Genomic DNA, 461,373 nt, shown 5'->3' with positions numbered 1-461,373 from the left:
TTGCGGGCGTGCAACTCTTCCAGGGCGGCCGTCTCCAGGGCTGCGGCGACCTCGTAACGCGGTGCGTCGAGCTCCTTGGCCGTGCGCCGGAGCACCCGGGCACGGGGGTCCTCGGCCCGGTAGACGCGGTGGCCGAAGCCCATGAGGCGCTGGCCCTTGTCCAGCTCGCTCTGGACGTACTTCTTGGCGTCGCCGACCTGCTCGACGCCTTCGATCATGTGCAGCACGCGGGCGGGGGCGCCACCGTGCAGCGGACCGGACATGGCGCCGACCGCGCCGCTCAGCGCCGCGGCCACGTCGGCGCCGGTGGAGGCGATGACGCGGGCGGTGAAGGTGGAGGCGTTCATGCCGTGCTCGGCCGCGGACGTCCAGTAGGCGTCAATGGCCTTCACGTGCTTGGGGTCGGGGTCGCCCTGCCAGCGGATCATGAACCGCTCGACGATGCCGTCGCCCTTGTCGACCTCGCTCTGGGGGACCATCGGCTTGCCGAGGCCGCGAGAGGACTGGGCGACGAAGCTGAGCGCGGTCACACTGGCGCGGGCCAGGTCGTTGCGGGCCTGCTCCTCGTCGATGTCGAGCAGCGGCTTGAAGCCGTACACGGGGGCCAGCATGGCCAGCGCGCTCTGCACGTCGACGCGGATGTCACCGGAATGGACAGGAACGGGGTACGGCTCTGCCGGGGGGAGACCCGGCTGGAACGTGTTGTCGACCAGCAGGCCCCACACGTTCCCGAAGGGAACGCGTCCGACCAGCTCTTCGATGTCGACGCCCCGATACCGAAGGGCGCCCCCTTCTTTGTCCGGTTCCGCGATCTCCGTCTCGAAAGCTACAACGCCTTCGAGCCCGGGTTTGAAGTCGGACATTCTCGGCCGCCTCCCTTTCTTGAAGTCAAAGCCTTGATGTCGAGATACCGGCGGGTCATATTCAACCCCCTGGGGTTCAGTGGTGTGCCGCCGGACCCGCCGGAACGCGATCGTCCCAGGTGGGGGCGGTGCGCATCTTTTCCGTCAAGCACGGGAGAATACCTTCCCGTGGACGACACATCGCGCCCGCCATCCCTGGCGGGGCTTCGCCGGACCTATCAGGGCCTGCCGTTGCTGGAGGCCGAAGTCGCACCCGATCCCGTGTCGCAGTTCGCCGCCTGGTTCGGCGAGGCCGTGGACGCCGGGCTTCCCGAACCGAACGCGATGGTGGTCGCGACCTCCTCCGCGGGAGGCCGGCCGACGGCCAGAACCGTGCTGCTCAAGGGCTACGACGAGAACGGATTCGTGTTCTACACCAACTACGAGTCGCGCAAGGGCCGGGACCTCACCGAGAACCCCCGGGCCGGCCTGCTGTTCCCCTGGCACGCCATCCGCCGCCAGGTGCGGGTGGAGGGGCCGGTGGTACGGCTGTCGCGTGAGGAGTCGGCCGCCTACTTCAGATCCCGCCCGTACGGCTCGCGCATCGGGGCCTGGGCGTCCCGGCAGTCGGCCGTCGTGCACACCAGGGAGGAGCTGGACGCCCGCTACGAGGAGCTGGCGGAGCGGTGGCCGGAGGATCCGCCCGTGCCGGACTTCTGGGGCGGCTTCCGGGTCGTGCCCGCGGAGGTGGAGTTCTGGCAGGGCCGGACCGACCGCATGCACGACCGCCTCCGGTACCGCCGGGTGGAGGACTCCTGGATCGTCGAACGCCTGGCTCCCTGACGCGCTTGCCCACCTTTTACTGATATATCCGCATATGTCTGGCGGATATTGGGGGCAATGTGGGGTTCGGAGATTTCGTCCAACGGCTTGCGGTGGACACTCGTCCGCTGAGTGTCCCCGCATACCGGCGGCTCTGGGCCGGCCAGGGCGTGTCGTTCATCGGCTTCCAGCTCACCTCGGTGGCGGTCAGCGCCCAGATCTTCGCCATCACCGACTCGTCCTTCTGGGTCGGCATGCTCGGCCCGGCCAACCTGGTCCCCCTGGTGGTCTTCGGCCTCTGGGGCGGGGCCGTCGCCGACGCGGTCGACCGGCGCAGGCTGCTCCTGGTCGGCGCGCTGATCGCCTGGACCGCCACGCTCGCGCTGCTCGTCCAGGCGGCCCTGGGGATGACCAACGTCGGTCTGCTGCTGGCCACCGTGGCCGTGCACGCCACCGGGTTCGCCATCACCGGGCCGACCCGGGGGGCGATCATCCCCAGGCTGGTGCCCGCCGAGCTGGTCCCGGCGGCCAACACGCTCAACTACCTCGCGGGCGGGTCCGGCAGCGTCATCGGCCCGCTGGTCGGCGGGCTCGTGCTCGCCCGGGGCGGGTTCGCCACCGCCTACCTGATCGACGCGCTGCTGTTCGGCGCCGGCTTCTACGCCGCCCTGCGGCTGCCGCAACTCAAGCCGGTCGGCGAGGTCACCCGCCCCGGCCTGCGGTCGGTCGTGGACGGCCTGCGCTACGTGTCGGGACACCCGATCGTGATGATGTCGTTCGTCGTGGACATCATCGCCATGGCGTTCGCGCTGCCCAGGGCGCTGTTCCCGGAGGTCGTGGCCGAGCGGTTCGGCGGTTCGGCGACCGCGTTCGGCTGGCTGTCGGCGAGCATGGCCATCGGCTCGGTGGTCGGCGGCCTAATGTCGGGCTGGGTGGGCCGGGTCCGGCGCCAGGGCCTGGCGCTCACGTTCGTGATCGCGGCCTGGGGGCTCAGCGTCGCCGCCGCCGGGCTCGTGGGACAGCTCTGGCTGATGGTCGCGCTGCTCGCCTTCGGCGGAGCCGCCGACCTGGTCTCCTCGGTGTGGCGGCAGACGATCCTGCAGACCCACGCGCCCGACGACATGCGCGGGCGGATGCAGGGCGTGTTCATGGTGGTGGTCGCCGGCGGCCCCCGGCTGGGGGACCTGCGCGCCGGGGCCACGGCGAGCTGGTTCGGCGCCACCGGGGCGTGGATCGGCGGCGGGATCGCCTGCGCGGTCGCGGTGCTCGTGGTGGGGCTGGCCGTACCGGCGTTCCGGGACTACCGGCCCGCCGTACGAGGTCAGTGAACGGCTTGGGAAGGATTCGGCAACCGCCGGTGTTTCCGCCCTTGCCACCGGGGACGGATCTCACAATAGGGTCGGGGTCTGAGACTTCACGCTCCCGCGCGGCTTCACGGCACCAGCGCGCGATGGACGGGGCATCGAGATAGGACGGGAGGAGCCTTGACCGCACACGGCCTGATCGATACCACGGAGATGTATCTCCGCACGATCTTCGAGTTGGAGGAGGAGGGAATCGTCCCTCTGCGGGCGCGCATCGCCGAACGGCTGCAGCAGAGTGGTCCCACCGTCAGCCAGACGGTCGCCCGGATGGAACGCGACGGCCTGGTCAGGGTCGAGGGCGACCGGCACCTGACCATGACCGACCTGGGCCGCACGCTCGCGACCCGGGTCATGCGCAAGCACCGCCTCGCCGAATGCCTGCTCACCCAGGTGATCGGTCTCCCCTGGGAGGAGGTGCACATCGAGGCGTGCCGCTGGGAGCACGTCATGTCCGAATCCGTGGAGGCCCGGCTGGTCAGCCTGCTGAACAACCCGACCGAGGACCCGCACGGCAACCCCATCCCGGGCCTGGACGAGCTCGGCGTCGAGGGCGCTCTGGGCGGCGGCTGGGAGTCCCTGCCGTCGATGGCCGCCCTGGCCGGGCCCAGAGATATACCCGTTGTGGTGCGGCGAATTAGCGAACAAGTGCAAAGCGATCCGGCTGTGATGCTTAAACTCAAGCAAGTTGGGATACAACCCGGACGCGAGGTGACGCTCGCGGCGAGCGACGACGGTGTGCGGGTGACAGGTGACGACGGAGCGGAGAACAGACTTGCGGACCTTCCGCGAGACGTTGCCGCGCATGTTTTCGTCTCCACGCGCTGACCAAGGCCCCTCTGCTTGGTTGGATTCCCCTCGGGAGACCCTTCACTCCCCGGCCGAGACTGCAGCAGGAGCAACCGTGGTTCGCTTTGCGCACACCCGTCCCCGAGGGGTGGTCACCGGATGAAGCGGTGGGGGGATGTCACTCAGGACACCGCCGACCACCTTTCGGCCGGTTCCGTCCTTGATCATGCTGAGATGGCGGTGGTCGTCACCGACAGGTTCAGCAACCTTCTCTACTGGAATCCCTTCGCGGAGAAGCTGTTCGGCCGCCCCGGAGTGTCGGGCACCCGAGACCAGTCGCTCTCCCTGGGGATCATGGAGAAGGACCACCCGCTCGCCGTCGAGCTCGCCAAGCACGTGCTCAAGGGCGGGGTGTGGGAGGGCACCTTCGACGTCAGGCGCGGAGACGGGACGATCGTCTACGTCCGCGCCCAGGCCGTGCCGCTGCGGCACGTCTCGGGCTCGGTGACGGGCATCGTCATCACCGCCCGCGAGGCGATGCGCAGCAACGAGCGGGAGAAGGACCGCTTCGGCCTGCTGGAGCGGATCGGCGAGCGGCTCGCCGGCTCCCTCTACGTGGAGGAGACGCTCAAGCGCGTCGCCGAGATGCTCGTCCCGCAGTTCGCCGACCACTGCTTCATCGAGCTGATGGAGGGGGAGCGGCTCACCCGCAGGGTCTCCACCCACGTTTCCGGCTGGAGCCCGCCGCCCGGCACCTGGGCGCCGCTCGGAGCCGAGATCCGTTATCCGAAGGGCCACTACGCCGACATCGCGCTGCGCCGCCAGGAGACGATCCTGGTGGAGGACTTCTCCCAGACGAACTACCCCAGCCCGGGTGAGGGCAGCACCCGCCTGGCGGCCGAGATCGGGATGACCTCGGCCATCGTGGCGCCGCTGTGCGTCCGCGGTGAGACCCTCGGGCTGATGTACCTGGGCCTGTCGAACCTGACCGACCGGCGCAGCCCGCACTACGACGCCTTCGACCGCGACTTCGTGGGGGCCATCGCCACCCGGGTCGCCCTGGCCGTGGACAACGCCCTGCTGTTCGAGGAGGAGCGGCACACCGCCGAGTCCTTCCAGAAATACCTGCTCCCCCGTGAGCTGCCCCAGCTCGACGGGCTGGAGATAGCGGTCCGCTACTACCCGGCGGCGCCGCTCGCCTCGCACGGGCAGGGCATCCAGACACAGGTCGGCGGCGACTGGTACGACGTCATCCCGCTGTCGGCGGGCCGGGTCGGCATCGTCATCGGCGACGTCGAGGGCCGGGGGGCCAAGGCCGCCGCCGTCATGGGCCAGCTCCGGGCCGCGCTGCGGGCCTTCGCCCAGGACGACAAGCCACCCGCGGAGATCCTCGCCCGGCTCGACGAGTGGACGCGGATCATCGCCACCCCCGAGCAGGACGACAGCGGCGAGGACATCAGCATCCCGCCCATCGTCACGTGCCAGTACCTCGTCTACGACGCCTGGTCGCGACAGCTGTCGTTCGCCAACGCCGGCCATGCCCCGCCGCTGCTGCTCAAGGACGGAAGCTGCGCCGAGCTCGACATCAAGGAGGTCGGCCAGCCCCTCGGGGTCCGGGCCAAGGGCGTCCACGCCGACCTGGTCTACAAGGAGGAGACGCGGACGCTGCCCCCCGGGGCCTCGCTGCTGCTCTACACCGACGGCCTCGTCGACCGCCGCCCGCTGCGCGACGCCGACGGCAGGCCGCCCAACGACGAGGAGAACTTCGCGCTGCTCTGCGCCAAGCTCGTGGAGCTCTCCGGCGCCTCGGTGGAGGCCATCGCGCACGCCGCGACGACCGCCGTGCCGGGGGAGATCGACGACGACATGGCGATCCTGGTGGTCCGGTCCGCTCCCGACGACCTCGAGGTCGAGGAGCGCACCTTCCCGGCTCAGCCGATCATGGTCGGTGAGGCCCGCCGGATGGCGGCGGAGGCGTTCACCGGCTGGCAGGTGCCCGAGGAGCGCGCCGAGCTCGCCTGCCTGCTGGTCTCCGAGGTGGTGACGAACGTCGTGCTGCACGCCGCGACCACCAGTGTCCCGCGCCGCGAGCTGATGATGGACGCCCCGATCTCCTTCGACGAGACCTGGGACGATCTGCCGGACTTCGACGACGAGATCGTCAACGAGAAGGAGTTCACGCTCCGGCTCCGCAGGGGCCGGGAGTCGGTCTGGGTCGAGGTCTTCGACCAGGACCTGCGGCTTCCCCGCATCCGCAGCGCCGGGGAGAACGACGAGGGCGGCCGGGGTCTCTACCTCGTCGACCAGCTCGCCAAGCGCTGGGGTTCGCGCCCCACAAAGGAGGGCAAGGCCGTCTGGTTCGAGATCCCCACCAAGTCCCGCTGAGCGGGGGACCGGGCCGGGCGGGCCGGGCCGGTGGGCGGGGCGGCACTCAGTAGTCCTTGAGGGTGATGGCGCGGGCCGCCTTCTGGAGCGGCTCCATGACCTTGGCCATCATGCGGTCCTTGCCCGGCAGGTATTTCATCAGCGAGAGCATCCTCATCTGGAACCAGACCTGGGCCTTGCTCCGCAGCACCATGTGTTTGATGTTGCCGGGCCCGAGGTTCTGGTTCTGCTCGGCGAAGTGCCGCGTCGCCTGCTCGTAGCCGTCGAAGCCGGCTTTGTGGTCGCCGTCGGCGGCCGCCAGCTCGCCGGCCAGGACGTAGGCGCCGACCAGGGCGAGGCTCGTGCCCTGCCCGGAGGCGGGGGAGGCGCAGTAGGCGGCGTCCCCGATCAGCGCCACCCGCCCCTTCGACCAGCGGTCCATGTGGACCTGGCTGAGCGAGTCGAAGTAGAAGTCGGGCGCGTCGGCCATGCCGTCGAGCAGGCGGGGGATCTCCCACCCCTCCCCGGCGTAGGCGTCGGCCAGGAGTTTCTGCTGCTGGTCGCGGTCGCGGTGGTCGTAGTCCAGCGACTCGGTGGCGAACAGGAACATCGCCTTGGCCCCGGTGTCCTTGGCCGTGCTGTACGTCAGGGCCGTCCTGCCGGGGGAGACGTAGGTGAGCTCCCACCGGTCGAGCTCCAGGTGGTTGGGAACGCTGAAGATCGAGATGTGGTATCCGAGGTCGCGGACATACCGGGATTCGGGGCCGAAGGCCAGCGCGCGGGTGGCCGAGTGCAGCCCGTCGGCGCCCACCACGAGGTCGAAGGTGCGTGTCCCGCCGCTCTCGAAGGTGACCCGCACCCCGTCGCCGTCGTCGGTGAGGGAGACGATGGAGTCGTCGAAGAGGTATTCGACCTCGTTCTCCGTCAGGTCGTAGAGGATGCGGTTCAGGTCGCCGCGCAGGATCTCGGCGTCCTCGCCCTCGCGCCCGCCGAACGTGTCGCCGCCCATGCTGGCCAGCCGTTCGCCGGCCGCGTTGACGATCGACGCGCCCCGCACGTCGGTGCGCTCCCGCCGGATCTCGTCCATGACACCCATGCGGGTGACCACGTCGAGGGCCGCGCCACGAATGTCGATCTTGTAGCCGCCCTGCCGGATCGCGGGCGCCCGCTCCACCACCGTGGGCGTGAAGCCGTGGCGGCGTAGCCAGTAGGCCAGCGCGGTGCCCGCGATGCCGGCGCCGGAGATCAGGACACTCGTGTTCCTCATGGGGGACTGCTCCTTGGTCGGTTCCTCGTCTGCCGCTGACAGTACACCCGTGTGACACATTTGTTCAAGACGATAGTTCAAGACGTTTGTTCGAGGGCTGTGTACACTGCCGGGCATGGGAAATCGCGAAGATCTTCTGGCCGGGGCCAAGCGCTGCCTCTACGAAAAGGGATACGCCCGCACCACGGCCCGCGACATCGCGGCGGCCTCGGGCGTCAGCCTCTCCGCCATCGGTTACCACTACGGGACCAAGGAGGCGCTGCTGAACGCGGCTCTCTACCAGGCCATGGAGGAGTGGGGCGACGATCTGTCGAGCATCCTGAGCGCCGAAGCCGGTCCCGACGCCACGCCCGCGGACCGATTCGAGGCGGCGTGGGAGGGAGTGATCGCGTCGTTCGCCGCGAACCGGCCGCTCTGGGCCATCCAGTTCGAGATCGTCGCGCACATCGAACAGCTGCCGGAGCTGCGCCGGACCCTCTCCGAGGCCAGTCGGCAGGCGCGTCTGGGACTCGCCGAGCTGTTCGGGAGTCTGGGCCTGGCCGGGGACGGACAGCGGGACATGCTGCTCGGCTCGTTCTACCAGGTCCTGCTCAGCGGGGTGGCGGCCCAGTGGCTGCTGGACCCGGAGGGCGCGCCGTCAGGGCATGACCTGCTCGACGCGGTGCGGACCGTCGCGGAGGTCGTCGGCCCGGGAGGCGTCGCCCGATCCTGAAATGTCACGGGCGGAAGGGTTAGGAGATGCCCCCGATCGGTGCTTGACTGCGGTCATGGAACTGGCCTTCGAACGGCGCGGGGCCGGACCGCCCCTGGTCCTGCTGCACGGAATCGGACACCACTGGCAGGCATGGCTGCCGGTGCTCGACCGGCTCGCCGCCGAGCGCGACGTGATCGCCGTGGACTTCCCCGGCTTCGGCGTCTCCCCGCCGCTGCCGTCCGGCTCGCCGTACACGGCGGAGAGCCTGGCCGACGCGATCGAGTCGTTCTGCGGGATGCTCGGCCTGCGCGAACCCCACGTGGCGGGCAACTCCCTGGGCGGATACGTCGCTCTTGAGCTGGCCTCGCGGGGTGTGGTCCGTACGGCCACCGCGCTCTCCCCGGCCGGGTTCTGGAGTCGCGGGGAGTTCCTCTACGCGCGGACCGTACTGCGGGCGGTCAGGGCCTCGGCCCGCGCGACCCCGCCGGAACGGGCGCCGGCCGTCGCGGAGAACCCACTGGGCCGGATGGCGATGGCGGGCCTGATGGTGGCCCACCCGTCCAGGCTCTCCACCGAGGCGCTGCTGGCGGCCGGCCAGGCACTCGGCACCTCCCCGGGATTCGACGACACCCTGGACTCGTTCGCCTGGATGATGCCCCCGGCCCCGCCCAAGGCGCCGATCACGATCGCCTGGGGCGAGCACGACCGGCTGCTGCTCCGGCGGCAGGCCGTACGGGCCGCCCGGTGGTCGGGCCAGCGGGTGAAGCTGCTGCGGGACTGCGGGCACCTGCCGATGAGCGACGACCCCGGACTGGTCGCCGGAGTGCTGCTGGAGGGGTCGGGGTGACCGGTCCGGGGGTCAGCGGAACGTCTGTCCCCACAGCGCGAGCATGACCAGGACGAACACCACCACGACGCCCGCGTAGGCGACCGGGCCGAGCCGCAGTGCGCGCCGTACCCGGTTGAGACCCCAGGCGAACAGCAACGCCAGGAAGATCAGCAGGATCAGTCCGCTGTCCATCAACACCGCCTCTGGGGAGCCTTCGCTGACCAGTATGCGTCCCCCGCGCCGATCTTGCGGCGATTGAGCGCGGCGCCGTGTTCCGTGGCATCGTTGCGCACCGTGAACAGATCCGTGAAGCCCCTGAAGTCCCCGAAATCCCCGAAGGCGACGCGCATCCTGCTGCTGGCCGTCCTCGCCGCCGGCCTCTCCGCCTGCTCGGGTGGGAGCGACCCGTCGGCCGCCCCGGTGACGCCCGCCCCTTCCGCGACCGCCCCCTCCGAGCAGCCCTCCCTCCTCCCCTCCGATCTCCCTTCCGTACTCCCCTCCGCCTCGGCCTCCACGGCGCCTGAGGCGTCCGTGTCGGCGTCGGCATCGGCGAGCTCGACGCCGGTGGCTCAGGCGGCCGACGGTGTGCTGCTGGGAGACGTCCAGCCGCTGGGAACGGGCTGGATCACGGTGGCGCCCGAGGGTGAGGCGGCCCAGAAAACCGAGCTCACGCCGTTCACCGTGGTGCTCGACGTGCAGGGGTCGATCTGCAAGCAGGGCGCGCTCCCGCACAAGTGCACGGTGGAGCAGCTGAAGAAGGCGCTCAAATCAGGCGTGTCCCTCTACGCCAAGGTGACGATCAAGGGCGGGACGGCCGAGGAGATCGCAGAGATCGTCCCGGAATGACGGGTCCGGCGGCCGGCCGCCTCGGCCGCTGTGCCGTCATGTCCGCGGTGTCCGCCGGATCGGCCGTATCCGCCGCGTCCGGCGGCGGACGCGTGACCGGGACATCCGGCGGCGGGCTCAGAAGCCGAAGGAGCGGCCGATGATCTCCTTCATGATCTCCGTGGTGCCGCCGTAGATGGTCTGGACACGGCTGTCCACCCAGGCCTTGGCGACGGGATACTCCATCATGTAGCCGTAGCCGCCGTGCAGCTGGAGGCAGCGGTCGATCAGCTTGGTCTGCAGCTCGGTGGTCCACCACTTGGCCTTGGCGGCGTCCACCGCGCTGAGCTCCCCGGCGTTCAGGGCCAGGATGCACTTGTCCACGTAGTGCCGGGCGATCTCCACCTCGGTGTCCAGCTCCGCCAGGACGAACCGGGTGTTCTGGAAGCTGCCGATGGTGCGGCCGAAGGCCGTGCGGTTCTTGCAGTACTCGATGGTCGCCTGCAGGACGGTCTCGGCCGCCGCCACGGCCATCACCGCGATCGACAGCCGCTCCTGCGGGAGATTGCCCATGAGCTGGAAGAAGCCCTGGCCCTCCTCCTCGCCCAGCAGGTTGGCCGCGGGGACCCGGACGTTCTCGAAGAACAGCTCCGCGGTGTCCTGGGCGTGCATCCCGATCTTCTCCAGGTTGCGGCCCCGGCTGAAGCCCTCCATGCCTCGCTCGACGACGAGCAGGGAGGTCCCGCGGGCGCCCGCGGCCGGGTCGGTCTTGGCGACCACGACGATCAGGTCGGAGTTGATGCCGTTGGTGATGAAGGTCTTCTGGCCGTTGACGACGTAGTGGTCGCCCTCGCGCACCGCCGTCGTCCTGATGCCCTGCAGGTCGCTGCCCGCACCCGGTTCGGTCATCGCGATGGCCGTGATCAGCTCGCCGCTGACGAACCCGGGCAGCCAGCGGGCCTTCTGCTCGTCGTTGGTGAGCTTCACGAAGTACGGTGCCATCACGTCGTTGTGCAGCGAGTAGCCCAAGCCGCTCGCGCCGATCCTGATGACCTCCTCGACGATCACGGTGTTGTAGCGGAAGTCCGTGATCCCGGCCCCGCCGAACTCCTCCGGCACCCCGAAGCCGAACATCCCGAGCTCGCCGGCCTTCTTCCACACCTCACGGGGGACGATGCCGTCCTTCTCCCACTGGCCGTGATGGGGCGCGACCTCACGGGCCAGGAACTCGCGCACGGTCTCACGGAAGAGCTGGTGCTCCTCCTCGAAGAGGTCTCGCTGCATTGACTGCCTCCTAGGGTCCCGTGGGCCAGAATACGATTCTGTTACTTCCAGGTACACCCGTCCCGTGCTGCCACTGTCGCCCGCTCCTTTCCAGGAGACCAGATCACAAGTCCGCCACAGTCCCCTGGGGGTCTTGTCATCTCACTGCGCCCAAGAGGGTGAAAACCGTACGATCTACCCTTGGCTTGCTATGGGTAGAACCGGAAATGGCAGCCCTGGTGATCGGAGTATGCGGTGGTTCGGTGGCGATCTGGGCTGGTCAAGCCTGTCGCGGTCTCAATGCTCGGCCTGCTGGGCTGGGCTCTGATCGTCCTCCCGTCCGGACCGGCCGGCGCCAGTTCCGCCGAGCTTGAGGTCGACTACAGATGCACCGGGGAGGTCGGAGGGATCGCACGGAACGGCCCAGTGGATCTTCGGACCAAGGTGACCATCCCCACCACGCTCACGGTCGGTGAGCCGCTGAACATCGGCTGGAAGCTCGGTTACCAGCAGGGCGCGTCCAGGTTCGGCTCACCGGACTACTTCGCTCCCGGGGGCAAGGTCAAAGTCACCGGAAACGTGCAGCTCTCCGGTGGCTGGGTCGGCACCCTCAAGCCGATAGGGGCCGTGGATCAGCCCGGCCAGCTCCAGCCCGGCACCCCTCTGAAGCTTCCCGAAGGCATCTCCGACTTCGCCCATACCGATCAGGCGGGAACGGTCAAGGTCACTCCCCAGAAGTTGTTCGTCGACTTCACGCCGCCGGCCGGCGAGGTCATGGTCAACGATGACGACCCGCGGGTGAGTTATCACGCGGCGGCTGACTGGGAGGACCTGAACGACCAGCCGCAGAACAACAACGACCACCACTATGACATCCACCGCACGGACAAAGTGAACTCTTGGGCTTCCTTCACGTTCACCGGAACCGGGATCGAGTACATCGCCCAGCGCGACCAGGGTTCGGGGAAGGTCGGATTCAAGATCGACGGCCAGGTAGCCACGCCGGCTTACATCGACGCCTCGAAGAACTCCAATGGCACGCCGACGAACGACGCCCACAAGGGCGGGTTGACGCTGTGGAAATTTCACGGCCTCAACTACGGCAGTCACACCATCGAGGTCATGAATCTGGAAGACGCCAAGTGGGCGCAGCTTGACGCCTTCCGGGTGGTCACCAGGGAGTTGGCGAACCCGCCGAAGGACTACCGGGCCACCTGCACACTCGTCAGCGCGCCGGTATCGGTGAACGTCGTCATCTCGGACGGCTCGAACGGAACTCACCCGCCTGCCTCGACGTGCACGCCGACCCCGAGTTCTACCCCTTCTCCCTCTCCGACGTGTGTTCAGCCGACGGATCCGAGTCCGACGCCGACGTGTACTCCGACGCCTGCGCCGACTCCCTCTCCCTCGCCGACGTGTGTTCAGCCGACGAATCCGAGTCCGACGCCGACGTGTACTCCGACGCCTGCGCCGACTCCCTCTCCCTCGCCGACGTGTGTTCAGCCGACGAATCCGAGTCCGACGCCGACATGCACCTCGACGCTGACTCCGACCCCCATGCCGACTCCGACCCCGACTCCCACGCCGACGTGCAAAACCCCGGTCCCCCCGAGCCAGACGCCGTCTCCCACTCCCACCGTCACCGTCACCCGGAGCGGCCAGGGGTCCACGTCCACGCCGAAGCCGACCCTGACCGTGACGGCGACCGTGACCCCGACCAGAGCGACGCCCACCACCCCCCAGGTGGTCGTGACCCCCTCGGGCGGTGCCCAGACGGGCGAGGCTCCCGATGAGAGCGGGCCCTCGGGGATGACACTGATCGGAGCCGGAAGCGCCATGGTGCTCGGCAGCGGATTCGGCGGGGTGGCACTGCTGCGACGGCGTGCGGCGCATGCCCGTCGAGGATAGGTAGGAGGCATCTGATGTATCCAGGGCCTTCGCACGGCGGCCCCGATCCCTACGGTCATGATCCACGCGGTGCCGGCCGTACCCCCAGGAGCGGGAGAAGCCTGCTGCTCTCCGTGCTGCTCGTGGCCGGGTCGCTCGGCGGTATCGGTGCGATCATGGCGGGGATGCTCACCTATCTGACTCCAGCAGCCGAGGACGAGTACTACGGGCCTCCGATGCCGGTGGCGGCGAACGCCATGGAGCTGCAGAACCCTCCGGTTCCCGGCGAGCAGAACCCGGTGTCGGCGCTCTCCTCCGGCGTGGGTCCGGGTGGGCTCGATGCGCCGTTGACGGCTGCCGCGCCCACGGCGGCGCCGCCGCTGCCCGTCGTCCAGCCGCCGGAGCCGCTCAAGAGCAACGGCGTGAAGCCGTACCGGATCGCCATTTCCAAGATCGGTCTGCTGGCTCCGCTGATGGCGCTGGGGGTGGATGCGAAGAAGACGATCCAGACTCCTCCGTTGAGCAAGCCGAACCAGGCCGGTTGGTACAAGTACGGGCCGATCCCCGGGCAGCAGGGGCCCTCGGTGGTGCTCGGGCACGTGAACACCAAGAGCGGGGCCGCCGTCTTCAGCCGCCTGAAGGAGATCAAGCGCGGAGACACGATCAAGGTGTCCCGGTCGGACAAGTACGTCGTGGAGTTCACGGTCGACGGGGTGGAGCAGGTCAGTAAGACCGCGTTCCCGTCGAAGCGGGTCTACGGCAACACCGGCGAGGCCACCCTGCGGCTGATCACCTGTGGCGGCGTCTACAACCGCAAGACCGGCCACTACACCGACAACATCATCGTCTACGCGACCCTGTCGAAGACCCGCCGCGCCTGATCGCGGTCCGCGGCCCGGCGGCGTGAAGTCGAAGGCCGCCCTGTCCGCCGACTCTCTGCGGGCTGCCTGACGGCGCCGGTGCCATGGACATGTCCGCCGCGAGTGCCGTTCCGGGCGTATCCGTGACACCCTGTGAAAGAACCTGGCCGAAACGGGGTATAGAGCCTTCGCCGGGTGTGGTCGCGCAGGATGCGTCCACCGCAACCGGCGCGACGTGGCCGACCATGGACCGAACTTCCCGGTCCGCGACGGTCTGACGCATCCGTGAAACGCCCGCGAGCACGCCCGCCGGGCGAGATGCCCGACCGTGGCTCAGCGCCGTGTCCTGAATGGTTACGCGGGAGCAGACCTCATCATGTGCGGCCTTGAGCACGAAGCTCAGCACCGCCGTGCGAAAGGAACAACCATGGGCACCATCACGACCAGGGACGGCATCGAGATCTTCTACAAGGACTGGGGCAGCGGACAGCCGGTCGTGTTCAGCCATGGCTGGCCGCTCAACGCCGACGCCTGGGACGATCAGCTCCTCCTGGTGGCGGACAACGGGTTCCGTGGGATCGCCCATGACCGCCGCGGGCACGGCCGATCCACCCAGGCGTGGAACGGCAACGACATGGACACCTACGCCGACGATCTCGCCGAGCTGATCGAGAAGCTGGACCTCCACGATGTCATCCTCGTCGGCCACTCCACCGGCGGCGGTGAGGTGACCCGTTACATCGGCCGCCACGGCACCGGTCGCGTCGCCAAGGCGCTCCTGCTGGGCGCGGTCCCGCCGCTGATGCTCAAGACCGAGAGCAACCCGGAAGGGCTGCCGATCGAGGTGTTCGACGACATCCGCAAGGGCGTCAAGGCCGACCGCTCCCAGTTCTACAAGGACCTCAGCACCCCCTTCTACGGTGCCAACCGGCCCGGATCGACGGTGTCGCAGGGCCTGCGCGACGCGTTCTGGCTCATGAGCATGCAGGTGGGTCTGAAGGGGGCGTTTGACTGCGTCAAAGCGTTCTCCGAGACCGACATGACCGAGGATCTCAAGCGCTTTGACGTTCCGACGCTCATCGTGCACGGTGACGACGACCAGATCGTGCCCATCGTCGCCGCAGGGCTGAAGTCCGCGAAGCTGGTCAAGGACGCGACCCTGAAGGTCTACCCCGGCGCCCCGCACGGCCTGTTCGCCACCCACCAGGACGAGTTCAACCGGGACCTGCTGGCCTTCGTCAAAGATTGAACCCCCTTGGGGCGCCGCGCCGGGGTTCTCGGGCGCGGGGGGACACCGGAGCTGACAGCGGGCCGGTTCAGGGCGCCGGATGATCCAAGGTGACACCGGGCGGCAGCACGACGGTCTCCAACGGCTATCTGCCGGCTCAGCCGCCCGGCCGGCCGCTCAGCAGGTCACGCCGAGAACTCGAACCGGGGCGAGAGCCGGCTCAGCGTCATGGTTTCCGGCGTGACCGCCCAGGCGCTCCTCAGTCCGTCCGCGACCGCGGTCACGAGTTCCGGGATGTCCACGGAGGCCGAACCGTGCATCGCCTCCGCGACGATCAGAACCGCGGCCGTCGTGTCCCCGACGGCCGAATGGCCGCTCTGCCGATTCGTCCACCGTCGGGCATGCGCTCGCCCGAGGGCATCGGCGAAGATCACTTCGTATGCGCCGGGGTTCTCCGTCTGGCCGGAAAAGGTCAGATAGCGCTCGTCGCCGTTCGCAGGCCGTACTTCAAGGCCCTCGGAGATCTGGGCGACATCGAATACGGCCACCGGGGTCGCGAATGCAAGCGAGATCGCGTTGCAGAGATCGACCAGGGGATGGATCCGTGGGAGGGCCCGCTCTTTCCTGAAGCGCCGCAACAGTGACTCAGAGGCGCATCGATACTGGGTGGGTTTGAGTCCCATCCTGGAGAAGGTCCGTCGCCATGCCTGTATCTCGGGGAATTCCGCCTCCGGGCCTGCCGCGAGCCGGGCTTCGGCGATGGCGTTGAACTTCGCCACCTGAGTGCCGACGGAGGCGTTCCCGGTGATCCCGGTGGCCAGGACCACGCCGGCGACAAGATCGGGATGCGCCGACCAGATCTCACTTGAGTGCTGGAAATACATGAGGGAGGTTCCTGTCTCGGATCGGATCTGTCGATCAGGCGAAGGTGAGTCCGGCGCCGAGCACGACGAAGGAGCCAGCGAAGATCCGGCGGAGCCAGGTCATCACCTGGGGCCGGGAGATCACGTGGTCCCGCACTGAGGCGGCGAAGACGCCGTAGGCGGTGAAGACGACGAAGGTGATCATCATGAAGAAGGCGCTCAGCTCCACCATCCGCAGGATGGATCCCGGCTCGCCGGCGTTCACGAACTGGGGCAGGAACGCGAAAAAGAAGATGGTCAGTTTCGGGTTGAGGATGTTGATCAGGACGCCGGAGACGATCACCTTGGCCGCCGGAAGGGAGGCGGCCTCCTCCACCACGGCGATCACTTCCTTGTCCCTGAGCGTGGCCCACGCCATGTAGAGGAGATAGGCGACACCCAGATATTTCAGAGCCTGGAACGCCAGAGTGCTCGTGTGCAGTAGGGCCGCGAGGCCGGTGACCGTCGCCACCATGTGCGGAACGATGCCGAGCGTGCATCCGACTGCGGCGATCACGCTTGCACGGCGGCCACGGGAGAGGCCGGCCGACAGCGTGTAGACGACGCCGGTGCCGGGTGTGGCGACCGCGATGAGTGTGGTCACCAAGAACGCGATGCTCACGGTGGGCCTCCTGGTAGGGGTGAATCGCTGTGGCCACGCTCACCCTGCCGTCATAATGGTCTGGTGAACAGGGCCAAAGTAAGCCCAGATGACAGGTCCATAACCTCGGGATCCGACTTCCTGCAACTGAACATCGACGACGCTCCGTCCGGAGGCCGCTCCGACTGGCTGGCCGCGCGGCTCCGGCTCGCGATTTCGGACGGCCGCCTGCCGATCGGGGGCAGGCTGCCCGCTACGCGGGTTCTGGCCGGCGAGCTGCGCGTGTCCCGCGGCGTCGTCACCGAGGCATACCAGCGCCTGATCGAAGACGGGCACGTCGTCGGGCGTGGCCGGGCCGGAACGGTCGTCGTCGCCGCCCCGGAGACGGTCCCGATGGTGGCGCCACCCGTACCCACCGGCTCGCCATCTGGGCCCACCGGTCCGTCGTTGCCCGGGACCGCCGGTCCGCCGTCAGCCCGCGCGTTGTTCGGTGCCGCGCCCGGTGCGGACGTCTTCGACGCGTTGCGGGCGATTCCGGCCCGGATCGACCTGTCGCCCGGCGTACCCGATCTGACCGCGTTCCCCCGGACGGCGTGGCTGCGCGCCGAACGCGCGGTGCTCAGTGACCTTGCGGCTTCCGCGCTCGGGTACGGAGATCCCCGGGGGACCCCGGAGCTGCGTCTTGCCGTGGCGAACTGGCTGGCCCGTAACCGCGGGATCCGGGCGGATCCGGGCGAGGTGCTCATCGTCTCCGGCACCGCTCAGGCGCTCGGGCTGCTCACTCAGGTGCTCCGTCACGATGGGATCGGCGAGGTGGCGGTGGAGGACCCCGGATCGCTCGGGACCCGTCAGCACCTGCATAACTGGCAGGTGGACACCCCGCCGATCCCGGTCGATTCCGAAGGGATCCGGGTCGACGAGCTGCGTGCCCAAGGTGCTCCGGCCGTACTGCTGACCCCGGCGCACCAGTTTCCGACCGGGGTGGTGCTCGGCGGCGAGAGACGTCGCGAGCTGGCACGGTGGGCCGGCGCGGGCGGGCTGATCATCGAGGACGACTACGACGCCGAGCACCGTTACGACCGGCCTCCGGTCCCCGCCCTGCGGTCGATGCTCGCCGAGCACGTCTGCTATGCCGGAAGCGTGTCCAAGCTCCTCGCCCCTGCGCTGAGAGTGGGATGGGTCCTCGCACCGTCGAAGTACCGGGACGCCCTCGTGGATGCCAAGCGGTTCGCCGACCTCGGCAACGCCGTGCTGCCGCAACTGGTGCTGGCCCGGTTGATGGAGTCGGGCGAGCTGGAACGCCGGCTGCGCCTTCTCCGCAGACGCCACCGTCTCCGCCGGGATGCGATGATCGATGCGATCAGAACTCATCTCCCGGGCGCGGTCGTGCACGGCGCCGCGGCGGGCCTGCACTTGATGATCACCCTCGGGGCCGGTTTCGCCGACGTCGACCTCGCCGCCGCGTCGCTCGCGCGCGGCGTGAAGGTGCAGCCGTTGTCGTGGCACAGCCAGCGCCCGAGTCGGCCGGGGCTCGTCCTGGGTTACGCCGCGAGCACGCCGTCCGACATCGCCGAAGGAGTGGCGATCATCGGCACGCTCCTGCGAGGACCGTGCCGACGGCGCACCCCGGCCGAGAACCGCCGAGAGACGGGGCCGGCAGGCGACCGGTCGTACGGGGCCGGTCGGCGGGCTGCCCCCGGTGCCTTTGATCATTTTTAGGATACTCTGACGCAACTTTTGAAATGATCAAAGAAAGGTGACCCTCTGATGCACAAGCTCAAGCGGAGCACAGTGGTCACACTCGGCATGGCGGCCGCACTCGCCGCGTCGGTGGTCACGAGCAGCCCGGCCATGGCGGCGTCCTCTCCGATCACGATTTGCGGCGGTGGCAGCTACCACGTCATCGACAGCCACGCCCTGGGCAGCTACGCCACCATTTACCTGCTCTACAACGGCTCCACCAATTGCGTGGTCACCGTGAAAAAGGGCGCGTATGCGGGCAATACCAAGTACGTTGACGCCTACTTGACCCGCAGCGACTTGAACTACACGAAAATCGACCACGGTTACTTCAAGTACTACGCCGGTCCTGTGAAGATCAGTGCCGCCGGGAAATGCGTCAAGTGGGGTGGCGTCTACGATGCGCAGGGTTGGACCAGCGGCTGGGGGCACTGCAACTGACCGGTCCGGTTTGGTCTGCACCCCTCGGCAGCCCGGCGCTCCCATGATCCATGGGTCGGCGCCGGGCCGCTGGGTTCACGGACCCTTGTACGGCCTGACCGAGGTGGGCCAGGGGGCGACGAGGAGCCGTACCGTGTTCCGGTCGTGGCCACCGAATGCCTCGTGCACGTACCAGGTGCCGGGGATGCTCTCCGGCTGAAGGACGTGTTCGCTGGGCTGCCAACCACGCCCGGCGCCGGGAGGGCTCTCGGGGGCGTCGTGGTAGTACTCCTGGACCGTGGTGTGCCGCTGCCGCAGCAGGAGGCCGACCTCGGCGACCGTCCGGTTCCGTAGAGTCAGTCCCTCCAGAACCTCGCCGGGAGCAGTCGGGTCGCCCGCGAGCTCGTACCGTTCACCGGGCCGGGCGGCTCGGCCGAAGATGATCTCGATGGGACTGCGCAGGTCGGCGGGGATGCGCACCCCGGCTTTGCAGAACATGTTTCCGCAGTCGGGTCCGCCGTCGATCCCTTCGACCATGGTGCTTCCGTTCTCATCTTTGATCTCGAAGCTTCTGCCCGCGTGGTGGATCGTCATCCCCTTAAGGGAGGAGATCGAGATCATCTTGCCGACGAGGCTCGGTGACGCGGGCTCCATCTTCAGGTCGACGTCCATGCCGTATGCGGCGAAATCCGTGCGATAGCGCGTTGGGTCGGCGTCCGGGTCCAGGATCCGGACGTCGAAATGGTCGCCGTTCTCGGCGAACGCCAGCGCCTTAGCCGGTCCCACCTGGAGGGGGCCGACCTCGCCGGGCTGTACGACGACGTTCAGGGCGAGCGCCGCGCCCGTCAGAGCGGCGGCGATGGGAACGGCGATGAGCCACCGCCGGGACCGTCGCCGTATGGTCGCTTGAGGCGTCCGGCCGGTGTCATCGATGATCTTCTTCAAGGCCGTGGACATCACCAGTGGATCCGCACGTACCTGCCTGGCCGGGTCGTGCGCTCCGACCATGTTCCTGAGCTGTTTGAGGTCGTTGTTCATCGGGCGCTCCTCCCATAGGACGGCCTGCGGTCGGTGGGCTGGGGCTGGTCCGCGAGCAGGTGCCGCAGCCGTTTGCGTACGCGGTGCAGCCGCATTGCCGCCGTCGGTCTGGAACAGCCGACGACTGCTGCCGCCTGGCGGAGGTCGAGTCCCTCCCAGCACACCAGGAGGACCAACTCCCGGTCCTCGTCGCTCAGGCCGTTCAGCGCCGCCAGGGCCGTCTGACGGGCGGCGACGGTGGCGGCGTGATCGCCTTCGGGACCGTGGCGCGTCACGTCCTCGCTCAGCGAACCGGCGAGTCCGTCTCGGCGCTGCTCTCTTCTGAGCAGGTTCGACGTGAGATTCCGGGCGGTGACGTACAGCCAGGGCAACGGCTGGTCGCGGGGGAGGCTGTCGTACTTCTCCCAGGCGATCTTGAATGTCTCGGCGGCTATGTCCGGGGCGTCCGCGGGGCCGACCCGCCGCCACGCGTACCGCAGGATCGCCTCATAATGTTCTTGGAACATATGGGTGAAACCGGCCTCATCGTTCAAACTCCCTCTCCTGTCCAGCAGTCTGGCGCTCCTCGCACCGTCTACTGGACAGATGTCGCGAGTCCTCCGGATATCACTGCATCAACGAAATTTCGTACGGTAACCGATCGATCGGACGGGTGCGGGGCGAGGTCCCGCCCCATGCGTTTCTCAGGCCGCGGGTTGCCGGCCACCTCGCTGGATGGGCGGGTACGGGTGCCCGGCCGGCGGTTGGTGGCGGAGTTCGACCTCCTCCATCAGGGTCAGCAGGTCGTGGGGCCGGGCGGCTTCGACGGGCTCGGGATCGGTGGCGACCCAGCAGGGGAAGGCCCAGAAGCGGCGGGCCCAGCAGCGCCAGAGGACGACCCATCCGGGGTGGTCGGCCTCCAGGCCGGAGGCCGTCTCGGCGGGATCGGGGAGAGCCGTCACCGGCTCCGGACCGCCGGGGTCAGGACGTGGCGGATCCGTCTGGCGGCGTCGTCCGCTTCGGCGACGGGTGCGATCTTCTCGTTCCAGGACCACCAGAACCACCAGGTTCCTTCCTCGGGTGCCGCGTGGACGTTCTCGGACAGGGCGGGGGCGTCGGGGTTGTCGACGGCCAGCTTTGGAGGGCGCCGGGAGGCCACCCGGACCCGCAGGCCGTGTTCCCTGAGGCGTTCGGTCAGGTGAGTCAGGTGGATGATCGCGATCTGCGCTGTGCCGGTGTCGTCGGTGTTGTCGGTGACGGCCATGGGCGGCCTCCAGTGCTGGCTGTGGGTGGGCTTGCCGTACTCCACCTGTCGTGATGCGGGTGTGAAGCGTCCGCGCGGCGGATCGACGCAGGTGGGGAGGGCTCCCGGTAGATGTGGGGAAGCATGCCGGGAGCCCGGTTCCGGCCGGGGCACGGGGGCGGTCCCCGGCCGGATGTCTGCGGGGTGGCTCCACCGTCACCCCTCCAAGAAACGGTGGAGCCACCTGCCCTCGGCATCACTGGCGCCTGTGCGTTGCCGAGGAGTCGGTGTCACTGGTTGTCAGCCGTGCCTCGGAGCCGTATCGGATGGAGGGAATCCCTCGATCACGCTCCGTAGAACGGTTACGATCCGATCGTGACGCTCGAACGAGTCGCTGTAAAGAAGTTCCGCTGGAACAGTTCCGGAAATTCTTGCTCCGACGCTGCGCAAATCAACACGCAAGGGGTGGAATATGGCGAACAGGATCAGCCCCACGGTGCGTCGTCGGCGACTGGCGGCAGAGCTGCGGCGACTTCGGCAAGAGTCCGGAAAGAACCGCGATGAAGTGGCGGTATTCGTGGGTTGTGCGCCTGCCACCATCACCAAAATCGAGAACGCCTCCTCAACGGCCCGTCCTGCCGATGTCGCCCTGTTACTGGAGTTGTACGGAGTCACCGGGCGGCAACGTGAGGTTCTGATGGCGCTCGCCCGCGAGGCTCGTCAGCGTGGTTGGTGGCATCAGTACAGCGGAGCGATTCCGCAGTGGTTCGAGGTATACGTGGGGCTGGAGGAGGAGGCCTCGGAGATCAGGTCCTTCCAACCTGAGGTGATCGATGGACGCCTTCAGACAGAGGGATACATCAGGGCCCTCATCCATGGCGAGGTGAGCGTCCCTCCGGCGGAGGAGATCGACCGTCGTGTTGCCATCCGCCTCAAACGGCAGGAAAGGCTGATCTTCCCCGACTCTCCCGAACTATGGGTCGTTGTGGGCGAAGCAGCATTACGCCGGGCGGTCGGTGGGGTCGAGACCATGCGTGAGCAACTGCAGAGGCTCAATGAGGTCTCCCGCCTGAACAACATCACGTTGCAAGTGCTCCCGTTTCAGGCAGGGGCTCATCCGGGCATGCAGGGCGGTTTCCATCTGCTCGGATTCCCAGGGGAGACTGATCAAGATGTCGTGTACGTTGAATATCGGCAGGGTGCCCTGTATCTGGAACGACAACCGGATGTGGATGCCTATGCCAAGCTCTTTGATCATCTGCGTGCGAGGGCGCTGGGTCCCGACGAGTCACGTGCTCTGATCACGCGTATGGCCGAGGAGGCCCTCTAGGCGATCACGAGTAGGAAGGTGCGGGTGTCCATGATGGACTCTTCCCGCGTCATCTGGCGCAAGAGCAGCTTCAGCGGTAACGGTGGGGCTGACTGCGTCGAAGTCGCGGTCGTTCCCGGCGACCCGATCTTGGCGGGGCACAAGCCCGACGCCGACGAGCTTTACCTCGTCCGTGACTCCAAAGATCCCGGTGGCCCGACACTCGCCTTCACCCGCTCCGAGTGGGACGCGTTCGTCAAGGGTGTGAAGGCCGACGAGTTCGACGGCTGACGAGCTGCGGACAGGATCCGTGCGACAGCGACGAGGCTTCCACCACCGTTTCGGCTTCTGCACGGACGTCCCCAGAAGGAGGCGGGACGGTGAGAGCCCCGCCGGGAGAGTGGTGGTCCAGGAGCCGTCGCAACACGGAATGTGTTGCGACGGTCTTGGGGCTCGCTGGTGGAGGTTCTGGTAGGAGCACGCCGAGAACATGACGCCTCCTGCAGGTGGATCTTCGGCGACTACTACCGGAACCTCTGCTACTCAACCCTGGTTTCGCTGCCTTCCCGTCGGCGCGGTGAGCGTCAGCCTCGCTGGCCGGGACGGTCGACGATCACTGATGACAGCAGGGCTGTGCTCCACACCGCGCCCTTGCGGATACCGTGCTCGCTGTCCTTGAACGGGAACTCGTCGCGCAGCCAGACTCCCCGCGCTCCCAGATAGCGGTAGGTATCCCGGTCGAGGATGTAATAGATGCGAGGCCCGCCGCCGGCTGGCTCCCGCCAGATGCCTAGGCCGCTGCGGCCTGCGGCGTCGCTCACGCCCTGCTCGACGTGGACGCCGGGAATGAGCGCCAGCGCGCGGAACAGGGTCGCCTCCAGCCGCGGTGGCATCGAGCCGTATCTGCTGAGGTAGAGCATGATCACCCTATAAGCGCGGTCGGCGTCGGGGGCGGCGCTCTTGGGGACGCCCTCCTCCTTGGGGTAGTCGATCCAGTGACGATCGGCTGTGACCTTGGCCAGCAGCTTCCTGGGATTGGTCGGCAGCTCGCGAAGCTTGGCGTCGTACTGCTGCGGCGACAGGTCGTCGTCACCCGGATCCGGGGGAACGTCTCTGATGATCAGCTCGCCCTCCTCCTGACCGAGGCGGGCACGACCCAAGGAGGCGCTCTGTTTGCCGTCGTAGCGCATCCATCCCTCACCGGCCCTGACCGTGTCCGAGTTCGGCTGCTTCTCCAGGGTCTTGGTGTAGTGCCACTGCGTTGGCAGGGGCACTTGGGTGCTTTTGCGCCTGCCCACCACTTCGGCGGCATGGGCGAGCACCACATTGGAGTCGAGCTGGACGACCGGCGGCGTGTTCGCCGGGTTCGGGCCAAGCGGTTCGGGCCGCAGGGTGGCCACGGCGAGTGCGGCGGCGGCTCCCAGCGCTCCGACCAGGAGCAGGCGGCGCCCCAGTGTCCGCCCGCGCCCCCGGATCCGCGTCAGCAGCCGCCGACGCTGCGGGATGATCCATTCCTGACCCGGCTCGGGGATCTCGGCGCGCCACTCGCGCAGCGATCGCAGGTCATCATCCATTGAAGGACTCCCCTCGGGTAGTCACAGGGTGGGATCCCCCGAGCGCTTGGCGCGTCTTGGCTCTGGCCCGGTGCAGGCGGGATGCGACGGTTCCGACCGGGATGCCCAGCGCGCGGGCCACATCCTCATACGACATCTCAGCCCAGGCCACGAGTAACAGCACCTCCCGGTCGCCGGGTGACAGCTTCGCCAGCGCCGCTGCCAGCCCGGCCTGCTGGGCGGCGACCCGGTCGTCGACGCGTTCGGTGTACGGCTCGGTGATCTCATCGACGCCGCTGCGGACCAGCGCCCGGTAGAGGCGGATCTCCGTCCGCCGATGCCGGCTGATGAGCCGGGCGGCGATGCCATACAGCCAAGGTCGCGCGTCGGGGTGGCTCACGTCATAGCGGTGGCGGCGGCGGAAGGCGGCCAGGAAGGCGTCGGAGACGATGTCGTCGGCCAGCGAAGGCCCTAGCCGCCGGGCGACATAGCGCCGCAATGCGGGCGCGTGCCGGTCGAAGAGGTCGGCGAAGACCTCCGGGGCGCGTTCCGAGCGCCGGATCAACTCGGCGTCATCGGCCCTGCCGAATTCTTCGGCGATCACATGGCGCTCCCGTTCTTGCGTAATGGTTCGTCGGCTTTCGCCCGTACAACCACCGCGAATTCACGTTATGAGATGTGATCTGTGCCACATGGCGTCACCCCGTCGAGTCGGGCAGGGAATGGCAGGTGCGGCAGAGTGCATCGGCGAGCGCGCCAACGCCCTGTGCACCGTCACCTGCAAAGCTCTGCGCCGGGCCAGTTTGGCCCCTTGACGCATCGGAAAGATCGCTCAGGCAGCATTCGTCCTACTCGGCCGCCCTAGATTCAAAAGGTGAAGCCCAGCGCCTGGGTCAGCCGCTGGGCTGGGTGCCACAGTTGAGTGTCTTTCGTGGTCTGGCGTTGAGTTCGGCGGCGACGGCGCCGAACTGGTCGCGGGTGCGGGCGGCTCCGGGCTACTTGATCGTGGCCAGGTTCAGGACGTACATCCTGTCTCCGATCTTGTAGGTCATCAGTCCATCGAGGCGGTTGAGGGGAGTGTTGAAGGGAATGCTGGAACGCCCCTTCGCATCCGGCCGTATGCCGAGATCGGCCATCTTGCCGGTGTCCACGTCATAGAGGGCTACAGCGGTCTTTCTGTTCGGGGCGAAAATATGCTTCATGAAGAACCGCTCAAGGTTGACGCCCGGCACCACCACGTTGTCCGGCAGCGGCTTCTCCCCGGAGCCGTCGCGGTCGCGGATGAAGCTGCCCACGGGGACCAGCCTCCGCACCGTCTTGCCGGGGCACGGCCCGGTGGCGCACTTGACATTCTTGTAGCGCATCTTCGTGCCCGTGCACCGGTTGACGCCGCAACTGACCTCCTCGTCGGCCTTGACCACGGCGTCGCGCCGTTCACCGGTTTCGGCGTTGAACAGCTTGGCGAAGACGTTCTTCCCCTGATGGGTGCCCACCCACGGCCACTGCAGGATGTGCTGCCGCTCGGCGCCCTTCACCGGTTGCGGCTGGCCCCCGCTCAGCGGTACCCGGTAGACCCCTCCCTTCGCATAGGAGAAGACCACGTCCTGGCCTACGACGGTCAGCCCCTGGAGGGGACCGCGCTTCGCATCCTCCTCATGGCGGAGATCGGTAACCAGCCGCGGCGTGCCACCGCGGACCGGCACCGTCCAGATCCGGGCGACCAGGTCCTTGCCTTTCTCCTTGGACAACGTCCACCAGACGATGTTCCCGCCACCCGCTGCGACGCCGTCGGCGCCGATCTTCAGGCCACCCGGCGGGGGGATCTCGGTGATCCTGGTGGGTTGGCCACTCTCCAGGTCGTAGCGCCACAGGAACTGGCGGCTCCCGTCCATGACCACCGTCATGACCAGCAGCGTGTGATCGTCCAGGAGCAGTTGCGGGTAGTAGTCGCGGCCGTCGGGCAGTTTGGCCGGGATCTTGTGTACGGCCTGCGGCCACACTTTCTCGATGGGCGGCGGGATGACGTCCACCGGCGGCGTGGCCCTGCCTGTCGCCTTGTCCGTCGCGCCGACGGCGGGCTGCGGTGCGGCCGACGTGCGTACGGCGTTCACCGCGACGCCCGCCCCGCCGATCACCACGACCACGGCCGCGGCCGCGAGGAGGGCGGTCGTCCGCGCCCGCCGTCGGCGGTGGCGGGTCTCGACCGTCGCGGCCAGCCCGGCCGACGCCCGCGGTGCCCGGTCCGCCGCGTCGGCCAGGACGCTGCTCAACCTGTCTTCCAGTTCGCTCATCGCGTGCTCCCGTGGGTCGCCGGTGAGGGGGAGAGGGAGGAGCGCAGCTTGTCCAGGCCCCGCGAGGCCTGGCTGCGCACGGTTCCCGAGGAGATGCCGAGCACCTTGGCGATCTCGGCGTCGGTGAGCTGCTCGTAGTAGCGCGGCACCAGTACGGCCCGCTGCCTGCGGGGCAGCGCGGAAAGCTCCTCCCAGAGCCCCTGCTCCCCGTCGGAGGGGAAGACCTCGTGACCGGCCTGATCGGGCGGCTCTCCGGTGAGGTGTTCACGCCTGCGCCGCCGCCAGACGCTGATGTGCAGCCGCGCCATCGTGGTCCGCGCGTAGCTCTGCGGGCTGTCCTTGCGCCGTACTCTCGGCCAGGCGCCGCGTAGCCGTAGGAGAGCCTCCTGGACGAGGTCGGCGGCGTCGTGGGGGTTTCCGGTCAGCACGTACCCGTAGCGGAGCAGCGCGTCCGCGTGCTCGGCCACGAAGCTGTCGAAGCCGGGTTCGTCGTCCAACTGTCGTCCCTTCTCGGTCGTCATGACCCAGACGACGTGAGGGGCGAAAGTGTTGCATCACGCGGCGGAATGTTTCCCGGCTCTTCCGGTCTCCGTTTCCGCCGGAACGGTGGTGCGGACCGGCCCGCCGCCGTAACCGTATTTTTCCCTCTTTATCGGTCCGTACCTCTCAAGAGTGATCAACCTCGGATGCGCCCCGAACCCTCGTGAACCGCTTGCACACAGGCGGTCGTGCCCGTTTCTGATCGTTAGCGGCCTGCTGAATCCGGGTAGGGAACCGCCTGTACAGGTGAGCCCCCCGAAAGATTCAGACAACGGGGGTGTGCTCAGATGGGTGTTGTACGGGCGGGCGTGATGGCCCTACTCATAGGGATCGCGGCAGTCGGCGCGACCCAGCACGCGAAACCGGGATCCGACCGCTCCAAGAGCTGGGTGGTCAAGCGACACAAAGACTCGGTTCACCAGCACCCCAGGAGCTGGTCGCGATCGTCCAACGTGACCACCGGCCGGCCTGCGGCGTGGTTCGCCAAATGGCGTAAGGGGTGGGGGGCCGAGGGATCCGGGAACCCTGGGCCGGGGAGACACCGGAACCGGTCGTACGACGGTGACGGAGGTGTCGGCGCGGGGCGGCACAGAGGTTGGCTGTCCGACGGCCGCGGGGGAGCGAAGGGCAGGCGGTACCGAAGCCGGCCGTACGACGCCGAAGAGCCAGGGGCCAAGTGGCGTAAAAAGTGGGGGTTCGAGCGGCCCGGGGACTTTGGACCGGGGAGACACCGGAACCGTTCGTATGACGGTGATGAGGGGTTCGGTGCGGGACGGCACAGGGGTTGGCTGTCCGACGGGCCCGGGGGTCCGAACGGCAGGCGGTACCAGAACCGGCCGTACGACGATGACGAGGGGTTCGGTGCCGGACGGCACAAGGGGTGGACGTCCGAGCGGCCTGAGAGGTGGCGCAGGAACCGGACGTTCAAGCGGCCTGACAGCCGGGACTCCGGCCGGAAGAGGCCCTCATGGGCGGAGAGCGGCATGCGTCCCCTCCGGATCGGTACGGAGACGGAGCAGCCGGACCGGTCGTATGGAGAGCCGGACCTCTGATCGGGAGAGATGGAGAGCCGGACCTCTGATCGGGAGAGATGGAGAGCGGGACCTCTGATCGAGCGGGATGACGTCGACCCGCGTTCACCTGCGGTGTGGGCCCCCGGCGGCCATCTTGGGTGCAAGGGATCGCCGGGGGCCCCGGAGTGAACTGAGGCTCACCATCCGCCAGGCGCCTGCCCGGCCAGCTGGGCGACGTCCTCGGCGCCCTCCCTCATCAGCTTTCCGGCCAGGTCGGCCAGGGCGCGGCCTGCCGCGAGCTCGTCACCGATCGACGGAACAGGCTGGTCGATGGGGTTGCGCCGGGCATATCCGACACTCTCCCGTCTTCTCCCGTCAGGCGTCGTCAGTACGGCCTTGGCCGTGGTGACGTCGTCCTCGTCGTCTTCGCTGATGTGTATCTGCACATCCCACTGCTTCGATTCCATAACCAACACCTCCTCGTCCAAGCCTGCTCCTCCGTCGGCGCCGCCGGAAGAGCCACCGGACCGGCATGAACAGGGCTTTGCCCTCCATGGCTTCGGAGACCGGCCGAATCCGGCCATGGCGGAACGCGGCAGGAGGGGCAGACTCCCCGCACAGCCGGAGGGGACCGCCGGGCTATGCCGTCCAGGTCGTCTTCGGGACCGAGACCGTCGGCCGCCCCTTGAGCCCGGCCTCCTTGTCCGGCCTGCCGGTGTCCGGCTGCTCCCGGGGGGCGGGGACGTAACCGGAGCCGAGCGCGTCGCGCAGTGTGGGACGGATCGTGAGGCAGCGCTCCAGACCCGTGACGTGCAGCAGCTCGGTCGTCTGAGGCCGGGGCGAGGTGAGAACGACCGTGATGCCGAGCGGCCGGGCGCGGCGCTGGACGCCGATCAGTACGGCCGGCCCGGAGGGGTCGTGGAAGGACGCCTCCGACAGGTCGAGGACGAGCAGGTCCGTGCTGCTCCGGAGGCTGACGAGCAGGCGTTCGCGCAGTGCCGGGCTGCTGGTGATGTCGATGTCCCCGCACAGTCTGACGACGGTGTGAGCGGACCGGGGGAGGGCCGGGGAGTTCGAGTCGGTGGGCGTTTTAGCCGGGACGGAGAGCATGGAGCCTCGTTTCAGGAAGAGAGAACGCCATGCGGGGGTGTCGGCGGAGACGGCTGTTGTCACCGGAGTGATCCGGGAAAGAAATTTTGGCGTCATGATCGACCGGCCTGCCTCGGTCCGCGGAGGACCGGATGGCGAATCGCCTAGGGCGACGCTGACCTGGCTGCCAACGCACGGGATGTCCTGGGTAGAACTTCCATTCTACCTCCTGGCGCCCTTATCGGTTGATCAGATGGGAAGCCCCGTCACCCGCGTGTGATGCGCGCGGTCTCCGACTCCGCCTTGGCGGGGATGGTGACGGGGCTCTCCGCTCTCCGTTCTCCAGGTCTCCGGGTCTCAGGGTGAGGCGGCCACGCCCCCCGTTGTCATGCGGCCGTACCGGTCAGGGCTTGTCGATCTGGGCGGGTGGGGTGCCTTCGGGCTTGGGAACGCGGATGCTCTGGGAAGGCCGGTCACCCTTGGCGCGCGCGTATGCGGTGGGGTAGCAGTCGTAGTAGCAGTAGTAGGCGTCGCAGTAGCGCAGGTAGCAGATCCAGCCCGCGGCCGTCTGCGTGCAGCCGGCCACGGGTGCGGCCTTGACCGTCGCGGCGTGGGCGCTGGTCGCGGGAAGGGTGACGAGCAGGCCGGCGCCGGCCAGGACGGCGCCCGCGATGATGGTGCCGGCGTTGCGGATGAAGGTATGCATGATCCTCCTCGTTCGCGTACGGAACACAACGAGGCCAAATGTAATCGATCAACTACGCATAGTCATCGACCTGGCGTCGGCGCGCGTGGTGGCACTCGCCACGCCGTTCTCGAAGGTGCGGGTCACGGCCGGGTGATGTCCACGCGGTCAGCGGCCCTCTGTTGTGGCCACTGTGACCACGCCGTTCTCGAAGGTGCGGGTCACGGCCGGGGTGACCCCGTGGCGGGACAGCAGCCCCTTCTCAGCCGCCTCCCACCCGGTGTAGGTGAGCGCCCACAGCACCTGCTGGATCCATTCCGCGCTGAGCTGCGGGTCGAACACTCCGTCGGCCTGGCCGCGCTCGATGAGGCCGACCGTGGTCGGCACCGACATGTCCGGCTCGAAGCAGCCCGAGAACTCCTCCAGCACACCCGGGTCGCCGAACAGGAACGCCAGCCGGTCGCCGACGTCCACCATGGCCGCGATCAGTCTGCGCATGGCCGCGAGCGGTGGCCCCTGGTCGATCGCCGCATCCCGCGTCGCGTTCTCGACCACCTTGAACGAGTCGATGATGGTCGCGTTGACGAGCTCATGGCGGTCGGGGAAGTAGCGGTGCAGTGTGCTGCGGCCGACCTCGGAGGCTTCGGCGATGTCCGCCAGGGTGGCGGTGCGGTCGCGGGCGAGGACAGAGGCCGCCGCACTGAGGATGGCGCGGCGTGTGCGGCTGCGGGTTCCGGACTCCGGGCTGTCACTCACTCTCCAAATGGTAGGGGCAGCCACTCATAAGGAGATTCGCGAGTTTGATTTTGGGACAATGATGTCCCAAAATAAGAACATGACATCCTTTGCAGTTGTCGCCGAAGGGCTGCGCAAGCGGTACGGCGACACCAACGCTCTCGACGGGTTCGACCTGGCCGTGCCGGAGGGGGCGGTCTGCGGTCTGCTCGGGCCGAACGGCGCGGGTAAGACGACCGCCATCCGCGTCCTGGCCACGCTGCTCCGGGCCGACGCGGGCCGCGCCGTCGTCGCCGGGTTGGACGTGGCCGCGGAGCCGGCGCAGGTGCGCTACCGCATCGGCCTGGCCGGCCAGCAGTCGGCGGTGGACGAGATCCTCACCGGCAGGGAGAACCTGGAGATGTGGGGGCGGCTCTACCACCTCGACGCCGCCACCGCCCGCCGCCGGGCCGAGGAACTGCTGGAGCAGTTCGGGCTGACCGAGGCGTCCGGCAAGCGGGTCAAGCACTATTCCGGCGGCATGCGCCGCCGCCTGGACCTGGCCGCCTCCTTCATCCTGGCTCCGCGCGTGCTGTTCCTCGACGAACCCACCACCGGCCTGGATCCGCGCAACCGCAACGAGGTGTGGCGGGCCGTCCGGGCCCTGGCCGAGTTCGGCAGCACGGTGCTGATGACCACGCAGTACCTGTTCGAGGCCGACCAGCTCGCCGACCGGATCGCGGTGCTCGACGCGGGCCGGGTGATCGCCGAAGGCACCCCCGAGCGGCTCAAGTCGATGATCGGTGGCGACCAGCTCGACCTGGTCCTCCGCGAGGCCGCGGATCTGGACGCGGCCGCTCGCGTCATGGCCGGAGTCGCCGGAGCCGAGCCGGCCGCCGACGCCGACACCCGGCGCCTGACCGCTCCCGTGCGCGACCGGATCGGTGCGCTGACCGAGATCATGCACGAGCTGCAGCGGCGTGGCATCGCGGTGGAGGACGTCGCCCTGCGCCGTCCGACGCTGGACGAGGTGTTCCTGAGCCTGACCGCAGAGAAGGTGACCCCATGACCATGCTCGTCGCTCCCGCCGTCCCCCGCACCTGGGGCGAGCGCCTGCGCTGGACGCTGACGGACGGATGGATCATCGCCCGCAGCAACCTCGTCCACTGGGTGCGCAACCCCGCCGCGATCCTCAACCTGCTGCTCTACCCGGTCGTGATGGTGCTGCTGTTCGGCTATGTGTTCGGTAGCGCGATGAACGTCGCCGGAGGCGGTGACTACCGCGAGTTCCTGATGCCCGGCATGTTCGCCCAGACGATGACGCTCGGCGTGATGAGCACCATGATCGTCGTCACCACCGGCGCCGCTCGCGGCATCACCGACCGGTTCCGCTCGATGCCGATCTCGCAGTCCGGGGTGGTGCTCGGCCGTGCGATCGCCGACATGGTCAACTCCGTCCTCGAACTGGCCATCCTGCTCGGCTGCGGCCTGGCGGTCGGTTGGAGCTGGCATCGGGGGATCGGCAACGCCCTGGCCGCCGCGGGCCTGCTCCTGCTCCTGCGCTTCGCGTTGATCTGGGTCGGCATCTACCTTGGGCTGATCCTCACCCCCGAGTCGGCGAGTGCGGCGTGGATGCCGCTGCTGCCGCTCACCATGCTCGCCAACACCTTCGTCTCCCCGGCCCAGATGCCCGGCTGGATGGGGGTGATCGCCGAGTGGAATCCGCTGTCGGCGACGGTGGCCGCCTGCCGGGAGCTGTTCGGAAACCCCGGCTGGGGCGGCGACTCCTGGGCCGCCGAGCACGCGCTGCCGCTGGCGATCGGCTGGCCGGTGCTGTTCACACTGATCTTCCTGCCGCTGTCCGCCCGCCGTTACCGCCGGCTGGGCCGCTGACCGCGGCCCCTGCGGATGTGCCCGGGTTAGCCGGTGGGCCGCCCCGGGTAGGGGTGTTTGTACAGGTGTGCCCCCCATGGGTGGGAAAGTGGGGGTGTGCCCGGGTGATCGGGAAAGTGTCGTTCGTCGTTCTCGTCGTGCTCGCGGGAGGGGCGACGATCATCACCTTCGACCCGCCGAGTTCGGCCCGTTCCACGAGCTCGATCCAGCACGCGCATCCGATCCGGCCGGTGAGCCCGGCTCGGCCGGTGAGGCCGCCGCAACCGGCGGGCATCGCCCGTCCTCCGACTCCGGCCCGTCCTCCGACTGCGGGCCGGCTTCCAACTGCGGCTCAGCTTCCGACCGGCCCCCGGTCCCCGTCTCCGGACCGGCCCCCGACGGGGGGCGCCGGTCCGACGAGTGCCGGGACCGAGCACGGCGCACACGCGCCGATCGTCATCGCCCACCGTGGAGCCAGCGCCTTCCGGCCCGAGCACACCCTGCTCGCCTACGAGGTCGCCATCCAGAAGGGCACCGACTACATCGAGCCGGATCTGGTCTCCACCAAGGACCACGTGCTGGTCGTCCGGCATGAGAACGAACTCTCGGCGACCACGGACGTCGGCGCCCATCCCGAATTCGCCGACCGTGGGACGACAAAGATCATAAACGGCACCCGGGTGACCGGCTGGTTCACCGAAGACTTCACGTTTGAGGAACTGCGCACCCTCCGCGCCCGCGAACGCTTCCCCCGGCGGCGGCCGGGCAGCAGCGCATACGACGGCCAGGCGCGGATCCCGACCCTGGAGGAGGTCGTCCAGCTCGCGCAGAAGCACGGCGTGGGCGTCTATCCCGAGATCAAGTATTCGAGCTACTTCGCCTCGATCGGGCTGCCGATCGAGGAGCCCCTGCTGGAGATCCTGCGGCGCCACGGCTGGGACGACGCGTGCGATCCGGTGCTCATCCAGTCCTTCGAGACCGGCAATCTCAAACGGCTGAACTCCCTCACCCGGCTCCGGCTCATCCAGCTCATCGGATCGGGGAACGGCCTGCCGTACGACCTGACGAAGAGCGGTGACCCGCGTACCTGCGGCGACCTCCTCGCCCCGGACGGCCTGCGGCAGATCGCCGGCTACGCCGACGGCATCGGGGTGACCAGCGCACGGGTCGTGCCGATCGGACCCGACGGGAGATCGCAACCCGCCACCTCGCTCATCGAGGACGCCCATCGGCAGGGCCTGCTGGTGCACGTCTCCACCATCCGTGAGGAGAACGGAAAGCTTCCCGCGGACTACCGGCTGGGCAATCCCGCCGCCCGGTCCTACTCGCGCGCCGCCGGGAACGTGAAGGGCTGGCTCGAACGGCTGTTCCGGCTCCACGTGGACGGAGTGCTCGCCGACAACCCCGGGAGCGCGCGCGCCATCCGGGACCGGCTCTACCCCGGTCGCTGACAGGAGCGGATCCGTCGGCCGCCGAGCCCGCTGGCCCACCCTCCAGGCGGTGCGCACAGGCCCGTCCGGCCTCCTCCGGGCGGTGCGCACGGGCCCGCCCGGCTCCCCTCCCGCCGGGCGAAACCGGCTGGCACGGCCGGCGCGGCCGGAGGTAGGGTCGGTGTCATGACCTGGCGACATTGATCCATCACCAGAGGTCGACGCGGAAGACGCTGTCGCGGACCGCCGGAGATGCCCAGCATCCCGAGCCCGCACGGTTCTCCCCCGCGACAAGGACCTCATGATGATGCCTTTTCTGCGTGTGCCCCAGGCAGGTGCCAAGCGTCTGGCCGCGACGCTCTACGCCTACATGTTCCTGGATGACTTCATCCTGCTCTACCCGGTCTACGCGCTGCTGTTCGCCGAGACCGGACTGTCGACCGCCGAGATCTCCTCGCTGTTCGTGATCTGGTCGCTCACCTCCCTGCTCCTGGAGATCCCCTCCGGAGTGTGGGCCGACGTCTTCTCCAGGCGGCTGCTCCTCGTCCTGGCGCCGCTGCTGAGCGCCGCGGGTTACGCCCTGTGGATCGCCGCCCCTTCCTACGGGGCGTTCGCGGTCGGTTTCGTGCTCTGGGGTACGGCGGGGGCGCTGCAGTCGGGTGCCATGGAGGCCCTGGTCTACACCGAGCTCGAACGGCTGGACGCCGCGGGCCGGTACGCCGCGGTCATGGGGCGTGCGCGTGCGCTCAGCACCGTCGCCGTCATGGTGGCCACGGCCGTGGCCGCTCCCGTGCTCGCCTGGGGCGGCTACCCGGCGCTCGCCGTGGCGAGCGTCCTGGCCTGCGTGCTCTGCGCGGCCGTCGCGACGACCTTCCCCGAACACCGCGTGAAAGCTCAGGGGGAGGAGGGACCGGGCGAGAGCCCGCTGCGCGCCTATACCGCCGTCCTGCGGGACGGCGTGCGGGAGGCGCGTGCCAGCCGGCCGATACGGCGGGCGCTGCTTCTGGTGGCCGGGGTGACGGCGGTCTGGGGCGCGCTGGAGGAGTACGTCTCCCTGCTCGCGGCCGGCTCCGGGGTCGCCGCGTACGCCGTGCCGCTCCTGGTGCTCCTCGTCTCCGCCGGGGTCGCCCTCGGCGGTCTGCTCGCGGCGGCCGGGCGCGGCCTCACTGACCGGGGGCTCGCCGGAGTCCTGGGCATCGGGGCGACGGCGCTCGCCGCCGGAGCGGTCAGCGGCGTCGCGGCGGGCTTCTTCGCGATCGCGGGGGCCTTCTGCCTCTTCCAACTGGCCACCGTGCTGGCCGACACGCGGCTCCAGGAGCGCATCACGGGTCCGGCCCGGGCCACGGTGACCTCGCTGGCCGGGCTGGGTACGGAGGTGGCGGGCCTCGGTGTCTACGGTGTCTACGCCGCAGCCTCGACGGTGGCCGGACACGGCGTGATCTTCGCTGCCTTCGCCGTGCCGTACGTCGTCATCGCCGGTGCCCTGATCATGGGCAGTCGTTCACGGCCCGGTGCCGGGCGGCGGCCGCCCGGCGGAGAGCTCACCTCAGCGGATCCCGCGTCTCCCCCGGGGCGGTCCTCATGAGATGACGGTCTGAGCTGCGGCGGGGTTATCGTGGGCGCGTGAGCAGATCATCCGCCTTTGACGGTGCCGACCCCGAGAACCTCGCGAGGAGGGCGTCATCGTTCGGCGGCCAGGCGGCCGTGTACGCGCGGGAGCGGCCCGACTATCCCGACGCCGCCGTGTCGTGGGCACTCGGACCCGTCTCCGGGCGCGTGCCGCCGCGTGTCCTGGATCTGGGGGCGGGGACCGGGAAGCTGACGGAGGTGCTGCTCCGCCGCGTCGCAATCGCCGACGCCGACGCCGCCGCCGCTGACGCCGCCGACGTCGTCGCGGTGGAGCCCGACGCGGCCATGCTCGCCCAGCTCCGTGACCGGCTGCCCGGGGTCCGGGCGCTGCCCGGCTCGGCGGAGGAGATCCCGCTGGCGGACGGCTCGGTCGACGCGATCGTGGTCGGGCAGGCCATGCACTGGTTCGACCTCGACCGGGCACTTCCCGAGATGGCCAGGGTCCTGGTGCCGGGCGGAGTGCTGGCGGGACTGTGGAATCTCGACGACGACAGGGTCTCCTGGGTGGACGGCCTGAAGCGGGTGGCGGCCAGCACGGTGTCGTTCACGGGCTGGCGGCCGCCCGAGATCCCGCTGCAGGGGACGGAGTTCCATACGATCGAGCATGCCGAGTTCGCCCACGGCCAGCGTCGGACCGCGGAGTCGATGATGGCGACCATCGCCACCCACTCCCATGTGCTGACCCTCGGCGAGCCCGAGCGCACCGAGCTGACGGCGCGGGTCCTCGATTACCTGCGGTCCACTCCCGAGACCGCACACGGCGAGTTCGAACTTCCGATCACCACCGTGGTGGTCCGTATGCAGCGCCGCTGACGCCTGGCCACCGGGGACCGTCGCCGGTGGGCGAGGCCGGGAGGGGTGGGGCGAAAAGGAATTTATGCCCGTTTTGCCGAGTTGCGAGCTTTTTGCGGCTGCTGTTCATAGGATCTATGCCTGACCGTGACCATCGGCTGGAATCGTAGAGAGCCGCTCGAAGCGCTCAACCGCTCGAAAAGGGAGAGACACCGTGCTGAAGTCCAAGACGCGTCGTCGCGTCGCGGTCAAGACAGCCGCCATCGCAGCAGCATGTGGGGGCATCTTCTTCGGCGCTGTCCCGGCGATCGCCTCCATGGTGGCGACCCCGAAAACGGTCACCTACACCTGCACCGCCTCGGGGACGACCGCCACCTACAAGGTGCAGGTGGACATCACGGGCCCCCAGGCGCCGGCGCCGAGCTCGACCGTCGTGGCGACCTGGGCGGTCCAGCAGCCCGCCGCCTCGCCGTTCTTCACTGCGGCCTCGGCCATTCCCGCCACCGAGCGCCTCGTGCTCGACGGGGACGCGCTCGTCACCAGCAGCCCGTCGATCGTCCCCTCCGAGCTCCGGACGGTCGCGGCCACCGGCGCCGCCGCCTCCGTAGCGGCCGGTGCCTCGTTGCAGCCGCTTCCCATGCTGATCACGATGACTCCCACCGCGACCGGTGTCATCGCGGTCCAGCCGGGCTCGTTCAGCCTCTATCTGGAGCCGGGCGCCGGGAACGGTGGCGACCTGTACGTGTGCGACGTCGCGAACACGGCCTCGGCGGAGGCGAGCGCCGCGGCGCTGCTGATCACGGTCAAGCCGTCGGGCACCACCACCGGGACGGGCACGCCGACGCCCACGCCGTCGAACACCACTCCGACCCCCACCCCGACGGCCACGCCCACCACCGCGGCCCCCGTGGTCACCGTCACCCGGACCAGAACGGCCAAGCCCGCCGAGGACAGCCAGATCGACGAGACCCCCGGCGGCGGCGCCTCCACGGGCGGTGGCGGGGACGCCGGTCCGGACGCCCGAGTGATCATGTTCAGCGGTGCGCTGATGGTGGCCGGTGCGGCGATCGGCGGGCTGGTGCTGCGGCGCCGTACCGCGACCAGAGGCTGACCGGACGGCCGGATGACCACCCCGACGCCTGAGAACCGGCCACGGCCTCCCGCGCAGTACGGGGGGCCGTCCGGGCATCCCCGCGGACCCGTGCCGCCGTACGGGCCCGTGCCGGTCCATCCGGCCTACCAGCAGCCGGGATACCAGCAGTACGGCCGGCCGTACGAGGAGTGGCCCGAGGAGCAGAGCGACGGCAGCCGGGTGATGCGGTCGGTGCTGATCCTGGCCGGGGTCGCCGGGGTGATCACCGTGCTGGTGGGCCTGATCCTCGTGGTGGCGTCACCCGAGCAGTACGGCCTGGCCGACGAACGCACCACGCTGCCGCCCCGCAGCCAGGTGAACGCCACCGCGCCGGCGGACCCCTACTTCCAGGCGTCTCCCACGGACCCGCCGCCCCTGCCGGCCCTCCCGCCCGCTCCGGCCATGCAGCCCTCGACCCCGGTGCGACTGGTCATCCCGAGGCTCGGTGTCAACGCGCCGATCAGGTCGGTCGGGCTCGACCGGCAGGGTGCGATCGAGGTGCCGCCGGTCGGCAACCCCAACCTGGTCGGCTGGTACCGCTCGGGCCCGACCGCCGGAGAGGCCGGGCCGGCGATCATGTTGGGGCACAAGGACACGAAGTCGGGGAGCGCGGTCTTCAGCCGCCTCGATGAGGTCCGCAACGGTGACGTCATCGAGGTGCACCGCAAGGACGGCATCATCGCGGTGTTCACCGTGGGCGGGCTCGAACAGGCGGACAAGACGGTCTTCCCGACGCAGCGGGTGTACGGCGAGTCACCCAACCCCCAGCTCCACCTGATCACCTGCGGCGGCACCTACAACCATGTGACCGGGCACTACACCGACAACGTCATCGCCTATGCGACCATGACCAGCACGCGGAAATCATGACGACGGCCGCCTCCCCCGGAACCTCGCGCCTGAAGGCCCTCGACGTTCCGGGACTCCTGCGGAGCCGGCGGCACGGGCTGGTGCTGGGCGGGGCCGTGGTGCTGGCCTCGGCGGTCTACTCACTGCTCGGGCTGGTCAAGTTCGCGACCTTCCGCACCAGCGTCTTCGACCTGGTCATCTTCGACCAGGCGGTGCGCGGCTACGCGGATTTCGGGCCGCCCGCCGTACCGGCGGTCGGCATGCAGTACGGCCTGGGGATGGGGTTCCTCCAGCTCGCCGACCACTTCTCGCCGATCCTGGCCCTGCTGGCCCCGCTCTACTGGCTGCACGACGGCCCGCAGACGCTGATCGTCGCCCAGGCGGTGCTGTTCGCGCTGGCCGCGGTCCCGATCTGGCACTACGCCGAGCGCCGGGTCGGCACGATCCCGGCCCACCTGGTCGCCGTGGCCTACCTGGTGTCGTGGCCGATCGCGCAGGCAGCGGGGTTCGACTTCCACGAGGTGGCGTTCGTCCCGCTGCTGAGCGCGATCATGATCGAGCGGTTCGACGCCGGCCGGCCGGCCGTCGGCATGCTCGCCGCCGCCGGCCTGCTGCTGGTCAAGGAGGACATGGGCCTGCTGCTCGCCGGATTCGGGGTGTATCTGCTCCTCACCCGGCGACGGCTGGAGGGGGCCGCGCTCATCCTCTTCGCGCTGGGCGCGCTGGTGATGATCCGCAGTGTGCTGATGCCGATGGCGGGGGCGGGTCCCACGGGATTCCACTGGGCCTACGGCAACTGGGGCGCGGATCTGGGTGAGGTGGCACTGGCCGTCCTGCGGAATCCGCCGGCGGCACTGGCGCAGTTCGTCAGCCCGATGGTCAAGGTGAACACGCTGGCCTTCCTGCTGTGGCCGATGGCGCTGACCGCGCTGTTCTCGCCGCTGGCCCTCGTGGCGGTCCCGCTGGTCGCGGAGCGGTTTCTGGCGGACCGGTCGCAGTGGTGGGGGCCGGAGTTCCAGTACAACGCCTTCGCCGTCGCCATCCTCGTCTGCGCCGGGGTGGACGGGGCCGCCCGGCTCGCGGAGCGGCTCCGAGAACGGTTCGGGGCACGGTTCGAGGGGCGGCGCGTGATCACCCACTGGGCGGTCGCGATCTGCGTGATCGGCCTCACCCTCGTCCCGCGCTTCGAGCTCGGCAAGCTCCTGGACCCGGCCTTCTACCAGGGCGAGCCGCACGTCGCGGCGGCGCGTGAGGCCGTGGCCAGAGTGCCGGACGGAGTGGTCGTCGAGGCCGCCAACGGCGTCGGTTCCGCGCTCACCGCGCGGACGACGGTGCTGCTCTGGGGCCCGCAGTCGTACGGCGCGCCCTGGGTGGTCGCCGACGTGGCGCGGTGGAGTTACCCGTTCGGCGAGTTCGACGCGCAGCGGCGCCGGGTCGACGAGGCCCTGGCGAACGGCTACCGCAAGGTGTTCGAGCAGGACGGCTACGTGGTGCTCAACCGGCCCTGACCGGGGGACCGTAGCCTGCGGGGCCGTATCCGTCGAGCATGACGATGTAGTGAATCTTAACAATACCCTCAATATTTTTTCGCTTGTGCTGTTTGGTCGCCTAAGGCATCGTCAACGTCGGACGACCGGACAAGGGGTGGGAAAGTGTTCAGCGGTGGAAGTGGAACGTTGGTACGCATGGGCGTGCTCGCCCTCCTGTGGGGATCGACCTTTCTGTGGATCAAGTTGGCCCTGGGTGGTCTGTCCCCGGTCCAGGTCACCTTCACCCGCTGCGCGCTGGGGGCGCTCGTCCTGATCGCCCTGTGCTACTCCACGGGTAAACGCCTGCCGCGTGACCGCGCGACCTGGGGGCACATCATCGTGGCCGCCTTCTTCTGCAACGCGCTGCCGTTCGCCCTGTTCAGCATCGGCGAGCAGACCGTCGACTCCGGGGTGGCCGGTGTCCTGAACGCGACGACTCCGCTGTGGTCCCTGCTGATCGGCATCGCCATCGGCACGGAACGCGGGCTCGACCCGATCCGCCTGGGCGGGCTCCTCCTCGGGTTCGCCGGCACGTTGGTGATCTTCGCTCCGTGGCACCAGGCCGGCCTCGCGAGCTGGGGCTCCGTCGCCATTCTCGGGGCGGCGGCGAGCTATGCCGTCGCCTTCGCGTACATGGGCCGCAAGCTCGTCGGGAAGGGCAACGCCACCATCACCCTCTCCGCCGGGCAGCTCATCGCCGCCACGGGATGGAGCGCGCTGACCCTGCCCGCCGGCGGTCTGGAGCCGGTGCACGCCAACCCGGCGGCCTTGATCGCTGTCGTCGTCCTGGGGACGTTGGCCACCGGGATCACTTTCCACCTCACCTACCGGATCATCGCCGACGAAGGCGCGACCAACGCCGCCGTCGTCGGATACCTGTTGCCGGTGGTCTCGGTGACGCTGGGGGCGATCGTCCTCGGTGAGGAGCTCAGCCTCCGGGTCGTCGCGGGCATGGCCGTCGTGCTCGTCGGCGTCGGGATGACGCGGCGGCGGAAGCCGGCGCCGGCGGCCGCTGAGGAACGGACGGTGGCGGCCGCACCGGAGCGCTGACGGCGCGACCGCGAGCGCCGGGTGCTCTGCCCGCACTCCTCGCACGCACCGTCCGCCGGGTGGTCGAACGCCGGTTCCGGGCCGCCCGGGTCGGGCCGGGAGCCGGAATCGGGTAGGACACGGACAAAGGTTCTGTTGTAATCTGCCAACAACCGAACAATGCTCGGTTTCATCAGCAGGAGGCACTGTGGCAGAGGCGTACATCGTCGGGGCGGTCCGCACCCCGGTCGGTAAGAAGAAGGGCGGCCTGTCCACCGTCCACCCCACCGATCTGGCCGCGCACACCCTCAAGGCGCTCATCGACCGCACGGGTGTCGACCCGGCCGCGGTGGAAGATGTGATCATGGGCTGCGTCATGCAGTTCGGCCCGCAGAGCATGGACATCGCGCGCAACGCGTGGCTCTCGGCCGGCCTGCCGGAGAATGTCGCCGGCGTGACCATCGACCGCCAGTGCGGCTCCTCCCAGCAGTCGATCCACTTCGCGGCCCAGGGCGTGCTGTCCGGCACCCAGGATCTCGTGGTGGCCGCCGGGGTGGAGTCCATGAGCATCGTGCCGATGGGCTCCTCCATCACCGCGGCCCTGGAGAAGGGCATGCCCTTCCCGTTCGGCACGGGATGGGTCGAGCGGTACGGCAAGCAGGAGATCTCCCAGTTCCGCGGCGCCGAGCTCATGTGCGAGAAATGGGAGCTCTCGCGCGACGAGCTGGAGCGGTTCGCCTACGAGAGCCACCAGCGGGCGGCCAAGGCCGTCGCGAACGGTTACTTCAAGGACCAGATCGCCCCGATCAACGGTGTCGAGGACGACGAGGGCCCGCGCCCGGACAGCACACTGGAGAAGATGGCGTCGCTGAAGACCCTCAAGGAGGGTGGCCGGATCACGGCGGCGACCTCCTCGCAGATCTCCGACGGCTCCGGGGCGCTGCTGATCGCCTCCGAACAGGCGGTCCGCGACCACGGCCTGACGCCCCGGGCACGCATCGTCACCCTGGCGCTCACCGGAGACGACCCGGTCTACATGCTGACCGCGCCGATCCCGGCGACCCAGAAGGCGCTGAAGAGGTCCGGTCTGTCCATCGACGACATCGACGTCACCGAGATCAACGAGGCGTTCGCCCCGGTGCCGCTGGCGTGGATCAAGGACATCGGCGCCGACCCGGCCAAGGTCAACCCGAACGGCGGCGCGATCGCCCTGGGCCACCCGCTGGGCGGGACCGGCGCGATCCTGATGACCAAGCTCCTCCACGAGTTGGAGCGCACCGGCGGCAGGTACGGCCTGCAGACGATGTGCGAGGGCGGCGGCCAGGCCAACGTCACGATCATCGAGCGGCTCTAGGGCGGCTCCAGGGCGGCGCGACCGCCGGGCGGTCCGAGTGGGGCGGCGAGACCGCCGCGATCGCCGGGCGGTCCACTCGGCTCCGCCGCGATCGCCGGGCGGATCCGAGTGGACCGCCCGGCGAGACGGTCATCCCGCCGGGCGGCCGGCCGGCCCCGGCTCGGCGGAGAACACGAGGCCGTGCCCGCCGAGCGTCACCGGCGGATGCGCGGCCGGCACGAAGACCGACTCGCCGGCCCGCAGGTCGAGGGTGTCCGCCCGCACCGCGCCCTCGACGCAGAGCAGGATGCGGGGCAGCCCGCCGTCCAGCCGTACGTCGCCGTCCACGGCCACCCGGCGGAGCCGGAACTCCGGCGACGGTGTGGCGTACACGCCGTCGCACGCCTCGACCGGCAGCGGCTCCGCGGCCGGGTCGGTGACGCGCAGGAGCTCCGCCACGTCGACCGGTTTCGGGGTGAGACCGGCCCGCACGACGTTGTCGGAGCTGCCCATGATCTCCACGCCGAACCCCTGGAGGTAGCAGTGGAGCACCCCCGCGCCCAGGAAGAGCGCCTGCCCCGGAGCCAGCTCGTGCCGCTGCAACAGGAGCGGGGCCAGGCAGGCGGGATCGCCGGGATAACGCCGCGCCAGCCGTACGACCAGGTCGTAGTCGGGGTGGTGCACGGCTGAGGCGGCCCAGACGGCCTGTTCGAGCGCCTCGCCGCGGTCGAGGAGCGCGTGCAGAGCGTCCAGGAGGGCGCCGGCCTCCAGCAGCGACACGACGTCCTTCAACGCCGGCACCCCCAACCGGCCGAGGAGCATCGTGGCCTGCCCGGCGGAGCGGAAACCGGCCAGCGCGCTGAACGGGGTGAGCGCGCACACCAGCTCGGGCTTGGGCCAGGGGTCGCCGTAGACGCCCCTGGCGTGACCGTCGGCGGCCTGCTCGGCCGACGGGTGCACCTGGAGGGAGAGCGGCTGGGCGACGGCGATGAGCTTCATCAAGTACGGCAGCCGCTCGCCGTGCCGGGCGACGGTCTCCGGGCCGAGCTGCCCGAGCGGATCCGCGCCGACGACGTCGGCCAGCGAGCGGCCGTCCCCGGCGAGCAGCGAAGGCCCGGCGGGATGGGTGCCGAACCACATCTCGGCCTCGGGGCCCGGTGAGGGGATGGGCCGGCCGATGAGGGCGGCGATGTCGGTACGGGATCCCCAGGCGTAGTCCTTGACGGGATTGGTCAGAGGCTGCACGCGAGTTCCTTGTCCGGATGCCGCCGCTGACGGTGCGGCGCCCACATCCTTGGTCATTGGAATCATTCCGGCGCGGAGGTCCCGGGACTCAGCCCGGGGAAGGGACGCGGCCCGGCGCCCCTCGCTCCGGTACCAGTGTTTCAGTCGGCCCGGTGTCTCGGTGCAGGACCAGGGCCGCGGCGCCGAGTAGGCCGGCGTCGCGCCCGAGGGAGGTGGGGGTGACGCGCAGCCGCCGCAGGAAACCGAGTCCGGCGTTCGCCTCGACGGCCTCCCTGAGCGGGTCGAACAGGACCGCCCCCGCGGCGGCCACGCCCCCGCCGATGACGACGTGGTCGAGATCGAACAGGGCGGACGTGGTGAGGACGGCGGCGGCCAGCGTGCCGGCGGCGCGCCGGAAGGCCTGGCGGGCGACGGCGTCACCGGAGTCGGCGTCCCCGGCCAGCGCCTTGGCGTCGTCGCCGGTCCAGCCGTTCGCCCGGGCCCAGCGGACCATGCTCGGGCCGCTGGCCACGGTCTCGACGCATCCGACGGCGCCGCAGGGGCATCGGTCACCGTTCGCGTCGGCGACGATGTGACCGATGTGCCCGGCGTTGCCGGTCGGGCCGAGGTACGGCATGCCGTCGAGGACGAGGCCGCCGCCCACGCCGGTGGAGACGACCACGCCCAGCACCGCCCCGGACGGCCGCCCCTCCGGCAGCCCGAGCCACCACTCGCCCAGCGCCATGCACTGGGCATCGCCCGCGAGCCGGACGGGCCGTCCGGGCAGCATCCGCTCAACCGCCCCGACCAGCGGGAAGTCCCGCCAGCTCGGGATGTTGACCGGGCTGACCGTCCCCGTGCGCGGGTCCAGCGGGCCCGCCGACCCTATCCCGACGCCGGTCAGCCGGTCGGCGCCCACCTCGCCGGTGATCCGGCCGACCACCTCCAGCAGCACCTCCTCCGCACCGTCGCGCCCGCGCAGCGGCACCTCGGCGCGGGCCCGTATCGCCCCGTCGGCCTCGACGGCCGCTGCCGCGAACTTGGTGCCGCCGATGTCCACGGCCAGCACGGTCACTAGGGCACCATCCTTTCGGTGAGTGTCGATACGGTGCTTGCCGTCATGGCCGGACCTCGTTCACGCACCGCAGCACCGGGGCGCTGACCAGGGCGGCCGGGTCGAGCTCCCGGTCCGTGGCGACGTGGAAGGCGGCACTCTGCCCGGGGAGCAGGGTGCGGAGCATGTCGTCGACCGAGGCGGCCGGGTCGAGCCGGTCGGGGAAGAGAGCGAGTTCGCGTACGACGGTTGCAGCGGTCACGGTGACAAGGTAGCCGCCCGGTACGGCCTCGGCGCGGGCGGTGTAGCGGGCGGCCGGGAAGGCGACCCGGGTGTCCTCATCGAAGAAGGAGACGACCTGCTGCTCGCCCAGCCGCACGGCCAGCAGTTCGGCCGCCGGGTCGGCCGGGGTCCGCACCCCGGGGGGAAGGGCGATCCGCGTCACCGTACGGGCCGCCGCCTCGACCACGACGATCTCCTTGGCCAGCGGCTCACCGCCCAGGCTCTGCCGTACCAGGGACAGCTCGCCCCGCCACGGTTCGGCGCTGTCGTTGACCACCGCGACCGCGCCGTCCTGGACGGTGAGCAACCGGTCGGCGTAGACGCGGCGCAGGGCGTACCACAGGGGTTTGCGCCGGGCGTCGCCGTCGACCGCCGCCCAGGAGGTGACCGGCCAGCAGTCGTTGAGCTGCCAGACGATCGTGCCCATGCATTGCGGTGCCAGCGACCGGAACCGTTCGATGCCGTAGGCGACCGCCCGTGCCTGGTTGAGCTGGGTCAGGTAGTGCCAGTCGTCGAAGGTCCGAGGCCGGGGCAGATGGTCGCCGAGGCCGCGCAGCAGCTTGAGGTTGCCGTCGGCGGCCTTCTGGTGGTGGAGCACGAGCGGGGAGTCGGGCGCGAGGTCGCCGCTGACGGCCCGGCGCAGGGTGGCGTGCGCGGGCGGACCCTGGAAACCGAACTCGGCGACGAACCGGGGCGTGTAGGCCGCGTAGCGGCGGTAGTCCTCGCGGTTCCAGACGTCCCAGATGTGGACGGTGCCGGCGGCCGGGTCGTTGGGCGGCAGGTCCGGGGCGCCGGAGTAGGGGCTGCCCGGCACGTAGGGGCGGGTGGGGTCGAGCTCGGCGACGATCGAGGGCAGCAGGTCGTAGTAGAAGCCGGAACCCCAGCTCCGTCCCGCCAGTTCCTCCCGCCAGCCCCAGTCGGCGTGGCCCTCGATGTTCTCGTTGTTGCCGCACCAGAGCACCAGGCTGGGGTGGACGGCCAGCCGGGTCACGTTCTCGCGGGCCTCGGCCGTGACCTCCGAGCGGAACGGCTCCTCCTCCGGGTAGGCGGCGCAGGCGAAGGGGAAGTCCTGCCAGACCAGCAGACCGAGCTCGTCGGCCAGGTCGTAGAAGTCGTCGCTCTCGTACAGGCCGCCGCCCCAGACCCGGAGCAGGTTGACGTTCGCCCCCGTCGCCTGGGCGAACCGCTCGCCCAGGCGGTCACGGGTGATCCGGGCGGGGAAGCAGTCGTCGGGGATCCAGTTGACCCCGCGGACGAACACCGGCACGCCGTTGACGGCGAGGGTGAACGCCTCGCGGTCCAGGTCGACCGTGCGGAAGCCGATCCGCCCGTGCCACTCCTCCTCGCCCAGGCGCACGGTGAGGTCGTAACGGGTCTGCCCACCGTAGCCCCGGGGCCACCACAGCTCCGGCTCCGGCACGGCGAGGGTCAGCACGGCCTCCCGCTGCCCGGCGGCGAGCCGTACCTCCGTGCGGGCACCCGCCGCCTCGGCGGTCAGCGTGAGGGGCGCCTCGGTGGTGCGCTCGACCCTGACATGCGCCTCCACCCGGCCGTCCGGCCCGTCCACGGTCACCACGGGGCGCACCTCCGCCAGCCGCGCGCCGCTCCAGCTCTCCAGCCCGATCGGCCGCCAGATACCCGAGGTGACCAGGGTCGGCCCCCAGTCCCAGCCGAAGTTGCAGGCCATCTTCCGGATGAACTGGTACGGCTCGTCGTAGGCCCCCGGGCGGTCCCCCAGGGCGGCCCGCCGCGCCTCGGCGTAGGCGTAGGGGGAGTCGAAGAGCACGGTGAGGGTGTTGTCGCCCTCGCGCAGCAGATGCCGGACCGGGAAGCGGTATCGGCGGTGCTGGTTGGCCGTGACCGCGACCTGCACGCCGTTGAGGACGACCGTGGCGGCGGTGTCGAGACCCTGGCAGACCAGGTCGGTACGGTCGTGCCCGTCCGCGGTCCAGCCGAAGGTGGTCTCGTAGGCCCACCGGGTGTGGCCGATCCAGCCGAGCCGGGTCTCGTTGTCCTCAAGATAGGGATCGTCGATGAGCCCGGCGGCCATCAGGTCGGTGTGCACGCAGCCGGGGACGGTGGCGGCGACGCCGGCGATCCGGACGTCCTCCGAGACGGCGGCCACGGTCCAGCCGTCGTGCAGCGGACGGTAGGTGCTCAAATGGTTCTCCTTGGTGAGGCCGGCCGGCCGCGTGCCGTCCGCGGATGGGCGGATTTGCTTAACCGAGTAAGTGAGCAGACCGTACGGCGCGCTGACATCGATGTCAACGACCTGCTCCGCCGCCCCGGCCGGGTCCTCGTCGCGGTCCTCGCGAAAGGGGTGGAGAACTGCGACGACGCGCCTCCGTGCGGGCGCGTAGTAAAGTACGCGGCGAGGCAGGAAAATAACCGGTTCAGCAAGGGGGGTCCGTGAAGCGGCCGACGATTGCGGACATCGCCCGGCGGGCGGGCGTCTCGAAGGTGGCGGTCTCCTACGCGCTGAACGACCGTCCCGGAGTGTCGGAGACGACGCGCGCCGCCATCAAGGTCATCGCGGCGGAGATCGGCTGGCGTCCCAACAGCGCGGCGCGGGCGCTCAACGGGGCGCAGGCGCACACCGTCGGCCTGGCCCTGTGCCGCCCGGCGCGGATCCTCGGCATGGAGCCGTTCTTCATGGAGCTGATCAGCGGCATGGAGAGCGAGCTGTCGGCCCGGTCCTACGCGCTGATGCTGCAGGTGGTCGCCGACCAGGAGCAGGAGGTGGAGGTCTACCGGCGCTGGTGGGGCGAGGGCCGGGTGGATGGCGCGATCCTCGTCGACCTGCACTTCGCCGACCCCAGGGTGGCCGCGATGGAGGAGCTGGGCATGCCGGCGGTCGTCATCGGGCACCCGTCGGAGTCGGGCTCGCTGACCCCCGTCTGGTCCGACGACGCCGCCGCCGTGCGTGAGACCGTCGAATACCTCGCGGCGCTCGGTCACCGGAGCATCGCCAGAGTCGCCGGGCTGCCCAGGCTCGTCCACACCGTGCTGCGGGACCGGGCCTTCACCGCCGTGTGCGAGGATCTCCGGCTGCCCGGCCACACCATCGTGCACACCGACTACACCGGCGAGGAGGGCGCCCGCGCCACCCGGCGCCTGCTCAGCTCCCCCGGCAGGCCGACCGCGATCGTCTACGACAACGACATCATGGCGGTGGCGGGGCTGTCGGTCGCCCAGGAGATGCGGTTCGAGGTGCCCGCCGACCTGTCCATCGTGGCCTGGGACGACTCACCGCTCTCCCAGGTCGTGCGACCCTCCCTGACCGCGCTCAGCCGTGACATCCCCGCCTACGGCGCCCACGCCGCCCGCAGCCTGCTCTCCCTGATCGCCGGTGAACACGTCCCCGGCGTCGAGGACGAAGCGGCCAGGCTCACGCCGCGCGGCAGCACGGGCGCCCCGGCGCGGTCCCGGACGTAGGCCCGTGTCCGGGTGGTGACGGACACGGGCCGCACGTCCGGGCGTCCGCTCGTTCAGCGGCCGCCCTTGCCGGGGATCCGGCGCGGCTGCTGGGTGGGCCGCACCGGCATGTGCGGCATCGGCACGTGACGGGGCCCGGCCGGGGGAAGGTTCCGCTCGGGCAGCGGAGTACGGGGTGCGGTGGTCTTACCGTTTCGCTTCTTACCAGCGTGAATTCGCATATGGGCTCCTTGGGAATGATGACGACGCGGTCGAATGCCGTGCCGGAGACTCAGCTGCCGCGTCAGACGGACAGGGCCAGAGGGCTGAGTGTGCGGGCGGATCAGTCAGGACTGATCGACGCCGGCTCCTAGGAGTTGATCCACATGCGATGACCGTACGGCGGCCGGATCGGAGGCCGCAACCCATTTATCACCACGCGCCGCGCCGGGACCGTCGGAAGCCGGGACCCTCGGAAGAGGGGCCCGGGAGTTCAGAAGAGCCGCCGGTCAGGGCGGGCCGTACGCCGCTACCGCGGGACGCGGGCCACGCAGAAGACGGTCTGGCCGAAGGGCGGGCGGATGAAGCGCTCGATGAAACGGGTGGTGGGGACCACCGTACGGTCGTAGATCTTGACCAGGCGGGGGTCGGGGTAGCCGACGCCACCGCGGCGGACGGCGGCCCACCACGCGATCCCGCCGAGGAAGTTGATCGGCTTGAGCACGTCGATGTCCAGGCCCGCCTTGGAGACCGTGCCGCGCAGGGTGGCGGGGGTGTAACGGGTGACGTGGCCGACCTTGCGGTCGAAGTCTCCGTAGAGCTGCATGTAGCCGGGGACCCAGATGATGATCCGCCCGCCCGGGGCGGTGACCTTGGCGAGGGAGCGCAGGGCCTCGACGTCCTCCTCGATGTGCTCCAGAACGTTCATCATCACGACCGTGTCGACCTTCTCGCCGATCGGGATGTCGGTCGGCAGACCGAACTGCAGCACGTCGATGTCGTCGCGGCCGGTGAAGCGCTTCTTGAGCTGGTCCACGCAGTAGGGGTCGAAGTCGCTGACCACCAGCCGGTCCAGGCGAGGCAGGAACGCCTCGGCGAAGTGGCCCAGGCCGGAGCCGATCTCCAGCATGGAGCGGCCCACGTGCGGGGCGACCATGTCGAGCTCGTACTGCCGGTAGTTCTTGGCCTCGTCCCCACCCAGGTGGTTCTCCAGGGCCTCGTCGCCGGCCGCGGGTTGCACTACGCGGTCATACCCAGACATGCGGTTCCGTCCAGATCGATAACAGAAAGCCGTGGCGCGGGGCCACGGCTGCGGACAGGCAGAGTCTAGTCGCCGTTCCCCGGGAGCGACCCCGGAACGGGGCTTGGCGGCCTACCATGGGCACCCCCATGGAAACTACCTTCGTCGGCCGGCACGTGGAGATCGCACAGGTGGCCCGCCTGATGCGGGAGTCTCGCCTGGTCACGCTCACCGGGCTGGGCGGCGTCGGAAAGTCCCGGCTGGCCCACCGGGTGGTCGAGGAGAGCGTGGCGGAGTTTCCCGACGGTCTCTGGCTGGTCGAGCTCGCCTGCCTGACCGACCCGCACCTCCTCCCGGAGACCGTGGCCGACGTCATGGGCCTGGCCGACCAGCCCGCCCGCCGGCGGGCGGAGGTGCTGGCGGAGTGGCTGGGCCCGCGCCGGTCGCTGCTCGTGCTCGACACCTGCGAGCACCTGGTGGAAGCGGTCGCCTCGCTGGTGGACACCCTGTTGCGCGCCGCGCCCCGCCTCCGGGTGCTGGTCACCGGCCGTCAGCCGCTCGGCGCGCCGGGGGAGCACGTCTACTCCGTGCCGCCGCTCCCGGTCGAGGACGCGGTGGTCCTGCTGCGTGAACGCGCGGGCCTGGCGGCCCCGCCGGACGGTTCCGGCGAGGAGGGCGGCGCGGCGGAGCTGGCGGAGCTCTGCCAGGGGCTCGACCGCATCCCGCTGGCGATCGAGCTGGCGGCCGTCCAACTGCGTACCCTGCCGCCCACGGTGCTGCTCCGGCGCCTGAACGACCGCTACCACCTGCTGACCGGAGACGGTGGGCCGGTCAGGCACGGGTCGCTGCGCGCGGCGATGGGCTGGAGCCACGAGTTGTGCACCCCGGCCGAGCGCCTGCTGTGGGCGCGGCTCTCGGTGTTCGCCTCGGGATTCGACCTGGAGGCGGCCGAGTACGTCTGCGCGGGCGGGCCGCTCCCCGCCGGGCAGGTGCTCGAAGCGCTGACCGGGCTGGCCGACAAGTCCCTCCTCCAGCGGGAGGAGCACCCCACCGGTGTACGGCTGCGCATGCTGGACACCGTCCGGGAGTTCGGCGCCGAGTGGCTGTCCCGGCTGGGCGAGGACAGCGCGGTCCGGGGGCGCCACCGTGACCACTATCTCCGGCTGGCCAGGCGGTGCGCCACCGAGTGGCCCGGCAGGCAGGTGGAGTGGTACGGGCGGATCCGTGCCGAGCGGCGCAACCTCCGCAAGGTGTTCGAGCTGTGCCTGGCCGATCCCCAGTGGTCCAGGGCGGGTCTGGACCTCGCGGGGACACTGTGGTTCCTCTGGGTCTGCTGCGGCATGTCGCGTGAGGGCCGCCACCACCTGGAGACGGCGCTGCGGGCGGACCCCGGCCCCGGCCCGGAGCGGCTGCGGGCCCTGTGGGTCTGCGCATGGGTGGCCGCGCTCCAGGGTGACCTCGCCGCCGCGCGCGAACGTCTCGACCAGTGCCGCGCCGAGGATCCCGAAGGGAGCGTCACCGGTCACGTCCTCCAGGTGGAGGGCATGCTCTCCCTCCTGCGGCGGGACCACGCCCGTGCCGTCGAACTGCTGGAGGAGGCCATGGCCTGGCACATGGCCAAGGGCGGTGTGCTGTCCGGGCTGCTGCCCTGCCACGCGCTGGCCGCGCTCGGCCTGCTGGCGGCGGGCCGGCCTGCGGAGGCCGTGGAGACGCTCTCGGAGGGACAGGCGCTCTGCGAGGTCCATGGAGAGGAGTGGAGCCGTGCCCAGATGGAGTACGTCTTCGCCTGGGCCGGGCACGTCGAGGGGGAGGCCTCCGGGGCGCTGCGCCACGCCAGGTCGGCCCTCGCCTCGGCGCTCGGATTCGAGGACCTTTCGCTGAGCGCCGCCTGCGTCGAGATGATCGCCTGGGCGGTGACGGAGGAGGGAGACGCGGGCGGCGGGGCATGGCTGCTGGGTGTGGCCCAGGCCGTCAGGGACTCCCTCGGACTGCCGCGCTCCGGCTCGGGAATCTTCGCCCCGGTCCGGGAGCAGACCCTGACCCAGGCCGTGAAGGTGCTCGGCGGTGCAGGATTCGACACCCTCTTCGCTGAGGGGCAGGGCTCTGACCTGGGCATCGCTGTGAAATATGCGCTGGGGGAGAAAATATCGTAACCGAGGGTGCCGGTACTCATCCGTTCCGTTACTGATTCCGTGATTGGCTTGCCATCCGACGCGGAGAGGCTGGAACGGTGGCGGAGACGCGGACGCACCGGGGGAATGTCCCGGCGGAGACGAGCAGTCTCGTCGGACGACGGGCGGAGCTCGGCAGGATCGCGATGCTGGTCGGCCGGTCACCGCTGGTGACGCTCACGGGAGTGGCCGGCGTGGGCAAGACGCGGCTGGCGGTCAGGACGGCCGAACGGCACCGTGACCCGTCCGCCGGCTTCACGGACGGGGTGTGGGTCGTCGAGCTCTCCGCCCAGCAGAACGGCGACCTGCTCGGTCATGAGATCGCCGCCGTGCTCGGCCTGCGTGAGCAGGCGGCGCGTCCCCAGTCCGAGGTGCTGGCCGACCACCTCGCGGACAAGCGGCTGCTGCTGGTCCTGGACACCTGCGACCACCTGGTCGACGCCGCCGCGGCGCTGCTGGGCCGGGTGCTGCCGGAGGCCCCGCACGTGCGGGTGCTCGCCACCAGCCGCCGTCCCCTCAATCTGCCCGGGGAACAGGTCCTGCCGATCGAGCCGCTGGCGGCACCCGGTCCCGGCGCCACCGGGGCGGCGGTCCGGCTGTTCACCCAGCGGGCCCACGCGCTGGTGCCCGGGGTCACCCTCGACCCGGTGGCGGTCGCCCGGGTCTGCCGGCTGCTGGACGGCATTCCGCTGGCCATCGAGCTCGCCGTCCGGCGGCTGCGGGCGCTGTCGGTGCAGCAGATCGCCGAACGGCTGGACGACCGCTTCGCGCTCCTCGTCGGCGGGAGCCGTACCCCGCTGGGACGCCACCAGACCCTGCGCACCGCGGTCGGCTGGAGCCATGAGCTCTGCACCGCGCAGGAGCGCCTGCTCTGGGCGCGCCTGTCGGTCTTCGCCGGGAGGTTCGACGCCGACGACGTGAGGGCGGTCTGCGCCGACGGGTGGCTGACCGGTCTTCCACTGGCCGATCTGGTGGACAGGTCCATCCTGATCGCCGAGGGATCGCATTACCGGATGCTCGACACGATCCGCGACTACGGCAGGGAGTGGCTGCGCCGACTGGGCGAGGAGGACGTCCTGATCCGCCGCCACCGTGACCACCGTGACCACGGCCGTGCTCCGTGACGGACGGCCGAGGCGCACGGGACCGCGCGACGGTCTCGGCGCCCCGCCGTACCGTTCAACGCCTCAAAACGCATCGATTCGGAAATTTCTCCGTGTGCGGGAGAAAGTTCGGCCTCGAAATAGTGGCGAACTTTGCACCCTGAGAGAAGGAAACCCCCCGGAAAAAGGGGGCCTGGTCGGTCCGTGACCCTGATGAGGTGCTATTTCCGCAGAGTGGAAGGAGCGCGAACCGATGGAACAGATCCGATGGTGGCGCGGGAACCTCACCGCGGAGAAGAACGGCTGCGCCAGCCGTAAGAGCGAGGTCCGGGAGCTGTTGAAGCTCCTGGATGAGACGCAGCCGGTCACACTCGCCGGCCCCTTCGACGGGACGGAGTCTGACATCAAGCCCATATGTGGCCATTTCGGCGAAGCGGGCATCGCGCCCGCCGGTGAGCCGCTCGCCCTGGTGGCCGTGGCGATGGCGGCCACCTGGCGTGGCGAGTTCATCCGGGCCGTCTCCCTGATCGAGGAGATGCGGCGGCTCTGCGACGACCGGAACGAGCACCCGGTCCCCGCCTGCGGAGACTACGTGCTCTCCATCGCCCAACTCGGCCTCGGCCGGATGGCCGAGGCGGCGGCGGCGGCCCGGCGGTCGCTCGACGTCGCGTGGCGGCTCCGCGACGCCATCGGTGTCGCGCTCGCCGTGGACCAGCTCGCGGTGATCGCCGCAGCCGAGGGGGACGGCTACCGCACCGCCCACCTCCAGGGCGCGGGGGCACGGCTGCGGGCCGTGTTCGGGCTGCGGGAGTTCGGTTCAGAGAGCATGTCGGGGCCGAGAGCGGTCGCCGAGCGCACGGCACGGCAACTGCTCGGCGACGACACCTACGAGTCGGCCTTCGCCGAGGGGCACCACGACGATCCCGACACGGCGGTGGCCTACGCCCTCGGTTGAGCGCTCGCGCGAAGACTTCCCCGTGTAGATCTCTATACAATGCGGACCTTCACGGCGTACGCGAAGGAGCCCCCGACGGACGACGACGAGGCGATCGCCCGTTCCCTGGCGGGCGACCTGGCCGCCTACGAGGTGCTGATCACGCGCTACAGCGCACTCGCGCACCGCACCGCCGCGATGCTCGGCGCCGCCGACGAGGCCGAGGACGTCGTCCAGGAGGCCTTCGTCAAGGCGTACCGCCACCTGGCCACCTTCCGCCGCGACGCGCCGTTCCGCCCCTGGCTGCTGCGGATCGTGGCCAACGAGACCCACGACCTGACCCGTTCCCGGGGCCGCCGGGCCGAACTGGTCGTCAAGCTGGCCGAGCCTTCTACCGCCGAGACGGAGGACCCACAGGACGTGGCCGTCGCCGTCGACCGTCGCGCCCGGCTCCTCGACGTGGTGCGTACGCTTCCCGAGCGGGAACGCGAGGTCGTCGTCTGCCGATACCTCCTCCAACTGTCGGAGGCCGAGACCGCCCAGGTGCTCGACCTCCCGGTCGGCACCGTCAAGTCGCGGACCTTCCGCGGCCTGAAGCGCCTGCGTGAGGAGGTGAGCCGTGACCTCGCCTGACGACCTCGAAGCCGAACTCCTCGCGCTCGGGGAATCCCTCGACGTCCCGGCCCCCCTCCCCGCCGAGGTGGCGCACGCCGTAAGGGCACGCCTGGAATCCCTCCCCGCCGCGGACCGGCACCCCACGCACCGCCCGGGCGGCCCCTCCCGCACGCCGGTCCGGCGAATGCCGCGAGGGCCCGGGTGGCTGCGGCCCGTCACCCGGCGGCGGGGGGTGGTCTCCGCCGCCGCGATCCTCGTCGCCCTCGTCCTCGGCGGCACCCCGGTGGGCCGGGCCGCGGTGGTGGAGGTCCTGCGGTTCGCGGGGGTCGAGCTGGAGATCGGCGGTTCCGGGCCGCTGCCGTCAGGGGTGCCCGAGCCGCTGCCGGGAGAACGCCGGGTCACCCTGGAGCGGGCCAGGGCACAGGTGGCGTTTCCCGTCTCGGTCCCCACCGCGCTCGGCGATCCGCGGGACGTCAGGGTGAGCGACGGCGGCCGGGTGGTGTCGCTGTTCTGGCCGGGCCTCAGGCTGGACGAGTACGACGGCACGCTCCAGGTCGTCTTCCGCAAGGAACTGGGTGCGCCCTGGCCGGAGGACGTCCGGCTGGGCACCTCGCAGGGGTGGTGGATCCCGGCCCCCCACGGACTGGGCTACCTGCCCCGAGGCGGCGGCGAGGCTCCGGTCCGCCCCCGGCTGGCAGCCCCCACCCTCATCTGGCAGCGGGGGCAGGTCGGCCTGCGCCTGGAGGGCGCGGACGACCTCCGGCGAGCGCTGGAGGTCGCCCGCTCAGTCCGCTGACGCCAGCCAGTCGTCGATCTCCTTGAGCAGGCCCTCGCGCACCTGCTCCGGGGCCGCCGACACCCGGATCGACTGCCGGGCCAGCTCGGCCAGCTCCGCGTCGCGGAAGCCGTACACCTGCCTGGCCAGCTCGTACTGCGGCAGCAACCGCGCCCCGAACAGCAACGGGTCGTCGGCGCCCAGCGCGATCGGCACCCCGGCGTCGAACAGCCGTCGCAGCGGCACGTCCTCGGCCCGCTCGGCCACGCCGAGACCGATGTTGGAGGTGGGGCAGACCTCGCACGCGATCTGCCGGTCAGCCAGGCGCTCCATCAGCCGCGGCGACTCGGCCGCCCGCACACCGTGCCCCAGCCGGTCGGCACCCAGCACGTCCACGCACTCGGCCACGCTGTCGGCGCCCAGCAACTCCCCGCCATGCGGTACGGCCAGCAGCCCGGCCCGCTTGGCGAGCCGGAACGCCCCGTCGAAGTCCCGGGCCCGGCCACGGCGCTCGTCGTTGGAGAGCCCGAACCCGACCACGCCCTGGTCCATGTACTGAGCGGCGAGGCGGGCCAGCGTCTTGGCGTCCATCGGATGCCGGGTCCGGTTGGCGGCCACCACGACCGCGATCCCTATCCCCGCGTGGCCGGCGGCCCGGTGCACGGCGTCGAGCATCAGCTCCAGGGTGGGGGTGAGGCCGCCGAACCGGTGGGCGAAACCGGACGGGTCCACCTGGATCTCCAGCCAGCGCGACCCCTCCGCCGCCTCGTCCTCGGCAGCCTCGCGCACCAGCCGGTAGACGTCGTCCTCCCGGCGCAGGACCGTCCGGGCGATGTCGTACAGCCGCTGGAACCGGAACCAGCCCCGCTCGTCGGTCGCCCGCAGCCTGGGCGGCCAGTCCTCCTTCAGCGCGTCCGGCAAGTGCAGGCCCTGCTCCTGGGCGAGCTCGATCAGGGTGGAATGCCGCATCGAGCCGGTGAAGTGCAGATGCAGATGAGCCTTGGGCAGTTCGCTGAGGGGACGGGGCATTTCCATATGGTGCCGTACGGCCGGCACTCCCCGGTCACGGTTGGCCCAACCGGCGCCCCCGGCGGGCTCGTTCCATCCGCCGGGGCCGACTTCCGTGCGCCGCCCGGCCCGTCTTCCGTGCGCCGCCCGGCCCGACTTCCGTGCGCCGCCGGGGCCGTCTTCCGTGCGCCGCCGCCTCTCGGACCGCCTTTCCGGGCTCGCCGCCACCTGGAGCCCCGGATTCAGTTGAAAAATATTTGTGACCACTACCAAGGCATATGCCGTTGACTCGGGCCGTGACTCAGGAAAAAGACCGAACGGGGTTTCAGTTGACAGCTCCGCCGTGCGACCGTAGGGACACATGTAGTCAGTACGAGGCTGGGGCTGCAATGAGAGCGGATGTCTTCGTCGGCAGAGAAAAGGAGCTGACCGAGGTCTCCGCCCTGCTTGGAAAGACCCGTCACGTCACGCTGACCGGCACCGCCGGGGTCGGCAAGTCCCGCCTGGCGCTGCACCTGGTCCGGACCCTCGAAAACGAGTCTTCCGCGGACGTCCACGTCGTCGACCTGGCCGACGCCCCCGGAGATCTCGTCTCCCTCGCCGAGACGGTCGCCGGCGCGATCGGCGTGCGCGGGCGTCCCGGCGTGCCCGCGCCGCGGAGCCTGGTCGAGGCGCTGGCCCCACGCCGGACCCTGATCGTCCTGGACACCTGCGACCGTGTCATCGGCGCGGTGGCCGCCCTGGTCGAGGAGCTGCGGGCCGTCGCCGACCTGCGGATCCTGGCCACCAGCAGGCAGCGACTGGGCCTTTCCGACGAGCACCTCTACCCGGTCGGAGCCCTCCCGCCCGCCGACGCCGTCTATCTGCTCACCGCCCTCGCCGACAGAAGACTCGACGACATGGACCCGGCGGAACTGTGCGATCGGCTCGGCAACCTGCCCCTGGCGATCGAACTCGCCGCCGCCAGCCCCGATCCGGGCACCGCCGACGTGTTCACGGCCACCTCCGGCACCTGGCGGCACAGCTCCATGCGGGCAGCCCATGGCTGGAGCCACGAGCTGTGCGACCCGAAGGAGCGTCTCCTGTGGGCCAGGGCGTCGGTCTTCTCCGGCACGTTCGACATGGAAGCCGTCAAGGAGGTCTGCGTCGCGGAGGGACTCACCGCCGACGAGGTCTCCGACACCATGATCGGCCTGCTCGACAAGTCCGTCATCGCCGGTGAGGACGGGCAGTGCGGCCGCCGCTACCGCCTGCCGGCCACCGCACGCGAGTTCGGCGCGGTCTGGCTGGACCTCCTCGGCGAGACCGGCGAGATGCGGCGGCGCCATCGCGACCACTTCCTCAACCTGTCCGGCCGCGCCGAGATCGGCTGGCAGTGTGAGCAGCTCGACTGGTACCGCAGGCTGGTGCTCGAATGCGCCAACGTCCGCCAGGCCATCGACTACTGCTACGCCAGACCCGACGAGCGCCGCAAGGGCCTCGAACTGGTCGGCAACCTGTGGTTCCTGTGGGCCTGCTGCGGCATGCACGTCCCCGGCGACAACCTGCTCCAGCGCGGCCTGGACCTGGAACGCACCCCCGGCCCCGAGCGGACCAAGGCCCTCTGGGTGCACGCCTGGGTGTCCATCCAGCGCGGTGACCTCGAACGCGCGGAGCGCACCCTCGCCGAGTGCGTCGCCGAAGACCCCGAGGAACACGCGACCGCCTACGTCAGCCAGTTCCAGGCCCACCTGGCGGTCCTGAGGGGAGATGTGGGCGCGGCGCTGCACCTCATCAAACAGGCCAGGGAACGGCACCGCTCGGCCGGCAACGTCTTCCCCGGCTTCCTGCCCACCTACACGGTCGTGGCCACCGCCATGATGCTCTCGGGCAGCCTCCAGCAGGCCGTGTCGGTCCTGCGCGAGGGCCGCGAACTCTGCGCCTCCTGCGGCGACCGGTGGACCCTCATCCGGCTGGACCTCCTCCTGGCCCAGGCCGAGCACCTGCTCGGCGGCACCGACGTGGCCACGGCGTCCGTCCGCGACTCCCTCCGCGGCGCCCGGCTGTTCGGCGACACCTTCTCCCTGCTGGAGGGCCTGGAGGTGGCCGCCGTCGCCGCCGAGGCCACCGAGGACGACGCGCTCGCCGCCCTGCTGCTCGGCGCGGCCGACGCCGCCCGGACCGGCACCGGGGTGCCGCCCACCCGCTCGCCCATCCTCACAAGCCTGCTGCGCATGGCCGAGCTGAGACTGCGGGGCCGCCTGGGCCGGGCGAGATTCGACGGGCTGACCGAACGGGGGTCCGCCACCGACCTGCGATCGGCCGTGGAACACGCGCTCCAGGGCACCATCCTCTGATCCGCGCGCCGTGCCGTACACGGAAGAAGACCCGTGGCACGGGGGCGGTTTCAAGGGGTCTTCTTCCGTTCACAGCCGCGGGTGTCCGCGTACGTCTTAGCGGGCGTCGCCCAGGAGCTTGGCCACCCGGCCGACACCCTCGACGAGGTCCGAGTCGCCCAGGGCGTAAGAGAGGCGGAAGTAGCCCGGGGTGCCGAAGGCCTCGCCGGGGACGAGGGCGACCTCGGCCTCCTCCAGGATGAGCTCGGCCAGCTCGGCGGAGGTCTGCGGGCGGCGTCCGCCGAAGTCCTTGCCCAGCAGCTCCTTGACCGAGGGGTAGGCGTAGAACGCGCCCTTGGGCTCGGGGCACAACACGCCCGGGATCTCGTTCAGCATGCGCACCATGGTCTGGCGGCGGCGGTCGAAGGCCTCACGCATCTCCGCCACGGCCGACAGGTCGCCGCTGACGGCGGCCAGGGCCGCCGCCTGGGCGACGTTGGAGACGTTGGAGGTGGCGTGCGACTGCAGGTTGGTCGCGGCCTTGACCACGTCCTTCGGGCCGATCAGCCAGCCCACCCGCCAGCCGGTCATGGCGTAGGTCTTGGCGACGCCGTTGAGGACCACGACCCTGTCGCCCAGCTCGGGGACGACGGTGGCGATGCTTGCGAAGGTCGCGTCGCCGTACGTGAGGTGCTCGTAGATCTCGTCCGTGACGACCCACAGGTCGTGCTCGGCGGCCCAGCGGCCGATCTCCACGACCTGCTCGGGGGTGTAGACCGCGCCGGTCGGGTTGGACGGCGAGACGAACAGCAGGACCTTGGTGCGGTCGGTGCGGGCCGCCTCGAGCTGCTCGACGCCGACGAGGTAGCCGGTGGTCTCGTCGGTCACGACGTCGACCTGGACGCCGCCGGCCAGCTTGATCGCCTCGGGATAGGTCGTCCAGTAGGGGGCGACGACCAGGACCTCGTCGCCCGGGTCGAGCAGCGTGGCGAACGCCTCGTAGACGGCCTGCTTGCCACCGTTGGTGACCAGCACCTGGGCGGCGTCGACCTGGTAGCCGGAGTCGCGGAGCGTCTTGTCGGCGATGGCCTGCTTCAGCTCCGGGAGGCCGCCGGCCGGGGTGTACTTGTGGAACCTGGGGTTGCGGCACGCCTCGACCGCCGCCTCGACGATGTAGCCGGGAGTCGGGAAGTCCGGCTCGCCGGCGCCGAAGCCGATGACCGGGCGGCCCGCCGCCTTCATCGCCTTGGCCTTGGCGTCCACGGCGAGCGTGGCGGACTCGGAGATCGCGGAGATACGCGCGGAGATACGAGGACGGGTCATGCCTCCATGGTTACAGACCGGTGGTGTTGCTTCCGCCGCTCATCCAGCATGTGGACGAGTGGTGAACAGGCCGTAGAGGCCGGTTTCACCAGGGCGTGAGCCGGGGAGACCCTCCGCCGGTTCGACGTGGAGGTCATTCACCCGTAGACTCCGGCATGGTCTTATCGCCGTATGCGTGAACCGGCGGTCAAGACTGTGAGCCACGGACAAACTTCGGCCCAACCGATGTATGGTGGTTCATGTCTTAGGGCACTAGCGCAATTGGTAGCGCACCGGTCTCCAAAACCGGCGGTTGGGGGTTCGAGTCCCTCGTGCCCTGCGAGGAGCGGTCCGCGCATCAGGGCGTCTAGCGCGCCGCAGATATGCGTTGGATACGACGGATCAGGTGAGGACTGTGGCGATCGACACGCGCGGCGAAACCGCAGACAAGCCGAGCGGTGAGAAGAAGGCCAAGCGCACTTCTCCCGCCCTCTTCTATCGACAGGTTGTCGCTGAGCTGCGCAAGGTCATCTGGCCTACGCGCAAGGATCTTATCTCCTACACCACCATCGTCTTGATCTTCGTTCTGATCATGGTCGGGATCGTGGCCGGGCTCGACGCGGTGCTCACCGAGGGCGTGCTGCGGATCTTCGGCGGAGCCTGAGCCGACATCCGGCGTATCGTTCCGCGGTAAGTCCATCAGCCCATCGACGGAAAGAGAATGAGTCACCGTGTCCGAGTCTTCAGAGCCGGTCGGCGAGTCCCGCGAAGAGCGGGCGGGCGAGCCGGAAGAGGCCGTCGACTTTGCGGCGGGCTCGGCTGACGAGTCCGCCGAGGCCGACGACGTCGATGCCGGAACCGAGGTCGACGAGGCCCCGGCAGACGTCGACGACGAAGCCGACGAAGCCGACGAGGCCGACGAGATCGCGGCGGACGCCGCCGACGAGGCCGACGAGGCCCCTGCCGGTGAGGTGGACGAGGACGGTGACGTCCTTCCCGACGTCGACCCGGTCGAGGAGTTCAAGCGTCTTCTGCGCAGCCAGTTCGGTGAGTGGTACGTCATCCACTCCTACGCCGGCTACGAGAACCGCGTGAAATCGAACATCGAGACCCGTACGCAGTCCCTCAACATGGAGGACTACATCTTCCAGGTCGAGGTGCCCACTCACCACGTGACCGAGGTGAAGAGCGGCAAGCGCCAACTCGTCAAGGAGCGGGTGCTGCCCGGCTACGTGCTGGTCCGTATGGAGCTCACCGACGAGTCCTGGTCCGCGGTGCGCAACACGCCCGGTGTGACCGGCTTCGTCGGCCTGTCGAACAAGCCGAGCCCGCTGAGCCTCGAAGAGGTCGCCAAGCTGCTCGCGCCGGAGCCGTCCGAGGAAGTGAAGAAGTCCACGGCCAAGGCCAGCGCCGCGACCGTCGACTTCGAGGTGGGCGAGTCCGTCACGGTCATGGACGGCCCGTTCGCCACGCTGCCCGCCACGGTGAGCGAGATCAGCGCCGAGTCGCAGAAGCTCAAGGTGCTGGTGTCGATCTTCGGTCGGGAGACCCCGGTTGAGCTCTCGTTCAACCAGGTCTCGAAGATCTGAGCCGGTCGCATACACTCGTAGACTGCCCCGCTCTCGCGGGGATGGCCCCAACAATGCCGCATTCGTGAATGCGCACTGTCCGGCCCCGCATGCGCGGGGATCGGGGCTCCCACAGGAAACAGCAAGGACCCGGAGAGAGTCATGCCTCCCAAGAAGAAGCTAGCCGCCCTGGTCAAGGTTCAGCTCCCCGCTGGCCAGGCCACGCCCGCTCCGCCGGTCGGTACCGCCCTCGGTCCGCACGGTGTCAACATCATGGACTTCGTGAAGCAGTACAACGCTGCCACCGAGGCCCAGCGCGGCAACATCATCCCCGTTGAGATCACCATCTACGAGGACCGCACCTTCACCTTCATCACGAAGACGCCCCCGGCGCCTGAGCTGATCAAGAAGGCCGCCGGTGTGGCGAAGGGCTCGGCCGTCCCGCAGAAGGACAAGGTCGGCAAGCTCACCAAGGAGCAGCTGCGCCAGATCGCCGAGACCAAGATGCAGGACCTCAACGCCAACGACATCGCGGCGGCCGAGAAGATCATCGCTGGCACCGCCCGGTCGATGGGCATCACGATCGCCGACTAGCCATGGACGGCGAGCCGGGCAGACGGCGGCAGCGTGGATGCAGGACACGATCCGCGTGACCGCGCAGCGGCCCGGCGATGGACGCGGGCAGTGAACGCGTCCGTCACCACACCTTCGTAGTAAGTGGAGGGGCCAGGCGCTGGCCCGTACCACGGACACTCGGATCCACAGGAGTGATCAAGTGAAGCGCAGCAAGGCTTTCCGCACCGCAGCGGAGAAGATCGACAGCGAGAGCCTCTACAGCCCGGCCGACGCGGCCAAGCTGGCCAAGGACACCTCGGTCGCCAAGTTCGACGCCACCGTCGAGGTCGCTCTGCGGCTCGGTGTCGACCCCCGCAAGGCGGACCAGATGGTGCGTGGCACCGTCAACCTCCCGCACGGCACCGGTAAGACCGCCCGGGTCCTGGTCTTCGCGACCGGCGACCGTGCCGAGGAGGCCCGCGCAGCGGGTGCCGACATCGTCGGTGCCGACGAGCTCATCGACGAGGTCGCCAAGGGCCGCCTCGACTTCGACGCCGTCGTCGCCACCCCGGACCTCATGGGCAAGGTCGGCCGTCTGGGCCGCGTCCTCGGCCCGCGCGGTCTGATGCCGAACCCCAAGACCGGCACCGTGACCCCGGCCGTCGGCAAGGCCGTCACCGACATCAAGGGCGGCAAGATCGAGTTCCGTGTCGACCGGCACGCGAACCTGCACTTCATCATCGGCAAGGTGTCGTTCGGTGAGCGTCAGCTCATCGAGAACTACGCCGCCGCCCTCGAAGAGGTGCTGCGTCTCAAGCCGTCCGCGGCCAAGGGCCGTTACGTCAAGAAGGTCGTCTTCTCCACGTCCATGGGCCCCGGCATCCCGGTCGACCCGAACGTGACGCGGGCGATGACCGCCGAGCTCGACGCCTGATACCAGACGTCCTCGAAAGAGGGCCTCCACCGAATGGCCATTCGGTGGAGGCCCTCTTTCGTTCTCCCGTAGGACGCGCGGCGGTGCCCCGCCACGTAGGGTCGAAGGCAGATCCGACGGGGAATGTGAAGATCCATCGGGGGACAAGGTTCATCGGGGGACAAGGAAGGGGTGAGACGGATGCGCCGATTGGCTCCTGCGCTGGCACTGGGAGCGGCCGCGCTGGTCGCGGTCACGGGATGCGGTGCGCAGGGCACCAGTTCCCTCGGAAACATCAAGCTCGCCGCCGACGAGGCGGTGCAGCAGAGCGCGCAGCGCGCTGGAGAGGTCACCTCCTACTCGGCGGACCTGGTGCTCGACGCCACCGGCGGGAACAAGGGGGCGAGCAAGGTTCAGGGCAGGCTGCTCTACCAGAGCAAGCCTCAGCTGGCGACCGACATCACGCTGGACACGATCACCTTCGACGGGCAGAACGTGCCCGGAGGGGCGCGGGCCGTCCTGGTCGGAGACACGGTCTACGTGAAGTCCGAGCTGCTCAACAGGTTCGGCGGCGGGACCAAGCCCTGGGCCAAGGTCTCACTCGGCGAGCTGGCCGCCGGGGACCAGGCCAAGATCAAGGAATTCACCGCTCAGGTCCAGCAGTTCGACCTGGCGGGGACCGTCAAGATGCTGACCGCGTCGAAGGACGTCAAGGCGGTCGGCACCGAGACGGTCGACGGAGTGGAGACGACCCACTACAGCGGCACCTTCCCGGTGGCCGAGGCCGCACAGGCGGTGGACCCGGCCAAGCGGGAGCAGCTCCAGAATCAGCTCTCGCGGGTCAAGGACGTGAAGTTCGACCTGTGGTCCGACGCGGGGAGTCTGCCTCGCAAGGTGACGCTGAGCGGCTCCGAGCAGGGTGCCACGTTCAACCTGGCGGCGTTCTTCAAGGGCTTCAACGAGCCCGTGCAGATCGCGGCCCCGCCCGCCGACCAGGTGGGCGAGCTGTCGAAGAGCCCCGGCGGAAACTGACATCCGCCACGGCCCGCGTCTCCGGTCGGCCGACCGGGGACGCGGGCCGTTCTGCTCGATTTGGCATGCGGCCTGACAGGACGTAAGCTGTCAACGCCGAAGACCGCCGGTCGTCGTCAGGCCTCATGGCCTGGTGACCCAAGGATCCACATGAGTGGACGGCCTGCGTAGGTGTGATGTGAGTTTTCATGAAGGACCACCTCCTCATGTGAGCCCCGTGCGCCTGCGCCGGGGCTTGTTCTCATTTATGAGCCTTTGCCGGCGGCACATCTGGAAGGAGGCCCATGGCGAAGGCGGAAAAGGCAACGGCTGTAGCCGAGCTCAAGAGCAGCTTCGAAGGCTCTAGCGCTGCCGTTCTGACCGAGTACCGCGGTCTCACCGTCGCCCAGCTCAAGCAGCTGCGCGTTTCTCTCGGTGAGAATGCGAAGTTCGCCGTGGTGAAGAACACGCTGACCAAGATCGCGGCCAATGAGGCCGGGATCAACCAGCTCGACGACCTGCTCGCGGGTCCGTCGGCGATCGCGTTCGTCAACGGCGACGTGGTCGAGGCTGCCAAGAGTCTGCGTGACTTCGCCAAGGCCAATCCCCTCCTGGTCATCAAGGGTGGTGTCGTCGACGGCAAGTCGATGTCCCCGGCCGAGATCAGCAAGCTTGCCGACCTTGAGTCGCGTGAGGTTCTCCTCGCGAAGCTGGCCGGTGCTCTGAAGGCGAAGCAGGGCCACGCGGCCGCCGTCTTCAACGCGCTGCCCACCAACATGGCTCAGCTGGCCGAGGCTCTGCGCGCCAAGCGCGAAGAGGCCGGCGAGTAGGTCCGCGCAAGCGGTCGCAGGGGATTAGCGCATACATACCGCGGTCCCAATTCTTAGTTTTTCAGATTCATACGGAGGAACCATCATGGCGAAGCTCAGCACCGACGAGCTGCTCGACACCTTCAAGGAGATGACCCTCCTTGAGCTGTCCGACTTCGTGAAGCTCTTCGAGGAGACCTTCGACGTCAAGGCCGCCGCTCCGGTCGCCGTCGCCGCCGCCCCGGCTGCCGGTGGCGCCGCTGCCGAAGAGGCCGAGGAGCAGGACGAGTTCGACGTCGTCCTCGAGGCCGCCGGCGACAAGAAGATCCAGGTCATCAAGGAGATCCGGGCCCTGACGAGCCTGGGCCTCAAGGAGGCCAAGGACCTCGTGGACGGCGCTCCCAAGGCTGTCTTCGACGGCAAGGTCAACAAGGAGCAGGCGGAGAAGGCCAAGGCCGCCCTCGAGGCCGCCGGCGCGACTGTCACCGTCAAGTAAGACGTTTCATCAGAAAGAGCGGGTCCACCAGGTGCCGGTGGCCCGCTCTTTCTGCATGTCCGCGGTCTTTCGTCCTGGGAACCCCTGAACGGCTCCGTGCCGGTGCCAAACTCGCCGTGGGGCTCCCCTGGACGGCTCTGCGCCGGTGCCGGGCTCTCCGCGTGATCTCTAGGACGGGCTCCGTGCCGCCGCCGGGCTCTCCGCGGGTGATTCCCCTGAACGGCTCTGTGCCGCTGCCGGGTCTTTCCTGTGCGGCCCGGGGTTTCTGTGCGGGGAGCCGGGCTGTGAGCGGTTCCGGAAAGCCTCCTGTGGCGGGCCGCGAGGCGGGTTATGATCCGGCAACCAGGGGCATATGGGCCCCGACGGCCGACGGCACGCGGTCACCGGTCGATGCACCGGGAGACCGCGCGACGGGAGACAACGCATGGCGGTCAACGCTGCTCGGCCCTCTCGCCCGCTGAGGATCGCCGGACCGGCGCTGGGCGTGTTGATCGCGGCGCTGCTGGCCGCCGCCGTCTGGATCGGCGGGGACCTGCGTGACGCCCAGGCCGCGGCCGACGACCGCAGAGCGGCCGTTCAGGCGGCGGGGGTGCACGCGGTGGCACTGCTCTCGGTCAACCACCACAGCGCTGACGCGGATCTCAAACGAGTCCTGGACACCTCGACAGGGGCGGCCAGGGTGGCGTACGCCAGGAGCCTCGGTACGCTCAAAGCGGACGCGATCAAGAACAAGGCCCTCAGGACGGGCGCACTGCGTGCCTCCGGGATCGTCTCGCTGACCGGGAACACCGCCCGGGTGATGGTGGTGGGCGACATGGTGACACGGCAGGACGGGAGCAAGAAGGCTCCACACGAACAGTTCTCCCGATGGAACATGGAAGTGACCAGGGTCGGCGGGATCTGGCTCGTGTCGAAGGCGGAGCTGGTCTGATGACACGCGCCTCCCTGCTGGTGACCGGGGTGCTCACCGCGGTGGCGTTTGCGCTCGCGGCCGCCGTCTGGGTCATGTACGCCGACCTGAGCCGGCTGCGCGGGGACGAGCGTGCCGGGCAGGAGGCGCTGACGGCGGCGCGCCTGGTCGCCCCCGACATGCTGTCATACGACTATCGCACGATCGAACAAGATTTCGCACGCGCCGCGGGATACACCACCGGCTCCCTGACGGAACACTACAGGCGGCTCGCCGCGGACTGGGCGCCGTCGGCCAAGGAGCAGCGCACCGTGCGGCAGGTGACGGTCACCGGGGCCGCCGTGGAGTCGGCGGAGCCCGGCCGGGTCGAGGTGCTGCTGTTCACGGACACGAACACGGTGAAGTCTCCCGAGGGGGAGGAACCGCAGCACCAGATCAGCCAGAACCGGGCCCGGCTGCTCATGGTCAAGAAGGACGCGCGCTGGCTGGTGGCGGAACTCTCCACGCTGCTCGGAGACCCTCCGCCGGCTTAGTCGGCGTGGCGGTTCCCCCAATTGTTGGCAAAGAGAGCGTTTGGGGTTGGCATGCCCATGGGTATATCAGCCACGGCAACGTCGATCGTCGGCCGGACCTCGGCTAGCGTTCGATCTGCCATGTGACTGAGCGTTAGCCACACCAGGTCGCGGGTATCGTCTTGGAGCCGGTGGTGTGCGCGGGTCATCCGGTGGGAAAACTCCCAGCGTCACGGCTGTTTCTCGGCCGAAATGTCGGGTCACGGGCTTGACGTTTCGGCGCTGACGGGCGATGCTGCGACCAACGTGGAGCATGCAGCGAGACTGAGGTGGACAGGCGTGTGCCGTTCGGCTACACTGCCCCTTTGCGCTGCCCTTTGACGACCCGCTTCTTTTGGTGCTCTGATGCATGGTCGTCTGGCGTGCGTGTAGTCAGTCCGCCGCGAGCCCTCGGAAGGACATCTGTTGGCAGCCTCGCGCAACGCCTCCGCCGTACCCGCTGGTCCCCGTCGTGTGTCTTTCGCACGAATTCAGGAGCCGCTCGAAGTTCCTGATCTTCTCGCTCTCCAGACCGAGTCCTTCGACTGGTTGCTCGGCAACGAGAAGTGGAAGGGGCGGGTCGAGGCGGCTCGCCAGGCCGGGCGCAAGGACGTTCCGGCCCAGTCGGGTCTCGAAGAGATCTTCGAAGAGATCAGTCCCATTGAGGACTTCTCCGGGACTATGTCCCTGTCGTTCCGCGATCACCGGTTCGAGCCGCCCAAGTACTCAGTAGATGAGTGCAAAGACAAGGACATGACCTACTCCGCCCCGATGTTCGTCACGGCGGAGTTCATCAATAACACCACTGGTGAGATCAAGAGCCAGACCGTCTTCATGGGTGATTTCCCGCTCATGACCGGCAAGGGCACTTTCATCATCAACGGCACAGAGCGTGTCGTGGTCTCCCAGCTGGTCCGGTCTCCGGGCGTCTACTTCGACCGCAGTGTCGACAAGACCTCCGACAAGGACCTCTACGGCTGCAAGGTGATCCCCTCCAGGGGCGCCTGGCTCGAGTTCGAGATCGACAAGCGTGACAGCGTCGGTGTCCGTATCGACCGTAAGCGCAAGCAGGCCGTCACGGTCCTGCTGAAGGCGCTCGGCTGGACCACCGACCAGATCCTTGAGCGTTTCGGGCAGTACGAGTCCATGCGCGCCACCCTGGAGAAGGACCACACGGCCGGCCAGGACGACGCTCTGCTGGACATCTACCGCAAGCTGCGCCCCGGCGAGCCGCCGACCAAGGAGTCGGCGCAGACGCTTCTGGAGAACCTGTACTTCAACCACAAGCGTTACGACCTCGCCAAGGTCGGCCGCTACAAGATCAATAAAAAGCTCGGTGTCGACAGCGAGATCACGCAGGGGACGCTGACCGAAGAGGACATCGTCGCCACGATCGAGTACATCGTCAAGCTGCACGCCGGCGAGATCGCGATGCCGGGCACGAACGGTGAGATCGTCGTCGAGACCGACGACATCGACCACTTCGGCAACCGCCGCCTGCGCAGCGTCGGCGAGCTCATCCAGAACCAGGTCCGCCTGGGCCTGGCCCGTATGGAGCGCGTCGTGCGTGAGCGGATGACCACTCAGGACGTCGAGGCCATCACGCCGCAGACCCTGATCAACATCCGCCCGGTCGTGGCGTCGATCAAGGAGTTCTTCGGCACCTCCCAGCTGTCGCAGTTCATGGACCAGACCAACCCGCTGGCCGGCCTGACGCACAAGCGGCGTCTGAACTCGCTGGGTCCCGGTGGTCTGTCCCGTGAGCGGGCGGGCTTCGAGGTCCGCGACGTGCACCCGTCCCACTACGGCCGGATGTGCCCGATCGAGACCCCGGAAGGGCCGAACATCGGCCTGATCGGCTCGCTGGCCTCCTACGGTCGGCTCAACGCCTTCGGCTTCGTGGAGACGCCGTACCGCAAGGTCGTCGAGGGCCGGGTCACCGACCAGATCGACTACCTCACCGCCGACGTGGAGGACCGTCACGTCATCGCCCAGGCGAACACGCCGATCGGGCCCGATGGCACGTTCCTCGAGGACCGCGTGCTCGTCCGCCGTAAGGGCGGCGAGTTCGAGTCCCTGCGGGCCAACGAGGTCAACTACATGGACGTGTCGGCACGCCAGATGGTGTCGGTCGCCACCGCGATGATCCCGTTCCTCGAGCACGACGACGCCAACCGCGCGCTCATGGGTTCCAACATGCAGCGCCAGTCGGTGCCGCTGCTCAAGAGCGAGGCGCCGCTGGTCGGCACCGGCATGGAATACCGTGCCGCGACCGACGCCGGCGACGTCATCAGCGCCGAGAAGGCCGGTGTGGTCGAGGAGGTCTCCGCCGACTACGTCACCGTGATGAACGACGACGGCACCCGCACCACCTACCGGATCGCCAAGTTCAAGCGCTCCAACCAGGGGACCTGCTTCAACCAGAAGCCGATTGTCGCCGAAGGCGACCGGATCGAGGTGAACCAGGTCGTCGCCGACGGTCCCTGCACCGACACCGGCGAGATGGCGCTCGGCAAGAACCTGCTCGTGGCGTTCATGCCGTGGGAGGGCCACAACTACGAAGACGCGATCATCCTCTCCCAGCGTCTGGTCCAGGACGACGTCCTCTCCTCGATCCACATCGAGGAGCACGAGGTCGACGCCCGGGACACCAAGCTGGGTCCCGAGGAGATCACCCGGGACATCCCGAACGTCTCCGAGGAGGTCCTGGCCGACCTCGACGAGCGCGGCATCATCCGCATCGGCGCAGAGGTCGTCCCCGGTGACATCCTCGTCGGCAAGGTCACGCCCAAGGGCGAGACCGAGCTGACCCCCGAGGAGCGCCTGCTCCGCGCGATCTTCGGTGAGAAGGCCCGCGAGGTCCGTGACACCTCCCTGAAGGTGCCGCACGGCGAGCAGGGCAAGGTCATCGGAGTCCGCGTGTTCAGCCGGGAGGAGGGCGACGAGCTTCCTCCGGGTGTCAACGAGCTGGTCCGCGTCTACGTGGCCCAGAAGCGCAAGATCACCGACGGTGACAAGCTGGCCGGCCGCCATGGCAACAAGGGCGTCATCTCCAAGATCCTTCCGGTCGAGGACATGCCGTTCCTCGAGGACGGCACGCCGGTCGACATCATCCTCAACCCCCTGGGCGTGCCCGGCCGTATGAACGTCGGCCAGGTCCTGGAGACCCACCTCGGGTGGATCGCCGCCAGAGGGTGGGACATCTCGGGTGTCCAGGAGGCGTGGGCCGAGCGGCTCCGCGACAAGGGCTTCGAGCAGGTCGACCCGCGCACCAACATGGCCACCCCGGTGTTCGACGGTGCCAACGAAGAAGAGATCGTCGGTCTGCTCGACAACACCCTGCTCAACAGGGACGGCGGGCGCATGGTCGGCGCGAACGGAAAGGCCCAGCTCTTCGACGGCCGTTCCGGCGAGCCGTTCCCGCACCCGATCTCGGTCGGCTACATCTACATCCTGAAGCTGCTCCACCTGGTCGACGACAAGATCCACGCACGTTCGACCGGCCCGTACTCCATGATCACCCAGCAGCCGCTCGGTGGTAAGGCCCAGTTCGGTGGACAGCGCTTCGGTGAGATGGAGGTGTGGGCGCTGGAGGCGTACGGCGCCGCCTACGCCCTGCAGGAGCTGCTGACCATCAAGTCCGACGACGTCCTCGGCCGGGTGAAGGTCTACGAGGCCATCGTCAAGGGCGAGAACATTCCCGAGCCGGGTATTCCGGAGTCGTTCAAGGTCCTCATCAAGGAAATGCAGTCGCTGTGCCTGAACGTCGAGGTGCTCTCCAGCGACGGCATGTCCATCGAGATGCGGGACACCGACGAGGATGTCTTCCGCGCCGCGGAAGAGCTCGGCATCGACCTGTCTCGGCGTGAGCCGAGCAGTGTCGAAGAGGTCTGATCGAGAAGCTGAGGAGGGGAATACAAGTGCTGGACGTCAACTTCTTCGACGAGCTTCGGATCGGCCTCGCGACGGCTGACGATATTCGCCAGTGGTCGCACGGCGAGGTCAAGAAGCCCGAGACCATCAACTACCGGACCCTCAAGCCCGAGAAGGACGGACTCTTCTGCGAGAAGATCTTCGGTCCGACCCGGGACTGGGAGTGCTACTGCGGTAAGTACAAGCGCGTCCGCTTCAAGGGCATCATCTGTGAGCGCTGTGGCGTCGAGGTGACCCGCGCCAAGGTGCGTCGTGAGCGGATGGGCCACATCGAGCTGGCCGCACCCGTCACGCACATCTGGTACTTCAAGGGTGTTCCGTCCCGTCTGGGATACCTGCTCGACCTGGCTCCGAAGGACCTTGAGAAGGTCATCTACTTCGCGGCCTACATGATCACGCATGTCGACAAGGAGATGCGTGAGCGTGACCTGCCCTCGCTCGAGGCGAAGATCTCGGTCGAGCGGCAGCACGTCGAGCAGCGCCGCGACGCCGACATCGAGGCCCGGCAGAAGAAGCTCGAGAACGACCTGACCGAGCTGGAGGCCGCCGGGGCCAAGGGCGACCAGCGCCGCAAGGTCCGCGAAGGGGCCGAGCGCGAGATGCGCCAGCTCCGTGACCGGGCCCAGCGTGAGCTGGACCGTCTGGACGAGGTCTGGAGCCGCTTCAAGAACCTCAAGGTCCAAGACCTTGAGGGCGACGAGCTGCTCTACCGCGAGATGCGCGACCGCTTCGGCCGCTACTTCCGCGGTGGCATGGGCGCCCAGGCCATTCAGGAGCGTCTGACCAACTTCGACCTCGACCTCGAGGCCGAGAACCTGCGCGAGACGATCCGCAGCGGCAAGGGCCAGAAGAAGGCCCGCGCGCTCAAGCGTCTCAAGGTCGTGTCGGCGTTCCTGAACACGCGCAACTCGCCCAACGGCATGGTCCTGGACTGCATCCCGGTCATCCCGCCGGACCTGCGCCCGATGGTGCAGCTCGACGGTGGCCGGTTCGCGACCTCGGACCTGAACGACCTGTACCGCCGGGTGATCAACCGGAACAACCGTCTCAAGCGTCTCCTTGACCTCGGCGCGCCCGAGATCATCGTGAACAACGAGAAGCGGATGCTCCAGGAGGCCGTCGACGCGCTGTTCGACAACGGCCGCCGCGGCCGTCCGGTCACCGGTCCTGGCAACCGTCCCCTGAAGTCCCTCAGCGACATGCTGAAGGGCAAGCAGGGCCGGTTCCGCCAGAACCTGCTGGGCAAGCGAGTCGACTACTCCGGCCGTTCGGTCATCGTCGTCGGCCCGCAGCTGAAGCTGCACCAGTGCGGCCTGCCCAAGCAGATGGCGCTGGAGCTGTTCAAGCCGTTCGTGATGAAGCGCCTGGTCGACCTGAACCACGCGCAGAACATCAAGTCGGCCAAGCGGATGGTCGAGCGTGCCCGTCCGGTCGTGTGGGACGTCCTCGAAGAGGTCATCACCGAGCACCCGGTGCTGCTCAACCGCGCGCCGACCCTGCACCGCCTGGGCATCCAGGCCTTCGAGCCGCAGCTGGTCGAGGGCAAGGCCATCCAGATCCACCCGCTCGTCTGCACCGCGTTCAACGCGGACTTCGACGGTGACCAGATGGCCGTGCACCTGCCGCTGTCGGCCGAGGCGCAGGCCGAGGCCCGCATCCTGATGCTGTCCACCAACAACATCCTGAAGCCGGCCGACGGCAAGCCGGTGACCATGCCCACCCAGGACATGATCATCGGTCTCTACTCGCTGACCACGCTGAAGGACGACGAGCAGGACGCGGTCGGCCAGGGCAGGGTCTTCGGCTCGGTGCCCGAGGCGCTCATGGCCTACGACCGGCACGAGCTGGACATCCAGGCCAAGATCCAGATCCGGTTGAAGGGCGACGTCCCGCCGCCCCGCGGCTGGACGGCTCCCGAGGGCTGGGAGACGGGCGACAGCTACCGGCTGGAGACCACGCTCGGCCGCTGCCTGTTCAACCAGACGCTGCCGGCGAACTACCCGTACGTGAACTCCCAGGTCGGCAAGAAGCAGCTCTCGGCCATCGTCAACGAGCTGGCCGAGAAGTACCCCAAGGTCGAGGTCGCGACCGCGCTCGACGCGCTCAAGGACGCCGGTTTCTACTGGGCGACCCGCGCCGGTGTGACGATCTCGATCGAGGACGTCATCTCGCCGCCGAACAAGGCCGCGATCATGGAGACGTACGAGCGCAGGGCCGACAAGGTGCAGCGCGAGTACGAGCGTGGTCTCATCACGGACGAGGAGCGCCGTCAGGAGCTCATCGAGATCTGGACGCACGCGACCAGTGACGTGACCGACGACATGCAGAAGGCGTTCCCGAAGACCAACCCGGTCTGGATGATGGTCCAGTCGGGCGCCCGAGGAAACCTGATGCAGGTCCGGCAGATCTCCGGTATCCGCGGTCTGGTGTCCAACACCAAGGGTGAGACGATCCCGCGTCCGATCAAGGCCTCGTTCCGCGAGGGCCTGTCGGTGCTGGAGTACTTCATCTCCACCCACGGACAGCGGAAGGGCCTGGCGGACACCGCGCTGCGGACCGCCGACTCGGGTTACCTGACCCGTCGTCTGGTGGACGTCGCGCAGGACGTCATCGTCCGTGAGATCGACTGCGGCACCGACCGCGGGGTCCCGCTGCACGTCGGCGAGCGCGACGCCCAGGGCAACCTGGTCAAGGCGGAGAACGCCGAGAGCAACGTGCACGGCCGCATCCTGGCCGAGGACGTCGAGGTGGACGGCAAGGTCATCGCGGCCGCGGGTGTCGACATCAACGACATCCACGTCACCGCGCTGATCGACGCCGGTGTGGAGACCGTCCGGACCCGCAGCGCTCTCGTCTGCGAGGCTAAGATCGGTGTCTGCGCCACCTGCTACGGCCGCTCGCTCGCGACCGGCAAGCTCGTGGACGTCGGCGAGGCGGTCGGCATCATCGCCGCCCAGTCGATCGGCGAGCCCGGCACCCAGCTGACGATGCGTACCTTCCACACCGGTGGTGTGGCGGGTGCGGACATCACCCACGGTCTGCCCCGTGTCCAGGAGCTCTTCGAGGCGCGCGTCCCCAAGGGTGTCGCCCCGATCAGCGAGGCCGAGGGCCGGGCCCGGATCGACGAGACCGACAAGACCCGCAAGATCGTGATCGTTCCGGACGACGGGTCGGAGGAGATCGCCTACCCGGTGTCCATGCGGTCGCGTCTGCTGATCTCCGACGGGCAGCGGATCACGGTCGGTCAGCAGCTGATCGCCGGTGCCGTCAACCCCAACGAGGTGCTGCGCATCCTCGGCCCGCGGGCCGTGCAGCTGCACCTGGTGGCCGAGGTCCAGCAGGTCTACCGGTCGCAGGGTGTGTCGATCCACGACAAGCACATCGAGATCATCGTCCGGCAGATGCTCAAGCGCGTGAACGTGCTCGAGTCGGGTGACGCCGACATGCTGCCCGGTGAGCTCGTCGAGCGGCCGCGCTTCGAGCGGATCAACCGCGAGTGCGTGGCCGAGGGCGGCACGCCGGCCTCGGGCCGGCCGGTGCTGATGGGCATCACCAAGGCCTCGCTCGCCACCGAGTCCTGGCTGTCGGCGGCCTCCTTCCAGGAGACGACCCGAGTGCTCACCGACGCGGCGATCCACGCCAAGTCGGACTCGCTGCTCGGTCTCAAGGAGAACGTCATCATCGGAAAGCTCATCCCGGCCGGTACGGGCATGCCCCAGTACCGCAACATCCGGGTCGAGCCCACCGAGGAGGCCAAGGCCGCGATGTACACGGTCGGTGGCTACGACGGCTCCGCCGCGGACTACACCTTCGGGTCGGGTTCCGGTGAGGCCGTGCCGCTGGAGGAGTACGACTTCGGTCAGTACAACCGCTAAGTGATCACAGACGGCGCCCGGTCCCTCCGAGAGGGGCCGGGCGCCGTCGTCTGTCCCGTACCCCGGACCAGGTGGATCTTCTTGACCGGAACGTTGCGGTGAAAGCCGTGCCGTATTGAAGAGAACGGCCGGAGAAGTCCTCTGCGACAGGTAAACTTATTACGGACCCAGCAGCGGTCGGCCGGAAACCGATCGCGGGAGTCATGGCGCGGATGCGGTGCTCATCAGAGCGCTCGCCGGGGCGCAACCGTTTTGACGTGTTGCGTTGGACTAGGTAGTCTTTCCCTTCGTGCCCATGGCTTCATGGGCTCTCATGCGTGCGTGTCGACAGATCCCCTCAGGGGGAGTCGGCAGAAGTGCCGTATGGCCTCCTCAGTTGGCCTGGCCGAGGATGTGGCGCGATATCAGCGCGACACGCCCGACCGCGTGGGTCGGAGGAGATGGAAAACCCGCAGGTCATGACACCGGCAGTGCCTGCAAAAGCACCAACATTCGAATCACCGGCAAGCATGAACGGAGACGCGGTGCCCACGATTCAGCAGCTGGTCCGCAAGGGCCGCCAGGACAAGGTCACCAAGACCAAGACCCCGGCGCTCAAGGCCAGCCCCCAGCGACGCGGCACCTGCATGCGCGTTTACACCACGACCCCCAAGAAGCCGAACTCCGCCCTCCGCAAGGTCGCGCGTGTCCGGCTCACCAACGGCATCGAGGTCACGGCCTACATCCCGGGTGTCGGCCACAACCTCCAGGAGCACTCCATCGTGCTCGTCCGTGGTGGTCGTGTGAAGGACCTGCCGGGTGTTCGCTACAAGATCATCCGTGGCTCGCTGGACACCCAGGGTGTCCGCAACCGCAAGCAGGCCCGTAGCCGTTACGGCGCGAAGAAGGAGAAGTAAGAATGCCTCGCAAGGGTTCTCCTGGCCGTCGTCAGCTCATGGCTGACCCGGTCCACAACTCGCCGCTGGTCACCGCGCTCATCAACAAGGTGCTCCTGGACGGCAAGCGCTCCATCGCGCAGTCCATCGTCTACGGCGCCCTTGAGGGTGCCAAGGAGAAGACCGGCAACGACCCGGTCGTCACCCTGAAGCGCGCGCTGGACAACGTCAAGCCCACCCTTGAGGTCCGCAGCCGCCGTGTCGGTGGCGCGACCTACCAGGTCCCGGTCGAGGTGCGCGCCTCGCGCAGCACCACCCTGGCCCTGCGCTGGCTGGTGCAGTACTCCCGCGCCCGCCGCGAGAAGACCATGACTGAGCGCCTCATGAACGAACTGCTCGACGCCAGCAACGGCCTCGGCGCAAGCGTCAAGAAGCGCGAGGACACCCACAAGATGGCCGAGTCCAACAAGGCCTTCGCCCACTACCGCTGGTAACAGCGGGTTCGACGAGACGACGAGGACGCGAGAGAAGTGGCCACCACGACCGCTCTTGACCTGGCCAAGGTCCGCAACATCGGGATCATGGCCCACATCGACGCGGGCAAGACCACGACGACCGAGCGCATCCTGTTCTACACCGGTATCAACTACAAGATCGGTGAAGTCCACGAGGGCGCAGCCACGATGGACTGGATGGAGCAGGAGCAGGAGCGTGGTATCACCATCACCTCCGCTGCTACGACCTGCGAGTGGCTCGGCCACACGATCAACATCATCGACACGCCGGGTCACGTGGACTTCACGATCGAGGTGGAGCGTTCGCTCCGCGTCCTCGACGGTGCCGTCGCCGTATTCGACGGCGTCGCCGGTGTCGAGCCGCAGTCCGAGACGGTCTGGCGTCAGGCCGACCGCTACGAGGTTCCCCGGATCTGCTTCGTCAACAAGATGGACCGCGTCGGCGCGGAGTTCCACCGCTGCGTCGACATGATGATCAGCCGCCTGAACGCGACCCCCGCGGTCATCCAGCTTCCCTGGGGCGTCGAGGCTGACTTCAAGGGCGTCATCGACCTGGTGAAGATGAAGGGCCTGATCTGGAGCGCCGAGGCGGCCAAGGGCGAGATGTACGAGACCGTGGAGATCCCGGCGGAGCACGCCGAGACCGCCCGCGAGTGGCGTGACAAGCTCGTCGAGACCGTCTCCGAGAACGACGACGAGCTGATGGAGCTCTTCCTCGAGGGCGTCGAGCCCACCGAGGAGCAGCTGGTCGCGGCCATCCGTCGCGCCACGCTGGCCAGCGCCATCAACCCGGTCCTGACCGGCACCGCGTTCAAGAACAAGGGCGTGCAGCCCCTGCTCGACGCGATCGTCGCCTACCTTCCCGCCCCGATCGACATCCCGGCCTTCAAGGGCCACGCGGTCGGCAAGGAAGAGGAGATCATCGAGCGTCACGCGGACGTGACCGAGCCGTTCTCCGCGCTGGCCTTCAAGATCGCGGCCGACCAGCACCTGGGCCGTCTGACCTACATCCGCATCTACTCGGGCACGCTCGAGACCGGCACCGCCGTGGTCAACTCGGTGAAGGGCCGCAAGGAGCGGATCGGCAAGATCTACCAGATGCACGCCAACAAGCGCGAAGAGCGCCCGTCGGCCGTCGCCGGTCAGATCGTCGCCGTCATGGGTCTGAAGGACACCACCACCGGTGACACCCTGTCCGACCCGGCCAACCCCGTGGTCCTGGAGTCGATGAACTTCCCGGCGCCGGTCATCAGCGTCGCCATCGAGCCCAAGACCAAGGGTGACCAGGAGAAGCTGGGCACCGCCATCCAGCGTCTGGCCGAGGAGGACCCGTCCTTCCAGGTCCGGCGTGACGAGGAGACCGGGCAGACGGTCATCTGGGGTATGGGCGAGCTCCACCTGGAGATCCTCGTCGACCGGATGCGCCGCGAGTTCAAGGTCGAGGCCAACATCGGCCGGCCTCAGGTGGCGTACCGGGAGACCATCCGCCGCAAGGTGGAGAAGGTCGACTACGTCCACAAGAAGCAGACCGGTGGTTCCGGCCAGTTCGCCAAGGTCATCATCGACCTTGAGCCGCTGGGCGACGGCAACGACGGTTATGAGTTCTCCAACAAGGTCTCCGGTGGCCGCATCCCGCGGGAGTACATCCCGTCGGTCGACGCGGGCGCCCAGGAGGCCGCCGAGTTCGGCGTGCTCGCCGGCTACCCCATGGTCGGGGTCAAGGTCACCCTGCAGGACGGTGCCTACCACGAGGTGGACTCGTCCGAAATGGCCTTCAAGATCGCCGGCTCGATGGCCTTCAAGGAGGCCGCGCGCAAGGCGGACGCAGTAATCCTGGAGCCGATGATGGCCGTCGAGGTCACCACGCCCGAGGACTACATGGGTGACGTCATCGGTGACCTCAACGGTCGCCGCGGGCAGATCCAGGCGATGGACGAGCGCTCCGGCGCCCGTATCGTCAAGGCGCTCGTGCCGCTCTCCGAGATGTTCGGCTACGTGGGTGACCTCCGTAGCAAGACGCAGGGACGCGCGAGCTACAGCATGCAGTTCGACTCCTATGCGGAAGTGCCTGCGCACATCGCCAAGGAGATCGTCGCGAAGGTACGGGGCGAGTAAGTCCGGTATCCATTCCGGTGGCGGGAAGGCGAGAAGATCGCCTTCCTGCGCCCGGAGGGGTGCGGGGCGGGAAGTCTCTCGCCGGCCGGTTCCGAAAGGACCGGCCTCCCCAAGCCCGAGTACGAAGACGCAAGTCAAGTCAGAATCTCTAAGGAGACAGAGCAGTGGCCAAGGCCAAGTTCGAGCGGACCAAGCCGCACGTAAACATCGGCACCATTGGACACATCGACCACGGCAAGACCACTCTGACCGCGGCGATCACCAAGGTGCTCCACGAGCGTTTCCCGAACCTCAACGAGGCGACCCCGTTCGACAAGATCGACAAGGCGCCCGAGGAGAAGGCTCGTGGTATCACGATCTCCATCGCGCACGTCGAGTACCAGACCGAGCAGCGCCACTACGCTCACGTGGACTGCCCCGGTCACGCCGACTACGTGAAGAACATGATCACCGGTGCGGCTCAGATGGACGGCGCGATCCTCGTGGTCGCCGCCACCGACGGTCCGATGCCGCAGACGAAGGAGCACGTCCTCCTGGCCCGCCAGGTCGGCGTCCCCTACATCGTCGTCGCCCTGAACAAGGCCGACATGGTGGATGACGAGGAGATCCTGGAGCTCGTCGAGCTCGAGGTCCGCGAGCTCCTCTCCGCCCAGGAGTTCCCCGGTGACGACCTGCCGGTCGTTCGCGTCTCGGCGCTGAAGGCGCTCGAGGGCGACGAGAAGTGGGGCGACAGCATCATCGAGCTCATGACCGCTGTGGACGAGAACGTCCCGCAGCCGGCTCGTGAGACCGACAAGCCGTTCCTCATGCCGATCGAGGACGTCTTCTCGATCACCGGTCGTGGCACCGTCGTCACCGGTCGTATCGAGCGTGGCATCGTCAAGGTCAACGAGACCGTCGACATCATCGGCATCAAGGACACCAAGACCACCACCACGGTCACCGGTGTCGAGATGTTCCGCAAGCTGCTCGACGAGGGTCAGGCGGGCGACAACGTCGGTCTGCTCCTCCGCGGCATCAAGCGCGAGGACGTCGAGCGCGGCCAGTGCATCATCAAGCCGGGCACGACCACCCCGCACACCGAGTTCGAGGCTCAAGTTTACATCCTGTCGAAGGACGAGGGCGGTCGCCACACCCCGTTCTTCAACAACTACCGTCCGCAGTTCTACTTCCGTACGACTGACGTGACCGGTGTCGTGAACCTGCCCGAGGGCACCGAGATGGTCATGCCCGGTGACAACACCGAGATGAACGTCTCGCTGATCCAGCCCATCGCGATGGAGGACGGTCTCAAGTTCGCCATCCGCGAGGGTGGCCGCACCGTCGGTGCGGGTCGAGTGACCAAGATCATCAAGTAGTACCATCGCGAGTGGCGGCCGGCCCTCATCAGAAGGACCGGCCGCCACGCCACGAGGGGGCTCATGCCGTACGGCATGCACCTCCGGCACCATCCCCACGAACCGTGATCTCGCAGTTGGTTCGGCCGCACGGTGACCGAAGTAACTGCCAGATCACGGAAGAAAGCGCAGACGGACAGCGTCTGCTACGTGGGGCGCGGAAGAGGAAGCCGAGCCTGCGAACGGCGGGGACGTCCATGACGGCCCCACAGGTCACAGGTGAGACGGACTCGACCAACACACAGCGGCAACAGGCCGCACGTAACTTTTTCAGACGACAGCGAAGGACACCGAGGCCATTATGGCGGGACAGAAGATCCGCATCCGGCTCAAGGCCTATGATCACGAGGTCATCGACAGCTCGGCCAAGAAGATCGTCGAGACGGTGACGCGGACTGGCGCGAAGGTCGCAGGCCCGGTGCCGCTGCCGACCGAGAAGAACGTGTACTGCGTCATCCGCTCGCCGCACAAGTACAAGGACAGCCGCGAGCACTTTGAGATGCGCACGCACAAGCGGCTGATTGACATCATCGACCCGACGCCGAAGACGGTCGACTCGCTCATGCGACTCGACCTCCCCGCTGGCGTTGACATCTCGATCAAGCTCTGAGGGAACGCACTGACATGGCTAAGCAGATCAAGGGCGTCCTGGGCAAGAAGCTCGGCATGACCCAGGTCTTCGACGCGGACAACCGGATGGTCCCGGTGACCGTCGTCGAGGCCGGTCCGTGCGTCGTGACCCGCGTCCGCACCCCCGAGAAGGACGGCTACTCCGCCGTACAGCTCGGCTTCGGGCAGGTCGACCCGCGGAAGGTCAACAAGCCGCTCGGCGACTACCTGCGCAAGCACGACATCACCCCGCGCCGTTACTTCACGGAGATCCGTACGGACGACGCGAGCGACTACACCCTGGGCCAGGAGCTCCTCGCCGACACCTTCGAGGCCGGCCAGTTCGTCGACGTGACGGGCAAGAGCAAGGGCAAGGGTTTCGCCGGTGTCATGAAGCGTCACGGCTTCAAGGGCCTGGGCGCCGGACACGGCGTGCAGCGCAAGCACCGTTCGCCGGGTTCCATCGGTGGCTGCGCCACCCCAGGCCGTGTTTTCAAGGGCATGCGCATGGCCGGCCGGATGGGTAACGTCCGCACCACCATCCAGAGTCTCAAGGTCCACGCCGTGGACGCCGAGAAGGGCCTCATCCTGATCAAGGGTGCGATCCCCGGCGCCAACGGCAGCCTGGTTCTCGTCCGTACCGCTGCCAAGAAGGGGGCTGCCAAGTGAGCACCATTGACGTCCTCGACGTGAGCGGAGCGAAGACCGGCACCGTCGACCTGCCCGGCGACGTCTTCGGCGCCAAGGTCAACATTCCACTGATCCACCAGGTCGTCGTGGCCCAGCTCGCCGCTCGCCGGCAGGGCACTCACAAGGCCAAGACCCGTGGTGAGGTCAGGGGTGGTGGCAAGAAGCCGTACCGCCAGAAGGGCACCGGTCGCGCCCGTCAGGGTTCGACCCGCGCTCCGCAGTTCGCCGGTGGTGGCACCGTCCACGGTCCGCTTCCCCGGGACTACGCCCAGAAGACCCCCAAGAAGATGAAGGCCGCCGCCCTGCGTGGCGCCCTCTCCGACCGGGCAGCCGGTGGCCGCGTTCACGTGGTCAGCGCTCTGGTCCAGGGTGAGACCCCGAAGACCAAGGCGGCTCTCGAGTCGCTGCGGAAGATCACGCAGACCCGTAGCGTCCTCGTCGTCGTCGACGAGGGTGACGAGCTCACCTGGCTGAGCCTGCGTAACGCTCCCGAGGTCCACCTGTTGGACGCCGGTCAGCTGAACACCTACGACGTGCTCTGCTACGACGACGTCGTTTTCACTCAGGCGGCGTACGACCAGGTCGTCACGCGTCTGAGCAAGAGCGGGAAGGAAGACGCCTGATGGAGAAGCTCGCCGACCCGCGCAAGAAGACCCCGAGGGTGAAGGTAACCGATCCCCGGGACGTCATCGTCAAGCCGGTTGTCTCCGAGAAGAGCTACGGCCTGATCGACGAGCACAACAAGTACACGTTCCTGGTGCAGAAGACGGCTAACAAGACGCAGGTCAAGATTGCCATCGAGCAGATCTTCGGTGTCAAGGTGGCCAGCGTCAACACCATCAACCGCCAGGGCAAGCGCAAGCGGACCAAGGCCGGTTACGGCCAGCGTCCCAGCACCAAGCGCGCGATCGTGAGCCTGGTTGAGGGCGACCGGATCGACATTTTCGGCCAGGTCGGCTGACCCGCTCGCCAAGTAACAGGGAGAACGCCCCTCGCCGGGAGGCGAGGGGCATTCGACCGGATTAACCGACGAAGGATGAACGAAAAAGATGGGCATCCGTAAACTCAAGCCGACGACCCCGGGTCGCCGCGGCGCCAGTGTCTCGGACTTCTCCGAGATCACGCGCAGCACGCCCGAGAAGTCGCTGCTTGCACCCCTGCACAGCAAGGGTGGCCGTAACGTCCACGGCCGGGTCACCACCCGCCACCAGGGTGGCGGGCACAAGCGTGCCTACCGGATCATCGACTTCCGGCGCCACGACAAGGACGGGGTTCCGGCGAAGGTCGCTCACATCGAGTACGACCCGAACCGCACCTCCCGCATTGCTCTGCTGCACTACGCCGACGGGGAGAAGCGCTACATCCTCTGCCCGACCGGCCTCAAGCAGGGCGACCTGATCGAGAACGGCCCCACGGCCGACATCAAGCCGGGTAACTGCCTCCCGCTGCGCAACATCCCGACCGGTACCTTCATCCACGCGGTGGAGCTCCGTCCGGGCGGCGGCGCCAAGCTGGGCCGGTCCGCCGGTGCGCAGATCCAGCTCCTCGCCAAGGAGGGCCAGTACGCCACGCTGCGTATGCCGTCCGGCGAAATGCGCCAGGTCGACGTCCGCTGCCGGGCCTCCATCGGCCAGGTCGGCAACGCCGAGCAGGCCAACATCAACTGGGGTAAGGCCGGCCGTATGCGGTGGAAGGGCAAGCGCCCCACCGTCCGCGGTGTCGCGATGAACCCGGTCGACCACCCGCACGGTGGTGGTGAGGGTAAGACCTCCGGTGGTCGTCACCCCGTCAACCCCAAGGGCAAGCCTGAGGGACGTACTCGTGCGGCGAACAAGGCCAGCGACCGGCTGATCATCCGTCGTCGGACCAAGCGGAAGAAGCGGTAGGAGCAGCCAAAATGCCACGTAGCCTTAAGAAGGGTCCCTTCGTGGACGATCACCTTCAGAAGAAGGTGGATGTCCAGAACGAGAAGGGCACCAAGAACGTCATCAAGACGTGGTCGCGGCGCTCCATGATCGTTCCCGACATGCTCGGTCACACGATCGCCGTTCACGACGGCCGTAAGCACGTCCCGGTGTTCGTCACCGAGTCGATGATCGGTCACAAGCTCGGGGAGTTCGCGCCGACGCGGACCTTCCGCAGCCACGTCAAGGAAGACCGCCGCAGCCGGCGGTAAGCGCCTTAGGGCGAGGAAGTCGAGCCGGGGACGGGTCGGAAGGCGGAAGCCGTACCGGCCGGTGCAAGGCGAGACGGACTCGACCCACACGAAGCAGAAGGTAAGAGGAGTAAGCGATGGAAGCCAGGGCTCAGGTGCGGTTCGCGCGCCACACGCCCATGAAGGCCCGCCGTGTGGTGGACCTCATTCGCGGGCTGCCCGCTTCGGAGGCGCAGGCCGTGCTGCAGTTCGCTCCCCAGTCGGCGAGCGAGACCGTGTACAAGGTGCTGTCCAGCGCCATTGCCAACGCGGAGCACAACTTCAAGCTCGACCGCGGCACGCTCTTCGTGAGCCGTGCCTGGGTCGATGAGGGCCCGACGCTGAAGCGGTTCCGTCCCCGCGCTCAGGGTCGTGCCTATCGGATCAACAAGCGGACGAGCCACATCACCGTGATCGTGGAGTCCCGCGAGCCGAAGGGGAGGACCCGCTAGTGGGTCAGAAGGTTAACCCGCACGGGTTCCGCCTCGGCATCACGACCGACTTCAAGAGCCGGTGGTATGCCGACAAGCTCTACAAGTCGTACGTTGCCGAGGATGTGGCGATCCGCCGCATGCTCAAGAAGGGCATGGAGCGGGCCGGCATCTCCAAGGTGGAGATCGAGCGGACCACCGACCGGGTTCAGGTCGACATTCACACCGCCCGTCCGGGCATCGTCATCGGCCGCCGCGGCGCCGAGGCCGACCGGATCCGTGGCGACCTCGAGAAGCTGACCAAGAAGCAGGTTCAGCTCAACATCCTTGAGGTCAAGAACCCCGAGATCGACGCTCAGCTTGTCGCTCAGGGTGTGGCCGAGCAGCTGTCCAGCCGTGTCTCGTTCCGTCGGGCCATGCGCAAGGCGATGCAGTCGGCCATGAAGAGCGGCGCCAAGGGCATCCGGGTGCAGTGCTCCGGCCGTCTGGGCGGCGCTGAGATGTCCCGTTCGGAGTTCTACCGCGAGGGCCGCGTGCCCCTGCACACCCTCCGCGCGGACATCGACTACGGCCTCTACGAGGCCCGTACCACCTTCGGCCGTATCGGCGTGAAGGTGTGGATCTACAAGGGTGAGGCTCCGACCAGCCGCGCCGAGCGTGAGGCGGCTGCCGCCGGTGCTCGTGCGGGCCAGCGTCGGGACCGTGACGACCGTCGCGGCCCCGGTGCCGGTGGCGACCGTCCCCGTCGTGGTGGTGGCGCCGGTGGCGACCGTCCCCGTCGTGGCGGTGCCGCCCGAGGCGACCGTGCCCCCAGGACTGAGGCGGCCTCCCAGGCTGCCCCCGAGACCGGCCCGGCTGCGCAGCCGGGTGCTGAAGGGAGCTGACCATGCTGATCCCGCGCAGGGTCAAGCACCGCAAGCAGCACCGGCCTGACCGCCACGGTGCCGCCAAGGGCGGCACCAGGGTCGTGTTCGGCGAGTTCGGCATTCAGGCGCTTGAGCACTCCTACGTGACCAACCGCCAGATCGAGTCGGCTCGTATCGCCATGACCCGCCACATCAAGCGTGGCGGCAAGGTCTGGATCAACATCTACCCGGACCGTCCCCTCACCAAGAAGCCTGCCGAGACCCGCATGGGTTCCGGTAAGGGTTCGCCGGAGTGGTGGATCGCCAACGTCAAGCCCGGTCGCGTCATGTTCGAGCTGTCGGGTGTCGCCGAGCCGGTGGCTCGCGAAGCCCTGCGTCGTGCGATGCACAAGCTCCCGATGAAGTGCCGGTTCGTTAAGCGTGAAGTGGGTGAGGCGTGATGGCTAAGGGCCTGACCGCCGGTGAGCTGCGGGTGGAGGACCAGGACACCCTGGTTCAGAAGCTGAAGGAAGCCAAGGAGGAGCTGTTCAACCTCCGCTTCCAGGCCGCGACCGGCCAGTTGGAGAGCCACGGGCGGCTGCGTGCTGTCCGCCGCGAGATCGCCCGTATCTACACCGTGATGCGCGAGCGGGAGCTCGGCATTGTCTCGGTTGAGAAGGAGTCGATCGATGGCTGAGACAGCTGAAAGCACAACCGAGACGCGGAACTACCGCAAGACCCGCGAGGGTCTGGTCGTCAGCGACAAGATGGACAAGACTGTCGTCGTCGCCGTCGAGGACCGCGTCAAGCACCCCTTGTACGGCAAGGTCATCCGTCGGACGACCAAGTACAAGGCGCACGACGAGGCCAACGCCTGCGGCGTCGGCGACCGTGTTCTCCTGATGGAGACCCGGCCGCTGTCGGCCAGCAAGCGCTGGCGGGTCATCGAGATTCTCGAGAAGGCCAAGTAAGGAACGCGCCTCGTGGGGGGTGACCTGGTCACCCCCCACGCTGGCGTCCAAGGGGGCGAAGTCGATCTTCGCTCCGCCTGCGGCGGCGGCTCGTCTGTCGCCGGGGGAACAAGACCACATCAGTTCCGCAAGGCTCACCATCGGTGAGAACCAGCGAGACAAACAGGAGTACAAGTGATCCAGCAGGAGTCGCGACTCAAGGTCGCCGACAACACGGGTGCGAAGGAAGTTCTTTGCATCCGTGTGCTCGGTGGCTCGGGTCGGCGCTACGCGGGAATCGGCGACATCATCGTCGCCACGGTCAAGGACGCCATTCCTGGCGGCACCGTGAAGAAGGGCGACGTCGTCAAGGCGGTCATCGTCCGTACTGTCAAGGAGCGCCGCCGGCCCGACGGCTCCTACATCCGCTTCGACGAGAACGCCGCCGTCATCATCAAGGACAGCGGTGACCCTCGTGGCACGCGTATCTTCGGTCCCGTCGGACGTGAGCTGCGTGACAAGAAGTTCATGCGCATCATCTCGCTCGCGCCGGAGGTGTTGTAAATGCCGAAGCTTCATGTGAAGAAGGGTGACCTGGTTCAGGTCATCGCCGGTAAGGACAAGGGTGCCAAGGGTCGTGTGATCGCCGCCCACCCGCGTGAAGAGCGCGTGGTGGTCGAAGGCGTCAACATGATCAAGAAGCACTCCAAGGAGACCAACCAGGGTCCGCGCGGCGCCAAGACCGGTGGCGTGCAGACCATGGAGGCTCCCATCCACGTGAGCAACGTCAAGAAGCTCAAGGATGACGAGAAGCCTGCCAAGGAGAAGCCTGCCAAGAAGGAGTCGGCCAAGGCCGCCTCTGACGAGTCGGGTGAGGACAACTGATGACCGCGAACACTACTGAGTCCGTCCAGACCGGACGGCCGCTTCCGCGCCTCAAGCAGCGCTACCGCGAAGAGATCATCGCGAAGCTGAACGAGCAGTTCGGGTTCGAGAACATCATGCTGGTGCCCACGATCACCAAGATCAAGGTGAACATGGGCGTCGGCGAGGCCGCGCGCGACTCGAAGCTGATCGACGGCGCCGTCCGCGACCTCACCGTGATCACCGGTCAGAAGCCGGCGGTCGTCCGGGCCCGCAAGTCCATCGCCCAGTTCAAGCTGCGTGAGGGCATGCCGATCGGCGCGCACGTCACGCTGCGCGGCGACCGCATGTGGGAGTTCCTGGACCGGCTGCTTTCGCTGGCGCTGCCCCGTATCCGTGACTTCCGTGGCCTGTCGCCCAAGCAGTTCGACGGCAACGGAAACTACACCTTCGGTCTGACCGAGCAGGTCATGTTCCACGAGATCGACCAGGACAAGGTCGATCGCCAGCGTGGTATGGACATCACCGTCGTGACCACTGCTAAGACCGACGACCAGGGCCGGGCGCTGCTCAAGCTTCTCGGCTTCCCCTTCAAGGAGGCCTGATCATGGCGAAGACGTCGCTCAAGGTCAAGGCTGCTCGTAAGGCCAAGTTCGAGGTCCGGGCGTACACTCGGTGCTCGCGCTGTGGTCGTCCCCGCGCCGTCTACAGGAAGTTCGGCCTGTGCCGCATCTGCTTCCGTGAGATGGCGCACCGGGGCGAGCTGCCTGGCATCACCAAGTCCAGCTGGTAGCCGCCCGCGTGGCCTGTGGAGGCCACAGGCCACGCGGTGGTCACCAGCCGTACATAGAAGTCGTATTCACCGGGCGCTGCCTCAAGCGCCCATGACCGCACCGTAGGTCCCTTGTGGAAACCGCGGTGAGGAAGGCCACTGGCCATGACGATGACCGACCCGATCGCAGACATGCTGACGCGTCTGCGGAACGCGAACTCGGCGTACCACGAAACCGTGGCGATGCCGTACTCGAAGATCAAGGCGCACATCGCCGAGATCCTCCAGCAGGAGGGTTACATTCAGACCTGGAGCGTCGAAGACGCCAAGGTCGGAAAGAACCTCGTGGTGGAGCTCAAGTTCGGGCCGAGCCGTGAGCGGTCGCTCGCGGGCCTGCGCCGGGTTTCCAAGCCCGGCCTGCGGGTCTATGCAAAGAAGGACAACCTGCCTCGAGTCCTGGGCGGACTGGGCGTCGCGATCATTTCGACGTCCGGCGGTCTCATGACGGACAAGCAGGCCGGCAAGCGTGGAGTGGGCGGGGAAGTCCTCGCCTTCGTTTGGTAGAAGGGAGAAATCACAGCATGTCACGAATCGGACGGCTGCCCATCCCTGTACCGAACGGCGTGGACGTCGCCATCGACGGCCGGGATGTCACGGTCAAGGGCCCCAAGGGCACGCTCTCTCACACGGTCGCGGAGCCGATCGTCGTCGCCAAGGGCGACGACGGAACCGTCACCGTCACTCGTCCCAACGACGAGAACAAGGTCCGTGCGCTGCACGGCCTGTCCCGCACGCTGATCGCCAACATGGTGACCGGCGTGACCCAGGGATACTCCAAGACTCTGGAGATCGTGGGCGTCGGTTACCGCGTGCAGGCCAAGAGCCCGACTCAGCTTGAGTTCGCTCTCGGCTTCAGCCACCCGGTCACCGTCAACGCCCCCGAGGGTGTCTCCTTCCGCGTCGAGAAGCCGACCCTGTTCCACGTGGACGGCATCGACAAGCAGAAGGTCGGCGAGATCGCCGCGAACATCCGCAAGCTGCGCAAGCCCGACCCGTACAAGGGCAAGGGCGTGCGCTACCAGGGTGAAGTTATCCGCCGCAAGGTCGGAAAGGCTGGTAAGTAGGCATGGCTGGCAAGACTGCGTTCGGCAAGCACACGGCCGCCCGCGCCGTCTCGCGGGCCCGCCGCCACGGCCGAGTCCGCAAGAAGGTGGTCGGTACGGCCGCGCGTCCGCGCCTGGTCGTCAATCGTTCCACGCGACACCTGTTCGTGCAGATCGTCGACGACGCCCAGGGCCACACGCTGGTGAGCGCGTCCACCATGGACGCCTCCCTGCGCACGGCACCGGGCGCCAAGACCGACAAGGCGAAGCAGGTCGGCGAGCTTCTCGCTCAGCGGGCCAAGGCTGCCGGGATCACCGCGGTCGTGTTCGACCGTGGCGGGAACCGCTACGCGGGTCGCCTGGCGGCACTCGCGGACAGCGCCCGCGAAGGCGGGCTGGAGTTCTGATGGCCCGTTCTAACAAGAGCAACGAGAAGAGGAACCACTGATGGCTGGAGCTCCGCGTCGCGGTGGCGCCGCCGGTGGCGAGCGGCGTGACGGTCGTCGTGACGATCGCCGCGGTGGCAACGCTGACAAGGGCGTCTCGTACATCGAGCGCGTTGTAAAGATCAACCGAGTGGCCAAGGTCGTGAAGGGTGGTCGTCGCTTCAGCTTCACCGCCCTCGTCATCGTCGGTGACGGCAACGGCATGGTCGGCGTCGGCTACGGCAAGGCCAAGGAAGTTCCCGCGGCCATCGCCAAGGGCGTCGAAGAGGCCAAGAAGCACTTCTTCAGGGTGCCGCGCATTCAGGGCACCATCCCGCACATCGTGCAGGGTGAAGAGGCGGCGGGCGTCGTCTTCCTCCGTCCGGCCTCGCCCGGTACCGGCGTCATCGCCGGTGGCCCGGTGCGCGCCGTGCTGGAGTGCGCCGGCATCCACGACGTGCTGTCCAAGTCGCTCGGCTCGGACAACCCGATCAACATCGTGCACGCCACCGTGGCCGCTCTGAAGGGCCTCAGCCGCCCCGAGGAGATCGCGGCCCGTCGTGGCCTGCCGATCGAGGACGTCGCGCCCAAGGCCATGCTCAAGGCTCGCGCCGAGGGTATCGCCGAGGCTGCGGCGGCTAAGGCGGTGAGCTAGCCGATGGCACGCCTGAAGATCACTCAGGTCCGCTCCAAGATCGGCGGTAAGCAGAACCAGCGTGACTCGCTGCGTTCGCTCGGTCTGAAGCGAATCGGTGACGTCGTCGTCAAGGAGGACCGCCCGGAGATCCGCGGCATGGTCACCGTGGTGACGCACCTGGTCACCGTGGAAGAGGTCGACTAGAGATGGCAGAGAACACTCCGCTCCGTATCCACCACCTGCGTCCGGCTCCCGGCGCCAACAAGTCGAAGGTCCGCAAGGGCCGCGGCGAGGCGTCCAAGGGCAAGACCGCCGGTCGTGGCACCAAGGGCACGAGGGCGCGGAACAAGGTTCCTCTCGGTTTCGAGGGTGGCCAGGTTCCGCTCCAGCGCCGTCTGCCCAAGTACAAGGGCTTCTCCAACGCCCTGTTCAAGACGACCTACCAGGTCGTCAACCTGGACAAGCTCAGCGAGCTGTTCCCCGAGGGTGGCGATGTCACCGTCGAGACGCTGGTCGCCAAGGGCGCGGTCCGCAAGAGGCAGCTCGTCAAGGTTCTCGGAACCGGCGACATCTCTGTGGCGTTGAACGTGCAGGCGCACGCCTTCTCCGCCAGTGCCAAGGAGAAGATCGCCGCTGCCGGGGGCTCCGTCTCCGAGCTGTAGGCATAATGACGTGGCGCGGGGGCTCATAATGAGCCCCCGCGCCCGTAGTGCGTTAGAGTTCGCTGGATAGTGGGCCTCAACTCATTTCCGTCGGCTCGCTGACTTGAGATGGCAAAGATGGACCACCCCCGCACCATCGCTGACCGACCTCGCCTTTCAGGCGCGCAGGAGGGACCGTGCTGACCGCGTTTACCCGAGCGTTCCGTACGCCGGACCTGCGCAACAAGTTGCTCTTCACACTGGGCATCATCGCGCTGTTCCGGCTCGGCTCGGTTCTTCCGACTCCGGGTGTCAACAACGAAAACATCGCCCGATGCCTCCAGCAGGCACAGTCAGGCGATGCCGGCAACATCTACGGCATGGTGCAGCTGTTCAGCGGTGGCGCCTTGCTGAAGCTGTCGGTGTTCGCGCTCGGCATCATGCCGTACATCACCGCGAGCATCATCCTTCAGCTTCTGGTGGTCGTGATTCCCCGTCTGGAGGCCCTCAAGAAGGAGGGGCAGGCCGGGCAGACCAAGATCACGCAATATACGCGTTATCTGACGATCGGTCTGGCGATTCTCCAGTCGACCGCCTTCATCGCCCTCGCGCGTACCGGGCAGCTCTTCCCGCAGTGTCAGGAAGAGATCCTGCTGGACAAGGACAACGTCTTCACCATTATCACGATGGTGCTGACGATGACCGCCGGTACCGCCGTCATCATGTGGCTGGGCGAGCTCGTCACCGACCGCGGCGTCGGCAACGGCATGTCCATCCTGATCTTCACGCAGGTCATCGCGGTCTTCCCGGCCGAGCTGCTCAACATCGCCCGCACCAAGGGTCTCTTCGTCTTCGCGGTGGTCATCGTGACCGGCATCGCGATGATCGCCCTGGTGGTCATGGTCGAGCAGGCACAGCGCCGGGTTCCGGTGCAGTACGCCAAGCGCATGGTCGGCCGCCGGATGTACGGCGGTACCTCGACCTACATCCCGTTGAAGGTGAACCAGGCCGGCATCATCCCGGTCATCTTCGCCTCTTCGCTGCTCTATCTTCCGCAACTCGTCACGACGCTCTTCAGCAACGCGCAGCAGGAGCCGAACGCGATCGTCCAGTGGATCCAGCGGAACCTGGTCACGGGTGACACTCCCGCCTACATGATCACTTTCTTCGTGCTCATCGTCTTCTTCACCTACTTCTACGTTTCCATCACCTTCAACCCCGTTGAAGTGGCGGACAACATGAAGAAGTACGGTGGGTTCATCCCGGGCATCCGCCCGGGCCGGCCGACGGCTGAGTACTTGAACTACGTGCTCACGCGACTCACCGCCCCCGGTGCGCTCTATCTGGGCCTGATCGCCATGGTGCCGATCATCGCCCTGGCGGTCGTCGGTGCGAGTCAGAACTTCCCGTTCGGAGGGACGAGCATTCTGATCATGGTTGGTGTCGGTCTTGACACCGTGAAGCAGATTGAGAGCCAGCTCCAGCAGCGCAATTACGAAGGCTTCCTGAAGTAGTGCGTCTCGTCCTGGTTGGGCCCCCCGGAGCGGGTAAGGGGACACAGGCCCAGTTCATCGCATCGAACCTGTCCATCCCGAAGATCTCGACAGGTGACATCTTCCGTGCCAACGTCTCGGGCGGCACGGAGCTCGGCAAGCTTGCCAAGGAATACATGGACCGCGGTGACCTCGTACCCGACGAGGTCACCATCGCGATGGTCCGCGACCGCCTTCTGGAGAGCGACGCGCAGGACGGTTTCCTGCTCGACGGCTTTCCCAGGAATGTGCCCCAGGCCCAGATCCTGAAGAAGATGCTCGAGGAGTTCGGAACCGGTCTGGACATCGTCCTGGAGCTCGTGGTCGACGACGAGGAGGTCGTGCGCCGGCTGGCCGGCCGACGGACCTGCAGCCAGTGCGGCCGCATCTGGCACGTCGACTTCGACGACAAGAAGGACGACGTCTGCGACACCTGCGGTGGGCGGCTCTACCAGCGGGACGACGACAAGGAAGACACCGTCCGGCATCGGCTGGAGGTCTACCAGGAGCAGACCGCTCCGCTCGTCTCCTTCTACGCCGACGAGCGCATCCTTGTCGGGGTGGACGCGACCGGCCCGGTGGAAGAGGTCACCCAGCGCGCGATGGAGGCCTTGAGTCCTTTTACGGACTGAGAATGTCCTTTCAGCACGCCACCCATGAGAACCCATGGGTGGCGTGCTGTCGTTTAGGGCACAATCGGGGGAATTGGGCTCCCGGATTGCCCGTTGAACCACCCCAGGGGGTGCGCACGTGTTCAAGAAGAACAAGCACGGTATTCAGGTGAAGACGCCTGAGCAGCTGGAGAAGATGCGGGCGGCGGGTCTGGTGGTCGGCCGGACACTGCAGTTGCTCCGCGAGAGCGTGCGACCCGGACTGACACCGCTGGACCTCGATGTGATCGCGGAGAAGGCGATCCGGGACGAGGGGGCGATCCCCTCCTTCAAGGGCTACCAGGGCTTTCCGGCCACGATCTGCGCGTCGGTGAACCACGAGGTCGTCCACGGCATCCCGAGCGACCGGCGCCCGCTGCAGGAGGGCGACATCATCTCCATCGACTGCGGCGCCATTGTGGACGGCTGGCATGGCGATTCGGCCATCACGGTCCCCGTCGGAGAGGTCGACCCCAAGCTGACCGAGCTGATGCGGGTGACCGAGGAGTCCATGTGGCGCGGCATCGCCGCGCTCACCGCGGGCCGCCACCTGTCCGACATCGGTCACGAGGTGGAGAAGTACGTCCGCTCCCAGGGCCGCTACGGCATTCCGCAGGAGTACGGCGGGCACGGCATCGGCACTGAGATGCACATGGACCCCTGGGTCGCCAACCACGGCAAACCCGGCCGGGGGCCACGTTTCGAGCCGGGCATGTGCTTCGCCGTCGAGCCGATGGTGAACCTCGGCACCGACCGGACCAAGGTGCTGGCGGATGACTGGACCGTTGTCACCGTTGACGGTAAAGCTTCGGCACATTTCGAACACAGCGTCGCGGTGACACATAATGGGCCTTGGGTACTGACCGCGCTTGACGGGGGGAAAGAGCGGCTTGCCGATCTGTTGGGAGACGCGGGCTAGGTTTGGACACCGCCCGCCGGTGAGCGGATGTGGTTGATGATGGCGACAGGTCCGGAGATGCGGGCGTCGGATGGAGATCGTGACAACGTCGCCTCGGTCCTGCGGGAGCACTACGCGCAGGGCCGGCTCACCGGCGAGGAGTTCGAGCAGCGGCTGGAACAGCTTTATACGAGCAAGACCTACGGCGAGCTCGCCACGCTCACGTCCGATCTTCCCGACGTCGACCTGCGTGAGCTGCCGAGAGCCCCTGCCGGCCGCCCGGAGCGCCGTGAAGGGCGCGACATCCGCGGGGCGCAGAGCAAGAACCTGAAGGCGGCGTGGAGCGCCTGGGCGGTGGCGAGCAGCGTCAACTGGGTGATCTGGTTCATCATCGGAGCGACGAACGGGCTCGACTTCCCCTATCCGTGGCCGCTGTGGGTGATGGGTCCGTGGGGAGCGGTGTTGCTGATCACCACGCTCTCCACCGGGCTGGGAGACAAGCGGAACCGGTAAAAGTCCACGTCCGGGGTTGAATGTGCATTCCTCCACAGAAGTCCGGGTTCATTCTTCCTAACGTGAGCGGTGTCCGAACAACGAAGACACCCTCCCAGGAGAAAACCATGGGGAAGACCCGCACCCTGCTCGTCGGCGCCGCTCTCACCGGTTCGCTCGCCGCCGGCTTGGCCGTGGCTCCCGCTCAGGCCGCGACGGCCGGCGCGGCCACGGTCCAGCAGGCCCAGAGCCCGCAGAGACACTTCTTCGGCCCGTACCACTCAAGGTTCGGCGGCGGCGAGAACTTCGGCCACCGCTCCTACTTCAAGGGTTACTGGTACAAGGACGGCGGCCGCTACTGGTTCTTCGGCGACCTGTTCGACCGTGACCGCGACCGTGACTACAGCTACGTGTGGTTCAGGTGGCACGACCGGTCAGGTTTCCACACCAAGGTGTTCAAGACCTTCGGGCACCGGCACTTCAGCACGTACGGCGGCTTCAAGAAGAGCAGCGGCTTCAACGACTTCAAGATCCGCGTCTGCGAGGGTGACAACAGCTTCGACGACTGCGGCAACTGGGGTGACGCCTTCTAGGCGGGATGCTCCCGCTTTCCGGCAGCCGATCCCGCGGACCCTCCGATGACCATGGTCATCGGAGGGTTTTTCGCGTTGTGTCAGACCTTTGCCACGCTCTGTAGTTGCTCTTGCCGGAGCCGGGTACATGATCGTTGTCGGGCAGGCCAGGAGGTGGGGGTGGGTGATGGGCCTTGCGCGAGACCCTCTGATGACGGTCAGAGCCGTGCTGGGCGGTGCGATGGCCCTGATGTTCGCGGGGGGCATGACCGGGGTGGGCGGTGTGGAGGTCATACCGTCGACCACTTGGCCGGGGCAGACCGTCAGCGTCGTCGCCGGGCCCTGCAGCACTCCGGCGACGGCCTACTCGGCGGCGTTCGGCACCACCATGGCGCGGCTGCGCCGGCACGACCACGAGATGCAGGGGGCGGTGCGCATCAGTCCCCACGCCGCACCCGGCACCTATGTGGTCACCGTCCGCTGCGTCGAGGGTGGTCCCTACGACGGGACCTTCGTCGTGGGTGACCCCCGTCCGGTGCGGGCGCCGGTCGCCGACGGCGGCGGACTCGCGCCGGTCGATGCCGATCACACCGCCCGGACCTTCTGGCTCTTCGGATCGTTGATCGCGGTCGTGACGATGGTGGGTGCCGGTTTCGCGCTGCTGCGCGGACGCCACGCGCGCGGCGATCACTAGAACTCCGTGTCCGTCCGGGACCGGTTGCGCTGCTTGCCGGCGGGGCCGCGTTCCGGGTGGGTACGGTGCCGGCCGTTCCATCTGTCAACCGGGGTGTAGGGTCCGACGTGCAGGCTCCACCTCGGGCCGGCGACCGGTGATGACGGTTTCGGCCAGGCCGGATGTTCCCGGAACGGCAATGTCATCGTCCATGTCGCGTGCCTTATCGGATGTGCCGCCTTAGATCTGGGGTATCCTGATTAGCGGTTGTGTCAAGGTGCCGGCCGTGTGTTTCGCATTTCCTCGCCCGGTGCCGTACACTCCTTCTTCGGTTCACTATGACCATTGCGCGTCGGCGGTGTCGCAACCGCCGCTCTCATCGAAGCGCTGGGTCGCGGCTGCTTAGTGTTCCGAAGCCTCAGACGACCGATCAGTGAAACGCGAGGGACATGGCCAAGAAAGACGGCGCCATCGAGATCGAGGGCACTGTGGTTGAGTCGCTCCCGAACGCGATGTTCCGGGTGCAGCTCGACAACGGCCATAAGGTCCTGGCCCACATCAGCGGGCGGATGCGGATGCACTACATCCGGATCCTTCCTGACGACAGGGTTGTCGTCGAACTGAGCCCCTACGACCTCAGTCGTGGGCGGATCGTCTACCGATACAAGTAAGCGTCTGAGGGACGAATAGGACTATGAAGGTCAAGCCGAGCGTCAAGAAGATCTGCGACAAGTGCAAGGTGATTCGCCGGCACGGTCGCGTCATGGTGATCTGCGACAACCTGCGCCACAAGCAGCGTCAGGGCTAGTCGTAGGAAACAGGCCTTATCGGAGTCCGCTCACTGGTAGCGGACTCAACCCATGTTGAGGCCACAAGTAATCGCGCTTCACACCTGCGTAGGCGGCCCTCGGCCGTACCCCGCAGGAGACCCCCGGTCGGAGGCCGGGGCCCTCACCCCGGGCATGGGGAGGGGAAGTGAGGTGTAGGACCTCCGCCACAAAGAAGGAGAATGCCCGACCATGGCTCGCCTGGTTGGCGTCGACCTCCCCCGCGACAAGCGGCTGGAGATCGCTCTCACCTACATTTTCGGAATCGGCCGCACCCGTGCGCTCGAGACCCTCAAGGCCACCGGCGTGAACGGTGACCTCCGCGTCCACCAGCTCTCGGACGAAGAGCTCGTTCCGCTGCGCGACTACATCGAGGCGAACTACAAGATCGAGGGTGACCTCCGTCGCGAAGTTCAGGCCGACATCCGTCGCAAGATCGAGATTCAGTGCTACCAGGGCATCCGGCACCGCCGTGGCCTTCCCGTGCACGGTCAGCGTACGCAGACCAACGCGCGCACCCGTAAGGGCAAGAAGAAGACCGTGGCCGGTAAGAAGAAGCCCGGTAAGAAGTAGTCCGCGTAGCCGCAGGACCGAAGACCTCAGGAGTGAAGGCAAAGAATGCCTCCTAAGAGCCGCCAGGGTGCCCCGAAGAAGGTGCGCCGCAAGGAAAAGAAGAACGTCGCTCATGGGCACGCCCACATCAAGAGCACGTTCAACAACACGATCGTTTCGATCACCGACCCGAACGGGAACGTGATCTCCTGGGCCAGCGCCGGCCACGTCGGGTTCAAGGGCTCCCGTAAGTCCACCCCGTTCGCCGCGCAGATGGCCGCCGAGAACGCCGCTCGCCGTGCCATGGAGCACGGCATGCGCAAGGTCGACGTCTTCGTCAAGGGCCCCGGTTCCGGCCGTGAGACCGCAATCCGTTCGCTGCAGGCGACCGGCCTCGAGGTTGGCTCCATCCAGGACGTCACCCCCGTGCCGCACAACGGCTGCCGTCCGCCCAAGCGCCGTCGCGTCTGACGCCCAGGAGAAGATAGAAAATGGCTCGTTACACGGGTGCGGACTGCAAGCTCTGCCGCAGGGAGAAGACCAAGCTTTTCCTCAAGGGCAAGAAGTGCGAGTCCGCGAAGTGCCCCATCGAAATCCGTCCTTACCCGCCGGGTGAGCACGGTCGCGGTCGGCCGAAGGAGTCTGAGTACCAGCTCCAGCTCCGCGAGAAGCAGAAGACCCGCCGCATCTACGGCATCCTCGAGAAGCAGTTCCGCAACTACTACGAGGAAGCCAACCGCAAGGGTGGCAAGACCGGCGAGAACCTCCTCCAGATCCTGGAGAGCCGTCTCGACAACGTGGTTTACCGCGCCGGTTTCGCCGAGTCCCGCGACGCCGCCCGCCAGCAGGTCCGTCACGGACACATCCTGGTGAACGGCAAGAAGGTCGACATCCCGTCGTACCGCGTCCGCGAGCACGACATCGTCGAGGTCCGTGAGCGTTCGCGCAACCTTCTGCCCTACGAGGTGGCGCGCGCCACCTCCGGTGACAAGACGTTCCCGGCCTGGCTGGGCGTCGCTCCGGAGGCCATGCGCGTCCTGATCCACCAGCTCCCGGTCCGTCAGCAGATTGACACCCAGGTCCAGGAGCAGCTGATCGTCGAGCTCTACTCCAAGTAGTAGCTCACGCGGGTGCCGTGCGGTTCGCCGTACGGCACCTATGCTGTTGTTCGAGCGACGTCAAATAGCGGGCGTCGCCATGCAAGGGGAGATCCCACATGCTGATCGCTCAGCGTCCGACCCTTCTCGAGGAGACCCTCGAGGAGACCCGGTCGAAGTTCATCATCGAGCCGCTGGAGCCGGGTTTCGGCTACACCATCGGCAACTCGCTGCGTCGCACCCTGCTGTCGTCCATTCCGGGCGCGGCTGTGACCAGCATCCGTATCGAGGGCGTGCTGCACGAGTTCTCGACGGTTCCGGGCGTCAAGGAGGATGTCACCGACATCATCCTGAACCTCAAGGAACTGGTGGTCTCCTCCGAGCATGACGAGCCCGTGGTGATGTACCTGCGCAAGCAGGGCCCCGGCGACGTCACCGCCGCCGACATCGCGCCCCCGGCCGGTGTCGAGGTGCACAACCCCGAGCTGCGCATCGCCACGCTGAACGGCAAGGCGAAGCTGGAGATGGAGCTGACCGTCGAGCGCGGCCGCGGCTACGTCTCCGCGGCGCAGAACAAGCAGCCGGGCCAGGAGATCGGTCGCATTCCGATCGACTCCATCTACTCCCCGGTGCTCAAGGTCACCTACAAGGTCGAGGCGACCCGTGTCGAGCAGCGCACCGACTTCGACCGTCTGATCCTGGACGTCGAGACCAAGCCGTCCATGAAGCCCCGCGACGCGGTGGCCTCGGCCGGCAAGACCCTCGTCGAGTTGTTCGGTCTCGCCCGCGAGCTGAACGTCGAGGCCGAGGGCATCGACATCGGCCCGTCGCCGACGGACGCGGCCCTGGCCGCCGACCTGGCGCTGCCGATCGAGGAGCTGAACCTCACGGTCCGTTCCTACAACTGCCTCAAGCGCGAGGGCATCCACACCGTGGGTGAACTCGTCGCCCGCAGCGAGCAGGACCTGCTGGACATCCGTAACTTCGGTGCGAAGTCCATCGAAGAGGTCAAGCAGAAGCTGCACGAGATGACGCTCGCGCTGAAGGACTCCCCGCCCGGGTTCGACCCCAGCGCGGTGGCCGGCGGCGGCTACGACGACGACGACAGCGCGTACGTCGAGACCGAGCAGTACTGATCTTTCTGTAACGGGGATCAAGCGACTCCCCGGCCCGACCCCGGTACCTCGTACGGCCGGGGCGGGTTCACTCTCAAGGAGAACGAAATGCCTCAGCCCGCAAAGGGTGCCCGTCTCGGCGGGAGCCCGGCTCACGAGCGGCTGATCCTGGCCAACCTCGCCACCCAGCTGTTCCAGCACGGTCGGATCAAGACCACGGTGGCCAAGGCCAAGCGCCTGCGCCCGGTGGCGGAGCGGCTGATCACCAAGGCGAAGAAGGGCGACATGCACAACCGTCGCCAGGTGCTGACCGTCATCCGTGACAAGGGTGTCGTCCACCACCTGTTCACGGAGATCGCGCCGACCTTCGCCGAGCGTCCCGGCGGCTACACCCGCATCACGAAGGTCGGTCTCCGTAAGGGCGATGCCGCCCCCATGGCCGTCATCGAGCTGGTGTCCGAGCCGCTGAACACGGTCCGCACCGCCAAGGCCCCGGCCGCCGCCGAGACCCCCAAGGTCGAGGAGACCAAGGCCGAGGAGACCGCCGAGGTCACCGAGGAGCCGAAGGCCGCCGAGGAGACCGCTGAGGCCACCGAGGCTCCCGCCGAGGAGACCGAGGCCAAGAAGGACAACGCCTGATCTTTCAGGTCCTGTGCGCGGGCCCGGTATCCCTTTCAGGGGTGCCGGGCCCGCTCTCGTTCTCCGGGAGGAACATCGTGGTACGGCTGCGCCTGGATCTCGCATACGACGGCACCGACTTCTCCGGCTGGGCGAAGCAGCCTCAACGGCGGACGGTTCAGGGGGAGATCGAAGCGGCGCTCGGCAAGATCCTCCGGCTTCCCGAGCCGCCGGCGCTGACGGTGGCCGGGCGGACCGACGCCGGGGTGCACGCCCGAGGCCAGGTGGCCCATGTGGATCTGGAGGCCGGGGCGTTCGACGCGCTGGAGAGCCGGCACGGCCGGCGGACATCGGGCGCGGGCCCCTCCGCCTCCGTGGCGGCTCCCGCAGCTTCCGCGGCGGGCTCCTCCGCCCCGGGGGCCGCTCCCGAGGCCGCCGCGGTGGGCTCCTCCGCCTCCGTGGCCGCTTCCACAGTCTCCGACGTGGGCCCCTCCGCCCCGGGGGCCGATCCCGCAGCCTCCGCTGCCGGCTCCTCCACGGCCACAGCCCCAGCCGTCGGAGCGCCCGCCGTTTCGCGGACCGGTGCCGGCCTCCCTGACGACATCGATGAGCGGCTCTCCAGCCTCCGTAGACGGCTGGCTGGGGTTCTCCCCCCAGATGTCAGGGTTTATCGCGTTACGGTGGCTCCTGAGGGCTTTGACGCACGGTTCTCTGCGATGGCCCGTCGATACGCCTACCGGATCTCCGACGCCCCAGGGGGCGTGGATCCGCTCCGTCGCCGTGAGGTCGCCTGGTACGGCCGGCCGCTCGATGCCGACAGGCTGAACGCGGCCGCGGCGGCCCTGCTGGGCGAGCATGACTTCGCCGCCTTCTGTAAGAAGCGTGAGGGCGCGACCACGATCCGCGAACTGCAGCGGCTCGACTGGGTCAGGGAGGGCGACATCCTTGTCGCGACCGTGGTGGCCGACGCGTTCTGCCACTCGATGGTCCGGGCACTCGTCGGATCGCTGCTGCCCGTGGGGGAGGGGCGCCTGCCGGTGGACTGGCCCGGGCAGGTGCTGACGCGGGCCGTACGGGACTCCGGGGTGCACGTCGCGCCGGCACATGGCCTCTGCCTTGAGGAAGTCCGCTATCCCGAGCCCGAGGAATTTGCCCGGCGGGCCGGGGAGACCCGCCGGGTACGTACGCTCAACATATGACGGGGGCGTCGGTCTGCCCGGCCGATTCAGCCGGGCCGGGTGCCCTCCGGTGCACCCGGCGCCCTGCCACTCCGCTTACGCCGGGCCGGGTGCCTTCCGGTGCGGCCGGCGCCCTGCCACCGTCTCCGGCTCGGCTCCCTGACCCGTCAACTCCGTACCCGCCGCTCGACGACCTTGGCGGTCTGGTCGCGGAACGCGCCGCTGACCGTGCCGAGGCTCTTCTCCTTCGCCGTCGGGGTATGGCCGTCGCTGAAGGTGGCGTAGCTGAACACGATGTAGCGCCCCCACACCAGCCCGGCCGCGTAACCGCCCGCGATGTGGACCCGTTCGGCGCCGGTGCCGGGAGTTCCCGGTAGACCGCGGAACCACAGGTTGCTGTCCAGGTTCTTGGTCTTGTCGACCTCGACGGCGGACTCCCGGGTGGGAAGCACCGCGATGCCGGTGGTCACGGCGTACTTCTGCTTGCTGTCCACGTAGGTGGCCCGCAGCACCCTGCGGCAGTCCTCGCTGCGCAACGTGCTGGCGAACTTGCCGGCCGCCGCTTTCTGGCACTGCTGGGTGACGTCGGTCTTGACCCGGACGAACGTCTTTCCCGCGATGGTCACCTTCTTGGTGAAGGTCTTGGCCACGGTCATCGTGCCCGGGTCGGTCTTCTCGGAGTCGAGCATCGCGGTGTCCGCCGGATCGGGTTTGCTCGGAACGGGGTCCTCGACGGGCTCCTCCGTGGGGTCGATGACCTCGGAACTGGGGATCGGAACCGCCGCGCTGGCCTCCTTCTTGGCGTTGAACGACTGGTAGGCGAAGAAGGCGCCGGTGCCGATGCCACCCACCACGACCGTCACCACGGCCACGACCAGCAGGGTGCTGGCCTTGCTGCGGGCCGGAGGTGCGGGCGGGGAGACCACGACCTCGGGTACGACCGCCGAGGGCGGGGTGAACGGGCCGCGCGGTTCGGCCATCCCGGTCGGCGGAGTCGGCTGCTGGGCCTGCGGCGGCACCGGAACAGGCGGGAACGGCGGTGCGATCATCGGTATGCCGCCGGGCGGGGTCGGCTGATCCCCGGGAGGCAGCGCCAGTCTGCCGGGCACGGGAAGCTGCAGCGTCGGCGTCTGGGGCGGCACGGAGGCGTCGGTGGTGGATTCAGGGGGTGGCGGGGGCACCTGTGGCGTCAACTCCGGCGAGGATGCCGGGCCCTGCGCGGTGGGCGCGGGTCCGGAGAGCGGGGAGTCGGGTCCGGGGGAGGGCGCCGGGCCCGGAGGAACCGCGTCGAAGGGGCCGTCACCCGCACCGGGCGGCGGCACCGGGGCCGGGACGTGACCCGTTTCGGGTGACCCCGCGTCCGGGGCCTGCCCAGGATCGGTCGCGTGCGTGTCCGGACCAGGTGACGGTGCGGAGCCGGCGGACTCCACCGGGCCCGGTACGGCGGGCATGGAGGAGTGGACGTCGGCGGTGGTGTCATCCGGGCCGTCGGGGAATGCCGCAGAGGGCGGCCAGACCGGGATGTCGCCCGCGTCTTCGAAGCCGGGCCGGCCCGGATCTCCGGGGACCGGGGGGTGCGCAGGGGCCCCCTGAGCGGGAGGAAGCCACCCCTGTTGCGTCCCTCCGGTGGCGGCGGTGAAGGCCGGTGGCGGCTGCCACGGCGGAGCGCCGGGGACGATCGGCGCGGTGGACAGCGGGGAACCGTCCGGCGCCGCAGGGCCGTTCGAGGCCGGAGGCTCTCCGGTGACGGCCTGGCCGGGCCACTCCGATGCGCCCGAAGGCCTCGGCGACCCCGGTGGGAGGGGAGGCCCGGCCCAGGACGGGGCGGGCGGTCCTCCGGGCGCGGTGGGCCCGGCCCATGGCGGGGCGGGCGGTCCACCGGGCCCGGAGGGTCCGGCCCACGACGGGGCGGACGGATCTGCGGGCGTGCTCCATGGCGGGGCGGGCGGTCCTCCGGGCGCGGCGGGCCCGGCCCATGGCGGGGCGGGCGGACCACCGGGCCCGGGCGGCGTCACCCACGGTGGGGCGGACGGTCCCGGTGCCGCGGGGGAGTTGGCCCACGGCGGGGTATGGGGTTGGGGGTGGGGAGGATCGAGCCGGGCCCGCCCCCACGGCTCCGGAGGCGTGGAGGCGTCCGGAGGCGGCGCGGGTCGCGGAGCGCCGGGCTGTGGGGCGGAGGGGTCGTCCTCGGGGTCGGCGAACCAGTCGTAGGGAACCTCGCCGCCACCGGGAACCGTCCACGGCGGGACTGTCTCGGGGACCGGCTCCGGCCATGCCGGGGAGTCGTAGGGCTGTTCGTCACCTGTGAGATGGGTCCGGGGAACCTGCGGCGAAGATTGGCCGAAACTCGGCGGAGGCGTCGCCGGTGCGGCCGAACCCTCGGCTTCGCGTTCGTGTTCGGACCCGGATTCCTGGCCACGCATACGTCGAAGCGTAGCGATAGCCAGAGATCGTCATGCGGGTATGGGCGTTCCCAGCCGTATCGCCCACCGGTTTTGCGATGAAAATCGGCTTGATTTTCGAAGGATCACGACCGTCCACCGGTCAGTGAACGGGACTCCAGGACGGGTGTGACGGTCGCGTCGGTGGCTCCGAAGGCCGCCTGGTTGAGCTTCTTGACCTCGGTCTTCTTCGGTAGGTGGCCGTCCTTGTACTGGAACCAGACCATCACGGCGTAGTGGCCGTGACTCCAACCGCCGGCGAACGCCTCGCCCGTCCCGAGAAATTTGGTGACTTTGTCCTTGCCTGGGAGCGCCTTGAGGTATTCCTCCCGAGATTTACCGGCTCCGGCGGAGATGACCTTGGAGGCCGCCGCCGAGGTCTTGAGGTTGGCGACCCCCACGGTGCCGATGATCGTGCCTGAGGCGTCGCGGAAGCTCGCCCGCAGGAGCTGGGTGCACTTGCCCGCGGTGAGCGCCTTCTGCAGCTTGTCGCCCACCACGGCGTCCTTGCACTTCTTGTCGAGCCTGCGGGTGGTCATCGCGTACTTCTGGCGGCCCATCGTCACCGCCTTGTGCTTGAACACCTCGTTCAGACTGAGCGGGGTGGGGTCGGTGGTGCGGGAGGCGGCGAACCCGAACTTGTCGTTCGGGCCGTTCGGGATCGGCACGCCGGGGTCCTGGGTCGGCGGGCTTGCCGTACGGGAGTCCGCAGGGGGGTCGGAGCCGGCGAGCATGGCCAGGCCGATGCCTCCGGCGATCAGCAGGCCCAGGGCGCCGACCGCGACGAAGATCGGCATCCGGGAGCGTGGGCCCTCGTCGTAGGGGCTCCACATCGCCTGCCGTGGCTGTTCCGGCTGCGCGGGCTTTGCGGTGTCCGCAGGATGCGCGCCGCGGGGGTCGTCGCCGTGCGGTGCCTGCTCGGGGGCGCGGCCGTACGGTGCCCGCTCGGAGCCGCGCGGGTCGCGGCCCGGCACGGACCCGGAACCGTCTGGGGCATGGCCCGGCGCGGAGTCGGAGCCGCGCGGGTCGCGGCCTCGCGGTGCGGGCTCGAACCAGCGCTCGCCCTGCGCGGGCGGCGGCGCGTCAGGCTGGACGTACGGCTGGCGGCGTGGCGGCTCCCCAGGAAAACCCATGCGCCGAGACTAGCCCTGTATCAGCGCCGATTGGCTCAGGAGTAGCCGAAGTCCTGTGTCCACCAGGGGCCGCCCGGTCCCTCCACGGTCCCGACTCCGGTGGCGGTGAGCCTGCAGTTGAGGATGTTGCTCCGGTGGCTGCTGGTCGCCATCCAGTTCCGCACCGTATCGGCGGCCGTGGGATAACCGCGTCCGATGTTCTCCGCACCGCCGTCGCGATAACCGGCGTCCTTCATCCGGTCCCAGGGCGACGCGCCGCCGGGGGAGTCGTGAGAGAAGGTGCCGCTCACGGCCATCTCCTCCGAGTGGATCCGGGCCGACTTGATCAGCCGCCTGTCGACGCGGAGGGGGGCGCAGCCGTGTCGCCCGCGCTGGACGTTGGTGAGATTGATGATCTCCCGCTCCATCGGGGACAGGGGGGTGGAGACCATCAGGGTGTTCTCCCCCTCCCTCCCATTGAGGACGTAGCGGTGTTCGTCGTCGTCGGTGAACTCGTCGCCCGAGCGGTCCGGGTCCCTGGTGGCGCGCGGCGTGACCTGCCGCCGGGCCGCCGTGGGGGTGGGAGTGGGACGGGTGACCCGGGCGAGCGGCAGGCGCCGGCCGGGCAGACCGGCGGCGGTTCCGGCGTCGGCTGCGGTCGTCGACGGCGCGGGCTTGGCCAGATAGATCTGGCCGGGGTCTTCCTCGCCGCGGCTCTGCCTGCCGATGAGGAACCCGAGCAGCAGCACCGTCATCAGGCACGTGAACAGCCCCATGCGGCGCAGGCTGGTCCGCTGGGTAGGCCGGGGGTGGGGAAGCTGCCACATACCGCTGTCAAAGATAGAGATGTTTGCAGTGGGGAAGAAGAGAATGTCGAGAACGTGTCGGAACCGTTCTGTGAAAGCCGAGTGCGCCGATTCCCATGCAGTCTCTTATCACCGGTAGACTGCCCACGGACACCGGCGGAGAGTCGCGTCGTTTTGACCCATGCTCATCTGCGCCGGTATCCTGCTAGTTCGTTGTGTGCGAATTGGTCTCCTCCGCAGACCGATACGCGGCGCGTCCGGCGTCATCTCCTGAATCAGGGAGACGGAAGGTCCGGGCTGTCGTGTGCCCGCACCTACCGACCACGTTGCTGTCAGTTCCGACAGCGCCGAAGACGCGAGCAAAGAAGGCATACGACCGTGCGCACGTACACACCCAAGCCTGCCGAAGTCGAGCGTCAGTGGCACATCATCGACGCCACCGACATCGTGCTTGGCCGGCTGGCCAGCCACGTCGCGATCCTGCTTCGCGGTAAGCACAAGCCGACCTTCGCCAACCATGTCGACACCGGTGACTTCGTCGTCATCATCAACGCCGACAAGGTCGCGCTGACCGGTAACAAGCTCGAGCAGAAGAAGGCGTACCGTCACTCGGGCTACCCCGGTGGTCTGCGTTCGGTGACCTACGGCGAGCTCATGGAGAAGCGCCCTGACCGTGCCGTCGAGAAGGCCGTCAAGGGCATGCTGCCCAAGAATGCTCTCGGTCGGAAGATGATCAAGAAGCTCAAGGTCTACGCCGGCTCCGAGCACCCGCACCAGGCGCAGCAGCCGGTGCCCTTCGAGCTGACCCAGATCGCCCAGTAGTCGCTAGCTGCTTATCGCCAGCAGCGTCGGCCGACGGCCGGCGCCGAGTAGGAAAGTTAGAGGAGAACCGTGGCTGAGCCCACCGGTGTCGAGACGCCCGTCGAGGGCGAGCAGGAGTACTCCCCGGAGGAGTTCCCCTCCGAGTACACCTCCGAGTCCACTGTCAGCGGCGAGGCCGCCGTCCGCAAGCCCATCACCACGGGCAACTCGTACGGCACGGGCCGCCGTAAGGAGTCCGTCGCCCGGGTGCGCATCGTTCCGGGCACCGGCAAGTGGACGATCAACGGTCGTCCGCTGGATGGCTACTTCCCGAACAAGGTCCACCAGCAGATCGTCAACGAGCCCTTCGTGGTCCTCGGTGCCGAGGACCAGTTCGACGTCATCGCCCGCATCAACGGCGGCGGCGTGACCGGCCAGGCCGGTGCCCTGCGCATGGGCCTCGCCCGCGCGCTGACCATCCTGGACGTCGAGGTCAACCGCGCCCCGCTGAAGAAGGCCGGCTTCCTGACCCGTGACGCCCGCGCCACCGAGCGCAAGAAGTACGGTCTCAAGAAGGCCCGCAAGGCTCCGCAGTACAGCAAGCGTTAAGTTGGGGCGCCTTTTCGGCACCGACGGGGTACGTGGGGTCGCGGGGAGCGACCTCACGGCCGAGCTCGCCATGGACCTGTCCGTGGCCGCGGCTCATGTCCTCGGCGATGCCGGGGCGTTCAACGACGGCGGCGGGCGGCATGGCCGCCCGATCGCCGTCGTGGGCCGGGACCCGCGGGCTTCAGGAGAATTCCTGGAGGCCGCTGTGGTCGCCGGCCTTGCGTCGTCTGGCGTGGACGTCCTCCGGCTCGGCGTGCTGCCCACCCCGGCGGTCGCTTACCTCACCACCGCTCTCAGAGCCGACATGGGCGTGATGATCTCCGCCTCCCACAATCCCGCCCCGGACAACGGGATCAAGTTCCTCACCCGCGGCGGCTACAAGCTGCCCGACTCGGTGGAGAGCGAGATCGAGCAGCGGCTCGGCGAGAAGTGGCAGCGTCCTGTCGGCGCTTCGGTCGGCCGCGTGCGCGAAGCGTACGGCGAGACCGACCGTTACGTGTCCCATGTGCTGTCCACCGTGTCCAACGGCCTGGACGGCCTGAATGTGGTCCTTGACTGCGCCCATGGCGCCGCCCACCTGGTGGCGCCCGAGGCGCTGCGGAGGGCGGGGGCGACGGTGGAGACGATCGGGGCCCGCCCCGACGGTCTCAACATCAACGCCGAGGTCGGATCCACCCACCTCGACAAGCTCCAGCAGATCGTCGTCTCACGCAACGCGGACGTCGGAATCGCCTATGACGGCGACGCCGACCGCTGCCTGGCGGTCTCGCACACCGGCGAGGTGGTCGACGGCGACCAGATCATGGCCGTGCTGGCCACGGCGATGCACGCCGAAGGAAGACTGGCGAAAGACACGGTGGTCGCCACCGTCATGTCCAACCTGGGCTTCAAGATCGGCATGAGGAACGCCGGCATCGACGTGGTCGAGACCGCGGTGGGCGACCGCTACGTGCTGGAGGCCATGAAGGCCGGCGGCTACAACCTCGGTGGCGAGCAGTCCGGTCATGTCCTCATGCTCGACCATGCCACCACCGGAGACGGTCTGCTGACCTCGCTGCAGTTGCTGGCGGTCGTGGCGCGGGCGGGCCGACCGCTGGCGGAGCTGGCGTCGGTGATGACCCGGATGCCGCAGATCCTGATCAACGTCAAGGGCGTGGACCGGGCGAAGGCGTCGGTTCCGGAGCTGTCGGTCGCGGTCGCGGCGGCGGAGGCGGAGCTCGGGGAGACCGGCCGGGTGCTGATCCGGCCGAGTGGCACCGAGCCGATGATCCGGGTCATGGTCGAGGCCACCTCTGCCGAGCAGGCCGAGCTGATGGCGGACCGGCTGGCCGAGGTCGTCCGCAGGTCCTGCGTCTGAAACGGCGACCGCCCTCCTCCTGCCCGCCGCGTGCCGGGCAAGGAGGAGGGCGGTCGTCGTTCATCAATCGGTCAATGTTCGAGGTCGAGCCACCGGGCGCCGGTCGGACTCGCACCGCCGCTTTCCGGCCCGTAGGGTCGTGCCCATCGCAGCGGACCGTCGCGAGCCGTGTCGTTCGAGCGGGTTGAAAGCGGATTGTCCCCGCTGCCGTGCCGACGATCCGGCCGCCGCCGCCGTATGGCGCACGCCCGGAGAAGCGCATCATCTGACGCCACGCCGGTAATCCTCCGTCATTGACACTTTAGGTAGTTGATCAGAAACTCTGAGTTGTTGTTGTGGATCTTTCTTTCGGGGATGCCACCGGCGACCAGAGGCGGGCTTCCTCTCCGGGGATGCCGCTGACGGACAAGTATCGAGGGGTCGGCGTCGCTTCGTTCGACGCCGTCGCTGTCCCCGCCTACGGGTTGGCCGAGGTGACGGATCCACCGATGCCTGATTCCGTCATGGGCGGGCACGTGACCTTTCCCGCCCGTCTGAGCCGTGCGGTGGCGTCGCCATGCTTTGGGGGCGGCGATGAGCGGGGATGTTCGCGCGGGCTCGCGATCCGGTCGGCGCGGCCTGCGCGCGCCCGGCTTGATGATCATGATGTCCCGGTACCGGCGGCCGATCGCCCGGCTCCTCATGCTGACCCTGGCCGGTTCGGCACTCACCGGCACGTCGACCGTACTGGCGCCGGCCGCCGAGTCGGCGATCGGCACGGTCCTGTTCGACCAGCCGTTCCGCAACAACACGGCCGACGGGAACGGCGCCGTGGTGCTGCCCGCGCTGCCGTCCGGTGCGACCGGGACGAATACGGCATGCCTGTCCTCCTTGGGCAACACCACCACCGGCGTGCTGCGCAGTTGCACTACTGACACGCAGCTCCCGGGACTCGGCAGGCTGCGCCTGACGAACAGCACGACCAACAAGACGGGCGGTCTCTTCAGCGCGGTCAGCGTGCCGACCTCGCAGGGCCTGGACGTGACGTTCAACAGCTACCAGTACGGCGGGGGCGGGGCGGACGGCATGGCCTTCGTGCTGACGGCGGTCGATCCGGCCAACCCCAAGTCGCCGGCCAACATCGGCCAGTCGGGGGGCGCGCTGGGTTACACCTCCTTCTCCACCTCTCCCGGGGTGGCTTACGGCTATCTCGGTGTCGGTCTCGACGTGTACGGCAACTTCAGCAACAGCAGCTACCAGGGGTCCACCTGTGCCAACCCGGCCTACATCAGCACCACGAGCAGGGTGGCCGGGCAGGTCGTCGTGCGCGGGCCGGGCAACGGCACGGTCGGCTACTGCGCGATCAACAGCACGGCGAGCTCGACGGCGTCGGCGGCCCTCCCCCTGCGGGCACTCCTCAGCACGGCTGTCCCGGTCCAGGTCGGTATCAACCCCACCAACGCCATCCTCACCACCGCCGCCGGTCTGGCGATCCCGGCCAACAGCTACCGGGTCGTGGTCACCTTGGTGGGCGGTGCGACCAGGACACTGACGGGTACGCTCCCCGTGGTCCCCGCGGGCCTTTACCCGGCGAGCTGGCTGACCGCCGGTGGGATCCCCCGGCAGCTCGCCTTCGGCTGGGTGGGCTCCACCGGCAGCATCACCGACTTCCACGAGGTCGACAACGCCAAGGTGGCCACGATCAGCGCGGTTCCCGAGCTGACCGTCGCGCAGACCGGCTACAACGCCGCGACCCTGCAGCCGGGCGACCCGGTGACCTACACCGTCGTCGCCGGCGTCGCCGCGGGTCTCTCGGAGACCGCGCCGGTCTCGATGACCCAGACCCTGCCGGCCGGGACCGTGGCCGCGGGCGCGTACGGCACCGGGTGGGTGTGCGCGGCGCCGTCCGGACGGTCCGTCACCTGCACCAACAGCAACGGCCCGTTCGCGGCCGGGGCGACGTTACCGCCGATCACCGTGGTGGGCATCGTCACCGGGACCGGCGTCACGCCGTCGCTGGTCCAGACCACGACCGTGGCCACGGCGTCGTCCGTCGACGCCAATCCCGCCTACTCGTCGGCGACGACCGTGGGAACGCTGCCGGCGGTGCCCAGCGGCATCAGCCTGAACTCGACCACGGGCTCGATCGCCGGCGGCAACACGGTGATCGTGAGCGGGTCGAACATCTCCAACGCGACCGCCATCGAGATCGGCACCGCCGCCGAGCAGAACGCCGGCACCCCGGTGGTCCTGCTGCCCTGCGCCTCCGGAGCCACCAGCGGATGTTTCACCGTCAACGGCAACGGCACGCTGACCATCCCGTCCATGCCTGCCCGGGCCGCCAGCACGACGGTGAGCGTCAACGTCGTCACCCAGGGACTCGACGCGGACGCCACCTACCTCTATGCGTCCGCGCCGGCGACCCCGGCCACCCCCACCGCCACGGCCGGGGTGGCCGGCGCCACGGTGACCTGGGCGGCGCCGAACAGCAACGGCAGCGCCATCACCGGCTACGTGGTGACCCCGTACCTGAACGGCGTGGCCCAGACGCCGGTGGCCTTCGACGCCACGGCCACCGTCCGGACGCTGACCGGTCTGACCACGAGCGCGTCGTACACCTTCACGGTGGCCGCGGTGAACGCCTTCGGCACCGGCTCGCCCAGTGCGCAGTCTGCGGCGGTCGTCCCCTACGCGGTCCCGGGCAAGCCGGTCATCACCGCGGCCGTCGCGGGTTCGGAGTCCGCGAAGCTCACCTGGACGGCGCCGAGCAACAACGGCAGCGCCATCACCGGCTACGTCGTGACTCCCTACATCGCCGGCGTCGCGCAGCCGACCCAGACCTTCACCGGCACCGGGACCACCCAGACCGTCACCGGTCTTACTCCAGGGACCGCGTACACGTTCACCGTCACCGCCCGCAACCTCGCGGGCGCGGGCCCGCCGTCCGACCCCTCCTCCGCCGTGGTCCCCAACACGCTGCCTGCCTTCACCTTCGCCGCGCCGCCGGCCGGTGAGGTGGGGGCGCCCTACAGCGTCCCGCTGACGGTCACCGGCGGCACCACGCCGTACGTGTGGTCGCTCAGCACGGGCAGCCTGCCGCCGGGGCTGACCCTGAACACCTCCACCGGGGTGCTGTCGGGCACCCCGACGACCGCAGGCAGCTATCCCTTCACCGTGCGGGTGACCGATGCCAGCAACGCGACGACCACCCGGGCGGTCACCCTGGTCGTCGCACCGCCGCCGACGCTGACCTTCCCGGCGCCGGCCGGCGGGGAGGTGAGCATCCCCTACAGCGTCTCGCTGACCGTGAGCGGCGGCACCGCGCCGTACGTCTGGTCGATCACCGCCGGCAGCCTCCCGCCCGGCCTCACCCTGAACACCTCCACCGGGGTGCTGTCGGGCACCCCGACGGCGGGAGGAGCTTTTTCCTTCTCCGTCAGAGTGCTCGACGCCCAGAACCAGAGCGACACCAGAACGGTGAACCTGACGATCGCGGCGCTGCCGACGTTCACCTTCAACCCGCCGCCGTCCGGACAGGCCGGGGTCGCCTACAGCGTCCCGCTGACCGTCACCGGAGGAGTCGCGCCCTACACGTGGTCGCTCAGCGCGGGCAGCCTGCCGCCGGGGCTGACCCTGAACACCTCCACCGGTGTGCTGTCGGGCACCCCGACCACGGTGGGCAGCTATCCGGTCACCTTCCGGGTGGTCGACGCGGGCGGCCTGGCCGACACCCGATCGGCGACGCTGGTCATCACGACCGGCCCGCTGGTCATCGCCAAGACGGCCAACGCCTCCTCGGCGGCCCCGGGCGGTACGGTCGGCTACACGGTCACCGTGCGCAACACCGGGTCGAGCGCCTTCACCGGTGTGACGGTGAACGATGCGCTGGCGGGCGTTCTTGACGACGCGACGTACAACAGTGACGCGAGCGCGACCGGCGGTTCGGTGTCCTTCGCCGCTCAGACGGTGACCTGGACCGGTAACGTGGCGGCCGGCGGAGTCGTGACCATCACCTACTCGGTCACGGTGAAAAACCCGGATACCGGCAACAAGGTGCTGACCAACGTGGTGACCTCGCCGACGGTCGGCAGCACCTGCCCGGCCGGCGGAACCGACCCCCGGTGCACCGCCACGGTGACCGTCTCCGGGCTGTCCATCGTCAAGACGACCGGAGTCGTGACGGCGACCCCCGGCCAGACGATCGGCTTCACCGTCACGGTGACGAACAACGGCCAGACCCCGTACACCGGCGCGACGTTCACCGACTCGTTCGCCGGCCTGCTCGACGACGCCGTCTACAACGCCGACGCCGTCGCGACGAGCGGCAACCTGTCGTACACCAGCCCCAATCTGACCTGGGCCGGGGACCTGGCGGTCGGTGCGAGCGCGACCATCACCTACTCGGTCACGGTGCGCAATCCCGACACCGGGGACCGGACCATCGCCAGCACGATCTCCTCCACCACTCCCGGCAGCACCTGTCCGCCGGGGAACCCCGGCGCAGGGTGCACCGCCACCGTGACGGTCCTGATCCCCGCCCTGGCGATCAGCAGCAGCACGGACGTGACCACCGCGACGCCCGGCTCGGTCGTGCACTACACGTTGACGGCCGCCAACACCGGTCAGACCCAGTACGTCGGGACGAGTTTCACCACCTCCCTGATCGGGTTGCTGGACGACGCGACCGACAACGGGGACTTCACCGCGACGTCGGGCGCCGTCGTCAACAACCTGAACGGCACCTTCACCTGGACCGGTGACCTGGCCGTCGGCGCGACGGTCACCATCACCGGCTCGGTCACCGTGAACAACCCCGACAACGGCGACAAGGTGCTCCGGACCTCGATCACGTCCGCCGCGCCGGGTAACACCTGTCCGGTGGGCAACCAGGCTCCCGCATGCTTCAGTACCGTCACGGTCCTGGTCCCCGGCCTGACGATCGTCAAGACGGCCGACACGTTGACCACGACCCCCGGGTCGGTCGTGAGTTACACGGTCGCGGTCACCAACTCGGGGCAGACGCCCTACACGGGGGCCACGTTCGCCGACGCACTGGCCGGGGTGCTGGACGATGCGACGTACAACGCGAACGCCGCCGCGACCAGCGGCTCGGTCGGCTTCGCCGGCTCCACCCTGACCTGGGCCGGGGACCTCGCGGTCGGCGCGTCCGCCACGATCACCTACTCGGTCACCGTCACCGCCCCCGACCTCGGGAACAAGACGCTGACCAACACGGTCACCTCGTCCACCACCGGCAGCAACTGCCCGACCGGCAGCGGCGACCCCCGATGCGCCGACAGCGTGACGGTCCTCGTCCCGCAGCTGACGATGACCGACGAGGCCGACGTGTCCACCACGGTGCCAAGGGGCGTCGTCACCTACACGCTCACGCTGGCCAACACCGGGCAGACCCCCTACACGGGTACCAGCACCGCATTCACCATCGCCGACCTGCTCGATGACGCGACCTACAACGGCGACATCGTGACCAGTTCGGGCAGAATCGGCGTGGCCCCGGACGGTTCGCTCCTGTGGACCGGGGACATCGCGGTCGGCGCGACGGTCACCATCACCGGTTCGTTCACCGTCAACGACCCCGACACCGGGGACAGAACGTTGAGCACCTCCATCACGTCCGCCGCGCCCGGTAGCACCTGCCCGGTCATCGGAACACGTGCCGCCGGCTGCTCCTCCGTCGTCACCGTCCTGATCCCTGAGCTGACCCTGGACATCGCGGCCGACACCCTGACCACCGCGCCGGGCGGCGTTGTCACCTACACGGTCACGGCCACCAACACCGGGGAGACCCCCTATGCGGGCGCCCAGGTGACCGACCTGCTGGCCGGGGTGCTCAACGACGCGACCTACAACGGCGACGCGATGGCGACGACGGGCAGCGTGTCGTACACCAGCACCAATCTGACCTGGACCGGTGACCTGGCGGTCGGCGCGTCCGCCACGATCACCTACTCGGTGACCGTCCTCGATCCCGATCCCGGCGACAAGCGTATGGTCAACACGCTGGTGTCGAGCACGCCCGGCAGCATATGCCCGGTTGGCGGCACAGATGCCCGGTGCACCGTGACGGTGACGGTCCTCGTGCCGGCACTGACCGTCGCCAAGGTCGCGAACACCGCGACGACGACGCCAGGGGCCACCGTCGGCTACACGCTCACCGTCACCAACTCGGGACAGTCCCCGTATACCGGGGCGACGGTCACCGACGCGCTGGCGGGCGTGCTGGACGACGCGACCTACAACGGTGACGCGACGGCGACGTCCGGCAGTGTGTCGTACACCAGTCCTACGCTGACCTGGGCCGGTGACCTCGCGGTCGGCGCGAGCGCGACGGTCACCTACACGGTCACCGTACAGAATCCCGACCCGGGCGACGCCCTGCTCGTGAACACCGCCGTCTCGACGGCGGCGGGGAGCAACTGCCGGAGTGGGAGCACCGACACCCGGTGTGCCGTCTCCGTGCCGGTGGCGCGGCTGGTCCTCGACCAGAGCTACGTCGGGAGCACCGCGACACCGGGTTCGACGATCCGCCTCAACGCCACGTTCACCAACACCGGGCAGGTCCCCTACACGGGAATCACCATCTCCGCCCCCAGCACCGGCACCGTCGACGACGCCATCCCCAGCGGGGACCAGGTCGCGAGTTCGGGCACGCTCGTCCTCAGCGCCACGGCCATCACCTGGACCGGGAACATCCCCGTCGGGGGCGTCGTCACGGTCACCGGCACCCTGACCGTGAAGAACCCCGACCCCGCGGACAAGATCATCACCGGCACCCTGGTCTCGGCCGCCCCCGGCAACAACTGCCCGTCCGGCGGCTCCGACCCCCGCTGCACGGCCCGGCTCGACGTGACCGTCCCCGGCCTGACGATCACCAAGGCCGCCGACACCGCCACCACGGTCCAGGGAGGCACCGTCGGATACACGGTCACGGTCACCAACTCGGGACAGGCGCCGTACACCGGTGCGACGTTCACGGACCCGCTGGCGGGTGTGCTGGACGACGCGGTCTACAACGGCGACGCGACCGCGACGACGGGCACGGTCGGTTTCGCCGGGTCGGACCTGACCTGGACCGGTGATCTGGCGGTCGGCGCGAGCGCGACGATCACTTACACGGTCACCGTGGGCGACCCCGTCCCCGGGGACAGGTTGATGGCCAACACGGTCTTCTCGCCCACCGTCGGCGGCAACTGCGCCCCGGCGAGCGGAAACGCGCAGTGCACCAGCAGCGTGATCGTGCTCGTACCGGCGCTGACGATCAGCAAGACCGCCGGTTCCAGGACGGGGGTACCGGGGAGTGTGATCACCTACACGATCGTCGCCGCCAACACCGGTCAGCTCCCCTATACGGGGGCGGCGTTCACCGACGCGCTGGCGGGTGTGCTGGACGACGCGGTCTACAACGGCGACGCGACCGCGACGACGGGCACGGTCGGTTTCGCCGGGTCGGACCTGACCTGGACCGGTGATCTGGCGGTCGGCGCGAGCGCGACCATCACCTACACGGTCACCATCGACAACCCGGCGACCGGTGACCTGAACCTGGTGAACACAGTCACCTCCGCCGCCCCGGGCAACACCTGCCCGGCCGGTGGAACCGACGTGCGATGCAGCGCCGGCGTCCAGGTCACCGAGGCCACGACGCTGACGTTCGACAAGGCCGCGAGCACCGCCTCGGTCACGCAGGGCGAGACGGTCACCTACACCGTCACCATCAGCAACAGCGGGCTGACACCGTACGTCAACGCGACGTTCACCGACTCGCTCGCCGGGGTGCTGGACGACGCGACCTACAACGGCGACGCCGTGGCCGGCACCGGGGACGTCACCTACACCGAACCCGAGTTGACCTGGACCGGGAACGTCCCGGCCGAGGGGTCCACCACGGTCACCTACTCGGTGACGGCGAACCCCCTGGGCTTCGGGGATGCGATCCTCTCCAACACCCTGGTGTCGGACTCGGCGGGCGGCAACTGCGCCACCGGAAGCACCGACCTCCGCTGCTCCGCGACGGTGACCGTGGCGGCACTGGAGCTCCTGGCCCTCGCCGACGCGGAGATCGTCATGCCGGGCGACGTCGTGCGCTTCACCACCTTCATCACCAACACGGGGCAGACGCCGTACCACGGGATCACCGTCCTCATCAACGAGAGCAGCGTCTTCGACGACGCCGTCCCCAACGGAGACCAGCTCACCACCTCCGGGGCGCTGTCACTGGACGAAACCGGACTGACGTGGACCGGGGACATCCCCGTGGGCGACAGCGTCGTGGTGAGCGGCACGTTCACAGTGAACAACCCCGACCAGGGCGACAGGGTGATGACCAATGCCGTGTCCTCTGCGGCGCCGGGCAGCACCTGCCCCACGGCGACCGCCCCCGGCTGCTCCGTCTCCGTCTCCGTGCTGATCCCCGCCCTGACGATCACCAAGGTCGCCGACCGGTCCGCGGTGGTTCCGGGAGGAGCGGTGGCCTACACGGTCACGATCGCCAACACCGGGGAGACCCCGTACACCGGGGCCACCGTCACGGACTCGCTCGCCGGGGTGCTGGACGAGGCGGTCTACAACGGGAACGCGACCGCCACGACCGGCACGGTCGGCTTCGCCGGTCAGACCCTGACCTGGACCGGCAACCTGGCGGTCGGCGCGACGGCGACCGTCACCTACTCGGTCACCACCGGAAACCCCGCTCTGGGTGACAAGCTCCTGATCAACGAGGCCGTGTCCACCGAGGTGGGCAGCACCTGCCCGCCCGCCAGCGGGAACACGGCGTGCGCCGCGAGGGTCGTCATTCTCACCCCGATCCTGACGATCGTGAAGACGGCCGGCACCGCGTCGACCACGCCCGGCGGGACGGTCACCTACACGGTCACCGCCACCAACACCGGGCAGGTGCCGTTCGCCGCGGCGAACTTCACCGACGCGCTGACCGGAGTGCTGGACGACGCCGCCTACAACGGCGACGTGAGCGCCACGCGCGGTACCGCCGCCTTCGGCGGCCAGGCCGTGAGCTGGACCGGCGCCCTCAACCCCGGCCAGGCGGCCGTCATCACCTACAGCGTCACGGTCGACACTCCGGGCACTGGTAACCAGACGCTGACCAGCGCCGTCACCTCCACCACCTCGGGCACCACCTGCCCGATCGGCGGAACCGACACCCGCTGCTCCAACCAGGTCCTGGTCTCCAGGATCACGATCACGACCTCGGCGGACGTCGCCACGGCCATCCCGACCGGGGTGGTGAGCTACACCGTCACGATCGCCAACACCGGACAGACCTCCTACGACAACGCCGTGGTGGACAGTTTACTGGCCGGCGTCCTCGACGACGCGACCTACGGCGGCGACGGGACGACCTCGGCGGGCAGCCTCACCTTCACCTCCGCGACCGGCGTCCTGAGGTGGCAGGGCGGACCCCTGGCGGTCGGCGCGACGGTCACCGTCACCTTCTCGGTGACGGTGCGCAACCCCGACCCCGGGAACAAGACGCTGAACGCCGTGGTGACCTCGGCCACCCCGGGCACCAACTGCCCCGTCGGCGGCACCGACCCGGCCTGCGCCTCGTCCGTGACCGTACTGACCCCGGCCCTGAACATCTCCAAGTCCGCGGACCGGGCCACGGTCACCCCCGGCGGCATCATCGCCTACACGATCACGGTCACGAACTCCGGCGAGACCCCGTACACCGGGGCGACCGTGACCGACCGGCTCACGGCGGTACTCGCGGACACCACCTACAACGGCGACGCGTCCGCCACGAGCGGCGGCGTCGCGTTCATCAGTCCCAACCTGACCTGGACCGGGGACCTGGCGGTCGGCGCAAGCGTCACGATCACCTACTCGGTCACCGTGCTCGACCCCGATCCCGGCGGCAAGCTGATCGCCAACAGCGTCTTCTCCGACGCGCTGGGCAGCACCTGCCCGTCCACCGGGACCTTCCCGGCGTGCACGACGCTCGTCACGGTGCTCGTCCCCGCGCTGACCATCGCCACGGTCGCGGACACCGTCACCACCGCCCCCGGCTCCACGGTCGGTTACACGATCACGATCGCGAACTCCGGCCAGACCCCGTACAGCGGGGCGACGGTCACGGACGCGCTGGCCGGGGTGCTGGACGACGCGACGTACAACGGCGACGCGACCGCCGCGAGCGGCGGCGTCGCGTTCATCAGTCCCAACCTGACCTGGACCGGGGACCTGGCGATCGGCGCGAGCACAACGATCACCTTCTCTGTCACCGTGCGCGACCCCGACCCCGGGAACAAGACCATGACCGGCGTCGTCGCCTCGTCCGTGCCGGGCAGCACCTGCCCGCCGGGCGGCGGTGGCGCCGGCTGCACCTCGACGGTGACCGTCCTGATCCCCGCGCTGGCCGTCTCCGTCGCGGCGGACACGGCGACCACGACCCCCGGGGCCACCGTGCGGTTCACGGTCACGATCGCGAACTCCGGCCAGACCCCGTACAGCGGGGCGACGGTCACGGACGTGCTGGCGGGGGTGCTGGACGACGCGACCTACAACGACAACGCGGTCGCCGGCACCGGCACCCTCGTTCTGACGGACTCCACGCTGACCTGGACCGGTGACCTGGCGGTCGGCGCGAGCACGACCGTCACCTACACGGTGAGGGTCAACGATCCCAGCACCGGTGACAAGAGCATGACCAATGTCGTCGCCTCGTCCGTGCCGGGCAGCACCTGCCCGGCGGGGGGCACCGACCCGGCGTGCACCGCGACCGTCACCGTTCTGATCCCGGCTCTGAGCATCACCCAGAGCGCCAACGTGGCGACCACCACCCCCGGTGGCACGATCGTCTACACGGTCGCGCTCACCAACACCGGGCAGACGGACTACGCCGCCGCCACTGTCGTCTCCGCGCTCGACGGGCTGTTCCCGGACACGGTCTACAACGGTGACGCGACCGCCACCACCGGCACCCTCGACCACACGGCGCCGAAGCTGACCTGGACCGGCGCCCTCGCCATCGGCGCGAGCGCCACGATCACCTATTCCGTCACGGTGAAGGACCCCGACCCCGGCGACAAGGCACTGACCAGCAACGTGACCTCGCCGACTCCGGGCAGCACCTGCCCGGCGGGCGGCACCGACCCGGCGTGCACGACGTTCGTGCGCGTCCTGGTGCCACAGCTCACCATCACGCAGACCGCCGACACCGGCACCGTCGTCGCCGGGAACGCCGTTCACTACACGGTGACGCTGACCAACACCGGCGAGACCGACTACGCCGGTGCCGTGTTCACCGAGTCGCTGGCCGGGGTGCTGGATGACGCGACCTATGACGGCGACGCGACCGCTACCACCGGTACCGTCACCTACACCGACGGTACGCTCGCCTGGAGCGGCAATCTCGCCGTGGGCGCCATCGCGGTGGTCACCTACACGGTCACCGCCGTCTATCCCTCGCCGGGCGACAAGACCCTGACCGGCACCGTCGTCTCCACCACCCCCGGGACGACCTGCCCCGCCGGAGGGACCGACCCCGGCTGCACCACGACGGTCGCCATCTTGGTCCCCGGCCTCGCCATCACCAAGACCGCCGACAACAACGGGAATGTGGTCGCCGGCGGCGTCGTCCAGTACACGATCGTGGCCACGAACACCGGCGAGGCGCCGTATGCCGCGGTCGCGCTCACCGACACGCTGGCCGGGGTGCTCGACGACGCCGTCTACAACGGTGACGCGACCGCCACGGCCGGCACCGTCGGCCGCACCGGCGACCTGCTGACCTGGACCGGATCACTGCCGATGCAGGCGAACGTGATCATCACCTTCTCCGTCACCACCGATGGAGAGGCGACCACCGGAGACGGGATCCTCGACAACCGGGTCACTTCGGCGGTGACAGGCAGCACCTGCCCCGTCGGCGGCACCGACCCCGATTGCTCCGTCCTGACGGACGTGACCGACGTGAGCATCAACCTCACCGACCTGACCAGTGCTTTCACCCTGAGCGGGCCTCCGAACTCGACCGTCCGGAGCAACGGAGCGGTGAGCATGACGGTCACCACGAACAACCTCGACGGCTACGCCGTCACCGTCCAGGCGGCGTCTGCCGAACTCACCTCGGCAGACGGGGGCAACACCGCCACCATCCCGGTCGGGAACCTGCAGGTGCGCGAGAGCGGCACGTCGGTCTTCCGGCCCATCTCGTCCGACACCCCGCTGCTCGTCCACGAACAGCCCGAGCCGTCCTCTCCCAACGGAGACGCCATCCTCAACGACTTCGAGGCCTACATCCCCTTCGTCCCGGCGGACAGCTACTCGGGGACGCTCACCTACATCGCGACGGCCAAGTGACGCGCCGCCGTTCCGGACGGGACCTCGGCAGGCCGTCGAGCACGTCTCACCGCATTCACCTGACAAACGAACGATGTGAAGGAGAAGTCATGGCAGAGATCCACCCCCGCACCGCAACGCGGCGCACCGCCACTCTCTGCGGACTCGGGGCGTTCCTGGCCGTCACCCTCGCCACGCTCTCACCGGCGGCGGCCGTACTCAAGCCGCACCCGGAGGACGACGACAGGAAGGCATCCGCGCTCACCTCGCACGGGGACAAGGACAAGAAGGCACCCGCCGCCGCCCCCAAGCTGAGCATCAGTGTCGACAACGGCCGGACCGCCGCGCAGGAAGGGGACCGGCTCACCTACACCGTCACCGTCAACAACATCGGCACGGACAAGGCGCGCGGGCTCGACCTCACCCAGAGTCTGCCGACCGGCCTGCACTTCGTCTCGGCCGACGGCCATGGCACGGCGGCGGAGGGCCAGGTCCACTGGACCGTCGACGTGCCCGCGGGCAAGAAGGCGACCTTCCACACCACCGCCGAGGTGCGGGCCACGCCGGAGGACCTCCTGCGCCTGGCCACCGTCGCCTGCGCGAGCACCAAGGGGGACGACAAGCCGCTCGTCTGCGCCACCCACTCCGACCAACTGCCGGCCGGGGCGGCCGCCGCCGAGGCCGCCCGTGCGGCCGCCGAGCCCGCCAGCCGGCTGTGGTACGCGGTGGCGGTGGCGGGCCTGCTGGCCCTGATGCTGGCCGGGATGCTGCTCCTCCGCCGTTCCAGGCGTCGCGCCGGAGCACGGCGGTCGTCCTCGTAACAGCTCGGCGCAACGGGGTACGGCACTCCCGCAGGCCGTACCCCGTCGTTCAGGAGTGGGATCGAAGCTGCGTGTCCAAGGTCCAGATACCGACCTCCACATTGACCACCCTCGCCCGGTAGAGCTCCCGTTCGGCCAGGATGCAGAGGTCTCCCAGGCCGAGTTTCACCATCACATGGTCGGAGAACGGTGTCCCGGTCCCCGCTCCCGCGAGAAGCGAACGCAGAAAAGCCTCGCCCCATTCGACGGTGTGGAGCACCCACGGTGCCTGACCGGTGATGACGAGTTCGAGAAGCGCGCTCAGCCTGTCGGCATGCTGCCTGCGGAGCCGGCCGTCCGGGAGCTGGGCGATGTGATTGCCGGTCTCGATGACGGCGGTGATGGGCAGGATGAGATCACACTCCTGCCTTTTCTCTCTCAACTGCTGGGCGATGGCCGCATAGTCCTGGTTTCTCCCAGGGATGTTGAGCAGGTTGCAGAGCACTGAGGTGTCGATGAACTCCACTTTCCGCGCCACCGCTAGCCGATCCCCATAAGACGGTCGAACTCGGTGAAGTCACGGGCCGGAGCGGGAGCCTGTTCCAGCAGGCCGGACGTGGCGATCATGCCGAGATCGCCCTGAGCCATCAAGCTGGGGTATCCATCCATCTCTGGAAGTTTTCGAAGATGGGAAAGACCGGTCTCGCGATCGCGAGAGCATACGACGACATCTTTGTGGTCTTCCGCTCCCAGAGCCGAAAGCAGTGCGGGGCTATGCGTCGTGAAGATCACTCGGGAGGCGTCTTCCTGTGTGGCCTGCTTGACCAGATCGAGTATCTGCGTGGCCTGGGAGGGATGCAGGCCGTTCTCCAATTCCTCGATCACCAGAGTGGGGGACCTGCTGTCGTCTTCCGAGCCGCGTCCGCCGAGATCGAGGTCCTGTCCTTGGCGGAGCAAGCTCGTGGCGATGGCCGTGAACCTCAGCAGGCCGTCGCTCATCTCCCTGGCCGGGGTGGTGGCCCCGTCCTCCCGGAGGGCGAGCATCACGTCATTGAGCGGCGAACGAATGATCTCGATCCCCGTCACCTCATGCTCGACAAGGCTCTGCACCCGGGTGACAAGTTGCTGGAAACGCTGGGGATCGTATTCCTTCAGGTGGCCGATCACCGCTGGGAGATTCTCAGCGGTCCGGCGTAGCCGTGTGTCGCGACTGGGGACGTACTGCCGCATGAGGTGCGGTACGGGGTCCAGATGGAAGACTCCGCGAAGCGTCTCCAGGACGTCCTCAGCAGCCGTGGCGACACGCTGCTCGGCCTCCGTCTCGCCCGCCAGCCGGAGAGGGAGCTGGCTGGTGAGGAGCCGGGTGGAGCGGAACGAAGCCCTGGGGTCTCGTCCTCGGCGACCGTTGTACCAGGTGGCGTCGATGGTGCCGGATCCAGGATGCGCACCCGAGGTGCTGAGAAGATCGTGCGCGATCTGGCTCAACGGATTCCGTGTCGAGCGACGTTTTCCTGATATGCCGACAAGGGTTTCGCTGATGATCTCCGGCTCCGGGCGGACCTGGATCGTGACGTCGAGATATATCAGCGAGTAGCCTTTGCCGAGTCGGTCAGGGGCGAAGACGGTGCAGCCCAGTTGGAACCGGTCCGTTCCATGGGGAGGGCATCCTGCCATGCCTCCGCGCAGGGGGCCTTCGTCGCCTCGCCTGCTGTCCAGCGCGTCGACAAGATCCGCTCCGGACGCCAGCCGGGACAGCACCTCAAGCCCGTCGAGGGCGTTCGATTTTCCGCTGCTGTTGCGGCCGATGAGCGTCGTCATGCGGCCCAGGGGGAGTTTCGCGTCACGGAAGGTCTTGAACTCGGTGAGGCGTAGTTCCACCAGGCGAGACTTCATAAGTGAACCGTACATGCGCGCCCCCCGCGACAGGGGGCGCGCATGGTCACTCGTCGCCGGTGAGGGAGAAGCTCCGCAGCCGCTGCCCCGCCCAGACGACCGCGCCGGCGGTGACGACGACCAGGGCGGGTACGGCGAAGCCGAGGGCGATCTCGGTGGACAGGAACGGCGAGGACGACAGCTGGTCGGCGACCGACTGGGCCCACTGCTGGATGGAGAACTTACGGGCTCCGGGGACGAAGTTGCCGACCACGCCCTCCCAGAGGAGCGCGTAGACGATGCCGACGGTGACCGCGTGCCGGGTCAGGATGCCCAGCAGCATGAACACCGCCGCGTAGGCGACACCGCCGATCAGGGCGCCGAGGGCGAAGCCGTACGCGATTCCGGACTGGAGACCGACCAGCAGGTAGGCCGCGACGAAGGTCGGCACGGCGGCGAACAGCGCGAGGATCGAGGCGGCGACCAGGAACTTGGTCCGCGCGATGACCGGGCGGGAGATCGGTTTGGCCAGCATGTGGATGATGGTTCCGTCGTCGATCTCGGGGGCGATCACGCCGGTCCCCGCGATCATGCCCAGCAGCGGCAGCATGGTGCCGACGGCGAAGGTCTGCAGGAGCGTGACGGCGGCGCTCTCACCTCCGCCGCCGACCACGCGCAGCAGCAGGGCCAGCCCGATCAGCACCAGCGGCAGAATGATCAGCAGCCAGATCCGCCGGCGGCCGAGCAGCGCCCGATAGGAGATTCCGGCGATGACACCGTTCATGGTCAGCCACTCCTGTTGATCAGATAGGAGAAGACGCTCTCCAGGTCTTCGTCGGCCGGCGAGATCTGCCAGATCCGCACCCCGGCGTCCTTGGCGACCCGGGGCAGCAGCCGGGTGAAGCGCCGGAAGTCGACGGCCCGTACCTCCAGGCCCGCCTCGGTGAGCGCGACCGCGCCGGAGGAGGCGTCGGCGATCAGGGCGGAGGCCAGGCGGCGGTCGTCGCTGGAGCGGACCTGGAACACGTGCGGCCGGTCGGTCATCCTGCGCCTGATCTCGCGGAAGTCGCCGGAGGCGGCGTGGCGGCCGGCGACCAGGACCTCGATGTGCTGGGCGACGCGCTCCACCTCCTCCAGGATGTGCGAGCTGAACAGGATGGTCTTGCCGGCGGTGCCCATGGCGCGGATCAGGTCCATCAGGTGCAGGCGCTGGCGCGGGTCCATGCCGTTGAACGGCTCGTCGAGCAGGAGCACCTCCGGGTCGTGCACGAGCGCCGCGGCGACCTTGACGCGCTGGCGCATGCCCTTAGAGTAGGTCTCCACCCTGCGGTCCTTGGCCGGCTCCATGTCGACCATGGCGAGCGCCTTGCGCGCGGCGTCCTCGGGGTCGGGCAACTGGTGGAGTCTGGCGCTGGACAGCACGTACTGCCAGCCGGTGAGGAAGCCGTAGACGGCCTCGCGTTCGGGGACCAGGCCGATCGAGCGGTAGATCTCGTGGTTGCGCCAGATCTTCGTGCCGTCCAGGGTCACCGTGCCGCCCGAGGGGGCCAGGAACCCGGCCATCATGTGCAGCAGCGTGGACTTGCCCGCGCCGTTGGGGCCGAGCAGGCCGGTGACGCCGGGGCCGATGGTCATGGTGACGTCGTTGACGGCGACCACGTTGCCGTACCAGCGTGAGACCTGGGCCAGTTCGATTCTCATCGGGCGGCAGCCTTCCGGTAGCGCAGGACCAGGGCGGTCACCGACAGGGCGATCAGCGCGAGCATCACCAGGATCGCCAGGACGGTGCCCGTCCCCGCCGGGTAGACGGTGGACGCGGACGGCTTCGCGTCGAAGATGCCCACCTGCACCGCGGCGTCGACGAGGAAGAACGGGTTGATCATCCAGGCCAGCCCGGCGGCGGTGTAGTTGTTCGTCGACTCCATCGTCGCCGCGATGACGGTGGAGACGGCCGAGGCGAGCAGGTAGAAGGCGATGACCGAGGCCACGCCCAGGCCGCGCCGGGGGGTGAAGGAGGCGATCGCCACGCCGAGGCAGGCCAGCAGCACCGCGTAGCCGACGGCTCCGGCCATGCTGGTCAGGTAGTCGGTGGTGTGCGTCGGCCCGGGGAGGTCGACGACCACCTCACCGAGGAACAGCACGGTGAGCGGGACCGCCAGCAGCAGGAACATCGCCGCGATCATCGCCGCGAGCTTCGCCCCCACGTAGTCGATCAGCGTCACCGGGCGCGACAGGTAGAGCGGCAGCACGCGGAACCGCAGGTCGGGCGCCACTGTGTAGGGGGACTGCGAGGCCAGGAAGATCGCCAGCACGGCCTGCATGACGACCGCGTACTCGGTGTAGCGCATCCCCTCCTGCTTGACCAGCGCCATGATCGCGATGGAGACGACCGCGGGGAGCAGCATGATGCCCGCCAGCAGGAACGGGATGATCTTCGCGCGGGCCGTACGGCCCAGCCCGAACACGCCGCGCAGGCTGTGCACGGCGAGTGCGGCGGTGGCGTGGGCGCGGCCGAGCCGTACGCCGTCGTAGTGGCGGTATCCGATGTCGTGGATGACACCCGTGGGCTCAGACATTGACCGGCTCCCTGAAGACGTCCTCGATGCGCTGGCGGCCCTGCTCCATGCGGACCAGGCAGAGGTCGAGCTCGCAGACGGCGTCGCGCAGGGTGTCGAAGGTCTCCGGCGCGCGGACGTGGACCAGGAGCATCCGGCCGTGGGGGGTGACGGTCTCGCCCAGCTCGGTGAGGCGGGCCGCCAGCGCGTCCTGCCCCTCTTCGACCTCGACGGTGACGGTCTGGGTGGTCTGGGTGAACTCGCCGATGGACGACGAGCGCAGCAGCCTGCCGCCGTCGATCACGATGACGTGGTCGCAGACCCGCTCCAACTCGCCCAGCAGGTGGGAGGTGACCAGCACGCTGATGCCGAACTCGGCGCCGATCTTGCGGATCAGCGTGAGCATCTCGTCGCGGCCCTGCGGGTCGAGGCCGTTCGTCGGCTCGTCCAGGAGCACCAGGCGTGGATCGTGCACCAGGGCCTGGGCCAGTTTGACCCGCTGTTTCATGCCGGTGGAGTAGCCGCCCATCGCGCGGTAGCGCTCCTCGTAGAGGCCCACATGACGCAGCACGTCGGCGGCGCGCTCCCGGGCCGCGGTGCGCGGCAGGCCCGACATCCGGGCCATGTGCACGGTGAACTCGGTGGCGGACAGATCCGGGGGCAGGCAGTCGTGCTCGGGCATGTAACCCACGACCCGGCGGATCTCGGCGCCCTGGACCGTCACGTCCATGCCGAGCACCCGGGCACTGCCGGCGGAGGGCGGGAGCAGGCCCAGCAGGATCTTGATCAGCGTGGACTTGCCCGCGCCGTTGGCGCCGACCAGGCCGGTCACACCGGAACCGACGGTGACGGTGAGCTGATCGAGTGCCGTTACCCCGGGGAAACGTCTGGTCAGTCCCTCGGTGGCGAGGATAGTCATGCTCGGACACTACCTATCGGGTGGGGTGAATTCCTCCGTCCCACGGAGGAGCCGTCCCTCCTCCATCGGACGGGCGGGTGTCCTACCCGTGCCCGGAACCGTGCGGCCGCCGCGCCGGAAGCCGCACGCCGAACCTGGACCAGTAGGCCCGCTGGACGATCAGGGTCATCGTGCCGGAGATGACCATGCCCGCGATGTTCACCCCGAGCTGGGCGGCCGACGCCGCCACGTCGCCCCAGAGTGCCAGCGCCGTGGCGAGGGCGAAGTAGCCGGCGGCGGGGACCGTGGTCACCGAGATGAAGACGCCGACCAGGGCCGAGGACTTGCCCGCGGTGACCGAGAGCACGCCGGCCGCGCCGGCCAGCAGCGCCACGACGAAGGACCACCGGTCGGGCTTGACGATGAACTCGATCTCCTTGTGGCCGTTCAGGCTCGACGGTTCCATCCAGCCCAGCCCGCGCAGGGCCAGGGCGCAGGCGAAGGTGATCGCGATGGCGACCGCGAAGCCGATGGCCAGCGTGCGCAGGGCTCGCCCGATCAGCTCCGGGTCTCGCCGGAGCAGGCCGAAGCAGACGGCCGCGATCGCCCCGAACTCCGGTCCCAGCACCATCGCGCCGACGATGAGGATGGGCGAGTTGACGATCACGCCGATCGCCGCGATCTGCGTGGCGATCGTCAGGAACGCCAGGAAGGCCCAGGTGAGCCGGGAGTCGTCGCTGACCTTCCGGGCGAACTCCGCCCAGACCACGGCGTCGTCCCCCTCTCCGGGAGCCTCCTCCTCGGCGCGGTCGGCCGCGTCCGAGATCGACAGGTCGACCTGCTCGGCGGCGATGGAGCCCTCCGCGCACAGGCCGAGCCGCTGGAGCTGTTCGATCACCTCGTTGGCGGCCTCCCGGGCGATGTCGAGCTGGATCAGGTCGCCCTCGGGGGAGCGGGCCGCGCCGGGGAGCACGACGAGATTGGTCACGCCGACGGCGCCGTCGAGCAGCGCCAGGACGTCGTCCGTCAGCTCCCGCGGACTGATCACGCGTAGATGCAGCACGGGCCCACCCTAGAACCTGTGTTGCGGTGCACCGGAGCCCGGAGAAGGGGTGCCCGGGGTCAGATGCGGCGCAGCCGTGCCCGCCGGATGGAGTGGTCGGCGCCCTTGTACAGCACGAGGCCGGCTCTGCCCCGGGTGGGGGCGATGTTCTCCACGAGGTTGCGCTCGTTGATGTCGCGCCACACGTTCCTGGCGAACGCGGTCGCCTCCTCGTCCGACAGTTCGGCGAGGTATCTGAAGTAGGACTTGGGATCCTCGAAGGCCGTACGGCGGAGCTTGTGGAAGCGGTCCACGTACCAGTCGCGGATGTGCTCGGTCTTGGCGTCGACGTAGATGGAGAAGTCGAAGTAGTCGTTGATCGCGAGCGCGGTGGGCGGAGCGGGTTGCAGGACGTTGAGTCCCTCGACGATGAGGATGTCGGGCCGGCGCACGGCCTGGGTCGCACCGGGGACGATGTCGTACTCCAGGTGGCTGTAGACGGGGGCGTTCACCTCGGGCAGCCCGGCCTTGACGTCGGCGACGAACCGGACCAGGGCCCGCCGGTCGTAGCTCTCCGGGAAGCCCTTCCGGTGCATGATGTCCCTGGCGGTGAGGACCTCGTTCGGGTAGAGGAAGCTGTCGGTGGTGACCAGGTCCACCCGGGGGTGCTCGGGCCAGCGGGCCAGCAGGGTGTGCAGCAGCCGGGCGGTGGTGGACTTGCCGACCGCGACGCTGCCGGCGATGCCCAGGATGTACGGCGTGGGCCGCGGGCTGGCGCCCAGGAAGGTGTTGAGCGCCGCGCTGCGCTGCCTGGCCCCGGTGAAGTGGAGGTTGAGCAGCCGGGTCAGCGGCAGGTAGATGTCGGTGACCTCGGCGAGGTCGATCGGGTCGTCGATCCCGCGCAGATCTTCGAGTTCTTCCTTGGTGAGCGTCAGGGGCGTGTTCTTGCGGAGTTCGCCCCACTGCGCCCGGCTCAGCTCGACGTACGGCGTCGCGTCCCACCCGTTGGTCATGGTCCCGAAGCCTACTGACCTGTCGGAAGCGGTCCCCCGTGGGGACGGCCCTGCCCGGCGCCGGGCAGGATTCTTGGCACCCCGGGGGGGTTCTCCATAGGCTCAACGGTCGATCCTTCCCATGACAGAGGGGGAGGCCATGTGTGGAATCGTGGGATATGTCGGTCAACGTCAGGCGGTCGAGGTCGCGGTCGAAGGGCTGGGACGCCTTGAGTACCGGGGGTACGACTCGGCGGGGATAGCACTGGTCGGGACCGGCGGCGCGCTGACCGTGCAGAAGCGGGCCGGGAAGCTGGTCAACCTGCGCTCCGTGCTCGCCGCGCGTCCCACGCCGCCGTCGACCGTGGGGATCGGGCACACCCGGTGGGCCACCCACGGCGCGCCGACCGACCGCAACGCCCACCCGCACACCGACTGCGAGGCGCGGATCGCGGTCATCCACAACGGCATCATCGAGAACTTCGCGGCACTCCGCACCGAACTGGAGAACGACGGGCACAAACTCGCCTCCGAGACCGACACCGAGGTGGTGGCGCACCTGCTGGAACGGTTCGCCGGGGACGGCCTGGCCGAGGCGATGCGCCGGGCGTGCCGGCGGCTGGAGGGGGCGTTCACGCTGCTGGCGGTCTCGGTGGACGAGCCCGACGTGGTCGTCGGCGCGCGGCGCAACTCACCGCTGGTGGTCGGGCGCGGGGAGGGGGAGAACTTCCTCGGGTCGGACGTGGCCGCGTTCATCGCCTACACGCGGGAGGCGGTCGAGCTCGGCCAGGACCAGGTGGTCGAGCTGCGGAGGTCGGAGATCACGGTCACCGACTTCCACGGAGCCCCTGCGCCGACCCGGGACTACCACGTGGACTGGGACGCCTCGGCCGCGGAGAAGGGCGGCCACGACTACTTCATGCTCAAGGAGATCGCCGAACAGCCGAGGGCGGTCGCCGACACGCTGCTCGGCCGGGTCGGCCCCGACGGGCAGCTGGTGCTGGACGAGATGCGGCTGTCGGACCAGGAGCTGCGGGACATCAACAAGATCATCGTTGTCGCGTGCGGGACCTCCTACCACGCGGGGCTCATCGCGAAGTACGCCATCGAGCACTGGGCCGGGGTGCCGTGCGAGGTCGAGCTGGCCAGCGAGTTCCGCTACCGCGACCCGATCCTCAACCGGGACACGCTGGTCGTCGTGATCACCCAGTCCGGAGAGACGATGGACACGCTGATGGCCGTACGGCACGCCCGTGAGCAGCGGTCCCGGGTGCTGGCCATCTGCAACGTGAACGGCTCCACGATCCCCCGCGAGTCCGACGCCGTCCTCTACACCCATGCGGGCCCGGAGGTCGCGGTCGCCTCCACCAAGGCCTTCCTCACCCAGCTCGTGGCCTGCTACCTCGTGGCGCTCTATCTGGCCCAGATCCGGGGAACCCGGTTCGGTGACGAGATCTCCCAGGTCATCGAGTGGCTGGCGCAGATACCGGCCAAGGTCGAGGAGGTGCTCCGGACCGTGGAACCGGTCCGCGCGCTGGCCCGGTCGCTGGCCGCCGAGCGCTGCGTGCTCTTCCTCGGCCGCCACGTGGGGTTCCCGGTCGCGCTGGAGGGGGCGCTGAAACTCAAGGAACTGGCCTACATGCACGCCGAGGGCTTCGCGGCGGGCGAACTCAAGCACGGCCCGATCGCGCTGATCGAGAAAGGCCTGCCGGTCGTGGTGGTCGTCCCCTCCCCGTCCGGCCAGCGCGTGCTGCACGACAAGATCGTGTCGAACATCCAGGAGATCCGGGCCAGGGGGGCGATGACCATCGTCATCGCGGAGGAGGGGGACAGCACGGTCGCCCCCTACGCCGACACGCTGATCGGCATCCCCGCGGTGCCGACGCTGCTCCAGCCCCTGGTGGCCACGGTGCCGCTGCAGGTCTTCGCCTGCGAACTGGCCGCCGCCAAGGGCCACGACGTCGACCAGCCCCGCAACCTGGCCAAGTCCGTCACCGTGGAGTAGACGGCGGAGTAGGCGGCGGAGTGGGCGGCCCCGCCGTCCTGTTGTCCACAGCCTGTGGACAACGTCTCTGGATTGCCGGTCCGTATAACGGGGAAAGCCTCAGGTCCCCATATCGCCGATCATTCCCCGCGGCTCGGTGCGAAACGGCCACGGTACCCGGGTTTCGCTAACCTGGACCCGTGATCGTGGGCATCGGCGTGGACGTCGTGGACGTGGCCCGGTTCGAGAGGACACTGGAGCGGAGCCCGGGGCTGCGGACGAGGCTGTTCACCGAGGGCGAGCGGGTCCTCGCCGTGCAGTCCCTTGCCGCGCGGTTCGCGGCCAAGGAGGCGGTGGCCAAGGCACTCGGCGCGCCGCCCGGCCTGGCCCACCTGGAGGCCGAGGTGCGGACCGGTGAGCACGGCCGGCCGGAGCTGCACGTGAGCGGCAGGGTCGCCGAGGTCGCGGCGGCGCTCGGGGTGACGCGGTGGCACGTGTCGCTGACGCACGACGGGGGCGTGGCCGTCGCCTACGTGATCGCCGAGGGTTGAACGTCCTGGAGGCCGCGCGGACCACGCCGGACCACGCGGTGGTGACCGGCTCGGGATAGCGTCGAGATCATGCTGACCGCTTACACCATCGACCAGATCAGGGCGGCCGAGTCGGCGCTGATGGCCACCCTGCCGGAGGGCACGCTCATGGAACGGGCGGCCACCGGGCTCGCCGTGGCCTGCGCCAGGACGCTCGGCCACGTGTACGGCTCCCGTGTCGTGCTGCTGGTCGGCGGCGGCGACAACGGCGGCGACGCCCTCTACGCCGGGGCGCGGCTCGCTTCCAGGGGAGCCAGGGTGGACGCGATCCTCGCCGGGACGCGGGTCCACGCGGCCGGGCTGGCCGCGCTGCGACGGTCCGGGGGACGCGTGACGGAGCTCGGCGGTGCCGTCTCCGGAGAAGCTCCGGCGGCTCCGCCGGACGCCGGGCCGGATGCGGGAAGGACCGTCCCTGCGCGGGACGCGCCCGGAGGCGGTCGGACACCCGCGCGGCCGGGGCGCGGCGCCGTCTCGGCGGCCGGTGAGCTCATCCGGGCGGCGGACCTGGTCGTGGACGGGCTGGCCGGGATCGGCGGGACGGGAGCCCTGCGCGAGCCGTACGCGACCCTCGCGGGGCTGGCCGGCGAGACGGCCGGAGCGGTGGTCGCGGTGGACGTGCCGAGCGGGGTGGACGCCGGCAGCGGCCGGATCGACGGGGCCGTGGTCCGGGCCGACGTCACGGTGACCTTCGGGGCCTACAAGATCGGTTCGCTGGTCGACCCGGGCGCGGGGAACGCGGGCCGGCTGGAGCTCGTCGACATCGGGCTCGGGCCGTACCTGCCGGACCCCGAGGCGACCGCGCTGACCGGCGCCGACGTGGCACGGATGCTGCCCAGGCCGGACGCGGGCTCCGACAAGTACAGCAGGGGCGTGGTGGGCGTCGCCGCCGGCAGCCACGAGTACACCGGGGCCGCCGTGCTGGCCGTCGGCGGGGCGATCCGGGCGGGGGCGGGGCTGGTCCGCTACGCGGGGGTCGCCGAGCCGGTGGCCCAGGTACGGGCCCGCTGGCCCGAAGCCGTGATCACCCCGCTGCGGCCGGACGAGGGGATCGGCGAGGTGGGCCGGGTGCAGGCGTGGGTCCTGGGCCCCGGGCTCGGCACCGGGCCCGAGTCGCTCGCCCTCGCCCGTTCGGTGCTGGCGAGCGACGTCCCAGTGCTCGTGGACGCCGACGGCCTCACCCTGGTGGCCCAGGACAGGTCGCTGCTCCGGCGGGCCGCGCCGGTGCTGATCACCCCGCACGCGGGTGAGCTGTCGCGCCTGCTGGACGTGCCGCGGGCACAGATCGAGGCCCGGCGGCTGGAGCACGTACGGCGGGCCGCGTCGGAACTGGGCGTGACCGTCCTGCTGAAGGGGTCCACCACACTGGTCGCGCAGCAGGGGCTGCCGGTCAGGGCCAACCTCACCGGCAGCCCCTGGCTGGCCACCGGCGGGACCGGCGACGTGCTGGCCGGGCTCGCGGGCGCGCTGCTGGCCGGTGGGCTCAGCGGATACGACGCGGCCTCCTGCGCCGCCTATCTGCACGGAATCGCCGGGCGGCACGGCCCGCTCGCCGCCTGGGACGTCCTCGAAGCCGTCCCCGGCGTCATCAGGACGCTCGCCGATGGGCTTCGGAAGGACGGCTGACCTGCCAGACTGGAAAGATGAGCTTCCCGATGACCCCGGCCGAGGCACGGGTGGACCTGTCGGCGATCCGCGACAACGTCGCCCTGCTCGGGGGGTACGTCCCCGGTGCCGAGACGATGGTCGTGGTCAAGGCGGACGGCTACGGGCACGGGCTGGTCGCCTGCGGGCGGGCCGCCCTGGAGGGCGGGGCCACCCGGCTCGGCGCCGCCTACATCCGTGAGGCCCTGGAGCTGCGGGCCGCGGGGATCACCGCGCCGGTCCTGGCGTGGATCATCCCGCCCGGCGAGCCCCTGGATCAGGCGATCGGCCAGGAGGTGGAGCTTTCGGCCGCCACCCCCGCGCTGGTGGACGAGATCGCCGAGGCGGCCGGCCGTGCGGGCAGGGCCGCCAGGGTGCACCTGAAGGCGGACACCGGCCTCTCCCGTGGCGGAGCGGGGCCCGCCGACTGGTCCGCGCTGGTGGACCGGGCCCTGGCCCGGCAGACCGACGGGACCGTCGAGATCACCGGGCTCTGGTCGCACTTCGCCTGCGCCGACATCCCGGGCCACCCTTCCATCGCGGCCCAGCTCACCGCCTTCGACGACGCGCTGGCGATCGCGGAGAAGGCGGGCGCCGGCGGTTCCCAGGTGATCCGGCACATCGCCAACTCGGCGGCGACGGTGACGCTGCCGCAGGCACGTTACGACATGGTCCGGCCGGGCATCGCGGCCTACGGCCTGAGCCCCATCCCCGAGCTCGGTGATTTCGGTCTCCGTCCCGCGATGACGCTGGCGGCGCGGATCGCCTTGGCCAAGAGGGTTCCGGCGGGTTCGGGCGTGTCTTATGGGCACCTTTATGTGACAGATTGTGAAACAACGCTTGGTCTCGTCCCCCTCGGGTACGCGGACGGCATCCTGCGACAGGCCACCAATCAGGTGGAGGTGCTGGCGGGTGGCCGCCGGCGACGGATCGCCGGGCGGGTCTGCATGGACCAGTTCGTGATCGACGTGGGAGACGATCCACTGGCGGAGGGGGACGAGGTGATCCTGTTCGGCGACGGTTCGCGGGGCGAACCGACAGCGCAGGAGTGGGCGGATTCCCTGGGCACCATCACGCATGAGATCGTGACCAGGATCGGTTCGCGGGTTCCACGCGTTTACCGGTGAAAGGCATCTCAGGGGGTCGCATGAGCACTACCACACGGCGCAGGGTCGGGATCGCGGGCGCGGTCGTCGGTGTGGCATCGGCCGGGGTGGCCGCCGCGGCCTTCGCCAAACGGTATGCCGTCGGCCGCATCAGGCTCCGGCCCGACCTTGAGGCGAACGAGCCGCTGGGCGAGCTGCGGGGCCGGCCCACCACGGTCACCACCTCCGACGGCGTGTCCCTGCACGTCGAGGTGGACGGTCCCGAGGACGCCCCGCTGACCGTGGTGTTCTGCCACGGCTACACCCTCAACCTGGACTCCTGGCACTACCAGCGGCGCGACCTGCGCGACTCCTACCGCATGGTCCTGTGGGATCAGCGCTCCCACGGGCGCTCACCGCGCACCGCGGCCGAGGACTCCACCATCGACCGGCTCGGCGACGACCTGGCCGAGGTGATCGACGCGCTGGTGCCCGGCCCGTGTGTGCTGGTGGGGCACTCCATGGGCGGCATGACGATCATGGCGCTGGCCGACCGGCGCCCCGAGCTGTTCGGCGACCGGATCAGGGGCGTCACCCTGATCTCCACCTCCTCGGGCAAGCTGGCCGAGGTCTCCCTGGGCCTGCCCGCGCTGCTGGCCAAGGCGGTGCACAAGGTCACACCGGGCACGGTGTCGATGCTGAGCCGCGGCGGCGCCCTGGTCGACAGGGGCCGCGAGGCGGGCAACGACGTGGCCTTCCTCGCCCTGCGCTACCTGGGATTCGGTGATCCCAAGAACGTCAGTCCCACGGTGGTCGACTTCGCCGAGTCGATGATCCGCTCCACCCCGTTCGAGGTGATCGCCGACTTCTATCCGGCGCTGATGTCGCACGACAAGCTGGCGGCGCTGCCGATCCTGGACGGCGTGCCCGTCTCGATCATCGTCGGTGACAAGGACTGGCTGACCCCCGTGGACCACAGCAAGGCGATGGCGGCGGCCCTTCCCCGCGCCCAGTTCACCGAGGTCCCCGACAGTTCGCATCTGGTCCAGTTGGAGCGGCCGACCGTCGTCAACGACGCCTTACGCGACCTGATCAAGCGGGCGACCGCCGACAGCACGGCGGACGGCACAGCAGAGGGCACGGCGGACGGCACAGAGCGATGAGCAGAGCCATGGACGTGGCCGCCGGGGGAGCTCGGCCGTCGACGGGAGTGAGTGAGAAGTGAGAGTCGTGGCGACCGCCGGAGAGATGCGGGAGCTGGGCACGGAGCTGGCGGGGCTGCTCCGCCCGGGAGACCTGGTGCTGCTGTCCGGACCGCTCGGGGCGGGCAAGACGACCCTGGTCCAGGGGATCGCCGAGGGGCTCAAGGTGCGCGGGCCGATCACCTCGCCGACCTTCGTCGTCGCGCGGGTGCATCCCTCCCTGTCGGGCGGTCCCGCGCTGGTGCACGCCGACGCCTACCGGCTGGGCGGCGGCCTGGAGGTCGACGACCTCGACCTGGACGCCTCACTGGAGGATTCGGTGACGGTGGTGGAGTGGGGCGAGGGCCTTGTCGAGGGACTCGCCGACGACCGGCTGGAGATCTCCATCGGCCGGAGCGACACCGGTGAGGACCGGACGGTACGGCTCAGCGGGATCGGTGCCCGATGGGAGGGCATCGTGTGATCCGCCTACATAGGCGGGAAAATCCTGGCACGCTGGCACTACGCCCCACTTGATATAGATCATCAGGGCTGAAGATCGGCTCTGGCGCTTTTGCCCATGTTTAATGGGGAAGTGGTGGGAAGTTGTGCCGGGCGAGGGTCGTCGGCCGGACTGCGAAGTGGAGTGCGACGGTGCCAAGAGTCAAACGTGTCGCGGTTCTGGGAGTCATCACCCTTTTCGGGATGACGGGGATGGTCGGGTGCACGGCCGAGGCGAACTCGGGCAGCCCCACGGGGACGGCCTCGCCCACCGTGCCGGGGAGCAGCCGGCAGGACATCGAGGTCCAGTTGCAACCGGCCCGCGTCAAAGCTGGCCAGAAGGTATGGGTGCTGGCGAACTGCCCGATCCCCGAGGGCGGCCCCGAGCACCGCGGCACCGCCTCGTCCCAGATCTTCCGCACTCCGGTCGCTCTCGATCCGATCCTCACGACGCCCTCTCCGGCCCCCTCGAACGGCGCCACCCCCGTGGCGAAGCCGTGGGTCCGCGGCCAGGCCACCGTGGCCACCGGCAGCGTGGCCGGCATCTACGAGGTCAACGCCAGGTGCGAGGGGACCAACGACACCGGCAAGGCCAGCCTCCGGATCACGGTGGACGCCAAGCCGACCCCGAAGGACACGCCCACCGCCAAGCCGACCCGGACCGTCATCAGCACCCACGCGCCCGGCACGGGCGGCGGAGGGACCGCGGCAGGCGGTCCCCGGGACTCGGGCATGCCGTTCGGCGTGACCGGAGCCCTGCTGGCGGCGGCGCTCGCCGGCGGCGTCGGCTTCGCGGTCGTACGTCGCCGCCGCTCGTAGTCCCCGATGGCTGAATCCTCCCGCTGGTCCCGGATCATCCTGGCCGGAGTCATCACGGGCGCCGTCATGGTCGCGTTCAGCAAGGGCGGCGGTGTGGACATACCGCCCGCCCGGAGTTCGATCGTGCCCAGCCGCATCGACATTCCGTCGCTGGGCATCAAGGCGCCCCTGATGAAACTCGGCGTGGCGGACGGCCAGATCGAGCTTCCGCCGTACGAGAAGCCGGACACGGCGGGCTGGGTCAAGGACAGCGCCGTCCCCGGCGACCAGGGGGCCGCGGTGATCCTCGGGCATGTGGACACCAAGACGGCCCCCGCGGTCTTCTACAAGCTGAAGGAGATGCGGGAGGGGCAGGTCGTCAAGGTCGTGCGCAGTGACGGCAAGGTCGCCCAGTATCGCGTGGACACCGTCGAACGGGTGAGCAAGGACAGGTTCCCGGCGGACAAGGTCTATCTGGAGGACGGCCTCCGGCTGATCACCTGCGGTGGGAATTTCGACTGGGACAAGCACGAGTACCGTGACAACGTGATCGTCTACGCCACCCTGGTCAAGCCGGCCGGTTCCACGACCTGACCCCGGAACAGCGGAAACCGCCGGGAAATCCACCGTTCCCGCCGGCTGCCGACCGAGCCGGAGGGGCGGCCGGCAGCCCCCTTTGCCAGGCAGGGAACCGGGCGGGACCATGCGGCCGCCCCCCCTTGCCGGGCAGGGAACCGGGCGGGACCATGCGTCCGGGCCCGTGGAGTGGGCCCGGCGTCACCCGACCGACTAGGCTAGCTGTCCGTGCTGGTCCTGGCTTTTGATACCGCGACCCCCGCCGTCACCGCAGCCCTGCACGACGGTGAGCGGGTCCTCTCCGAGTCGACGACCGTTGACGCGCGTCGCCACGGTGAGCTGCTCGTGCCCACGATCGAGACGGTCCTGCGGGAGGCGGGGGCCTCGCTCGGTGACGTCACCACCGTCGTCGCGGGCTCCGGCCCGGGTCCCTACACCGGCCTGCGGGTCGGCCTGATGACCGCCCAGGCCCTCGCGACATCGCTGGGCGTCCCGGCCTACGCCGTGTGCACGCTCGACGCCGTCGCCTACGGCAGCGGGCTGGCCGAGCCGTTCCTGGTGGCCACCGACGCGCGGCGCAAGGAGGTGTTCTGGGGCCACTACGAGGACATGAGGGTCCGGCTGTCGGGCCCCTCCGTCGACAGACCGCAGGATCTGCCCGGGGAGCTTCCGCTCGTCGGGGCGGGCGCGCGGATGTACGCCGCGGTCGTCGGGGCCTCCCGCCTGGTGGACGCGCCGGAGTACCCCCTCGCGGGGGCGCTGGCCGCGCTGGCCGCCGAGCAGCTCGGCGGGCCGGACGTCCGGGAGGTCGTGGAGAGCGGCACGCACCCGGTGCTGAGCCTGCCCCGCCCGATCTACCTGCGCCGTCCCGACGCCAAGGTGCCTTCGGCGCCGAAGAAGGTCTCCACATGACAGCGGTGCTGCGCCGGATGACGGCCGACGACCTGGCCGCCGTGATGAAGATCGAACGGGAGACCTTCCCGCACGACGCGTGGAGCGAGGGCATGCTCCGCGGCGAGCTCGACGACCAGCCCAGGACCCGGCACTACGTGGTGGCCCTGGTGGACGAGGAGATCGTCGGCTACGCCGGGCTTTTCGTCGCGGGGGACCAGGCGGACGTGCAGACCATCGCCGTCCTGGCCGGCCGGCGGCGGGCCGGGATCGGCGCGGCCCTGCTGACCGAGCTGCTGGCCGAGGCCGTACGGCGGAGCGCAAGCTCGGTCTTCCTGGAGGTGCGCGCCGACAACCCGGACGCGCAGGCGATGTACGACCGGTTCGGATTCGAGCGGATCGGCCTGCGCCGCCGCTACTACGAGGACGGCACCGACGCGATCACGATGAAGAAGGATCTCAATGCGTGACGAACCCCTGGTCCTGGGCATCGAGACCTCCTGTGACGAGACCGGAGTGGGCATCGTCCGGGGGCACACCCTGCTGGCCAACACGATCGCCTCCAGTGTCGAGGAGCACGCCCGGTTCGGCGGTGTGGTGCCCGAGGTCGCCTCCCGGGCGCACCTGGAGGCGATGACACCGACCATCGAACGGGCACTGGAGCAGGCCGGCCTGCGCTTCACCGACATCGACGCGATCGCGGTGACCGCCGGCCCGGGCCTCGCCGGTGCGCTGCTCGTCGGCGTGGCCGCCGCCAAGGCCTACTCACTCGGCCTGGGGGTGCCGCTGTACGGTGTGAACCACCTGGCCGCCCATGTGGCCGTGGACCAGCTCGAACACGGCGCGCTGCCCAAGCCGTGCATCGCCCTGCTCGTCTCGGGCGGCCATTCCTCCCTGCTGCTGGTGCCCGACGTCGCCAGGGAGGTCGTCCCGCTGGGGTCCACGGTCGACGACGCCGCCGGTGAGGCGTTCGACAAGGTGGCCCGGGTGCTCGGGCTGCCCTTCCCCGGCGGCCCCTACATCGACCGGGCGGCCCAGGACGGTTCCGGCACGGCCATCGCGTTCCCGCGCGGCAAATACGACGACGGGACGCTCGACTTCTCCTTCTCGGGGCTGAAGACCGCGGTGGCCCGCTGGGTGGAGGCCCGCGAGAGGACCGGCGAGCCGGTCCACGTGCCCGACGTGGCGGCGTCGTTCCAGGAGGCGGTGGTCGACGTGCTGACCCGCAAGGCCCTGCGGGCCTGTCGCGAGCACGGCGTCCAGGACCTGCTCATCGGTGGTGGCGTGGCCGCCAACTCCCGGCTGCGGGCCCTGGCCCAGGAGCGTTGCGACGCGGCCGGCGTACGGCTCCGCGTCCCCCGCCCGGGACTGTGCACCGACAACGGGGCCATGGTGGCCGCGCTCGGTTCCGACCTGGTGGCGGCCGGTGTCACCCCGTCCCTGCTGGACATCCCCGCCGACTCCTCGCTCCCGATCACCACGGTCCACGTCTGATCGGCCGCGTTACGCGGGGCACAGGGGGAGGGCCGGACAGCTCGGTCCAGCCGCGCCGATCGTCTCCGCGACCGCCAGGGCGATGTTCACGACCACCGGCACCGGCGCACGGAACCGGCGGCCGGGGTCCGCAACGCGGTTCCTAGGGGTTGCGGAAGGTGACTTCGGGGTTGGCGGTGGACGGGCCGTCCAGCAGTCGCTGGTGCCTGCCACGTAGGTGCTGGTCGAAGAAGGCGCCCACGTACGCCGTGGTGATCTCGCCCGCCCGCTTTCCGGAGAGTGGCGCGGAGGGGTCGGTCATCCCGGCCTGCCCGCCCAGGATGGGCAGGTCGATGAAGGTGAAGTGGCCGGAATCGGCCACTGTCAGCCAGCGCTTCCAGCCGTCCAGGCGTCGCCAGTCCCGCGGCCAGCTCGTGTCGGCGGAGCCGGGCGAGTGCTGGGCCTCGCTGCCGAGCATGAGGAACGGCCGTTTGCCGAGGCCGGCGTCCGGAACCGGCGCGAAGAAAGTGCCGTCCATGTTCGCCCCGGCGCGTACGCGGCGGTCCGCGGCCATGACGCTCGCCGCGGCATTGCCGCCGAGCGAGTGGCCGGCGGCGCCGATCCGCTGCGGGTCGATCATCTTCCAGCGCTTCCAGGCCGGTGCATGGCCGGCGGTGCGGGTCAGCTGGTCGACGACGAAGGAGATGTCGGCTGCCCGGCCGGCGGCGGCCTTGCCCAGCAGCTTCTTCTCCGCCGCATCGGAGGGGGCCTTCTCCACCGTCTCGCATGCGACGCAGGTCAGGGTACGGCCGCCTGGGAAAGTGGTGCCGAACGACTCGTAGGCGTGATCCACGAGTGCGACGACATAGCCCTTCGAGGCGAGCTCCTCGGCGAGCGTGGTCAGGGTGGCGCGGTTGAGCGAGAAGCCCGGAGAGAGCACTACCAGGGGGTGCTCGCCACCGGCGGGGCGGGCGCCGACGCGTGCGTTCGTGCGCGTGCCGGCGAGCAGTTCGGCCATGAAGAGGGTGTCGAGCTTCTGCCCCTTGAGCAGGAGCCGGGCCTCGTCCGTGGTCATGTACGGAGCGGCGCTCCCGCCGGTGCGGGCCGGGTAGTACATCGAGACCATCAGTTCACGCGCGCCCGCTGCCGGCACCCATGGGTCGCGGCGCCTGCCGTCGACGAGATGCAGGATGTCGCGCCCGACCTTGTACCGACCGGTGGGATGAGGGATCGTGAGGCGGGCGTCGGAACCGTCCGCATCGGAACCGTCCGCAGCGGCGGCCGGGAATGACATCGAGGCGGCTGTCGCGACCGACAGGGGCAGAGCCAGGGCGAGGAGGGCGGCGGCGGTGTTGCGGCGAGTTCTGATCACGGACAGGATCGTAGGAAAGGTCGCACTGTGCCGGACATTGCCGAAAGACCGGCTTGTGGGCTTACTTTGGTAAGGGTGGCAGGGTGCTCCAGGCCGGAACGGGCCGCCGGCGCCGGGCCGTACGGGCTCAGTCCTTGTCGCCCCGGGCGGGGCGGAGAAGGGCTTCGGCGAGGGTCAGCATGGTCTCCTCAAGCGCGCTCAGGCTGCGGCTGAGCTCGGCGCGGGCGGGCTCCATCGTCTCGCTGAGAGCCTCGGTCAGCTGCTCGCGGTCGGGCTGGGCGCGGAGCATGCCGGCCAGGTGGGCGAGGGCGGCCTGAGCATGGGTGACGCGCTCGTCCAGGGAGTCGAAGCGCCTGGCGTGGTCCCCCGCCTGGTCGCCGATGATCTCGCGGATGTTCAGGATGGCGGGTAGCCGGCCGACGCGCTGGTCGACGGCCTCCACCCGGTCGTCGAGGTCCTCCAGCCGCAGCCCGAGCTTCTCCGTGTGACCGTCCAGCATGGACAGCCGGGAGTCGACGGCGTCGACCCGGCCGGCGATGCGGCCCTCGACGTCGTAGAGCCGCTCGTCGAGCGTGTCGAAACGGTCGTCGTGGCGGTCCGTGATCTCCCTCAGACGGGGGCCCACTCCGCTCATCCGCTCGTCCAGGGCGGCGAGGTGGCCGTCGATCCCGCTCAGCCTGCCGTCCAGTCCGTCGATGCGGACCTCGACGCCGTCGGCCCTGCCGTCGGTCCGGGACACGAGCAGGCTGACCCTGCCGTTGACCTGCTCGACGGCGGCGAGCAGGCGGTCGGTCGCGTCGCCGACGGTCTTCCGCACGGTCGTCGAGAGGTCGAGCATCCCGGACTCAAGGCGCTCGGCGCGCTGGGTGAGGTCGGCCAGGGTCCGGTCCAGCCGGGTGAACCGGGTGGCCGCGGCCTCCATGCCGGCCTGTATCCGGCCGAGGCGCTCGGCCAGCTCTCCCAGGCCGTCGCCGACGTCACGGGTGCCGTCGGAGATCGACTGGAGGCGGACGAGGACCTCGTCCACGTTCTCGCCGACGGCGCCGACATCGGCCCACAGGCTCGGCAGCTCGCCGAGGGGCGTCACCCGGTCGTGAACGGAGCCGACGCGCTCTCCCATGGCGTCCACCCGGTCCCGGACCGCCTCGACATGCTGGGCGAGCCCCTCGGCCCAGGTCGGCGGATGGACGGTGCCGTCGTCCAGCCGGCCGTGGCCGGACTCCGGCGAGCCGCCCAGCCCGCCGGGCTCACGCTCCCTGACCTCGCGCAGCAACCACTCCATGCCCTCCAGTCGCTGGCGGATCTCGTTCAGCGCGGTGTCCTGGGTGTCCTGCCCGGACACCTGGTCCCGGGTGGCGCGGGCGAGAAGCTCGCGCATCCGGTCGGAGATGGCGGCCTGGCTGCCTGTCTGGAGCGGGGTGGGGGCGGAGTGATCCACCGAGAACTCCTTCACTCGCCGACGGTCGGCCGCCTGGTGGGATTGGTCCGGCCTGCTGAAGAACACGGTTGAACCGCATGCGGGGGAAGAACTCCCGCGCGACGACCCTAGCCTTTGGGCCGCGGTTTTCCGCGCGGACTTTAAAAGATCATGATTGCCACCATATTGTCTGGAATAATCATTTTGCCAGGTCAGGAAGGGGTGCAGATGAGGGCGAAAGGCCTTTCGATAATCCTGGTGAGAATGACCACGGCCGATTTGTCACCGGAAAGTCGCAGGTCTTTCCGGAGGCGGTCGACGTCGACCGCCGACCCGCGCTTTTTGATCGTCGCGTTGCCGACCCCGCGCTCGCGGAGCGCCGCCCGCAGTCGTTTCAGCGAGAACGGCAGCACCTCGTGGACCTCGTACCGGGACGCCCACGGAGTCCGCGACGCGACGTCCCCGGTGATGTAGGCGATGTGCGGGTCGAGCAGGTGGCCGCCGACCATCGCGGCGATCTCCCCGACGAGGTGGGCCCGGATCGCCGCGCCGTCCGGCTCGTACACGTAACGGCCGACGGGGCCGTGTCCGGCCGGTCCGAGCACGGGATCGGGGACCAGCGTCGCGCCGGTGGGCAGGATCGTCGCCCGGCGTTCCGCCTCTCCCGCCAGCCCTCCGCACCAGATCACCGCTTCCTTGACGTCACCCTTGTAGGAGACCCATTCGGTCTCGGTGCCGGCGGGGAGGAACGCGTAGGGGATGCCCGGGGCGACCTTCAGGCAGGCGGCCTCCGCCTTCGCCACCATCCCCAGGACGTCGGGCCACGGCGGGGAGTAGGCCATCGGATCGAAGGTCCTGCCCCGCGCGGTACGGCGGGCGGGGTCGGCGAACAGCACGTCGAAGGCGGCCGGATCCAGCGTGGCGGCGTCGGCCGCCCGGACCGAGACCCGCTCCCCGAAACCGAGGGCGTCGGCGTTGGCCTGGGCGATCGCGGCGGTGAGCGGGTCGGCGTCCACGGCCTCGACCTCGCAGCCGGCCCTGGCCAGTGCGAGGAGGTCGCCGCCGATGCCGCAGCACACGTCGGCGACCCGGGAGCCCGGCGCGATGCGGCGGGCCCGGTGGTCGGCGACCTCGCGGCGGGTGGCCTGCTCCAGGCCGCCGGAGGTGAAGTACATCACGTCGGCGTCGGCGCCGAACTTCTCCCCGGCGCGCCGCCGGAGCGTGGCCTGGGTGAGCGCGGCCGAGGTCAGGTCGGCGTCGTAGGTCTTCCTGAGCCGCGTCACCGCCGCCACCGGATCGTCGCCGGCGAGCCCGGCCGCCACGCCCAGGGCCTCCTGGCCGCGCGGCGTCAGCAGTTCCCGGAATGCGTCAAGGTCCACGTCGCCCGACGTTACCGCCTCAGCTCAGCAGGTCGGCGAGATCTATCTCGATGGGGAACGGCACCTCCACGGAGAGCCGCCCGTGATGGATGCCGGTGGGGACGTATGTATGAGTGGCGGGATCGAGTTCGTAGACATAAACGACTGGTTTGCCGGCTTCATCCTCGATGCGCCAGAAATGGGTAATCCCGGCTCCGGCGTAGCGGAGGGGTTTGACCTCGCGGTCCCGCAGTTTGGACTCGGGTGAGACCACTTCCACGACCAGGCAGACCTCCACCGGGGCGTACGAGGTGCGATCGTGATCATGGTTCAGGGCGGCGTCGATCAGAAGCACATCGGGGCAGGGGCGCTGCCTGACACCAAGGGTGATGTCCATCTGCGTGGCCACCGCGAGGTTTTCGGGCGCTTGAGCCTCGAACGCGCTCGCGAGCCTGCGGATCACGACATCATGGAAACGTTTCTGGGGGGACATGAAGATGAGGGCTCCATCGACGAGTTCGACGTGCTTGAAGAAGTCCAGCTCGCCGTTGGGGCCCTCCTGGGGGAGGTTGTCGAGGTCGTCGGCCGTCCATCCCCCGTCCGGGGGGTAGGGCCAGTTGGCGAGCGGATCGCCCGCCTCGCGCAGCGTGCCCGTCTCCTCGCTCATCGTGCTGGTCACGTCGCCCACCGTAGCGCCATCATCATTACTTTGCGTGGCCATTCGCCCACATCCCGTCAGAGCTCGCCCGCGTCCTTCCGTATATTCCCCCAATCGCGGGGGCGGCGACCCCCGGAAAGGAGAGGGGGCGATGTTCGCCGGAAGCACACACGGGCGGTTCGTGTTGACTGTCAAGCCCTCCTTGCATACTGTTCCGTATTGGCACTCTCCCCGTGAGAGTGCCAAATCATATGCGACGAGGCAGGTCTGACACCCGCGACGGCAGACCGCTGGTCGCCTCTTCTAGATCATTCAAATCTGAAGGGGAGGTCCGACGTGACGACCGCCACCAAGGTTCCCGTTAAGCCGCTCGGCGACCGCATTGTGGTCCAGCCGCTTGAGGCCGAGCAGACCACCGCTTCCGGCCTTGTTATCCCGGACACCGCCAAGGAGAAGCCGCAGGAGGGCAAGGTCCTCGCGGTGGGCCCCGGCAACTGGGACGAGGACGGCGACAAGCGGATTCCGCTCGACGTCAAGGAGGGCGACATCGTCCTCTACAGCAAGTACGGCGGCACCGAGGTGAAGTACGGCGGCGAGGAGTACCTGGTGCTCTCCGCCCGCGACGTGCTCGCCATCATCGAGAAGTAGTTCACGCTTCATAAAGATGACGTATCGAGCCCCGGGCCGCGTGAGCGCCCGGGGCTTTGATGCGCCGACGTACTTCAGAGAGGATTGACATGCCGAAGATCCTGTCGTTCGAGGAGGACGCGCGCCGCGCTCTTGAGCGTGGTGTGAACGCCCTTGCGGACGCCGTCAAGGTGACTCTCGGCCCGCGGGGCCGCAACGTCGTCATCGACAAGAAGTTCGGTGCGCCGACCATCACCAACGACGGTGTCACCATCGCCCGCGAGGTCGAGTTGGAGGCGCCGTACGAGAACCTCGGTGCCCAGCTCGCCAAGGAAGTCGCCACCAAGACCAACGACGTCGCCGGTGACGGCACCACCACCGCGACCGTCCTCGCCCAGGCGATGGTCCGCGAGGGTCTGCGCAACGTCGCCGCGGGGGCCCAGCCCCTGTCGCTCAAGCGGGGCATCGACCTCGCGGCCCGGGCCGTCAGCGACAAGCTGATCGAGTCCGCCCGCCCGGTCGAGGACAAGAAGGAGATCGCGAACGTAGCGACGATCTCCGCGCAGGACGCCAAGATCGGCGAGCTGATCGCCGAGGCGTTCGACAAGGTGGGCAAGGACGGTGTCATCACCGTCGAAGAGTCCAACACCATGGGTCTGGACCTGGAGTTCACCGAGGGCCTCCAGTTCGACAAGGGCTACCTGTCGCCCTACATGGTCACCGACCAGGAGCGGATGGAAGCGGTCCTGGAGGACCCCTACATCCTGATCACCCAGGGCAAGATCGCCTCTGTGGCGGACTTCCTGCCGCTGCTGGAGAAGATCGCGCAGACCAAGAAGGCGCTGCTCGTCATCGCCGAGGACGTCGAGGGTGAGGCCCTGGCCGTCCTGGTCACGAACAAGATCCGTGGCACCTTCACCTCCGTCGCCGTCAAGGCGCCGGGCTTCGGTGACCGCCGCAAGGCCATGCTGCAGGACATCGCGATCCTCACCGGTGGCCAGGTGGTCAGCGAGGAGGTCGGTCTCAAGCTGGAGAACGTCGGCCTCGAGGTGCTCGGCACCGCCCGCCGCGTCGTGATCACCAAGGACGCCACCACCGTCGTGGACGGCGCCGGCGACGAGCAGGCGATCTCCGACCGGGTCAGGGAGATCAGGCACGCCATCGAGCAGTCCGACTCCGACTGGGACCGCGAGAAGCTTCAGGAGCGCCTCGCCAAGCTCGCCGGCGGTGTCTCCGTGCTGAAGGTCGGCGCGGCCACCGAGGTGGAGCTCAAGGAGAAGAAGCACCGCCTTGAGGACGCCATCTCCGCGACCCGTGCGGCGATCGAGGAGGGCATCGTCTCCGGCGGCGGCTCCGCGCTCATCCACGTGGCCAAGGTCCTGGACGACCTCGGTCTGTCCGGCGACGAGGCCACCGGTGTCGCCGTGGTCCGCAAGGCGCTCATCGAGCCGGCTCGCTGGATCGCCGAGAACGCCGGTCTCGAAGGCTACGTCGTGACGACCAAGGTCTCCGAGCTCCCTGTCGGTCAGGGGTTCAACGCCGCCACGGGTGAGTACGGCGACCTGATCGCCCAGGGGGTCATCGACCCGGTCAAGGTCACCCGCTCGGCCGTCCAGAACGCCGCCTCCATCGCCGGCATGCTGCTGACGACCGAGGCGCTCGTGGTGGACAAGCCCGAGGAGGAGGCCCCGGCCGCCGGCGGCCAGGGCCACGGTCACGGTCACGGTCACTGATCTCCATCGGATCCGGTACGGCTCGCGTCCCCTCGGGGCGCGAGCCGTTTCTGTTTTCCGGTAAACCGAAAGGGGCCCCAAAGCGTCACTACGCTTCGCCCTGAAGGCTAAACGTCTCTCTAACAAATAGCCGACATATTCGGCTATCCAGTAAAATATTAAGGCATACTAAGGCCGCTGCCGTCATCATTTGATTACACCCCGTTATCTCCGCCTCAATGTGACCAATCCGTAGCCGTTCGCTATGACGACAGGCCGGATCAGGGCGGGCATCATGCCTAAGTGACCGAGGGATGCGTCGCCGACGCCAAAAATGGGGTAAGGCTTGCGACGAGATCTGAAGGGACCGCCCATAGGGATGATCTCAAGGATCTGACAAGCCTCGCCGTTCAGGGAGATCGCACCGCGATCGAAAGCCTGATCGCGCAGTTAAGGCCAATGGTCGTCCGTTACTGCCGTGCTCGTCTCGGCCGGGTTTCCGGCCAGTATCACATCGCGGATGACGTGGCTCAGGAGGTGTGCATCGCGGTCCTGTCCGCTCTGCCCCGCTACCGTGACATGGGGCGCCCGTTCGCGTCCTTCGTCTTCGGGATCGCCTCCCACAAGGTGGCCGACGCGCTGCGCAGTTCCGTGCGCTCCGCCGTGCCCACCCAGGACCTCCCGGACGGGCCCGACGAGGGCCCGGGGCCGGAGGAGACGGTGGTCCGCTACATCGAGGCCGAGCACGCCCGCAGACTGCTCGAAAGGCTCCCGGACAACCAGCGCCAGTTGCTGATGCTCAGGGTGGTGTCGGGTCTTTCCGCAGAGGAGACGGGTAATGTACTGGGCATGTCAGCAGGTGCGGTCCGGGTCGCCCAGCATCGAGCGCTGGCCCGGCTGCGGGCGATGGCGGAGCTGGAGTCGATAGCTTGACCGCGGAGCAGCCAGGCCGGTCCGGGCGGTGCGGGCGCGCGGGGCGGAGCCGGGCCCATGGAGCCGGTCACGGCCCCCGACGAGTGCTGCCATGACGACGGTCCACCCACGACGTCCGGCCCGGAGATACGGGCCGGAGGAGGATCCCGCGGTCGCCGAGACCGACGCCGTCCTGGAGGCGCTCTCCCGCAGGGAAGCCGTCTCCACGTCCGACGTCGCCGTCGGGCTGCTGGCCGCCCTGATCGAGGACGTCGATCAGCGGTGTTCCTCGGTGTCGATCACACCGTCCACATAGCCCCGGGCGTAGTCCCAGGTGACATAGTCCGCGGCCTTGGGCCGGCAGGCGGGTTCGTGCACCTGCGGACGGCCCTTCTCGATCATCTGACGGAGATTGCCGCGCAGCAGCTCCCAGTCGAAGTAGTGCTGTTCGCCGCACTCCGGGCAGTCGAGGACCAGGCCGAGCACTCCCTGGGGCTCCAGCATCGAACGGAAGACCTCGACGTCGGCCAGGTCGGTCATGGCCTCGTCGCGTTCGGCCGAGGTCAGCGGCTCGGGGTCGTCGGGCTCTCCCAGCGCCGCCGCCGGGTCGTCGGGGTCGTCCGCGAACGGGTCGCGAGGGACGTCGTCGAGCACTATCCCACCTTATGGCCTTGATGCGGCCAACAGGCCCCGAACTAGGCCAGTTACCCATGACCTGGCTTTTTCCCCCGGTGTCCGCCAGGTTTGGAGCCAGACTCTAAACTACGACCAGGGGGCCGGCGCCTTTCCCCGTAATGAGAGCGCCGCGGCAGGAGGGTTGCAGATGGCCAAGTTCACCGAACCGGGGTTCACATTCGACGATGTGCTCCTGGTGCCCGCGTATTCCGATCTGCAGCCAGGTGAGGCTGACACCGGAACGCGGCTGTCGCGGGGGATCACCCTGCAGATCCCGCTGGTCTCGGCGGCGATGGACACGGTCACCGAGGCGCGGATGGCGGTGGCGATGGCCCGTCAGGGCGGCATCGGCATCCTGCACCGCAACCTCTCCGTCGAGGACCAGGCCCAGCAGGCCGACCTCGTCAAGCGTTCCGAGGCGGGGATGGTCACCAACCCGGTCACCTGCTCTCCGGACGACACCCTCGCGGACGTCGAGCGCCTCTGCGCCACCTACCGGATCTCCGGTGTCCCGGTGACCGACCCGCGCGGTGTGCTCGTCGGCATCGTCACCAACCGCGACATGCGCTTCGAGAACGACCAGCGCCGTCCCGTGCGCGAGGTCATGACGCCGATGCCGCTCGTCACCGCCCCGGTGGGGGTCTCCAGGGACGGCGCGTTCGAGCTGCTCAGGAAGAACAAGATCGAGAAGCTTCCGCTGGTCGACGCCGACGGGCGGCTCCGCGGGCTCATCACCGTCAAGGACTTCACCAAGAGCGAGCAGTACCCACTCGCCACCAAGGACGCCGATGGCCGGCTGGTCGTGGGGGCGGCCATCGGCGTCGGAGGTGACGCCGAGCAGCGGGCGATGGCCCTGGTCGAGGCCGGGGTCGACGTGATCATCGTGGACGTCGCCCACGGGCACTCCAAGGGCCTCGCCGACATGATCTCCAAGCTCAAGGCGAACAGCCGGGTCGAGGTGATCGGTGGCAACATCGCCACGCGCGCGGGTGCCCAGATGCTGATCGACGCCGGCGCCGACGCGGTCAAGGTCGGCGTGGGGCCGGGCTCCATCTGCACCACCCGCGTGGTCGCCGGTGTCGGCGCCCCCCAGGTGACGGCCATCCATGAGGCCTCCCTGGCCGCCGGCCCCGCCGGGGTTCCGGTGATCGGCGACGGTGGCCTCCAATACTCCGGCGACATCGTCAAGGCCATCGCCGCCGGAGCGGACACGGTGATGCTGGGCTCGCTCCTGGCGGGCTGCGAGGAGTCGCCGGGTGAGCTGATCTTCATCAACGGCAAGCAGTTCAAGTCCTACCGGGGAATGGGATCGCTCGGCGCGGTCCGCAACCGCGAGCGCGGCGGCGCCTCCTTCAGCAAGGACCGCTACGCCCAGGCCGACGTGTCCGGCGAGGACAAGTTCATCCCGGAGGGCATCGAGGGCCAGGTGCCCTACCGGGGGCCGATCGCCGCGGTCGCCCACCAGCTCGTCGGCGGCCTGCGCCAGGGCATGTGGTACTCCGGGTGCCGCACGATCCCGGAGATGCACACCAAGTGCGAGCTCATGCCGATCACGGCGGCCGGTCTCAAGGAGAGCCACCCGCACGACATCCAGATGACGGTCGAGGCTCCGAACTACCACCGTCGTTAGGGCCTGTCGCGGATGCCGAGAAACGGACGACAAGGGCTCCGCGCCAGGTTCCGCGAGCAGGTGGGTCACAACGGCACGGTACGGCTCGCGCCCGACTGGCGTGAGCCGTACACGCATGGAATGGGAAAGACAGGCATATGACTCAGGTGGAGATCGGGCGCGGCAAGAACGGCCGTCGTGCCTACGCGCTCGACGAGATCGGCATCGTCCCCTCCCGTCGCACCCGCGACCCGGAGGAGGTCTCGATCGCCTGGCAGATCGACGCCTACCGGTTCGATCTGCCCGTCGTGGTGAGCCCGATGGACAGTGTGGTCTCGCCGAAGACCGCGATCGAGGTCGGCCGGCTCGGCGGTCTCGCCGTGCTCGACCTCGAAGGGCTGTGGACCCGCTACGAGGACCCGACGCCCCTGCTGGCGGAGGTGGCCGAGCTCAAGGGCGAGGCGGCCACGAAGCGGCTCCAGGAGATCTACGACGCGCCGATCAGAGACGAGCTGATCGGCCGGCGCATCGAGGAGATCCGCGCGGCCGGAGTGACCACGGCCGTCCGGCTGTCCCCGCAGCGCACGGTCCAGCACCACAAGGCCGTCATCGACGCGGGCGTGGACATCTTCGTGATCCGCGGCACCACGGTCTCCGCCGAGCACGTGTCCAGCCGGGCCGAGCCGCTGAACCTCAAGCAGTTCATCTACGAACTCGACGTCCCGGTGATCGTCGGTGGCTGCGCCACCTACACCGCGGCGCTGCACCTGATGCGGACCGGCGCGGCCGGCGTGCTCGTCGGCTTCGGCGGCGGCGCCTCGCACACCACCCGCACGGTGCTGGGCGTGGTGGTGCCGATGGCGACCGCCATCTCCGACGTGGCCGCGGCCCGCCGTGACTACATGGACGAGTCCGGCGGCCGCTACGTCCACGTCATCGCCGACGGCGGCATGGGCACCTCCGGCGACATCGCCAAGGCGATCGCCTGCGGCGCCGACGCGGTCATGGTCGGCTCGCCGCTGGCCAGGGCCGTCGAGGCCCCCGGCCACGGTTTCCACTGGGGCTCTGAGGCGCAGCACCCCGAGCTTCCCCGGGGCCGGAGGGTCGAGTTCGGCACGGTCGGCACGCTGGAGCAGATCCTGCACGGCCCGTCCTCGGTCGCCGACGGCTCGATGAACCTGATGGGCGCGCTCAAGCGCACGATGGCCACCGCCGGATACTCCGACCTGAAGGAGTTCCAGCGGGTCGAGGTCGTCGTCGCGCCGCACACCAGCTGACGCCTGCCGAAATTCCGCGCGAACGCCCGGCCCGGTGGGCCGGGCGTTCGCCGTTGCGGCGGTATCTCCCGTGATCACGACGGCCGCTGACGATAAGGGTTGGCGAAAGTGACGTATGGGGGAAAATCTGTGAACATGCCCATGTGCCGGATGATCCCGAACTCCGGGTCGCTCTCAAGGAGGGCCCTTTCCACGTCGCGCTCCGCGCGGCGGTGGAGGCACGCGGCCTGACTCTGGACCGGCTCCGCCGGCGCCTGGAGGAGCGTGGCCTGCGGGTCGGGATGACGAGCCTGAGCTACTGGCAGCAGGGCCTGCGCCGGCCCGAGCGACCTGAGTCGCTGCGTGCCGTACGCGCGCTGGAGGAGATCCTCATCCTGCCGCCCCGCTCGCTGATGGGCCTGCTCGGCCCGCCGCGGCCCCGGGGCCGCGGGCAGGGCGCCGGTCCGCAGCCGGCTGCGGCGCCCTACGCCTCGATCCTGGGCTCCGCGAGCGCCCTGTCGACGCTGCTGCACGATCTGGACGGGGTGGCCGACGACCGGCGGCTGCACATCGCCGCGATGTACGAGTCGCTCCGGATCGGGGCGGACCGCAGCACCGTCCGGCGCGAGACGCTCCAGGTGGTGCAGGCGCACGAGGACGCCGCCGACCGCTACATCATGGTCTACCGGGGCGACATCGGATGCGATGTGGAGCGCGTACGGATCCGGGCGCTGGAGGACTGCCGGGTCGGCCGGGTCCGCCGCGACGGGCCGACCGCCCTGGTGGTGGCCGAGCTGCTGTTCGACAGGACGCTTCGGACCGGGGACACCCAGGTGATCCGCTACGAGCTCGCCGATCCGAGCGGGGTGGAGACCACCGAGTACGAGCGGGGCTTCCGCTTCCCGGCGGGCCAGTACATGCTCCGGGTGAGCTTCGACCCCGGCGCCCTGCCCGCCAGCGTCCGCCGTTTCGCCCGCCACGACTCCGCCGCGGGTGAGCACGACCAGGCCGTGCTCACCCTCAACGCCCACCACGCGGTCCACCTGGTGACGGGATCGCTCCAGCCCGGCCTGATCGGCATCCGCTGGACGTGGTCGTGAAGGTCAGGAGGGCTCGACGATCCAGCTCCCGCGCTTCATGACCCCGCGGACTTCCAGGGCGTCGTCGAGGACCACCAGGTCGGCCTGCTTGCCGACGGAGACGGAGCCGAGGAGGCCGGCGAGACCGATGACCCGGGCGGGGGTGAGCGAGGCGACCTCGGCAGCCTCGGGCAGCGACAGGCCGACCTCCTGGACGCTGCGCCGGAAGGCGACGTCCATGGTGAGGGTGCTGCCCGCGATGGAGCCGCCCTCGGCCAGCCGGGCGACACCGCCGGTGACGTTCACCTTCATCGGGCCGAGCCCGTAGACGCCGTCGCCCATGCCGGCCGCCGCCATCGCGTCGGTGATCAGCGCGGTCCGGCTGGGGCCCGCGACATCGTAGGCCAGGCGCATCATCGCCGGGTGCAGGTGCACGCCGTCGTTGATCAGCTCGATCGTGACGCGGTCGTCCTCCAGCAGCGCGGCGATCGGGCCGGGGTCGCGGTGGTGCAGCGGCGGCATCGCGTTGTAGAGATGGGTCGCGACGCTGCCGCCGGCGTCGATGCCCGCGAGCGTCTGCTCGTAGGTGGCGTCACTGTGCCCGAGCGCGGCGATCACGTCGTTGGCGACCGCCTCCCCGATGGTGTCCAGCGCCCCGGGCAGTTCGGCGGCGATGGTGAGCATCCGCACATGGCCGCGCCCGGCCTTGAGCAGGTCGGCGAACTCCCGGGGCGAGGGGTCACGCAGCAGCGCCGGGTCGTGCGCGCCGCAACGGGCCCGGGAGATGTAGGGGCCCTCGAAGTGGATCCCGGCCAGCAGGCCGTCCTGACACAGGTCGGCGAGGGCGGCGGTCGCCCTGGCCAGGTCGTCCAGCGTCGCGGTGACCAGACTGGCCATGAGCGTGGTGGTGCCGTGCCGGGCGTGCAGGGCGGCGATCCGGACCGCCTCGTCCGGATCGCCGGTGGGGAAGGAGCCGCCCGCTCCGCCGTGGTTGTGGATGTCGACGAACCCCGGTACGACGTATCGACCCGCGAGGTCGTGTCCCTGACCGGGGGCGGAGCCCTGACCCACGTGGGTGATGCGGCCGTCTTCGATGGTGAGCCAGCCTCCGTGGACACCTTCGGGGGTCACGATGCGGGCGCCGGCGAGTGTGATGCTCATGGGACCATCCTCTCCGGTCTCCGGAGGGCCGGTCGACGGTGGTCGGGACCGCCCGAGGCCCGGGGCGCCTTCCCGGGCCTCAGGCGGACCTGTCTGCCCGCGCCGTTGCCGAGAGCCCGGGGCCGGAACCTTCGGCGGCTACCGGCCGATCCCCATGAGCGCGAGGTAGCCGTCCTCCAGGGTCGGCTCGGCGGGCCGGGCGGCGGGATCGGGGGCGGTGGGCGCGATGACCCGGTAACGCATCCCCGCCCCCTCCGGGAGGGCGGCCACCACCCGGCCCCACGAGGGGGCGGGGCCGGAGGTGGTCAGCGTCCACACCTGCCGGTCGGCCCGGGAGACCAGCTCCCCGACGTTCCCCTGGAACACCAGGCGCCCCTTGGTGAGCACCGCCAGCAACCGGCAGGTCTGCGCGATGTCCTCGACGATGTGCGTGCTGAGCAGGACCGTGCGGTCACCCGCGAGCTGGGAGAGCAGGGTGCGGAACCGGATCCGCTCCTCGGGATCCAGCCCGGTGGTCGGTTCGTCCACGACGAGCAGGCGCGGATCGGCGAGCAGCGCCTGCGCGATGCCGACCCGCCGCAGCATGCCGCCGGAGAATCCCTTGAGCCTGCGGTCGGCGTCCTGGCTGAGCGCCACCAGCTCCAGCAGTTCGCCGATCCGGCGTCGCCGGGAGGGGCGGGAGTCGAGCCCCTTGAGCAGGGCGATGTAGTCGAGGAACTGCCGCGCGGTCAGCTCGGGGTAGACCCCGAGGTCCTGCGGGAGATAGCCGAGTGTCCGCTGTACGGCGAGCCGCCCGTCGGCGGCGGTGATGTCGTGCCCGCCGACGCGGACCGTCCCCGAGGTGGGCCGCAGCAGCCCCGCCAGGATCCGCATGAGCGTGGTCTTGCCCGCCCCGTTGGAGCCGAGCAGGCCGTACATGCCGGTCGGCACGTCGAGGTCGAGCCCGTCGAGGGCCTGGACGCCGCCCTTGTAGGTCTTGGTCAGGCGGGAGATCTCGATGCGCATGTCAGGACTCCGTCCGGGCGGTGTGGAGGCGGGTGAGGAGGAGGACGGCCGCCGCGAGCGCGATCATCACGGCGATCCAGAGGAGGGCGACGGCCGGGCTCGCCTCGGGTCGCAGGACGTTCAGTGCGGCGCCCTCCCACGGGCCGTAGACGTAGCTGCCGGGCGGCAGGGTGGCGTCCGGGGGGAATCTCTCGCCGTAGCCGAGGAGGCCGTAGGCCACGTAATCGTTTCTGGGCGCCAGGATGCTGTGCGACAGGGTCGGCATCATGGTGGCGGGGATGAGGGCCCCCCAGAACCAGTAGACGACGAACAGCACGCGGAACAGCAGCGGCGGCATCAGCAGCGGACCGGTCAGGGCGAGCGCCCCAACGAAGAGCAGCCCGGGGACGATGTCCGCCACGAGGATCACTGCCGCCCAGCCCAGCGCCGCGGGCTCCCCCTCGGCGACCGCGTAGGCTACGGCCCGGCCGAGGTAGGCGAGCACGAGCGGCACGGCGGTGGCCGCGCACGTGCCGAGATACTTGCCGATCAGCCGGCCGGTGCGGCCGGCCGGGGTCGTGTCCAGGACGTCGGCCATGCCGAGCCGCCGGTCTCGGATGAGCTGGTCGGCGAGCAGGCACCCGTAGACGATGGGCAGCAGGGTCATGATCAGAATGGCTGACACGATCATGGCCAACCTCGGTTCCCGCCCCTCGTCGCCACCCAGGTTGAGGTCCACGTACGCATGGCCGAAGGCGGCGACGGTCGCCGCGAAGGTCAGGCCGTAGACGATCCACAGGACGGGCCGGCGGAGCTGCATGCGGAATTCGTAGCGCAGGGTCGCGATCATTCGGTCTCGCCTCCGAGGATCCGTTCGGCGTTGCCGAGCAGGGGCCAGGCCGCCGCGGCGAGCAGCAACGCGGTCGCCAGCAGGGTCAGCCGGTTGGGCAGCCAGTCGCCGGGCGCCGTCCCGCGCGTGGTGGCGAACAGGTGGAGCAGCCGGGGCGCCGTGCTCTCCTGCATGGCGCTGGAGAGCACCTGTTCCAACACCCAGAGAAACGCGATGAGGGAGGTGGCGGCCGCAGTGTTGCGGAGCGCGACCGCGGCGAGCAGTCCCAGGGCCGCCAGCCAGAGCGTGGGGGACAGCCAGGTGAGCTGGCCGGTCAGCCCGCCGGGGGCACCGGGCAGCACCTCCCACCAACCGGTGGCGATGAGCAGCGCCGAGGCGGCCAGGGCGCAGAGGGCCGTCCAGCCGACCGTCACGACCAGTCGGCGCAGCAGCGTCGAGCGGTATCCCGTGGGCAGGGTGAGTTGCAGCTCCACCGCGCGGTCCCGGCCGACCAGCGAGGCCGCCGCCAGGCCGGCCACGAGCGGGACCCCCGTTTCCATGGCTGTCATGAGGAACCACGCCGTGTTCCCCTCCCGGGAACCGAGTCGCGTGCCGAACCCGGCGAGGAGCGCGATGAGGAGGACGAGGACCGGGGGAGCCAGCAGGGCCGTGGGACCGGCCCTGCGTATCTCGTGCGACCAGAGGCCGAGGGGTCTCATGACCGGTGAGTTGCGCGGGCCCGCCGGATCGGTTCACCCGTGCCCGTCATGATCGCGGCGGCGATCGCCAGGGCCAGGGCGAGGCCGACCGTGGGCGGGCCGGTCGTCCAGAAGCGCTGAAGGCTCTCGAGGACGGGTACGTCGGTGAAGGTCAGCGCGTACAGGCTCCACACCGCCAGCGCGCCGCCCATCGCGCCACCGGGGTTCCAGCACACCGCCAGCAGCAAAGTGAGCGCCGCGAGCGCCGCCATCGGGCCCAGCCACGTCGCGATCAGTGACGACAGCCCGGCGGGGAGGTAGCTCAGCGGTGCCAGCACCACCGAGGCGAGCAGCGCCAGGAGCAGGTCGTAGCCGAACACCAGCGTCACCCTGGCCAGCAGGACGACGCGCGGCGAGGTCGGTGTGACGGCGACCAGTTCGAAGGCGTCGTCCTGCTCCGGGCCGTACAACGTGGCGACCCCGGCCGCGGCGACCAGCGGGGCGGCGAGGGCGAGCACGAACTCGGCGGCTTCGACCCTGACCAGGGCGTAGCCCGCGCCGATCGCGACCGCCATGACCAGTGCGGAGAGCAGCCAGATCACCGGGCGCAGCATCCGGGCCTCCATCGCCAGCAGCGCCCACGCCCGGTACGGCCTCGGCCTGGACCAGGTCTCCGCACCGTCGAGCGCGGACCTCGTCAGCGCGGCGTGTACGGCCTCCGGCCCGGGGGCGGGCGGAATGTCGTCGCAGATCCCGGACAGCTCAGGCCATTCGTTCATCGATGCACTCCCTCAGGGTCGCTCGCGCGTGATGCAGACGGCTTTTCACCGTGCCGACCGGGATTCCCAGCACTTCGGCGATCTCCCGGTGGCTCAGGTCGTTGAGGAAGGAGAGCACCACGACCTCGCGCTGTGCCAGCGGCAGCCGTACCAGCGCCGCCTGCACCCGCTCACCGCCCACGGCCAGCTCCTCCGGTCCGGGCAGGGGATCGGCGCCGTCGGACGGTTCGGCCGCGAGGGGCGGGGGGACGCCGCGCAGCCGGTTGTGCGCCTGCCTGCGCGCCACCCCGAACAGCCAGGTGCTGACGCTGGAACGGCTCTGGTAGGTGCCCGCCGAGCGCCAGACGGCCAGCAGGGTGTCCTGGAGGATCTCCTCGGCCGTGCCCCGGTCCCCGGCCAGCCGGTAGAGGAAGGCGAAGAGCGGGCCGGCGTATCGCTCGTACACCTCGGTCAGCGCGCTCGTGTCACCGTCGGCCATCCTGGTCAGCACGGCGGCGTCCGCGTCCCGCTCACGTGCACGACGGCCCGCGGCCCTGAACCTGCGTAACGCCGCCACCTCGGTTCCCCCATCCACGACAGGTGTGTAGCGCTGTCTCCGGGCAACGGTTCACCATCCGTCCGGAGCGGTCGGGGAATCACCGACGACAAATGTTTGCGGGGAGCTCTCTCGCTGTTCACGGGAGGTGTGGTGCGAATCTCGTCCCGCTGTTCCCTACTGATCAGTAGTGATGCCTAGGGTAGATGGGTAGATACCCGACGCCAAGTGACAACCCGTACCCCAGGGGGATGCAGCATGACGGCGCGAATGGGCACGGCACGGCTCGGTCCTGCCGAGCGGGCCGCCGCACTGGCACAGATGGGCGCCCAGGAACTCGACGTGGTGGTGATCGGCGGCGGTGTCGTCGGTGCGGGGGTCGCGCTGGACGCGGCGACCCGTGGGCTGAGCGTCGGGCTGGTGGAGGCGCGCGACTTCGCCTCCGGCACCTCGTCCAGATCATCGAAACTGATCCACGGTGGGCTGCGCTATCTGGAGCAGCTCAACTTCGACCTGGTCAGGGAGGCGCTCCGGGAGCGGGCCCTGCTGCTGCAGCGGATCGCCCCGCACCTCGTGCGGCCCGTGCCGTTCCTGCTCCCGCTCACGCACGTCGGATGGGAGCGGCCGTACATCGGGGCGGGTCTGGTGATGTACGACTCGCTGGGCTTCTCCTTCGGCTCCACCCGGGGCGTGCCCGGACACCGGCACCTGTCGCGCCGGCGGGCGCTGCGGCTCGCGCCCTCGCTGCGGCGGGCGGCGTTCTCCGGCGCGGTGCAGTACTGGGACGCCCAGGTCGACGACGCCCGCTACGTGATGACGATGCTGCGGACCGCCGCCTCCTACGGGGCGCACGTGGCCTCGCGGACCCAGGTGGTGGGCTTCCTGCGGGAGGGCGAGCGGGTCACCGGAGTGCGGGTGCGCGACCTGGAGACCGGGACCGAGATGGACGTGCGGGCCCGGCAGGTGGTCAACGCCACGGGTGTGTGGACCGACGACATCCAGGAGCTGGTCGGCGGCCGGGGGCAGATCCACGTCCGCGCGTCCAAGGGCATCCACCTGGTCGTCCCGCGTGACCGGATCCACTCCCTCACCGGCATCATCCTGCGCACCGAGAAGTCGGTGCTGTTCGTGATCCCCTGGGGGCGCCACTGGATCATCGGGACCACCGACACCCGCTGGGATCTGAACCGGGCGCACCCGGCGGCCTCCCGCTCGGACATCGACTACGTCCTTGAGCACGTGAACGAGGTGCTCTCGGTGCCGCTCACCCGCGACGACGTCGAGGGCGTCTACGCCGGGCTGCGGCCGCTGCTGTCGGGGGAGTCGGAGGAGACCTCCAAGCTCTCCCGCGAGCACATCGTGACCCACCCGGTGCCCGGACTGGTCATGGTGGCCGGCGGCAAGTACACGACCTACCGGGTGATGGCGCAGGACGCGGTGGACGCGGTGGCGCACGGGCTGGACCAGCGGGTCCCGCCGTCGTGCACGGACCGGATCCCACTGGCCGGGGCGGAGGGCTACCAGGCGCGGTGGAACGCCCGGCAGCGGCTGGCCCACTCGTCCGGGCTGCACGTGGCGCGGATCGAGCACCTGCTGCAGCGGTACGGGTCGATGGTCGACGAGGTTCTCGCGCTGATCGAGGAGGACCCGTCGCTGGCCCTCCCGCTGAGCGGCGCGGACGACTACCTGCGTGCGGAGGTCGTCTACGCGGCCACCCACGAGGGTGCCCGCCACCTGAACGACGTGCTGGCCCGGCGCACCCACATCTCGATCGAGACCTTCCACCGGGGCCTGGGTGTGGTGCAGGAGGCGGCCGAGCTGCTCGCCGGGCCGCTGGGGTGGGACGCCGAGCGGATCAAGCGCGAGGTGGAGTACTACACGAAGCGGGTCGAGGCCGAGCGCCTCTCCCAGGAGCAGGACACCGACCAGGAGGCCGACGCGATCCGCCTCGGCGCCCCCGACGTGGTCCCCGTCGCCACTCCGGAGAGCGCCTGAGCCGTCGCACGCCCCGCGTCCCCGGGGAGGGCCGGGGACGCGGGCCGCAGCCGGCGGATCAGTCGAAGGGGATCCAGGCCTGGTCGGCGAGGCCGTTCATGTCGCTGACCTTGAGACCCAGGTCGGAGACCGTCCAGAGGCTGTCGCCGATGACGGCCGAGCGGCGGATGCCCTGGTCGTAGGCGATGAGGCGGCTGTTGCCCTTGGCCTTGGGCGCGGGGTGGGTGACGGTGCCGGTCCGGGTGACGGCGGAGTCGTCGACGGTGAGGACGAGGGCGGCGGCGCCGCCCTGCTCGCTACCGCTCCAGCTGGTCAGCGGTAGCACCGCCATGCCCGTCTTGGCCCAGTAAAGGAAGGCGTGCGGGTCCCACTCGGCCTCGGTGCCGGAGTCCTTCTGGAACATCTGCGACAGGCGGCGCGGGTTGGCCGGGTCGCCGACGTCGAACAGCGAGACCTGTGTGCCGAGCCTGCGGCCCTCCTCGCTCGCCTCCTGGCCGACGCCGATCAGCCGTCCGTCCCCCGCCGGGTGCAGGTAGGCGGAGTAGCCGGTGATCTTCAGCTCGCCCGTCTTCCTCGGGGCCGCCGGGTCACGCAGGTCGAGGGTGTAGAGCGGGTCCACCTGCTTGAACGTCACCACGTAGCCGACCGGGCCGATGAACCGGACCGAGTAGATCCGTTCACCGTCGCCCAGGCCGCCGACCTCGCCCACCTTGTTCAGGGTGTCGGCCTTGAGCACGTAGACGGCGCTGGAGCTGGTCTGCCCGGAGGTCGAGGTGGTGGCGACCCGCAGGTGCCCCTCGTGTTCAGACAGGGAGTACTGGTTGAGCAGCCGTCCGGGCACCCTGCCCGAGGCGACGTAGCGGGGCGCGCCCGGTGCGGTGATGTCGAACCGGTGGATCTCGGTCTCCTCGGGCGGTTCGACAGGTGTCGCCGTGGTTTCGGGAGCCGGTTCGGTGGTCGCGGTCACCGGCGGCTCTGTCGGGGTCGGCTCGACCTTCGGGGCCTGCGCGGTGGAGGACGGGGTGTCCTCGGCCTTCGGGGGTTGCGCGGTGGAGAACGGGGTGTCCTGGATCTTGGGGGGCCGCACCGTGGCCGACGGCGTGTCCTCGACCGCCGGCGGCTCGATCGGCCGGGGCCACCACCAGCGGGGGTTGCTGGTGACGTACAGGCTGGAGCCGGTGCCGTAGACCGTGTCGCCGTCGGCCGCCACGCTGATCGGCGCGGTCTCGGCGAGCCCCTGGGCCAGGTCGAAGCTGTGCACCGTCAGCATCGACGTGCCGCTGTACTCCGAGGGGTGGCTGACCCGGTCGCAGGTGACCGCGCCGGTCGAGGTCGCGCCCTTGGCGTCCGTCGTCTCGAACGTCGGCAACCACGCCTCGATGGGCGCCTTCTTGATGATCTCCGCGTTCCGGCGGGTCCGCTCGTTCTCCGGGACGTCGGGCCCGGCGTCCGGGAAGTCGATCTTCGGCTGGCTGCGGACCACCACCCGGACCGTCGAGCCGATCATCCTGGCGTCCACATGGGAGCCGTCCGGGGTGAGCGAGCCGAGCACCTTCGGCTCTCCGGACAGGTCGACGAGAACGTAACGCGGTCCCGGGCTCGCCGCCTGCTTGGCCATCGCGCCGAACGGGATGATCCCGCCGCCGGAGAACAGCACCAGGGCCCGGTCCCCGCTGACCAGCAGGTCGGCCGGGGCCCACGCCTGTTCGGAGTCGACCAGCCTGAGCGTGCCGGTGACCTTCCTGGTGGCGGTGTCCACGATCCGCAGCACGCCGCGGTTGACGGTGATCACCCGGTTGCCGTCGGTCTTCACCAGGTCCGGCTCGTCGACCCCGGCCTCGTGCACGTTCGTGGTCGAGTGCTCGGGCGCCGCGACCTTGGACCGGGCGGCCGTGGCGACATCCGAGCGCGCCTCCATGTACATGATCTGCGGCCCGGCCAGGCCCCACGGCCCGACCTTCCCGGCCGCCGCCGTCCGCAGCCCGGCCAGCATGTCGTCGCAGCCGTCGTAGGAGACCAGCTTGACGTTCCCCAGATCGACCGGTGCCGTACGGCTCGCGCCCGGTTCCGTCTCCGTCGAGCTGCACCCCGCGGCGAGCAGGGCGGCGGCGAGGGTGACGGCGCCGGCCGTACGAATCGATTTCCTCATGCCCTTAGGACGGATCGGGGACAGGGCCGGTTCAGACCCCTACCGACTGGTAGCCACGGGCGGCCACCCAGAATATTCTTCGACCATGGCCGTCACTCTTGGAGCTACCCGGACACTCGACCCGAAGATGATCGAACGCGTCGTCCGGCAGGTGACCTCCAGCGGGAAGACGCAGGCGATCACCGCGCCCTTCACCGGCGAACCCCTCGCCGAGCTGCCGATCTCCACCGCTGAAGACGTCCGCACCGCCCACGCCGGGGCGCGTGAGGCCCGGCGGACCTGGGCGGCCCTGCCCGTGCAGGAGCGGGTCAAGCCCTTCCTGCGCCTGCACGACGCCCTCCTCGACCGGCGTGCGGAGATCCTCGACGTGGTCCAGTGGGAGACGGGCAAGGCCCGCAGGCACGCCTTCGAGGAGGTCCTCGACGTGGCGGGCTGCACGCTCCACTACGTACGGCGGGCGCCCGGCCTGCTGGCGCCCAAACGACGCGCGGGCATCTTCCCCGTCGCGACGAAGACGGTCGAGGTGCGCCACCCCAAGGGCACCGTGGCGCTGATCTCCCCGTGGAACTACCCGCTCTCGCTCGGCGTCACCGACGTCGTCCCGGCCCTGCTCGCCGGCAACACCGTGGTCCACAAACCCGACACCCAGACCGCGCTGTCCACGCTGTGGACGATCGACCTGCTGGTCTCCCTCGGCATGCCCCGCGAGATCTGGCAGGTCGTCCTCGGCGACCCCGCCGAGATCGGCGACCCGTTGATCGAGGGTGCCGACTATGTGGCGTTCACCGGCTCGACCCGGGGCGGCCGGAAGATCGCCGAGGCGGCGGCCGCCCGGCTGATCGGCTGCTCGCTGGAGCTCGGCGGCAAGAACCCGATGATCGTCCTCGACGACGCCGACCTGGACGTGGCCGCGCAGGGCGCGCTGCGCGCCTGCTTCACCAACGCCGGGCAGCTGTGCATCTCCATCGAGCGGCTCTACGTGCACGACGCCGTGCACGACGCCTTCGTGGAGAGGTTCGTCCGCCAGACCCGCAACATGAAGCTCGGTGCGGGGCTCGACTGGAACGTGCAGATGGGCTCGCTCACCTCCCGGCGTCAGCTCGACGCGGTCGGCGCCCACGTCGACGACGCCGTGGCCAAGGGCGCCGAGGTGCTCACCGGCGGAAAGGCGCGTCCCGACGTCGGCCCGCTGTTCTACGAGCCCACGATCCTGGCCGGGGTGGACGAGAGCATGCGTTTGTGCCGCGAGGAGACCTTCGGCCCGGTCGTCTCGATCCACCGGTTCGCCGACGAGGACGAGGCGGTCGAGAAGGCCAACGACAGCGACTACGGCCTCAATGCCTCCGTCTGGACCCGCGACCTGGCCCGGGGCCGCGCGCTGGCCGCCCGGATCAAGGCCGGGACCGTCAACGTCAACGAGGGGTACGGCTCGGCCTACGCCTCCTACGACGCTCCCATGGGCGGCATGAAGTCCTCCGGTCTGGGGCGGCGGCACGGGGCCGAGGGGCTGCTGAAGTACACCGAGGTGCAGACCATCTCCAGCCAGGCCTCCTGGATGGGGTTCGAGCCGATCCTCGGCATGACCTACGACAAGTACGCCGACACCCTGGCGGGCCTGCTCAAGACCATGAAGAAGCTTCATCTGAAGTGAGGCCCGCCGCTCCGCGGGGTGGCCGCCGGCCGGGTGAGGTGAGGCCCGCCGCTCCGCGGGTGACCGCCGGCCGGTCGCGGGAGCCGGCGGGGCGGTTCGGGCCGAGGATACGCGCCGCGGCCGGCTCATGGCCCGAAGGGAACGGTGGATGTTCAACTACGACGTGCTGGTGATCGGCTCGGGGTTCGGCGGCAGCGTCTCGGCGCTGCGGCTGACGGAGAAGGGCTACCGGGTGGCCGTGCTGGAGGCCGGGCGCCGGTTCGACGAGGACACGCTGCCCACCACCTCCTGGCGGGCCCGTGACTTCCTGTGGGCCCCGGCACTCGGGCTGAAGGGCATCCAGCGCATCCACGTGCTGCGCGGCCAGAAGGGCACCGGCGTCATGGTCCTCGCGGGCGCCGGGGTCGGCGGCGGCTCGCTGGTCTACGCCAACACCCTCTACGAGCCCCTCGACCCGTTCTTCCGGGACGCCCAGTGGTCGGGCATCACCGACTGGAAGGCGGAGCTCGCCCCCTTCTACGACCAGGCCAGGCGGATGCTGGGCGTGGTCGTCAACCCGACCGTCACCCGTGCCGACGAGGTGGTGCGGAAGGTCGCCGACCGGATGGGCGTGGGCGACACCTTCCATCTGGCCCCGGTCGGCGTCTTCTTCGGCGAGCCGGGCGTCGAGGTCGACGACCCCTACTTCGGCGGAGCCGGACCACGCCGCAGGGGCTGCGTCGAGTGCGGCGAGTGCATGACCGGCTGCCGGCACGGCGCCAAGAACACCCTCGTCAAGAACTACCTCCACCTCGCCGAGCGGGCCGGTGCCAAGGTCCATCCGGAGACCACCGTCACCTCGGTCCGCCCGGTGGACGGCGGCTACGAGGTCGAGGTGAGCAGGACGGGCACGCCCTGGCGCCGCCGTACCCTCACGGCCAGGCAAGTGATCTTCGCAGCCGGGACGTACGGCACGCAGCGCCTGCTGCACCGTCTCAAGGCCGATGGGCTCCTACCCCGGCTGTCCGACCGGCTCGGCGCTCTGACCAGGACGAACTCCGAAGCGCTGCTCGGCTTCGAGCGACTGTCCGTCGAGGGGGAGAAGCTCAACCGCGGGGTGGCGATCACCTCCTCCATCCATCCGGACGCCCACACCCACATCGAGCCCGTCCGCTACGGTGACGGCTCCAACGCGATGGGCATGCTCCGCACCCTGCTGATCGACGGCGGCGGCCCGCCCCGCTGGCGGGTGTTCCTCGCCGAGGCCGTGCGACGACCCCACCGGCTGCTGCGGGTCTTCAACCACCGCCGATGGTCCGAGCGCGGGCTCATCGCCCTGGTCATGCAGGTGAAGGACAACTCGATCACCCTGTCCGCCCGGAAGGGGCCGTTCGGCTGGCGGCTCCGCTCCCGGCGGGGACACGGCGAGCCCAACCCCACCTGGCTCCCGGTCGGCCACGAGTTCGTCCGGCACGCCGCCGAAGAGGTCGGCGGGATGGCCGGGGGCTCCTGGCTGGACCTGCTGGACATCCCCGCCACCGCGCACTTCCTGGGCGGCTGCGCCATCGGCGCCGACCGCGACAGCGGGGTGATCGACGCCTACCACCGCGTGCACGGTTACCAGGGACTGCACGTCGTCGACGGCTCCGCCGTCTCCGCCAACCTCGGCGTCAACCCCTCCCTCACCATCACCGCCCAGGCCGAGCGCGCCATGTCGCTCTGGCCCAACAGGGGGGAGGCCGACCCCCGTCCCGCCCCCGGCTCCCCTTACGTCCGCCTGCCGCCGGTCGCCCCCAGGGCCCCGGCCGTCCCCGCCGCGGCCCCCGGCGCCCTCCGCCTGCCCATCGTCGGCGTCACGTAGCCGGACCCGCGCTCGGTGTGGCGGATCCGCGCCCGTGCCCAAGGGCGACCGCCGAGGTCACCGGCCTGCTCGCCCCCGGCGACAGTCGGTGTCGACTCCGGGCCAGGGTGCCGGGGCATGGCCCGGAGGTCATGATCTCTTCACCGGGCGAGGTCAGGCCATGGCGTGACAGAGGCGTTCGCGGTCCTCGGCCGGGAGTCGGCGCTGGAGACGGTGCGCGCGGATCAGGGAGTCGGCGACCTCGCACACCCGTGCGATCTCCACCTCCATCAGTGACACCTCGGCCAGGTGGTTCTCGTGCAGCCAGGTCACCACCTCGGCCCACGACCAGAGACTCACCCGGGGCCGGCGCACCTTCGGCGCCGGAAACCCCCCGGGCCCCCGGCGGCCCACGGCCCAATGGTCGGCTGTGGCGAAGGTCCGCCCGGTCCGTTCGGCGATCTCGGCAAGCGTCACAAGGTCCTCGTTGACGCCGGTCACCTCAACGCCGGCTGCCCGGCCCTGGGCGATCGCGGAGGCGATCGCCTCAACCGCCGTGGCGGCTTCCCGGTCGAACGCGGCGACGCCGGGCCCACCCGTGCCGGGATCGAGCGACACCGTGGCGTCGTCCCATCCCGCCTCATACAGGGCGTCGATCACCGCTTCACCGGCCAAGGCCACGAAGTGCAGCTCGAAGCTGTAAACGGTCATCGAATCTGCCCTCCTTCCGTCGGATCGTCTTCGGGTGCGTGCGGACACTGGTCAACGAGACGGCGCAGGCGCTTCGCGTGCGCCTCCGGAGAACGCGGCGTCGACCAGATGGACGTCGGCGGTCTGCATCCTTGTTGTCCGCCAGGACATGAACCGCGTCCCCATGCGTGACCTCCGGCCTTCTCGACGGTCCATCCGGCGGTGATCATGTGATCGATCGCCGCCCGTATCTCCTTGTTGGGATGCCGATCCATGTAGAGGTAATACTACATCATGTTGAGTTAACTCTACGGAATGCGAGAATCAAGGTGTCTCCAGAGTCATGATCGCCGGAAGGATCCGGGGGCGGCGGGGGCGGGCTGAGCATGGTGATGTGGTGCCGGATGTCTTGGCTGGCGGTTTGTCAGGGATTCGACCAGTATCCCGGTGTGATCTGGAACGTTGAGGAGTTCGTACGCGCCGCCACCGTGACCGTCGAAGGGCTGGCCGCCTACGTGGAGGAGAGCCAGCGTGGCGGCCCGCCTGTGCTGGGGCGTCGCCCGCCGCGTGAGCTGGCCGAGAAGCTGGGACTCGCCCGGTGGATCCGCGAGGGCGGGATGACACCGGAGAGCTACGCCGAATTCCTGACCGCCTATCTGGACGAGGGGACCCGGCTCCATCACCCCGCCCACCTGGGCCACCAGATCGCCGCCCCCGACTTCCCCGCCGCGCTCGCCGACTTCGTGCACGGCGCCGCCAACAACCCCATGGCGATCTACGAGATGGGCGCCTCGGCCGCGACCGTCGAGTTCGAGGTCCTGCGCTGGATGCTGGACACGGTGGGTTTCGGCGACACCGGCGGCGGGGTGCTCACCCACGGCGGCTCACTGGCCAATCTCACCGCGCTGCTGGCCGCGCGGGCGACCGCCGCGCCGGACGCGTGGACCGAGGGGGTCCCCGCCGACCTGGCGCTGCTCGCGCCCGCGTCGGCACACTACTCGCTCACCCGCGCCGCGGCGATCCTCGGGCTGGGGGAACGGGCCGTCATGCCGCTGGACGTCGACGCGCTGGGCCGGATCGACGTCACCCGCCTGCCCGACGCCCTGGACCGGGTACGGCGGGCGGGACGGCGGCCGATGGCCCTGGTGGCCGGTGCCTGCGCGACGGGGACCGGCCTCCACGACGACTTGCGCGGCATCGGGGAGTTCTGCGCCGAGGCCGGCGTCTGGTTCCACGTGGACGGCGCCCATGGGGCGTCGGCACTGCTCAGCGAGGAGCACCGGCACCTGCTCGACGGGATCGAGCTGGCCGACTCCCTCATCTGGGACGCGCACAAGATGCTGCGCACCTCCAGCCTGGCGGCGGCCGTACTGACCAGGCGTGAGAACGACCTGGACGCGGCCTTCCGGCAGCGGGCGAGCTATCTGTTCTACGGTGACCAGGGCTTCGACCTGATCGGCAGGACCGTGGAGTGCAGCAAGGCCGAGCTGGGCCTGAAGATCTTCCTCAATCTGGCCTGGCGGGGTGAGCGGGGCCTGGGTGACCATGTCGCGCGGCAGTACGCCACCGCCCACCGTTTCTGGGAGCTGGCCCGGCAGCGCCCCGGCTTCACGTGCCCCTACGAGCCGGAGAGCAACATCGTCTGTTTCCGGTACGGCACCGGCGACCAGGTGGAGCTCCGCGAGCGGCTGATGGCGGACGGCGCGTTCCAGCTCACCTCGGCCGAGATCGACGGTGTCCGGCACCTGCGGATCGCCGTGATGGCCCCCGCCACGGACGACAAGACGCTGGAGGCGCTGCTCGACCGGATCGACGAGGAGGGGCGGCAGACCGGCCGGTGACGGACCCGCCGGGCTCGACGGAGACGGCGTGGTCCTGGTCGAGGCCGCAGCGGACCGGGGCTCCGGCCACCTCGACAGGGCCGCTCTCGTCGAAGGGCCGGCCGGTCCGCTTCTCCCGCGCGGCGAGCGGGCCGGTCGTCGTTCCGTCCGCGGCGCCGTGGTCACGATCCGCCCTCAGTGGACATCCGAGTCGGGGTTGGCGGCGTCCCAGGCACGTCGGGACGCCGCGATGCCGTCACGGTGTTCGGCCGACCAGTCGGCCAGGGCCTTCACCAGGTGGGTGAGGCTGTGGCCGGTCTCCGTCAACTCGTACTCGACCTGCGGGGGGACCGTCGGATGAACGGTCCGGGAGACCAGGCCGTCGCGTTCCAGGCGCCGGACGGTCAGGGTGAGCATCCGCTGGGAGATACCGGGGACCGCCCGCTGGAGCTGCCGGAACCGGTGCATGCCCTGGGCCAGCTCGACGACGACCAGCACCGACCATTTGTCACCGATCCGGTCGAGAACCTCGCGGATGCCGCAGTCCTCATGCTCTCCCCCGCAGGAGACGACCGGTTCGGTGGTTACCGCGCTGTGCCCCACTGACATGAAAGTGCCTCCTTATGCCATACGCCGTGGTTATCGATGATGGTCTCAGTTACCGGAAAGAACCACTCAATCGGGGGAGACCTCCATGATTCTCGTCACCGGCGCCACGGGCGCCCTCGGCAGCCTCGTCGCCGCACGGCTCTCCGGACGCGACGACGTCGTGCTCGGCACCCGTGATCCTCAGCAGGCCCCGGGAGGGCTCCCGGCGCGCCGTGTCGACTTCGACGACCCCGCCTCCCTGGCAGAGGCCTTCGCCGGGGTGGACACGCTGCTGCTCGTCTCGGCCGGCTACGGCGAGGACGACGCGGTCGTCGCCCGGCACGACGCGGCGATCGAGGCCGCGGAGAAGGCCGGGATCGGGCACATCGTCTACACCAGCCTGAGCGCCGCCGGGGACCACCTGACCTACGCCCTCGCCCACCGCTGGACCGAGCGCAGGCTCCGGGAGGGGGGCGCGAGCTGGACGATCCTGCGTAACGGCCTCTATGCCGAACTGCTCGCCACGCTCGCCCCCGTCGTGGACGGGAAGATCACCGCGCCCCTGGGACAGGGCAGGCTGGCCGCGGTCGCCAGAGAGGACCTCGCCGACGTCGCGGCCCGCGTGGTCGTCGACGCCCGGGCGCACGCGGGCCGGACCTACGAGCTCGTCGGCGAGGAGGCCGTCGGCGGCGCCGACCTCGCCCGCGCCCTCACCGCCGCCACCGGGAACGCCGTCTCCTACGAGCCCGGCACCCTCGCCGAGGCCCGTACGGCCTTCGCGGCTTCCGGCCTGGAGCCGTTCCAGGTCCCGATGCTGGTGACCACGTACTCCAGCATCGCGAACGGGTTCATGGCGGAGACGGAGAGCGACCTGCGGGCCCTGCTCGGCCGGGCTCCCCGCTCCGCCCTGACGACCATCGCCGAGAGCGCTTCCCGGTGACGACCGGAGATCCTCGCAGTCGGGACCAGGCTGAGGAGCTCAGGCGGCAGCCCGGACGGGCCGGCCGTACCGGCGGGTAAAGGGTCATCGATCGGGCCGGAGCGGCTCAGTCCGTGGCCTTCCCGGGGATGGCGAAGCGGGGGTCGTACTCGTCGGTCGGGGGTGGCGCGGCCCGGTCGCCCCGCTTCGGGCTCACTCGGTCATCCGGGGCATGGGGGCGGGGCCGAGGTCGCCGTCGGGCTCGCGGGTGAGAAGGGCGAGCAGCGCCGGGTCCGCATGGATTTCGGCACTGTGCCGCCACTGGACCAGCAGGAGCGCGATCGGAGCGAGGTTCTCCAAGGCCACCGCGCCGCGCGCGACGTCCACCAACTCGGCGAGCATCGTGTCCACGTCCTCCGGGGGGAGAAACGTGCTCCAGGGCAGAGCCTCAGGCAGGGCCTCGCGCAGGGCCGCGATGTTCTCGGTGCGCACGAGCCCGGCGAGCAGGCGGGAGGTGAAATCGACGACCGTGGTGTCCCGCTCCAACTGGTCGACGCGCATCAGCGCGAGGTCTCCGGCGTCGCGGCGCCGGAGACGCAGCGCCCGGACGGTGTCCAGCCTCCGCGTGGTCGCGGCCGGATGATGGAGCAGCTCGCTGAAGGGCACGTCCTCATAGGCCATCGTCATAATATCCACAGTAGCTCGGATGTTAACCGAAAGGCAGAGGCCGCTCACGGTCAACCGAGATTTTCGAAGACAGGAATCGTCGGCAGGCGGGTCGCCTATCGCGCAAGGCGCTTGTTGAGGATGGGTATCCACCCGGGGCGGATACCCATCCTGAGATAGCTTCACAATCATGAGCGAACTGGACGGTCGCCTGCGGGCGGTGTGCGACATGGCCATGGCCGACTCCCGGGAGATGGCCGGGCGGCACGAGTACGACGGAATGATCCAGGACCTGTCACCCGAGGGCGTGCGGGCCGGATTGGCCGCGCTCGGGAAGGGGGCGCCGCCGGACGATCCACACGACGCCGCCCATCTGGGGATCTTCGAGGTGGCCACCCGGGTCAGGTTCGGTGAGCTGGAGCTGCACCGGCGCAGCCCGCTGGAGCATCTGGGCAACCTCGATCTGGCCACCTACGACCGGGAGTACGCCCCGGCCGCCGAGCGGTCCGCCGCCAGGCTGGCCCACCTCGCGCGCTGGCCCGAGGCCGTGGACAACGCGATCGCCTCGCTCGACCTGCTCAGCGCGCCGGTCGCCACCGCGCTGCTGGGGGCCGTACGGGGTCTGGCGGCCGGGGTGCCGAAGGACGCGGAGGGGTCCGTGCGTGAGGCGGCGCTGACGGCGCACGCCCGCCTGCTGGAGCACGTCGAGGAGGCCTCCCGCTCCGGGGACCCGGACGCCTCCCTCGGCGCGGAGGGCCTGTCCCTGCTGATGGGCGCCGGTGACGGGCTCCCGGTGGACCTCGGTGCCCTGGCCGCGCGGGCCGACGCCGAGCGCGACCGGCTCATGGCGCGGCTCACCGAGTCGTGCGCGAAGCTGGGCATGGGCGACCGGTCGCCGCTGGACGTCTCCCGTGAGCTGGTCCGCGACCATCCGGGCATCGACGGCGTGCTCGACGCGGCGCGGACGGGGGCCGAGGAGGCGATCGCCTTCACCCGGGAGAAGGATCTGGTCCCCTACCACGACGGGGAGTGCCGGGTCGGCCTGGCACCCGAGTCGCGTCGCTGGGCCATGGCGATGATGAGCTGGGCGGCGCCCGGCGAGCCCGAGGGCCCGTCGTGGTACCACGTCACCCCGCCCGACCCCTCCTGGCCGGAGCGCGACATCGAGGAGTGGCTGGAGGTCTTCAGTGCCACCACGCTGCCCGCGATCAACGTGCACGAGGTCGCCCCCGGGCACTTCTCGCACGGCCGCGCCCTGCGGCACGCCCCCTCCGACGTGCGGCGGACGCTGATGTCCATGGCGTTCGCCGAGGGATGGGCGCACTACGCCGAGGAGCTCTGCGTCGAGGAGGGCTTCGCGCCCGACGACCCGCGCTTCGAGATCGGCGTGTGGCTGGAGGCGCTGATCCGGGTGACCCGGCTGGCCTGCGCGATCGGCGTGCACACCGGCTCGATGACCGTCGAGGAGGGCGCCCGCCGCTTCGAGGCCGACACCCACATCGCCGGCCCCGCCGCGATGTCGGAGGCGGCACGGGCCACCTTCGACCCGACCTACGGCCGCTACACCTGGGGCAAGCTGGAGATCCTCGCCCTGCGCGAGCGGGCCAGGACCGAATGGGGCGCCGCCTTCACGCTCAAGCGCTTCCACACCGCGATGCTCGACCTCGGCTCCCCGCCCCTCGGCCTGCTCTCCCGGGCGCTCTAAGCCTGTTCCGTGGAGCCTCGCGATGGCGAAACGCTCGGCGGCACAGGGCCGTCCGGCCCGGCCCGGCCCGGCCCGGCCCGCCGTGGCCCGCCGTGGCCCGGCCCGGCGCGTGAGCGTGGGTCATCCGTCCCGGGCCGCGTGGCCGGCGCCCCGGTGTCCGCCCGCGCCTATCCGGCCGGGCGGTGGGCGGCCAGCGCGATCACGTCGGCGATCTGGGCAAGCTCCGCCGGGTCCTCGGTGAGCTGGGCGATCGCTATCCGGATGTGCGGCGGTCCCTGGCGTACGCGGTAGCGGCTGCCCGGCGCCGCCGCGACGCCGTGCGCGGCCAGGGTGACCAGGGCTTCGGACTCGTCGTGGACCGGGACCCACAGCACGAGGCCGTCCCGGCCGCCGACGGGCACTCCCCGGTCCGACAGTTCGGCGGCCAGCTTCGCACGGCGCTGGGCGTACGCCGTACGGGCATCCTCGACGACCGCCTGCGCGCCGGGGTCGGAGAGCAGATGAGCCAGGGTGTCCTGAAGGATCCTGCTGGTCCACCCGGTGCCGAAGCTGCGCAGCACGCGCACCCGTTCGACGGCCTCCGCGGCCCCGCCGATGATCGCCAGGCGCAGGTCGGGTCCGTGTGACTTGGAATACGAACGGACGAGCACGGTCTGGTCGGGCAGCCTCGTCCCGAGACTGATCATGGGCGCCACGGACAGCTCGCCGATGCCGTCGTCCTCGACCACCAGGGTCGCCGTGGGCGCCAGCAGTTGGGCGAGCTCGGCGGAGCGGTCTTCGGATACCGCGTGGCCGCACGGTGAGTGCCCACGCGGCTGGTAGACGAACGCCACCGGGCTGGCACGCAGGCTCTGGGCCAGTGAGGCCGGGACGGGCCCGTGCTCGTCGCAGGCGACCGGGATCACCTTCACCCCGATCACCTCCAGGATGTCGAGCAACCGGGCCCCGGTCGGCTCCTCGATCGCGATGCGGTCACCGGGCAGGGCCGTCGTCTGGCAGAGCAGCTGGACGCCTTCGTATCCGCCGCCGAGGGCCAGCCAGCCCTGCGGGGAGAACGGCCAGGTCGGTTCGACCGCGGCGCGCAGGCGAGGGGTGATGGTCTCGCGGATGTAGGCGTTGAGCCCTTCGGTGGATGAGGCCGCGGCCAGCGCGGCACCGAGGGGCGGGAGCAGCGCCGGATCCGGGGCGGCGATGGCGAGATCGACCGCCAGCCGGCTGCCGAAGTTGCCGATCCGCTCATAGCGTGCGGGATGCGGCACGCCGGGGGGCCCGAGCACCGTGGTGCCCCGCCGGCGATCAGTGCTGATCATCCGGTGTTTCCTCAGTTCGGACCAGGCGTCCGCGACCGTGCCCGGGCTGACGCCCAGCTTGCTCGCGAGGCTGCGCACGGTCGGCAGCCGGGTGCCCGGCCGCAACGTGCCCTGTCTGATCAGGTCGATCAGGTCGGTGGCGATACCGCGCGCGGTGGGTTCGCGGATCTGCTGCGCGAGCCAGGCGGGATCCGCCTCCATCGAGCCTCCAAATGGACAAAAGTTTGTTCAGGAACAAACTTCATCTTGTGTGCATCAAACGTCTGAACATAAAGTTCAGCCCTATTGCACCACGAAAGGAAGCAATAGTGACGAAACCACGCATTCGTCTCGCTCTTCGAGACTGGGATCACCTCGTCCCGGTGACGACGGGGACCGTACGGCCGGCCGCGTTCGAGTTGGAGCTCGAATCCCGGTCGATCACGCCGGATGTGCTGAGCGAACCGGAACTGGACGGCGGGGAGACCTCCTTCAGCAGGTACGTGCTCGGCAGGGCGGCCGGCGACGACCGGCTGGTGGGACTCCCCGTCTTCGTGATGCGTGGCTTCCGGCACCGCTGTGTACTGGTCCGCCGGGACAGCGACCTCCACGGGCTCACCGACCTGAAGGGCGCCCGCATCGGCCTGACCGGCTGGCCCGACTCCGGCAACACCTGGACCCGGGCGCTGTTCCGGGCGGCCGGAGTCGACCTGGGCGGCGTGGAGTGGACGGTCGGCGGCCTGGTCGCGGGCGAGCAGGGCAAGGACCGCGTCGGCCCGGCGCCGCTGCCCGGCAACGTCGGGGTGACCGACGCGTCGATCGCCGAGGAGCTGGCCGCCGGACGTCTCGACGCGATCCTGACCCCGTTCATGCCCGCGGAGTTCTTCACGCCGGAGAGCCGGTTCCGCCACCTGTTCGCCGATCACCCGGCGGCCGAGCTCGCCTACTTCCACCAGACCGGCTTCGTCCCCGGCATCCACCTGGTGACCCTGAAGCGTGAGGTCGTCGAGCGCCACCCGTGGATCACCGGTGCCGTACAGGAGCTCTTCGAGGAGTCCAAGCGGCTGTGGCTGTCACGGCGACGCCTGCTGGCCGACACCGTCCCGTGGCTGCTCGCCGACCTGAGCAGGACCCAGCAGGTCTTCGGCGACGACTGGATGCCGTACGGCACGGCCGCGAACGCCGCGATGACCGCGGCCTTCTGCGAGGAGCTGCACGCCCAGGGGATCGCCCCCCGGGCGATCGACCCCGAGGAGGTCTTCGCATCATGAGTAAACTCCGCGTCGCGGTCGGCCAGTTCGCCACGGCCGAGGACTGGGCGACCAACCTCAGGACCTGCCAGGCCGCCGTCGACGATGCCGTCGCCGGGAATGCGGATCTGCTGGTCCTTCCGGAGGGGGCGATGTCCCTCTTCATCGACGAGCCCACCCGGATCCGCCAGGCGGCCCAGCCGCTCGACGGGCCGTTCGTCACCGGGCTGGCGGAGCGTACGCGCGGATCGGGCACCACGGTGATCGTGGGGACGCACGAGCCCGCCGAGGACGGCCGGGTGTTCAACACGCTGGTCGCGTTGCGCGACGGTGAACTCGTCGCCTCCTACCGCAAGCTGCACCTGTACGACGCCTTCGGCAGGCGCGAGTCCGACAACGTGGTGCCGGGCTCGGGATCCCCGGTCGTGATCGACTGCGCGGGCTGGAAGGTCGGCATGATGACCTGCTACGACGTCAGGTTCCCGGAGATGGCGAGGCTCCTGGCCGACCAGGGCGCGCAGGTGGTCGCGCTGCCCACGGCATGGGTGCGGGGGCCGGCCAAGGAATGGCACTGGGAGGTCATGGTCACCGCCCGCGCGCTGGAGAACACCTACTACGTCGCCGCGTCCGGCGAGTGCGGCCGGCGCAACATCGGGGCGAGCATGTTCGTCGACCCCCTCGGCATCACCCGCGCCCGCCTCGGTGACGCGCCGGGCATGCTCTGGGCCGACGCCTCGGCCGAGGAGCTCGAACACGCCCGCCGCACCCTTCCCGTCCTGGCCAACCGGCGATTCGCCGTCGATCCCCACCCGACACTCTGAGGAGCGAAAGTGCGTAAGACCCACGCTGTTAGCGCCGTTGTGGCCGGTGCCCTGCTGCTGGCCGGATGCGGATCCAACCCGCCGGAGAGCGAGGGCGCCCTGGGTGGCACGGCGTCGGCCAGCGGCACCCCCGCCGTCACCCAGACCAGAGACCAGGCGCTGCACGACCGCCTGCCCGACAAGGTGAAGACCGCGGGCAAGCTGATCTCGGCGAACAACGGCTCGTTCCCGCCCTACGAGATCGCCGGGACGGACGGCAGGTCCCTGACCGGGGTCTCCGCCGAGCTGTCCGAGGCGCTGGGCGGCCTGCTCGGTGTCAAGATCGAGCACGTCACGGTGGACGGCCTGCCGAGCACGCTCACCGGGATCGAGGCCGGACGCTACGACTTCGCCATCGGTCCCGTCGGTGACTTCCCCGAGCGGCAGGTCTCCAACGACTTCGTCGACTGGGTGCGCGAGTTCGTGGTGTTCGCCGTGGCGAAGGGCAACCCCCGCAAGATCAATTCGATCGCCGACACCTGCGGGCTGAAGATCTCGGTCATGGCCGGCGGGTCCGCCGAGAAGGTGATCAAGGGGCAGTCCGACACCTGCGTCAAGGAGGGCAAGCCGAAGATCGACGTCCAGTCGTACAAGGACCAGCCGACCTCGATCCTGGCGGTCCGCTCCGGCCGCGCCGACGCCTTCTTCTCCTCGCAGGCACCGCTCACCTACTTCGTCAAGCAGTCGGGCGGCGCGCTCGAACTCGTCGGTACCGGCAAGCCCAACGGATTCGACGACCTGTTCCAGGGAGCCGTGGTGGCCAAGGACTCGCCGCTGCGTGACGTGCTCAAGGACGCCGTCCAGAAGCTGATCGACGACGGCACCTACCAGAAGATCATGGATAAGTGGGGTACGACCGGCAACATGCTCGACAAGGCCGGCATCAACCTGGCGGTCGCGAAATGACCACCGCCACGGAGCGGCGATCGACCCCGGAGATCGACGTGGCGGGGGCCGCTCGGACGCGCCACCCGCTGCGCTGGGTGGCCTCGGTCGTCCTGCTCGTACTGGCGGCCCAGCTGGTGAACATGCTGGTCACCAACGGCAACTTCCAGTGGGACGTGGTCGGCCGCTACGTCAACGCGCAGGTCATCGGGACGGGCATCGTGACGACGCTGTTCCTCACCGTGATCGCGATGGCGGTCGGCGTGGTGGGCGGGGTGCTCATCGCGATGGGCCGGCTCTCCGAGAACCCCGTCGCGCGGGTGACCTCCGGTCTCTACGTCTGGTTCTTCCGCGGCACGCCCGTCCTGGTGCAGCTCGTGCTCTGGTACAACCTGTCGGCGCTCATGCCCCGGATCTCGCTCGGCATCCCGTTCGGGCCGTCGTTCGTCACGGGCGAGACCAACCAGCTGATCACGCCGCTGCTCGCCGCGGTCCTCGGCCTCGGGCTCAACGAGGTCGCCTACATGGCGGAGATCATCCGAGGGGGCCTGCTCTCGGTCGACCCCGGCCAGACCGAGGCCGCGTCGGCGCTCGGCATGAGCCGCGGGCGCACCTTCCGCAAGATCGTCCTGCCTCAGGCCATGCGGTTCATCGTGCCGCCGACCGGCAGCCAGGTCATCAGCATGCTGAAGGCCACCTCGCTGGTCAGCGTCATCGCCCTCGCCGATCTGCTGTACACCGTGCAATCGATCTACAACCGCACCTTCCAGACCATCCCGCTGCTGATCGTGGCGTGCATCTGGTACCTGGTGATCACGTCGATCCTGTACATCGGCCAGTCCTTCATCGAGCGCCACTACGCACGCGGGGCGACCCGCAACGCCCCGCAGAGTTTCTGGAGCTTCCTTCTGTTCCGGCGACGCCGGCCACCGGCGGCCCCGACATCCACGGAGACACCATCGTGACCACACCCATGGTCCACGCCAGGGCCGTACGTAAGAGCTTCGGCTACCTGGAGGTGCTCAAGGGCATCGACCTGGACGTCCAGCGGGGCGAGGTGGTCGTCATCCTCGGTCCTTCCGGATCCGGGAAGTCGACGTTCCTGCGCTGCGTCAACCACCTGGAGACCATCGACGGCGGCGCCATCCACGTCGACGGCGAGTTGATGGGCTTCGACGCCTCCGGCGGGCGGGTACGGCACCTGCGGACCCGGGAGATCACCCGTCAGCGCCGGGAGATCGGCATGGTCTTCCAGCAGTTCAACCTCTTCCCGCACTTCACGGCGGTGCGGAACATCATCGAGGCGCCGGTGGGCGTGCGCGGTGAGTCACGCGGCAAGGCGCGGGAGCGGGCCCTGGCCCTGCTGAAGCGGGTCGGCCTGGAAGACAAGGCGCACAGCTACCCCCGCCAGCTCTCCGGCGGTCAGCAGCAGCGCGTCGCCATCGCCCGGGCCCTGGCGATGGAGCCCAAGCTGATGCTCTTCGACGAGCCGACCAGCGCGCTGGACCCCGAGCTCGTGGGCGAGGTGCTCGCCACCATGAAGGACCTCGCCAACGACGGTCTCACCATGATCGTCGTCACGCACGAGGTCGGGTTCGCCCGTGAGGTGGCCGACCGGGTCGTCTTCATGGACGGCGGGGTCGTCGTCGAGGCCGGCCCGCCCGCCGAGGTCCTGGACAACCCGAGCAATCCGCGGACTCAGGCGTTCCTCAGCAGGGTCCTCTGACGCCGTCCGGCCATGCTGTCGTCACCCGGCTGCCCGACTCCGCGTGAGCACGCCGACAAGCGCCGATAGACTGGATTCACCGCTGTGTTTCCTTTGGGGGTCTTGGTGTCTGAGTTCGACACGGTCCTGGTCGTCGACTTCGGTGCGCAGTACGCGCAGCTGATCGCGCGACGGGTGCGTGAATGCCACGTCTACTCCGAGATCGTCCCCTCGACGATGCCGGTGGAGGAGATGATGGCCAAGAAGCCCAAGGCCATCATCCTGTCCGGCGGTCCGTCGTCGGTCTACGCCGAAGGCGCTCCCGCCGCGCCCGCCGGTCTGTTCGAGACCGGGGTGCCCACCTTCGGCATCTGCTACGGCTTCCAGGTCATGGCCCAGGCGCTGGGCGGCCAGGTGGCCAGGACCGGCCTCGCGGAGTACGGCGGGACCCAGCTTGACGTGGCCCAGGAGGGCGTGCTCTTCGCCGGCCTGCCTGTCAAGCAGTCGGTCTGGATGTCCCACGGCGACAGCGTCGCCGCGGCCCCCGAGGACTTCCTCGTCACCGCCGCGACCGCGCAGACGCCGGTCGCCGCCTTCGAGCACCCCGGCAAGGGCCTGTACGGCGTGCAGTTCCACCCCGAGGTCCTGCACTCCGAGCACGGTCAGGCGGTGCTGAAGCACTTCCTCGACGCGGCGGGCTGCCGTCCCTCCTGGACGATGCTCAACATCGTCGAGGACGCCGTCGAGGCGGTCCGCGCCCAGATCGGCCCGGAAGGACGCGCCATCTGCGCGCTGTCGGGCGGAGTGGACTCCGCAGTCGCCGCGGCGATGGTGCAACGAGCCATCGGCGACCGTCTGACCTGCGTTTTCGTCGACCACGGGCTGCTGCGCAAGGGCGAGGCCGAGCAGGTCGAGCGCGACTTCGTGGCCGTCACCGGCGTCAAGCTCCGGGTCGTGAACGCCCAGGAACGCTTCCTCAAGGCGCTCGACGGGGTCGTCGATCCGGAGGACAAGCGAAAGATCATCGGACGTGAGTTCATCCGGGTCTTCGAGGACGAGCAGCGCGCCATCCTCGCCGACGGCCCGGTTGACTTTCTCGTCCAGGGCACCCTCTATCCCGACGTGGTCGAGTCCGGTGGCGGCACCGGCACCGCCAACATCAAGTCGCACCACAACGTCGGCGGCCTCCCGGACGACCTGCGGTTCTCACTGGTGGAGCCGTTGCGCGCGCTGTTCAAGGACGAGGTCCGCCGCGCGGGCGAGGAGCTCGGCCTGCCGCCCGCGATGGTCTGGCGCCAGCCGTTCCCCGGCCCCGGCCTGGGCATCCGCATCATCGGCGCGGTCACCCACGACCGCCTGGAGATCCTCCGCGAGGCGGACGCCATCGCCCGGGAGGAGCTCTCCCGCGCGGGTCTCGACCGGGAGATCTGGCAGTGCCCGGTCGTCCTGCTCGCCGACGTCCGCTCGGTGGGCGTCCAGGGCGACGGCCGCACCTACGGGCACCCGGTCGTCCTGCGCCCGGTCTCCAGCGAGGACGCCATGACCGCGGACTGGTCCCGCGTCCCCTACGACGTGCTCGCCCGCATCTCCACCCGGATCACCAACGAGGTCCGCGAGGTCAACCGCGTGGTCCTCGACGTGACCAGCAAGCCCCCGGGCACCATCGAGTGGGAGTAGGAACGACGGCGCGGCCCCGCGGAGGATTCCTCCGCGGAGCCGCGCCGTTCTCCGTCCTCCACCGATCCGTGGCAGGTCCTCTACAGGGGTCGATCCGGGCACCCCGGGCGTGACCGCGTACGTAGCGCGTCCGCTGGGCGGAGAGGCGGGCATCCGGGCCGGTGCGGATGAGGGCAGCGCCGGTTTTATGTTCTCTGTCCAGGTAAATTGAACGGGGTGTCCTCGACAGTCAACGGTGCCCGATCTTCCACGGCCGCTGCCGTCACCCGGCTGGCCTGGCTGGACGCGCTGCGCGGGCTCGCCGCCGTCGCGGTCCTGCTGGAACATCTGCTGCCCTGGTTCATGCCCGCCCTCCGGCCCTACTGGTTCAACCTCGGGATGTACGGCGTCCTGGTGTTCTTCCTGGTCAGCGGCTACATCATCCCGGTCTCGCTGGAGGGGCGCGGCGACGTCCGCGCCTTCTGGATCAGCCGCGTGTTCCGGCTCTACCCGGTCTACCTGCTGGTCGCGGCCGCCGTCCTGCTGACGGCCTTCTGGATGCCGGTCCGCGAGCAGGTGCCCCGCGATCTGTCGTCGGTGTCCGCGCACGTCACGATGCTGCTGGACGTGGTCCACCTCGGTGGGCTGGCCGACACCATGTGGACGCTCTCCTACGAGATGGTCTTCTACCTGGTGGTGACCGCGCTGTTCGTCCGCGGCCTGCACCGCCGGAGCGGGACCCTCGCCGTGGGGTTCGGCGCCGTGGCGGTCGTCGCCGGGCTGACGCTGTCCGCGCCGCTGCTCAAAGGTCCCTGGCCCGCCTACCTGTCGGGCGTGCTCTTCCTGGTGGGCATGGCCTGCCTGATCGGCGGCCGGTTCCGGACCGCCGCCGCCTGCGTCCTCGGCGGCATGTCCGTGGTGCTGCTGCTCTTCGGCAGCTTCGTGCCGTGGCTCGGGGCGGCGATCCTCGCGGTGATGTTCGCCGGGACCGCGATCCGCCGCTGGGAGCAGGGCACCGGCGGCCTCTGGCCGGTGGCCGCCGTCACCGTTCTGGTGGCCCTGGCACCGGTGTGGGCGCCCCAGGCGGGCTGGTGGTGGGTCCAGCCGGGCGTGTGGTTCACCACGATCGCGCTCGCCGGGGCGACGTTCGCGGGCGCGATGGCCCTGCGCCACCGCCGCCTGCCCCGTTTCCTCGTCCGGCTCGGCCTGATCAGTTACTCGCTCTACCTCCTGCACCACCCGCTGCTGAGGCTCGTCAACGCTCTCGCCGGAGACGTGCGGGCCATGCAGCCGGTGGTGCAGGTGGCGCTGTCAGCGGGTTTCGTCGCCGTGGTGATCGGCCTGAGCCAGCTCACCTACCGCTACGTCGAACTGCCGATGCAGCGGCTGGGCAAGCGGGTGGCTCAGAGACCGTCGGCGGGCGACTCGGCGCTCTCGGCGCCGCCCAAGGGGGTGTCCTCGGAGAGCTCTTCGTCCTTCTCGCTGCCGACCGGATAGATGTCGCCGGCCTTGAGCTCCTTTGCGCCGGCACCGCGCAGCGAGGAGACCGCCACGACGTGGTAGCCCTGCTTCTGCAGCGCGGTCAGCAGCTTCGGCATGACCGTGACGGTCTGCGCGACCCAGTCGTGCATGAGGATGACGCCGTCACGCTTGGCGTTCTTGAGCACCTCGTCGTAGATGGCCTTCTCGTTCTTGGTCGCCCAGTCGCGGGAGCCGCCGTTCCACAGCATGATCGGCATGTTCATCTCGGCCGCGATCGCCTTGACCCGCTCGTCCAGCTCGCCGTACGGCGGGCGGATCATGGTCGGCGCCTTGCCGGTGACCTTCTTGACGAGCTCCTGGGTCTTGGTCAGCTCCTCGCGGATCTTGGCCTCGTCCAGCTCGCGCAGGTGCGGGTGGGTGTAGCTGTGGTTGCCGAGGTCGTGTCCTTCGACGGCCATCCGCTTGGCGAAGGCCGGACGCGACTTCACGTACTGGCCCTCCAGGAGGAAGGTGGCCTTGGACTTGTACTTCTTGAGGGTGTCGAGCAGCTTGTCGGCGTATTTGCCGGGGCCGTCGTCGAAGGTCAGCGCGATGCACTTGACCTTCGCGCAGTCCACGGGCGCGACCTTGGCGGCGGACTTGGCCTTGTCCGCCGCAGTGGTCTTGGCCGTGCTGGTGGGCTTCGCCGTGGTGGTGGGCTTGGCCGTGGTGGTGGGTTTCGGCTGGTCCGCGCTCCAGGCGGCGGTCGGCGTGGCCATTAAGGCGAGCGCACAGGGGATGGCCAGCAGCATTCGGGCAGGAGACTTCATGAGGGGAGCTCCGGGTGTTACGAGAGATGCGGGCGGGACAGAAAAAAGCATCTTATCCGGACACTTTGCCCGAAGTCGGGTTGATGGGTTGTCTGCCAGCCGACTTTCAGGTTTCTACCAGCGAACAGACAGAGACGGTTTTTCCGGCGTCACCCGTGTCTCTTCGACTGCGGCGGCATATCCGGCAGGCCGGCGTGACGGGCGGTCTGCGGTCCGGCGGCCCGGAGCTGGAGGGTCTGAAGGGTCCTGGGCCCACCGCTCTGGCCCTGCCGGCGATCGTGGTGTGCGCGGTCGGGATCGCCGTATTCCTCTTGTTCCGCCGGATGTGGATGCGGAGGCGGCGTCGCGTCCCGATCCGCCGCGGTGTCATCTCGTGAGCTGCCGGTAGCTCATAGATCACGTGTCGCGTGTGTCACGTATGCGACGAATAGCCTTTCGTGGACGCCGACGAACTCCGTCCCCTAGATTGAGCCTTGATCATGCCGATCGCACCGGCGGCGAGAAGGCCCACCTGCCTGATACTTCCCGGGCGCCATCTCCTCCGCTGGCAAACCGCCCGCGCTAAGAGCTGTCGCCAGCCCGCCGAGCACATGGAAGGTGTATCACGTGTCCGACGACGACTTCCCGAAGCCGACATATTCGGATACGTTTCCGGATCCGACCAGCCCGTCGCCGAGTGATTCTGGTACGCCGAGCTCTTCGCCGAGCGGTACGCCGAGCTCTTCGCCGAGCGGGACGCCGAGCGGGACGCCGAGCTCTTCGCCGAGCGGGACGCCGAGCGGGACGCCGAGCTCTTCGCCAAGCGGGACGCCGAGCGGGACGCCGAGCTCTTCGCCAAGCGGTACGCCGAGCAGCCCCGGGACGCCGAACCCGCCGCCTAAAGCTCCCGACGGGTGTCCGCACAACCCCCCTTGCCCGACCAGTCCCTGCACGCAGCCGATCCTGAACGCCCCCTCGGACTTCCCGCTCCCCGCGACGCCCGGCCCGGACCCCGCTCCCGCTGCCCCGAGTGACAGGGATGGGTTTGAGATCGCCACGGGAAAGATCGAAAAGTTCGCCCAGGTGATGATCACGTCAGCCGTGAACGTCAGTGCGATCAAGGCGGCCGTGCCAAGCTTCGAGGGATGGTTGAACATGTTGCCGGGGACCGGCATCCCCCTTCTCGGGCACTTGTACGTTGACAGGCTCAACAACCTCAGCCACGCCTGGGCCGATTGCGCGGGAATCCTGCAGGATGTGCTCGACAAGGACGGCGTGAAGCTCGTCCATACGGCTGAGAACTATCGTAGGGCCCACATAGAGGCCGAGGCCGCCGTCGATAAGATCGACCACTGAAAGGTATTTTGATGCCGACCCCCTCCGGCGGCCCGCCCGCGCCGTACACCCCCGGTCTGCCGCTTCCTTCGCAGGGCCCCCAGAAACTGTTCATTGCTGGCAGGGGCGGGCAGATCACGGGCGTCGTCACCGTCCCCCCCGCTCTGACTCCTGCGCCTGCGGCTGCTCCTGCGCCTGCGGCTGCTCCTGCGCCTGCGGCTGCTCCTGCGGCTGCTCCTGCGGCTGCTGCGGCTCGGGCTCCTGTTTCCACCCCCGCCTTCACGTCTTCCGCTGATCCAGGATTCTTCAGAAATATGCTCATCGAGTTAAAAAAACACAACCATTGGGTTTTGAGGGGGCTGACCATAGCCGGGTTGGCCGTGATGGGAGCGGTGCTGATCCTGATAGCCATTGCGAACTTCGGCAACCCCGTCCTCTTCATACATCGCCGGGATAGGTGGAAGGAGATGCTGGGGCATCTCAAGGGCAACGCCTGGGACGTATGGCTTGGCTACTTCAGTGACCTCCCGCCGTACTGGAAGGGCCACGCGGTCGAAATGCTCCAGCAGTATCTCAGGTTCAAGTTGATCGGCATGTTCGACCAGCTCGGCGCCATCGCCAAAGATATGAGCAGTACCATGCACAACCAGTACAAAGAGGTTACGGAGTACGACCTGGCATTGGTCGGACTGGTGATCCCCGCCGGGGCGGCCTTTAAAGTTCTCGTGCCGATGGCCGGAACCCCCCTTGGCAGGATCTTCCTGATGGCACATTCCGGGGGTTTCCTCGGTACTATCGGCACCCTGATCAAACAGTTCGCCGACATCTACAACAAGTACGAGAGCAGCCTGAACGATCTCGAGCTGAAGATCACTGAAACCAAAGGCGCTTTCTACAACACGGGTGATCCGGCGAAAGGCTCGCGCGACCTGCATGTGGATCCGATGGTCAAAGACATCCGCCTGTGGGAGCCTGCCATCGGGGAAAGCTCGTGAAGGACGGCGAGGCCTTCAACATGGGCGGGGAGAGCGAGCTTCGCGGCATGATCCGCGAGGTCGAGGGACTGGTGGGCGCGTTCGCCGAGACGCTGCGCGATCTGGGTGAGCAGAAGCTGACCGGCGCAGACGCCAGCGGCCGGGTGGTGGCCACGGTGTCGGGTTCGGGACGGCTGCTGCATCTGCGCATCGACCCCCGGGCGATGCGCGACCTCGACCATGTCGCGGTGGGACTCGCCATCCAGGAGGCCGTCGGGGCGGCGCGTGAGGCGATGGCCCAGGGCATGGACGAGGCGATGGCCGCGCTGAACGGGCTGAGCGGGCTGCCGCAGCCCGATCCGGATCACGATCCTCTCGCGGCGTACTTCGACGCCATTCTGCGGGAGAGCGATCATGGATGACATGGATGAGCTGAGGAGGCTCGCGGAGCAGTTGTCGGTGGCGTCGGCCGAGATGGAGGCGGCCGTTGCCGAGTGGGGTGCGCGAAAGTTCACTGGCGCGGCCGACAAGGGGGGCATCGTCGCGACCGTGGACGCCGTGGGCAACCTGCTGGCGCTCGACATCAGCGTGTTGAGCAAGCGGCGGCACGACGGCGTGACCCTGGCTGACGCGGTGGTCGTCGCGATCCACGCGGCCGAGCAGGCGGCCGCGGAGGCGAAGGACGCGATGACATCGAACCTGAACATGGGCTCGGGGCTCGGCCGCGGCGACCTGCTCGGTGACGCCCAGCGCGACTTCGAGACCCGCGCAGGACTCAGAAGACCTGACTTTCCCTGATAAGTCGTTACCCGGGGCATATGTGATGCCGCCGGGGTGGCGGATCTTTCTCCGACGCCCTGAGCCTGGTCGTCCCGGGCGGCGGTCAGGCGGCGCCGGAGCAGGAGCATGGCCGAGCGGCCCCTCACGCATCGCTTCGCTACACTACGCTGTCGCGACGATACCGTGAGCTACTCCACTGTCTGCCGTGACCGAAGGGGCGAAATCGGTGCAAGATCATATCGACACGCAGATCAGGGCGTTCATCGAACCGCGCTTCCCCGGCCGGAGCTGGACCGACGACGACGACATCTTCGCCCTGGGGTTCGTCGACTCGATGTTCGCGATGGAGGTGGTGATGTTCGTCGAGCGGACCTTCGCGGTGGCGGTGCCCAACGACGAGCTTCACATGGACAACTTCCGCAGCGTCCGCTCCATGGCCGCGCTGGTCCGGCGGGTCGCCGCCGGTCCGCAGCCGGGGGCGGTGCCCGCGTGACCGCGAGCGTCGGGAGGCGGGGGACCGGCCCGATCAAGTGCGTGGTCTGGGACCTGGACAACACGTTGTGGGACGGCGTGCTCCTGGAGGACGGGGAGGTCACCCTCCGGCCCGAGGTCGCGGAGGTCGTCCGGGTGCTCGACGAGCGGGGGATCCTGCAGTCGATCGCCAGCCGGAACCACAGCGAGGCCGCCATCGAGCAGTTGGAGCGGTTCGGCCTGCGCGACTACTTCCTCGCCCCCCAGATCGGCTGGAACCCGAAGTCCGAGTCCGTGGCGGCCATCGCGAAGAGCCTGAACATCGGGATCGACACGCTGGCGCTGATCGACGACCAGTCGTTCGAGCTGGAGGAGGTGTCCTTCAGCCATCCCGGGGTGCTCTGCCTGGACGCCCGGGACGTGGCCGGGATTCCGGAGATGCCGGTCTTCACGCCGAAGTTCGTCACCGAGGACTCCCGCAACCGGCGGTCGATGTATCTGGGATCCGAGCTCAGGGACGCCGCCCAGCGCGAGTTCGGCGGGACGAGCGAGGATTTCCTGGCCACGCTCGACATGACCTTCGTGATCACCCCGGCGGCGGAGGCCGACCTGCGGCGTGCCGAGGAGCTCAGCGTCCGCACCAACCAGCTCAACTCCACCGGGATCACCTACTCCTACGAGGAGCTGCGCGGGTTCGTACGGTCTCCCGACCACCTGCTGCTGGTGGCCGGCCTCGACGACAGGTTCGGGTCCTACGGGAAGATCGGCCTCGGACTCGTCGAGCGCGGGGCCGAGATCTGGACGCTCAAGCTCCTGCTGATGTCCTGCCGGGTGATGTCACGGGGCGTCGGGACGGTCCTGCTGAACCACATCATGCGGCTGGCCCGGGACGCCGGAGTGCGGCTCCAGGCGGAGTTCCTGCCCAACGACCGCAACCGGGTGATGTTCGTGACCTACCGCTTCGCGGGCTTCCAGGAGGTCGGGACCCGGGACGGGCTGCAGATCCTGGAGTCCGACCTCGGTCACATCCAGGACCCTCCCGCCTACCTGACGGTCCGGACCGGCTGACCGCCGTGCTCAGGAGAGCCTTCGAGCACGAGAGCGAGCTGATCCGGCGGTGGCGAAACCACCCCCGGGTGCGCGGGGTCAGCCTCACCGATCACGAGATCGACGAGGCGGAGCACCGCAGGTGGTGGCGGGCGACGATGGCCGACCGCACCCGCCGGATCCTGGTCTACGAGCACGGCGGTGTGCCGAGCGGCGTGGTGAACATCTCCGGCCACGACGTCCGGGCGCGGCAGGCCGGCTGGGGTTTCTACCTCGACGTGGACGGGCTGTCCCGGCGCGGGGAGTTGCTGGCCGCCTGGATGCGGGTCGAGGGCGAGGCGGTCGAGTACGCCTTCGCCGAGCTGGGGATCGACACCCTGCGCGGTGAGGTCCTGGCCCGCAACGAGGCGGTCAGGACCCTGCACCGCCGTCACGGGTTCGTCGAGGTCGGCACCTACACACGCGAGGTGGCCGGGGTCGAGGAGACCGTCGTCGTCATGGAGATGACCAAATGATCATGGTGTCCCCGGTGGTCACGGGGAGAGCAGCGCGTCGGCGACCCGTGCCCTGCCCTCCCCGTCGACCAGCGCGGGCCCGCGCATGCCGAGCTCCGTACGGGTGCGGGCGCAGGTGAGCAGCGCCCGCAGGCAGGCGCGGGCGGGGCCGTCCGCGCCTGTCGCGGCGTCGAGGCGGCCGAGTCCGGCCGCCAGCCCCCGCGAGACCACCTCCTCGTAGGCCGGCCGCTGGTTCTCCGCCACCCAGGCGAGCGCGGCGGCCTTCCCCAGGTGGAGAAGCTCCCACACGCTGCCGCCCGCCGCCGTGACGACGAGGTCCGCCGCCGCGATCAGACGGGGGAGGTCGTCGGTGGGCGGGATCCGGTGGATCACCTGACCATCCGCCGGTTCGAGGTGGTCCAGCGCTCCCGCACGCGGCGTGACGACCGTCGCCAGGAACGGTGCGCGCGTCGCGACGAGTTCGCCCGCGACGACGGAGACCACTCCGGCCGCATCGGTGCCCCCGAGGAAGCACAGCACCCGGGGAGGCCGTCCGGCCGCCACGGATCGCCGCGGGACGGGCTCCGCCATCCCTCGGCGGGCGGCCTGCACCGATTCCGGCGCCGCCTCCGGCCGTACCGTCTTCCCGGGCCCCTGCCGTCGCAGTCGCCGTACGTCGTCGCGGAGCAGGGCGTAGCGCACCCCCGCGAGCCGGACCGCTCCGGCGGGCGAGCGGTCCGGCCTGCGCTCGGCGCCGAGGTTCTGGTCCAGGTAGACGTCGGCGTCCTGGCCCCGGTCGTCCCCGTCGACGATGGCCAGCACCCTGACGCCCGCCTCGCGCAGCGCCCCCGAGCAACGGGGGTCGAGGTCGTAGGAGTCGATGACCACGGCGTCGAGCGCGAGGCGGCGCGCAGCGCGGACCATGGCGGCCGGGCCGTCCGGTCCGGGGAGCAGTGTCAGGCCGCGCCGAGCCAGTTGCTCCCTCGCCCAGCCCAGACCGCCGACGTCACCGAGGACGACGACCTCCAGTCGCCGGTCCCGCAGCTCCTCGGCGAGGGCCAGGCAGCGCATCAGGTGGCCGACGCCGATGGTGGCGCCCGCGTCGCACCGGATGCCGACGCGGTTCATCGGATCCTCTCGGACGCGGAGACCCGGAGTGTGTCGGCTCCGGGCGCCGCTGCCGGAGTCCGGGCGTGCCGGAACGTGAGGACCTCCGGACCTATGGTCTCCGGGTGCCGCCGCCGGGGTCCGGGTCTTTTGGCGCGCGGGGGCCTCGGGCTCATGCCTCCTCCAGGGCCTTCTGTTCCACGGCGGCGTTGAGCGCCACGACCTCGGGCCGCTCTCGCAGCCATCCGGTCAGGGTCCGCAGCGGCACCGGCGCGTCCCCGAAGTGGTCGACGACCGCGCTGATCAGCTCCCAGTCCTCCGGGGTGTCGAGCGTGACGCGCAGATCGGCGTCGCCCGGCGGGAACATGAGACCGATGATCCGGAAACGCTCGGCGTGCGTGTAGAGGTAGGACGTCACGTGGGTGCGGTGGTAGCCGGTGGCCACCGCGTCGAGGCCGCGGAGCGCCCGCGCGGAGACGATCTCCACGTCCAGCCCTCTGGGCAGGGTCCTGGGCTGCGGGCTGGTGCTCAGGTAGTCGAGCGCGGGTGCGGCCCGCCACATGCCCGCGGCCATCGCGATGACCTCCGGGTCGAGCAGCGGGCAGTCGGCGGTGAGGCGCATGACGGCGTCGCAGTCCAGCCGGTCGAGAGCGCCGAGGAAGCGGGTCAGCACGTCGTCCACCGGGCCGCGGTACCAGGAGACCCCGAGCCGCTCGCACTCCGTGACGACGTCGTCGTCGGCGGGCTCGGTGGTGGTGGCCACGACGAGGTCGTCGAGGGCGTCGCCGTGGGAGGCGGCGCGCACGACCCGTTCCAGAACGGTGCGTCCGCCCAGCGTGCGCAGGACCTTTCCCGGCAGGCGGGTGGACCCCATGCGGGCTTGAATGACTCCGGCGATGTGAACGGCCAAAACATTTCCTAACTCGGCTGAGTGATGGTGACGCTACGTTATGCTACAAACTCGTCACTGAATGACTACCGTAAGTTACGGAAGTCTTGTATGGGGGGACTCGGGTGGGCGAGCTTGAGGGATCATCGATCCTTATCACCGGCGGGACGGGATCGTTCGGGAAGGCTTTCATCCGGCATGTGCTCGACCGTCACGACCCGCGCCGGGTCGTCGTGTTCTCAAGGGATGAGCTCAAGCAGTATGAGGTCAGGCAGCTGTTCGCCGACGACTCCAGGCTGCGGTGGTTCATCGGTGACGTGCGCGATCGCAGCCGCCTGACCCGTGCCATGCACGGTGTGGACCATGTGGTGCACGCGGCCGCGCTCAAACAGGTCGACACGGCCGAATACAACCCGTTCGAATATGTTCTGACCAATGTCAGCGGTTCCCAGAATGTCGTCGAGGCGGCCATTGACTGCGGCGTCAGAAAAGTGATCGCGCTTTCGACGGACAAAGCCTCCAGTCCTATCAATCTTTATGGAGCGACCAAGCTGGTAGCGGACAAACTGCTGGTGTCCGCCAATCATTACGCTTCTCACCATGTGACCCGGTTCGCCGTGGTCAGATACGGCAACGTGATGGGCAGCCGGGGCTCGGTGATCCCCTACTTCCAGAAGCTGGCGGCCGAGGACAAGAGCCTGCCGATCACCGACAAGCGGATGACCCGCTTCTGGATCACCCTGGAGCAGGCCGTCCGGTTCGTCGTCGACTCCTTCGACCTGATGCAGGGCGGCGAGCTCTACGTCCCCCGCATCCCCAGCATGCGGATCACGGATCTGGCCGAGGCGGTCGCCCCGGGCTCCCCGTTGCACGAGGTCGGCGTCCGTCCCGGGGAGAAGCTCCACGAGGAGATGATCGCCGCCGACGACAGCCGCAGGACGATCCGCCTGGCCAGCCGCTACGTGGTGCAGCCCACGATCGCCACCTGGGGCTATGTCCCGTCGCCCGGCGGCCAGAGCGTCCCCGAGGGTTTCTCCTACCGCTCCGACACCAACGACCAGTGGCTGTCGGTCGAGGGGATCCGCGAGCTGCTCGCGGTGAAGATCTGATGCTTCCGTACGGCAGGCAGTCGATCGACGAACGTGACATCGAAGGCGTCCTGGACGTGCTGCGCGGGGAGTGGCTGACCACCGGCCCGGCGGTCGACGCGTTCGAGCGGGAGCTCACGGCCTGGACCGGTGGGGTGCCGTGCGTGTCGGTGACCTCGGGAACCGCCGCGCTGCACACGGCCTACGCGACGGCCGGCGTCGGCGCGGGGGACGAGGTGGTCACCTCACCGATCACCTTCGTCGCCACGGCGTCCACGGCGGTCATGCTCGGTGCGCGGGTCGTCTTCGCCGATGTGGAGGAGGACACGGCCAACCTCGACCCCGACGCCGTGGAGGCGGTGATCGGCCCGCGTACCCGGGCCGTCACCGCCGTCGACTACGCCGGCCACCCGGCCGAGTACGACGTGCTGCGCAAGATCGCCTCACGCGCCGGGGCCGTGCTCGTGGCCGACGCCGCGCATTCCGTCGGGTCGCGCTACCACGACCGGCCGGTGGGCACGCTCGCCGACCTGACGACCTTCTCCTTCTTCCCGACGAAGACGATCACGACCGCCGAGGGCGGCGCGGTCGCCACGGCCGACGTGGAGCTTCTCCGGCGCGCGCGGCGGTTCAGGAACCACGGGCTGGTCCGCGACCCGGGAGAGCTGCGCGACCCCGATGAGGGGGGCTGGCACCAGGAGGTCCACGCGTTCGGCCTGAACTACCGCCTGCCCGACATGCTGTGCGCCCTGGGCGTCAGCCAGCTCCGGCGGCTCGGCCAGTTCAGGGAGCGGCGGGCCCGGCTCGTCGAACGCTACAACGAGGCCCTCCGGGGCCTGTCCGGACTGCGGCTGCCCACCCGCCGCCCGCATGCCGACCCCGCCTGGCACCTGTACTCCGTGGGAGTCCTCGGCGGGCGGCGGCGCGAGGTGTACGAGCGGATGCGGGCGGCGGGCATCGGCGTCCAGGTGAACTACCTGCCCGCCTACCGGCACCCCGTCTTCGCGGACATGGGTTACCGGCGCGGCATGTGCCCGGTCGCCGAGGAGTTCTACGCACGGCAACTGTCGCTGCCCCTCTTCCCCGCCCTCACCGACTCGGAGCAGGACCGGGTCGTCGAAGCTCTCCACGCGATCCTCGGCTGAGCGGAGGCACGATGCACCACACGAACCACTTCTACGGGCATGCCCATGTCTTCGCCCGGTTCTGCGGGCTGGACCGGCGCAGGCCACCGCGCATCAACGGCTATCTCCAGCACGGATGGAACGCCCTGGACGGGTTCGGCCCCCGGGAGAGATACGTTCCGGCGACGCCGAAGTTCGTCTGGACGGACGCGATGCGCCGCCGTGGCTGGGCGCGAGGGCGCCGCGACTACTACCCGATCGGGGCCCCGTGGCTCTATCTGATGCAGATGGAGCCCGAGGAGCCGGGCCCGGAGCGGGAGGGCACGATCTGGTACCCCTTCCACGGATGGGAACGCCAGCAGGTGGACGGCAGTCACGAACGGCTGATCGACGAGATCCGTGAGGTCGAGCAGGGGCCGGTGACCGTCTGCCTCTACTGGCTGGAGTTCGGCATGCCCGAGATCCGGAGCCTCTACGAGGACGCGGGGTTCAGGGTGATCAGCCACGGTGCCCGGGGCTGGATGAAGAAGGGGACCGATCCGCTCTTCCCGCACCGGCAGCTCACCGAGCTCCGCCGCCACCGGCGGGTGGCGTCCAACCGGCTGAGCACCGCCGTGTTCCACGGCATCGCGGCCGGATGTGAACCGGCCGTGTACGGCAATCCCATGGTGCTGGCGGACGAGGACCCGCTGCACGGCGGGGTCGCCCGCATCCGGCGGCTGTGGCCGGAGCTGCACGGCGCCGAGGTCCACCTCGCCACCGCCCGGGAGATCGCCGCCGACGAGCTGGGGGTCACCTACCAGGCGTCGCCCGAGGAGATCAGAACCGTTTTCGGATGGCCGGGGGAGACCGATGATCTGTGACGACACCGTGGCCCGGGTCCGTCTGATAGGGGGAGAGATGCTTGAGTGGTCCGACACCGAACGGGACGGATCTCCCGGCGCCGGAGTGCTCGGCGAGCTGTTGCGTCCTCTCCTGCCCGGCGGTGCCCGGGTCCTGGTCGCGGGGCCGCACCCGGCCGCTCTTCTCGACGAGCCGGTCGCCGGCGCGTGTGAGCTGAGCGTGCTGCTGCGCTCCTACTCTGACGCCTGCCGCCTCGCGGAGCAGTACGAGGCGACGGTCTACTGCGGGAGCCTGGAGAAGGCGGCGTTCCCCGAGGGATTCGACGTGGTGATCGCTCTCGACGGGGTGGAGCGTCTCATGTCGTTCGACCACGCGGGCAGTTCCTGGGCGGAGGCGCTGAGGCGGCTCGCCGGGATGCTCGCCCCGGGGGGGACGCTCGTGCTGGGCGTGGAGAACCCGCTGGGCGTCCACCGGTTCGCCGGAGATCCTTCGGAGGTTCACGAGCGCGCGGACGACGACTGGGCCGCCGCGGAGCTGGACCAGTCCCGGCCGGTGAACCTGGAGCAGCTCACCGGCCTCCTGGACGACTCCGGCCTCACCCTGGGCAGAAGCTATGCGGCGTACGGTCATCCGTCCGGGCCGCACCTCCTGCTGGACGTCTCGGCCCTGGAGACCGCGTCGGCACCGACGGCCCTCGCCGTGGCCGCCTGCGCCGGGGTCTTCGGCACGCCCCCGGCGGGTTACGACTCGCGGCACCTGTGCCGCATGGCGATAGCGGGCGGGCTCGGCGCCCGGATCGCGACACGCTGGGTGGTCGTGGCGCATGCCGCCGGAGGGCGCCCCGTGACCACGCCGGTGGCGTTGACCATGGACGCCGACGCCGCTCCCTACTGGCGGCTGCCCTGTGAGCTGGCTCCGGCGGCGCGGGGCGGATGGGTCCGCAGGGCGCGGGGGGACAGGACACTCCGGGTGTCGGGGCGGGTGATCCGGACGCCCGGACTGCTCGACGGGCCGATCCCCGAAGGGCGGTTCCTGGCCGAGATCCTCATGGCCGCCTGCACCCGCAACGACGTCGTCGCGATCCGCGAGGTCCTCGCCCTCTTCCTGTGGTGGGTGGAGAGCCAGGGCGAGGACGGGAAGGTGCCGGGGTGGACGGCCTTCGCGGTGGCCGACAACGTGATCTTCGACGGCGCCCGGTTCGCCCTGCTGGACGCCAGCTGGCAGCTCCCCGGAGAGCTTGACACCGACGTGGTCCTGGCCAGGGTCATGCGCCACTTCGCCGTGCGACTGCTGGACTCGGGGCAGTGGCACCCGTGGTCCTGGCAGCTCGGTACCGACCGGCTGACGTTGACGCTGCTGTCGATGATGGGCAGGACCGCCGATCTGGAGATCGTCCGCCGGGGCGCGGAGCTGGACGCGGAGATCGACGCCGACCTGGCGGGTTCCCGGGAGGACGTCGCCCAGGACGGGGCGACCGGTGAGGACAGACCGGTCCAGGACGAGCCGTCCCAGGAAGAGCCGGGGCACGAAGAGCCGGGCCAGCACGGGCCGGGCCGGGCCGCACCGGGAAGGTGGCGGGAGAGCTATCGGGAGCTGTACGCCGCGAGGGGGCGGCTGCGCGCGAAGCTGGAGGAGGCCCAGCAGAAGATCACCATGCTTGAGCGCGACCTGGACACCGCCGAGGCCAAGCTGCTGAAGGCGGTCCGGGCCGTGAAGCAGGCGGAGCGGCGCGACGAGCGGATCCGGTCCTCTGCGGGTTTCCGGGTGGGGCGCGTGATCACCGCGTCGGCGGCGGCGCTGCGGCCGGTACGGCGGATGTTCGGCACCGGTCCGGACCGGGGCGCGGACTGAACGCGGGTCAGCCCGGAGCGCCGCATGTCAGTTCAACATCTCTGGGGGCGAGCTCTATGCCACAACTCAGTGTGGTCGTTCCGTACCACAACGTGGAACCGTACTTTGAAGAGTGCCTGGCGTCGATCCGGGACCAGACATTCGACGATCTCGAGGTCATCTGCGTGGATGACGGATCGCTGGACGGGAGCGCCGTCATAGCCAAGGACTATGCGGCGCGGGACCGGCGGTTCCGGCTGGTGGTCCAGGAGAACCAGGGCCTCGGTCCCGCCCGGAACACCGGGGTGAGACACGCGTCGGGGCGCTACCTGGCCTTCGCCGACAGCGACGACATCGTCCCGCCGCGCGCCTACGAGCTTCTGGTGGGCTCCCTGGAGCGCAGCGGATCCGACATCGCCTCGGGCAATGTGCAGCGGCTCACCTCCGAGGGGCTGATCCAGTCCTGGGCGCACCGCAACGCCTTCAGAAGGAACCAGACCGGCACGCACATCACCCGGAACGTGCATCTGCTCTTCGACCGCTCGGTGTGGAACAAGGTCTTCCGGCGCTCGTTCTGGGACACCCTGGGCATGGAGTTCCCGGCCAGGCTGTACGAGGACATGCCGGTGACCATCCCCGCCCACGTACGCGCCCGGGCCGTGGACGTGCTCTCCGAGGTCGTCTACATCTGGCGGCTGCGCGAGGGGTCCATCACCGAGCGCCGCTTCCGCGCGGAGAACGTCACCGATCTCATGATCTCCGTCTCGGAGACCGCGCGGTTCCTTGAGGAGCACACCCCCGGGCTGCGCCGCGTCTACGAGCGCGACACCCTCTTCAACGATCTCCGGGTGGCGGTCGAGGCACTCGCGGCGGGCGTCGAGCCCGACGTGCTGCTGGAGGTCGTCTGCTCCTACCTCGACACCGTCGGGCGGAAGGCACATCTGGAGCTGCCGGCGATCCGCCGGCTGCAGATCCAGCTGATGCACCGGCGCATGGTCACGGAGCTGGCCGAGGCGGTCCGGTTCGAGCGGGACAGCATGGAGGAGGCCCAGGTACGGCGGGGCCTGCTGTTACGCCGCAAATGGTATGCCGACTACCCTTTCCGGCGCGGGTACGGGATCCCCCGCTGGGTCTTCGACGTCTCACGAGAGCTCACGATGACCGGGCGGCTGGAGAGCTGGGAGTGGCGCGACGGCCGCCTTCGCGGAGAGGGCAGGGTGAAGCTGCCCGGTGTCATGGTGGGGGCGGCGGCGTCGTGCTCGATCGACCTCTGGCTGTACGACCGCGCGACCGGTACGGTGCTGCAACTGCCGGTGGAGCGGGACGAGCTCGGATTCGCCTTCGACTGTGACCCCGGGCCGCTCGCCGGGCAGATCTGCCGGTGGGAGCTGTGGGTCCGGTTCACCGTGGACGGGATCGTCCGGGAGGCACGGCTGCGCAACCACGCCCCGGTGCCCGCCCCCCGCGACACCGGCACCGGTACATGGGTCCAGCCGCTCGCCGACGACAAGGGGTTCGCCGTCCTCACCGTGAGACGCCCGAAGGCGGCGGTGACCGGGTGCGATCCGGCCGGAGACCGGCTGCGGATCCGCGGATGGCACGCCGAACAGGAGAACGCCGAAGGTGTCACCCTGGTGATGAGCGTCCTGGACGGCCTGGTGCGGACCTATCCCGTCGAGACCGCCCCGGCGGGAGACGGCCGCAGGGAGTTCGTGGTGGGCCTACCCACCGAGGACCTGCGGGTCGAGCAGGAGACGGCCACCTGGAACATGTTCTTGTCCGGTATGGCCGACGGTAAGCCGCTGCGGATGCCGGTGGCCCTCCAGGACCTCCCCGGGTGGGAGACGGACGGGTGGGAGATCCAGGTGGCGCGCACATCGCGCGGGAACATGGCGCTGAGAGTACAGCGGAGCGAAAATGATCATTAATGGACGGCCCGTCGGCGTCGAGGTCGCACCGTACGTCATCGCGGAGATGTCCGGGAACCACGACGGCGAGCTCGCCACGGCGATGAAGATCGTCGATGCGGTGGCGGCATCGGGGGCGCACGCGCTCAAACTTCAGACCTACCGGGCGGACACCATCACCGTCGATGCCGACGGCCCCGCGTTCCGGGTGTCCCAGGGTCACGACCTGTGGGGTGGCGAGCGGCTCTACGATCTCTACGAGCGCGCGCACACGCCCTGGGAATGGCACGCGCCGATCTTCGAGCGGGCGCGGTCGATGGGGCTGACCGTCTTCTCCAGCCCGTTCGACCCGACGGCCGTGGACCTCCTGGAGAGCCTGGGAGCACCCGCCTACAAGATCGCCTCGTCGGAGATCGTGGATCTGCCGCTGATCCGCCGGGTGGCGCGGACCGGGAAGCCGCTGATCATCTCGACCGGGATGGCGGGCCTGGGCGAGATGGACGCGGCGGTCCAGGCGGCCAGGGGCGCCGGATGCGAGCACCTGGTCCTGCTGGGATGCACGGCGGCCTATCCGGCGGCGGTGTCCGACAGCAACCTGCGCAGACTGCCCGCGCTGGCTGAGGCGTTCGGGGTGCCGGTCGGGCTGTCGGACCACACGCCGGGCATCGGCGCCGCGGTGGCCGCGGTCGCGCTCGGCGCGTGTGTCATCGAGAAGCACGTGACCCTCGACCGGTCCGGCGGCGGCGTCGACGCGGCGTTCTCGCTGGAACCGGACGAGCTGTCGGCGCTCGTCGTCGAGAGCGACCGCGCCTGGCAGGCGCTCGGCAGCACCGTGGTCCGCCCGGTGTCCGCGGAGAGCGAGGGGTTGCGCTTCCGCCGGTCCCTGTACGTGGTGGCCGACGTCCGCGCCGGCGACGTGGTGTCGGAGAGCAACGTCCGATCGATCCGTCCCGCGGGAGGGCTGCCCCCAGACATGATCACGACGGTGGCCGGCCGGACGTTCCGCCGCGACGCGGTTCGGGGGACCCCGCTCACCTGGGAACTGATCTGACCGGCCGATGACCCTGACCGGCCGGTGACGCGGCCGCAAGGCCCGCCGGTCTGTGTGGCGGCGGAGCCGGAGGCTCGCCGGTCCGGGACGCGGCAAACCTGACCGGCCCGTGTGATGGCGGAGTCGGCGGCTCGCCGGTCCGGGACGCGACCGGACCCGCGGCCTTCGGCGTCCCGGCGGTCACCTCGGGGTGCCGGGCCGTACGGGGCGGTCAAGGAACGGCCAGAGCCGCGCCATTTAAGTGCATGCTCCCGGCGTCTATCAGGCATTCTCCTCATTCTCATGGAGGGGGAGCGCGCCCGGACCCGCTCCGGATCCCATCTGGATCACCCCGGTCGGTCTGGATTCTGAGGATGTTGGAGGCTGACGCTTTGTCGCCGCTTCTGAGTGTCGTTGTCCCTTTCTTTAATGTGGAACCGTATTTTGCGGAGTGCCTGTCCTCGATCGCCAGGCAGACGCTCCGCGACACCGAGGTCATCTGTGTGGACGACGGGTCGCTCGACGGCAGCGCCCGCATTGCCAAGGAGTTCGCCGGGAAGGACGGCCGCTTCCGGGTCGTCCAGCAGGAGAACGCCGGGCTGGGGCCGGCCAGGAACACCGGGGCGTTCCACGCGACCGGTGAGTACCTGTGCTTCATGGACAGCGACGACGTGCTGCCCGTCGACGCCTACGAACTGCTGGTCTCCTCGCTGCGCGAGTCGGGCTCCGACCTCGCGTGCGGCAACGTCCTCTTTCTCAACTCCGTGGAGACCTGGCGTTCCGGCCTGCACTCCCGGCCCTTCCGGGAGACCGTACGGCGGACGCACGTCAGTGCGCGTCCCGAACTGCTCCTGGACCGCACGGCCTGGAACAAGGTCTTCCGTCGTGATTTCTACCGGGAGCACGGTCTCGCCTTCCCCGCAGGGCTCTACGAGGACGCGCCCGTCACCATTCCGGCCCATGTGCTGGCGCGCTCGGTCGACGTGCTCGGTGACGTGGTCTACTGCTGGCGGCAGCGGGAGGCCGGCGACCCGTCGATCACGCAGAGCCGTACCGTCCCCGGCAACCTGGAGGACCGGATCGCGTCTATCACCCGGGTCCAGGCGTTCCTGGCCGACCACGCCGCTCCCGAGCTCCGGCGCCGGTTCGACGAGTTCGTCCTCCGCAGCGATCTCACTCTCTACGTCAACGCGGTCCTGGACGCCGGCGAGGACTATCGGCAGCGGCTGGTGGAGAACGCGGGGGCGCTCGTCGAGCGGATGGATCCCGGCATCCTGTCCGGGCTCCCCTGGGAGCAGCGCCTGCTGTTCGAGCTGCTGAGACGCCGCAGGACGGACGCGTTCACCGAGGTGCTGGCCGATCGGCGGGCGGGTGTTTTCCACGGTATGAAGCGCCGGATGTTCGGCTGGTACGCCGACCATCCGATGATGCGCGGAAGCGGGCTGCCCAAGGAGGTGTTCCGCGCGGGTGACGGTGACCTCCCCCTGGTCTGCCGGGTCGACCGGATCGAACCACTGGACGGCGGCGACCTGCTCCGGGTGTCCGGCCGCGCCTACCTCAGGGGCATCGACCTGCCGCGGAGGGAGTCGTCGGATATCACGGCGACGCTGCGCAACACCCGGACCGACCGGGTCGTCGAACTACCGGTCCGGCGGACGCTCCGCACGGACGTGACCGCCGCCTCCCGTCACGGGGCGACCTGCTACGACTGGTCGGGGTTCGAGGTCGACCTCGAACTCGCCGTGCTGACCCAGCCCGCCCGGAAGACCAGATGGCAGCTGGAGTTCCAGGTCGCCGCGCGGGCCGTACGGCGATCCGGCCCGCTGACCGCCACCCCGAGCAGCGAGGTCCGCCGGTTCCCCGGCCTCGCGGTGCCCCCCCGAGGTGCCCTGTACGTGGACGTGAACGCCGACGAAGAGGTGCTGCTGCGGGTCCAGCGGATCCAGGGCGAGACGGAGGTCCGCGCCACCGCGGCGGGGGCGTTCGAGGTGTCGGGCTGGGTGGCGTCCGACGACCAGGCCGAGTCGGGCGGGAGGCTGCTGGCCCGGCTGCGCCGGGGCGGCCGGGAGGTCGGTGTCCCCGCCCGCTGCGAGCCGCTCGGCGGGGGGCGGATCGGGTTCAGCGCCCGCCTGCCCGTCACGGAACTGCTCCCGGCCGATCTGCTGGGAGAGGACACGGTCGGCCCGCAGATCGACCCCGACCCCCGGTGGGATCTGTTCCTCGTCACCGAACCTGACAGGTCCCGCAGGCTGACGGCCGGACCCGTGGCGGTCGAGGAGTATGTGACCGCGGGGGACCGCGAGGTCGGTGTCGTCGCGACGGGGCTCGGCTCCCTCAGCGCGGTGGTCCGCCCGACCCGGCCGGTGGTGACCGAGATCGGCTGGGTCGATGGCGACGTCCTCCGGGTGACGGGACGGTACGCCAGGAAGACGGACCCGCTCCGGAGGCTCGTCCTGCGGGAGGCGGACGGCGGCGGGACGCACCAGGTGCCGCTGGAGTGGGAGGGGGAGCGGTTCTCCTGCGCGTTCCCACCGGCCCGTTTCGAGCTGTACGGCGAGCACGTGCCGCTCACCACGGGCCGATGGGAGATCCTGATCACCTCCGGCGGGGACCTGTACCCGGTCAGGATGGTCAGGAGCCTGCCGGCCGATCTGCCCGCCGTGCTGACCGCCGGGACGCACACGTTCCAGGTGCGGGCGTACCGGACGAACGGCGTCGCCGTCGACGTCCGGCCGGAGCTCGGAGCCGACGCGGGCAACCACGCCCAACGCCGGCTGGCGGAGCGGGACTACCCGGCCTTCAGGAAGAAGCCGGTGAAGGACCTGGTGGTGTTCGAGTCCTGGGCGGGACGCCGCTACTCCGGCAGCCCACGCGCGATCTACGAAGAACTACGGCGCAGAGGCGATGGCCGCGAGTGCGTGTGGATCACCGCGGACGGCAGGGTGAACCCTCCCGGGGAGGCGCGCGTCGTGCTGCGTGACAGCCGGGACCACTACGAGGCCCTGGCCCGGGCCGGCCACATCGTCTCCAACGGGAGAGCACCGGACTGGTTCACCAAGCGTGCCGGTCAGACCTACGTCCGCACCTGGCACGGCACCCCGCTCAAGCGCGTCGGCCACGACGTCGCCGAGGGCCGGTTCAGCAGCCGGGCGGACCGGCTGCGCCGACTCGTCCCGGAGGTGGCCAGGTGGGACCTGCTGATCTCGTCCGGTCCCTTCGCCACCTCGGTGCTGCCCGGCGCGCTCCGGTACGGCGGGGCCGTTCTCGAATCCGGCCGTCCCGGCAACGACCTGCTGCACCGGCCCGGCGGCGGCGCCGAGGTCGCACGGGTACGACGGGCACTGGGCATCCCGCCGGGCAGCCGGGTGGTGCTGCACGCGCCCACCTGGCGGGACGACCAGGTGCTCTCGGGCGGCAGGCACCATCCCGGGGTTCGGCTGAACGTGGACCTGGCGCTCCGGGCGCTCGGTGAAGACCACGTCTTCCTGTTCCGGGACCACCCGCACACGACAGGGTCGCTTCGGCCCATCAGCCTGCATCCCCGCTTCATCGACGTCACCGGTTATCCGGACGTCACGGACCTGCTGCTCGTGGCCGACGTCCTCATCACTGACTATTCGTCGCTGATGTTCGACTTCGCGGGCACCGGCCGTCCAATGATCTTCTTTGCCTTCGACCTGGAGCACTACCGCGAACGGCTGCGCGGCTTCTACCTCGATCCGGCCGAACACGCTCCGGGGCCCCTGCTGGAGACCGCCGACGAGGTGATCGACGCGCTGGCCGGCATCGACCGGACCACCTCGGCACACGCCCCGGCCTACGGCCGTTTCCGGGCCCAGTTCTGCCATCTCGACGACGGAGCCGCCGCCGCCCGCGTCGTCGACCACGTGTTCCGGGACTGAACCGGCGGGAACGGCCTTCCATGCCGGGAAATGTCAGGTGTGCCCGCCACCCCGGATGACGCTGCTGGTCAAAACCCGGTATGGAGATCCTCTCTTGGCGTCCGAGTGTCATCCATCGATCACGCAGGGTGGTCATGCTGGAACGCATGAGGGCCTATTCGTTGAACGACGTTCACGCGACCCGCAAACGAAAAGACTCCTGGTGGACGGTCTACATGGTCGATCCGGTGGCGTGCAGGCTCACCCTGCTCGTCGCCAACCACACGAACATCACCCCCAACGGGCTGAGCCGTCTGTCCCTGGTCCTCGGGATGGGGTCGGCCGTCTGCTTCGCGTTCGGACAGCTCGTGGCGGGGGCCGCGCTGTTCTACGTGAGCTTCATGGTCGACTGCATGGACGGGAAGATCGCCCGGCTCAAGCAGACGGGGACCGCGTTCGGCCTCTGGCTCGACTACGTGGGCGACCGCATCAGGGTGGTCTGCTGCGCGATCGGGCTGGCGATCGGCCAGTACGCGGCGACGGGGGACGACGCCTACATCATGCTCGGAGCCGGGGTCGCCGTCCTTGACCTGTTCCGCTACGTGAACGCGCCGCAGATGAAGCGCGTGCGAGAGGTGGTCAGGGAGAACAGGCTGGAGGCCCGGATGAACGCCGGGCCGGTGGTGCCCCGGCAGCCCCGGCCGCCCGGGATGCCCCGGCCGCCTCGGGCGCCCAAGGCGCTCACCGTGCGCCGCAGGCTCGGCCGGTTCCTCATCCGCCACCGGGTGCGGACCCATCTGATCAGTGGCATCGAGTTCCACGCCGCGGTGTTCGTGGTCGCTCCGCTGGCCGGGGTGGCGGCGCTGCTGCCCGTCTCCATCGTGGCGGGCACGCTGCTCCTGCTGAACGAAATCTTTCTGATCTACCGAATGTGGCTGTTCACCCGGGCCGCGCCTGCGGTGCCGCGCCCGGAGAACGCGCAACGCGTACCTGCTTGATCATCTTTTACGGGGGGTTCGTTGTCATGCAGTCCGACCGACCGATCTTTGTGATCGGCTGCCCACGCTCCGGCACCACCATGTTGCAGCTCATGTTGCACTCGCATCCGCGTATCGCGGTTCCTCCGGAGACGCGGTTCCTGGTGCCCGGCTACTACCGCAGGTTCGTCTTCGGGGACCTGCGCGAGCAGGGGAACCGGCGCAGGCTGGGCCGGTGGATCGTGAGCGACAAGGACACCAAGTTCAAGGAGCTCAGGCTCAACGGGGAAGAGCTGATCGAGAACATCGCGGCCGGACCGCCGACGTTGGGCTCGGCGATGGGGATCACCTTCCGTTCCTACGCCGAGCAGCACAGCAAGTCCCGCTGGGGTGACAAGCGGCCGAGCTACTTCCACCATGTGGACCTCCTGATGCGGCTCTTCCCCGACGCCCAGTTCGTCCACCTGATCAGGGACGGCCGCGACTGCGTGGCGTCGCTGAAGGAGATGCCCTGGTACACCAAGGACGTCTTCCACGCGGTGACCAACTGGGCCGAGGCGATCGACTACGGCCGCAGGCACGCCAAGAACCTCCCGGCCGACAGCTACTACGAGTTGCGTTACGAGGACCTGACGGCCTATCCGGAGACCGAGCTCGGCAAGCTGTGCGACTTCCTCGGCGAGGACTACGACCCGGCGATGAGCGAGCCGTACCACGTGGGCAGGCTGGCGATCCCGGAGCACAAGGTCTGGCACAGCAACACGCACAGCGACGTGACCACCGCCCGGACCGGCTCGTGGAAGACCCGGCTGGAGCCGTGGGAGGTCGCGGTCTGTGAGACGGTGCTGGCCGACCGGCTGACCGCCAACGGCTACGAGCTGACCGGCGCCCCCAAGGCGGCCAAGGAGCACGTCGAGGCGTGCGAGAAGGCGGCGTCCAAACGGCGCTGGGCCCGCAGGCGGAAGGAGTTCCGTGACCGGCTGAACCGCTTCCGCGAGCCGAGCCCGGTGGCCGCGCAGCTCACCACCCGGCAACTGGGCGAGCTGGCGAAGGTCTGACAATGCAATCGGATCGACCGATCTTCATCGTGGGCTGTCCCCGCTCGGGGACGACGATGCTGCAGCTCATGACGCACGCCCACGCCCGCATCGCGATTCCCCCGGAGACCCGGTTCATGGTCGCCGCCTACCAGCGGCGGCTGCACTTCGGCGATCTGAACGACCCGGCACGCCGGCGGGAACTGGCCGAGTGGGTGGTGAGCCGCCGCCAGTCGCGCTTCAACGACCTGGGGCTGGACGGCGAGGAGGTCACCCGGCAGATCGTCGCCGGACCGCCGACGCTCGGCTCCGCGCTGGGCATCGTGCTCCGCTCCTACGCGGTCCAGCACGGCAAGCCGCGCTGGGGCGACAAACGGCCGTCCTACTTCCAGAACATCGACGTGCTGCTCCGGCTCTTCCCCGACGCCCAGTTCGTCCACCTGATCAGGGACGGCCGCGACTGCGTGGCGTCGCTGAAGGAGATGCCCTGGTACAATGGGAACGCCTACAGCGCGGTCGCCGCCTGGGCCGAGGCGATCGACTTCGCCCGGCACGGCGCGCCCAAGCTCCCCGAGGGCAGCTACCACGAACTGCGCTACGAGGACCTGACGACGGATCCCGAGGCCCATCTGCGCAGGCTGTGCGAGTTCCTCGGCGAGGACTTCGACCCGGCCATGTGCGAGCCGAAGACGGTGGCCGACATCGCCTGTCCGGCGCGCAAGACCTGGCACTCGCTCACCCACGAGGACGTGACCACCGCCCGGTCGGGCTCGTGGAAGAAGCGGCTCGACCCCTGGGAGATCTCGCTGTGCGAGAGCATCCTCGGCGACCGGCTGGAGACCTACGGCTACGAGCTCAGCGGAGCGCCGAAGACGGAGACCTCGCGGATGGTCGCCTACGAGCGGACCGCGGCCAAACGGAAGCTGGCCCGGGTCAAGCGGGTGGCCTTCGACCGGCTGATGCGGCTCCGCGAGCAGAACCCGCTGGGCGCCCGGCTCACCTCCGGCCAGCTCGTCCTGGCCGGGGTGCCCCAGCCCCGCAGCGAACCCGTCACGGCCGACAGGTGAGCTGACCGCGGTCCGGACGGCCGGTCCTCCCACCGGTCCGGGGTCAGCGGACGACCTCGTCGAACAGGGCCTCCCACCGGTCCAGGACCCGCTCCAGCCGGAACGCCTCGACGTGTGCCCGAGCGGCGGCGCCCAGCCGCCGCCGCTCGGCCGCCGAGCACATCAGCCCGGCCAGCGCCGCCGCGAAGGCCGGCACATCGGCCGGGGGCACCAGCAGGCCGGTCTCCCCGTCCAGGACCAGCGACCGCACCCCGCCCGACACGTCGAACGCCACCGAGGGCACCCCGTGGGAGGCGGCCTCGCCGAGCACCAGTGGCAGCCCCTCGTGCTCGCTGGACAGCGCGAGCACCGATCCGTCCAGGTATTCGCGGCTCATTGCGGTCGCGGGGACCGTACCGCGGAACACCACCCGGTCCGCCACCCCGCACGCCCGCGCGTGCAGACGCAGCCGCTCCAGCTCCGCGCCCTCGCCGATCAGGTGCAGCTCCCAGTCCTCGTCCACCGTACGGCAGGCCTCCGCGAAGGCGGAGATCAACCGGTCGAACCGCTTGACGCCCGCCAACCGGCCGACTCCGAGAACCCGGTGACCGGTCAGGCCGGCGGTCCGCGACGGCCAGGTGGGCAGCGGGTTGGGGATGGCCCAGGTGTTGGGCAGTAGCGCGCGCTCGGAGAACAGCCACGCGTCGTCCTCGCTGAGGAACACCGCCTTCTCCAGTTCGCCGTAGTGCCTGCTGACCGAGCTGAAGTGCCAAGACCCCCGCGCGTGCTCGTAGGAGCCGTGGTACTGGCCGATCGGCAGCAGGTGTTCCGGCAGCAGGGTCCTCAGCCGGGTCACCACACCCGGCGAGGCGAGCACCGCGTACCCCGCCCCCAGCTCCCGGAACAGCGCGCCGAGCCTGCGGTGCTCCCGGCGCGCGCCCAGCCGGGAGAGCCCGCCGACCGGCGCGCGGTGGATCACGTGGTGCCGGTAGCCGGGCCGCTCCACGTAGCGGAACGGGTTCTCGGCCCGGTGCAGCCCGACCACGTGCACGTCGTGTCCCCGTTCGGCCAGCCCCTGCGCCAGTGTGTGGGTGACCCGCTGGATGCCGCCGAGGGTGTCGGCGTCCATGCAGGCGAACATCACGGAGCTCATCGCGCGGCTCACCGCGGCCCTTCCGGTGCGAGCGGCCCGTCCGGTGCGAGCGGCCCGTCCGGCGTGGGCGACCCGTCCGGCCGCCGCGCGGCGACGGGCGCGGGCAGCCGGATCGGCCGCCGTGCGGTGACGGGCAAGACGGCCCGCGTGGGGGGCCGGTCCCGCACCCCGCCGAAGAAGGCGTCCGTCACCTTCGCCGAAGCGTGCCCCTTCTCCCGGGCGCACCACGTCCTGCGGAACTCGATGTACGCGGCGGCGAACGACGCGGCCACCTCGTCGAGGTCGCGCAGCGCCTCGACGAGTTCCTCCGTGGTGGTCAGGCAGGGGCCGGGGGCGATCGCCGGCAGGTCGTGGTAGACACCCCGCTCGACCGCGCGGTACTCGTCCCAGTCGTCGATCAGGAACAGCATCGGCCGACCGGTGACCGCGTAGTCGCACATCAGCGAGGAGTAGTCGGTCAGCAGCGCGTCGGAGGCCAGCATCAGGTCGTTGACCTCGGGGTAGTCGCCGGCCTGGCGGACGAAGTGCCGCAGGTGCTGCGGCACCTCGTAGCGTTCGACCGGGTGCGGCCGGAGGATCAGCACCCACTCGCCGGCGAGCGCCTCGGCCATCATGTCCAGGTCGGCCCGGATCGACCGCCCGGATGACCTGGTCCGGTCCCGGTAGGTGGGCGCGTAGAGCAGCACCCTGCGGCCCGGGGGGATCTCCAGCCGGTCCTTCGCCCGCCGTACCGCCTCGTCGTCCCCGTGGACGAGCACGTCGCACCGGGGCGAGCCGTACCGCAGCAGCGGTCCCTCGTATCCGTGGGAGGGCAGGAAGACCCGTTCGAACTCGGCGCTGGGCGCGACCAGCGTGTCCCATCGCGCGACCGCCGCCCGCCACTGCGCCCGCGGCCCGGGGAAGTCGGCCCGCAGGTCCGGCGAGTTGAAACCGACCGACTTGATGCCCTGACCGTGCCAGGTCTGCAGGTAGCGGGTCCGGGCCGGCTTGGGATAGGCCAGCGGCATGCCATGGCTGTCCACCCAGTAGCCGGCCCTGGCCATGGTCCACAGGTGGCGCCAGCTCATCCGCCGCACCAGCCTGGCGTCCGCGGGGAAGTTCCGCCGGTTCCGGGCGACGGACCAGACCATGTCGAGAGGTGCCCGGCGCCGCCTGAGCTCCTCGTAGACGTAGCGGGGATTCCCGGTGTAACCGGCGCCGGCGTCGGCTTCGAAGAGCACCAGATCCTGGCGGGGCGGCACGATCCTGAGCAGCCCCTTGTAGACGCGGAGCTTCACCTCCGGCCGGCCGGCCCGCCTGATCGCCCCGCGGACGATCCGCCCCAGCCGGGGGACGGGACGGAGCAGGTTCCGGCGCTGCCACCGCACCCGCAGGTACGCGGCCGTCCCCTCCGCCATGACGGTGACCCGCTGGCCGGGTACGCGGGCGCTGAACGGCTTGGCGGCCGGTTCGACGAGCAGCGCGTCGGTGGTCACCCGCCCGTCGGCGCGGACGATCTCGACCCGTGGGTCGTACCGGCCGTCGAAGCCCAGCGGGCCGTAACGGCCGTGCCTGAGCGTGGCGAGGTCGACGGTCGCCTCGCTCAGGTGGCTTCCGTCGTCCTGTTCGCACGGTGCCAGCGGCACCCGGTGGTCCTTGAACCGCAGGAACGCACTCCAGCCGGGGTTGGCGGCGAGCACCCCGAAGGGGTCGTAGGTCCTGATCGTCAGCGTGACCCGGGTGCCCTCGCCGGTGAAGGCGGCCTCGTGGCGGAGCCGGGCCGCGGTGTAGGGCAGTTCGGCCATCCGCAGTGCGGTGATGTCCATCTTCTCGGCGGGGGAGGTGCCCCAGTAGGTCCGCCCGTCCTCCTGTACGGCGGAGCGCGGAGCCGCCTTCGGCCCGCTCAGCGACCGGGAGGCGACCACCAGCTCGTCCGCGCGGCCGTTCAGGATCAGGCCGCAGCAGACCCGGACGAGCGGCTCGACGGAGGTGAAGGCCTCCGGGTCGATCTCCTCCAGGTAGGGGCGGACCAGGGCGGAGAACTCCTCGGCCCACATCGGGTCACGCGAGGGCAGCGGGTTCAGGTAGACCCGCAGGTCCTGGCGGAGGAAGCGGCGCTGGCGCTGGGGTACCAGGTCGGCGAGGCCGTTCTCGCGCAGGATGCCGTCGCTCAGCCGGGCCGCCTTGATCCGCTGCCGGACGTTGTCCATCTCCCTGATGCTCAGCGAGATGGACAGCCGTGTCTCGTCCCTCTCCTGAGACCGGTGCCACAGGTAGACGGTCCACGGCACCACGGCGAACCGCCGTGCGGCGCAGTACAGCTCGGTGGTGAAGACGTGGTCCTCGTAGTGCAGATCCTCCCGGAAGGGCAGCCGGCGCAGCAGCTCGGCCGGGTAGAGCTTGTTGGTGCTGAAGGAGTCGAGGAACAGTTCGGGCTCCCGCGCGATCCCCTCGACAGTCCTGCGCCGGGCGAACAGGTCGGGGTAGTAGCCCTTCGTCCTGCCGTTCCACTCGTACAGCCGGGAGATCTGGCCGGTGACGAAGTCGGCGCCGGTCCGCTCGATCTCCAGCACCATGCTCTTGCAGGCGTGCCTGGGCAGCCGGTCGTCACTGTCCAGGAACATGACGTACGGCGCGCGGGCCGCCGCCGCCCCCCGGTTGCGCGGCCCTCCGCAACCCCCGCTGTTGACGTCGGCGCGCAGGTAGCGGACCCGGGCGTCCTCCCGCTGGAGCTCCCGGGCGACCCGGTCGGTGCCGTCGGTGCTCCCGTCGTCCGAAATGATCACTTCGATGTTCCGCAGTGTCTGCCCCAGCGCGGACCGCACAGCCCTGGGCAGCCGTGCGGCGTCGTTGTAGGTGATGACCACCACACTGCAGTCAGGGCTATTGATCACATTTTGAGATGTTCCCTGAACTAAGTGATGCCTTGTCCGTCTTGTTGATTGATGACGGTCTTTTGGGAATTGCCGGAAAGAACGATGAGAGTCGCGGCCCGCCGGATCCGCCCGTCAGACGTAACGCGGGCGCCCGGCGAACGCTCCGACGACGATCTGCACCGTGAGCACGCCGATCAGCATGACGAAGGGCACGGTCCAATCGCCGGTCACGTCGTGCAGCATGCCGAACAGGAACGGACCCGCCCCGGCGATCAGATAACCGAACCCCTGTGCCATCCCCGAGAGCCGCGCGGTGTCCTGCGCGGTGCGCGCCCGCAGCGCGATGGTGACCAGCGCCAGGGAGAAGACGCTCATCCCGAGACCGAGCAGGACGGTCCACAGCAGCGGTACGGCGGACGGCGCGAGCAGCAACCCGAACAGGCCGGCCAGCCCGCACACGCCGAGCCCCACGATCCATCCGCTGAGGCCCCGACGGGCCGCGAGCGGCGGGACCACCAGGCTGATCGGCAGCGCCATCACCGACAGCAGGCTCAGCAGCAGCCCCGAATCGCCGCGGCTGACCCCGGCGTCCATCAGCACCTGCGGCAGCCAGCCCATCACCACGAAGCCCAGCAACGACTGCAGACCGAAGAACACCGTGATGGTCCAGGCCAGCGGGCTGCGCAGCAGGGACCTGCCCGGCTTGCCGACGTTCTCGACCGTGACGGCGTGCAGCCTGCCGCGCCCGGTGGCGACCAGCCAGACCACCAGTGCCGGCGCGGCGAGCACGGCCCAACCGGCCAGCGCGGGCCGCCACCCGCCGAGCCCGGCGGCCAGCGGAGGGGTGAGTGCGAAGCCGAGGGTGGCGCCGCCCTGCAGGGCGGCGGTGTAGATCCCGGTCATCATCCCGATCCTGACCGGGAAGGAATTCCTGATCATCACCGGGACCAGCGTGCCGGCGAAGGCGATCCCGATGGCGGCGAGCAGGGTGCCACCGAGCACCGTGAACGGGCCGTCCACCACGCGCGAGACGAGCCCGCAGGCCAGCAGGCCGAGTGCGATGCCGACGGCGGCCCGCATCCCGGCGCGGCGGGCCAGCACCGGGGCGGCCAGCCCGCCTGCGGCGAAACACAGGACGGGGACCGTGGTGAGCAGTCCGGCCCAGGTCGCGGAGGCGCCGAGGGAGTCGCGCACCTCGTCGAGCAGCGGACCGACGCTGGTGATCGCCGGCCGCAGGTTCAACGCGGTGAGCGCCACTGCGACCGCGAGCAGGACCCCGCCGGACAGCGCCGCACCGCGATCCTGCGGGCCGGATCCGGCGGCGTCCTCCCCCTCGGGCCCGGAGCCGGGTGCGCCGACCTGGTCGGGAACATGGCGTTCGAAAGACATCTCGGCCCGCTCCTCCAGAGACGAATGGACGTCGGCCCACGATATCCGTTGATCTTCCGGCGATCACTGCCGGAACGCCTCGTAGGCGTGCGGATCCGTCATCGGCGCCCGTCCGCCTGCCCGGGGATGCGCGGCGGAGCCTACGGCGTGCCCGGGGTCTGCGTGGCGCTCGACGGGCTCTGGCAGAAGGACTGCGTGATGGTGCTCCTGTTCAGGGTGATGATGCCGTTACGGGCCAGGGCGCGGCCCTTCACGGTCGCACCGCTGCTTGTGGAGATCGAGTTCAGCGCGAGGATGTTTCCGGTGAAATCGGAGTTCATTCCCAGCGAGGCCGAGCTACCGACCTTCCAGAAGACATTGCACTCCTGGGCGTCCCCGGTGAGAGTCACCGTGCTGGCGGTTGCGGCGGTGAGGGTGGAGGTCGTCTGGAAGATGAAGACCGCGTCCGGGTCTCCCTGCGCGTCGAGTGTCAGGTCTCCGGTGATCTGGAAGGTGCCGGCGGTGGACTTGTAGAGACCTGGCGTCACGGTGGTCCCGCCGAGCTGCGTCGGCACGACGGTGGCAGGAGTCCGGGCGGCGGCATCGTTGTAGGCGGTGGTCAGGTCGGTCTGGGCCTGAGCGGAGACGGCGTCGGCCGCGTGCGTGCTGCCGCTCTTGGTACCGGGCGGGAATCCGGTCACCAGCGCGCCCGGGCTCACTCCGAGGTCCCCGGTGACGACGGTGGCGCCGGTGTTCGTGACCGCTTTCCCGGCCAGCACCGCGAAGTTCGCAGCCGTGCCGAGCGCCACCGGCGTCTCCACGGCCGCACTCGCGGTGTGTGGTGCCGCGACCAGGACCCCCGTCGCGACCGTGACGGTGAGAGCTCCTGCCAGCCAGGAACGCTTGACGATTCGCGGTGCTACGCGAGAGCGGGTGGCGTCCATCATGAAGCCGTCCTTTATTTAGGTATTTCGCTGGTCAGACGCATTTCCGATGATGCGCCATCGCCTTCGACTCTACTGATCGGCGCACTCGCCGTCGTTATCCGACATGCGGGAGATTTTCCGCTGGAAGCCATTTCAGCGGTAAAGAAAATATGGCCGTTCCACCGGAACGTCCGCACCCGGCGAAACCGGCACAATATTCGAGCAAGGCCGGAATGCCTCCTCGTCTCGCGACCGCCTGCCAGTGCGGATCTTCGGTCTGGGCGGGGATTTTGAACGGTCCGTCCTGTGGTAGATGTCATTCGACTCGAGACGGCGCCATTTAGTGGAAAGACGTAAGAAATATCATGCAAGGCGCGTTTGCCGACGTTGCAGCAGATGGGAATGGGTGCGCTGGGATGCTCTCGGTGATCGGTGAAAGGCCGATTGATATTTCAAGGGGTGAACGAATATCTGAGATGTGTTGCCGTCGGCCTGAAACGGGCGTGAAGCCCTGGATGGACCGGACCCGCCCCATGCCGCCGGTCCGTGGACCGGTGACGGCGTCCGAGACCATGCGGTCGCCGCATCGGCCCCTCCCGCCTCCGGCGGTCCCGGACTCTAGCGATGTCCAGGGACAGAACCTGGGTAAGCAACAGTTCTTGAGTTGAGGGTGCTGAATCCTCCTCACCCTGCACGCTCCCTGCCTGCGAACTGCGTCTTCTCCCGTTTGCCGGATCGATCACCACACATCGAAGTAACTTCACTCTCCGTGAGACTTCTGTCACAGGAGTGACGGGGTGGCAGCGCTGGTGAAGTCGGGAGGTGTGGGTTGGCGCTGGGGGTCGTCCGAGACCTACGCGAGCACCGAGCCCCCGGCAGCGAAGAAGATCTCGTCGCCTTCGAGACCGACGTGCTGTCGGGGTTTGTGCTGGCTCGCGCGTCGGCAGGGCTGACCGACAGCACCATCCGCAACGACGCCAATCATCTGGAGCTGATCCGGAATTGGTTCGGCCGGCCGCTGTGGGAGATGCAGCCCGAAGACGGTGACGTCTACTTCGGCAAGGTGCTGCGAGACGCCAAGCCCTCCACCCGCACCGGGCGAGCGGCTGCTCTGACGGTGTTCTTCCGGTTTCTGGAGCTCAGGCACAAGGTTGAGCTGCACAACCTCACCGGCCGGGTCGTCGAATGCCCGCTCGATGAGGTCAACCGGCCACGGCTGTCGGTGGATCCGCAGCTGCGCGTTCCGCCGACCGTTGAGGAGATCGAGCAGCTGTTCGCCGGGTGGCGCGAAGAGCTGATGAGCTGCCGCAAGTTCGCTCCGGCCGCCCGCAACTACGCCGTGGCCCGGCTGGTCGCCGATGTTGGGCTACGGATCAACGAGGCCCGGATGCTCGACCTGGACGACGTGCGCTGGGAGCTGGGCCGGTTCGGCAAGCTGAACATCCGCCACGGGAAGGGGTCTCGCCGCAAGGGGCCCAAGCCACGGCTGGTGCCTCTGATCAACGGCGCCGACCGCAGCCTGCGCTGGTTCATCGAAGACGTCCTCGGGCTCTTCGAGCTCGACCTGTCCAGCCACCGCACGCCCTTGTTTCCCTCTGAGCGGAAGAACGCCGAGGGCACCTGCACCCGCGCCACGGCGGACGTGTTTCGCCGCGCCTTGATCGACGCCGTCGACCGGTATCTGCCGACCTGGTCGGGACGGCTGACACCACACGTGCTGCGGCACTTTTGCGCCTCCCAGCTCTACCTGGCCGGGATGAACCTGTTCGCGATCCAGGAACTGCTCGGCCACGCCTGGACCGGCACCACGGCCCGATACATCCACGTCCATGCCACCCATGTCGAAGACGCCTGGGTCACCGGACAGCGCCGCGTCGCCGACCGATGGAAAGGACTCACCCGATGAAATGGAACCTGCGCCTGGCGGCCGCGAACCGCGGGATCTGGAAGGCCAGTGAGTTCCAGCGGATGCTCGCCGAACGTGGCCTGGTCATCAGCGCCGGCAAGATGTCGGGCCTATGGTCTGGGGCTCCCAATGTGGTCAAACTCGACGAGCTCGACGTCATCTGCACCGTGCTGGGCTGCGGCGTCGACGAACTACTGATCCCCGAACCCGAGGCTGTCGCCGAGCCGCGGCACTACGACGATGACCAGAGCACGGCGGTTGGCCAAGATCGGCAGGTCACCCCGCGCACCGGGGCCGGGCGGTCGCTTCCTCCTCGATGAACTGCGCACACTGCGGCACGCCGTTGCCGGAGAAACGACGCCGGGATCAGGTCTACTGCAGCAACTCCTGCTCAGCGTTAGCCTCCTACCATCGGCGCAAGAACGGCCAGCCGGTCCCACCGCGTTGGCAGCATCCGGCGTTGACAGCAAATGATCCGGTACTGCGGGCAGCGGCACATCACGTCCAAGTACTCGGCCAAATCGGCGGCTGGAACCCCTCCACCACCAGATGCGTGCTGGACGGGCTCGTCACGGTGCTGACTGGCCTCCCCGCAGGTGAGCGTGTCTCGCTCAGCGAGGTTCGAGCCCGGCCGCACCGCTGGGTGTCGCGACCTCGGCTCATCGACGTGCTCATCGACCTGGACCTGCTCCACGATGACTCCGATCCGGCGATCAAATCCTGGATCGACCGGGTCACGATTCCTTTCACACCCGGCTTCATCATCCCCGTCCGGCAGTGGCTGCTGATCCTGCTCAACGGCGACGCCAGGGCACGGCCCCGGTCCGCATCCAGCATCTATGTCTACTTCGGGGCCATCCGGCCATTCCTCGATGACTGGGCGGCGAGCTATGACCATCTGCGGGAGGTCACCCGCTCCGACATCCACGCAGCGCTTGGACCGCTCAGCGGCTCACGACGCGCCACCACGATCAGCGCCCTGCGATCGCTGTTCGGGTTCGCCAAGAAGCGCGGCCTGATCTTCTCCAACCCGACGATCAGGTTGAAGGGCCGCCCGGCGGACTTCGCCCTGCTTCCGATGGCTGATGAGGAGATTCGGGCCATCGAGCAACAGGCCGAGGACCTCGCCGGACGAGTCATCATCGCCCTGGCTGCCGAGAACGCCGCTCGCACCGGAGCCATCCGCCATCTGACACTCGACGACCTCGATCTGGCCAACCGGCGAATCATCCTCGCAGGCCGCCGCCAGCGACTCGGCGACCTCAGCCATCGAGCACTCCGTCGCTGGCTCCGCTACCGCCGCACAACCTGGCCGCACACCAACAATCCCCACGTGCTCATCAGCAACAAGACTGCCTACGGTGCTGGCCCTATCAGCCAGGCGTTCGTGACGCTGCGGATGAATCGCATTGGATGCAGCGTCGACCGGATACGCAAGGACCGCATCCTGCACGAGGCTCTCGCCGGAGGAGCCGATCCGCTTCACCTGTCGCTGGTCTTCGGGATCTCCCACAGCACCGCAGCCAGATACTCCGCCGTCGCCGAGCATCTACTCGCCGACGAACTCGATCAGACACCCCAGCCATGATCCCGTCTGGATCATGACTCCGGGATCCCATCGGGTCGCCGATACTTCGACCCGCGGCGTCCGTCTCCCCACTCGCCACGCACCGGCCATCGGATCATGCAGCTGACACGGACGACCACTTCTCCCTAGCCTGTCCAGATGATCACTCCGATTGAGCTCGTCATCTTCGACTGCGACGGCGTGCTCGTCGACAGCGAACGCATAGCCGTCCGCGCCCATGTCGCCGTGGGCGCCGAGCTGGGCTGGCCGCTGACCGAAGCCGAGGTGATCGAAAAGTTCATCGGCCGGTCGCCCGTGTCCAACGGTGAACAAATCACTTCCCGAGTAGGGCCGGGCCGGGCCGCGCTCTGGTGGGAGAGATTCGAGCGACTCCACCGTGCGGCCGTCGATGCCGAACTCACCCCGGTCGACGGCATCCTCGAAGTCCTCGACACCCTCACGCATCCCAGCTGCGTCGCCTCTGGCGGCAGTCACGACACGATGCGCCACACGCTGGGTCACACCGGGATTTACCCATACTTCGAAGGCCGCATCTTCAGCGCAAGCGAGGTCGCCCGCGGCAAACCGGCCCCCGACCTGTTCCTGCACGCTGCCAAGCAGATGGGCGTCCACCCCTCGGCCTGCATCGTCGTCGAGGACAGCCAATACGGGATCCAGGCAGCCCGCGCAGCCGGCATGCGCGCCCTTGGCTACGCTGGCGGACTCACACCCGCGCAATGGCTCGAAGGATCGAACACCACGATCTTCGACGACATGCGCGAACTCCCGAGACTCCTTGCAGAAGCCTGACCGACCAGGATTCCAACTTGGCCTACGTGAAAGAAGAGGTCATCTTCCTCTGACCTGCTGGAAGGGCCCTACAACCCTAGATAACGATTGAACTCCCCGCGTTTTCAGATCTCACCAACCGAACTCACGTGTGTTCCCGATGAATATGCTTCAGTCTGGCTGAACTCACGGCAGACGTGCCGGTAAGAACGCTGTCATGAGCCCCAGTGCGCCACGAAGCGCTGATCTGTCCGTGCGGAGGTGAAAGACCGCCGCTGCTCTGCCGTCGTGGTGGCGGAGCAAAGCTGGAGGCAGCCCAACCCTGGAGTCGCTGGGGAGGGCGGGAGCAGCCTCGACAAAGTCGGGTCGGCCTGGCACTACCGGACGGGCCGGGCCCGATGAGCGAGACGAGAAGGTATACGCGAGGAACCGGTGTCGTTACGCCTCTTGATGTGACGCCAGCTCAAATCCGGTGGATATGGGCTGGTCAGCGGTGCGCACCCGCCCCCTCATCGCGGGGCGGGGAACTTCTGGCCGGGCATTGGGGCGCCTGGTCGGGAGGCCATGGTGAAAGGCCACGGCGTAGCCATGGCGAGGCCGCAGGGGTATAGCCGGGTGCCTAACTCGTCGAACGGACAGCAGTGAACGTGGGAACCCCCGCGCTCCCTCCTCTTCGACCTTCCAGCCAGGAAGGTGAGCGGGGATAGGTGCGATGTCCGCCGAAGGGCGTGGGTGGGACGGAGCCGTCGTAGTACTCCGAGCCGGGGAGAGCCCGGCACATGGGGAAGGACGGCAGCGTGTCGAGCAAGGAGAAGGGTGCAATGTCCGAAGATGCGGCGGTGAATACCGACGCTGGGAGATGGCCGGATGCTGATCCGGCTTTCTTCGCGGTACGGAAGATGCAGATCAAGTTGCACCGTTGGGCGACCGATGATCTCGGTCGCCGGTTCGGTGACCTGTTCAACCTCGTCTATGACCGGGCGTTTTTGGTGCACGCGTGGGAACGCGTGTCCTCTAACGCCGGGGCGCGGACTGCGGGCGTCGACCGGGCCACGGTGGCCTGGATCGAAGCCCGGATCGGGGTGGAGACCTTCCTGGAGGAGATCCGCAACTCGCTGAAGTTCGGCGGGTTCGAACCGGTCGAAGTGCGGCAGGTGATGATTCCCAAGGCGAGCGGCAAGCTTCGCAAGCTGGGCATCCCCACCGTCGCCGACCGGATCGTCCAGGCCAGTCTCAAGGCGGTGCTCGAACCCATCTTCGAGGCGGATTTCCTGCCGTGCTCGTATGGGTTCCGGCCTAACCGGCGGGCGCATGATGCGATTGCCGAGATCCACCATCTGGCTTCGGCTCCCTCGAATCACACCTGGGTGCTGGAGGCGGACATCACGGCGTGTTTCGACGAGATCGACCACACGGCGTTGATGGATCGCCTGCGGGCGAGGATCAAGGACAAGCGGGTCTGCGCGCTGGTCAAGGCGTTCCTGAAGGCCGGGGTCATGACGACTACCGGAGACCGGCAGGAGACACCGGCGGGAACCCCGCAAGGCGGGATTCTCTCCCCGCTGCTGGCCAACATCGCCCTGTCGGCGCTGGACGAATACTTCGACCGGCAACGACGAGAGCAGATGGGAACCATTTACCAGCGGGTCAAGCGCAGGAAGAACGGTCTGGGCAACTGGAAGCTCATCCGGTTCGCCGATGACTTCGTCGTCATGGTGAGCGGAGAGCGCCGGCACGCCGAGGCACTGCGTGAGGAGGTGGCGGCCGTGCTCGTTCCGTTAGGGCTGCGGCTGTCACCGGAGAAGACCCGCGTGGTCCACATCGATGAGGGCTTTGACTTCCTCAGCTTTCATATCCGCCGGATGCGGAAGAGGGGGACGAACAAGCATTACGTCTACACCGTGGTGTCCAAGAAGGCGATCCAGTCGATCAAGGACAAGGTGAAAGCAAAGACCTACAGGTCAACCCGCCATATGAGCCTGGCCGAGCTGATCGGTAGTCTCAACCGGCTCTTGCGCGGGTGGGCGAACTACTTCCGGCATGCGGTGGCGAAAGATGTGTTCAACGCGATCGACTCCTTCACCTGGCGTCGCGTCGCGAACTGGATCTTTCGCAAACACTCACTGCTCAGCCGTCAGGAGATGCGCCGCAGATTCTGCCGACCGGGCACCTGGAGAATCGTTCATGACGGCATCGAGCTCACCGGCGCCGCCAGCGTGAAGGTGACCCGATACCGCTACCGGGGGCACAGCATCGCAACCCCCTGGACCCCGACACCGGCAGCCGCCGCAGCCAGCGGCTGACCAACGGCCACAACACGTGGAGAGCCCGGTGCTTCGAGAGGAGCACGCCGGGTTCGGCGGGCGGGCCGGGGAAACGGACTGATCGCAAGGTCAGCACCGCGCCCTGGCCCGACCCAACAACGGCGTTGATCTTGTCCGGAATCGATCATTTCTGAGACACCCTGCAGTCACAGTCCTGCTCTCGGTGTTCAACTCCGCGATCATGTCTCATAACCCGCGTACGAAAACTATGTTTCAATATCCTGAAGCCAGATCGTTTATGAGACGATATCCAGATGAGCAGGATCGGCTACGGCAGGGTGTCCACCCGCGACCAGAACCCCGACAGCCAGCGCGACGCCCTCACAGAGGCCGGTTGCGACCAGATCTTCGTCGACAAGGCATCGGGGAAGGTCGATCGATGCCCTGAGCTCGACAAAGCGCTGGAATACCTCAGGCCTGGCGACACCTTCATCATCACTCGCCTATCGCGCGCCGCCCGTTCGCTGCGCCACCTGCTGGACTTGGCGGCGCAGCTCCGCGAGCGCGAGGTCGATCTCTTGGTGCTCAAGCAGGGCATCGACACCTCCACGCCGGGTGGACGCCTGCAGTTCCACATGTTTGGCGCCTTCGACGAGTTCCTCCGCGAACTCATCGTCGAGGGCACCCTCGAAGGACTGGCCTCGGCCCGAGCGCGCGGCCGCGTCGGTGGGCGGCCGGCGGCCCTGGACGCCCACGGGGTGGAGATGGCCCGCGCGCTCTACGAGATGAAGGGCGATGACGGCAAGCGCCGCTACACCGTCCAGCAGATCGCCGACCGGCTCGGCGTCAGCCGCGCCACGATCTACCGCCACCTCGATCCCGACAAGCCGGTCTCGGCGTAGGAGGAGCACGGTGCTGCCCCCGGTCACCTACTACGGCGGCAAGGCCAAGCTGAGCTTGTTCATAAGAAATCTGGAGCGATCTCGCAAGCGCCAAGGTTAAAGGTCAAGTTGGCGGAGCGGTGCGGCGGAGCCGTACCACCACAAAGGCGAGCAGCTCGAAGGCGGCCAGCGCGAAGACCGCGTTGCCCATGAGGTCCACATTCGCGGGCGCTGGGAAACTCGGCGGCTGAGGGAAGCCGTGCCAGGCGTAGGTGACCAGGCCGGCAGCGCCCAGGGCGAACCTGTGCCAGGGTCCCCAGCCCATGCGCCGGGACCAGCGCAGGATGAGCAGCGTCATCGTGGCGTAGAGCGCGAGGTAGAAGCCGACCGTGATCCACGCGGGCACGACGGACTCCAGCTTGATCCCCACCATGGCGAGCAAGCTGGGGAGCCAGAAGGCCAGCCCGGCCGCGATGGTGATCGCGAAGACGGTCCACGGGCTGGGCGGCGTGGCCGGGAGGAGGGGGCGGCGGAATCGAACGGACAGGAACGCGGCGATGATCAGGGCGACGGCCGTGATCAGTGTCCAGGTGATCTGAGCGGCCGACAACGGGTAGATGGCCGGACCTGCCAGGGCGAGGGGCACCGCGCCGCCGAGCAGGAACAGGACGGCTGACACGGTGAGGCCGACCTTGCCGAGCCAGGGTGTGTCCGGCCGGCGTGAGCCCGCCTCTACTAGCGAGATCGGCACCGCGATGCTCCACACGCCATGGATGGCCAGAACGAACACGGTCCAGTGGGCGCTGATGTCCAGTGCCGGAATGAATCCATAGTCGAGCAACCGCAACCCGACATAGTCGGGATTGAACAGCGACCGGGTGAGCAGGCCCTCCTCGATCACGGCATAGGCGAGCCCGAGCAGGATGATCCCCGGCCACCCCAGCCGCCACCGGCGGGCGACCTCACGGATCAGCAGCGCGCCACCGCCATGGAGCGGAATCAGCCCGGTGATCATCGGTAGGGCGTTGATGGCGATGTTGCCAAGCAGATATTCGCCGACCAGCGGCGCGAGAACCAGCAGGCCAAGCGCTGGAAGAATGCGTTTGAACACCTCTACCCTCACCGGTTGTAGAGCCTGCGTGCCCACAGATAACTGACCAGGGCGATGCCCGCGCTCCACACAGCCGCCTCCAGGAAGCTGGACCCGGCCGGACGCCCGGCCAGCAGCGCGCGCAGTGTCTCGATGACGGGGGTGGCCGGCTGGTGCTCGGCGAACCAGCGCAAACCGGCTGGCATCGACTCGGTCGGGACGAAGCCGCTGCCGAGGAACGGCAGCAGCATCAGCGGCATCGGCAGGTTGCTGGCCGTGGCCACGTTCTTGGTGACCATGGCGAGCGCGACCGACAGCCAGGTGATGGCGAAGGTGAACATGGCCAGCACACCGACCACGCCGAGCCAGTCCAGCGCCGAGGCGGACGGGCGGAACCCGATCAGCAACGCCACCACTGTCACCGCGGCAATCGCGAGGAACGTCTGCACCATCGCCCCGAGTACGTGCCCGGTGAGCACCGAGATGCGGGCGATGGCCATGGTCTTGAACCTGGCGATGATGCCCTCGGCCATGTCGGTCGCCACCGAGATCGCGGTCCCCTGCGCGGCCCCGACGATCGTCGTGATCATGATGCCGGGGGTGAGGTAGCCGACGTAGGCGGCGTGGTCGGCGCCGATGCCCGCGCCCATGGTGCCGCCGAGGACGTAGACGAACAGCAGCAGGAACACCACGGGCACGGCCGCGAACGTGAGGATCAGCGTGGGGTAGCGCCAGATGTGTTTGACCTGGCGCCGCAGCATCGTCGCCGAGTCGGTGATCGCTCTCATCGGGAGGGCTCCTTGGTCGAGGGCTCCTGGGTCAGGGTGAGGAAGACGTCGTCCAGGTCGGGGGTGTGCACCGACAGCTCGGCGACGTCGATGGCATGGGTGTCCAGCCACTCCAGGAGCTTCCTCAGCGTCCTGACTCCGCCGGAGTCGGGGATCTGGACGGTGAGCGCCGCGTCGTTGCTGGAGGTGGCGCCGACGTGGCCGGCCGCCCTGCGGTACCCGTCGGGGTCGGCGAAGCGCACGACGATGTGGCCGCCGGGGACCAGCCGCTTGAGCTCCTCAGGGGTGCCCTCGGCCGCCAGCCGGCCCTGGCTGAGCAGCGCGATGCGGTCGGCGAGTTCGTCGGCCTCCTCCAGGTATTGGGTGGTCAGGAAGATGGTCACGCCGTCCTGCTGGACGAGGTCCCTGACGATCTGCCACATGGTGCGGCGGCTGCGCGGGTCCAGGCCTGCGGTCGGTTCGTCGAGGAAGATGAGCCTGGGCGTGCCGACCATGGTCATGGCGAGGTCGAGCCGGCGGCGCATGCCGCCCGAGTAGGTGGCCGCGGGCTTGCGCGCGGCGTCGGTGAGGTCGAAGCGCTCCAGCAGTTCGCGGACGCGCGTGCGGCCCTTGGCGTGGCCGAGGTGGAGCAGGTCGGCCATGAGTCGCAGGTTCTCCTCGCCGGTGAGGAAACTGTCGACCGCGGAGAACTGGCCGGTGACGCCGATCGCGGCACGCACCTTGTCGGGTTCCTTGGCCAGGTCGTGCCCGGCGACCCTGATCTCGCCCGCGTCGGCCTTGATGAGGGTGGACAGGATCTGCACTGTGGTGGTCTTGCCCGCGCCGTTGGGGCCGAGCAGCGAGAAGACGGTGCCCTGCGGGATGGTGAGGTCGATGCCGTCCAGGACGCGGTGGGCGCCGTAGGACTTACGCAGCCCTGTCACCGAGATGAAGGTTCGCATCGCGTTCATCCCTGATCCCAGGTGACGGGCAGGCTGTGCACGCCGTAGACCTGCGAGGGGTCGGTGCGCAGCGACAGCTCTTCAGCCGGTACGGCGAGCCGCAGCGTCGGGAAGCGGATGAGCAGCGCGGGAAACGCGACACGCATCTCGATGCGGGCAAGCTGCTGACCGAGGCACTGATGGACGCCGTGGCCGAAGGCCAGATGCCCGGCGGCCGAGCGGCGCAGATCGAGTACGTCGGGGCCTGCGAACCTGGCCGGGTCCCTGTTGGCAGCGTTGATCGCGATGATGACCGTGTCGCCCGCCTTGAGCTGTCTGCCGCCGAGCTCCACGTCCTCCAGCACGCCGCGCATACCGGTGGCGGCGACGGACAGGTAACGCAGCAGCTCCTCCACGGCGCCGGCGGCCAGGTCGGGGTCGCCGCGCAGGGCGGTGAGCTGGGCCGGGTTGCGCAGCAGGGCGAAGGTGCCGAGCGCGAGCATGTTGGCGGTGGTGTCGAGCCCGGCGCCGAGCAGGAACGCGGCCACGCCGCCGAGCTCCTCGTCGGTCAGGTCGCCGCCGGTGGCCAGGTCGCTGAGCAGGTCGTCGGTCGGCTTGGTCCGCTTGGCGAGCGCGAGCTCCCGCAGGTAGGTGCCGAGCTCGATGAAGGCGGCGTACTGCGCCTCAGCGGTCCCGGCGTCCGGCAGGGCCCGGGTGGAGCTCTGGAACTGGTCGCGGTCCTCCTGCGGCACGCCGAGCAGCTCACAGATCATCAGCGCTGGAACCGGCTGCGTGAAGACCTCGACGAGGTCGGCGGGCGGCCCCTGCCGCTCCATCGCGTCGAGCCACTCACGGGTGATCTCGGTGACCCGCTCGGTGAGCAGGTTCATCCTGCGGACGGTGAACTTGCCCGCCAGCAGTTTGCGGAAGCGGGTGTGCTGGGGTGCGTCCATGCCGGTCAGGTCGCCGACGGGGGCGGGCGGCAGGTGGCCGCCCGCCAGGGGGTGGTAGTGGGTTTCGTAGCGGGAGCTGAAGCGTGGGTCGGCGAGGATCTGGCGGACCAGGTCGTATCCGGTGATCATCCAGACGCCGGGGGCGCCCTCGGGCGCGGCCAGGCGGGCGATTGGCTGCTCTGCGCGCAGGGCGGTGAGCGAAGGGGCGGGATCGAAGGGGCAGGCGGGTGCGCGGTCGAGGGACGGAGTGACCGGCTCGTCGCGATAGTACGTGTTCGTCACGATTGAAAGCTACGTTGCTTTCAGAAATTATGTCAATTGATTGATGCACATAAATGCAGGTCAAAGCCGATAAATTGATGCGTTGATCGTGAAACTGAATGCAATGAAACATTGCATTGTGTGGCGTCGAACGCAATACTGGCGTCATGTCAGAAGGAAGGTTGACCCGGCAGGACCGCCAGCGCATCGCGACCGGCCTCGCCGAAGGGCGTTCGTACGCCGAGATCGCCAGGCGGCTGGACCGGCCGACCTCGACGATCAGCCGCGAGGTCGGCCGCAACGGCGGCCCCGGCGACTACCGCCCCGAGCGGGCGCACCAGGCGGCAGCGCGGCGGGCGCAGCGCGGCACCCCGGCCCGTTCGCCCGAGGCCGAACCCCAGGACCGCAAGGTCTTCGAGGTGGAAGAGGGAGCCGTCGAGATGGCGATCGGGATGGGCCTGCCGAAGATGATGGCGCGCGTGCTCATTGGCCTGTGGCTGAGCGAGGACGGCAGGCTCACTGCGGCCGAGCTGTCGCGCGGGCTGAAAGTCAGTCCCGCCTCGATCTCCATGGCGGTGGGCTACCTGACCCAGCAGGGGCTGATCAGGCGCGAGCGTGATCCGCGGCGGCGGCGCGACATCTACGTGGTCGACGACGACGCCTGGTACCACTCGACGGTGATCAGCTCGAGGCAGACGCTCGCGGCGGCGGAGGTCGCGAAGGAGGCGGGGCAGACGCTCGGGCTCGACACGCCCGTGGGACGCCGCCTGGCCTGGGGTGGTGCGTTCCTGGAGCGGATCAGCCTGGACGGTCTGGCGTCGGCTGAACGCTGGCGCGACCTCCCGCCGTGATCAGACCGCAGTATTTCTGCTAGCCACGCAGCGTCACGACAGTCACACAGAGCTACTTGTTGGGTCGGACCGGGGCGCGGTGCTGGCCTTGCGGCCAGTCCGTTTCCCCGGCTCGCCCGCCGAACCCGGCGTGCCCCTCTCAAGGCACCGGGCTCTCCACGTGTCGTGACCGTTTGGTCAGCCGCCGGTCGTGGCGGCTGCCGGTTCCGGGACGGCCCCCGCGGTCGGGATCGTGTGACCGCGATAGCGGTAGCGGATCACTTTGACGCCGGCGGCGCCGGTGAACTCACGTCCGTCGTAGGCGATCTTCCAGGTGCCCGGCAGGCAGAATCTGCGGCGCATCTCGTGTCTGCTGAGCCGGGAGTGTTTTCGGAAGATCCAGTTCGCGACGCAGCGCCATGTGAAGCTGTCGATCGCATTGAACACGTCCTTGGACACTCCGTGCCGGAAGTAGTTCGCCCACCCCCGCAGCATCCGGTTGAGGCTGACAACCAGCTCGCCCAGGTCCTGATAGAGGGTTGACCTGTGGGTCTTCGCCTTCACCTTATCCTTGATCGACTGAACGGCCTTCTTGGACGGCATGGTGTAGACGTAGTACTTCTGCGTTCCCCGCTTGCGCATCCGACGGATATGGAAGCCGAGGAAGTCGAAGCCCTCGTCGATGTGAACTACACGGGTCTTCTCCGGAGACAGGCGCAACCCCAGCGGGGCGAGCACGCCTGCGACCTCCTCACGCAGACCTTCGGCGTCGTGGCGTTCACCGGTCAGCATGACGACGAAGTCGTCGGCATATCGGACGAGCCGCCAGTTGGCCAGGCCGTTCTTCCTGCGCTTCTCCCGCTTGTAGTTGGTTCCCATCAGCTCCTGCCACTGCTGGTCGAAGTACTCGTCCAGCGCTGACAGGGCGATGTTGGCCAGGAGCGGGGAGAGGATCCCGCCCTGCGGGGTTCCTGCGAATGTCTCTTCCCGGTCACCGTTGCCCGTCATGACCCCGGCTTTCAGGAACGCCCTGACCAGCGCGCCGACCCGCTTGTCCTTGATCCTCACCCGCAGGCGGCCCATCAGGGCGGTGTGATCGATCTCGTCGAAACACGCCTTGATGTCCGCCTCCAGCACCCACCGGTAGTTGATGGGTGCCGAGGCCAGGTGATGGATCTCGGCAATCGCATCCTGCGCCCGCCGGCCGGGACGGAACCCATAGGAGCACGGCAGGAAATCCGCCTCAAAGATGGGTTCGAGCACCGCCTTGAGACTTGCCTGGACGACCCGGTCCGCGACGGTGGGAATCCCTAGCTTGCGGAGCTTCCCGCTCGCCTTGGGGATCATCACCTGCCGCACCTCGACCGGCTGGAACTCACTCGACTTCAGCGAGTTGCGGATCTCCCCCAGGAAGGCCTCGACCCCGATCCGCGTCTCGATCCGGGCCACGGTGGCCCGGTCGATTCCCGGAGTCCTCGCCCCGGCGTTGGAGGCGACGCGTTCCCACGCGTGCACCAGAAACGCCGGGTCGCATACGAGGTTGAACAGGTCACCGAACCGGCGGGAGGAATCCTCTCCCGCCCAACGATGCAACTTGATCTGCATCCTCCGTACCGTGCGCTCAGCCGACCACGGGTCAGGCCAAACGACGGCGCCGGTATTCACCGACGCGTCTTCGGACATTGCACTCTTCTCCTTGCCTGACACGCTGCCGTCCTTCCCCAGGTGACCGGCTCTCCCGGCCTCGGAGTACTACGACGGCTCCGCCCCACCTGAACCCTTTCGGCCGGCGTCGCGCCTATCCCCGCCTGCTTCCCTGGCAAGGAAACGGGCCGGGAGCCGGTCCAGGTGGTTCCCACGTTCACTGACGTCCGGTCGACGGGTTAGGCACCCGGCTATACCCCTGCGGCCTCGCCACGGTTACGCCGTAGTCCTTCACCGTGGCCTCCCGCCCGGATGAGGCAATATCCGAACGAGAGTTCCTCGCCCGTGATGAGGGGCAGGTACGCACCGCTGACCAGCCCATATCCACTGGGTTTGAGCTGGCGTCACATCGAGAGGCGTAACAACACCGGTTCCTCGCGTGTACCTTCCCGTCTCGCTCACCGGGCCCGGCCCTTCCAGCAGTCCTGGGCCGACCCGACTTTGTCGAGGCTGCTCCCGCCCTCACCGGCAATCCCCGGTTCGAGCTGCCTCCAGCTTCACCTCACCGCTACGACGGCGAGGAGAAGCTGGTCTTCCACCTCCATCCGGACAAATCAGCGCCTCGTGGCGCACTGCGGCCTATGACACCGACCCGAGTGGAGGGCCTTATAGTTCCAGGCAGCGTCGCGTGCTGATGGCGGATGGCTCGTCAGGCATGGAGGCGTCGTATCGAAAGGTAGCTACGGCCATTTCCGCCCCAATTTCACAGAAGATCACGCTTTACCCCGTCGAGGACCGGTTCTTCGGCCCTCGACCCGCCGTCCTCGTCCTGCCCGGCGGCGGCTTCCGGGAACTTCCACCGCACGAGGGCGAAGGCTACGCGCGCTGGCTGTCCGGCCTCGGCATCCACGCCTTCGTCCTGTCCTACCGGCTGCTGCCGGACCGGTTCCCGGCCCTGCTCGAAGACGCCCGGGCCGGGTTGGACCACATCCGCGACGGTGACCACGGCCTCGACGTCGGCCGGGTCGGCGTTATCGGATCAAGTGCGGGCGGCCAACTCGCCGGCCTGCTCATGACCGGCCAGGTTCTGTCCATCGAGGAGGGCGTCGCCGACCCGCCCCGACCGGACTTCGCGATCCTGGCCTATGCGCTGGCCGACCTCGACCTGCTGCCGCCGCCGGTGGTCGAGAACCTGCTCGGTGACCTGCTGCCCATCAAGGACGAGCTATCCCCGGCCAAGCATGTGGACGCGTCGGTGTGTCCGACTTTCGTATGGGCCACCGCTCAGGACCCGCCGGGCTTGCCCAACGCGCTGGAGTGGACCCGGGCGCTGGCGGCCGCCGCGGTACCGGTGGAGTTGCACGTCTACCCGGGCGGCAGCCACGGCATCGGCCTCGCCGACGGCGTGGAATACGGCGGCGAGCCGCATAAATTCATTGCGCGCGAGCCGCACACCGCGTCCTGGACGACCGCGTGCGCCGCCTGGCTGCGACGGGAGGGCGTCCTTGCCGACTGACCGCGTCACCGCCTGGGGCGGAGAACTGCAGCGGGTGCACGGCAAGCTGCGCAATGCGTTGGCACTGGCGCGCGCGGGACTGGACGGCGGCGACCCCGCCGACGCCACTACCGACCTGCTGTTGTTCTGCCACGGGTTCTGCGCCGCCCTGTCCGGCCACCATCGCGCCGAGGACGGTTCGCTGTTCCCGGAACTGGTACGGGCGCGACCTGACCTGGCGCCGGTGGTCGCGAAGCTGACTCAGGACCACAACATGATCGAGCACCTCATCGGTGAATTGCGGAAGGCGGTGGCCGACTCGACCGACCCGGAGGTGGCACACCGCCACCTGGACGGGATCGAGGCGGTCATGGAGACGCACTTCAAGTACGAGGAGAAGCAACTGGGAGCGGTGCTGGACGGCATGGACGCCGACTTCGACCGCACCGAGATCTTCGGCCCGATCAGCTGAGCCGCGTCCCGGTCGCGCCGCCCGCCGACGGCGCGACCGGGAACCCACCTGGGTTCGACCTGAACCGCCACCGCCTCGCCCGGGTCCCTGAACCGCGACCGGCCCTGAGACGCCATTTCACCTGGCGTGATCTTGCGGGATCCGCGGGTGATGACCGCCGGGCCTGTCGAGCGGATGGCGCCGGAGGATCTGTGGGAGTTGTTTCAACGGGTCGTTCCGACGGTCCTCCCAATGACCGGACCGACACCGCTGGGTCGTGGAACGGACCATGTCCTGGCTATCCGGCTGTCGCCGCCTCCACCGCCGATACGAGCACAAACCGCACACTTACTCGCCTTCACCACTATCACTGCGACCTCGTATGCCATCGCCGACTCACCACCTGCAATGACACCCACGGAATTCAAGGATCAGTCACGGGGCACCTCACCGGCTGTGCTGTCGGCCGCGAAGAAGCAGAGGGGTGCTTGTTGTAAGTCACCTGGACGGTGCCATCGGTTCTGGTGGTGGTGCCCACTTTCGCCTGGTCGAGCCCGTCTCCCACCGAGGGCGTTCCGCTCGTGAGAAAGCAGCGGCCAGGTCGAGGCGCAATCGTTGTAGCAGGTCGAGGTGCCGGAGGTGTCCTTGGCGAACACGTACAACGTCTTTCCCGTCGCCTGATCGGTGAGCACCCGACCGAGCGTCGTGTCCGCCAGGGCCAGCCCGGCCGCGGCGGTCGGGCTGACACCCCGCCGACTTCTGCGCCGACCGCCCCGGTAGAAGCGCCGCGTGGGCGCCGTCAACGGCACCCGCCACGACCTTGATGGTTACGCCGCGGCCTCAGACCAGGACCCTGGCGCGGCCGACTTGGAGGCCGGGGTCGGGGTCGGGGCGTGCGGGGGTCGGTCTGAGGTGGCCGCCGCGGGTGTCGTGGTGGTCGGCGTCGACATCGTCGAACCACACCCCGCCATCGGCCAGATAGCGAAAACACGCGCTCTGGTCGGTGATCATGGTGAGACTCACCCGGTAGAGGCCGTCTTGGGGTCGCATCGGGTGGGCGTAGGGGTCCCAGTCGTTGAAGTCGCCCACCAGCGACAACCCGCCGGGGCCTGGTCGAACGGCACGGTGAAAGTCAGCTGAGTCTGACCGTCCTTGGTGGGCTTACCCCGCTTGATCACAACGCTCCCCCGATACCCGATACCCGATGGCGGCCGAACGTCCCTGTGCGGCCCCGGACACAAACGACGCGAGGGCCGCATCGGCGGGAAATCCCGGCCAACCGATGAGGACGCGGCCGCCTCCTCAGAGCGGCCGCATCCCGCAACTTTCCCCACCCCCGGGGACGCAATCTCCGTATTCGGTCAACACCCACTTTTGAACCGCGGCCCAACCCTCTGATCAGGCGGCGCCGCAACCGGCTGTTGACCTGCTCCCCGCTTTGAAGATAACGATCGGTGTAGGTGGCCGGAGATCGCGATCGTGCTGAAGGCATCCAGATGAGCGACCGGCCAGGCTTGAAAGACGTCGATCGGGCGCACCTCCACCACGGGGACGATGCGCACCGCCTGATCGTCAGAGGCCACGAGGGTGCCTCGACAGCCAGTCGGAGTGCGCCGCCTTCAGCCGGTCGCGCTCTGCGGTGCTCTCGACGATGCAGTCCGCGCCGCCGTCGTAGGGGTGGTAGAGGCGGCGTAGCGCGGTGTCCATGATGATGACGTCGCTGCACTGGTCGTCCGCCACGGCGCGGAGCAGCGGGTCAATCGTCCCTGGCAGCCAAGGCCGTCCGCTGACGTGCAGGTGAACGATCCGATCCGTGTCCGGACCTTCTTCGCCCAGCGTCGTCCAGGGGTGGGAGTCGGGGTTTAGCACGTGGGGGACGCCCGCCATGGAGATCTCGACGGTTTCTTCTCTGGCACCATAGGGCGCTGTCACGATGTGGACCCGCTGCCCGGTGAAGAACTCGTTCAGGACGGTGTTGTGCCGGTGCAGCAGGATTGCGTATTCGCTCTCGTCGTCGGCGTAGCGTTGCGAGCCGGGAAGGCTGTGGAAACGGACCCACCGGTCGGCGTAGACGTTCTTCAGCTCGTGTGCCAGCGGTGGGCACTCCGGCCACTGCCTCCGCCACAGCGCCGACAGTTCCGGCCACCCTGATCCCGATATCTCGATCACCTGCACTCAGGCAGGCTAGAGATCACGCATTGACGCCAGCAAACCATTTCCGACCTGGCACCGCTATCTCCTCGGCGCAGACCCGCGCCTATCGCGGAAGCCGACTTGCCGAAGCAGCCCGCCAAGGCATGCTGAAGGTGGCGCGAGCGTACAGCTGCCGCCCAGCTACCGACCACCACGAGTTGCATTTCCCGTTGCAGTTCAGGATGGACCACCCACACCCGCTGACCTGCATTGAACCGTCCGGAACGATGCCAGGTCGATCTTCTAATCCGACGGTCGCAGGTTCGAATCCTGCAGGGCGCGCTCTCCAGACCAGGTCATCTAGCCGCTGACCTGGTCTTTTTCATGTCACCGGCCCAAGCCACTCATGCAGCCGCAGGCAGTCAGATGCAGCCGTATGCCACCGGTCGCGGAACATACGCGGAATGCTCTTGGTCGTGTTTTCCCAGGTGGGGCCGGGGATTTCGGAGGCGTGCGGAACGATTCCGGGGCTGGAACGACGAAGGACCCCGAGGAGTCCCGGGGTCCTGTCGGTACGTGGTGCTGGTGTCGTCATGCGGCGAGCGCGTCAAGCGGCGGCGCGCCGCGCCGCCGCGCAGCCCGAGCTTGCGGCTCGCACGCTGCGCGTGCGGATGGCTGGGGGCCGTTCTCGCGCGCCCACCGCTCGGGCCGCGAATCGCGAGGACCGAACGTCTAACGAGTTGGGGCGTGATTGGGGTTGAGCGCATCGGCGGGCGCTGCCCACTCGACGAACTGGATCACGATGCCGTTGGGGTCGGTGATCTGAAAGAGCCGCTCCCCCCAGGGCTCTTCGCGTAGCGGCATGGTGATGGCAACTCCTTCGGCGCGCAGACGCTTCTCCTCGGTTTCGAGGTCGGTGAGGGTGAAGGCCAGGATGAGGCCGGAGGCGTGCTGGTCACGCTGCTCGGTCGGCAGGACCTCGGTGCCGCGCCGTAGCAGAACGATGTCGACAGCCGCGTCGTCGCGGGTGAGGGAGGCGAACCCGTCCGCCGCCATGGCCTGCCGGTAACCGAGGTGGGTGGTGAAGAAGTCGCTGGAGGCGTCCACGTCGTTGACGGTGAGCGACAGGGTGGAAGTACTGATGCGCATGGAAACCCTTTTGGTCGGAGCAGATGCGGTGTTGACAGGCGGTGCTGACGGGGCGGAACGCCGGAGGTTCAGTACGAGCGTCGGCGCGGACGGTTGTGCGATCCTCGACGCTCGTTGTGACGCGGGACGTTGGGGAGGGACTGTGGGGGGCGCTTGCCCTGACGGAGCGGGCCGGTGGTCGAAGTGCCGCGACTGTGGGAGACGAACCCCTCGGCGTTCATCGCCTCCCGAAAGCCCAGGTGGGTGGTGAAGAACCGGCTGGAGGCGTCCACGTCGTCGACGACGGGTGACACGGTAGAGGCGATGATGTTCACGTTGACTCCTATGGTTGCTGGGATGCGATTTCGTGTCGAAGTCCTCGTCCTGGTCAGCCGGTGGTACGGCCATGCAGCACCAGGGCTCAGATGAGGCAGTCGAATGCGGTGGCGGCGACCATTGCGCGGACGAATGTTCCATTCGCGGCGGCCGCCGGGCGGGGAGTCGGTGCCGGAGCCGGTCAGCCGGTGGTTCCGGGGGCGGGGACGGCGTGTTCGGCGGCGCGGCTGACCTGTTCCCAGCCGGTCCAGGTGTCCATTCGCCGGCGGGAGATGTCGAAGGCCAGGTCGTAGACCATGCTGCCGAGTAGCAGTCGCAGCGGCGGGTCCTCGCTGTCAACCAGTTTCAGTACCGCCTCGGCGGCCAGGTGCGGCTCGCTGTCGATCGAGCCTTCGGCCCACTGCTTTTCCAGTTCGGCGCGTAGCGGGCTGTACGGTTCCGAGGGCGTGGTCGAGGTCATGCTGGTGTACAGGTCGGTCCAGTAGCCGCCGGGCTGGACGATGGTCAACTTGACGCCAAACTGCGCGGCTTCCATGGCCAGTGCCTCGCTCATGCCCTCCAGCGCGAACTTGCTCGCGCTGTACATCCCGGTGGTCGGGAAGCCGCCGAGGGCGGCGATGCTGGAGATCTGCACGATGTGGCCCGAGCCCTGCGCGCGCAGGTGCGGCAATACGGCCTGGCAGACCCACATCGCCCCGAAGAGGTTGACCTCCATCTGAGCGCGGGCCTCGGCTTCGGTGAACTCCTCGATCATGCCCGAGGACATGATTCCGGCGTTGTTCACCACGACGTCCAGTCGACCGAAGTGCTCGACGGCGGTGGCCACGGCGGCGAACACCGCGGCGCGGTCGGTCACGTCCAGGGGAAGGACCAGCAGCCGGTCTCCGTAGTGGTCGTCGAAGTCTTGCGGCGCGATGGTGCGGGCGGCGGCGACCACTCGATCGCCGCGCTCCAGCGCGGCCAGGGTGAACGCGCGGCCCAGGCCGCGGCCGGCGCCGGTGATGAACCAGGTGCGCGAGGGGGTGGTGGCTGGGGTGCGCATATGCGGGGCTCCGATCGTTCGTTACGCCAGTCAGACGAGCCGAGGCGGTTCGTCTCGACTTATGGCGATGACCATACTGGGCTATATCTGGCCTGTCAAGACGGTCCGTATCGTCTATGTCTTTGCTAGGTTTGGCCACATGACGACACCCCGCAAGATCTCCTCCAGCGCGGCCCGCCGCAGCGAAGCCTCCCGGCGGGCCATCCTCACCGCAGCGTTCGACCTGGTCCACGAGGTCGGATATGCCAAGCTGAGCATCGAGGGCATCGCCGCGCGGGCCGGTGTCGGCAAGCAGACGATCTACCGCTGGTGGCCCTCCAAGGGAACAGTGCTCTTCGACGCCTTCCTCATGCTCAGCGACGAACCGGACGGCGAGGCCGCCCTACCCGACACCGGAGACCTGGAGGCCGACCTGAAGACGGTCCTGCGCGCCACGGTCGCGGAGTTGAACGATCCGCGCTACGACGAGCCGCTGCGCGCCCTCAACACCGAGATCGCGCACGATCCGGAGCTGGCCGCCGCCTACGTCGAACGGCTGGACGGACCGATGAAGGAGCTCAAGAAACAACGACTGCGCGGCGCCCAGCGGGCCGGGCAACTGGCCAAGGACCTCGACCTCGACGTGGCCGTCGAGATGCTGTGGGGCCCGCTGCTCAACCGATGGCTGCAGCGCAGCGGACCGCTCACCCCCGAATACGCCGACACCATCGTCGAGACCGCCCTCAACGGACTACTCCCACGCCGGTGAGGCTTGGCTGGGACTGAAGTTCCTGGGTTGCCCCCCGGTTCACGTGAGAACGAGTTCTGAGATGAAATCGGACCTCCGTCGTCCCCTGCCAATGCCTTGTCGATCTTGATCTCAGAATGGTTCGTTTGTGAGAACCAGCGCCGGTAAGCAGAGCCGGCAGCTAGTCAAGATCAACGCCGTTTGGGGCTCGTGTCGTGATTCTTACGTCCACCCCAACCTGGCTCGGAAAACAGGGAAGGGGGGTGCGACCATCGGGCAAGAAGGGATGTCCTGTCCTTCCGGCCTGGGAGACCCTTGCATGATCGCTGTCCCTGACACCGCCTCGGTCGTCGATCCCGAGCGGTTCGGCACCGTCTTCGACGCGCACTACGAGGAGATCCGCCGCTACATCGGACGGCGGCTCGACCTCGACGTCGCCGAGGACCTGGCCGCCGAGACCTTCCTGATCGCGTTCCGCCGACGCGACCGGTTCGACCCCGCGCGGGGCGGAGTCCGGCCCTGGCTGTACGGCATCGCCACCAACCTGATCGGCCGACACCGCAGGGCCGAGCTGCGCCGCTACCGGGCGCTGGCCAGGACGGGGCCGCCACCCGACGACGACGGCCACGACCAGCGGGTCGTCGACCGCGTCATGGCGGGGGTGACGGTCGGCCGGCTCTCGGGGGCGCTGGCACGGCTGTCCAAGGGCGAGCGCGACGTGGTGCTGCTCGTCGCCTACGGCGGGCTGACCTACGAGGAGGTCGCCGAGGCACTCGGGGTCGCCTACGGCACCGTCGCCTCCCGGCTCAGCCGGGCCAGGACCAAGCTGCACAAGTCACTGGGAGTGGAGGTCTGAATGAACGAGTTCAAGATCATCGACCGGGTGATGCCAGATGTTCCGCCCTCCGACCCCGGGAGGGCCGCCGAGGCCAGGGCCAGGGTGCTGAACGGCGGGCGGCGCCGGCGGGTCTCCGCGTGGACGGGGGTCCTGGTCGCGTCGGCCGCGACCGTCGCCGTGATCGGCGCGATCGCGGTCGTCCCCAGGCTGGGGGGCGGCCCGGTCGCCACGGTGACCCAGACGAGTGCCGAGGAGGTGCTCTCCGCCGCCGCCGACCGGCTGGCCCGGCGGCAGGAGGCGACCGGCGGCCGATACTGGCGTAGAGAGATGGAACAGGTCTACCGGCAACGGATCAGCGTCGGGGGACGCGAGTTCGTCGCCGAGGACCGCGTCAAGGATGTCCTGTGGAACGGGATCGACCGGAACAAGGTCACAGTGGTCAGCGGGCTCGACACCCGGCCCTTCACCGCCGCCGACAGGGCCGAGTGGGAGAAGGCGGGCTCGCCCCGGCTCTGCGGATCGGACACCGACTGCCAGAACGACATGATTCCCATGGGGAAGACCCGGTATCTCGTCAGCAGCGAGAAAGAGGGCCTCGAACAGTCGACCTTGGAGTTGAGCGTGAGGGAGCTCCTTGACCTGCCACACGACCCGGCGGAGCTTAAGGTGAAACTGCTGTCGTACTGGCCCGCCGAGCGGGAGGCCATGAAGGACACGCAATCCAGGTCCCCGACGCAGGTGAAGCTCCCCGAGCGGGACTACTGGCTGTGGGGGCTGGGCGAGCGTCTCCTCCTGGACGCCCCGACCACCCCGGGAACCCGGGCGGCCGTGTATCACATGCTCGCCGGACTCCCCGGAGTGCGGATCACGGACGAGATCCGCGACATCGAAGGGCGGGTGGGGGTGGCCATCCTGCGCGGAGGAGCCAACGGCGAGGGGGAGGAGCAGATCGTCATCGACCGGGAGACCGGCGACCTGCTGGCGACCCAGGACGTGCTGCCCGTCCCGACCGCCGACCAGGGGAACATCCCGCCGGGCATCGTTTACATGTCCCAGGTGATCAAGAAGCTCGGCTGGACCGACGACCGACCTGTCATCCCCGAGGGCTGCGGGCCGGACCAGAAGGGGGAGTGCCTGCGCTGAACCGGCCGCGCACGTATGACGGCGTCGAGCCCTGTCACAGGCCTCAGCCGTACTGACGTCACGGGTGAGGCGCGTATGACGGCCGGTGGAGTCAGTCCGGCTCAGTGGCGGCGCAGGGTGCGGCGGATCAGCCAGCCGGCCAGCACGAGCCCGGCCAGGCCGGCGGCCACCGGGGCGGCGCGCTTGAGCAGGGGGATGCCCGCGATCTCCATGAGGTCGAGGGCCTCCTCCTCGGGGGTGAGCGAGGTGCGGGAGGTGCCGGCCGGGTGGGCGTCGAGGCCACGGGTCTTCTCCGTCATGACCACCTCCGGGGAGGACGGGACGGCGGTGAGGTGACGGACCGGCTCGTTCTTCTCGAAGAGCTCGTCGTACTCGCCGAAGTCCTCCCCCTCCGAGTCGGTGGCGTCCTGCGGCCTCGCGGTTTCCTCCGCGCCCTCGGTGATCTGCTCGGCCGTGCCCTGCACGGGGACCAGTGAGGGAAGGCCCGAGAGGCCCGGGTTCTCCCTGAGCAGCTCGGCGAGGTTGGCCGCGAACCTGTCGATCAGCTTGCCGCCGACCTCGGCCATCACGCCTCGGCCGAACTGGGCCGGGCGGCCGGTCACGCTGAAGGAGGTCTCGACCGTGACCCGGGTGTCCGCGCCGGCCGGGTGCAGCCGCGCGGTGACCGTGGCACCGGCGGTGCCCGCTCCCCGCGACTCCTTACCGGAGGCCCTGATGGTCAGGACGTGTGCGTCCTTGTCCACATCCTCGAACGCGGCGTCACCCAGGTAGGTCACCGTGATCGGCCCGACCTTGACCTTCATCCGGCCGGTGAAGGAGTCGCCGTCCACTGTGTCGACGGCGGCCCCCGGCAGGCAGGGCGCGACCCGTTCGACGTCGAGCAGCACCGACCACGCCTGCTCGACCGGCACCGGAACCGTGAACTCGTGCTCGAATCGCATCGCCATCGATCCGCTCCTTGCCCATCGTCCGTTTCCGTGACACTACCGGCCACACGTGCTGGTCCTACCAGTCTGCCTGCCCCGCAGGCCGGGTGGCGAACTCCCGGCCCGCGAAACGCCGCTCAGCGGTCTTCCGCCCCGGCCGGCCGCCGCTCGGCCATCCACGGCCCGGCCATCCGCCGATCGGCAACCCGCGGTCGGTCGCCCACGGCCCGGCCGCCTGCCACCCGGCGGCCGGCCGGTCAGCCGCCTGCGGCTCTCACCGCCCGGCCGGTCAGCACCCGTGCCAGGTGGCGGCGGTAGTCGGGGCCGGCGTTCAGGTCGGCCGGGGGAGAGGCGCCGGAGTCCGCCTCGCCGCAGGCGTCCCCGACCTGGTCCCGCGCGCCGTTCCCACCCGCCGGAGCGAGGCGCACCCCGCGCAGCGCGGCTTCCGTCACCCGTGCCCGCACCGGCGTCGGGCCCATGTTGGTCAGCGCGATCCGCGCCTCCCCGATGACCCCGTCGGCACGCCGTACGGCCGCCGCCACGCCGACGACCGCCCAGGACTGCGCCGTCCGATGGAACTTCTCGTAGTGGAAGCCCCAGCCGGGACCGAGCTTGGGCACCCGGACGCCCAGCAGCACCTCGCCGGGTTCGAGCGCCGACTCCAGGTAGTCGACGAAGAACTCGGCTGCCGGGATCTCCCGCTCGCCCTCGCTGGAGCGGACCACGAAAACGCAGTCCAGGGCCAGCGCGACGGCGGGCAGATCCCCGGCGGGGTCGGCGTGCGCCATCGATCCGCCGAACGTGCCGCGGTGCCGTACGGCGGGGTCGGCCACCGTGGCGGTGGCCAGCGCGAGGAGCGGGACCTGCTCCCTGACCACACCGGAGCGGAGCACCTCGTCGTGCGTGGTGAGCGCGCCGACGAACACATGGTCGCCCCGGTCCTGCACACCGCGCAGTCCGGGCAGCCGGCCGACGTCCACCAGCGCGGTGGGATAGGCGAGCCGCAGGCGGAGCAGCGGCAGCAGGGACTGGCCGCCGGCCAGCACCTTGACCTCCTCGCCGGATGCGTCCGCCTCGGCGAGGACACCGCAGGCCTCCTCCAGCGAGGCGGGCCGGACGTAGTCGAACGGCGCGGGGATCATCGGGCCCCTCCCTCGGATGCCGGCGCGGACATCGGTGCGGGCGGCTGCCCCGCCACGGGTGCCGGAGCCGGACCGGACGTGGACGTGGACGCGGACGCGGTCGACCCTCCGGGCCCCGGTGCGGCCGGTCCCGCCTCGGCCAGCACGCGCCAGATCCGCTCGGGGGTGCACGGCATCCGCACGTCGCGCACGCCGTACGGGCGCAGCGCGTCCACGATCGCGTTGACGACGGCCGGGGTGGAGGCGATCGTGCCCGCCTCGCCGACGCCCTTGACACCCAGGGGGTTGCTGGTCGCCGGGGTCTCGGTGCGGTCGGTGGTGAAGTCGGGCAGGTCGGCCGCCGACGGGATCAGGTAGTCGGCCATCGTCGTGGTGAGCAGGTTGCCCTCGGCGTCGTGGACCGCCTCCTCGAACAGCGCCTGGGCGACGCCCTGCGCGATGCCGCCGTGCACCTGGCCCTCGACGATCAGCGGGTTGACCACGGAACCCACGTCGTCCACGGCCACGTAGGAGCGGATGGTGGGTCGGCCGGTCTCGGTGTCCACCTCGATCGCGCACAGGTGGGTGCCGTGCGGGAAGGAGAAATTGTCCGGGTCGAAGGTCGCGTCGGCGTCCAGCCCGGGTTCGACGCCGTCGGGGAGGTCGTGCGCGGCGAAGGTGGCCAGCGCGAGCTCCTGGATGGTCCTTCCCTCCGACGTTCCCCGCACCGTGAACGACCCGCCGGTGAACTCGATGTCGTCGGCGGAGGCCTCCAGCATGTGCGCGGCGAGCTGCCGGGCCTTGTCCTTCACCTTCTCGCAGGCCGCCAGGACGGCGACGCCGCCCACGACCAGCGAGCGCGAGCCGTAGGTGTCCATGCCCTTGTGGGAGACCGCGGTGTCGCCGTGCAGGACGGCGACGTCGTCGAACGGCACGCCCAGCGCGTCGGCGACGATCTGGCTCCAGGCCGTCTCGTGTCCCTGCCCGTGCGGGCTCGTCCCGGTGACCACCTCGACCTTGCCGGTGGGCAGCATCCGGACCGTGGCGTGCTCCCAGCCGCCCGCGCCGTAGCTGAGCGAGCCCAGCACGCGCGACGGCGCCAGCCCGCACATCTCGGTGTACGTCGAGACCCCGATGCCGAGCTGCACCGGGTCCTGCCGCTCCCGCCGGTCGGCCTGCTCGGCCCGGAGTTTGTCGTAGCCGAACAGCGCGAGGGCCCGTTCGGTCGCGGCCTCGTAGTTGCCGGAGTCGTAGGTGAGCCCGCAGACCGTCGTGTAGGGGAACTCCTCGTGGGTGATCCAGTTGCGGCGCCGTACCTCGATGGGGTCCAGGCCGAGCTCGTGCGCCAGCTCGTCCACCGCCCGCTCGATGGCGAACGTCGCCTCGGGGCGTCCGGCGCCCCGGTAGGCGTCGGTGGGCATCTTGGTGGTGAAGACACCGGTGCAGGTGAAGTCGTAGGCGTCGACCTTGTAGATGCCGCTGTACATGAACGCGCCGAGTATCGGTATGCCGGGCGTGACCAGCATCAGGTAGGCGCCCATGTCGGCGAGCAGGTCCACCCGGACGCCCCTGATGTGTCCGTCCCGGTCGGCGGCCAGGGAGATCCGCTGGAGCTGGTCGCGGCCGTGGTGCACGGTCAGGTTGCCCTCGGAGCGCGACTCGGTCCACTTCACCGGCTTGCCCAGCCGCCTGGTGATGAGCAGGCCGAGCACCTCCTCGGCGGTGACCTGGAGCTTGGAGCCGAAGCCGCCGCCCACGTCGGGGGCGACCACGCGCAGCTTGTGCTCGGGGATGCCGGTCGTCAGCGCGAGCATGACGCGCAGCACGTGCGGGATCTGCGTGGCGGAGTAGAGGGTGAAGTCGTCGCCGTCGGTGGTGGCCACGACCGCGCGGGGCTCCATCGCGGTCGGGATGAGCCGCTGCTGCACGTAGGTGCGTTCGATCACCACGGGGGCGTCGCGGAACGCCGCGTCGATGTCGCCTCCGGCGAACTTCCAGGTGAAGGCACGGTTGCCCGACTCGTGGACCTTGGGGCTGCCCTCGGTGAGCGCCTCGGTCATGTCGGTCACCGCGTCCAGCGGCTCGTAGTCGACCTCGATCGCCTCCAGGGCGTCGGCGGCCTTGTAACGGTCGGTGGCGACCACGCAGGCCACCGCCTCACCGGCGTAGCGGACCTCGCTCACCGCCATGGGCGGGTGGTCGGGGATGACGATGTCCTCGGTGACCGGCCACGCGCACGGCAGGCTGCCCTGCTCGTCGGCGAAGTCCGCTCCGGTGTAGACCGCGACGACGCCGGGCTGGACGCGCGCGGCCGAGGCGTCCACCCGGGTGATCCGGGCGTGCGCCATCGGGCTGCGCAGGAACGCCACGTACAGCATGCCGGGGAGCTGGATGTTGTCGGTCCACGTGGTCCGGCCGGTGACCAGCCGGGCGTCCTCCTTGCGCCTGCGGGCCCTGCCGACCTCACGGGCGCCGGTGGGCTCGCCGAGCTCGCCGCTCTCGGCGATCCGCTCGGCGATCAGGCCGGCGTCGAGTTGCTCGCTCATGGCGCGGGCACCTCCTGCGGCTCCCGGGCCTGGGACATCTCGGCCGCGCCGCGCCGTACCGCCCGGACGATGGTGCAGTAGCCGGTGCACCGGCACAGGTTGCCTTCCAGCCCCTGGCGGACGGCCTCCTCCGACGGGTCCGGGTCGTCGCGGAGGAGGTCGATCGCGGCCATGATCATGCCTGGGGTGCAGTATCCGCACTGCAGGGCGTGTTCGGTGTGGAAGGCCTTCTGCATGGGGTGCCACTCGCCGCCCTGCGCCAGGCCCTCGATCGTGACGACGTCGCTCCCGTCGGCCTGTACGGCGAGCACGGAGCAGCTCTTGGCGCTCCTGCCGTCGAGCATCACGGTGCAGGCGCCGCAGTTGCCGGTGTCGCAGCCGATGGGTGTCCCGACCTTGCCGAGCCGATCTCTCAGCAGGTGGACGAGAAGGAGACGCGGCTCGACCTCCTCCTCATACGCGACGCCGTCGACGGTGACGGTGATTCGGGGCATACATCCTCCAAGAACACCCATGGGGCATAGGAGAAGTGAGAACCGACAAAAGCGAACGTACGCCCCTGTTGTTCCCGGTCAACCCCCAGATATCACGCCAACGGAAGTTCCTTCGGCCGGTGGCCGCCGAGGATGCGGCGGTCCGCCTCGTTGATCCGGACGTCGTTGATGCTCGCCTCACGGCGTCTCATCAGCCCGTCGTCGGCGAACTCCCACAGCTCGTTGCCGTAACTGCGCCACCACTGGCCGTCCGCGTCGTGCCATTCGTACTGGAACCGTACGGCGATGCGGTTGCCGCCGAACGTCCACAGGTCCTTGCGGAGCGCGTAGTCCTGTTCCCTGGCCCATTTGCGGGTGAGGAACTCCCTGATCTCCTCGCGCCCGGTCAGGAACTCGTCCCGGTTCCGCCAGACCGAGTCGGGTGTGTAGGCGAGTGAGACCCGTTCGGGGTCCCGGGTGTTCCAGGCGTCCTCGGCGGCCCGCACCTTGGCCCGAGCCGTCTCCTCGGTGAAATTCACCGTTCCTCCAGAAATATCGCCTGTACGGGGCAGACCCATACGGCGTCCTCGACCGCGTCGATCAGTCCGTCGTCCGGTTCGGCGACGTAGACCAACCGGTCGTCATCATCCAATTCGAATACCTCGGGCGCGGCGAACACACACTGCGCGTGCGTCTGGCACAGCGCCCGGTCCACGACCACCCTCACCGCGGCTCCCCGTCCCCATCGGCTCCCGTCGCCGGTCCGCCCGCCTCCGCCCCCGCCTCGGGGAAGGCGGCGCGGGCCGGCGGGTTGAAGCGGGAGTACTTCTCGAACGTCCAGCGGAGCGGGCTCGCCCCCCGGATGTGGACGGCCCGGTCCACCTCGAACTCGACCAGGCGCTGCGCACCCGGGACATCCCCCGGATCCCAGGCGACGCGGGCCCGGCCGGTCAACTGGAGCGTGTCGCCGCTCTCCCAGCCGAGAAAGAGCAGACCGCAGCTCTCGTCCAGCTCCAGGTTCCCCAGCGTCATGTACATGGAGTTGCCGACGTAGTCGGGCCAGACCAGCCGCCGCTCGCCGGTCATCCGGACGTACCCCGGATTGCCGCCCCGGTGGGACAGGTCGGCGCCGAGCCCCGGGGCCCGGGTGGCGACGAAGAAGGTGTCGGCGCCTTCGATCCAGGCCCGGTGCTCCGCGGTGAACGACCCCTCCGTCGAGACGAGCGCGGGAGGTCCGGCGAGCTCGGCCGAGACGTCACGCGTCTGGATGTACTTGGGGCAGTTCGCGTACGTCTGCTCGGTATGGACGATCAGCCGTCCGCCCTCGCGCCGGACCGTGCCGTTGATCCGCATCCTGCGCCTGGTCGAGGGTTCGATCGTGAGCATCCCGATCTCACCGCCGGACAGTCCGGCCAGCGGGTCGTGCTCGCCCGGCACCGCCTCGATGACGATCGTCCGCTCGTCCACGGCCTCGGCGAACCCCATCGGTCCCGTCAGCGCGCTCGCCCACAGCCGCCCGTCCGGGCCGGTGGCCCCGATCAGCATCATCCGCTGCCGGCGGAGGAAGTCGGACGCCACCGCCGGGATCTCCGGGGTGGCCGAGGCCGAGCCCCACGCCCCGGCGCGCACCCCGGCCCGCCGCTGCACCGCCAGCTCTCCTGCGTGCCGCATGGTCTTAGAAGAACCCGCAGGTGGGGGCGCCGGTAGTCGGGGCGGGCCGCTCGCCGGCCCCGGTGGGCGCGAAGATCTCCAGCCGGATCCCGTCCGGGTCCTCGAAGAACACGCCGCCCGAGGACGCTCCCTCGCCGTGCGGCACCACGCCGTCGTGGTGCAGCGTGGCCCCGACCTCCCGGATCACGGTCTCGGCCCGGCGGACCGCCTCGATGTCCGGCACCTGGAAGGACAGGTGGTGCAGGCCCGGCAGGCCGGTGTCGGCTCGGCCCTCGCTCTGCTGCCACAGGGTCAGCACGAGCTCGCCGTCGAGGCCGAGGAAGGCGTAGCGGCGGTCTGCCCGGTCCGACTCGCCGAAGACCTCGAAGCCGAAGACCTTCAGGTAGAAGTCCTTGGACCTGTCGAGGTCGGAGACGTTGAGGCCGACGTGGCCGGTCTTGAAGGTCATCTCTTGTCCCATCGTTTTTCTAACGGGTCCAACCGTTAGGTGATGAGAATTAATATAACGGAAGTTCGGTCGTCTTGACGTTAGAGAATTGTGATATGGATCACTCCGAAAGGAGAGCGTGCCGACACCGTGCCCTGTCGCAGCTATGTGGCAGAGGCCGGATGAATGCGGAGGTCAGCGGTCCCGGTGCTGGTGGTAGTGGCGGGCGGCGCGGGCCCGGTTGCCGCAGCCGACCGAGCACCACTCCTGGCGGGGGTGCTCCTTGGCGAAGTAGAGCACGCAGCGCGGTGCCGGGCAGGCACGCAGCCGCTCGCGGTACGGTCCGGCCAGCAGATCTATCGCCGACGCCGCGAGGGCGGCGCGGATGCGCGGAGACTCCGCCGCCTCGCCCGCCGGGACGCTCGTGGCCGACGGGACGCCCTCGGCCGGCCAGTCCAGCCGCGGGGCCAGCGGCGCGGCGAACGCCGCGGCGTTGACCAGGTCGAGTGACGCGGCGAATCCCGGCAGCCGGTCGGCGTCCGCACTGCTCACCGGGCCGGGCGCGACGGCCTTGGCGAACAGGGCCCGCACGCCCTGCCGTAGCTCGACCACCTCGCGCCGCAGGGTTTCCGTGGCGGTGAAGTCCGCGGAGAGACCCAGCTCCGCGGTGTGCGCCCGGCCCCACTCGGTCATGCCCGAGACGTCGGAGAGCGTGTCCAGCAGCCCGCTCCGGGTCGCGCGGACCGTGCTCACGAAATCCAGAACCAGCATCCCTCAAGTCTAACGCTCAGAGTGCCCTGAAACCGTGAGACCAGCTCAGCCCCGGACCGCGCGGGCGAAGATGGCGACCAGCCCGGCGAACCCCAGGCCGCCCAGCAGGATCGAGATCATGACCAGCGACTCGACGGCCGGAACGACGATGAACACGATGCCGACCCCGACGAACAGCATCCCGCTGAGCAGGGCCATCCAGTCGGTGCGGTGCCATCTGGCGGAGTTGGTCCGCTCGACCTCAGGCCGCACGGCGCACCTCCACGTCTCCGATGCCCGCCTTGACGTTCAGCACGATGGTCGCCACGTCGCCCTTCGGGGTCACCTCGGGCTCCAGGACCTTGTTGTGCTGGACGTCGGTTCCCCCCTCGACCGCATGGTCGATCTTCACGTCGCCCAGTTTGGTGTATCCGTGGACCTCGACCCGCGCCGTCGGCGGCAGGATCACACTGATCTCGCCTATCGAGACGGACGCGGAGAGGACCGTCCGCGAGCCCGGCAGGAACGTCAGGTCGCTGAGGTCGAGGGTGCCCTCGCCGACGCCCACCGCGTAGCCGCCGGCGGCCTCGGAGATCGTGGCCGGGTCCCAGTGGTAGCTGCCGAACCTCTTCGGCATGCCGGTCAGCGCGGACCCCGCGACTAGGGCGATCGCGACGATCGTTCCTATCGCGACCAGGGACGCGCCCCGGCCGAACCAGGCGGCGACCATGAGGCCGCCGCCGATGGTGACCAGGGCCGCGCCTCCGACGATCGTCATGTTGACCGATCCCGAGGTGGCTTGGATCGCCATGATGATCCCTCCAACGATCATGGCCAGGCACAGGGTGAGGGCTCCGACGAACGACCGGGGCCGCCTCGGCCGGGGCGCCGTCCGGACCTGCCCGCCGTACCCGGGAAAGTCGTAGGGGGAGTACGGCTGCCGCCTGCGCGGGTCCAGTGGCTGGTAGGGGCCGTAGGGCGAGAACGGCTCGCCCGAGGAGTCGAAGGACACCCCGGTGGCGGTGCGGGGAGTCGACGGAGTCCGCGCGGCCGGGGACGTGCTCCGGAACGGGGCGTCCCCGGCCACGGGTGAGGCACCCGGGTACGGCGCGTCCCCGGAGAGCCGGCTCGCCGCGGCCGGGGTGTCCTCGACGGACGGTGCGTCTTCAGTGGTCTTGAAAGGGGCTTCGGCGGCCTCGACGGGCGGCGTGTCCCTGAACGGGGTGCTCCCGGTGGACGTGGCGTTCCCGGCGGCCGGTGTGCGCCCCTGGAACGGGGCGGCTCCGGTGGCCGTCGTGCCCTCGCCCGGCGGAACCGGGCCCGTGGACGGGCGCTGCGCCGGGTGCGGTGCGGTGGGCGCCGATCCGGGCCGCGGCTCCGCGGCCGGGAAGGGCTGCGCGGCGGCCGGTCCGGCGGTGTCGAAGGCGGCGGGCGGTTGTCCGGCGGCGGGCGGAACGCGGCGGCCGCGTAGCCGCTCGGGCAGAGAACGGGTCACGGCCAGCAGGTCGACGCCGCGCGCGTGGGCGGTGAGCAGGGCGATGGCGAACAGCGTGCCGACCACGACGGTTCCGGTGCCGATCCCGCCCGAGGAGACGTTGATGGCCAGACCGAGGGCGAAGACGCCGGTCAGCAGCGCCAGCACGGTCTCGTTGTCGAAGGTGCGGCGGGTCCACTGCTCCATGTATCCCGGACCGCCGTCCGTCTCCCGCATCAGCAGGAAGGCCGCGACGTAGAGCATGATGCCGATGCCCGAGCCGAGGACCAGCACCGCGAAGCCGACCCGGAACAGCACCGGATCGATCCCCGCGTAGCGGCCCAGCCCCGCGCAGACGCCGGTGAGCATGCGGCCCTCGTTGCCGCGGTGGAGCAGACGCTCCCCGGCGGGGGCGGACGCGGGTGGCGAGTCGGACGGGGTGCTCGCCGGGCCGTGCGGATTCCCGGTGTCGGTCATGGTCCCATCGTGGCGCTTCTCCGCCACCGGTCGCATCCGGGACACCCCTGAGTCCTCCCGGAGGGCGCGGGCCCGCCTCAGGGTCGTGTCAGGGGAACGCCTGATGCGCGGAGGGGCTCCGACATGTGACGATGCTGATGATATGGCTGAGCGACAGACAGTTCACGATGCGGCGCCCGTGACACCCGCGGCCCCCGCGGCACCCGAGGAAGCCGCCTTCCCCCGGCTGATGAGGCTGGTGGAGGGCCGCCTGGTCGCCGGGGTGGCCCAGGGCGCCGCCGCGCAGCTCCGGCTCGACCCGGTCGTGCTGCGGCTGGCGTTCGTGCTGCTCACCGTGCTGGACGGGATCGGCGCGGTGGCCTACGCGGCGCTGTGGATGTTCACCCCGCGTGAGCCGTACGAGGGCAGGGAGCCCGGCCGCGACTGGAGTCAGCTCGCCGCCTACGGCGCGATCGCGCTGGCACTGACGGCCCTGGGCTGGCTCACCGGCGCCTCGACGGGCGGGATCGGCGCCTGGCCGATCGCGGTCGGCGGGATCGGTTCGCTGATCCTGTGGCAGCAGGCCGATCCGGACCGGCGGCGGCGCTGGATGAACACGACGGTGGGCCAGGTCCGCCAGAACCGGGTCCGCACGTTCGCCGGCCTGGTGCTCGTCGTCATCGGCGCGATCGGCTTCCTGGTGGCCAACGACGAGCTGGTCAAGGCCCGCTCCGGCATCGTGTTCACGCTGGTGGTGGTGGGCGGTGTCGGGCTGATCGCGACCCCCTGGCTGGCCGGTCTGTGGAAGGAGCTGCAGCGCGAGCGCCGGGAGCGCATCCGGCAGGAGGAGCGCGCGGAGGTGGCCGCGCACGTGCACGACTCCGTGCTGCACACGCTCACGCTGATCCAGCGCAACGCCCAGGACTCCCGCGAGGTGATGCGGCTCGCCCGCTCCCAGGAGCGCGAGCTGCGCAACTGGCTCTACCAGCCCAAACAGGACGCCGACGCGTCGCTGGCCGCCGCGGTGCGCCGGGTGGCCGCCGAGGAGGAGGACGCGCACGGTGTGCCGATCGAGGTCGTCTGCGTGGGCGACTGCCCGCTGACCCCGGAACTGTCCGCGATGATGCAGGCCGCCAGGCAGGCTATGGTCAACGCCGCGAAATACTCTGGGGCGTCGGTCGTCTCGGTCTACGCCGAGGCGGAGCCGGAGGAGGTCACCGTCTTCGTCCGGGACCGTGGCGTCGGGTTCGACATGGGAGAGGTGGCCGACGACCGGATGGGCATCCGTCAGTCGATCATCGGCAGGATGGAGCGGCACGGCGGCAGCGCCCGGGTACGGACCGAACCCGGCGAGGGTACGGAAGTGATGTTGACCATGAAGCTGGAGAAGGCGTGAACGAGCGAGCCGGGAAGTACGGCAGTGCGGCACCACGAGCGGTGAGGGAGGGCTCTTGAGCAGCGTGAGGGTTCTGATCGTCGACGACCACCGGTTGTTCCGCTCCGGCGTCCGCGCCGAGCTGGGCGATTCGATCGAGGTGGTCGGGGAGGCCGAGGACGTGGAGTCCGCGGTCAGGACGATCGCCGAGCTTCAGCCCGACGTGGTCCTGCTGGACGTGCACATGCCCGGCGGCGGTGGCCAGGAGGTGCTCCGCCGCGTTCTCGGCGCCGGCTCCCAGGTCCGCTTCCTCGCGCTGTCGGTCTCCGACGCCGCCGAGGACGTCATCGGCGTGATCCGCGGCGGCGCCCGGGGCTACGTCACCAAGACCATCAGTGGCCGCGAGCTCACCGACGCGATCCGCCGGGTGGCCGAGGGCGACGCGGTGTTCTCCCCGAGGCTGGCCGGCTTCGTGCTGGACGCCTTCGCCTCCAGCGAGGCGCCGCCGATCGATCCCGAGCTCGACTCGCTGACCCAGCGCGAGCGGGAGGTCCTCCGCCTGATCGCGCGGGGCTACGCCTACAAGGAGATCGCCAAGGAGCTGTTCATCTCGGTCAAGACCGTGGAGACCCATGTGTCCTCGGTGCTGCGCAAGCTCCAGCTCTCCAACCGCCACGAGCTCTCCCGGTGGGCCACCGCGCGACGTTTAGTCTGATCTGTACTATATGTAACTTATGTGCGACTCTGCGAAGTATGGGTCGCGATGTACCTGCGATGGTGTTCAACCGGGAGGACCGACGCCGATACCGGGACAAGGTCCGCCGGTGTCTCGACGTCCTGGCGCGGATGCTGCGCGAGTCCCGGTTCGAGTCCGACCGGCCGAGAGCCGGGCTGGAGATCGAGCTCAACATCGTGGACGACCGCGGCGAACCCACCATGAAGAACGCCGAGGTGCTGGCCGCGATCGCCCAGCCGGACTGGGCCACCGAGCTCGGCCAGTTCAACGTGGAGATCAACGTCATCCCGGAGCCCCTGGCGGGGGAGGGCTCCGTGCGGCTGGAGCAGGTGGTGCGGGACCGGCTCAACCACGCGGAGGAGCGGGCCCGCACGGTCGGCGGACACCTGGTGATGATCGGTGTCCTGCCCACGTTGCGCGAGAGCGACGTGCACGAGGGCACGCTTTCGGCCAACCCCCGCTACAAGCTGCTCAACGAGCAGATCTTCGAGGCCAGGGGCGAGGACCTGCATCTGTCGATCGAGGGTGAGGAGACACTCGACACCTACGCCGACAGCATCACCCCCGAGGCGGCCTGTACGAGCCTCCAGCTCCACCTCCAGGTCAGTCCGGCGGAGTTCGCCGCGCACTGGAACGCCGCACAGGCCATCGCGGGCGCCCAGGTCGCGGTGGCGGCCAACTCCCCGTTCCTGTTCGGCCGGCGGCTCTGGCAGGAGACCAGGATCCCGCTGTTCGAGCAGGCCACCGACACCCGGCCGGTGGAGCTGAAGAGCCAGGGAGTGCGGCCGAGAGTCTGGTTCGGCGAGCGGTGGATCACCTCGGTCTTCGACCTGTTCGAGGAGAACACCCGCTACTTCCCCGCGCTGCTGCCCCTGTGCGAGGACGTCGACCCGCGCGAGCAACTCGCCCGCGGGGAGATCCCCGAACTCGCCGAGCTGACCCTGCACAACGGCACCGTCTACCGGTGGAACCGGCCGATCTACGCCGTCACGGACGGGGCGCCGCACCTGCGGGTGGAGAACCGGGTGCTGCCCGCGGGACCGTCGGTCGCCGACATCGCCGCCAACGCCGCGTTCTACTACGGCCTCATGGGCATGCTCCCCCACGCCGAACGGCCGATCTGGACGCGCATGTCCTTCGCCGCAGCCGGGGACAACCTGCACGCCGCCGCCCGCCACGGGCTGGAGGCGCGCCTCTACTGGCCGGGTGTCGGCGAGGTGGCCGCCGCCGAGCTGATCCTGCGCCGCCTGCTGCCGCTGGCCTACGAGGGTCTCGACCGGTGGGGGGTGAACCCCGAGCGCAGGGACCGGTTGCTGGGGATCATCGAACGGCGGTGTGTGACCGGCCGGACCGGGGCCGACTGGCAGATAGCAACCGTGAACGCGATGGGAGACATCGACCGGCACGAGGCGCTGCGCCGGATGACGTTGCGTTATATCGAGTACATGCACACCAACGAGCCCGTCCACACCTGGCCGTCACCGTGACCGCCGAGGGGCGCGAGAACCGGCCGGGAGGCGGTCGCCGAGCCGCGGGAGCGGGGCCGTACCCGGTGGGGCCCCGGGCAAGTCTTGGGAGATTCCTGACGGAGGCGCCGTCCGGCTGGGCATGATGAGCGTTACCTCCTCCCCACGGCTGAAGCCCGGGGTCTCCACGCTCAAGGAGATTCGATGAAAGCCCTCCGCTGCCTCCTCGTGCTTCTGATGATCACGATCGCGGGGTGCGGAAGCGAGCGGCCGGACACCGTCGCCACCCCCACGCCCCCGGCTCCCCTGGGGCAGACGTTCGAGTCCGACCTGCAACTGGCCAAGGAGCTCAGCGAGTCCTACTGGCGGCAGGTTTTCTCGGCGGACGGGCTGGCCTACCGCCCGATCACCGCCTTCACCCCCTACCGGGGGTCCGGCGGCCCCGACTGCGGCGGCGAGCCCTCGATACCGAACAACGCCTTCTACTGCCCGGCCGGGCACTTCATCGCCTACGACGCGGACTGGATGCGCAGGCTCTACGACGAGATGGGGGACGGGGCGGTCTATGTGATCATCCCGCACGAGCTCGGACACGCCGTGCAGGCGCAGCTGAACAGCGGTTTCCGGCTCAACGTGGAGCAGGAGCTGCAGGCCGACTGCTACGCGGGAGGCACCCTGAGCGCGCTCGTCAAGGGAGGGTCGTTGCAGACCGAGCCGGGCGACGAGGACGAGCTGCTGCTCAACCTCGCCGCGGCGGGAGACCCCACCGACGACTGGCTGCGCCCCGACGCCCACGGTACGGCGGAGCAACGCCAGACGGTCTTCGCCCAGGGATACAACCAGGGCACCCGCGCCTGCTGAGGCACGTCCTGGACGTTGCCCGTGAATCCACCGGAAGGCCGATGTCCGCCGCCGCGGCCCGTCTAGGCTGAGGGCCGGTGATCAACCAGGGGGCGATGTCATGCGGAGGACGGTTCGCGAGATCGGCTGGGCCGTACGGGGTGCCTGCCGCGCGAGCGACCCCGAGCTGTTCTTTCCACTGGCGCAGTCGGCCGACCAGGAGGCTCGGGCGAAGGCGGTCTGTGCGGGGTGCCCGGTGCTGGCCGACTGCAGGGCCTATGCGGTGCGGGCGGCGGAGCCGGAGGGGATCTGGGGAGGGCTCACCGTCCAGGAACGGCGAAACCTGCGCTTCCCGTCCGGATGGCGGCAGCCCGCCACGGGATGAGCCCGCCGTGCGTAGTGTCGGACCCGACGGACCGTGACGGATCAGGGCGAGGTGAGTCACTCCGCGGCGGGTCAGGCCGTGGGCGGAGCAGGCGGCTGATCACATCGAGGCGTATCAAAACGAGGCTGATCAAACCGGAGCGGATCGGGGCGTACGCGTCCGGGGCGGGGAGTGGTGGATGTGGCGGACGGCGAGGCGAGGGTTCGGGTCCCGGTGGGCGTGGCGAACGACGAGGTGAAGGTTCGCGCCCCGGTGGATGTGGTGGACGGCGAGGTGAGGGATCGCGTCCCGGTGGACGTGGTCCGCGATGCGGTGACGGCCGGGTCCCGGTGGGTGGGGCGGTGAAGGCCGAGCGGAGGGCGACGCTCGCGGGCGCGGTGGCCGTCCTGGCGGCGGCCAATGTGCTCAACAACCGTCTCGCGCCGCGCCTGGCCCCGCTGACCTCCGCCGCCGCCACCGGTGTGCTGCTCGCCCTGGCCCGCCGTTCCGGGCTGTCCTGGTCCGAACTGGGGTTTCACCGGCGCTCACGCGGTCTGCGGATTGGCGGCGCCCTCGCCTCGGCCGTCGCCGCGGTCTACGGTGCCGGGATCGCGATTCCGGCCACCCGCCGCTTCTTCCGCGACGAGCGGGCGCTGTCGCTGTCCCGCTCCCGCGCTCTTGAGGAGGCCCTGCTCCAGGTGCCGATCGGCACGGTCCTGCTGGAGGAGGTCGGCTTCCGCGGCGTGCTGCACGCGCTCCTGGCCCGTTCCTACGGTCCTCGCACGGCCGTCGCCGTCTCCTCGGCCCTGTTCGGCCTCTGGCACGTGCTCCCCGCGATCGACATGACGGCCGCCAACCCCGCGCTGAGCGGCCTGGTTTCGGTGGAGAAGCCCGGCGACGGGCCGCGTGACGACGGTGGCGTGCCGCGTGGTGGCGGCGGTGGCGGGCCCCATGGTGACAGGCTGCATGGTGGTGTGCCGCGTGGTGGCGGCGGTGGCGTGCCGCGCGGTGACGGGCCTCCGCAGGATCCACCGGCGGGGGACTCCCTGTGGGGGATGTCGCGGGTGGTGGCGGGCTCGGTGGCCGCCACCGGGCTCGCCGGGGTGTTCTTCTGCGAGCTCCGCCGCCGTGGCGGCCTTGCCGCGCCGGCGCTGCTGCACGTCGCGACCAACTCGCTGGGCTACCTGTTCGCCCGCCTCGCCCCGGCCGATCCCACCCGGCCGGGTGACCGTCGCACCGCCGCCTGACCGCCTGACCGACGCCCCTGTACGGCGGACCCTGTCCGGGCGGCTCACCGCCGTGCCGGGAACCGTCCCCGGGCCGCCAGTTCGATCGTGACGAGTACGGCCGCCGCCTCGGCGGCCAGCAGCGCGACCAGCACGACGACCTGCACCACCCCGGCCTGGATCGGGCTCGCTCCGCCGAGCAGCATCCCCACGAACGCGCCGGGCAGTGTGACCAGCCCCACGGTCGAGGTCTGGTCCAGAGCGGGCACCAGCGCCTGGGCGGCGGCCGGGCGGCAGATCTCCAGCGCCGCGTCCCGCTCGGACAGGCCCAGGGCGAGCGCCGCCTCGACCTCCCCGCGCCGCTGTACGAGCTCCTCCACCGCCCGCCGGCCCGCGAGCGCCGTGGCCGTCAGGCATCCTCCGAGGAGGATGCCCGTGACGGGGATCAACGTGATGCCCTTCAACGGCACGGTCCCGGTGGCGACGAGCAGCACCAGGACCGGCAGCGTCCCCGCCGCCACCGGCACGGCGGCCCATCGGACCGCCCGTCCCGAGGTGATCCGGCGCCCTGCGGTCAGGCTTGCCACGCCGTACATGACGAGCACGAAGGCGGCCACGGCGAGCGGGCGCTGGACGGCCCAGACGATGACCAGCGCCACCGCGCCGAGCTGGACGGCCGCCCGCAGGCACGCGACGAGGACGGCGCGGGCGTGCCCGAGACGGCCGAGCAGGGCGACGGCCGCGCCCAGCAGGGCCAGCAGGACGACGACGGCGACGGTGACCGGGGACAGCGTGATGGTGCTCACGAAGATGAGCTTCCCCCGGCGGCGGGGCCGTGCCCACCGCCGGCCCGGCTCAGGCGGTGGGGACCCGCTGGAAGGACTCGGCGTAGCGGCCCTCGCCGAAGCCCGCCTCGACCGCGATCTGGGAGAAACGGGTGCGGAGGAAGTCTTCGAACCCTTCGGCGTGGCTGGTCTGGCTCACATGGGCGCGCAGCGCGGCGACCTTGCGCTCGAAGGCGTCGGTGATGTCGACATGGTGGTCGGAGGTCTGGCCGCCGTTGAGCCAGACCTCCCGGACCGTCCACGCCTCAAGGCCCTCGTCGAGCAGGAGCGTGGGGAAGGTGTAGGGGTTGCGGGCGTCGGGGTAGACGGCGTCGAGCGTGCAGCCGCCGACCGCGCGGTGGTCGGGATGGCTGGGAGCGACGAACCGGTAGTTGCGTTCGGGGGTGTGAGTGATCACCAGGTCGGGTCTGACCTGGCGGATGACCCGGGTGATGTCGCGTCGCAGGTCCAGGCTCTGCACCACGGTCCCGTCGTGGTAGCCGAGGAACCGCAGGTCGCTCACGCCGACGATCTTCGCCGCGTTGGTCTGCTCGGTACGGCGGAGCTCGGCCATGCCCCCGTTGTCCAGTTCGCGGTCGAAGCCGCCCGCGTCCCCGTCGGTGACGACGCAGTAGGTCACCTCGACGCCCCGGTCGGTGAACCCCGCGATCGAACCCGCGGCGGCGAAGTCGACGTCATCCGGGTGCGCCGTTACCACGAGCACCCGGTTGATCTCGTTCTCGGACAGCATGGGAGACCTCTCTGTTCTTCCGCGTGTCGATCAATTCTGACAACCGCCGGCATGTCCGCCCGCATTCCTTTCCGCGGCTGGATCCGGTTGTCGGTGGACCGCCCTAACCTAGGGAGGGTGTCGATCCCAGCCGCTTCCCTGACCCACCCGTTGCTCGACGGGCTCAACCCCCAGCAGCGTGAGGCAGTCGTGCACCACGGCAGCCCCCTGCTCATCGTCGCGGGCGCCGGTTCGGGCAAGACACGGGTGCTGACCCATCGCATCGCCTATCTGCTGGCCGAGCGGGGCGCGCAGCCGCAGGAGATCCTGGCGATCACCTTCACCAACAAGGCCGCGCGGGAGATGAAGGACCGGGTCGACGCCCTCATCGGCCCCCGTTCGGCGGCGATGTGGGTGATGACCTTCCACAGCGCGTGCGTCCGGATCCTGCGCCGTGAGGCCAAACGGCTGGGGTTCCCGTCGAGTTTCTCCATCTACGACCAGGCCGACTCCCAGCGGCTGATGGCGATGGTCTGCCGGGAGATGGACCTCGACCCCAAGCGCTACCCGCCGCGCTCCTTCTCCACCCAGGTCAGCAACTTCAAGAACGAGCTGATCGACTACGAGACGGCGGCCGACCAGGCCTCCACTCATCTGGAGCGCAAGCTCGCCGAGGCCTACCGCGCCTACCAGCAGAAGCTGACCGAGGCCGGCGCGATGGACTTCGACGACCTCATCATGCTGACGGTCACGCTGATGCAGATCTTCCCCGACGTGGCCGAGCACTACCGGCGCCGCTGGCGGCACGTCATGGTGGACGAATACCAGGACACCAACCACGCGCAGTACACCCTGATCCGTGAGCTCGTCGGCGCCCCCGAGCTGCGCACCGCCGACGGCGACCTGGTCAGGGAGGGTGCGGTCGCCCCCGCCGAGCTGTGTGTGGTCGGTGACGCCGACCAGTCGATCTACGCCTTCCGGGGCGCGACGATCCGCAACATCCTGGAGTTCGAGCGCGACTACCCCAATGCCAGGACGATCCTGCTGGAGCAGAACTACCGCTCCACCCAGACCATCCTGACCGCGGCCAACGCGGTGATCTCTCGCAACGAGAGCCGTAAGCCGAAGAACCTCTGGTCCGACCAGGGAGCCGGGCCGAAGATCATCGGATATGTCGCGGACAACGAGCACGACGAGGCCATGTTCGTCGCGCAGGAGGTCGACAAGCTCGCCGACGACGAGGGCGTCGTGCCCGGCCAGGTGGCGGTGTTCTACCGGACCAACGCCGCCTCCCGGGTGTTCGAGGAGATCTTCATCCGGACCGGCCTGCCGTACAAGGTGGTCGGAGGGGTGCGCTTCTACGAGCGCAAGGAGGTCAGGGACCTGCTGGCCTACCTGAGGATGCTGGCCAACCCGGGCGACGTGGTGTCGCTGCGCCGGATTCTCAACGTGCCCAAACGCGGCATCGGCGACCGGGCCGAGGCGATGGTGGAGGCGTTCGCGGCCCGCGAGCGGATCTCGTTCTGGCAGGGGCTCCGCCGGGCGGACGAGGCGCCGGGCATGGCGACCCGATCGCTCAACGCCATCAAGGACTTCGTCGCGCTGATGGACGAGCTGGCGGTCAAGGCCGAGGACATGTCGCCGTCGGAGCTGGCGCGGGAGGTGCTGGAGAGCACCGGTTACCGGGCGGAGCTCGCGACCTCGGGCGACCCGCAGGACGAGAGCCGGCTGGAGAACCTGGACGAGATGATCTCGGTGGCCTCGGAGTTCGAGGAGGCCAACCCCGAGGGCACGCTCGTGGAGTTCCTGGAGCAGGTCTCCCTGGTGGCCGACGCCGACCAGATCCCGGCCGGTGACGGCGGCCAGGGCGTGGTCACCCTGATGACCCTGCACACCGCCAAGGGCCTGGAGTTCCCCGTGGTGTTCCTCACCGGCCTGGAGGACGGTGTCTTCCCGCACACGCGTTCGCTGGGTGAGCCGAAGGAGCTGGAGGAGGAGCGCCGGCTGGCCTACGTCGGCATCACGCGGGCCGAGAAGCGCCTCTACATCTCCAGGGCGGCCGTCCGCAGCTCCTGGGGGTCGCCCGCGTTCAACCCGGCCTCCCGGTTCGTCGCCGAGATCCCGTCCGAGCTGCTCGACTGGCGCAGCGATCCGGGTAAGAACGCCTGGAGCGCCGCCGCCGGCGCCTCCCGCCGCGAGTCCCGCCCGGCTCCCGCGAAGAAGCCCGGTGGGCGGGCGATCCCCAATCTGACCCCGGGCGACCGGGTGACTCACGACTCCTTCGGACTGGGCACCGTCGTGTCGGTGGACGGCATGGCCGAGAAGACCAAGGTCAAAATCGACTTCGGCAGCGGCGGCGAGAAGACCCTGCTGCTGGCGTACGCGCCGCTGGAGAAGCTCTGACGGCGAGAAGGTCCGGTGAGTCAGCACCCACCGGACCTTCTCACGGGTCGTACGGACACCTCCGGAGATCTTCGGAGCGGGCGCCCACGGAAGATCCCTGGGGGTCCGATCAGTCCTTGAAGACCCGGATGTAGGGGTCCTCGGTCTGCGCGTCGCCGAGGTCCAGCTCGTCGATGTCGGCGACCTGGGCGGCGGGCGGAGCCTTGATGGCCGACTTCACGCCCCAGTCGGAGTAGCGGCTGTCGTTCACATAGGTCATCTCCAGGCTGGTCAGGCCACGCAGGGACTGGGTCCAGGAGGAGACGGCCCGCCGTACGAGCTTGTCGGGGCCGAGGTAGATCTTCCAGGTCACCGGCAGCGTGGCGGACGCGGCCGAGGGCTTGGCGCCAAGCAGCGCCCGGACCGTGGGGGAGACCTTGTAGAGCTCACCGAGGGTGATCTTTCCCGAGTGGACGGCGGTCCGGACGCCGTCCCAGGTGCCGCCGGGACGCTTGCTCTCGGTGTGGGCCAGCGTCGCCTTCAGGGTGGCGGGCTCAAGGGGGTCGATGATCTTCTGAGCCGGGTTGCCCGGGGCGATCGCTTCGCCCTTGGTACGCAGCCACTTCTTCCCCTCGGGCAGGGCGTCGGCGTAGAACCCGCTGGAGGTGTAGAAGGTGTCCTTCACCATGATCGTGCGGGACGGGCCGAAGAGGCTCTTGAGCTCCTCTTCGGCTCCGGCCAGGGAGAATTTGTCGGTGACGTCCGAGGCCGTCACCCCGGACGTGCCGAACTCCAGCACGCCGTTGCGCCGGCTGAAGATCGATCGGTTGTTCTTGCCTTCGCCGATGATCTTCGCGTTCTCGGCGAGCTTGACGCCGTGGCCCGGCTTGAACTGTTTCTTCAACGCGGAGACCGGATCGGTCTGTACGGCCTGGGCGCTCGCCGGGGCAGCCTGGGCATTCGCCGGACCGGCGGCCACGAGCACGGGCGCGATCAGCGCGGCCGCGGTGGCACCGGTCAGAGTGGCGATCATTCGCCTCATGTGGGGCGTCCTCCTGTGGGGGTCCTCGCGTCCTCGCGGAGCGATCATCGAGATTCTTTCTCAAGTCGCTACATGTGGTGTCAGAAACGGATCAAACGAAAACGCCCGGCAGGCGAGGCCTGCCGGGCGCGGGAACGTGTGATCAGCGCAAGGTGATCAGTTGCCGAGCAGCGGGATCGAGGTGGCGGCGTCGGCGCCCTCCTCCAGGTCCTTCAACTCGGCGATCTCCTCGGCGGGCGGGGCTTTGACCGTCACCTTGGAGCCCCATCCGGTGTAGCGGCTGTCGACCGTCATGGTCGTGCCCTTCGCGCCGAGACCGGCGGCGGAATAGGTGGTCGTCAGCCGGGTGGCGAGCCGGTCCGAGCCGACGAACAGCTTCCAGCTCACCACGGTCTTGGCCTCGCTGCTGCTCGGCTTCACGAGCACGGAGGTCCGGAACCACGGAGAGACCTTGTACAGCTCACCGAAGGTGATCTTTCCGCCGTAGAGGCCGGAGCGCTTGGTGGTGGCGTGCGCCAGCAGGGACTTGAGCGTCGCGGGCTCGGCGACGTTGACCAGCTGGCTCAGCCTGCCGGTGAGACCGATCGGGCCGCCGGGGACCCGCAGCCAGGTCTTCTCCGCGGGCAGGAACTCGCCGAAGAGACCACCGGAAATGTAGGAGACATTCTTGACGCGGATGGTCCGTTCCGGCTTGGCCAGCCCTGCGAGCCCCCCGGAAGCCTCCTCCCCGCTGAGCGCCTCCAGGTCGCTCTCCTTTATACGCAGCTTGGTGGTCTGGTCCGACGCGCTGATTCCGGAGGCGCCGAACTGGAATGCGCCCTTGCGCTGGGAGAAGACGAAATTCCCCGCGGGGGTGTTGATTTTGGTGGTGTCGACGAAACTCACGCCGCGTCCACTGGTGAACTCGCCCTTCAGCGCGGTCACCGGATCGGCGGCCTGGGCGTGCGCGGTCGATGCGAACGTGGAGACGCTCAGCACGGCCGCCGCGGCGCATGCCAGTCCGGCGATGTGTCGCTTCAAAAGAATTCCTCCTGAATACCCCCTCCACCCCATGTGGGAGGGATGAGGAATTCTTACTGATGAAGATCACGATGGAATATCGTATTTGCTGGGATGCCTTGAACGGCATGTGGATGTTTTGTGCAGATCGCGTCCCGGATGCTGGGAAAAGTTGGAAAAGCAGCAGGCCGAGTTGAAATCCAGCCGTCTGGCCTGCTGATTCTTCGAAACGCCGGGCGAGAGGCGGCGGAATGGACCGCCGGGGCCGCGGTGGACCGTTCCCGGCGGGTGTGATGCGTATCACAGTGATATTCGATTGAACGGCATCGGCTCGCGTTGAAACGCCGTTCAGGTCAGCCCCGATGCCGTCCATGCGCGTCCACGGAGGCGGACAGGAAAGCGGCGCCGGTCTCCGCGGACGCCCGCCCGCTTGGCGGTGCGTCTTCCGGGGAGACCGGCGCCGATCCGGCCGGTGTGCGGGGAGCTGCTGAGCGGACGGGCGCCCGTCAGACTGCCGGCTCCTCGCCCAGCGGCGCGGTGAGGTTCACCGCTTTCCCCCAGGAGGCGAACCGCACGTCGCTGACGCGCGTGACCTTCATGCTGGCCGGCGGTTCCGTCCACGAGGTGACCAGCCGGCTGGGGAGTCCGTCGCGGCCGAGCCACAGCCGCCAGGCCACCGTCGTGGCCGCGACCCTGGCACTGGGCCGCCCGCGCAGGTCCGCCCGGTAGGACGGCGAGACGCGGTAGAGCGCGCCCAGGGTGATCGTGCCGGTGTGCAGGGCGGCACCGGGTTTCTTGGCCTTGCTGGTGGCCAGCAGGGCCTTCAGCGTGGCCGGTTCCAGGACGAGGACCGGGGTCTGGAAGGGCGACAGGTCGCGGATCTTGCCGGGTGCCCTCATCCACTTCCTGCCGTCGGGGAGGCCTTCGCCGACCAGACCGCCGCTCGTGTAGACGTTGCCGCCGATGGCGAGGCTGCGCACCGGCTTGGTGGTCTCCCCGGGGAGGGCCGACGCGGTCAGGATGTCGTACCCCGTCACACCCGCGGCGTCGAACTGCGCGACACCGCGGCGCTTCTGCGCGGACAGCGGCTTTCCGCCGGAACTCGTCCTGCTGATCTCGGCGATCGTCACGCCGCGGTTGGCGGCGAACCGCGCCGTCAGCGCGGCCACCGGATCGATGGGCGCCACCTGGGTGTTCGCGGCGGTGGTTCGGGTGTTCGCCGTCGTGCTCCGCGTGTTCACCGCAGTCGTCTGGGCGCTCACGGGGGCGGCGGCCGCGGTTACGGCCAGGACGCCGGACATCACAGTGATCCATCGCTTCACGGGGATCCCCCTCCCGAGGATAGAAGATCAAAAACTGTAGGGCATGCCGTACCGGAACGTGAACTTATGCCAATAAAGGTTGAAAAGAGTCTTTCAAGGGGAGATTTCACGAAAATTGTCCATCATGATCATCCTTGTGGTGTGATCCGTGCCGACCTGGGATGTGGCCGGGTGGCGCGGGCGGTTACGCTGCGGACAGCTCTCACGTTGCGAGTGGGTGCGCAGACAAGGAGGTCTGGATGGATGCCGTGTCGAGGATCCGCGTCGTCATCGCCAAGCCCGGGCTCGACGGGCACGACCGTGGCGTGAAGATCGTGGCGCGGGCGCTGCGGGACGCCGGGATGGAGGTCGTCTACACCGGCCTGCACCAGACGCCCGAGCAGATCGTCCGCACCGCCATCCAGGAGGACGCGGCGGCGATCGGGCTGTCCATCCTCTCCGGGGCGCACATGACGCTCTTCGCGAAGGTCATCGAACTCCTGAAGGAGAACGACGCCGCCGACATCGTGGTGTTCGGTGGCGGGATCATCCCGGACGCCGACCTGCCCGAGCTCCGGCAGATGGGCGTGGCCCAGATCTTCACGCCGGGCGCCACCACGCAGGAGATCGTCGAATGGGTGCGCAGCGCCGTTCCCGCTCACGTTTAACGACCCAGTGACCTGGTCATCCCCCGACGGGGGCTAGGCTTCATTGGCGCAAAACCGCCGGGCTCCCGCTCGATCACGGAGCCGGCCCGCCGATATCTGTACACCAGCCGGACAAGCAAGGACGGACCCTCGTGGACCTGTTCGAACATCAGGCGAAGGAGCTCTTCGCGGAGTACGGCATCCCGGTGCCGCGTGGCATTGTCGCGCACACCGTGGAGGAGGCACGCTCGGCAGCCGAGCAGCTGACCGGCCGTGTCGTCGTCAAGGCACAGGTCAAGACCGGTGGCCGCGGCAAGGCCGGCGGTGTGAAAGTCGCCGACGACGCCGCCGACGCCGAGCAGAAGGCCACCCAGATCCTTGGCATGGACATCAAGGGCCACACGGTCCACAAGGTTCTGATCGAGGAGGCCAGCGCGATCGCGGAGGAGTACTACTTCTCCTTCCTGCTCGACCGCGCGAACCGCACCTTCCTCGCCATCTGCTCCGCCGCGGGCGGCATGGACATCGAAGAGGTCGCGCACAGCGCCCCGGATAAGGTCGCCAAGATCCCGGTCTCCCCCCTGGACGGGGTCGACCGCGCCAAGGCCCGTGAGATCGCCCAGGCGGGCGGTCTGCCGGAGGCGGCACTCGACGGCGCCGCCGAGCTCATCGAGAAGCTCTGGTGCGCCTTCGTCGACGAGGACGCCTCCCTGGTCGAGGTCAACCCGATGATCCTGTCCGCCGACGGCCAGGTCAAGGCCCTCGACGGCAAGGTCACCCTCGACGACAACGCGACCTTCCGCCAGTCCGACCACGCGGTCTTCGAGGACAAGGACGCGGAGGACCCCCTTGAGGCCGCGGCCAAGGAGAAGGACCTCAACTACGTCAAGCTCGACGGCAGCGTCGGCATCATCGGCAACGGCGCGGGTCTGGTCATGTCCACCCTCGACGTGGTCGCCTACGCCGGCGAGGCGTTCCCGGGCCAGCCCAAGCCCGCCAACTTCCTCGACATCGGCGGCGGCGCCTCGGCAGAGGTCATGGCGGCCGGTCTGGAGATCATCATCTCCGACCCGTCCGTCAAGTCGATCTTCGTGAACGTCTTCGGCGGCATCACCGCCTGTGACGCGGTCGCCAACGGCATCGTCTCCGCCTTCCAGCTGCTGGAGGGCCGCGGCGAGGCTGTCAGCCGCCCGCTCGTCGTCCGGCTGGACGGCAACAACGCCGAGCTCGGGCGGCAGATTCTCGCCGACGCCAAGCTTTCCGGCGTCGAACTGGTGGACACGATGGACGATGCGGCCAAGCGGGCCGCCGAACTCGCCGCGGTAGGTGCGTAATGGCTATCTGGCTCACCGAGAAAAGCAAGATCATCGTTCAGGGCATGACCGGCGGTGAGGGCACCAAGCACACCCGCCGGATGCTCGCCTCCGGCGCCCGCGTCGTCGGCGGTGTCAACGCCCGCAAGGCCGGCACCACCCACGAGGGCCTCCCCGTCTTCGGCACCGTCGTCGAAGCCGTGAAGGAGACCGGCGCCGACGTGTCGGTCGTCTTCGTGCCCCCGGCGTTCACCAAGGACGCCGTCAAGGAGGCCATCGACGCCGAGATCCCGCTCTGCGTGGTGATCACCGAGGGTGTCCCGATCCACGACACCACCGAGTTCTGGGCCTACGCGGTCGCCAAGGGCAACAAGACCCGCATCATCGGGCCGAACTGCCCCGGCATCGCCTCGCCCGGTGCCTCCAACGCCGGCATCATCCCCGCCGACATCACCACCGCCGGCCGTATCGGTCTGGTGTCGAAGTCCGGGACGCTGACCTACCAGCTCATGTACGAGCTGCGGGACTTCGGCTTCTCCACCGCCGTCGGCATCGGCGGCGACCCGGTCATCGGCACCACGCACATCGACGCCCTCCAGGCGTTCCAGGACGACCCGGCCACCGACGCGATCGTGATGATCGGCGAGATCGGCGGCGACGCCGAGGAGCGCGCCGCCGCCTACATCGAAAAGCACGTGACCAAGCCGGTCGTCGCCTACGTCGCGGGCTTCACCGCCCCCGAGGGCAAGACCATGGGTCACGCGGGCGCGATCGTGTCCGGCTCGGCCGGCACCGCCCAGGCGAAGAAGGAGGCTCTGGAGAAGGTCGGCGTCCGCGTCGGCAAGACCCCGAGCGAGACCGCCCGCCTGATGCGCGAGGTCATGCAGGCCCGCTAGTTTCGCCAGGAAAGGCGCCCGGTGTCCCGCCGGGTGCCTTTCCTGTTGTCCGGCAGCTTCTTGTACGGCATGCGACACGCGGGGCGATGGAGTCTCGTACACACGGAAGATCCTGAGACCATCGACTATTGTGACGGCCCTTCTCGATCAGCTCCGGACGGTTCCCCGTAACGTCCTCAGCCGTATCCCCCTGCCCGGCGTCACGGGTGACGACGACGACGTCCGGCGGCCCCTGCCGGTCTCCGGGATGCTCGCCGCCGCATGGACCCTCGGTGTGGGGGTGGCGGTGCTCACCACCCTCACCCTGGTCGGCTGGATCGCCTCCCCCAAGGGCTCGCTCGGCCCGGGGCTGCCGGGGGTCTTCCGTACCGCGGCGCAGCTCTGGCTGGCGGCTCACCACGCGGGGTTCGCGATTCCGGGCGGCTCGGTCGGGCTGCTCCCGCTCGGGCTGACCGTGCTTCCGGCCTTCCTGCTGTACCGCGCCGGGATCTGGATGGCCAGGGACGCGGACCTGCGGCTGCGGCTCCCCGCCCGGCTGCCCAAGAACAGCCCGAAGGACGAGGCCAACGCCCGGCGCCGGGCACAGCTCGTGCTGGTCGCCCAGGCGGGTGTCTCGCTGGCGGCGCCGTACGCGCTGCTGGCCGGGGGCATCGCGCTGGTCACCAGGAACGAGATCACCCAGCCGTTCCTCGGCGACGTCCTGGTCAGCCACCTGGTGCTGGCCTTCCTGGCGGGCTCGCTGGCCACCGCCCGCACGATCGGGCCGTGGCGGTCGATGCTGCGCCTGCTCCCCGAACGGCTGCGCTCGGTCGTGGTCTCCTCGGCCGCCGCGCTGGGCATCATGCTCCTGGCGGGTGCCCTGATGGTGCTCGGTGCCGTCGTGGTGAACTTCGGGCAGGTCCAGGAGCTCTCCGGCATCCTGTCGCCGGGCTTCGTCGGCGGCCTGCTGCTCCTGCTCGTCCAGGGGCTCTACCTGATCAACGCGGTCATCTGGGGGATGGCCTACATCGCCGGTCCGGGCTTCGCGGTCGGCACCGGCACACTGGTCGCACCGACGGGTGTCCAGCTCGGAACCGTGCCGAGCCTGCCGATCCTGGGGGCACTGCCGGAGACGGGCCCCACTCCGGCGTGGGTGATGGCGGTGATCGCGCTGCCGTTCGCAGCCGGCGCGGTGGCGGGCATCCTGGGAGTCAGGATCGCGCCGTCCCCCTCGTACGAGGGCGCGCCGCTGTGGGGGTTCGTCTGCGGGCTGGTGACCGGTGCGGCGGCCGGAGGGCTGGCCGCGCTGTCCGGCGGCCCCCTGGGGGGGACGAAGCTCTCCGCGGTCGGTCCGGCGGCCTGGGAGGTCATGCTCTCGGTGACGCTGGAGGTGGGCGTGGCCGCGGGCATCTCGGCTGGACTGGCCAACTGGTGGCTGATCTTCCGCGGGCACAACACAGTCGTGGCCAAGGCCGCCGCCAAGGTCGGCACGGCCGCCGAGCCGGTCCGCAGGGCGGGGGTCAGGATCGCCAAGGCGGCGGGGACGGTGGCCGGCAAGGTCGGGTTCGCCGAGTCCGACGGCCCCCGCGCGCTCCCCGGCCACTGGATGGACGCCACCGAGTGCGAGACCCAGCCGATCCCGGTCATCAGGGACGACTGGGAGGACGAGCACGCCTCGGCGGCGGCGGAGAACCCGCCGGCGGCCGAGCACGGCGGACCGCCGCGCCCGCCCCGGCGGGACATCGTCGACGAGTCCGACGACAAGGGCGGTCACGTGATCTACGTGGATCCCTACGCCTGGGACCGCGACTAGCGCTCGTCCGGACGGCCGCGGCCGGCGAAAAGATCGGCAGAACAGGCCCCGGGGCCGGGCGGCGCGGTGCCGGAAGGACCGCGGGCAGGCCTCGGCGGCCTCAGGGGGCGAACGGGAACTGCAGCTCGCCGGGCCGGACGAAGGGCAACTTCTTCTCCATCGCCCGCTCAAGCCTCTCCGTGCACTCGCTCTGGGCGGCGACGGTGCCCGCGCCCTTGCCGCACTCGGTGTAGGCGCTCAACTCGTCGCTGAAGTAGAGCTGCGTCGCGGTCACTCCGAGGGAGACCAGCAGCACCAGCGACGACAGGACGAGGCCGACGACCGCGGGGGTCGTCGACGCGGCCGCCGATCGCAGGGCCCGGACCGCGCGGACCGAGGCGACGAGGGCGAAGACCGACATGACGAGCCCCGCCAAGGGGAGCATCAGCGTCAGCGCCGCCGCGGCGAATGCGAGCCACAGCGCCCGCCGTCCCGTACCCTCCGTCGGCCGTGCCTGGACGGGAGTCGTCACCTGACCTCCTTGCATCGTGTGAGTGGACAGGCAGATACCCTTGCAGCGGCGTGCGTCCCCGTCCGAATGGAGTGTGTCGGTGTCATCCCAGGCCGCTCGGCTTGTGGTCCTCGTGTCCGGTTCTGGAACCAACCTACAGTCCCTGCTGGACGCTGTGGCAGACGAGTCTTACGGCGCCCGGATCGTGGCGGTGGGGGCCGACCGCGTCGGCATCGAGGGGCTGGCCCGCGCGGAACGCGCCGGGGTCCCTACCTTCGTCGAGAAGCTGTCCGACCACCCGGAGCGGGACGCCTGGGACCGGGCCCTAGCGGCCCGGATCGCCGGGCATCGGCCGGACCTGGTCGTCTGCGCGGGATTCATGAAGATCCTCGGTGCGCCGACGCTGGCCGCCTTCCCCGTGCTCAACACCCATCCCGCGCTGCTGCCCGCCTTCCCGGGCGCGCACGGGGTCCGCGACGCGCTCTCGCACGGCGTGCGGATCACTGGCTGCACCGTGATGCTCGCCGACGCCGGGGTCGACACCGGTCCGATCATCGCCCAGGAGGCGGTGCCCGTGCTGGACGGCGACGACGAGGCGGCCCTGCACGAGCGCATCAAGACCGTCGAGCGGAGTCTGCTCGTGGAGACCGTCGGCCGGATGGCCCGTGAGGGCTGGACCGTGACCGGCAGAACCTTTCGCTTCGGACGACCCGGCAGATGAGCCGGGCGCCCCGGATGACACCGGAACCAAACAGGAGGAGTACGAAGTGACCCGCATCGCCATCAGGCGCGCGTTGATCGCGGTGTATGACAAGAGTGGGCTGGAAGAGCTGGCCCGCGGGCTCGACGCCGCCGGTGTGGAGATCGTCTCCACCGGCGGCACCGCCGCGAAGATCGCTTCGTACGGCGTCCCCGTCACTCCCGTCGAAGCGCTGACCGGGTTCCCCGAGTGTCTCGACGGCCGCGTCAAGACCCTGCACCCGCGCGTGCATGCCGGCCTGCTGGCCGACAGCGGCAACCCCGCCCACGTCAAGCAGCTCGAAGAGCTGGAGATCGACCCCTTCGAGCTGGTGGTGGTCAACCTCTACCCGTTCCAGGAGACCGTGGCCTCGGGCGCCTCCGACCGCGACTGCGTGGAGCAGATCGACATCGGCGGCCCCGCGATGATCCGGGCCGCGGCCAAGAACCACGGCACGGCCGCGATCGTGGTCGACCCCGGTGCCTACGGCGACGTGCTCGCGGCGGTGGCCGAGGGCGGCTTCACCCTGGCCGAGCGACGCCGGCTCGCCGCGGCCGCGTACGCCCACACCGCCGCCTACGATACGGCGGTGGCCTCCTGGTTCGCGAGCGGCTACGCCGCCGAGGAAGGGGCCTGGCCGCACTACATGGGCGCCGCGTGGACGCTCAGGTCGCCGCTGCGCTACGGCGAGAACCCGCACCAGGGGGCGGCGCTCTACTCCGGCGGGCGGGACGGCCTGGCGAACGCCGAGCAGCTGCACGGCAAGGAGATGTCCTACAACAACTACCTCGACGCCGACGCCGCCTGGCGGGCCGCCTGGGACTTCGCCGAGCCCGCCGTGGCGATCATCAAGCACCAGAACCCGTGCGGCATCGCGGTCGGCGCCGACGTCGCCGAGGCGCACCGCAAGGCCAACGCGTGTGACCCGGTCTCCGCGTACGGCGGCGTGATCGCGGTCAACGGCGAGGTCACCGAGGCGATGGCCCGGCAGGTCTCCGAGGTGTTCACCGAGGTCGTGGTGGCTCCGGCCTTCAGCGCCGAGGCCCTGGCCGTGCTCACCCAGAAGAAGAACATCCGGTTGCTGGTCTGCCCGCAGGGGCCGGACAACCCGGCGGAGTTCCGCCGGATCGACGGCGGTCTGCTGGTGCAGACCACCGACCGGGTGAACGCGCCCGGCGACGACCCGTCCGCCTGGGAGCTCAAGGCGGGGCCCGCGGCCTCCGCCGAGATCCTCGCCGACCTGGCCCTCGCCTGGAAGGCCTGCCGTTCGGTGAAGTCGAATGCGATCCTGCTCGCCGCGGACGGCGCGAGCGTCGGCATCGGCATGGGCCAGGTCAACCGGGTCGACTCGGCGCAGCTCGCGGTCACCCGTGCCGGCGACCGTGCCCGGGGCTCCGCGGCGGCCTCCGACGCGTACTTCCCGTTCGCCGACGGCCTCCAGGTGCTGGTCGACGCCGGGGTGAAGGCCGTCGTGGAGCCCGGCGGCTCGATCAGGGACGAAGAGGTGATCGCCGCGGCCGAGGCCGCCGGGGTCACCCTCTACTTCACCGGCGCCCGCCACTTCTTCCACTGAGTTCCCCTCCGGTGTACGGCTGCCGCACGGGTGCGGCAGCCGTACACCGGAGACAGCAAAGTGGCGGACCGGACAGAAAATTTCGGTCAAAGAAGGTTTAAACCCCGGTTAACCTAAAGGATCCCCTCCGTCGCCTCCATGGAGATCCCTCATGCCTTTGCTGGACGTTGCCCTGAACGCCTTTGTGATCATGAGTGGATTCTGGGAGAGTCCCTGGTTGCTCCTCATCTTCGCCGTCGGCGCCGCCTGGCTCGGCGCCAAGGCCGTGGAGATCATCCCCTTCACGCGCAGGATCATCGAGCGAAGGGAAGCGGAGCGCGGATGATCATTTGGAAGGACTGAACGCTTGAGTGCCCAGATTCTGGACGGCAAGGCCACCGCGGCGAAGATCAAGGCGGATCTCACGGCGCGGGTCGCCGTGCTGAAAGAGCGCGGCGTCACCCCCGGGCTCGGCACCGTCCTGGTCGGTGACGACCCGGGCAGTCAGATCTACGTGGCCGGCAAGCACCGCGACTGCGCCGAGGTCGGCATCGCCTCCATCCGCAGGGACCTGCCGGCGACCGCCACCCAGGCCGAGGTCGAAGCGGTCATCGACGAGCTCAACGCGGCCGAGGACTGCACCGGCTACATCGTCCAGCTCCCGCTGCCCCGCCACCTCGACACCATGGCGCTGATCGAGCGGATGGACCCGGCGAAGGACGCCGACGGCCTGCACCCGGTCAACCTGGGCCGCCTGGTCCACATGGTCGACGCGCCGCTGCCCTGCACCCCGCACGGCATCGTCCTGCTCCTGCAGGAGTACGGCGTGCCGATCAAGGGGGCCGAGGTCGTCGTCGTCGGCCGGGGCATCACCGTGGGCCGCTCCCTCGGCCTGCTGCTGACCCGGCGTTCGGAGAACGCCACCGTCACCCTCTGCCACACCGGCACCGAGGACCTGGCGGCCCACACCCGTCGCGCGGACATCATCGTCGCCGCGGCGGGCGTGCCGCACCTGATCACGGCCGACATGGTCAAGCCCGGCGCCGCCGTGCTCGACGTCGGGGTCTCCCGGGTCGACGGCAAGATCGCCGGTGACATCGCCCCCGAAGTCGGGGACGTCGCGGGTCACCTCACCCCCAACCCCGGCGGCGTGGGCCCGATGACGCGGGCCCTGCTGCTGACCAACGTGGTCGAGGCCGCGGAGAAGGGCGAGTAGCCGTCATGACGCCCGGCGGCCGGCGGCGGTCGCCGGCGCCGAAGGCTCCGGGGTGCCGGCCGCTCGCTGCGGCGGCACCACCGGAGTGGGCCTGACCAGGCCCAGGGCGACGACCTCGTTGGCCAGCCTGGTGCGCCGGTTTGTCCCCTCCGGGATCCTGAACTTCTGGTAGAGGCGGAGCAGGTGCTGCTTGACCGCGGCCTCCGTCACCACCAGATCGTCGGCGATCTCCCGCGCGGTGGCGGGTGCGACGAACGCCTCATCCGACAGCGCCGGACGGCACAACGACGTCAGCACGTCGACCTCCCGCCGGGTCAGCTCCGGAGCCGCCGCCCGTCGGAGCTCGACCTCGGGGGCGAAGTCCTCACGCGGAACCCCGCCGATCCTGCCTCGCGCCGCGCCGAAGGAGACGACGTCGCCGTCGTCGAGCACCCTCCGGGCGATCGGCCTGCCGTTCACCCGTGTGCCGTTGCGGGACAGACCCAGATCAACGACATACAGGTAGGGTCCGCGCCGGATGAATTCCGCATGCAGCCGGGAAACACTTGGATCGGTGAGCCGGATGTCAACTCCCCGGCCACGCCCGATCGTCGTGATCTCGGGGCGCAACGGGACCACCTCGCCAGTGTCCTCGATGCGTATGAACGGCCCCTCCACGGCAGTTCCTCCCCAGGTAGCCCGCCGTAACTATTCCTACAGCTCCGGCTTACCCAAACGAGGTGATGGGGAATCGCCTTTGCCAGAAAGAGAATCATTCGTGAAATTGATCTGGACCTCTCGGGAGGGTTTCCCCTGCTCACAGGTAGACTTCGGGCGAAGATAAGCGGAGGAAATACTCATGGCGGACAAGCCCACCAAAGGCCTCGCCGATGTCGTAGCCGCATCAACAGCGCTCAGTGACATCGACGGTCAGGCCGGTCTCCTTTTCTATCGTGGCTACGACATCCACGATCTGGCCGGCCGTACCACTTTCGAAGAAGCCGCCCATCTGTTGCAGCGAGGCAACCTTCCCACCGGGGAGCAGCTGGCCGCCTACGGGGCACAGCTCGTCGAGGGGCGTGAGCTCGGCGCCCTCGCCGAAGCGAACATCCCGGAGGTCGCGGGGAAGCAGGCGCCCATGGAGGCGCTGCGCACGCTGGTCTCGCTGGCCGGCGGCGACGACGAGGACAAGGACTCCAACAGCCCCGAGGCCAACCTGCGCAAGGCCGCCCGCCTGACCGCGCAGCAGCCGCTCCTCGTCGCCCGCTACCACGCCGCCAGGACGGGCGCCACGATCCCGGACCCGGATCCGGATCTGAGCATCGCGGCCAACTTCCTGCTCCAGATCACCGGGCGCGTTCCCGACCGGCACGAGGTGGAGATCTTCGACACCTGCCTGGTGCTCCACGCCGACCACACGATGAACGCCTCGACGTTCGCCGCCCGGGTGTGCGCCGCGACCCTGTCCGACATGCACTCGGCCATCGTGGCGGCGATCGGCACCCTCAAGGGCCCGCTCCACGGGGGCGCCAACGAGCAGGTCATGCGCACCCTGGAGTCGCTCGACCCGGCCGCCGTCGCGCAGGCCGTACGCGACAGGCTCGCCGCCGGCGAGAAGATCATGGGATTCGGGCACCGGGTCTACAAGACGGAGGACCCGCGAGCCACCCATCTGCGCAGGATGTCGCAGGAGCTCGCGGACGCCTCCGGTGACGACACCTACTACCGGATGTCCAAGGAGATGGAGGAGGTCGTCTTCGAGACGAAGGGCCTCTATCCGAACGTGGACTTCTACGCCGCGACCGTCTACCACTATCTCGGTATTCCGACAGACCTGTTCACTCCGGTCTTCTCGGTCAGCCGCATGGCAGGATGGACCGCACACGTCATCGAGCAACACGCCGACAATCGCCTGATCCGCCCGGACAGTGAGTACATCGGCGAGCGCAACCAGAAGTGGAGGCCGCTCGCGGAGCGATGAGCCGGCTGCGAGAGAGCGAGGCACGAACCAACGAGTGCCCGCGCGAATGCGACCGGAGGCCGGAGCGATGAGCCGGGTGCGAGAGAGCGAGGCACGAGCCAACGAGTGCCCGCGCGGACGGGAGCCATAGGTGGGAGCGGTGAGCATGACTCGGGAGCGCTGGGGATCGTATCCACTGGTGCTGGTGGGCGCGGTCGTCGCGGTGGCCTTCGGCGTCCTGCTCGATCCCGAGTGGGGCGGCTTCTCCCTCGGCGTGGTCCTGGCACTGGGTGCCGTGTTCCGGCTGGCCGGGGGCGGGTTGCTCGCCGTACGGACCAGGGCGACCGACACCCTGATTCTGGGTGCCTTCGGCGTCGCGCTGATGGCCGGCTCGCTGGTGCTCGAGTATCCGGAGCTCATGCCGCTGTAAGCCGGATGACCGGGTGGGCCACGAAGCGCTCATACCGGTCCGATAACCTCAACGGCCAGTGAGCCTCAAAAGGACTGTCTGGCCAGTGCTAGTTCAGAAGGGGAACCACACGCATGCCCAAGATCAAGGTAGAGGGTCCGGTCGTCGAGCTTGACGGCGACGAGATGACCCGGATCATCTGGCAGTTCATCAAGGACCAGTTGATCCTTCCCTACCTCGACGTCGACCTGAAGTATTACGACCTCGGGGTCGAGTACCGCGACGCCACCGACGACCAGGTGACGATCGACGCCGCCAACGCGATCAAGCAGTACGGCGTAGGCGTCAAGTGCGCCACGATCACCCCGGACGAGGCGCGGGTCGAGGAGTTCGGCCTGAAGAAGATGTGGAAGTCCCCGAACGGGACGATCCGTAACATCCTCGGCGGTGTCATCTTCCGCGAGCCGATCATCATGTCCAACGTGCCGAGGCTCGTCCCCGGCTGGACCAAGCCGATCGTCGTCGGCCGTCACGCGTTCGGCGACCAGTACCGCGCCACCGACCTGAAGATCCCGGGCGAGGGCAAGCTGACCCTCACCTACACGCCGAAGGACGGCTCGGAGCCGATCGAGCTCGACGTCTACGACTTCCCGAGCAGCGGCGTCGCGATGGCGATGTACAACCTGGACGACTCGATCCGTGACTTCGCCCGCGCCTCCATGCGCTACGGCCTGTCCCGGGGGTACCCGGTCTACCTCTCCACGAAGAACACGATCCTGAAGGCCTACGACGGCCGCTTCAAGGACATCTTCGCCGAGGTCTTCGAGGACGAGTTCAAGGCCGACTTCCAGGCGGCCGGCATCACCTACGAGCACCGCCTGATCGACGACATGGTCGCCGCCGCGATGAAGTGGGAGGGTGGCTACGTCTGGGCCGCCAAGAACTACGACGGCGACGTCCAGTCCGACACCGTCGCGCAGGGCTTCGGCTCGCTCGGCCTGATGACCTCGGTCCTGATGACCCCCGACGGCCGGACCGTCGAGGCCGAGGCCGCCCACGGCACCGTGACCCGTCACTACCGTGAGCACCAGAAGGGCAACCCCACCTCCACCAACCCGATCGCCTCGATCTTCGCGTGGACCCGTGGGCTCCAGCACCGCGGCAAGCTCGACAACACCCCCGCGGTGACCGACTTCGCCGAGAAGCTGGAGCAGGTCTGCATCGAGACCGTCGAAGGCGGTCAGATGACCAAGGACCTCGCCATGCTCGTCGGCGGCGACGCCAAGTGGCTGACCACCCAGGACTTCCTGGCGGCCCTGGACGAGAACCTGAAGAAGAAGATGGCCTAGTCACCCGCCGTCTCCACGAGAAGGGCCGCCCGCCGGGCGGCCCTTTTCCGTTCCACGGGCCACCGGGCCACCGGGCCTCGCCGTCAGGACTCCGTCACGGCACCGAGCACGATCAGGTTGTCGTCGGCGAGGCCGGTCACGGGGTGCGTCCGGCCGGTGACGGCGTCCATCCGGAAGAACGCCGCGGGGTGGTCGCCGGCCTTGCCGGTCATCTTGACGACGACCTCACGGGTGTTCAGCCAGCCGACGACCGCTGCCTTGGCGGCACCGTCCGGGGAGGGGAGCGGGAGGCTCCTGGACACCTGCCGGGTCCGGGCGTCGATGATGTGGAGGTTGCGGGACTCGGCGCCCTTGGTGCCGACCGCCGCCACCTGCCTGCCACCGGGGGAGTCCCGCCAGGCGCGGTAGTTCTTGCCCAGCCAGTCGGCGGCCTGCTCCGCTGCCGTCACGTGCCCGGCGGGCAGGGGCGTCATGGTCCCGGTGGTGAAATCGGTCCGGAACCGGCGCGCACCGAGCTGCACGGTGAAGTGACGGCCGTTCGGGGAGACGCTCACCCGGGTGCCGCCTTCGGTGTCGGAGGGGGCCAGCACGGGCGACAGATACCGCTTGACGCCGCTGTGCAGGTCGTGGGCGACGTATCTTCCCTCCGCCGCACTCAGGTAGGCGATGCGGTGTCCGTCGGCGCTGACAGCCGGACTCAGCGGCCAGGAGCCCTGGCCGTCGGCGTGGGCCAGCCGTTCCGCGGCGTCGGGGACGCGCACCGTGGACGGGCAGGGCGTCTGATCCTCGCAGTCCGCGGAACCGGGCTTGGCGCCGTCTTTGGCCAGCGTCAGCTTCCAGCCGGCGCAGACGACCTTCCCGGGCTCCGCCGGCTTGTCACCCGCAGGGGCGGCGTCGCCGGGACATCCCTCGGGGACCGCGTAGCGGATCGCGAGGGAGGTGCGTGGCGCCCGCCACGGCTGGACCCCGGGGGCCGGCTCCGGGCTGGAGGCGACCCGTACGGCCTCCGGTGACGTCGTCGGAGGGGACGGGTTCCGCTCGCCCAGGGCCGAGTTCCACACGTGCCCCTGCGGGAACAGGGCGATGGCGGCGATGACGCCGATCGGGACGAGGGCCGCGATCGTGGTCAGGAAGGCCGCGCGGTTGCGGCGGCGCCGTAGCGTGCCCATGGCCCGCCGGGTGAGGTCGGGGACCGACGCCTCGCCCGCCGCCGTGGCCATCCTCGTCTTCAGCCGGTCCACGTTGCCCTTGGTGAGCGTGGCCACCGCCTCGGTTATCTCCGACTCCACGGTCTCCACGGGGATGCCGAGGACGGTCGCCATCTCAGCGTGGGTCCTGCCGTCGTGGAGGCAGGCGACGACGAGCAGGCGCGGCCGGGGCGGGATCCGTACCAGCGCGGTGGAGCCCGCGGCGGTCGGCTTGCGGAGGAAGCGGCGGTACAGGGCGATGTGCGCGTGCGTGGTGGAGTCTTCCCAGGGGGCAGGGGGCCAGCTGAGACCGACCGTGCGCAAGGACCACAGGGTCAGGCGGATGGCCTGCTCGTGGCTGCCGGTGAGGAGAAGGGCCGTGCCGACGAGGGAACGCTGATCGCGCTGGATGAATTCGCGATAACCGATATATCGGCGCATGGGGGATTTGCTCCGGCTTGCGTGAGGGACGGTCAACGGTAGTGATTTAAGCGGTTGGAGCGCCAACTTGGGGCGGATGTCGGTAATTGAGGGGGTGGCGTGTCCGCCGGATCGCCTGCCGGCCTGGCAGTCGGTCCGGTCGACGCGGGTGCTTCGGGGCAACGCGGCAGGCGGACGGGTCATGGCGTCGTAAAGTTCAGCTGAAGATTTACTCAACCATAGGGACGATGATGCCGGAGATCGCGCCGCTGGAAGCGGGGGAGCCGCGCCGACTGGGGCCGTTCCGCATCGTCGGCCGGATCGGTGAGGGTGGGCAGGGCATCGTCTACCTGGGCGTGAACGAGTCGGGAGAGCGGGCGGCGATCAAGTTGCTGCACGTAAAATTCTCCGGCGACTCGGTCGCCAGATCCCGGTTCGCCCGGGAGGCACGGGCCGCGCAGCGGGTCGCCTCATTCTGTACGGCGGGCGTGGTCGGCGTCGACCTCGAAGGCGACGCCCCCTACATCGCCAGCGAATACATCGAGGGCAGGTCGCTGCAGGAGGCCGTGGAGACCGACGGGCCGCTCCGCGGCACGGCCCTGCAGCGGCTGGCGATCGGCACGGCCACCGCCCTCACCGCGATCCACCAGGCGGCGATCGTGCACCGTGACTTCAAACCGGACAACGTGCTCATCGCCGCGGACGGCCCCCGCGTGGTGGACTTCGGCATCGCCCGCATCGTCGACTCCACCGGCACGATAACCAGCCGCGCCATCGGCACCCCGGCCTACATGGCCCCCGAGCAGATCTCCGGCGCCGACGTCGGCCCGCACACCGACGTGTTCGCCTGGGGGGCGACGATCGTGTTCGCCGCGACCGGGGAGACGGCCTTCGCTGGCAACTCGATAGCGGTGGTGCTGAACCGTATCCTCAACCACGAGGTGGACGTCGGCGCCATGCCGGAGCCGCTGCGCGGCGTGGTCCGCTCGGCCCTGTCCAAGTCGCCCGCCGCACGGCCCTCGGCCGGCCAGATCCTGCTCCGGCTGCTCGGCCACCCCGAGACCGTGGACGCCTCGCCCGCCGACCTCAACGAGGGGGCACAGGTCGCCGGTCCGGACTCCGGCGAGGCCACCAGCCCCATGCGCGTGCCCGTACGGCCGCCGACCTGGCCCGGATCGGGTGGCCGGCCCACTCCGTTCACGGGTCCCCCCGTCCCGGCCCCCGGCCACGGCGAGCCGCTCCACGGTGAGCCGCCCGCGTCCCAGAGGTACGGCGAGTCCCCGATGCCCCCGGGACCCGGCGCGTCCCCGGCGTCTGCGCGGTACGGCGAATTCCCGACGCCGCCGGGGGACGGCGAGCGGCCGGTGTCTCCGGGGTACGGCGAGCGCGGTTCCCTCCCCGGTCACGGCGAGCGGCCGGTGTCTCCGGGGTACGGCGAGCGCGGTTCCCTCCCCGGTCACGGCGAGCGGCCGGTGTCTCCGGGGTACGGCGAGCGCGGTTCCCTCCCCGGCCATGACCCCGGTCACGACGAGCGGCCGGCGACGGTCCCGCCGACCTGGCAGCCCACCGTTCCGAACCGGAGCACCGATCCCGACCGGTCCGGGCGCCCGCGCCGGGGGCGCTGGGCCGCCGCCGCGGTGGCCGTCGCCCTGCTGGCCACCGTCGTGGCCGTCCTGGCCGTCACCGGCTGGCCGCCGCGCTTCGGCACCGCGGTCCGGCCCACCGACGGGCCCACCGAATCCGTTCCGGCGACGTTCGCCTCCGTGGCGGACAAGGCGGCGAAGACCGGCAGGCTCACCGTCGGCATGCGCGACTTCCTCCCGGGCGTCGCGCTGAACAGCGGCGGCAGGTGGAGCGGGTTCGAAGTGGATCTCGCCACCGAGATCGCCAAGGCGCTGGGGGTGCCCGCGAGCGGCATCACCTTCCGGGCGACCAGCCGGGAGGAGCGTCCCAAGCTGCTGGCCCGCGGCGACCTCGACCTGGTCGTCTCGACCTATTCGATCAACAAGAGCGACGACGTCACGTTCGCCGGGCCGTACTATCTCGCCCACGTCGACGTGCTCGTCAAGGACGGCTCCCCGATCCTGTCCGCGGCCGACCTGAAGGGCAAGCGGATCTGCCAGCCCGCCGGCAGCGGCTTCGTCCGCACCCTGCAGGGCCGGGTCGGCCAACTGACTCCGGTCCCGGTCGCCACCTACACCGACTGCATGAACAAGCTGCTGTCCGGCGAGGTCGACGCGGTCCCCGGCGACGACCTGGTGCTGGCCGGGTTCGGCAACCGGGAGAGCGTCGGCTACAAGGTGCTCGGCCTGAAGCTGACCGACGAGCGCTACGCGGTGGCCCTGAAGAAGGGCGACGGGCGCACGTGCAAGGCCGTGCAGGGCGTGATCGCCGACCTCTACCGGAGCGGCGCGATGAGCAGGCTGCTCGACCGGCACTTCTCCAAGGTCGACTTCGCCACCCGCGAGGACGACCCCCCGGCCATGGCTAGCTGCGGCTAGAGCCCTCGATCTCGGCCGCCGTCTCCTCGGCCCACGCGCGTATCGTGCGCGCCTGGCGGATGCCCAGATCCAGGGCGTACTTTCCGAACTGCGAGCCCTTGTCCGGCGGGTCGTCCGCGGCGCAGCCTGCGGCCTTGCGCTCGCGGAGCTCCTCCAGTTCGGCGAGCTTGGCGCCGTAGGCCTCAGCCTCCGCCCGGAGCAGCGCCACGGCCTCGTGGGGCTCCAGGGTGGGCAGCAGGAACGCGCGCAGCGCCCCCTCGCTGCGGAACGACCGGGACGGCTCCTTGCCGATCAGCCATCCGCGCAGCTCCCGCGTGCCCTCGCCGGTGATCGTGTAGGTCTTCCGGCCGCGGGGCCCCTCCTCTTCGACGGTGACCAGGCCGTCTGCGGTCATCTTGTTCAGCTCCGGATAGATCTGGCTGTGCTTGGCCTGCCAGGCGTGATTGATCGAACTCTCGAAGAGTTTCGTGAGGTCGTAGCCGCTGGCAGGGCCGGCGGAGGTCAGCAGACCGAGGAGCGCCATCCGGAGGGACATGCCCTCATCATATCTATGGATTGACATGTAAAACTAGACACGTCAGCATCAACATGTGTCTACTGACGTATCGACCCCTCCCGCGGAGACCCGTCCCAAGAACGGGCTGCTCCTGCTCGCCGTGCTCGGCGGAATGTTCCTCGCGATGCTCGACCAGACGATCGTGGGCACCGCGCTGCCCCGGATCATCCAGGAGCTCGGCGGCTCCGGCCTCTACACCTGGGTCGTGACGGCCTACCTGCTGACCTCCACGATCACCGTCCCGCTGTACGGCAGGCTGTCGGACACCTACGGCCGCAAGCCGCTGCTGCTCACCGGCGTCGCGGTGTTCCTGCTCGGCTCGGTCCTGTGCGGCCTCGCCCAGGACATGACCCAGCTCATCGCCTTCCGCGCGCTGCAGGGCCTGGGGGCGGGCGCGCTGCTGCCGCTCTCCCTGGCACTGGTCGCCGACCTGTTCCCGCCGGAGCGCAGCGGCCGGGTCCAGGGCGCGCTGGGCGGGGTGATGGCACTGAGCTACATCGCCGGGCCGTTCCTCGGCGGCGTCTTCACCGACCAGGCGAGCTGGCGCTGGGCCTTCCTGGTCAACCTCCCCATCGGCCTGGCCCTCATCGCGATCATCGTGGTACGGCTGCCGCACGTGGCCGGCCAGGGGCGCGGCGTCCGCCCCGACTATCTCGGCATCGCCGTGTTCAGCGCGGCGATCGGCCTCCTGCTCCTCGGCCTGACCGAGAAGGGCCTGGACGACCATACCTGGACCAGCGGGCCCGTGCTGTGGCCCGTGGTGGCATCCGCCCTGCTCCTGGCACTGTTCGTGCTCGTCGAGCGCAGGGCGGCGCAGCCGATCGTCCCGCTGGAGCTGTTCCGCAACCGGACCTACACGCTGGCCAACATCGTCTCGTTCGTCACCGCGTTCTGCCTCTACGCCGGGGTGGTGTTCCTGCCGCGCTACTTCCAGGAGGCCATGGGGCTCAGCGCCACCGACTCGGGGCTGCGCATCTATCCGCTCATGCTCGGCATGGTGACCGGCAGCGTGATCACCGGTGCCCTCATCTCCCGCACCCAGCGCTACCGGCCGTGGCTGATCGCCGGGCCGTTCCTCATCGCGCTGGGTGCCCTGCTCTGCGCCGGGCTCACCACCGAGACCCCCTGGCTCGCCCTCGCCGGCTGGATGGCGCTGCTCGGCCTCGGCATGGGGCCCATGCTGTCCGGCCTGACGGTGGCGGTCCAGTATGCGGTCCCGCCGCGGTTCATCGGCACCGCCAGTGCCAACCTGACCTTCTTCCGGCAGATCGGCGGTTCGGTCGCGCTGGCCCTCGCCGGCACCCTCTACGCCTCCGTGGTCAGGGACGAAGCACCCGTCCACGGGGTGGCGGCGGCCCATGCCGCCGCCACCGCGACCGTCATCCCGTGGCTGGCCGTCAGCGCGGCGGTCGTCGCGGTCGTCGCACTGGTCGCCCTGCCCGGAGGCCGGATCAAGGCACTCGCCGCAGGACCGGCGACGCTGGACGGGTAACATCCGAGCGTCACAATTCATCCTTCGAGTGGGGGAAGGTCATGGCCCAGACTCCCGTAAAGGTCACCGTCACCGGCGCCGCCGGTCAGATCGGCTACGCGCTGCTGTTCCGCATCGCGTCGGGCCAGTTGCTGGGCGCCGACGTCCCGGTCAAACTGAGCCTGTTGGAGATCCCGCAGGCGGTCAAGGCCGCCGAGGGCACCGCGATGGAGCTCGACGACTGCGCGTTCCCGCTGCTGAGCGGCATCGAGATCACCGACGACGCCGACAAGGCCTTCGACGGCGCCAACGTCGCGCTGCTGGTCGGCGCCATGCCGCGCAAGGCGGGCATGGAGCGCGGCGATCTGCTCCAGGCCAACGGCGGCATCTTCGGCCCGCAGGGCAAGGCCATCAACGACAACGCGGCCGGCGACATCCGCGTCCTGGTCGTGGGCAACCCGGCGAACACCAACGCGCTGATCGCCCAGCAGCACGCCCCGGACGTCCCGGCGGAGCGCTTCACCGCGATGACCCGCCTGGACCACAACCGCGCGCTGTCGCAGCTCGCCGCCAAGCTCCAGGTCCCGGTCACCGAGATCAAGAAGATGACCATCTGGGGCAACCACTCCGCCACCCAGTACCCCGACCTGTTCCACGCCGAGGTCGGCGGCAAGGTCGCCGCGGAGCAGGTGGACGAGGCCTGGCTGCGTGACACCTTCATCCCGACCGTCGCCAAGCGCGGAGCCGCGATCATCGAGGCCCGGGGCGCGTCCTCGGCCGCCTCTGCGGCCAACGCCGCGATCGACCACGTCTTCGACTGGGTCAACGGCACCGAGTGGACCTCCGCCGCGATCCCCTCCGATGGTTCGTACGGCGTGCCCGAGGGGCTCATCTCCTCCTTCCCCGTCGCCTCGCGCAACGGCAAGTGGGAGATCATCCAGGGCCTGGAGATCGACGCCTTCTCCCGTGAGCGCATCGACGCCTCGGTCCGCGAGCTTGAGGAGGAGCGCGCGGCCGTCCGCGAGCTCGGCCTCATCTGATCTCGTCCGATCAGCTCGAGAAAAGGGGTCCCGGTCCGCCGGGGCCCCTTTCCGCGTTCCGGGGTTCCGGCCACTCCGGTTCCAGCCGCTCCGGTTCCGGCCGGACGCCGTCTTCCAGAGGATCCCTCTGTGGCGGCCCGGCGGCGTGTCGCCCGTGCGGGGAACCGCGTCCCGGCGTTAAATGATCATTGAGGGTCGGGGGATCGGTGTTCATGGCGCATGGTGCGGCGCGGGTCGTCGCGGGAATTGTCAGTCTCGTTCTCGTCGGAACGCCCGGGACGGCGCCGACGGAGCCCGCGGACGACAATCCGATGGGAGCGGATCTGTCCGTGCAGATGGAGACCTTGCCGAAGGTCGCACAACCGGGGCAGCCGCTGCTCTACCGCGCCGAGGTGCGCAACACCGGACCCGAGGACGCCGTGCTCCCGCTGCTCACCATCCGGTTGCCCGAGGGGGTGGAGATCCTCCGCGTCAACGTCGCCGAATGCCGCCCCGGCACCGCGGTCAACGAGGTGGTCTGCCCCTCCGAGCACGACGTGGTGGCCGGCGGCGCCGGCGGGGTGACGATCAGTGGCCTGGTCCGTCCGGGCGCGCGCGGCCCACTCACGGCGACCGCGACGCTCTCCTCGGAGATCGTGGACGAGAACGAGGCGAACAACTCCGCCGAGACGCTGACGGAGGTGGGCCGGGGCGCGGACCTGGCGGTCCGGCTGTCGCGCATGGCGCACGCGGGCCGCCTGGTCACGATGGGCGCGGTGGTCCGCAACCGGGGACCGCGGGCCGTCCGTGACGCCGCGCTCTTCTTCCACACCCGCAGGGCGCGCTTCCTGTCGGCGATGGGCGCCCGATGCCGCTCGTATCCCGGCCTCGTCGGCTGCAGGCTGCGCGCGATCCGTTCGGGAAAGCGGGTCAGCCTGCGACTCGCCTTCCGCGCCCAGCGGCGCGCGCTACGGGCCAAGGCGACGGTCTACTCCACCCATGTGGGAGACCGCCGCCCCGCCAACAACATGGCCCGTATCAACCTGCGTTAGGCAGGACCGCCCAGGCATCGGAGACGATGTCCCGGACGGACGGGTGTTCCGGTTTCCATCCGAGCTCCCGCTGGATCCTCTCCGCGGACGCCACCAGCACCGCCGGGTCTCCGGCGCGGCGCTCGCACACCACCTCGGGGATCTCGTGCCCGGTGACCTCGCGGCAGACCGACAGGACCTCCCGCACCGAGAAGCCCGTGCCGTTGCCCAGGTTGTAGATCTTGTGTTCCCCCGCCGAGCAGGCCTCCAGCGCCAGCAGATGGGCCCGGGCCAGATCGGCCACATGGATGTAGTCACGGACGCATGTCCCGTCCGGGGTGGGGTAGTCCGTGCCGAACACGCTGACCGACTCGCGCCCGCCGAGTGCGACGGCGAGGACGTTAGGGATCAGGTGGGTCTCCACGGTGTGGCGTTCGCGGTAGACCCGCCCGTCTCCGCCGGTGTAGGCGCCGCCGACGTTGAAGTAGCGCAGGCTGACCGCGGCCAGGCCGTACAGCCCGGCGAACGTGGTCAGCGCGGTGTCGACCGCCAGCTTGGACGCGCCGTACGGGTTGGTCGGCCGGGTGGGGTCGGTCTCCAGGACCGGAGAGCGCTCCGGCTCGCCGTACGTGGCGGCGGTGGAGGAGAACACGATCCGGCCGACCCCGGCGGTGCGCATGGCGTCGAGCAGGGTGAGGGTGCCGCCGAGGTTGTGCGCCCAGTAGAGCCCGGGTCTCTGCACCGACTCGCCGACCAGGGACTTCGCCGCGAAGTGGAGCACCCCGTCCATGCCGGGCAGTACGTCCGCGGCCTCGGTGATCGACCCTTCGACGAAGCGGGCGGCCGCCGGCACCGCGTCGGCGTGGCCGGTGGAGAGGTCGTCCAGCACGGTGACCTGGTGGCCCGCCTCGACGAGTTGCGCCGCGACGACGCTACCGATGTATCCGGCACCTCCGGTGACCAGCAGCTTCACGGAGCCTCCTGTTTGATGATGTTTGAATCTGTTTATTTTTGTAAGGCTACTGCCAGCATATGCTGGCTCATCGAATATCGGCGACTGCCGGAACGGGCGACGGCCATGACGGAGACGGTTTGGTGAACAGCGTCCTGGCGAACATCGCCTTGGTCATGCTCTTCGTGGTGATCGGCGGGTTCTTCGCCGCCGCCGAGATGGCCATGGTCTCCCTGCGGGAGAGTCAGGTGCGCAGGCTCGACACCCGGGGCCGCAGGGGGGCGCGGGCCGCCAAGCTCGCCCGCGACCCCAATCGCTTCCTGTCGGCGGTGCAGATCGGCGTCACCGTGGCGACCATGCTGTCGGCGGCGTTCGGCGCCGACACCCTCGCCCGGGATCTCATCCCGGTCGTGGACGGCTGGGGGGTGCCACGGGCCGTCTCGGCCCCGCTCTCCCTCGTGCTGGTCACCCTGGCGATCTCCTACGTCTCGCTGGTGCTGGGCGAGCTCGCGCCCAAACGGATCGCCCGGCAGCGCGCCGAGGGGATCTCGTTGCTGGTCGCACCGTTCCTGGACCGGATGGCCGCGCTGTCCCGGCCGATCATCTGGGGGCTCTCCAAGTCCACCGACGGCGTGGTCAAGCTGCTCGGCGGCGATCCCGAGGCGGACCGGGAGGAGATCTCCACCGAGGAGCTCCGTGACATGGTGGTGGGCCATCAGGAGCTCGCTCCGGACGAGCGGCATCTGATCGCGGAGGTCTTCGCGGCGGGCAAGCGGCAGCTCCGTGAGGTGATGCTGCCGCGCACGGAGGTGGAGTTCATGTCCTTCGACACCCCCTTGGCCGAGGCCGCCGTGCTGGCCGCCGCCATGCCGCACTCCCGCTTCCCCATCTACCGCGACTCCTACGACGACATCATCGGCTTCATCCACATCCGGGACCTGCTCGACCCGGTGCTGACCGGGTCCATCGAGCCGATCAGCGAGCTGGTGCCGGTCCGCCCGGTCAAGCTGGTCCCCACGACCAAGCGGGTGCTGGCCACCCTGTCGGAGATGCGTGACGAGGGACACCACCTGGCGATCGTGGTGGACGAGTACGGCGGCACGGCCGGCATCGTCACCATGGAGGACCTGGTGGAGGAGCTCGTCGGTGACATCCGCGACGAGCACGACATCGAGGACAAGCAGGTCGTGCTGCCCGCGGGTGAGGTCGAGCTGGACGGGCTGGCCAACCTGGACGAGGTGGCGACCGAGACCGGCATCCGGCTGGCCGACGGCCCCTACGAGACCCTGGGCGGGTTCGTCATGGCGGCCCTGGGACATCTGCCGACGCTCGGGGAGCGGGTGGAGATCCCCGGGTTCGAGATGTCGGTCACCGACATGGACGGCCGCCGGGTCTCGCGGGTCCGCATCAAACACCGCGGCCCCTCCCCGGACGCGCCGGCCTCTTCGGATCCGCCGGCCTCTTCGGATCCGTCGGCCTCTCCGGAGCCGGAGCCGGATGTCTCCGGCGCCGCGGAAAAGGGAGCGCCGGCCTCCACCGAGCCGGGGGCGCCGACCACTCCCGACACCTGACACAATTACCTGCTATGGCCAGTCCTCGTGTCCTGTCCGGCATCCAGCCCACCGCCGACTCCTTCCACCTGGGCAACTACCTCGGTGCGGTGCGGCAGTACGTCGCCATGCAGGAGGGGTACGACGCGTTCTACTGCGTCGTCGACCTGCACGCGATCACGGTGGACTACCAGCCGGAGGTGCTGCGCAGGCGGTCCAGGGTCGCCGCGGCCCAGCTCTTCGCCGCCGGACTCGACCCGGAGCGCTCCACGGTCTTCGTGCAGAGCCACGTGCGTGAGCACACCGAGCTCGCCTGGGTGCTGATCTGCCTCACCGGCATGGGCGAGGCCGGCCGGATGACCCAGTTCAAGGACAAGTCGGCGAAGTCCGGTGAGAGCTCGGCCAGCGTCGGCCTGTTCACCTACCCGATCCTGCAGGCCGCCGACATCCTGCTCTACCAGGCCGACAAGGTGCCGGTCGGAGCCGACCAGAAGCAGCACCTGGAGCTCACCCGCGACCTCGCGCAGCGCTTCAACCACCGCTTCGGCGAGACCTTCACACTGCCCAGACCGCACATCGTCGAGGGCGTCGAGAAGATCACCGACCTGCAGGACCCCACGGCCAAGATGTCCAAGTCGTCCTCCTCGGCGGCCGGCATCCTGGACCTGCTGGAGCAGCCGGGGCCGCTCCGCAAGAAGATCATGCGCGCGGTCACCGACACGGGCTCCGAGGTCCTCGCCGACGACGAGAACAAGCCCGGCATCACCAACCTGCTGCGCATCCAGTCCGCGCTGACCGGCACGCCGATCCCCGAGCTCGAAACCCGTTACGCCGGGCAGGGTTACGGCACCTTCAAGAAGGACGTGGCCGAGGTCGTCGCGGATACCTTCACGCCGATCCGGGAACGCACCGAGAAGCTGCTGGCCGACGAGGCCGAGCTCGACAGGATGCTCGCCGCCGGTGCCACGCGGGCCCGTGCCGTGGCCGCCGAGACCATGGCCAAGGTCCGCGACAGGGTGGGGTTCCTGCCGACTCCCTGATCCACGGCGGACGCGACCGGCCCGAGGTCTCGAGGCCGCCGCAGATCACTCGCAGGACGTGGCCGCACTCATGCACGTTGAGGCCGTGACGGGGTAGGTGACCCGGGTGGCAGGCGTGTGGGAACGCATCGTGGCGTTGCGTGAGTGGGGTCGGTCGAAGCTCGGTTCCATCCGGATCCGGTGGCTCTGGTTCGACCATCTGGTCAGGACCGTGCAGCGGTACCAGATCCAGTCCGGTGACCGACTGGCCGGGGCGGTGACCTACTTCGCGTTCCTGTCGTTCTTCCCGATCATTGCGCTGGCGTTCGCGGTCTTCGGCGTCTTCCTGTCCGTCCGGCCGGACGCCGTCACGACCCTGCAACGGGCCATCGACCAGTACCTTCCCGGTCTCGCCGACCAACTGCCCATCCAGCAGATCGCCGACTCGCGGGCCAGCGCCGGGACCATCGGCCTGATCGGACTGCTCTACGCCGGGCTCGGCGCGATCGACGCCCTGCGCGGCGCGCTCCGCGAGATCTCCATGACCGTCGAGGCGCCCCTCAACTTCTTCCTGGGCAAGCTTCGCGACCTGGCCGCGCTGGTCCTGATCGGCCTCACCGCGATCGCCTCGGTGCTGGTGGGGGGCTTCGCCACCCAGGCCAGCGGGACCGTGGCCGGATGGCTGGGCCTGTCGCGGTCGGTGCTCGGCAGCGGCTCGGTCTGGCTCGCCGGTCTGGCGGTCAGCGTGCTGGCCGACACCGTCCTCTTCGTGATCATCCTGCGCTGGATGGGCCGGTCGAGGCAGCCGTTCCGGGTGATATTCCGCGGAGCCCTGCTGGGCGCGCTCGCCTTCGGGCTCCTCAAGCAACTCGCCGCACTGATCCTGAGCTGGACGCTGAACAACCCCATCTACGGGGTGTTCGCGGTGATGGTCGGACTGCTGGTCTGGATCAACCTGTCGGTCCGGGTCATCCTCTACGCGGCGGCCTGGACGGAGACCGCGTCGCTCGGTCCCCCGCCCGCTCCCACCCCGATCCCGGGTGTCGCCACTCCTCCATAAGGCCTGAGTGCAATTTTAAGAGGCTTTATGGCCTTTTGCGCATCTTTGGCTGTTGCCGGGGTTTCATGGCTCCCAGACCTGCCTGCGGGCCGCCTGGCCGGTGTCTACTGGGATCGTCTGCGCAGGCCGTACACCAGCCAGAGGGCGCCGCCGACCAGGACGGTGCCCAGCAGGGCGATGCTCACGTGGAGGACCGTCTGGGAGCCCTGCCCGGCTGCCGCCGCCGGGGCGGGCAGGGGTTTCGGCGACGTCTTCGACACGTTCGGGGCCGCCGGAAGGGTCGGCACGGGGGCGGCGTCGGGGACCGGGTCCACCAGCCGGCCGACCGGGGTGACCTTGCCGCGATTGGCGAAACCCCAGTCGAGCAGGCCCGCGACGTCGTCCCAGAAGTATCCGTCGTGCCGCATGATCGACACGATGATCGTGTGACCGTTGCGCTTGGCCGCGCCGACGAAGCTGCCCAGCGCCTTGGACGTCCAGCCGTTCTTGACGCCGATCATGCCCTTGTAGCGCCAGAGCAGCTTGTTGTGGTTGCCGATCTCGTAGTAGCCCTTGGGGGCCGGGAACTTGTCAGTCTTTGTGCTGATATATCGCTGAAAATCGTGGTTGGCGAGCCCGGCTCGGGCGATCAACGTCAGGTCGTAGGCCGAACTGCTCTGGCCGGGCTTGTCCAGCCCGCTCGGCGTCTTGGCCACGGTGTCGAAGGCCTGAAGCCGCTTGGCCTCGGCGTTCATGTCCTGCAGGGTCTTGGCCAGCCCGCCGTTGGCCTCGGCCAGTGCCATCGCGCAGTCGTTGCCCGAGACCAGCATCAAGGCCTTGAACAGGTCCTGCACGGTGTAGATGGGTTTGGAGACCAGGCCGACGGCGCTGCCCTCCTCGTTCACGGCGCGGCTGCTCGGCTTGATCTTCTGGTCTTTGTCGAGCTTCGGGATGAGGGTGAGCGCGGTCAGCGCCTTGAGCGTGCTCGCGGGCAGGTAGCGCCCATGGGGATCCTTGGCGGCCAGCACCTCCCCGGTTTCGGCGTCCGCGATCACGTAGGACCTGGCGGCGGTCTTCGGAGGTGCCTTCACTCCGGACGGAGCGACGAGGCCACGTCCGCCGAGGTGGGTGCCGCCGACGGGCTCGGTCTCGGTCTCGGCATACGCGGAACCGCCCAGGAAGACGGTCGCCGCGAGCAGCACCCCGACGGGTGCGACATGTTTCATCCCCATAGTGATCTCAGGGTAGCTTCGTACCGATTCATCTGAGGTGACCCACACGCTGACCAGGGAACAGAGCTGGCAACGGAATACTGATGTCATGCAAATATCGCGAAAGATCGCTGGATTTCTGATCGCCGTCGGGGCTTTCATGATCTTTGAGTGGATCAATCTCGCCTTCAACCTCGCGGACGGCCACCCGACGGGCTTCTACGTGGTGCACGGCATCCTGGTCGCCGTGAACATCGTCGTGGGGATCGTGCTCGGCGTGATCGGCCTACGCGGGCTGGCCGAGCGCAAGCAGCGTCCTCCGGTGTAGCTCGGACGCCTCCTCCACCGAGTCGCCGATGCTGGTGAAGCCGAGCTTGCCGTACTCCGGAACCGCGCCGAGCAGGTGCAGGACGTTGCCCGTGCGGGCCTCGTGGTCGAAGCCGAGACCCTTGTCCCGGAGCAGCTTGACGACGTCTCCGGGCGTACGGCCCCGCAGACCGGCCGAGGTGCAGTTGTCGGTCGCCACGTAGTACTTGGACCGGCCGTCGTGCACGAGTGTGCCGGTGCCCGGATCGTAGGCGGCGCCGGTGGTCAGCAGCGCGGCGCCGAACGGGTGCGTGGTCCCGCCGATGCGCAGGTTGATCTCACACAGCAGCGGCCGGTAACCGGCGTCGGTCTTGACGACGAAGAAGTCCATGCCGAACAGGCCGACCACGCCCCGCCCGGCGAGGACCCGGGCGATCTGCTCGGCGCACTCGCCGATCTGGGCGCGGTAGTCCCGCTGCGCGGGGAAGGCGCACCCCTGGTAGACGTCGGCGTTCGGGCCGCCGAGGATCTGCTCGTGCGTGGCGACCACGTCGTACACCCCGCCGGGGGTGATCCTGGCCAGGGCGCTGGGGGAGCGCAGCGACAGGTCGTCGACGAACTCCTCGATCACCGCGCCCCGCTCGGCGATCTTCTCGGCGAACGTCGTCCAGGTCTCGTGCGCCGCGGAGAAGCTGGTGGGGCAGGCGGTGAGCGGCCGCTCATCCTTGATCACGATGGCGTTGCCCAGCCCGGAGTAGCTGTTGTTGAGCTTGACCATCAACTTGGAGGTGGGACTCAGCGCGCGGGCCGCGTGCTCCACCTCGGTCAGCGACCGCAGGTCGGCGAAGCCGCGGGGCATCGGCACCCCGGCCTCCTCGCCGATCAAGCGCCCGCCGCTCTTGGAGCCCAGGTGGGCCAGCGCGGTGGCCGGGCCGTAGATCGGCAGGCCCAGGACGTCGGCGAGCCGCTCCTCGTGCTCGCTGACCACGAACGGCACCAGCCACGCGGCGGTCGCGCGGCTGAGCGGCACGCGGATCCGCGCGACGACGTCCGGGCGGCGCAGCAGCGACACGGTGAGGGGATTGGTGTGCGGATCGTCCAAACTGATCATTTGTAGGCGGGTACGGGCCTCGTCGGGGTCGTCGAGAAAGCTCAGGTAGTAGTCGACGATCGCGGTGTCCACCGGCAACGAAGAGAGGTAGACGACCTCCACATTCGGTTGCCTGAGCGTGAGCAGGAGGAACAGCAGCCGCTCCTCGTAGCAGAGGGCGCCGGTGATTCTGCGCAGTTCGTCTTGGGGGAGCGACAGCGACGGGATGACCACCAGGGTCCCCTCGTTCGGTTCGAAGAGGCTTAATCTGGAATGCTTCTCCGCGAACGGGATGTTAGTGATCATATGCGGAGTGAAGCACGCATTCCTCCGATTTACATCGCTCCTTCTGGTTCGATGAACGGCACCTGAGGTCAGGTAAATTGCCAGGTCGCCGATGTTTCAACGGGCCCGCCAACGGCCACCGCCGCGACGGCACCCCCCGGTACGGCTACCGCGCCTAGCCAATCCGGGTCATCGGGCCTGGTCCGAGTGGGCCAGGGGTCATGGAAGTAGGGGGCGGGACGGCAAAACATTTGGCTGAGATGTCGGCGGGCTGTCGCCGGGGAGGGATAAAGTCGATGTCATCGCCAGCGCGCCGGTGGTCTCACGCCGGTCTGCCGCTTGCGTGATCGGCAATATCCTCGCCGCCGGGCTGGCGGAGAGGTGAAACGCCTGTGGAGCCGGTGTAAGACCCCAACGGAAATCCTTCCGGGCGGGCGACCGGCGGTGAAGCAGGAAGCCTCACGGGTGACCGTGGGAATCCCCTTCCTCCGGGAAGGGGAGGATGTCAACGGTCGTGCTGGTGTGGCCTATGGCATCCACCCCGGCCCATCGATATGACGATCATTTTTTTCGGGCTGCTTCATGGATCGCAGGATTCTGGGCAGTGGCACGATGCGTCGACGATTCAGACTGCTGGCGCGGATGGGATGGTGACCAATGCGGGGGCGTAATTTTCGGGGAGAACTCGACACGTTCCTCGCCGGGCGTGAGCAGGAACTGATCGACTTCCGTCGTGACCTGCACATGCATCCTGAGCTCGCGTTCGCGGAATACCGCACGACCCAGCGCGTCGCCGACCGGCTGACCGCGGCCGGCCTCGTCCCCTCGGTCCTCCCGCGCGGCACCGGCCTGATCTGTGAGGTCGGCAGCGGCGACGGGCCGACCGTGGCGCTGCGGGCCGACATCGACGCGCTGCCCGTGCCGGACGAGAAGGACGTCCCCTACAGCTCCACCGTCCCCGGCGTTTGCCACGCCTGCGGCCACGACGTGCACACCACGATCCTGCTCGGCACCGCCCTGTTCCTCGCGCAGCAGTCGGCGGCCGGGCTGCTGCCCGGCCGGGTCCGGCTGATCTTCCAGCCCGCCGAGGAGCTCCCCGGCGGGGCACTGGAGGTCATGGCCTCGGGCGGCATCAGCGGCGTCGACCGGATCTTCGGCCTGCACTGCGATCCCCGCGTGGAGGTCGGCAAGGTCGGCCTCAAGTCCGGCCCGATCACCTCGGCCTGCGACAAGGTCGCGATCCGGGTGAGCGGTCCCGGCGGGCACACCGCCCGGCCGCACCTCACCGCCGACCTGGTCTTCGCCCTCGCCAAGATCCTCACGGAGCTGCCCGCGGGCCTGTCGCGCCGGGTCGACCCCCGCTCGTCGCTGAGCCTGGTCTGGGGCCGGGTCGAAGCGGGTTCGGTGGCCAACGCGATCCCGGACGACGGCGTCGCCGAGGGCACCGTGCGCTGCCTGGACGAGGACGCCTGGCACGCCGCTCCCGACCTGATCAAGGCCCTGCTCGACTCGGTCGCGGGCGCCTACGGCGTCGAGGCCCGGATGGACTACGTCCGCGGAGTGCCGCCGGTGGTCAACGACGAGGTCAGCGTGCAGATGCTGACCGAGGCCGCGGTGGGTGTCCTCGGAGAGGGCGCCGCGGTGCCGACGCAGCAGAGCCTGGGCGGTGAGGACTTCGGCTGGTATCTCGAGTCCATCCCCGGCGCCTTCGCCCGGCTGGGCACCCGCAAGCCGGGTTCGCTCCAGATGGGGGACATCCACCAGGGCACCTTCGACGTGGACGAGACCTGCATCGGCACCGGCGTGCGGTTCCTGGCGGCGACCGCGCTGACCGCGCTCTGGGAGGGGCAGCGCCCCGGCTCGCAGGAGCCGGTGGCGGGCATCGCGATGGCCTGATCCCTCCGGCTTCGGGCGGCACGGGTCAGGCCGCCGGGACGTTCAGGGCGAGATCCGGATGATCTCCACGGAGAACCGCTCACGTCTTCCGCGCCGAAGCCCCCTCATGCGCTGTGACGATGCTCTCTCGAAGCGGAGGTGCCCGCCTCCGGAAGCCGCCGTCGACGGTGGAATCGCCGTACCACGATCACGTCAGAGAGCGGCCTGGGATCACCTGCGGTGGCCTCGGGCCGCCCTCGTGTGTCACAGGGCGGCCTGAGCTGCATAACGGACGTATTGCGGACGCGTGTGCCGGTTTGGTCAATGGTGGTCAACCAACTATCTTCCGTGCAGGGTTGCCGTGCGTCTCTTCGCGCGTGCACTGAAACGCGAAGGGAGTCCATCTTGCTTCAGAACCGATTCGGCAAGCTGGCAGCGACCACAGTGGTGGGCACCATCCTCATGGGAGCCGCCGCGTGTGGTGGGAGCGATGAGCCGGCCACGTCGGCCACGCAGGCCGACGGCGCCAGCAGCGCCCCGGCTGCGGCGGGCGCGAAGGTCGGCCTGGCCTACGACATCGGCGGCCGTGGCGACCAGTCGTTCAACGACGCCGCCGCCACGGGTCTGGACAAGGCCAAGGCCGAGCTCGGCCTCGCCGAGACCAAGGAGCTCGAAGCCGGCACCGGGGAGACCGAGGCGGCCAAGGAGGAGCGGCTGCGCCTGCTCGCGTCCGGTGGCTACAACCCGATCATCGGTATCGGTTTCGCCTACTCCGGGCCGCTGAAGAAGGTCGCCGCCGAGTTCCCGGACATCAAGTTCGCGATCGTGGACGACGCCGACGCGACCGGCCCCAACATCTCCAACCTGCTCTTCGCCGAGCACGAGGGCTCCTTCCTCGTCGGTGCCGCCGCGGCGCTGCAGAGCAAGAAGAACCACGTGGGCTTCGTCGGCGGCGTTCGGGTGCCGCTGATCGAGAAGTTCGAGGCGGGCTTCGCCGCGGGTGCCAAGGCGGTCAAGTCCGACATCAAGATTGAGAACAAGTACCTGACCGAGCCGCCGGACTTCGGCGGCTTCGCCGACCCGGCCAAGGGCAAGACCGCGGCCGAGGGCATGTTCGACGCGGGCGCCGACGTGGTCTACCAGGCTGCGGGCGGCTCCGGTAGCGGTGTGTTCGAGGCCGCCAAGGCCGCGAACGGCAAGGCCATCGGCGTCGACTCCGACCAGGCCAAGACCGCGGCCCCCGAGCTGCAGGGCGTCATCATGACCTCCATGCTCAAGAAGGTCGACGTCGCCGTTTTCGACTTCCTGAAGAGCTTCACCACCAACACGGTGAAGTCCGGTTCGACGGTCTACGACCTCAAGGTCGGCGGTGTCGACTACTCCACCACCGGTGGTCAGGTCGACGAGATCAAGTCGAAGCTCGACGAGTACAAGCAGAAGATCATCTCCGGTGAGATCACCGTGCCGGACAAGAACTCCTGACCTGGTACCAGTGAAGGGCCCGGTGGACGATTCCCCCGGGCCCTTCGGCCGATCACCATCAATCACTTTCCGTAACAGGGCCATCCGTGCGGAGGAGGCCGTCATCAGCACCCCGACCCCGGCCGTCGAACTAGAGGGAATCACAAAAAGATTCCCCGGCGTCGTGGCCAACCGCGACATCTCCCTATCTGTGCAGCAGGGCCACGTGCATGCCGTCGTCGGTGAGAACGGCGCGGGCAAGTCCACCCTCATGAAGATCCTGTACGGCATGCAGCGCCCCGACGAGGGCGAGATCCGTGTCAACGGGACGGCCACGAGCTTCCGTTCCCCGGCGGACGCGATCGCGGTGGGCGTCGGCATGGTCCACCAGCACTTCATGCTGGCCGACAACCTGACCGTGCTGGAGAACGTGATCCTCGGCAGCGAGCCCCGCAGCGGCGGGATCGCGATCGACTTCGGCGCCGCCCGCAAGAAGATCAGGCAGATCTCCGACTCCTACGGCCTCGGCGTCGACCCCGACGCCACGGTGGAGGATCTGGGCGTCGGAGCCCGGCAGCGCGTGGAGATCCTCAAGGTCCTCTATCGAGGCGCCCGGATCCTCATCCTGGACGAGCCGACCGCCGTGCTCGTGCCGCAGGAGGTCGACGAGCTCTTCGACAACCTGCGCGAGCTGGTCCGCGAGGGCCTCACGATCATCTTCATCTCGCACAAGCTGGACGAGGTGCTCTCGGTCGCCGACGCCATCACCGTCATCCGGCGCGGCACGACCGTGGCCAGCGTGTCCCCCAAGGGGGTGACCGCCCGGCAGTTGGCCGAGCTCATGGTCGGCAGCGAGCTGCCCAGCCCGGAGACCCGCGAGTCCACCGTCACCGACGTGGTCGCCCTGTCGGTGCGGGATCTGACCGTCCGCTCGGCGGACGACCGTCGTCTCGTGGACGGCGTCGGCTTCGACATCCGCAAGGGTGAGGTGCTCGGCATCGCCGGTGTCGAGGGCAACGGTCAGGCCGAGCTCGTCGAGGCCATCATGGGCATGCGCGACGTCGAAGGCGAGATCCGGCTCGGCGAGGAGGACATCTCCGCCTGGCCCACGCGGCGCCGTCGCGAGGCCGGTATCGGCTACATCCCCGAGGACCGGCACCGGCACGGCCTGCTGCTGGAGGCGCCGCTCTGGGAGAACCGGATCCTCGGTCACCAGACGCAGCGGCCCAACGTCAAGGGACCCTGGATCGACCGCGCGGGCGCCCGTAGGGACACCCAGCGCATCGTCGAGGAGTATGACGTCCGGACGCCGGGCATCGACGTGGACGCCGCCGCCCTGTCCGGCGGCAACCAGCAGAAGCTGATCGTCGGCCGGGAGATGAGCGGCGAGCCGGTCTTCCTGATCGCCGCCCATCCGACCCGGGGCGTCGACGTCGGAGCCCAGGCCGCGATCTGGGACCACCTGCGCGCGGCCCGCGCCGCGGGTCTGGCCGTACTGCTGATCTCGGCGGATCTGGACGAGCTCATCGGCCTGTCGGACACGCTGAAGGTGATCCTGCGCGGCCGTATCGTCGCGGACGTCGATCCGCGGACGGTGACGCCCGAGCAGCTCGGGTCCGCCATGACCGGTGCTGGAGAGGCGGCATGAACATCCATACAGCGCATGCGGAGCGGACGCACCAGGCGGGGGTGATCGCATGAGCCCCACGGAGTCGAGCTTCACCGACCGGCTGCTCGGCCGGGTCCGGCTCGGCGGCCTGCTCTCGCTCGCCGCGCCGGTCCTCGCCATCGTCTTCGCCGGCTTGGTCACCTCGATCGTCCTGCTGATCACCGGCGATCCGCCCCTGGAGACGCTGGGCATCATGGTCGACTACGGCGTGCAGCCGCGCTCGATCGTGCTGACCCTGAACTCCGCGACGACCTACTACCTGTCCGCGCTGGCGGTGGCGATCGGGTTCCGGATGAACCTGTTCAACATCGGCGTCGACGGCCAGTACCGCCTCGCGGCGCTCGTCGCGGCGGCCGTGGGCGGTGCGGTCGTCCTGCCCGCCCCGCTGCACATCGCCCTCGTCGTCTTCGTCGCCATGCTGGTCGGCGCGGGATGGGCGTCGATCGCGGGTCTGCTCAAGGTCAGGCGCGGCGTCAGCGAGGTCATCTCGACGATCATGCTGAACGCCATCGCCACCGCGCTCGGTTCCTGGCTGCTCAACAAGGAGCGCCTCGCGGTCGAGGTCGCGGGCAGCAACAACATCGGCACCAAGCCGATCGGCCCGTCCGGCCAGGTGCCCGGTATGGCGATCATCCCCGGTACGGAGGCCAAGGTATTCGGCCTCATCATCCTGGCGGTCGTCATGGGCATCCTGTACCACGTGCTGCTCAACCGGACCCGCTTCGGCTTCGAACTGCGCGCCACCGGCCGTTCCGAGTCGGCCGCGGTGGCCAGCGGTGTCAACGTCAAGAAGATGATCCTCGTCGCGATGATCCTGTCCGGCGCGGTGGCGGGTCTGGTCGGCATGCCCCAGCTGCTCGGCGCCTCCTACAGCTACAGCCTGGACTTCCCCACGGGACTGGGTTTCACCGGCATCGCGATCGCGCTGCTCGGCCGTAACAATCCCGTCGGCATCGCCTTCGGCGCGCTGCTGTGGGCCTTCCTCGACACCTCGTCGAGCATCCTGCAGCTGCACGAGATCTCACCGGAGATCGTCCAGATCATGCAGGGCACGATCGTGCTCTCGGTCATCGTCGCCTACGAGCTGGTGCACCGCTACCAGGTCTCGGCCGGACAGCGCCGGGTGAGCAAGGAACTGGCGGGCGGAACCCCCACCCAGGCTGAAGGAGCGTCGGCATGAGCGGGCCGTGTAGGGAGCGGGAAGCGGTGAGCGACCAGTGAGCGCCGTGACCCTGGCGGAGGCTCCGCTGGAGGAGCCGAAGAAGCCCGCCAAATTCAAGCTCACCTGGCAGGTCCTCCTGCTCGCGCTCGGTGGGCTCGTCGTGCTGCTGTCGTTCACCCGGGCCGTCACCGGCGCGGTCGATCTCACCTCGGCCGGAGCGGTCAACGCGGCTGTCGCGCTGGCCGTGCCGATCGGTCTGGCGGGTCTCGGCGGTCTGTGGTCCGAGCGGGCCGGCGTGGTCAACATCGGCCTTGAGGGCATGATGATCCTGGGCACCTGGGCGGGAGCCTGGGGGGCGATCCACTTCGCCAACCCCTGGGCGGGTGTCGTCGCCGGTGCGATCGGCGGAGCCCTCGGCGGCCTGCTGCACGCGATCGCCACGGTGACCTTCGGGGTGGACCACATCATCTCCGGCGTCGCGATCAACATCCTGGGTCTGGGCGTCACCCAGTTCCTGTCCAAGGTGACCTTCGCCGAGATGCCGGGCGGCGGTGACTCCCAGTCGCCTCCCGTCCCCAAGCCGGGCATCGTGAGCCTGCCGTGGGTCGGGGATCCGCTGGCCACACTGGAGGCCAAGCAGTGGTTCCTGCTGTCCGACGTGGCAGGCATCCTGCGAGGTCTGACGACGAACGTCTCGCTCTTCACCATCCTGGCGATCCTGCTGATCCCGTTGACGTTCTACGTGCTCTGGCGCACGGCGTTCGGCCTGCGGCTGCGCTCCTGCGGCGAGCGGCCGGTGGCGGCGGAGTCGCTGGGCGTCAACGTCTACTCCTACAAGTACGTCGCGGTGGTCGCCTCCGGCGCTCTCGCGGGCCTCGGTGGTGCGTTCCTGTCATTGGTGGCCTCCAGCGCCTATCGTGAGGGGCAGACCGGTGGCCGCGGCTTCATCGGCCTCGCCGCCATGATCTTCGGCAACTGGCGTCCGGGTGGTCTGGCGGCCGGCGCGACGCTGTTCGGCTACACCGACGCGCTCCAGCTCCGCCGGGGCGGCGAGTCGGTGCACGCCCTGCTCCTGATGGTGGCGATCATGATTGTCGGGGTGGCGGTCTACCAGCTCGTCCGGCAGAGCCGCACCAGGGCGGCCCTGATCACCGCTGTCGCGGCGATCGTGGTGTTCGTCGTTTTCGCGCTGACCGACACCATCCCGCCCCAGTTCACCTCCGTCACCCCGCACATCACCACCCTGCTGGTGTTGTCGCTGGCGGCCCAGCGGCTCCGGCCGCCCGCCGCCGACGGGGTGCCGTACCGCAGGGGACAGGCGAAGTGACCACTACGAGCGAGACGAGGGGCGCGCCGTCCGCGGCGCGCCCGCGAGCGGAGCAAGCCGGATGACCATCGACTGGGACGCGCTGAAGGCGGAGGCCGTACGGGTCATGGCGAACGCCTACGCCCCCTACTCCAAGTTTCCCGTCGGCGCCGCCGCGCTGGTGGACGACGGCCGTATCGTGTCCGGCTGCAACGTGGAGAACGCCTCCTACGGCCTCGGGCTGTGCGCGGAGTGCGGTCTGGTGTCCGCGCTCCAGGCCACGGGCGGCGGCCGGCTGGTCGCGTTCACCTGTGTGGACGGGCACGAGGAGCTGCTCATGCCGTGCGGGCGCTGCCGCCAGCTGCTGTTCGAGTTCGGCGGCGACGAGCTGCTCGTGGAGACCGTGGACGGCCCCAAGGCGATGGCGGAGATCCTGCCGTACGCCTTCGGGCCCGACAATCTGAGCCGGGGGGCCTAGGGCATGGACGCGATCGACGTCATCGTCACCAAGCGGGACGGGCGGGAGCTGTCCGCCGAGCAGATCGACTGGGTGATCGACGCCTACACCAGGGGAGCCGTCGCCGACGAGCAGATGTCCTCCCTCGCGATGGCGATCCTGCTCAACGGCATGAACCGGCGGGAGATCGCCGGGTGGACCCAGGCCATGATCAGTTCCGGGGCCCGGATGGACTGGTCGGCCCTGCCCGGCCGTACCACCGACAAGCACTCCACCGGCGGCGTCGGCGACAAGATCACACTGCCGCTGGCCCCGCTGGTCGCCGCGTGCGGCGGCTACGTGCCCCAGCTCTCCGGCCGGGGGCTCGGACACACCGGCGGGACCCTGGACAAGCTGGAGTCCATTCAGGGCTGGCGGGCCTCCCTGTCCAACGGTGAGATGCTCGACGTGCTCGGCAAGGCCGGCGCGGTCATCTGCGCGGCGGGTGACGGGCTGGCTCCGGCCGACAAGAAGCTCTACGCGCTGCGCGACGTCACCGGCACCGTCGAGTCGATCCCGCTGATCGCCTCCTCGATCATGTCGAAGAAGATCGCCGAAGGCACCGGAGCACTGGTGCTGGACGTCAAGGTCGGCTCGGGCGCCTTCATGAAGACCGTGGACCAGGCCCGCGAGCTGGCCACCACCATGGTCGAGCTGGGTACCGACGCCGGGGTCACCACGGTCGCGCTGCTCACCGCCATGGACCGGCCGCTCGGCCTGGCCGTGGGCAACGCCCTGGAGGTCGCCGAGTCCGTCGAGGTGCTCGCCGGCGGCGGGCCCGCCGACGTCGTCGAGCTGACCGTACGGCTGGCCCGCGAGATGCTTTCGGCCGCCGGTCTGTCCGGAGGCAAGGATCCCGAGCAGGCGCTGCGGGACGGCTCGGCGATGGACGCCTGGCGCCGGATGATCAGCGCCCAGGGCGGCGACCCGGACGCCCTGCTGCCCAGAGCCGCCGAGACCCTGGAGATCACCGCGCCCTCTTCCGGTGTGCTGTCCAGGCTCGACGCGTACGGCGTCGGCCTGGCCGCCTGGCGGCTCGGTGCGGGCCGGGAGCGCAAGGAGGACCCGGTGTCCTTCGGCGCGGGCATCACCCTGCACGCCAGGCCGGGTGACCTGGTCCGCGAGGGCCAGCCGCTGATGACGCTGCACGCCGACGAGACGTCCCGTTTCGAGCGCGCCCTCGGCGCGCTGGAGGGTGCCTACGTGATCGGCGAGACCGCCGACCCGGATCTGCTCCCCCTGGTCATCGACCGCATCACCGCCTGACCCTCCGGTCGCGGGCCCCCGCACCGGCCGACCGGGTCAGGTCCCGGCCTGATCCCTTCTGAGGGCCTCGGACTTCGAGGCCGCCTGTCATCCCGCACCGGCCGACCGGGTCGGGTCCCGGCCTGATCCGGTCCGCAAGGGACGGGCACCGCGTTCTCCCAGGGTCCGCCGGCGGGGATCCGCGGGTCAGTCCGTGGTGTCGCCGAGCGACTCCAGGAGCTTCCGGAGCTGGCCGGCGAGGGCGTCGCGCTGGGTGCCGGTGAGCGCGGCGAGCAGCCGGTTCTCGGTGTCGACGTGGTCGGGCAGGACCTGGTCGATGAGCGCGCGGCCTTCGTCGGTGAGAGTGACGTGAACGCCGCGGCCATCCGACTCGCTGGGAGTGCGTGTCACCAGTCCGCGGGTTTCGAGGCGGTCGAGGCGCTGGGTGATGGCCCCGGAGGTGACCATGGCCGATCGCATCAGCTCGGCCGGGGTCAGGCGGTGGGGTGGCTCGTTGCGGCGCAGGGTGGCGAGCACATCGAACGACGCGGCGTCGAGCCCGTGTGCGCTGAACGTGCGGCGCAGCTCGACGCCGATCAGCAGCGAGAGCCTGGACAGGCGCCCGATCACCCCCATCGGTGACACATCCAGGTCGGGGCGCTGCGCACCCCACTGCTCCAGTACACGGTCGACGTGATCTGCCATGTCCGCATCCTCGGTGGTCTCTTGGCGGTGAGTCAGGTCACCGCGGCTTGAAAGTAGCTTAGCGCTGAGGTAGTTTGCCTTAGTGCTAAGCAATCGCATCGGGATCGTGCTGGTGACCGCACTGGCACCCGCCATCTGGGGGACCACCTACCTCGTCACCACCGAGTTTCTTCCGCCGGACCGCCCGCTGCTGGCCGGGGTGGTCCGTGCCCTCCCCGCGGGTCTCCTGCTCGTCGCTCTCACCCGGCGCCTGCCGCGGGGGGTGTGGTGGTGGCGCGCGTCAGTGCTCGGAGCCCTCAACATCGGGGCGTTCTTCGCGCTGCTGTTCGTCGCCGCCTACCGGCTGCCCGGCGGGGTCGCGGCCACCCTCGGCGCGCTGCAGCCCCTGCTGGTCGCCGGCCTCGCCGCCGGCCTGCTCGGTGAGCGCCTGACCCTGCGCACCACGCTCGCAGCGCTCGCGGGGGTGGCCGGTGTCAGCCTGCTCGTCCTCCGGGCCGACGCGCGGCTGGACGGCCTCGGCGTCGCCGCCGCGGTCGGCGGCGCGGCCGTCATGGCCACTGGGGTCGTCCTCAGCAAGCGGTGGACGTCACCCGCACCTCTGCTCGCGACCACCGGATGGCAGCTCGTCGCCGGCGGTCTGCTGCTGCTCCCGGTCGCGCTCCTCGTCGAAGGCCCGCCGCCCGCGACGCTGAGCGCCGCGAACCTGGCCGGCTACGGCTATCTCGCGATCGTCGGCGCCGCCCTCGCCTACACCCTCTGGTTCCGGGGGATCCGTGCCCTGTCTCCCACCGGCGTCACCTTCCTCGGCCTGCTCAGCCCGCTGGTCGCCACCGCACTGGGCTGGCTCGCCCTCGGCCAGGAACTCACTGCGGCACAGATCCTGGGCGGGCTCGTCGTCCTCGCCGCCCTCGTCGTGGCACAGACCTCCCGCCGCGCGCGACCGCGCCGACCCGTCGCCGGCCGCGTGGCCGTCTCCGGCACGTCACAGCGTGCCTCGTCGATCAACTGACCCAGGACAATCGATCCAGAAGGAGCTGAGAACCATGCGTATCGCGGTCTTCGGAGCGGCAGGCAGGACCGGAAGCCGGGTGGTGGCCGAGGCGCTGTCCCGTGGCCACCAGGTCACCGCCGTGGTGCGTGATCCGGCCCGTCTGCACGAGCTGCCCGCCGCGGCCGGCGCGCGTGCCGGCGACGCTGGAAACATCGAGCACGTGGTCGAGCTGAGCGCCGGTCAGGACGTCGTGATCAGTGCGACCCGCCCGGCGCCCGGCAGGGAGGACGAGCTCGTCGCGACCGCCAGGGCGCTGCTGGCCGGCCTCGCCCGGACCGGGGGCCGGCTGCTGGTCGTCGGTGGCGCCGCCACCCTGACCGTGCCCGGCGCCGGTGGCACCACCGTCCTCGACGAAATGGACTCCCTTCCCGCCGCCGACCGGGCCATCGCAGTGGCCTGCGCCGCCCAGCTTGAGATCTGCCGCGCCGAGACCGGCGTGAGCTGGGCCTATCTGAGCCCGCCCGCGATGCTGAAGCCGGGTGTGCGCACCGGCGGCTACCGGCTGGGCACCGACGAGCTGCTGGTCGACGCCGAGGGCAACTCGACGATCTCCATGGAGGACCTCGCGGTGGTGCTGCTGGACGAGGCCGAGCGGCCCAAGCACCACCGGACCAGATTCACCGCCGCATACTGACGGAGCGAAAGGCGGTCGCCTCAGGCCCGCAGCGTGGCGTGCTCGCGTGGCGAGGACGGCTCGGAGGCGAAGACGTCGGCCAGCACGGCGCGGTGGGTGGGCAGGGCCTCCGCGTGGCGTGCCCGGCCCTCGTCGGTGATCAGGACGAAGACGCCCCGCCGGTCGGACTCGCACATGCCCCGGCAGACCAGGCCTGTCTTCTCCAGGCGGGCGATCAGTCGCGAGCAGGCGCTCTGGCTCAGGTGGACCGCGTCGGCCACCTCCTGGACGCGGTATCTCTCCTGGCCGCCTTCGACCATGCGTTCCAGGACCTCGAACTCGCTCATGCCGAGCTCGTGCCTCTCGGAGAGTTCGCGCTCCAGGACGCAGGCGGCCGTGGCGTGTTTGGCCAGCACGTCTCGCCACGCGCGGACCGCGTACTCGTCGCTCATGCCGCGGATCATACCATGCATGAACATCTAATGCACAAGAATTAAATTCGTTTGCATTAGATGCGCATGCATGTAGTGTTGGCCGACATGAATCCCTCCCACGACGGGCGCTGGGACGCGCGCCTCTGGGCCGCGCTCACGGTGCTCTGCGCTGTCGTCTTCCTCGACGCACTCGATGTCTCGATGGTGGGCGTCGCGCTGCCGTCCATCCAGGCCGACCTCGGACTCTCCACGTCCTCCCTGCAATGGGTGGTCAGCGGTTATGTGCTCGGATACGGCGGCCTGCTCCTGCTCGGTGGGCGCACCGCCGACCTGCTCGGGCGGCGCAGGGTCTTCCTGGTCGCACTGGCACTCTTCGCCGTGGCCTCCCTGCTGGGCGGACTGGTCAACGACGGCACACTGCTGATCGCCGCCCGGTTCGTCAAGGGGATCAGCGCCGCCTTCACCGCCCCCGCGGCACTGTCCATCATCACCACGACCTTCGCCGAGGGCCCGGCCCGTAACAGGGCCCTCAGCATCTTCACCGCCTCCGGTGCCAGCGGCTTCTCCCTGGGCCTGGTCATCTCCGGCTTCCTGACCGAGCTCGGCTGGCGCTGGACCTTCCTCATGCCGGTCCCGGTCGCGATCATCGCGCTGGTGGCGGCCCTGAAGTTCCTGCCCCGGCAGCGCGAGGAGAAGGCTGAGGGGGGCCACGACCTCATCGGCGCGGCGACCATCACCGCCTCGATGCTGCTGCTGGTCTTCGGCGTGGTGGAGGCACCCTCGGCCGGCTGGGGCTCGGTCCGCACCATCGCGACCCTGGGGGGCGCCGCCATCCTGCTGGGAGTGTTCGTGCTGACCGAGCTGAGGGTCAAGCACCCGCTGGTACGGCTCGGCATCCTGCGGTCGGGGCCGATCGTCCGGGCCAACCTCGGCCTGGTGATCCTGTTCGGCTCCTACGTCGGCTTCCAGTTCGTGGCCATGCAGTACTTCCAGAACTTCCTGCACTGGTCGGCCCTGGAGACCGCCATGGCGTTCCTGCCCTGCGGGATTCTCGTGGCCGTGACGTCCACCAAGATGGGCAACCTGGCCGACCGGTTCGGCACCGCCAAGCTCATCGTGATCGGCGCGGCGGCGCTGACCGCCGGCTACGCCTTCTTCCTGCAGGTGGACGGCCACCCCAGCCTGGCCGCGCTGATCATCCCCGGCATGCTCCTGCTGGGTATCGCCTTCGCCCTCTCCTTCCCCTCGCTGAACATCCAGGCCACCAACGGCGTCGCGGACGACGAACAGGGACTGGCCTCGGGCCTGCTCAACACCTCCGGGCAGGTCGGCGGCGCGGTGATGCTCGCCATCGTGACGGCGGTGCTCACCTCCAACACGAGCGCCGACCCGATCGACGGCTTCCGCGCCGCTATCGCGGTCTCCGCGATCCTCGGGGTGGTCGGCCTGGTGATCGCCCTCACCGGGCTCCGCCGTCCCCGTCCGGCTCTCGCCGTCGCGGACGAGAAGGTCCTCGAAGCCGTCTGAGCGACGGGCCGAAACCGCTCGCGCGCCGTACGGGAAAGACGTCCCCCGTACGGCGCGCGAGCCGACCGCCGTCGGGCACAGGGGCCCCGACGGCGGTTCCGTCGTCCGTTCGAGGACGGGTTCCCGACTTCCGGCCTGACGCCCTGCCCTGATCCGGACGCGGCGGATCTCGCCCGGGGGTGAACCACCCCTGGGTCCGGGGCATCTAACCAGCCAGGAGGCCAACATGAAGCGCACCCGCGTCGTCCTCGCCCTCGCCCTCGCCCTCGTCCCCTTCGCCCTGTCCGCCGCCGGATGCGGCGGCACCGTCGCGCCGCCGGACACCGCGTCCACATCGGCGTCAACATCTGCGGCCACATCCGCGCCCGCCGTCACGACCGCGCCGGTCCCGCCGGACTCCTCGCCCTCCGCCACCCCGGCGGGGGGCCCGAAGCCTCCGACCAGCACCAAGGAGATCGAGGTCGAACGGGCCGTCGACGGGACACCGACCGTCACCGGGGTCCGCTTCGCCGAACACGACGGGTTCGACCGGGTGGTGATCGACCTGAAGGGCGATCTGCCGGGGTACAGCGTGCGATGGGTGTCCGAGCTGGTCCAGGACGGGTCCGGCGATCCGATCGACGCCAAGGGCGGGGCCTACCTCCAGGTGTCGATGAACCCCGCCATCGCGCACAGTGACTCGGGCAGTCCCACCTGGGTGGGCGGACCGATCTTCCAGGCCGATCTGGGCAACGTGCGGAACGTCGTCAAGACCGGTGACTTCGAGGCCGTGGTGGGCGTGGGCATCGTGCTCGACCACCGGGCGGCGTTCCGGGTGACGGAGCAGAAGAGCCCGAACCGGCTGGTTGTCGACGTCGCTCACCGAACCAGTGACAAACTGGCCTGATGGTACGCAAAATCGACAGCGCAACACGGATCCCGGTCCCGGGCGGCAAGACGATCGACGAATACGTAGGCAGGGTCAACAGCGGTGACAGCGGGATCTCGATCGCGCACATGAAGGCCCCGGCCGGGTGGGACGAGCCCGCCCAGACACCGGAGTTCGGCGAGTACACCCTGGTGCTCAGCGGCACGGTCGTGGTGGAGCACGCGGAGGGTACGACCGAGGTCAACGCCGGGCAGGCGTTCGTGAGCGAGCCCGGGGAGAAGATCCGCTACAGCTGCGGCCCGGAGGGCGCCGAGTATGTCGCCGTCTGTCTGCCTGCCTTCTCCCCCGAGTCGGTCAACCGCGACGAATGACGCCGACACTTCCAAGATCATTGATTAGGTGCCCGAAGTAGGATGATGAGATGAGTCAGCTACCCACCCTTGAGGAGATCCGCCGGGCTCCGAAGGTGTTGCTCCACGATCACCTCGACGGCGGTCTGCGGCCCGGGACCATTGTCGAACTGGCCCGCGAGTCGGGCTACGACAGGCTCCCCACGACCGATGTGGCCGGCCTGCGGGCCTGGTTCCAGGAGGCCTCCGACTCCGGTTCGCTGGAACGCTACCTGGAGACCTTCGACCACACGGTCGGCGTCATGCAGACGCGTGAGTCGCTGGAACGGGTCGCCGCCGAGTGCGCCGAGGATCTGGCGGCCGATGGAGTGGTCTACGCCGAGGTGCGTTACGCCCCCGAGCAGCACACCTCCGCGGGCCTGAGCCTGGAAGAGGTGATCGAGGCCGTACAGGAGGGATTCCGGACCGGCTCCGAGGGGCGCGGTATCCGGGTGGGCACGCTGCTCACCGCGATGCGCCACCAGGCCAGGTCCATGGAGATCGCCGAGCTCGCGGTCCGTTACCGCGACGTCGGCGTGGTGGGCTTCGACATCGCCGGAGCCGAGGCGGGCTATCCTCCCACCCGCCACCTCGACGCCTTCGAATACCTGCAGCGCGAGAACGCCCACTTCACCATCCACGCCGGCGAGGCGTTCGGCCTGCCGTCGATCTGGCAGGCGATCCAGTGGTGCGGTGCCGACCGGCTCGGTCACGGCGTCCGGATCATCGACGACATCACGGTGTCCGGCGACGGCGAGGCCAAGCTCGGCCGCCTGGCGGCCTACGTCCGCGACAAGCGCATCCCGCTGGAGATGTGCCCCACCTCCAACCTGCAGACCGGTGCCGCGGCCTCCATCGCCGAGCACCCGATCGGGCTGCTCCGCCGGCTGAACTTCCGGGTCACCGTCAACACCGACAACCGGCTGATGAGCGGCACCTCCGTCTCCGAGGAGTTCGCCAAGCTGACGGAGGCGTTCGGCTACGACTGGGATGACATGCAGTGGTTCACGATCAATGCCATGAAGTCGGCGTTCCTGCCGTTCGACGAGCGCCTGTCGCTCATCAACGGTGTCATCAAGCCCGGATTCGCGCGGCTCAAGTGGCAGGCGTGAGCGGGCCCGCACGAGTGGAGTCGGCGAGGTGAAGCAGGTGTTCCGGTCGAGGATGGCGCTGGTCCTGGGCTGGATCTGGATGGTGTTCGCCGCGGCCAACGCGGTGGATCTGATCGTCCGCTACAGCGGGCCGTCGTCGCTGACCGCCGCCGCGGTGCTGGGGGTGATGACCGCGCTGGTCTTCATCACCTGCCTGCGCCCGGCGATCATCCTGACCGAGGACGGCCTGCTGGTTCGCAACCCGCTCAGGAACACCCGCGTTCCGTGGGAGGCGGTGGACGAGGTCACGGTCTCCCACTCGATCAAGATCACCTCTGGCGACGGGAGTGTCCGCTGCTGGGCGCCGCAGGCCTCGGCCCGGGAGCGGGCGGCAGCCGTACGGCGGGGCAACCCGGCACGCACCGGCAGCCGGACCGAGCCGGCACGCTCGAAGGGTGAGCAGGCCGCCGCCGAGGCGCTGGCGGGCAAGACCCATGCCGACTGGGTGGCCGACCAGATCACCGAACGGGCCGAGTCCGCGAAGCGGGCGGCCACCCCGGCCGCCGGGCAACCGGGTGCCGGGGCCGACGGCGGCACGGGCGGGAAGGCCGCTGAGCCGGCCGGCGCCGCGGACGCGCAGGCCGTCGAGTCCGGCGGACCCGCCGCCACGGCCGGCGCGATGAAGGTCAGCTGGGCGCCGAGCGCGCTGGCCGCCCTGCTGGCCGCGGCCGTCCTGGTGGTCGCCGCGATCCTCGCCTGATCCCCGCCCCGCCTGACTCCGGGGGTCGGCGACCGGGACCGGCCCCGTCGGACGGGCCGGTCCCGGCACGTCGGCTGTTCACAGCTCCAGGGCGCCGGAGAGATCGGCCGTCAGGGCGTCGAGGTCCCGTACGGCCTGCGCCCTGGCGTCGGCGAGCTCACCCGTGACGGGAACGACGACCTCCAGGTAGCACTTGAGCTTGGGCTCGGTGCCCGACGGGCGGACGATGACGCGGGCGCCGCCGGACAGGCGGTAACGCAGGCCGTCGGTGGGAGGGAGGCCGGCTGAGCCCGCCCCCAGGTCGTCGGCGGACTCGACCGCCCGGCCGGCGAGCGCGACCGGCGGGGTGGCGCGCAGGCGGGCCATCGCGCCGGTGATCAGGGACAGGTCCGCCACGCGGACCGAGAGCTGCGACGTGGCGTGCAGGCCGTAGCGGCGGGCCTGGTCGTCGAGGAGATCGAGGAGCGTGCGGCCGTCGAGTTTCGCCTGGGCGGCCAGCCCGGCGACGGCCAGCGCGGCGCCGATACCGTCCTTGTCGTGGACGGGCAGCCCGGTGTCGGATCCGACGCTGTAGCCCAGGGCCTCCTCGTACCCGAAGACCAGCCCGTCCCCGGCCTTCATGATCCATTTGAAACCGGTGAGGGTCTCGGCGTAACGCACGCCGTACTCGGCGGCGATCTTGCCGAGCAGGGAGGACGAGACGATGGTGGTGGCCACCAGACGCCCGTCGCCGGAGGTCTGCCTGATCACGTGCTCACCGAGGAGGGTGCCCACCTCGTCTCCGGTCAGCATCCGGTGACCGCCGTCCGGCAGCGGGACGCCCACCGCGCAACGGTCCGCGTCGGGGTCGTTGGCCAGCACGATGTCGGCACCGATAGCCCGGGCGAGCTCCAGCGCGAGGTCCATCGCGCCCGGCTCCTCCGGGTTGGGGAACGCGACGGTCGGGAAGTCCGGGTCGGGGTCGGCCTGGGCCCCGACGGTCGCGGGGGCGTCGAAGCCGGCGGCCTCGAAGGCCTGGGTCAGGGTCGCGCCGCCCACACCGTGCAACGGGGTGTAGGCCACCCGCAGGTCACGGGCGTCGCCGAGCGGGAGCGCGGTCACCGCCTTCAGATAGGCGGTCACGACGGAGTCGTCCAGTGTGGTCCAGGCGGGGTCGTCGGGGGAGCCGAGAGGCAGGTCGGAGACCTGCCCGACGGCGTCGATGGCCGTGGAGATCTCCGCGTCGACCGGCGGCACGATCTGGGAGCCGTCGTTCCAGTAGACCTTGTAGCCGTTGTCCCGGGGCGGGTTGTGGCTGGCGGTGACGGTCACACCCGCGTCGGCGCCGAGGTGCCGGACGGCGAAGGCCAGCACCGGGGTGGGCAGCGGGCGGGGGAGGACGGAGGCGCGCAGCCCGGCACCGGTGAGCACGGCGGCGGTGTCGCGGGCGAAGACGTCGGACTTGTGCCGGGCGTCGTAACCGATCACCACGTGCCGTCCTGGGCCGAGGACCCGGGCGAGGCCGGCGGCGGCGCGCATCACGGTGACGCGGTTCATCCGGTTGGGGCCCGCGCCCAGCTCGCCGCGGAGGCCGGCGGTGCCGAACTCCAGTTTGGCGCCGAACCGCTCACGCAGCGCGGCCTGGTCGCCGCTCTCCAGCAGCGCGGTGAGCTCGGCCCGGGTCTCCGGGTCCGGGTCCTGGACCAGCCAGGAGTGTGCACGCCGTACGAGATCGCTGCTCAAGGTCACCTCATGTTCCGGGCGGGGCTCGTCCGCTCGCCGGGTCTGGTCGTTTTCGCGTCCGCCGGACCTGTCGCCGGTCGTTCTCGGGGTCACCGGGTCCGGCACCGGTGACTTTCCCCGTTCACCGGATCCGATCCGGACCCGGCTCCCGGAGCCGGGTCCGGTCCCGGTCGTCTTCCGGTGCACCGGGGCTGGTCGCCGGTGGTTCCCGGCGACCGTCGTACGGCCGCCGTCCCTACAGTTTGCCGACGACCCTGGCCAGCAGGCCGCCCATGCGCGCGGCGGTCGCGCGGCCCACCTCCAGGACCTCCTCGTGGTTCAGCGGCTCGCCCACCAGTCCGGCGCCCGGGTTGGTGACCAGGGAGATGCCGAGCACGTCGGCGCCGGCCTCGCGGGCGGCGACGGCCTCAAGCACGGTGGACATGCCGACCATGTCGCCGCCGAGAATCCTGCACATGCGGACCTCAGCCGGGGTCTCGTAGGTCGGCCCGCGGAAGGCCACGTAGACGCCCTCGGCCATCGACGGCTCGATCTCGCGGACCAGCTCGCGCAGGCGCGGGGTGTAGACGTCGGTGAGGTCGACGAAGGTGGCACCGGTGATCGGATTGGCGCCGGTCAGGTTGATGTGGTCACTGATCAGCACCGCCTCGCCGACCTCCTGGGTCTCCGGGCGCAGCCCCCCGGCGGCGTTGGTCAGCACGACGGTGCGGGCACCGGCCTTGATCGCGGTCCGGACCCCGTGCACGACCGGGTCGACGCCCCGGCCCTCGTAGAGGTGGGTGCGGCCCAGGAAGATCAGCGCGACCTTGCCCGAGTCGGTACGCACCGCGCGGATCCTGCCCGCGTGGCCGGCCACGGCAGGCGGTGCGAAACCGGGCAGGTCGGTCACCGGAATCTCGGCGATCGTCTCGCCGATCGCGTCGGCGGCCGGTACCCAGCCCGAACCCATCACCAGGGCGACGTCGAACGACTCGACTCCCATGGCGCTCTTCAACGCGGTCGCGGCTGCCAAGGCGAGTGCATAAGGGTCATTGCTCACCTCGCAGAGCGTACTCGCCGTTCTTCTCCGATCCGGCCGGTGAGCGTCACGGCGTGGCCGAACCGCCCGGCGCACCGGGCGGTTCGGCCCGCGAGGCGTCGGGGTGCTCCGGCCTATCGTCGGTGTCGGTCCGTGAGGCGTCCGGGTCGGCCGCCGGGGGGTATGCCGTCGGTGTCGGTCCGCGGGGCGTCCGGGTCGGCCGCCGGGGGGTATGCCGTCGGCGTCGGTCCGCGAGGTGTCCGGGTCAGCCGCCGAGGGACGTGCAGGGGCGGTTGCGCAGCTCCTTGACATAGTCGTCGGGGGCGCCGGCGCGCTCGGCGGCCTCGGCCAGGATGCCGAGGTAACGCGCGGAGGGCAGACCGCCCTCGTAGCCGTCGAGCACGTAGAACCAGGCCACGACCTCGCCCTCCAGGGTCTGCACCCGGAGTCTGACCTTGTGGTAGAGGCCCCGGGCCGCGCCCTCCCACTGGTCGAGGGAGGTCTCGTCGAGTTCGGGGACGTCGTAGAGGACGACGAAGACGTGCTCGTCGGGATCCTCGACGATGGAGACGAGCGCGCCCTCCCAGCCGAGGTCGTTGCCGCCGAACGTCAGGCGCCAGCCCTGAAGCCAGCCCGACCCCCGGATCGGGGAGTGCGGGGCCCGCTGGGCCATCTGGTCAGGGTCCATGTTGCTGCCGTAGGCGGCGTAGACAGGCACGGCACCCAACACTAATCGAAGAACGGTCCTTCGCTCACTCCGCCTCGGCGTCCCGTGGATTTTCTCCGTGTTCTGCACCGCTTCCGTGGCCGGACAGGGGGACCGGCGAGATGGTTGGTCCAGGGATGCGGGAGAATGGGGTACGTGACAAGGATCGTGATCATCGGTGGCGGGCCCGGCGGATACGAGGCGGCGCTGGTGGCTGCGCAACTCGGCGCACAGGTCACGGTGGTCGAGCAGGACGGTCCCGGCGGGGCCTGCGTGCTGACGGACTGCGTGCCGTCCAAGACGTTGATCGCCACCTCGGTGCGTAAGCAGGCACTTCTCGACGCCAGCATGCTCGGTGTGCACTACACCGGCGGTTCCGACGGCGACGCCGGTGCGGTGTACGCCGACATGCCGCTGGTCAACACGCGGGTGAAGGAGCTGGCCCAGGCGCAGTCGGCCGACATCGCCGCACGGCTGGCCGCCGAAGGGGTCGAGGTGGTCCGGGCTCCCGGGCGGCTGGTCGATCCGCAGATGGTCAGGGCCGGTGACCGGACGATCCGGGCCGACGTCGTGATCGTGGCGACCGGCGCGACCCCGCGCATCCTGAACGGCGCCGAGCCCGACGGGGAGCGCATCCTCACCTGGCGGCAGATATACGACCTGGAGGAGCTGCCCGAGCACCTCATCGTGGTCGGTTCCGGTGTCACCGGCGCGGAGTTCGCCGGCGCCTACCGCTCGCTCGGCTCGGAGGTCACGCTCGTGTCCTCGCGCGACCGGATGATGCCCAACGAGGACGCCGACGCCGCCGAGGTCCTCGAAGAGGTCTACCGGCGGCGCGGGATGAACGTCATGGGCCGTTCCCGGGCGGAGTCCGTCAAACGCACCCCCGACGGCGTGGTCGTCACGCTGGAGGACGGCAGGACCGCCGAGGGCACCCACTGCCTCATGACGGTCGGCATGGTCCCCAACACCGCCGGCATCGGCCTGGAGGAGGCCGGGGTCACCCTCGACCGGGGCGGCTTCATCCAGGTGGACAAGGTCTCCCGCACCTCGGCGCCCGGCGTCTACGCGGCCGGTGACTGCACCGGGGTGCTGATGCTCGCCTCGGTGGCCGCGATGCAGGGCCGGATCGCGGTCTGGCACGCGCTCGGCGAGGCCGTGCAGCCGCTCCGCCTGGCCACCGTCGCCTCCAACATCTTCACCGACCCCGAGATCGCCGCCGTGGGGGTCACGCAGAAGGCCATCGAGGCCGGTGAGATCGAGGCCAACGTGGTCAAGCTGCCGCTGGCCACCAACGCCCGGGCCAAGATGCAGGGCTTCAACGACGGCTTCGTCAAGTTGTTCTGCCGCCCGCACACCGGCATCATCCTCGGTGGCGTCGTGGTCGCCCCCCGCGCCTCCGAGCTGATTCTGGCGGTCTCGGTGGCCGTCCAGCAGCGGCTCACCGTGGACCAGCTCGCCCACACCTTCGCGGTCTACCCTTCGCTGTCCGGCTCCATCACCGAGGCGGCCCGCCGTCTGATGCAGCCCATGACTCCCAGCGGGATCTGACCAGCGGCTGGTCCAGGGCGTTCCGCCTGCTCCGCCTGGTGCCGACGCCCCAGATCACCATGGTGAGGGCCAGGCCGGCCGCGCTGAACACGACCATGACGAGCCCGACGGACGGGGCGCGTCCGCTGCCGATCGGCCTGGCCTCCCCCGGCCCGGTCTTTCCGGCCCGGGTTCCGGGTCCGGTGCCGATCGGCCTGGCGCCCCCCGGCCGGGTGCCTCCAGACCCCGTCCCACTCGCCCGCGCCCTGGATCCGGCGTCGCGGAAGCCCGGCATCCGTCCGGCGTCCGCCGGGACGCCCCGGGATCCGGCCAGGTCCGCGCCCGTGGCCCGGGTGAAGAAGGCGCCCTCGACCAGCGCGCCGGTGAAGTCGGCGCCCGCCAGCCTGGCCTGTCCGAGGCCGGCCCGGCTGAGGTCGGCGCCGCGTAGGTCGGCGTAGCGCAGCGTGGCCTGGGTGAGATCGGCCTGCCTCAGGTCGGCGCCGCGCAGGATCGCCCCGGTCAGGTCCTCCTGGGGGAGCTCCACGCCGGCCAGCCTGGCCTCGGTCAGGTCGGCGCAGCGCAGGTCGAGGGGGAGGCGGGCCGCTCCGGTGAAGTCCATGCCCCGCAGGTCGGGCCCCTGGCCGGGCCGGCACGGTCCGGCCTCGGCCTGGACGGGAGAGAGGCCCGTCCCCGACAGCGCGAAGATCACGGTGATGAGTGCCAGCGAGACGGAACGGCACACGGGAACCTCCTCGGAAGCGATCCCGATCGTCTCAGGGGATCATCGCGTTCCGCCGGACACCCGTCTACATCTTCCGCACTTTCTGTACCGAATAACTTCCGGAGGGTAACCGCAGCCCGCCCGGGACCGGCTGCTCGTCGTTCCCGTGGTTGATCGCGAAGAGCCATTCGCCGCGCCGTACCAGCTCGACGGGGGCCTGCTCCAGCTCCAGCAGGCGGGCGTAGGCGTCGTCGGCGAGGCGGGTGGAGACGTAGCAGGCCGTGCCCGAGCCGTACCGGTGGCGGGTGATCGCCGGCAGGCCCGTGAGGGCGGTCCCGGTGTAGCGGGCCAGCGCCTCGGCTCCCTCCAGGTGGACGTGCTCGCTCCAGAACGTGCCGGTCCCGGCCGGCTCGCCGCCGGGGCCGGACAGCGGGACCGCGGTGCCGGGGGCCAGCGGGTGGAACTCCTCGACCCGGATGCCGAGCAGGTCGCGCAGGGCTCCGGGGTAGCCGCCCAGCCGGATGCGGGCATGCTCGTCGGCGACGCCGCTGAGGAAGGAGACCACGAGGGTGCCGCCGCCTTCGACGTAGCGGCACAGGTTCTCCGCGTCGGCGTCGGAGATCAGGTAGAGGCTGGGGACGAGCACCATCCTGTATGCCGATAAATCGGTTGATGGGTGGGCGAAGTCAGCGGTGACGCCGTGCCGGTAGAGCACGCGGTGCGCCTGCCGTACCGCGTCCAGATAGCTCAGCTCCGTGGACGGCAGGCCCGGCGACTGCAGCGCCCACCCCGCCTCGACGTCCCAGAGGACCGCCGCGTCCGCCTCGACCGGTGCCCGTACGGCCTCCTGGAGGACGGGCAGCAGCGCGCCCAGTTCGCAGATCTCCCGGAAGATCCGCGTGTCGGGTCCGGCGTGCGGCACCATGCCCCCGTGCCAGAGCTCCGAGCCGCCCCGCGAGGCCCGCCACTGGAAGAACATCACCCCTCGCGAGCCCCGCGCGATGTGCGACATGCTCAGTCTGGCGATCTCTCCGGGCCGCTTGGCGGTCATGCGGGCCCCGCTGTAGGTCACCACCGCCTGCTCCATCAGCAGCCAGGGCCTGCCGCCGGACCAGGACCTCGCGAGGTCCGCGCCGAAGGCGGTCTCGGCCGGTGGGTCGCCGGCCGGGTAGTGGTCGATCGCGACCAGGTCCACCTCTTCGGCCCAGTGCCGCTGGTTCACCGGCACCCAGTCGCCGAAGACGAAGTTCGTGGTGACCGGGACGTCCGGGGTGAGCTCGCGCAGCACCGCCTTCTGCTCGCGGAGGCAGGCGAGCATCTCGTCGGAGAGGAACCTCCGGAAGTCGAGCGTCTGGGCGGGGTTGGGGAGGTACTGGGTGGCGCGGGGCGGCATGACCTGCTCCCAGGCCGAGTAGTGCTGGCTCCAGAACGAGGTGGTCCAGGCGTCGTTCAGCGCGTCCAGCGTGCCGTGCCTGACCTGGAGCCAGGCCCGGAAGGCGGCGGCGACGTGGTCGCAGTGGCACCGGGTGCCGTACTCGTTGTGGACGTGCCACATGGCCAGGGCGGGATGGTCGCGGTAGCGATCGGCGAGCGCGGTGGTGATCCGGACGGCGGCGGCCCGGTACGGCGGGGCGCTCACGCAGTAGGTGTCGCGGCTGCCGTGGGTGAGCCGTACGCCGTCGGCGGTGACGGGGAGCGCGTCCGGGTGGGCCAGGCCGAACCACGGCGGCGGGGAGGCGGTGGGGGTGGCCAGGTTGACCCTGATCCCCCCGCTGTGGAGCAGTTCGAAGGCCCGGTCCAGCCAGCCGAAGTCGTGGACGCCGGGTGCCGGTTCCAACCGCGCCCAGCAGAACACCCCGACGGTGACGAGGTTGACCCCGGCCCGCCGCATCAGCTCGACGTCCTCCTTCACCACCTCCTCCGGCCACTGCTCGGGGTTGTAGTCCCCGCCGTAGCACAGCCCGTCGAGCCCTCGCGGCCAGTCCACTCTGGTTCCTTTGTTCGGATGGTAACTAAACTAATTATCCATGGAACGCGGGACCGGCTCAAGGGCGGCCACCGGTGGTCCCGCTCCGCGGCCAGAGCTGAGGCGTTGACGTTTGTTGGTTTGGACGTAAAACTAACTCCGAACCGGATGCCTGGAGTGCTGGAGCCCGCATGCCTTACCGTCCCCCGCTGATCGCGCATGAGTACTTCGTCGCGGACCCTCCGGAGCTTCCCGTCCGCTCGCGCGGCGAGACGGGTCTGTCGGAGCTCACCTCGGCCGAACTGGTGGCGGCCGAGGCGGCCGGAGTGACGCTCAAGGCCGTGACCTCGGCCGAGGAGACCCTCGTGGTCCAGGTGGGCGTGGCGGGCGAGGGGGTGATCCGGGTCCGGCTCGGCCAGGACGTGGACGCGCGGACCCGCTCGGCCGCCGCGATCTCCATGGTCACTCCGGGCGCCTTCGCCGGGGCTCGGGTGGAGACGGGCGACGGCACGGTCCTGCTCGACGCGGGCTCGCTCCGCGCGGAGATCACTCTGGCGCCCTGGCACCTGCGGTTCACCGACGCGGCCGGGGCGACCCTGCTGGAACAGGACAGGGGCCACACCGACATCAGTGGCCGGCTGCGCACCCTGCCGTTCGGCCGCTCCAGCTCCGGCGGCGCCGTGATCGGCTACCACGAGAGCTTCGCCGCCCCCGCCGACGAGGCGTTCACCGGGTTCGGCGAGTCGTTCACCCCGCTGGACAAGCGCGGCCAGCGGCCGGTCATGTGGAACTTCGACGCCTTCGGCGCCGAGTCGCAGCGGGCCTACAAGAACGTGCCCTTCTACCTGTCCAGCAGGGGATACGGCGTGCTGGTGGACAGCGGGACGCCGGTGGAGTTCGACGTCTGCCAGTCCACGCACAGCTGCGTGCAGATCGTGGTGCCGGACGACCTGATCGACTACTACGTGATCGCCGGGCCCACCCCGCCGGAGGTGCTCGACCGGTTCGACCTGCTCACCTGCCGCCCGCTGCTCCCGCCGAAGTGGGCGTTCGGCACCTGGATCTCCTCGGGGTTCTTCGTGGACACCCAGGAGCGGGTGATGGCGCGGGCGCGGAAGATCAGGGAGCGGGGCATCCCGTGCGACGTGCTGCACCTGGACACCTACTGGCAGACCGACGGGCACTGGTCCGACCTGCGGTGGGACGCCGTCAACTTCCCCGACCCCGGAGGGATGCTGGCGGAGCTGGACGAGATGGGCTTCAAGGTCTGCCTGTGGATGAACCCGTACATCTCCCAGCTGAGTCCGGCGTTCCCGTCCGCCGCACAAGACGGATATTTCTTGAAAAAGACTGATGGTGAGGTCTATGTGGCCGACGCCTGGCACGGCTCCTACCCGGCCTGCGGAATCGTCGACTTCACCAACCCCGCCGCGGTGACCTGGTTCCAGGGGCTGCTCCGGCCGCTGCTGGAGCAGGGGGTGCAGGTCTTCAAGACCGACTTCGCCGAGGGCGTGCCGCGCGACGCCGTCGCCTTCAACGGGATGACCGGCACCGACCTGCACAACGTCTACACCCTGCTGTTCAACGACGTCGTCGCCGAGGTGACCAGGGAGGTGGCCGGGCACGGCATGGTCTGGGCGCGCTCGTCGTTCCTCGGCGGGCAGCGCCACTCGGCGCAGTGGAGCGGCGACACCTACACCAGCTATCCGGCGATGGGCAGCACGCTGCGCGGCGGGCTGGCGCACGGCCTGTCCGGCATCCCGTTCTGGAGCCACGACGCGGGCGGGTTCACCGGCCGCCCCACCGACGACCTGTATGTCCGCTGGACCCAGTTCGGCGCGCTGTCCCCGCTGCTGCGCCTGCACGGCACCACCAGCCGTGAGCCGTGGGAGTTCCCCGAGGTCGAGGCCCAGGCCGTCGAGGCGCTGAAGCTGCGCTACCGGCTCATGCCGTACCTCTACACGGCGGCGGTGCAGGCCGCGCGGACCGGCGCGCCGATGATGCGGGCCCTGTGCGTCGATCACCCCGACGACCCGGTGGCCTGGCAGGCCGACCTGGAGTACCTCCTCGGCCGCGACCTGCTGGTGGCCCCGATGACCTCACCCGAGGGCGTCCGGAAGGTCTACCTGCCGGCCGGAGACTGGGTGGACCACTGGAGCGGCGAGGTGCTGGCCGGCGGCCGGTACGTCACGGTCTCCACCCCGCTGGACCGCATCCCGCTGTTCGTACGGCACGGCGCGCTCATCCCCGTCCTGGCCGAGCCGGGCGGAACCGTCGGAGACGGGCCGTTCGGAGAGATCACGCTGGTCGGCTACGGCGTGGGCGAGAGCCGTACCGTCGTCTCCGATCTCGACGGGGACACCACGATCACCGCCGTCCCCGACGGGGACGGGCTGCGGGTGACCGTTTCGGGGAACGCGCGGATCACGGGCGTGGAGCTGGTGGGGGCCGGCGTCCCGGTCGTCATCACCACCATCTAGGAGACAACCATGTTCAAGATGAGAACGGGCGCGGCCGTGGCGGCCCTGCTCGTGGCCCTGGCCGGCTGCGGGAGCACCGAGCAGGCCGCGGACAAGCCCGCCGCCCAAGGTCCCCGCGTTCTGAAGCTCTGGCACTACGAGGGCGCCGACAGTGCGATGGGCAAGGCCTGGGCCGAGGCGGTCAAGCAGTTCGAGGCCTCCCATCCGGGGGTGAAGGTCACGTTCGAGGAGAAGGCGTTCGAGCAGATCCGCCAGTCCGCGGGCATGATCCTCAACTCCGACGAGGCTCCGGACGTGATGGAGTACAACAAGGGCAACGCCACCGCCGGGCTGCTGTCCAAGCAGGGCCTGCTGACCGACCTGTCGGCCGAGGCGGCCGAGCGCGGCTGGGACAAGCTGCTCAGCCCTTCGCTCCAGACCACCGCGAAGTATGACGAGCGCGGTGTGATGGGCGGCGACAAGTGGTTCGGCATCCCGAACTACGCCGAGTACGTGATGGTCTACTACAACAAGGACGCGTTCAAGAAGCAGGGCATCGAGGTGCCCACGACCTACGACGAGTTCACCGCGGCGCTGGACACGTTCGCCAAGGCCGGGATCACCCCGCTCGCCGTCGGCGGCGCCGAGTATCCGGCGCAGCAGATCCTCTACCAGCTCGCGCTGAGCAAGGCGCAGCGGCCGTGGGTCGACGCGCTCCAGCTCTACAAGGGCAAGGTCGACTTCTCCGGGCCGGAGTTCCGCTACGCGGCCGACACCTTCGCCGACTGGGTGAAGAAGGGCTACATCGGCAAGGACTCGGCCGGGATCAAGGCCGAGGACATGGGCGTGTCCTTCATCGGCGGCAAGTATCCGATCGTGGTGTCGGGGAGCTGGTGGTACGGCCGGTTCGTCAGCGACATCAAGGACTTCGAGTGGGGCTCGTTCCTCTGGCCGGGCAACGCGATGAGCGCCGGATCCAGCGGCAACCTCTGGGTCGTCCCCGAGAACGCCAAGAACAAGGACCTCGCCTACGACTTCATCGACATCACGATGAAGAAGGAGATCCAGAACCTGCTCGGCAACTCCGGCGGCATCCCGGTGGCGGCCGATGCGTCGGCCATCACCGACGCCAAGAGCAAAGAGCTGATCGAGAACTTCACCAAGCTCTCGGGCTCCGACGGGCTCGCCTTCTACCCGGACTGGCCGGCGCCGGGCTACTACGACGTGCTGGTCTCCGGCGTGCAGAACCTGATCAACGGCACCAAGACGTCCGCCCAGGTCCTGGACGAGATCGCCGGGCCGTACAACGAGAACCTCGCCGACATCGGCAACTGAGGCGACATCGGCAACTGACGCAACTGACGCAACTGACGCAACCCCCATCGCGGCCCGCGCCTTCGGGTGCGGGCCGCGCGCACACAGAGAGGTCCTCCGTTGAAGAGGTCTCGCAGCAGCGGGTACCGGGTGTTCCTGCTGCCGAGCGCCGTGCTGTTCACGGCGGTCATCGTGGTGCCGTTCCTGATGAACGTCGGGATCGGGTTCACCCGCTGGCAGGGGATCGGGGACCCCAGATGGATCGGGCTGGACAACTACACGCGGCTGTTCGCCGACGAGCGGTTCTGGGCCTCCTTCCGCAACAACGCCGCGCTGGTCGTCGCGATGGCGATCGTCCCGACGGCCCTCGGCCTGGTCCTGTCGGCGACCCTGTTCGACTACGTGGGCAAGAAGTTCGGTCCCCGTACGGCCGGCGCGCTGCGGGCGGCGTACTACCTGCCGCAGGTGCTGCCGGTCGCGGTCGCCGGGATCGTCTGGGGATGGATCATGCATCCGCGGTTCGGCGCGCTCAACGAGCTGCTCGGGCTGCTGGGCGTGGAACCGAGGAACTGGCTCGGCGACCCGGCCTGGGCGCTGCCGAGCGTGATGGTGATCATGGTGTGGTTCCAGGTCGGCTACCCGGTCGTGATCTTCATGGCCGGGCTGCAGCGGGTCGACCCGGCCCTGTACGAGGCGGCCGAGATGGACGGGGCGTCGTGGTGGCGACGGTTCTGGCACATCACGATCCCGCAGATCCGGCCGGAGATCTACGTGGTCCTGCTGACCTGCACGATCGCCGCGCTGAAGGTCTTCGGGCCCATCTTCGTGCTCACCCGGGGCGGCCCCGGCGGCGCCACCCTCGTGCCGTCCTACTTCAGCTACCAGAACTTCTTCGAGAAGGCCAACGTCGGGTACGGCTCGGCGATCGCCACCGTGCTCACCCTCCTGATCATCATGGTGACGGCCTTCTTCCTGCGGATTCAGGACAAAGAAACATGATCCGGAAATACTCGGTCCTGGTCTCGCTGACCGTGCTGGCCGTCGTGATGCTGGTGCCGTTCGCCATCGTCACGCTCAACGCGGTCAAGTCCCCGGCGGACTACTCCTCCGGCGGCCCGCTGAGCCTGCCCGGCAGCCTCTACCTCGACGGGATCGTCCAGTTCTGGAACCGTGTCGACTTCGGCGGCAAGCTCTGGAACAGCCTGCTGATCAGCGGTTCGGTGGCCGTGCTCGCGGTGCTGCTGTCGGTGTTCAACGCCTACGCGCTCGGCATCGGCCGGGTCCGCGGCCGGACCTGGATCCTGGTGGTGTTCCTGGTGGCCAACACGCTGCCGCAGGAGGCGCTGGTCTATCCGCTCTACTACCTGTCCAAGCAGGTCGGTCTCTACGACACCCGGCTCGGGGTGATCATCATCTTCACGGTGATCCAGAGCGCCTTCGGCACCTACCTGCTCGCCTCGGTGCTCGGCCGGTTCCCGCACGAGATCCTGGAGGCCGCGGCCATCGACGGGGCCGGGAAGTGGCGGGCGCTCTGGCGGATCGTGGTGCCGATCAGCAGGCCGACGCTGAGCGTGCTGCTCGTCTTCTTCTTCATCTGGACCTGGAACGAGTTCTTCCTGCCGCTCGTCTTCCTGATCTCCAACGAGAACCAGACCGTGCCCGTGGCGCTGGGTGTGCTGCAGGGGGACAAGATGATGGACGCCACGATGTCGAGCGCCTCGGCGCTGCTGGGCATCCTCCCGGCCGTCGTCTTCTTCCTGATCTTCCAGCGGACCCTCACCCGGGGGGTGACCGTCGGTGCGATCAAGTGACCTTTCCCGGAGCCGCCGCCCGGGGCGAACGGCGTCCCGCGCATCCCGAGTCCGGGCCCGCGCATCCCGAGTCCGGGCCCGCGCATCCCGAGTCCGGGCCCGCGCATCCCGAGTCCGGGCCCGCGCATCCCGAGTCCGGGCCCGTGGTCTCTGGGCCCGGCCCGCGCATCCTCTGACCCACCCGCGTCGACCCCCTGACCTGGAGGCGCAATGTCCTTCCGCAAGCCCCTGGTGGCGGCAGCCGTACTGGCCCTGACCATGGGGTTGTCCGTGGTCCCCGTCCAGGCGGCCGAGACCCTCCCCTTCCGCGACCCCACCCTGCCGCTGAGCCGGCGCATCGACGACCTGCTCGGCCGCCTCACCCTGGCTGAGAAGATCTCCTGGCTCCACCAGTACCAGCCGGCGGTGGACCGGCTGGGCATCGGCCTGTTCAAGACCGGTACCGAGGCACTGCACGGCGTCGCCTGGTCGACCGACATCGACGACGGCGGCAAGGTCGTGACCGCCCAGGGGACCGTGTTCCCGCAGGCCGTCGGGCTGGCCAGCACCTGGGACCCGGACCTGGTCAAGCAGGTCGGCGCGGCCGTCGGCACCGAGGCCCGCGGCTACCACGCCGAGAACCCCCGGACCTGGGGCCTGCAGCTGTGGGCGCCGGTGGTCAACCTGCTGCGCGACCCGCGCTGGGGCCGCAACGAGGAGGGCTACTCCGAGGACCCGCTGCTCACCGGCGCGATCTCCACCGCGTACGGCACCGGCATCCAGGGCGACGACCCCGACCACCTGCGGGCGGCCCCGGTGCTCAAGCACTTCCTGGCCAACAACAACGAGGTCCACCGGGACACCACCTCCTCCAGCCTGCGGCCCCGTGTCCTCAACGAGTACGACGTCCCGGCCTTCAGAACGGCCATCGCGGCCGACGCGGCCACCGGTGTCATGACGGCCTACAACCGGATCAACGGCCGGCCCGCCACGGTCACCGACCTCGACTCCACCGTCCGCACCTGGACCGACCGGCCGGTGTTCAACGTCACCGACGCCGGCGGCCCCGGCAACCTCACCGGCTCGCAGGCCTACTACGCCACCCAGGCCGAGGCCGCCGCCGCGACGATCAAGGCGGGGGTCGCGAGCTTCACGGCGAACGACACCAACGCCGCCCCGACGGTGGACTCGGTCAACGCGGCGCTCGCCCAGGGGCTGCTGACCACGGCCGACATCGACGGCGCCGTCCGCGACATCCTGGGCATCCGGTTCCGGCTGGGCGAGTTCGACCCGGAGGGCGGGCCGTACGGGAAGATCACCAAAGCCGTGGTGGACAGCCCCGAGCACCGCGCGCTGAACCGCCGGACGGCGGCCGAGGCGATGGTCCTGCTCAAGAACGCGGACAAGGCCCTGCCGCTCAGCCCGGCGAAGAAGGTCGCCGTGATCGGCCCGCTGGCCGACACCCTCTACACCGACTGGTACTCGGGGAAACCGACCTACCGGGTCACCCCGCTCGACGGGATCAGGGAACGCGCGGCCACCACCGCCGCCGAGGGCGTCGACCGGATCGCGCTCAAGGCCGGCGGCAGATACCTCACCGCGGGCACCGGCGCGGGCGCCGACCTGAAACTGTCGGCGACCACGGCCGGACCGACCGAGCAGTTCGACGTCTTCGACTGGGGCCAGGGCGTCGTCACCCTGCGCAGCGTCGCCAACGGCAAATACGTCAGCCGCGCCAACTGGTCCACCCTGGCCAACAGCCAGGACCAGCCCACCGGCTGGTTCGTCCAGGAGCAGTTCAAGCTGGAGGCCCAGTCCGACGGCACGACGCTGCTGAGGTACGCCGGTTACGAGACCGCCTACGACTGGTTCGGCCCCGACCAGTACGTCACGGCCGCGGCCGACGGCACCCTCGGCCTCACCACCGCCGAGGGCGCCACCCGGTTCACCAGGGAGACCGTGCGCAGCGGCGTCGACGAGGCCGTCGCGGCGGCCAAGGACGCCGACGTGGCGGTGGTCGTGGTCGGCAGCATGCCGTTCATCAACGGCCGCGAGGACCACGACCGGACCGGCACCGGCCTGGCCGAGGGGCAGCAGGCGCTGGTGGAGGCGGTCCGGAAGGCGAACCCGAACACGGTGGTGGTGCTGGAGAACAGCTACCCGACGACCGTCGACCGGCTCCAGGACAAGGTCCCGGCGATCCTGTGGACCACTCACGCCGGAGCCGAGACCGGCCACGCGCTGGCCGACATCCTGTACGGCGACGCCAACCCGGCCGGCCGCCTCACCCAGACCTGGCCCCGTGCCGGAACCGAACTCCCCGACATCCTCGACTACGACATCATCAAGACCGGCGCGACCTACCTGTACGCCAAGGAGCGCCCGCTCTACGCCTTCGGCCACGGGCTGAGCTACACCACCTTCGGCTACCAGGGGCTCCGTGTCACCTCTGTCCCCGGCGGCTACGAGGTGAGCGTCCGGGTGACCAACACCGGCTCCCGGGCGGGCGACGAGGTCGTCCAGCTCTACACCCATCAGCACAGCTCCAGGGTGGAGCAGCCGGTCAGGCAGCTCCGCGGCTTCCAGCGGGTCCACCTCGCACCGGGCGAGTCGAAGGTCGTGAAGCTCCCGATCAAGACCGCGGACCTGGCCCTGTGGGACGTGACCCGGGGGCGCTTCACGGTGGAGCCCTCGGTCCACGACGTGCTCGTCGGCTCCTCCTCCGACCGGGTCCGCCGGCGGACCACGGTCAAGGTGTCCGGCGAGCGCATCCCCGCCCGCGACCTGACCAGCGTCACCCGCGCGGCCGACTTCGACGACTACGCCGGGGTCGAACTGGTCGACGAGACCAAGGTCAGCGGCGACGCGGTCGGCGCCTCGGCGGGCGAGTGGGTCGCCTTCAAGGACGTGGACCTCGGCACCGGGATCACCGGGGTGAAACTCGGGGTCGCGGCCGTCGCCGCCTCGTCCGTCGAGGTCCGCCTCGGCTCCCCGGCCGGGAAGCTCCTCGGCACCGTCCCGGTGGCCGCCACCGGCGGGATCTACCAGTGGGCCACGGCCACCGCCCCGCTCGCGGGCGCACGCGGCAAGGGCGACCTCTACCTGGTCGTCAAGGGCGACCTGCGGATCAGGGACCTCACCCTGACCCGCTGACCCGTCGCGGGGGCTGTTGAGAAGTGCACGCCGTACGGCGAACGGGGGCGTGCACTTCGCAACAGGCGATCGTGTACAGGCGGCCGTGCTCAGTCGACGAGGTCGTACCACCGGGGGGTGGCGGCCTTCAGCGGGTCGGGGGCGGGGCCGGCCTCGGGGCCGGCCTCGGGGCCGGGGACGACGTAGAGGTCGACGGTGTCGGAGCTGTGGTCGCGGGAGCCGTTGACGATCCAGTCGTCCTTGATCCGGTCCGCGGGGACGGTTTGGTCGAAGAAGCTGGTCTGACCCGGGGGACCGTCATTGGGGAGGATCCAGAGCAGGCGGTAGCCGATCTTCATTCCTCGCCGGTGCAGCTCGGCGCGGACGGTCGCGACCGGTCTGCCGTGAACCGGGTAGCCGTCCAGGGCCTCCTCTCCCGAGAGGTTGTAGGCGGAGCCCTCGGTGTAGGGCTCGCCCGGCTTGGCGGGGCGGCCGACTCCGAAGACGACCTGGCCGGGGAAGTCCGCGGGCATCCAGACCTTGCCGCAGAACACCGACGCGCAGTGCTCCAGGCGCTGTACGCCTATGCTCCCGTGCCATGTGAAGCCATCGGGGACGATCGGGCCGACCAGCGTGCCCACCTCGTCCGGTGCCGCCGGGATGACCTTCACCGTGACGTTCAGTCCGACCGCGCGGAATGCCTCCTCGAAGCGCCGGCGGTCGGCCGCGGGGTCGGTGATGGTGACGCTGAAGTGGTCGTCGGTCTTCTTGATGGAGACGGCCGCGTTGGCATACTCGGTCGCCGGCCCGCCGAAGGGCAGCCCGATCGCCACGGCCACGGCCAGGGTGGTGGCCGTGGCGAGCAGGACGGGCAGCCGGAAGTCTCTCCGCACTCTGTCCGGGTGGGTTGCCCGTCACGGATGTGCCGCCGAGTTCAGGACAAAGATCCTCTGATGCCGGTGATGATCAATTCGAGGCCGCCGTGGAAGGCGCGGTCGCGGCGGTCTCTGGGCCAGTCGTCGGCGTCGGTTTTGCGGGCCTGTTCCTCGATCGTGTAGCCGTTGACGTAGGCCAGGACCGTGTCCACGGCGACGGCCGCCGTCTCTGCGGAGACGCCCGCGGCGGCCAGGGCGGCGATGAGGCCGTGGAAGGTGGCGACGGCCTCGCCGCCCGGGTGGTGGAAGGTGGACATGAGGCGCGCGCCGTCGCGGTGGGCCAGCATGACCTCGCGCATGCCGGTCGCGACGCCGCGCAGTCGCTCGTCCCAGGTGCCGTCAAGGCGTGGGGCGGCGCCGGTGGGCGGGGTGGCCAGGTGCGCGACCATGGCGTCCAGCAGGGCCTGCTTGCTGGGGTAGTGCCGGTACAGCGCGCCTGCTTGCACGCCGAGCCGGCTCGCCAGGAGCCGCATGGTGAGACCGTCCAGGCCGGCCTCGTCGAGCAGGTCGATCGCCGCCTGAAGCACCTCGGCGCGCCGCTGACTCATTCGAATCCTCCTAGCCGGGGTTGACAGTTCGGCCTCACGTACGTGAACAATGTACACGTGAACGACGTTCACGTAGGAGGCGGAGGACGGGATGACCGAGCAAGGCGTGGGACGGGTACTGGTGATCGGGGCGGGGCTCGGCGGGCTGACGCTCGCGCATGCGCTCGTCCGAGCAGGCATCGACGTGCGCGTGTACGAGGCGGACGACGGTAGTAGCGAGCGGTTCCAGGGATACCGGATCGGGCTGGCGTCGCCCGGGATGGAGGCGTTGCGTGCGAGCCTGCCGCAGCGGCTCTACGAGCTGGTCGAGGTCACCAGCGGCAGTCTGACCGGGCCGGGGTTGCTGTTCGACGAACAGCTCACGGTGCTCAGCCGTGACCTGGAGGGGCCGCCGGCGGAGGCCAGGGCGGTGGACCGGCAGGTGCTGCGGCGGATCCTGCTCGGTGAGTTGGGGGACCGGGTCGCGCACGGCAGGCGGCTGGCGGGTTTCGCGGAGGAGCCAGGCGGGACCGTGACCGCCCGCTTCGCCGACGGCACGCAGGCCACGGGTGAGGTTCTGGTCGGCGCCGACGGCGGGAACTCCGTGGTGCGGCGGCATCTGGTGCCCGAAGTCGGGCTCGTCGACTCGGATCTGTGCGGGGCGATGGGGCGTACCCCCGTCACCGACCGCTTCCTGCGGCTGGTGCCGGGGCGCGGCACGATGGTGCGGGGGCCCGGGATCACGCTGATGCTGGGACGGATGCAGTTCGGCAGGGAGCCGTCCGAGGCCGCCGCCGAGCTCGCTCCCGGGCTGGACATGCCGTACCGCGACAGCTATGTGCGGTGGGTGCTGATGGTGCCGCCGGAGCATCCGGCGGCCACCGACCCGGGACGCGGCCAACAGGACGCGCGCGAGCTGGTGCTGGACCTCATCGACGGCTGGCATCCCGACCTGCGGGATCTGGTGCGCTCGGCCGACATGAGCGCCGTCGGCCGGTCCAAGATCTACGACAGGCCGATGTCGTCATGGCCGGTGGGCCGGGTCACGCTGCTCGGCGACGCCGCGCACCTGACGCTGGCCAGCGGCGGGAACGGCGCGAGCACCGCGATGCAGGATGCCGTGCGGTTGTGCGCGCGGCTGGCCGCGGTCAATCGAGGCGAACGGGACCTGACCTCGGCGCTGGGAGAGTATCGGGACGACCTGCTGGAGCGCGGGAACGCGGCGGTGGAGTTCGGCAAGCAGGCGCTGAAGAGGTTCATCCCGGCCACAGCCGCAGGCGATGCGCGATGAAGGATTCGCCGCGTACTCAGCACACCGACGGAGGGAGCACCGTGCCCGAATACGGCAAGGGCCAGGTCCGTTCCGCCGACGGGACGACGATCGGCTACCGGCAACGAGGCTGCGGCCCCGGATTGATTCTCATGCACGGTGGAATGCAGGCATCGCAGCACCTCATGAAGCTCGCCGACGCCCTCTGCACCGACTTTCGCGTGTATGTGCCCGACCGGCGCGGGCGTGGCCTGAGCGGACCGTACGGCGACGGCTTCGGGATGCAGCAGGAGATCGAAGACCTGCAGGCGCTTGTCACGGCGACCGGGGCTTCGCGGGTCTTCGGGCTGAGCTCAGGTGCGCTCGTCACGCTGCGCACAGCCCTCGTCACCCCCTCGCTCGACCGGATCGCTCTGTACGAGCCCCCCTTGTCCATCGACGGCTCGGTGCCGGCCGACTGGGTGCGGCGCTTCGACCACGAAATCGCCGCCGGTAAGCGTTCCTCCGCGCTGATCACGGCATTGAGGGGCCTCGGTGTCGAACCGGTGCTCGGTCGAATCCCACGATTCGTGATCGTGCCGTTGATGACGATCGGCTCACGCGTGCAGCGCGACCTTCCTGAAGACGATGTGCCCATCGCCGAGCTGATCCCCACGCAACACTTCGACATGCGGATCATTCGGGAGATGGCCGACACCGTCGAGGAGTATGCGACGTTGCGGGCGCACGTGCTGCTACTCAACGGGACGAAAAGCCCGGCCTACTTCGGTGCCGCGCTGAAGCGGCTCGCCACCGTGCTCCCCCATGCGCAGAGCATCACCTTGCCGGGCCTCGGGCACTCGGGACCGGAGAACGACGGAGCTCCCCTCGTCGTGGCCCAGGCTCTGCGTGATTTCTTCGGCGCACGATGACAGGCACGGCGTCGACGGGTGCCGGATGGCACGCGTGGATCCTGCACAGGTGTCTCCTAACCGAGAAGGTGCCGGACACCTGATGAGGTGTCCGACGGCTCACGTTCGCCGCTCATGAGGCGCAAGCCGTACCGGACGGTGAAGAACCGAGCTTTTGGCGTTGAGATACCTCTCGACCAGCTGTTCGACGCGTACGCTGTCGGCATGAGCGAAGCAGCATTCGAGATCGCCCTGGAGGAACTTCACGCCCACCCGGAGCGCTGGGACGAGGCCGTCGCCTCTGCGGCTCGGGGCAAGGTGATCGCACTCACCGACAGGGGAGAGCGGCTGGCGGCCGTCGTGTCCGCCGACCAGATCGGTCTGGTGGAACGTCTGCAGGAGACTGTCGACGTGCTCTCCGACACCGAGGCGGTCATGGCGATCGTCGAGTCGCGAAATTCGATCGCGGCCGGTGAGAGCGTCTATGGGTCTGAGGCGATCCGTGCGCTCCTTGACCACCGTCGGTGAGTGAGTACGAGCGCCCGCCTTTTGAGCCGGTTCTGGGCGCTGCGGCCAGGCGGGCTATCTCGGACAAGCTCTCACCCGATGTTGCGGCGGGGGCGGTTGAGTTCATTACGGGTGCGCTTCTGGCGAACCCTTATCGGGTCGGTAAAGAACTCAACGAGCCGCTCGCGGGCATCTACAGTGCCCGGCTGATGCGTGACCGGCGAATTCTGTACGAGATCCACGATGAACAGGAACCGCGAGAGATTCATGTTCTCGACATCCGGCATCGTGCAGACGCCGATCAGCGCCGTTGATCACAGGACTACGCAGGCCATAGGCGAACGGTCACGGGTCTCCCGGCGGACGGTCCGGGTGCGGCTCAGCCCTTGACGGCGCCGATGATGACTCCCTTGGTGAAGTGCCGCTGGACGAAGGGGTAGACGAACAGCACCGGGAGCAGCGCGACGACGACGATCGCCATCTGGATGGCCAGGCTGGGGGGCAGCGCCTGGCCGGCGACCGTGACGTTGCCGGTCTGGCCGGAGAACAGGGACCGGCCCTGGAGCACGTACTGCCGGAGTACGACCTGCAGCGGCCACTTGGCGTTGTCGTTCAGGTAGAGGACGGCGTTGAAGAACGAGTTCCAGTAGCCGACCGCGTAGAACAGGCCGATGACGGCCGTGACGCCCTTCGACATGGGCAGCACGATCTTCCTCAGGATGTGGAACTCGCTCGCCCCGTCGATCCGCGCGCTGTCGCTCACCTCTTCGGGGATGTTCATGAAGAACGCCCGCATGACCACCAGGTTGAACGCGGTGACCGCGCCCGGCAGGATCAGCGACCAGTAGGTGTCGATCAACCCCAGGGAGCTGACCAGCAGGTAGTTCGGAATGAGCCCGGGGCCGAACAGGAACGTCAGCAGGATGAGGAACAGCATCGGCTTGTGCAGCAGCGAACCCGGCTGGGACAGGCCGTAGGCGGCCAGCACCGTGACGGTCAGGCTGATGGCCGTGCCGACGAGGGTGACGCCGAGACTGACCATGACCGACCTGGTCACCACGCCGCCGGAGAAGAGCTCGGCGTACGCGGCGAAGGAGAGCTCGCCGGGCACGGTGACCAGGCCGCCGGCCTCCGACACGGTCTCCTGGGTGGAGAGGCTGGTCAGCACGACCATGTAGATCGGGAAGAGGACGCACGCCACGATGAGCGTGAGGACGATTCCTTTGACGAGGCCGCCGGCACGGCTCGGCCGCTCGGCCCAGGCGGGTGAGATAGTCATGATCGTTTGTAGATTCCCTGCTCGCCGAATCGGTGGGCGACCTTGTTGGCCACGAGGATCAGAATCAGTCCGACCAGGCCTTTGACCAGCCCGGCCGCCGCGCCGTAGCTCCACTCGCCGGTCAGCAGCGTGCGCCAGTAGACGAAGGTGTCCAGCACCTCGGCGGCGTCCCTGCCGACCGCGTCGCGTTGCAGGAAGAACTGCTCGAAGCCGACGTTCAGCGCCTCGCCCAGGCGCAGGATCAGCAGCAGGATGATCACCGGGCGCAGGCCGGGCAGCGTGATGTGCCAGAGCCGCCGCCAGCGTGAGGCGCCGTCCACCGCCGCCGCCTCGTAGAGGTTCTGGTTGATGGCCGCCAGCGCGGCCAGGAAGATGATCGTGCCCCAGCCCGCGTCCTTCCAGATCGTCTCCGCGGTCACCAGCACGAGGAAGGTGTCGGGGTTGGTCATGAGGTCGAAGCCGCTGTACCCGTGGTCCCGCAGCGTCTGGGAGAGCAGTCCGGCGCCGCCGAACATCTGCTGGAACAGGGTGACGACCAGCACCCACGAGAAGAAGTGCGGCATGTAGACGATGCCCTGGATGAACAGGCGCAGGCGGGGCCGTACCACGCTGTCGAGGAGGACGGCCAGCATGATCGGCACGGGGAAGTAGAAGACCAGCTGGAACGTCGTGATCGACAGGGTGTTGAGCGTCGCGTCCCAGAAGCTCTCGTCGAGCATGAGCCACTGGAAGTTGGACAGGCCGACCCAGGCGCTGTCGACGAAGCCGACGTAGGGCGAGTAGTCCTGGAAGGCGATGACGTTGCCGAGCAGCGGCACGTAGTGGAAGACGACCAGCAGGCCGATCGCGGGCAGCGTCATCAGCAGGAGCTGCCAGTCGCGTCTCAGCCTGGCCGGGAACGGCCCGCGCGAACTGCGGCTTGTCCTCGCGCCCCTTTTGCCGTCATCCTTGGTGGTGCCGGTGCCGGCGGGTGAGGTCAGGTCACCCGCCGGCCCGGTGTTCACGGAATCCCTAAGCACGGCCGTTGTCCCGCAGGACCTTCAGGTAGAAGTCCCGGGCCTCGTCTCCGCCGTCCCGCCGCCACTCGGTGGCGATCTGCTTGGCGTCGCTGACGGGGCGGCGACCGCGCATGATGTCGGTGAACTTGTCCTCGGTGGGGACCTGCAGGCCGGAGTACTTCGAGGGCCGCTGGACCCGGATCCCGTCGAACGGGGTCTTCTCGATGTGCGGGAAGCCGGCGTTCTGCCACTCCACGTTGGCCTTGACCGCCTCGGGATAGATCCAGTCGACGTAGAGCGGGCGCCCGCCGAGGAAGATGTAGGTCTGGGCGACCTCCTTGCGGCCGAGGTCGGTGGCCTGCGGGACGTTGTGCGCGTCGCGTTCGAAGTGCTTGCCCTCCACGCCGAAGGTCGCCAGCTCGTACTCCTTGGTCCCGTACGGCGCCGCGCACCAGTTGAGGATGGAGAGGATCTCCTCCACCTTCTCCTTGGGCTGCCCCTTCCTGATGAAGGTGAAGATGCCCGCCGCCGTGTTGTGGTACATGAGCGGCTTGCCGCCGTCGTGGGCGAACAACGGGAAGACGCCGATGTCGAAGTCGGGGTCCTTGCTCCGGTGCTGCTGGAGGAGCTCCTTCCAGCCGCCGAGCCCGTCCCGGTAGACGGTGATCTGCCCGGCTCCGATCAGCTCCTTCTCGTTGGCGCCCTTGCTGCCGGCGACGCTCGGGTGGATCAGCTCCTCCTCGAAGAGTCTGCGCATGAAGGCCAGCATCTGCTCGTACTCGGGGGTCTCGTACTTGTGGACGAGCTTTCCCCCCTCGTAGCGCCACTCCTGCGGGATCCGGAAGATCGGCCAGACCATCTCGTGGATGTCGCCGAACGCCCAGCGCTTCGCCTTGGGGTCGGTGATCTCCTTGCCCAGCTGGTACAGCTCCTCGGCGTTCGTGGGGGTGGCGTTCCAGCCGTTCTTGTCGAACAGGTCCTTGCGGTAGAGCAGGCCGTAGGGGTAGGGCTCGGTGGGGAACGGCACCGCCATCAGCTTGCCGTTCCAGACCGACCACTCCCACGCGGCGGTCGGCAGGTTGGCCAGCAGGGCGTACGGCTTGACCTTGTCACCCTGCAGGTAGGGGGTGAGGTCCTCGAAGGCCTGGTCGACGGCGGTGTTGAAGTCCGCCATCTTGTCGATCTCCCAGCTCGGGATGACCATGATTTCCGGGATGTCCCCGGAGGCGAGCCGGGCGATCGCCTTGTCGACGTAGACCATGCCGTCGGTGATCTGGAACTCCACGGTCGCGCCGATGTCGGCGTTGACGGCCTGGAAGTAGGAGTTGTCCGCCAGGCCGGGCGGCACCGGTCCCCACAGCGGTGTCATCGCCTTGTAGGTCCCGCCCTTGCCCGCCTTCTGGGTGAGCGCGGCGGCCGGGGCGGCGGGATAGGTGGTGAAACCGCCGCTGATGTCGGGCACCCCGGGCAGAGTGGAGACCGTGCCGGGAAGATCCGGCTTGACGCCGGGGAAGGCCGTGTAGGTGGGGGTCAGCGACGTCAGCTTCTCCGCGGCGGCGGCGGTGGCCCCGCCACCGCCGGGGCGGGGGCCGCTGGGGGTGGAGCACGCGCTGAGCAGGCCGCCGCCGGCGGCCATGGCGGCGCTGAGCCCCACCAGGCTGAGAAATCCGCGGCGGCTGGTCATCGCGTCTCCGGGGGGATGGTTCACGACGCGTTCCCTTCGTTGGTCAGGACGGATCGGGGGTGTCGGCGGAGATGGCTCCGGGGTAGAATTAGTTCGTCTTTCGACCAAACAAATTAGTCGAGGGTGACCTCCGCCACAAGGGACCGCCGATCGCGGGCCGGTGGGAGGCGGTCACAGATTGGTGAACGATGGGGCATGATGGGGCCAGCCTGGCCGCGTGGGAACGGGACTGACCTTGATCACATCTACGACGGATCCACAGCCGGCGGACTTCGCCGACGTCCGGGCCACCAACCTCGCCGTGGTGCTGAGGTTCGTGCGCGAGCACGCGCCCTGCTCGCGGGCGGACATCGCCGCCTCCACGGGGCTCAACAAGGCGACGGTGTCGAGCCTGGTCGCCGACCTGATCGACCGCCGCCTGGTGCGGGAGACGGGGCTGACCGAGAACCGGGTCGGCCGTCCGGCCACGATGCTCGTGCTCGACGGCTCGCCGTACGCCGCGATCGGCGTCGAGGTCAACGTCGACTACGTCACCGCGGTCGCGGTGGACCTGGCGGGGGAGAGGCTGCTGTCCTGGCGGCGGTCCTTCCCCGGTGCGGCCGTCACGGCCGCCCAGGCCGTGGCGACGGTCGCGGCGATCGTCCGCCGGGTGGGCAGCCGGATGGCCAGGGAGGAGCGTCAGGTCCTCGGTCTCACGGTGGGGGTTCCCGGTCTGGTCGGCATCGACGGCACCGTGCGCATCGCGCCCAACCTCGGCTGGCGCGACGCCGACCTGTGCGGCGACCTCACCAAGGCCCTGCGCGACCCCGGCTACCCGGTGCAGGTGGACAACGACGCCAACCTCGCGGCCCTGGCCGAGCACCGCTTCGGCCCCCGGGCGGGGACGGCCAACCTGGTCTACCTCACCGGCGAGATCGGGGTGGGCGCCGGGGTCATCCTCGACGGGCGGCTCCGCCGCGGCGGGCGGGGCTACGGCGGGGAGGTCGGCCACATCCAGCTCGACCCCCTCGGCGCCGAGTGCCGCTGCGGCCGGCTGGGATGCCTGGAGGCCGTCGCGGGGATCGGCGCGGTCCTGGAGCACGCCGCCCTCTCCCCCACGGAGGTGGAGATCGAGCTGGACGAGGTGATCCGGCTGGCCCACGCCGCCGACCCCCGTACGCTCACCGTCCTGGCCACCGTGGGGCGCAACCTGGGCAAGGGCGTGGCGATGATCGCCAACCTGCTCAACCCCGAGCTGGTCATCCTGGGCGGCTACTACGTGCCGCTCGCGCCCTGGCTGCTGCCCGAGGTGGAGGCCGAGATGCGCGGGCGCACGATCGCGCCGGACGGCGGGGGCTGCGAGGTCGTGGCCTCCACCCTGGGGTACGGCGCGGCGGCGCTGGGCGGCGCCGCCCGGGTGCTCGATTCGGTGGATTCGGGCCGTCTGCCGCGTATCTCTTGACCTGAGCCGCACAGGCGTGCACCCTTCAGGGGAACTCCGTTCGAAACATGCGTGTAACGGGCGGAGTTTTCCCGGACCGAATATCGAAGCGCTTCGACAGAGGCGCGTCCTCCCGGCCCCATGTCGAAGCGCTTCGACGCTCTCAGAGGGATGGTCCCCCGATGAACCAACCGTTCCGTGACCCGCAGCTCCCACTCGCACAGCGCATCGCGGACCTGCGCGGCAGGCTGTCCCTCCAAGAGAAGATCGGCCTGCTGCACCAGTACCACGCACCGGTCGGACGGCTCGGCCTGGGCGCCTTCCGCACCGGGACCGAGGCCCTGCACGGCCTGGCCTGGCTGGGCCCGGCCACGGTGTTCCCCCAGGCGGTCGGGCTGGCCAGCAGCTGGGACCCCGAGCTGGTCAGGCGGGTCGGCGAGGCGACGAGCGACGAGGTCCTGGCCTTCCACCACAAGGACCCGGCCGGCGCCGGGCGCAACGTGTGGGCCCCGGTGGTCAACCCGCTCCGGGACCCGCGCTGGGGCCGCAACGAGGAGGGCTACTCCGAGGACCCGTGGCTGACCGGCGTCATGGCCACGGCGTACGCCTCCGGCCTTCGTGGGAGCGATCCCACTGTGCTGAAGACCGCACCCACGCTCAAGCACTTCCTCGGCTACAACAACGAGACCGACCGCTGCGTCACCTCCAGCAACCTGCCGCCCCGGGTGCTGCACGAGTACGAGCTGCCCGCCTACCGGCCCGCCCTGGAGCACGGTGCCGCGGTCGCCGTGATGCCCTCCTACAACCTGGTCAACGGCCGCCCGGCGCACCTCAGCCCGCTGATCAACGAGGTGCTGCGCGGCTGGGCGTCCGACGACGTCCTGGTGGTCAGCGACGCCTACGCGCCCGCCAACCTCGCCGGACTGCAGGCCTACCACGACGACCTCCCCGAGGCCTACGCGCACGCGATCAAGGCCGGACTCGACAGCTTCACCCAGGACGACGACCGGACCGAGGCCACCCTGGGCCACCTCCGCCAGGCGCTGGAGCGCGGTCTGCTCACCGAGGCGGACATCGACGTGGCGGTGGGGCACGCGCTGTCGATCCGCTTCCGGCTCGGCGAGTTCGATCCCGGCACGCCGTACGACCACGTCACCGAGGAGGTCGTCAACTGCCCCGAGCACCAGGCGCTGGCCCGCGAGGCGGCGCGGCGCTCGATCGTGCTCCTGCGCAACGACGGCATCCTGCCGCTGCCCCCGGGCGGCCGGATCGCGGTCATCGGCCAGCTCGGCGACACGCTGATGGAGGACTGGTACTCCGGGACGCTCCCGTACGCCGTCACGGCCCGCGCCGGGCTGGCCGAACGGGGCGAGACCGTCTTCTGCGAGGCCGTCGACCGGGTGACGCTCGCGGTCGAGGGCGGCCCCGTCGTCGCCGGCCTCGACGGCGGGCCGCTCGCGGTCGGGGCCCCCGGCGCCGTACCGGAGACCGGCCTGTTCGACCTCTTCGACTGGGGCGGCGGCTCGTACGCGCTGCGGGCCGTGGCGACCGGGCGCTACCTGTCGGTGGACGACGACGGGGTGCTGGTCAACGACCAGCCGGGCCCCAACGGCTGGGAGGTGCGCCAGACCTTCCGGACGGAGCCCCGGCCACGCGGGGCGCTGGCGCTCCGGCACATCTCCACCGGCCGCTACGTCGCGCTGGACGGCGAGGTGTTCCGGCTGGCCGACGACGCCGACGCGGCGGCCTGGCTGACCATGGAGCAGGTCGTCGACGGCGCCGCGGCGGCCGCCGCCCTCGCCGCGACGGCGGACGTGGCCGTGGTGGTGGTCGGCGACCACCCGCTGGTCAACGGCAGGGAGACCGAGGACCGGCTCAGCCTGGCGCTGCCCGCCGCACAGCAGGCCGTGGTCAGGGCCGTGTGCGCGGCCAACCCGCGGACCGTCATGGTGATCAGCAGCGGTTACCCGGTGACCTGGGACGGGGAGGGGCCGCCCGCAGTGCTGTGGTCCTCGCACGGCGGCCAGGAGTACGGGCACGCGCTGGCCGAGGTGCTGTTCGGCGACGCCGACCCCGAGGGGCGGCTCACCCAGACGTGGTACCGGTCGGAGTGCGACCTGCCCGACCTGCTCGACTACGACATCATCGCCTCCGACGCGACCTACCAGTACTACCGGGGCACCCCGCTCCACCCCTTCGGCCACGGTCTCAGCTACACCACCTTCGGCTACGCCGACCTGACCGTCTCGGTGGCGGACGGCCGGGTCACCGCCTCGGCCACCGTCACCAACACCGGCTCCCGCGCCGGGGTCGAGGTCGTCCAGATCTACACCCACCAGCGGCGTTCACGGGTCAAGCAGCCGCAGCGCCGGCTGCGCGGTTTCGTCAAGGTACGGCTCGCGCCGGGGGAGAGCGAGACGGTCACCTGGAGCATGGACGTCCGGGAGCTGGCCTTCTGGGACGTGACCCGGAACAGGTTCGTCGTCGAGGACGCGCCCCACAAGATCATGATCGGCCGTTCCGCCCGCGACATCCACCTGTGCGCCCCCTTCCACGTCGAGGGCGAGCACATCCCACCCCGCGCCGCCCTCGCGGGCCCGATCTCCGCCGTCGACCACGACGAGTACGACGCGGTGGCGTTCGTGGACGCGGCCAAGGTCTCCGGCGACGCCGTACGGTCCACCGCCGAGGGCGGGTGGATCCTGTTCCGCTCGGTCGACCTGGGGACCGGGGCGGCCACCTGCCTGGCCCGCGCGACCGGCGTGGAAGGCGGCATGATCACCCTGCGGCTGGACGATCCCCTCTACGGCCCGGTCGCCGCTGTCCTGCCCGTCCCCACGGGTGGCCGCTACGACCTCGCCGAGATCCGTGCGGGGCTTGCGGAGGCCGGCGGAGTCCGCGATCTTTATGTGGTGTTCGAGAACACCGGGATCACCCTGGCCTCCCTCGCCTTCGAGGGGACCGTGTGAGAGGGCGGGCGGTGACGATCGCCGAGGTCGCCCGGCACGCGGGAGTGGCGGTGAGCACGGTCTCCTACGTGCTCAGCGGGAAGCGCGCGATCTCCGCTGACACCCGGCGGCGGGTGCTCGACAGCGTGCGCGTGCTCGGATACCACCCCAACGCCGGGGCCAGGGCGCTGGCCAGCAAGCGGTCCAACGTCATCGCGCTGGTGCTGCCGCTCCGGGCCGGGATGCACGTCCCGGTGCTGATGCAGTTCGCCACCTCGGTGGTCACCGCGGCCCGGCAGTACGACCACGACGTGCTGCTGCTGACCGCCGACGAGGGAGCCGACGGGCTCCGCCGGGCGGCGGCGAGCGCGCTGGTGGACGGCCTGGTGCTGATGGACGTGGAGCTCGACGACAGCAGGGTGCCACTGCTGCGGGAGCTCGCCGAGCCGAGTGTGCTGATCGGCTTCCCCGCTGACACGGCCGGGCTGACCTGCGTCGACCTGGACTTCGGCCGCGCGGGTGCGCTCTGCGTGGAGCACCTGGCCGAGCGTGGGCACCGCGACGTCGCACTGCTCGGCGCTCCCGCCGTGGTCTACGAGCGGGGGACCGGCTTCGCCCGCCGCACCCGGGAGGGGTTCACCCGGGCGATGACCGAACACGGCCTGACCGGGGTGGCGCTGCCCTGCGAGGACACCTTCGACCAGGTGTCCGCCGCACTGGGGGAACTGCTGGAGGCCCGGCCCGGCCTGTCCGGGCTGGTCGTCCACAACGAGGCCGCGGTCAACCACGTGCTCGGGGCGCTGCGCCAGTACGGCAGGCGGGTGCCCGACGAGGTCGCGGTGGTGGCGATCTGCCCCGACGACATCGCGGAACGGTCCAGCCCGGCGCTCACCTCGGTGCTGATCCCGGCCGAGGAGGTCGGCCGGCAGGCGGTCCGGCTCCTGATGGACAAGCTCGCGGGCCATGCCGTACCCGACGGCACGCTGCTGGAGCCCCGGCTGACCGCGCGCCGCAGCACCTGAGCGGGCCGTGCCACGCCGCCGGCGGCACGTGTGAGCCGGCCCCGGCACGACGACGGGCGCGCCTCCCCGAGGGAGACGCGCCCGTCCGGCTGTCAGGGACGACTACCAGTCGCCGCCGCCGAAGTCGCCGCCGCCGAAGTCGCCTCCACCGCCGAAGTCACCCCAGCCGCCGCCACCGAAGTCACCGCCGCCGCCGAAGTCGCCTCCGCCGTCGGCCGCCGCGCCGTCGGCATAGCCGGCGCCGTAGCCGCCCATGCCCCAGCCGCCGCCCATCATGCTGCCGAGCATCGTGCCGACGAGCATGCCGGTCATGACGTCGCCGAAACCGCCGTAGTAGCCGTAGGCGTAGGGCTGGTAGGCCGGGCCCGCGTCGTAGTAGGGGCGGCGCTGGCCGTTGACCATGACCTCACGGGTCTGCGGCTCGAAGCCGCGCTCGATGGCATCGGCGTCGGCCGCACAGGCCGGCACCTCGCGCACCGCGCCACCGGGCGGGGCCCAGCGGACGTCGCGGAACGAGGGGCCGTGCTGCGGGTTGAAGAAGCAGGGTGAGCGCCGCTCGGGGAGCGGCTGGTGGTTGACGCGCGCCTTCACGCAGGCGAGGGCGTAGCGGCCCTCCTCCAGCGCGGTGGTCACGCCGCGCAGCTCGTCGGGGCGCTTGACCGCGACCAGCTCCGTCTTGGCCCGCTCGTAGGAGTCGAGGGCGCGCTGCCAGTCCTGCTGGTGCTCGGCGCCGTCGCCGAGCAGCTTGACGTCGGTGTCGAGGTCGGTGATCTCCTCGCCGAACTTGGTGACGTCCTCGTCCACGGTCTGCTTGACCGCGGCCAGCTCGGCGGCCTCACGGGCCTCACGCTGCTGCTTCTTCTTGCGGGAGTAGAAGAAGATGCCCGCGCCACCGGCCAGGGCCAGCACCAGGATGCCGATCAGCACACCGCCGCCGCCTCCACCGGAGGAGCCGGAACCGGAGCTGGAGCCGACGCCCGCGCCGACGCCCGCGTCGTCCGCCAGCTTGACGAAGTTGATCACGTTGTCGGTCGGGCTGCTGGCCGTCTTGGCGCGGCCCAGCAGCTCGTCGACGTCGACGCCCTTGACGGTGGAGATGCCGAACGGCTCGCTGCCGCTCATCAGCAGCACGGTGGACTTGCCGCCGATGTCCTTGCGGACCGAGGTCAGCATGGTCCGCGCCTGCGACTGGCTGGTGATCGAGCCCTTGGGCAGCAGCCCCACGTAGACCGAGGAGGTCTGCTCGGCGGCGCTGCGCATGGCGTCTGCGGCGTCGGCGGGGATATCCGCGGCCGGGTCGGCGTAGAAGTGATCGCCGTCCTTCAGGCCCGCGGAGATCGTGCCGGGGTCGGGCGCCGCGGCACTGGCCGCCGGCGCGATCATGAAGATGGCCAGCAGCCCGGCGAGCAGCGCGACGATCGCGGCACCGAGACGACCTGGCGCGGTTTTTGTGGTGATCACGGCAGAAAGCCTCCTTCGTCCTGAAGGACGAATGAGTGGACGGCAGAGTTCCCTACTATCCGACCGTATCCCCTCCGGGGCGACATGGTGCGGAGAGATCGCCCTCAGGTCCGTCGCGCCGGGCAGGGCCCGTCGGTGCCCGCTCACCGTTTCAACCGGCGATCCGCCCCACGTGAGCGACGGCCGAGCCGTCGCCGAGAGCGTGGCGCACACCGTGGCGAGGAGAACCACGGGCCCCGGACGGGGCCCAGGTGGTGGTCAGGCGTCCTTGATCTCGCAGATGGCGGCGCCGGCGGTGACGGTCTGGCCGACCGCGGCGGTCAGCCCGGTGACGGTCCCGGCCTTGTGCGCGGTGAGCGGCTGTTCCATCTTCATCGCCTCCAGCACCACGACGACGTCGCCTGCGGCGACGGTGTCGCCGTCGGCGGCCACCACCTTGACGATGGTGCCCTGCATCGGACTGACCAGGCTGTCGCCACCCGCGGCGGTCTTGCTGCCCGCCCCACGGCCGGCCCGTCTGGGTGCTCGGGCGCCGTTGCCGGCCATGACGGGCGTGCCGAACCCGGCGGGGAGGGTGATTTCGAGGCGTTTGCCGGCGACTTCGACGGTGATGGTGTCGCGTTCGGTGGGTGGGGGGGTGTCGGTGGGGGTGGGGTAGGGGGGGATCTGGTTGTCGTATTCGGTTTCGATCCAGCGGGTGTGGATGGTGAAGGGTTCGCCGGTGAAGGCGGGGTCGGTCAGGACGGCCTGGTGGAAGGGGATGACGGTGGGCATGCCGTCGATGGTGAGTTCGCTCAGGGCGCGGCGGGAGCGTTCGATGGCTTCTTGGCGGGTGCGGCCGGTGATGATGAGTTTGGCGATGAGGGAGTCGAAGGCGCCGGGGACGGTCATGCCGGTGTCGTAGCCGGTGTCGAGGCGGACGCCGGGGCCGGTGGGGGTGCGCATCGCGGTGATGGTGCCGGGGGCGGGCAGGAAGCCGCGTCCGGCATCTTCGGCGTTGATGCGGAATTCGATGCTGTGGCCGCGGGGGGTGGGGTCGTCGTAGCCGAGGGGTTCGCCGGCGGCGATGCGGAACTGTTCGCGGACCAGGTCGATGCCGGTGACTTCTTCGGTGACGGGGTGTTCGACTTGGAGGCGGGTGTTGACTTCGAGGAAGGAGATGGTGCCGTCTTGGCCGATGAGGAATTCGCAGGTGCCGGCGCCGGTGTAGCCGGCGTGGCGCAGGATGGCTTTGGAGCTGGTGATGAGGAGGTCGTGCTGGGTGGGGGTGAGGAAGGGGGCGGGGGCTTCTTCGATGAGTTTTTGGTGGCGGCGTTGCAGGGAGCAGTCGCGGGTGGAGATGACGACGATGTTGCCGTGGGTGTCGGCCAGGCATTGGGTTTCTACGTGGCGGGGGCGGTCGAGGTAGCGTTCGACGAAGCATTCGCCGCGGCCGAAGGCGGTGAGGGCTTCGCGGACGGCGGAGTCGTAGAGGTCGGGGATCTCCTCCAGGGTGCGGGCGACTTTGAGGCCGCGTCCGCCGCCGCCGTAGGCGGCTTTGATGGCGATGGGCAGGCCGTGTTGGTGGGCGAAGGCGGTGATTTGGTCGGGGCCGGTGACGGGGTCGGGGGTGCCGGGGACGAGGGGGGCGCCGACGGTGTGGGCGATGTGGCGGGCTTGGACTTTGTCGCCGAGGGCGGTGATCGCGGTGGGGGGTGGGCCGATCCAGGTGAGGCCGGCGTCGATGACGGTTTGGGCGAAGGTGGCGTTTTCGGCGAGGAAGCCGTAGCCGGGGTGGATGGCGTCGGCGCCGGTGGTGCGGGCGATGCGCAGGAGTTTGGTGATGTCGAGGTAGGTGTCGGCGGGGGTGGTGCCGCCGAGGGCGTGGGCTTCGTCGGCGACGCGGACGTGCAGGGCGTCGAGGTCCTGGTCGGCGTAGACGGCGACGCTGGTCAGTCCGGCGTCTTTGCATGCGCGGGCGATCCGGACGGCGATCTCACCACGATTGGCGATTAGGACCTTCTGCACCGACGTTGTTCCCTTCCTTGACATCTGCGAACAAGGGGCCGGCGGGCCTCCAAGGGAGTGTAAGCGCCCCCTGATCGCGGGGCCTCGCCGGGGCGTTGCCCGCCGAACGCACTCCGCTGAGGCGCCTCTTCCCACCGGGGTGTAGTTGTCACCGCAATCTCATACATCGCTCTTAACTCTTTACATCACGAAAAATCAACTCGAAAAGGAACGTTACCTCCTTCGTGTGTCCGGGAAGGTCCATATCCGCTCGGCATAATCCCGGTATCACTGTGATCCACTCGCCTATCGTGATTTCGTTTGGCGAGCCCCCCGACACCGATCCCGAAGGAGACTGGCATGAGCCAGAACTTGCTCGGCGGCAATCCCGCGGAAATGCAGCAGATGGCCACCCAGTTCACCCAGCAGGCCGACCAGGTGAGGGCCACGATGGCCGCCCTGGACCGGGAGGCCGCCAAAGTCGGCACCGCCTGGACCGGCCCCGGAGCCCAGCGTTTCACCGAGGCCTGGCAGAACTACCGCGCGGCCTTCCAGCGGATGTCCGAAGAGCTCGCCGAGGCTTCCCGGGTCATCAACACCTACCGCGGCAACATCGAGTCGGCCACGCGCTAGCCGGACCTCCTGGACGCCCTGGCCCATGCGGACCGGGGCGTCTGCTCATGTGACGGGCCCGGACGGGGAGCGGCCGGGTACGGCTCGCCGGCCGGGAACCCGTCATGGGCGACCCGGCACGGGCGATCCGTCATGTGACGGCCGCCTGGACGGGGGTCACCGACCCCAGGACGACCAGCAGGCCACGGCCGGGCGGGCCGCCGACCGCGCCGCGGGGGAGCCGGATGGTGAAGAGGTCTCCGTCGGCGGGGCTCTGCGCCGACAGCAACAGGCCGGTGCGGGCCTTGCGGGCCTCGGCGGCGAAACCGCGGTACGCGGTGGTCAGGTCGCCGGTGACGCCTCCGACGATCAGGCCGTGCTCGCCGTCGCGGCCGCTCCGGAGCACCTGCTCCAGGGCGGTGCCGAGAGGACTGTCCGGAGAGATCAACTCGGCGTCGTCGACGATCACCACATAGCGCTCCTGTCCCGCCACGGCCCCGGTCAGGTCGCCGTCCGCATCGAGCACGGCCAGCACCCCCGGGGCGTCCGCCATCGCGCGCAGCGGGCTGCGCCGGGGGGTGACCAGGACCACCGGCGTGCCCTGGGCCAGCAGGGAGTGGGCGGCGGTCAGCAGGGCCGAGGAGCGGCCGGACCTGGGCGGGCCCGCCACGATCGCGCCAGGCCCGTGGGCGAGCAGATCGACGCCGAGCGGGGCCAGCGAGTCGCCCCCGGCGCCGAGGAGCGCCCACAGGGGCGAGGGAGGCGTGAAGGAGGGGGCCAGCTCCATCGCCTGCGCCGCGGTGATCCGCATCGGCAGCGCGTCGACCCGCAGGGGCGGTTCGGAGTCCCCGACCCACCCGCCGGACTCCGCCGCGCTCCCGGGGAAGCGGGTGGGCACCGCCCGGATCAGCGCCTGAAGCGCGCCGACCTGGGCCGGGCCGGAGGGGTCGTCGCAGAGCAGGGCGATCTGGCTCTCGGCGATGCCGTACTCGCCGGTCGCCAGGGCCCGGCCGGGGGCGAGCGTGGCGGGCAGGTCCCTGACGGGCAGCCCGGCCAGGCCGTAGTCGGCGGGGTCGGCCAGGCGCATGATCAGCCGGTCGTCGAAGACCGTGGAGATCTGCCCGATCAGCGCCGACCGGTCGCCGGTCACCACGGCGCGCAGCCCGACCGCCGGGCCCTCCCGGAGGAGCTGCATCAGCGACTCGATCAGCCGCCCGTAGTCGTAGCCCTCGAACGCGGCGACGAACCCCTCCCATCGGTCGAGCATCAGCACCAGCCAGGGCAGCCGCGGCCCTCCGGAGACGGCGCGCAGCTCGGCCAGCGAGGCGTATCCGGCCTCGGCGAGCAGCTGCTGCCGTCGCCCGATCTCGGCGCGCAGCCGCGCCAGCAGCCGCTCCACCCGGTCGAACTGGTCGCGGGTCACCACCGCCCCGCAGTGCGGCAGCGCCATCAGCGGCAGCAGTGCCCCCGAGCCGCAGTCGATCGCGTGCACGTGCACGTCCTGCGGGGACGCCCCCGCCGCGATCGCCCCCGCCAGCGTGCGCAGCGCGGTGGACCGTCCGCTCCGTGCGGCACCCGCGAGCAGCAGGTGCCCGCCGTGCGCGAGGTCCAGCGCCAGTGCCCGCCGCTCCTGCGCCCACGGCAGGTCCGTCACCCCGAACACCAGCGGCGGAACCTCCTCGATCCCGGCCCGGTACGGCGGCGCGCCACCGGGCGGATCGGCGAGTCCGGGGGCGACCACGAGGTCGCCGAGCGGTTCGAGCCAGGGACTGGGCTGGTCCGGCACCCCGGCGACCCGGGCGGCGTCGGCCAGGGCGTCGGCGAGGATGGACAGGTCGGTGACGGGTGCCCCCTCGGCGGCCGCCTCGGGTGCGAGCGGGGACCGGCCCAGAGCCCGCCAGCCGACCTCCGTCACCCGTGCCCTGACGCCGGTGAGGCTTCCCGGGCTCCGGCCGCCGATCCTGGCGGTCTGCACGGCGGTCGCCGCGCCGGCGCCCGACTTCACATAGCACCGGCCGGGGGCGGACTTGGGGATGTGTGCGGCCTCCGGACGGCCGATGACGTCGGCCGACTCGGCCGCCTCCGTCACCCGCAGCGCGATCCGCAGCGAGGTGTTCGCCTGGATGTCGGCGGTGACCACACCGCCGGGCCGCTGGGTCGCCAGGATGAGGTGGATGCCGAGCGAACGACCCCGTCTGGCGATGTCCACCAGCCCCGTCATGAAGTCGGGCAGCTCGCTGACCATGGCCGCGAACTCGTCGATGACCAGCACCAGCCTGGGCAGCGCCACCGGAGGTTCGGCGCGCCCGCGCAGGGGCCTGGCCGGCGTCCTGCCACCGGCGACGAGGAGGTCGCGGGAGGCGCGGGCCGTCTGCGCGTCACGGAGCTCGTGGTAGTCCTCGATGTCCTTCGCCCCGGCGGCCAGCAGCAGGCGTTCCCTCCGGCGGATCTCGGCGGCCAGGGAGGTCAGGGCCCGCTGCGTCAGGTGGCCGTCCAGGTCGCTGACCATGCCGACCGTGTGCGGGAGCCGTACGCACTCCTTGAAGGCGGCCCCGCCTTTGTAGTCGATCAGCACGAACGTCATCTCGTCCGGCCGGTTGGCCACGGCGAGCGAGCAGATCAGCGTCTGCAGCAGCTCCGACTTGCCCGCGCCGGTGGTACCCGCGATGAGCGCGTGCGGGCCGTCCAGGCGCAGGTCGACGGTGAAGGGGCCGTCGGGGCCGATCCCGATCACGGCCTCGGTGGTACGGCCCCAGCGCCCGGCCAGGGCCGCGCCGGACACCGAGGGCAGCTCCAGCAGCTCCAGCAGCCGTGCCGAGGAGGGCAGGGTGAGGCTCGCGTCATCCCTGCTCACATCGCGGATCGGGGCCAGGGCGCGGGCGAGCCGGTCGCACCAGGTGGCCGAGACCTGGTCGGCGAGGATCTCACCGAGGTCGTCCAGGCCGCCGCCGCGCAGCCGCAGGCGGCCGTCGGCGGTCACGTCGGCGACGGTGGCGCACTCCTCGGGCAGCAGCCGCTGGTCGTCGTCGATGGCCAGGGTGTAGACGCCGGCCCGGGGGCCCTGGCGGAGCACCTGCGGCATGCCGGGCAGCGCGCGCAGGACCTGGGCGCCGTCCAGGACGACCAGCACGTCGTAGGGGCGCTCGTCGTAGACCGGGGCGGCCTCCGTCTTCTCCGGGCCGCCGCCGAGGTCGCCCCAGCCGGTCGGGACGCGGCCCGTTCTGATCAACGGGCCGTCCTCCTCGCCGAGCCGTCCGTCGATCAGCGCGGTCAGTTCGCTCACCCGGTGGGCGGCGGCCTCCGGATCGGCTCCGACCAGTGCCACGCAGTCCTCGCCGCCGTGCGGGGCGCAGTGCGGCAGCCAGCGGACCCAGTTCCATCGCTCGTCCCCGTCGCCGTGCGCGCAGAGCACCACGATCGCCAGGTCACGGGGGCTGTGCAGGGCGGCGGCCTGGCCGACCAGCCAGCGGGCCAGCCCGGCCGTCGTCTGCCGCGGCCCGGTCAGACCGGCGACGCCCAGGCGGCGCAGCGCCAGCGCCACCGGCGCCGCGTGGCAGTCCGGGGGGTCGGGCAGCGGGGTGTCCGCCGCGGCGGAGCGTTCCGGGGCGAACTCGATGCCGGCGGGCAGGTCGGCGAGGCCGACCCGGAGGCGGAGCGCGTCGGGGTCGTGGTCGCGGCGCTCCCACAGCCGCCGGCGGGGGCCGGTCGCGGTGAGCAGCAGCTCGGCGGGGTCGGGCGCAGCGGCCCGGCGCTCGGCCTCGTCGGCGGCGCGGGCCTCCTCCACCGCGGCCTCGAAGGTCTTCAGCCGCTCCTTGTACTGCTTGACCTGCTGGCGGTACTGCTTGCGCCCGTGCCGCCGGTCACTCCACCACTGACCGATCATGATCAGGGGGGTCATCAGCGCGAACAGCAGGTAGTACCAGGTCTTGAGCGCCACCGCCATGGCCACCCCGAGCCCGGCGGGCAGGAACGCGGTCAGCAGCTGCAGCCGCATGGTCTCGGCGCGCTTCGGTTCGGCGGGGACCTCGAACCGCCGCCCGCCGCCCGCGGCGCGGAGCCGGGGTGGCCGGTTGTAGGCGAGTCCTCCGTCGGGCTGGGCGTCCAGGTGCGCGTCGGGGGGCTCCACGGCCTTCAGGGTCAGCACGGTCGCGCCGCAGGTCAGCACGGCGTGCTCAGGCCACGGCGCGGGCCCTTCGAGGGGGTCGCGGTCCAGGAGGGGGTCGGCTCCCGCCACGGGCTCCACGGTGATGGCGTCGGGGGTGAGCCTGATCACGGCGGCCTGGCCGGGCAGTCGCCGGTCCGGGACGGCCACCGCGCAGGCGGGGTCGGAGCCGATGGTGTGGACGCCCAGGCTGAGGCGGTGCACGGACCCGGCGGCGGGCCCGCCGACCACCCGGATCTCGACGATGCCGCCGGGCTCCTCGGCCACCGTGGCTCCGGCCAGATCGCGGTCGAGGGTGACGAGGTCGCCGTCGCGGAGCAGGCCGAGCGCGGGGGCGTCGGGATCCAGCGGGCGGCCGTCCAGCCAGAGCGTCGGAGGCGTGGCGCCGGGAGAGTCGTGGCCCAGCCCGTAGGGGGCCTTGCTCCGGGTCAGCCGCACCACGTTGGTCGGCCGCTCGCCGGCCTGTCCGGCCAGCGACTCCGCCAGCCGCGCCACCGTGGTCGTCTCGTCGCCCTCGACCACGACATCGCGGTCGGTGTGCTCGCTGAGCACGGTGAGCATGATCCGCATCGCCGCTCTCCTCGGGTCGACCCGGGTCCAAGGTACAGAGTGGGAACGGTCCAGGAGGAGCTGTTTGCGGCAATCCCACGGCGCAGCGGCAGGTATGTGGAAAACATGTCAGCCTGTGGACAACTGTCGGGGGAAGTTGACCGGCTATGCCGTTCTTAATGGGCTTATGTGGATTCAAGGCGCCAAAGAGGTGGGGAGTTCACCGTACGAGGCTGTGGAAAACCCGGCCGGACACCGGCGTGTCCCGCCGGGGCCGGGTCGTGGTCCGGGACCGGGTTCAGCGCCGGGTTCGGGGCCCGGCCCGGAGTGCGCGGGCCTCCTGCGGACGGCCCTGCGCCCCGCCGGTCCCGGAGGTGGCTCCGGACGCCTCCCCGGGTTCCCGATCATCGCGTTCGATGCCGCCGTGAACGAACGCCATGACCGAATCCCTGTCCGAAAAGCCTGATACGTCTGGCTCCATGTGCGCTCGGAGCGAGATGGCGGAGGCCGACGGATTTTCCCCGTCCGAACAGGGCGGAAGGTATGGGAGGCGCGCGATCCTCCCGCTGCGGAGTGGGGAAATACGACTTCCGCGGTAATGGCATGTGTAAATATTGGTGGGTTGTTACGCGAGCCAATCTTGTCCCTTATCACCCGGATAAGTGGCCTGTCACCTATCCGGTCCGCCAGTTTTCTCCATGGCGACGTTGACAGAATCCTTCCTATCAAACGAGCATGGGTCCTGGCTTTTGTCCGCCAGTTCATCGGCATGGTGCGCATAATGGCGTAAATTCAACCAGTAGTTCCCATATTTGTGATCACTCTGGGAGACCCCCTGCCCATGAGGACCAGCGAGAAGCCAGCAGGCCGTCCGCCGGTGAACGCCGAGCGGCAAGGCTCGGCGGGCGCCCTTTCCGGACCGGCGTCACGCAAACTCCCCGTCCCCCCACGCGAGCGCAGACCCGCGCTCGCGGCTCTGGCCCTGCTGCTCATTCTGGGCGGCGCCCTCGCGACCACGCTGCTGGTCCTGCGCAGCGGAGACCGGGTCGCCGCGATCCAGATCGTCCAGCAGGTCGGCACCGGCCAGCGCATTCCGCTGGCCGCCATGCAGGAGGTCCAGATCGCCGACACCGGCATCGGCTACGTCTCCTACACGGACCGCCCCCGCGTCGCCGAGAACTACGCCCGCGTCACCCTGCTGCCCGGCACCCTCCTGACCAGGGAGATGGTCGTCTCTTCCAGCGAGGAGCTGGGCCCGGGCAAGGCGCGGGTGGGTCTGGCCCTCAAGCCCGGACAGCTCCCCTCGAAGCTGACGCAGGGCGACCGGGTCCAGGTCGTCCACGTGCCGGGCCGCGGCGGGACGGCCGACACGCAGAGTCGCGTGCTCGCACAGGCCGCCCTCGTCGACAGCGTCGGGGGCTCGGGCAAGAGCGGCTCGTCCGGCCAGGTGACGATCATCGTGGACGCCACGGTGTCGCCGACGATCACCGCCTACGCCTCCAACGGCGAGATCGCCCTGGCCGAGCTGCCGGGAGCGCGCTGACGTGGCTCTCATCGTGCTGGCTGCGGACAAGGGGGCGCCGGGCGTCACCACGGCGGCCACCGCGCTCGGCGCGATCTGGCCGCGCCCGGTGCTGCTCGCCGAGTGCGACCCGGCAGGCGGGGACATCGCCTACCGCCTCCCCGCCGCCGACGGCGGCGTGCTCAATCCCGCCCGCGGCCTGCTCACCCTGGGTGCCATGGCCCGCCGCGGCCTGCAGCCCGACCAGATCCACGAGCACACCCAGAAGATCGTGGGAGGTCTCGACGTGCTGGCCGGGCTGACCCACGGCGAGCAGGCCGCCGGACTGACCTGGCTCTGGAGCCCGCTCGGCCGGGCGCTGGCCGCGCTGCCGCACGCCGACGTGCTGGCCGACTGCGGCCGCCTCGGCGCGCACCCCGAGACGGCCGAGCTGACGGCCGAGGCCGCGATGGTGGTGCTGTTCACCAGAGCGAGCCTGGACCACGTCGCCCACCTGCGAGAACGCCTGCAGATCATGCCCCGGACCCCGCAGGTCGGGGTGGTGGTGATCGCCGACCCCAGGCAGTACCGCACGACGATCGACGAGGTCCGCCGGATCGTCGCCACCACGGGCCGGGAGGTCGCCTTCGTGAGTGGGCTCGCCCACGACCCCAAGGGCGCGGAGCTGCTGCGCGGCCAGTGGGGCGGCCGTCTGGACCGCTCCCTGCTGATCCGCACCGCCCGCGAGCTCGCGGGCCGTCTGGCCGCCCAGGTCCGCGCCCCGGAGCCCGCCGCATGACCATCGACCACACGCTGGTGAAGCGTTTCCGGCAGGAGGTCGGCGACCGGCTGGCCCACCAGCGCCGCCTGGACCAGGCCAGCGGCCTGGTGCCGATGAGCGGTGAGGACGAGCGCCAGTTCGCCCGCGCGCTGATCGCGCAGGTGCTGGAGGAGTTCGCGCGCGGCGAGATCGGCGTCGGCCGGACCCCGCCCACGGCCGAGGAGGAGGAGGCGCTCGCCGCCGGGATCCACGCGGCGCTGTTCGGGGTCGGCCGCCTGCAGCCGCTGCTGGACGACCCCGAGGTCGAGAACATCGACATCAACGGCTGCGACCGGGTCTTCGTCGGTTACGCCGACGGCCAGGAGATCATGCGCGAGCCGGTGGCCGAGTCCGACGACGAGCTGGTCGAGCTGATCCAGATCCTCGCCGCCTACAGCGGCCTGTCCAGCAGGCCGTTCGACACCGCCAACCCCCAGCTCGACCTGCGCCTGCCGGACGGCTCCCGGCTGTCGGCGGTGATGGACGTGACGATCCGCCCGTCCGTCTCCATCCGCCGCTCCCGGCTGGGCAAGGTCTTCCTCACCGACCTGGTGGGAAACGGCACGCTCACCCCCGAGGTGGGCCGTTTCCTCTCGGCGGCGGTGGCGGCCAGGAAGAACATCATGATCTCCGGCTCCACCAACGCGGGCAAGACGACCCTGCTGCGCGCGCTGGCCAACGAGATCCCGCCGTCCGAACGGCTGATCACCGTGGAACGCGCGCTGGAGCTCGGTCTCGACCAGTTCGCCGAGCTCCATCCCAACGTGGTGGCCTTCGAGCAGCGGCTGCCCAACTCCGAGGGCCAGGGCGAGATCACCATGGCGGAGCTGGTCCGCCGCTCGCTGCGGATGAACCCGTCCCGGGTGATCGTCGGCGAGGTCCTCGGCGACGAGATCGTCACCATGCTCAACGCGATGACCCAGGGCAACGACGGCTCGCTCTCCACCATCCACGCCAACTCCTCGATGGAGGTCTTCAACCGCATCGCCACCTACGCTCTCCAGGCCGCCGAACGCCTGCCGATCGACGCGACCCACATGCTCATCGCCGGCGCGATCGACTTCGTGGTCTTCATCGAGAAGCGCAACGAGTACGCCGCGGGCGGGCGGCTGCGCCGCTTCGTGTCGAGCGTGCGCGAGGTGGCGGGCGTGGACGGCCGGGTGCTCTCCTCGGAGGTGTTCGCGCTCTCCCCCGACGGCCGGGTGCTGCCGCACGCCCCCCTGTCCTGCATGGAGGAGCTCGCCCACTACGGCTACGAACCGGGGGGCTGGTCATGATCCCCGTTCCGCTCGTGCCGTACCTCTGGGGCAGGTCCGCCGTGATCTCCGTCCCGCCTGTGCCGTACACCCGGGGAGGCCGGCTGTGATCCCCGTCCCGCCCGGGCTCTTCGACCCGCTGACGCTGCTGGCCGGCGCGGCGGTCGGCGCGGGGCTGTTCCTGCTCGCCCTCGCCCTGTACGGCACGCGTCCCCGCCCCGCCGCCCCGGGGCGGAAGGCCGGCCGGCGCGCGTTCGTCCGGGCCCTGTCCACCCGGTTCGCGGCCGGTGCCGTCGCGGGAGTGCTGGTGCTGGTGGTGACCGGCTGGCCGGTCATGGCGGTGGGAGCCGTTCTCCTCGCCCTGGGATGGCGGGGCCTGTCCGGCGGCGCCGCCGAGGAGCGTACGGCGATGCGGCGGCTGGAGGGACTGGCCGCCTGGACCGAGTCGCTCCGCGACACCATCGCCGGGGCAGCGGGCCTGGAGCAGGCGATCCCGTCCTCGATCCGGGCCGCGGCGCCCATGCTCCGCCCGCACCTACTCGCGCTGGTGGATCGCCTGCACACCCGGATGCCGCTGCCCGACGCGCTCCGGCTGTTCGCCGAGGAGCTCGACGACCCCTCGGCCGACCTCGTCGTGGCCGCGCTGATCCTCAACTCCAAGCTGCGCGGTCCCGGCCTGCGCGAGGTGCTCGGCGCACTCGCCGTCTCCGCCCGGGAAGAGCTCGACATGCGCCGGCGGGTCGAGGCCGAGCGCCGCTCCACGCGTCGCAGCGTGCAGATCGTGGTCGGTACGGCCATCGCCTTCGCCGTCTCGCTGGTCGTGTTCAACCCCTCCTACGTCGAGGAGTACGACAACGCTCTCGGCCAGGCCGTCCTCGTGGTGGTCGCCGGGTTCTTCGGCGCCGGGTTCGCCTGGATGCGCCGCCTGGCCCGCTTCGACAAGCCCGCCCGCATACTGGGCCTGCCCTCCGGAGGCGAGGTGCGCGATGACTGAACCCCTGCTCGCCGGAGGGCTGCTCGGACTGGGCCTATTCCTGCTGGTCCGGGCGCTGTTCCCGGCCAGGCCGGGACTGGTGACCCGGCTGCTGGCGCTCGACGCGGCCAGGGAGGGCACGGCCGTCCCGCGCATGCAGCTCATCCTGCCCGACGAGGAGGTCAGCGCCTTCCGGCGGAGGCTGGGCGTACGGCTGGCGCACTTCTACGCGGCCCGGGGCTGGGAGGCCCACTCCGCCAAGGCGGACCTGGCCCTGCTCGGCAGATCGTTCGAGGGATTCCTGGCCACCAAGGTGCTGCTGGCCGTGTCCGGGCTGCTGGCGTTCCCGCTGCTGGTCGGCTGGCTGGTGCTGATGGAGCTGGGCATCTCGCTCGCGATCCCGCTCTGGGCGGCCCTGGCCGTCGCCGGGGTCTTCTTCGTCCTGCCCGACCTGCAGATCAAACGGGACGCCGCCCGGAAGCGCCGGGACTTCCGGCACGTCGTCGGAGCCTTCCTGGACCTCGTCGCGATGAACCTGGCGGGCGGGCGCGGTGTGCCGGAGGCGCTGATGATGGCGGTCTCGGTGGGCACCCCGGACGCCGGCGACGAGGGGGTCAACTGGGCGATGACCCGGATCCGCGAGGCGCTCGGCAACGCCCGGATCGTCGGCATCACTCCCTGGCAGGCCCTCGGGCAGCTCGGTGACGAGATCAACGTGGACGAGCTGCGCGACCTGTCCGCCGCGCTCGGCCTGGTCGCCGACGACGGCGCCAAGGTCCGCGCCTCCCTCACCGCCCGCGCCGCGACCCTGCGGCGCCGCGAACTCGCCGAGGTGGAGGGACAGGCAGGTGAGCGCTCCCAGTCGATGCTCGTCGCCCAGCTCCTGCTCTGCGCCGGCTTTGTGATCTTTCTCAGTTTTCCGGCCGCTATGAAGATGTTGGGGTCCTGACCATGCTGAGCCACCCGTGGATCGTCTATACGACCGCCTTCCTGAGCGTACGGATCGACAAGGCGCGCAACGCCCCCTCCCGGGGGGCCTCGGCCGTCGAGTGGGTCATCATCACGGCCATCATCGCCGGGGTCGCGCTCGGTCTCGCCACGCTCATCAAAACCCTGGTCGAAGGGAAGCAGAACGAGATCTCCTCCCAGTTCGGCGGCGGAGGTGGCGGAGGTGACCAGGGTGGCGACGGAGAGCCGTAACCGGCAGCGGGGCGCCGCCGTCATCGAGCTGGCGATGATCATGCCGGTGGTGCTCGCCGTCATCCTGCTCGTCGTGCAGTTCGCCCTCTGGTTCCACGGGCGGCAGGTGACCGACGCCGCCGCCCGGGAGGGAGCCCGGCTCGCCCGGGTCGACACCGACTCCTGGGAGGGCGACGCCACGGCGCGGGCCGACGAGGTGCTCAAGGCCGTCGGCCCGAAGCTCCTCGACGGCGCCACCGTCACGGCCTGGGAGGAGGGCGACCAGCGAGGCGTCGAGATCACCGCGACGGCGGTCCAGGTCGTCCCGCTGCTGCCGTCCACGACGTTCACCATCACCTCGCGGTTCGGCGGCCCGATCGAGTGCTTCCGCCCCGACGACGGGAGCGAGGGATGCCCGTGACCTCCCCGCCCCCCTCCGGCCGGAGCCGCGGACGTACGCGGCACCGGCGGGTACGGCCCGCGTCCGCGCGGCACGGGGGAGCGCGGCACCGGGGGCCGTGGCACGGCGCCGAGCGCGGGTCGCTGACGGCCGAGACGGTGCTGCTGGCCCCGGTCTTCCTGCTCTTCCTGCTCTTCCTGGTCGGCGCCGGCCGGATGGTGGAGGCCCAGGGCGAGGTCAACGGCGCGGCCAGGGACGCCGCCAGGGCCGCCTCGGTCGAGCGCACCATGTCCGACGCCGAGGCCGCCGCCGACGCGGCGGCCCAGGAGTCGCTGTCGGGCGACTGCACGCCCGAGGTGAGCCTGGCCGGTTCGAAATGGGAGGAGGGCGGCCAGGTCCGGGCCGAGGTGACCTGCTCGCTGGATCTGGACTTCCTCGGGTTCGGCGCCGCCAAGGACATGAGGGGCGACTCGGTGGTCCCGCTGGAGCAGTACCGGAGGGTCGAGGATTGAACCGCGCCGGTGACCGGGGGTCGATGTCGGTCTTCACGGTGATCTTCTCGGTGGCCGTCTTCCTGCTGGCCGGGCTCCTGGTCGACGGCGGGGCCGCGATCAACGCGCGGCTGCGGGCGGCCGACATCGCCGAGCAGGCGGCCCGGTCGGCCGCCGACCAGATCGACGAGGAGCACCTGCGCGCCACCGGACAGGCCCGGCTGCTGGACGAGGGCACCGCCTGCGGCAAGGCCGAGGAGATCGTCTCGGCCCACACCGTCGACGAGGTCCGGCTCGCCCAGTGCACGGCGGGCGGGGGCCAGGCCGAGGTCACCGTACGGGTCTCCGTGACGTGGAAGGCGTTCTTCCTCGCCGCCTTCGGCTTTTCCGGCTCAGCAATGGAGGCCGAGGCCACCGCCGGTCCGGACACGGGGGAGGACGACTGACGGCCCGGGGCGGCCGGGGCGGTCCCGGCGGACCGGACGGGCGGGCGGGACGGGCCGCGCCGAACGCCCTAGACCAATTGCCGCGAAGCGCTGGCCGAGCGGGTGAAGGACGACGAATCTGGACGGGGAGGGAAACCCATGCCCACGCGACAGCCCATGCGCATCAGGCCCAGACGCACCGCCGGTGATCTGCTCGCCGGGTTCGGCGCGCTGGTGGCGCTGCTCGGGCTCCTCGGTGGGGTCCCCTACGCCCTGCTCCGGCTGGCCGGGCCGCCGATCCCGCCGGAGCTGCTCGACATCGACCTGCTGACCAGCCAGGTCGGCACGGGGACGATCATCGCGATCCTGGTCCTGCTGGTCTGGCTGGCCTGGTTGCAGCTCGCCGTCTGCGTGGTCGTCGAGGTCTACGCGGGGTTGCGGCGGGTCGGCATGCCGGCCAGGGTGCCGCTGTCCGGAGGCACCCAGGCGCTGGCCAACCGGCTGGTCTCCGCGGTGCTGCTGCTGTTCACCGTGTCGGCGGTCGTCGTACCGCTCGCGAAGGCGGGCGGCCTGCCGGCCGACCGCCCGGCCGTCGCCTCCGTCGCCCTGTCCGCACCGGTCGCCGAGGAACGGGCGCCGCTGGTGCCCGTGGAGAAGGCCAAGAAGGTCTACGTGGTGCAGCCGCCGCACGGACGGCACCACGAGAGCCTGTGGGAGATCGCCGACAAGTGCCTCGGTGACGGCCGCCGCTATCCGGAGATCTACCGCCTCAACCAGCACAAGGAACAGCCTGACGGCAGCCGCCTGCACATGGCGGACCTGATCAGGCCCGGCTGGGTCCTGGACATGCCGGATGACGCGAGGAACGTCCACATCGTCCCGGCCACCCAGCACCGCGACGCCACGCTCAAGGACCACCCGGACAGGCCGGCCGAGCTCGACGGCCGCACCCAGACCTTCACTCCCCATCGCCTGGACGTTCCGGTGGAGGTCCGGCCGGAGGTGTCCCGTCCGGCGGAGCAACGTTCTCCCCGGGAGACGGTCACCGAGCACCGGCCCGGCAACGGCGGCCACGGCCGGGAGCCGGCCGTGGTCACCGATCCCGCCGCGCAGGACTCCGGACCCGGGATGCTCGACTATCTGGCGGGGGCCTCGCTGGCGGCGGCCGGGCTGCTGGCCGCGCTCGGCCGCAGACGCAGGCAGCAACTGTGGTACCGGGCGTTCGGGCACCGGATCGTCCGGCCGAGGGACGACGCGGCCCAGGCGGAGCTGGCGCTCCGGCTCGGCGCCGACGCTCCGGGAAGCCGGATGCTGGACATCGGGCTGCGTCTCCTCGGCAGGTCCCTGGCCGCCCAGAACCGCGTCCCGCCCACGATCTACGCCGCGCACCTGTCCTCGCGGACCCTCGACCTGTGGATCCACCCGCCCGATCGGGACGCCCCCACGCCCTGGGCCGCCCACGACGACGGCCAGGTGTGGCGGCTGCCGGCCCACGAGGGCCGGATGCTCGACGAGCAGGCGCTCTCCGGGGCGCCCGCACCGTACCCGGGCCTGGTCTCGCTGGGCTCCAACGACGGAGGCCGGGTGCTCGTCGACCTTGAGGCGGCGCACGGGTTGATCAGCCTGACGGGTGCACAGAGCACCGCCGCGCTCGCCGCGCTCGCGGTGGAGCTGGCGACCAACCGCTGGTCGGACCGGATGCGTGTCACGCTCGTCGGGTTCGGAGAGGAACTGGCCGTGATCGCCCCCGACCGGATCCGTTACGCGGGCAGCCTGGCCGAGGTGCTGCCCGAGCTGGAGGCCGCGGCCGGCGGGCGCGGCCACGGCGGCGACGTGCTCACCGGCCGGATCCACGGCCGCGCCGCCGACCCGATCTGGTCCCCGCACTACGTGCTGTCCGCGGTCGCCCCGAGTGCCGACGAAGGCCGCCGCCTCGCGCTGCTCGCCAGGAAGGGCGTCCGTACGGCCGCCGGCTACGTGGTGGCGGGCGACGTCCCGCACGCCACCTGGAACTGGAAGATCACCGAGGACGGTCGTGCGACCGTGGACGCGCTCGGTTTCGAGGTGACCGCGCAGCTTCTGCCCCGCCGCCACTACCGGGCGCTGATCGACCTGTTCGACACGGCCGGGCGGCTCGACGGTGAGCCCCTGCCCGAGGAGCTGGAACCGGTCACGCAGACGCCCTCGATCGAGGTGCGGATCCTCGGCCCGGTCGAGATCACCGGCCCGTCGCCGTTGGAGGAGGGGCGGGCCGCGATCGCCGTCGAGCTCGTCGTCTACCTGGCGACCCACCCGGGCGGCGTCCACCCCGTCGTGCTCGGCGGCATCCTCTGGCCGAGAGGCGTGCAGGCCGTGGTCAGGGACGCCACGATCGCCCGGGTCGTCGCGTGGCTGGGCACCGACAGCACCGGGCGGCCCAACCTCTTCACCGACGAGTCGGGGCGGTTGCGTCTCGGGCCCGAGGTGCGGACCGACTGGATGCTCTTCCGCGACTTCGTCCGCCGGTCCCATGTGGATGCCCCGCTGCGCGCCGTACTCCTGGAGAGGGCCCTGAACCTGGTGCGCGGCCCACTGCTGAACGGCCGCCCGCCCGGACGGTACGCCTGGCTGGCCGCCGACGACCTGGAGTACGACGTGAACGCCGGGGTCGCGGACGCCGCCCACCGGCTCTGCGAGGTACGGCTGGCCGGCAACGAGGCCTCCCAGGCCGTCGCGGCGGTGCGGGCCGGGCTGCTGCTGGCCGGCGACGACGAGGGGCTCTGGCGGGACCTGCTACGCGCCACCCACCTCACCGGCGACCCCGGCCGGATGCGTGCCGTGGTCGAGGCCCTGCACCGCCGCCCCGGCCATGCCGACGGGGGCGGGATGGCGCCGGAGACGGAGGCGCTCGTCGACGAGCTGCTGCCCTCGTGGCGGATGCGATCGGCGCCGACGGCATGAGCGGGGCGACAGGCGGGGCGCCCGCGACCGTGCGGGCGGTGACCGCACTGACCCTGCTGGTCTCGGTGGGCTGTTCCGCACCGGAGCCCAGGCCGTTCACCCCCTCCGACCTCCCTGCCGGGGACCCGAGCGCGTCGGGGCAGGCCGTGGTCGCCCCGACGAAGCCGGCCGGGCCGAGGACGGAGACGGTCCGGATCGCGCCCGGCGTCCGGGTGGTGGTCGAGCGGCCGGTCATCGCCGACCAGGACACCGCCGGGATGATCGACGCCCTCCGCGACTACCGGGCCGGATCGTTCAAGGCGGTCGTCACCGGGGGCCAGGACACCGCCTATCTGAAGGCGGTCCAGGACGACGCGAGCGCGGACGCGCACCGATGGGTCGGGGAGTTCCTCGACCAGCGCAGGTCGGTGCGCGGGACCTCCCGGCTGTACGCGTTGAACGTCAGCTCCGTCACCGGCAGTGGAGCGGTGCTGCACGCGTGTGTGGACGAGACCGGGATGCGGCTCCTGGACTCGGGGACCGGCAAGGCGGTCCGCGCACAGCCCGTCTGGACCAGGGAGCCCTTCTTCCAGCTCGTCGGGCTGCGGCGGGGCGACGACGGGATCTGGCGGATCAGACTGCTCAAACATGCCGAACTCCCCAGTGAACCCGCGAAGGGATGTGTTCGATGATCATGAATGTGGTCGTTGCGGGGCTGATGGTGCTCGCCTCGGATCCGGGTGGCGGCAGTGGCAGCCAGGACGTCCAGGTCCAGAGCAGTCAGGACGGGAGGACGTCCAGGCTCAGCCTGAAGAACTCCCAGATCGTCATCAGCGGGAACGGTGCGGGAGGGAAGAGCGACGGCTATCGGCTCAAGCGCCCCTGCTGGTACGAGCCGGCTCAGGACGCCGAGGGCATGATGAAGTTCCAGCAGCAGACGACGCGCGTCGACCCGTATGAGCCGAAGTCGCGCTCGGAGACGCTTGAGCCGTTCAAGGAGAAGCTCGGCAAGGAGGGGCGCTGGTGGACGATCGCCCACGACTCGTCCGACCCCAAGGGACTGAGCTGCCAGATGTCGATGGACACCTACGTGTTCGTGCCGCCCAACACGACACCCCCGGGCGGAATCACCCTCGCCGAACTCGCCGACATCGCCCGCGCCGCGCTGACCGTGCCGGAGCCGAAGATCAAGCTCAATCCGGACGTCAGGAGCTACGTCAACCTGCCGACCTGGGTCTGGCTCGACAACGCCGGTGAGACCACCAGGTCGGTGACCGCGACGCTGCCCGGGGTCATGAGCGCGACCGTGGTCGCCACCCTGAGCGACCTCACGATCGAATCGGGGACGAGCGACGACCGCGCCGAGGTGAAGGGGTCGGGCGCCGCTCCCGCCAAGGCGGGCTCCGCTCCTGCCGGCGCGGGCCCCGCCTCTGCCAAGGCGGGGGGCGGCTGCGGGCCGACCGGCACGCCGTACGCCAAGGGTGGAACGTTCACCTGTGGCGTCACCTACCGGCGTGCCTCGGCCGACCAGCCGCGCGACGTCTACACGCTGACCGTCACCTCCGTCTGGAACGTCGCGGTGCAGGACAACGTGGTGCCCGTCGCCTACGACCCGATCCAGGCCAGTGCCACCCGCGACGTCGAGGTGGGCGAGGTGCAGACCACGGTCCGGGGCTCGGGATGAGCGGTCACGGCACAAGGGCCGGGGCCTTCGTCCGGGGCTCGGGATGAGCGGCCACGGGACGAGGGATGAGCGGTCACGGGACGAGGGCCGGGGCCAGGGCCTTCTCGTGGGTGAGCAGCCAGTGCTTGACCGGTGTGCCGTAGTAGTAACCGCCGAAGCCGCCGGTGGACGGCAGGATGCGGTGGCACGGGACGAACGGCGCGATCAGGTTCTGCGCGCACGCCGACCCCGCCGCCCTGGCCGCCGTCCTCGGCAGTCCCGCCCGCTCGGCGAGCTCGGCATAACTGATGGTGGTCCCCGCCGGGACCTCCCGCAGCGCCGTCAGGAGCCGGTGCCGGGTGGGCGTGCCCGGCTGCTCCACCTCGACCTTGTCGAGGGCCGTCAGCTCGCCGTCCAGGTAGTCCCGTACGGCCTGCGCCGCGTGTCCCAGGTCCTCCACCCGGGTGAGTCCGTGTGCCTGGAGCCGGGGCGAGAGCCGCAGGAACATCTCGTGCGGGTCGGCGGTGAAGCCCGCCGCGACGACGACCCCTTCGCGAGCCAGCAGAGCCAGCGGGCCGGTGGGCGTGGGCAGGATCTGTGCCTCGATCATTTCGCACTCCATAGGTGTAGTGCGGCGTAGGCCCGCCAGGGCCGCCACCGCTCGATGTGGTCTTCCGGGATGCCCAGGCACGCCATGGCCCGCCGCAGACCGAGGTCACCCTCGGGCCACGCGTCCGGGTCGCGCAGTGCCCGCAGCGCGATGTAGCCGGCCGTCCACTGTCCGATCCCCGGGATCTCCAGCAGGCCGGCCACGGCCTCTCCCGGCTCCTGGGCCCCGTCCAGGTCGATCTCCTCGGCCGCCACCTTCGCGGCGAGTGCCTTCAGCGTGGTCACCCGTCGGCCGGTCAGCCCGAGGCCGTCGAGATCGGCCTCCAGGAGTTCGGCGGCGGTGGGGAACAGGTGGGTGAACCCCTCCGCGCCGGCGGGACGGCCGGCGCGGAGGGTGATGCGGCCGAGGATGGTGCGGGCGCCGGCGACGGAGATCTGCTGGCCGACCACGGCGCGGACGGCCACCTCGAATCCGTCCCAGGCACCGGGGACCCGCAGCCCGGGGCGGGCGGCGACGAGCGGGGCCAGGGATGTCTCCCCGAGCGCGCCGGCGATGGCCTCGGGGTCGGCGTCGAGGTCGAACAGGCGGCGGCAGCGGGCGACGACGCGGGCCAGGTGGCGGGTGTCGTCGAGGCTCACCTCCAGCCGGACGTAGCCGGGTGCCGGGGTGAGGGTGATCGAGCCGCCCGGGACGGCTCGGCTGTAGGCCGTCCCGTCCACGTGCTCCAGCCCGGGGATCGCCCGTCCCGCCAGGAACCCCATCAGCGTCTCCGTTTCGTACGGCTCGCGCCGGTGCAGCCGGAGTGTCAGCGAGCTGTCGGTGACGGCCCGGCCCGCGGTGGCCCGCAGTTCGCCGGGGGTGAAGCCGTAGGTCTCCTTCATGGTCGCGTTGAACTGCCGCACGCTGCCGAACCCCGAGGCGAACGCCACATCGGTGATCGGCAGTCCGGTCTCGGTCAGCAGTTGCTTGGCCAGCAGCAGCCGCTTCGTCCGGACCACGGCCAGCGGGCCGACGCCGATCTCGGTGGTGAACAGCCGGTGCAGGTGCCGCTCGGTGATGTGCAGCCGGGTGGCCAGCTTCGCGATGCCGCCCTCGTCGGCCACGCCCTCGTCGATCAGCCGGAGTGACCGGCCGATCAGGTCGCCCCGGTAGTCCCAGCCGGGGTCGCCGGGGCTGAGCTCCGGGCGGCACCGCTTGCACGGCCGGAACCCGGCGGCCTCGGCGGAGGCGGCGTGCCGGTAGAAACGCACGTTGCGGGAGGCCGGTGTGCGTGCCGGGCAGATCGGACGGCAGTAGATACGGGTGGAGGTGACCGCCGTGTAGAACCGCCCGTCGAACCGGACGTCCCGAGCGGCCACCGCGCGGTAACAGGAAGCGAAGTCAAGCTTTTCGACGGACACATGAATGACGTTATCCCCAGCGCAGGGCATGCGGCTGGCGGGAATCGGACATGAGCGTCGGCGAGCGTCACTTGGAGGAGACGCCGACTCCGATCTCGAACTCGCGGTAGACGCGGGCCCAGAAGCCGTCGCGGAGCCAGACCCGCGCCTCGGGGTACGGGCGCAGGGAGTGGCCGAGCTCCTTCTCCGCCTCGATGAGGAGCTCGGTGTCGATGACCGTGGGAAGGATCGGGCCGGGCAGCAGGTCGCGGATGTTGTCGCGGCCACGGGTGAGGATCCACTTCTGCGCCACGTGCTCGCCGACCTCCTCGACCCGGGGTCTGCTGGGGCCGAGCTTGGTGACCTGGCCGGCCGGGGCCTTGGGTTTGGCCGCGGCGGCGGTGCGGGCGGCGAACACCTGGGCCGGGGAGGGGGCCGCGGGGGCCACGGGGACCGTGACCGGGACGGGGGCGCGGCTGAAGTAGGAGCGCAGGAAGTCAGCGGTGATGATCTCGACGGTGTCTGACTCCCAGACCAGGCGTTCGGCCTGGTTGGTGCCGTACGGAGGCTCGACGCCCCACAGGTGGATCCGCACGCCGTAGGCCTGGGCGGCCTCGACGGCCGGGACCATGTCCTCGTCTCCGGCCAGCAGGACCGTGTCGCTCACCGCGTGGTGCCTGGCGAGCGCCTCCAGATCACTTCTGATCTGCGCGTCCACGCCTTTCTGCTGGCCCCGCGCGTTGAGGTTGCCCAGGCGCACCTTGACCCAGGGGAGCTGGGCGATGACGCGCTGGTCCACGGTCGGCACCCGGTCGCGGGCGGCGTCGTACCAGTAGATTCTCAGCAGCTCACCGTGAATGCGGGCTTCCGCGTGTTTCTGCAGTGCCTGGATGAGCTCGTCGGCCGCGACGCGGTATTCCTTGCGTTCTTTGGCACCAAGAAGCACTTCTCCCGCAGCCGCGTACAGATACCCCACGTCCACCAAGACTGCGTACTTCGCGGCAACGGGATGGGAGGTGAGGTCCAGGATGGTCATGTCGTCCTCCAGGCCTCGGAACTAGCTGATCGGCTGACTATATGCGCCCATTTCTTAGATAGTCCCAACTCTCGCGCAAGTTGACACCCCGTTCTCGGGATCTATCTCGGTAGGCCGCTCGATCTCCAAGCGCCTTGTCCAGAGGGAAGAGGTTTTCGCATGTGATGTGAGGGATTATGCCAATTTTCGGATTTCCGGATGGCTTTCGTCGCAGGAGTCCCACGCGACGCCAGCGCGATCACCAGCGCGGCGACCTCTTCCGGCGTCGCGTCCCCATGGACGATCTTCAGATGCGTCATAGCGGAATGTTCCCATGCTTCTTCGGGGGAAGGCTCGCGCGCTTGTTGCGCAGGGCGCGCAGCGCCCTGACAATCTGGACACGGGTCTCGGATGGGCGGATCACTCCGTCTACATACCCGCGTTCCGCGGCGAGATACGGATTGGCGAGCGTGTCCTCGTAGGCGGCGACGAAACGGGCCCGCTCGGCGTCGGGGTCGTCGGCCGCGGCGAGCTCGCGCCGGTAGAGGATGTTGACCGCGCCCTGGGCGCCCATCACCGCGATCTGCGCGGTCGGCCAGGCCAGGTTGACGTCCGCGCCCAGGTGCTTGGAGCCCATCACGTCGTAGGCGCCGCCGTACGCCTTGCGGGTGATCACCGTGACCAGCGGGACGGTCGCCTCCGCGTAGGCATAGAGCAGCTTGGCGCCGCGGCGGATGATGCCGTTCCATTCCTGGTCGGTGCCGGGGAGAAAACCCGGTACATCAACAAATGTCAGAACCGGAATGTTGAACGCGTCGCACGTCCGGACGAATCTCGCGGCTTTCTCCGAGGCCGCGATGTCGAGCGTGCCGGCGAAACTCATCGGCTGGTTGGCGACGATTCCCACCGAGCGGCCTTCCACCCGGCCGAAACCCACGACGATGTTGGGTGCGAACTGCGCGTGCACCTCAAGGAATTCGCCGTCGTCCAGGACATGCTCGATCACCGTGTGCATCTCATACGGCTGGTTGGCCGAATCCGGGATCAGCGTGTCGAGGTCTCGGTCCTCCTCGGTGATGGAAAGGACCGGTTCGACGTCGAAGGCCGGAGCCTCGTCCAGGTTGTTGGAGGGAAGATAGGACAGCAGCGCTCTGGCGAACTCCAGGCAGTCGGCCTCGTCGGCGGCCTCGTAGTGCGCGACGCCCGACCGGGAGTTGTGCGTGTGGGCGCCGCCCAGCTCCTCGAACGTCACCTCCTCACCGGTGACCGTCTTGATGACGTCGGGGCCGGTGATGAACATGTGCGATTTCTCCGACACCATCAGCACGAAGTCGGTGAGGGCGGGGGAGTAGACCGCACCGCCCGCGCACGGGCCCATGACCAGCGAGATCTGCGGAATCACCCCGGAGGAGTGCACGTTCCTCTTGAAGATCTCGGCGTACAGGCCCAGCGAGACGACGCCCTCCTGGATGCGCGCCCCGCCGGAGTCGTTGATGCCGACCACCGGGCAGCCGGTCTTCAGGGCGTGGTCCATGACCTTGACGATCTTCTCGCCGAAGACCTCGCCCAGCGACCCGCCGAACACCGTGAAGTCCTGGGAGAACACCGCCACCGGACGGCCGTCCACCGTGCCGTGGCCGGTCACCACGCCGTCGCCGTAGGGGCGCTCGCGTTCCAGGCCGAAACTCGTGGACCGGTGCCTGGCCAGCTCGTCGAACTCCACGAAACTGCCCTCGTCCAGGAATGCGAGGACCCGCTCCCTGGCGGTCATCTTGCCCTTGGCGTGCTGCTTCTCCACCGCGCGCGCGGAACCCGCATGCGCCGCCTCGTCCAGGCGGCGCTCCAGGTCGGCGAGCTTTCCCGCAGTGGTGTGAATATCGATCCCGGCAGCTACCGGTTCGGGGCTCATCGGATGGTCAACTCCTGTTCGCTCACGCGGTTCGCGCCCACGCGGCCCGGGGTTCGACGCGCCCTTCCCGGCGCCTCACTCCGCTCGCCGCGCCAGGCTCGCTCCTGCCCATCCTCAGCAGGGTAACCGTCTTCTGACAGGACGAACTATCGGGGGCGTCCGTTCGTTGCTCGCGGAGAGAGCTCACTCTCAAAAACGTAAATTCTGCCAAAGTGGGTGCTATGACCGACAATGCTGACGCGGTACGCACACGACAGCTGTTCAAGAGATTCGGCCAGCAGGTGGCCGTGGGCGGCGTCGATCTCGTCGTTCCCCGGGGCAGTTTCGCCGGCCTGGTCGGCCCGAACGGTGCCGGCAAGACCACCACGCTCAGCATGGTCACCGGCCTGCTCCGCCCGGACGGCGGCGACATCCTCATCGACGACCTCGACGTCTGGCGCGACCCGGTCCCGGTCAAGGCCCGCATCGGCGTGCTTCCCGAGGGGTTGCGCCTGTTCGAGCGGCTCTCCGGCCGGGAGCTGCTCTCCTACAACGGACAGCTCCGGGGCATCCCCCGGGCCGAGGTGGAGCAGCGTGCCGAGGGACTGCTGAAGGTCATGGACCTGGCGGAGTCGGCGGACAAGCTCGTCGTCGACTACTCGACCGGCATGCGCAAGAAGATCGGCCTGGCCGCCGCGCTGCTGCACAACCCCCGAGTGCTCTTCCTGGACGAGCCGTTCGAAGGGGTGGACCCGGTCAGCGCCAACACACTGGTCGAGGTGCTCCGGCGCTACACCGCCTCCGGCTCGACCGTCGTCTTCTCCAGCCACGTCATGGAGCTCGTCGAGCGCCTGTGCGACTGGGTCTCGGTGATGAACCGCGGCCAGATCGTCGCGCAGGGCCCCCTGGACGAGGTCCGCGCGGGACGCAGTCTCAATGAGGCCTTCCTCGGCCTGGTCGGCGCCGGCGGCAGTGGCAGCGGCAGTGGAGAGGAGGGCCTGTCATGGCTGGGCGCGACTCCGGCGTGAACGCGGCGGGTGAGAATCCCCAGGCGGTGGTTCCCGGGGTGAACGCGGCGGGTGAGAATCCCCAGGCGGTGGTTCCCGGGGTGAACGCGGCGGGTCAGGATCCCCAGGCGGTGGTTCCCGGGGCGAACGCGGCGGGTCAGGACCCCGTTTTCGGCGCCGGCGGGGTGACCTCCGGCGCGGGCGGCTCCGGCGGGGGCGGCCCCGCCAGGGTGGGACCCGCGATCTTCGTCCGACTCAAACTCCGGCTGGTCGCCGGAAACCTACGCGGCAGCACCCAGCGTCTGCTCGGGTTCGTCTTCACCGTCATCGCCGCGTTCGCCGTCGCGGCCCTCGGGTTCTTCCTGATGGCCACGCTCCGCCTCGCGCCCGCCGACATCGCGACGGATGTCGGAATCGTGCTGTTCACCGTCCTCCTGGTGGGCTGGGCGGTCGTCCCGCTGCTGGCGTTCGGCCTGGACGACACGCTCGACCCGGCCCGGCTGTCGCTGTTCCCGCTGCGGACCGGCCAGCTCGCCGTCGGCATGTTCGCCGCCTCGGTCACCGGCGTCTGGCCGATCGCCACGCTGGTCATCACGGCCGGGGCCGTCGCGGGCCTGGCCGCCGGGATCGGCGGGGTCCTGCTGGGCGTCGTCGCGGTGCTGCTGCAGTTCGCGCTCTGCATCGTCACCTCGCGGCTGGTCACCACGGCCCTGTCCGGCGTCCTGCGCACCCGCAGGGGCCGGGACGTGCTCGCCGTCTCGGTGATCTTCTTCATTCTGGCGGCCCAGCTTCCCAACCTGCTGCTCAACGGCAACATGGTCACCGATCCCGCCGCGGCCCTGCGCGGCGTCGCCTCGGTGCTGCGCTGGACCCCGCCGGGCATGGCCGCGCACGCCATCGCCGACGGAGGACTCGCCGCGGTCGGCGAACTGGCCTTCCTCGCCGTCCTGGTCGTCGTGGTGGGATGGCTCTGGATCGCGGCGCTCCGCCGCGCGCTGGTCTCCACGGACGCCTCCACCGAGGGGGCCTCGGTCCGCAACTCCAAGGGCCTGCTGGCCCGGATCCTGCCCGACGGACCGCTGGCCGCCGTCGCCACCAAGGAGCTGAAGTACGCCCGCCGCGATCCCCGGGGGCGGGTCGGCTGGTTCGCCGCCGTCGCCGTCAGCGGCATCATGGCCTTCTCCCTGAGCCGCGACGGGAACGGGGCGGGAGGTGTCGCACTGGCGGTCGCCCCCGCCTGCATCGGCGGGGTGATGATCGCCCTGCAGTCGTCCAACTCCTTCGGCATCGACGGCCGCTCCCTGTGGATGAACTCCGTGGTCTACGGCACGGGCCGGGACTGGCGGGCCGACCTCGCCGGGCGGCACCTGGCCGTCGCGACGATCGCCGTGCCGCTGCTGACCGTGCTGGCCGTGGTCGCCGCCGTCCTCGCCGGGAACCTGGCCTGGGCCGTTCCGGCCGCGCTCACCGCCTGGGGCGTCCTCGGCGTCGGACTCGGGCTGGGTGCCCTGACGAGCGTGTTCCTGCCGTACACGGTGCCCGACCGGCTCAACGCCTTCACCGGCGCCGCCCCCGGGCAGGGCGGTGTCGCCTTCGCCGCCTCCTTCGGAGCGATGATCGGAAGCAGCCTGCTGGCGCTGCCGGTCGCGCTGCCGGTCCTCCTGGGTCTCACCTGGGTCAGCGCCCTGGCCGTGCCGTACGGCCTGCTGATCTCCTGGGGCGGTCGCCGGATCGCCGGTGACCTCGGGTTCAGTCGCTACCCTGCGATCTTGGCATCGACTTCCCAGCCGACCTGAATGGTCTAGTCCAATAGGTGAGACCGCTCGCCGCCGGAGAAAACGGACTGGCTACGCTGGCAACCATGTCCGCCATCGCGCACCATGAGGCAGAACGTTCTTCCGCCGTCACCGAGATGCCCGACGAGCTACGCGCGGACGTGCGACTGCTCGGCGAGCTCTTGGGGCAGGTCGTCGCCGAGCACGGCGGTGACGACCTGCTCGCCGACGTCGAACGTCTTCGCAAGGCCGTCATCGCGGCACGTCGCGGAAAGATCTCGGTCGACGAGATCACCGCGATGGTCGCCGAATGGCCCGTCGAACGGGCGGTCCACATCGCCCGGGCGTTCACCTGCTACTTCCACCTGGCCAACCTGGCCGAGGAGCATTTCCGCATCCGTACGCTCCGGGTCCGCGACACCGGTGAGGAGCCGCTGCCCGAGTCCCTGGCGCAGGCCGTACAGGAGCTCGGCGGCGAGCGTGTCACCGAGCTGGTGGAGGGCCTGCGACTGCACCCGGTGCTGACCGCGCACCCGACCGAGGCCCGCAGGCGCGCGGTGGTCACCGCGATCCAGCGGATCAGCGGTCAGCTCGCCGCCTACAACAGCCCCGAGCGGGGTGCCGCCGAACGGGCCGAGACCCGGCGGCGGCTGCTGGAGGAGATCGACCTGCTCTGGCGGACCTCGCAACTCAGGTCCACCAAGATCGACCCGCTGGACGAGGTCCGGACCGCCATGGCGGCCTTCGACGAGACCCTGTTCCGGGTGGTGCCCCTGGTCTACCGCTCGCTGGACGCCGCGCTCGGCGAGGGCACCGGCACCCGCGAGCCGCTGGCCCGCGCCTTCATCCGCTACGGCAGCTGGATCGGCGGCGACCGTGACGGCAATCCCAACGTCACCGCCAAGGTGACGAGGGACGCCCTGCTCATCCAGTCCGAGCACGTGCTGATCGCCCTGGAGAACGCCACCCACCGGATCGGCCGCACCCTCACCCTGACCTCCGGCTACACCCCGGCCTCGCCGGAGCTGCGGGCCGCGCTCACCGCCGCCGAGAACGACCACCCCGAGCTGGTCTCGGAGATGGCCACGCGCTCCCCGCAGGAGCCGCACCGGCAGTGGCTGCTGTTCGTCGCCACCCGGATCGTGGCGACCCGGCAGCGCGGCCTCGACCTGGCCTACCGCTCGCCCGACGAGCTCCTGGCCGACCTGCGGATCGCCCAGGCGTCGCTGGTCGCGGCCGGAGCGAAGCGTCAGGCGTACGGTGAGCTGCAGCACCTGATCTGGCAGGTGGAGACGTTCGGTTTCCATCTGGCCGAGCTTGAGGTGCGCCAGCACTCCCAGGTCCACGCCGCCGCGCTGGCCGAGCTCGCCGCCGGGCAGCCCTCCGAGCGCACCGAGGAGGTCCTGGCCACCATCCGGACGATCGGCTGGATCCAGGAGCGGTACGGGGTGACCGCCTGCTCCCGCTACGTCGTCTCCTTCACCCGTTCGGCCGACGACATCGCCGCCGTCTACGCGCTGGCCGGGCACGCGCTCGGCGACAGGGCGCCGCAGCTCGACGTGGTCCCGCTGTTCGAGTCGGGCGCCGACCTGGCGGCCGCCCCGGCCGTGCTGTCGGGGATGCTGGAGATCCCCGGCATCCAGCACCGCCTCGCCGCGAACGGCCGCCGCCTGGAGGTCATGCTCGGCTACTCCGACTCCGCCAAGGAGCTCGGCCCGGCCGCGGCGACCCTGAAGCTGTACGAGGCCCAGGAGGCGCTGGCCGCGTGGGCGGCCGAGCACGACGTCCGGCTGACGCTGTTCCACGGCCGGGGCGGCGCGCTCGGCCGGGGCGGAGGCCCGGCCAACCGGGCGGTGCTCGCCCAGGCACCGGGTTCGGTCGGCGGCAGGTTCAAGGTCACCGAGCAGGGCGAGGTCATCTTCGCCCGCTACGGCCACGCCGCCATCGCCCGCCGCCACATGGAGCAGGTCACCTCGGCGGTGCTGCTCGCCTCCACCCCGTCCATCGAGGCCCGTACGGCGGACGCCGCCGGACGCTTCCGCGCCGTCGCGGAGCAGGTCGCCTCCGCCTCGGAGAAGGCCTATCGGTCGCTGACCGAGGCACCCGGCTTCCCCGAATGGTTCTCCCTGGTCAGCCCGTTGGAGGAGATTGGCTCGCTCCGGCTCGGCTCCCGCCCCGCCCGGCGTGGCCTCGGCGCCCCCCGGTCCCTGGACGACCTGCGGGCCATCCCGTGGGTGTTCGCCTGGGCCCAGACCCGGGTGAACCTGCCCGGCTGGTACGGCCTGGGCAGCGGTCTGGAGGCGGTGATCTCGGAGTCCGGCCTGGACGAGCTGCGCGCCGCCTACCGTGAGTGGCCGCTGTTCGCCTCGCTGCTGGACAACGTGGAGATGTCGCTGGCCAAGACCGACCGGGAGATCGCGGCCCGCTATCTCGCGCTGGGCGGCCGGGACGACTTCGTCGAGCAGGTCCTGCGCGAGTACGACCGCACCCGGCGCCTGGTGCTGGAGATCACCGGCCACACCCGGCTGCTGGAGAACCGCAGGGTGCTGTCCCGCGCGGTCCAGCTCCGCGACCCCTACGTGGACGCGCTCTCCCACCTGCAGCTCCGCGCGCTGTCGACGCTCCGCGCCGCCGACGGGCTGTCGGAGGAGGAGCGCGAGAGCCTGTCCACGTTGCTCCTGCTCTCGGTCAACGGCGTCGCCGCCGGCCTGCAGAACACCGGCTGACAGCCTCTCCTCGGAGAGCGGGATTCGCATCTGGCCTGGGCCAGGCCGGCCCAGGCCAGGCCTTCCACGTGACAGAGTCGCGTGACGGGTCGCCGGAGAGGAACAGGACGGTCTCCCGATGCCTCAAGCGAACAGGGCATCGGTCGAATCAACGGTGACCGCGAGGCGGATCCATGCTTCGATCTGCTCGATATCGGCGCAATTCGAAATGCGTTCCCTGGCGTCGTCGGACACGTCGATCCCTCGCGCGGAGAGGACAGCCAGGAGAGCTTTTGTCTCGCCTTCGGCTCGGCCCTCTTCCCGGCCCTCTGCGACGTATTTCCGGGCGAAATCGCTTTGGTATTCGTAGGTGCCGGTTTCCATCATCGTCTCCAGAGAAAGTCGGGCGGCGGGTGGAAGCGCCATGAGTACGAAATCAGAATACAGCCGGGCCTGGTCGTCATCGAGGGCGTCGAGCAGCGCTCGGAGCACATCGGCCCCCGGCGGCGAGGGACGGACGGTTGCGGAAGAGATGGATCAGGGTTTCGTGTTCCTGCGATGGCATGACCGTCAGATTACTCAGGGCATTCGATTCGGAGGAAGTTTTTTCGAAATTCTTAGCAGCGTTAATCGATAAGAGTAACTTTATCTAATTTGTCGATAAAGGGAGTTTTGTACGGGCGGTCGGGATTTCGATGGCCGGAGTTCAGGGAACGACCCGCTCCGGGGCCGAGTAGAGGTTGAAGCGCTCCTCGCGGAGGAAGCCGACCAGCGTCATCCCGAATTCCCTGGCCAGGTCGACGGCCAGGGAGGAGGGTGCGGAGACCGCGCAGACGACCGGCACCCCCGCCGCGAGGGCTTTCTGCATGATCTCGTAGCTGCTGCGCCCGCTGACCATCAGGATGTGCCCGCCCAGCGGCAGCCTGCCGTCCATCAGGGCCCGGCCGACCAGCTTGTCCACCGCGTTGTGCCGTCCCACGTCCTCGCGGACCGTCACGAGCTCTCCCTCCGGGGTGAACAGCCCGGCCGCGTGCAGCCCGCCGGTCCTGCCGAACACGCCCTGACGTTCCCGTAGCCGGTGCGGCAGGCCGTACAGGATTTCGGGGGAGATCCGCAGGTCGTCCCCGGTGGGCAGGGGGGAGCAGCGGCCGCGCAGGGCGTCGAGGCTGGCGGTGCCGCAGACGCCGCAGGCGCTCGACGTCATGAAGTGCCGGTCGAGGCCGGGCAGATCGGGCAGCGGTCCGCCGCGCAGCCGTACCGTCACCGTGTTGTAGCGCGCCTCGGGGGGCACGTCGTCGTCGGTGCAGTAGGCGATGGAGGAGACGTCCTGCGGGGTGATGACGCCTTCGCCGTACAGGAACCCGGCCGCGAGCTCGAAGTCGTGGCCCGGAGTCCGCATGGTGATCGCGAGAGTGCGGCGTGCCTCGCCCGCCTGGATCCGGATCTCCAGTGGTTCCTCGGTGGCCAGGTCGTCGCGGTGGTCCCGGACGACCCCGGCCGACACCTCCCTGACCCGGGCCCGTGTGGTCGGCCCCGGCCTCATGACGCTCTCCATCGGCACTCCGCCTTCCCCGGCCGGTTCCGGCCTCGTGGCGCCATCCTCTCGCTCCCCGACCTGTGCGGACAGCCGTCTCCGTGGCCGGGAACCGGCCACGGGGACAGTATTCCCTGGTCATTGGAGTAATTGGGTAACGAGTGGTCGGTAAGGGAGGGAAGATGGCTATGTGCTCGACTCGCCGTTCACCGATCTCGACCGCCCGCCGCTCTCCCAGGCGGCGCTCAACCGCGCCCTGGTCCGCCCCGGCAGCCTGTGGTCCGGCATCACCGTCGTCGACAGGACCGGTTCGACGAACGCCGACCTCTCGGCATCCGTCCGTGACGGCGCCCGGCAGGGAGCCGTGCTCATCGCCGAGGCGCAGTTCGCCGGCCGCGGCAGACTCGGCCGCTCCTGGAGCGCGCCGCCGCGCTCCGGCCTGATGTTCTCGGTGCTGCTGCGGCCCGAACCCGCCGCGGCCAGGCAGGGCTGGCTGCCGCTGCTGGTCGGTCTGGCCGTCGCGTCGGCCGTGCGCAGCGTCGCCGAGCTGGACGTCCGGCTGAAATGGCCCAACGACCTGCTGGTCGGGGAGCGCAAGCTCGCCGGTGTGCTCGCCGAGCGGGTGGACAGCGCGGTGATCGTGGGCGTCGGGCTCAACGTGAGCCTCCGCGCCGACGAGCTGCCCGTGGAGACCGCCACCTCGCTGGCCGTCGAGGAGGCCGCCTGCGTCGACCGCGACCCGCTCATCCGGGCGGTCCTGCGGGAGATCGAGATCCACTACCGCGAGTGGTCGCAGGCGGACGGCGACGCCGACGCGTGCGGGCTGCGGGCGGCCTACCTCGCGATGAGCGCGACGGTCGGCCGCGAGGTCAGGGTGGAGCTGCCGGGGGAGCGGGTGCTCACCGGGACGGCCACCGGCGTCGACCATGCGGGCCGTCTGCTTGTCCGGTCCAAGGACGGGGAGCAGACGCTGAGCGCCGGCGACGTCGTGCACGTCCGACCGCACGCCTCCTGACGCGGGGCGTCCGAGCATGCCACGATTTGCCCTATGGGTCTGCCTGATCACCACCTGACAGAGGGGGAGCTGCGCATCCGCGCGTTCCACCCTCACTGGAAGCGCCTCATCGTGCCGTTCCTCGCGCTGGTCCTCATCATCGCCGGGTCCGGTGCCGCCCTGTATTTCATGCCCGTCTTCGAATACACCTTCTACGCGCACGTGGCGGTGGCCGTGCTCGCCGTCGGACTGCTGACGGTGTGGTCGTTCGTGCCGTACCTGCAGTGGAAGAACACCTCCTACGTGCTCACCTCGCACCGGTTCACGATCAGCACGGGTGTGCTGAACAAGTCCACCGACGACATCCCGATGAGCAAGGTCAACACCGTCAGCGCCGAGCAGACGCTGGCGGAGCGGATTCTCGGCTGCGGCACGCTCAACGTGGAGTCGGCCGGCGAGCAGGGGCACATCACGCTGCGCGACATCCCGCAGATCCAGGACGTGCGGGCCGAGCTGTTCCGCGCACTCGACGACGCGGTGGACGGGGAGCCGTGAGGACGACAGGTGACATAACGTGATCTCCTGGACATAGAGCGGAAGATGAAGAACGGAAGATGAGCGGAGGGGAAGTGACGGGACGTCCGACGGCCGAGCAGATCGAAAGCCTCTTCGTCGGCTCGTCGCCCCGCTACACGCGGGTCCAGGTGGCCCGGCTCGCCGGGGTGCCGCAGGACCTCGCCGCGCGGATCTGGCGGGCTCTCGGGTTCGCCACGCTGGCCGACGACGCGGTGGCCTTCACCGACGCCGACGTGGCCGCGCTCGAACGGGTCCGGACGATGACGGAGAGCGGGCTGCTGGACGACCCCACGGTCATCCGGCTGGCCAGGGCGCTGGGCCAGACGACCGCCAGACTCGCGCAGTGGCAGGCCGAGATCATGATCGGCACTGTGCTCGACCCTTCCGAGCGGCCGACCGACGCCGACCTCGCGACGATCCTGGAGACCTCCCGGCTGCTGCTCCCGGACTTCGAGCGGGTGCTGGTCCACGTCTGGCGTGCCCAGCTCGCCGCCGCCGGCACCCGGCTGCTGGCCATCACCGACCTCACCGACGAGGTCGTGCCCAGCCGGCTGACCCTCGCGGTGGGCTTCGCCGACCTCGTCTCCTTCACCCAGGTCTCCCGTCAGCTGAGCGAACGCGCCCTGGCCGACCTCGTGGAGGGGTTCGAGTCACGGGCCTCCGACGTGGTCGCCGCGCATGGGGGCCGGCTGGTCAAGACGCTCGGCGACGAGGTGCTGTTCACCGCCGCCGACCCGCGTGCGGCCGCCGCGATCGCACTGGAGTTCGTCGAGGTGATCCGGCGTTACGGTCCCGAGGTGCGGATCGGGCTGGCCTACGGCCCCGTCCTGCCGGTGATGGGCGACGTCTTCGGCACCACCGTCAACCTGGCGGCCCGGCTGACGGCCATCGCCCGGCCGGGCACGATCCTCATCGACGACAAGCTGGCCGAGGCCGTCGAGGGGACGCCCGGAATGGAGGCGGGCCGTCTCCGGCGGCGGCCCGCCCGCGGTCTCGGGGTGGTCCAGCCGTACGTGCTCCGCCGGGCCTGACGGTCCCGATACGCCTGGTAATGATGGGTGTGCGGGCCGGTCCGTGAAAAATGCTGTTTCACCGGTAACCAAGTTCGACGATCTGAAGATGAGGTGCAGGCATGCCGTACACCGTGCAAGGCGTGGTCGCGCGTGGCAAGGGCGAACCCGTCTCCCTGGAGACCGTCATCGTGCCGGACCCCGGTCCCGGCGAGGCGGTGGTGAACGTTCAGGCCTGCGGTGTTTGCCACACCGACCTGCACTACCGCGAGGGCGGCATCAACGACGACTTCCCGTTCCTGCTCGGCCATGAGGCCGCCGGGGTGGTCGAGGCCGTCGGCGAAGGGGTCACCGAGGTGGCTCCGGGAGACTATGTGATCCTCAACTGGCGGGCGGTCTGCGGGGACTGCCGCGCCTGCCGGCGTGGCCGTCCCTGGTACTGCTTCAACACCCACAACGCGACCCAGCGGATGACCCTGGAGGACGGCACGCCGCTCAGCCCGGCCCTGGGCATCGGCGCCTTCATCGAGAAGACCCTGGTCGCAGCCGGGCAGTGCACCAAGGTCGACCCCGCGGCTCCCGCGACGGTGGCCGGCCTGCTCGGCTGCGGGGTGATGGCGGGCATCGGCGCCGCCGTCAACACCGGCGCCGTGAGCCGTGGTGACAGCGTGGCCGTCATCGGCTGCGGCGGGGTCGGCAGCGCCGCCGTCCACGGTTCCCTGCTGGCCGGCGCCACCAAGATCATCGCGGTGGACATCGACGACCGCAAGCTCGCCTGGGCCAGGGAGTTCGGTGCCACCCACACGGTCAACTCCAGCACCACCGACGCGGTGGAGGCGATCCGGGAGATCACCGGCGGCGACGGTGCGGACGTGGTGATCGAGGCGGTGGGCCGCCCGGAGACCTACAAGCAGGCCTTCTACGCCCGTGACCTGGCCGGGACCGTGGTCCTGGTGGGCGTGCCCACCCCGGAGATGACGGTGGAGCTTCCGCTGCTGGACGTCTTCGGCCGCGGCGGGGCGCTGAAGTCCTCCTGGTACGGCGACTGCCTGCCCAGCCGTGACTTCCCCATGCTCATCGACCTCTACCTGCAGGGACGGCTGAAGCTGGACGGTTTCGTCTCCGAGACGATCGGCCTCGGCGACGTCGAGGAGGCCTTCGCCAAGATGCACCGCGGTGAGGTCCTCCGCTCGGTGGTGGTCCTGTGATCGACAGGATCGTCACCTCGGGGACGTTCTCGCTGGACGGCGGGACGTGGGACGTGGACAACAACGTCTGGGTGGTCGGCTCCGACGCCGAGGTCGTCGTCATCGACGCGGCACACGACGCCGACGCCATCGTCCGGGGGGTCGGCGGCCGTGCGGTCAGGGCGATCGTCTGCACCCACGGGCACAACGACCACATCAACGCCGCGGCCGACCTCGCCGCACGGGTGGACGCGCCGATCCTGCTCCACCCGGCCGACCAGGTCCTGTGGGAGATGGTGTACGGCGACACGCCGTACACGCCGCTGGAGGACGGCCAGGTGCTCTCGGCGGGCGGGGTCGACCTCACCGTGCTGCACACGCCGGGCCACGCGCCGGGCGCGGTCTGCCTGCACGCTCCCGGGCTCGGCGCGGTCTTCACCGGTGACACCCTGTTCAGGGGCGGTCCCGGCGCGACGGGCAGGTCCTTCTCCTCGTTCGAGACGATCGTCGACTCGATCCGGGGGCGGCTGCTGACCCTGCCGGAGGACACGGTCGTGCACACCGGTCACGGTGACTCCACCACGATAGGCGAGGAGGCTCCGCACCTTCAGGAGTGGCTGGCCCGGGGGCACTGAGGCCGCCGGACGGCCGCCGAGATGGCGGGGAGTAAGCCTGATGTGTCCCAGGTCACGTAGGCAAGCCTTATCGAGTGGGCTAGATTAGGTGTGCCTAACCTACGTTGTCGCTCCACGAGAGGCTTCTCCCCCGCCATGTACGTATGTGTCTGCCGTGCGGTCACCGAGAACGACGTGCACGACTGCATCGCGGACGGTGCGAGAAGCGCGCGGCAGGTCCGGGACGCCACCGGCGCCGGAGGGGACTGCGCTTCTTGTGTCCGGAAGATCTGTGCGATCCTTAAACGGTCCGAAGAGTTGACGCCGACCGCGTAGCCCGAGGAGCCTGCCATCATGCAGGGCGACAAGAAGATCATTGAATTGCTCAACGAGCAGCTCACCTCTGAGCTGACCGCCATCAACCAGTACTTCCTGCACGCCAAGATGCAGGAGAACTGGGGATATACCAAACTCGCGGCGTACACCCGCGCCGAGTCCTTCGACGAGATGCGTCACGCGGAGAAGCTGACGGATCGCATCCTCTTCCTTGAGGGACTGCCCAACTACCAGAAGCTGGGCACCCTGCACATCGGTCAGACCGTGCAGGAGCAGCTCCGCGCCGACCTGGCCATCGAGGTCGAGGTCGTCACCCGCCTGCGGCCCGCCGTCGTCCTGATGCGGGAGAAGGGCGACACCACCTCCGCCCGTCTCTTCGAGGAGATCCTCGAGGACGAGGAGCACCACATCGACTATCTGGAGACCGAGCTGGGACTCATCGAGAGTCTCGGTGAGCAGCTCTATCTGGCCCGCTACGCCGAGCCTCCGTCGCCGTCCTAGGTTGATTTGTCCGAACGCTGCCGATAGTCCGAACACGCCCACCGCGACCCTTGCGGATGGGCGTGTCGTGTTTTGTCGGCGAGGTCATTGGCAGGCCTGTCCTTTCAAGGCCCTTCCGATGCGGGAGCCGTACCGCGCGGCCCTGAACCGTTGCGGGACGACTATCCGGGATTTATCAGTGTTTGCCCAGGTCAATGGATGGGTCAATGACAAGTCAAACCGCGCGCTGTACCCGGGAAACGATCCTCTAAGGTCCTACGATCGCAACATGACCTGTGTACTTCTCGCCGAGGACGACACCTCGATCTCCGAGCCGCTGGCGCGCGCACTGCGCCGTGAGGGCTACCAAGTCGAGGTGAGCCCCGACGGCCCGCAGGCCCTGGAGCGGGCTCTGTCGGGTGGCATCGACTTGATAGTTCTTGACCTCGGCCTGCCCGAGATGGACGGCCTCGAAGTCGCCAGACGCATACGCGCAGAGGGGCACGGCACGCCCGTGCTCATCCTTACGGCCCGCGTCGACGAGGTCGACACCGTGGTGGGCCTCGATGCCGGGGCCGACGACTACGTGACCAAACCATTCCGCCTGGCGGAGCTCCTGGCTCGGGTACGCGCCCTACTGCGGCGCGGTACGTCCGAGACGCCCGTGGTGCAGGGCGTACGCATCGACGCCGACTCCCGTCGCGCGTGGATGGGTGAGAAGGAGCTGCACCTGACGACCAAGGAGTTCGACCTGTTGCGGGTTCTGGTCCGCGACGCCGGCAAGGTGGTCACCCGCGAGCAGATTATGCGCGAGGTGTGGGACACCAACTGGTGGGGCTCCACCAAGACCCTGGACATGCATATCTCGTGGCTGCGCCGGAAGCTGGGCGACGACGCCGCCAAGCCCCGGTACATCACGACGGTTCGAGGGGTCGGCTTCCGGTTCGAACGCGAGTAGGGGATGCGTCGTCGACTGCTCTCCTCCACCTTGCTCGTCGCGGTCATCGGGGTGCTCCTGCTCGGCATCCCCCTGGGCGTGGCGGTCAACCGGCTGATCGAGGAAGAGGCGACCCAGGAGCTGTCCTCCCAGGCCAAAAGCCTGCTGGGGGAGGTGGAGTATGCCCGTATCCAGGACCAGCTCGTCGATCCCGAGCAGCTGAAGCGCAAATATCCCGACCGCTACATCCAGATCTATGCCAAGGGGACACCCCCCCTGGTGCTGACGGCGGGTAGCGAACCAACCGAGAACAGCAAAATGACCCAGGACGCCCAGTCGGAGAACGGGGTGTACGTCGCGGTCAGCCGGGACAAGACGCAGGTGGAGCGGGAGGTCCGGGCATGGCTCCTGCTCATCCTGGCGCTCGCCGCGGCGGCCCTGGCGGTTGCGGTCGGGCTCGCCATCGTGCAGTCGCGCCGCCTGACGTTACCGCTCGTCGATCTGGCGATGATCGCTGAGCGGCTCGGTTCCGGTGACGCGAGGCCGAGCAAACACCGCTACGGCATACAGGAGCTCGACCGGGTGGCCGAGGTGCTCGACCGCAGTGCCACCCGTATCTCCGACCTGCTGGCCAGGGAGCGGGAGTTCGCGACCGACGCCTCGCATCAGCTGCGCACCCCGCTCACCGGGCTGACCATGCGGTTGGAGGAGATCGTGGCGGCCGCGCACGAGCCCGGCATCGTCAAGGAGGAGGGCGAGGCGGCCATCGTGCAGGCCGAACGGCTCACCGCCGTGATCGACGAACTGCTGGCCGCCGCCAGGCGGCAGCGGCATGCCCAGACCGAGGCCGTCGAGCTCGACGACCTGCTCGACCAGCAGTTCATCGAGTGGGGGCCGGCGTTCCGCCGGGTCGGGCGGCAACTCAGCCTGTCCGGCACGCGCGGGCTCAAGGCGGTGGGCACCAGTGGAGGCATCAGCCAGGTGATCTCCACTCTTCTGGAGAACTCCCTGAAGCACGGGGACGGCACGGTGGTGGTGACCACCAGCGACAAGGACAAGTCCATCGTCGTCGAGGTGGCGGACGAGGGGAAGGGCATCTCCGGGGACCTCGCCCCCCGCGTCTTCGAACGCAACGTGAGCGGAGCGGGGGGCACCGGACTGGGGCTGACGCTCGCGAGGGCGCTGGCCGCCGCCGACGGTGGACGCCTGGAGCTCGTACGGCCGCGCCCCGCGGCGTTCGCGCTGTTCCTGCGGCAGGTCGGTGACACCAGTAGGAGGAACCGGGTGGTCAGCGGGCCCGCGTGACGCCGGGCGGGGCGTCCCGGCAGGCCGGGACCTCTCCCTGCCGGCGGGAGTCAGCGGGCCTGGGTGGTCTCGGTGGGGAGTTCCTTCGGCAGGATGTCCGCGGCCTCCAGGAAGACCCATTTCTTGTAGGACCAGAACCGGAACAGGGTGCCCAGGCCCACCCCGGCCAGGTTGGCGATGTTGATGCTCACCGGGTCGGTCAGCTCCAGGGTGTAGCGGGTGAAGCCGATGCAGAGCAGCCCGATCAGCAGGCCGATCCCATTGAGCAGGAAGAACAGGAAATACTCCCGGGCGAACCCGCTCTGCTCGCGGTGCCGGAAGGTCCAGTAGCGGTTGCCGAGGTAGGAGAGGGTGGCCGCGACGACGGTGGCGACGACTTTGGAGGTCAGGGTGCCCCAGTGCAGGCCGTACTGGAGCAGGTTGAACCCGCCGGTGTCGATGACGAAGGCGATCGCCCCGATGGTGCCGAACTTCGAAAGCTCGCGGATCAGGCCGGCGAGCCGTTCGTACCCGCGTCGCAGAAACTGCACGTCTCCTGCACGGTCCTTTCCGGGTGGGCTGGGGATCCGCCGCTCGGGGAGGACCATGGACGTTCTTCTACCAGGCTACCCGGATGGCACGGGTCTGGCCCTGCCTGCCCGTCGGCTGTTACGCATGGCAGTCACTTAGGCTATTTCAACAAATATCACGTGATGCCGGATAAATCCGTTCATCTGACGTTACTCTGATCGGGAAGGTCGCAGCGGGCTTCGGGGAGATCGTCCGCTGCGATCGGTCAGACGGATCGCCGTACGCGACGGCCACGACCACGGGACCACTCCTTGCCCCGCCGACTCCTCGCCCTGCTCCTCGGCCTGACCGTGCTGTCCGGCTGCGGTGGGCGGACGGACGGGGAGACCGTGCCCCGTGAAGCCGAACCGTCATCGGAGACGTCCGCCCGCGCGGTGCAGCTCGCCGAGGCCACCCAGGCCTTCGGACTGTTGGACCGGCTCGACGACGCCTGGCGAAAGCGGGACTGCCAGACGGTCGAGAGCCTCACCACCTGGGCGGAGAATACGCTGGGCGGTCGTGCCTGCGAGGCAACCCGGAACGGCCGCCCAGCCCCCGCCAGGAAGGGCTACTCCGACCCGGAGTTCTTCCTACCGGCCACGGCCGACGCGGACCGCTGGTTCGTCGCACTGGCCCGCAGGCCCGGCCCCGCCTACTTCCTGTTCGTCGACGAGGGCGACGACTGGAGACTGGCCGCCGGACCCATCCCGGCGAAGGGGAAACCGCCCGAGCCGGCCCGGGGCGCGGTGCCCGCCGACGATCCCGTCACCGGGGTCAGGGTCCGTCTCGCGCCCCAGCGCTACCTGACCTACCTGACCGACCCCGCAGGGGTGAGCGGGGTGTCCTTCCCCAAGGGGGACGCCGTCAGGGAGCTCTTCGACGAGCTGGTCCAGCGGCCCCGGAGGGTACGGCCGGACCGGCTCACCTCCGACGTCCGGCTGCTCGTCGGCCCGCAGCGGGCACTGCTGCTGCCCGGCGGGGGCGCACTGGTCATCCACGCGCTGGAGATCGAACACCGGCAGCGGGCCGGGCCGGGCCGTTCCTCGTTGAGACATCCCCTGTACGGCGGGGCCGAGCTGCGCGGGTTCACCGGAAAACGCAGGACCGGCGAGCTGGCCGGGACCGAGATCGTGCTCCTCGCCACCGAGACGACCGGCGGCACCGACCTGTCCACGGTCGCCGTACGCCGCTCCCTCTCGGCGCTCACCGCGGAGTGACTCACCCGACCGCGAGTGCCGTTCCCGCCCGTCACCCCCACCGGCTGACCGTCGCCTGGCTGGGGGCCGGTAAACTCAACCGTCGTGAGCAGCCCTTCTCTGGCAAGTCCCATCGGACCCGTCGTCGGCGTGATCGGAGCGGGCCAGCTGGCCCGGATGATGCAGCAGGCGGCCATCGCCCTCGGGGTGGAGCTGCGGGTGCTGGCCGGCTCGCCGGACGAGAGCGCCGCCCGGGTGATCGTCGACGTGCGTCTGGGCGACTATCGCAACCTGGCCGACCTGCGCGACTTCGCCAAGGGTTGTGACGTCCTCACCTTCGACCACGAGCACGTCCCCACCGAGCACATCCGCGCGCTGGCCGCGGACGGCTCCGCCGTACACCCCGGTGCCGACGCGCTCGTGCACGCCCAGGACAAGGCGGTGATGCGCGAGCGGCTGACCGCGCTCGGCGTCCCGTGCCCGCCCTGGCGGCGGATCGCCACGGCCGCCGACGTCGAGGAGTTCGCCGCCGAGAACGGCTGGCCGGTCGTGCTCAAGGCCGTGCGCGGCGGCTACGACGGGCGTGGCGTCTGGATCTGCCGGTCCGTCGGGGACGCGGCGGAGGTCCTGGCGAGCGGGGTGCCGCTGATGGCCGAGGCGTTCGTGCCGTTCGAGCGCGAGCTGGCCGTCCTGGTCGCCCGGTCGCCGCACGGGCAGGGCGTCAGCTACCCGGTCGTGGAGACCGTCCAGCGCGACGGCATCTGCGTGGAGGTGCTCGCCCCGGCGCCGGGGCTCGACCCCGAGCAGGCCGCGGTCGCCCAGGGGATCGCCTTGAAGATCGCCAACGAGCTGGGCGTGACGGGACTGCTGGCCGTGGAGATGTTCGCCACCGCCTCCGGGCCCGTGGTGAACGAGCTGGCCATGCGCCCGCACAACAGCGGTCACTGGACCATCGACGGCGCCCGCACGTCCCAGTTCGAGCAGCACCTGCGCGCCGTGCTCGACCTCCCGCTGGGCTCGCCCTCGCTGACCGCTCCCGTCGTGGTGATGGCCAACCTCCTGGGCGGCGACGACCCGGACGTCTTCTCCCGCTACGAGCACGTGATGGCCCACGACCCCGGGATCAAGGTCCACTTCTACGGCAAGGAAGTACGGCCCGGCCGCAAGATCGGCCACGTCACAGCCCTGGGCACCGATCTGGAAGAGGTCCGGGCCCGCGCCCGGCACGCCGCCGTCTACCTCACCGAGGGCGTCTACACCTGAGCGGACCGGTCCCCGCTACGGCGACCGCCGCGGCCCGCGAGCACACCTGAGCGCGTACGGCACCACCACACAGCACGGCCCGCGGGCCGCGAGGCGAGGAGAAGACATGACCACCGTCGGCATCGTCATGGGCAGCGACTCCGACTGGCCGGTGATGAAACTCGCCGCCGAGGCGCTGGCCGAGTTCGGGGTCGCGTTCGAGGCCGACGTCGTCTCCGCGCACCGCATGCCGGAGGAGATGATCGCGTACGGTGCACAGGCGGCCGGACGCGGCGTCAAGGTGATCATCGCCGGGGCCGGCGGGGCCGCCCACCTGCCCGGCATGCTCGCCGCGGTGACCCCCCTGCCGGTGATCGGGGTCCCCGTCCCGCTGAAGTATCTCGACGGTATGGACTCCCTGCTCTCCATCGTCCAGATGCCCGCCGGGGTCCCGGTCGCGACCGTCGCCATCGGCGGCGCACGCAATGCGGGGCTGCTGGCCGTACGGATCCTCGCCGCCTCCGACGAGAGGCTGCGGGCCCGGATGGAGGAGTTCCAGGTGGCCCTCAAGGAGCAGGCCCACGCCAAGGGTGCCAAGCTCCGCGCCGAGGCCGCCGGCCTCGGCGGCCTCGGCGGCTGACCCGAGAGGGTCTCAGACCGACGAGGCCGAAACGCTCATCTTGAAGGCATCTCTCAATGTATATTTGATTCAATCTCAGGCATACAAAAGAGGTGTCCCGTGAGCCGGACGATGATCGATCTGGATGACGACCTGTTGGCCGAGGTGGCCAAAGCGCTGGGGACCGGCACGAAGAAGGAGACGGTCAACACCGCGCTGCGTGAAGTGCTGGAGAACCGGCGACGGGCGTTGGCGCTCGCCCGGCTGCGGGGCGCCGCCGCTGAGGGGGCCTTCGACCTGGAGATCTTCGAGGAGAAGAGGAACTACCGGCGGTGAGCGCGGCGCAGTTTCTCATCGACACCAGCGCGCTGGCTCGGCTCATGCGGAGCGAAGCCGAAACCTACGGGTGGGATCAGGCCGTCGCGGCAGGGCTGGTCGCCGTGTGTCCCATCACCGAACTCGAATATTTCTCCAGCGCTCGATCGCGGGCAGACCGTGAGCAGGGCATTGAGGACATGGGGCAGCTGTTCGGCTGGGTGCCCATTGATGATCGTGCGTATGACCGGGCGTGGCAGGTTCAGGGGCTCCTCACGGCGCAGGGGCGGCATCGCGGGGCGGGGCCGGTGGATCTGGTGGTGGCGGCGACCGCCGAACTGCGGGGACTGACGCTGCTGCATCGTGATCGCGACTTCGAGTGCATCGCCGGAGTCACCGGTCAGGCACTCCAGTGGTACGGACCCGAAGCGGGAAAGTAGCCCGCTCCCCGCTCCCCGAGCTGTTCCACGACGTGAAACCCGCCCATCCGGCCGGCGCCGCCTCGATCGGTGAGCAGCTCACCCCCGCCCGGCTCTCACGCTGGATTTCCCCGGCCTGCGGAGGTCTTCGCGGAGGGGCTGGAAAGGGTTCTCGACGGTATCGGGGGATAGGCACCGGATCTCGGGGAAGGGGGAAATCCCAAGATCTCGGGAGGTTGAGGACCATGAGGAATGCGATACGCGCCATCCTCGGGCTCACGGTGGCGGTGACGGCGGCGTTCGGGAGTCTGGGAGCCGGTGACGATCATCGGCCGGTCGACACGGGAGCGGCCTCCGAAGCGGCACGCTGAGATGCGGTTCGCCGGCTCCGAGCCGTCCACCGGGCTGCTCGGCACCTCGGTCGTTGCGGGCGCCGGAGGCGGCCCGGATACTGTGTCCGTGGAGTTCGTCGCCGGAGGGCACATCACGGACCGCTCCGGGGCGTGGCGGAGGCGTGCAGGTGTCACGGAGCGATCCGCTCGGCGGCCCGGCCCGTGCGGGTGACCACCGACCTCATAGCGAAGGTGATGACGTCATGGAAGCAGACCTGAGCACGGCCGTCTGGCGCAAGGCGATCCTGAGTGGTGACAACGGCGGTGACGGCGGCGGCTGCGTCGAGGTGGCCGTGGTGGACGCTCCCGGCGCAGGGCACAAGGCGGGCCTCGGCTCGCTTTACGTGCTGCGCGACTCCAAGAACCCCGAGGGGCCCAAGCTGTTCTTCACCCGTTCGGAGTGGGACGCCTTCGTCGGTGGCGTCAAGCTCGGTGAGTTCGACGACTGACCAGTTCGACGACCGACGGAGACGGCACGGGGCCCGCGCCCGCAGGCACGGGCCCTCGGCTACCTGTCATGACCGGAGCCGGGTCGGCTCACTGGATGTAGATGCCCGCCCCGTACTCGGACACCGTGGAACGTCCCGGCAGGACGACCGTGTCGACGCCGCCCCGGCAGTCCGGGGTGTTGAGAATGACGACGGCCTGGTCGGTTCCGTTGATGACGCTGATCGGCCAGATGTCACTGGTGTAGCAGCCGTGCGGATTGACGTACACCTTGCCGTTGATGGTCAGCCTCCCGGTGGCCGCGGACGCGGAGGGGGCGATGGTGAGAGCGAGCAATCCGGCCGCGGCGAGGGTGCCGAGCGCGGCGACGATGCGCTGCATGGGTGACTCCTAGTGCACTTCGGGGCGCCGTATGCGGCCCGCGTTGAGTACGGATGGTAGTTGTGCGGCAACCCGGAGTCGTGATCAGTTGAGAGTGCCTTGCCTGGAAAGCGGGAGCGGTTTTCCGGCAGGGATGTGCGGTGAATCACAACGGAGGCGACTTACCAGAACATTGCGATCAGGACGTGGGTCTTCGGCAGAGGAGCGCGGCTGATCGAGATCATGATCTTCTCGTTGCTCCGGCCCACCACCGGGAGGTACTCGTTGCTCCGGCCCACCACCGGGAGGTAATCGGACGGGCCCCATGCTTTGGGCTCCCTTAGGTGACCTCGGAAGTGTCGCCGCCTAGCGTGGGGACGTGGCTCACGCCGTGCGGGGCCCGCACGGCACCTTTTCAGCCCGGGTGATCCCCGGGGCGCGCACCCGATTCGGGTATGGGACGGTATGCGCCCCATCGGTCCGGAAAGCCGACTGAGGGACGTCGCGGCGGCCCGCTGCTCGGCTGGAGGAGCGGACCGCCGTAGGTGTGTCACGATCGCCGGGCGGCCGGCCGTACGGTGCCGGGCCTGGCTGAGCCGTCCGTCAGGGGCGGCCGAGAGCGCGGTAGTGCCAGCCGGCGGCCCGCCAGGTTTCGGCGTCGAGGGCGTTGCGGCCGTCAACGATTTTGCGGGAGGCGACCACGTCACCGAGCGCCTCGGGGTCGATCTCGACGAACTCCTGCCACTCGGTCAGCAGCAGCACCACGTTGGCGTCGCGGGCGGCCTCCAGGGCGGAGTCGCCGTAGGAGAGCCGGGGATGGGCCCGGCGGGCGTTCTCCTGGGCGACGGGGTCGTAGACGGTGACCTGACCGCCCTGCTCGCTGATCTTGACGGCGACGTCGAGGGCGGGCGAGTCGCGGATGTCGTCGGAGTTGGGCTTGAACGCGGCGCCGAGCACAGTGACCGTGCAGCCGTGGAAGGAACCGCCGGCCAGTTCGCGGGCCAGGTCGACCATGCGGTTGCGGCGGCGCTTGTTGATCGCGTCCACCTCGCGCAGGAAGGTCAGCGCCTGGTCGGCACCCAGCTCCCCGGCGCGGGCCATGAACGCCCGGATGTCCTTGGGCAGGCAGCCGCCGCCGAAGCCCAGGCCGGGATTGAGGAACTTGCCGCCGATGCGGTCGTCGAAGGAGAGCGCCAGCGACAGCTGCTTGACGTCGGCGTGTGAGGCTTCGCACACCTCGGCCATCGCGTTGATGAACGAGATCTTGGTGGCCAGGAAGGCGTTGGCGGCGACCTTGACCAGCTCGGCGGTCGGGTAGTCGGTGATCACCACCGGGATGCTCTGTTCGATCATCGGGGCGTACACCTCGCGCATGATCTTCTCGGCCTTGTCGGAGGCCACGCCCAGCACGATCCGGTCGGGGTGAAGGGTGTCCTTGACGGCGAAGCCCTCGCGCAGGAACTCGGGATTCCACGCCAGTTCGGCCCCCGATCCGATGGGGGCCAGCCGGGCCAGCTTGTCGGCCAGGCGCTGGGCGGTGCCCACCGGGACCGTGGACTTGCCGACGACCAGGCACTCACGTTTCAGGTGGGGGGCCAGCGCCTCGATCGCGGCGTCCAGGTAGGAGACGTCGGCTCCGTACTCACCGGGTTTCTGCGGGGTGCCGAGGCACAGGAAGTGCACGTCGCCGAAGGCGGCGGCCTCCTCGTAGGAGGTGGTGAAGCGCAGTCGCCCGTTGGCGAGGTTGCGCTGGAGCACCTCTTGCAGGCCGGGTTCGTAAATGGGCAGGTCACCGGCCTGCAACCGGGCGACCTTCTCCGCGTCCACATCGATGCCGAGGACTTCGAAGCCCAACTCCGCCATGCACGCGGACGTTGTCGCACCCAGGTATCCGGTTCCCACCATCGTCAGGCGGTAGGCCACTGGTGTTCCTTTCGGTTCTGCCCAACTCTGTGCGGCCAGAGTATCGGTATCCCCTATTGCCCTTCGCCACCTGCATAAACAGGCAGGGATGCATATCACACCGGGTGGATCGGTCCATACTTGTTGGACGTCCTACTATTTATCCATGAGCTTCCCTCTCTACGCGCTGCCCGAGGAGCACCAGATGCTCCGGGAGACCGTCCGTGCCCTCGCCGACGAGAAGATCGCGCCTCGCGCCGCCGAGGCCGACGAGACGGGGGAGTTCCCCTGGGACGTCTACAAGGCGCTCGTGGCCGCCGACCTGCACGCCGTACACGTTCCCGAGGAGTACGGCGGGGCGGGGGCCGACGCCCTCGCGACCGTCATCGTCATCGAGGAGGTGGCGCGGGCCTGCGCGTCGTCCTCGCTGATCCCCGCGGTCAACAAGCTGGGCACCGTCCCGCTGCTGCTGTCGGCCTCTGAGGAGGTCAAGCGGCACTACCTGACCCCGGTCGCGCGGGGCGAGGGAATGTTCTCCTACGCCCTGTCCGAGGCCGAGGCCGGCAGCGACGCCGCCGCGATGAAGACCCGCGCCGTGGCCGACGGGGACGACTACGTCCTCAACGGCGCCAAGATGTGGATCACCAACGCCGGCGTGTCCGAGTACTACACGGTGATGGCCGTGACCGAGCCCGGAGCCGGAGCTCGGGGCATCTCCGCCTTCGTCGTGGAGAAGGGCGACGAAGGGGTCAGCTTCGGGGCCAAGGAGCGGAAACTCGGCATCAAGGGCTCCCCGACCCGCCAGGTCATCTTCGAGGACGTGCGGATCCCCGCCTGGAGGATGATCGGCGAGCCGGGCACCGGCTTCAAGACCGCCCTGGCGACCCTGGACCACACCCGCATCACCATCGCCGCCCAGGCCCTCGGCATCGCCCAGGGCGCGCTGGACTACGCGATCGGCTACGTGAAGGAACGCAAGCAGTTCGGCAAGGCCGTGGCCGAGTTCCAGGGCGTCCAGTTCATGGTCGCCGACATGGCGATGAAGCTGGAGGCCGCCCGGCAGCTCACCTACGCCGCCGCCGCCAAGTCCGAGCTGGCCATGCACGGCGAGCCGCAGAAGGATCTCACGTTCTTCTCCAGCGCCGCCAAGTGCGCCGCCTCCGACGCCGCGATGGAGATCACCACCGACGCGGTCCAACTCCTCGGCGGGTACGGCTACACCAGCGACTACCCGGTCGAGCGGATGATGCGCGACGCCAAGATCACCCAGATCTACGAGGGCACCAACCAGATCCAGCGCCTGGTGATGGCCCGCCAGCTCCTGAAATAGGCCTTGAACTGGAACGACTCTGTTCCGTGAGGGAGAGCCGCCCGACTGCGGAAGCCGGGCGGTGATCTTGAAACCACTCTGTTCCGTCACCGTTCTGTCAGCGATGGAACAAAGGTCGCCGTCCGGCATCATTGCCTAATGATCGAGACCTCTGATACTGGCTGGTACGCGGTTCGCTGTGTCTTCCGCTGGGGCCCGCCACATGACACCTACGAGGAGCGGGTCACTCTGTGGAGAGCAGGTTCGTTCGACGAGGCCACTGCCATGGCAGAGCACGAGGCCGCCGAATATGTGGCCGACAGGCCGTTCGAGTATCTGGAACTGGCGCAGACATACCGGCTGGCGGACGACACGATCGAGTCAGGCATGGAGATCTTCTCCCTTCTCCGAGACAGTGATCTCGAACCGGCGGAGTATCTCACCACCTTCTTCAATACGGGACATGAGCGACAGGGGCAGATCTCGTAGGACCTGTCAGCTCGCATCGACACCGACCAGATCGGCTATCGGTGGCTGCTGATCTGCCGCAACAGCGCCACCGGCGACGCCGACAGCAAGCCCAAGCGATCCCGCTACCAGCGCAGATTCCAACCGTAATCTCAAAATGTCATTGGAGTAGCGGTGGCCGTAGCCGCCGCAGCGCTTGATGGTCAGATCATGCCTCAGACGGGGTGCGCCCTGGCACTGTGATGATCATTTCGAAGATGCTCAGCCTTCGAAGTGGCCGAGACAGGCCCTGATGACCTCGCATGTCATCGCCCCAGGCAAGCCCAGCAGGCTGGCGAAACCCCATGTGAACCGGGTTCGATCGGTCGGGTCTGGCGGTGGTTACTGATCATTATTAGGATGGTTCGCGATCTTGAGGCCTCCGATGGGTGTCTAATGATCATTCATGGTGGTGCCGACGTCACAATTACGAAGCGTGTCAGGGGTGGGTATGCCTTCTTCGAGTGGCTATCAATACACATTTGGTGCTCTGGCGCGTGCCAGCGTTGACCTGGATTCCATTGATGAGCAACTGAACGACATCCGTCGGGTGCTGGAGTCGGAGTGCGCTCTTTCCCAGGGAACTTTTGGATATGCGGCCGAATTTGGCCGTATGCAGTACGAAAAGTTTCGCTCGGACTGGCGCGAGGAGTTGGATTTCGGTATCGAAGAAGCGCGGAAGCTTGCTGATAATTCGGCAAGAACCGACCAGGGTTATCTGCATGCCGAAAATGCGCGTCTGAATGACTTGCTATATGCTGTTGGATGGAGCCCGAACGCCTCGGGAAAGTTCAAAGAGCAACCGCCCATGCCGGACGCGGGTCACCCGAATGTGAGTGTTGACAATGATGGAAGTTGGCTTCATCGGGGGTTGCTTGACGTAGGGCTCGTGGGGCTGGGTGTCAACTCGTGGGCGCTGCGACGCTACCCGGAATGGCGAAAGTTGAGTAAGCAGTCGCGCATGGCGGCACGGGGAAACCAGCAGATCAACATGAAGAACCCGACCTGGCGCGGCGTCATTGAGACCGGTAAATCACCGGTTCCACCAGGTCATACTTGGTATATGCGTGGCAATAATATGGTGAAGCTCAAATCTGAGTCTGCCGTTTTGAGTAAGTCGACGACCAGCATTCTTCGATTTGCCCGGCGGTTCTCGTGGGCCGCGATCGCCGCCGGTGTGGTCTGGGAGTTGCTGGCCATCCCGTCCGACGGGGAGCTGACCAGGGCCATGCATGGCTGGGAGGAGATCGCCGGCAAAGCCAGGCAGATCTTCGGCACTGACCTGGCCGCTCTTCGCGAACTTGCTTTGGCAGACTGGAGGGGTGTCGCCAAAAACGCGGCTGACGACCGGATCTTCCAGTTCATACGAGGCGGAATCGACCTGGCTGATTTTGCCACTAGTATGGCTGGTCGTCTGGCTAATTTCATCGAGCAGTTGAACACGCTGCACACGTTCGCCTACTGGACGGCCTCTATTACCGTAGGTGCACTTATTGCACATGCGGCGCTATCGTTCATACCCGCGATGCGACCTATCGCGGAGTTTCTCGGATCACAACTGACGACGATGGTCCTGATGATTCTCACACTTGCACCGGCCGCCGCAGCCTCGGTGTTTTCCAACGAGCTTAAACGGGCATTCTTCAGTCTCAACACGTTCCAGGCAGGCCGAGCGGCCGTGATGGACTCCGACTGGCGCTTTGGCTGGAAGTAGGAACCTGTAAGTAATCGACCGGATCACAGACGGCCCGTAGTCAATCGCGGTGATCTTTACGGCCCTGACGAGCCCGTATACGACTGTTTGACGAGTTTCTGGATGGGAAGACGTCGGCATTCGCGGCGCCGCTGGATGTGGTGCCCCAGAAAGACGAACCCGTCATCGAGGTACGTGACCGTCGTCTTGGCCACCGACAGGCGCAGACCCATCGGTACCAGTACCATGGCCACTTGTTCTCTCGGCGGCTCGGCGTCTTGGCGAGTGCCGTTGACCATGGCGACCCAGTCGTCGCCATAATGGACAGCCTCCGGTTCGCCACTCTTCGTTACGATCGAGTCAGGCACGGAGATCTTCTCTCTCCTCCGCGACAGTGATCTCGAACCGGTGGAGTATCTCACCGCCTTCTTCGACACGGGACATGAGCGACAGGGGCAGATCTCGTAGGACCTGCGGCGCTCATCTCCGAGGTGAAGGCACAGAAAGGGTTCGACGCGCCCGGGTCACCGTTCGCAAGGCCATGGAAGCCCTCAGAGAACAGGGGCTCCTCACCACCAAGCCCGGCAAGGGATCCACCGTGTCCCCGGCCGACGACTCATGACCGACAGGCCCTCCCTGCTCCTGGTGCCCCTTTACTTCTGACAGTTCATGGATTATTCCGCTTGTCGGGAAAATTCTGATAGGCGTATATTTGGGGCATGCAGGAGTCGCGGCGCGAACGGAAGAAGCGGCTGACTCGGCAGCGGATCGTCATGGCGGCCATCCGGCTGTTCGAGGAGCAGGGGTATGAGCAGACCACGGTGGCGCAGATCGCCGCGGCGGCGGACGTCGACCCCAAGACGTTCTCCAACTACTTCCGCGGCAAGGACGAGGTGCTGTGGGTCGACACGGAGCGGGACTTCGATGTGCTGTTCCGAGCGATCGCGGAACGCCGGCCGGACGAGAGCCCGGGCGAGGCGTTGGCGAGGATGATCCAGGAGTACAGAGCCCACCGCCGGCCCAAGGTTCCCCGGCAGGAGCCTGCGGAGCTGTCGGCGGCGGCCCGGCTGGTCCTGACCACGCCGGCGCTTCAGGCAAAGGGGCTGTACCTGCTGTTGGAGCTGCAGGGGCGTATCGCCGGTGAGCTGCTGAAGGCCTTCCCCGACGATCTGGATCCGATCACCGCGGCGGCGATGACCGGATCCTTGATAGGTGCCATCCAGCAGGCGGGCCTGGCGAGCGTCCAGCTTGGCCGGTCGCAGGAGGAGCTGTGGGAGGCCACCCGGCGTGGCCTCGACATCGCCATGCATGGCCTGCTTTCGGTGCGGCCGCCCACGGAAGGCCCATGACGAGGGCGCTCAGCACCGTCAACGCCCGCGCTCCCGGACCGGGGAATGCACCTGTCGCCGGGCCCGACGGTCTGCCCACCGCCTGAGAAAGACAGCATTCCGCTCGCCGTAGAGGAGAAGGGACCAGTTCGTCATGGAAGAAAAAGAAAGCGTCCGCCGGCTCGCCCTCGACGCGCGACGCGCCCTGCGGGAAGGCCCTGCGGCGATCACGCAGCGGCAGCGCGCTCGTCTGGCCGAGATGGTGGCCTATGCCCGCGCTCACTCGCCGTACTACCGCGAGCTGTATCGGGACCTGCCGGAGCAGGTCGACGACCCGGCACTGCTTCCGGTCACCGACAAGAAGACGCTGATGGCCCGCTTCGACGACTGGGTCACCGACCGCCAGGTGACGCTTGAGCGGGTCGAGGCGTTCGTGGCCGACCCGAGCCTTGTGGGGAAGCGGTTCCAGGGCGGATACCTGGTGGTCACCACCTCCGGCACCAGCGGGTTGCGCGGCCTCTTCGTGCTGGACGAGCGGAACCTGGCGGTGAGCACCGCCGTCGGGTTGCGCGCCAGTGGCGGGCTGGCGGCCCGCGATGTCATCCGGACCCTCGCCCGTGCCGGCCGTACCGCCATAGTCACCGCACCCGGCGGCCATTTCTCCACCGTCGCGACGCCGGCCCGGTTCCGCCTGGACCGACCGTGGCTCGGCCGGATGATGCGGGTCTTCTCGATCAACCAGCCGATGGCGGAGTTGGTCGACGAGCTCAACCGGTACGGTCCCGCCAGCCTCACCGGCTTCGTGGGCATGCTCACGCTGCTGGCCGGGGAGCAGGAAGCGGGCCGTCTGCGCATCCACCCGGCGGTCGTCGTCCCCGGCGGGGAGACGTTGACCCCGGACGCCCGGGAGCGGCTCGCCACCGTGTTCCAGGCCAAGGTCCGCGCCGCCTACGCCTCCACCGAGTGCGGCTTCCTCAGCTTCGGCTGTGCGCACGGCTGGTACCACGTCAACAGCGACTGGGCCTTCCTGGAGCCGGTCGACGCCGACCATCGGCCTGTCCCGCCAGGTCAGTACTCGCACACCGTCCTGATCAGCAATCTCGCCAACCGGGTCCAGCCGATCCTGCGCTACGACCTCGGGGACAGTGTCCTGCTCCGCCCCGACCCCTGCCCATGCGGTAGCCCGCTCCCCGCCATCCGGGTGCAGGGCCGCGTCGCCGACCTGCTCACCTTCCCCACCGATCGCGGCGAGCCCGTCGGTATCTCACCCATGGCCTTCGGTGCCGTACTGGACGTTCCCGGCATCGAGCAGTTCCAGCTCGTCCAGACCGCGCCCACCATCCTGCGCGTACGCCTGCGGCCCGCCGATGGCGCCGACACCGACCGCGTGTGGCAGACCGTGCGCGACAAGGTCATCCACCTGCTCACCGAGCACAAGGTCAGTGACGTCACGCTCGAGCGCGCGGAGGAACCACCGCAGCAATCACCCGGCGGCAAATACCGCAGGATCATCCCACTGGCCACGCCGTGACGACGTCGAGCACCCAGCCCGTACCGCACACGCGCCCGTCAGGGCCGGATGGCCGGGCGGACGGCGCATCAGGGGTCGCTGCATGCGGTCCTTCGATCGTCCGCACACCGATTCGTCGGAGCTGTCAGGGCAGACAACTCCGAACCAAGACGCACTGATCCGAACCGCCGGTCCTCTCCTGACCTGCACGGCGAACGGATCCGAACTGCCGTGGGACGTGAACGCGGCGGCCGTTGCAGAGCGATCGATCAACTATGGTGGCCGGCCATGAGATTTCTCATCGTCGGTGGCAGCGGTTTTCTCGGCAGCGAACTCGTTCGGCAGTGTTTGGCAACCAGGCACGAGGTGGCTGCGACCTACCTGACCCGATCAGGAGAGATCGCGGGTGTTGAATGGTTACCGCTCGATGTGCGCCGACGAGAGGACGTCGATGCGCTGATCGGCGCATTTCAGCCAGAGGTGGTCATTAACGCTGCGTTCCGGCAGACAGATTGGGCGACCACGGCGGTTGGAGCCGTGAACGTGGCTCTCGCTGCTGCTGCGGCAGGTGGGCGCCTGGTCCAGGTGTCCAGCGACGCGGTCTTCTCTGGTGCCGCGATTCGCTATGACGAGACGTGCGTCCCCGACCCGGTCACCCCGTATGGTGCGGCCAAAGCCGCTGCCGAGACAGCAGTGAACGCGATCGCGCCAACCGCGGTGACAGCCCGGACATCCCTGATCATTGGTGACGGTGATTCTTCGCACGAGGCGCTGGTGCATTCACTGGCCACCGGCAGGGCGAAAGGAACGCTGTTCACCGACGACGTGCGATGTCCCGTGCATGTCGTCGATCTCGCTGCGGCGCTCCTCGAATTTGCCGTATCCGAGTATCACGGTATCCACCATGTCGCTGGAGCCGATGCGGTAAGCCGATACGAGCTGGGGCTGCTCATCGCCCGACGGGATGGACTTGACGCGGACCGATTGTCTTCAGGCCGGCGAGCAGACACCAACGTGCCCGGCCCGATGGATGTCCGCTTGGAGTGCGGCATGACTCAGCGGCGGCTTCGGACCAGGCTGCGTGGCGCGCGGCAGTTTCTGGGATGAGGCTCACTGACGATCGCGACCTTCTCAGCTTGCGACGCCACGGTGCTCTCCTCATACAGCTGCGCTGACCTATGTGAGCATGGCCCTATGCGAGCACGGCGTTGAAGGTGCGGTGGCCTATTTCCGCTATCAGCGGGTTGTCAGCCGAGTGGGCCAGAAACGCGAGCGACAGCGCGAGTGCCCAGCCTCGCGCTCGTGCCCAGATGTGATCGTCGGGTGCGTACTCGCCCGCCGTCCGATAGGCGTTCTGGAAAGCATCGTGGTATTCGGTAGGCAGGAGCATCCAGGCCACGGACAAGTCCGTCGCAGGGTCGCCGGAAGTGATGTCACCGAAGTCGATCACACCGCTGATGCGGCCGCGATGAACCAGGATGTTGGCGGGGTGAAGGTCGCCGTGCACCCACGACGGAGACCTGCTCCACGTCGGCACCGCGACTGCGGCCTCCCATGCGCGCATCACGGCCCTGCGGTCGACCATGCGGCCCAATACGCCCAGGTTCTGGATGACCGCCGCGCTGCGGTCCGCGAGCGGGATGCCGCGGTTGGGGTTCATAGGGGCGTTCGGTGCGGCGGGAGTGTGCAAGGCCCCCAGAAATCCGGCAAGGCTGACCGCGGCGTCTCGCAGGTCGGCCGGCGGCATCCGCGCGGCAACCTGTCCGGGCAGGAATGGGACGATGCTCCACGGCCATGGGTAGCCAAGACCCGGTTGCCCGGCCCGCACCGGCGCAGGAACCGGCAGTGGCAGCCGAGGCGCCAGAACGGGGAGCCACCGCTGTTCGTGCACGAGCAGCCTGGCGGCCACCGCACGCCTCGGCAGTCGGGCGACCAGCGTGTCTCCGACCCGGAACATGACGTTGTCCCACCCGTTTGCCATCACCTCCACAGGCAGGTGAGCTAGGTCGGGTCGCTGGGCGGCCAAGAGCCGACGAACCAGCTCCGGGAAGACGTCCACCTCGGCGGCCGGCATGCGGTGAGGACCCACCCCGCGACCCTAGCCGACCGATAACCGAATCTGCCGCTGAGCACTGTCTGTGCTGAAACGGTTCATCGCGTGGCGGGAAACGTGGGATCTGTGCCGTTGTGCTCCTACCGGGTCGGCGTGAAGGACGAGACGACCAGCCAAACGGCAGTAGCCGTGATCACGACCGCGACGGCGAGGTTTTTCGCCTGTCCGGGAATCATGTCCTTCGATTGTCTGCGGATCACGTGCCGCGTTAGGCGGACGGTTCCGGCCCAGGAGATCCGCTGCCGGGGGCTCCAGACGGCCGACGCGACGAGGACGGCCGCGAGAAGCAGGTGCCACCGCACGGAATCGACGAGAGATGTCTGGAAGTCGCCGCCATACCAGCGGACGTACGCCACGACATCGCGTAGCGGGAAGAGGAGAAGAACCACCGCGGCTGCGGAGCCGGCCGATCGTTCCCATCGGGCGGAAGCCGCCGCTCTCGCGGCTGTCGCCAACGCGACGAGAACGACCGGCAGGCCGATCCGGTCGGCATCACCGGACCACCATGCGAGGTCGTCCCAGAACGACTCAGGAGCTTCGATGCTGGCGTAGACGACCGTGAAGGACCTGCCGAACGTGACCGGGAAGCGGTGGAATGCCGCCGCCCATGCCGCGGCGCCGACGGCACCCGCCCACAGGATGATCCCGTGCCATCTTGGGGGCAGTGGTGGCCGGGCCGCCAGGAGCAGCGCCCCGGCCACCGGGTAACAGACGATCAAGGGCCAGGGCGGTACGGCCACCCGCTCCTGCCCGGTGCACGGGTCGGGGCCCGGCAGGAGAAACGCAATGAAGAGTCCGAACGCGAGCACGACGCCGACTGCGGCGACCGCCGTGAGCGTGGCCCGACGTGGCCCGCGCAGGAGAAGGGCCGCCACGACGACCGGCAGCAGGAGAACACCCCAGAACAGCAGCTCTCCCGGCACATTCTCCAGTGCGTAGGGACCTTCCATCGGATAGGGAGCGGGGCCCGTCGCGGAACAGAACCAGCCGACGCTCTGCCTGCCGACCCCGAAAGTCGTCAGGATCACCGGCCCTGACACCGCCAGAACCGCACCGAAGCGCAGCACCGCCGCCGCCGAAGAGCGCACTTCTGCCGCGGGTTCCTGTGTCACGGCACCCTCTCCCGGAAATGATCAACTCGAGCGAGAGTAGCGGATGACCGCCGACCGAACGGGGCCGCTTTCCGCGGCGGGGCCCGCCTATCGCCGACATCGGCAGGGGTGGGCGACCAGCCCGCGCACGGTCTGGACGCCGGAGTGGACGGCCGGGGCCTGAGCGCGGCGCGGAACACTTGCCAGAGGTGTCCAGACGCTCGCGGGTTCCGTGGGATCTTGCCAACGCCGTTGCCGGCAACGGCGTTGGACGCCGGTGTGCATCCCTGGAAGCCGAACAAACCGAAAGGGTGATCGGACACCCGTGGATGTCGATGGACGTTCTCGGACTGGCTACGGATCATTGGAAGGTGCTTGGCCGGTGCTCTGTCTGTCCCGGCTCCAGATTTCGGTGCATCGAGGGAGGTCCTCGATGCCTCCGCCTTCGGGGATCATGCCCCACAGGAAGGGGATCAGATACTGAGGCGGTTCGCCCAGGAGCTCGGCCAGTTCGTCCTCGGTGACGGTGAGGGTGAATGCCGGGCCCGGTTGCCCAGGGTTCCATCCCTGTTCGATGGCTTGCCGGATGCATCCGGCGACGAGGGCGGGGCGGACCGCGATCGTCCGTTCTCCGAGCCAGTTGTCCGGCCGGGCGCAGGGAAGTGACACCACGAGAACGCGCCCCGGCTCCTCGGCCCGCTCGACGGCGACGGTGAGGGGACTCCAGCCGTTTCCCTGGCAATAGGTGGGCCTGTGTCGGATCCGCCAGCGGAAGACGGTGTCCTCGACGCTGATGGGCCGTGAGCCCTTCCTGGGCATCGCCACGGGCGCCTCCAAGCTTCTGCTCTGTTCCGTCGCTGTTCCGTGGGTATTCAAGATTTATTCAAGGTTTTTCGCACAGCGGTCGATGAATAGTGGGTGCCGATGGGTTTTCGGACCCGTCCGGCAGTCCTGAGCTGTGCGAAAGGGGTTCGACGGTCGCGACATGGTTGCACACGGCGTATCCGATGACCGATCTCTGCAATTCCGTATCCTCGGCCCGCTGGAAGCGAGCCGATACCAGCAGATCCTGCCGATATCCGCCCGGCGCCTGCGCGTCGTGCTGGCGACCATGCTGCTCGCCGCGAACAAGGTCGTGTCCACCCAGCGGCTGACCCGGGCACTGTGGCCCGGCTGGCCGCCGGACACGGCGCGAACGCAGATCCACTACTGCGTGTCCTCGCTGAGGAAGCGACTCGCCCCGGCGGACGTCATCCTCTCCCACCCCTCGGGTTACGCCTTGACGATCATCGAGGAGCAACTCGACGCGCTGGCGTTCCACCGGCTCGTGTCCGATGCGAAGGCGGCGCGGGAGAACGGCGACCTGGATGCGGCCGCCCGGCGGCTGCGGCAGGGGCTGTCACTGTGGCGGGGCCCGGCCCTGGACGGGCTCGACATCCTCTGCCTGGGAGCGGAGGCCGCCCGGCTCGACGAGCTGCGGCTGCAGGCTTTCGAGGAGCTGGTCGACATCGAGCTGCGGCTCGGCCGGGCCCGGGAGGTGATTCCCGGGCTCCGCGAGCAGGTGGCCCTCTTCCCGCTGCGTGAGCACCTGGCGGCCCAGCTCATGACCGCGCTCCACCGCGCGGGCCGCCGGTCCGAGGCGCTTGCCGTCTTCCGCGGGGTACGGCGCCGCCTGCGGGAGAGCGAAGGGCTCGAACCGGGACCCGAGCTGCGCGGTGTCGAACAGCTCATCCTCATCGCCGGCGCGTCACCCGGCTTCGGCGCCTGACTCCTCCGCCGCGCCGGACGGTGCCGCGTACACGGCCACGTGCAGCCGGAACAGCTCCGCGTACAGGCCGTCCTGCGCCATCAGCCCGGCGTGCGTGCCGTGCTCGACGATCCGGCCGCGGTCCAGGACGTAGATCCGGTCGGCGAGCTGTGCGCTCGTCATGCGATGGGTGATGAGGACGACCGTCCGCGGTTCCCGAGCCTCGTCTCCCGTCGGCGACCGCCGCCCGAGGACCCGCGCGCTGACGTCGGCGAACAGCGCGTGTTCCGCGCGCGCGTCCATGGCCGCCGTCGGCTCGTCGAAGATGAGCAGCGGCACGTCCCGGTAGAGGCCGCGGGCGATCGCGATCCGCTGCCACTGCCCCCCGGACAGTTCCTGGCCCCCGGCGAAGCGGCGGTCGAGCAGCGTGTCGTACCCGTGCGGCAGCCGGTCGACGACCGGACCGAGCCCGGCCGCGATGCCGGCCGCGATCACCGACGCGTCTCCTCGTGTGTCGCCCGCCTCGATGTTCTGCCGTGCGGTGAGGGGCCAGCGGGTGTAGTCCTGGGGCACGTAGCCGATCCGTGTCCGGAGCGCGGCGGGGGCGATCTCGGTCGTGGGCACGTCGTCCCACCTCACCTCACCCTTGTCCGGCCGGTAGAGCCCGGCCAGGATCCGCGCCAGCGTGGACTTGCCCGAGCCGTTCTCGCCGACGAGGGCGATGATCTCTCCCCGCTTGATCTCCATGCTGACGCGGTCGAGCACCGCTACCTCGGAGGCCGGATAGGAGAACGACACGTCCCGCAAGGTGATCATGTCGAAGGCCGGGGGCGCGGCGGCGGGTGACGGTTCCGGCGTGCGCTCCCGCGCCAGCGCGCAGAAGTCGAGATAGTCGGTGAAGTACAGGCCCTCCTCGTAGCAGCGGCTGACCGTGCGCATCAGGGCGATGAGCGTCGCGCGGCCGATGCTCACGGCGAGCGCCGCGGTGGCCGCCTCGGCCAGGGGGACCACTCCGAAGACGAGCAGGAGGCCCAACGTCAGGTACACCACGCTCGCGCTCAGGGCGGCGAAGACCTCCCCCAGTATCCGGACGCCCGTCTGCCTGCGCGCCAGGCGCAGGCGCTCACCCTGCTCGACGCGGGCGACCGCGGAGAACTGCGCCAGCAGGAAGCGGCTCATGCCGTACGAGCGGACCTCCAGTGCCGTGGCACGGTCGGCCATGAGCTCGTTGATGATCCACTTGCGCCGCAGACTGGTCGACAGCAGATGGACCGTTGCGTACCCCATCCTGGCGACCAGCACCTCGGCCCACCCGGCCGGCAGCGCGGCGACGACCAACAGCGTCAGCAGCAGCGGGTGGAGCATGCCCAGCACGCCCGCCACCGCGGCGATGCCGGCCAGCCCGGCCACGACGCTGACGGTCGCGTCGACCACGGCGCTCGCCGAGGCGGTGCCGCGGTCCCTGGCCCGGTGCATGGCGTCGCAGAAGGCGGGATCGTCGAACGCCTGCACGTCCACGCCCGTCGTCAGCTCGTACAGCCGGTGCTCGGCCACCCAGGTGACCTGGGGCTGCAGGCGCAGCTGGGCCCAGTCGGAGCCCGTCCGCGCCGCCATCCTGGCCAGCCCGGCGGCGGCGATGACGAGCAGGGACGGCAGCGCTTCGCGGAACGCGCCTGCGGGCGAGACCGCTGTGATCAGGCCCTGGAAGACGCCCGTGGTCGGCAGCAGCGTGAACAGCGTGAGCACGGCACCGGCCACGCCGAGCGTCAGGGCCGCCGCCGTGTCCCTCGGGCTGGCCTGCCCGGCGAGGCGGATCGCGTCCACGACCAGCCGCGGCAGCCGCCGGGCGACCACGCGGAACGGCACGCGCGACAGCTCGTCCTCGCGGGGGTACCAGGCGGGGTCGTCGGCGAGCGCCGGGAACTCCGCGGCCTTCTTACGTCCCAAGGAAACCCCGCTCTCCCAGCACCTGGCCGCCGCACGTGGCGAGGCTCGTACGGCCCGCCTGCCACGACCAAACGTAGGCGCCCTCGTCCGGGCATCCGGCGTCGTTCCAGAGCCGGCGCACCACCGTCAGCCGTTCGGCCAGGCCACGGCCCGCGGGCGTGGCTCGGACCGCGCCGCTCCCGTCCACGATCAGTGAGCAGTTCTCGTGGGCGCCGTCCACAAGCTGGACGGCGGGGACGCCTCCGGCCGGGGGAAAGGACGGCAAGGCGGCCAGCCCGGGGACCGCGAAACCGGCGAGCAGGGCCAGGCCGGCAGGCGTGCCCGGCTCGATCGACCCGGCGGGCCCGAACTCGTCCAGGTCCACCTCCACGGCCTGGTGGACCGGTGCGCCGGGCAGCACCGTCGCGCCGCTCGATCCGTCGTGCACCAGCGAGGGGCAGGTGCGCCCGTTGTTGGCGAGGAACCACCCGGTGGCCAGGTCCTCGCCGGTCCGCCGGACCACGAGGGTGAGCCCTCGCCACGGCAGGGGATACGTGGTGACCAGCGTCCCGTCCGGTTGCAGCGCGGTGATCCAGCCGTCGGGGACGGCGGCGGTCGCGGCCGAGACGAGGATGCGGGAGAAGCGCGCGTGTCCGAGATCGAGCCGGGTGGCGTCGCCTGCGCGAACCGTGACCATGTCGAAACCGAGGCGCGCGAGCGTCCTGCCCGCCACGGCGGCGAGGCCATGGTCGATCTCGACGCTCTCGACGGCCGCCCCGGTGATCTCGGACAGAAGCGCCGCAGCGTACCCGGTGCCCGTCCCGATCTCCAGGGTCCTCGCTCCGGCGGGCGGGTCCAGTTCCTGAAGCAGGTGCCCGAGGAGAGACGGCGCGGTGCAGGACGACCGGATGCCGCCGTCGTCCGCGCACCGGACGACCAGAGGCCGGTCCAGGTAGGCGGCGGCGATCGCCTCGGCCGGATCCGGCATCTCGGGCCAGCGGAACCGGTCGTCCGGCCGTTCCGGCAGCCAGAAGCTGTGGTCCGCCATGAAGGAATGCCGGGGCACCCGGGCGAAGGCGGCGCGCAGCCACGGAGAGGACAGGCCCTTCTCCTCGGTGAGCAGCGTGACGAGAGCCGCCCGGTGCTCTGCGGCGATCTCGTCGACGACGGCGGCGGGTCGCACGCCGAGCCCTATCGGACCAGCCCGGCCGCCAGATACTCGGCCATGGCCCCTCTCAGGTTCAGGTCCTCGACCTCGTCGTCCAGCCAGGCGAACTGCCCTGACGGGTTGACCTCCAGGAACACGTGCTCGCCGCGGGGCGTGACCACCATGTCCACGGCGCCGTAGTTCAGCCCGAGCTCGCCCATGAGCGCACGCAGGCCGGTCTCCACCGTTTCGGGGATGTCCACCCTGCTGTAGCGGAGGTGCCCGTCGAAGCCCACCGGGCAGGAGCGCCAGTCGACGGCCCGCCCGCCGTCCTCATCGAGGCCGTCGATCCTGATGGGGAAGAGCCGGTCGCCGATGACGGTGATGCGCAGGTCGTACGCCTTCTCGACGAGCTCCTGGAAGATGCAGGGCCCGAACCGGACGCGGGTCAGCAGGTCGTCGTCGAGCCGCGTCACCGCCGAGGTGAACAGGCCGCCCGGCCAGCCGCCCGGCTCGCGGATCAGCCCGCTGTTGAGTGCCTTGTAGATCATCGACCCCTTGCACTCGGCATGGAACGGCCTGACCTGGGCGGGATCATTGGTGATCAGGGTCCGGGGCACGCGCAGCCCCACATTTCCGGCGATCCGCAGCTGCAACGGTTTGTAGTCGGCGCGCGACTCGCGGTCGGGCCGGTTGACCCAGAGCACGGGCAGACCGCTCATCACCCCGCCGAACGCGTGCGCCGCCTCCTTCTGCGCGAACTCGCGGAACGGGCCGGCGAGCGCGTCGTCGAACCGGAAGGCCGTCGGCCGCAGGTACCAGACCGACGCGACATCCTCCAGCGAGATCGATCGCTCGCTGTGGGTCGAGTCGAACAGTTCGGTCGTGCATCCCGCGGGACCGAGCCTGTACGTCAGCGTGGAGCTCACCGGGTAGTAGCTCGTGTCGTAGCGGAACACCGGAACGTCCATGTCATGGAGGACCTTGATGACGCTGTCGGCGGTGAGATCCATTTCCTGGGTGAGGACGACGACCGTGCGCTTCATGCGAATCCCTTCGTGCTTTGTGAGCGGCAGGCTGCCCGCAGGGAATGACCGGCCGGCGAGGAGGCGGGAACGCGGGGGATCCCGCCTCCGCCCGCGCGGGCGGGCGTCACGGAGCGGACGGCGGCCGGCCGTCAGGTCACCGGACCGTCAGCAGGCGTCGTCGGTGGTCAGGTCGTTGATCCACGAGCCGCCGCCGATGTAGGTGAGCTTGTTCGTCATCGTGTACACGCCGAACATGCGGATTTCCTGGTGCGAGGTCGACCAGATCTGCGCCTCGGGGTCGTAGTGGTGCTGCGACCAGAGTTCGGCGAGCGGGCCCTCGCCCGCGACCAGGTCGGGCCCGTAGTCGATCTCGAACGCGTACCCGAACGGCTTGAGGGCGTCGTCGACGTCCAGATAGGCCGTGATGCGCTCGATGCAGTCCGGCAGGCTCAGCTCGAGGTACTGCCGGGAGGTGCGGAAGGATTTCGGATACATTTCCCTGGCGGGCGCTTCTTGGATAACGAGGTCGAATGCCATTCCCTAGCCCTCCTTGCGGAACGTGGAATTTCGGCGGGTCAAATTTTCCCGGCCTTTTCCACTTGAAGAATAAGCAACCGGCGCTACCAGTGGACTATCAAACCGCTACCATGGCTCCGACCTGACCGTTTCCCCTGAAGGGCCTATTTTGCGCATGCCGCCGGTGGCTCGGGTTCGCGCCCGATGACGCATGCCGTACGGGTTCGGTCGGCGAGGTGGAGAATGGCTTGCTCAGGCTCCGCCTGACAATCGTCGACCCAGGCGCTCCGCGTCCTGGTGCCGCCTTTGGGTTCGGTAACACTGCTGGGCCTGGCTCCACGTGGTTATGGCTTGCCGTTCGTCGCCGAGCGCTGCGTGGACGTCGCCCAGGTGCTCCAGAATGCCGGCCTCGTCGTGAGCGTTGCCGATTGTGCGGATCAGTGTGAGCGCCTGGTGGTAGTAGTTCAAGGCTTCACCGTGTCGGCCCGTTCGACAGGCGACATAGCCCAGGCTGTCGAGGGTGTTGGCCTCCCCGTCATGGTGCCGGTGATGGCGGAAGATGGTCAGGGCGGCTTCGCAGTGGGCCCGCGCCTCGTCGAACCGTCCGTCCTGGGCCGCGTACCAGCCCACGTCGTTGAACGCGTCCGCTGTTTTCAGCGGGTCGTCGAGAGCCTCGTAGTGACGGAGCGCATGCGTGGCGTGCTCCAGGGCCTTGCGGTATTCCTCCTGCCGTGCCCAGAGCACCGCCAGGCCCTGGTGGATGAAAGCCTGGGCATCCAGGTCTCCGATGTTCTTCGCAAAGGTGAGCGCCTGGTGGAAATGCTCCAGAGCCTCGTCCGATCGATCCATCCGGCTGCAGGCGTGTCCGAGGATGCGGTGAGCCGTCATTTGGACCGCGGGGTCGTCGAGGCGGCGGGCGGCGTCCAGCCCCGCCGTCCAGGCGGCGAACTGATCGTGCAGCGTGCCGCGCCGGAAGTGGAAGGTGTCCAGGCTCCACGCCATCTGCCATACCACGTCGTACCAGCCGCGCTCGGCCGCGAGATGCTGGGCGGCCAGCAGGCAGGCGTACTCCTCGGTGAACCACCTCCAAACCGAGTCCTGGTCGAGTACGAGGATCCGCTGGCGGCCGCACGCCGGAGGGGTGGGCTCAATCGGGGTGCGATGCGGCGCGAGGCGCCGTTCGCCGTTGTAGGCAGAGTGCAGATAGAAGCCGACCAGTCGCCGAAGCGCCGCCTCACGGCCGGATACGGGCAGATCTCGCTGGGCCCGTTCGGCGGCGTGGAGACGGACCAGGTCGTGCATCCGCCATCGGCCTGCGGCGTGCTGGTGAATCAGGAAGGACTCCTCCAGCCTCCGCAGTAGCCCGCGGATCTGGGCCACGGGTAGAGCGCTCAGGGCGGCGGCGGCCTCGAGACCGATATCGGGACCGGGTGTCAGGGCCATCAACGAGAGCACCTCGGCGACCTCGGCGGTGAGGGCCTGGAAGGAGGTTGCGAAGACCGTACGCACGCTCGCGGAGGGGTCCCCGCTGTGCAGCATGTCCAGTCGAGCGGTGACGTCCTCCAGCTCAGCGGTCAGCACGGCGAGCGACAGTTGGGGAGCGTGGGTGGCGCGGGCGGTCAGGATGGCCAGGGCCAGGGGCATGCCCCCGCAGTAAGCCAGCAGGTCGGTGACGGCCTCCGGTTCGGCGTCCAGACGCTCGGCGCCGAGGCGACGGACCAGCAGCCGACGTGATTCGACCTGATCCAGCACGTCCAGGTCGGTGGGTATGGCGCCATGGTTGGCCGCCATGCCCACCAGTTGCCGGCGGCTCGTCAGCACCACGGTGCAGGTGTGGCTCCCCGGTAGCAACGGGTCCGCCTGAGAGGTGTTGCGGACGTTGTCCAGGACGATCAGCATCCGTCGTCCGGCCATCAGGCTGCGGTACAGCCCCACCTGCGCGCCGGCGTCTGCCGGCATATGTTCGGGTGGAACACCGAGCGCTTCCAGAAAGCCCGTCAGCACAGTGAACGGTGAAACCGGTGGTTCGACCGGATCGAAACCCCGCATGTTCACGAACAGTTGCCCGTCGGGGAAGCGGTCGATGTTCTGGTAGGCCCAGTGCAATGCCAGCCACGTCTTGCCGACGCCGCCGCAACCCCCGATCGTGAACACCGCCGTATCGGTTCCCGGTCCAGCCGACTGATCCAGGGCTCCGCTCAGCCGCGCGAGCTCCGTGGCGCGGCCGGTGAAGCGCACGGGAGGCGACGGGAGCTGGCGTGGAACGGGGACCGCGTGATCACCCGTCATGGACGGAGCGGAATCGGGCGCCGTTATGGCGGGATCGCTCGCGAGAATCTGCTGGTACAACGTATGCAACGGCGCACCTGGGTCCGTGCCGAGCTCCTCGGCCAAGCACTGCCGGATCCGCTGGTAATGCTGGAGAGCCTCCGCCTGTCGCCCGCTGCGGTACAGGGCGAGGATCAACTGCGCGGCCAGTCGCTCGTCGAGAGGACGCAGAGCCGCATGCGCCGACAAGGTGGCGACCAATTCGGTGTGCCGGCCCGAACGCAGGTAGAGGTCGACAAGGTCGGACTCAGCGGTGTGCCGCTGTTGTTCCAGCCGTTCACGCTGGGCGTTCAACCAGGGTGTGTCAAGTCCGGCGAAGGCCTCTCCCCGCCATAGGCGGACCGCCTTTTCGAGCAGTTCCTGAGCAGTGGCTGCGTCCGCTGCCGTCCGCGCTTGAGTGACCCAATCCTGGAAACGGTGGAGATCGACGGTTGAGGGATCGACTTCGATGGTGTATCCCCCGGCGCGACGTGCGATGCGGGCACCGTCGGTGGCGGCCAGGCTCCGTCGGAGCCGCGAAAGGTAGCTGTAGAGCGTCTCACGACCTCGTCGCGGGGAGCAGTCCGCCCACACACGGTCCAGCAGTTGGTCGATCGGGATGCACCTACCGGCCTCGACCAGCAACGCCGCGAGCACACAACGCTGACGCGCATGCCCGATCTCGATGTGCCGACCGTCGAGCAGGACCTCGACGCCACCCAGAAGCCGAAACTCCACCGGCATGGCCGCCCCCGTCAGTTGATCTTTTTTGTCTAGCGGACCTGACCGGCCGATTCAAGAGGTTTCACGGGCAACGGGCACGGCCGCTTATGGCGGAGGCGCGGAGAGCCCTTGGGTTTTCTGGTGACCGCAGTCGAGGTCCGTCTGCTGTCGCGGCCTTTGTCAGCCTGTCATCGGTGAAGTCAAAGGCAGGGCGCTCCTCGCCGGACAAATCTGCCGGGGTTCTGAAATGTGGCTTTTGCGGTACTAAAGGGTAAAAGAAGATCTACGATTAGATGTGCTTCCTGTTGTTGATCAACCAGGAGGCCCGGTGTCATCGCGCGAGCAGATGGACCATTCCCTCAGCAGACGACGACTGTTTCAGGCCGGCGGTCGGGTCGCCGTCCTGGCGGCCGCAGGCTCCCTCCCGTTCGTCGGTGCGGGCACCGCGCGCGCCACCGTGGCGCCCAGCCCGCGGTTCGACTTCGAGGGGTCCGGAGACAACCCGATAACCAGGAAGTCGCTGCACGCCAACTGGGTGATGCAGTCGTTCGCGTATGACAACGTCAATCGGCATGTCTATTTCGCGCAGCACAATTCGCAGAACACCGACCCTGCACACGTTGGTGATCTGTGGATCACCAAGACGGACCTCGCCGGTAAGCAACTGGGTTCCATGACCGTGCACAATTTCGGACACGGTGTGCAGATCGGTGTGGAGCCCTACAACGGGGCCGTCTACCTGTGGACGGAATGGCAGGATCGGAACCCGCCGACCAGCTTCGGTAACCGGATCGGGCGCTTCAAGTTCGTGAACGGCGCGGTTCTCGAGAAGGACAGCGGCTCGATCCAGGACCGGACTCCCACCCTTGCGAACATGCACCCTCAGTCGGCCAACCCGCAGCCTGCGATCGATCCGAGCACCGACCGGCTGGTGGTGCGGTTCAGGGACGTCAACGCGGACATGCGCATCGTGCTGTTCCGCATGAGCGACGCCCGGGCCGGCCGGCTCGGTACGGGGTCTCGGCTTGCCGAGCGAGCCCTGCCGACGAGGGCCGCGACCTGGGCCGAGGCGAATCCCTTCCAGGGCTTCACGGCCTACGGCCAGTACGCCTACCTGCTTGAAGGCGGGGTGAGTGACACCTCCTATCTCACCGCCATCGACCTGAACGGTGTGGGGCAGAGCGTCGCGCAGGACAGGTGGCCGACCTCCGCCGGCCGATCCCTGCCTGGCCGCGAGCCGCAGGGGATGGCGATCTGGCTTGCGGCCACGAGCGGCGGGGCGGTCCAACCGCGGCTGGCCTTCGGCTTCCACTCGAACACCGACGGTGTGCGTCAGGCCAGTGTCTTCTACAAGGACAGCTTTCTGTAATCGGGGTGCCGGGGTGAGGGATGATCTTCCGGAGGATTCCGGGAACGTCCCCGGTCCGTGCTCTGTGAGATGGGACGAGGGGGGCCGACAAGGGGTGAATCCGTCATTTAGGGTTATCTGCGTGCATTCCTCGAACCCAGCCCCGGCATGGTGACCGCCCTGCCCTTCAGTCAGTTCGAGGAACGCCTCTGGGCGGCGTTCGAGGCCGGCCAGACGGCCCTGTGCCTGAGCCTGCTCAGGGACGCCGACTTCGTACTGCCGATCACCCGTGCCGCGGCCCAGGGCGCCGAGCGGGTCGCCTGGGCGACGGCGGCCGACGCCGAACGGACCTGGCTGCTGGCCTACACCTCGGCTGAGACGATGGCGCTGGCCACCGGCGGCGTCACCGAGCACTACCGGATCGCCTCGATGGTGGAGCTGGCCGCGGGCTGGCCCGACCCCCGCTGGGGGCTGGCGATCAATCCGGGGCTGCCCGTCGGCTTTTTCCTGGAGTCCGGCACGGTGGCCAGGCTCGCCGTCCCCACCCTGGCCCAGGACCTCGCGCTCGCCCCCGAAGCCGGCGTCCCCGTGCTGCAGAAGCTGCTGCGCCCGGCCGACATCCACGACCTGTTCTCCGGCGGCGAGCCCCGGGTCTCCGGCTACTGCCACCACGCCCTGGACGTCTCGCACATCGCCACGCCGGCCGTGCTGGCCGACGCGCTCGGCCAGCCCGACCTGCTCACCGACGACGGCGGGCTCAACCTGCTGCGCTGGCGTCCAGCCGGGCTCGGCCTGTACCGCACGCCGTACGGCGGGGTGGATGAGGCGCGTCGTGCGGCGGTGGCCGGGTGGGTGGTGGAGGAGCCGCCGTTCGTGGGGCTGGGCCTGGTGTCCAACGTCGACCAGCTCATCCGCGAGTACAAGGTGTACGGCGTCGGGCTCACCCACGGTGCCGAGATCTGGGAACTGACCGCCGCCGGGACCGAACACCGGCGCGCGTTCTACCACGGCGACCTGCGGCGCTGGCTGCTCGTCGGGGTCCGGCCGGACGTCTCATGACCTGGCACTCCTACCGTGCCCGCTGGCAGGGCGCCGACTACCCCGCCAGCCCCGAGCCGTCCGCGCTGGAGACCTGGGTACGGCTCCGCCGTACGGAACCGGCCGAGGGCTTCGAGGAGGTCGAGCCCGGCTGCCACGTCCGGACCGTTCCCGCCGCCGAGTGCGAGTCCGTGCGCTTCGTGACCACGGTCTGCCGGTGGCGTGACGCCGACTTCCACGTGCACGACGAGCGCGAGGGCGAGGGCGAACTGCTGCTGGAGTATCTGGGCGGCTCCGCTCCCGAGGCGGTGGCGCTCGGCCTGGAGCGGGTCGAGCGCGGGGTCTACCGCCGGTGGGTCCCGCGGGCGGAGATCGGTGAGCTCCAGGAGCGCGAGGTCTTGCTGGACTTGTGAGGTTTGGCCGAATAATAACGATTTTTCGTTGCGCTCTTGTCGAATGATGTTCATGTGGCGGAAACTGACCAGAAACATATTCGGCACCTGAGGGGCGGGTGCGCACGGTGGGGGGGTGACATGGAGTCCTTCGGCGAAAAGGACGCCGCCGGCCTGCAGGCCTACGCGGACGAGCTGCGTGCGACCTTCATGCGGCTCCAGGACGAAGGCGCCGAGCTGCACGCCAAGGCCAGGGCCGTCCAGGTGACCGAGAAGTCGGATGACGGCCTGATATCGGTCACCGTCGGCTCGCGCGGCGAGCTGGTCCGGCTCGACATCGACCCGCGCATCTACCGGCGTCCCGACGCCCGCGCCCTGGCCGACTCGATCACCGAGACCGTCCAGCGGGCGGCGGCCAAGGCGCAGGAACGGATCATCGAGGTCTTCGAGCCGCTGATCCCGGCCGACCAGATGAAGACCCACCTCGCCGGCGATCTCGAATCTTTGCTGGCCCAGCTCGCCGATCAGATGGAGGGGAAGCGATGAGCGACGCCTACGACGGCCTGGAGATCTTCTCGCCTGCGGTGGGCAGAGGGATCTCGCAGTGGAATGTCATGGCCGGCGAGCTGGAACGGTTCTACGCGCAGCGGATGGCCAGGATCACGGAGCTCCTCGCCGCCGCGCCCTGGGGCGGCGGCACCGAAGGCAACGCCTTCCGGCAGTCCCTCATGCAGGGCGGCGGGCCCACCATCATGCTCACCAACGGCGCCAACGTCGTCCGGCAGATCGCCGACGCCGGCCCGCGGCTGCGCCGGACCCTCGAGAACTCGCTCGGCACCGACGGCGCGATCGCCCAGGACCTTGACCGGGGCAGAGTGCTCCAGGGCTGACGCGCACGGGATGAGCCGCGCCCGCCGAGGCGCGCAGCGGGGGAGGTCAGGGTCGGAGTGGGAGCGGGGGCGGCATGGGTACAGGCACGGGCACGGGCACGGGCACCACTGACACGATCAATCAGAGCGGGCAGCCGACCCGGCAGGGCGTGGTCCGCATCGTCACGGACGTCCGGCCCGCCTGGGAGACCGACAGCCTGCCCCACTGGGTGGTCTACACACTGATCCCGCTGCTGTCAGCCGGACAGAAGTGGCCCGAGGCCAGCGAGAGCAAGCTGTCGGAGCTTGCCCTGGAACTGGAGGGGCTGGGCACCGGGCTCGTGCCGTCCGCCGAGCCCGCGGGCCAGGCGGTCCGCACCATCATCACCGACCTGAAGATCCCGGCCACCGCCGACTTCGTCAACCGCGCACAGTCCCTGTTCGGCGAGCAGGCCGGCCTGGGCGGCATCTCCCGGGACGGGAACGCCTACGCTGCGAAGACCAGCAACTTCGCCGTCGAGACGCAGTACTCCAAGCTCTCCATCAACGTGGCGTTCTGGGTCACGGTCGTCGCCTACGCCATCGCCCTCATCGTCGCCTTCTTCACCGCCGGCGCGACCGCTCCGTTGATCGGCCCGTACGCGGCGGCGGCCCGCACGGCCATCAGCCGCATCCTCGTCCGCCTGGCCGCCATCGCGGGCCGGGAGCCCGCTGCCATCGGCGTGGCCCGGCTCGCCGCGCTCAGCGGCTCGACCGGCCCCGCCTTGATCACCCGGGTGCTCCTCTCACCGCTCGGCAAGGAACTCATCGAGGAGATCAGCGAGGAGGGCTTCATCACTGCCGTCGCCATGCGGCAGCAGGGTAAGTGGGACTGGAAGAAGTTCTTTGCTTCCACAATCGGCGCGGCCGGCGGTGCGTGGGTCGGCATGCGGGCGGCCGGCCCGATCTCCCGGATCACCAGAGGCGTGCCCGGCTTCGCAGGGCGGGCACTGAACACCGGCCTCACCAATGTCGTAGCCTCGCCGTTGGGCGGTTACCTCGCCAACGGCGTGGTCTACAAAGAGTGGGACCTGTCCAAGGCGTTCACCATGGACTCGATGACGGGCGCGTTCGCCGGCGGCGCCGGGCGCACCGGATCGATCAGCCCGTTCAACCCCGAGGTCTACAACTCACTCGCCCACCCGATCACGACCCTCGCCGCCGCCTACGACACTGCGGCTCTCGCCGACGCGATCCGCGCGGGCACCGGCCCCGGCCCTGGCACCGGCCCCGGCCCTGGCGGCCCGACCGGCGGTGACCCCGGCCCCACCACCAGCGGACCAGACGGCCCCGGTGGCGGCCCGGGTGTGACGGGCTTGGGCGTCCCCGGTGGTGGAACCGGGAACCAGGGAAGCGGCACCCGGAGCAGCGCTCCCGCTGCGCCCGCTACCACGGCCCCACAGGGCGGCCAGGCCAACCCGGACCTGGGGGGCGGCTCCCAGCGGTCGAGAACCACGTCGAGCACGCCGGCCGCCGCGTCCGCTGCCACTCCGGACGTCCAGGCCGGCGCCACTCCGGATGGCGCCACCCCGGCCGGCACCGTCCCGAACAGCACCGTCCCGGGCACGACCGCCGCGAGCGGTCAGGCGGCATCGAGTACGTCAGGCCCGAGTGGGCAGAACGGCCCAAGCGGGCAGGCGGCCTCAGACCCTGCGAATGCGGGTGCGTCAAGTGCGAGCGTGCCAGACCCCTCGAATACGGGCGCGACCACCGCGAGTGGGCAGGCGGCCCCGGACTCCTCGAATGCGGGTGCGTCAAGCGCGAGTGCGCCGGACCCGTCGAGTACGGCTGCGCCGAGTGCGCCGGATGTGAGCGGGCAGGGCGGTCCAGCCGCCGGGCCGGTCGCGGCGGACCCCACCGGTACGGCCACGCAGAGCGAGGCGAACGCGTCCACACAGGTCGCGGCGGGCACACCGAGTGGGCCGGCCGTGACGGTCCCCACGGGCACGACGCAGCTCGCCGAGTCGGTGATGACCGAGACCATGGGGATCGTGGCGCCGGACGCGTTGCTGGTGCAGGGCGGTCGTATGCGGCTGACCAGGGCGGACGGCAGTCCCGTCTACCTGTCCGCCGCTCCCCTGCGTGCCATGAGGGAACGGCTGGCGGTCCGGGCGAACGACGGCGTCAGCCCGCACCGGCTCCGTGCGGAGGCGGCCGCCTGGCTGGGCATCGAGATCGCCCAGGCAGACGGCAAATCCCCGTTGGAGAGCGCGCTCCAGGCGCTCCACTGGTTGGCGGAAGCGTCTCCCGAGACCATGGACGCGGCCATGCAGGTGGCCTTGGAAATCGTCCTGGACAATCCGGCCGGCATCGACCACTCCCAGCTGAACGAGGGTGCGAGCAAGCTGGCGAACGACCTGGTCCGCGCCGCGAACAAGCCGGCGAGCGCACCGGTGGACGAGTACGCGGCACTTCGTCCGGGGCAGCAGGTCAACGCGGCCAAGGAGATCGCCCGGCAGGCCGATGAGCTCGCCGCCCAACTGGCCGGCACGGCATCGAATCCGGGCAGATCGGTCACCTCGTCGGTGCCTCCCGCGCTCTCCGAGCTGTCCGCGCAGGTGAAGGAGCTGTCCGAGTCCCTGGCAGCCGCCGAGACCGGTCTGGAGGAGCGGGAGAAGGTCAAGTCGGCGAGCGCGGAGGCGGCCGAGAAACGGGCCGACGCGGCCATCAGGAAGGCGGATGCCGCCGAGGAGGCGGAGCGGAAGGGTAAGAAACTACCGGGAGAGCGTGACCGAAAGGCACCGGAGCGGCGCCGCCAGGCACGGGCGGATGCCGTGCTCGACAAGGAGACCTCGGCGCGCGAACTGCGGGCCGCCCTCAGGTATGCAACGGCCGTCAGCCGGGCCAAGGCCGTGCGTGAGGCGTTCGAAGCGGCGTCCGACGCGCTGCAGCGACTGGCCGCGGAGCGGAGGCCGGGGCCGGCGGCCGAGCTGGCCGCCGAGGCCGCCCGGCTTGTGCATGAGGCGGACTCCCGGCTCGCCGAGTATCAGGAGGCGTTGGCAGAGGCACTGCCGCCGCCGGCCGGGCAGGCCGCCAGCGTGCCGGCCGGGCCGCTGCCGCTCATGGCCGCTCTGACGAAGCAGGTCAACAAGGCACTGGCCGACAACGGCGTCGATCACCTGTTCACCCCCTCCGAGCTGGAAAAGCAGCTGTGGCCGCAGTTCCCCCAGCTGGTGTCCGGCGACGGGGCAGTGCTGAGGGTGGGGGTCGGCGAGACCGCCGAGGTCCGGATCAAGCTGCAGCTGAGCGATCTCGTGGAGGTCTTCGACCGGGAGGTGGCGGCCTCCGAGCTGATGCTCGGCCGCATGAAGCAGGGGCACAAGGCGGTATCGGTCACCACCAGTAGCAATACCGGCAGGACGACGGGGGTCGACGTGCCGGGACTGATCGGAAATCTGATCAAGGTGCTGCCGGCCCATCACCCCGCGCGGCTGTGGGCCGCGGCCATGCTGCCGCACATCGCGCTTGAGGGTGGCCACAGCAGCGGCTCCGGGAAGTCGACCAGTGAGAAGTCCAACTCCCGGGTCACGGGCGGCGGGGTCACGGACAACCGCGGTGAGTCGCTGGAGTACAGCGCGACCGCCCGGTACGAGATCGAGGTTCTCGCCCCGGGGAAGGCCGGGTGGCAGCCGGGCGAGCAGGTCACCGAGGGCTTGCCCGGCGACGTGACGCACGCCCAGGTGTACATCTCGCACGCACACGTCGATCACGGTCCCGGGAAGACCGATCAACTCCAGTTCTATCCGGGGCGGACACCGCAGCTCCCGGACCACGCGGTCATCGGCATGACCGGCCTGGAAGATGCCATCAGCCGGCTCACGGCGGCGCTGGGTCCCAAGCTCGCCGGAGTGGGCACCATGGCCCACCACGAGATCCGCACGATGATCGCTGAGGAGCTGCCGAACAGTCTGCTGGAGGTGGTGAACGACCCGGACGGAAAGAAATGGATCATCACCGCTGAGGGACTGCCGCGGCTGGAGATCATCGCCAAAGGCGAACTCACGTGGCGGCCCGTGGAGGACGGGAACGGGAAGGTGGAGCTGGACGCGAAGGCGTGGGGGACGGCCAGCACCAAGCAGCTCGGGGAGAAACTGGGCGTCTCGTTCTCCGAGGTGTCGGGAGGGCAGGGGACCAACCAGTCGTCGGGCGTGAACGCCACGGCGGGCGCCAAGTTCGGCAAGGACGCGTTTCCCCTGCCGGACATCGGCGTCACCGACCTGGCGGACGTCAAGGGCCTGTCGGCGAAGGCCGTCGCCAACGGTTCCGGCGGGGTGTCGCATTCCGGCGGGGTGAACGTGGGCGGCACGTCGATCGTGCCGATCGTGGCGCGTGACTCCGGGCACAACCAGGCCTACACGTTCGACGTGGTGACCACGTTCACCGCGCGGGTCATCGGTGAGAGCAAGCCACCGGTCACGAGCACGAGCACGCTCGGGGTGACGGCGCAGCTGCCGGAGAGCGCCGCCTACTACGCGGGATTCCCGGTTGACGCGGACATCGTCCAACGGGACGAGTCCGGTGCGGAGCTGCGGCACGCCGACGGCTCGCCGAAGCTGCGGGACGACATCTCACCTGAGCCGCCGCCCGGCCGGAAGGGGGAGCCGGCGACCTGGCAGGGGGACGGTCCTGGCCAGGTGCGCACGGTCGGGATGGGGCACACGCGGTTGACGGAGGACGCCGCCAACCTCGCCGAGTTCGCCAGGATCCAGCGCGTGACGGAGGAGTATCTGCGCGGGATAGGGGTGGATCCCGGTACGGAACTGGGTAGGCAACTGTCCAAGCTGAGGCTGGAGACCGACTACAACCAGCTCGTCAAGGACGGGATCCTGCTCCGCATCGTGGACGGGCGGAGCGGTCACCGGCCGGAGGAGACCACCCTGCGCATCCGGGGCAGTCGAGGCTGGGACAGCAGGGAATACGTCGGGCACGGGACCGCCAGGACGGTGGTCACGCTGTATATCGGGTCCGACACCGAGGGAAGCTCCAGCGGCCTGTCGGTCTCCGTGTCGGGGGGTGTCGCGGGCAACGCCGACTTCAAGTCCGGCAGCGGGGAAAACACTGTCGGCGGTGGTGCGGGCTACGGGCATAGCGCGGGCCAGAACTCCGGCGAGAGCGAGGGGCTCACCACCAACGGGGTGCTCCTGGCGGAAGGCCGCTCCACCACGGCGGAGACCGAAGAGACGGACAAGCTGACCGTCGAGCATCTGATGAGCGACGGGACGGTGAAAGAGGTCGCCACCGGCTATGTGCGGGTGGCGCATGCGCTGCCCGCCGGCATGCTGCCCGCGACCGGTTCCACCGGCCCCTCGCCCACGTTCCAGACACCCGCGAAGCTGCTGGACAGGGCCAGGCCGTGGGCCGTCGACACAGGTCCGAACACCGATCTCGTGAACGAGATCACCAAGAAGATGGGCATCGCGCAGGGCAGTGAGGCATGGCACGCCATCGCCCAACTCCTGAGCGACTCCAGCCTCATGTCCCACATCGAGTTCCTGCAGACCCCGTACGAGTTTGAGTTCGTCATAGCGTCGGAGGGGGTCCGGCCGCGCCGTTTCGTGGTGTCGATCTCCGGCCAGGTGGGCGAATCGCAGCACATCACCACCGGCGAGATGGTGGACGGCGACATCAACCTCACTCTGGGCAGCCACGGCACGTCCGCCGGCAAGCAGAGCGGCGGGACGTGGAACGGCTCCGCCTCGGGAGGCTTCAGCCAGGCCACGCAGCCCACGGATGGTGTGGATGCCGGAGGGTCCCGGTCGAAGAACCGTTCCACCTCGCGCACGAAACTGCCGATCTCGGGAGAGGAGTATCTGGGCATCGACACCGGCGACCAGGCGCTGTTCGCCGCGCAGTTGACCACCACCGTCACCGTCAGCGAGGTGGGCACGGGCAAGACCGAGACGGTCACGGCGGACGACGGCACGTACATGTTCCTGAAGCCCGAACGGGACGTGCTGCACATGTACGCGCAGGGAGAGGTGCTGCTGCCGCTGGACGAGGTGTCCGACGCGGTGGAACGGTTCCTGTACGGCCACCTGGAGATCAGGCGTGGCACGCAGGCCCTGCTGGTCAAGCGCTATCTTCAGGACATCAAGGCCGCCCGTGCCTCCGGTGCCGAACTCGGGCTGGCTGCCAGGCACACGCCGCAGGTGCTGCTCGACCGGCTCATGCAGCTGTTCGGCAACCAGGACCCGGACCTCCGGAAGGAGACCGACCCCGGTCGGCGCCTGGCCCGCCTGCTGGCCAAGGAGGCCGATCGGGCGGCGCACCCGGAACCGGACATGGTGGAGGTCGCGGACTCCGTTCGGGGCAAGCTGGGCCAGTCCTGGCCCGAGGAGATCGTCCTGCGGTACGGGAAGGACGGCCCGGAGACCGACCTGCACCGCGCGATACTCGACGCCGTCGAAGCGTACGAGCGGGCCAACCCGGACGCGAGACCGGTGCCGCGGCGCAGCCTGTTCAGCAGCTTCGCCGGTCGGCGCTGGCTGGGAGCGAAGCTGGCTAACATGCTCGGCGGGAACGGTTACGTCTACTCCCCGACGGTGCGAGCCGACGCGGGGGCCGGCAGGATCCCCCCCATCCGGTTGCAGGTGGATTTCGGCGACGGCCCGGTCGAACTGCTCGCCCATTACAGCGACCGTGGCCTGATCGTGCAGCGCTACGGCTACGACCAGCTCACCGCGTCCGAGTCGTCCGGCACGTCGTACGGAGGCAACGTCGGCGGCAGCGTTTCGCTGGGGAACGACGACGTCAATGTCGGTTTTTCAGGTTCGGGAGGGGTCAGCTACAGCCATTCCGGTACGGCCTCCAGAACACAGCAGTGGACCGAGCTGCAGCGGATCGCCACCTTCGGTCTGGACGAGATCCGCCATGCGATCAAGGTCACGATCACGGTCGGCGAGAGTCAGGTCACGGAGGTCACGGAAGGAGAGGCGGAGCAGAACGTCGCCCGCAAGCCTGTCGTGGTCGAGCTGGAAGGGGAGATGACCCGGCTGGTGCCGTCGGACCTGGTGATGGTGGAGAAGCCGCAGCGGGTCCCCGACCCCCGACCGGTGGTGAAGCTGCCGGAAACCTTAATGGTGGACAACCTGCGGACCGACGGGCTGGAGGCAGCCGTACGGGAGCTGGTCGCGGAGCTGCTCGGCGAGCCGGCCTCCAAAGAGGCGCTGGCCACGCTGGAACGCGACCTGTCGGAGATGCGGCAGGGTGTCAACTTCCGCCAGATGCTCGAGGAAGACGGGTCCACGACGATCCGCCTCACCCACCCGAGCAAGCCGGGCAAGGTGGTGGAGGTCACCATCAAGGCCCGGCCGCAGGACCTCCACGTCACCGTCACCGGCCGGAAGGACACCGAGATCGGCCTGGTGCGCCGGATCATGCACATCACCGAGCGGACCGTCAGCTGGAGCCGGAAGTTCTCCGTCGGCAGAGTCACACGGCTCCTCGGACTGAGCAGGTCGAAATCCACCGGCTGGCAAGTCTCGGTGCAGACCACGGTCAGCAACGGGAACCGCACCGAGCTGAGCCGCTTCGCGAAGGGCACCGCCGCCAGCGTCGAGGTGCCGGTGTCGTTCGACATCGCGGCCGAGGTGAAGACCGTGAAGCCCGGTAAGGCCGCGAAGCCTGGTAAGGCCGTGAAGCCCGGTAAGGCGGAGAAGACCGAACTGCGGGTCGAGGCGCAGGACGTCGCGACGGGCCTGGCCGAGGTGACCATGTTCGAGCGTGACCTGAGGAAGGTCGAGCTCTCACGTGGCGCCGAAGGCCGGCGCCGGTGGGGCTGGAGCCTTGGCGCGCCGGAGGTCACCCGCACCACTGAGCGGCCCGGCTGGCGGGCGCGGTGGCGGAGCAGGCCGGCGGCCGGGACCGCGCGTCCGCTCGATCTGAACGCGCTGATCACCGAGGCGAAGGCTGAGGGGAGGGCCGGCTCCGACATCGCTCCCGACGTCCTGCACAAGGGGATCGTCGAGGCGGCACGGTGGCACCTGTTCGGCCGCCGGAAGCCCGGCACACCGATCCTGCTCATCGCCACGGCGAGCGCCCCCGGACAGATGGGCCTGGTGACCCAGGCCCGGCTGCTGGCACGCGGGTTGCACGCCGACGTCCACCTTGAGCTCCGTGAGCCCGACGGCACCGCACATCACTACCGGGCCACTCGGGACGGCATGCTGCGCAGCGAGCTGCCCGACGGCGGATTCGCCTCGGCGTTCGGCACGCTCCCCGCCACGCTGGTGGCCCTCGCGGACGAGGCCGGAGTCGACCTGCGCGCACTGCACAACCGCTCGCCGGAGGAAGGAGATTTCGACCACCGGGTCCGCGAAGAGCTGGTCCGGCGCGGCGTGCCGGTCGCCTTCCCGGCGACTTCCGCCTCGCGCGCCTCCGCCACCCCCGACACGGAGGAGGGATCGGCAGGGTCGGGCGGCAGCTCCTACCAGGGAGTCGCCGGCGCGGGCGCGGTGTCGCCCAGCGCCACGGGCTCGGCATCGGTCGGTGGGATGGGCTCGGTGTCGGCACAACAGATCTCCGGGACGGCGTTCGTCGTGGACGGCCGGGCGCCGCATCTGCCCGACCTGACCGTGGAGGAGATCAAGGCGGCGATAAAGGATCTCCTGCCCTCGCAACTGGGCCGGGGCGTCAAGAGCCTGAGCTGGTCCGCGGATCGATCGACGCTGGTGGTGGAGACCGAGAGCCACGGCACGCACCACTTCCGGATCACGATCGGCCGGCCGGTGAAGCGGATGGTGTTGAGCGGCCGGGTGGAAGAGCTGATGGCGAAGACGACGACCCCGTCGCGCGACTTCCCGTACCTGCACGACACGGTGCTCACCGAACGGCCCCACCCGGACGTTGTGAAGCGGATGGTGATCCACGAGATCAGCCACCTGCTCCAGCGGCAGGAGCAGGGTGTGATCCGCCGTGCTCTGTCGTGGGTGACCCGGACGGGCGGTCGGGACGAGTGTGCGACGGCGCTGTACAACGAGTATCGGGAGGTGGCGGATCAGTGGCGATCGGCCCGTACGGACGAAGAACGGGCCTACCACGAGCGTGAGATGAACGGGCTGGCGTGGAGCCTCCGGGACCGCGGCCAGGCTCCGCCGGTGCCGCCGCAGAACGACGGGCAGCAGGCGGTGCCGGCCCAGGGGGGCGGGCTCGCCGCCCTCCTCAACCGCCCCGACGCCGGCACCGCTCCGATGCCGGCCCGACCGGCTCCGCGGCACGCGCTGAGGGACGAGTACTGGGACCGGATGGCCCGGATCAGCAACACCACCGGCTGGCTCCCGCCGGAGGAGGAGAAGTGCGACTGCCCGCCCGGCGAGCCCTGCGTCTGCGGCCGGCGGCCGGTGGACCCCGGCCCGAGGAACAGCACCCCGCCGCCGGCTCCCGAAACCCCGAAGCCGGACCCGGGCCTGGAGCCGGATCCGGACCCGGCACCGGCACCGGCCAAGGGGCAGCGCCATACCGTCGCCTCGGGCGAGACACTGTGGCAGCTCGCCGAGGAACACTACGGCGACGGCCACTACTGGAAGGACATCTGGGAGCACAACCGCAAGGTGATCGGCTCTGACCCCGCCGACCTGCCGGCCGGTATGAAGCTGTTCCTGCCGAAGAACCTGAAGGACCTGGTGGCCGGTCACGCGAACTGAGCGGCCCGCCCCAGGAGCCCGTCGGCCCGTTGCCGGACTGGAAGACTGCAAGAGAGGACTGCGATGCCGTTTCCGGTGGCGCGGAGCAGGGACGAAGCGCATCTGTACCTCGACCTGTACCCGTGCGAGTGTGGTTCGGCCGACACGACCTGGGAGAGCGCGCTGGCGAACGTCGGAGGGGAGCCGGTCTCCTGGTACACCGGAGTGTGCCCGGGATGCGGCACCGAGCGCGAGTTCCTGTTCGGCCTGCCGGAACGCGAGGTGGCGTCCGCGCGGTTCCCGGCGTTCGGCGGCCCGGAGCCGTCGCAGCTGCTCGACGCCGGGGAGTGGCTGTGGGTGGCCGACCTGACCGCCGGGAACGTGCCGGTCGGTGAACCCAGCGAGGCGCTGCAGGCGCTGACGATCGCGATGGCGGCGATCGAGGAGGTCATGAAGTTCGTCTCGCCGGGGCAGGAGGAGGTGTCGGACGGCGGGTTCTGGTCGGAGCGCGGGCAGCGGGTGCGCGCGGCGGCGCCGGGTCGCTTCCGGCTGAACCGGCTGCTGGTCGTCCGGAACACCTACCGCGACCTGGCGGCCCGGCAGGCCTGACCCCTGAGGACCTGGCCGCCGTCGCCGGCGGTCAGGTCCTCGGGCTGCGGCCACGGGGGCCGGTGGTCAGGCCGTCATGGCGACCAGGATCCGGCGGGCACCGGTGAACGGCTCCCGGCCGTGCGCGCACAGCATGTTGTTGATGATCATCACGTCGCCGGGGCGCCAGGGGAACGCGAAGGAGGCCTCGTCGTAGGCGGCCTTGATCGCGGCGAGGTCGGCCGGGTCGATCGGGGTGCCGTCGGCGAGGTAGGCGTTCCGCGGCAGGTCGGCCTCGTCGTACAGCGACAGCAGGGCCTCGCGGACCTCCTCGTCCAGGCTGGTGACATGGAACAGGTTCGCCTGGTTGAACCAGACCTGCTCGCCGGTGAGCGGCTCGGTCTGGTGCGAGGGCCGGAGATGCCTGGTGCGCAGGCCGTCCTCGGTCCACTCGAACGTCTGCCCGTGCCGCGTGCAGTGCTCCTCGACCGCCGCCGGGTCGTCGGTCTGGAACGACTCCTGCCAGGACAGGCCGAGCCCCTCCCGGAAGGACCTGGCGTACACGACACCGTCGGCGAACCGGTCCCGCACCTCGTCGGGGATCAGGCGGAACACCGCCCGGCTGTCCGCGATCGGGGTGGCCCCGCCGGTGGCCGCGGCGGTGGCGCAGGTGAAGAACAGGTGACCCGGCCATGTGTCCGAGTAGGAGTTCTCGTTGTGCATCGGGAGCGACTGGTCGGCCGGATACTCGGTGGAGGTGTAGATGGACTCGGTGACGGACGTGCGCGGCGTGGAACGCTCGGTGTAGCGCAGCGGGTCACCGCCGACGACGCGGACGATCCGGTCGAACAGCTCGAGGTCGGCCGGCAGGTCGCGGAGCAGCACCGCGCCGTGCCCGGCCAGACCCGCCCGCAGGCTCTCGCGGTGCGTCGTCACCCAGTCGAGAGGGTCGGTCACGTCCGGCCCGAGGCCGTACACCACGACGGTGGTGTGGTCGTTGCCGTCCAGCTGCCCGGTCACCGGCCCGAGCTGGGCCAGGTCCGTGGGGATGACACCCGTCATGATGCGTTGGTTCCTTTCAGGCGGCGTTGCCGTTCCTGCATGCCGATGAGGTCGTCGGGGAGCGAGTCGGGCACCTCGGTGTCGAAGTTCCGCAGCAACCGGATGGCGGACGCGCAGACGGTGACCGCGGCCATCATCAGTGCGAAGACGACATAGGTGAGGCCCACGCCCCGCCCGTCGCCGGTGCCGATGACCGCGCCGACCGAACCGGCGAGCGCGCCGTCCGGCTGCAGCAGGGGGTTGAACAGGGAAGTGGCCAGCGGCGCCAGCACGGCGAACCCGAGCGGCAGGGTGGACCACGAGATGGCCTGGTTGAGGGCGAGCACCCGCCCGTGGTACCGCTGCGGCACCTTGACCTGGATCAGCGTCACGTAGATGCCCTGGGAGACCGTCATTCCCATGGCGAGGCAGAAGACACCGGCCATGACCACGACCAGGGACGGCTGCAGCCCCATCACCAGGCATCCGGCGGCCATCACCAGGTTGCCCAGGAACACGCCGATCATCCGGCGCTTGCGGGGGCCGCCCCAGAGCGCCATCAGCACCCCGCCGGCCACCGCGCCCACGGCCTCGGCCACCGCCACCTGGGCGACCTGGGAGACCGTGCCGAAGGAGAGCGTCAGCGGGACGGTCAGCACCAGGGCGGGGCCCAGGAAGACGTTGGCGACGGCGAAGTAGACGACCATGGCCCGGAACCCGCGGAGGTTCCAGGAGAACCGCAGCCCCTCCGCGATCGCGGTGACCAGCGGCTCCTTGCGGCGGAAGCCGAGGGTGTCGGGGAAACGGACGACCAGCAGCACCACGAGGGCGAACAGGTAGCTGGCCACGTCGATGGCGAGGATGCCGGTCAGGCCGATCGCGACGTACAGCCCGGCGCCCATCAGGGGGGCGAACAGCATCGCGAACCCGTTGGTGAGCTGGGTGAGGCCCACCGCGTGACCCAGATAGCGTTTGGGCACCAGCTGCGGGACGGCGGTCTGGAAGGCCAGCCGCTGGTAGGTGCCGGCCATCGAGTTGAGCGGCAGCAGCAGGTAGATGACCCACAGGTCCAGCCGGTCGGTCAGCAGCAGCAACGTGATGCAGAGCTGGATCACGCCCGAGATGCCACTCGCCGTGATCATCACGCGCCGCCGGTCGAACCGGTCGATGAGCGGACCGGCGATGGGCAGCATCGCCACCCCGCAGAGCAGCGTCAGCGCCCACAGCAGCCCGAGGTCGGTCACCGACCCCGTCCGGTCGAACAGCCAGACCGGTACGGCGAAGCCGGTCAGCGCCGACCCGGTCGACGACACCAGCTGGCCGATCGCGACGCTGAGGAACCTGGAGTTGCTCGGCTCCACCGCGGGCGGGCCCGCGGGTTCTCCGGGGCCGGCCGGGTAGTGCGTGTCGTGCAGCGCCCAGGCGGCGTCCGGGCCCCGCTCGGCGACGCCGTACCCGGTGGTCTCCCGCCGGGCCATCGCCGGGTGGATGGCCGTGACGATCTCGGCCAGCTCCTCCGAGCGGTGCTTCAGGAAGAAGTGGCCGGCCTGGTCGAGCACCACCAGCCCGGTGGTGGTGGTGAGGAACTCCCATTCCCGGTACCGCTCGGTGTGGTAGTCGGTCACCGGGTCCTCGGAGCCGACCACCGAGATGATCGGGGCGGACATCGGCTCCGGCCGCCGGTCGAGCAGCTCGGTGAAGTACTCCTCGGCGGCACGGGAGTCGGCCCGCATGTTGCCGATGATCCGGTCGGCCTGCTCCGGATCGAGCGCGTCGGTGTCGACGCCCATCCCCTTCAGCCAGTTGGCGGACTCGCGGTTGCTGCGCAGCTTCTCCAGCCGGGTCCGGACCGCGCCGACGACGCCCTTGAGCCGGGCGAACGGGAACATGGCGCCGATGTAGACCGCGTCCACGTCCCGGCCGGCCTCGGTCAGTTTCCGGGCCACCCCGACCGCGATGGCGCTGCCGACGCCGCAGTGCCCGTAGAGGACCAGCGGGCCGTCCACCCGTTCGCGGATCTCCGCCACCACCCGGTCCACCAGTTCGTGGAAGGGCAGCGCCTCCTCGGTCAGGCCCACGTCGTGGCCGGGGATGGCCACCGAGTACAGGGCGTGCCCGGCGGGGAGGGCGTCGGCGAGCGGCTGGTAGACGATCGCGCTGCCGCCGCCGTACGGGACGCAGACGTAGGACAGGGTGCGCTTGCCGGCCTTCGGGGTCAGCTCGTACAGCAGCGGCTGCGGCCCGGAGGCCGCGCCGGCCCCGGCGTCGATGAAGACGGCCAGCTCACGGATGGTGCGGTTCTGGAACAGGTCCATCACGCCGACCGGCCGTCCCGAGCCGTCGGACGCCTTGCGGATCCTGGCCACCACCTGGGTGGCGAGCAGCGAGTGGCCGCCCGAGTCGAAGAAGTCGTCGTGGACGCCGAGCCGTTCCACGCCGAGGACCTCGGTCCAGATGCCGGCCAGCATCCGTTCCGTGGCGGTCTCCGGCTCGACCAGTTCGGCGGTGGCGTCCCGTGTCGCCTGCGGGGCCGGCAGCGCCTTGCGGTCCAGCTTGCCGTTGGGGGAGAGCGGCAGCGCGTCCAGGACGACGAACGCGGTCGGCACCATGTAGTCGGGCAGGCTCTGCTTCAGCGCCAGGCGCAGCTCGGCGATGTCGATCTCGCCGCCTGCGTCCGCCTCGCCGGAGGTCGTCAGGTAGGCGACCAGCCGCTTGTCTCCGGGGGTGTCCTCGCGGACCACCACGACCGCGTCGGTGACCTCCCGCCGTTCCCGCAGCACCGTCTCGATCTCGCCGAGCTCGATGCGCAGGCCGCGCAGCTTCACCTGCTGGTCGATGCGGCCGAGGAACTCCAGGTTCCCGTCGCGGCGCCAGCGTGCCAGGTCGCCGGTGCGGTACATCCGGCCGCCCGGTTCGGCGCCGAACGGGTCGGGGACGAACCGTTCGGCGGTGAGCGCCGGGCGGCGGTGATACCCCCTGGCCACCCCGACCCCGCCGATGTGCAGCTCGCCGGGCACGCCGACCGGGGTGGGGCTGCCGTGCCGGTCGAGGACGTAGAGCCGGATGTTCGCGATCGGGGCGCCGATCGGCAGGGTGACCGCGCCGGCGATGCCCTCCGGAGTGCAGTGCCAGGAGGTGACGTCGATGGCGGCCTCGGTGGGCCCGTACAGGTTGTGCAGCTCGCAGTGCGGGAGCGCCGCGATGAACGTGGCCGCGGTGGCCACCGGAAGCTCCTCGCCGCTGCAGATCACCCGGCGCAGCGCCGTGCAGTCCGCCGCGGCGTTCTCGTCGTCGGCGAGGAACACCGCCAGCATCGACGGGACGAAGTGCGCGGTGGTCACGTTCTCGCTGATCAGCAGGGTGCGCAGATAGGCCGCGTCCTTGTGGCCGCCCGGTTTGGCGAGCACCAGCCGCGCCCCGGTGAGCAGCGGCCAGAAGAACTCCCACACCGACACGTCGAAACCGGCCGGGGTCTTCTGCAGCACGACGTCGCCGTCGTCCAGCCGGTAGGTCCGCTGCATCCACTGCAGCCGGTTCACGATGCCGTGGTGGGTGTTGGGCACGCCCTTGGGCCGGCCGGTGGACCCCGACGTGTAGATGACGTAGGCGGCGTTGCCGGGGGTGACCGGCGGCCGGGGGTCATCGGTGGGCTGGTCCGCCCACTCGCCGGGCCGGTCCAGGTCCAGGATGACCGCGTCGGTGGCGGGGACGGTGTCCCTCAGGTGCTCCTGGGTCAGTACCACGGGGGCGGCGGCGTCGTTGATCATGAATGTCAGCCGGTCGGCCGGATACTCGGGATCGAGCGGCAGGTAGGCCGCGCCCGCCTTGAGCACGCCCAGCAGCGCCACCACGAGTTCGGCCGAGCGTTCGGCGTAGACGCCGACCAGCGTCTCCGGTCCCACGCCCAGGCCGCTCAGCCGGTGTGCCACCCGGTTGGCCCGCTCGTTCAGCTCCGCGTAGGTGAGGTGGCGGCCCTCGAAGGTCACCGCGACGGCGCCGGGGGTACGGGCGGCCTGCGCCTCGACCAGGCCGTGCAGCGTCGCCCCCGCGTCCAGCTCGGCGGCGGTGTCGTTCCACCCGTCCACCAGCAGTGTCCGCTCGGCGGTGTCCAGCATCGGCAGCTCGGACACCCGGGTGGCGGGGGCGGCGACGATCGACCGCAGGAGGGCGAGGAAGCGGTCCGCCATCCCCGCCACGGTGGCCTCGTCGAACAGCGCCGTGTTGTAGACGAACTTGACGATCAGCCCGTCCGGCACCTCGATGACGTGCAGTTCGATGTCGAACCGGGTGGCCCGCAGGTCCATCGGCAGCCACGCGATGCGCAGGTCCGAACTCCCCGCATCCGCGATCCTGCCCATCTGGTAGTTCTGCAGCGCGAACATCGCCTGGAACACCGGCGACCGGCTGACGTCGCGGGGCACGCCGAGCGCGTTGACCAGCTGCTCGAACGGGACCTCCGCGTGGTCGAAGGCGTCGAGCACCTCGACCCGGGTGCGTTCGAGGAGCTCGTCGAAGGTGGGGTCGTCGTCGAGCCGCGCGCGCATCGGCAGCATGTTGACGAACATGCCGACCACGTTCTCCAGCTCCGCCAGCGACCGGCCCGCCGAGGAGGAGCCGACCGCGAAGTCGTCCTGGCCGGAGTGCCGTGCCAGGAGCACCTGGTAGGCGGCGAGCAGCGTCATGAACAGGGTCGAGCCGCGCTCCCGGGAGAGCCGGTTGACCGCGGCGGTGAGGTCGGCGTCGGCGTCGACGATGTGCCAGTCGCCGTCGAAGGCCTGGGTGGCGGGCCGGGGCCGGTCGGTGGGCAGTTCCAGAGCCGGCACGCCGGCGAGCCGGTCGCTCCAGAACTCCAGCTGGCGGTCCAGCGCGGGACCGGTCTGGGTCTGCCGCTGCCAGTGCGCGAAGTCTCCGTAGGAGATCGGCAGGTCGGGCAGCGCGGCCGGGTCGTCGGCGCGCCGGGCGTGGTAGGCCGCGGCGAGGTCGCGCAGCAGCAGGTCCACCGACCAGCCGTCGCCGACGATGTGATGGGTGGTGACCAGCAGCCGGTGGTCGTCGTCGGCGAGCCTGACCAGCAGGGCGCGGAGCAGCGGCCCGTCGGCCAGGTCGAACGGTTCGGTGGCCGCCTCGTCGATCAGCACCTGGGCGGTGGCCTCGTCGTCCGCCGTGACGAAGCGCAGCGGCACCGCGACGGACGGCTCGACGTGCACGGTGGGCCTGCCGTCCGCGTCGGCGGGGAACCGCATCCGCAGCGCCTCGTGCCGGACCGGGAGCGTCTGCAGGGCCTGCTCCAGCAGGTCGAGGTCGAGCTCGCCGGTGAGGCGCATCGGAACCGGGATGTTGTACTGGCTGGTGCCCGGCGCGAACTGCTCCATGAACCAGACGCGCTCCTGCTGGTAGGACAGGGGCGGGACGGTCCCGGTGGGGCGGGGCGCCACGGTGGTGGCGGCCCGCCGGCGTAACCGCTGCTCCAGCAGCGCCCGGCGGGCGTCGGCGGAGGAGGGCCGCGCGGGCGGCTGGGGGGAGGTGTCCGGGGTGGTCTCCGGGATGGTCGTCATGCTCGGCCGTCACCTTCCGCTGTGAGTAGCCGCTCGACGTCCTCATCGCTGAGCTGGTCGAGGTCTTCGGTGAGCCGCCGTTCGATCTCGGCGGCGAGGTCGGCGACGGTGGCGTAGGAGAACAGCCCGCGGACCGGGATGTCGACCTCGATCTGGCCGCGGATCCTGGCGATGGCCCGGATCGCCAGCAGGGAGTTGCCGCCGAGCTCGAAGAAGTCGTCGTCGACGCCGATCTTCTCCACTCCCAGCAGCGCGGCGAACACCTCCGCCACCAGCTCCTCGGCGGCGGTGCGGGGCGCGACGTACCCGCGGTCCGGAGCCGCCGCCGGGGTGGGGAGCGCGGCGTGGTCGAGCTTGCCGTTGGGGGTCAGGGGCAGGGCGTCGACGGTGACGTAGCCGGACGGGATCATGTACTCCGGCAGGACGGCGGCGAGCGCGTCCTTCGCCGCCGCCGGGTCCGCGTCGCCGACCAGGTAGGCGACGAGCCGCGCGCCGTCGGAGGCGTCCTCCCGGACGGTGACGGCGGCGGCGCGGACGCCGGGCAGCGCGCGCAGGGCCGTCTCGATCTCGCCGGGTTCGATGCGGTAGCCGTGCAGCTTGATCTGGTCGTCCGCGCGGCCGAGGAACTCCAGACTGCCGTCGGCGCGGCGGCGTGCCAGGTCGCCGGTGCGGTACATCCGCCCGCCGGGCGGGCCGTAGGGGCACGGCAGGTAGGCGGCGGCGGTGGCGCCCGGCCGGTTCAGGTAGCCGCGGGTGACCTGGGGTCCGGCGACGTAGAGTTCACCGACGACGTCGACGGGGACCGGCCGCAGCCCGTCGTCCAGCACGTAGGCGGCGTTGCCGGGGGCCGGCCGGCCGATCCCGACCGATCCCGACCGGTCGACGGGCAGCGCCTCACCCGGTGCCACCAGGGCCGCGACGCAGCCGACGGTGGCCTCGGTGGGACCGTACTCGTTGACGACGGTGACGCCGGGGTGGCGCTCCCGCCAGGCGGCGACCCGGTCGGCGCGCAGCGCCTCACCACCCAGCACCAGGTCGGCGCTGGGCGCCACGTGGTCGGGCAGCGCCGCCAGCAGCATCAGGTGACCGGGGGTGGCCTTGAGGAACGTCGGCTTCCCGTCCGCCGGGAGGTTCTCGTCGAGAGCGGCGAACCGTACCGCTCCGCCGACGGTCAGCGGTCCGAACAGGCCGGTGACCGTCAGGTCGAACGAGATCGGGGAGTGCAGCAGCGCCTGTCCCGCCAGGCCGGGATAGGAGGTGCCGGCCCAGGTCAGGTAGGCGGCCACCGAACCGTGTTCGACCACGACGCCCTTGGGGGTGCCGGTCGAGCCGGAGGTGTAGATGACGTACGCGACGTTCCCGGGTCCGGCCGTCTGCGGAGAGGCCGGTTCCCCGGTCCACTCGCCGGGGTCGTCGACGGCGAGCACGACTCCGCCGCCGGCCGGCAGGGTTCCCGCCAGGTGCCGCTGGGTGAGCACCACCGCGGCGGCGGAGTCGGCGAGCATGTACGCCACCCGGCCGGCCGGGTAGGCGGGGTCCACCGGTACGTAGCCCGCTCCGGCCTTCCACACGCCCAGCAGGGCGGGCAGCAGCTCCAGGCACGGCTCGGCGTACACCGCGACCAGCGACTCGGGGCCCACGCCCGCCCGGCTCAACCGGGCCGCCACCCGGCCGGCGGCCTCGTCCAGCTCGGCGTAGGTCAGCCGCCGGTCACCGACGATCACGGCGGTCGCGTCCGGGGTGCGGGCGGCCTGCGCCTCCACCATGCGGCCGACCGTGGCGTGCTCGCGCGGCGGCTCCGGGGTGCCCGCCGCCAGCAGCGACGCGCGCTCGGCGTCGTCCAGCAGCGGCAGGTCGCCGATCCGGGTCTGCGGGTCGGCCGCGGCGGCGGCCAGGACCCGCAGGTAGCGGGCGACGAACGTCTCCGCGGTGGCCCGGTCGAACAGGTCGGTGCGGTACAGCAGCCTGCTGGTGCCGGTGGTCAGGTCGAAGGCCAGGTCGTCCTTCGAGGTGGTGTAGGGGATCGGCTCGATGCCGGAGTCCGGGATGTAGTTGAAGCCGATCTGGTAGAGCGGCTGCACCCCCGGGTCCCGCTGCGGTGCGACCGCCTCCACGACCGCCTGGAACGGGATCTGGCCGTTCTCCATGGCGTCGAGCAGGGTGGTGCGGACCCGGCCGAGCAGCTCGGCGAAGGCCGGGTCGCCCGAGGTGTCGGTCCGCACCACCATCTGGTTGATGAACATCCCGACCAGGCCGGTGACCTCCGGCAGGTCCCGCCCGCTCATGGTCACCCCGACCACGGTGTCGTCGTCGCGGGACAGCCGGGACAGCAGCGCGACGTAGGCCGTCAGGAACACCATGAACGGGGTCGCGGCCGAACGGCGTCCCACCGCGGTGAGCCGCCCCTGCAGCTCCTCGGGGACGGTGAAGCGGACCTCGTCCCCGGCGTAGCCGAGCTGGGCGGGCCGGGGCCGGTCGGTGGGGAGGGTGTGTACGGCGGGCAGCCCGGCCAGCCGCGACCGCCAGTAGTCCGTCTGCCCGGTCAGCGCCTGGCCGGTGAGCTGGTCGCGCTGCCAGGCCGCGTAGTCGGCGTACTGGATGGGCAGCTCGGGCAGGTCGGCTGGTCTGCCGTGCGCCGCGGCGGCGCACAGTTCGGATATCTCATCCGAGAGGATGACGGCGGAGGCCGCGTCGAACACGGCGTGGTGGACCACGAAACCGACCACCCAGCGCGCGTCGTCGGTCCGGACCGCCGTGGCCCGCCACAGCGGGGCGCGGTCGGTCGGGATCGCGGCCCCGGCGTCGGCCAGGAGGTGCCCGAACAACCGGGAGCGGCGCTCCTCGGCCGGGAGCATCCGCAGATCGTGCACCCGCACGTCGAGGTCGACCTCGGCGTGCACCACCTGGCGGAGGGCGCCGTCGACGGTCCTGAAGGAGGTACGGAGCACCTCGTGCCGGTCGGCGACGGCCTTCAGCGTCGCGACGATCTCGTCGGCCTCGAACGGATGCGGGATCTCGAACGAGCACGGCAGATTGAACACGGGCGAGGCGGGGTCCATCTGGTCGGCCAGCCAGATCCTCTCCTGGCCGAAGGAGGCGGGAGCCTCCCATTCCCTGGCGGTCACCTCGTCATCCCCCCTGGCGCAGGCTGAGCGGACGCATGTCAGTCCATACCGTCTCGATGTGGTCCAGGCACTCCTGGCGGGCTCCGCTGAAGCCGGCGTCGTGCCACCCGGCGGGGAGGGTCTGGCCCACGGGCCAGATCGAGTACTGCTCCTCGTCGTTGCGGACGACCAGGTAGGGGGAGTCGGTCACGGTTCCTGCCTCGTTCATTTGCGGTCCAGCTTGGGGATGGTGGTGGCCGGACGGGTCTGCTCGGCCTCGCCGGCGGCCCGGAGCCGTTCGACGACGGCCGCGAGTTCGGCCACCGTCGGTGACTCGAACAGGCTGCGCATCGGCAGTTTCACGCCGACGGCCTTGCGGAGGGAGGCGATGAGCTGCACCGCGATCAGAGAGTTGCCGCCTAGTTCGAAGAAGTCGTCGTCGATGCCGACCCGGGACACGCCCAGGCCGTCGCTCCACACGCGGGCGATGGTCGCCTCCAGTTCGGTGCGGGGCACGGCGTGGTCGCCGTCCGCCGCCGTGTCCTCTCCGGCCCCACCGGTCTCGCCGTCTCCGGCGTGGATGTCGGTGGTCCGGGCCCGGACCCGGTCGAGAAGCTCGGCCACCGGCAGCGGGTTGATCACGACCTGGGAACCGAGGCGCGCGGCCAGCACCCGGCGGAACGCCTCCGCGCCGTCCACCGGGGCGATGCCGTCCGTGGCCGGCCCGGCCGGGAGTGCCGTCGCGGCGCCCGTCCCGCCGGGGGCGGCCAGGTCGCCGGTGACGGCGTCACGGTCCACCCGGCGCAGGACGAAGTCACCGATCTCCACCAGCACCCGGCCGTCCTCGTCGAACAGCGTCAGGTCCGCCGAGACCACGTCGTCACCGCCGTCGGCGTAGCGCAGGTGGCTCCAGAACCGCGCGGGCAGCGGGCCGCGCACCAGCACCCGGCCGTAGGAGAGCGGCAGGTAGCTGCCCTCGCCCCGGCCCTCGCCGAACGCGGTGGCCACGTCGAGCAGCGCCGGGTTCAGCACCCAGCGCTCCAGGTCGGCCAGCGCGGCCTCAGGGGCGACGATCCTGGCGAGTTCCTCATCCCCGCCCACATGGTGCTCGCCCAGCGCGTCCCACCTGGGACCGAAGGCGAGCATGCTGGTGCGGCCGGTCTCGTGCCCGGTCTCGTGCCCGGTGGAGCGCGGCCGGCAACGGGCCACGATCGACGGGGCGTCCGTCGCCGCGGCCGGTCCGGGACGGACCCACGCGGCCGAGCCGCGCACGTGCGTGGCGGAGCGGCCCGCCGTACGGCTCACCACCCCGAACTCGACGCCGTCCGGCGAGCCGGTCAGCTCCACCCGGTACTGGGCGGTGCTCCCGTCGGGCACCGAGAACGGTTCCAGGAACGCCACGTCCCGCAGCTCCACGACGTGGTCGGCGTCCGGCGCGGGCAGGCACGCGGCCACGGCGGCGCGGGCCGCCTCCAGGTGACCGGTGCCGGGCACCACGGGCACCTCGCCGATCCGGTGCTCGTCGAGCAGCCAGTGCGTGCCGGCGGACACCAGCCCGTGGCACTCGGCCTCGCCGTCCTGCCCGGTGACCCGGGTGGAGAGGACCGGGTGGTCCATCGCGCCGGCCACTCCGCCGCGGGCGGCCCGGAAACCGTCGGGCGCGGACACCTCGACGGCCATGCCGACCTCGGTCCAGCCGCCCCAGTTCTGCGAGACGACCGGCGCGCGCCAGCCGTGCGCGCTGCGGGCGTAGGCGTCGAGGAAGCCGTTGGCCGCGCAGTAGTCGACCTGCCCGAAGCCGCCGACCACCGAGGTCACCGAGGAGCAGAGCGCCACCCAGTCGAGCGGGAGGTCGCCGAAGACCTGCGCCAGGGCGAGGGTTCCCGCGATCTTGGGGGCCAGTACGGCGGTCGCCGCGGCGCGGTCCTTCACCTCGGCCATACCGCCACCGGGCAGTCCGGCGGCGTGCACGATGCCGTCCAGCCCGCCGAACTCGGCCTCGATCCGGGTGCGCGCGGCGCCCAGGTCGGCCGGGTCGGTGACGTCCGCGGCCAGTACCAGCACCTGGGCGCCGGCCTGCTCCATCCGCCGGATGGCCAGGATGGCCCGGCCTGTCCGGTCGGCGCCGCCGTGCACCGTCAGGTGGGTGTCCCACTCCTCCCGCGGCGGCAGGCCGGCCCGGCTGAGCAGCGCCAGGCGGGCACGGGCCCGCCGGGCGAAGTCCTCGGCGAGGGTGATGCCGATCCCGCCGACGCCACCGGTGATCAGGTAGCGGCCCCCGTCGCGGACCACCGGGGTCCCGGCGGCCTCCTCGCCCACGGACACCTGGGTGTAGTCGGTGACCCAGCGGCGGCCGGCGCGCAGCGCCACCTCCGCCTCGTCGGCGGGCCGCAGCAACTCGGAGACGAGGTCGGCCGTCTGCGCGGTGCCCGCCTCCGGGTCGGCGTCGATGTGCCGGACGGTCAGGCCGGGCACCTCCAGCGGGACCACCCTGGCGATGCCGGCGATGGTGGCGTGCTCGGGGCGGAGCAGGGGGCCCTGGGCGTCCGAGGTGCCCGACGACACCACGTCGAGGTGGATGCCGTCGGCCACGCCCGCACCGGCCAGCGCCTGGACCAGGTCCAGCAGGCTGAAGAAGCCGCGCTCCTGCGCGTCCCAGGTGGCGGTGATCCCGCCGTCCGCGGGCAGCCCGTCCAGCGCCAGGGCGTGCACGATCCTGGCGGGGACGCCTTCGGCGAGCACCGCCCCGTGGTCGCCGGGACCGGCGACCCGTACGGTGACGCCCCGGGCGCGCAGTTCGGTGACGAGTTCCCGCCCGCGGGGCCCGTCGGCCAGCACGACGCAGTCGCCGAGGTCGGCCCGGCGGAGGTCCGGGGCCGCCTGGCGCCAGGTGGGGACCGCGAACCAGTCGGCCAGCGGCAGCGGACCCCGGCGCCTGACCGGGGCGGCGGCCGCCTGGTCGGCCGGGTCGGCGTCGATCCAGTAGCGCCGGCGCTCGAACGGGTACGCCGGCAGCGGCACCCGGCGGCCCGCCGCGCCGAAGCCCGCCCCCAGCGGCACCCCGGCGGCCCACAGCGTGCCCGCCGCGTCGTAGACGGTGGCGGCGTCCCCGGCCCGCTCCCCGGCGCCGGGCATGCTGGGCAGCGGCGCGGCCGCCCCCTTGGGGAGCTGCATCCTGGCCAGCCCGGCCAGCTGCCGTCCGGGCCCGCACTCCACCAGCAGCGGAGGCGTGTCGCCGTGCGCGGCGAACAGCCCGGCCACGCAGGCGCCGAACCGGACGGGCTGCCGCAGGTGGCCGGCCCAGTACGCCGGGTCCGTCGCCTGCTCGGCGGTGATGAGCTCACCGGTGACGTTGGACCAGAACGGCAGGCCCGGAGCCTGCCGGGGCACCGACGCGACCAGCTCGGTGAACTCCGCGAGGATCGGCTCCATCATCGGCGAGTGGAACGCGTGTGAGGTGCGCAGGGCCTTGCAGCCCACCTTCTCGGCCTTCAGCGCCTCGGCGAACGCCTCGATCGCGTCCGCGGAGCCGGCCACCACGCAGGTGCCCGGTCCGTTGACGGTCGCCACCGACACCCCGTCCGGCAGCCGGCCGGCCAGTGCCGACTCGTCCCGCTGGACGGCGAGCATCGCGCCCGGCGGCATCGACTGCATCAGCGCGCCCCGGGCGGCGACCAGTCGCACCGCGTCGGCCAGGGTGAAGACTCCGGCGACGGTCGCGGCGACGTACTCGCCGATGGAGTGGCCGATCATCGCGGCCGGCCGTACTCCCCAGCTCTGCCAGAGCCGGGCCAGCGCGTACTCCACGGTGAACAGCGCCGGCTGGGTGTAGCGCGTCTGCCGGAGCGTCTCGTCGGCGCCGGGCGCGGCGCCGAACATCAGCTCGCGCAGGTCGAGGCCGAGAGTCCCGGTGAGCAGGTCCGCGCACTCGTCGACCGCGGCGGCGAACACCGGTTCCGTCCGGTACAGCTCCGCGCCCATGCCGGCGTACTGCGCGCCCTGCCCGGAGAACAGGAAGGCCACCGCCGGCGGGGTCGCACCGGCCTCGCCCTTACGGCGGCGCTTGCGGTCCCGCAGCGCGGTCATCGCGTCGGCGGGACCGGTGGCCGCCACCGCGGCCCGGTGGGAGTACTCCATCCGGCCGGTCCGCAGCGTGTGGGCCACGTCGGCGAGGTCGAGGTTCCCGTGCGCCTCCAGGTGCCCGGCGAGCCGGTCCAGCGCCGTGTCCAGCGCGGTGGCGGTCTTGGCGGACACCTGCAGCAGGTGCGCGGGCCGCTGGGGAAGGGGCTCCGCGTCGACGCGCGGCGCCTCCTCCAGGATCAGGTGCGCGTTGGTGCCGCCGATGCCGAAGGAGCTCACTCCGGCGCGCCGGGGACCGCCGTCCGTCTCCCACTTGCTGAGCGTGGCGGCCACGTAGAACGGGGTCTCGGCGAAGTCGATCGCCGGGTTGGGGCGTTCGTAGTTGATCGTCGGCGGGATGAGCCCGTGCTCCAGCGCCAGCACCGCCTTGATCACGCTGATGATGCCCGCGGCCTGACTGAGATGGCCGATGTTGGACTTCACCGAACCGATGCCGCACCAGCCGCGGTCCTGCGTGCCCTGTGCGTACACCGCGGACAGGGCGGCGACCTCGATCGGGTCGCCCATCGCGGTGCCGGTGCCGTGCGCCTCGACGTAGCCGATGCTGCGCGGGTCGATCCCGGCCGCCCCGACCGCCTGCGCCACCGCGGCGGCCTGTCCGTCGACGCTGGGCGCGGAGAAGCCGACCTTCCCGGCGCCGTCGTTGTTGATCGCGTTGCCCCGCACCACGGCGTGGATGTGGTCGCCGTCGGCGATGGCGTCCTCAAGCCGCTTCAGTACGGCGACGCCGACCCCGCTGCCCCAGACGGTGCCGTTCGCGTCGGCGTCGAACGGGCGGCAGTGCCCTTCGGGGGAGGTGAACCCCTCCACCCCGATGTATCCGGTCGCCGGCGGGTGCTCCACGTTCACGCCGCCCGCCAGGGCCATGTCGCACTCGCCGCCGCGCAGCGCCTCGCAGGCCAGGTGGAGCGCGACCAGCGACGTGGAGCAGGCGGTGTGGACGGTCAGGCTGGGCCCGCGCAGGTTCAGCCGGTACGACACGGTGGTGGCCACGTAGTTCGGCGAGTTGGCGGTGGCCAGGCCGATGCCGTGGCGGGTCTCCCACACCCGCTCGTTGCGGGCCAGGTTCTCCCACAGGTACTGGTTGCCTCCGGTGCCGGCGTACACGCCGATGGTGCCGTCGTAACGTCCGGGGTCGGTCCCGGAGTCGTTCAGCGCGGTGTAGCACGTCTCCAGGAACAGCCGGTGCTGCGGGTTGAGGATCTCCGCCTCGCGCGCGGTCAGCCCGAACAGCCCGGCGTCGAACTGGTCGTACCCCTCGACGTAGGGGGCCTTCGACACCCAGCTCGGGTCGTCGACGTCCTCCTCGGCCACCCCCCTGGCCAGCTGCTCCTCACGGGTGAAGGTGGTGATCGACTCGACCCCGTCGACCAGGTTGCGCCAGAACTCGTCGAGGTCGGCCGCGCCCGGCACCCGGGCGGCCATCCCCACGATGGCGATCGGCTCGACGCCCTCGTCGGCGACGTCACTGGTCATGGTCGTTCTCCTGTCCGGTGGTGCTGTTGACGCGTCGTGGGCGTCGGGTACGGTTGCGCCTCGCCTCGCCTCGCGAGACGGCGCGGGCAAGCTCCGAGTCCCCGGTCGGGGGGGCGCCTGCGGGACCGCTCACCTGGGCGTCCAGGTGGGCGGCGAAGGCACGGATGTTCGGGTAGCGGAACAGGTCCACCATCCGCAGCTCACGGTCGAGCCGGACGCACAGGCGGGCGTGCACGGCGGCGAGCGCCAGTGAGTGACCGCCGATGTCGAAGAAGTTGTCGTCGGGGCCGACGGTGTCCCGTTCCAGGACCTCCCGCCAGATCGCGGCGACCAGCTGTTCGGTGGCGCTCGACCCGCTCCCGGAGCTCGGGGGCGGCGCATGCGGTTCGGCGATCCGCATGGCGCCGGGCGCGGCGTCCGGCGTGACCCGTCCGGGCAGGACGACCTCGCCCACCGGGGTGGCCGGATCGGCGGCCAGCGCGCCGACCAGGGCGACGTAGTCGGCGAGCATCGCGTCGACCCTGGCGGCGTCGAACAGGTCGGGGTTGTAGACGACCTCGACGCAGAACCGGCCGGCCCGCTCCGTCACGTACACGGTCATGTCGAACGGGGATCCGGGCTTGGCCACCTCGACCGTCTCGCCGCTCACCCCGGGCAGCTCCAGCCGGGGCCGCGTGAGGTTCAGCACGTTGAACATGATCTGCACCAGCGGGGCGCGGGACGGGTCCCGCCGGATGCCGAGCCTCTCGACCACGCGCTCCAGCGGAGCGGCCGGGTGGGCGGCGACGTCCAGCAGTTCGCGGGTGCACCGCCGTACCTGGGCGGCGAAGTCGGTGCCATCGTCCGAGCGCAGCCGCAGCGGGACCATGTCGATGAAGAACCCGACCAGGTCGTCGAAGGCGGCCACCCGCCGGTCGGCGACGACCGCGCCGATGATGTGGTCGTCGCCGCCGGTGAGCCGGTGGAGCAGCCGGCCGAGCCCGGCCAGCAGCACCCCCGCCGGGGTCGCGCCGAGGCCGGCGGCGAGCGCGCGGACCGCGGCGTCGGCGCCGGGCGGCAGGACCACGTGGGCCTCGGCGCCCCGGTAGGTCTGCACGGCCGGGCGGGGCCGGTCACGGGGCAGGTCCAGCACGGTGGGCGCCTGGTCCAGATGCCCGGCCCACCAGGCCAGGTCCGCGTCCCCGTCGCGCTCGTCCCGCTCGGCCCGCCAGACGGCGTAGTCGGCGTACGACGCCCGCAGCGGCACCAGGTCCGGCTCCCGGCCGGCGACGGCGGCCGCGTAGCAGGCGGAGAGATCGGTGTAGAGCGCGTCCCGGGACCAGCCGTCGAACACCGCGTGGTGCAGGGTCAGCGCCAGCACGTGCTCGTCGGGGCCCAGCACGTACAGCCAGGCCCGCCAGGGAGGACCGCCCGCCAGGTCGAACGGCGCGGACGCACCGGCCGCCAGCCGGGTGCGCAGCTGCGCGTCCCGCTGCGCCCGGCCGTACCCGCGCAGGTCGACCACGGTCAGCTCCACCTCGCCGGGCGGCTCGCAGACGGCGTACGGCACCCCGGCCGTCTGCCGGATCCGCCAGCGCAGCACGGCGTGCCGGTCGGCGACGGCCCGCAGCGCCGCCCGCAGCGCCGGCACCTCCAGGGGGCCGCGCAGCGTCTCGGCCAGGGCGATGTTGTACGGCGCGGCCTCGGGCGCCAACTGGTCCAGGAACCACAGGCGGCGCTGCGGCGGCGCCAGGGTCGGCGGGTGGCCGAGGGAGAGCTCCGGACCCCGCAGCCGGGCGGCCCTGTCGAACCGCCCGGCGATCTCCGGCAGGGTACGGCCGGCGAACACGTCGTCCACCGTCACGTCCAGGCCCAGCTCGTCGCGGACGGCGGCGACCAGCCGCATCGCGGTGATCGAGTCACCGCCGCCGGCGAAGAAGTCGGCGCCGACGCCCAGGCGCCGCCACACCGCCGCGAGCGCGCGTTCGGTGGCGGTCTCCCCTTGGAGCGAGTCCTCGGGTGAGCCGCCGGCCGGGCGCTCCCGGGCGGCGAGTTCCCGCAGCCCGGCCCGGTCCACCTTGCCGGAGGCGTTGAGCGGCAGTCCGGGCAGGCGCAGCACCCGCCCGGGCAGCATCGCCGCGGTCAGCCGCGAAGCGGCGTAGCCGGTATCGGCCGGGGCGTCCTCCGGGGTGAGGAACGCGACCAGCTCCAAGCCTCCGCCGGGCCCCGGCACCGCTTCCACGGCCGCCTGCGCGACCGCCGGGTGCTCCTGCAGCACGGCCGCGATCTCGCCGAGTTCGATCCGCTGCCCGCGGATCTTGATCTGCCCGTCGCGGCGTCCCAGGTAGACGAGCTGCCCGTCGTCGGCGTAACGCACCATGTCCCCGGTCCGGTAGAGCCGCGCGCCCGCCTCGCCGGAGAACGGGTCGGGCACGAACGCTCCGGCGGTCAGCGCGGGCCTGCCCAGGTAGCCCCGGGTGATGCCGGGGCCGCCGATCAGCAGCTCGCCCTCGGCCCCCGGCTCGACCGGGCGGAGCCGGTCGTCGACGACGTAGCAGCGGTTGCCGTGCGTCGGAAGGCCGAGCGTGACCGGCGTGGTCTGCGGTGCGGTCAGCTCGCCGGCGACGGGCGCCACCGTGGTCTCGGTGGGTCCGTAGGTGTTGACGAACCGGCGGCCCGCCGTCGCCCACCGGTCGACCAGCTCGGCCGGCACCACGTCGCCGCCGCACATCACCGTCCGCCAGCCGGGCAGCGCGGCCGGGTCCAGCAGGGACAGCACGGCCGGGGTGAGTATTCCCCAGGTGACCCGGTGCTCGGTGATGAACCGCTGCAGCCGCGCGGGGTCGGTGCGGTCGGTCTCAGCGGCCAGCTGCACCGACCCGCCCACGGACAGCGGCACGAACAGGTCGATGATGGAGGCGTCGAATCCGAGGGAGGAGAAGCCCAGCGCGCGGGTGTCCTGCCCGGCCCCGGTGTGCGCGGCCCAGGTGACGACGTAGGCGGCCAGGTTGCGGTGGGTGACGAGCACGCCCTTGGGGCGGCCGGTGGAACCCGAGGTGTAGATCACATAGGCGAGGTTGTCCGGTGCGGCGGGACAGGGGGGCACGGCGGACAGGTCGACCGGGCCGGCCGGCCCGGGTACGGCGACGCACCGCAAGCCCGTCTCGCCGACGGCCTCCGCTCCCACCCGATCGCACACCACGATGTCCAGACCGGCGTCGGCGGCCGTGTCCCGCAGCCGCAGCCGCGGGCCGGCCGGATCCAGCGGCACGTAACAGCCACCGGCCAGCAGGACACCGAGGAGCGCGACCACCATCGCGGGGCGCCGCTCCAGGCAGACGCCGACCCTGCTCTCCGGCCCGACGCCGAGCGCGCCGAGCTCGGCGGCGAGCGCGGTGGCACGGGCGACCAGCTCGCGATAAGTGATCTTCTCGTCCCACTGCTCGACCGCGACGGAGTCCGGCACGGCGCGGGCCCGCGCCACGATGAGGTCGGCGACGGTCTCCACCGCGGAGCTCGCCGGGTGGGGCGGGCGGGCGTTCATCGTGCACCGCCTGCGGGGGTGGGGTCGGTGATCTGCAGGCGGAGTTCGCTGAAGTAGCGGTTGCCGTGGTGGTCGGGGACCCAGGCCTGGTCGGGGGTGGGGAGGGCTTCGCTGATCACCACGGAGGTGTCGGGTCCGGCGGTGCGGAACATGGTGCACAGGGCACCCACGTAGTGGGGGCTGGTGAGGTCGGTGTAGCAGGGTTTCACTTCGGTGCCGATCTTGACGAAGATCTGGTCGGGCAGGTTGAGGCGGTGCTGCCAGGCGCGGGTGGCGAGGTAGCGTTCGCGTTCTTTGGTGATGTCGGCCAGTCCGGTCTCGGCGACGGTGGTGCGCCAGGTTTCGCGGGCGATGGTGAGCCGGTCGATGGTGATGCGGGGGATGTGCGGGGCGGGCACGGTGAGCTTGAACGCGTCCACGGCGAGCCCGTTGAGCATCCCGCCGAACACCTCGATCAGCGGCCACCGGTGTCCGTCGGGTGCGGTGGCGATCAGGGTGCCGTCCTCGTCGGAGACGGTGACCGCGGTGACCGGCAGCAGCCGGTCGGGGTCGGCGCCCGACGCCGTGGCGAACCCCAGCAGCCGGTCGGTGGTGCCGGTCAGCGACGACGCGACCCGCCCGGTGTGCCGGGGCCAGGTGTCGGGGTGGAGCAGCCGGACCCGGTGCCGTCCGAGGTCGGCGGTCAGCTCGTCGCGGAGCCGGTCGACCTCGGGGTGCCAGGCCGTGAAGAGATCGCAGTCGAACGTCGGCCACGCCGCGTGCAGCTCGCCGAGGACCGCCTGGTAATCGCCGCGGTTGACGGCGTCGACGTCGGGGGCGCAGATCTGCAGGTCGGGGCTGTGGATCCGGGCACCGGACCAGCCGGGCCGCTCGGCGGGGAAGAGCCGGGCCACGGTCTCGGTCAGGTCGGCGGCGGACAGCTGGACGCGGGTGTCGTCCTCCCCCAGACCGAACAGGTCCCCCCAGCGCCGGGTGAACTCCTCGGCGACGGCGTCCGCGGGACGCCGGCCGGCGCCCCAGAACAGACCCTGGGCCAGCGACACCAGGTCGGCCAGGCTCACCAGGGCGCCGGTGTCCTCCCGCAGGTCGTCGTACAGCTCCCGCAACGCCGCTCCGTACGCGTCGGCCAGCGCCACCGTCAGCCAGCGGGCGGTGGTGAGGATGATGGCGAGGGGTGGTGCGAGGTCGTGGAGGAGGGTGGCGCCGATGGTGACGTCGAGGTCGCGGGTGGTGTCTTCGTAGCAGAGGGTGCGGCCGGCGTACATCTGGCCGTCGCGGCGGCGGGGTGGGGTGCCGGTGAGGGTGGTGAATTCGGTGTCGAGGGCGGCGAGGGCGGTTTTGAGGGTGTCGGGGTCGCCGGCGGCGGTGGCGACGGTGTCGCGGGCGGCGCACAGCCGGTCCAGTCCGGTCAGGGCGTGGTGTCGGAGGTCGGGGTCGCCGATGGTGGTGATGCGTTCGCGTAGGGCGTGTTCGGCGTCGCGGCCGATGGGCAGGGCGGCGTCCCAGGTGATGAGGTCGCGTTCGACCAGGCGTTGCAGGAGGAGGTAGCCGTCTTCGGGGCGGTCGAGTGCGGTGACGGTTTGGTTGGCGGGGGTGCGTCCGTCGCAGCGGGCCAGGAGGGCGGCTTCGGGTGCGGTCAGCGGTAGGGGTGGTTGCATGGGGCGCAGGACGTGTCGCCCGTTCAGGGTGAGGTGGGGCAGCAGCGTGGGCGGCCACCAGCGGCGGATCCGCGGATCCTGGGCGAGGTGGTCGGCATAGGCGCTCATGGCCCAGCCTTCGAAGGACACCCGCCGTTCCCGCAGCAGACCGGGCCCGGTACGGACCGTCAACGCCGGGGTGCCGCCGGCCGCTGGCGTGCCGTCCGCACCGGTGTTCTCCGCGGTGATCCAGCAGACGGGGCCGAAGAAGCCGATGGTCTCGTTCTTGGCGCAGTAGCGCTGCCAGTAGCGGATGACGGCGCGTTCGCGGTCGCGGCGGCGTACGTTGCGGGTGGCGTCGGGGCCGCCGGCGAGCAGGCCGTCCAGGGCGACCAGGACGCCGGGGTTCTGCCAGGTGACGGCCTCGCGGAACAGCGGGTCGGCGGCGATCTCGCAGATCTTCCGGGCGCCGGCCGTGATGGCGTCGGCGAGGGCCTTGTCGAATGCCTCGGCGTCGCCGCGTCCGGCGAGCAGGTCGTCGGCGGCTGCCGCGGCGGTGGGGGAGGCGAAGGCGTCCAGCCCGTCGGCGGGGAATCCGGTGGTGCGCAGCAGTGCGTCCGGCCAGACCGACCAGCCGGTGCCGCCCAGTTCCACCCTCGTCACCGTGCACCGCCTGCGGGGGTGGGGTCGGTGATCTGCAGGCGGAGTTCGCTGAAGTAGCGGTTGCCGTGGTGGTCGGGGACCCAGGCCTGGTCGGGGGTGGGGAGGGCTTCGCTGATCACCACGGAGGTGTCGGGTCCGGCGGTGCGGAACATGGTGCACAGGGCACCCACGTAGTGGGGGCTGGTGAGGTCGGTGTAGCAGGGTTTCACTTCGGTGCCGATCTTGACGAAGATCTGGTCGGGCAGGTTGAGGCGGTGCTGCCAGGCGCGGGTGGCGAGGTAGCGTTCGCGTTCTTTGGTGATGTCGGCCAGTCCGGTCTCGGCGACGGTGGTGCGCCAGGTTTCGCGGGCGATGGTGAGCCGGTCGATGGTGATGCGGGGGATGTGCGGGGCGGGCACGGTGAGCTTGAACGCGTCCAGCAGTTGCATGCCGAGCATCTCGGCGAACACCTCGATCAGCGGCCACCGGTGTCCGTCGGGTGCGGTGGCGATCAGGGTGCCGTCCTCGTCGGAGACGGTGACCGCGGTGACCGGCAGCAGCCGGTCAGGGTCGGCGCCCCGTGCTCTGTCGATGCCCAGCTGCCGGTCACGGGGCCGGACGAGCCCGTAGCCGGTGCGGGTGGTGGTGCGCGGATAGTCCTCCGGGTAGAGGATCCGGAGCCGGTCCGGTCCCAGGTCGAAATCGAGGTCGGCGCGGAGCCTGTCGGGGTCGGGATGGAACGGGCTGAACAACACGCTGTCGAACGCCGGCCACGCCGGGTGCAGTTCGCCGAGGACCGCCTGGTAGTCGCCGCGGTTGACGGCGTCGACGTCGGGGGCGCAGATCTGCAGGTCGGGGCTGTGCAGTCGGGCGGTGGACCAGCCGGGCCGCTCGGCGGGGAAGAGCCGGGCCACGGTCTCGGTCAGGTCGGCGGCGGACAGCTGGACGCGGGTGCCGCTTTCGGCACCGACCGGCACACTGGTCAGCTCGGCCCACCGCCGGGAGAAGTCGTCCGCCACCGTGCGGAAGGGGTTGTCGCCGCCGGTGAACAGCAGCCCTTGGGCGAGGTACCACAGGTCGGCCAGGCTCACCGGGGCGCCGGTGTCCTCCTGCAGTTCGGTGTAGAGGTCCCGCAGGACATCCCGGCACGCCGAGTCGACCGCGTGGGTGAGCCAGCGGGCGGTGGTGAGGATGATGGCGAGGGGTGGTGCGAGGTCGTGGAGGAGGGTGGCGCCGATGGTGACGTCGAGGTCGCGGGTGGTGTCTTCGTAGCAGAGGGTGCGGCCGGCGTACATCTGGCCGTCGCGGCGGCGGGGTGGGGTGCCGGTGAGGGTGGTGAATTCGGTGTCGAGGGCGGCGAGGGCGGTTTTGAGGGTGTCGGGGTCGCCGGCGGCGGTGGCGACGGTGTCGCGGGCGGCGCACAGCCGGTCCAGTCCGGTCAGGGCGTGGTGTCGGAGGTCGGGGTCGCCGATGGTGGTGATGCGTTCGCGTAGGGCGTGTTCGGCGTCGCGGCCGATGGGCAGGGCGGCGTCCCAGGTGATGAGGTCGCGTTCGACCAGGCGTTGCAGGAGGAGGTAGCCGTCTTCGGGGCGGTCGAGTGCGGTGACGGTTTGGTTGGCGGGGGTGCGTCCGTCGCAGCGGGCCAGGAGGGCGGCTTCGGGTGCGGTCAGCGGTAGGGGTGGTTGCATGGGGCGCAGGACGTGTCGCCCGTTCAGGGTGAGGTGGGGCAGCAGCGTGGGCGGCCACCAGCGGCGGATCCGCGGATCCTCGGCCAGCTGGTCGGCGTAGGCGGTCACCGCCCAGCTCTCGAAGGACACCCGGCGCTCGCGTAGCAGACCGGGCCCGGTACGGACGTCCAGCGCCCGATCGGTGTCCGAGCTGATGCCGATCCAGCAGACGGGGCCGAAGAAGCCGATGGTCTCGTTCTTGGCGCAGTAGCGCTGCCAGTAGCGGATGACGGCGCGTTCACGCTCCCGGCGGCGTACGTTGCGGGTGGCGTCGGGGCCGCCGGCGAGCAGGCCGTCCAGGGCGACCAGGACGCCGGGGTTCTGCCAGGTGACGGCCTCGCGGAACAGCGGGTCGGCGGCGATCTCGCAGATCTTCCGGGCGCCGGCCGTGATGGCGTCGGCGAGGGCCTTGTCGAATGCCTCGGCGTCGCCGCGTCCGGCGAGCAGGTCGTCGGCGGCTGCCGCGGCGGCGGGGGAGGCGAAGGCGTCCAGCCCGTCGGCGGGGAATCCGGTGGTGCGCAGCAGTGCGTCCGGCCAGACCGACCAGCCGGTGCCGCCCAGCTCCACCCTCGTCGTCGCCGATCGCTCGCCGTCCGGCCGCTCGCCGTCCGGCGTCATGAGGTCCGCGGCCAGCAGAGCGGTCAGGTCCGCCAGGTTGTCCTGGAGGAAGAAGTGGCCGCCGTCGATGTGGTGCAGGACGAACCCGGCGGTGGTGTGCTGCTCCCACGGAGTCATCTGCTCCGTCGAAACGGCCCGGTCGAGCGTGCCGGCGAAGGCCGTGATCGGCACCGGCAGCGGCGACCCCGGCTGGTACACGTAGTCGTCCAGCCAGGTGAAGTCCGCCCGCAGCGTCGGCAGCAGCAACTCCAGCAGTTCCGGTTCGTCGGCGACCTCCCCGGGCACACCACCGCCGGCCACGACCCGGGCCACCAACTCGTCGTCGGAGAGGCGGGAGAGCCCGTCGAACATGGCCGACGCGTTCAGGTGCGGCGCGCGGGCGGCGCCCACGTACAGCCGGACCGGCAGCGGCGCACCGGTACGGCGCAGCCGCCGGATCACCTCGAACGCGAGCCGCGCGCCCAGCGAGTGCCCGTACAGCGCGTAGGGCCGGCCGTCGGCGGTCACGGCCTCGGCGAGCGCGGCGGCCAGTTCGGTCAGGTCGATCTCGGCCGGCTCGACGATCCTGTTCTCCCTGCCCGGCAGCTGGACGCCCACGACCTCCACGTCGGGAGCGAGGGCGGCCGGCCACGGATGGAACACACCCGCGCCCGCACCGGCGTACGGCAGGCAGAACAGCCGGAGCGCCGCGTGCGGCAGCGGGCGCGCGCACCGGAACCAACGGGCCGTCAAGGTGGTCATCGGGTGCCTCCCGGCGGGTCGATCCAGTAGCGCTGCCGCTGGAAGGGATAGGTCGGCAGGGGTATCCGCCGTCCTGGGACGGCGGATCCGGCGGGCAGCCCTTCGGGCACACCGGCTTGGGACGACAGCCGGTCGGGGTCGAGCGCCGCGACGGCCTCGGCGATGCCGCCGCACTCCACGACGACCCGGTGGGCGAAAGCCCGGCGGCCGACCGTCAGGGTGTGCGCCACGTCGGCCGGCGACAGGTGCGGGTTGGCGGCGAGGTGGTCGCGCAGCCGTACGATCGCGGCTCGGAGGGCCTCGGGAGAACGGGCGGAGACCGGGAACAGGTAGCGGCCCCCGGAGACGGGCGGCGCGGCCGGCGGCTCAGGCGCCTCGGCGACCAGGACATGCGCACCGGTGCCGCCGATGCCGATCGCGCTGACCCCCGCCACCCGCCGTCGGCCGATGGGCCAGTGCGTCGTCTTGGCCGGCAGGTAGAACGGCCCGCGGTCCAGGTCGAGCTGCGGGTTGGGAGAGGCGAGGTGCAGGTTGCCAGGGATCTGCCCGTGCCGTACCGACAGGACCGCCTTGATGAACCCCGCGATCCCGGAGGCGGCGTCCGTGTGGCCGATGTTGGTCTTGACCGCGCCGAGCGCGCAGTGACCGCGGCCCTGCGCGCCGGCCGTCAGGTAGGCCCGGGTCAGCGCCTCCACCTCGATGGCGTCTCCCAGCGGGGTGCCGCTGCCGTGCAGCTCCACCATGCCGACCTCGTCGGGAGAGATCTCCGCGTCCTCAAGGGCCTCGGTCACCGCGGCCACCTGCCCGGCCAGACCCGGTACGGCGAAGCCGGCCCGCGCGGCGCCGTCGTTGCCGATCGCCCAGCCGGGGATCACGGCGTACACGTGGTCGCCGTCGGCCATGGCGTCCGCGAGCCGCTTCAGCGCCACCACGCCGCTCCCGCTGGAGAACCCCGAGCCCTCGGCCGCGGCGTCGAACGCGCGGCACCGGCCGTCGGGAGAGACCATCCCACCGGGGGTGTGCCGGTGCCGCGGCCAGGTGACGGTGACACCGCCGGCGAGCGCGAGGTCGCAGCGGTAGTCGGCGAGGCTCTGGGCGGCCAGGCAGACCGCGACCAGGGAGCTGGAGCAGGCGGTCTGCACCGCGATCGCCGGACCGGTCAGGCCGAGCCGGTAGGCGGCCTGGCCCGGCAGATGGTCGGAGCTCTGGTGGGGAAGGAGCCGTCCCTCCCAGTCGTCGGGATCGTCCGGCGTTCCGGCGGCGGGGTTGCCGAACAGGTGGAAGAGGAAGTAGCGGTTGGCCGAGGCGGAGGCGAACACCCCGATCTGGCCGTCGAACCGCTCCGGGTCGCACCCGGCGTCCTCCAGGGCCTCCCAGGCCGTCTCAAGGAACAGCCGGTGCTGCGGATCGGTGCGGGCGGCCTCGTCGGCGCCGAAACCGAAGAACTCCGCGTCGAAGTCCCCCACCCCGTCCAGCTTTCCGCCGGCCTTCACATGCGCGGGATCCGCCAGCAGGGTCGCCCCGATGCCCAGCTCGCGCAGCTCCGCCTCCGGGTAGTCCCAGATGGCGTCCACCCCGTCGGACAGCACGGACCAGAACGCGGCCGGGTCGGGCGAGCCCGGGAACCGGCAGCCCAGGCCGACGACCGCGATGTGGTCGCCCGAACCGTCGGTGTCGGTGTCGGTGTCGGCCTCAGCGTCGGTGTCGGCCTCGGTGTCGGCGGTCGCCGCGACGTCCGACCGGAGGCGCGAAGAACCGGATGAACCGGACGGACCGAACGGAGCGGACGGACCGAACGGAGCGGACGGACCGGATGGAGCGGACGGACCGGACGGAGCGGACAGGGCCCGGGCCTGGGTGCGCACCGTGGTGTGCTCGAACAGCGTCGTCATCGGCACCGGCGTCCCGAACGCGTCGGTCAATCGCTGCTGGAGCCGTCCCAGGAGCAGGGAGTGCCCGCCGGCGTCGAAGAACGGCTCGGTCACGCCGACCTGGTCCACTCCGAGCACGTCGCACCAGAGGTCGTGCACCGTGGCCTCGGCGGGCGTGGCCGGCCGTTCGCCGGCGCGGGCGGGGCCCGGCACGGGCAGGGCCCGGGTGTCCACCTTGCCGGTCGGGGTGAGGGGCAGCGCGTCGAGCACCACGATCGCCGAAGGCACCAGGTGGTCGGGGAGGGTCTCGGCCGCGGTCCGTCGCATCGCGGCCGGATCCAGTACGGCGGCGGCGGAGGGCTGGACGTGGGCGACGAGCCGGTCGCCGGCGAGCGTGACCACGGCTCTGGCCACCCCCGGCTGTCCCGCCAGGTGCGCCTCCACCTCGGCCGGTTCGACGCGGAACCCGCGCACCTTGATCTGCCGGTCCAGCCTGCCCAGGCAGACCAGTGTGCCGTCGGGGAGCTCGCGCCCGAGATCTCCGGTGCGATAGAGCCGCCCGCCGTCTCCGTCGGTGGTGAACCGTTCGGCGGTGCGCTCCGGATCCCGCCAGTACCCCAGCGCCAGGTACGGGCTGCGGACGGCGATCTCGCCCGCACCGTCGCCGGAGTCCAGCAGCACCACCTCGTAGCCCGGCAGCGCCCGGCCGATCGGCACCAGGGGCCCGGCCTCCGGCTCGCTCTCCACCGAGTCGAAGAAGATCTGGTGGTGGGCCACGAAGGTGGCTTCGGTGGCGCCGTAACCGTTGACGAAACGGCATGCGTCACCGAACCGGCCCCGGCCGGCCGTCACGTCGGTCCTGGTCACCCGCTCGCCGCCGAGCAGCACGGTCCGTATCGAGGGCAGCCGGCCGTCGGGTCCCAGCGCGTCGAGCACATACCGGTAGAGCGTCGGAGTGGAATGGTAGACGGTCACCCCCGAGCCGGCCAGGCGGCTTACCAGCTCGTCCGGTCCGAGGGCGCGGACATCGATCGGGACGACGGCCGCGCCGGTCAGCAGGGCGGGATAGATGTCGGGGATGGAGGCATCGAAGCTGACCGAGGCGAGCAGGCTGAGCCGGTCGCCGGAGGTGATCGACAGGCTCTCGATCTGGTTGCCGACGCAGTGCGCCAGGTTGCGGTGGCTCTGGGCCACCCCCTTGGGCACGCCGGTGGATCCGGAGGTGTAACGCAGGTAGGCCAGGTCGTCCGGCTCGATCGTCGCGGCGGCCGACGGCATCGCGGTCGTCGGGGTCGCGTCCTCGATGAGGACCACCGCGCAGGACCGTTCCCCGACGAGGGACCGGGCGAGTGCCGCGTGCCTCCGCGTGGTGACCAGCACGGTCACATCGGCGTCGTCGAGCATGTACGCCAGTCGCGGCACCGGATACGACGGGTCGAGCGGGACGTAGCCGCAGCCGGAGAGCAGGGCTCCCATGATCGCCGCGATGGTCTCCGCGCCATGACCGGTCAACAGGCCGACGCGTGCTCCCGGGCGGGCTCCCGCCGCGACGACGAGATGCCCGATCCCGCCGGCGGCGGCAGCCAGTTCGGCATAGGTCGTCGAGGAATCAGCCGAATACACCGCGACGCGGTCGGGACCGGCTTTCGCCACATCAAGGAATCGGCCGACTACCGTATGTTGCATTATCCGGATTCCTGCACGTTTCTTGCTATCTGGATCCGCTTATCGGAATCCGCCGTCACCGCGTGGTACGCCGTCACACGCGACGTGCGGCTCGCTGACACGTGGAACGTTAAAGGGCGGACATTTCCGATCATTAGCCATACGATTGCTATGTCCGCAAACGTGGCTATTACGGATCAAGTGTTATCCCTCGCGACGGATCGGCGAAGGCCCAAGGCGGAGGACAGGCATGAGTGTCCACAAGGCTGTTCCCACGTACGACTTCCAGGTTCTCGGGCCGCTCCGGGTCTGCCGGGGCGGGCTCACCGTGGCGTTGCCGGCACGCCATCCCCGCATGCTCCTGGCCGTGTTGCTGCTGCACGACGGCGGGGTCGTCGCCGAGAGGCGACTGCTGGAGCAGGTGTGGGGCCATGGCACCGGCAGCATGACCGCCCTGCGCACCGCCGTGTCGCGGTTGCGTTCCTGGCTGCGTGACGAGGCCGGTGGGGTCGCCTCCCTTGAGCACGTCGACGGTGGATATCGGCTGCGGGTACCGGACCGGTCCGTCGACGCCGCCCGGTTTCGGGCCGCGCTGGCCGCTGATTCGGACACCGCGGGTGTGGACCCCCACGAGCGGCTGACCGATCTGATGAACGCGCTCGAACAGTGGCGGGGTCCCGTGCTGGACGGTGCTCCCGACGGAGTGCGGGAGGACGCCGCGGTACGGGCGCTGGACGACGATCACGCCATGTGCCTGCAGCGGCTGGCCGCGCTCTCCATCGCGGTCCAGGCCCCCGAGCTGCTGCTGTCGAGGACCCGGGCCCTGGCCAGGGCCCGGCCGTTCGACGAGCCGCTGCACACGCGCCTGATCGAGCTGTACGCCGCCTGCGGACGGCCCGCCGAGGCGCTCATGGAGTACGAGCGGCTGAGATCCCGGCTCGCCGACGAGCTGGGCGTCGCGCCCAGCTCGGACGCGCAACGCGCCTACCTCACCCTGCTCGACCAGGACCCTCCGCTGCTCGGCGGGTTCGAGCGGACCCAGGGCAGGGGATGGGGACGACTGGTCGTGCCCCACCAGCTGCCCGCCGACATCGCCGACTTCACCGGCCGGGACAAGGCGACCGCCGTACTCCTCGACCACCTGGGCGGGGTGCTGAACGATCCGATGCGGGCGGCCACGCTGGTCGCGGGGATCACCGGTGCGGCCGGAGCCGGCAAGTCCACCCTGGCCGTGCACATCGCACACCGGCTGGCGGCGACGTACACCGACGGCCAGCTCTACGCCGACCTGGGCGGCTCCGGAACCGCTCCCGAATCTCCGGCCCGGGTGCTCGGACGGTTCCTGCGGGCGCTCGGAGTCGGACAGGCCGCGGTCCCGGAGGACCTGGCCGAGCGCACGGCCCTGTACCGCAGCCTCGTGGACGGCCGCCGGATCCTGGTCGTGCTGGACGACGCCGTGGGGGAGGCACAGGTGAGGACGCTGCTCCCCGGCTCACCGACCTGTGCGGTCCTCATCACCAGCCGGTCCCGGCTGGTGGGCTTCAGCGGGGCGCGGATCGTGGATCTCGACCGGTTCGACGTCGATCACGCCATCCACCTGCTGGCGGCCGTCGTCGGTCACGAACGGGTGGCCGCGGAACCCGAGGCGGCGGCCGAACTGGTCACGCTGTGCGGCCGGCTGCCTCTGGCGGTACGCATCTGCGGTGCCCGGCTCGCCGCCCGCCCGCACTGGCCGCTCGCCAGTCTGGTCGCCGTGCTGCGCGACGAACGCGGCCGCCTGGACGAGTTGAGCGTCGCGGACCTCGCCGTGCGGGACGGTCTGCGGCAGGGCCACGCACGGATAGGGGAGGAAGCCCGGCTGGCACTGGCCCGGCTGGCCCGGCTGGGAGCGGTCGAGTTCACGGTCGGCACCGCCGCCGCCGTCTGCGGCCTGGATCACATCACCGCCGAGGCCTGTCTGGACGTCCTGGTCGAGGCCCGGTTCGTCGCGGTGGTCGACACCGGCCAGACCGGGCGGTTCCACTACCGCCTTGACGACCTGGTCCGGCTGTTCGTCCTGGACCCGGGCGCGACCCGGCCACCGGGCTGACGGCGGAGCCGGGCGTTCAGGCGGCGGCGTCGAGGGCCTCGTGCAGGGTGCCGCACGTCTCGAAGTGCCGGTTGAGGTTGGTGATGGTCAGCAGGTGGGTGATCATGCCGGGATTCAGCACCAGGATGAGACGGCCATGGGTGTCCCTGACCCGGGTGAGCGCCCCCACCAGGATGCCCAGGCCCACCGAGTCGCAGAACGGCACCTCGGTCAGGTCCAGCACCAGGCACGGGTGGCCCGGGGTCTCCAGGGCCTGCTCCACCTCCGCACGGAGCCGGGGCGCGACGGCCATGTCCAGCTCACCCGAGGCCCGCACCACCACGCAGGGACCGTTGCTCCACCTCTGCACGTCGAAAGTCGTGACCACCATCAACACCTCCGTGCGGTCTACCTGCCCTGGAGGGTGGCTTATATGCGTTTGACTTATTTTTTGCAGATGTTCTGGGTCGCGGTCCTCGCCGCGGGGGTGGCGGTCGCGGAAGGAGACGCGGTGGGCGCGGCGGCCTCCGCGACGGTGACCTTCTTGGCGCCCGAGTACTTCTGACCGGCGATCACCTCGATCCGGTCTCCGATGTTCCCCACCGCGCGGACGTCCGCCCCGGGCAGTGCGGCGGCCAGGGTCCGTGCCGAGTCCTCGCGGCCCGTGCCGTAGCGGATGACCGTCTTGTCGTGGTCTCTCTGCTGCGTGTCGCCGGCGGTCTCGGGGACCAGGAAACCGGCCTTCAGCAGGTCGGCCCGCGCTCGCGCGCCGAGACCGGTGATCAGGGTGCCGTTGAGCACCCTGACCGAGATCCGTGCGGGCGGCACGGTGAGCGCGGCGGCCGAGGGGGTCGGCGTCGCGGCCTTGGTCGCGGTGGGGGTGGGTTTGGCGGGTTCGGTGAGCGGTTCGTCGGCGGCGATCCGGCGGAACAGCTCGCCGGCCGCCTCCTTGTCCCAGAGCACGGCCGACTCGTTGGTCGGTGTCGTGTAGTCGACGTCGGCGAGCGGGACCGTGGCGAAGGCCACGTCGTCGGTGGAGACGTCCTTGAGCTGGTTGGCCAGGCCGAGCAGGTCCTTGCGGAGCGGTTCGTCCACCCGGAGCGTGCCGAGGGCGGTGTTGACGAACGAGGTGAGCCTGATCGGGTTGGTCAGCGTGCCGCCGCTCAGGGCCTGGTGCAGCAGGGCCGAGATGACCTGCTGCTGGCGGTCGATGCGGTCGAGGTCGGAGCGGGCGGTGGCCCGGGTGCGGGCGTAGGCGAGGGCCTTGACGCCGTCGAGGGAGTAGGTGCCGGGCTGGAGGGCCAGCGCGGTCTTCGGGTCGTCGATCGCGACCGGGGTGCACACCGAGACGCCGCCCAGGGCGTCGACCACCTCGATGAAGCCGAGCACGTTGATCTCGACGTAATGGTGGATGTGCAGCCCGGTGGCGTTCTGCACGGTCCGTACGGCGAGCTTCGGGCCGCCGAACTGGTAGGCGGCGTTGATCTTGTGCGGGCCCTGGCCGGGGACCGTCGTCCAGGTGTCGCGGGGGAGGCTGACCACGGTGACCCTGGTGTGGTCCTCCGACAGGTGGAGAACCATCATGGTGTCGGTCCGCTCGCCGGTCTCACGTCCCAGCTTGAGCCGGTTCTGCTGCTGGCGGGTGAGGTTGTCGCGCCGGTCCACGCCGACGACCAGGATGTTCATCGCGCCCGTGGACGACGACCCGGTCACTCCCGCGTCGACCGGCTCGATCTGGCTGGCCGCGTAGTTCGGCAGCGCCCACACCACGCCGGAGGCGCCCAGCACCATGGTGGAGAACACCCCGGTGGCCAGCAGGCTTCGGCGCCGGGAACGGGCGCCTCTGGCGGACCTGCGGTCACGCCTGGGACTCACCCGGACCTTGCCGTAGGCGTCACCGCCCACCCGCACCCCCGAGTCGTCCTCTTCCGGGTCGCGCATGCGTGGCCCCCTAGGCTCTGCTGGGTCGATGAGGTACCCATTCGTACAGTAGCGTGAGCGACGCCATGAAGCAGTTCCCCGACTCGCCCGCGCCGGCGTCGTCTTCCGAGACACGTGTCTGGCCCCCCATCTCCATCGTCATCCCGGTGCTGAACGAGGAGCGCCATCTGCGGGAGGCGGTGCGTCAGGTCCTGTCGCAGCAGTACGCGGGACCGATCGAGGTCGTGCTCGCCATCGGCCCCTCCCAGGACCGCACCCAGGAGGTCGCGGACGCGATCGCGGCCGAGGATCCACGGGTGGTCGTGGTCCCGAACCCGACCGGCCGCACCCCCAACGCCCTCAACGCGGCCATCGGCGCGTCCCGCAACGGGATCATCGCCCGGGTGGACGGCCACGCCATGCTCCCGGAGGACTACCTCCGGGTCGCGGTGGAGACCCTTGAGGAGACCGGTGCCGACAACGTCGGCGGCGTCATGGCCGCCGAGGGGGTCACCCCGTTCGAGCAGGCCGTGGCCCGGGCGATGACCTCCAAGATCGGTGTCGGTGGCGCCCGCTTCCACACGGGCGGGACCGCGGGTCCGGCCGACACGGTCTATCTCGGCGTGTTCCGCCGCGAGGCGCTGGAGCGGGTCGGCGGCTACGACGAGCACTTCCAGCGGGCACAGGACTGGGAGATGAACCACCGCATCCGTGAGACGGGCGGCCTGGTCTGGTTCCAGCCCCGGATGCGGGTCTCCTACCGGCCGAGACCCACCGTCAAGGCCCTCGCCAAGCAGTATTTCCACTACGGCCGCTGGCGCAGGGTGGTCGCCCGCACCCACGAGGGCACGATCAACCTGCGCTACCTGGCGCCCCCGGCGGCGGTGCTCGCCATCCTCGTCGGCCTGGTCGTCTCGCCCTTCCTCTGGCCGGGCCTGCTCATCCCCGGCCTCTATCTGGCGGCGATCCTGGCCGGTTCGGCGGTGACCGGCAGCGGCCTGCCCGCGGCCTCGCTCGTCCGGCTGCCGCTGGTCTACGTCACCATGCACATGTCATGGGGCTGGGGCTTTCTCACCAGTCCGAAGCGGCTCGGGAAGCCCCCGAAAACGCGAGGCTGACCGCCGCGTCCCCGCGGGCTCGGCCGTCCGTGAGCTGCGGGCTCAGTCGTCCGCGTCCGCACGGGCTCGGCCGTCCGTGAGCCGCGGGCTCAGTCGTCCGCGTCCTCGCGGGCGGCGCGCTCGTAGGCGCCGTTCACTGCCTCGTTCAGGCGGGTCATCGCGTCCGGATGGTCGGGGCCGAGCAGGTAGGTCCTGAGCTTGCGCCTGGTGGCCGCCAGCACGTCCTCCCCGCCGCGCTCCACGGCCGCCAGGACGGCGGGCAGCCCGTCCAGGTCCTCGGTGAGCAGGTAGGCGGCCTCCGCGCTGGGATACCGCTCGCGGAAGGCCCGCTCCGGCAGTCCCGCCACATTGGTCACCGCGTACGGCTTGCCGCTGGCGATGAAGTCCGCCACCAGGCTGGAGATGTCGGTGATCAGCAGGTCGGCCTGGTTGAAGCAGTCGTAGAGGGAGGGTTCCGGGCCGGTGACGACCCGGTGCCTGATCGGCTCGGCGTGGGCCGTACCGGCGGGGTGGCGGGCGATGGACCGCGACAGCTCCGCCCGCTCCAGCATCGTGAGGATCTCCCGGTGGACGTCGCGCGCGGCCGGGTTGCGGTAACCGGTCAGCGGATGCGGTTTGTAGATCACCCGGAGCGCGGGGGAGCGGGCCAGCAGGGCGCGGACGATCGCCTGCCCCATCGTGAGGATCGAGGTGTGGAACAGATCGTCGGTCCATCCCTCCCAGGTGGGGGCGTAGAGCACGGTGCGGTACGGCAGGCCGGACCCGGTGCTGCGGACCCCGGTGAGCTGCGGCCGGCCCACCTCGTGGACGTCCTCGTCGCGCACGCCCACCCGGGCGCGGAGGTAGCGGTCCCGGCCGGCCTGCCCGGCCACCCAGACCTCGTCGTAGACCTTGGTGAACGGATTGAACGACGCCTCCTTGTCGCTGTCCCCGTGGCCCACGAAGACGCTGCGCAGCCCCCGGATGCGCAGCATGTGGATGTTCTTTCCGACGTTGGCCGGATACAGGCAGACCCGGGCGGAGGCCAGGGCCCCGAAGCTCATCAGGTCGGCCGCCGACGGGATGCAGACCACCGGCAGCGAGGTCTCCCCCAGCAGCCGGAGCATGCTCGTCTCCCGCAGGACCACCACGGCCCGCCGGTCGATCCGCTCCAGGGGGCGCAGCCACATGGTGGCCTGGTAGGCCGAGTCGTTCGGCCCGGAGAAGTAGAGGATCACCTCCGGCCGGTAGCGGGCGAGGCGCCTGCCGACCGCCTTCAGCACGCCGCGCCGGTTCCTGAGCGGCCTGATCCGGCGCAGGTGGGGCAGCAGGCCGAGCACGCCCGCGGCCCCGAGGCCGAGCGCGATCGCCGCCCCGGCCGCGCCCTGGTAGTCGGTGCCGAGCACCGCGTCCAGCGCCGCGCCGCCGACCGGCGGCATGTCGAGGTACAGCGTCCGCATGCCTCCGTAGCCGACCAGGACGTTCGGCGGCGGTGGCGGGATCTCCACCGCGCCGTCGATGTTGCGGGTCAGCACCGGAAGCCTGGTGAGCACCCGGGTGTGGGCGATGGCCAGCCCGGTCTGCAGGGCCCGTACCCCGTGCAGCGTGAACAGCCCCAGGACCAGGGCCGCGAACCAGGGCGAGTCGGTGCCCGCCGTACGGGCGACCAGGAGGACCGCGGCCATCTCGCGGATCATGAACCGGAGTGTGACGCCCAGGTGCACGCTGCTCAGCAGGTCGATCAGCTTCCTGGCCCGCCGCCTGGCGACGATCTCCGCCGCGTAGGACAGCGCGCAGAACGCCAGGAAGACCCAGGGCCAGGGCCACAGGGCGGCGACGACGAGCGGCGGGTAGGAGCCCAGCACGGCCGCGCACGCCATCAGGGCACGAGGGTCACGCTTCATTCTCCGAAGCTAGCCGCGCGCCGATGTCCGCCCAGGTAGGCGCGCTGCGTCAGGCCCCGTCGAGGCGGACGTCGATCACGTGCCCGGTGAGGTCGGAGATGAGCACGTCCATGGAGGTCTGGGCTACGGCGCGCGGTGAGAGCAGAGTATGGGCGGGTTCCTCACCGAAAGCGCGGACGCGCATCGGGGTGCCGGTCCGCTCCGGGTTGACGCAGTTGACCCGGACGCCGTACTCGGCCCACTCGTCGGCGAGCGCCTGGGTCAGGTTCACCACGGCGGCCTTCGTCGAGGAGTAGAGGCTGTAGTCGGTCCGGCCCCGGGTGTAGGAGGAGGAGGTGTAGAGCAGCAGGTGGCCGCGGGTCTCGCGGAGGTGGCCGAGGGCGGCCCTGGCGATGTTGACGGGGCCGAGGTAGTTCACGCCCACGGTCTCGGCGATCGTGGCGTCGCTCACCTCGCCCAGCTTGCCCATGTGCAGCACACCCGCGGTGTTGACCACGTAGTCGATCCTGCCGCTCTCCTTGGCCGCGTGGGCGAGCGCGTCGTTCACCGCCCCGGCGTCCTCGACGCGCACCCCGTTCAGCGACCGGGAGAAGGAGAACACCTCGGCGCCGTACCGTCCGGCCAGCTCGACCACCTCGGCGCCGATGCCGTAGCTGCCGCCGAAGACCACCACGGTCCTGCCTTCCATCGCCTCCCGGTAGGCGGAGGGGGAGCGCCGCGGGGCGCTGCCCGCGGCGAGCTGGAAGAGCTTGTCGGCGATGAACACGTCCACCGGATGGGTGACCTTCATGTTGTGCTCACTGCCCGGCACGATGTAGATCGGCACGTCGGGAAGGTAGCGGAGCACCACCCCGCAGTCGTCCGTGGCCGGATACCTGCCGAAGTCGGGGTCGGCGAAGGCCCGCTGGTAGGCCTCGCGGATCACCGAGAGCCGGAAGCACTGCGGCGTCTGGCCGCGGCGCAGCCGGGAACGGTCGGGGATGTCACGGACGATCTCCCCGCGTGGCCCGGGAGCGGCCACCACGACCGTGTCGGAGCTCGGGATCGCCACGTTGACGGCCGAGTAGACCTGCAGGGCCGCCACGCACTCGGTGATGATCCGGGGCTCCAGCAGCGGTCTGACGGCGTCGTGCAGGAGCACGTCGCACTCCTGCGTCCCCAGCGCGTTCAGCGCCCGCCAGGTGGTGTCGGTACGGCTCTCGCCACCCTCCAGGATCTTGCTGACCTTCCGGAAGCCGTTGCGGGCGACGATCCGCTCCACCTCGCCGGTGAAGCCCGGCGTCATCAGCACGATGATCTCGTCGATCTCGGGCGCGCCGTCGAACAGGGCGAGGGTGTGCTCCAGGATCGTCCGGCCGGCGATCTTCACGAGCTGCTTGGGGGTGTTCAGTCCGACGCGCTGGCCGACTCCACCGGCAAGGACGACCCCGACGGTGCGGAGACGCGGTTCAGGAACGGCCAAGATCTGCTTCCTTCGACGGTGCGGATACGGCGAGCGTAATGGGTGCTTACCCGAACGCAGGTCGCGCTCCCGTGCTATCCAGTCAAGATCTCGCTACGCTAAGTGCGCACTCCCCGGTTCGCACGGTGATCCCGTCGGATACGAAGGAGCCCGGTTTGCCTGATTTCCACGTCCCCACGCCGTCCGGAAACGTCCGGACGGCCGCCGTCGTGCTCGCCACCACGGACGCGGCGACCTCGCGCTGCGCCGACGGCACGCTGCTCGACCGGCTGACCGGCCAGCTCGGCCGGCTCCCCATCGGGGACGTGCACGTGGTCGGCCGCTCCAGCGACATCATCCACGCTCCCGGCGGCACCTACATGATCGGCGCCGAGGGCTCCCGGGGGCTCGCCGACGACCTGCGCAGGATCGCCGAGGTGGCCCGTACGGCCACCGGCCCGGTGGCTGTGATCGCGGGGGACCTGGTGGCCCACACCGAGGCGCTGGCCATGCTTCTGGCGCACCCCGCGCACGACACGGGCGCGGTGGTGACCACGGACGGTGAAGGCGCCGGGCCGCTGCGCCCGCCGGTCCGGATCGAGGGCGGCCGGGTGGCCGCGGCGGGCAGCACCTTCCACGGGATCGCCGACGCCAACGGCACCTTCCGGGGTGTGCTCCAGGTGGGAGTGGCCGATCTCCCCCTCCTCGCCGAGACCGCGGACACGCTGGCCGAGCCGGCCGGGACCGGCCGGTTCGGGCTGCTGGGCGGCGCCGAGGTCGGCGAACTGCTCCTGGTCGGCCTGGTCCGCTCCGGTGTCCCGGTGCGCGCCTGCGTGATCGGGCGGCTGCGCTGCGACCGGGTGGCCGGGCAGGCGGACGCCGACTCGGCCATGTCACGCCTCACGGAGGTGGACGAGGAGCGCGCCCGGCTGGACGCCACGGTCAAGCCGAACGACGGCTTCTTCACCACCCACTTCGTGAGTTCCTGGTCCACCCACCTGGTCAAGCTGGCGGCGGAGCTGCGCCTGACGCCGAACGCGGTCACCGGGATCTCCGTCGGCCTGGCCATGCTCGCCGCGGTCTCGTTCACGACGGGCACCCGCCAGGCGCAGGTCGCCGGTGCGGTCCTGCTCTACCTGTCGTTCGTGCTCGACTGCGTGGACGGCCAGCTCGCCCGCTACACCCGCGCCTACTCCCCGCTCGGCGCCTGGCTGGACGCCACCTTCGACCGGGTCAAGGAGTACGCCGTCTACGTGGGCCTCGCCCTGGGCTACACGGCGGGGCTGGACGACTCCCACGGCGGGCCGCACGGCATCTGGGTGCTGGCGGTCGCGGCGATGATCCTGCAGATGCTCCGCCACACGATCGACTTCTCCTACGCGGGGTCCCGCGCCGACGCCGCCCGCAAGGCGGTCCGGGCCGGTACGGCCGCCTCGCTGACCGTCCCGGCGGAGGTGCCCGCCCGGCCGGAGCCGCCGGGGCCGCTGGGGCCGCGCGGGGCGCAGGAGCCGCCGGAGGACCGGCGGGCCGAGGCCGCCGAGGGCGGTGCCGCCGGACGATACCCGCGGAGCCGGCCGGCTCCCGGGACCGGCGCCGGCGACGTGGGGAACGCGGGTAACGCGGGCAACGCGGGGAACACGGTCGTGCGGCTGTCGCGCCGCCTGGAGCGGGTCTCCCTCACCCGCTGGCTGAAGAAGATCATCGTGCTCCCCATCGGGGAGCGGATGGCACTCATCGCGGTGACCGCCGCGGTGTTCAACGCGCGGGTGACCTTCGTCGCGCTGCTGACCTGGGGCGGCGTCGCCGCCCTCTACACGGTCGCGGGCAGGATCGGCAGGTCCTTCAGCCGATGACGCCACGTGAGGGCCTCAGGGGCGGCGGCGCGGCGGGAGCGGCCCGGCGGGCATTCCGCGGAGCGAGCGAGGAGACGAATGCGATCATGGTTTCCGTGCGCATGACGCCGGTGCCGCGCAGCACCGTGGTGGCCTACCGGGACGACGGAGCGCTATCGAGGGCGATGGGCGCGCTGGTGGCCGGGCAGCTCCCGCCGCTGCCCCCGGCGATCGTCGGGATGTTCGTGACCGGGGTGCTGCTGATGGTGGGCGTGGCCGGTGCCGACGGCATGGCGGTGTTCGCCCCGGCGGTGGCGCTGCTGCTGGCCGGTCCCGGCAGTTCCCATCCGCACGACGGCAGGATCGACTGGCTGGTCCCGCCGATCCTGCGGCTGACCGAGTACGGATTCGTGGCCGCGGTCGGGTTCGCGCACGACGTGCCGCCATGGTTGATCTTCCTGCTGCTCGGCGCGATGGCCTTCCACCACTACGACGTCGTCTACCGCGTACGGCAGCGCGTCTATCCGCCGTCCTGGCTGGCCACGGCCGGTCTGGGCTGGGACGGCCGCATGCTGCTGATCGCGCTGGGCGCCCTGGCCGGGCAGATGACCCTGGTCTTCTGCCTTCTCGCCCTCTACCTCTGGGGCCTCTTCGGATGGGAGAGCGTCACCTGCTGGCTGGCCGTACCACGCTCGGGGGTGGACGCGGCGGATCCTGGCACCCACGATTGAGCCACGGCCGAGAACGGTCGGGAGATCCTCGATTACACGTTCTGGCCCCAAAGCCAACTAACCTTTGGGGCCAGGAGTGCCCGCCGAGGGGCTCATTCGGGTGAGGAGCGCACGTTGCTGGGAATGGTGCTGGCCGCCGGGGCCGGACGACGCCTGCGGCCGTACACGGACACGCTGCCCAAGGCGTTGGTGCCGGTCGACGGTGAGACCACGATCATGGACATCTCGCTGCGCAACCTCGCGGCCGCGGACCTCCGTGACGTCGTGATCGTCGTCGGCTACCAGGCGCAGGCCGTACACGAGCGCAAGGCCGAGTTGGAGCGGCGCCACGGCGTCAAGCTCACCCTCGTGCACAACGACAAGGCCGAGGAGTGGAACAACGCCTACTCCCTGTGGTGCGCGCGCGACTACTTCGACCAGGGCGTGCTGCTGGTCAACGGTGACACCGTGCACCCGGTCTCCGTCGAGCACACGCTGCTGTCCGCGCCGGAGAGCAGCGACATCCTGCTGGCGGTGGACGACGTGAAGAAGCTCGCCGACGAGGAGATGAAGGTCACCCTCGACGAGGCCGGCCATCTGGCGCGGATCACCAAGCTGATGGACCCGGCCGACGCGGCGGGGGAGTACATCGGCGCGACGCTGATCCGCCCCGGCATCGGCGGGCGCCTCGCCGACGCCCTCCAGGCCACCTTCGAGCGTGACCCGCAGCTCTACTACGAAGACGGCTACCAGGAGCTCGTCGCCCGCGGGGAGAAGATCTCGGTCGCCCCGATCGGCGAGGTCTCCTGGGTCGAGGTCGACAACCACGACGACCTGGCCAAGGCGCGGGAGATCGCGTGCCGATACTAGCCCGGATGCTGCCCGCCCCGCTGACCATGGAGGTGCGGCGGGGAGCCATCGCCCAGCTCGGTTCGCTGCTGGCCGACAGCCGGGTCGCGACCTCCGGGCGGGTGGCGGTGGCGGTGGGCGCCGGCCAGGGCGACAAAATCGCCTCGGTGATCGCCCCCTCCCTCGGCGAGGCCCAGGTCTTCCGGGTGCCCGACGGCTCGGTGGACGCGGCCGTCTCACTCGGCGCCGACCTGCGCAAGGGGGCCTACGAGGCGCTCGTCGGGATCGGCGGCGGCAAGACCATCGACGTGACCAAATACGCCGCGTCGCTGGCCGGCATCCCGATGGTCGCGGTGGCCACCAACTTGTCGCACGACGGGATCTGCTCGCCGGTGGCGTCGCTGACGCACGACGGCGGCAAGGGGACCTTCGGCGTGCCGATGCCGCTGGCCATCATGGTCGATCTCGATTTCGTCCACGACGCGCCGCCGTCGCTGGTCCGTTCCGGGGTCGGCGACGTGGTGAGCAACCTGTCGGCGATCGAGGACTGGCAGCTCGGCAACACCGAGCGGGGCGAGCCGATCGACGGCCTGGCCTGCGCGATGGCCCGCACCGCGGCGGAGGCCCTGATCGGCCGCACGGACTCGATCGAGTCTGACTCCTTCCTCACCGTGCTGGCCGAGGCGCTCATCCTTTCGGGGATGTCGATGGTGATCGCGGGGTCCTCACGTCCCTCCAGTGGCGGAGACCATGAGATCCTGCATGCCGTGGATCAGCTTTTTCCCGGCACCTCCAACCACGGCGAGCTCGCCGGGATCGGTGCCGCCTTCTGTTTCTTCCTCCGGGAGGACCCCCGCAGGCTCGCCCAGGTGGTCGGCTGCCTGCGCGGGCACCAGCTACCGGTCACCCCCGGCGACGTGGGCCTGACCACCGGACAGTTCACCGAGGCGGTCATGCTGGCGCCGTCGACCCGCCCCGGGCGCTACACCATCCTGGAGCACCTGCGCCTGTCGGAGCCGGAGATCAGAGATCGGGTGGAGGATTATGTCCGGGCCGTCGGTCGCTGAGCTCCGTGCGGTGGCCCAGCCGCACTCGACCATGGAGCGCAACAGCGGGGAGCACTGGGCCGGTGCTCTCTACATGCGCAAGCTGTCGATCTACGTCACCTGGTTCCTCGCCAAGACGCCGATCTCCCCCAACCAGACCACCTGGCTGATGATCCTGTCCGGGCTGCTGGCGGGGGTGGTCCTGGCGCTCCCCGGCCTCGGGGCCGCCGTCGGCGCTGCCCTGCTGATCCAGCTCTACCTGCTGCTCGACTGCTCCGACGGCGAGCTGGCCCGGTGGACCGGGCGGACCTCCATCACGGGCGTCTACCTGGACCGGGTCGGTCACTACTTCGCCGAGGCCGCCCTGCTCATCGGGCTGGGCTTCCGGGCTTCGGAGATCCTCCCGGACTGGTACACCGTGATGGGCTTCGCCGCCGCGCTCGGTGCCATCCTGATCAAGGCGGAGACCGACCTGGTCGACGTGGCCCGCGCCCGGTCGGGTCTGGTCGCGGCCACCGAGAGTTCGGCCGAGCACTTCCAGTCGCGTGGCCTGGGCATGGCCCGCAAGGCCGCCGCCGCCCTGAAATTCCACCGGGTGGTCCAGGCCGTCGAGCTGTCCCTGCTCGTGGTGATCGCCGCGGTGTGGGACCTGCTCAGCGGTGGTCTGGCCGCGACGAGGGTGCTCACGGTCGCCTGCGTCGTGGTCGCCGTGCTGCAGATGGCCCTGCACCTCGTCAGCATCCTGGCCTCCAGGCGGCTTTCATGAGGAACCGGACAGCGTCGCGGTGCGTCGTAGGTGCGAACACCTTACTGTTTGGCAGGTGTTCGCCGACGGTTCCGATACGCTTGCTTTCCGGTAAATCAGTAACGTTTGGCCATGTCAAAGTTGCCCGACACAGCAGACTCGGTGATCATGAAAGTATGCTCCGTACGTGCTCTCGACGCGTCAGGGCGATGACCCGTTGAAGATCTCGTGCGTCATCCTCACCATGGGTAACCGGATCCCCGAGCTGGGCCGGGCCGTGGAATCCGCGTTGAACCAGGTCGACGGTGACGTCGAGGTGGTCATCGTCGGCAACGGCGCGGACGTCCCCGAGCTGTCGGTCGGCGTGCCCGCCGGTTCGTCCGCCTCGATCAAGACCGTGCGGCTCGGCCACAACGCGGGCATCCCGGCGGGCCGCAACCGCGGCGTCGAGGAGTGCTCGGGTGACGTGGTGCTCTTCCTGGACGACGACGGCTGGTACGGCGCGACGGATGTCGTCTCCCACCTGCGTGAGCGCTTCTCCACCGAGCACGATCTCGCCGTCGTCTCCTTCCGGGTGATGGACCCCGACGGCGGCAACGGCCAGCGCCGGCACGTCCCCCGCCTGCGGGCGGGGGACCCGGAGCGGTCCTCGCCGGTCACCACCTTCCTGGGCGGCGCCTGCGCCATCCGCCGCTCCGCCTTCCTCCAGGTCGGCGGCCTCCCCGAGCGGTTCTTCTACGCTCACGAGGAGACCGACCTGGCCTGGCGGCTGCTCGGTGAGGGATACCGCATCGAGTACGACGCGCAGACCGTCATGTACCACCCGCAGGTCCCGCCGACCCGCCACGCCGACTTCTACCGGCTCAACGCGCGCAACCGCGTCTGGCTGGCCCGCCGTAACCTGCCCTGGCCGCTGGCGGCGCTCTACCTCCTCAACTGGGTCGCCCTCACCCTGATCCGCGAACGCTCCGGCTCCGCGCTGCGGGCCTGGTTCACCGGTTTCTCCGAGGGACTGCGCGAGCCTGCGGGCGAACGCCGCCCCATGGGCTGGAAGACCGCCTGGCGCATGCTCCGCCTGGGCCGTCCGCCGATCGTCTGATCCCGTACGGCCCGGCCCTTCCCGACGACCGGAGGCGGCGACATGACCGATGCCATGACCCGGCGGGCCCACGAGCTCGCCGCAGCCGGGCGGCTGCCCGCCTTCGTCTACGACCTGTCCGCACTGGACGCGCACGTCGCGGCCGTACGGGCGGCGCTGGGCGGGACCGAACTGCACTACGCGGTCAAGGCCAACCCCGACCCGGAACTGCTGCGGGTGCTGGCCCGGCACGTGGACGGTTTCGAGGTGGCCTCGGGCGGTGAGCTGGCGCATGTGCGGGCGCTGTTCCCCGACACGCCGATCGCGCTGGGCGGGCCGGGCAAGACGGACGCCGAGCTGGCCTCGGACGTCTACCGGCTGCACGTGGAGAGCCCCGGCGAGCTGGCACGCCTGCTCGCCTCCGGGCGCGACGCCGACGTCCTGCTCCGCGTCAATCTGGACGTCCCCGTCCAGGGGGCCTCGCTGGCGATGGGCGGCGGGGCGACCCCGTTCGGCATGGACCCCTCGGACGTCGCCCGGTGCGTCGCCCTGCTGGAGGGCCATGACCGGGTCCGGCTGCGCGGCGTGCACGCCCATCTGGCCAGCGGCCTGCACGCGCGGCAGCTCCTGGACCTCGCCGCGGCCGTACTGGAGTACGCCCGCGGCCTCGGCCTGTCCGAGATCAACCTCGGGGGCGGCATGGCCGTCTCCTATACCGAGCCGGACGCCCTGTTCGACTGGGCCGCCTACGGCACGGGCCTGGCGGGACTACGCGAGGAGGGCGAGGTGCTGCGGATCGAGCCGGGCCGTTCGCTGACCGCCTACTGCGGGCGCTACGCCACCCGGGTGATCGACGTCAAGCGCGTCCACGGCCGGCTGTTCGCGGTCGTCGCCGGTGGCACCCACCACATCCGCACCCCGGCGGCCAAGGGCCACGGCCAGCCGGTCGTCCCCGGCGCGGCCGGCGAGCCGATCACCATCGTCGGCCAGCTGTGCACGCCGAAGGACCGGTTGTCCGCCGACGTGCCGATCGCGCTGAAGCCCGGTGACGTCGTGGAGCTGGCGATGGCGGGGGCGTACGCGTGGAACATCTCGCACCACGACTTCCTGATGCACCGGCATCCGGAGTTCTCCTACGTGGAGAGGTGATCTTTCTGGACGTCTACACCCTCGGCGAGGCCTTCGCCGTCGTCACCAGCGGCCGGATCCGGCACGAGCACGAGGCCAGGCTGGACGTGACCGGCGCCGAGCTCACCGTCGCGGTCGGGCTGGCCAGGCTCGGCCACGAGGCCGCCTGGCTGGGCAAGGTGGGCGGTGACGAGCTCGGGGTGCGGGTCCTCTCCGTGCTGCGCGGTGAGGGGGTGGACGTCACGGACGCGCGGGTGGACGAGGCGTCCCCGACCGGGTTGCTGCTCAAGGAGTCCAGGCCCGGGCAGGCGGCCAGGGTCACCTACTACCGCAGCGGGACCCGGCTCACGCAGGGGAACGTTCCGATGGACCGGATCGCGGCCGCCGAGGTCCTGCACGTCAGCGGGATCTCGGCGGCGCTGAACGCCCGCGACGCCATGCATGCCGCGATACGGGCCGCGCAGGCCGCGGGGGTCACCGTCTCCGTCGCCGTCAACTACCGCGACCAGCTCTGGCCGGACCTGGGGGAGGCCGAGGAGGTGCTCAGTGCGCTGGCCTGCTCGGCCGACGTGCTGTTCGTCCGGCAGAGCGAGCTGGATCTGGTCAAGCCCGCGCTCACCGGAGACCGCGAGGTCATCGTGATCCGGGGCGCCCGGGGCGCGAGCGTCCGGGTGAACGGCGTCCGCCACGACGCCCCGGGCGTCTCCGGTCCCGTGGTCGACCCCACCGGTTCGGGAGACGCCTTCGTCGCCGGATACCTCAGCGCGCTGCTGGAACGGCTGCACCCGGCCGACCGGCTGCGCCGGGGCGTCCTGGTGGCGGCCTTCGCGGCGTCCAGCACCAGCGAATGGCAGGGACTTCCCACCAGGGCCGAGCTGCCCCTGATGACGTTCGACGGCTGAGAATCCGCCGGCCCCGCGCCGGAGGCCGGCCGGGGTCCGTTGCCGAGGTTGATGATCCACTGGCGTCGGTAAGTGCCGAGCTGCCTTTGGGTGCGGTGGAGAAACCGAGGGGAATGGTCGTCTCCACCGGTGCTGACAATCTCCCTATCCCGAAGGCCGCTCCCAGGGGTATTCAGTGACCAGCCGTTTGGTGGGTGTGCTTGCTGGGTGCCGTCGGCGGTGTGACTGGAGTGTGTGCTGAGCCTGACGCAGGCTCAGCACTGCTCCGGCCCTGGCAGGTACGTCGGCCGTAAGGTCATCGGTCCTCATACTAGGCCGACGATTACGGAACTCGGGCGTGCGCTGACAATCACCGCCCCGGGCGCGGGCAACAGACCAGCGACAACGGGCCATTCCCAGTTCGGCAGCTCCGGTGAGGGTAGCGTGACCGGAATCCGTACGGTGTCGGCCGTGCCCCATGGGGTGACGAATGTGGTTACGGTCACCTTGCCCCGGCTCCGGTACGGATACGCCACGACCAACGAATCGGTCAAGGGCCGCTCGGTTTCGGCCTTCCCCGCACGCGATAGAACGAGTCCCGCCAGGGAATACGAAGCCCGCTTCCGTTCACCGGCCCCGAACGGGTTCCAGTCGTAGGTCCGCTCGTGGTCCTTTTGAGGATCGGATACCATATCAAGAAAGCGCTCGGCGCCGAACACGCCGGTGATCCGCTGTTGAGCCAGGATCTTTCCTGATGCCTGCTCCAGCACCATGCCTTCGTCTTCACCCCAGATCACCGATAAAGCGCCCATGTCCGTCGACGGGTAGATCCGGACGCTGTCCGGTTTGACGGACACCCTCCGCTCGCGCCGCCATATCTCGGCCCCGGTTGCGGGATCCAGGCCGAGTACGGCAAAGGTGAATGCCCTCGCCTTTTTCTCCCGAGGTTTCTTCTCAACCCACGGGGCGCAGACGATGAGCTGGGCATACACGTCTCGGGCCAGCGCCCCAGGAGTGGGGGTCGAGCTATTGCCGTTTACATAGCCACCCATGCAGCCTTTCGGCGGAGTGTAGGTCCAGGCTGAAGTGGAGGTCTTCGGATGCCAACCGGTAAGGGTTCCTGGAGTCAGGCTGTAGTTCTGTTCCGCGGGGTGCGAGGTGATGATGCCTTCGGAATGCAGGTATGGGTCGTCGGCGTCTCCCCAGGCAATCATGTGCTCGGCGAGGACCACACCTGTGTAGGCGTCCAGCAGCACCGTCCGTCCTGGGAATCTGAGCATCACCACGCTTCCGTCGGGCGATACCTTGAAGTTGAAGGCGAAGTTATTCACTATGCGGTAGTGCCAGCGTTCCTTGCCGGTAACGCTGTCCAGTGCCACGAGACCGTCAAAAATCATCACCACCGCGCCACCACCGGCGATGACGACGCCCGATACCAGTGAGTCGTCCGGGGCTTCCCACCGCCAGCCGACTCTGCTCACCGAGGTAGGCACCGCCGCCGGGGACTCACCCTTCTTGCTCATGACGCTGTCCTCCGCGGTGACGGCGTGGACGAGCGGCGTCGTGATGGCAGCCAGAGTGGCGACGCTCATCGCCACCGCGGCGGCCGATCCGCCCAGCACTCCCGTGATTCCCTTCCTCTCCGGCCTGAATGCGATCGCCATTCCGAGGAATCCTGCAACTGCCGCCGTCAGGCCAGTTCCGACGTTGGCCTCGAACGCCCCCCACCGACCTGACGTGAAGGTGCCCAACCGGAGCCAGTGATGCACAGCGCCTGCTCCCAGGACCACGGCGCAGGCCACCGCCATGGCGCGCGTCCCGTTGGCCGGCCGCGCGCCGGCCGTGTCCGGCTGTGTCGGACTGCGCCCCGCCTTGAGAGTGGCGACGGCCAGCCACAGGATCAGCGGGATCACCGCTACGAGCGCCGTCAATTGGACACCGGACGGGCGATAAGACGACGCGGGCAACGCCCACCAGTCAAACGGCCACCCCCAGGCGACGTACGCCCAGACGGCGGTCACCACTCCGGTGAGTGCCAGACCGGCGGTGAACCAACCCCACCACGAACGATTCATGCTCTATCCCTTGCGTCGCGCGGTCGAGCCGCTCCTGGGTGACGGCCGGCATGGTTCGCAATCACTTCTTAGGCGTCTCTGTTGCTTCACGTGCACGGAGGATCTCGGCGACCGCCTGACCGCGTCCAGTAAGTGGCTGCGTTCAGTTCGTCCGGCTGGGCCATTGCGGTAGGGCAGAATCATCTGCTGCTTTCCCCGGGAGCAGGGTGCCCGGTTCCGTTGGCGTGCCAGGCTTGACCGGCCAGCACGACGTGCGCTCACCTGCCCCTTGTTCTGGCCGGGAGCTGCTCCGGGTGGGCTCGAAGGTCGCCGAATGCGACCGGGACGACTTGAGCTCGAAGCCCTCCCGGCGGTGGACACCGGGCATTTGGTCATTTTTCGCCTATGGGGTTTTTGATGTGCAGCTTCGCCGCCACTCGATGCGAGCAGTGGTTGTTGAAGTACACGGTCACCGACATCGCCCCGTCACCCCAGGAGCAGTTGGCCCGGGCCTTCGTGGGGCTCTTGCACGAAATGCTGTCCGGGTGCTCGATACCGTTGTGCAGCGCCACCGACGTGGCTGGTGCGGTCGCGGACGATGCCGCACCGGCGGTCGCGGAGCGGCCGTGAACGCACCGCACCGGCTACCACCATGGTTGCCGCCATCAGGCGGAGGCTCTTGGTTATCATGGTTGGTCGATCTTGGTGGATGGCTCTGAAAATCTACTGAAACGGCCCGGAACGGGCACTGATCAGCGCGTCCGCTACTCGCGCCCCACCCTGGGGGCGGGGGGCCGGCGGAACAACCCGCTGGCACGACTCCCAAAACTCATCGGGTACCAGTCGCTGGAGGGACGCTTCCACGACTCTTCCAACGCCCGTCCGCCAAATGAGTCACGTCTCTCAGAGGTCCTCCGCCGCGTCGAAGGCCATGGCGAGGTGGGAGACCGTGGTGGTCATCAGGGCGCGCCTGGGCAGGCCGAGCTCGCTCAGTTCCTTGGCGACGGGGTGGTTGCCCAGCCGGATCAGCGCCCCGCCGGGCCGGGCGCGGACTCCCCGGGCGGACACCGACCAGGGGATGCGACGGGTGACGCCGTCCTGGTGGCTGTAGGCGTCGGGGGCCGCCATCGTGCCGCCCGCGAGCACCGGGGCCCCGGGTCTGACCAGCAGGTCCAGCACCAGGCGGCCGTCCTTGCGCAGGATGCACCGCTTGTAGGGGGAGGTCAGCCGCAGGTCGATGTCGGCCAGCTCCTTGGGAAAGCCCCAGATCGCCCGGCCCGCCTCCAGGGTGAAGCCCTGGTCCACGGGCAGCCAGTGCACGAACGCCCCGGCCTGCCGCAGTCCGGACAGGCGCCCGAGCAGGCCCCGGCGGACCGGTGGCCCTTCGCCGGGCTGCCGGACCGGCCTTTCGCCGAGGTGTCGGTCCGGCCCCTCTTCGAGGTGTCGGACCGGCCTCTCGCCGGGGCGCCGGACCAGGAACGTCACCCCGAACTCCTGGTAGGCGCCCAGGTCGCCGTCGGTGTAGGAGACGAACACCAGGGTGCAGAGCGCCTTACCGGGCAGCACCTCGGCGACGTCCATACCCGAATAGGCGATCACCGCCCGCGCGGCGTCGGCCCGGACCAGGTAGGAGGCCCCGCAGGCGGTGGCGTCCCGGATCCGCACCGGTATGGCGATCTCGCGTCCCTGGATCAGATGGCGTGCCATGCCTCCAGTACACCAACCTCCCGTCCCGACGTCACTGGTCTGTCGGCCCATTCCTCTAGCAATCTCACGAAATCTCCCGCGTGATCGGGCCAGTTGTGATGGCGCAGCGCCTCCTGGTGACCCCGTGCGCCCATCGCCGCGGCCCCGTCGGGATCCTCCCGCAGCGCCAGTACGGCGTGCAGGGCCGCGTCCACGTCCAGGAAGGGGACGACGACGCCGCAGCCGGTCCGGTCCACCAGGGAGGCGGAGGCCGGGAGCGGGGTGGTGACCACCGGAATCCCCTGGGACAGGTAGTCGACGACCTTGGCCGGTACCGACCGCCGGTAGGCGGGCACGTCGTGCGGGAGCGACAGCCCGGCGATCGCCCCCTGGGCCATCCGCAGCGCGTGCCGGTTGGGCACGTAGCCGTACCAGTCGAGGACGCCCTCCCGCTGCGCGTCCCGCAACAGGGGCCTGATCTCGGGGTCGGCGGCGCCCACCAGATCCAGCCTGATCCCGTGGGGGAGCAGCCGCCCGGCCAGCTCGACCAGTTGCGCCGCACCTCCGGCCCGGGAGAGGTGGCCGATGTGCACCACCCGGTTGCGGCCCGGCGGCGCGGGTGGGCTCGGCGGCACGTAGCCGGTGTCGGGCACCACCGGGTGGGGCCGGGAGAACCGCTCCCGATAGGACTCCTCGGCCAGCACGAGGCGGAGGCGGCCTTCCGTGCGGGCCTCGACCCGGCGGAGCAGCGACGGCAGGGTCCGGCGCGGATACGAGGTGGCCTCAAGCGCGGCGACCGGATCCTCGCGGACGTCCCAGACGGTGACGGGGCGGCGCCGGGGCAGCCGGAACAGCAGCTCGACGTCATGGACGACCAGCAGGTCGGCGTCCTCGACCCCCCGCCGCAGGGCGCCGCGGGCGGCTTTCAGGGCGCGCCTGCGGTGCCCGCCCAGCGCACGGGGGACGTCGACGGCCCGGATCCGCGGATCGGGCGTGACGTTGCAGTCGGTGAAGGGCGCGACATAGGTGATCTCGTGCCCGGCGTCGAGGAGGGCCCGGATCTGCCGATGCATGATCCGGGCGTCCTCGGGGTGATGGACAATCGTCCCGACACATACCCGCATATGCCGATGCTGAGTGCCGGGTCCGTCATCACCGGATGTGTTGCGTTAACTACCGGGGAACGGCCGCTGAACTCTCCCGGCTGGGGGAGGCCGCCGCGGCGGGCGCGCCGGGCGGCGGCTTGCCGGGTGAGGCCGCGGACGACCGGCGGTAGAGCCAGACCAGGCGGGGTTCGAGCAGCCATTTGAAGAGCGTCCGGGTCTGCGGCAGGCAGAGGACGATGGCCAGCACCAGCGCGCTCGACGTGATCGCCAGCACCCCCAGCGGGCCGTGCAGCCAGGGGAGACTCAGCCACTTCTGGTCCTTGGCGATGAGCACCACGACGCCGTGGAGCAGATAGGCGTAGAGGGTGCGGGTGCCGAGGTCGGAGAACCAGGTCTCGCGCCGGGGCACCAGCGCCAGCAGCGCGAACGTCATGGCCAGTCCCGCCAGCAGCATGGCGCCGCGCACCCCGAGCCCCATCCACCAGGTGACGTCCATGGACTTGAAGCTGTAGCGGAAGTAGACCGGCTTGAGGCTGACGTGCGGAGCGATGAAGATCGCCACCCCGATGGCGCCGGCGACCGTGATCCCGGCCAGGATCTTGACCCAGAGCGCCTTGAGCAGGTCGAAGTGCTCCGGCTGGAGCACCAGGCCGAGCACGTAGAACGGGAGCAGGCCGAAGAAGCGGTCGATGCTGAAGTCGCCGGAGATCTCCGAGAACCCCGCGATCAGGTAGATGGTCACCGCGACCAGCAGCGGCTGCCGCATCCGGGTCCAGATGGGCGTGGAGATCCGCCAGAGCACCAGGGCGAGCAGGTACCAGTTCAGCCAGGCCGGGTCGATGATCGTCAGGGACCATTTCTGGCCCAGCCCGTAGCGGAGCAGCGCGTAGCCGATCTCCACGACCGCGTAGGGGACCAGCATGGTGTCGACCAATTTGTTGATCTTGGCGTTGGAGTGCCAGAAGTTGCGGCCGAGATAGCCGCTGATCAGCACGAACGCCGGCATGTGGAACGTGTAGATGAACAGGTAGGCCGACTTGGCCGAGTGCGCGGCCAGCGTGGGCACCAGCGAGTGCCCGGTTGCGACCAGGACGATCAGGATGAACTTGACGTTGTCGAGGTAGGGGTCGCGCTTCTTCTTCCCCGGGGGAGGAGCGGGCTCCTCCTGCGGGCGTGGCTCCTGCTCCTTGGCCGACGGGTTCCAGGGGCCCGGCTCGGGCTCCCGCCTGGAGTTCTCCCAGTAGGAGAACGGCCGCTCGGCGGGGACCGGGGCCTCCACCGGCTCCCCCCGGCGGTGGGACGGCGCGGTCGCCCGTGCCGCCGGGGGCTGGGCGCCCGCCTGTCCCGGCGACCAGGCGGGGTCCAACGGGTCCAGCAGGTTCCCGGCGGGCGCGGTGTTCCGCGTCAGGTCCAGGGGATCCCGGCGCGCGTCCGGATACGGCGTCCGGGCCTCCCGCGAGGAGGGATAGGAGGTCTCCCGCTGGGAACCCCAGGTCTGCGGGACGGCGGGCGGCTGGGTGCCCGGGTGCGCCGGGGAGGTGGGAGAGGACTCCCGGTGTGACCGCGGCTGCGGCGGGGAGAGCGGGTCGCCGCGGTGCGAGGCCCGCGGGTCCGCCTCCTCGGCGGGGGACGGGGTGCGGTGCCGCGTCCGTCCCTGCGGCTCAGCGGGGGGCCGGGTGTCCCGGGACGGCTCCTGCTGCCCCGGAGCCGCCTGGGTGTCCCAGTTGGCCCACGCGTCGTTCTCGGCGGCGGACACCGGCTCCTGATAGGCGGGATAGCCCCAGGCGGTCACCTCGCCGGAGTCCTCGTCCGGGGTGTGGGCTTCCCTGCGGCCACCCCCGGAGCCGGGACGGAGGTCCGGCGGCTCCGGCCAGGAGGCCGGGGACGGCTGGGTGTGCGCGGGCATCGGCCATGGGGCGGGCGTCCGGCCCTGTCCGTCGGTGGACCTGCCGGTGTCGGCGTCGGGGACGCCGTCGTCCCCCGGGGTCGGTACCTGGAAGGGGAATCGGGTGTCGCTCACAGGGAAAACGCTCAGCTATCTGTCGGAGACTGGGAGGTAGTCGGACACGCTAGTGGAGACGTCCAGAGACCGCCGGAGGAGTGCGGCCGAGTGGGGTGCGCCTCGCCGACCCGACCAGCCTAGACCGATGACGCGGCCTCTGTCGCACGCGCGCGGGGGGTTCGCGAGGGTTCGCGGTGAATCGTGATCGTGCGAAACCCCCGGCGCGGACGACATTCCCGCTCACCCGCGTCCCCGAGTGAGATCGGCCGCGTGCCCGAGCCGACGGGGTCGCGGGACGGGGGCTACTGGCAGGGGTTGGTCTTGCTGTCGACGACGTCGCCCTTGAGGGAGTCGGGGATCTGGGTGGGGACGCGGACGCCCTTCCAGTCGGCACCGATGACCAACTGGACGACGGGGCCGTCCAAGGGCGCGGCGGCCGGGATGCTCGGTGCGTAGTTCTCCACCGTGGCCGGCCGGACCTTGCCCGCCACCGGGGTGAGCTTGTCGCCGGAGAGCCGGGCGGCCACCGCGTCGGCGTAGGCGGCGCCCTCGGCGTCCTTCTTGCCGTAGTGCAGCGCCGTGGCCGGCACGTTGCCGGTGGCGGGCCTGGCGTTGCCGACCTGGGTCACCTTGAAGCCCTGGGCGACCAGCTTCGCGGCCACCTCGCTGGCCCGGCCCGCGGTGTCGGTGCCGTTGAAGACCTGGACCTGGACCTGCTCGTTCTTGACGGTCGGCTTGGCGGGCGCGTTGGGGGTCGGACTGGCGGTCGGCTCGATGTCGCTGCGGATCGCCTCGAACAGGTTCTGGGCTTCAGGCTTCCAGACGACCCGGTTCTTGTCGGTGGGATCCGGCATCCACGGGACGGTGACGGCCTGCAGGCCCTTGGCGGTGAGGGACTTCGCGCTCTGGGCGATCTCCACCATGCGCTCGACGGTGAGCTTGGTGTCCACCGTCATCGAGGAGGTGGCGGCGGTCAGGAAATTGGACAGCTTTCCGAAGTCGGTCAGCAGGTCGGAGCTGGTGGCCTTCTTCATCACCTGCTGGAGGAAGACCTGCTGGCGCTTGATCCGGCTGATGTCGCTGCCGTCGCCGAGCGAGTAGCGGGCGCGGACATAGGCGAGGGCGGTCTCGCCCTTCACGACCTGCCTGCCCTTGGACAGCTCCAGCTTGGCCTTCTTGTCCGACACATCCTCGGGGAGACAGATCTCGATGCCGTCCAGCGCGTCGACGATGCCCTTGAACCCGGCGAAGTCGACCTTGACGAAATGGTTGAGGCGGATCTGGGTCAGCGCCTCGATCGTCTTCCAGGTGCAGACGATGCCGCCTTCGTTGAAGGTCGCGTTGATCATCTTGAGGCCGGCGGGGACGACCGCCTTCGTCGTGGGGTTCTGACAGGCAGGAGCCTGGACCACGGAGTCACGGGGGAAGCTCAGCAGCGTCGCCTTGTCGCGGTTCGGGGAGATGTGGAGGAGCATGATGGTGTCGGTCCGCTCGCCCTGACCCTGCATGTGCTGGCCGTACTTCTTGTTCGCCTCGCCCTCGCGGCTGTCGGAGCCCACGACGAGCACGTTGAGCGCCCCGGTCTCCGGGGGGCGGGCGCCGAGCTGGCTCTCGACGTTCAGCCGGTCGATGTTGTCGTCGAGGCCGCGGTAGACCTTGTAGGCCCCGAGGGTGCCGACCACCAGGACGCAGGTCATCCCGACGCTGATCCAGCCGCCCATGCTCAGCCGTCCGGTATTTCGTCCCGGTTTGCGGGGCGGTCTGTCGTACTCGACCGGGTTCTCGGGGGGCTGCTGCCCGCCGTTCCCACCCGCGCGCCGGGATCCCCGGCGGCCGTGGCTGCCCGGCTCGGTCCGGCGGTCCCGCACGGTGACATGCCGATGGTCGCTCATGCGATCTCCTCGCCGGGCGGCAACATCAGATGCTGTCTCAGCTCGCTCATTGCGCCCAAAGAGTAGGTCACGAGGCGCGCAGGGGACGTGATGATGGCGTGAACTTGGTCATGACTGCCCCTTTACAGGCCCTGTGATGATCCGGCGCTCAGCATACTCAAATGCGGACATTTCTTGGAATGTTACGGAAAGAAGGTTTACCCACCATAAACGCGGCGGCCAAACAGGCGGCCGGTACGGCGGGCAGGACGTAGCGGTAGTCGAACTCCGC

The 461,373-nt window shown here is 69.8% G+C and carries 404 protein-coding genes, 1 tRNA gene and 1 pseudogene (2 of these 406 cut by a window edge); 258 read left to right on the top strand and 148 right to left on the bottom strand.

All coding sequences use genetic code 11. The annotated features are described in order from the left end of the window. A protein-coding gene (locus tag OHA77_RS16085) for a citrate synthase 2 (protein ID WP_326819829.1) crosses the window boundary here: on the bottom strand, positions 1-863 show its 5' portion. It extends 244 nt beyond the left edge of the window; the window shows 863 of its 1,107 coding nt (coding positions 1-863); the start codon lies at positions 861-863; the stop codon falls past the left edge of the window. Positions 864-1,031: 168 nt separating this feature from the next. On the opposite strand from OHA77_RS16085, the gene pdxH reads away from it, so the two are divergent. The 4 genes from pdxH to OHA77_RS16065 all read left to right on the top strand — a co-directional run bounded on the left by pdxH (position 1,032) and on the right by OHA77_RS16065 (position 6,199). Further along, positions 1,032-1,685 carry a pyridoxamine 5'-phosphate oxidase gene (gene pdxH, locus OHA77_RS16080; RefSeq protein WP_326819830.1) on the top strand — a complete coding sequence of 218 codons (654 nt, stop codon included), beginning with the start codon at positions 1,032-1,034 and terminating at the stop codon, positions 1,683-1,685. Between the two features lie 92 nt (positions 1,686-1,777). Then, on the top strand, positions 1,778-2,992 hold the full coding sequence (locus OHA77_RS16075) for an MFS transporter (protein WP_406318870.1): 1,215 nt from the start codon (positions 1,778-1,780) through the stop codon (positions 2,990-2,992). A gap of 156 nt (positions 2,993-3,148) precedes the next feature. Further along, positions 3,149-3,853 (top strand): iron dependent repressor, metal binding and dimerization domain protein, encoded by a 705-nt coding sequence (locus tag OHA77_RS16070; protein WP_326819832.1) that lies wholly within the window; start codon positions 3,149-3,151, stop codon positions 3,851-3,853. 120 nt (positions 3,854-3,973) lie between these two features. Then, positions 3,974-6,199 carry a SpoIIE family protein phosphatase gene (locus tag OHA77_RS16065; protein ID WP_326819833.1) on the top strand — a complete coding sequence of 742 codons (2,226 nt, stop codon included), beginning with the start codon at positions 3,974-3,976 and terminating at the stop codon, positions 6,197-6,199. Positions 6,200-6,245: 46 nt separating this feature from the next. Here OHA77_RS16065 and OHA77_RS16060 read toward each other — a convergent pair whose 3' ends face one another. After that, on the bottom strand, positions 6,246-7,445 hold the full coding sequence (locus tag OHA77_RS16060) for an FAD-dependent monooxygenase (RefSeq protein WP_406318869.1): 1,200 nt from the start codon (positions 7,443-7,445) through the stop codon (positions 6,246-6,248). A 115-nt stretch (positions 7,446-7,560) separates the two neighbouring features. Here OHA77_RS16060 and OHA77_RS16055 point away from each other — a divergent pair, with 115 nt between their 5' ends. Together OHA77_RS16055 and OHA77_RS16050 are read left to right on the top strand one after the other, a co-directional pair. Then, positions 7,561-8,157 carry a TetR/AcrR family transcriptional regulator gene (locus OHA77_RS16055; protein ID WP_406318868.1) on the top strand — a complete coding sequence of 199 codons (597 nt, stop codon included), beginning with the start codon at positions 7,561-7,563 and terminating at the stop codon, positions 8,155-8,157. A gap of 55 nt (positions 8,158-8,212) precedes the next feature. After that, entirely contained in the window at positions 8,213-8,986 is a 774-nt protein-coding gene (locus tag OHA77_RS16050; RefSeq protein ID WP_406318867.1) for an alpha/beta fold hydrolase, read from the top strand. 12 nt (positions 8,987-8,998) lie between these two features. Here OHA77_RS16050 and OHA77_RS16045 read toward each other — a convergent pair whose 3' ends face one another. After that, a complete protein-coding gene (locus OHA77_RS16045; RefSeq protein ID WP_326819837.1) occupies positions 8,999-9,160 on the bottom strand; it encodes a hypothetical protein in 162 nt (53 codons plus the stop codon). A gap of 102 nt (positions 9,161-9,262) precedes the next feature. Between OHA77_RS16045 and OHA77_RS16040 the strand changes: the two genes are divergently transcribed. Beyond that, the gene (locus OHA77_RS16040; protein WP_406318866.1) at positions 9,263-9,814 is read left to right on the top strand and encodes a hypothetical protein; all 552 of its coding nucleotides are present in this window, start codon (positions 9,263-9,265) and stop codon (positions 9,812-9,814) included. A 117-nt stretch (positions 9,815-9,931) separates the two neighbouring features. Here the strand turns inward: OHA77_RS16040 and OHA77_RS16035 are convergent, their stop codons facing one another. Further along, entirely contained in the window at positions 9,932-11,077 is a 1,146-nt protein-coding gene (locus OHA77_RS16035) for an acyl-CoA dehydrogenase family protein (protein ID WP_406318865.1), read from the bottom strand. Positions 11,078-11,311: 234 nt separating this feature from the next. On the opposite strand from OHA77_RS16035, the gene OHA77_RS16030 reads away from it, so the two are divergent. The 3 genes from OHA77_RS16030 (at position 11,312) to OHA77_RS16020 (ending at position 15,052) form a co-directional block, all read left to right on the top strand. Beyond that, positions 11,312-12,964 carry a hypothetical protein gene (locus OHA77_RS16030; protein WP_406318864.1) on the top strand — a complete coding sequence of 551 codons (1,653 nt, stop codon included), beginning with the start codon at positions 11,312-11,314 and terminating at the stop codon, positions 12,962-12,964. Positions 12,965-12,978: 14 nt separating this feature from the next. After that, positions 12,979-13,824 (top strand): class F sortase, encoded by an 846-nt coding sequence (locus OHA77_RS16025; protein ID WP_406318863.1) that lies wholly within the window; start codon positions 12,979-12,981, stop codon positions 13,822-13,824. A gap of 406 nt (positions 13,825-14,230) precedes the next feature. Then, entirely contained in the window at positions 14,231-15,052 is an 822-nt protein-coding gene (locus OHA77_RS16020) for an alpha/beta fold hydrolase (protein WP_406318862.1), read from the top strand. A gap of 164 nt (positions 15,053-15,216) precedes the next feature. On the opposite strand, the gene OHA77_RS16015 is transcribed toward OHA77_RS16020, so the two are convergent. Then, positions 15,217-15,858: a B3/4 domain-containing protein gene (locus OHA77_RS16015; protein WP_406318861.1), complete on the bottom strand. Its 642-nt coding sequence runs from the start codon at positions 15,856-15,858 to the stop codon at positions 15,217-15,219. Between the two features lie 91 nt (positions 15,859-15,949). Continuing rightward, a complete protein-coding gene (locus OHA77_RS16010) occupies positions 15,950-16,555 on the bottom strand; it encodes a LysE family translocator (protein ID WP_406318860.1) in 606 nt (201 codons plus the stop codon). Positions 16,556-16,618: 63 nt separating this feature from the next. On the opposite strand from OHA77_RS16010, the gene OHA77_RS16005 reads away from it, so the two are divergent. Both OHA77_RS16005 and OHA77_RS16000 read left to right on the top strand, forming a co-directional pair. After that, positions 16,619-18,253 (top strand): PLP-dependent aminotransferase family protein, encoded by a 1,635-nt coding sequence (locus OHA77_RS16005; RefSeq protein WP_406318859.1) that lies wholly within the window; start codon positions 16,619-16,621, stop codon positions 18,251-18,253. Positions 18,254-18,301: 48 nt separating this feature from the next. After that, positions 18,302-18,715 carry a spore-associated protein A gene (locus OHA77_RS16000; protein WP_406318858.1) on the top strand — a complete coding sequence of 138 codons (414 nt, stop codon included), beginning with the start codon at positions 18,302-18,304 and terminating at the stop codon, positions 18,713-18,715. A gap of 75 nt (positions 18,716-18,790) precedes the next feature. Here the strand turns inward: OHA77_RS16000 and OHA77_RS15995 are convergent, their stop codons facing one another. From OHA77_RS15995 to OHA77_RS15980, 4 genes are all read right to left on the bottom strand, one after another. Beyond that, positions 18,791-19,732, bottom strand: coding sequence for a hypothetical protein (locus OHA77_RS15995; RefSeq protein ID WP_406318857.1), 942 nt, complete (start codon positions 19,730-19,732; stop codon positions 18,791-18,793). Beyond that, entirely contained in the window at positions 19,729-20,265 is a 537-nt protein-coding gene (locus tag OHA77_RS15990; RefSeq protein ID WP_406318856.1) for an RNA polymerase sigma factor, read from the bottom strand. The genes OHA77_RS15995 and OHA77_RS15990 overlap by 4 nt, the downstream gene beginning before the upstream one ends. 150 nt (positions 20,266-20,415) lie before the next feature. Continuing rightward, positions 20,416-20,673, bottom strand: coding sequence for a hypothetical protein (locus tag OHA77_RS15985; protein WP_406318855.1), 258 nt, complete (start codon positions 20,671-20,673; stop codon positions 20,416-20,418). Then, the gene (locus OHA77_RS15980) at positions 20,670-20,975 is read right to left on the bottom strand and encodes a hypothetical protein (RefSeq protein WP_406318854.1); all 306 of its coding nucleotides are present in this window, start codon (positions 20,973-20,975) and stop codon (positions 20,670-20,672) included. Before OHA77_RS15980 ends, OHA77_RS15985 begins: the two co-directional genes overlap by 4 nt. A gap of 451 nt (positions 20,976-21,426) precedes the next feature. Here OHA77_RS15980 and OHA77_RS15975 point away from each other — a divergent pair, with 451 nt between their 5' ends. Together OHA77_RS15975 and OHA77_RS15970 are read left to right on the top strand one after the other, a co-directional pair. Continuing rightward, positions 21,427-22,284: a helix-turn-helix domain-containing protein gene (locus tag OHA77_RS15975; protein WP_406318853.1), complete on the top strand. Its 858-nt coding sequence runs from the start codon at positions 21,427-21,429 to the stop codon at positions 22,282-22,284. A 30-nt stretch (positions 22,285-22,314) separates the two neighbouring features. Beyond that, positions 22,315-22,554 carry a DUF397 domain-containing protein gene (locus OHA77_RS15970; protein ID WP_406318852.1) on the top strand — a complete coding sequence of 80 codons (240 nt, stop codon included), beginning with the start codon at positions 22,315-22,317 and terminating at the stop codon, positions 22,552-22,554. Between the two features lie 293 nt (positions 22,555-22,847). Here OHA77_RS15970 and OHA77_RS15965 read toward each other — a convergent pair whose 3' ends face one another. From OHA77_RS15965 to OHA77_RS15930, 8 genes are all read right to left on the bottom strand, one after another. Then, positions 22,848-23,837, bottom strand: a complete 990-nt coding sequence (locus OHA77_RS15965) for a CU044_5270 family protein (protein WP_406318851.1) — start codon at positions 23,835-23,837, stop codon at positions 22,848-22,850. Continuing rightward, the gene (locus OHA77_RS15960; RefSeq protein WP_406318850.1) at positions 23,830-24,420 is read right to left on the bottom strand and encodes an RNA polymerase sigma factor; all 591 of its coding nucleotides are present in this window, start codon (positions 24,418-24,420) and stop codon (positions 23,830-23,832) included. Before OHA77_RS15960 ends, OHA77_RS15965 begins: the two co-directional genes overlap by 8 nt. Before the next feature lie 391 nt (positions 24,421-24,811). Further along, positions 24,812-26,107 (bottom strand): TolB family protein, encoded by a 1,296-nt coding sequence (locus OHA77_RS15955; protein WP_406318849.1) that lies wholly within the window; start codon positions 26,105-26,107, stop codon positions 24,812-24,814. Further along, complete coding sequence (locus tag OHA77_RS15950) at positions 26,104-26,628, bottom strand: SigE family RNA polymerase sigma factor (protein ID WP_406318848.1); 525 nt, start codon at positions 26,626-26,628, stop codon at positions 26,104-26,106. Before OHA77_RS15950 ends, OHA77_RS15955 begins: the two co-directional genes overlap by 4 nt. A 1,229-nt stretch (positions 26,629-27,857) precedes the next feature. Continuing rightward, positions 27,858-28,127 (bottom strand): DUF1876 domain-containing protein, encoded by a 270-nt coding sequence (locus OHA77_RS15945; protein WP_326819851.1) that lies wholly within the window; start codon positions 28,125-28,127, stop codon positions 27,858-27,860. A gap of 172 nt (positions 28,128-28,299) precedes the next feature. Continuing rightward, complete coding sequence (locus OHA77_RS15940) at positions 28,300-28,770, bottom strand: STAS domain-containing protein (RefSeq protein WP_406318847.1); 471 nt, start codon at positions 28,768-28,770, stop codon at positions 28,300-28,302. 382 nt (positions 28,771-29,152) lie between these two features. Then, positions 29,153-29,455 carry a hypothetical protein gene (locus tag OHA77_RS15935; RefSeq protein ID WP_406318846.1) on the bottom strand — a complete coding sequence of 101 codons (303 nt, stop codon included), beginning with the start codon at positions 29,453-29,455 and terminating at the stop codon, positions 29,153-29,155. Between the two features lie 147 nt (positions 29,456-29,602). After that, positions 29,603-30,190 (bottom strand): TetR/AcrR family transcriptional regulator, encoded by a 588-nt coding sequence (locus tag OHA77_RS15930; RefSeq protein ID WP_406318845.1) that lies wholly within the window; start codon positions 30,188-30,190, stop codon positions 29,603-29,605. A gap of 79 nt (positions 30,191-30,269) precedes the next feature. Here OHA77_RS15930 and OHA77_RS15925 point away from each other — a divergent pair, with 79 nt between their 5' ends. The 10 genes from OHA77_RS15925 (at position 30,270) to OHA77_RS15880 (ending at position 41,764) form a co-directional block, all read left to right on the top strand. Continuing rightward, a complete protein-coding gene (locus OHA77_RS15925; protein ID WP_406318844.1) occupies positions 30,270-31,217 on the top strand; it encodes an ATP-binding cassette domain-containing protein in 948 nt (315 codons plus the stop codon). Next, positions 31,214-32,041, top strand: coding sequence for an ABC transporter permease (locus OHA77_RS15920; protein WP_406318842.1), 828 nt, complete (start codon positions 31,214-31,216; stop codon positions 32,039-32,041). Before OHA77_RS15925 ends, OHA77_RS15920 begins: the two co-directional genes overlap by 4 nt. Before the next feature lie 104 nt (positions 32,042-32,145). Then, complete coding sequence (locus OHA77_RS15915; RefSeq protein WP_406318841.1) at positions 32,146-33,471, top strand: glycerophosphodiester phosphodiesterase family protein; 1,326 nt, start codon at positions 32,146-32,148, stop codon at positions 33,469-33,471. Positions 33,472-33,757: 286 nt separating this feature from the next. After that, positions 33,758-35,035 carry an MFS transporter gene (locus OHA77_RS15910; RefSeq protein WP_406318840.1) on the top strand — a complete coding sequence of 426 codons (1,278 nt, stop codon included), beginning with the start codon at positions 33,758-33,760 and terminating at the stop codon, positions 35,033-35,035. A 38-nt stretch (positions 35,036-35,073) separates the two neighbouring features. After that, positions 35,074-35,892: a class I SAM-dependent methyltransferase gene (locus OHA77_RS15905; RefSeq protein ID WP_406318839.1), complete on the top strand. Its 819-nt coding sequence runs from the start codon at positions 35,074-35,076 to the stop codon at positions 35,890-35,892. Positions 35,893-36,085: 193 nt separating this feature from the next. Then, positions 36,086-36,982, top strand: a complete 897-nt coding sequence (locus tag OHA77_RS15900; protein WP_406318838.1) for a hypothetical protein — start codon at positions 36,086-36,088, stop codon at positions 36,980-36,982. A 12-nt stretch (positions 36,983-36,994) separates the two neighbouring features. Continuing rightward, positions 36,995-37,873: a class F sortase gene (locus tag OHA77_RS15895; RefSeq protein ID WP_406318837.1), complete on the top strand. Its 879-nt coding sequence runs from the start codon at positions 36,995-36,997 to the stop codon at positions 37,871-37,873. After that, positions 37,870-39,360 (top strand): DUF2079 domain-containing protein, encoded by a 1,491-nt coding sequence (locus tag OHA77_RS15890; protein WP_406318836.1) that lies wholly within the window; start codon positions 37,870-37,872, stop codon positions 39,358-39,360. Before OHA77_RS15895 ends, OHA77_RS15890 begins: the two co-directional genes overlap by 4 nt. A 177-nt stretch (positions 39,361-39,537) precedes the next feature. Continuing rightward, positions 39,538-40,431 (top strand): DMT family transporter, encoded by an 894-nt coding sequence (locus OHA77_RS15885; protein WP_406318835.1) that lies wholly within the window; start codon positions 39,538-39,540, stop codon positions 40,429-40,431. Positions 40,432-40,618: 187 nt separating this feature from the next. Then, positions 40,619-41,764: an acetyl-CoA C-acetyltransferase gene (locus tag OHA77_RS15880; RefSeq protein WP_326819864.1), complete on the top strand. Its 1,146-nt coding sequence runs from the start codon at positions 40,619-40,621 to the stop codon at positions 41,762-41,764. 129 nt (positions 41,765-41,893) lie between these two features. On the opposite strand, the gene manA is transcribed toward OHA77_RS15880, so the two are convergent. The 3 genes from manA to OHA77_RS15865 all read right to left on the bottom strand — a co-directional run bounded on the left by manA (position 41,894) and on the right by OHA77_RS15865 (position 46,464). Further along, a complete protein-coding gene (manA, locus tag OHA77_RS15875; RefSeq protein ID WP_406318834.1) occupies positions 41,894-42,988 on the bottom strand; it encodes a mannose-6-phosphate isomerase, class I in 1,095 nt (364 codons plus the stop codon). Positions 42,989-43,076: 88 nt separating this feature from the next. Further along, positions 43,077-44,042: an ROK family protein gene (locus OHA77_RS15870; protein WP_406318833.1), complete on the bottom strand. Its 966-nt coding sequence runs from the start codon at positions 44,040-44,042 to the stop codon at positions 43,077-43,079. 43 nt (positions 44,043-44,085) lie between these two features. Beyond that, positions 44,086-46,464, bottom strand: a complete 2,379-nt coding sequence (locus tag OHA77_RS15865; RefSeq protein WP_406318832.1) for a glycoside hydrolase family 2 protein — start codon at positions 46,462-46,464, stop codon at positions 44,086-44,088. Positions 46,465-46,712: 248 nt separating this feature from the next. Between OHA77_RS15865 and OHA77_RS15860 the strand changes: the two genes are divergently transcribed. After that, complete coding sequence (locus OHA77_RS15860; protein ID WP_326819868.1) at positions 46,713-47,738, top strand: LacI family DNA-binding transcriptional regulator; 1,026 nt, start codon at positions 46,713-46,715, stop codon at positions 47,736-47,738. 53 nt (positions 47,739-47,791) lie between these two features. Here OHA77_RS15860 and OHA77_RS15855 read toward each other — a convergent pair whose 3' ends face one another. Continuing rightward, positions 47,792-47,959, bottom strand: coding sequence for a hypothetical protein (locus OHA77_RS15855; protein WP_326819869.1), 168 nt, complete (start codon positions 47,957-47,959; stop codon positions 47,792-47,794). A 287-nt stretch (positions 47,960-48,246) separates the two neighbouring features. Beyond that, positions 48,247-48,978 carry a class I SAM-dependent methyltransferase gene (locus OHA77_RS15850; RefSeq protein WP_406318831.1) on the bottom strand — a complete coding sequence of 244 codons (732 nt, stop codon included), beginning with the start codon at positions 48,976-48,978 and terminating at the stop codon, positions 48,247-48,249. Between the two features lie 128 nt (positions 48,979-49,106). Here OHA77_RS15850 and OHA77_RS15845 point away from each other — a divergent pair, with 128 nt between their 5' ends. The 5 genes from OHA77_RS15845 to OHA77_RS15825 all read left to right on the top strand — a co-directional run bounded on the left by OHA77_RS15845 (position 49,107) and on the right by OHA77_RS15825 (position 54,576). Further along, a complete protein-coding gene (locus OHA77_RS15845) occupies positions 49,107-51,110 on the top strand; it encodes an ATP-binding protein (protein WP_406318830.1) in 2,004 nt (667 codons plus the stop codon). Positions 51,111-51,187: 77 nt separating this feature from the next. Continuing rightward, positions 51,188-52,252 (top strand): ATP-binding protein, encoded by a 1,065-nt coding sequence (locus OHA77_RS15840; RefSeq protein ID WP_406318829.1) that lies wholly within the window; start codon positions 51,188-51,190, stop codon positions 52,250-52,252. 232 nt (positions 52,253-52,484) lie between these two features. Next, the gene (locus tag OHA77_RS15835) at positions 52,485-53,186 is read left to right on the top strand and encodes a hypothetical protein (protein WP_406318828.1); all 702 of its coding nucleotides are present in this window, start codon (positions 52,485-52,487) and stop codon (positions 53,184-53,186) included. 39 nt (positions 53,187-53,225) lie between these two features. Then, positions 53,226-53,798, top strand: a complete 573-nt coding sequence (locus tag OHA77_RS15830) for an RNA polymerase sigma factor (RefSeq protein WP_406318826.1) — start codon at positions 53,226-53,228, stop codon at positions 53,796-53,798. Next, the gene (locus OHA77_RS15825) at positions 53,785-54,576 is read left to right on the top strand and encodes a hypothetical protein (protein WP_406318825.1); all 792 of its coding nucleotides are present in this window, start codon (positions 53,785-53,787) and stop codon (positions 54,574-54,576) included. Before OHA77_RS15830 ends, OHA77_RS15825 begins: the two co-directional genes overlap by 14 nt. On the opposite strand, the gene OHA77_RS15820 is transcribed toward OHA77_RS15825, so the two are convergent. After that, on the bottom strand, positions 54,565-55,590 hold the full coding sequence (locus OHA77_RS15820) for an adenosine deaminase (RefSeq protein WP_406318824.1): 1,026 nt from the start codon (positions 55,588-55,590) through the stop codon (positions 54,565-54,567). The genes OHA77_RS15825 and OHA77_RS15820 overlap by 12 nt on opposite strands. Before the next feature lie 362 nt (positions 55,591-55,952). Between OHA77_RS15820 and OHA77_RS15815 the strand changes: the two genes are divergently transcribed. After that, positions 55,953-57,899, top strand: a complete 1,947-nt coding sequence (locus tag OHA77_RS15815) for an ATP-binding protein (RefSeq protein WP_406318823.1) — start codon at positions 55,953-55,955, stop codon at positions 57,897-57,899. Between the two features lie 96 nt (positions 57,900-57,995). Here OHA77_RS15815 and OHA77_RS15810 read toward each other — a convergent pair whose 3' ends face one another. Beyond that, positions 57,996-59,201 carry a pyridoxal phosphate-dependent aminotransferase gene (locus OHA77_RS15810; RefSeq protein ID WP_326819878.1) on the bottom strand — a complete coding sequence of 402 codons (1,206 nt, stop codon included), beginning with the start codon at positions 59,199-59,201 and terminating at the stop codon, positions 57,996-57,998. Positions 59,202-59,447: 246 nt separating this feature from the next. On the opposite strand from OHA77_RS15810, the gene OHA77_RS15805 reads away from it, so the two are divergent. From OHA77_RS15805 to OHA77_RS15555, 51 genes are all read left to right on the top strand, one after another. Further along, positions 59,448-59,520, top strand: a tRNA-Trp gene (locus tag OHA77_RS15805). Positions 59,521-59,595: 75 nt separating this feature from the next. Further along, complete coding sequence (gene secE, locus OHA77_RS15800; RefSeq protein WP_326819879.1) at positions 59,596-59,844, top strand: preprotein translocase subunit SecE; 249 nt, start codon at positions 59,596-59,598, stop codon at positions 59,842-59,844. A 67-nt stretch (positions 59,845-59,911) separates the two neighbouring features. Further along, positions 59,912-60,769, top strand: coding sequence for a transcription termination/antitermination protein NusG (gene nusG / locus OHA77_RS15795; protein ID WP_406318822.1), 858 nt, complete (start codon positions 59,912-59,914; stop codon positions 60,767-60,769). A 141-nt stretch (positions 60,770-60,910) separates the two neighbouring features. Then, positions 60,911-61,342, top strand: a complete 432-nt coding sequence (rplK, locus tag OHA77_RS15790; RefSeq protein WP_326819881.1) for a 50S ribosomal protein L11 — start codon at positions 60,911-60,913, stop codon at positions 61,340-61,342. 181 nt (positions 61,343-61,523) lie between these two features. Further along, positions 61,524-62,237 carry a 50S ribosomal protein L1 gene (rplA, locus tag OHA77_RS15785; RefSeq protein ID WP_326819882.1) on the top strand — a complete coding sequence of 238 codons (714 nt, stop codon included), beginning with the start codon at positions 61,524-61,526 and terminating at the stop codon, positions 62,235-62,237. Positions 62,238-62,417: 180 nt separating this feature from the next. Then, on the top strand, positions 62,418-63,248 hold the full coding sequence (locus OHA77_RS15780) for a DUF1396 domain-containing protein (RefSeq protein ID WP_406318821.1): 831 nt from the start codon (positions 62,418-62,420) through the stop codon (positions 63,246-63,248). A 284-nt stretch (positions 63,249-63,532) separates the two neighbouring features. Then, positions 63,533-64,057 carry a 50S ribosomal protein L10 gene (gene rplJ, locus OHA77_RS15775; RefSeq protein ID WP_326819884.1) on the top strand — a complete coding sequence of 175 codons (525 nt, stop codon included), beginning with the start codon at positions 63,533-63,535 and terminating at the stop codon, positions 64,055-64,057. 85 nt (positions 64,058-64,142) lie between these two features. After that, the gene (gene rplL, locus OHA77_RS15770; RefSeq protein WP_326819885.1) at positions 64,143-64,532 is read left to right on the top strand and encodes a 50S ribosomal protein L7/L12; all 390 of its coding nucleotides are present in this window, start codon (positions 64,143-64,145) and stop codon (positions 64,530-64,532) included. 424 nt (positions 64,533-64,956) lie between these two features. Next, a complete protein-coding gene (locus tag OHA77_RS15765; protein WP_406318820.1) occupies positions 64,957-65,463 on the top strand; it encodes a hypothetical protein in 507 nt (168 codons plus the stop codon). After that, positions 65,463-65,975, top strand: a complete 513-nt coding sequence (locus OHA77_RS15760; RefSeq protein WP_406318819.1) for a hypothetical protein — start codon at positions 65,463-65,465, stop codon at positions 65,973-65,975. Before OHA77_RS15765 ends, OHA77_RS15760 begins: the two co-directional genes overlap by 1 nt. Before the next feature lie 444 nt (positions 65,976-66,419). Continuing rightward, positions 66,420-69,887 carry a DNA-directed RNA polymerase subunit beta gene (rpoB, locus tag OHA77_RS15755; RefSeq protein WP_406318818.1) on the top strand — a complete coding sequence of 1,156 codons (3,468 nt, stop codon included), beginning with the start codon at positions 66,420-66,422 and terminating at the stop codon, positions 69,885-69,887. A 26-nt stretch (positions 69,888-69,913) separates the two neighbouring features. Further along, positions 69,914-73,801 carry a DNA-directed RNA polymerase subunit beta' gene (locus OHA77_RS15750; protein ID WP_406318817.1) on the top strand — a complete coding sequence of 1,296 codons (3,888 nt, stop codon included), beginning with the start codon at positions 69,914-69,916 and terminating at the stop codon, positions 73,799-73,801. A gap of 524 nt (positions 73,802-74,325) precedes the next feature. Then, complete coding sequence (gene rpsL / locus OHA77_RS15745; protein WP_012887826.1) at positions 74,326-74,697, top strand: 30S ribosomal protein S12; 372 nt, start codon at positions 74,326-74,328, stop codon at positions 74,695-74,697. Positions 74,698-74,699: 2 nt separating this feature from the next. Continuing rightward, positions 74,700-75,170, top strand: a complete 471-nt coding sequence (rpsG, locus tag OHA77_RS15740) for a 30S ribosomal protein S7 (protein ID WP_326819890.1) — start codon at positions 74,700-74,702, stop codon at positions 75,168-75,170. An 87-nt stretch (positions 75,171-75,257) separates the two neighbouring features. After that, a complete protein-coding gene (fusA, locus tag OHA77_RS15735) occupies positions 75,258-77,306 on the top strand; it encodes an elongation factor G (protein ID WP_326826981.1) in 2,049 nt (682 codons plus the stop codon). 164 nt (positions 77,307-77,470) lie between these two features. Beyond that, positions 77,471-78,664: an elongation factor Tu gene (tuf, locus tag OHA77_RS15730; RefSeq protein ID WP_406318816.1), complete on the top strand. Its 1,194-nt coding sequence runs from the start codon at positions 77,471-77,473 to the stop codon at positions 78,662-78,664. Between the two features lie 340 nt (positions 78,665-79,004). Beyond that, positions 79,005-79,313 carry a 30S ribosomal protein S10 gene (gene rpsJ, locus OHA77_RS15725; protein WP_012887830.1) on the top strand — a complete coding sequence of 103 codons (309 nt, stop codon included), beginning with the start codon at positions 79,005-79,007 and terminating at the stop codon, positions 79,311-79,313. Positions 79,314-79,327: 14 nt separating this feature from the next. Next, entirely contained in the window at positions 79,328-79,981 is a 654-nt protein-coding gene (gene rplC / locus OHA77_RS15720; protein WP_184755539.1) for a 50S ribosomal protein L3, read from the top strand. Then, complete coding sequence (gene rplD, locus OHA77_RS15715) at positions 79,978-80,625, top strand: 50S ribosomal protein L4 (RefSeq protein WP_326819892.1); 648 nt, start codon at positions 79,978-79,980, stop codon at positions 80,623-80,625. Before rplC ends, rplD begins: the two co-directional genes overlap by 4 nt. Further along, positions 80,625-80,963 (top strand): 50S ribosomal protein L23, encoded by a 339-nt coding sequence (gene rplW, locus OHA77_RS15710; protein WP_406318815.1) that lies wholly within the window; start codon positions 80,625-80,627, stop codon positions 80,961-80,963. The genes rplD and rplW overlap by 1 nt, the downstream gene beginning before the upstream one ends. A gap of 88 nt (positions 80,964-81,051) precedes the next feature. Then, on the top strand, positions 81,052-81,888 hold the full coding sequence (gene rplB, locus OHA77_RS15705) for a 50S ribosomal protein L2 (RefSeq protein WP_184755542.1): 837 nt from the start codon (positions 81,052-81,054) through the stop codon (positions 81,886-81,888). Between the two features lie 11 nt (positions 81,889-81,899). Next, positions 81,900-82,178, top strand: a complete 279-nt coding sequence (gene rpsS, locus OHA77_RS15700) for a 30S ribosomal protein S19 (protein ID WP_012887835.1) — start codon at positions 81,900-81,902, stop codon at positions 82,176-82,178. A 116-nt stretch (positions 82,179-82,294) separates the two neighbouring features. After that, positions 82,295-82,648, top strand: a complete 354-nt coding sequence (rplV, locus tag OHA77_RS15695; RefSeq protein ID WP_089210179.1) for a 50S ribosomal protein L22 — start codon at positions 82,295-82,297, stop codon at positions 82,646-82,648. Beyond that, on the top strand, positions 82,648-83,511 hold the full coding sequence (gene rpsC / locus OHA77_RS15690) for a 30S ribosomal protein S3 (RefSeq protein ID WP_184755543.1): 864 nt from the start codon (positions 82,648-82,650) through the stop codon (positions 83,509-83,511). Before rplV ends, rpsC begins: the two co-directional genes overlap by 1 nt. A gap of 2 nt (positions 83,512-83,513) precedes the next feature. After that, on the top strand, positions 83,514-83,933 hold the full coding sequence (gene rplP, locus OHA77_RS15685) for a 50S ribosomal protein L16 (RefSeq protein WP_012887838.1): 420 nt from the start codon (positions 83,514-83,516) through the stop codon (positions 83,931-83,933). Then, on the top strand, positions 83,933-84,169 hold the full coding sequence (gene rpmC / locus OHA77_RS15680; protein ID WP_406318814.1) for a 50S ribosomal protein L29: 237 nt from the start codon (positions 83,933-83,935) through the stop codon (positions 84,167-84,169). Before rplP ends, rpmC begins: the two co-directional genes overlap by 1 nt. Continuing rightward, positions 84,162-84,443, top strand: a complete 282-nt coding sequence (gene rpsQ, locus OHA77_RS15675) for a 30S ribosomal protein S17 (protein WP_012887840.1) — start codon at positions 84,162-84,164, stop codon at positions 84,441-84,443. Before rpmC ends, rpsQ begins: the two co-directional genes overlap by 8 nt. Before the next feature lie 174 nt (positions 84,444-84,617). Then, a complete protein-coding gene (gene rplN, locus OHA77_RS15670; RefSeq protein WP_012887841.1) occupies positions 84,618-84,986 on the top strand; it encodes a 50S ribosomal protein L14 in 369 nt (122 codons plus the stop codon). After that, complete coding sequence (gene rplX, locus OHA77_RS15665; RefSeq protein ID WP_326819893.1) at positions 84,987-85,307, top strand: 50S ribosomal protein L24; 321 nt, start codon at positions 84,987-84,989, stop codon at positions 85,305-85,307. Further along, positions 85,307-85,891, top strand: coding sequence for a 50S ribosomal protein L5 (gene rplE / locus OHA77_RS15660; RefSeq protein ID WP_326819894.1), 585 nt, complete (start codon positions 85,307-85,309; stop codon positions 85,889-85,891). The genes rplX and rplE overlap by 1 nt, the downstream gene beginning before the upstream one ends. Before the next feature lie 2 nt (positions 85,892-85,893). After that, complete coding sequence (locus OHA77_RS15655) at positions 85,894-86,079, top strand: type Z 30S ribosomal protein S14 (protein WP_012887844.1); 186 nt, start codon at positions 85,894-85,896, stop codon at positions 86,077-86,079. Between the two features lie 144 nt (positions 86,080-86,223). After that, entirely contained in the window at positions 86,224-86,622 is a 399-nt protein-coding gene (rpsH, locus tag OHA77_RS15650; protein WP_326819895.1) for a 30S ribosomal protein S8, read from the top strand. A gap of 17 nt (positions 86,623-86,639) precedes the next feature. Next, complete coding sequence (rplF, locus tag OHA77_RS15645; protein WP_406318813.1) at positions 86,640-87,182, top strand: 50S ribosomal protein L6; 543 nt, start codon at positions 86,640-86,642, stop codon at positions 87,180-87,182. A 2-nt stretch (positions 87,183-87,184) separates the two neighbouring features. Further along, entirely contained in the window at positions 87,185-87,568 is a 384-nt protein-coding gene (gene rplR / locus OHA77_RS15640) for a 50S ribosomal protein L18 (protein WP_184755546.1), read from the top strand. Positions 87,569-87,608: 40 nt separating this feature from the next. Then, positions 87,609-88,241, top strand: coding sequence for a 30S ribosomal protein S5 (gene rpsE, locus OHA77_RS15635; RefSeq protein ID WP_012887848.1), 633 nt, complete (start codon positions 87,609-87,611; stop codon positions 88,239-88,241). A 3-nt stretch (positions 88,242-88,244) separates the two neighbouring features. Further along, positions 88,245-88,427, top strand: coding sequence for a 50S ribosomal protein L30 (gene rpmD / locus OHA77_RS15630; RefSeq protein ID WP_012887849.1), 183 nt, complete (start codon positions 88,245-88,247; stop codon positions 88,425-88,427). A gap of 2 nt (positions 88,428-88,429) precedes the next feature. Beyond that, positions 88,430-88,885 (top strand): 50S ribosomal protein L15, encoded by a 456-nt coding sequence (gene rplO / locus OHA77_RS15625; protein ID WP_326819897.1) that lies wholly within the window; start codon positions 88,430-88,432, stop codon positions 88,883-88,885. 176 nt (positions 88,886-89,061) lie between these two features. After that, positions 89,062-90,378 (top strand): preprotein translocase subunit SecY, encoded by a 1,317-nt coding sequence (secY, locus tag OHA77_RS15620; protein ID WP_326819898.1) that lies wholly within the window; start codon positions 89,062-89,064, stop codon positions 90,376-90,378. Then, positions 90,378-91,028, top strand: coding sequence for an adenylate kinase (locus OHA77_RS15615; RefSeq protein WP_326819899.1), 651 nt, complete (start codon positions 90,378-90,380; stop codon positions 91,026-91,028). The genes secY and OHA77_RS15615 overlap by 1 nt, the downstream gene beginning before the upstream one ends. 118 nt (positions 91,029-91,146) lie before the next feature. Continuing rightward, a complete protein-coding gene (map, locus tag OHA77_RS15610) occupies positions 91,147-91,965 on the top strand; it encodes a type I methionyl aminopeptidase (protein ID WP_406318811.1) in 819 nt (272 codons plus the stop codon). A 39-nt stretch (positions 91,966-92,004) separates the two neighbouring features. Continuing rightward, positions 92,005-92,457 (top strand): DUF1707 domain-containing protein, encoded by a 453-nt coding sequence (locus tag OHA77_RS15605; RefSeq protein ID WP_406318810.1) that lies wholly within the window; start codon positions 92,005-92,007, stop codon positions 92,455-92,457. A gap of 107 nt (positions 92,458-92,564) precedes the next feature. After that, a complete protein-coding gene (locus OHA77_RS15600; RefSeq protein WP_406318809.1) occupies positions 92,565-93,029 on the top strand; it encodes a hypothetical protein in 465 nt (154 codons plus the stop codon). 166 nt (positions 93,030-93,195) lie between these two features. Further along, positions 93,196-93,702 carry a hypothetical protein gene (locus OHA77_RS15595; RefSeq protein WP_406318808.1) on the top strand — a complete coding sequence of 169 codons (507 nt, stop codon included), beginning with the start codon at positions 93,196-93,198 and terminating at the stop codon, positions 93,700-93,702. Positions 93,703-94,130: 428 nt separating this feature from the next. Continuing rightward, positions 94,131-94,352: a translation initiation factor IF-1 gene (gene infA, locus OHA77_RS15590; protein ID WP_012887858.1), complete on the top strand. Its 222-nt coding sequence runs from the start codon at positions 94,131-94,133 to the stop codon at positions 94,350-94,352. Between the two features lie 23 nt (positions 94,353-94,375). Next, positions 94,376-94,489 carry a 50S ribosomal protein L36 gene (rpmJ, locus tag OHA77_RS15585; RefSeq protein ID WP_003956441.1) on the top strand — a complete coding sequence of 38 codons (114 nt, stop codon included), beginning with the start codon at positions 94,376-94,378 and terminating at the stop codon, positions 94,487-94,489. Positions 94,490-94,700: 211 nt separating this feature from the next. Further along, positions 94,701-95,081 (top strand): 30S ribosomal protein S13, encoded by a 381-nt coding sequence (gene rpsM, locus OHA77_RS15580; protein WP_326819904.1) that lies wholly within the window; start codon positions 94,701-94,703, stop codon positions 95,079-95,081. A 45-nt stretch (positions 95,082-95,126) separates the two neighbouring features. After that, entirely contained in the window at positions 95,127-95,531 is a 405-nt protein-coding gene (gene rpsK, locus OHA77_RS15575; RefSeq protein ID WP_020542285.1) for a 30S ribosomal protein S11, read from the top strand. Between the two features lie 20 nt (positions 95,532-95,551). Continuing rightward, complete coding sequence (gene rpsD, locus OHA77_RS15570) at positions 95,552-96,178, top strand: 30S ribosomal protein S4 (RefSeq protein ID WP_012887861.1); 627 nt, start codon at positions 95,552-95,554, stop codon at positions 96,176-96,178. A gap of 98 nt (positions 96,179-96,276) precedes the next feature. Beyond that, positions 96,277-97,293 (top strand): DNA-directed RNA polymerase subunit alpha, encoded by a 1,017-nt coding sequence (locus OHA77_RS15565; RefSeq protein ID WP_326819905.1) that lies wholly within the window; start codon positions 96,277-96,279, stop codon positions 97,291-97,293. An 87-nt stretch (positions 97,294-97,380) separates the two neighbouring features. Then, entirely contained in the window at positions 97,381-97,911 is a 531-nt protein-coding gene (rplQ, locus tag OHA77_RS15560; RefSeq protein ID WP_326819906.1) for a 50S ribosomal protein L17, read from the top strand. Positions 97,912-97,952: 41 nt separating this feature from the next. Beyond that, positions 97,953-99,089 carry a tRNA pseudouridine synthase A gene (locus OHA77_RS15555; protein ID WP_406318807.1) on the top strand — a complete coding sequence of 379 codons (1,137 nt, stop codon included), beginning with the start codon at positions 97,953-97,955 and terminating at the stop codon, positions 99,087-99,089. A gap of 146 nt (positions 99,090-99,235) precedes the next feature. On the opposite strand, the gene OHA77_RS15550 is transcribed toward OHA77_RS15555, so the two are convergent. The 3 genes from OHA77_RS15550 to OHA77_RS15540 form a co-directional block, all read right to left on the bottom strand. Then, complete coding sequence (locus tag OHA77_RS15550) at positions 99,236-100,261, bottom strand: hypothetical protein (protein WP_326819907.1); 1,026 nt, start codon at positions 100,259-100,261, stop codon at positions 99,236-99,238. Positions 100,262-101,595: 1,334 nt separating this feature from the next. Continuing rightward, positions 101,596-102,642: a hypothetical protein gene (locus tag OHA77_RS15545; protein ID WP_406318806.1), complete on the bottom strand. Its 1,047-nt coding sequence runs from the start codon at positions 102,640-102,642 to the stop codon at positions 101,596-101,598. A gap of 35 nt (positions 102,643-102,677) precedes the next feature. After that, on the bottom strand, positions 102,678-103,397 hold the full coding sequence (locus OHA77_RS15540) for a CAP domain-containing protein (protein WP_406318805.1): 720 nt from the start codon (positions 103,395-103,397) through the stop codon (positions 102,678-102,680). 408 nt (positions 103,398-103,805) lie between these two features. Between OHA77_RS15540 and rplM the strand changes: the two genes are divergently transcribed. The 5 genes from rplM to OHA77_RS15515 all read left to right on the top strand — a co-directional run bounded on the left by rplM (position 103,806) and on the right by OHA77_RS15515 (position 119,312). Then, positions 103,806-104,249, top strand: a complete 444-nt coding sequence (gene rplM / locus OHA77_RS15535) for a 50S ribosomal protein L13 (protein ID WP_031171196.1) — start codon at positions 103,806-103,808, stop codon at positions 104,247-104,249. A 69-nt stretch (positions 104,250-104,318) separates the two neighbouring features. Next, complete coding sequence (rpsI, locus tag OHA77_RS15530; RefSeq protein ID WP_326819910.1) at positions 104,319-104,837, top strand: 30S ribosomal protein S9; 519 nt, start codon at positions 104,319-104,321, stop codon at positions 104,835-104,837. Between the two features lies 1 nt (position 104,838). Beyond that, on the top strand, positions 104,839-106,194 hold the full coding sequence (gene glmM / locus OHA77_RS15525; protein ID WP_326819911.1) for a phosphoglucosamine mutase: 1,356 nt from the start codon (positions 104,839-104,841) through the stop codon (positions 106,192-106,194). Positions 106,195-106,767: 573 nt separating this feature from the next. Then, the gene (locus OHA77_RS15520; RefSeq protein ID WP_406318804.1) at positions 106,768-118,512 is read left to right on the top strand and encodes a putative Ig domain-containing protein; all 11,745 of its coding nucleotides are present in this window, start codon (positions 106,768-106,770) and stop codon (positions 118,510-118,512) included. Positions 118,513-118,601: 89 nt separating this feature from the next. Further along, positions 118,602-119,312 carry a hypothetical protein gene (locus OHA77_RS15515; RefSeq protein ID WP_406318803.1) on the top strand — a complete coding sequence of 237 codons (711 nt, stop codon included), beginning with the start codon at positions 118,602-118,604 and terminating at the stop codon, positions 119,310-119,312. Between the two features lie 49 nt (positions 119,313-119,361). Here OHA77_RS15515 and OHA77_RS15510 read toward each other — a convergent pair whose 3' ends face one another. The 8 genes from OHA77_RS15510 to coaA all read right to left on the bottom strand — a co-directional run bounded on the left by OHA77_RS15510 (position 119,362) and on the right by coaA (position 126,671). Further along, a complete protein-coding gene (locus OHA77_RS15510; RefSeq protein ID WP_406318802.1) occupies positions 119,362-119,829 on the bottom strand; it encodes a hypothetical protein in 468 nt (155 codons plus the stop codon). A gap of 2 nt (positions 119,830-119,831) precedes the next feature. Beyond that, positions 119,832-121,109 (bottom strand): AAA family ATPase, encoded by a 1,278-nt coding sequence (locus OHA77_RS15505; RefSeq protein WP_406318801.1) that lies wholly within the window; start codon positions 121,107-121,109, stop codon positions 119,832-119,834. 121 nt (positions 121,110-121,230) lie between these two features. Further along, on the bottom strand, positions 121,231-121,947 hold the full coding sequence (locus tag OHA77_RS15500; protein WP_326819914.1) for an ABC transporter permease subunit: 717 nt from the start codon (positions 121,945-121,947) through the stop codon (positions 121,231-121,233). Positions 121,948-121,949: 2 nt separating this feature from the next. Further along, complete coding sequence (locus OHA77_RS15495) at positions 121,950-122,864, bottom strand: ABC transporter ATP-binding protein (RefSeq protein ID WP_326819915.1); 915 nt, start codon at positions 122,862-122,864, stop codon at positions 121,950-121,952. Further along, on the bottom strand, positions 122,861-123,739 hold the full coding sequence (locus OHA77_RS15490; protein WP_406318800.1) for an ABC transporter permease: 879 nt from the start codon (positions 123,737-123,739) through the stop codon (positions 122,861-122,863). Before OHA77_RS15490 ends, OHA77_RS15495 begins: the two co-directional genes overlap by 4 nt. Beyond that, positions 123,732-124,637 (bottom strand): ABC transporter ATP-binding protein, encoded by a 906-nt coding sequence (locus OHA77_RS15485; protein ID WP_406318799.1) that lies wholly within the window; start codon positions 124,635-124,637, stop codon positions 123,732-123,734. Before OHA77_RS15485 ends, OHA77_RS15490 begins: the two co-directional genes overlap by 8 nt. Before the next feature lie 82 nt (positions 124,638-124,719). Further along, complete coding sequence (locus OHA77_RS15480; RefSeq protein WP_406318798.1) at positions 124,720-125,679, bottom strand: DUF389 domain-containing protein; 960 nt, start codon at positions 125,677-125,679, stop codon at positions 124,720-124,722. A 59-nt stretch (positions 125,680-125,738) separates the two neighbouring features. After that, a complete protein-coding gene (gene coaA / locus OHA77_RS15475; RefSeq protein WP_406318797.1) occupies positions 125,739-126,671 on the bottom strand; it encodes a type I pantothenate kinase in 933 nt (310 codons plus the stop codon). A 139-nt stretch (positions 126,672-126,810) separates the two neighbouring features. Between coaA and glmS the strand changes: the two genes are divergently transcribed. The 11 genes from glmS to tsaD all read left to right on the top strand — a co-directional run bounded on the left by glmS (position 126,811) and on the right by tsaD (position 137,391). Continuing rightward, positions 126,811-128,655: a glutamine--fructose-6-phosphate transaminase (isomerizing) gene (gene glmS, locus OHA77_RS15470; protein ID WP_406318796.1), complete on the top strand. Its 1,845-nt coding sequence runs from the start codon at positions 126,811-126,813 to the stop codon at positions 128,653-128,655. A 179-nt stretch (positions 128,656-128,834) separates the two neighbouring features. Next, entirely contained in the window at positions 128,835-129,185 is a 351-nt protein-coding gene (locus OHA77_RS15465) for a holo-ACP synthase (RefSeq protein ID WP_326819921.1), read from the top strand. A gap of 69 nt (positions 129,186-129,254) precedes the next feature. Continuing rightward, positions 129,255-130,847, top strand: coding sequence for an NAD(P)H-hydrate dehydratase (locus OHA77_RS15460; RefSeq protein WP_406318795.1), 1,593 nt, complete (start codon positions 129,255-129,257; stop codon positions 130,845-130,847). 17 nt (positions 130,848-130,864) lie between these two features. Next, complete coding sequence (alr, locus tag OHA77_RS15455) at positions 130,865-131,992, top strand: alanine racemase (RefSeq protein WP_406318794.1); 1,128 nt, start codon at positions 130,865-130,867, stop codon at positions 131,990-131,992. Positions 131,993-132,012: 20 nt separating this feature from the next. After that, positions 132,013-133,113 carry an alpha/beta fold hydrolase gene (locus OHA77_RS15450; RefSeq protein ID WP_406318793.1) on the top strand — a complete coding sequence of 367 codons (1,101 nt, stop codon included), beginning with the start codon at positions 132,013-132,015 and terminating at the stop codon, positions 133,111-133,113. A gap of 85 nt (positions 133,114-133,198) precedes the next feature. After that, positions 133,199-133,615, top strand: coding sequence for a tRNA (adenosine(37)-N6)-threonylcarbamoyltransferase complex ATPase subunit type 1 TsaE (tsaE, locus tag OHA77_RS15445; RefSeq protein ID WP_326826986.1), 417 nt, complete (start codon positions 133,199-133,201; stop codon positions 133,613-133,615). 221 nt (positions 133,616-133,836) lie between these two features. After that, positions 133,837-134,451, top strand: coding sequence for a hypothetical protein (locus OHA77_RS15440; protein WP_326819924.1), 615 nt, complete (start codon positions 133,837-133,839; stop codon positions 134,449-134,451). A 6-nt stretch (positions 134,452-134,457) separates the two neighbouring features. After that, positions 134,458-135,024 carry a class F sortase gene (locus OHA77_RS15435; RefSeq protein ID WP_406318792.1) on the top strand — a complete coding sequence of 189 codons (567 nt, stop codon included), beginning with the start codon at positions 134,458-134,460 and terminating at the stop codon, positions 135,022-135,024. A 210-nt stretch (positions 135,025-135,234) separates the two neighbouring features. Further along, entirely contained in the window at positions 135,235-135,918 is a 684-nt protein-coding gene (gene tsaB, locus OHA77_RS15430) for a tRNA (adenosine(37)-N6)-threonylcarbamoyltransferase complex dimerization subunit type 1 TsaB (protein WP_326819926.1), read from the top strand. Continuing rightward, positions 135,915-136,367: a ribosomal protein S18-alanine N-acetyltransferase gene (gene rimI / locus OHA77_RS15425; protein WP_326819927.1), complete on the top strand. Its 453-nt coding sequence runs from the start codon at positions 135,915-135,917 to the stop codon at positions 136,365-136,367. Before tsaB ends, rimI begins: the two co-directional genes overlap by 4 nt. Then, entirely contained in the window at positions 136,360-137,391 is a 1,032-nt protein-coding gene (tsaD, locus tag OHA77_RS15420; RefSeq protein ID WP_406318791.1) for a tRNA (adenosine(37)-N6)-threonylcarbamoyltransferase complex transferase subunit TsaD, read from the top strand. Before rimI ends, tsaD begins: the two co-directional genes overlap by 8 nt. A 142-nt stretch (positions 137,392-137,533) precedes the next feature. On the opposite strand, the gene OHA77_RS15415 is transcribed toward tsaD, so the two are convergent. From OHA77_RS15415 to OHA77_RS15400, 4 genes are all read right to left on the bottom strand, one after another. Continuing rightward, positions 137,534-138,742: an alpha/beta hydrolase family protein gene (locus tag OHA77_RS15415; protein ID WP_406318790.1), complete on the bottom strand. Its 1,209-nt coding sequence runs from the start codon at positions 138,740-138,742 to the stop codon at positions 137,534-137,536. A gap of 127 nt (positions 138,743-138,869) precedes the next feature. Continuing rightward, positions 138,870-140,180 carry a hypothetical protein gene (locus tag OHA77_RS15410; RefSeq protein WP_406318789.1) on the bottom strand — a complete coding sequence of 437 codons (1,311 nt, stop codon included), beginning with the start codon at positions 140,178-140,180 and terminating at the stop codon, positions 138,870-138,872. Positions 140,181-140,371: 191 nt separating this feature from the next. Beyond that, complete coding sequence (locus OHA77_RS15405; protein WP_406318788.1) at positions 140,372-141,538, bottom strand: THUMP-like domain-containing protein; 1,167 nt, start codon at positions 141,536-141,538, stop codon at positions 140,372-140,374. A 19-nt stretch (positions 141,539-141,557) separates the two neighbouring features. Then, positions 141,558-142,196 carry a Uma2 family endonuclease gene (locus tag OHA77_RS15400; protein WP_406318787.1) on the bottom strand — a complete coding sequence of 213 codons (639 nt, stop codon included), beginning with the start codon at positions 142,194-142,196 and terminating at the stop codon, positions 141,558-141,560. 315 nt (positions 142,197-142,511) lie between these two features. Between OHA77_RS15400 and groES the strand changes: the two genes are divergently transcribed. From groES to OHA77_RS15380, 4 genes are all read left to right on the top strand, one after another. Beyond that, on the top strand, positions 142,512-142,823 hold the full coding sequence (gene groES / locus OHA77_RS15395) for a co-chaperone GroES (RefSeq protein WP_012887898.1): 312 nt from the start codon (positions 142,512-142,514) through the stop codon (positions 142,821-142,823). An 89-nt stretch (positions 142,824-142,912) separates the two neighbouring features. Continuing rightward, the gene (groL, locus tag OHA77_RS15390; RefSeq protein ID WP_406318786.1) at positions 142,913-144,535 is read left to right on the top strand and encodes a chaperonin GroEL; all 1,623 of its coding nucleotides are present in this window, start codon (positions 142,913-142,915) and stop codon (positions 144,533-144,535) included. Between the two features lie 372 nt (positions 144,536-144,907). Next, complete coding sequence (locus tag OHA77_RS15385) at positions 144,908-145,447, top strand: sigma-70 family RNA polymerase sigma factor (protein WP_326826987.1); 540 nt, start codon at positions 144,908-144,910, stop codon at positions 145,445-145,447. A 91-nt stretch (positions 145,448-145,538) separates the two neighbouring features. After that, positions 145,539-145,742 (top strand): hypothetical protein, encoded by a 204-nt coding sequence (locus tag OHA77_RS15380; protein WP_406318785.1) that lies wholly within the window; start codon positions 145,539-145,541, stop codon positions 145,740-145,742. On the opposite strand, the gene OHA77_RS15375 is transcribed toward OHA77_RS15380, so the two are convergent. Then, positions 145,703-146,080 carry a DUF5319 family protein gene (locus tag OHA77_RS15375; RefSeq protein ID WP_326819935.1) on the bottom strand — a complete coding sequence of 126 codons (378 nt, stop codon included), beginning with the start codon at positions 146,078-146,080 and terminating at the stop codon, positions 145,703-145,705. The two genes, OHA77_RS15380 and OHA77_RS15375, sit on opposite strands and share 40 nt — an antisense overlap. Before the next feature lie 169 nt (positions 146,081-146,249). Between OHA77_RS15375 and guaB the strand changes: the two genes are divergently transcribed. The 3 genes from guaB to OHA77_RS15360 all read left to right on the top strand — a co-directional run bounded on the left by guaB (position 146,250) and on the right by OHA77_RS15360 (position 150,066). Further along, entirely contained in the window at positions 146,250-147,731 is a 1,482-nt protein-coding gene (gene guaB / locus OHA77_RS15370; RefSeq protein ID WP_406318784.1) for an IMP dehydrogenase, read from the top strand. 137 nt (positions 147,732-147,868) lie between these two features. Beyond that, positions 147,869-148,987: a GuaB3 family IMP dehydrogenase-related protein gene (locus OHA77_RS15365; protein WP_326819937.1), complete on the top strand. Its 1,119-nt coding sequence runs from the start codon at positions 147,869-147,871 to the stop codon at positions 148,985-148,987. A gap of 143 nt (positions 148,988-149,130) precedes the next feature. Beyond that, positions 149,131-150,066, top strand: coding sequence for a hypothetical protein (locus OHA77_RS15360; protein ID WP_406318783.1), 936 nt, complete (start codon positions 149,131-149,133; stop codon positions 150,064-150,066). 3 nt (positions 150,067-150,069) lie between these two features. Here OHA77_RS15360 and nagA read toward each other — a convergent pair whose 3' ends face one another. The 6 genes from nagA to OHA77_RS15330 all read right to left on the bottom strand — a co-directional run bounded on the left by nagA (position 150,070) and on the right by OHA77_RS15330 (position 155,070). Continuing rightward, positions 150,070-151,206 carry an N-acetylglucosamine-6-phosphate deacetylase gene (gene nagA / locus OHA77_RS15355; RefSeq protein ID WP_406318782.1) on the bottom strand — a complete coding sequence of 379 codons (1,137 nt, stop codon included), beginning with the start codon at positions 151,204-151,206 and terminating at the stop codon, positions 150,070-150,072. A 138-nt stretch (positions 151,207-151,344) separates the two neighbouring features. After that, complete coding sequence (locus OHA77_RS15350; RefSeq protein ID WP_406318781.1) at positions 151,345-152,211, bottom strand: ABC transporter ATP-binding protein; 867 nt, start codon at positions 152,209-152,211, stop codon at positions 151,345-151,347. A gap of 1 nt (position 152,212) precedes the next feature. Next, entirely contained in the window at positions 152,213-153,040 is an 828-nt protein-coding gene (locus OHA77_RS15345) for an ABC transporter permease (protein WP_406318780.1), read from the bottom strand. Continuing rightward, a complete protein-coding gene (locus OHA77_RS15340) occupies positions 153,037-153,738 on the bottom strand; it encodes a hypothetical protein (RefSeq protein ID WP_406318779.1) in 702 nt (233 codons plus the stop codon). The genes OHA77_RS15345 and OHA77_RS15340 overlap by 4 nt, the downstream gene beginning before the upstream one ends. Then, positions 153,735-154,496, bottom strand: coding sequence for a hypothetical protein (locus tag OHA77_RS15335; RefSeq protein ID WP_406318778.1), 762 nt, complete (start codon positions 154,494-154,496; stop codon positions 153,735-153,737). The genes OHA77_RS15340 and OHA77_RS15335 overlap by 4 nt, the downstream gene beginning before the upstream one ends. Further along, a complete protein-coding gene (locus tag OHA77_RS15330) occupies positions 154,480-155,070 on the bottom strand; it encodes an RNA polymerase sigma factor (protein WP_406318777.1) in 591 nt (196 codons plus the stop codon). Before OHA77_RS15330 ends, OHA77_RS15335 begins: the two co-directional genes overlap by 17 nt. 219 nt (positions 155,071-155,289) lie before the next feature. Between OHA77_RS15330 and OHA77_RS15325 the strand changes: the two genes are divergently transcribed. Further along, a complete protein-coding gene (locus OHA77_RS15325) occupies positions 155,290-157,026 on the top strand; it encodes a glycerol-3-phosphate dehydrogenase/oxidase (RefSeq protein WP_406318776.1) in 1,737 nt (578 codons plus the stop codon). A 58-nt stretch (positions 157,027-157,084) separates the two neighbouring features. Here the strand turns inward: OHA77_RS15325 and OHA77_RS15320 are convergent, their stop codons facing one another. Beyond that, on the bottom strand, positions 157,085-159,175 hold the full coding sequence (locus OHA77_RS15320; RefSeq protein WP_406318775.1) for a beta-propeller domain-containing protein: 2,091 nt from the start codon (positions 159,173-159,175) through the stop codon (positions 157,085-157,087). A gap of 85 nt (positions 159,176-159,260) precedes the next feature. Here OHA77_RS15320 and OHA77_RS15315 point away from each other — a divergent pair, with 85 nt between their 5' ends. Next, positions 159,261-160,826 carry a succinic semialdehyde dehydrogenase gene (locus OHA77_RS15315; RefSeq protein WP_406318774.1) on the top strand — a complete coding sequence of 522 codons (1,566 nt, stop codon included), beginning with the start codon at positions 159,261-159,263 and terminating at the stop codon, positions 160,824-160,826. A 148-nt stretch (positions 160,827-160,974) separates the two neighbouring features. Continuing rightward, entirely contained in the window at positions 160,975-162,666 is a 1,692-nt protein-coding gene (locus OHA77_RS15310; protein ID WP_406318773.1) for a GMC oxidoreductase, read from the top strand. A 153-nt stretch (positions 162,667-162,819) separates the two neighbouring features. Here the strand turns inward: OHA77_RS15310 and OHA77_RS15305 are convergent, their stop codons facing one another. Beyond that, positions 162,820-163,356, bottom strand: a complete 537-nt coding sequence (locus OHA77_RS15305; RefSeq protein ID WP_406318772.1) for a hypothetical protein — start codon at positions 163,354-163,356, stop codon at positions 162,820-162,822. Between the two features lie 428 nt (positions 163,357-163,784). On the opposite strand from OHA77_RS15305, the gene OHA77_RS15300 reads away from it, so the two are divergent. Continuing rightward, on the top strand, positions 163,785-165,176 hold the full coding sequence (locus OHA77_RS15300) for a pyridoxal phosphate-dependent decarboxylase family protein (protein ID WP_406318771.1): 1,392 nt from the start codon (positions 163,785-163,787) through the stop codon (positions 165,174-165,176). Between the two features lie 174 nt (positions 165,177-165,350). On the opposite strand, the gene OHA77_RS15295 is transcribed toward OHA77_RS15300, so the two are convergent. Next, positions 165,351-165,764: a winged helix-turn-helix transcriptional regulator gene (locus OHA77_RS15295; protein ID WP_406318770.1), complete on the bottom strand. Its 414-nt coding sequence runs from the start codon at positions 165,762-165,764 to the stop codon at positions 165,351-165,353. 85 nt (positions 165,765-165,849) lie between these two features. Here OHA77_RS15295 and OHA77_RS15290 point away from each other — a divergent pair, with 85 nt between their 5' ends. Next, positions 165,850-166,683, top strand: a complete 834-nt coding sequence (locus OHA77_RS15290) for an NAD(P)H-binding protein (RefSeq protein WP_406318769.1) — start codon at positions 165,850-165,852, stop codon at positions 166,681-166,683. Between the two features lie 192 nt (positions 166,684-166,875). Here the strand turns inward: OHA77_RS15290 and OHA77_RS15285 are convergent, their stop codons facing one another. Next, the gene (locus OHA77_RS15285; protein WP_406318768.1) at positions 166,876-167,349 is read right to left on the bottom strand and encodes a hypothetical protein; all 474 of its coding nucleotides are present in this window, start codon (positions 167,347-167,349) and stop codon (positions 166,876-166,878) included. Between the two features lie 169 nt (positions 167,350-167,518). On the opposite strand from OHA77_RS15285, the gene OHA77_RS15280 reads away from it, so the two are divergent. Then, on the top strand, positions 167,519-169,033 hold the full coding sequence (locus OHA77_RS15280) for a DUF885 family protein (RefSeq protein ID WP_406318767.1): 1,515 nt from the start codon (positions 167,519-167,521) through the stop codon (positions 169,031-169,033). Positions 169,034-169,200: 167 nt separating this feature from the next. Here OHA77_RS15280 and OHA77_RS15275 read toward each other — a convergent pair whose 3' ends face one another. Continuing rightward, positions 169,201-170,544, bottom strand: coding sequence for a PLP-dependent aminotransferase family protein (locus tag OHA77_RS15275; RefSeq protein WP_406318766.1), 1,344 nt, complete (start codon positions 170,542-170,544; stop codon positions 169,201-169,203). A 161-nt stretch (positions 170,545-170,705) separates the two neighbouring features. Between OHA77_RS15275 and OHA77_RS15270 the strand changes: the two genes are divergently transcribed. The 7 genes from OHA77_RS15270 to OHA77_RS15240 all read left to right on the top strand — a co-directional run bounded on the left by OHA77_RS15270 (position 170,706) and on the right by OHA77_RS15240 (position 178,175). Continuing rightward, positions 170,706-171,593 carry a hypothetical protein gene (locus OHA77_RS15270; protein WP_406318765.1) on the top strand — a complete coding sequence of 296 codons (888 nt, stop codon included), beginning with the start codon at positions 170,706-170,708 and terminating at the stop codon, positions 171,591-171,593. Beyond that, on the top strand, positions 171,590-172,393 hold the full coding sequence (locus OHA77_RS15265; RefSeq protein ID WP_406318764.1) for a nitrilase-related carbon-nitrogen hydrolase: 804 nt from the start codon (positions 171,590-171,592) through the stop codon (positions 172,391-172,393). Before OHA77_RS15270 ends, OHA77_RS15265 begins: the two co-directional genes overlap by 4 nt. A gap of 39 nt (positions 172,394-172,432) precedes the next feature. Beyond that, entirely contained in the window at positions 172,433-173,338 is a 906-nt protein-coding gene (locus OHA77_RS15260; protein WP_406318763.1) for an ABC transporter substrate-binding protein, read from the top strand. Next, positions 173,335-174,282 (top strand): amino acid ABC transporter permease, encoded by a 948-nt coding sequence (locus OHA77_RS15255; RefSeq protein ID WP_326819962.1) that lies wholly within the window; start codon positions 173,335-173,337, stop codon positions 174,280-174,282. The genes OHA77_RS15260 and OHA77_RS15255 overlap by 4 nt, the downstream gene beginning before the upstream one ends. A gap of 8 nt (positions 174,283-174,290) precedes the next feature. Continuing rightward, positions 174,291-175,043: an amino acid ABC transporter ATP-binding protein gene (locus OHA77_RS15250; protein ID WP_406319830.1), complete on the top strand. Its 753-nt coding sequence runs from the start codon at positions 174,291-174,293 to the stop codon at positions 175,041-175,043. 84 nt (positions 175,044-175,127) lie between these two features. Next, positions 175,128-176,699 (top strand): glutamine-hydrolyzing GMP synthase, encoded by a 1,572-nt coding sequence (guaA, locus tag OHA77_RS15245; protein ID WP_406318762.1) that lies wholly within the window; start codon positions 175,128-175,130, stop codon positions 176,697-176,699. A gap of 216 nt (positions 176,700-176,915) precedes the next feature. Beyond that, a complete protein-coding gene (locus OHA77_RS15240; RefSeq protein WP_406318761.1) occupies positions 176,916-178,175 on the top strand; it encodes an acyltransferase family protein in 1,260 nt (419 codons plus the stop codon). Here the strand turns inward: OHA77_RS15240 and OHA77_RS15235 are convergent. Together OHA77_RS15235 and OHA77_RS15230 are read right to left on the bottom strand one after the other, a co-directional pair. Beyond that, positions 178,082-178,969 (bottom strand): polysaccharide deacetylase family protein, encoded by an 888-nt coding sequence (locus OHA77_RS15235; protein WP_406318760.1) that lies wholly within the window; start codon positions 178,967-178,969, stop codon positions 178,082-178,084. The two genes, OHA77_RS15240 and OHA77_RS15235, sit on opposite strands and share 94 nt — an antisense overlap. 602 nt (positions 178,970-179,571) lie before the next feature. Next, positions 179,572-180,069, bottom strand: coding sequence for a hypothetical protein (locus OHA77_RS15230; RefSeq protein WP_406318759.1), 498 nt, complete (start codon positions 180,067-180,069; stop codon positions 179,572-179,574). Between OHA77_RS15230 and OHA77_RS15225 the strand changes: the two genes are divergently transcribed. From OHA77_RS15225 to pseH, 7 genes are all read left to right on the top strand, one after another. Continuing rightward, positions 180,050-180,304: a hypothetical protein gene (locus tag OHA77_RS15225; RefSeq protein WP_406318758.1), complete on the top strand. Its 255-nt coding sequence runs from the start codon at positions 180,050-180,052 to the stop codon at positions 180,302-180,304. The two genes, OHA77_RS15230 and OHA77_RS15225, sit on opposite strands and share 20 nt — an antisense overlap. Positions 180,305-180,315: 11 nt before the next feature. After that, a complete protein-coding gene (locus tag OHA77_RS15220; RefSeq protein WP_406318757.1) occupies positions 180,316-181,278 on the top strand; it encodes a hypothetical protein in 963 nt (320 codons plus the stop codon). Next, positions 181,275-181,679 (top strand): YbaB/EbfC family nucleoid-associated protein, encoded by a 405-nt coding sequence (locus tag OHA77_RS15215; RefSeq protein WP_406318756.1) that lies wholly within the window; start codon positions 181,275-181,277, stop codon positions 181,677-181,679. The genes OHA77_RS15220 and OHA77_RS15215 overlap by 4 nt, the downstream gene beginning before the upstream one ends. Further along, the gene (locus OHA77_RS15210) at positions 181,672-182,055 is read left to right on the top strand and encodes a YbaB/EbfC family nucleoid-associated protein (protein ID WP_406318755.1); all 384 of its coding nucleotides are present in this window, start codon (positions 181,672-181,674) and stop codon (positions 182,053-182,055) included. Before OHA77_RS15215 ends, OHA77_RS15210 begins: the two co-directional genes overlap by 8 nt. A 208-nt stretch (positions 182,056-182,263) precedes the next feature. Further along, positions 182,264-182,530 (top strand): acyl carrier protein, encoded by a 267-nt coding sequence (locus OHA77_RS15205; RefSeq protein WP_326819970.1) that lies wholly within the window; start codon positions 182,264-182,266, stop codon positions 182,528-182,530. Beyond that, positions 182,527-183,576, top strand: a complete 1,050-nt coding sequence (locus OHA77_RS15200; protein ID WP_406318754.1) for an HAD-IIIC family phosphatase — start codon at positions 182,527-182,529, stop codon at positions 183,574-183,576. The genes OHA77_RS15205 and OHA77_RS15200 overlap by 4 nt, the downstream gene beginning before the upstream one ends. 5 nt (positions 183,577-183,581) lie before the next feature. Then, the gene (gene pseH / locus OHA77_RS15195; protein WP_406318753.1) at positions 183,582-184,070 is read left to right on the top strand and encodes a UDP-4-amino-4,6-dideoxy-N-acetyl-beta-L-altrosamine N-acetyltransferase; all 489 of its coding nucleotides are present in this window, start codon (positions 183,582-183,584) and stop codon (positions 184,068-184,070) included. Positions 184,071-184,088: 18 nt separating this feature from the next. Here the strand turns inward: pseH and OHA77_RS15190 are convergent, their stop codons facing one another. Further along, the gene (locus OHA77_RS15190; protein ID WP_406318752.1) at positions 184,089-185,177 is read right to left on the bottom strand and encodes a PseG/SpsG family protein; all 1,089 of its coding nucleotides are present in this window, start codon (positions 185,175-185,177) and stop codon (positions 184,089-184,091) included. A 151-nt stretch (positions 185,178-185,328) separates the two neighbouring features. After that, on the bottom strand, positions 185,329-186,030 hold the full coding sequence (locus OHA77_RS15185) for a cytidylyltransferase domain-containing protein (RefSeq protein ID WP_406318751.1): 702 nt from the start codon (positions 186,028-186,030) through the stop codon (positions 185,329-185,331). A gap of 140 nt (positions 186,031-186,170) precedes the next feature. Between OHA77_RS15185 and pseB the strand changes: the two genes are divergently transcribed. The 10 genes from pseB (at position 186,171) to OHA77_RS15135 (ending at position 200,829) form a co-directional block, all read left to right on the top strand. Beyond that, positions 186,171-187,154 (top strand): UDP-N-acetylglucosamine 4,6-dehydratase (inverting), encoded by a 984-nt coding sequence (pseB, locus tag OHA77_RS15180; RefSeq protein WP_326819975.1) that lies wholly within the window; start codon positions 186,171-186,173, stop codon positions 187,152-187,154. Then, the gene (locus tag OHA77_RS15175) at positions 187,154-188,278 is read left to right on the top strand and encodes a DegT/DnrJ/EryC1/StrS family aminotransferase (RefSeq protein WP_406318750.1); all 1,125 of its coding nucleotides are present in this window, start codon (positions 187,154-187,156) and stop codon (positions 188,276-188,278) included. Before pseB ends, OHA77_RS15175 begins: the two co-directional genes overlap by 1 nt. 11 nt (positions 188,279-188,289) lie before the next feature. Next, on the top strand, positions 188,290-189,120 hold the full coding sequence (locus OHA77_RS15170) for a hypothetical protein (RefSeq protein WP_326819977.1): 831 nt from the start codon (positions 188,290-188,292) through the stop codon (positions 189,118-189,120). Further along, a complete protein-coding gene (locus OHA77_RS15165; protein WP_406318749.1) occupies positions 189,110-190,951 on the top strand; it encodes a class I SAM-dependent methyltransferase in 1,842 nt (613 codons plus the stop codon). Before OHA77_RS15170 ends, OHA77_RS15165 begins: the two co-directional genes overlap by 11 nt. A 56-nt stretch (positions 190,952-191,007) precedes the next feature. Beyond that, the gene (locus OHA77_RS15160; protein ID WP_406318748.1) at positions 191,008-192,858 is read left to right on the top strand and encodes a glycosyltransferase family 2 protein; all 1,851 of its coding nucleotides are present in this window, start codon (positions 191,008-191,010) and stop codon (positions 192,856-192,858) included. Next, positions 192,848-193,888, top strand: a complete 1,041-nt coding sequence (gene pseI / locus OHA77_RS15155) for a pseudaminic acid synthase (protein WP_406318747.1) — start codon at positions 192,848-192,850, stop codon at positions 193,886-193,888. Before OHA77_RS15160 ends, pseI begins: the two co-directional genes overlap by 11 nt. Before the next feature lie 410 nt (positions 193,889-194,298). Next, positions 194,299-197,769: a CDP-glycerol glycerophosphotransferase family protein gene (locus tag OHA77_RS15150; protein ID WP_406318746.1), complete on the top strand. Its 3,471-nt coding sequence runs from the start codon at positions 194,299-194,301 to the stop codon at positions 197,767-197,769. Positions 197,770-197,915: 146 nt separating this feature from the next. Further along, positions 197,916-198,746 (top strand): CDP-alcohol phosphatidyltransferase family protein, encoded by an 831-nt coding sequence (locus OHA77_RS15145; protein WP_406318745.1) that lies wholly within the window; start codon positions 197,916-197,918, stop codon positions 198,744-198,746. 26 nt (positions 198,747-198,772) lie between these two features. After that, positions 198,773-199,783, top strand: a complete 1,011-nt coding sequence (locus OHA77_RS15140; protein ID WP_326819983.1) for a sulfotransferase — start codon at positions 198,773-198,775, stop codon at positions 199,781-199,783. 2 nt (positions 199,784-199,785) lie between these two features. Beyond that, positions 199,786-200,829: a sulfotransferase gene (locus OHA77_RS15135; RefSeq protein ID WP_326819984.1), complete on the top strand. Its 1,044-nt coding sequence runs from the start codon at positions 199,786-199,788 to the stop codon at positions 200,827-200,829. Positions 200,830-200,872: 43 nt separating this feature from the next. Here the strand turns inward: OHA77_RS15135 and OHA77_RS15130 are convergent, their stop codons facing one another. From OHA77_RS15130 to OHA77_RS15115, 4 genes are all read right to left on the bottom strand, one after another. Continuing rightward, a complete protein-coding gene (locus OHA77_RS15130; protein WP_406318744.1) occupies positions 200,873-201,961 on the bottom strand; it encodes a glycosyltransferase in 1,089 nt (362 codons plus the stop codon). A gap of 8 nt (positions 201,962-201,969) precedes the next feature. Next, positions 201,970-204,834 (bottom strand): CDP-glycerol glycerophosphotransferase family protein, encoded by a 2,865-nt coding sequence (locus tag OHA77_RS15125; RefSeq protein WP_406318742.1) that lies wholly within the window; start codon positions 204,832-204,834, stop codon positions 201,970-201,972. Between the two features lie 114 nt (positions 204,835-204,948). After that, entirely contained in the window at positions 204,949-206,205 is a 1,257-nt protein-coding gene (locus OHA77_RS15120) for a CynX/NimT family MFS transporter (RefSeq protein WP_406318741.1), read from the bottom strand. 140 nt (positions 206,206-206,345) lie between these two features. Beyond that, positions 206,346-207,131, bottom strand: coding sequence for an ice-binding family protein (locus OHA77_RS15115; protein WP_406318740.1), 786 nt, complete (start codon positions 207,129-207,131; stop codon positions 206,346-206,348). A gap of 808 nt (positions 207,132-207,939) precedes the next feature. On the opposite strand from OHA77_RS15115, the gene OHA77_RS15110 reads away from it, so the two are divergent. The 6 genes from OHA77_RS15110 (at position 207,940) to OHA77_RS15085 (ending at position 214,538) form a co-directional block, all read left to right on the top strand. Continuing rightward, positions 207,940-209,016, top strand: a complete 1,077-nt coding sequence (locus OHA77_RS15110; RefSeq protein WP_406314955.1) for a tyrosine-type recombinase/integrase — start codon at positions 207,940-207,942, stop codon at positions 209,014-209,016. Further along, positions 209,013-209,336, top strand: coding sequence for a helix-turn-helix domain-containing protein (locus tag OHA77_RS15105; protein ID WP_406314957.1), 324 nt, complete (start codon positions 209,013-209,015; stop codon positions 209,334-209,336). The genes OHA77_RS15110 and OHA77_RS15105 overlap by 4 nt, the downstream gene beginning before the upstream one ends. Positions 209,337-209,476: 140 nt before the next feature. Further along, positions 209,477-210,604 (top strand): tyrosine-type recombinase/integrase, encoded by a 1,128-nt coding sequence (locus OHA77_RS15100; RefSeq protein ID WP_406314959.1) that lies wholly within the window; start codon positions 209,477-209,479, stop codon positions 210,602-210,604. Positions 210,605-210,742: 138 nt separating this feature from the next. Then, positions 210,743-211,393, top strand: a complete 651-nt coding sequence (locus OHA77_RS15095; RefSeq protein ID WP_406314961.1) for an HAD family hydrolase — start codon at positions 210,743-210,745, stop codon at positions 211,391-211,393. Between the two features lie 776 nt (positions 211,394-212,169). Then, positions 212,170-213,675, top strand: a complete 1,506-nt coding sequence (gene ltrA / locus OHA77_RS15090) for a group II intron reverse transcriptase/maturase (protein ID WP_406318739.1) — start codon at positions 212,170-212,172, stop codon at positions 213,673-213,675. A gap of 275 nt (positions 213,676-213,950) precedes the next feature. Continuing rightward, a complete protein-coding gene (locus tag OHA77_RS15085) occupies positions 213,951-214,538 on the top strand; it encodes a recombinase family protein (RefSeq protein WP_406318738.1) in 588 nt (195 codons plus the stop codon). A 103-nt stretch (positions 214,539-214,641) separates the two neighbouring features. On the opposite strand, the gene OHA77_RS15080 is transcribed toward OHA77_RS15085, so the two are convergent. From OHA77_RS15080 to OHA77_RS15065, 4 genes are read right to left on the bottom strand one after another with little or no spacing between them, the layout of a single operon-like run. Further along, the gene (locus OHA77_RS15080; RefSeq protein WP_406318737.1) at positions 214,642-215,628 is read right to left on the bottom strand and encodes a hypothetical protein; all 987 of its coding nucleotides are present in this window, start codon (positions 215,626-215,628) and stop codon (positions 214,642-214,644) included. 8 nt (positions 215,629-215,636) lie between these two features. Then, on the bottom strand, positions 215,637-216,395 hold the full coding sequence (locus OHA77_RS15075; RefSeq protein ID WP_406318736.1) for an ABC transporter permease: 759 nt from the start codon (positions 216,393-216,395) through the stop codon (positions 215,637-215,639). Further along, positions 216,392-217,336 carry an ATP-binding cassette domain-containing protein gene (locus OHA77_RS15070; protein WP_406318735.1) on the bottom strand — a complete coding sequence of 315 codons (945 nt, stop codon included), beginning with the start codon at positions 217,334-217,336 and terminating at the stop codon, positions 216,392-216,394. Before OHA77_RS15070 ends, OHA77_RS15075 begins: the two co-directional genes overlap by 4 nt. 5 nt (positions 217,337-217,341) lie before the next feature. Continuing rightward, positions 217,342-218,550 (bottom strand): cytochrome P450, encoded by a 1,209-nt coding sequence (locus OHA77_RS15065; protein ID WP_406318734.1) that lies wholly within the window; start codon positions 218,548-218,550, stop codon positions 217,342-217,344. 146 nt (positions 218,551-218,696) lie between these two features. Here OHA77_RS15065 and OHA77_RS15060 point away from each other — a divergent pair, with 146 nt between their 5' ends. Beyond that, positions 218,697-219,380: a helix-turn-helix domain-containing protein gene (locus OHA77_RS15060; protein WP_327092565.1), complete on the top strand. Its 684-nt coding sequence runs from the start codon at positions 218,697-218,699 to the stop codon at positions 219,378-219,380. Positions 219,381-219,557: 177 nt separating this feature from the next. On the opposite strand, the gene ltrA (OHA77_RS15055) is transcribed toward OHA77_RS15060, so the two are convergent. Further along, positions 219,558-220,964 (bottom strand): group II intron reverse transcriptase/maturase, encoded by a 1,407-nt coding sequence (ltrA, locus tag OHA77_RS15055; RefSeq protein WP_406318733.1) that lies wholly within the window; start codon positions 220,962-220,964, stop codon positions 219,558-219,560. Between the two features lie 733 nt (positions 220,965-221,697). Here ltrA (OHA77_RS15055) and OHA77_RS15050 point away from each other — a divergent pair. The 3 genes and pseudogenes from OHA77_RS15050 to OHA77_RS15040 form a co-directional block, all read left to right on the top strand. Then, positions 221,698-222,519 (top strand): alpha/beta hydrolase, encoded by an 822-nt coding sequence (locus tag OHA77_RS15050; protein WP_406319829.1) that lies wholly within the window; start codon positions 221,698-221,700, stop codon positions 222,517-222,519. Next, complete coding sequence (locus OHA77_RS15045) at positions 222,509-222,970, top strand: hemerythrin domain-containing protein (protein ID WP_189653893.1); 462 nt, start codon at positions 222,509-222,511, stop codon at positions 222,968-222,970. The genes OHA77_RS15050 and OHA77_RS15045 overlap by 11 nt, the downstream gene beginning before the upstream one ends. A gap of 241 nt (positions 222,971-223,211) precedes the next feature. After that, positions 223,212-223,350, top strand: a pseudogene (locus OHA77_RS15040) (IS5/IS1182 family transposase); the annotation flags it as partial. Positions 223,351-223,380: 30 nt separating this feature from the next. On the opposite strand, the gene OHA77_RS15035 reads toward OHA77_RS15040, so the two are convergent. The 6 genes from OHA77_RS15035 to OHA77_RS15010 all read right to left on the bottom strand — a co-directional run bounded on the left by OHA77_RS15035 (position 223,381) and on the right by OHA77_RS15010 (position 227,588). Continuing rightward, positions 223,381-223,758, bottom strand: a complete 378-nt coding sequence (locus OHA77_RS15035; protein WP_406318732.1) for a hypothetical protein — start codon at positions 223,756-223,758, stop codon at positions 223,381-223,383. Between the two features lie 31 nt (positions 223,759-223,789). Further along, positions 223,790-224,038, bottom strand: a complete 249-nt coding sequence (locus OHA77_RS15030) for a hypothetical protein (protein WP_406318731.1) — start codon at positions 224,036-224,038, stop codon at positions 223,790-223,792. 483 nt (positions 224,039-224,521) lie between these two features. Next, on the bottom strand, positions 224,522-225,124 hold the full coding sequence (locus tag OHA77_RS15025; protein ID WP_406318730.1) for a hypothetical protein: 603 nt from the start codon (positions 225,122-225,124) through the stop codon (positions 224,522-224,524). Between the two features lie 690 nt (positions 225,125-225,814). Further along, complete coding sequence (locus tag OHA77_RS15020) at positions 225,815-226,231, bottom strand: VOC family protein (RefSeq protein ID WP_406318729.1); 417 nt, start codon at positions 226,229-226,231, stop codon at positions 225,815-225,817. A gap of 68 nt (positions 226,232-226,299) precedes the next feature. Then, complete coding sequence (locus OHA77_RS15015; RefSeq protein ID WP_326819991.1) at positions 226,300-226,545, bottom strand: hypothetical protein; 246 nt, start codon at positions 226,543-226,545, stop codon at positions 226,300-226,302. Between the two features lie 182 nt (positions 226,546-226,727). Continuing rightward, entirely contained in the window at positions 226,728-227,588 is an 861-nt protein-coding gene (locus OHA77_RS15010) for an SDR family oxidoreductase (RefSeq protein WP_406318728.1), read from the bottom strand. Between the two features lie 139 nt (positions 227,589-227,727). Here OHA77_RS15010 and OHA77_RS15005 point away from each other — a divergent pair, with 139 nt between their 5' ends. From OHA77_RS15005 to OHA77_RS14995, 3 genes are all read left to right on the top strand, one after another. Next, on the top strand, positions 227,728-228,336 hold the full coding sequence (locus OHA77_RS15005) for a TetR/AcrR family transcriptional regulator (protein WP_406318727.1): 609 nt from the start codon (positions 227,728-227,730) through the stop codon (positions 228,334-228,336). Positions 228,337-228,634: 298 nt separating this feature from the next. After that, positions 228,635-229,171: an RNA polymerase sigma factor gene (locus tag OHA77_RS15000; RefSeq protein ID WP_326819994.1), complete on the top strand. Its 537-nt coding sequence runs from the start codon at positions 228,635-228,637 to the stop codon at positions 229,169-229,171. Further along, positions 229,172-230,296 (top strand): CU044_5270 family protein, encoded by a 1,125-nt coding sequence (locus OHA77_RS14995; RefSeq protein WP_326819995.1) that lies wholly within the window; start codon positions 229,172-229,174, stop codon positions 230,294-230,296. It begins immediately after the preceding gene. A gap of 101 nt (positions 230,297-230,397) precedes the next feature. On the opposite strand, the gene OHA77_RS14990 is transcribed toward OHA77_RS14995, so the two are convergent. The 11 genes from OHA77_RS14990 to OHA77_RS14940 form a co-directional block, all read right to left on the bottom strand. Then, positions 230,398-231,243 (bottom strand): SRPBCC family protein, encoded by an 846-nt coding sequence (locus OHA77_RS14990; protein ID WP_406318726.1) that lies wholly within the window; start codon positions 231,241-231,243, stop codon positions 230,398-230,400. A gap of 236 nt (positions 231,244-231,479) precedes the next feature. Continuing rightward, positions 231,480-232,364 carry a xanthine dehydrogenase family protein subunit M gene (locus OHA77_RS14985; RefSeq protein WP_326819997.1) on the bottom strand — a complete coding sequence of 295 codons (885 nt, stop codon included), beginning with the start codon at positions 232,362-232,364 and terminating at the stop codon, positions 231,480-231,482. Next, positions 232,361-234,889, bottom strand: coding sequence for a xanthine dehydrogenase family protein molybdopterin-binding subunit (locus OHA77_RS14980; RefSeq protein WP_406318725.1), 2,529 nt, complete (start codon positions 234,887-234,889; stop codon positions 232,361-232,363). Before OHA77_RS14980 ends, OHA77_RS14985 begins: the two co-directional genes overlap by 4 nt. Continuing rightward, complete coding sequence (locus OHA77_RS14975) at positions 234,886-235,383, bottom strand: (2Fe-2S)-binding protein (protein WP_326819999.1); 498 nt, start codon at positions 235,381-235,383, stop codon at positions 234,886-234,888. Before OHA77_RS14975 ends, OHA77_RS14980 begins: the two co-directional genes overlap by 4 nt. A 92-nt stretch (positions 235,384-235,475) precedes the next feature. Then, positions 235,476-235,940 (bottom strand): nuclear transport factor 2 family protein, encoded by a 465-nt coding sequence (locus OHA77_RS14970; protein ID WP_406318724.1) that lies wholly within the window; start codon positions 235,938-235,940, stop codon positions 235,476-235,478. Then, positions 235,898-236,089: a ferredoxin gene (locus tag OHA77_RS14965; protein WP_406318723.1), complete on the bottom strand. Its 192-nt coding sequence runs from the start codon at positions 236,087-236,089 to the stop codon at positions 235,898-235,900. Before OHA77_RS14965 ends, OHA77_RS14970 begins: the two co-directional genes overlap by 43 nt. After that, a complete protein-coding gene (locus OHA77_RS14960) occupies positions 236,086-237,033 on the bottom strand; it encodes a pyridoxamine 5'-phosphate oxidase family protein (protein ID WP_406318722.1) in 948 nt (315 codons plus the stop codon). The genes OHA77_RS14965 and OHA77_RS14960 overlap by 4 nt, the downstream gene beginning before the upstream one ends. A gap of 4 nt (positions 237,034-237,037) precedes the next feature. Further along, positions 237,038-237,481, bottom strand: a complete 444-nt coding sequence (locus OHA77_RS14955; protein WP_406318721.1) for a VOC family protein — start codon at positions 237,479-237,481, stop codon at positions 237,038-237,040. A 174-nt stretch (positions 237,482-237,655) separates the two neighbouring features. Further along, positions 237,656-238,231, bottom strand: a complete 576-nt coding sequence (locus OHA77_RS14950) for a CGNR zinc finger domain-containing protein (RefSeq protein ID WP_406318720.1) — start codon at positions 238,229-238,231, stop codon at positions 237,656-237,658. Between the two features lie 45 nt (positions 238,232-238,276). Continuing rightward, positions 238,277-238,483, bottom strand: coding sequence for a hypothetical protein (locus OHA77_RS14945; protein ID WP_326820005.1), 207 nt, complete (start codon positions 238,481-238,483; stop codon positions 238,277-238,279). Next, entirely contained in the window at positions 238,473-240,161 is a 1,689-nt protein-coding gene (locus OHA77_RS14940) for a PspC domain-containing protein (protein WP_406318719.1), read from the bottom strand. Before OHA77_RS14940 ends, OHA77_RS14945 begins: the two co-directional genes overlap by 11 nt. A gap of 142 nt (positions 240,162-240,303) precedes the next feature. Here OHA77_RS14940 and OHA77_RS14935 point away from each other — a divergent pair, with 142 nt between their 5' ends. From OHA77_RS14935 to OHA77_RS14905, 7 genes are all read left to right on the top strand, one after another. After that, positions 240,304-241,536: a PspC domain-containing protein gene (locus OHA77_RS14935; protein WP_406318718.1), complete on the top strand. Its 1,233-nt coding sequence runs from the start codon at positions 240,304-240,306 to the stop codon at positions 241,534-241,536. Positions 241,537-241,591: 55 nt separating this feature from the next. Then, entirely contained in the window at positions 241,592-242,230 is a 639-nt protein-coding gene (locus OHA77_RS14930) for a response regulator transcription factor (RefSeq protein WP_326820008.1), read from the top strand. A gap of 38 nt (positions 242,231-242,268) precedes the next feature. Continuing rightward, the gene (locus tag OHA77_RS14925) at positions 242,269-243,738 is read left to right on the top strand and encodes a glutamate--cysteine ligase (protein ID WP_406318717.1); all 1,470 of its coding nucleotides are present in this window, start codon (positions 242,269-242,271) and stop codon (positions 243,736-243,738) included. A gap of 183 nt (positions 243,739-243,921) precedes the next feature. Further along, the gene (locus OHA77_RS14920) at positions 243,922-244,578 is read left to right on the top strand and encodes a neutral zinc metallopeptidase (RefSeq protein WP_326820010.1); all 657 of its coding nucleotides are present in this window, start codon (positions 243,922-243,924) and stop codon (positions 244,576-244,578) included. Between the two features lie 100 nt (positions 244,579-244,678). Continuing rightward, entirely contained in the window at positions 244,679-244,942 is a 264-nt protein-coding gene (locus tag OHA77_RS14915) for a WhiB family transcriptional regulator (RefSeq protein WP_406318715.1), read from the top strand. A gap of 174 nt (positions 244,943-245,116) precedes the next feature. Then, entirely contained in the window at positions 245,117-245,287 is a 171-nt protein-coding gene (locus OHA77_RS14910) for a hypothetical protein (protein WP_406318714.1), read from the top strand. Further along, positions 245,284-246,168 carry a CPBP family intramembrane glutamic endopeptidase gene (locus tag OHA77_RS14905; RefSeq protein WP_406318713.1) on the top strand — a complete coding sequence of 295 codons (885 nt, stop codon included), beginning with the start codon at positions 245,284-245,286 and terminating at the stop codon, positions 246,166-246,168. The genes OHA77_RS14910 and OHA77_RS14905 overlap by 4 nt, the downstream gene beginning before the upstream one ends. Positions 246,169-246,212: 44 nt before the next feature. Here the strand turns inward: OHA77_RS14905 and OHA77_RS14900 are convergent, their stop codons facing one another. Then, entirely contained in the window at positions 246,213-246,953 is a 741-nt protein-coding gene (locus OHA77_RS14900) for an ABC transporter permease (RefSeq protein WP_406318712.1), read from the bottom strand. Between the two features lie 49 nt (positions 246,954-247,002). Further along, positions 247,003-247,722, bottom strand: a complete 720-nt coding sequence (locus OHA77_RS14895) for a PIG-L deacetylase family protein (protein WP_406318710.1) — start codon at positions 247,720-247,722, stop codon at positions 247,003-247,005. Positions 247,723-247,872: 150 nt separating this feature from the next. Between OHA77_RS14895 and pcrA the strand changes: the two genes are divergently transcribed. Continuing rightward, positions 247,873-250,104 (top strand): DNA helicase PcrA, encoded by a 2,232-nt coding sequence (gene pcrA, locus OHA77_RS14890; protein WP_406319828.1) that lies wholly within the window; start codon positions 247,873-247,875, stop codon positions 250,102-250,104. Positions 250,105-250,213: 109 nt separating this feature from the next. On the opposite strand, the gene OHA77_RS14885 is transcribed toward pcrA, so the two are convergent. The 3 genes from OHA77_RS14885 to OHA77_RS14875 all read right to left on the bottom strand — a co-directional run bounded on the left by OHA77_RS14885 (position 250,214) and on the right by OHA77_RS14875 (position 253,446). Continuing rightward, positions 250,214-251,125 carry a hypothetical protein gene (locus OHA77_RS14885; protein WP_406318709.1) on the bottom strand — a complete coding sequence of 304 codons (912 nt, stop codon included), beginning with the start codon at positions 251,123-251,125 and terminating at the stop codon, positions 250,214-250,216. A gap of 156 nt (positions 251,126-251,281) precedes the next feature. Next, positions 251,282-252,145, bottom strand: a complete 864-nt coding sequence (locus OHA77_RS14880; protein WP_406318708.1) for a hypothetical protein — start codon at positions 252,143-252,145, stop codon at positions 251,282-251,284. Between the two features lie 485 nt (positions 252,146-252,630). Beyond that, positions 252,631-253,446, bottom strand: a complete 816-nt coding sequence (locus tag OHA77_RS14875; protein ID WP_406318707.1) for a hypothetical protein — start codon at positions 253,444-253,446, stop codon at positions 252,631-252,633. 239 nt (positions 253,447-253,685) lie between these two features. Between OHA77_RS14875 and OHA77_RS14870 the strand changes: the two genes are divergently transcribed. The 4 genes from OHA77_RS14870 to OHA77_RS14855 all read left to right on the top strand — a co-directional run bounded on the left by OHA77_RS14870 (position 253,686) and on the right by OHA77_RS14855 (position 258,073). Further along, positions 253,686-254,093 (top strand): cobalamin B12-binding domain-containing protein, encoded by a 408-nt coding sequence (locus tag OHA77_RS14870; RefSeq protein ID WP_326820019.1) that lies wholly within the window; start codon positions 253,686-253,688, stop codon positions 254,091-254,093. A 131-nt stretch (positions 254,094-254,224) separates the two neighbouring features. Then, a complete protein-coding gene (gene sucC / locus OHA77_RS14865) occupies positions 254,225-255,406 on the top strand; it encodes an ADP-forming succinate--CoA ligase subunit beta (protein WP_326820020.1) in 1,182 nt (393 codons plus the stop codon). Beyond that, positions 255,406-256,281: a succinate--CoA ligase subunit alpha gene (gene sucD, locus OHA77_RS14860; RefSeq protein WP_326820021.1), complete on the top strand. Its 876-nt coding sequence runs from the start codon at positions 255,406-255,408 to the stop codon at positions 256,279-256,281. The genes sucC and sucD overlap by 1 nt, the downstream gene beginning before the upstream one ends. 130 nt (positions 256,282-256,411) lie before the next feature. Further along, a complete protein-coding gene (locus tag OHA77_RS14855; RefSeq protein WP_326820022.1) occupies positions 256,412-258,073 on the top strand; it encodes a DUF6350 family protein in 1,662 nt (553 codons plus the stop codon). 100 nt (positions 258,074-258,173) lie between these two features. On the opposite strand, the gene OHA77_RS14850 is transcribed toward OHA77_RS14855, so the two are convergent. Then, complete coding sequence (locus OHA77_RS14850) at positions 258,174-258,584, bottom strand: hypothetical protein (protein WP_326820023.1); 411 nt, start codon at positions 258,582-258,584, stop codon at positions 258,174-258,176. A 79-nt stretch (positions 258,585-258,663) separates the two neighbouring features. Between OHA77_RS14850 and purN the strand changes: the two genes are divergently transcribed. From purN to OHA77_RS14830, 4 genes are all read left to right on the top strand, one after another. After that, positions 258,664-259,284: a phosphoribosylglycinamide formyltransferase gene (gene purN / locus OHA77_RS14845; RefSeq protein WP_406318706.1), complete on the top strand. Its 621-nt coding sequence runs from the start codon at positions 258,664-258,666 to the stop codon at positions 259,282-259,284. Positions 259,285-259,330: 46 nt separating this feature from the next. Further along, entirely contained in the window at positions 259,331-260,875 is a 1,545-nt protein-coding gene (purH, locus tag OHA77_RS14840; RefSeq protein ID WP_406318705.1) for a bifunctional phosphoribosylaminoimidazolecarboxamide formyltransferase/IMP cyclohydrolase, read from the top strand. Between the two features lie 151 nt (positions 260,876-261,026). Next, positions 261,027-261,200 (top strand): hypothetical protein, encoded by a 174-nt coding sequence (locus OHA77_RS14835; protein WP_326820026.1) that lies wholly within the window; start codon positions 261,027-261,029, stop codon positions 261,198-261,200. A 21-nt stretch (positions 261,201-261,221) separates the two neighbouring features. Beyond that, entirely contained in the window at positions 261,222-262,070 is an 849-nt protein-coding gene (locus tag OHA77_RS14830) for a bifunctional methylenetetrahydrofolate dehydrogenase/methenyltetrahydrofolate cyclohydrolase (RefSeq protein WP_326820027.1), read from the top strand. A 3-nt stretch (positions 262,071-262,073) separates the two neighbouring features. Here OHA77_RS14830 and OHA77_RS14825 read toward each other — a convergent pair whose 3' ends face one another. Next, positions 262,074-262,727: an FHA domain-containing protein gene (locus OHA77_RS14825; protein WP_326820028.1), complete on the bottom strand. Its 654-nt coding sequence runs from the start codon at positions 262,725-262,727 to the stop codon at positions 262,074-262,076. Between the two features lie 181 nt (positions 262,728-262,908). Here OHA77_RS14825 and OHA77_RS14820 point away from each other — a divergent pair, with 181 nt between their 5' ends. The 3 genes from OHA77_RS14820 (at position 262,909) to OHA77_RS14810 (ending at position 265,767) form a co-directional block, all read left to right on the top strand. Beyond that, positions 262,909-264,030 (top strand): citrate/2-methylcitrate synthase, encoded by a 1,122-nt coding sequence (locus OHA77_RS14820; RefSeq protein ID WP_406318704.1) that lies wholly within the window; start codon positions 262,909-262,911, stop codon positions 264,028-264,030. Between the two features lie 145 nt (positions 264,031-264,175). Further along, positions 264,176-264,439: a DUF3017 domain-containing protein gene (locus OHA77_RS14815; RefSeq protein WP_406319827.1), complete on the top strand. Its 264-nt coding sequence runs from the start codon at positions 264,176-264,178 to the stop codon at positions 264,437-264,439. Positions 264,440-264,552: 113 nt separating this feature from the next. Beyond that, positions 264,553-265,767 (top strand): NADP-dependent isocitrate dehydrogenase, encoded by a 1,215-nt coding sequence (locus OHA77_RS14810; protein ID WP_406318703.1) that lies wholly within the window; start codon positions 264,553-264,555, stop codon positions 265,765-265,767. 83 nt (positions 265,768-265,850) lie between these two features. On the opposite strand, the gene OHA77_RS14805 is transcribed toward OHA77_RS14810, so the two are convergent. Further along, positions 265,851-267,395: a hypothetical protein gene (locus tag OHA77_RS14805; RefSeq protein ID WP_406318702.1), complete on the bottom strand. Its 1,545-nt coding sequence runs from the start codon at positions 267,393-267,395 to the stop codon at positions 265,851-265,853. A gap of 227 nt (positions 267,396-267,622) precedes the next feature. Between OHA77_RS14805 and OHA77_RS14800 the strand changes: the two genes are divergently transcribed. Further along, positions 267,623-269,875: a protein kinase domain-containing protein gene (locus OHA77_RS14800; RefSeq protein WP_406318701.1), complete on the top strand. Its 2,253-nt coding sequence runs from the start codon at positions 267,623-267,625 to the stop codon at positions 269,873-269,875. On the opposite strand, the gene OHA77_RS14795 is transcribed toward OHA77_RS14800, so the two are convergent. Further along, a complete protein-coding gene (locus OHA77_RS14795; RefSeq protein ID WP_406318700.1) occupies positions 269,862-270,410 on the bottom strand; it encodes a PadR family transcriptional regulator in 549 nt (182 codons plus the stop codon). The genes OHA77_RS14800 and OHA77_RS14795 overlap by 14 nt on opposite strands. 55 nt (positions 270,411-270,465) lie before the next feature. Between OHA77_RS14795 and OHA77_RS14790 the strand changes: the two genes are divergently transcribed. The 3 genes from OHA77_RS14790 to OHA77_RS14780 all read left to right on the top strand — a co-directional run bounded on the left by OHA77_RS14790 (position 270,466) and on the right by OHA77_RS14780 (position 273,973). After that, complete coding sequence (locus OHA77_RS14790; RefSeq protein ID WP_406318699.1) at positions 270,466-271,923, top strand: MDR family MFS transporter; 1,458 nt, start codon at positions 270,466-270,468, stop codon at positions 271,921-271,923. A 41-nt stretch (positions 271,924-271,964) separates the two neighbouring features. Next, positions 271,965-272,942 (top strand): malate dehydrogenase, encoded by a 978-nt coding sequence (locus OHA77_RS14785; protein WP_406318698.1) that lies wholly within the window; start codon positions 271,965-271,967, stop codon positions 272,940-272,942. 212 nt (positions 272,943-273,154) lie between these two features. After that, positions 273,155-273,973, top strand: a complete 819-nt coding sequence (locus tag OHA77_RS14780; protein ID WP_406318697.1) for a hypothetical protein — start codon at positions 273,155-273,157, stop codon at positions 273,971-273,973. Here OHA77_RS14780 and galE read toward each other — a convergent pair. Beyond that, positions 273,960-274,925 carry a UDP-glucose 4-epimerase GalE gene (gene galE / locus OHA77_RS14775; RefSeq protein ID WP_406318696.1) on the bottom strand — a complete coding sequence of 322 codons (966 nt, stop codon included), beginning with the start codon at positions 274,923-274,925 and terminating at the stop codon, positions 273,960-273,962. The two genes, OHA77_RS14780 and galE, sit on opposite strands and share 14 nt — an antisense overlap. Before the next feature lie 122 nt (positions 274,926-275,047). Here galE and OHA77_RS14770 point away from each other — a divergent pair, with 122 nt between their 5' ends. The 3 genes from OHA77_RS14770 to OHA77_RS14760 all read left to right on the top strand — a co-directional run bounded on the left by OHA77_RS14770 (position 275,048) and on the right by OHA77_RS14760 (position 278,533). Beyond that, positions 275,048-276,475, top strand: coding sequence for a hemolysin family protein (locus OHA77_RS14770; RefSeq protein ID WP_406318694.1), 1,428 nt, complete (start codon positions 275,048-275,050; stop codon positions 276,473-276,475). Between the two features lie 14 nt (positions 276,476-276,489). Then, on the top strand, positions 276,490-277,494 hold the full coding sequence (gene trpS, locus OHA77_RS14765; RefSeq protein WP_326820039.1) for a tryptophan--tRNA ligase: 1,005 nt from the start codon (positions 276,490-276,492) through the stop codon (positions 277,492-277,494). Between the two features lie 106 nt (positions 277,495-277,600). Continuing rightward, positions 277,601-278,533: a YihY/virulence factor BrkB family protein gene (locus tag OHA77_RS14760; RefSeq protein ID WP_406318692.1), complete on the top strand. Its 933-nt coding sequence runs from the start codon at positions 277,601-277,603 to the stop codon at positions 278,531-278,533. Positions 278,534-278,637: 104 nt separating this feature from the next. Here OHA77_RS14760 and OHA77_RS14755 read toward each other — a convergent pair whose 3' ends face one another. Further along, on the bottom strand, positions 278,638-279,738 hold the full coding sequence (locus tag OHA77_RS14755) for a D-alanyl-D-alanine carboxypeptidase family protein (RefSeq protein WP_406318690.1): 1,101 nt from the start codon (positions 279,736-279,738) through the stop codon (positions 278,638-278,640). A 94-nt stretch (positions 279,739-279,832) separates the two neighbouring features. Here OHA77_RS14755 and OHA77_RS14750 point away from each other — a divergent pair, with 94 nt between their 5' ends. Further along, positions 279,833-280,051 (top strand): SCO4848 family membrane protein, encoded by a 219-nt coding sequence (locus tag OHA77_RS14750; protein WP_326820042.1) that lies wholly within the window; start codon positions 279,833-279,835, stop codon positions 280,049-280,051. Here the strand turns inward: OHA77_RS14750 and OHA77_RS14745 are convergent. Continuing rightward, complete coding sequence (locus OHA77_RS14745; RefSeq protein ID WP_406318689.1) at positions 280,010-281,425, bottom strand: peptide ligase PGM1-related protein; 1,416 nt, start codon at positions 281,423-281,425, stop codon at positions 280,010-280,012. The genes OHA77_RS14750 and OHA77_RS14745 overlap by 42 nt on opposite strands. A 636-nt stretch (positions 281,426-282,061) precedes the next feature. Between OHA77_RS14745 and OHA77_RS14740 the strand changes: the two genes are divergently transcribed. The 7 genes from OHA77_RS14740 (at position 282,062) to OHA77_RS14710 (ending at position 290,639) form a co-directional block, all read left to right on the top strand. Then, positions 282,062-283,300, top strand: coding sequence for a M20 family metallopeptidase (locus OHA77_RS14740; RefSeq protein ID WP_406318687.1), 1,239 nt, complete (start codon positions 282,062-282,064; stop codon positions 283,298-283,300). 384 nt (positions 283,301-283,684) lie between these two features. After that, entirely contained in the window at positions 283,685-284,761 is a 1,077-nt protein-coding gene (locus OHA77_RS14735) for a BMP family protein (protein WP_406318686.1), read from the top strand. A gap of 103 nt (positions 284,762-284,864) precedes the next feature. Next, positions 284,865-286,388, top strand: a complete 1,524-nt coding sequence (locus OHA77_RS14730; RefSeq protein ID WP_406319826.1) for an ABC transporter ATP-binding protein — start codon at positions 284,865-284,867, stop codon at positions 286,386-286,388. Between the two features lie 49 nt (positions 286,389-286,437). Beyond that, positions 286,438-287,589: an ABC transporter permease gene (locus OHA77_RS14725; protein WP_406318684.1), complete on the top strand. Its 1,152-nt coding sequence runs from the start codon at positions 286,438-286,440 to the stop codon at positions 287,587-287,589. Between the two features lie 37 nt (positions 287,590-287,626). Continuing rightward, the gene (locus OHA77_RS14720; protein WP_406318682.1) at positions 287,627-288,898 is read left to right on the top strand and encodes an ABC transporter permease; all 1,272 of its coding nucleotides are present in this window, start codon (positions 287,627-287,629) and stop codon (positions 288,896-288,898) included. 61 nt (positions 288,899-288,959) lie between these two features. Further along, on the top strand, positions 288,960-289,355 hold the full coding sequence (locus OHA77_RS14715) for a cytidine deaminase (RefSeq protein ID WP_406318680.1): 396 nt from the start codon (positions 288,960-288,962) through the stop codon (positions 289,353-289,355). 3 nt (positions 289,356-289,358) lie between these two features. Beyond that, positions 289,359-290,639, top strand: a complete 1,281-nt coding sequence (locus OHA77_RS14710) for a thymidine phosphorylase (protein ID WP_326820050.1) — start codon at positions 289,359-289,361, stop codon at positions 290,637-290,639. A 186-nt stretch (positions 290,640-290,825) separates the two neighbouring features. Here OHA77_RS14710 and OHA77_RS14705 read toward each other — a convergent pair whose 3' ends face one another. Beyond that, positions 290,826-291,323 carry a MarR family transcriptional regulator gene (locus OHA77_RS14705; protein ID WP_326820051.1) on the bottom strand — a complete coding sequence of 166 codons (498 nt, stop codon included), beginning with the start codon at positions 291,321-291,323 and terminating at the stop codon, positions 290,826-290,828. Between the two features lie 82 nt (positions 291,324-291,405). Between OHA77_RS14705 and OHA77_RS14700 the strand changes: the two genes are divergently transcribed. After that, entirely contained in the window at positions 291,406-292,332 is a 927-nt protein-coding gene (locus OHA77_RS14700; protein WP_406318678.1) for an EamA family transporter, read from the top strand. A gap of 34 nt (positions 292,333-292,366) precedes the next feature. Then, positions 292,367-293,008 carry an NAD(P)-dependent oxidoreductase gene (locus OHA77_RS14695; protein WP_406318677.1) on the top strand — a complete coding sequence of 214 codons (642 nt, stop codon included), beginning with the start codon at positions 292,367-292,369 and terminating at the stop codon, positions 293,006-293,008. A gap of 20 nt (positions 293,009-293,028) precedes the next feature. On the opposite strand, the gene OHA77_RS14690 is transcribed toward OHA77_RS14695, so the two are convergent. Continuing rightward, positions 293,029-293,439, bottom strand: coding sequence for a MarR family transcriptional regulator (locus OHA77_RS14690; RefSeq protein ID WP_326820054.1), 411 nt, complete (start codon positions 293,437-293,439; stop codon positions 293,029-293,031). Positions 293,440-293,526: 87 nt separating this feature from the next. Here OHA77_RS14690 and OHA77_RS14685 point away from each other — a divergent pair, with 87 nt between their 5' ends. The 5 genes from OHA77_RS14685 to OHA77_RS14665 all read left to right on the top strand — a co-directional run bounded on the left by OHA77_RS14685 (position 293,527) and on the right by OHA77_RS14665 (position 298,056). Next, positions 293,527-294,948, top strand: coding sequence for an MFS transporter (locus tag OHA77_RS14685; protein WP_406318676.1), 1,422 nt, complete (start codon positions 293,527-293,529; stop codon positions 294,946-294,948). A gap of 226 nt (positions 294,949-295,174) precedes the next feature. Next, positions 295,175-295,834: a hypothetical protein gene (locus tag OHA77_RS14680; protein WP_406318675.1), complete on the top strand. Its 660-nt coding sequence runs from the start codon at positions 295,175-295,177 to the stop codon at positions 295,832-295,834. Then, positions 295,834-296,187, top strand: coding sequence for a cupin domain-containing protein (locus tag OHA77_RS14675; RefSeq protein WP_406318673.1), 354 nt, complete (start codon positions 295,834-295,836; stop codon positions 296,185-296,187). Before OHA77_RS14680 ends, OHA77_RS14675 begins: the two co-directional genes overlap by 1 nt. A gap of 50 nt (positions 296,188-296,237) precedes the next feature. Beyond that, positions 296,238-297,317 carry an adenosine deaminase gene (locus OHA77_RS14670; protein ID WP_326820058.1) on the top strand — a complete coding sequence of 360 codons (1,080 nt, stop codon included), beginning with the start codon at positions 296,238-296,240 and terminating at the stop codon, positions 297,315-297,317. A gap of 28 nt (positions 297,318-297,345) precedes the next feature. Then, positions 297,346-298,056: a PH domain-containing protein gene (locus tag OHA77_RS14665; protein ID WP_406318671.1), complete on the top strand. Its 711-nt coding sequence runs from the start codon at positions 297,346-297,348 to the stop codon at positions 298,054-298,056. 78 nt (positions 298,057-298,134) lie between these two features. Here the strand turns inward: OHA77_RS14665 and OHA77_RS14660 are convergent, their stop codons facing one another. The 3 genes from OHA77_RS14660 to OHA77_RS14650 all read right to left on the bottom strand — a co-directional run bounded on the left by OHA77_RS14660 (position 298,135) and on the right by OHA77_RS14650 (position 301,514). Further along, positions 298,135-299,778, bottom strand: coding sequence for a phospho-sugar mutase (locus tag OHA77_RS14660; protein ID WP_406318670.1), 1,644 nt, complete (start codon positions 299,776-299,778; stop codon positions 298,135-298,137). 235 nt (positions 299,779-300,013) lie between these two features. Continuing rightward, a complete protein-coding gene (locus OHA77_RS14655) occupies positions 300,014-300,817 on the bottom strand; it encodes a purine-nucleoside phosphorylase (RefSeq protein WP_406318668.1) in 804 nt (267 codons plus the stop codon). A gap of 244 nt (positions 300,818-301,061) precedes the next feature. After that, on the bottom strand, positions 301,062-301,514 hold the full coding sequence (locus OHA77_RS14650) for a gamma-glutamylcyclotransferase (RefSeq protein ID WP_326820062.1): 453 nt from the start codon (positions 301,512-301,514) through the stop codon (positions 301,062-301,064). 144 nt (positions 301,515-301,658) lie between these two features. Between OHA77_RS14650 and OHA77_RS14645 the strand changes: the two genes are divergently transcribed. Next, complete coding sequence (locus OHA77_RS14645; RefSeq protein WP_406318666.1) at positions 301,659-303,053, top strand: NAD(P)H-quinone dehydrogenase; 1,395 nt, start codon at positions 301,659-301,661, stop codon at positions 303,051-303,053. On the opposite strand, the gene OHA77_RS14640 is transcribed toward OHA77_RS14645, so the two are convergent. Together OHA77_RS14640 and OHA77_RS14635 are read right to left on the bottom strand one after the other, a co-directional pair. Next, positions 303,001-303,774, bottom strand: a complete 774-nt coding sequence (locus OHA77_RS14640; RefSeq protein ID WP_406318665.1) for a pentapeptide repeat-containing protein — start codon at positions 303,772-303,774, stop codon at positions 303,001-303,003. The genes OHA77_RS14645 and OHA77_RS14640 overlap by 53 nt on opposite strands. A 64-nt stretch (positions 303,775-303,838) precedes the next feature. Then, the gene (locus OHA77_RS14635) at positions 303,839-305,740 is read right to left on the bottom strand and encodes a beta-galactosidase (protein WP_406318664.1); all 1,902 of its coding nucleotides are present in this window, start codon (positions 305,738-305,740) and stop codon (positions 303,839-303,841) included. Between the two features lie 170 nt (positions 305,741-305,910). Here OHA77_RS14635 and OHA77_RS14630 point away from each other — a divergent pair, with 170 nt between their 5' ends. The 5 genes from OHA77_RS14630 to OHA77_RS14610 all read left to right on the top strand — a co-directional run bounded on the left by OHA77_RS14630 (position 305,911) and on the right by OHA77_RS14610 (position 314,435). Continuing rightward, complete coding sequence (locus OHA77_RS14630) at positions 305,911-308,199, top strand: TIM-barrel domain-containing protein (protein WP_406318663.1); 2,289 nt, start codon at positions 305,911-305,913, stop codon at positions 308,197-308,199. 9 nt (positions 308,200-308,208) lie between these two features. Continuing rightward, on the top strand, positions 308,209-309,513 hold the full coding sequence (locus tag OHA77_RS14625) for an ABC transporter substrate-binding protein (protein ID WP_406318662.1): 1,305 nt from the start codon (positions 308,209-308,211) through the stop codon (positions 309,511-309,513). A 99-nt stretch (positions 309,514-309,612) separates the two neighbouring features. Beyond that, entirely contained in the window at positions 309,613-310,491 is an 879-nt protein-coding gene (locus OHA77_RS14620) for a carbohydrate ABC transporter permease (protein WP_406318660.1), read from the top strand. Then, a complete protein-coding gene (locus OHA77_RS14615) occupies positions 310,488-311,303 on the top strand; it encodes a carbohydrate ABC transporter permease (RefSeq protein WP_406318658.1) in 816 nt (271 codons plus the stop codon). Before OHA77_RS14620 ends, OHA77_RS14615 begins: the two co-directional genes overlap by 4 nt. Positions 311,304-311,513: 210 nt before the next feature. Continuing rightward, positions 311,514-314,435, top strand: a complete 2,922-nt coding sequence (locus OHA77_RS14610) for a glycoside hydrolase family 3 C-terminal domain-containing protein (RefSeq protein WP_406318657.1) — start codon at positions 311,514-311,516, stop codon at positions 314,433-314,435. Positions 314,436-314,524: 89 nt separating this feature from the next. Here OHA77_RS14610 and OHA77_RS14605 read toward each other — a convergent pair whose 3' ends face one another. Next, positions 314,525-315,307, bottom strand: coding sequence for a hypothetical protein (locus OHA77_RS14605; protein WP_406318655.1), 783 nt, complete (start codon positions 315,305-315,307; stop codon positions 314,525-314,527). Positions 315,308-315,348: 41 nt separating this feature from the next. After that, on the bottom strand, positions 315,349-315,897 hold the full coding sequence (locus OHA77_RS14600) for a TetR/AcrR family transcriptional regulator C-terminal domain-containing protein (protein ID WP_406318654.1): 549 nt from the start codon (positions 315,895-315,897) through the stop codon (positions 315,349-315,351). 91 nt (positions 315,898-315,988) lie between these two features. On the opposite strand from OHA77_RS14600, the gene OHA77_RS14595 reads away from it, so the two are divergent. The 4 genes from OHA77_RS14595 to OHA77_RS14580 all read left to right on the top strand — a co-directional run bounded on the left by OHA77_RS14595 (position 315,989) and on the right by OHA77_RS14580 (position 318,857). Next, a complete protein-coding gene (locus tag OHA77_RS14595; RefSeq protein WP_406318652.1) occupies positions 315,989-317,167 on the top strand; it encodes an FAD-dependent oxidoreductase in 1,179 nt (392 codons plus the stop codon). A gap of 41 nt (positions 317,168-317,208) precedes the next feature. Then, a complete protein-coding gene (locus OHA77_RS14590; protein ID WP_406318651.1) occupies positions 317,209-318,057 on the top strand; it encodes an alpha/beta fold hydrolase in 849 nt (282 codons plus the stop codon). 204 nt (positions 318,058-318,261) lie between these two features. Beyond that, positions 318,262-318,564 carry a hypothetical protein gene (locus OHA77_RS14585; RefSeq protein ID WP_406318650.1) on the top strand — a complete coding sequence of 101 codons (303 nt, stop codon included), beginning with the start codon at positions 318,262-318,264 and terminating at the stop codon, positions 318,562-318,564. Then, positions 318,561-318,857, top strand: coding sequence for a type II toxin-antitoxin system RelE/ParE family toxin (locus OHA77_RS14580; protein WP_406318648.1), 297 nt, complete (start codon positions 318,561-318,563; stop codon positions 318,855-318,857). Before OHA77_RS14585 ends, OHA77_RS14580 begins: the two co-directional genes overlap by 4 nt. Positions 318,858-318,922: 65 nt before the next feature. On the opposite strand, the gene OHA77_RS14575 is transcribed toward OHA77_RS14580, so the two are convergent. Genes OHA77_RS14575 through OHA77_RS14565 form a run of 3 tightly spaced genes read right to left on the bottom strand, consistent with a single transcriptional unit; the run spans position 318,923 to position 322,528 of the window. Next, on the bottom strand, positions 318,923-319,822 hold the full coding sequence (locus OHA77_RS14575) for a carbohydrate ABC transporter permease (RefSeq protein WP_406318647.1): 900 nt from the start codon (positions 319,820-319,822) through the stop codon (positions 318,923-318,925). Then, on the bottom strand, positions 319,819-320,826 hold the full coding sequence (locus OHA77_RS14570) for an ABC transporter permease (RefSeq protein WP_406318646.1): 1,008 nt from the start codon (positions 320,824-320,826) through the stop codon (positions 319,819-319,821). The genes OHA77_RS14575 and OHA77_RS14570 overlap by 4 nt, the downstream gene beginning before the upstream one ends. Positions 320,827-320,833: 7 nt before the next feature. Beyond that, positions 320,834-322,528 carry a sugar ABC transporter substrate-binding protein gene (locus OHA77_RS14565; protein WP_326820079.1) on the bottom strand — a complete coding sequence of 565 codons (1,695 nt, stop codon included), beginning with the start codon at positions 322,526-322,528 and terminating at the stop codon, positions 320,834-320,836. A gap of 193 nt (positions 322,529-322,721) precedes the next feature. On the opposite strand from OHA77_RS14565, the gene OHA77_RS14560 reads away from it, so the two are divergent. The 3 genes from OHA77_RS14560 to OHA77_RS14550 all read left to right on the top strand — a co-directional run bounded on the left by OHA77_RS14560 (position 322,722) and on the right by OHA77_RS14550 (position 327,894). Beyond that, entirely contained in the window at positions 322,722-323,945 is a 1,224-nt protein-coding gene (locus tag OHA77_RS14560; protein WP_406318644.1) for an ROK family protein, read from the top strand. 161 nt (positions 323,946-324,106) lie between these two features. Then, positions 324,107-326,893: a glycoside hydrolase family 3 C-terminal domain-containing protein gene (locus tag OHA77_RS14555; protein WP_406318643.1), complete on the top strand. Its 2,787-nt coding sequence runs from the start codon at positions 324,107-324,109 to the stop codon at positions 326,891-326,893. Further along, positions 326,890-327,894, top strand: coding sequence for a LacI family DNA-binding transcriptional regulator (locus tag OHA77_RS14550; protein WP_406318642.1), 1,005 nt, complete (start codon positions 326,890-326,892; stop codon positions 327,892-327,894). The genes OHA77_RS14555 and OHA77_RS14550 overlap by 4 nt, the downstream gene beginning before the upstream one ends. A 102-nt stretch (positions 327,895-327,996) precedes the next feature. Here OHA77_RS14550 and OHA77_RS14545 read toward each other — a convergent pair whose 3' ends face one another. Both OHA77_RS14545 and OHA77_RS14540 read right to left on the bottom strand, forming a co-directional pair. After that, a complete protein-coding gene (locus tag OHA77_RS14545; RefSeq protein ID WP_406318641.1) occupies positions 327,997-329,355 on the bottom strand; it encodes a hypothetical protein in 1,359 nt (452 codons plus the stop codon). Between the two features lie 258 nt (positions 329,356-329,613). Next, positions 329,614-331,362 (bottom strand): acetyl/propionyl/methylcrotonyl-CoA carboxylase subunit alpha, encoded by a 1,749-nt coding sequence (locus OHA77_RS14540; protein ID WP_406318639.1) that lies wholly within the window; start codon positions 331,360-331,362, stop codon positions 329,614-329,616. Between the two features lie 339 nt (positions 331,363-331,701). On the opposite strand from OHA77_RS14540, the gene OHA77_RS14535 reads away from it, so the two are divergent. Continuing rightward, positions 331,702-331,974 carry a WXG100 family type VII secretion target gene (locus OHA77_RS14535; protein ID WP_184755698.1) on the top strand — a complete coding sequence of 91 codons (273 nt, stop codon included), beginning with the start codon at positions 331,702-331,704 and terminating at the stop codon, positions 331,972-331,974. A 130-nt stretch (positions 331,975-332,104) separates the two neighbouring features. Here the strand turns inward: OHA77_RS14535 and OHA77_RS14530 are convergent, their stop codons facing one another. Beyond that, on the bottom strand, positions 332,105-336,685 hold the full coding sequence (locus tag OHA77_RS14530) for an FtsK/SpoIIIE domain-containing protein (RefSeq protein ID WP_406318637.1): 4,581 nt from the start codon (positions 336,683-336,685) through the stop codon (positions 332,105-332,107). Between the two features lie 277 nt (positions 336,686-336,962). Next, positions 336,963-337,103 carry a hypothetical protein gene (locus OHA77_RS14525; protein WP_406318636.1) on the bottom strand — a complete coding sequence of 47 codons (141 nt, stop codon included), beginning with the start codon at positions 337,101-337,103 and terminating at the stop codon, positions 336,963-336,965. A gap of 402 nt (positions 337,104-337,505) precedes the next feature. Between OHA77_RS14525 and OHA77_RS14520 the strand changes: the two genes are divergently transcribed. From OHA77_RS14520 to OHA77_RS14465, 12 genes are all read left to right on the top strand, one after another. After that, entirely contained in the window at positions 337,506-338,207 is a 702-nt protein-coding gene (locus tag OHA77_RS14520; protein ID WP_326820086.1) for a hypothetical protein, read from the top strand. A 1-nt stretch (position 338,208) separates the two neighbouring features. Then, the gene (locus tag OHA77_RS14515) at positions 338,209-338,964 is read left to right on the top strand and encodes a hypothetical protein (RefSeq protein ID WP_326820087.1); all 756 of its coding nucleotides are present in this window, start codon (positions 338,209-338,211) and stop codon (positions 338,962-338,964) included. Next, on the top strand, positions 338,961-340,262 hold the full coding sequence (locus tag OHA77_RS14510; RefSeq protein WP_326820088.1) for an ATPase, T2SS/T4P/T4SS family: 1,302 nt from the start codon (positions 338,961-338,963) through the stop codon (positions 340,260-340,262). The genes OHA77_RS14515 and OHA77_RS14510 overlap by 4 nt, the downstream gene beginning before the upstream one ends. Before the next feature lie 85 nt (positions 340,263-340,347). Continuing rightward, positions 340,348-341,235 (top strand): type II secretion system F family protein, encoded by an 888-nt coding sequence (locus tag OHA77_RS14505; protein ID WP_326820089.1) that lies wholly within the window; start codon positions 340,348-340,350, stop codon positions 341,233-341,235. After that, positions 341,228-342,163, top strand: coding sequence for a type II secretion system protein (locus tag OHA77_RS14500; protein ID WP_326820090.1), 936 nt, complete (start codon positions 341,228-341,230; stop codon positions 342,161-342,163). Before OHA77_RS14505 ends, OHA77_RS14500 begins: the two co-directional genes overlap by 8 nt. 2 nt (positions 342,164-342,165) lie before the next feature. Further along, positions 342,166-342,414 (top strand): hypothetical protein, encoded by a 249-nt coding sequence (locus OHA77_RS14495; protein ID WP_326820091.1) that lies wholly within the window; start codon positions 342,166-342,168, stop codon positions 342,412-342,414. Next, a complete protein-coding gene (locus OHA77_RS14490; RefSeq protein WP_326820092.1) occupies positions 342,386-342,814 on the top strand; it encodes a TadE family protein in 429 nt (142 codons plus the stop codon). The genes OHA77_RS14495 and OHA77_RS14490 overlap by 29 nt, the downstream gene beginning before the upstream one ends. Beyond that, the gene (locus OHA77_RS14485; protein WP_406318632.1) at positions 342,805-343,305 is read left to right on the top strand and encodes a TadE/TadG family type IV pilus assembly protein; all 501 of its coding nucleotides are present in this window, start codon (positions 342,805-342,807) and stop codon (positions 343,303-343,305) included. Before OHA77_RS14490 ends, OHA77_RS14485 begins: the two co-directional genes overlap by 10 nt. Then, positions 343,302-343,730, top strand: coding sequence for a flp pilus-assembly TadE/G-like family protein (locus OHA77_RS14480; RefSeq protein ID WP_406318631.1), 429 nt, complete (start codon positions 343,302-343,304; stop codon positions 343,728-343,730). The genes OHA77_RS14485 and OHA77_RS14480 overlap by 4 nt, the downstream gene beginning before the upstream one ends. A 138-nt stretch (positions 343,731-343,868) precedes the next feature. Further along, on the top strand, positions 343,869-346,649 hold the full coding sequence (locus OHA77_RS14475; RefSeq protein WP_406318630.1) for a hypothetical protein: 2,781 nt from the start codon (positions 343,869-343,871) through the stop codon (positions 346,647-346,649). After that, the gene (locus OHA77_RS14470; protein ID WP_406318628.1) at positions 346,619-347,320 is read left to right on the top strand and encodes a hypothetical protein; all 702 of its coding nucleotides are present in this window, start codon (positions 346,619-346,621) and stop codon (positions 347,318-347,320) included. The genes OHA77_RS14475 and OHA77_RS14470 overlap by 31 nt, the downstream gene beginning before the upstream one ends. After that, positions 347,317-348,312 carry a hypothetical protein gene (locus OHA77_RS14465; RefSeq protein WP_406318627.1) on the top strand — a complete coding sequence of 332 codons (996 nt, stop codon included), beginning with the start codon at positions 347,317-347,319 and terminating at the stop codon, positions 348,310-348,312. The genes OHA77_RS14470 and OHA77_RS14465 overlap by 4 nt, the downstream gene beginning before the upstream one ends. Positions 348,313-348,385: 73 nt before the next feature. On the opposite strand, the gene OHA77_RS14460 is transcribed toward OHA77_RS14465, so the two are convergent. From OHA77_RS14460 to OHA77_RS14440, 5 genes are all read right to left on the bottom strand, one after another. Then, entirely contained in the window at positions 348,386-348,901 is a 516-nt protein-coding gene (locus tag OHA77_RS14460) for a methylated-DNA--[protein]-cysteine S-methyltransferase (protein ID WP_326820098.1), read from the bottom strand. Continuing rightward, a complete protein-coding gene (locus tag OHA77_RS14455; RefSeq protein ID WP_406318625.1) occupies positions 348,898-350,301 on the bottom strand; it encodes an AlkA N-terminal domain-containing protein in 1,404 nt (467 codons plus the stop codon). Before OHA77_RS14455 ends, OHA77_RS14460 begins: the two co-directional genes overlap by 4 nt. 67 nt (positions 350,302-350,368) lie before the next feature. Continuing rightward, positions 350,369-351,316: an NYN domain-containing protein gene (locus tag OHA77_RS14450; protein WP_326820100.1), complete on the bottom strand. Its 948-nt coding sequence runs from the start codon at positions 351,314-351,316 to the stop codon at positions 350,369-350,371. A gap of 101 nt (positions 351,317-351,417) precedes the next feature. Then, a complete protein-coding gene (locus tag OHA77_RS14445) occupies positions 351,418-351,615 on the bottom strand; it encodes an acyl-CoA carboxylase subunit epsilon (RefSeq protein WP_326820101.1) in 198 nt (65 codons plus the stop codon). Further along, positions 351,612-353,204 (bottom strand): acyl-CoA carboxylase subunit beta, encoded by a 1,593-nt coding sequence (locus tag OHA77_RS14440; RefSeq protein WP_326820102.1) that lies wholly within the window; start codon positions 353,202-353,204, stop codon positions 351,612-351,614. Before OHA77_RS14440 ends, OHA77_RS14445 begins: the two co-directional genes overlap by 4 nt. Before the next feature lie 221 nt (positions 353,205-353,425). On the opposite strand from OHA77_RS14440, the gene OHA77_RS14435 reads away from it, so the two are divergent. From OHA77_RS14435 to OHA77_RS14425, 3 genes are all read left to right on the top strand, one after another. Further along, entirely contained in the window at positions 353,426-354,211 is a 786-nt protein-coding gene (locus tag OHA77_RS14435) for an ABC transporter ATP-binding protein (protein ID WP_326820103.1), read from the top strand. After that, positions 354,187-355,986 (top strand): hypothetical protein, encoded by a 1,800-nt coding sequence (locus tag OHA77_RS14430; protein ID WP_406318623.1) that lies wholly within the window; start codon positions 354,187-354,189, stop codon positions 355,984-355,986. The genes OHA77_RS14435 and OHA77_RS14430 overlap by 25 nt, the downstream gene beginning before the upstream one ends. Positions 355,987-356,051: 65 nt before the next feature. After that, positions 356,052-358,691: a phosphoenolpyruvate carboxylase gene (locus OHA77_RS14425; RefSeq protein WP_406318621.1), complete on the top strand. Its 2,640-nt coding sequence runs from the start codon at positions 356,052-356,054 to the stop codon at positions 358,689-358,691. 123 nt (positions 358,692-358,814) lie between these two features. On the opposite strand, the gene OHA77_RS14420 is transcribed toward OHA77_RS14425, so the two are convergent. Both OHA77_RS14420 and fdhD read right to left on the bottom strand, forming a co-directional pair. Then, positions 358,815-359,162: a hypothetical protein gene (locus tag OHA77_RS14420; protein WP_406318620.1), complete on the bottom strand. Its 348-nt coding sequence runs from the start codon at positions 359,160-359,162 to the stop codon at positions 358,815-358,817. A 214-nt stretch (positions 359,163-359,376) separates the two neighbouring features. Then, positions 359,377-360,213: a formate dehydrogenase accessory sulfurtransferase FdhD gene (gene fdhD, locus OHA77_RS14415; protein WP_406318618.1), complete on the bottom strand. Its 837-nt coding sequence runs from the start codon at positions 360,211-360,213 to the stop codon at positions 359,377-359,379. A 181-nt stretch (positions 360,214-360,394) separates the two neighbouring features. Between fdhD and OHA77_RS14410 the strand changes: the two genes are divergently transcribed. From OHA77_RS14410 to OHA77_RS14370, 9 genes are all read left to right on the top strand, one after another. Next, entirely contained in the window at positions 360,395-361,219 is an 825-nt protein-coding gene (locus OHA77_RS14410) for a biotin--[acetyl-CoA-carboxylase] ligase (protein WP_406318616.1), read from the top strand. A gap of 33 nt (positions 361,220-361,252) precedes the next feature. Beyond that, complete coding sequence (locus OHA77_RS14405; protein ID WP_406318615.1) at positions 361,253-361,753, top strand: PH domain-containing protein; 501 nt, start codon at positions 361,253-361,255, stop codon at positions 361,751-361,753. A 59-nt stretch (positions 361,754-361,812) separates the two neighbouring features. Continuing rightward, positions 361,813-362,805, top strand: coding sequence for an adenylate/guanylate cyclase domain-containing protein (locus OHA77_RS14400; RefSeq protein ID WP_406318614.1), 993 nt, complete (start codon positions 361,813-361,815; stop codon positions 362,803-362,805). Positions 362,806-362,906: 101 nt separating this feature from the next. Beyond that, complete coding sequence (locus tag OHA77_RS14395; protein WP_326820112.1) at positions 362,907-363,992, top strand: S-(hydroxymethyl)mycothiol dehydrogenase; 1,086 nt, start codon at positions 362,907-362,909, stop codon at positions 363,990-363,992. Further along, positions 363,989-364,606: an MBL fold metallo-hydrolase gene (locus tag OHA77_RS14390; protein ID WP_406318612.1), complete on the top strand. Its 618-nt coding sequence runs from the start codon at positions 363,989-363,991 to the stop codon at positions 364,604-364,606. The genes OHA77_RS14395 and OHA77_RS14390 overlap by 4 nt, the downstream gene beginning before the upstream one ends. A 135-nt stretch (positions 364,607-364,741) precedes the next feature. Beyond that, positions 364,742-364,921, top strand: a complete 180-nt coding sequence (locus tag OHA77_RS14385; protein ID WP_406318610.1) for a bacterioferritin-associated ferredoxin — start codon at positions 364,742-364,744, stop codon at positions 364,919-364,921. An 18-nt stretch (positions 364,922-364,939) separates the two neighbouring features. Beyond that, positions 364,940-365,422 carry a bacterioferritin gene (gene bfr / locus OHA77_RS14380; RefSeq protein ID WP_326820115.1) on the top strand — a complete coding sequence of 161 codons (483 nt, stop codon included), beginning with the start codon at positions 364,940-364,942 and terminating at the stop codon, positions 365,420-365,422. 268 nt (positions 365,423-365,690) lie between these two features. After that, positions 365,691-366,359, top strand: coding sequence for a response regulator transcription factor (locus OHA77_RS14375; protein WP_043620820.1), 669 nt, complete (start codon positions 365,691-365,693; stop codon positions 366,357-366,359). Between the two features lie 3 nt (positions 366,360-366,362). Beyond that, positions 366,363-367,643 carry an ATP-binding protein gene (locus OHA77_RS14370; protein WP_406318608.1) on the top strand — a complete coding sequence of 427 codons (1,281 nt, stop codon included), beginning with the start codon at positions 366,363-366,365 and terminating at the stop codon, positions 367,641-367,643. Positions 367,644-367,693: 50 nt separating this feature from the next. Here OHA77_RS14370 and OHA77_RS14365 read toward each other — a convergent pair whose 3' ends face one another. Continuing rightward, positions 367,694-368,173: a GtrA family protein gene (locus OHA77_RS14365; RefSeq protein WP_406318606.1), complete on the bottom strand. Its 480-nt coding sequence runs from the start codon at positions 368,171-368,173 to the stop codon at positions 367,694-367,696. A gap of 291 nt (positions 368,174-368,464) precedes the next feature. On the opposite strand from OHA77_RS14365, the gene OHA77_RS14360 reads away from it, so the two are divergent. From OHA77_RS14360 to OHA77_RS14335, 6 genes are all read left to right on the top strand, one after another. Next, positions 368,465-369,409 (top strand): hypothetical protein, encoded by a 945-nt coding sequence (locus tag OHA77_RS14360; RefSeq protein ID WP_406318604.1) that lies wholly within the window; start codon positions 368,465-368,467, stop codon positions 369,407-369,409. 156 nt (positions 369,410-369,565) lie between these two features. Continuing rightward, a complete protein-coding gene (locus OHA77_RS14355) occupies positions 369,566-370,651 on the top strand; it encodes a 5-(carboxyamino)imidazole ribonucleotide synthase (protein ID WP_406319825.1) in 1,086 nt (361 codons plus the stop codon). 106 nt (positions 370,652-370,757) lie between these two features. Then, the gene (gene purE / locus OHA77_RS14350; protein WP_406318603.1) at positions 370,758-371,270 is read left to right on the top strand and encodes a 5-(carboxyamino)imidazole ribonucleotide mutase; all 513 of its coding nucleotides are present in this window, start codon (positions 370,758-370,760) and stop codon (positions 371,268-371,270) included. 99 nt (positions 371,271-371,369) lie between these two features. Next, positions 371,370-371,585 (top strand): type II toxin-antitoxin system VapB family antitoxin, encoded by a 216-nt coding sequence (locus tag OHA77_RS14345; RefSeq protein ID WP_406318601.1) that lies wholly within the window; start codon positions 371,370-371,372, stop codon positions 371,583-371,585. Beyond that, positions 371,582-372,004, top strand: coding sequence for a PIN domain nuclease (locus OHA77_RS14340; protein ID WP_406318599.1), 423 nt, complete (start codon positions 371,582-371,584; stop codon positions 372,002-372,004). Before OHA77_RS14345 ends, OHA77_RS14340 begins: the two co-directional genes overlap by 4 nt. A gap of 574 nt (positions 372,005-372,578) precedes the next feature. Then, on the top strand, positions 372,579-372,824 hold the full coding sequence (locus OHA77_RS14335; RefSeq protein WP_406318598.1) for a DUF397 domain-containing protein: 246 nt from the start codon (positions 372,579-372,581) through the stop codon (positions 372,822-372,824). Between the two features lie 88 nt (positions 372,825-372,912). Here the strand turns inward: OHA77_RS14335 and OHA77_RS14330 are convergent, their stop codons facing one another. Next, entirely contained in the window at positions 372,913-373,203 is a 291-nt protein-coding gene (locus OHA77_RS14330; RefSeq protein ID WP_406318596.1) for a hypothetical protein, read from the bottom strand. A gap of 582 nt (positions 373,204-373,785) precedes the next feature. Beyond that, a complete protein-coding gene (locus OHA77_RS14325) occupies positions 373,786-375,087 on the bottom strand; it encodes a UDP-glucose dehydrogenase family protein (protein ID WP_406319824.1) in 1,302 nt (433 codons plus the stop codon). 163 nt (positions 375,088-375,250) lie between these two features. Between OHA77_RS14325 and OHA77_RS14320 the strand changes: the two genes are divergently transcribed. From OHA77_RS14320 to OHA77_RS14310, 3 genes are all read left to right on the top strand, one after another. Continuing rightward, positions 375,251-376,414 (top strand): acyl-CoA dehydrogenase family protein, encoded by a 1,164-nt coding sequence (locus OHA77_RS14320; RefSeq protein WP_406318594.1) that lies wholly within the window; start codon positions 375,251-375,253, stop codon positions 376,412-376,414. A gap of 138 nt (positions 376,415-376,552) precedes the next feature. After that, positions 376,553-376,882, top strand: coding sequence for a hypothetical protein (locus tag OHA77_RS14315; protein ID WP_406318592.1), 330 nt, complete (start codon positions 376,553-376,555; stop codon positions 376,880-376,882). A gap of 424 nt (positions 376,883-377,306) precedes the next feature. After that, positions 377,307-378,614 (top strand): hypothetical protein, encoded by a 1,308-nt coding sequence (locus tag OHA77_RS14310; RefSeq protein WP_406318590.1) that lies wholly within the window; start codon positions 377,307-377,309, stop codon positions 378,612-378,614. A 56-nt stretch (positions 378,615-378,670) separates the two neighbouring features. On the opposite strand, the gene OHA77_RS14305 is transcribed toward OHA77_RS14310, so the two are convergent. Continuing rightward, positions 378,671-378,961, bottom strand: coding sequence for a hypothetical protein (locus OHA77_RS14305; protein ID WP_406318588.1), 291 nt, complete (start codon positions 378,959-378,961; stop codon positions 378,671-378,673). A gap of 351 nt (positions 378,962-379,312) precedes the next feature. On the opposite strand from OHA77_RS14305, the gene OHA77_RS14300 reads away from it, so the two are divergent. From OHA77_RS14300 to OHA77_RS14290, 3 genes are all read left to right on the top strand, one after another. Next, the gene (locus OHA77_RS14300) at positions 379,313-379,942 is read left to right on the top strand and encodes a TetR/AcrR family transcriptional regulator (RefSeq protein ID WP_406318586.1); all 630 of its coding nucleotides are present in this window, start codon (positions 379,313-379,315) and stop codon (positions 379,940-379,942) included. 133 nt (positions 379,943-380,075) lie between these two features. Then, positions 380,076-381,452: a phenylacetate--CoA ligase family protein gene (locus OHA77_RS14295; protein ID WP_406318584.1), complete on the top strand. Its 1,377-nt coding sequence runs from the start codon at positions 380,076-380,078 to the stop codon at positions 381,450-381,452. Positions 381,453-381,719: 267 nt separating this feature from the next. Further along, positions 381,720-382,538 carry an SDR family oxidoreductase gene (locus OHA77_RS14290; protein ID WP_406318582.1) on the top strand — a complete coding sequence of 273 codons (819 nt, stop codon included), beginning with the start codon at positions 381,720-381,722 and terminating at the stop codon, positions 382,536-382,538. A gap of 85 nt (positions 382,539-382,623) precedes the next feature. Here OHA77_RS14290 and OHA77_RS14285 read toward each other — a convergent pair whose 3' ends face one another. The 3 genes from OHA77_RS14285 to OHA77_RS14275 all read right to left on the bottom strand — a co-directional run bounded on the left by OHA77_RS14285 (position 382,624) and on the right by OHA77_RS14275 (position 385,460). Next, positions 382,624-383,505, bottom strand: a complete 882-nt coding sequence (locus OHA77_RS14285) for an aminoglycoside phosphotransferase family protein (protein WP_406318580.1) — start codon at positions 383,503-383,505, stop codon at positions 382,624-382,626. A 119-nt stretch (positions 383,506-383,624) separates the two neighbouring features. Beyond that, entirely contained in the window at positions 383,625-384,656 is a 1,032-nt protein-coding gene (locus OHA77_RS14280) for a hypothetical protein (RefSeq protein WP_406318578.1), read from the bottom strand. 333 nt (positions 384,657-384,989) lie between these two features. Next, positions 384,990-385,460: a hypothetical protein gene (locus OHA77_RS14275; protein WP_406318576.1), complete on the bottom strand. Its 471-nt coding sequence runs from the start codon at positions 385,458-385,460 to the stop codon at positions 384,990-384,992. A 160-nt stretch (positions 385,461-385,620) separates the two neighbouring features. Here OHA77_RS14275 and OHA77_RS14270 point away from each other — a divergent pair, with 160 nt between their 5' ends. Continuing rightward, on the top strand, positions 385,621-386,403 hold the full coding sequence (locus OHA77_RS14270; RefSeq protein ID WP_406318574.1) for a BTAD domain-containing putative transcriptional regulator: 783 nt from the start codon (positions 385,621-385,623) through the stop codon (positions 386,401-386,403). Here the strand turns inward: OHA77_RS14270 and OHA77_RS14265 are convergent. From OHA77_RS14265 to OHA77_RS14245, 5 genes are all read right to left on the bottom strand, one after another. Continuing rightward, on the bottom strand, positions 386,383-388,329 hold the full coding sequence (locus OHA77_RS14265) for an ABC transporter ATP-binding protein (RefSeq protein ID WP_406318572.1): 1,947 nt from the start codon (positions 388,327-388,329) through the stop codon (positions 386,383-386,385). The genes OHA77_RS14270 and OHA77_RS14265 overlap by 21 nt on opposite strands. Beyond that, complete coding sequence (locus OHA77_RS14260) at positions 388,319-389,491, bottom strand: protein-L-isoaspartate O-methyltransferase family protein (protein ID WP_406318570.1); 1,173 nt, start codon at positions 389,489-389,491, stop codon at positions 388,319-388,321. Before OHA77_RS14260 ends, OHA77_RS14265 begins: the two co-directional genes overlap by 11 nt. A gap of 8 nt (positions 389,492-389,499) precedes the next feature. After that, the gene (locus OHA77_RS14255; protein WP_406318568.1) at positions 389,500-390,501 is read right to left on the bottom strand and encodes an MvdC/MvdD family ATP grasp protein; all 1,002 of its coding nucleotides are present in this window, start codon (positions 390,499-390,501) and stop codon (positions 389,500-389,502) included. Between the two features lie 147 nt (positions 390,502-390,648). Further along, entirely contained in the window at positions 390,649-391,020 is a 372-nt protein-coding gene (locus OHA77_RS14250) for a hypothetical protein (RefSeq protein ID WP_406318566.1), read from the bottom strand. A gap of 231 nt (positions 391,021-391,251) precedes the next feature. Then, positions 391,252-394,050 (bottom strand): AfsR/SARP family transcriptional regulator, encoded by a 2,799-nt coding sequence (locus OHA77_RS14245; RefSeq protein WP_406318564.1) that lies wholly within the window; start codon positions 394,048-394,050, stop codon positions 391,252-391,254. Positions 394,051-394,357: 307 nt separating this feature from the next. Here OHA77_RS14245 and OHA77_RS14240 point away from each other — a divergent pair, with 307 nt between their 5' ends. The 7 genes from OHA77_RS14240 (at position 394,358) to OHA77_RS14210 (ending at position 407,944) form a co-directional block, all read left to right on the top strand. Beyond that, positions 394,358-395,398, top strand: coding sequence for a hypothetical protein (locus tag OHA77_RS14240; protein WP_326820132.1), 1,041 nt, complete (start codon positions 394,358-394,360; stop codon positions 395,396-395,398). A gap of 147 nt (positions 395,399-395,545) precedes the next feature. Continuing rightward, complete coding sequence (locus tag OHA77_RS14235; protein WP_406318562.1) at positions 395,546-396,436, top strand: SseB family protein; 891 nt, start codon at positions 395,546-395,548, stop codon at positions 396,434-396,436. Continuing rightward, entirely contained in the window at positions 396,433-396,828 is a 396-nt protein-coding gene (locus OHA77_RS14230; RefSeq protein WP_406318560.1) for a hypothetical protein, read from the top strand. The genes OHA77_RS14235 and OHA77_RS14230 overlap by 4 nt, the downstream gene beginning before the upstream one ends. 120 nt (positions 396,829-396,948) lie before the next feature. Further along, the gene (locus OHA77_RS14225; protein ID WP_326820135.1) at positions 396,949-397,353 is read left to right on the top strand and encodes a YbaB/EbfC family nucleoid-associated protein; all 405 of its coding nucleotides are present in this window, start codon (positions 396,949-396,951) and stop codon (positions 397,351-397,353) included. Continuing rightward, entirely contained in the window at positions 397,350-397,697 is a 348-nt protein-coding gene (locus tag OHA77_RS14220) for a hypothetical protein (protein ID WP_326820136.1), read from the top strand. Before OHA77_RS14225 ends, OHA77_RS14220 begins: the two co-directional genes overlap by 4 nt. Positions 397,698-397,771: 74 nt before the next feature. Next, on the top strand, positions 397,772-407,356 hold the full coding sequence (locus tag OHA77_RS14215) for a LysM peptidoglycan-binding domain-containing protein (RefSeq protein WP_406318557.1): 9,585 nt from the start codon (positions 397,772-397,774) through the stop codon (positions 407,354-407,356). A 63-nt stretch (positions 407,357-407,419) separates the two neighbouring features. Next, the gene (locus tag OHA77_RS14210) at positions 407,420-407,944 is read left to right on the top strand and encodes a hypothetical protein (protein ID WP_406318555.1); all 525 of its coding nucleotides are present in this window, start codon (positions 407,420-407,422) and stop codon (positions 407,942-407,944) included. Between the two features lie 66 nt (positions 407,945-408,010). On the opposite strand, the gene OHA77_RS14205 is transcribed toward OHA77_RS14210, so the two are convergent. From OHA77_RS14205 to OHA77_RS14165, 9 genes are read right to left on the bottom strand one after another with little or no spacing between them, the layout of a single operon-like run. Next, positions 408,011-408,985 carry a TauD/TfdA family dioxygenase gene (locus tag OHA77_RS14205; RefSeq protein WP_406318553.1) on the bottom strand — a complete coding sequence of 325 codons (975 nt, stop codon included), beginning with the start codon at positions 408,983-408,985 and terminating at the stop codon, positions 408,011-408,013. After that, positions 408,982-414,519 carry an amino acid adenylation domain-containing protein gene (locus OHA77_RS14200; protein ID WP_406318551.1) on the bottom strand — a complete coding sequence of 1,846 codons (5,538 nt, stop codon included), beginning with the start codon at positions 414,517-414,519 and terminating at the stop codon, positions 408,982-408,984. The genes OHA77_RS14205 and OHA77_RS14200 overlap by 4 nt, the downstream gene beginning before the upstream one ends. Further along, a complete protein-coding gene (locus OHA77_RS14195) occupies positions 414,516-417,644 on the bottom strand; it encodes a non-ribosomal peptide synthetase (RefSeq protein ID WP_406318549.1) in 3,129 nt (1,042 codons plus the stop codon). Before OHA77_RS14195 ends, OHA77_RS14200 begins: the two co-directional genes overlap by 4 nt. Before the next feature lie 4 nt (positions 417,645-417,648). Beyond that, complete coding sequence (locus OHA77_RS14190) at positions 417,649-417,852, bottom strand: MbtH family NRPS accessory protein (RefSeq protein ID WP_326820142.1); 204 nt, start codon at positions 417,850-417,852, stop codon at positions 417,649-417,651. Further along, positions 417,849-423,239, bottom strand: coding sequence for an SDR family NAD(P)-dependent oxidoreductase (locus tag OHA77_RS14185; protein WP_406318547.1), 5,391 nt, complete (start codon positions 423,237-423,239; stop codon positions 417,849-417,851). Before OHA77_RS14185 ends, OHA77_RS14190 begins: the two co-directional genes overlap by 4 nt. Further along, positions 423,229-426,762 (bottom strand): amino acid adenylation domain-containing protein, encoded by a 3,534-nt coding sequence (locus OHA77_RS14180; protein ID WP_406318545.1) that lies wholly within the window; start codon positions 426,760-426,762, stop codon positions 423,229-423,231. The genes OHA77_RS14185 and OHA77_RS14180 overlap by 11 nt, the downstream gene beginning before the upstream one ends. After that, positions 426,759-429,062, bottom strand: coding sequence for a lantibiotic dehydratase (locus OHA77_RS14175; RefSeq protein ID WP_406318543.1), 2,304 nt, complete (start codon positions 429,060-429,062; stop codon positions 426,759-426,761). Before OHA77_RS14175 ends, OHA77_RS14180 begins: the two co-directional genes overlap by 4 nt. Then, complete coding sequence (locus OHA77_RS14170; RefSeq protein ID WP_406318542.1) at positions 429,059-432,127, bottom strand: alpha/beta fold hydrolase; 3,069 nt, start codon at positions 432,125-432,127, stop codon at positions 429,059-429,061. The genes OHA77_RS14175 and OHA77_RS14170 overlap by 4 nt, the downstream gene beginning before the upstream one ends. Next, complete coding sequence (locus OHA77_RS14165) at positions 432,124-435,621, bottom strand: amino acid adenylation domain-containing protein (protein ID WP_406318541.1); 3,498 nt, start codon at positions 435,619-435,621, stop codon at positions 432,124-432,126. Before OHA77_RS14165 ends, OHA77_RS14170 begins: the two co-directional genes overlap by 4 nt. 292 nt (positions 435,622-435,913) lie before the next feature. On the opposite strand from OHA77_RS14165, the gene OHA77_RS14160 reads away from it, so the two are divergent. After that, positions 435,914-437,752 (top strand): BTAD domain-containing putative transcriptional regulator, encoded by a 1,839-nt coding sequence (locus OHA77_RS14160; protein WP_406318540.1) that lies wholly within the window; start codon positions 435,914-435,916, stop codon positions 437,750-437,752. A gap of 16 nt (positions 437,753-437,768) precedes the next feature. Here the strand turns inward: OHA77_RS14160 and OHA77_RS14155 are convergent, their stop codons facing one another. Together OHA77_RS14155 and OHA77_RS14150 are read right to left on the bottom strand one after the other, a co-directional pair. After that, positions 437,769-438,122 carry an STAS domain-containing protein gene (locus tag OHA77_RS14155; protein WP_326820149.1) on the bottom strand — a complete coding sequence of 118 codons (354 nt, stop codon included), beginning with the start codon at positions 438,120-438,122 and terminating at the stop codon, positions 437,769-437,771. Between the two features lie 53 nt (positions 438,123-438,175). After that, positions 438,176-439,672, bottom strand: coding sequence for an LCP family protein (locus tag OHA77_RS14150; RefSeq protein ID WP_406318539.1), 1,497 nt, complete (start codon positions 439,670-439,672; stop codon positions 438,176-438,178). Positions 439,673-439,737: 65 nt separating this feature from the next. Here OHA77_RS14150 and OHA77_RS14145 point away from each other — a divergent pair, with 65 nt between their 5' ends. After that, a complete protein-coding gene (locus OHA77_RS14145; RefSeq protein WP_406318538.1) occupies positions 439,738-440,769 on the top strand; it encodes a glycosyltransferase family 2 protein in 1,032 nt (343 codons plus the stop codon). Between the two features lie 89 nt (positions 440,770-440,858). Here OHA77_RS14145 and OHA77_RS14140 read toward each other — a convergent pair whose 3' ends face one another. Both OHA77_RS14140 and OHA77_RS14135 read right to left on the bottom strand, forming a co-directional pair. Next, a complete protein-coding gene (locus OHA77_RS14140; protein ID WP_406318536.1) occupies positions 440,859-442,652 on the bottom strand; it encodes a CDP-glycerol glycerophosphotransferase family protein in 1,794 nt (597 codons plus the stop codon). A gap of 49 nt (positions 442,653-442,701) precedes the next feature. After that, a complete protein-coding gene (locus tag OHA77_RS14135; RefSeq protein WP_406318535.1) occupies positions 442,702-444,114 on the bottom strand; it encodes an SDR family NAD(P)-dependent oxidoreductase in 1,413 nt (470 codons plus the stop codon). 155 nt (positions 444,115-444,269) lie between these two features. On the opposite strand from OHA77_RS14135, the gene OHA77_RS14130 reads away from it, so the two are divergent. From OHA77_RS14130 to OHA77_RS14095, 8 genes are all read left to right on the top strand, one after another. Further along, the gene (locus tag OHA77_RS14130; protein WP_406318534.1) at positions 444,270-445,946 is read left to right on the top strand and encodes a CDP-alcohol phosphatidyltransferase family protein; all 1,677 of its coding nucleotides are present in this window, start codon (positions 444,270-444,272) and stop codon (positions 445,944-445,946) included. Positions 445,947-446,047: 101 nt separating this feature from the next. After that, on the top strand, positions 446,048-446,656 hold the full coding sequence (locus tag OHA77_RS14125) for a DUF5941 domain-containing protein (RefSeq protein ID WP_406319823.1): 609 nt from the start codon (positions 446,048-446,050) through the stop codon (positions 446,654-446,656). A gap of 114 nt (positions 446,657-446,770) precedes the next feature. After that, positions 446,771-447,505, top strand: a complete 735-nt coding sequence (locus OHA77_RS14120; RefSeq protein WP_406318532.1) for a sugar phosphate nucleotidyltransferase — start codon at positions 446,771-446,773, stop codon at positions 447,503-447,505. 5 nt (positions 447,506-447,510) lie between these two features. After that, positions 447,511-448,551, top strand: a complete 1,041-nt coding sequence (locus OHA77_RS14115; protein WP_326826995.1) for an iron-containing alcohol dehydrogenase family protein — start codon at positions 447,511-447,513, stop codon at positions 448,549-448,551. Beyond that, entirely contained in the window at positions 448,529-449,296 is a 768-nt protein-coding gene (locus OHA77_RS14110; RefSeq protein WP_326820156.1) for a CDP-alcohol phosphatidyltransferase family protein, read from the top strand. Before OHA77_RS14115 ends, OHA77_RS14110 begins: the two co-directional genes overlap by 23 nt. Positions 449,297-449,492: 196 nt before the next feature. Continuing rightward, a complete protein-coding gene (locus tag OHA77_RS14105) occupies positions 449,493-450,374 on the top strand; it encodes a glycosyltransferase (RefSeq protein WP_326826996.1) in 882 nt (293 codons plus the stop codon). Between the two features lie 42 nt (positions 450,375-450,416). Further along, positions 450,417-451,502: an alanine racemase gene (locus tag OHA77_RS14100; RefSeq protein ID WP_406318531.1), complete on the top strand. Its 1,086-nt coding sequence runs from the start codon at positions 450,417-450,419 to the stop codon at positions 451,500-451,502. Next, complete coding sequence (locus OHA77_RS14095) at positions 451,499-452,383, top strand: sugar kinase (protein ID WP_406318530.1); 885 nt, start codon at positions 451,499-451,501, stop codon at positions 452,381-452,383. The genes OHA77_RS14100 and OHA77_RS14095 overlap by 4 nt, the downstream gene beginning before the upstream one ends. A gap of 305 nt (positions 452,384-452,688) precedes the next feature. Here OHA77_RS14095 and OHA77_RS14090 read toward each other — a convergent pair whose 3' ends face one another. After that, on the bottom strand, positions 452,689-454,437 hold the full coding sequence (locus OHA77_RS14090) for a hypothetical protein (RefSeq protein ID WP_406318529.1): 1,749 nt from the start codon (positions 454,435-454,437) through the stop codon (positions 452,689-452,691). A 384-nt stretch (positions 454,438-454,821) separates the two neighbouring features. Here OHA77_RS14090 and OHA77_RS14085 point away from each other — a divergent pair, with 384 nt between their 5' ends. Next, positions 454,822-455,046 carry a hypothetical protein gene (locus OHA77_RS14085; protein ID WP_406318527.1) on the top strand — a complete coding sequence of 75 codons (225 nt, stop codon included), beginning with the start codon at positions 454,822-454,824 and terminating at the stop codon, positions 455,044-455,046. Between the two features lie 273 nt (positions 455,047-455,319). Here the strand turns inward: OHA77_RS14085 and OHA77_RS14080 are convergent, their stop codons facing one another. The 5 genes from OHA77_RS14080 to OHA77_RS14060 all read right to left on the bottom strand — a co-directional run. Further along, positions 455,320-456,123, bottom strand: a complete 804-nt coding sequence (locus OHA77_RS14080; protein ID WP_406318526.1) for an acetoacetate decarboxylase family protein — start codon at positions 456,121-456,123, stop codon at positions 455,320-455,322. Further along, positions 456,108-457,175, bottom strand: a complete 1,068-nt coding sequence (locus tag OHA77_RS14075; RefSeq protein WP_406318524.1) for a glycosyltransferase — start codon at positions 457,173-457,175, stop codon at positions 456,108-456,110. Before OHA77_RS14075 ends, OHA77_RS14080 begins: the two co-directional genes overlap by 16 nt. 100 nt (positions 457,176-457,275) lie before the next feature. Then, on the bottom strand, positions 457,276-459,228 hold the full coding sequence (locus OHA77_RS14070; protein WP_406318523.1) for an acyltransferase family protein: 1,953 nt from the start codon (positions 459,226-459,228) through the stop codon (positions 457,276-457,278). A 284-nt stretch (positions 459,229-459,512) separates the two neighbouring features. Next, positions 459,513-461,102: an LCP family protein gene (locus tag OHA77_RS14065; RefSeq protein ID WP_406318522.1), complete on the bottom strand. Its 1,590-nt coding sequence runs from the start codon at positions 461,100-461,102 to the stop codon at positions 459,513-459,515. Between the two features lie 157 nt (positions 461,103-461,259). Beyond that, positions 461,260-461,373: the end of a hypothetical protein gene (locus OHA77_RS14060; protein WP_406318521.1), read on the bottom strand. 1,467 nt of this gene lie beyond the right edge of the window; the window shows 114 of its 1,581 coding nt (coding positions 1,468-1,581); its start codon lies off the right edge, out of view; its stop codon occupies positions 461,260-461,262.

Origin of the sequence: Streptosporangium sp. NBC_01639 (assembly GCF_045209755.1) — a bacterium.
Classification (GTDB): Bacteria; Actinomycetota; Actinomycetes; order Streptosporangiales; family Streptosporangiaceae; genus Streptosporangium.
This window is presented reverse-complemented; position numbering and strand designations above follow the sequence as displayed.

Coding starts and splice junctions, on each gene's coding strand:
- OHA77_RS15325 (WP_406318776.1), top strand. CDS start 155,290: ATGACGGCGCGAATGGGCACGGCACGGCTCGGTCCTGCCGAGCGGGCC.
- OHA77_RS14935 (WP_406318718.1), top strand. CDS start 240,304: ATGGCTGAGCGACAGACAGTTCACGATGCGGCGCCCGTGACACCCGCG.
- OHA77_RS16045 (WP_326819837.1), bottom strand. CDS start 9,160: ATGGACAGCGGACTGATCCTGCTGATCTTCCTGGCGTTGCTGTTCGCC.
- rpsG (WP_326819890.1), top strand. CDS start 74,700: ATGCCTCGCAAGGGTTCTCCTGGCCGTCGTCAGCTCATGGCTGACCCG.
- OHA77_RS14920 (WP_326820010.1), top strand. CDS start 243,922: ATGAAAGCCCTCCGCTGCCTCCTCGTGCTTCTGATGATCACGATCGCG.
- OHA77_RS14950 (WP_406318720.1), bottom strand. CDS start 238,231: ATGCTGGTTCTGGATTTCGTGAGCACGGTCCGCGCGACCCGGAGCGGG.
- OHA77_RS15885 (WP_406318835.1), top strand. CDS start 39,538: ATGGGCGTGCTCGCCCTCCTGTGGGGATCGACCTTTCTGTGGATCAAG.
- OHA77_RS14585 (WP_406318650.1), top strand. CDS start 318,262: ATGAGCGAAGCAGCATTCGAGATCGCCCTGGAGGAACTTCACGCCCAC.
- fusA (WP_326826981.1), top strand. CDS start 75,258: ATGGCCCACATCGACGCGGGCAAGACCACGACGACCGAGCGCATCCTG.
- OHA77_RS14125 (WP_406319823.1), top strand. CDS start 446,048: ATGACGCCGGTGCCGCGCAGCACCGTGGTGGCCTACCGGGACGACGGA.
- OHA77_RS14835 (WP_326820026.1), top strand. CDS start 261,027: ATGCCTTTGCTGGACGTTGCCCTGAACGCCTTTGTGATCATGAGTGGA.
- OHA77_RS14785 (WP_406318698.1), top strand. CDS start 271,965: ATGGCCCAGACTCCCGTAAAGGTCACCGTCACCGGCGCCGCCGGTCAG.
- trpS (WP_326820039.1), top strand. CDS start 276,490: ATGGCCAGTCCTCGTGTCCTGTCCGGCATCCAGCCCACCGCCGACTCC.
- OHA77_RS14385 (WP_406318610.1), top strand. CDS start 364,742: ATGTACGTATGTGTCTGCCGTGCGGTCACCGAGAACGACGTGCACGAC.
- OHA77_RS15920 (WP_406318842.1), top strand. CDS start 31,214: ATGACCATGCTCGTCGCTCCCGCCGTCCCCCGCACCTGGGGCGAGCGC.
- OHA77_RS15835 (WP_406318828.1), top strand. CDS start 52,485: ATGGAACAGATCCGATGGTGGCGCGGGAACCTCACCGCGGAGAAGAAC.
- OHA77_RS15010 (WP_406318728.1), bottom strand. CDS start 227,588: ATGCGCACCCCAGCCACCACCCCCTCGCGCACCTGGTTCATCACCGGC.
- rplF (WP_406318813.1), top strand. CDS start 86,640: ATGTCACGAATCGGACGGCTGCCCATCCCTGTACCGAACGGCGTGGAC.
- OHA77_RS14980 (WP_406318725.1), bottom strand. CDS start 234,889: ATGAGCGAGCAACTCGACGCCGGCCTGATCGCCGAGCGGATCGCCGAG.
- OHA77_RS15980 (WP_406318854.1), bottom strand. CDS start 20,975: ATGGCCGTCACCGACAACACCGACGACACCGGCACAGCGCAGATCGCG.
- rpsQ (WP_012887840.1), top strand. CDS start 84,162: ATGGCTGAGACAGCTGAAAGCACAACCGAGACGCGGAACTACCGCAAG.
- OHA77_RS15315 (WP_406318774.1), top strand. CDS start 159,261: ATGGCCGTCACTCTTGGAGCTACCCGGACACTCGACCCGAAGATGATC.
- OHA77_RS15170 (WP_326819977.1), top strand. CDS start 188,290: ATGCACCACACGAACCACTTCTACGGGCATGCCCATGTCTTCGCCCGG.
- rplC (WP_184755539.1), top strand. CDS start 79,328: ATGGCTAAGCAGATCAAGGGCGTCCTGGGCAAGAAGCTCGGCATGACC.
- OHA77_RS15815 (WP_406318823.1), top strand. CDS start 55,953: ATGAGAGCGGATGTCTTCGTCGGCAGAGAAAAGGAGCTGACCGAGGTC.
- OHA77_RS15145 (WP_406318745.1), top strand. CDS start 197,916: ATGAGGGCCTATTCGTTGAACGACGTTCACGCGACCCGCAAACGAAAA.
- OHA77_RS14170 (WP_406318542.1), bottom strand. CDS start 432,127: ATGACCACCTTGACGGCCCGTTGGTTCCGGTGCGCGCGCCCGCTGCCG.
- OHA77_RS14160 (WP_406318540.1), top strand. CDS start 435,914: ATGAGTGTCCACAAGGCTGTTCCCACGTACGACTTCCAGGTTCTCGGG.
- guaB (WP_406318784.1), top strand. CDS start 146,250: ATGGCCAAGTTCACCGAACCGGGGTTCACATTCGACGATGTGCTCCTG.
- OHA77_RS14225 (WP_326820135.1), top strand. CDS start 396,949: ATGGAGTCCTTCGGCGAAAAGGACGCCGCCGGCCTGCAGGCCTACGCG.
- OHA77_RS14895 (WP_406318710.1), bottom strand. CDS start 247,722: ATGCTGTCCGAGAACGAGATCAACCGGGTGCTCGTGGTAACGGCGCAC.
- rimI (WP_326819927.1), top strand. CDS start 135,915: ATGACAGCGGTGCTGCGCCGGATGACGGCCGACGACCTGGCCGCCGTG.
- rpsH (WP_326819895.1), top strand. CDS start 86,224: ATGACGATGACCGACCCGATCGCAGACATGCTGACGCGTCTGCGGAAC.
- OHA77_RS15350 (WP_406318781.1), bottom strand. CDS start 152,211: ATGCGCATCGAGATCTCCCGCCTGACCAAGACCTACAAGGGCGGCGTC.
- OHA77_RS14180 (WP_406318545.1), bottom strand. CDS start 426,762: ATGAACGCCCGCCCGCCCCACCCGGCGAGCTCCGCGGTGGAGACCGTC.
- OHA77_RS15290 (WP_406318769.1), top strand. CDS start 165,850: ATGATTCTCGTCACCGGCGCCACGGGCGCCCTCGGCAGCCTCGTCGCC.
- OHA77_RS14085 (WP_406318527.1), top strand. CDS start 454,822: ATGGGGTTTTTGATGTGCAGCTTCGCCGCCACTCGATGCGAGCAGTGG.
- tsaE (WP_326826986.1), top strand. CDS start 133,199: ATGCGGGAGCTGGGCACGGAGCTGGCGGGGCTGCTCCGCCCGGGAGAC.
- OHA77_RS14745 (WP_406318689.1), bottom strand. CDS start 281,425: ATGATCACTAACATCCCGTTCGCGGAGAAGCATTCCAGATTAAGCCTC.
- OHA77_RS15115 (WP_406318740.1), bottom strand. CDS start 207,131: ATGATGGACGCCACCCGCTCTCGCGTAGCACCGCGAATCGTCAAGCGT.
- rplL (WP_326819885.1), top strand. CDS start 64,143: ATGGCGAAGCTCAGCACCGACGAGCTGCTCGACACCTTCAAGGAGATG.
- glmS (WP_406318796.1), top strand. CDS start 126,811: ATGTGTGGAATCGTGGGATATGTCGGTCAACGTCAGGCGGTCGAGGTC.
- OHA77_RS15935 (WP_406318846.1), bottom strand. CDS start 29,455: ATGCATACCTTCATCCGCAACGCCGGCACCATCATCGCGGGCGCCGTC.
- OHA77_RS15255 (WP_326819962.1), top strand. CDS start 173,335: ATGACCACCGCCACGGAGCGGCGATCGACCCCGGAGATCGACGTGGCG.
- OHA77_RS14075 (WP_406318524.1), bottom strand. CDS start 457,175: ATGCATCGGCAGATCCGGGCCCTCCTCGACGCCGGGCACGAGATCACC.
- OHA77_RS14215 (WP_406318557.1), top strand. CDS start 397,772: ATGGGTACAGGCACGGGCACGGGCACGGGCACCACTGACACGATCAAT.
- OHA77_RS14740 (WP_406318687.1), top strand. CDS start 282,062: ATGCGGGGGCGTAATTTTCGGGGAGAACTCGACACGTTCCTCGCCGGG.
- OHA77_RS15130 (WP_406318744.1), bottom strand. CDS start 201,961: ATGAGCTCCGTGATGTTCGCCTGCATGGACGCCGACACCCTCGGCGGC.
- OHA77_RS16065 (WP_326819833.1), top strand. CDS start 3,974: ATGAAGCGGTGGGGGGATGTCACTCAGGACACCGCCGACCACCTTTCG.
- OHA77_RS14140 (WP_406318536.1), bottom strand. CDS start 442,652: ATGAAGCGTGACCCTCGTGCCCTGATGGCGTGCGCGGCCGTGCTGGGC.
- OHA77_RS14695 (WP_406318677.1), top strand. CDS start 292,367: ATGCGTATCGCGGTCTTCGGAGCGGCAGGCAGGACCGGAAGCCGGGTG.
- OHA77_RS14310 (WP_406318590.1), top strand. CDS start 377,307: ATGGTGGTGCCGACGTCACAATTACGAAGCGTGTCAGGGGTGGGTATG.
- OHA77_RS16060 (WP_406318869.1), bottom strand. CDS start 7,445: ATGAGGAACACGAGTGTCCTGATCTCCGGCGCCGGCATCGCGGGCACC.
- rplR (WP_184755546.1), top strand. CDS start 87,185: ATGGCTGGCAAGACTGCGTTCGGCAAGCACACGGCCGCCCGCGCCGTC.
- rplE (WP_326819894.1), top strand. CDS start 85,307: ATGACCGCGAACACTACTGAGTCCGTCCAGACCGGACGGCCGCTTCCG.
- OHA77_RS14295 (WP_406318584.1), top strand. CDS start 380,076: ATGGAAGAAAAAGAAAGCGTCCGCCGGCTCGCCCTCGACGCGCGACGC.
- rpmC (WP_406318814.1), top strand. CDS start 83,933: ATGGCTAAGGGCCTGACCGCCGGTGAGCTGCGGGTGGAGGACCAGGAC.
- OHA77_RS14615 (WP_406318658.1), top strand. CDS start 310,488: ATGATCCGGAAATACTCGGTCCTGGTCTCGCTGACCGTGCTGGCCGTC.
- rpsE (WP_012887848.1), top strand. CDS start 87,609: ATGGCTGGAGCTCCGCGTCGCGGTGGCGCCGCCGGTGGCGAGCGGCGT.
- OHA77_RS14940 (WP_406318719.1), bottom strand. CDS start 240,161: ATGACCGACACCGGGAATCCGCACGGCCCGGCGAGCACCCCGTCCGAC.
- OHA77_RS14535 (WP_184755698.1), top strand. CDS start 331,702: ATGAGCCAGAACTTGCTCGGCGGCAATCCCGCGGAAATGCAGCAGATG.
- OHA77_RS14575 (WP_406318647.1), bottom strand. CDS start 319,822: ATGACTATCTCACCCGCCTGGGCCGAGCGGCCGAGCCGTGCCGGCGGC.
- OHA77_RS15165 (WP_406318749.1), top strand. CDS start 189,110: ATGATCTGTGACGACACCGTGGCCCGGGTCCGTCTGATAGGGGGAGAG.
- OHA77_RS15460 (WP_406318795.1), top strand. CDS start 129,255: ATGCTGACCGCTTACACCATCGACCAGATCAGGGCGGCCGAGTCGGCG.
- rplO (WP_326819897.1), top strand. CDS start 88,430: ATGGCAGAGAACACTCCGCTCCGTATCCACCACCTGCGTCCGGCTCCC.
- OHA77_RS15250 (WP_406319830.1), top strand. CDS start 174,291: ATGGTCCACGCCAGGGCCGTACGTAAGAGCTTCGGCTACCTGGAGGTG.
- OHA77_RS15085 (WP_406318738.1), top strand. CDS start 213,951: ATGAGCAGGATCGGCTACGGCAGGGTGTCCACCCGCGACCAGAACCCC.
- OHA77_RS14250 (WP_406318566.1), bottom strand. CDS start 391,020: ATGGCATTCGACCTCGTTATCCAAGAAGCGCCCGCCAGGGAAATGTAT.
- rpmJ (WP_003956441.1), top strand. CDS start 94,376: ATGAAGGTCAAGCCGAGCGTCAAGAAGATCTGCGACAAGTGCAAGGTG.
- OHA77_RS14445 (WP_326820101.1), bottom strand. CDS start 351,615: ATGACGCATCTGAAGATCGTCCATGGGGACGCGACGCCGGAAGAGGTC.
- OHA77_RS15910 (WP_406318840.1), top strand. CDS start 33,758: ATGCCTTTTCTGCGTGTGCCCCAGGCAGGTGCCAAGCGTCTGGCCGCG.
- OHA77_RS14780 (WP_406318697.1), top strand. CDS start 273,155: ATGGCGCATGGTGCGGCGCGGGTCGTCGCGGGAATTGTCAGTCTCGTT.
- OHA77_RS14405 (WP_406318615.1), top strand. CDS start 361,253: ATGGGTCTGCCTGATCACCACCTGACAGAGGGGGAGCTGCGCATCCGC.
- OHA77_RS15810 (WP_326819878.1), bottom strand. CDS start 59,201: ATGACCCGTCCTCGTATCTCCGCGCGTATCTCCGCGATCTCCGAGTCC.
- OHA77_RS14205 (WP_406318553.1), bottom strand. CDS start 408,985: ATGACGGGTGTCATCCCCACGGACCTGGCCCAGCTCGGGCCGGTGACC.
- OHA77_RS14255 (WP_406318568.1), bottom strand. CDS start 390,501: ATGAAGCGCACGGTCGTCGTCCTCACCCAGGAAATGGATCTCACCGCC.
- OHA77_RS14485 (WP_406318632.1), top strand. CDS start 342,805: ATGCCCGTGACCTCCCCGCCCCCCTCCGGCCGGAGCCGCGGACGTACG.
- bfr (WP_326820115.1), top strand. CDS start 364,940: ATGCAGGGCGACAAGAAGATCATTGAATTGCTCAACGAGCAGCTCACC.
- alr (WP_406318794.1), top strand. CDS start 130,865: ATGAGCTTCCCGATGACCCCGGCCGAGGCACGGGTGGACCTGTCGGCG.
- OHA77_RS14500 (WP_326820090.1), top strand. CDS start 341,228: ATGACTGAACCCCTGCTCGCCGGAGGGCTGCTCGGACTGGGCCTATTC.
- OHA77_RS15095 (WP_406314961.1), top strand. CDS start 210,743: ATGATCACTCCGATTGAGCTCGTCATCTTCGACTGCGACGGCGTGCTC.
- OHA77_RS14110 (WP_326820156.1), top strand. CDS start 448,529: ATGTCCGGGCCGTCGGTCGCTGAGCTCCGTGCGGTGGCCCAGCCGCAC.
- OHA77_RS15135 (WP_326819984.1), top strand. CDS start 199,786: ATGCAATCGGATCGACCGATCTTCATCGTGGGCTGTCCCCGCTCGGGG.
- OHA77_RS15845 (WP_406318830.1), top strand. CDS start 49,107: ATGGAAACTACCTTCGTCGGCCGGCACGTGGAGATCGCACAGGTGGCC.
- OHA77_RS15595 (WP_406318808.1), top strand. CDS start 93,196: ATGGGCCTTGCGCGAGACCCTCTGATGACGGTCAGAGCCGTGCTGGGC.
- OHA77_RS15265 (WP_406318764.1), top strand. CDS start 171,590: ATGAGTAAACTCCGCGTCGCGGTCGGCCAGTTCGCCACGGCCGAGGAC.
- OHA77_RS14525 (WP_406318636.1), bottom strand. CDS start 337,103: ATGGCGTTCGTTCACGGCGGCATCGAACGCGATGATCGGGAACCCGGG.
- OHA77_RS15310 (WP_406318773.1), top strand. CDS start 160,975: ATGTTCAACTACGACGTGCTGGTGATCGGCTCGGGGTTCGGCGGCAGC.
- OHA77_RS15830 (WP_406318826.1), top strand. CDS start 53,226: ATGCGGACCTTCACGGCGTACGCGAAGGAGCCCCCGACGGACGACGAC.
- fdhD (WP_406318618.1), bottom strand. CDS start 360,213: ATGAGGCCGGGGCCGACCACACGGGCCCGGGTCAGGGAGGTGTCGGCC.
- OHA77_RS14520 (WP_326820086.1), top strand. CDS start 337,506: ATGAGGACCAGCGAGAAGCCAGCAGGCCGTCCGCCGGTGAACGCCGAG.
- OHA77_RS15075 (WP_406318736.1), bottom strand. CDS start 216,395: ATGAGAGCGATCACCGACTCGGCGACGATGCTGCGGCGCCAGGTCAAA.
- OHA77_RS15970 (WP_406318852.1), top strand. CDS start 22,315: ATGATGGACTCTTCCCGCGTCATCTGGCGCAAGAGCAGCTTCAGCGGT.
- OHA77_RS15365 (WP_326819937.1), top strand. CDS start 147,869: ATGACTCAGGTGGAGATCGGGCGCGGCAAGAACGGCCGTCGTGCCTAC.
- OHA77_RS15175 (WP_406318750.1), top strand. CDS start 187,154: ATGCTTCCGTACGGCAGGCAGTCGATCGACGAACGTGACATCGAAGGC.
- OHA77_RS15890 (WP_406318836.1), top strand. CDS start 37,870: ATGACGACGGCCGCCTCCCCCGGAACCTCGCGCCTGAAGGCCCTCGAC.
- OHA77_RS15210 (WP_406318755.1), top strand. CDS start 181,672: ATGGATGACATGGATGAGCTGAGGAGGCTCGCGGAGCAGTTGTCGGTG.
- nagA (WP_406318782.1), bottom strand. CDS start 151,206: ATGAGCATCACACTCGCCGGCGCCCGCATCGTGACCCCCGAAGGTGTC.
- OHA77_RS14190 (WP_326820142.1), bottom strand. CDS start 417,852: ATGAACGAGGCAGGAACCGTGACCGACTCCCCCTACCTGGTCGTCCGC.
- infA (WP_012887858.1), top strand. CDS start 94,131: ATGGCCAAGAAAGACGGCGCCATCGAGATCGAGGGCACTGTGGTTGAG.
- OHA77_RS14475 (WP_406318630.1), top strand. CDS start 343,869: ATGCCCACGCGACAGCCCATGCGCATCAGGCCCAGACGCACCGCCGGT.
- OHA77_RS14235 (WP_406318562.1), top strand. CDS start 395,546: ATGGTGACCGCCCTGCCCTTCAGTCAGTTCGAGGAACGCCTCTGGGCG.
- OHA77_RS15760 (WP_406318819.1), top strand. CDS start 65,463: ATGACACGCGCCTCCCTGCTGGTGACCGGGGTGCTCACCGCGGTGGCG.
- rpmD (WP_012887849.1), top strand. CDS start 88,245: ATGGCACGCCTGAAGATCACTCAGGTCCGCTCCAAGATCGGCGGTAAG.
- OHA77_RS14430 (WP_406318623.1), top strand. CDS start 354,187: ATGGCTGGGCGCGACTCCGGCGTGAACGCGGCGGGTGAGAATCCCCAG.
- OHA77_RS14315 (WP_406318592.1), top strand. CDS start 376,553: ATGATCGAGACCTCTGATACTGGCTGGTACGCGGTTCGCTGTGTCTTC.
- OHA77_RS15485 (WP_406318799.1), bottom strand. CDS start 124,637: ATGACTATCCTCGCCACCGAGGGACTGACCAGACGTTTCCCCGGGGTA.
- OHA77_RS16035 (WP_406318865.1), bottom strand. CDS start 11,077: ATGCAGCGAGACCTCTTCGAGGAGGAGCACCAGCTCTTCCGTGAGACC.
- OHA77_RS16055 (WP_406318868.1), top strand. CDS start 7,561: ATGGGAAATCGCGAAGATCTTCTGGCCGGGGCCAAGCGCTGCCTCTAC.
- OHA77_RS14870 (WP_326820019.1), top strand. CDS start 253,686: ATGGATGCCGTGTCGAGGATCCGCGTCGTCATCGCCAAGCCCGGGCTC.
- OHA77_RS14555 (WP_406318643.1), top strand. CDS start 324,107: ATGAACCAACCGTTCCGTGACCCGCAGCTCCCACTCGCACAGCGCATC.
- OHA77_RS14460 (WP_326820098.1), bottom strand. CDS start 348,901: ATGATCGAGGCACAGATCCTGCCCACGCCCACCGGCCCGCTGGCTCTG.
- OHA77_RS14355 (WP_406319825.1), top strand. CDS start 369,566: ATGATGCAGCAGGCGGCCATCGCCCTCGGGGTGGAGCTGCGGGTGCTG.
- OHA77_RS14915 (WP_406318715.1), top strand. CDS start 244,679: ATGCGGAGGACGGTTCGCGAGATCGGCTGGGCCGTACGGGGTGCCTGC.
- OHA77_RS15060 (WP_327092565.1), top strand. CDS start 218,697: ATGTCAGAAGGAAGGTTGACCCGGCAGGACCGCCAGCGCATCGCGACC.
- OHA77_RS15940 (WP_406318847.1), bottom strand. CDS start 28,770: ATGCTCTCCGTCCCGGCTAAAACGCCCACCGACTCGAACTCCCCGGCC.
- OHA77_RS14370 (WP_406318608.1), top strand. CDS start 366,363: ATGCGTCGTCGACTGCTCTCCTCCACCTTGCTCGTCGCGGTCATCGGG.
- OHA77_RS14805 (WP_406318702.1), bottom strand. CDS start 267,395: ATGCGCCGATATATCGGTTATCGCGAATTCATCCAGCGCGATCAGCGT.
- OHA77_RS14150 (WP_406318539.1), bottom strand. CDS start 439,672: ATGCGCGACCCGGAAGAGGACGACTCGGGGGTGCGGGTGGGCGGTGAC.
- OHA77_RS14925 (WP_406318717.1), top strand. CDS start 242,269: ATGGGTCGCGATGTACCTGCGATGGTGTTCAACCGGGAGGACCGACGC.
- OHA77_RS15895 (WP_406318837.1), top strand. CDS start 36,995: ATGACCACCCCGACGCCTGAGAACCGGCCACGGCCTCCCGCGCAGTAC.
- OHA77_RS14955 (WP_406318721.1), bottom strand. CDS start 237,481: ATGACCTTCAAGACCGGCCACGTCGGCCTCAACGTCTCCGACCTCGAC.
- OHA77_RS14960 (WP_406318722.1), bottom strand. CDS start 237,033: ATGCGGCACGCAGGAGAGCTGGCGGTGCAGCGGCGGGCCGGGGTGCGC.
- OHA77_RS14200 (WP_406318551.1), bottom strand. CDS start 414,519: ATGACGACCATCCCGGAGACCACCCCGGACACCTCCCCCCAGCCGCCC.
- OHA77_RS14440 (WP_326820102.1), bottom strand. CDS start 353,204: ATGAGCCCCGAACCGGTAGCTGCCGGGATCGATATTCACACCACTGCG.
- OHA77_RS14395 (WP_326820112.1), top strand. CDS start 362,907: ATGCCGTACACCGTGCAAGGCGTGGTCGCGCGTGGCAAGGGCGAACCC.
- OHA77_RS15345 (WP_406318780.1), bottom strand. CDS start 153,040: ATGATCGCGACCCTGCGCTACGAATTCCGCATGCAGCTCCGCCGGCCC.
- OHA77_RS14065 (WP_406318522.1), bottom strand. CDS start 461,102: ATGAGCGACCATCGGCATGTCACCGTGCGGGACCGCCGGACCGAGCCG.
- OHA77_RS15140 (WP_326819983.1), top strand. CDS start 198,773: ATGCAGTCCGACCGACCGATCTTTGTGATCGGCTGCCCACGCTCCGGC.
- OHA77_RS15235 (WP_406318760.1), bottom strand. CDS start 178,969: ATGAAGTCTCCTGCCCGAATGCTGCTGGCCATCCCCTGTGCGCTCGCC.
- OHA77_RS15765 (WP_406318820.1), top strand. CDS start 64,957: ATGGCGGTCAACGCTGCTCGGCCCTCTCGCCCGCTGAGGATCGCCGGA.
- OHA77_RS14680 (WP_406318675.1), top strand. CDS start 295,175: ATGAAGCGCACCCGCGTCGTCCTCGCCCTCGCCCTCGCCCTCGTCCCC.
- OHA77_RS15295 (WP_406318770.1), bottom strand. CDS start 165,764: ATGTCAGTGGGGCACAGCGCGGTAACCACCGAACCGGTCGTCTCCTGC.
- rplB (WP_184755542.1), top strand. CDS start 81,052: ATGGGCATCCGTAAACTCAAGCCGACGACCCCGGGTCGCCGCGGCGCC.
- OHA77_RS15335 (WP_406318778.1), bottom strand. CDS start 154,496: ATGAACGAATGGCCTGAGCTGTCCGGGATCTGCGACGACATTCCGCCC.
- rplJ (WP_326819884.1), top strand. CDS start 63,533: ATGGCGAAGGCGGAAAAGGCAACGGCTGTAGCCGAGCTCAAGAGCAGC.
- OHA77_RS14675 (WP_406318673.1), top strand. CDS start 295,834: ATGGTACGCAAAATCGACAGCGCAACACGGATCCCGGTCCCGGGCGGC.
- OHA77_RS14610 (WP_406318657.1), top strand. CDS start 311,514: ATGTCCTTCCGCAAGCCCCTGGTGGCGGCAGCCGTACTGGCCCTGACC.
- OHA77_RS14145 (WP_406318538.1), top strand. CDS start 439,738: ATGAAGCAGTTCCCCGACTCGCCCGCGCCGGCGTCGTCTTCCGAGACA.
- OHA77_RS15850 (WP_406318831.1), bottom strand. CDS start 48,978: ATGTCTGGGTATGACCGCGTAGTGCAACCCGCGGCCGGCGACGAGGCC.
- rpsK (WP_020542285.1), top strand. CDS start 95,127: ATGCCTCCTAAGAGCCGCCAGGGTGCCCCGAAGAAGGTGCGCCGCAAG.
- OHA77_RS14090 (WP_406318529.1), bottom strand. CDS start 454,437: ATGAATCGTTCGTGGTGGGGTTGGTTCACCGCCGGTCTGGCACTCACC.
- OHA77_RS14230 (WP_406318560.1), top strand. CDS start 396,433: ATGACCTGGCACTCCTACCGTGCCCGCTGGCAGGGCGCCGACTACCCC.
- OHA77_RS14595 (WP_406318652.1), top strand. CDS start 315,989: ATGACCGAGCAAGGCGTGGGACGGGTACTGGTGATCGGGGCGGGGCTC.
- OHA77_RS14210 (WP_406318555.1), top strand. CDS start 407,420: ATGCCGTTTCCGGTGGCGCGGAGCAGGGACGAAGCGCATCTGTACCTC.
- OHA77_RS15160 (WP_406318748.1), top strand. CDS start 191,008: ATGCCACAACTCAGTGTGGTCGTTCCGTACCACAACGTGGAACCGTAC.
- rpsJ (WP_012887830.1), top strand. CDS start 79,005: ATGGCGGGACAGAAGATCCGCATCCGGCTCAAGGCCTATGATCACGAG.
- coaA (WP_406318797.1), bottom strand. CDS start 126,671: ATGACCAACGGGTGGGACGCGACGCCGTACGTCGAGCTGAGCCGGGCG.
- rpsM (WP_326819904.1), top strand. CDS start 94,701: ATGGCTCGCCTGGTTGGCGTCGACCTCCCCCGCGACAAGCGGCTGGAG.
- OHA77_RS15540 (WP_406318805.1), bottom strand. CDS start 103,397: ATGGGGCTGTTCACGTGCCTGATGACGGTGCTGCTGCTCGGGTTCCTC.
- OHA77_RS14510 (WP_326820088.1), top strand. CDS start 338,961: ATGACCATCGACCACACGCTGGTGAAGCGTTTCCGGCAGGAGGTCGGC.
- OHA77_RS14670 (WP_326820058.1), top strand. CDS start 296,238: ATGAGTCAGCTACCCACCCTTGAGGAGATCCGCCGGGCTCCGAAGGTG.
- OHA77_RS14815 (WP_406319827.1), top strand. CDS start 264,176: ATGACTCGGGAGCGCTGGGGATCGTATCCACTGGTGCTGGTGGGCGCG.
- OHA77_RS14995 (WP_326819995.1), top strand. CDS start 229,172: ATGAACGAGTTCAAGATCATCGACCGGGTGATGCCAGATGTTCCGCCC.
- OHA77_RS14975 (WP_326819999.1), bottom strand. CDS start 235,383: ATGCCCCGAATCACCGTCACCGTCGACGGCGTCGCGTATGAGGAGGAG.
- OHA77_RS16000 (WP_406318858.1), top strand. CDS start 18,302: ATGCACAAGCTCAAGCGGAGCACAGTGGTCACACTCGGCATGGCGGCC.
- OHA77_RS14795 (WP_406318700.1), bottom strand. CDS start 270,410: ATGTCCCTCCGGATGGCGCTCCTCGGTCTGCTGACCTCCGCCGGCCCT.
- rplK (WP_326819881.1), top strand. CDS start 60,911: ATGCCTCCCAAGAAGAAGCTAGCCGCCCTGGTCAAGGTTCAGCTCCCC.
- OHA77_RS15050 (WP_406319829.1), top strand. CDS start 221,698: ATGGCGGATGGCTCGTCAGGCATGGAGGCGTCGTATCGAAAGGTAGCT.
- OHA77_RS15380 (WP_406318785.1), top strand. CDS start 145,539: ATGACGACGGTCCACCCACGACGTCCGGCCCGGAGATACGGGCCGGAG.
- OHA77_RS16050 (WP_406318867.1), top strand. CDS start 8,213: ATGGAACTGGCCTTCGAACGGCGCGGGGCCGGACCGCCCCTGGTCCTG.
- OHA77_RS14755 (WP_406318690.1), bottom strand. CDS start 279,738: ATGAAACATGTCGCACCCGTCGGGGTGCTGCTCGCGGCGACCGTCTTC.
- OHA77_RS15305 (WP_406318772.1), bottom strand. CDS start 163,356: ATGACCGTTTACAGCTTCGAGCTGCACTTCGTGGCCTTGGCCGGTGAA.
- OHA77_RS14970 (WP_406318724.1), bottom strand. CDS start 235,940: ATGGGTCTGCCCCGTACAGGCGATATTTCTGGAGGAACGGTGAATTTC.
- OHA77_RS15780 (WP_406318821.1), top strand. CDS start 62,418: ATGCGCCGATTGGCTCCTGCGCTGGCACTGGGAGCGGCCGCGCTGGTC.
- OHA77_RS14750 (WP_326820042.1), top strand. CDS start 279,833: ATGCAAATATCGCGAAAGATCGCTGGATTTCTGATCGCCGTCGGGGCT.
- OHA77_RS15855 (WP_326819869.1), bottom strand. CDS start 47,959: ATGCGAATTCACGCTGGTAAGAAGCGAAACGGTAAGACCACCGCACCC.
- OHA77_RS15505 (WP_406318801.1), bottom strand. CDS start 121,109: ATGACGACGCTCATCGGCCGCAACAGCAGCGGAAAATCGAACGCCCTC.
- OHA77_RS14625 (WP_406318662.1), top strand. CDS start 308,209: ATGTTCAAGATGAGAACGGGCGCGGCCGTGGCGGCCCTGCTCGTGGCC.
- OHA77_RS14685 (WP_406318676.1), top strand. CDS start 293,527: ATGAATCCCTCCCACGACGGGCGCTGGGACGCGCGCCTCTGGGCCGCG.
- OHA77_RS15275 (WP_406318766.1), bottom strand. CDS start 170,544: ATGGAGGCGGATCCCGCCTGGCTCGCGCAGCAGATCCGCGAACCCACC.
- OHA77_RS15280 (WP_406318767.1), top strand. CDS start 167,519: ATGAGCGAACTGGACGGTCGCCTGCGGGCGGTGTGCGACATGGCCATG.
- OHA77_RS14710 (WP_326820050.1), top strand. CDS start 289,359: ATGGACGCGATCGACGTCATCGTCACCAAGCGGGACGGGCGGGAGCTG.
- groL (WP_406318786.1), top strand. CDS start 142,913: ATGCCGAAGATCCTGTCGTTCGAGGAGGACGCGCGCCGCGCTCTTGAG.
- OHA77_RS14990 (WP_406318726.1), bottom strand. CDS start 231,243: ATGGCGATGCGATTCGAGCACGAGTTCACGGTTCCGGTGCCGGTCGAG.
- rplX (WP_326819893.1), top strand. CDS start 84,987: ATGCCGAAGCTTCATGTGAAGAAGGGTGACCTGGTTCAGGTCATCGCC.
- OHA77_RS14100 (WP_406318531.1), top strand. CDS start 450,417: ATGACCGATGCCATGACCCGGCGGGCCCACGAGCTCGCCGCAGCCGGG.
- OHA77_RS14080 (WP_406318526.1), bottom strand. CDS start 456,123: ATGGCACGCCATCTGATCCAGGGACGCGAGATCGCCATACCGGTGCGG.
- OHA77_RS14155 (WP_326820149.1), bottom strand. CDS start 438,122: ATGGTGGTCACGACTTTCGACGTGCAGAGGTGGAGCAACGGTCCCTGC.
- OHA77_RS15450 (WP_406318793.1), top strand. CDS start 132,013: ATGAGCACTACCACACGGCGCAGGGTCGGGATCGCGGGCGCGGTCGTC.
- OHA77_RS16025 (WP_406318863.1), top strand. CDS start 12,979: ATGTATCCAGGGCCTTCGCACGGCGGCCCCGATCCCTACGGTCATGAT.
- rplP (WP_012887838.1), top strand. CDS start 83,514: ATGCTGATCCCGCGCAGGGTCAAGCACCGCAAGCAGCACCGGCCTGAC.
- OHA77_RS14885 (WP_406318709.1), bottom strand. CDS start 251,125: ATGAGGCGAATGATCGCCACTCTGACCGGTGCCACCGCGGCCGCGCTG.
- pseI (WP_406318747.1), top strand. CDS start 192,848: ATGATCATTAATGGACGGCCCGTCGGCGTCGAGGTCGCACCGTACGTC.
- OHA77_RS15320 (WP_406318775.1), bottom strand. CDS start 159,175: ATGAGGAAATCGATTCGTACGGCCGGCGCCGTCACCCTCGCCGCCGCC.
- OHA77_RS15005 (WP_406318727.1), top strand. CDS start 227,728: ATGACGACACCCCGCAAGATCTCCTCCAGCGCGGCCCGCCGCAGCGAA.
- OHA77_RS15120 (WP_406318741.1), bottom strand. CDS start 206,205: ATGTCTTTCGAACGCCATGTTCCCGACCAGGTCGGCGCACCCGGCTCC.
- OHA77_RS14245 (WP_406318564.1), bottom strand. CDS start 394,050: ATGCCGGTGGAGTTTCGGCTTCTGGGTGGCGTCGAGGTCCTGCTCGAC.
- OHA77_RS15965 (WP_406318851.1), bottom strand. CDS start 23,837: ATGGATGATGACCTGCGATCGCTGCGCGAGTGGCGCGCCGAGATCCCC.
- OHA77_RS15600 (WP_406318809.1), top strand. CDS start 92,565: ATGGGGAAGACCCGCACCCTGCTCGTCGGCGCCGCTCTCACCGGTTCG.
- OHA77_RS15340 (WP_406318779.1), bottom strand. CDS start 153,738: ATGAGACCCCTCGGCCTCTGGTCGCACGAGATACGCAGGGCCGGTCCC.
- OHA77_RS14450 (WP_326820100.1), bottom strand. CDS start 351,316: ATGACCATCCTGGACCTCACCTCCCATCCCGTTGCCGCGAAGTACGCA.
- OHA77_RS14285 (WP_406318580.1), bottom strand. CDS start 383,505: ATGCCGGCCGCCGAGGTGGACGTCTTCCCGGAGCTGGTTCGTCGGCTC.
- OHA77_RS14690 (WP_326820054.1), bottom strand. CDS start 293,439: ATGAGCGACGAGTACGCGGTCCGCGCGTGGCGAGACGTGCTGGCCAAA.
- OHA77_RS14220 (WP_326820136.1), top strand. CDS start 397,350: ATGAGCGACGCCTACGACGGCCTGGAGATCTTCTCGCCTGCGGTGGGC.
- OHA77_RS15545 (WP_406318806.1), bottom strand. CDS start 102,642: ATGGGTTTTCCTGGGGAGCCGCCACGCCGCCAGCCGTACGTCCAGCCT.
- OHA77_RS14320 (WP_406318594.1), top strand. CDS start 375,251: ATGAGCTTCCCTCTCTACGCGCTGCCCGAGGAGCACCAGATGCTCCGG.
- rpsS (WP_012887835.1), top strand. CDS start 81,900: ATGCCACGTAGCCTTAAGAAGGGTCCCTTCGTGGACGATCACCTTCAG.
- OHA77_RS15500 (WP_326819914.1), bottom strand. CDS start 121,947: ATGAACGGTGTCATCGCCGGAATCTCCTATCGGGCGCTGCTCGGCCGC.
- sucD (WP_326820021.1), top strand. CDS start 255,406: ATGGCTATCTGGCTCACCGAGAAAAGCAAGATCATCGTTCAGGGCATG.
- OHA77_RS14600 (WP_406318654.1), bottom strand. CDS start 315,897: ATGAGTCAGCGGCGCGCCGAGGTGCTTCAGGCGGCGATCGACCTGCTC.
- OHA77_RS16020 (WP_406318862.1), top strand. CDS start 14,231: ATGGGCACCATCACGACCAGGGACGGCATCGAGATCTTCTACAAGGAC.
- OHA77_RS14300 (WP_406318586.1), top strand. CDS start 379,313: ATGCAGGAGTCGCGGCGCGAACGGAAGAAGCGGCTGACTCGGCAGCGG.
- OHA77_RS14530 (WP_406318637.1), bottom strand. CDS start 336,685: ATGCGGATCATGCTCACCGTGCTCAGCGAGCACACCGACCGCGATGTC.
- OHA77_RS15950 (WP_406318848.1), bottom strand. CDS start 26,628: ATGACGACCGAGAAGGGACGACAGTTGGACGACGAACCCGGCTTCGAC.
- rplQ (WP_326819906.1), top strand. CDS start 97,381: ATGCCTCAGCCCGCAAAGGGTGCCCGTCTCGGCGGGAGCCCGGCTCAC.
- OHA77_RS14425 (WP_406318621.1), top strand. CDS start 356,052: ATGTCCGCCATCGCGCACCATGAGGCAGAACGTTCTTCCGCCGTCACC.
- OHA77_RS15440 (WP_326819924.1), top strand. CDS start 133,837: ATGACGGGGATGGTCGGGTGCACGGCCGAGGCGAACTCGGGCAGCCCC.
- OHA77_RS15655 (WP_012887844.1), top strand. CDS start 85,894: ATGGCGAAGACGTCGCTCAAGGTCAAGGCTGCTCGTAAGGCCAAGTTC.
- OHA77_RS14325 (WP_406319824.1), bottom strand. CDS start 375,087: ATGGTGGGAACCGGATACCTGGGTGCGACAACGTCCGCGTGCATGGCG.
- OHA77_RS15495 (WP_326819915.1), bottom strand. CDS start 122,864: ATGAGAATCGAACTGGCCCAGGTCTCACGCTGGTACGGCAACGTGGTC.
- OHA77_RS14290 (WP_406318582.1), top strand. CDS start 381,720: ATGAGATTTCTCATCGTCGGTGGCAGCGGTTTTCTCGGCAGCGAACTC.
- OHA77_RS15605 (WP_406318810.1), top strand. CDS start 92,005: ATGGCGACAGGTCCGGAGATGCGGGCGTCGGATGGAGATCGTGACAAC.
- OHA77_RS15490 (WP_406318800.1), bottom strand. CDS start 123,739: ATGTCTGAGCCCACGGGTGTCATCCACGACATCGGATACCGCCACTAC.
- OHA77_RS15220 (WP_406318757.1), top strand. CDS start 180,316: ATGCCGACCCCCTCCGGCGGCCCGCCCGCGCCGTACACCCCCGGTCTG.
- OHA77_RS14400 (WP_406318614.1), top strand. CDS start 361,813: ATGAGCGGAGGGGAAGTGACGGGACGTCCGACGGCCGAGCAGATCGAA.
- OHA77_RS14495 (WP_326820091.1), top strand. CDS start 342,166: ATGCTGAGCCACCCGTGGATCGTCTATACGACCGCCTTCCTGAGCGTA.
- OHA77_RS15185 (WP_406318751.1), bottom strand. CDS start 186,030: ATGGGGTCCACCCGCCTGCCGGGAAAGGTCCTGCGCACGCTGGGCGGA.
- OHA77_RS15955 (WP_406318849.1), bottom strand. CDS start 26,107: ATGAGCGAACTGGAAGACAGGTTGAGCAGCGTCCTGGCCGACGCGGCG.
- OHA77_RS14985 (WP_326819997.1), bottom strand. CDS start 232,364: ATGATCCCCGCGCCGTTCGACTACGTCCGGCCCGCCTCGCTGGAGGAG.
- OHA77_RS14435 (WP_326820103.1), top strand. CDS start 353,426: ATGACCGACAATGCTGACGCGGTACGCACACGACAGCTGTTCAAGAGA.
- OHA77_RS15520 (WP_406318804.1), top strand. CDS start 106,768: ATGAGCGGGGATGTTCGCGCGGGCTCGCGATCCGGTCGGCGCGGCCTG.
- OHA77_RS15000 (WP_326819994.1), top strand. CDS start 228,635: ATGATCGCTGTCCCTGACACCGCCTCGGTCGTCGATCCCGAGCGGTTC.
- rplW (WP_406318815.1), top strand. CDS start 80,625: ATGGAGAAGCTCGCCGACCCGCGCAAGAAGACCCCGAGGGTGAAGGTA.
- OHA77_RS15020 (WP_406318729.1), bottom strand. CDS start 226,231: ATGCGCATCAGTACTTCCACCCTGTCGCTCACCGTCAACGACGTGGAC.
- OHA77_RS15975 (WP_406318853.1), top strand. CDS start 21,427: ATGGCGAACAGGATCAGCCCCACGGTGCGTCGTCGGCGACTGGCGGCA.
- OHA77_RS15070 (WP_406318735.1), bottom strand. CDS start 217,336: ATGCGAACCTTCATCTCGGTGACAGGGCTGCGTAAGTCCTACGGCGCC.
- OHA77_RS14715 (WP_406318680.1), top strand. CDS start 288,960: ATGACCATCGACTGGGACGCGCTGAAGGCGGAGGCCGTACGGGTCATG.
- OHA77_RS14465 (WP_406318627.1), top strand. CDS start 347,317: ATGATCATGAATGTGGTCGTTGCGGGGCTGATGGTGCTCGCCTCGGAT.
- OHA77_RS15565 (WP_326819905.1), top strand. CDS start 96,277: ATGCTGATCGCTCAGCGTCCGACCCTTCTCGAGGAGACCCTCGAGGAG.
- OHA77_RS15820 (WP_406318824.1), bottom strand. CDS start 55,590: ATGGAAATGCCCCGTCCCCTCAGCGAACTGCCCAAGGCTCATCTGCAT.
- OHA77_RS14335 (WP_406318598.1), top strand. CDS start 372,579: ATGGAAGCAGACCTGAGCACGGCCGTCTGGCGCAAGGCGATCCTGAGT.
- OHA77_RS14185 (WP_406318547.1), bottom strand. CDS start 423,239: ATGACCAGTGACGTCGCCGACGAGGGCGTCGAGCCGATCGCCATCGTG.
- OHA77_RS15995 (WP_406318857.1), bottom strand. CDS start 19,732: ATGAACAACGACCTCAAACAGCTCAGGAACATGGTCGGAGCGCACGAC.
- OHA77_RS14705 (WP_326820051.1), bottom strand. CDS start 291,323: ATGGCAGATCACGTCGACCGTGTACTGGAGCAGTGGGGTGCGCAGCGC.
- OHA77_RS14820 (WP_406318704.1), top strand. CDS start 262,909: ATGGCGGACAAGCCCACCAAAGGCCTCGCCGATGTCGTAGCCGCATCA.
- OHA77_RS15190 (WP_406318752.1), bottom strand. CDS start 185,177: ATGAACCGCGTCGGCATCCGGTGCGACGCGGGCGCCACCATCGGCGTC.
- OHA77_RS14375 (WP_043620820.1), top strand. CDS start 365,691: ATGACCTGTGTACTTCTCGCCGAGGACGACACCTCGATCTCCGAGCCG.
- OHA77_RS15435 (WP_406318792.1), top strand. CDS start 134,458: ATGGCTGAATCCTCCCGCTGGTCCCGGATCATCCTGGCCGGAGTCATC.
- OHA77_RS14725 (WP_406318684.1), top strand. CDS start 286,438: ATGAGCCCCACGGAGTCGAGCTTCACCGACCGGCTGCTCGGCCGGGTC.
- OHA77_RS15945 (WP_326819851.1), bottom strand. CDS start 28,127: ATGGAATCGAAGCAGTGGGATGTGCAGATACACATCAGCGAAGACGAC.
- rpsD (WP_012887861.1), top strand. CDS start 95,552: ATGGCTCGTTACACGGGTGCGGACTGCAAGCTCTGCCGCAGGGAGAAG.
- ltrA (WP_406318733.1), bottom strand. CDS start 220,964: ATGCAGATCAAGTTGCATCGTTGGGCGGGAGAGGATTCCTCCCGCCGG.
- OHA77_RS15515 (WP_406318803.1), top strand. CDS start 118,602: ATGGCAGAGATCCACCCCCGCACCGCAACGCGGCGCACCGCCACTCTC.
- OHA77_RS15105 (WP_406314957.1), top strand. CDS start 209,013: ATGAAATGGAACCTGCGCCTGGCGGCCGCGAACCGCGGGATCTGGAAG.
- OHA77_RS14115 (WP_326826995.1), top strand. CDS start 447,511: ATGCTGCCCGCCCCGCTGACCATGGAGGTGCGGCGGGGAGCCATCGCC.
- OHA77_RS15285 (WP_406318768.1), bottom strand. CDS start 167,349: ATGACGATGGCCTATGAGGACGTGCCCTTCAGCGAGCTGCTCCATCAT.
- tsaD (WP_406318791.1), top strand. CDS start 136,360: ATGCGTGACGAACCCCTGGTCCTGGGCATCGAGACCTCCTGTGACGAG.
- rplV (WP_089210179.1), top strand. CDS start 82,295: ATGGAAGCCAGGGCTCAGGTGCGGTTCGCGCGCCACACGCCCATGAAG.
- purE (WP_406318603.1), top strand. CDS start 370,758: ATGACCACCGTCGGCATCGTCATGGGCAGCGACTCCGACTGGCCGGTG.
- OHA77_RS14630 (WP_406318663.1), top strand. CDS start 305,911: ATGCCTTACCGTCCCCCGCTGATCGCGCATGAGTACTTCGTCGCGGAC.
- OHA77_RS15925 (WP_406318844.1), top strand. CDS start 30,270: ATGACATCCTTTGCAGTTGTCGCCGAAGGGCTGCGCAAGCGGTACGGC.
- OHA77_RS14330 (WP_406318596.1), bottom strand. CDS start 373,203: ATGCAGCGCATCGTCGCCGCGCTCGGCACCCTCGCCGCGGCCGGATTG.
- OHA77_RS14800 (WP_406318701.1), top strand. CDS start 267,623: ATGATGCCGGAGATCGCGCCGCTGGAAGCGGGGGAGCCGCGCCGACTG.
- OHA77_RS14270 (WP_406318574.1), top strand. CDS start 385,621: ATGGTTGCACACGGCGTATCCGATGACCGATCTCTGCAATTCCGTATC.
- OHA77_RS14810 (WP_406318703.1), top strand. CDS start 264,553: ATGCCCAAGATCAAGGTAGAGGGTCCGGTCGTCGAGCTTGACGGCGAC.